The sequence below is a fragment of the Aeromonas sp. 601027 genome (assembly GCF_049174455.1).
GTDB classification, from domain to species: Bacteria; Pseudomonadota; Gammaproteobacteria; order Enterobacterales; family Aeromonadaceae; genus Aeromonas; species Aeromonas veronii_A.
In genome coordinates, this window is record NZ_JAAKTN010000003.1 from 1 (window position 1) to 323990 (window position 323990).

A 323990-nucleotide genomic window follows, 5' to 3' on the forward strand; every position below is an offset into this window, starting at 1 on the left:
CCAACCAACCAACCAACCAACCAACCAACCAACCAACCAACCAACCAACCAACCAACCAACCAACCAACCAACCAACTCGCCCCAGCCAATCCGTTATCGACATCCCAACCTGTGACTCTGTATTGATGGGCACCTGTGATAACAAGAGCACGCCCCATCACCTCCTCTCCCCTACCCGCAACGAATTACCCTGACGGGCAGATGTGAGCAGTCAACGCCATCTCAAGAGCTAAAGGTGTGATAAACAGGATAAGCGGAGCCTCGCTAACGCAATGCAGCAGAACTGCGACTGGCATACGTACAGGGCCAACCAACTGGCAGAGACAGAGCAATGATAATTCGCAGAGAAAACGGGAAAGATTGTCAGTGAAGAGAATTGTTGCGCCGATTGCTCAACCGACACATCAGCAGTTGCCAGGATGCAAAGATAAAAAAATGGCAGCCATCAGGCTGCCATCGGGAGAGCACGATTCAGCGATCAGAGGGTCGCAGCGACTTCATCGGAGATGGAGCCGTTGTGATACACCTCTTGTACGTCGTCCAGATCTTCCAGCATATCGATCAGACGCATCAGCTTGGGCGCGGTCTCGGCATCCAGCTCAGCTTCGGTGGAGGGGATCATGGTCACTTCGGCGCTCTGGGCCTTGAAGCCGGCAGCTTCCAGACCGTCCAGCACGGTACCGAAGTCGTTCGGGGTGGTGTACACCTCGATGGTGCCATCCTCTTCAGTGACCACGTCATCGGCGCCCGCTTCCAGCGCAGCATCCATCAGGGCATCTTCGTCTACGCCCACGAAGGTCAGCAGACCTTTCTTGCTGAACAGATAGGCGACGGAGCCGTCGGTACCCAGGTTGCCACCGCACTTGCTGAAGGCGTGGCGCACTTCGGCTACGGTACGGTTACGGTTATCGGTCAGGCACTCTACCATCACGGCAGAGCCAGCCGGGCCGTAACCTTCGTAAACGATGGTCTCGAGCTGTTCACCATCGCCACCACCAGCGCCACGCTGAATGGCACGGTTGATGGTGTCGCGGGTCATGTTGTTGGTCAGGGCGGCAGTCACCGCAGCACGCAGACGCGGGTTGTTGGCCGGATCGGCATCACCCAGACGCGCGGAGGTAGTGATTTCGCGGATCAACTTGGTGAAGATCTTGCCACGCTTGGCGTCCTGAGCGGCCTTGCGGTGTTTGATGTTGGCCCATTTACTGTGACCTGCCATAGAGACTCTCCGTTATTTTTTAAATGTCAGTAACACTGATCATGACTAACCCAAGGGAAACACAGAGGCCGCACGGCGGCGGCCTCCGGTGCCGGTATCGGCTTACTCGTCGCCCTTGACGGTGGTTGCAATCGCCAGCTCACCCAGTTGGGCGGCGTTGGCAAGGCTGGGGGCGTCTGTCATCAGACAGGCGGCCGCGGTCGTTTTCGGGAAGGCGATGACGTCCCGAATGTTTTCGGTGCCGGTCAGCAGCATGCTGAGACGGTCCAGACCGAAGGCCAGACCGGCGTGCGGCGGGGTGCCGTACTTCAGGGCATCCAGCAGGAAGCCGAACTTCAGGCGCTGCTCGGCCGGGGTGATACCCAGGATATCGAACACGGTGGATTGCATCTCGCTGTTGTGGATACGGACAGAGCCGCCACCCACTTCGTAGCCGTTGATCACCATGTCGTAGGCGTTGGCGTAAGCACCCACCGGGTTGGCTTTCAGCTCGGCCGGGCTCATGTTGCTCGGCGCGGTGAACGGGTGGTGCATGGCGGCCAGACCACCTTCACCATCTTCCTCGAACATCGGGAAGTCGATGACCCACAGCGGTTTCCAGCTGTTCTCCAGCAGGCCCAGATCGCGACCCACTTTCAGACGCAGGGCGCCCATGGCATCGCAGACCACTTTCTTGCTGTCAGCGCCAAAGAAGATGATGTCGCCGTCGGCAGCGCCGGTACGAGCCAGGATCTCGCGCACGATGGCGTCAGAGAGGAACTTGGCAACCGGAGACTGCACGCCTTCGATACCATTGGCGGCTTCGTTGACCTTCATCCAGGCCAGGCCCTTGGCACCGTAGATGCCGACAAACTTGGTGTATTCGTCGATCTGCTTGCGAGAGAGCTCGGCACCGCCCGGGACTTTCAGGGCAGCCACACGGCCTTTCGGATCGTTGGCGGGGCCCGCGAACACGGCGAACTCGACAGCAGTCAGCAGATCAGCCACATCAACCAGCTCCATTGGCAGACGCAGGTCCGGCTTGTCGGAGCCGTAGCGACGCATGGCTTCGTCAAAGGTCATGATCGGGAAGTCGCCCAGATCCACGTTCAGGATGTGCAGCCACAGTTTGCGGATCATCTCTTCCATCACTTCACGCACCTGCGGCGCGGTCATGAAGGAGGTCTCCACGTCGATCTGGGTGAATTCCGGCTGGCGGTCGGCACGCAGGTCTTCGTCACGGAAGCACTTGACGATCTGGTAGTAGCGATCGAAGCCGGACATCATCAGCAACTGCTTGAACAGCTGGGGTGATTGCGGCAGAGCGTAGAACTTGCCCTTGTGCACGCGGCTCGGCACCAGATAGTCACGGGCACCTTCCGGGGTGGCCTTGGTCAGCATCGGGGTCTCGATATCGAGGAAGCCGTGCTCGTCCATGAAGCGGCGTACGAAGGCGCTGGCCTTGGCACGGGTCTTCAGGTACTTGGCCATCTCGGGACGACGCAGATCCAGGTAGCGATACTTGAGGCTGATCTCTTCGCTGTTGACCTGATTGAAGTCCAGCGGCAGCGGCTCGGCACGGTTGATGATGTTGAGCTCGTGGGCGAACACTTCGATGGCGCCAGTGGCCATATCGCTGTTGCGCTGGGACTCGGGACGGGTGCGCACCACGCCGGTCACCTGGATGCAGAACTCGCCGCGCAGCTCGGAGGCCAGGGCGAACGCATCCGGCTTGTCCGGATCGAAGAACACCTGAACGATCCCTTCCCGGTCGCGCATATCGATAAAGATCAGACCGCCGAGATCACGACGACGATGAACCCAACCGCACAATGTAATGGTCTGCCCAGCATGGGCCTCATTGACCTGTCCGCAATAGATAGAGCGCATGGACTTCTTCCTTCGAAATTGTAGAGAGACGGTTAACCTTGGGCCGCCGGGCACGACTGGCAAGCACCGTCTGTCTCACAGCTGGCCAGATTCTTTTTCTTACCCGGTTTGAAATCAGTCTCGTACCATCCGGTTCCCTTGAGCCGGAAGCCTGCCGCCGATATCAGCTTGACCAGATTCGGCTTGCTACAGGCCGGACAGTCGGTCAGGGGGGCATCGGAAAGCTTTTGCAGTTTTGCCAATTCATGGCCACAGACGTCGCAACGATATTCGTAGATAGGCATGGGTCACAAGAAATTGAAAAACAAAAGGGCTGGCATTATAGAGGAAAACCCCCTTTTGGGTAAAATGGCCAGCAGCCTCCTTTCGCCAGTTTTTTGCACTCGATGGCAAAAAGCGGGCAAAAAATCGGCACGAATGCACCAAGAGCGAAGAGAATAACCATCATGAGCCTCTATTTGGGCCTGCCACAGTGGTCCCACCCCAGCTGGCCCGGCCAGTTGCTGGGCCTTGGCGCCAAGCCTGCCGAACACCTCGCCCACTACGCCACCGTGTTCAATTCGGTGGAGGGCAATACCACCTTCTACGCCCTGCCGACCCCCGATACGGTACAGCGCTGGGCCGATGCGGTGCCCGATCACTTTCGTTTCAACTTCAAGTTTCCGCAAACCATCAGCCACCAGAGCGATCTGGTGAGCGCAGACAAACAGGTTGCCGACTTTATTCGCCTGCTCGCCCCGCTGCACGACAAGCTGGGGCTGCTCACCCTGCAGCTGCCCGCCCGTTTCGGGCCAGAGGGGCTGGCCAGACTGGCGGCCTTTATCGAGCGGCTGCCACGGGCGTTTTGCTACGCCCTCGAGGTGCGTCACCCCGACTTTTTCGCCAAGGGGGAGGCCGAGCGGGCCTTGAACCGGCTGCTGATGGAACAGGGAGTGAACCGGGTGATGCTCGACAGCCGGCCACTCTTCTCGGTGCCAGCAACCACGCCAGCCCTTGTCGATGCCCAAGGCAAGAAGCCACGCCTGCCGGTACATCTGCTGGCCACCGCCAACGCCCCCATGGTGCGCTTTATCGGCCTGCCGGATCCGGCGGCCAATCACCCCTTCCTGCCCAGCTGGCTCCCCCACTGGCGCCAGTGGCTTTCCGAGGGCAAGGATCTCTACCTCTATATACATACTGCCGACAACGCCCAGGCACCTGAGCTGGCCCGCCAGATCACCCGCTTGCTGGAGCAGGAGATGGCCCCCTGGCCGGGGGAAAACGATCGCGCACGGCAGGGAGTGCTGCGCTTTTAGCCAACCCATTCTGCGGCCATCGTTTCGCTGCAAAAAAAGTGCTTTTTTGTGGCGTGGCAAGCCCTGGCGTCAAGACAAACGGCCATCAATCCTCTACACTACCGCCCCAAGTAAGGGTCCGGAACATGGCCCGTACGAACAGGACAGGTCCAAAGGATTTCACGACCAGCCACCCCGTTCGTAAACAGGTGATAAATCTACTCTGATGGGTGTCACCCAACGACTCAATTGAACAATACAGCCGGGTGATGTCCCGACTGTCAGGTTGCGCCAGCATGCATACCAAAGATCAAATTTTTGCCGCCCCGATCGCCCGATTGGGAGACTTCTGTTTTGACGAACAGGTCGTCGACGTTTTTCCCGATATGATCCAGCGCTCGGTGCCGGGTTACAGCAACATCATCTCTGCCATCGGCATGATGGCCGCCCGCTACGCCCAACCCGAGAGCCGACTCTATGATCTCGGCTGCTCACTGGGCGCCGCGACCCAGGCGATGCGTCGCCATGTCAGCCAGCCCGGCTGCCGCATCACCGCGGTGGATCTCTCCCATCCGATGATTGAGCGTGCCCGCGCCCACCTCTCCGGTTTCAAATCCGAGGTGCCGGTGGAGCTGGTAGAGGCGGATATCTGCGACATCGAGATCGAGAACGCCTCCGTGGTGGTGCTCAATTTCACCCTGCAATTTGTCGAGCCAGAGAAACGGGCCGCCCTGATCCAGCGCATTCACGATGGGCTGTGCCCGGGCGGGATCCTGATCCTGAGCGAAAAGTTCCGCTTCGAAGATGAACCGGTCAACGAGCTGCTCATCGATCTGCACCTCGACTTCAAGCGTGCCAATGGCTACAGCGAGCTGGAGATCAGCCAGAAACGCACCGCCCTTGAGAACGTGATGCGCACCGACAGCCTGCCGGTGCATCAGGCACGCCTGCGGGATGCCGGTTTCGTCCATCAGGATCTCTGGTTCCAGTGCTTTAACTTCGGCTCCATGATTGCCATCAAATCCAGCGACGCCCAGCCATGATCGACTTTGCCAATTTCTATCAACTGATTGCCAAAAACCGGCTGAGCCACTGGCTGCATACCCTGCCCGCCCAGCTGCACGCCTGGCAACATGACAACCAGCATGGCGACCTGCCGCGCTGGAACCGCGCCCTCAACAAGCTACCGGTGGTCTCCCCCGGCAACATCGAGCTGAAAAGCCGGGTCGAGATTGGCTCGGCCGAGAGCCTTGGCGAAGGTGAACGCAAGAAGGTCGAGAGCCTGCTGCGCCACTTCATGCCCTGGCGCAAGGGGCCGTTCACGGTGCACGGTATCCATATCGACACCGAGTGGCGCTCGGACTGGAAGTGGGATCGGGTGCTGCCCCATATCAGCCCGCTCGAAGGGCGTTACGTGCTGGATGTGGGTTGCGGCAGCGGTTACCACCTCTGGCGCATGGTGGGTGAAGGGGCCAAGCTGGCGGTCGGCATCGACCCTAGCCCGCTGTTCCTCTGCCAGTTCGAGGCCATTCGCCACTTCGCGGGCAATGATCAGCGCGCCCACCTGTTGCCGCTCGGTATTCAGGAGCTGCCGGAGCTGCGTGCCTTTGACACCGTCTTCTCCATGGGGGTGCTCTATCACCGCAAATCCCCCATCGAGCACATCGAGCAGCTGCGCAATCAATTGAAAGATGATGGCGAGCTGGTGCTGGAGACGCTAGTGATTGATGGCGGGGTCAACGACGTGCTGATACCCACCGATCGTTACGGCAAGATGCGCAACGTCTGGTTTATTCCCTCAAGCCGCGCCCTCAAGCTGTGGGTCGAGCGCTGCGGCTTCACCGACGTGCGGATAGTAGACGAGAATATGACCAGCACCGACGAACAGCGTCGTACCGACTGGATGATTAATGAATCCCTGAGTGACTATCTGGATCCAGACAATCCGGCACTCACGGTAGAAGGACACCCGGCGCCGAAACGTGCCGTACTGATTGCCCGCAAGGCCAAAGACTAGCCGATGGCGATTCAGGAAGTTACACTGACCCAATTCCAGGAAGCACAGTTAAATGAATGACATGAAAAGCAAATTAAAAGGAATGACCCTGCTCTCCCTGCTCAGTCTCGGCGGGTGTGTCAATATGGAAAAAGCGCCTCAGGTCCCTGCTCTGACGCTGGCCGAGCTTCGTAGCGAGCTGAGCCAGAGCGAGCAGCGCCTGCAAACATCCATGGAACAGCAACAGAAGCAGTATGTGCAGCAACAGCACCTGCTGGTTCAGCTCAACACAGATGTCACCAATATGAAAGAGTCCGTCAAGCAAGTAGACCACAAGCTCGCCACCCTCCCCTCCGAGCCGCCCAAGCCGATGGCCATCCCCACCGAGAAGTGCCCGGCCCCCAATCAGGGCCACACCATCGATGGCAAGCTGATGGTCGGTGAAGCGGAGTGGATCTGGGTTGATGCCGCCAACGACGCCTTCCAGGCGCGGGTCGATACCGGTGCGACCACCTCCTCCATCAGTGCCCAGGAGATCACCATTTTCGAACGCAATGGCAAAAACTGGGTGCGCTTCTTCCTGAGTCATCAGGATGTGGATGACAAGATCCAGATCGAAGCGCCGCTGGTACGCCATGTGCGGGTGCGTCAGGCCTCTGCCGACGATCTCGACCGCCGTCCGGTGGTCCGTCTGGCGGTACGGATTGGCGACATGACCGAGAAAGCCGAATTTACCCTGAAGGACCGCAGCGACATGACCTTCCCGGTGCTGCTGGGTCGCGAATTTTTGAAAGACATCGCCGTGGTTGATGTGGCCCGCGAATATATCCAACCCAAACCCAAGCTCAAGGATGTGAAATAATCCATGGTTTCCCGTAAGCCGTTCTATTTGCTGGTAGCCCTGCTGTACATTGTCGGCCTGGGGATGACGATCTATCACCATATCGCGTTGGATGTGCCGCTGACGCCCGGTGAAAAGCGCCAGATCTGGTCCATCGAAGCCAAGCTGGAGTTTGAGGCGACCGGTGAGCCGGTGATCGCCTCCCTGGCCATTCCGGGCACCCAGCCCGGTTTCACCCTGATGAACGAGAACGCCGCCAGCCCCGGCTACGGCCTCTCCTTTGTCGAGAAAGATGGCGATGCCCGCGCCGAGTGGTCCATCCGCACCGCCTCCGGCCGTCAGGAGCTCTACTACCGCGTCGACATGATGGCAGATGCCCATGCCAAACCGGCCGCCAATCCGCAGCCGCCTGCCATCGAGAAGCAGATCGAGAGCGAGCCCTACGCCACCGCCATGAAGCAGATCCTGGAACGTGCCCAGGAGCGCTCCGCCGACGGCTACACCCTGACTCGCGAGATCATCAAGGAGATCGAGAAGCAGGAGCAGAACGCCGAGCTGCTGAAAAAGCACAAGAGCCGTGCCAACCTGATCGCCGAGCTGCTCAACAATGCTGACGTCCCCACCCGCGTGGTGCATGCTCTGAATCTGGAAGATGGCCGCCGTCGTCAGGAGCTGGTGGATTACCTGCAGGTATTCAACAGCCCGACCGACTACAAGCTGTTCAACCCGCAAACCGGTGAACAGGGCCGTCCGGCCAACCTGCTGCTGTGGGAGTACAACTCCGGCGCCCTGCTGGATGTGACCGGTGGTCACAACTCCCGTGTCAGCTTCTCGATGATCGAGCAGGAGCAGCCGGTCAGCGTGGCGCTGGCCCAGAAGTTTGAAAAATCAGAGATGATGAACTTCTCTATCCACAGCCTGCCGCTGGAAGAGCAGACCCTGTTCAAGGGCTTGCTGCTGATCCCGATCGGCGTGCTGATGGTGGTGTTCTTGCGCGTGATTGTCGGCATCAAGACCTCCGGTACCTTTATGCCGGTGCTGATCGCCGTCGCCTTTATCCAGACCCAGCTGATCACCGGTCTGGTGGGCTTCCTGCTGATCGTCGGCACAGGTCTGGTGATCCGCTCCTATCTGTCACGGCTCAACCTGCTGCTGGTCGCCCGAATATCGGCCATCATCATCATGGTGATCTCGATGATCGGTATCTTCTCTGCCTTTGCCTTCAAGCTGGGGCTGACCGACGGTATGAAGATCACCTTCTTCCCGATGATCATCCTCTCCTGGACCATCGAGCGGATGTCCATCCTGTGGGAAGAAGAGGGCCCGAAAGAGGTGTTCCGTCAGGGCGGTGGCTCCCTGCTGGTGGCCATCATCGCCTATCTGGCCATGGACAACGAACTGATCCGTCACCTCACCTTCAACTTCCTCGGCCTGCAGCTGGTACTGATGGCGACCGTGTTGTTGATGGGTAACTACACCGGCTACAAGCTGAGCGAGCTGAAGCGCTTCAAGCCGCTGGTGGACGAGATCAAGTCTGGCGCCACCCCGGGTAAGGACAAGTAACAGATGTGGTTCTGGGAAAAGTACACTACTCCGTGGAGCCTGTCGCAGGCAGGCATCCTCGGTATGAACAAGCGCAACCACTCCTACATCAGCCGCTACAATCCGCGCAGCCTCTATCCGCTGGTGGATGACAAGCTGCAGACCAAGCAAATTGCGCTGGATGCAGGCGTGACGGTGCCTGAGCTGATCGGCACCATCCGTGCCCAGCACGATGTAGGTCGCATCACCGAGCTGGTAAAAGATTGGCCGGGCTTCTGCATCAAGCCGGCCCGTGGCTCTGGCGGCAAGGGGATCCTGGTGATCCTCCGTCAGGAAGATGGTCTCTTCTACAAACCCAACGGCAGCGCCTGCAACGGCCAGGATCTGGAGCGCCATGTCTCCAACATTCTGGCGGGGCTCTATTCGCTTGGTGGCAAGCCAGACGTAGCGCTGGTCGAAGGCCTTATCAACTTCGATGACGTATTCGACGGCTACTCGTTCGAAGGGGTGCCCGATGCCCGGGTGATCATCTTCAAAGGCTTCCCGGTGATGGCGATGATGCGCCTCTCCACCTCGGCCTCCGATGGCAAGGCGAACCTGCACCAGGGCGCCGTTGGGGTGGGTCTGTGCCTGCGTACCGGCCGCGCGCTGCGGGCGGTGCAGTTTGGCAATCCGCTGCGCCACCATCCGGATACCGGCCTCGACCTCTATGAGCTCAAGGTACCCCACTGGGATACCCTGCTCACCCTGGCCGCCTCCTGTTACGAGATGTCTGGTCTGGGCTATATCGGTACCGATATGGTGCTGGACAAGTTCCGCGGCCCCATGCTGCTGGAGCTCAACGCCCGCCCGGGTCTGGCCATTCAAATCGCCAACGGTCGTGGCCTGGTGCCCAACCTCAAGACCATCGAGAAGCTGGGACAGGTCAAGATGAGCGTGGCGCAGCGGGTCAACTTTGCCAAAGAACACTTCGGTATCTTTGACGAGTAGTCCCGCCCCCCATGTCAAAAGCGCGCCAAAGGGCGCGCTTTTTTATGACTGCCGTTTATCGGCGCGCTGCCGGCAACGACAATCCTGCCGAGCAATGGGACAGAACCAGACAGCCAAACAACGGCCATAAAAAAACCGATGCCTGGGCATCGGTTTTTCACTATCCGGCACGCAGACCCGATTACAGGGAAGCGGCGTTCTCGGACAGATACTTGGCAACGCCATCCGGGGAGGCGGTCATGCCTTTCTTGCCTTTCTCCCACTGAGCCGGGCACACTTCGCCGTGCTCTTCGTGGAACTGCAGGGCATCCACCATGCGCAGCATCTCGTCGATGTTGCGACCCAGCGGCAGATCGTTGACTACCTGGTGACGAACAACACCGTTTTTGTCGATCAGGAAGGAGCCACGGAACGCCACACCGGCTTCCGGGTGCTCGACATCATAGGCTTTGCAGATCTCGTGCTTGATGTCGGCAACCAAGGGGTACTTGACTGGGCCGATGCCGCCGTCTTCGATCTTGGTGTTGCGCCAGGCGTTGTGAGAGAACTCGGAATCGATGGAAACACCGATCACTTCCACGCCACGCTTGTTGAACTCTTCCAGACGGTGATCGAAGGCAATCAGCTCGGACGGGCAGACGAAGGTGAAGTCGAGCGGATAGAAGAACAGGACGGCTGCCTTGCCTTTGATGTGGGATGAGAGGGTGAACGAATCAACGATCTCGCCATTACCCAGAACGGCTGCGGCGGTAAAATCGGGTGCGGGACGGCCTACCAATACCATATTCAATTCCTCTTTAAGTGAAGTGAACAATCCAGTCAGGATTGGGCTACCAAGAGCCTAGTCCGTCTAATTCAAGCGACAAACTATAGACCCGGTGGTAGATTAGTTAAATCAAATTAAATAGATAGCATTAATCGGATTTTCCTATGCAACGTTGGCCCAGCCTCAAACAGCTGCAATATCTGGTCGCTCTCGACGAGCACAAGAACTTCAACCGCGCCGCCAAGGCCTGTCATGTCAGCCAGTCGACCCTGAGTACCGGGATCCAGACGCTGGAAGAGATGATGAACCTGCAACTGGTGGAGCGGGACCACAAGAGCTTCATTATGACCCCGGTCGGCATGGAAATCGTCGAGCGCGCTCGCAATTTGCTCTCCGATGCGCGAGATCTGATGGAACTAGGTCAACACCAGGGTGGTGTGATGCAGGGGACCGTGCGTCTGGGCTGTATTCCCACCATCGCCCCCTTCCTGCTCAGCAAACTGCTGAAAGTATGCAGCAAAACCTATCCTGACCTCGAATTGTTACTGCGGGAAGACACCACCAGCAATCTGCTCAAGCAGCTGGAACAAGGTCAGCTCGACTTGCTGATCCTCGCTCTCCCCATCGAGATCGGTGGTTTTCACTGCAAGACCGTCGGCCAGGATCCGTTCCACATGGTGATGCCCGCCAGCATGGCGGCCGGTCTGCACACCCCGTTCGACTACAAGGAGCTGCCAAACCAAAGCATCTTCCTGCTGGAGCGGGAGCACTGCCTCACCGAGCACGCAGTGAGCGCTTGCCGTCTGCGGGACAAGAGCAAGATCAATCCCTTTGCCGCCACCAGCCTGCACACTCTGGTGCAGATGGTCGAGGCGGGACTTGGCACTACCTTCCTGCCTCAGATGGCCATCGACGCCGGCATTCTTGCCAATTCGGATCTGGTCGCCATTCCCCTGCCGGGGGAAAAATCCTATCGCGAGATCGGCATGGTTTGGCGTCCCAGTACCACCCGGGTGCAAACCTTCTATAAGCTGGCCGAATTGCTTACCCCACTGATCAATCCCGCCCACTGACCCCGAATGCCAGCCGCAGGCTGGCGTTTTTCGCTCACTTGCCGCATTTTCTCCTTTCGGGACTAGGTATCAAGCCAGATCCCTGTTTATGATGGAAAAGTTGTCACGCCACTGGCGGCCGTCACCATATTCTGTCCGGGGTGGCGGTTAACAGACGTATCTATTGGTAGACCCCGTTGTGGAGAGCTCTCCGATGTACCGCAAGCTGATGCTATCCCTGCTGACCCTGCTGCTGGCCGCCTGCTCCAGCACGCCAGAGCCACCGCCGCCCCGCCAGCAGAGCAGTGCCTTTGACGGTTTCTACCAGCAGTGGCGTGGCGTCCCCTACCGGATGGGCGGCACCAACCGCGCCGGACTCGACTGCTCCGCCTTCACCCAGCTCGCCTACAATCAGGTGCTGGGAGTCAACTTGCCAAGAACCACCGAATCCCAGGCCAGTATCGGCAAACCGGTGGATCGCTACCGGCTGCAACACGGGGATCTGGTCTTCTTCAAAACCGGCTGGCAGCAGTACCATGTGGGGGTCTATACCGGTGCCGGCGAGTTTATCCACGCCTCCACGAGCAAGGGTGTAATCCGTTCGAGACTCGACAATGTCTACTGGAACAGCCGCTATTGGCAAGCCCGTCGGGTAACCCAGTAAAGGTTCAAACACCTGCCCGTTATACTGCTGGACTCCGTCAATCCCGGTCGCCAGGTCGAGATAATCCCCTGCACTGAAAACTCAATTGGCCCCAAAACCTGCCTTTCATACCATTTTGTGATAAGGTGGTGGCCAATTTTTAGCACTTTCGCGCTTTTCTCATACGCTATCTGTCCTGATTGACAATAAGCGAAGCAGCGAAAGTGGCTGTGACAGCACTGCCGGACGGGTGGCTCACAGCAGCAGTATCAAGGGTTAAATAGATAAGGAGATCATCCAATGAAACAGTATCAAAACTGGCTGGGGCAATACCTGATGAGTCGCCGTGACGGCGACCACGCCATGGCATGCGAGATGGCGAGTTCCATCTGCGAGTTCTGGCAACAACAGGGAGATGAAACCGAACTGGACAAGTGGCAGCAGATTTACCAGAACCATCTGGAAAAGACCACCTGATCCCGACCGTCACCTTGCTGCCAGCCATCTGTTGGCAGCAAGGCTGCCCCCTATTGCTTCGCGCATAGCCAGTTCCCGCATAACGCCCTTTTGCATGTCCCCCTCTACCATTTCTTGAGTCCATGACAGTGCTCATCCAGAACCAAGTGTCGAGCTCGTCGATGCAACCGGACACAACAGGGTTCCCCACCCTGTTTCCCCGGGTTTCATCCAAACCAACCGCGTCCTCACGGCGGGTTTTCTGTTTTGAGAACAAGGGGATGGGCAGTTCTGTCGCAATCCATGGCGACAATTTCCCCAAGTTGGTCAGTTTGTGCTAAAATGGCGCTCATTTTTTGACATCTCGCGTCACGTTCGCCGCCAGATTGCCCATCGTGCTCTCTGCCCGGGTCGTGACTTTGCACCATCATGCCTGATGATGTTCCCCCCAAGATGAGCCGACAGGCTCCCGTCAAGGTGGGCACCCTCAAGGGCACATGAGATAAGGAGATCGGGTAATGAAACAATATCAAAGCTGGCTGGGAGATTATCTGATGAGTCGACGTGACGGAGATCACGCGATGGCTTCGGAACTTGCCAACACCATCTGCGCCTTCTGGAAGGCCCGGGGTGATGAAGCAGAAACCAGCAAATGGCAGCAACGCTATCAGCAACACGTAGAGCAGGCGCAATAAGCCCCTGCACTCTTTCGCGATAAAAAAACCGGCGCACATGGCGCCGGTTTTGCGTTTCTGGCAAGCAGCAGATTACATCTGGTCGATCATGTCCTGAGCAAACTGGGAGCAGGAACGCAGGGTGGCCCCTTCCATCAGACGCTCGAAGTCATAGGTGACGGTCTTGTTGCGGATCGCAGCTTCCATCCCCTTGATGATGAGATCGGCCGCTTCAACCCAGCCCATGTGGCGCAGCATCATCTCGGCGGAGAGGATCAGGGAGCCCGGGTTGACCTTGTCCTGACCGGCATATTTCGGTGCAGTACCGTGAGTTGCCTCGAACAGGGCCACGCCGTCGCCGATGTTGGCACCCGGTGCGATGCCGATACCGCCTACCTGAGCAGCCAGCGCATCGGAGATGTAGTCACCGTTGAGGTTCATACAGGCGATGACGTCATACTCGGCCGGACGCAGCAGGATCTGCTGCAGGAAGGCGTCGGCGATGACATCCTTGATGACGATGGTTTTGCCGGTTTTCGGGTTCTTGAAGGAGCACCAGGGGCCGCCGTCGATCAGCTGGGCACCGTACTCGTTCTGGGCCAGAGCATAGCCCCAATCCTTGAAGGCACCTTCGGTGAACTTCATGATGTTGCCCTTGTGCACCAGGGTCACTGAGTCGCGATCGTTATCGATGGCATACTCGATAGCGGCACGTACCAGACGCTCGGTACCGGCTTTGGACATCGGCTTGATGCCGATCCCGCAGGACTCCGGGAAGCGAATTTTCTTCACGCCCATCTCGTTTTGCAGGAAGGCGATCACCTTGTTCGCTTCGGCGCTGTCAGCCTTCCACTCGATACCGGCGTAGATGTCTTCGGCGTTTTCGCGGAAGATCACCATGTCGGTCAGATCAGGACGCTTCACCGGACTCGGGGTGCCATCGTAGTAACGTACCGGGCGCAGGCAGATGTAGAGATCCAGCTCCTGACGCAGGGCCACGTTGAGAGAGCGGATACCGCCGCCGACCGGCGTGGTCAGCGGGCCCTTGATGGCCACGCAGTATTCGCGAATGAAATCCAGGGTTTCGGCCGGCAGCCAGGCACCTTCACCATAAACATGAGTCGATTTCTCGCCGGTGTAGATCTCCATCCAGGCGATCTTGCGCTCGCCCTTGTAGGCTTTCTCGACCGCAGCATTCACCACATTCAACATGGCTGGGGTCACGTCAACACCGATGCCATCCCCTTCGATAAACGGAATGATCGGATGGTTGGGAACCTGCAGCTTGCCGTTAGCATCGACTGTGATTTTCTGGCCCTGGGTCGGGATAACTACTTTGCTTTCCATCGGCATCTCCTAACTTCCGTTTGTTATCAACTTGTTTGTTGCGCGCGGCCATCTTAGCCCATTCATTTTCATAATAAAACGACAAGAAAGCATGTCAGACCAAAGAGGTAGCCACCCGCCAGTGCGCCGTCACAACGCCTTGCCGACCCCGCCCCGTTATGCCTCCAGCTCGCTGGCCGTCGCCTGCGGCTGACTCAGGGAACGGTACTGGGAAGGGGTCAAGCCGGTCTTCTGTTTGAACACACGGCAGAAGTAGTTCACGTCGGTAAACCCGCAGCGATTGGCGACCTCTTCGAGACGGAAGCGATACTTTTTCAGCATGAACTTGGCCCGCTCCAGCCGCACCCAGCTGATGTAGTCCGCCAGCCGCATGTGCCCCTGCTGGCGGAACAGACGTGAGAGGTGGCTGGGGGAGAGATTGAAGCGGGCGGCGATGCATTCGCGACTGATGGGGCGGTGGAAATTTTCCTGAATGTAGATGCAGATGCCGTGAAAAAGATCGGAGCCACGAGGACGACCGCTCTCCGACTCCACCAGCAACTGCCGTGAATAACTTAGCAGCGCCTGCAGCAGGTGATTGTCCATCGGTGCCCTTATCGGCTCCTGCGCAAGGGTGTTGAGGGAGAGCAGTATATGATCGAGCGCCCGTCCGGCACCGGCCTGAATACTGTGCTTCTGCACATCGAAGAAGCCGGTGTCTCCCTTGTGCTTGCTCACCAGACTGAACCCTATCTGACGCTTGCCGAACAACAGGCTGAGCACGGAACAGTCATTGTCCCAATCCGGCTTGTTCCAGCCGTTGGGGGGAATGTACATCGCCTCCCGCGGCCCCATCTGTACCGACTGCACATCCCCTTCCGGGGACCAGATCTGGTTGAGATAGTGGCCACTGAATACCAGCTCGAGACGCGGAAAATTGACCTGATAACTGAAGCAGGGAGGCACCCCTTTGTCAGAGGCAAACAACACCTTCTCAAAGCCTCCCCCCTCACTTAGAAAGCCGTCCAACAGCTGGGTAAAGATGATACTCATGAATGATCCTGATCAAGATGCAGAGAGCAACCGATTGCGGTGCGCTGCCCCTGCCATGCTATAGTCCGCGCCAGACTGAAATTCCCAAAAAATCGTTCTGATACAAGGAGCCATCCATGAGCTACCCGCCGTTTTTTCTAATGTGCAACCCGATCCAGGATTATGTCTGGGGCAGTCGTGACTCCCTGACCACGCTGTTTGGCATCAAAAATCCCGAAGGCAAACCACAAGCTGAACTGTGGATGGGCGCTCACCCCAATGGCTGCTCCGAAGTGACCCTGGCAGGCGAGACCGTGAAGCTTTCCAGCCTGATTGACGCCAACCCCGTCGCCATGCTGGGCGAAGCTACCCAGGCTCGTTTCGGCTCACTCCCCTTCCTGTTCAAGGTGCTCTGCGCCGAGCAAGCCCTCTCCATTCAGGTACATCCGAGCAAGGCACAGGCCGAAGCCGGTTTTGCCAGAGAAGAGGCCGCAGGCATCGATATCAAGGCGAGCAACCGCAACTACAAGGATCCGAACCACAAGCCGGAGCTGGTCTTTGCCCTCACCCGCTATCAGGCGATGAACGGCTTTCGCGCCATCCCGGCCATCCTGGCCCTGTTCGATCGCATGGCGCTGCCCGCCCTGGTCGACCTGACCGCGGCGCTTCGCCAGTCACAGGATGAAGCTGGCCTGCGGCACTTCTTCCACCAGTTGCTGATCCTCAGCGGTGATCGCAAGGACGAGGCGCTGGCTCGCCTGCTGGCCTATGCCGCCGCCCATCAGGATGAAGAGACTTTCGCCACCATCAGCAAGCTGGCCAACCAGTACCCGGGGGATGTGGGGCTCTTCTCGCCGTTGCTGCTCAACGTGGTGACACTTGAGCCGGGTCAGGCGATGTTCCTCGATGCCCAGACCCCCCACGCCTACATCCACGGCACTGGCCTCGAGATCATGGCCAACTCGGACAACGTGCTGCGTGCCGGTTTGACCCCCAAATACATGGATGTGCCGGAGCTGCTGGCCTGCACCCGCTGTGTCGCCAAACCGGACGACCAGATCCTGCTCACCCCTCGCATGGAAGGCACAGTACAGCACTTCGACGTGCCGGTACCGGATTTCACCTTCAGCGTATATGGCGCAGGCGAACATGCCCTCACCACCGGCAATGCCGAGATCCTGTTCGCCATCGATGGGCCCATCACCCTCATTGGCCAGGATGGTGAGCGTCTGACATTGACCATAGGGCAATCTGCATTTGTACCCGCCAGCACCGGCGATTATCGCGTGACGGCTGAAGGGCGTTTTGCCCACGCCAGCAACCGCTGATCCTGGTGGGCCATCGGCTCATCACCCTCTGTTCAAAGGGCCCAGCAGGGCCCTTTTTTTTCAGCTCATCTGACCATGTAGAGCCCGGTACGACTCACAAAATCGGTCATTTAACTCAACATCGAAGAATAACACGCTGAATTATAATGATTAATATCATTTAGCCTCCCTGGTCACGCCACCCTGCAGTTATGCGAGCCAGCTCACACCCTTCCCTACACGTCATAAAAATCCAGTTAATGCCATTTTTTTCCTCTGTCCCAGGATATTAATCAACGAAATAATAGAAACAGTTAATTTACAGGCAGCAGGAAAAACATTTAAGAGCATTTATATATTCCAGATGTAACACAGCTCAGCCACTTATTTCATAAGTGTAAGGGGCGATTTTTTAAATCAGGCTATAGGTGCCTGTTATTTTCCTGCACATTTATTTTTCCGCCTGTATGGCCAGAACGTTTTCACTATCCATTTTATCTGGCTGATATTCCCCCCGTCACCCTCTATATCCAGTGACAGTCGGGGTAATACATGCAGATGGCTCTCTCATCCGGCAGATATTCATTGGCTGGCCCGGCGTTCTGCATTATCTGTTTTTATACGTTCGATACCCTACTTTCATTAACCTGTGGCGACAAATATGAAACTGAAACGTTCCCTGCTCGCGTGTGCCGTACTGGCTGGCCTGGTTGGTATATCCGGTTGTCAAAATGACTCGGATACCGCTGTCGATAACAATAAAGAGACTAACGTCTCCCGTTACGTCAATCCGTTCATCGGCACAGGTAATTTAGGCAACACCTATCCCGGCGCCACGACCCCGCATGGCATGGTGCAGCTGTCGCCCAATAATGGGGCCAATGGCTGGGAATATATCTCCGGCTATTACTACCACGACAACCGCCTCGCCGGGTTTTCCCACACTCACCTCTCGGGCGCCGGAGCTGGAGATCTCAACGATATTCTGGTGATGCCGATCAACTCACGCTCCAATTTCATGCTGAACGAGGGGTCGGCCTCACTGAATCTGGAGGCCTCCCGCTACAGCCACAAGGATGAAGAGGCAACGGCGGGCTACTACAAGGTCAATCTGAAGGATTACGGGATCAAGGCCGAGCTGACCGCCTCGGATCGGGTGGGGGTTCATCGCTACACCTTCCCGCAAGATAAAAAATCGGAAATCGTGGTCAACCTCGGCTTCAAGGTCAACTGGGACTACACCTCCGACTCCTATCTGAAATGGGACAAAACCCACAACCGGATCGAGGGCCATCGCTTCTCTGACGGCTGGGCCCCCAGCCAGAAAGAGTTCTTCGTGATGGAGTTCGACCAGCCCATCAAAAACATCCGCTTCGCCTACTTTGACAAAGACCAGAACCGCTATCTGGACCTGCCGGAAGGCACCACCGAGATCGGCAACGAGACCCGTGGCAAATATCAGTACGCGCGTGCCTATGTGGAATTTGATACCGCGGCGGCGGGCTTGGTCGTCGAGGCCAAGGTAGCCCTCTCCAACGTCGAGATCGGCCGGGATGGCAACGCTGGCGCCTCACTCAACATGACCGAAGTGGCCAATATGTCGTTTGACGATGTCCGGCAGGCTGCGACCCAAAAATGGGAAAAGGAGCTGGGCAAGATCCGGGTCAGTGGGGATGAGGAGTACAAACAGACCTTCTATACCGCGCTCTACCACACCTATCTGGGCCAGACCATTCACTCCGATCTGGACGGACGCTACCGCCAGGTGCATCAGGGGCGCAACGCCTATCCGGATGGCAACACACCGTGGGGCGAGCAGATCGATACCCTCAAGGAGTCGGTTCGCACCGCCGATGCCAACCGGGATGGCAAAGCGGACTTTACCCGTTACGACACCTTCTCCCTGTGGGACACCTACCGCGCAGTACAACCCCTCTCGTCACTGCTGGAGCCGGATCGCCTCGCCGATGTGGTGCTCTCCATGCTCTCCTACGCCGAGGAGGAGTGGATGGACGATCTGGGCAACCTGCGCAAGGGCAGATTGCCGGAGTGGACCTTCAAGGGTAACGAGACCGGCATGATGATGGGGATGCACTCCACGCCGGTGATCCACGACGTACTCTCCAAAGGCTCGCTGGACAGACGGATGATCGCGCTGGGCTTCAGCGATGCGGAACGTCAGGAGATCAAGGAGCGACTGGTGACCGCCATGATCACCGACGCCCGCGCAGCCACCAGCCAGGGGGTCGCCTGGATCAAGGAGTACGAGCAGCAAGGCTATGTACCTGCCCAGTTGCATGACACACCGCCGGGCAATGACTGGGAATCTCACTCCCCCTTCAAGGATGCCTGGACCTCATCCTACTCGCTGGAGTACTCCATGAATGACTGGGCGATCGCCCAATCGATCAAGGCAGTATTTGGCGAAAGTGACCCCCGCTATCAGGAGTTTGCCGATCGATCCAAGAACTGGCAGGCGCAGTTTGACTTTGGCGGCAAGCAGTACAAGGGGTGGTTCAAGGCCCGCGACTACGCTGGCAACTTCATTGATGCCGGTTGGGTAGACCCGAAAACCGGCCGGGCAGTGGGCAAGGATTGGCGCCCCGACATGTTCAACTGGTCATTCGCCGAGTCCAACGGCTGGCAATACGCCTTCAGCGTTCAACATGACATTCATGGCCTGGTCGATCTGATGACCCGCTTCGACCAGACCCAGAATCCTCAGGCCAAACGGGGCGAACTGTTTGCCAAACGGCTGGACGAGTATTGGAGTACCTATCCGGATCGCAACGCTGGCGACAACCAGTTCCCGGTATTCAACACCGGCAACGTGGGACAGCATGTGCAGGGCAACGAGCCCGATATCCATGTGCCCTACCTCTACAACTACGTAGGACAGCCCTGGAAGGGACAGGCCGCCATCGTGGCAGCCACCAACGTCTGCTACAAGAACACCCCTGACGGCATCTGTGGCAACGATGACTTTGGCACCCTCTCTGCCTGGTTCGTGTTCCGGGCGCTGGGCTTCTTCCCGGTCAATGCCTCCTCCGGCATCTACGAGATTGGCACCCCCATGTTCGAAACCGCCTCGCTCGATGTGGGTGCGGGCAAACAGTTCACCGTCACGGCCCAGAATGTCAGCCGCGACAACATCTACATCCAGTCCGCTCGCCTCAATGGCAGCGAGTTCAATCGCAGCTACCTCACCCATGAGGAAATCCTCAGTGGCGGCAAGCTTGAATTCGTGATGGGCGATAGCCCCAACCAGAATTGGGGCAGCCAGCCGGAAGATCTGCCGCCCGCGCAAGGTATCGGCACCTTCCTGCACGAAGGCGACCTGCCTGCCGGTTCCCGTTAATCACCTGTTCGGGGGAGGACTTCCTCCCCCATCACCACTCAAAAATGGAATGACCATGTTCAAGTGCAATCTTCTTTCTCTTGCGGTGATTGCCGCACTGACCGGTGGCATCGCCGGTTGCAACAGTGAGAGCGAGTCTACCGCTATCGAGAAACCGGTAACTCCGGTTGTCGATCTGTCGGTACTGAAATACGTTGACCCCATGATAGGCACCGCCGCATCAGGCCACACTTTCCCCGGTGCCACCCGCCCTGCCGGCATGGTGCAGCTCTCGCCGGATACCTTTATTGGCTCCAACACCGATCACGAGAGCGGACTCAACCCCTGGCACTCAGCCTCCGGCTACTGGGACTCTTCCAATTATCTCACGGGCGAGATCGTCGCAACCGATGTTCCGCTCTACGGCTTCTCCCATACCCATCTCTCCGGCACCGGCGCCACCGATCTGGGCGACATTCTGGTACTGCCCTACGCCGAGATGGCCGACGCCCAGATAAACGCCTTTGACAAAACCAATGAGCACGCCAGCGCCGGTTATTACAAAACCAGACTGAACAAGGGGGAGATTGAGGTTGAACTGACCACCACCAAACGGGTCGGTTTGCACCGTTACACCTTCGCCAAAGGAGCGGATCGGAATGTGAAATTCGATCTGGGTCATACCCTGCTGAACAACAACGGCCAATCGCTGAAAAACAAAATCGAAGTGGTGGATGAGTACACCCTGCGTGGCCGCAAAACCTCCACTGGCTGGTTCCAGGGACAGAACCATCAGGGCCAGAACATCTTCTTCTACGCCAAATTCAACCAACCTGTGGCCAGGGCCATGCTGGGCGAGCAGGACAAGATGCCCACCCGGGAGATGCGCCCCAACAGCGTCTATCAAGGGGATGACCTGACCGCCTACCTCAATTTTGGCCAGGGTGACCAACCGATCGAGATCCGGGTCGGTATCTCGGCGGTGAGCTGGCAAGGAGCACAGAAGAATCTGGAGGCGGAAGCCCCCACCTTTGATTTCGCCAAGGTGAAGTCAGACGCCGAATACGCGTGGGCCGAAAAGCTGGCAACACTCAAAACCGAAGGGGGGACGGAAACCGAGAAGACCAATTTCTACACCGCCCTCTACCACATGATGATCGCCCCTATCGAGCTCTACGATGTGGATGGCAAGTATCTTGATATGCAGGGCACCCTGCGCACCCTGCAACCTGGCGATACCCCCAACTACTCCATCTACTCGACCTGGGATACCTTCCGCGCCGTTCACCCCATGTGGACCATCATGGACCCGCCACAGGCGACTCTCTACGCCAAGGATCTGATCCGCAAATCCAACGTGGAGTTCGGCCTGCTGCCCAAATGGGAAGGCCACGGCTCGGAAACCGGCACCATGATTGGCTACCCCTCGGCGGCCATCCTTGCCGATGCGGTGACCAAGGGGCTGATCGATGCGCAAGAGGCACTGGAAGCCTCGGTCAAATCGGCCCACTACCGGCCTGCCGATTACCCGCAGATCCATGACGACATCCTGAGCTCGCTGATGGCCGGTCAGCTCAGCTATCACGAGAAAGAGCAGTGCGTCCGTTATCCCAACTGGAACTCGGTCTCCTACTCGCTGGAGTTCTCTTTCTACGACTGGACCATCGCCGAGATGGCGAAAGCCGCGGGCGACATGACTACCTATCAGGAGTTCAAGGCACGATCCTACAACTCGCTCAAACATTGGGATCCCCAGGCTGGCAATGCCGATGGCAAAGGCTTCTTCGTACCGACCGAGCTGAAAAACGGTGACCCGTGCGCCCTGAAATACGCGGCGGCCGATTTCGATCCCTACAAGTCGGATGCCTTCTACTACACCGAGGGCAATGCCTGGCAGTGGCAGTGGTCCTTCATGCAGGATCTCGACAAGCTGACCGAGATCATGGGTGGCCAGCAGGGACTGAACGACAAGCTCGACAACCTGTTCAACGCCGACCCCAACGGGGGCGAAGCACATCAGGACATGACCGGTTACATCGGGCAGTACATTCATGGCAACGAGCCCTCACACCACGTCATCTATCTCTACAATCGCACCGCCCAGCCCTGGAAAGCGCAGGAGTACCTCGACCGGGTCTATAAGGAGTTCTACAAAACCACCCCGGATGGCCTGATCGGCAATGAAGACGTCGGCCAGATGTCGGCCTGGTACATCATGAGTGCCATGGGCTTCTATCAAATCTCCCCGGGCGACCCGACCTACACCATCGGTCGTCCCATCTTTGACAAGGTCACCATCAACCTGCCCGACGGTCAGTTCAACGTGGTCGCACAGAACAACAGCCCGGACAACCTCTATGTCAAAGAGGTCACCATCAATGGCAAGCCACTCAACCAGTACAACACCTTCGCCCACAGCGAGATCCGTCCCGGTGGTGAGCTGCGTTTTGTGATGACCAACCAGCAACCGACCCCGTAACTCTACAAGCGGCAAGCCACCCGGCTTGCCGCTTTTTCATCTCCGGAATTTGAGGAACAACAATGTTCAAACCCCACAAGCTGGCCATCATGGTGACAGCCCTGCTTGGCCTCTATGGCTGCAACACAAACGATGAGACTACTGACAATGGCCGCCCCGATAATGCCCTGCAGGTGCTGCAATATGTCGATCCGCTGATCGGCACCGATGGGCTGGGCAATGTCAATCCGGCCCCGGTCATGCCGGAAGGGATGATCCAGCCGGGCCCGGACAACTGGAATCCGGCCAACTGGAATGGCAAGGGATCCCCTTCCGACTATCACCACCATCTGGCCAAGCTTTCCGGCTTCAGCAGCACCCATATCTCGGGGGCAGGCAAGGGGGATCTCAATGATTTCGCCTTCTTGCCCTTCATCGGCAGCAATACCGACCCGGTCACCATCAACAAGACGAGCGAACAGTCGGAAGTAGGCTATTACAAAGCGGATCTGGTGGAGACCGGCATCAAGGCCGAACTCACTGCCACCCAGCGGGTCGCCTTCCACCGTTACAGCTATCCGGCGGGTGAAGATCGCAAAGTCCAGCTTGATCTGCAGCACGAGCTGCTGGAGCAGTACGGTAACCACTCCCGCAATATTTACTTCAAGCGGGTGAGCGACAACGCCATTGCCGGAGCCAGAACCAGCAACGAGTGGGGGCAGTGGCAGACGGTCTTTTTCTACGCCGAGTTTTCCGAGCCGTTTGTGGATCAGATCCTCTATGTCGATGGCAAATTGAGCAACGACACCGAGGTGGGGTTGGCCGATTACATCGGGTATGGCGAAACCAGACCCCGGGTACGGGATGTGGTGACCCAGCTCAACTTTGCCAAAGGGGAACGGCCCATCACCATGAAGATGGCCATCTCGGGCACCGGCATTGAGGGGGCCATGGCCAACCTGCGCGCCGATGAACATGACTACCGCTTCGATCAGGTGGTGCAGGAGAACAAGCAGGCATGGGCGAAAGTGCTCAATAAGTTCACCCTGGAGGGTGGCAGCGATGCCGACAAGACGATGTTTTATACCTCGCTCTATCGCACCTACATCGCCCCCTTCGTCTATCAGGATGTGGATGGTCAATATCGCGGAATGGATGGCAAGGTGCATCAGGCCAAGCCGGGCTTTACCAACTATTCGGTCTACTCCATGTGGGACACCTTCCGCGCCGCTCACCCATTGAAGACCATCATCGAAAAAGAGCGATCCATCGACTATGTGCACGATCTGCTCAACAAATATAAAACCGGCGGCATCATGCCCAAATGGGAGCTGCACTCCGACTATACCGGCGAGATGGTCGGCTACCCGGCGGTCTCCATCATCGCCGACGTCATCGTCAAATACCCCGATGCATTCACACAGGAAGAGATAAAGCTGGCGCTGCAGGCGGCCAATGTCTCCGCCAACTTTGACCTCGCGCTGACCAAAAGCTGGGTGCCCTATCAGGATCCCTGGAACGGCGACAAGCGCTTCACCGTGATGACCCGTCACGGCCAGTATGCCGAGCAGCACGGCTATGTCCCCGCCAACGTCAAACTCAAGCCGGAAGAGGGCGGCATGGCGCAGGACAAGTACGATGAACTGGTCAACGAGTCCGTCTCGTACGGTGTCGAGAATGCCTACTATGACTGGTGTATCGCCCAGCTGGCCCGACTGGCTGGCGACAAATCTGCCGAGAACCGCTATCTGGCCCGGGCGACTACCTGGCGCGCCTATTTTGACTACAACCCGGCGCAATATGGCAAATATGGCGCGACCGGCTTTATGCGCCCCAAAAATTACGATGGCAGCTGGGTCAACAATTACCCCTCCTGCGCCATCGATAAAAACGGCAATCCCGTTACACCACCACAAAACTGTGACACCAACGACAGCAGCCGTTATGACATCTTCTGGCCCTATCGGGCCGAGCACAGGGGGCAGGACTTTACCGAAGGCAACACCTGGCAGTGGAGCTGGTTTGTTCCCCACGATATCGAGGGGCTCAAAGAGGTGATGGGGGGCGAGGAGGGATTCCGGAAGAATCTGGATGCCCTCTTCACCGCCAACTCCAACGCCGATACCTCGCAAGGGGATATGACCGGCTATATCGGCCAGTTCGTGATGGGTAACGAGCCGGATCACCATGTCCCCTACCTCTATAACTGGACCAGAGAGCCGTGGAAAACCCAGGAGTATGTGGATCAGGCGGTACGCAGCTTCTTCCACCCGACCACCACAGGGCTGATTGGCAATGAGGATGTGGGGCAAATGTCCGCTTGGTACATCATGAGTGCGCTGGGCTTCTATCAGGTCACGCCGGGAGTCCCAGTCTACACCATAGGTCGGCCGCTGTTTGACAAGGTGACGATGGATATTGATGGCGGGAAATTCATCGTGAGCGCCGAAAGCAATGGCCCCCAAAATATCTATGTGGAATCCGTCACCATCAATGGCAAACCGTTGGGGGAAAACCTGACATTCAACCACAGCGATATTCGGGCAGGTGGTGAACTGAAATTTATCATGACGGCGCAAAAACCGACCCGCTCAGATAATAAATAACCATCATTGATTGCCAATATATGTTTAGGCCCAAAGCTTCCTTTGGGCCTCTTTTTTGTTCACTAACAAAAATGTTCAAAAATATACCGCACGCAATTACATGATACCCGGATCACAAACAGACTGCCTTGCCACAAAAATCTAGTGAATGACACTTTTTTACTCTGTCGATGAAACAGATGGCATGGGAATAATAGTGCTCGCCGGGATCAATGCCATCGAGCACCAATATTGCTCAGGGATCGCTCCGGTCTCATAAAAATAGATCATGACTGCTCACCCTCTACCCGATGGAGCCGCTCAATATGTTCAAGAAAAATATTCTGGCCATTGCCCTGACCAGCACAGTAGCCATGTTATCCGGCTGCGATTCAGATAACAGCAGCGACAATAACGACGATCAAAAGCCAACGCCAACCAATGTGTTGCAATATGTGAACCCATTCGTTGGCACTGGCTTTAACGGTCACACCTTTCCCGGCCCTGTGGTACCGGAGGGCATGGTGCAACTCTCGCCGGATACCGAGTTGATAGGCTGGCACTCCTCCTCCGGCTATCACTTTGACAAAGATACCCTGTTCGGATTTTCCCACACCCACCTCTCAGGCACCGGCATGGGGGGGCTGGGGGATATTCTGTTCCTGCCCTTTACCGAAGATAAATCCAAATACATCGAGCAAAGCGATGATTACCGCAAAGCCATCTCGGTCAAAATGGACAAAAAATCCGAGCAGGCCGAGCCTGGCTACTATGCGGTGCGCATCGCCGAGAATGGCATCAAGGCCGAGCTGACCGCCTCCGAGCGGGTGGGCTTTCACCGCTACACCTATCCGCAGGGGCAACCCCAACGGCTGAAGATCGATTTGAACTCGATCCTCAACAGCGACTGGGGATCGAGTTCGCTGCGCAACAAACTCACCGTCAGCGAAGATGGCTACACCATCACCGGCGAGCGAGATGCGACTCACTTCTCCGGCTGGGCGAAAAACCAGAAGATCTTCTTCCATGCGACCTTCGACAAGAAGATCAAAGAGGTCTACATCCTCGCTGGTGGTGTGCCGGTAGAGGGCTTGAGCGCCGAGCACAAGGCCAAATCCAAAGCGGATGTCACCGCTTACGTCGAATTTGAAGAGGGCGGCTCAGCCCAACTGAACGCCAAAGTTGCCCTATCGGCGGTCGATGCCACCGGCGCATGGAACAACTACCAGGCCGAAGGGGATGTTTCGTTTGACGAGGCCCGCGCCAACGCCCGCGAGAAGTGGGCCAACGCCCTCAATTTCACCATCGAGGGGGGCAGCAAGGAGCAACACGAGATCTTCTACACCGCCCTCTACCACACCAAGATCGCCCCCATCGTCCATCAGGATGTGGATGGCAACTACCGCGGCATGGGCAAAGGGGCGCAGGCCAAGGGGGAAGGCAGCTACTCCATCCACTATGGCCAGGCAAGCGAAGATCAGCCCAACTTCTCGGTCTACTCACTGTGGGACACCCAGCGAGCGCTGCACCCGCTTAAAACCATCACCGAACCCACCCGCGCCGTGCAGTATGCCAAGAACCTGCTCCAGAAGTATCTGGAGAGCGGCCTGCTGCCCAAGTGGGAGCATCTGGGGGATGAGACAGGCACCATGGTGGGCTATCCGGCGGTGGTGGTGATTGCCGACGCCATCACCAAATACCCCGATGCCTTCACTGCGCAGGAGAAAAATCTGGCGCTCACGGCCGCCATCGACTCCTCCACCTATACCAACTACCCCATGCTGGCGACCGAGTGGGACAAGGCGGTGCTGGACAAGACCCTGACCAACCACATCGATTACATCGAAAAGAACGGCTTTGCCCCGGCAGTGCAGCGGATCGACGGTCAGCCCGTCTTCGCTGACTACACCCTCGAGTCGGTCTCCTACGGTCTGGAGAACGCCTTCTATGACTGGGCCATCGCCCGGATCGCCAAGGCGGCCGGCAACCCGGCGGCCGAAGCGCGCTATCTGGCCCGTTCTAACGGCTATCAGCGCTACTTCGACCACAATGCGGCCGAATACGCCCAGTACGGGGTGACCGGTTTCATGCGTCCGGTGATGATCGATGGCGCCTTCATGACGCCGTTTGATCCCTATGGCACCGAACATGAGACCGGCAACTATACCGAGGGCAACGCCTGGCAGTGGACCTGGTTTGTGCCCCATGACATCAAGGGTCTGAAAACCGCGATGGGCGGAGAAGAGGCCTTCAAGCAGAATCTGGACGCCACCTTTGCCGCCGAGAGTCAGGGGTCGGAGACCGCTGACATGACCGGGATGATGGGTCAGGTGGCCTTCGGGAATGAACCCTCCCACCATATCCCCTACCTCTACAACTGGACATCGGAACCTTGGAAAACTCAGGAGACGGTCGACTACATCCTCGACACCATGTACTCGAACACCCCGGCAGGCATCATAGGCAACGAGGATGTGGGCTCCATGTCTGCCTGGTATGTGATGTCAGCACTTGGCTTCTATCAGGTGAATGCGGCAGATCCCGTCTACACCATTGGCCGCCCGCTATTTGCCAAAGCGACCATCCCGGTCAAGGGGGGAACCTTCACCATCATCGCCGATAACAACAGCGCCAAGAACCGCTATGTCCAGTCGGTCACCATCAATGGCAAACCGCTCAAGGATGGTCTCTTCTTCGAGCACAAGGAGTTTATACCGGGGGGCAACCTCCACTTCGTGATGGGCGATACCCCGCCACAAAAGTAACGATCGATAGCATTGAGGTGACATTCAGCACGCAATCCGAAAATGTCACTTTGTGATACCCGACGGCCCACGCCAGATGGATTGATAAAATCCAATCAGCGCTGGGCCATTTTATTTTCCAGTGGGAAGCCCAGGTTCAACCATTAACCCGTTTTTCTCAAATATGCCTTAAATCGGGCAATAAACCGCAAAAAATGGCTGTAAATCCCATTACAAGGGTTTTTCTGTCATATCTTGACCGCTGTCACATCCTGCCATTAATTAAACAAAAACCACTACTGAGTTAAAGAACAACACTTTGCGAGCTGGATCACACCAGCAAAACCATGCAACAAAAATCCAGTTATTGCTACATTCATCGCCTGTCCAACCCTACCCTTGAGGGCAATAATGAGCCCAATTCGCAACGCATGACTTAGCCCTTACAGGGAAGGAGAGTGAGATGTTACCCACCATGACCAACGGCAGACTCATCTGCCTGGAGTTGAAGGCCACCAGCAAGGAGGCCCTGTTCGACGAGATGGCACAGATGCTGGCGCGCGATGGCGCCGTGTCTGATCAACAGCAATTCGTCAAGGATATCTGGGCCCGCGAGCAGCTGGACTGCACCGGCTTCGAGCAGGGTGTCGCCCTGCCCCACGCCAAGAGCAAGGCGGTCAGCCGTCCGGCCATAGCCATCGGTGTCAGCCGTCAGGGTATCGAGTACGGCGCCGAAGATGGCAAACCGACCCAGCTTATCTTCATGATCGCCTCCCCGGATGGCGGCGCCAACCACCACATCGAAGTGCTGGCCGAGCTCTCCACCCGTCTGCTGGAACCGGGCTTTATCGAGCAGATGAAAGCCGCCACCACCGTCGAGCAAGCGCTGACCCTGCTCAAGCAAGGCCCGAAAGTGCAAAAACCGGCCCCAGCCGCCAAACCGGCTGCCACTGCACCGGCTGAACCCGAAGAGCGCACCTTCAAGGATCGCCTCAATACCATGAAGCAGCACCTGCTGTTTGGTACTTCCCACATGATCCCTTTCATCGTGGCGGGCGGTGTGCTGCTGTCACTGTCGGTGATGATGAGCGGCAAGGGCGCCGTGCCGGAAGCGGGCTTCCTCAAAGACATGGCAACCATGGGGATCGCCGGTCTGACCCTGTTTACCGCCGTGCTGGGTGGCTATATCGCCTACTCGCTGGCTGACAAGCCGGGCCTGGCCCCGGGCATGATCGGCTCCTGGATTGCCGTTCAGCACTATCAAACCGGTTTCCTCGGCGCCATTCTGGTGGGCTTTATCGCCGGTTTCGTGGTCAATCAGCTCAAACGGATCAAGCTGCCTGACTCCATGACCTCCCTCGGTTCCATCTTCATCTATCCGCTGATCGGTACCTTTCTGGTGTGCGGCATCGTGATGTGGGGGATCGGTGCCCCGATCGCCGCCATGATGGAAGGGATGAACCACTGGCTCTCCAGCATGGCGGGCTCAGGTAAAGTGATGCTGGGTGCCATTCTGGGTGGTATGACCGCCTTCGATATGGGCGGCCCGGTCAACAAGGTTGCTACCCTGTTTGCCCAGACTCAGGTCAACACCCAGCCCTGGCTGATGGGCGGCGTCGGCATCGCCATCTGTGTGCCGCCGCTCGGTATGGCACTGGCTACCCTGATGTCTCCGAAGCGTTACAAGAAAGAGGAGCGTGAATCCGGCAAAGCGGCCGCCATCATGGGCATGATCGGTATCAGCGAAGGTGCAATCCCGTTTGCCGCCGCGGACCCCATGCGTGTCATCCCAGCCATCGTCGCAGGTGGTATCGTCGGCAACATCACCGGCTTTATGATGCACAGTATCAACCACGCCCCTTGGGGTGGCTGGATTGTCCTGCCGGTTGTTGAAGGCAAGATGGGCTACATCCTGGGTACCATCCTCGGCGCCCTGACCACCGCCATCATCGTCAACCTGCTGAAGAAGCCGGTGAGCGAAGAAGATGACGTCACTACCACCCAAACCAGCTTCGAAGTCATTGAAGCGGAAGGAGAAGCAGACGTACTGGCCATCACTGCCTGCCCGTCTGGCGTGGCCCACACCTTCCTCGCCGCCAAGAGCCTGCAGAAGGCCGCCGCCAAGCAGGGGATCAAGATCAAGGTCGAGACCCAGGGCGCCAACGGCATCATCAACCGCATCACCGCCAAGGATGTCGCCAACGCCCGCTGCGTCATCTTCGCCCACGATGTGGCCATCAAGAACCGCGAGCGCTTCACCAATATTGAGGTCATCGATGTGAAAACCAAAGAGGCGATCCACAATCCGGAAGCACTGCTGGCCCGCACGCTGGGCAACAAGGCAAACGCCGCCTGATAACCGTCAGACTCCACCTATAACAAGGGGCCCATCACTGGCCCCTTTTCGTTACCTGCTAAGCAACCGCATATCATCCCACCGACCAAGCCACTGATTTAAAACATATTAACCAGTCACATCACCGTTCTTGGCGAGCCGTCACAGAACTGTGACGTGTAAAAAAACAGCAATTGAAGCGCTAGTCAGATCTCATGTCAAATGGCTCCGCCTACTAAACTGGAGCATCACAAAAATGATAAAAATCAATAAATTGGTTCTGGCTGTTACCCTCACCCTCACGACTACCCCCTTGCTGGCAGCCCACTGGACGTGTGGCGACCACGTGCGCTTTGGTCTGCCCTCCGAATCGGATCAGAAGCTCTGCCGTGAAGGGTATGCGGTCGGCTACAACTACGACTACAAGGTGGCGGACTGGGTCTCCTACCGGATGACCGCCCAAAGCGCACAGGGCACAGTGCCGCGCAAGGATGCCTTCGCCGAGGACAGGGAGATCCCGGTTGCCTACCGCGCCACCCTCTCCGACTACAAGGGCTCGGGCTACGACCGTGGCCATCAGGCCCCGGCGGGGGACATGAAATCGAACAAGAACACCATGAAAGAGAGCTTCCTGCTGAGCAACATGACACCTCAGATCGGGGTGCTCAACCAGAAGGCGTGGCGCGTGCTGGAGGACAAGGTGAACAAGTGGGCGGTTTCCCGCAAGGATGTGCAGGTGATCACCGGCCCCATCTTTACCGGCTCTGAAGAGTCCATCGGTCAGGGGGTGACGATCCCGAGCGCCTACTACAAGATCGTGATGGATCCGGCCAAACTGCAGGCCATCGCCTTTATCATGCCGCAACAGGATATTCCCGTTAGCAAGATCGCCGACTACCGGGTGTCGGTGCGTGAAGTGGAGGAGCAGACTCACCTCAACTTCTTCAGCGACATGCCCGAAGAGCAGCAGGAGACGCTGGAAGCCCGTGTCTCCCCGATGTGGAACTAACTCAAAATTCGATAGATTGAGAATCAACCTATCCAGGTAACAGATAGGTTGGGGAACCAATGCTGCCGATGGCAGGGGGAAAACAGCTCCCCCTGCCCTTCTGGCAGAGCAGCCGGGAACGCGATTCATCCCCCACGACTCGCCCCGACTCACAGTTTGACGCCCCGATAACTGCTATATTGCCCGCCTGTTTTGGTACTAACCGACTGAATTGACGCGACTTTGCTAGGCGCTGCCAACTGGCGGCGCACAGTGGCAATCAGCCCGACCGAGGAATCTTCGATGAAACAGACCCTTCTCGCCCTGACGCTGAGCGGCCTGCTGGCTCTCTCCCCCCTCGCCCTGCAGGCGGCCGAAAGCTCGATGCAGATAGAGAGCGACCTCAATACCCTGGTGAGCAAGCGCCAGGTGGTGGACATGTTGCTGGCCGAGGCGCAGCAGATCTACAAATCGCCGGCCAAGATCTCCCACGCCGGCTTTACCGCCAAGATGCCGAGCAACATGGAGCTGGTCACCAACCGGCTGCTGGCCGCCTACAAACTCGAACCCTATCGCACCGACCTGCTCATCTCGGCGGCCAACGCCCAGATCTACAACGGCAATATTGACCGCGCCATCTCGCTGCTGGAGCAGGCGCAGGCGGTCGCCCCCGATGACCTCGACATCAACAGCTACCTCGCCATCTGGCAGCTGGTGAAGGGCAACAAGGAGGCGTCGCGCACTGCCCTGGCCAAGGTGGCAGATCGCAACGGCGGACGCGCCGCCGATCTGGACAAGATCATCGCAAGGGTGCAGCGGGTCACCACCATGGCGCTGCAGACCGAGCTGACCGAGGATCAGCTCAAGGCAAGCAAAGAGGGCAAACGTGCCATCGTCACCCTGGGTTATGCCCTCAACCCCGACGGCACCATGGACCGGATCCTGCTGGGCAGGCTGCAGGCCACCCTCAAGCTCGCCAAGGCGGATCCAGATTCGCTCATCATCCTCACCGGCGGGGTGCCGCAAAATCACCAGACCGAGGGCAAGCTGATGGCCGACTGGCTGGCCAATCACGGCATCGACCGCAGCCGCCTCATCGAGGAGAACTACGCCACCAGTACGGTGGAAAATGGTCTCTACAGCGCCTATGCCCTCGCCCGCCACCAGATCAACTACGCGGTGCTGGTGAGCTCCGCCAGCCATGTGCGCCGCGGTCAGGCGGTGCTTGAAACCGCCTGCGACCAGACCGGCCCGGCCGGGCTGCAGGTGGTGAGCGTCAGCTTCCCCGACAAGCCGCTCGAGGATCTGGCAAGCGTGAGCCAGAGCGAGCTGCTCGGCATCTACCGCGATGTGCTGCGTACCTACGGTATGTGGAGCTACCGCTCGGCCCCGCTGATTGAACGCTAACGAACCTGCAATCAGCCCAAGTCACTGAAACAGAGAGGGAGGCATCATGCCTCCCTCTTTCGTTTGTACGTTTCACCGCACCTGTCAGCTGGCGATAAAGCCCTGCGAGGGGCCCGCTTTGGGATCGTCACCGAAGCGGTTCGGCCCCTGCTGGCCGTTGCAGACCATAAAGTAGATGAGCACCAGGGTACCGATAACGGGGATAAGGCCGATCAGCAGCCACCAGCCGCTGCGGTCGGTGTCATGCAGACGGCGCACCGCCACGGCGAGGGACGGGAGCAATACTGCCAGCGAGTAGATAGCGCTCAGGATCTCCTTGTCGCTGCCAATCAAGCGATCCACCATCCCCACCAGCAGCATGAATACGACGTTGCAGAGCACGAACATCCAGTATTCGGTGCGACGGGCCCGCCCGCTGAATACCGCATATTGCTTGAGTACCGAGATATACCAGTTCATTTCGCCTCCAGACTGTTTTCAAAAACAAGTAGTTGCAGATCCGAACCGAGCTTAGCGCGATCAGTGCCAGCCGTCGATGACCAGCAGCTCCAGATCCCGGCGGCTGATGCGCTTGCTGTCCACCTTGACATAGACAGAGCGCTCGGAAACGGCCAGCAGCACGTCGCTCACCCCGTCGCAGGCGCGGATCTTCTGCTCCAGAGCCGTATTGGCCTCCACCCCTTCCGGCAACACGATGCGCAGGCTGCTCACATAGGGGGGCTCGGCCATGGTGAGGCTGACCCCGAGCCAGACGAGGGCCAGCGCGGCGCAGCCGCCAAACACCAGGGCGCCACCGCCCAGGCTGTAGAGCAGGCCGCCGAGGCTGCCGCCGATGGCCACCCCGATGAACTGGCTGGTGGAGTAGATCCCCATGGCGGTGCCCTTGTAGCCGGGGGGCGACTCCTTACTGATCAGAGAGGGCAGCAGCGCCTCCATCACGTTGAAACCGATGAAGAAGATCTGCAGGCCGGCGAGCAGGCCCCACAGCTGCAGGCCGCTTTGCCAGAGCACCAGCTCGGCGATGAGCATCACCAGCACGCAGATCTGGAACACAAGCTTCATCTTTCTGCGCTTCTCGGCATAGATGATGAACGGCACCACGCTGACAAAGGCGATCAGCATGGTGACCAGATAAACCTGCCACTGGCTGTCGCGGGGCAAGCCGGCGCGCTCCAGCAGCGGCGGCAGCGCCACGAAGCTCGACATCAGCAGGGTGTGCACGCAGAGGATGCCGAAGTTGAGCTTGAGCAGGCGCGGGTTGGTCAGCACGGTGCGCATCCCCCCCTTCACCATGCCGGACTCGCGATTGAGCAGGTGGCCGCTCGGGGTCGGCACCAGCCAGAGGGTGACGGCGATGCCCGCCAGCGCCAGCAGGGCGATCAGCCAGAACAGGCCGGAGAGCCCCAGCGCATGGGTGATAAGGGGGCCGGTCACCATGGCGATGGCGAAGGTGATGCCAAAGCTCACCCCGATAAAAGCCATCGCCTTGGTGCGGTTCTGCTCGCGGGTGAGATCAGACAAGAGCGCCATCACGGCGGCCGAGATGGCGCCACTGCCCTGCAGGGCGCGGCCGAGGATGACCCCCCAGATGGAGTGGGTCAGCGCCGCGATCACGCTGCCGAGGGCAAACATCAGCAGGCCGCCGACGATGAGGGGCTTGCGGCCCACCTTGTCGGAGAGCAGACCGAACGGGATCTGGAACAGCGCCTGGGTCATGCCGTAGATGCCGATGGCCAGGCCAATCAGCGCCTCGGAGGCCCCCGCGAGAGACATGCCGTAGGTGGTCAACACCGGCAGCACCATAAACATGCCGAGCATGCGCAACGAGAAGACGGAGCCGAGCGCCCAGGTGGCTCGGCGCTCGCCCCTCGTCATGGTGAAATCATTCATGATGGCCTCGATAGGTCAGAGAAAAAGAAGAGTAACGGGGTGGCCGACAGCTGCCATGCCACGCCCGATATACGGGAAAAGTGCCCGACGGGGCGGCCCCATAATAACAGAGCCGGGAAAGTTCCCGGCTCTGGATTTCATGCATTTAGGGGCACAACTCACACTATCAGGGCAGCATGCTCACCAGCACGGGAGCGGCATCCGGTTGGAAATCCACCGACATCATCACGCTGAGACAAGTGATGGTGACGATGGAGAACATGAACAGCTTGCGGGCCCAGAGCGCATCATCCACCAGCTGCTTGTAGCCAGACAGCGCCATCCCAAGCCACCAGACGCTCACCGCGGTGGCCACCACCAGATACTTGTAGCCGGCATAACCGCCGAGGAACAGCATCAGGGTCGGCACCATAAAGGCCAGGATGTAGAGAGTGATGTGGAGCTTGGCCACCGGGATCCCCTTCACCACCGGCAATACCGGGATGTTGGCCGCCTGATAATCCTTGAAGCGGAAGATGGCGATCGCATAGGAGTGCGGCATCTGCCACAGGCTGAAGATCGCCAGCAGGATCAGCGCCCCCGAGTCGAACTGACCGCTCACCGCGCAGTAGCCGATGACAGGTGGCGCGGCGCCGGAGAGACTGCCCACCAGGGTGCCGTAGACCGAGTGACGCTTCATGTAGAGGCTGTAGACCCCCACATAGACAATGAAGCCCAGCACCGCCAGCAGGGCGGCCAACGGATTGGCCGCAAAGTAGAGCAGTGCAATGCCCGCAATGCCGAGCGCCGTGGCGTACCAGAGCGATACGCCGGGGGCGATCAGCCCCTTCACCAGAGCACGGTTCTTGGTGCGCTCCATGATGCAGTCGATGTCCCGGTCGATGTAGTTGTTGAACACGCAACCGGAGGCGACCACCAGTGATACACCGACCATGGTCAGAATGAACAGGGGCAAGTCCATGCTCCCCTTGGAGGCCAGCAGGAATCCCCCGATAACCGAGATGAGGTTACCGAAGATGATGCCCGGCTTGGTCACTTGCAGGTATTGCTTCATCATCATTGCCAGCCTGCTCAGTGGACCATCATGTTGATGTTGAGGTTGTACATGATCCACAGGGAACCCACGATCACGATGGCGATGATGAGCACGGTAAAGACCAGTGCAACCAAGTTCCAGCGCTCTTCGGACGAGGTGTTCATGTGCAGGAAGTAGACCAGATGGACGAAGATCTGCACCACCGCCATGCCGACCACAGTGGCCAGCACGGTCCCGTGGGAGGCGGAGCCATCCATCACCATCCAGAACGGGCTCGCGGTCAGAATGACTGACAGCACGAAGCCGGTCAGATAGCTCTTGGCGCTGCCGTGGCTGGCGCCGTGATTGTCAACGGAATGACTCATTTACATTGCCCCCATCAGATAGACCACGGTAAAGACGCAGATCCACACCACGTCGAGGAAGTGCCAGAACAGGCTCAGGCACATCAGGCGGGAGCGGTTGCGATCGGTCAGCCCCTTCTTGGCCACCAGCACCATCATCACGATGATCCAGACAAGGCCGCTGGTCACGTGGATACCGTGGGTACCGACCAGGGTGAAGAAGGCGGAGAGGAAGGCGCTGCGATCCGGGCCGTAGCCCTCAGCGATCAGGTGATGGAATTCGTAGATCTCCATCGCGATAAAGCCGGCCCCCAACACGAAGGTCACCAGCAACCAGCCGTTGACGGCGGATAGCTGGTTCTTGTTCATCGCCAGCATGGCAAAACCGAAGGTGATGCTGCTAAAGAGCAGCAGCATGGTTTCGCCAAACACGAACGGCAGCTCGAAGATATCCTTGCCACTCGGGCCGCCGGCGGTGCCGTTGACCAGGACTGCATAGGTTGCAAACAGGCATGCAAACAGGATGCAGTCACTCATCAGGTAGATCCAGAAACCGAATACCTTGTTGGCTCCGGCATCGTGGTGCCCATGATCATGGGCACCGTCGTGAGTGTGATGTAGAACGTCGGTCGCCATTGCTTCACGCCACCTTGTTGATATTTTCAAAATGCTGACGCTCGATCCGCTCGATCTCGTCAACCTGCACGTAGTAATCCACGTCGTCGTTGAAGCTGTGGATGATCCAGCTCGCAATCATGCCGATGAAGCCGGCGATGGCCATCCACCAAATGTGCCAGACCATGGCAAAACCAAACACGGTGGCAAAGCCTGCGATGATGACCCCGGCCCCAGTGTTCTTGGGCATATGGATCGGGTCGTAGTGCTCGGGCTGCTGATAGGCAGAACCGTCCTGCTTGGCTTCCCAGAAGGCATCCAGCCCCTTGATCTTCGGCTCGATGGCGAAGTTGTAGAAGGGCGGCGGGGAAGAGGTTGCCCACTCCAGAGTACGGCCACCCCAGGGGTCACCGGTCAGATCGCGGTTCAGCTCGCGGTCGCGGATGCTGACCACCAGCTGGATCACCTGACACAGCACACCCACGGCAATCAGCGCGGCACCACAGGCAGCCACGACCAGCCAGCCATGGAACTGGGGATCCAGATGCTGGCTGACGCGACGGGTCATGCCCATGAAGCCCAGCACGTAGAGCGGCATGAAGGCAACGAAGAAGCCGACAATCCAGAACCAGAAAGCGCGCTTGCCCCAGACATCGTTGAGCTTGAAGCCGAACGCTTTCGGGAACCAGTAGGTGATACCGGCGAAGCAGCCAAACACCACACCGCCGATGATGACGTTGTGGAAGTGGGCGATCAGGAACAGGCTGTTGTGCAGCACGAAGTTGGCCGCCGGTACCGAGAGCAGTACCCCGGTCATGCCGCCGATGCTGAAGGTAATTATGAAGCCGACGGTCCACAACATGGGCGAGGTGAACTCGATACGACCGCGGTACATGGTAAACAGCCAGTTGAAGATCTTCACCCCGGTCGGGATGGAGATGATCATGGTGGTGATGCCGAAGAAGGCATTCACGTTGGCGCCGGAACCCATGGTGAAGAAGTGGTGCAGCCAGACGATGAAGGAGAGCACGGTAATGGCGACGGTCGCCCACACCAGCGAGGTATAACCGAACAGCTTCTTCTTGCTGAAGGTGGCCACCACTTCGGAGAAGATCCCGAACACCGGCAGCACCAGAATGTACACCTCGGGGTGACCCCAGGCCCAGATCAGGTTGATGTACATCATCATGTTGCCACCCATGTCATTGGTAAAGAAATGGGTGCCTAGGTAACGGTCGGCAGTGAGCAGGGCCACCGTGACGGTCAGGATCGGGAAGGAGGCGATGATCAGGATGTTGGCGCACAGAGCCGTCCAGGTAAACACTGGCAGGCGCATCATGGTCATGCCCGGGGCGCGCATCTTGATGATGGTGGCGAAGAAGTTGACGCCGGTCAGCAGGGTGCCCAACCCCGAGATCTGCAGACTCCAGATCCAGTAGTCGACCCCGACCCCCGGGCTGTACTCCAGTCCCGACAGCGGCGGATAGGCCAGCCAGCCGGTCTGGGCAAATTCACCAACCCCGAGGGAGATGTTGATCAGCACCACGGCGGCGGCGGTGAACCAGAAGCTCACGTTGTTGAGGAAGGGGAAGGCCACGTCACGGGCACCGATCTGCAGCGGCACCACTATGTTCATCAGACCGATCACCAGCGGCATCGCCACGAAGAAGATCATGATAACGCCGTGGGCGGTGAAGATCTGGTCGTAGTGATGCGGTGGCAGAATGCCGTCACTGCCGGCCGAAGCCATCACCTGCTGGGTCCGCATCATCACCGCATCGGCGAAGCCGCGCAGCAGCATGACCATGCCGAGGATGAGATACATGATCCCGAGGCGCTTGTGATCCACCGAGGTGAGCCACTCTTTCCACAGATATTGCCACTTGCCGAAATAGGTGATGAGACCGGCGATGGCCAGTCCCCCCAGAATGATTCCGGCCACCGTCACCATGATGATGGGTTCATGGTACGGAATGGCGTCGAGCGTTAATTTTCCAAACATCGTTATTCCTCGGATCCCGCTTTCACAGAGTTGTCATCCATTGCCATCTTCATATGGCCGGCATGATCCATGTGTTCGTCTTGCGCCATGTCGCCATGGTTCATCTGTGAGTGATCCATCCCCTGATGGGTCATGGTCTCCCCCTGTGCCATAGGCATCTCATGAGTCATCCCCTGATGCTGGCCGTGCTTCATGTCACCCATGAACTTGTTGATCAGAGTGACAAACAGTTTCGGATCGGCACTGGAGAAGTACTCCACCGGATGGAACTCGCTCGGTTTGGCCAACGCATTGAACTGATCCATGGTGATCAGCTGTTTTGGCGACGCCTTTACCTTGGCAACCCAGGCATCAAAACCGGCCTGATCCGGTGTAGCGATGGCATTGAACTTCATGCCCGAGAAACCGGCACCGCTGTAGCTGCTGGAGATGCCGTCATATTGGCCCGGCTCGTTGGCGATGAGGTGCAGCTTGGTCTGCATACCCGCCATCGCATATATCTGGCCGCCCAGACGCGGAATGAAGAAGGAGTTCATCACGGTATCGGAGGTGACCCGGAAATTGACCGGCATATTGACCGGGAAAGCCAATTCATTAACCGATGCAATACCCAGTTCTGGATAGACAAACAACCATTTCCAGTCGAGGGAAATAACATCGACCTGAATCGGTTTCACCGTGGAATCCAGCGGTTTGTAAGGATCCAGTTCGTGAGATGTTTTCCAGGTAATAGTGGCAAGAATAACGATAATAATGACGGGAACGGTCCAGACAACCGCTTCAATCTTGTTGGAGTGAGACCAGTCAGGGGTATATTTGGCGTCGGTATTCGAAGCTCTGTATTTACGAGAAAATACCACGGCCATAATAATTACAGGGATCACCACGATTAACATCAGGCCAAGGGCCGTCAGTATCAGTGATTTCTGTTCCAGACCAATCTGCCCTTTGGGGCTCATCAGAGCCATGTCACAGCCAGTCAGCATGCCGGCGGCCGCGAGCAACAGCAAAGCACCCAAACCCCTCTTTAATGCAAAAGGTTTCATGCAGCGTCCTTTATCTTCGCAAAGCTAAAGTTGTAAAAAAAACGCATCATTCTGAACAAAACCTGACTATGTGAACAACATGAAAAATTAATCTCGATGTTGTGCCCAGGTTGGCGTTTGCATGTAACAGTTGTTAACCCGTGACCAATAACCGGCTGCATAAAACCGGCCGCTCATTAATTCATCGCACCCTGCTTTTATTTCAATCAATCTTGAGTTCAAGAGACAAAACCAGCGGCAATTAACCTTGTGCTATTCATGGTCAAATAACGGGAGTTGAGCTATCCGCATAAAATACAAACACTATTTCCGCACTGTTTTTGTGCCCTCTGGAAATATGAAAAACGAAAAGGAACTCAATCAAAACCACAATTAATCAAAATGAGTTCAAATTAATTCCATGGATTCGGCAAGGTTTTGTCTCATAAATATGCAAAGTGGAGACATCTACCCCTGTTTTGGCCATTACAAGCTTCATCATTTTGTTTAATAAGTTATTATCAAAGCCATGGACTCTACCGGGATATGACGGTAGGTTGCGTCCCCTTGCTGCTTGCCAGCTACCATTTCAGCTCTGTGCTTTTTTTCAACGCTTCAAACAACAGGGATTGCCATGAGCATCACACGCAGAGATTTTCTCAATGGCGTCGCCATCACCATCGCAGCAGGCATCGCCCCCATCAACCTGCTCAAGGCTGCCGAAGGCGGCAGCGCGCTGGCTGACAAGACGCTGGTCTACCCGCCCGCCCTCACCGGCCTGCGCGGCAACCACCCGGGCTCTTTCGAACCGGCCCACAGCATCGCCCGCGATGGCAAACAGTATGACTTTGCCAATGTTCCCCTTGAGGGGGAGTACGATCTGGTGATCGTCGGCGCCGGCATCAGCGGTCTGGCCGCCGCCTGCTTCTATCAGCAACTGCTCGGCGCGGATAAAAAGATCCTGCTGCTCGACAACCACGATGACTTCGGCGGCCACGCCAAGCGTAACGAGTTCACCACCCCCGATGGCCTGCGGCTGGGCTACGGCGGCAGTGAATCCCTGCAATCACCACGCTCGGTCTACAGCCCGGTGGCGCTCGGCCTGCTCAAGGCGCTGGAGGTCAACATCGACGAACTGGCCGCAGGTTTCCAGCAGACTTTCTATCCGGATCTGGGGCTCAGCCGCGGCGTCTATTTCGACGAGAAGCACTTTGGCGTCAACAAGATAGTGAACGGTGACCCGGGCCATAACGTAGCGGATGACATCCCGCGCGATCGCCTGAATGGCCGTCCGCTGGCGGAGTTTATCGGTGACTTCCCGCTCGATGATGCCGACAAGGCCGCCCTGCTGGCCCTGCATGAAGAGAAGACCGACTACCTGAGCGGCATGACCCGCGAGCAGCAGGATGAGTGGATCACCCGCAACAGCTACACCACCTTCCTGCGCGACAAAGTGGGCCTGAGCGAACGAGCCATCACCTACTTCCAGCAACGAACCAACGATTTTCAGGCCGTCGGCATCGATGCCACCGCCTGCGCCGACGCCCGCCTCTGTGCCCTGCCCGGCTTTGGCGGCCTCAACCTGACGCCGCTCGATGCCGAGGAGCAGGCCGAGCTGGACGATCCCTACATCTTCCACTTCCCGGATGGCAACGCCGGCCTCACCCGCCTGATGGTGCGCAAACTCATCCCGCAGGTGGCGCCGGGTCACACCATGCAGGATGTGGTGCTGGCCAAGTTTGACTACAGCAAGCTCGATCTGCCGGAGCACAAGGTACAGCTGCGCCTTGGCAGTACCGCCCTGCAGGCGAAAAACGTGCGCCTCGCCGATGGCAAACTGGCGGTGGACGTCACTTATATCAAAGAAGGGAAACTGCACCGGGTGCGTGCCAGGCAGTCGATCATGGCTGGCTACAACATGATGATCCCCTACATGGTGCCCGAGATGCCGGAGCCCCAGAAAGAGGCGTTGCGCCAGAACGTCAAGGCGCCGCTGGTCTACACCAAGGTGGTGATCAAAAACTGGCAAGCCTTCGTCAAGCTCGGGGTGCACGAGGTCTACTCCCCGGCAGCCCCTTACAGCCGGGTCAAGCTGGACTATCCGGTCAGCATGGGTGGCTATGAGCATCCCAAGAGCCCGGATCAGCCGATGTGCCTGCACATGGTCTATGTACCAACCCTGCCGGGCAGCGGCCTGTCGGCCCGCGAACAGTCCCGCAAGGGGCGCGCCATGATCCTCGGCATGCCGTTCGAGCAGCATGAACAGATGATCCGCGAACAGCTGCAGGGGATGCTGGGCAGCGCCGGTTTCAACCATGAGCAGGATATCCTTGCAATCACTGTCAACCGCTGGTCCCACGGCTACTCCTATGTCACCAACACCCTGTTTGATGACGAGGAGCAGTGCGAGAAGTGGATCGAGCTGGGACGCAAGCCGGTCGGCAACATCACAATCGCCAACTCGGATTCGGGCTGGAGTCCCTACGCCCACGCCGCCATCGACGAGGCATGGCGCGCCGTCAACGAGCTGGTCGCCATGACCAAGGGAGGTGCCCAATGAGCCGCGCCCTGTCACTGACTGCCAGCGCCCTGCTGCTGGCGCTGCCCGCCCTTGCCGCCCACGCGGCTCCCGCCATGTCGGCAGGTGAGTATGTGGCCAAGCTGGGCGATTGCGCCGCCTGTCACACCAGCGAGGCAAGCAAACCGCTGGCTGGCGGCAAAGGGTTCCCGACCCCCATCGGCACCGTGTTTGCCACCAACATCACCCCCGACAAGAGTCACGGCATCGGCAATTACAGCCTGCCGGAGTTCATCAAGGTGATGCGCGAAGGGGTGGCCCGCGATGGGCATCGCCTCTATCCGGCCATGCCCTACACTGCCTACGCCAAGATGAGCGATAAGGATCTCGAAGATCTCTATCACTACCTGATGAAGGAGGTGCAGCCGCTGGCCATCGCCAACAAGGAGAGCGACATCCCCTGGCCGCTCAACATGCGCTGGCCGCTGATGGGCTGGAACTGGGTCTATCACGATGACAGCCGCTTCACCCCGGTCGCAGGCAAGAGCGAAGAGTGGAACCGCGGCGCCTATCTGGTGCAGGGTGCCGGTCACTGCGGCAGTTGCCACACTCCGCGCGGGCTTGGCATGCAGGAGAAAGCGCTGACTGAGGCGGACCCTGTCTACCTAAGCGGGGCGGCGCTGGATGGCTGGTATGCCCCCGACATTCGCGGCAGCCGTTACAGCAAGCAGGCGCTGATCGATCTGCTGAAAACCGGCCGCAGCCAACATGAAGCGGTCGCTGGCCCCATGGGGGAAGTGATCACTCACAGCAGCCAGTATTTCAGCGACGCCGATCTGGCCAGCATCGCCACCTATCTCACCGATCTGAAAGATGAGCCGGTCGCGGAGAAAGGGGCCCGTGCCTATGCCAGTGCCAGCGGCAAGGCGGACTACGCCATGTACTGCTCCACCTGTCACGGGGTCAACGGCCAGGGCAATGACCACGTCATCCCCTCGCTGGTGAACAACCGCACCGTGCTGGCGAGCGATCCGTCGAGCCTGATCAACGTGCTGCTACACGGTGCCGAGACGCCCATTACGCAGGGGCATATCGGCTACCATATGCCGGGTTATGGCTGGGCTCTCAACGACGAACAGGTGGCCGAGCTGGTCAACACCCTGCGCGCTTCCTGGGGCAATCAAGGCACCGCCGTCAAGGCAGCGGCGGTCAAGGCCCAGCGCGAGCTGCACGGCAAGGAGTAAGGGCTGTCAGCCCTCTCTTGGCCAAGTGCCATAAAAAACGGGCCTCCACTGGAGGCCCGTTTGCTATTGATTAACCAGGTTCCGGTGCTTATCCCTTGCGGGATTTTGGCCCCGGCAGTGGCGCCGTTGGCTGGCGGTAATCGCCATAGGGGAAGATATTGCGAAACCGCTGTGCCACCGGCTCGGGGATAGAGCGGGAGAAGATCAACTTCACACCATCGCCATCGCGCTGCCCCACAATGCGACCGCGTACCGTATCGTGGCGCAGGATCTGTTTGGCATGGTCAATAAAAGCGGGTGAGACCTTGCCCTGCTTGACCACCACCTTGCCGGGAGCAAGGCGGATCTCGAACAGGGCGCCACGCCCCAGCTTCATCAACCACCAGATCAGCGCAATCGCTACGATCAAGGAAATCCAAGCCATCTTCATCCCTCCCAAGCTCTTGATATCAGGCAGTATAAGCGGCCATGCGCCCCGATTGTTTGGCGCCGATCACAGCCCCCGCCTCAGCGCTATAGCGCCCCTTTGCTCAGCAATCCTTGCCCCAACCCACCAGCGTCTCGCGATAGAGAGCGAGCAGCGCCTCATCACGCACCGCCACCCCGACCTGCTGCGGACGATAGGCTGCCCAGTCATCGTGGGAGTGGCGCTTGCCATCGAACTTTTGCAGGGTGTGGCCGATGGCCGGACCGCTGGTGATAACCCGTACCGGCCCCTCGCGCAGGGTAAAGAGGGTCGGATCAATCACATAGGCGATGGCGGACGGATCGTGGACGTGGCAACCGGAGAGCCCCAGTTTCTCGGAGTAGAAGCGCAGATAGAAGCGGCTCACATCCCACAGGAAACGGCCCGGCTCTCCCGCCTTGTCCTTGAGCTCATCAAGATAGGCGCTGCTGAAGAAGCTCTGCTGGGTCACGTCCAGCCCGATGATCACCACAGGCCAATCGGCGGTAAAGACCCGGTCGGCGGCATCGGGATCATCGTGAATATTGGCCTCGGCATAGGGGGTCACGTTGCCACGATGGCCGTTGACGCCAAAGGCGCCGCCCATCACTACCACCTGTTTCACCAGCGAGACGATCTCGGGCGCCTGTTGTAGCGCCAGCGCCAGATTGGTCAGCGGGCCGATAGTGACTATGGTGATCTCCCCCGGCGCGGCTTTCACCGCCTCGACAATATATTGCCAAGCGGGGCGAGGATCCGGAGCGATAGTCACCTCCCCCGCCTCCATGTCGCCAAAGCCGCTCGGGCCGTGGACTATGGTGGTGGGGCCAACCGGCTCGCGCAGCAGCGGGGCGGCAGCACCTTTGGCCACATCCGCCTTCATGCCGTACTTCTGCTTGAGCCAGAGGGCGTTGCGGGTGCCATTGTCGATGGTGGCGTTACCAAAAACAGTGGTGATGGCGAGCAGCTCGATGGCGGGGTGGGCCTCGGCAAACAGGATGGCCATGGCATCGTCGATACCCGGGTCGGTATCCAGAATGATTTTATGGGTCATGAGAAATTCCTACGGTGACAAACCCTGCGACAAAAGGGAGAGTCTACCCGGCTGACGGCCCCATATCCCGGCATGGGATCACAGAGCGGGCCTTTGCTCCCGGCAGCGGGGGCGCTGCTGGCGACAATTAGCATAAAAAACGCGGCCCTGTTGCCAGCGCCGCGCCCTTTATCGTTGTTCGTTATCTGCTATCTGGCAGTGATCTGCCTGACCGGATCCTCAGTGCTTGCGGTGCCAACGCGGTGAGGTCGCCTTCTCCCCCCAGGGGGTGACGCAGGGGAGCAGCGCCCCTTCAATCACCATCTCGCTACCCGCCAGCGCTTCGGCGATCTTCTGGTGCAGCACCCGCAGTACCTTGCCCTCGTGCTCGGCCAGAGAGTGGCCCGCGGCAAAGAATTCCGGCTGATATTGCAGTGCCAGCTTCTGGGCGAATTCGTAGGTGTTGAAGCAATCCGGCATCCGCTCAACCACATCTTCAAGCCGGGCCAACAAGCTGTTCAGTTCCCTGGTCATAGTGCTCTCTCCGTGTAGGTTAATAGCCAAAAACTACCCCTTATTAGATAAGTCACCAACGAGCAAACCACAAAAGTGTGGGGAGACACACAGTTCTCTCTTGCGTCCGGCTCATGGTGAACGGCAGACAGCTTGCCAGCTTTACATTCCGGTAACAAACAGCTAGATTTAGACCGACTAATCAGTCGGTCATTTTTCATGCGGAGAACAACATGGGTGCGGCGCAGCTTCAACACACTCCTGAGGATATCCTCGCCATCAAGATGTCCCTGCCGGATCAGCTGGCGCGGCTCAAGCGGGCGAGTCTGGCTCACCCCATGCCTACCCTGGCCGAGCGCCGGGCGCAGCTGACCAAACTCAAACAGGCGTTGCTCGCCCACAAGGGACAGCTGTGCAAGGCGCTGGCGGCAGATTATGGTCAGCGCAGCCACTACGACAGCCTGATCGCCGATGTGCTGCCCTGCATCATGCAGATCAACTACACCCAGAAGCGGCTCAAACGCTGGATGCAGCCCCACCGCCGTCACACCGGCCTGCTGCTGGCCCCCGCCAAAGTGGAGGTGCACTTCCAGCCGCTCGGGGTGGTCGGCATTATCGTGCCGTGGAACTTTCCGGTGATGCTGAGCCTTGGCCCCCTCATCACCGCCATCGCGGCGGGCAACCGGGCGATGCTGAAACTCTCCGAGTTCACCCCTCATACCAACGCCGTGCTGCGCACCATGCTCACCAGCGTGTTTGACGAAAACGAGATCGCCATCATCGAGGGAGATGCCCAGATGGCGGCAGCGTTCAGCTCACTGCCGTTCGATCACCTGCTCTTTACCGGCTCCACCATGGTGGGCAAGCTGGTGATGGCCGCCGCCGCGCCCCAGCTCACCCCCCTCACCCTTGAGCTGGGTGGCAAGAGCCCCTGTCTCATCGCCCCCGACATGCCGGTCGCCACCGCGGTCGAGCGGATGATCTTCGGCAAGAGCCTCAACGCTGGGCAGATCTGCGTCGCCCCCGACTATGTGCTGCTGCCCCGCAGCGAGGTGGATAACTTTATCGCCGCCTATCGCCGCCACTTCAGCAAGCTCTACCCGCAGGGGCTCAATAGCGCCGACTACGGCGCCATCATCAACGACCGCCAGTATCAACGTCTCGTCAGCTGGCTCGATGAAGCCGAGCAGGCGGGTGCCCAGCTCCATCCCTGTGGCAGCCCGGCCCGCGACGACCAGCGTCGCCTGCTGGTGCCCCATCTGCTGACCGGGGTGCCGGGTCAGTGTCAGGTAATGCAGCAGGAGATCTTCGGGCCGCTGCTGCCGCTCATCCCCTACGACACCCTGGAGGAGGCGCTCGCCTATGTGGCCGAGCGGCCCCGCCCGCTGGCCCTCTATCTGATGAGCTTCGATCCCGAGTTGCAGGCGCGAGTGACCCGGGAGACCCACTCCGGCGGCATGGCGATCAACGAGAGCCTGTTTCAGGTGGCTGCCGACGATGTGCCGTTTGGCGGCATCGGCGCCTCCGGTATGGGCCACTACCACGGCCACGAGGGGTTTCTTACCTTCTCCAAGGCAAAAACCGTGCTGGCCCGCGGCAAGTTCACCACCGGCTCCCTGATCCATCCCCCCTACCACAGCTGGATCCAGAAGCTGATGATGGCCTTCTTCCTGCGCTGATGGAGATGACCATGAACCAGGCTATCCCGCAGCCACAAAACATGACCGACAAGCGCCGCCAGATCCTGGATGCCGCCCTCGCCCTCTGCGCCGAAGATGGCCTGCAGGGGGCCGCCACCGCCCGTATCGCCAAGGCGGCCGGGGTGGCCAACGGCACTCTGTTCCACCACTTTCCGAGCAAGGAGGCGCTGATCCTCGCCCTCTATCAGGATGTGAAAACCCGGATGGGGAGCGCCATCCATGAAGCAGATCCCACCCTGCCGCTGTACGACCAGACCCGCCACTACTGGCAGCTGGCGATGGAGTGGATGCAGGCTAACCCCAATGAGCTCAAATTCGTGCTGGGCTTCTTTCACTCCCCGCTGCTGGCCAGACCGGCCCGCAGCCAGATCCTGAACGATGCCCTGCGCTTTCTGCCTGCCCTGCTGGCAAAGGGGCAGGCCAGCGGCGAGCTGATGCAGGCTCCCGCACCACTGTTGCTGGAGGTGTGTCAGGGCCAGTTCCTCGCCTGCGCATCACTGTTTGTCGATCAACCGGAGCTGGGACAGGACGACTACTGGCAAGCCAGTGCCTTTGCCCTCTTCTGGTCAGCCATCTCAGGAGCCAATCCTCATGCAAACTCGGATGTTTGAACCTGCGGCAGCCCTTGGCCGCCGCCTCTGGATCACCACACTGCTCTGGGTGGTGGGTCGTACCCTCTGCCGCGCCGCCCGCACCGACGAGGCAGTACGCCGTGAATTGGCGCCGTTGCCGGACGGGTTGGCTATTCGCCTCGAAGTGGGCGGCATCGGCTACGCCATGAACATGCACAAGCAGGGGGGCCGCTGGTATCCCAGCGCGCCAGTCGCCCCCCATGCCACCATCCATCCGCTGCGGGTGCGCTTCAAGCACCCCAATATCGCCTTTCGCGCCCTGAGCTTTCGGCTCGGGGTCAATCAGGCATTTGGCGAAAACCGGCTGCTGGTGGAGGGGGATCTGACCGTTGCCATGCATCTGGTGCGGGGACTTGAGCAGTTGCAGTCCCTGATCCTGCCCGCCTTTATCGCGCGGCCGCTGCTGCGCCACTATCCCGCCCCGACCAACAAGCTTGGCCGGGCCTGCAACATCTATCTGGGTCTGGTGACCGGCTAACGCGCAAGGAGCCTTGAAATGAGCCGCTATTACGATTTTTTCTGCCCGGTCAAACTGCTGGCCGGTGAACAGGCGCTGGAGCAGCTGGCCAGCGAGCTGGCCAGCCTGGGTGCCCATCGCCCGCTGCTGCTGACCGACAAGGGGGTCAATGCCACCGGCCTTGCCACCCTGCTGGCCAATGTGCTGGCCGAGGGGGAGCTGCCGGTTGCCGCCATCTGGGACGAGATCCCGGCCGACTCTTCCACCGCCGTGGTGGAGCGGATCGCCAAACGCTATCGCGAGCTCGACTGCGACAGTCTGGTGGCGCTGGGGGGCGGCTCGGTCATCGACACCGCCAAGGCAGTCAACATTCTCACTTCCATGGGGGGGGATCATCTGCTCGACTACTCGGGCGCCGGTTGCCTGACCCGTCCCCTCAAGCCGCTGGCGGTGGTGCCCACCACAGCGGGCACAGGATCAGAAGTGACATTGGTTGCAGTGATCAAGGATGAGGCGAGCGGGCGCAAGGTGCCCTTCACCTCCCCCTTCCTGCTGCCCCAGCTGGCGGTGTTAGACCCGCGCCTGACCCAGGGGCTGCCCCTCAATATCACCGCCGCCACCGCCATGGACGCCATGACCCACGCCATCGAGGCCTTTATCGGTACCGCCAAGAACCCGGTGAGCGATGCGCTGGCCCTGATGGCAGTGGAGAAGATCGCCAGCGCCCTGCCGCAAATCATCCACGACCCGCAAAACAAACAGCTGCGGCTGCAACTGGCGGAAGGCTCCACGCTGGCTGGCATGGCTTTTTCCAACTCCATGGTGGGGCTGGTGCACGCCCTCGGTCACAGTCTGGGAGCCCGCTGCCATCTGCCCCACGGGCTGTGCATGAACCTCTTTTTGCCGACCGTGCTCGACTACAACCGCCCCGAGGTGGATAGCGAGCTGGCCCGGCTGCTGTTGCCGCTGGTGGGGGCAGAGCGCTTTGCCGCCACCCCGGCCCATCAGCGGGCGGAGGCGACCATCACAGCCATTCGCTCCCTGCGCGACACCTTGTGGCAAGCGGTCAAGCTGCCGCGCACCATGAGCGAGGCTGGGGTAAGCGATCGCTCGCTACTGACCGAGATCCGCGATCTGGCGGTCAACGACGGTGCCCTACTGTTCAATCGCAAGGACGCCGACCGTGAGCAGTTACTCACCCTGCTGGAGCGAGCCTGGGTCTGATCCCTCCCCTTTGCCAGCACTCTTGTGCTGACACTAACGCGGTGCCCGACTCACCATCGGGCACCTTGATCTACATCGCGATATCGATGCGCCCTCTGTCAAAGGGGGATGATATTGACCACGGGCTCTCATTATCTGTTCTATACCTTGGCTAACAGTTATGTTGTGCCGAGAGACCCAACTTTATGCCAGAGGTGCCCACCATGAGCGACATCATCCATCAGGCCAACCAGCAGCAGTTCATCTGTATGGTGGAGGGTAAAGAGTCGAGACTGCGCTACCGGCGGCTCGATGCCAAGACCATCGACGCCTACAGCACCTTCGTGCCCCCCGAGCTGCGGGTGCAGGGGATTGCCGATCAGCTGGCGCGTGCCTTCTTCAACTGGACTCAGGCGGAGGGGCTCACTATAGTGCCGAGCTGCCGCTACATTGATGTCTGGTTACGCCGCAATGCCAACAACTGAACCTCTGAACTCCGCCCTCGAACAGCAATTCCAAGCCAAAACAGAAGCCCTGCTGCGGGCCGATCCGCAGCGGATGGCCTGCCTGCAAGCCGCGGCCGAGCTCAATCTGCCCGACTGGGCGCTGGGAGCAGGCTTTATCCGCAACCTCATCTGGGATCACCTTCACCACAAGGCGGAGCCCACCCCGCTCAACGATATCGACCTTATCTATCTCGACAAAACCGATCCGCAAGGGCTGGCCGAGACGGCGCATGAAGCCTGGCTGGCAAAGCGGCTGCCGGATCAGCAGTGGGAAGTGCGCAATCAGGCCCGCATGCACACGCGGCAGCTGGTAACGCCGTTTGCCAGCAGCCTTGAGGCGCTGAGCCACTGGGTCGAAGTGCCCACCTGCATCGGCGTGCGCCTCACCCGAGATGGCGAGTTCGAGTGGCTTGCCCCCTACGGCTTTACCATCAACTGGTCGCTGCAAGTGAGTGCCAACCCCAGATGTCGTCAGGACAAACAGATTTTTACCCAGCGCATCAAGGAGAAACGCTGGCAGGCTATCTGGCCTGACCTTCAGGTAAACTGGCCATAACCTGATTGCAATCTTTCGATAACCTTGGGCACACTAGGGGAAAAGCTGGTTGTAACTCAATGGGTTAAATAATGCGCGACTTCTTCTCTCTCGAACGCTGGCTACCGGGCCTCGCCGCCCTGCTGCATTACCAGCGCGCCTGGTTGATGCCAGATCTTCGCGCCGGACTCTCGGTGGCGGCAGTGGCGCTGCCCGTCGCCATCGCCTATGCCGAGCTTGCCGGGGTAGGTGCCATCGTCGGTCTCTACTCCTGCATCCTGCCCATGCTGGTCTACGCCCTGTTTGGTACCTCCCGCCAGCTGATTGTCGGCCCCGATGCCGCCACCTGTGCGGTCATCGCCGCCGTGGTGACGCCGCTGGCCGCAGGCGACCCAACCCGTCACTGGCAACTGGTGATGACCATGACCGCCATGACCGGCTTCTGGTGCCTGATTGCCAGCCGCTTCAAGCTGGGGGTGCTGGCGGACTTTCTCTCCCGCCCCATCCTGATGGGGCTGCTCAATGGTGTGGCCATCACCATCATGGTGGGCCAGCTCTCCAAGATCTTCGGCTTCACTTTCAGCGAACGTTACCTCATCGAGCGGATCGCCAGCGGGGCTACCTATATTACCCAAACCCATCTGCCGACCCTGGCCATGAGTCTGGTAGCCCTGCTCACCTTGCTGCTGGCCAAGCGCTACAAACCAGCATGGCCCTCCTCCATGGTGGCCATGGTGGTGACCGCTGCGCTGGTGTGGGGGTTCAATCTCGGCCAGTTTGAAATCGCCACCCTGGGGGCCGTGGGCTCCGGCCTGCCCGCGTTCCAGATGCCGGAGTTCCCACCGGGTCTGATGCGGGAGCTGGTGCTGCCCGCCCTTAACCTCGCCATGGTGAGCTTCGTCTCCATGATGCTGACCGCCCGCAGCTTTGCCGCCAAAAACGGTTATGAGATCGACGCGGACAAGGAATTTCGCGCCCTCGGTATGGCCAACCTCGCCTCCGCAGTCTCCCAGGGTTTCGCCATCAGCGGCGCGGATTCGCGCACCGCGGTCAACGACGCCAACGGCGGCAAGAGCCAGTTGGTCTCCATCATCGCCGCAGCAGTGATTGCCATCATCACCTTCTATCTGACGGCACCGCTGCAATACATCCCGACCGCCGCCCTCGGGGTGGTGCTGGTAATGGCCTCACTCTCGCTCACCGACTTTCGTGGCCTCTGGGCCCTCCGCCACTCCGATCGTTCCGCTTTCTGGCTGGCGCTGGTCACCTTTATCAGCGTGCTCACCATGGGGGTGATCCCAGGGATCACCCTCGCGGTTTTGCTCGGCTTGTTCCAGTTCCTGCGCAATGTGATGCGCCCCACCGATCAGCTGCTTGGCATGGATGATGAAGGGGTAGTTCGCACCCTGGGGGACAACGAACAGGCCAAGGCGATCCCGGGTATTCTGGTCTATCGCTTCAATTCGCCGCTCACCTACTTCAATGCCCCCTACTTCAAACGGCGGGTAATGGCCCTGCTGGTGCAGGATCCCCGAACCCCCAAGTGCCTGGTGATCGATGCGGTCGCCTGTTTCACCCATCAGGACATCAGCGTGATGAGCATGGTGGGGGAGCTGCACAAGGATCTGAAGCGGCGCGGCATCCATATGGTGATGGCGGGTCGCCACGGCCAGATGACCCACTGGCTCAAACAGGCGGGCGTCCGGGTGGGCGATGAGGGGATCATCCTCTGCCCCGACATGTATCAGGCGCTGCGCATGACCCGTTGCTACCGCGAGCCGGTGTTCCGGGATGACGAGGTAGTGGAGAGCACCACAGATGCCCTCCGCTCCAACTGGCCGCAAGATGATGCCCTGCCTGACTCGGCACGCCTCACCCTGCCAAGCGAACAGGAGGCGGGTGCCACGCCTGCCTGATCCCTTGGCACAATCCCCTGGCCGGTGCAATCCTGCACAAGGATTGCACCGGCCTTTGCCTTGGTGTTAAATGCGCCCCCAGAGGGCACTCCCCCGTCCCCTCCCAGCTGTTGGACATGCCATGCAATCTCAATCCCAAGCAGGCCCGGGCACCCTCTTTGCGCTGACCTGGCCGCTCTTTATCGATCTCGCCCTGCACTTTCTGACCGGTGCCCTCAACACCTTCATGGTGGGTCACGTCTCCTATCAGGGAGTGGCCGCACTGGCGGTCGGCAATCAGGTGTTCGATCTCGCCATCACATTGTTCAGCTTCGTCAGCATCGGCACCAGCGTGGTGATCACCCAGTATCTGGGGGCAGGCGATCGGGAGAAGAGTCGGGTGGTGATCCACACCGCTATCGGCTTCAACCTGCTGATCGGTCTGGTGGCCGCCATAGGCGTGATGGCAGGCGCCAGCACCATGCTGGCGCTGATGAACCTGCCAGCCAATCTGATGAGCGACGGGACGCTTTACTTGCAGATCATCGGTCTCTGCCTGTTACCGGAAGCGGCAGCCCTCTGTCTGGCAGCCACCCTGCGCGCCCACGGCCATACCCGTCAGGCGATGTATGTGACCCTCATTGTCAACCTCATCACCTTTGTCGGCAACCTGCTGCTGCTCTACGGCTGGTTCGGCCTGCCCCAGCTTGGTGTCGCCGGTGTCGCCATCAGCACGGTCGCGGGCCGACTGGTCGGCGTGGTGCTGCTGGTGTGGCTGGTATCACGCAAGACCGGCATTCGACTGGTGGTGCGCGATATCGTCCACCCCAGCCGCGAGATGCTCGGCAAGGTGCTCCATATCGGCCTGCCGGCGGCAGGGGAGAATCTCTCCTGGATGCTGCAGTTTATGGTGGTGACAGCCTTTGTCGGACTGCTGGGTGACAAGGCGCTGGCAACCCAGTCCTACTTCTTCCAGATCTGCCTGTTTATCCTGCTGTTTGGCCTCTCTATCGGCCTTGGCAACGAGATCATCATCGGCCATCTGGCGGGGGCCAGACAGTTCGATCGCGCCTATCAGCAGTTGCTCAAAAGCCTCAAGCTCGGGCTGGCGGTCACCTGCGTCATCGCCGTGGCGGCGGCCCTCAACGGCCGCACCATCATCAGCCTCTTTACCGATGATGCCGACATCATTACCCAGGTGGCGCAACTGTTTCTTATCAGCCTTATCCTCGAGCCCGGCCGCACCTTCAATCTGGTGGTGATCAACGCCCTGCGGGCCACCGGGGATGCCCGTTTCCCCCTCTACATGGCGTTGCTCTCCATGTGGGGAATTGCCGTGCCACTCTCCTATTTCCTCGGTATCATGCAGGGTTATGGACTGGTCGGTATCTGGCTGGCGCTGGCCTGCGACGAGTGGGTGCGCGGTCTGGCCATGTTCTGGCGCTGGCGCAGTCGTCGCTGGCAAAACAAAATTCTTGTTGAAACAAAAGCGGAATCACAATGAAGAAGATAGGACTCTTGCTGGCTGCCATCCTGCTCAGCCCCCTGGCCATAGCGCAAACTGCCCCTGCTGCACCCAAGACTCAAGCCACCCAGACCTGGTATGTGGCCCCCATCGTTATCGATGAGAGCAGCGATGCCCAGAAGGCGCTGACCAAGGATTTCATGGCCCAGATGATCAAGACCATCAAGATCAACGAGTACCAGACCGGCAAGGCGGTGGGCAACACCAAAAAGCCCAAGTGGCTGATCCGCACCAAGCTGATCCCAGCCAGCAACGAGCCACTGGTCGGCAAGAAGCACGCACAGGGTCTCACCTACGGCAAGGGCAATCCGACCCAGGAAATCGTCGGCGAGCTGCTGATGAATGGCACCCTGGTGGCTCACATCGGCCAGGGTTGGCGCGAGCCTATCGTCCCGGGCACGCCGGTGGCTGACAAACTCTCCATCGCCAACTATCGCTACGCCATCGGGGATCAGGCCAAGTCGGCGGATCTGGAGGAGCTGGCCGCCCAGATTGGCTTTGAGGCGGGCAAGGTGATCCACCGCGACGGCAAGCCGCTGCCCGAGAAGAAAAAGAAAAAAGAGTAAACGCCATACCGGTTACATGAAGGGGCTCTATGCCCCTTTTTTGCTGCCGTTTACCGGCTAACGGCCATCATCCCGCCGTCACAACTGTGATCAGGATTCCAGTTTTTCCCTCTCCCTCTGACTAATGAATGTCTGATCTGCTTTTGATTCAAGAAGTTAAAAAACATACTCTTTATGCAGCAAACCATTGTTGCCGAATTGGATCCGGATCACATTTATCTGGGGGGGTAAGGGGTAGTTTGGTCTCTAAGGCACAATCAAACGAAACCAAGGAGGCTCCATTACATGTTCCCAGAGTACAGAGAACTTATCTCGAAACTGAAGAGCAGTGATGTCCATTTCCAGAAGAAGTTTGACTTGCACAACGACCTGGATGCGGAGATTAGAAAGCTGGAAAAACATCACGCCAGCGACTATAGCGCCGAGGTGAGGGATCTGAAAAAACAGAAACTCAAACTGAAAGAGGAGATATACGACATCCTCAAGCAACATCCACAATAGATGCCTCGAAGATAATCCGGATAAGCAATTTATCCCTCAGCCCGGCCCAAGCGCCGGGCTTTTTGTCTCTTAACTCAATTAGTTGATCCACCACACTACCGACAGGAGCGGTTGTTTGTTACATTTTTCATTTCTGATCCAAGGTACAGATGTGATGGTAACATGACCATAGATCGCGTTTTTTATCATCTTTTGCTGCTTTGCATCTTCTCTGGCATTCAGCCACTGCGGGCCCAGGAGCCAGTGCTGGAGTTGTGGCACTCCCAGCAGGCCGGGTATGTGATCGACGACGTGGTCACCCGCTTCAATCAGGAAGGCAATCACAAGGTTCACGTCACCCAGATCGAGCCGGGCAAGATCAAGGCAGATATCCTGCTGGCGGCTCAGGCAAGGGGGCTGCCCGACCTGATGCTGATCCCCTCCGATTTTATCGGCCTCTATCGCCAGATGACCCTCGCCCCCATCCCGGCCGAGTGGTTTTCCCCCGCGCTGATGGCCAGCGCCCTGCGTTATGTCACCCTCGACCGGCAGCGCTGGGGCATGCCCATGATGCAGGGCAACCATCTGATGCTGTTTTACAACAAGACACTGGTCTCAACCCCAATCACCCGCTGGCAAGAGCTGAACGCCATTACTCCCCCCTTGCTTGCACAAGGGGTCTCCCCCGTCAGCTGGCCCTATCACGACATGTACTACTTTGCGGCGTTTCTGCTTACCTTTGGTGGCTCGCCGGTGACCGAAGGGCGCATAACCCTCGACAACCCGGCCATGGTGCAGGCACTGGAGGCCTACCGCACCGTCGCCAGCGAACAGTGGGTCGATCCCGAGTGCGACTATGACACCGCCCTGGCCCGTTTCAACGAGGGCAAGAGTGCCTATCTGGTCAATGGGGACTGGGCTTTCAATGACCTGGTGAAAAACATGGGTGAACGGCTTGGGGTGGCCCTGCTGCCTCACTGGGAAGAGCGCCCGATGCACTCCATGAGCGGAGCCTACGTTCTCAGTGTTTCTCGTTGGGCAATGGCAGATGAAGAGCGGCAGGCCGTCATCAAAGCCCTGATAGCCTTCATCCAGCGGGACGATAATCAGCAATTGATCTATCGGCAGGGAGCGCTGTTGCCAATCAATCAGCGGGCTTTTGCCGCCATCAACCAACGCCCCGCCCCGCACGAAAAGGTGCTGCTGGAACAGTTTACCCTCAGTACTCCCATGCCTTCCGACAGTGCCATGTCCATTGCCTGGCAGGCGATGGACAAGGGGTTCGAGCGTTTCAAGGAGGGAAGCAGTGCTGCTGATGCGGCCCGTTACATGCAGCAACTGGCTGATCAGCAATACCGGCAGGTCAAGTCAAAATGAGCCACCGTACCTTTCGTCTCGGCCCCACGCTCATCGTCATCCTGTTCACCGTTGCCCTGCTGCCTGCGCTGCTGGTGAGCGGCATATTGCTGGCTCGTCAGCACCAGATCATTGCCCAGAGCGAACAATCCCAGCTGGAACGGGCCCTCACCAGCATGACCCGTGAGGCACGCTTTCGCAGCGAGCTGATCGGCACCCAACTTCAGCAACTCAGCAACGACCGGGTGCTCAATCAGGCACTCGAGAATTTTCTCTTCTCCAGTCATGCCCGGCTGGCGCTGGCTACCTTCATCAAGTCCAACAGTTTACTGACCTCGGCCTACCTGATCGATGATCAGGGTCGGGTAGTGGAGTACATCAACGGCCGGGCCTCCCACCTTGAATCGAGCAACCTGATGCCACAGCTGATGGCCTGGAGCAAGACGCGGGAAGCCAAACAGGGTAAACATCTGCTGATGCCTGTGGATGATCCCCTGCTGATCGGCGATATGGAGCAGGACCGCAGCGGCGGACTGGCGCTGGTGGCCCCCATCTATCGCAATCACCAGCGTGCTGGCGTGATGCAGACCCCTTCCGGCTTCGTGATGGCTATCCTCCCCTGGCGACAGATGGCCCAGCTGCTGGAACCCTATCTCAAGGGGAGCGAGTATCTGGTCATTTCACAAGGAGATACCCCTCTCTACGAGGGCTCACATGACAACACCAGAGACATGGATGACCGGGTCCCCAGCCAGATGGCGCAGCTCTTGACTATCGGCTGGCCACAACTTGCAGAGATGATTACCCCCACCATCACCCTCTACAGCTACAGCGATGACAGGGTTAGCGAGCTGAACAAATCCCAGCAGCTGCTCACCATCAGCATCGCCGTCATGTTGCTGCTGGTGGCCATCGGCTGTGTCTGGCTTACCCGCTGGCTCACCCGACCGCTGCGCTCGCTGGCCGCGCTGGTGCGCAGCTATGGCAAGGGCAACTACCAGCAACGGCAGGCACCGCTGCGCTTTGTGGAGTACGACGAGGTACGCCAACTGCTGCAGGAGATGGCCTACACCATCTCGGCCCAGGTGCGGGCACTCTATCAACAGAACGAACAACTGCAGCAGGCCAACAGCGAGAAAGAGGCCTTCAACCAGCGGCTGCTCGGCTTCAATGACGAGCTGGAGCAAGAGGTGGCATCCCAAACGACCGCCCTGCGTTCGGCCCTGAGCCGGGAGGAGCGCAGCCGCCATGTGCTGCAATCCTGGCTGCAGTTCGGTCTGCACCAGCAGCTGGATGTGGATATCGCCGAGCTGGCTAGCTCCGCCCTGTTGCAGCTCTCCCAGCTCTATCCCGGTCACCGCTGGGGGCTGGTGATCCGCCGCGATGGCCAGCCCCACTACTCCCTGACCCAGGGGGTCGATGCTCCCTTGCGGGATGCCCTGCAGGAGAAGCTGACCCAACTGATGGATGAGGAGGTCAAACACTCCGAATGCCAGTGGGATAACGCACTCTGGAAGATCATGACCCTGCCCGGCAGCCAGAGTGGCGTGCTGTTTGGCTATCTGATGGTGAGCGCCGAAGGGCTGGAGTCGGAGGACAGGGCTATCTTGCGGCTGTTTGCCAAGCAACTGGCAGTGGGCATCGAGGGGCGACTCTTTACCGATGAACTGGCACGGGTCGCCCGCACCGACAACCTCACCGGCCTGCCCAACCGCCAGGCGTTCGAAGAGATGTTCCATCACTATCAGGCTGTGCTGGCGCGCCATCCGGAGCGTCACCTCGCCCTCTTCATGCTCGACCTCAACGGCCTCAAGCGCACCAACGACCAGTATGGGCACGAGGCGGGCGACGCCCTGCTGATCCAGATGGCACGACTACTGCGCACGCTGTGCCGACAGAATGAGAGCATATTCAGAATGGGAGGAGACGAATTCGTGCTGCTGGCAGAGGCGGATCACCTCGCCTGCCAGCAGCTGGCAGGCAGGTTGGAGGCAAGCCAGCAGCACGCCATCGTGCAACATGGGGAGCATAGCTTCCCGCTGCGTTTTGCCATCGGCTGGAGCAGCAGCGACCAGACCCCGCTGGCGGAGCTGAGCCGGGTGGCGGATGACGCCATGTATGCCGACAAGGCGCGCTTCTATCAGGGGCAGCGCTAAAAGCGGAGACCTCTGGCGTTGGCGAGCCTTTCGCCAACGCCCTGATCAGCTCGCAAAAATGGCGCGCAACGCTAGACGCGGCGCGGACCATGACTAAGATAGGGGCTCTTGATGTCTCGATTTGGAAGGGAGTAGGAAATGGAGTTAGTACTTGGCCCACTGGAAGCCCGCGTCATCGGCTGTCTGATTGAAAAAGAGATCTGCACCCCGGATCAATATCCCCTCTCCCTTAATGCACTGGTCAACGCCTGCAACCAGAAGAGCAACCGCGAGCCGGTGCTGGATCTCTCCGAGCTCGATATCCGCGCCGTGGTGGACGAGCTGATCCGCAAGCGGCTGGTGGTCAACACTGCAGGCTTCAACGCCCGGGTGCCCCGCTACCAGCACAGATTCTGCAACACCGAATTTGGCGAGCTGAAATTCAGTGCCCAGGAGCTTGGCATCGTCTGCGAACTGCTGCTGCGCGGCCCGCAAACCCCAGGGGAGCTGCGCTCGCGCACCAACCGCCTCTGCAGCTTCGATGATGTCACCGAGGTAGATGCGGTGCTGACCCAGCTCATCGAGCGTGGCCCCTACGTGGTCAAGCTGCCGCGCGAGCCGGGCAAGCGCGAATCCCGCTACGCCCACCTGTTCAGCGGTGAGGTGGATATTCAGACGATGATGGATGCCGCCCCTGCGGCTGCCTATGCCTCCCCTGCCGCCGACCGTCTGAGCGAGCTGGAGCAGGAGGTAAACGAGCTCAAGAGCCGTCTCGCCGCCATGGAAGCGCGGCTGGCAGCACTGGATGGTCAGGGCTGATCGCCTTTACCATCGCCAATCTCTATCAGGGAGCCGGGGCTGATGTCCCCGGCTCCCTGCGTTTTTTTATCGTGAGGAAGTGCCCGTGATCACCCTGATTAAAGAGTCTGACCACCAGAAGATGCCCTGGAAAAACCAGCAGGGCACCACCAGCCAGATCCTCATCTCCCCCAAGGGGAGCAGCCTTGCCAAACTCGACTTTGACTATCGACTGAGCTCGGCCCCCATCAAGAGCGCGGGTCCCTTCTCCCCCTTTCCCGGCTATCAGCGCATTTTGCTGCCGGTGAGCGGGGCTGGCTTTGTGCTCAACGGTCACCCCTACGCCACCTTCGAGGCAGCGCACTTTAGCGGCGATGAGGAGACCCACTGCGAGTTGCTGAAAAAAGAGGTGACCGACCTAGGGCTTATCTACCATCCGGATCGCATCAGCGCCAACGTGCGGGTGCTGAACCTCCCCTTCCCGCTGACCCTGACCCTCGAGCCAGAGAAGACCTACCTCTGTCACCTGCTGAGCGGCCAGCTGGCCGTGCAGGGCAAAGAGGTGGCCATCAACGAGACGCTGGTGGTGACCGGGGAAGAGAGCATTCACTTCGAATGCCAAAAGAAGACCGCCATCGCCTTCTTTACCCTGCAGGCCAAATAGCGCAAAAGTCGGCGGTGTGCAGTCATGCCACGCCACACACAAACAGCAGAGATGAAAAAGCCGGGAAATCCCGGCTTTTGCTATTGAGGCAACCGGCTCGATGCCGGCCAGCACCTTAGTTGACCTTGAAGGAGCCCTTCATCATGGCGAAGTGGCCGGGGAAGGAGCAGAAGAAGGTGAGATCCTTGCCCGCCAGACCGTCGGTCTTGAAGGTGACGCTGCTGCTCTCGCCGCCGCCGATCAGCTTGGTGTGAGCCAGCACACGGGGATCATCCTTGGGCAGATAGCCGTTCTCGGCCCCGGCGCTCATCCCGGCAGTCGCCACGGTCTGATAGTCGGCGGTGCTGGCCAGCACCCAGTTGTGTCCCATGGCGGTCACAGGCAGCTTGCCGGTGTGGTTCAGGGTGACCGTCACCTCCTTGCAGGTGGCCGGCACGCTCATCTCTTTGAGGTTGTACTGCATGGCATCATTGCCTTCGATGACCAGTGCACACTCATCCGCCAGCACGGGGGCAGCCAGGGTACTCAGAAACAGCAGGGTAATCGCCTTTTTCATCATCTTCTCCTTTGATTGGCAATGGATGGCAACGACTTGGCGGATGCGGTTAACGCTTCGCAAAGATGCCGTCTAAATCGACCTTCATTTTACTCAATTGTCTTCAATCGGCTATGGCTTTTGGCCAAAGCTGCGGGCCAGGTCACCAGACGGTGATCTACTCGCCACTCTCTCCCTCACGGATGGACGATACGACCCGCTCCAGCCACAGGTTCAAAAATGTTTAATTTTTTCTGCCCTTTTCCCTCCGATTGCCCCCATCAGGGCTCGCCCGGCGGGCGCCCCTTGGCTAAGCTAGCGCCCCGATATGAACCTTCTCCAGATGAGAGCGCCGGATGATTGCGATAACCCCCGTGGCGGCCCTGCGCGGCCTGCTGCTGACCCTGCTGCTGGCGCTGGCCGGCTGCCAGCCCACCCCGCCTGCCCAGACCCGTATTCAGGGCAAGACCATGGGCACCTACTATGTGGTGACCCTGAGCGATAGCTACCCCGGTGGGGAGCCCGCCCTCAAAAGCGATGTTGAGAGCCTGCTGGCCCGGATGAACAAGGAGATCTCCACCTACGATCCGGGCTCGCTCATCTCCCGTTTCAATCAGGGGCCCGCCAATACCCCGTTCGCCATCCCGCCCGCCATGGCCATCATAGTCCAGCAGGGGATGGATGCCGGTAAACTGACCAACGGCAAGCTGGATGTGACCGTGGGGCCTCTGGTCAATCTATGGGGCTTTGGCCCGGACAAACGGCCGGTCAAGCGACCCGATGAGGCGGCCATCGCCGCCGCCCGCCACAAGGTGGGCATCGACAAGCTGACCCTGACCCCGCAAGGGGATCACTTCCTGCTCGAAAAAACGATCCCGGCTCTCTATCTCGACCTATCCACTCTGGGCGAAGGGGCGGCATCGGATGAAATCGCTGCCCTGCTCGAGAGCAAGGGGGTACACAACTACCTGATCGAAGTGGCCGGTGCAGTGCGCAGCAAGGGCCACAACAGCAAGGGTTCACCGTGGAGAGTGGCCATCGTCGAACCTTCCGATCAGCCGGGAGCGTTTTCCGATATCGTCATCCCCAACGGTATGGCGCTCAGCACCGCAGGCAGCTATCGCAACTACTACGAGCTGGATGGCCAGCGTTACTCCCATATCATCGATCCTGCCACCGGCCAGCCGGTCACCCACAAGCTGGTCTCCGCCAGCGTGATCACCCCGACCGCGCTTGAGGCTGACGCCCTCGATACCGCGCTGATGGTGATGGGGCCCGAAGCGGGTATGGCATTTGCCAAACAGCACAAGCTGGCGGTCTATCTCATCATCAAGACCGAACAGGGGTTCAAGGCCAAGTACACGCCCCAATTCGCCCACTATCTGGCGAAGCAACCGACAGAAAAGCACTGATAAACAGAAGGCCCCGATAACGGGGCCTTCTCATTACGGTTGATGATGAACTTGTCACGGGCTATTCGATGGTCACCCGGTGAGGGGCTGGCGTTTCCACCTGCTTGGGCAGTTGCAACGTGAGGATACCGTTCTCGAACCTGGCGCTGACCTTGTCCAGCGCCACCTCGACCGGCAACTCCAGAGTGCGTGAAACACTGCCAAAATAGCGTTCACTGCGCAGTGTTCGCTCATCCTTGTTCTGGCTGTCAAACTGGCGGATCTCCGCTTTCAGCGTCACCTGTTTACCATGGATATCCACATGGATGTCCTCTTTGGCAACCCCCGGCAACTCGGCTTGCAGCACATAGTTGCCATCACTCTCCTTCAAATCCAGCCTGATCTGGCTCGGCAAGGGGTCCCCGTGCAAGGGGCGAATATAGAAGCCGGACGCCATATCGCGAAACAGGTCATCGAACAGACTGGTACGGCTTGGTAGCAAACTCATCTCTGATCCCTCCGTGATTCATGGACTAACAGAGGCAGGCCCTGATACCTGCCTGATGGGGCCTATATGTGACCGGGGCTTGTCGTTGCCCCCTCTATCAGTCTAAAAAGTGTGCCGCGTGCTGCCACCCCATCTGAGCTTTATTTGATATGGATCAACCACATCGCCCTGGCCACTAGGCGCAGAGCGTGACATGGAAACTGAAAGTTGCGTGACAAAAGCACATTGATTGCCACTTGACACGCTTTGGTGGCACACTTTCTCCCATCAACCCGTAGCGCCTCGACCCAGAACAATGCAGACACCGGAAAACGCGTCAGAAAAGAAGAGCCCTGCCAAGCCACAACGCATTCTGATGGTCAATGAGCAGCGCTCGTTTCAGGTGATGATGAAGGCGATGCTGATCAATCTGGGTATCAGCAACATCACCTACTCCAATACCGCCGAGGATGCACGGCGTCGCTGCCAGAAGGGCAGCTTCGACATCTATCTCATTGATTACGATCTGGGGGTCGGCGAAAATGGCCGCCAGTTGCTGGAGAGTCTGCGCGACCAGAGCCTGATCCCGCCCCAGAGCGTGGTGATCATGGTGAGCAGCGACAGCTCCCGCGCCATGGTGCTGAGTGCGCTGGAGGCCGAGCCAGACGAGTACCTGATGAAGCCCTTCTCCCAGGAGCAGTTCTCGTTTCGCCTCAGACGCGCCCTCGCCCGGCGTCATGCCCTGGCACCGGTATTCACCGCCCTGGCCGACAACAACTTCCAGGCTCTCATTACCGCCTGTGCCGAGCGAGCCGATGCGGTGCCCCGTTTTGCCAACTACTGCCGCTGCCTGCAGGCCGATACCCACCTCAAGTTGGGTGAAGCACAGGAGGCTCGCGCCCTGATGCGCCAGCTGCTGGCCGGCCAAGAGAACAGCTGGGCCCGCCTGACGCTGGGCAAGGCGTGCAACACTCTGGGGCTCCATGAAGAGGCGGTCAGCCATCTGCAGGCGACCCTCAAAAATACCCCGCTGATGGTGGAGGCTCACCTCTGGCTGGCGGAATCCCAACTCGCCCTCGGCAACGATGAACTGGCACAGCAAGAGCTCAGGCGGGCGGTGGATATCTCCCCCCAGTCGGTGCAACTCTCCCGCCGACTGGCGGAGGTGTGCCTGCTGCGCCACGACTATGCCCAGGCCAAGGATGTGTTGCTGTCGCTGATCGACCTGTCCCGCAACTCCATTCACCGCACCCCCCACTATCTGGGGGCCTATATCCAGACCCTGACCCTCTACGCCCTCAACAGCAACGACAGCTACCACATCGCCAACCTGCAAAAGCAGGTCAATTCTGCCCTGTCGCGCATCCGCGATTCGCTGATGATGTCGGAGTTCAACTACCCGGTGTTCGAGCAGATCTGTCAGGCCCGGGTGCAGATTGCGCTGGGCGAGCTGCTCAAGGGCAAGAAGATGCTCTATCGCGCCAATCAGAACTGGCTTGATGAACCGGCCACCATGCCCCCCGCCCTGCTTGGCGAGACCATCCTTGCCCTCTACCAGCTCGGCGAGTTTGAATATGCCGAAAGCCTGCAAGGGCTGCTGGCGGAGGACGAAGATCGGCTGCTCACCACCTGCATTCAGGCAACCCGGGATGACAAGACGGTGCTGGAGCGACGTCAGCGCTACCAGCAGCTCAACGATCTGGGGATCAAGGCCTATCAGAGCGGCGAGCTGGAGCAGGCCCTCGGCCATTTTCGCGAGGCCTTGCGCCGTGCTCCCGCCAATACCGGTGCCGCCCTCAACAAGATCCAGGTGCTGCTGCAACTGATGCAGAAAAACCGCAAGAGTCCGGAATTTGGTGCCGAGTGCAAAGATACCCTGGACGTGCTCGACGGCATCCCCCTCAACCCGGCCCAGCAGGAGCGTTTTCGCAAGCTGCGCCAGGAGTTCAACCAGTTCAGCTAAGACCCCGCCGCGCCCCCTTTTCCCCGCCTATGCTGAAACCAGTTCGGCAATGCGAGGGAAACGAAGATGGCGATGTGTCGTTATCTGGTGGCCGATGGCCGCCACTGCAGTGAAGAGGCTGGCGAGCACGATCTCTGCCACTGGCATGATCCCCACCATACCCATCAGGAAGCCCACACCGCCGAGGCGCTTGAACAGTACGTTCGCGCTGGCGGACTCTGCCACGGCCTGCAGCTGTCACGGGCCAATCTGGCGGGCCTCAATCTGGTCAACAAGGAGTCCGATCAGGGATTTTTGCTGGAGCAGTGCAACCTCTATCGCGCCAACCTGCGCGGTGGTCACCTCTACGGCCTGCGCATGAAGGGCGGCAGCCTGATGAAAGCCGATCTCAGTGATGCCAACCTCCAGTGCGCCACCCTCGATGACGTCAACCTGCTCGGCATCCGCTGGCACAACACCCGGCTCGACAACATGCAGACCGGCAAACGGGTGATGCAGGATCGCAAGGGGCGCCGCGAACGGGATCCCAAACAGGCGCGCATCTGGTTCAAGGAGGCGGAAGAGACCTACCGGGATCTGCGCAAAGCCTCCGAGGCGCAGGGGATCTTCACCATGTCCGGCAACTATATCCAGCAGGAGCTCACCATGCGCCGCCTGCAACTGCCGTTCTGGTCGACCCAGCGTTTTACCTCCTGGGTGGTCGATCTCTTCTGCGGCTATGGCGAGGCCCCGATGAGGGTGGTGCTCTTCTCTCTGCTGCTCATCTTTATCTGCAGCATTTTTTACTTCTTCTGCGGACTGCATTTTCAGGGCGAGCACCTCATCTACCAACCCGGTGCCCCGCTCGAGCAAAATGCCATCTTCCTGCTCGAATGCCTCTACTACAGCGTGGTCACCTTCACCACGTTGGGGTACGGTGACTTCACTCCGGTCGGCCTCTCCAGGATCTTCGCCGCCTTTGAAGCCTTTACCGGCAGCTTTACGCTGGCGCTGTTTGTGGTGGTATTCGTCAAAAAGATGACCCGCTGACACCTCTGCCCACCCCGCGGTGCCTGCCACTGATGCAGGCCCGCGGCCAAACTTGCATCCACCGCCGATTCCTAGTCCAATAGCCACTTATAAAAATGACATGAGCATCCCGGACATGAAGATCATCTCTTTCAATATCAACGGCCTGCGCGCCCGTTTGCACCAGCTGCAAGCCATCATCGACAAGCACCAACCCGATGTGATCGGCCTGCAGGAGATCAAGGTACACGACGAGGCTTTCCCGCTGGCCGATGTGGAGGCCATGGGCTATCACGTGGAGTTTCACGGCCAGAAGGCCCACTACGGGGTCGCCATCATGAGTAAACAGAAGCCGGTCAAGGTGGAGAAAGGCTTCCCCACCGACGACGAAGAGGCCCAGCGCCGGATGATCATGGCTACCTTCGAACGCGAAGATGGCTCTCTCATCAAGGTGATGAACGGCTACTTCCCGCAGGGTGAAAGCCAGGATCACGAGACCAAGTTCCCGGCCAAGCAGAAGTTCTACGAGGATCTGCAGCACTACCTCGAGACCAACCACACCCCGGACGACCAGCTGGTGCTGATCGGGGATATGAATATCTCCCCCACCGATCTCGACATCGGCATCGGCGAGGCGAACCGCAAACGCTGGCTGCGGGATGGCAAGTGCTCCTTCCTGCCCATCGAGCGCGAATGGATGGAGCGACTGAAAGGGTTTGGCCTCACCGACACCTTCCGCGCCGCCAATCCCACCGAGTGCGAGCGTTTCTCCTGGTTTGACTACCGCTCCAAGGGCTTTGACGAGAACCGCGGCCTGCGCATCGACCTCATCATGGCCTCCGACGCCCTCAAGGACAGCGTGACCGAGACAGGTATCGACTATGAGCTGCGCGGCATCGAGAAACCCTCCGACCACGCTCCCATCTGGGCCTGCTTCGCCTGATTGATTGATTGAGTGCGGGCGAGGGCTCCTCTCGCCCGCCACAATACTCCCCCCCCTTTTTTTCCTCCTGGCTATTGTCATCGTAAGCACTATCCGGTCGGCAATCTCGTTCTCATATGATACTCTTTACTCCATTTTTCAGCAGCAGAACGGCTTCTGTTGTGAAGAACAGAGAGAACTTTTTCGATCAAGCAGCTTGGGTTCAATGTTCATGCTCTATGATTGAAAAACTTCAATAATCCAATGAGTTAATTTGTAATCATGAAGTTAATCACGTCAGCCGAAAAAAAAGGTGTGCATGATGGCCGCAATCGGGCCAACAGGAGTGAAATGATGATGGAGCCAAACACCAGAGCAGGATTATTCAAACAGGGGATGCTCGCTCTGACGCTGGCCGGTGCACTGGCCGGCTGTGGCGGGGAAACAAACCAGACGGCGCAAACCATGCCGGCCGTGCCCGTGGTAGTCAACGAGGCGACCCTGACCGATGTGCCGCTCACCACCGAGATGGTTGGCGAAACTGCCGGCTTTCGCGAGATCGATGTGCGCTCCCGGGTCAGTGGCATCCTGCTCAAGCGCACTTATGTGGAAGGCCAACCGGTTACCGCCGGCCAGCAACTGTTCCTGATCGACCCCGAGCCCTACAAGGTGGCGCTGGAGCAGGCCAAAGGCACCCTGGCCCAGGAGCAGGCCAGACTCAACAAGGCACGCGCCGATCGGGATCGCATCATTCCCCTCTTCAAGCGCCAGGTGGTAAGCCGCAAGGACTATGACGACACCATCGCCAACTATGAAGCGGCCATCGCCAGCCATCAGGCCGCTCAGGCCAAGGTGAAGGAGGCCGAGCTCAACCTCAGCTATACCAAGGTCACTGCCCCCATCAACGGCATGGCGAGCAAGAGCTCCCAGTCCGAGGGGAGCCTTATCTCCACCAGTGGCGACAACGGCCTGCTCACTACCATCACCCAGTTTGATCCGCTCTACGTCAACTTCTCCTACTCGGAGCAGGATCGCCTCGATTTCGAGAACTCGGTCAAGAGAGGGACCATTGAAGCCAAGGACGCCACCAACTGGCGCACCCATATCCGCCTGGCCGATGGTTCTGTCTACCCACAAGCGGGCAAGCTCAACTTCTCCGACAACCGGGTCGATCCCCAGACCGGCACCATCCGTGCCCGCGCCATCTTCGATAACAAGGACGGCGTGCTGCTGCCCGGCCAGTTTGTCCGTATGACCATCGATCTGGGCACCCGCAAGAATGCCATCGTGGTGCCGCCCCGCGCTATCGTCCAGTCCCAGGCTGACCGCATGGTGATGGTGGTCGATGCCGAGAACAAGGTGATCCCCCGTCCGGTCAAACTGGGCCCGGTGGTCTCCGAGGGGGTGCTGATCGACAGCGGCCTCAATGCCGGTGACCGTTACATCGTCGAAGGCTTGATGAAGGCTCGCCCCGGCAGCGTGGTGAAACCTGTCTCTGCCGACGAGATGAAAGCCATCACCGCCAAGATGGTCAGCCACTCAGCGGCCAAGTAAGGAGCTCGTATGTTTTCCAGGTTTTTTATCGAGCGTCCCATCTTCGCCAGCGTGATTTCCATCATTATCGTGCTGGGCGGATTGGCGGCAATGCGCTCGCTTCCCATCGAGCAGTACCCCCAGATCACCCCGCCGGTGGTCTCGGTGACCGCTTTCTATCCGGGGGCCACTCCGGAGGTGATCTCCCAGACTGTCGCCGCACCGCTCGAGCAGCAGATCAACGGCGTCGAGCGGATGATCTATATGCAATCGGGTTCGGCCTCCAACGGCCAGATGAACCTCAACGTCTACTTCGAGATCGGCACAGATCCGGATCAGGCCACCATCAACGTCAACAACCGGGTATCGGCCGCCATGGCCCAGCTGCCGGAAGAGGTGAAAAAGCAGGGGGTAACGGTCAAGAAGAAATCGACCTCCATCCTGCAGGTGGTCACCCTCCAGTCGCCGAACGGCTCGTTTGATACCACCTATCTGTCAAACTATGCCCTGCTCAACATCATCGACGAGCTCAAGCGGATTCCCGGCATCGGTGATACCACTCTGTTTGGCGGTACCGACTATGCGATGCGCATCTGGTTGCGGCCGGATCGACTGGCCCAGCTCGAACTCACCCCGAGTGATGTGATTAGCGCCATCCGCGAGCAGAACACCCAGTTTGCGGCAGGCAAGATCGGCGCTCAGCCCACCTCGACCCCCATCGACTTCACCTACACGGTGCAGACCAAGGGTCGCCTTGAAGATGTGAAAGAGTTCCAGAACATCATAGTTCGCTCCATGCCCGATGGCTCCAAGATCCGGGTCCGCGATGTCGCCCGGGTCGAGCTGGGGGGCAAGGATTATGATCTGGTGGCCCGCGCCAACGGCAAACCGGCCATCGGTATCGCTACCTATCTGCAGCCCGGTGCCAACGCCGTAGCAGTCGCCGATGCGGTGCACACCACCATGGAGCGGCTCAAGGAGCGCTTTCCGCAGGATATCGAGTACCAGATCCCCTACGACACCACAGAGTTTGTGAAGATCTCCATCGAAGAGGTGGTACACACCCTGTTCGAGGCGATCGTGCTGGTGTTCGTGGTAGTCTACCTGTTCCTGCAGAACTTCCGCGCCACCCTGATCCCCTGTATCGCGGTGCCAGTGTCGCTCATCGGGACCTTCGCCGGCATGCTGGTGCTCGGTTTCTCCATCAACCTGCTGACCCTGTTCGGCATGGTGCTCGCCATCGGTATCGTGGTGGATGACGCCATCGTGGTGCTCGAGAACGTCGAGCGGATCATGAGCGAGAAGAAATGTTCGCCCAAAGAGGCTGCCATCCTCGCCATGCAGGAGGTCTCAGGTCCGGTGGTCGCCATCGTGCTGGTGCTTTGCGCCGTGTTCCTGCCGGTCGCCTTTATGGGTGGCATGACAGGGGTGATGTACAAGCAGTTCGCCATCACGGTCGCGGTCTCGGTGGCCATCTCCGGTCTGGTGGCTCTGACTCTCTCTCCGGCCTTGTGCGCCGTGTTGCTGAAAGAGGGACATCACAAACCGGCCCGTTTCTTCGTCTGGTTCAACGATAAATTTGACCAGCTGACCCGCGGCTATGTACGGGGTGTGGCCTTCCTGAACCGTCGGGTGGGGGTCGCTTTTGCCATCATCGCCGTACTGTTGCTCTCCATCTACGGTCTCTTCCTGAAAGTGCCGGGCGAGCTGGTACCGAACGAAGATCAGGGCTACCTCATCTCCGCCGTCATGCTGCCGGATGCCGCCGCCATGAGCCGGACACAGGCAGTGGCGGATCAGTTCGACAAGCTCGCCATGGCCAATCCCAATGTGAAGGATGTGATCACCTTCTCGGGCTTCGACATCCTCTCCAACGCCATCATCAGCAACAGCGGTCTCACCTTCATTACCCTGAAGGACTGGAGCGAGCGCAAGGGGACAGGCCAGGACTCCTTCGATCTGGCCAAAACTCTGCAGGGGATGAGCCTGATGGGGCTGGCTGACGGCTTTGTTGCCTCCTTCAACCCGCCCCCCATCCAGGGGATGTCCACCACCGGCGGACTGGAAGGCTACCTGCAAAACCGGGGTTCCGGCAGTGCCCAGGAGTTTTCGGGCGAAGTACAGCGCTTCCTCGCCGCCGCCAAGGAGCGCCCCGAGTTTGCCAGTGTCACATCCACATTCCGTGCCAATGTGCCGCAGGTCTATCTCGACCTGGATCGCGAGAAAGCCAAGGCGCTGGGGCTGCCGATCAATGCGGTGTTCGACACCATGCAGGCCACCTTCGGTCAGGTCTATGTCAACGACTTCAACCAGTTTGGCCGAACCTACCGGGTACAGTTGCAGTCCGAAGCGGACTACCGCGCCAAGAAGAGCGATATCCGCAACGTCTACGTGCGCTCCAACACCGGCGAGATGATCCCGCTCAGCAGCCTAGTGACGGTCCGTGATGCCACTGGCCCCGAGCTGGTAGAGCGTTTCAACATCTTCCAGGCAGCCAAGATCATGGCACAGCCGGCACCCGGCTACAGTTCGGGTCAGGCGATCGCCGCACTGGAAGAGGTGGCCAACAGCACCCTTGGCAACGATGCCAAGCTGGAGTGGACCGGTTCCGCCTATCAGGAGAAGGCCTCTGCCGGTAGCGCAGGCATGGCGTTCGGCTTCGGTATTGTGATGATCTTCCTCATCCTGGCAGCCCAGTACGAACGCTGGAGCCTGCCGTTTGCGGTGATCACAGCCGTACCGTTCGCCCTGTTCGGCGCCCTGCTGGCCACCTGGCTGGTAGGACTCACCAACAACGTCTACTTCCAGATCGGGCTGGTGACCCTGGTGGGCCTTGCCGCCAAGAACGCCATCCTGATCGTGGAGTTCGCGGTGATGAAGCACGAGGAGGGGATGAGTCTTATCGAGTCGGCACTGGAGGCGGCGCGCCTGCGTTTTCGCCCCATCGTGATGACCTCGCTGGCCTTCATCCTCGGCTGTGTGCCGCTGGTCACCTCCAGCGGCGCTGGTGCCGCAAGCCGTCACGCTCTCGGCTGGCCGGTGATCGGCGGCATGCTGGCGGCCACCTTTATCGCCATCTTCTTTATCCCGCTCTTCTTCCGCCTCATCATGAAAGGGTCGGAAAAGCGCGCCAAGCCGTAACGCTCTCCACGGGCGTTCCACCGATAACAAACTACCCCCGCCCGTGCGGGGGTATTTTTTTGTCTGCGGTGTGCTTCAATGACACACATCGAGACTTTTTTGCACAGGATCCGGATATGCTGGCTCAGCTCTGGCTCGCGACGACCTTGACGACCACTACCCTCTCCGCCTGTGGTCATCACGATTATCCCCCCTGGAACTGGCTGAGCGATGGCAAGATCATCGGCGTTTGTGCCGAAGTAGTCAGTACCCTCTATCAACGGTTGGGTTTCAATGTGGATCTCTCCTATGTGGGCCCCTGGGCCCGCTGTCAGCAGAAAGTGGCGAAAGGAGAGGTCGACATCAATATCTGTGCGCTGCGCAACGAAGAGAGAGCACACTACTCCCGCTTTACCCGAACGCCCATGGCCATCAATGACATGGCGGTGTTCGTGCGCCAACCCGGCAGCCGCTTGCTGCAGCGACGGGAGGATCTGACCGGACTGCGGGGAGCCATGATGATAGGCGTCAGCCTTGGCAGCGAAATGGATGATTTTTTGCAAGCAAATACCCGCATCTACAGGGTCAACTCCCTCAAGCAGGTATTTGGCCTGCTGGCCAGTAACCGGGTCGACTTCGTTCCCTATGGCCGCTCTTCCGGCCGCCTGTTTTTGAGCGAAAATTACCCGAGCAGCGGAATGACTGATCTGCAGTGGCCACTGCAGCGCGGTGAGCTCTATATTTCTGTTTCACTACAATCTCCCCATCTTGGCACCCTCGAACAGCTGGAACCCATGCTGCAAGCGCCGGGCATGAGGCAGTGGATAGATCAGCTGCTGGAGAAATACAGCGACATCTATCTGCAACAACAGCGCCAGCCCTAGCCTTGACCTTCTCCCAGAAGCAAGGTTTAGAGTCTGGATACCAGATCCTGAAGGATGACCGGATTGTCACTCACCCAGCTTGCGACAAGATTGCCCTCTGCCCTGCTAGCCCGGCTATTGCTGGCGCTGCTGCTCGTGTGCAATCTGACCCTCTGCATCAGCTGGCATGCTTCTCCCCTCTCCTCCGAGACGACCCAAAGCAGCCCCCTGCCAATGGTGATGTTGGATTCATCCATGGCGATGGCGGATGGCGAGAGCTCTCATGCGATGCCCGCAATGTCTCACCCGAGCGATACCATGGCCCTCTCCTGCCATCAGGGAGACGAGGGGTCGGCCATGGGCGATGAGTGCCAGATGCAGACCGGCGTCAATGCCCTCTCCTTCGGCGCGATAGCTCTGCTGGGTGTATTGGTCGCCCTGCTGATCTTCCCCCTGCTACTTGGCAGTAACTTCGCAACTGCACTGCTTGATAACTGGTTGCGGGATCCCTTCCTGCGATCACGCGGTACCCATCCCCCCTCCTGGCCGCGCCGACACCTGATGTTATCGGTGCTGCGACACTAGAAAGATCTTCTCTTGCGGCAGCGGCAAGCCTCGGCTTGCCCGTCTCCTGCCGCCTTGCCTGACCCTGCGCCCCGGCCAAACCGGTCCGCTCACAGGGAGCCGTGCGCACTGATACAGTTGCGCCCCGTTTGCCGCCAGCCCCTTTGGTGATGCCTTGCACCTCACCCGACCGGCGGCCTGCAAAAGAGAAGACGTATTATGTCACCAGCCCACTTTTCACCGTCCAAGGTTGCTGCCTTTGCGGACGCATTACCCTCCTGCACTTTCTGCATGCAGACCCGCGCCGGAGGCCAGTCATGAACAAGACCGTCCTGATGTCGGCCCTGCTACTTGCCCTTGGCGCTGGTGGCGGCTACTGGGCCGCCAAACAGACCTCCGATGGCGCCAGCGCCAAAGAGAAGACGCCCCTTTACTGGGTCAACCCCATGGATCCCCGCGACAAGCGTGATGGTCCCGCCAAGGACAACATGGGGATGGACTTTATCCCCGTCTATGAGGAAAAACAGGGCGGCTCACCGGGCACCGTCACCATCAGCCCCGAGATCCAGCAGAACCTGGGGGTGCGGCTGGCCAAAGTGGAGAAGCTGCCTATTCACCAGCAGATCGAGACGGTGGGCTATGTCGGTTATGACGAGGACAGGCTGGAGGCAGTCAACGCCCGCATGGCAGGCTGGATCCGCACCCTCGCCATCAAGAGCGAGGGGCAGCAGGTGAGCAAGGGGAGCCTGATTTACGAGCTCTACGCTCCGGATCTGGTCAATGCCCAGCACGAGTACCTGCTCGCCCTCAACACAGCCAACCCGCTGCTGCTGCGCGCCGCCGAGGGCAAGCTCAAATCCCTGCAGGTACCGGCGGATCAGATTGCGGCCCTCAAGCGCACCCGCCAGGTGCGCGAAACCATCAGCATTTACGCCCCCAGCAGCGGTTATGTCTCCGAGCTCAAGGTGCGCGAGGGCCAGTATGTTGAGCCCGCTGCGGCGCTCTTTAACATCAGCACCCTCAAACAGGTGTGGGTCAGCGCCGAGGTGTTCGAACGTCAGGCCGCCCAGCTGAAGGTGGGCGATCCGGTCACCATGACCCTCGACTATGCACCCGGCCGCCACTGGCAGGGCCGGGTCGATTACCTCTACCCGACTCTGGATGCCACCACCCGCACCCTCAAGGTACGGCTGCGCTTTGCCAACCCGGACGAGTTCCTGAAACCCAATATGTTCGCCAAGGTGACGATTCAGGCGGGCAAGGGAGAGCCGCAATTGGTAGTGCCGAGCGAAGCGGTGATCCGCACCGGCAGCCAGGACCGGCTGGTGCTGGCGCTGGGGGATGGCAGCTTCAAATCGGTCGCTGTCACCCTGGGCCCCCAGTTTGGCGACAAGGTGGCCATCAAGGCAGGGGTAGAGGCTGGGGATAACATCGTCAGCTCGGCCCAATTCCTGCTCGACTCCGAGTCGGCCATCGATTCGGACTTCCAGCGCATGACGGCGGTACGCCCCGCCCAGGTGTGGACCCAGGGTGAGGTTGAAAGCATCGATCTGGCCAACCGTACCCTGATGGTCTCCCACCAGCCCATCCCCGAGTGGCAGTGGCCCGCCATGGAAATGGAGTTCACCGTCGCCGAAGGAGTCGACATCAGCAAGCTGGCCGAGGGGCAGACCCTGCATCTGCAAGTGATGCAGGAGGGGGATGAGTACCGCATCACCACCATCCATCAGGAGAAGGCCCCGACCAGCGGCCACGCTCTGGAGCAGGCAAAAGATGAAATGGAAGGGATGGGCCATAGCCAGCACAATATGGGAGCCAAGCCATGATCCCCTCGATTATTCGCTGGTCGGTGGGCAACCGCTTTCTGGTGCTGCTATTGACCCTCATGCTCACCGCCTGGGGGCTCTGGTCGGTCAAGCAAACCCCGGTGGACGCCCTGCCGGATCTCTCCGACGTGCAGGTGATCATCAAGACCTCCTATCCAGGCCAGGCGCCCCAGGTGGTGGAGGATCAGGTGACCTACCCGCTCACCACCGCCATGCTGGCGGTGCCGGGGGCCACCACGGTGCGCGGCTACTCCTTCTTCGGCGACTCCTTCGTCTATGTGCTGTTTGACGACAACACCGACCTCTACTGGGCTCGCGCCCGGGTGCTGGAGTATTTGAGCCAGGTTGCGCCCAACCTGCCCGCCTCCGCCCGCCCCCAGCTCGGCCCCGATGCCACCGGGGTGGGCTGGGTCTACCAGTACGCGTTGGTGGACAGAACCGGCAAGCACGACCTCAGCCAGCTCACCTCTCTGCAAAACTGGTTCCTCAAGTACGAGCTGCAGACGGTGGAAGGGGTCTCAGAGGTCGCCACCGTGGGTGGCATGGTGCGCCAGTATCAGGTGCGGGTCGACCCGGACAAGCTGCGCGCCTACGGCATCCCGCTCTCCCTAATCGAGACCGCCATCAAGCAGGGCAACCAGGAGACCGGCGCTTCCGTCATCGAGATGGCAGAAGCGGAGTACATGGTGCGCTCCAACGGCTATCTCAAGAGCGTCGAGGATCTGAAGCAGATCCCGCTCGGCACCAATGTGCGCGGCGCCCCGCTGCTGCTGGGCGACGTGGCGGATGTGGTCACCGGGCCCCAGAGCCGGCGCGGCCTGGCCGAGCTCAATGGCGAAGGGGAAGTGGTGGGCGGCATTATCGTCATGCGCTATGGCGAGAATGCCCAGCACACCATCGACGGGGTCAAGGCGCGGCTCGCTCAGCTGAAGAGCAGCCTGCCGGAGGGGGTGGAGGTGGTCACCGTCTACGATCGCTCCGACCTTATCCAGCGCGCCATCGATAACCTCTCCGGCAAGCTGGTGGAGGAGTTCGCGGTAGTGGTGCTGGTCTGTCTGGCCTTCCTGTTCCACCTGCGCTCGTCACTGGTGGTGGTCATCACCCTGCCCATCGCCATTCTGGTGGCCTTTATCGTGATGCATCTGCAGGGGATCAACGCCAACATCATGTCGCTGGGGGGCATCGCCATCGCCATCGGCGCCATGGTGGATGGCGCCATCGTGATGATCGAGAACGTCCACAAACACATGGAGCGGGAGGCGCTCACCGACAAGAACCGCTGGCGCATCATCACCGAGGCGAGCATCGAGGTGGGGCCCGCCATCTTCTTCTCCCTGCTCATCATCACCATCAGCTTCCTGCCGGTATTTGCGCTGGAGGCGCAGGAGGGGAGGATGTTCCATCCCCTCGCCTACACCAAGACCTATGCCATGGCGGCGGCTGCCGCGCTCGCCATCACGCTGGTGCCGGTGATCATGGGTTACTTCATCCGTGGCAAGGTACTGGCGGAGCAGGCCAATCCGCTGAACCGCTGGCTGAGCCAAGGCTATGTGCCGCTGCTCAAAGCCGTCTTGGCCCGCCCGAAAACCACCCTGGCCATCGCCGCCGTGGTGACGGTGGCGGGCTTCTGGCCGCTCAAGTACCTGGGCTCCGAGTTCATTCCGCCGCTCGATGAGGGGGACATCATGTATATGCCCACCACCGCAGCCAATATCTCGGTGGGCAAGGCGCGGGAGATTTTGCAGCAGACCGACAAGCTCATTCGTACCGTACCCGAGGTGCAGAACGTGTTCGGCAAGGCGGGGCGCGCCGAAACCGCCACCGACCCTGCCGATCTGGTGATGATGGAGACCAGCATCCAGCTCAAGCCCCGGGATCAGTGGCGCCCCGGCATGACCCCGGAGAAGCTGAAAGAGGAGCTCGACTCCCTCATCCGCTTCCCCGGCCTCACCAACGCCTGGGTGCCCCCCATCAAGACCCGCATCGACATGCTTGCCACCGGTATCAAGACCCCGGTCGGCATCAAGATAGCGGGGCCGGATCTCAAGGTGATCCAGCAACTCGGCCAACAGCTCGAACAGATCGTTGGCAAGGTGGAGGGCGCCTCATCGGTCTACGCCGAGCGGGTGGCGGGTGGCCGCTACGTCAAGGTGGATATCGACCGGCTCAAAGCGGCCCGCTATGGCCTCAACATCGCCGATGTACAGGCGGTGCTCGCCACCGCAGTGGGCGGCATGGAGGTTGGCCAAACCATCGAGGGGCGCGAACGCTATCCCATCAACCTGCGCTACCCCCAGAGCTATCGCGATTCTGTAGCCAGCTTGGAGCTGCTGCCGGTGGTCACTCCAAGTGGCGCTCGCATCGCGCTGGCGGATGTAGCCCGGGTCTACATCAGCGATGAAGCCCCCATGCTGCGCAGTGAAAACGCGCGGCTCAACGGCTGGGTCTACGTCGATATTCGCGGCCGCGATATCGGCTCCTTCGTCGATGAGGCCAAAGCCGAGGTGGGCAAGCAGCTGGTGCTGCCGGCGGGCTACGCCCTCACCTGGTCTGGCCAATACGAGTACATGGAACGGGCCAAGGCGCGCCTCGCCTACGTGGTGCCGCTGACGGTCGCCATTATCGTGCTGCTGCTCTATCTGGCGTTTCGCCGCGTTCAGGAGGTGCTGCTCATTCTCACCACCTTGCCGCTGGCGGTGGTGGGGGGGATCTGGACCCTCTGGCTGCTCGACTTCAACCTCTCGGTGGCGGTCGGGGTGGGCTTTATCGCTCTGGCGGGGGTGGCGGTAGAGACCGGCGTCTTGATGCTGGTCTACCTCAACCATGCCTGGGATGACCTGGTGGCCAGTGGCAAGCCGGACAAGGCGGGTCTGCACCGGGCGGTGATCCACGGCGCCGCCCTGCGCCTACGCCCCAAGATGATGACGGTGGTCACCATCATCGCTGGCCTCTTGCCCATCATGTGGAGCCACGGCACCGGATCCGAGGTGATGCAGCGCATCGCCGCCCCCATGATCGGCGGCATGGTGAGCGCGCTGGTGCTGACCCTCTTGGTGCTGCCCGCCGCCTACTACCTGTGGCGCAGCCGGCACCTGGGCGCGACCGAGCACCAACCCGCCGGCTAACCCGGTGGCTGCGCCCTTTTTGACAACCAAGAATCTGAATCAACGACGAGGAAACACCATGAACTACAAGACGCTGACCCTGACCCTGCTGCTTGGCCTTGCCACCCACACCAACCTGCAAGCCGAAGAGATGATGCACCATGAAGGGCACGATATGAGTCAGACGGGTGAGATGAGCGAACAGGCCGCAATGGTGATGACCAAGGGGGTCATTACCCGCCTCGATGAGGGGCGCGGCAAAGTCGGCATCAAGCACGAGGCGATCGAGAACCTCAAGATGCCCCCCATGACCATGGTCTTTCGAGTAGCTAACCCGGCCCAGCTCCAGGATCTGAAGGTGGGGGATGCGGTGCGTTTTCACGCCGAGAACCCGGACGGCAAGCTAACCGTAACCACTATCCAGAAACAGTAATCAGAGTCATTTCAAAAAAAACGGCGGGATCATCCCGCCGTTTTCTGTTATTGCACCATCCGCCGAGCGGCCTCCTCAGCCGTTCGGATAGGCTTGGGCTATGTTGGCCTGCGCCACCCCCATCAACTGAACCGAGATATCCTGCAGCACATAGAGGTCGCGGCGACGGGTCCAGGGTTGATCGGATTGCTCGTCGTACCAGACGGGCAGTTCGATCCCCTCCGGGGCATGGCTCGCCACCTTGCGGGCACGGCAGGTGATGATGCAGCGCTTGACGTGGTCGCGGTGACCGATAACGGCCGCCGTGCCAAGGGCGGCGGCATCTCCGCCGGCATAATCCCTGACAATCGCCTCCACCACGCCGTCCGTGCTGAGGTAGACCAGCTTGCCTTCATTATCCCAGTAAGGCTCGATGGAGATGACATCCCGGGCTGGAATGTCCGGATAGCGGGCCGAGTCGAGGAAGCGGGCAATCTCCCATTGCACGTACATGGGCACCGGCTTTTGCCGATAGAGGGCCGCACAGCAGGCAGCCAGAGCCTCGTTCATGGGGCCGGGCTCGGCCAGTTCATCCGGGTTGCCCGAGGCGTTGGGGCGGTTGCCGAAGGCAAAGGCGATGACGCAGTGGGCCTGGTCGATGGCGACCCGGGACGGGGTCATGTTGAAGCAGGCCTCCTCGATGAAGGGGGCCAGCTGGCGGGCCGTCTGCTCGTCGTGCAGCTCGGCGCTCAGCCGGTCGGTCAGGGTGGTGCGAAAATCCGCCGCACTCCCCTGGCTGTCATTGCTGCTGTTGCAGCCGGTGAGGGTGGCGACCAGGGGGGTACTCAACAGCCCCAGGGTGACTCTACGTCGACTCTCGTTCATTTAGATTCCTCTTTGGTAGCAAGCACTTAACGGGAACAAGCAGCAATTAACCCTTGACCCAATAAACGCTCATACCATACGGAAAAACGGGGGCGACAAAAGCCATACCGCGAGGCTCGTACCCAGAACGTGCAGCAATTCACACATTAATCAATAAACGAAAGCACTCTTTTGCGAATGAGCCAATAAAAGAAATTAACATCCACATTAATGAACCACTGATAGATAGATACTCTATCTGTGGTTCATTCGCACAGATTTCATCCCTCAGATAACGCGCTCGTTCAGCTGCGGGTTGCCAGCAACTGCTCCACATCCTCGATCACCTTGAGAGCCGCCTGTGGGCCGCCGCTGGAGGTCCAGAGCGACCCGTCCACGGCGCCAAAGCGCTTGGCCTTGATCACCGGCAACTGCTGGAACGCCGGGGTCTGCTCCGCCTGACGCATGGCATCCACCGCATCGCCGCTGGCGCTCAGGGTACCGACCACCAGCCAGTCGGCATCCAACAAGTTGAGGGACTCCAGACTCAGCGCCGGTGAATGGGGCGCGCCAGTCCCCTGTTGTTTGCCCGGACGCACCAGCCCCATCGATTCAACCACGCTGCTGGCAAAGGTGCCCTGATACATAAAGCTCGGCCCCTTGGGGTTCCAGCGCACTATGCTGATGCTCTCCCCCTGATGTTTGGCCAGCTTGCTGCGGGCCTGAGTCAACCGCTCGGCATACTGCAGCAAGAAAGTATCCGCTTGCTGGTCGCGGTTGAGGGTGTGGGCGGTGCGGCGGAAGCTATCCTGCCACGGCTCACCCCACTTGCTGGTCACCACGGTCGGCGCGATCTCCCCCAGCAAGGTCAGCAGCTCGGGACGGGTCTGGCCAGTCAGGATAAGGTCGGGCTCCAGCGCAATCAGCGACTCCAGATTGGGGCTGTCGAGATCGCCGATCACCTGGATCCCCATGCCCGCCTTGTTCAGCAAATAGCGAGGCAAGGTGGGTTGACCACGGCCATTGACGGCGCCGATGGGGGTCAGCCCCAGGGTCAGGGTGCTGTCGAGTTCGAGCTCGCTCAGCACCACCACCCGCGTTGGCTGGACTGGCACCTGCACCTTCTGGCCAAACGCATCGGTCACTTCACGCATCTCCTGCGCCTGAACCAGCGGCGCGGCCAGCATCAGGATGGCTGCTGCTAGGGCGGCAAAACGCTTCATCATCTCACTCCTTCTCGTTGCACGGCCCGGATAATCGGCCGCGTGAATACACTCGGTGGGCCCACAGAGCAGGCCCATATGGCTCAACTCGCCGAACGCAGGGCGCAGCCATGTTCGTGGCGACGGGGCACGATAATGGGCGCCCCGTCGCCGGGGGCATGCAGAATGTCGACACTGGTCTGGTAGAGCCGGTCGATTAGATCCTTGGTCACCACCTCCCGGGCCGGGCCCATGGCGGCAATGGTCCCCTCGCCGATGGCGATCAACTCGTCACAGTAACGGGCCGCCATCGCCAGATCGTGGATCACCAGCAGCACGGTTTTGCCCTCGGCGGTGATGCGATGGATCGCCTCCATCACCTCGGTCTGGTGACCGATATCGAGGGCACTGGTGGGCTCGTCGAGCAGCACCATGTCGCTGTCCTGCGCCAGGATCATCGCCAGCCACGCCCGCTGTGCCTGCCCGCCGGAGAGGGACGCGGCGCTCTGCTGCCAGATCCCCTCAAGCTGCATTCGCTCGCAGGCAATACGCACCATGCGGGCATCCTCCTCACCCCACTGATTGAACCAGCCCTGATGAGGGTGGCGGCCATACTGCACCAGCTGCTCCACCAGAATGCCGGCAGGCAGGGTCGGCCGCTGGGGCAGATAGGCGAGCTCCCGCGCCAGCCCCTTCATGGGGTAGCTGGCAAGCGGCTTGCCTTTGAGCAGGATCTCGCCGCGTTGGGCTTTCATCTGGCCGGATAGCAGCTTGAGCAGGGTCGATTTGCCGCAGCCGTTGGGGCCGACGATCCCCACCAGCTTGCCCCTCGGCACGCTGAAAGAGATGTCCCGCAAAATGGGGGTCTGCTGATAGGCGAAGTGGAGGCGATTTACGGTGAGCGTCATCAGTCAGCCCTCTGGCGATCGTTAACAAGAAGAAAAAGCAGCAACAGGCCGCCGAGAATGCGGGTCATGATACCGGTCGCCACCTCGTGGGGGCTGGCCAGCACCCGGACCAAGGTATCGCTGGCAAGCAGCAGCAGGGCGCCGCTGAGTGCCGCCAGCCAGAGCGGCACCACCCGGTCTTTCACCAGCCAGGAGGCTAGAATGGGGGCCGCCATGGCGATAAAGACCACGGGGCCGCCGATGGCGGTGCCGAGCGCCGCCACCAGAATGGCCTGGGCCAGAATACCCAGTTGCACCCGATCGGCGTTGACTCCAAGCCCTCTGGCCATCTCGGGGCCAAAGCGCAGCACCGCCAGCGAGCGGGAGAGATAGACAATCCAGGGGCAGAGCAGCAGCAACAGGATGGCAATCGGGGTGATGGTGCTGTAACCCACGGCAATAAAGCTGCCCATGTTCCACAGATAGAGGGAACTCAGGTGCAGCAGGGCCTGGGTGGACATCACAAACTGGCCGAGCGCCTCGAACAGCTCGGAGAGGCCGATACCGATCACCACGAACAGATAGCCCTGTTCACCCGGTTTGCGGCAGAGGGTATAGAGCACCAGCGCCGCGAAGATGGCGCCGATGGGCGCGGCCCACCAGGGCCAGCTGCCTACCGTCAAGTAGAGGGAGAAGACGATGATGGCCAGAGAGGCGCCGTTGTTGACCCCCACCATGTCGGGTGTGGCCAGCCGGTTGCGAACCAATGTTTGCACCAGACAGCCCGAGAGCCCCATGGCCGCCCCCGCCACCACGACCCCAAGGATGCGCGGCAGCCGGATCTTGAACAGGGTGAGCTGCTCAAGGCGGGTCCCCTCCCCCAGCAGGGTGTTGACCACTCCGGCAAAGCCGAGTTTGCCGCCGCCAACACTCAAGGCCAGCAGAGCAAGCGCCAGCAGCGCCACGGCAAGCAGTACCAGCCAGCGCCAGCTGGGCAGATGGAGCAGCAAAGAGCGGTTGCCGGCCCGCAGGCAGAGCATATCGGTAGGTGTGCGCATCAGCCCCTCACTTGACGGTCAGCAGGGTACGAAAGCCCCCGCGATGGACGATGGCGATCAGCACAGGTGCACCGATCAGGGCCAGAATGACCCCGTTTGGCAGCTCGAACGGCTGGATCAGCCAGCGCGCCAGAATGTCGGCCAACAGCAGAAACAGCATGCCGAACAGGGCGGAGAAACAGACCTGCACCGACAGCTTCACAGGCTCCACCAATCGGCCACAGTAGGCGGCCAGAAAGCCGACAAAGCCGATGGGACCGGCGATGGCGATGGCACTGGCGGTAAACAGGGTGGCGGCCAGCAGCACGCCAATTCGCACCCGGTTGGGGCGGATCCCCAGCGCCTGGGCCTGACTGTCCCCCATCTGCATCAGGGTCAGCTGGCGACAGAGCAGCAGGGTGATGACAAACGCCGCCAGCACGAAGGGCAGCACGGCGATGATGGCATCGAGATTGGCCGCCGACAGGGAGCCGAGGTTCCAGAAGCGGTACTGCTCCAGCACCATCTTGTTGGAGAGCAGCAGAAAGCTGGAGAGACCGCCGAAGGTGGCGGAAAGCGCCACCCCGACCAGAATAAGCTTGAGGGGGTTGGAGCGGCCAATCATCATGCCGAGCCCCAGCACAATCACGTTGCCGAGCAGCGCACCGAGTCCGGCCCAGAGCAGATAGCCGTAGGCGGACTCCACCCCGAACCAGGTGAGCCCCACCACCAGCGCAAAGACGGCCCCGGCGTTGACCCCGAGCAGACCGGGCTCCGCCAGCGGATTGCGGGTCGCGCTCTGCAACAAGGAGGCCGCCAGAGATAAAGAGGCGCCGACCACCATGGCGCAGAGGGTGCGCGGCAGTCGCAAGGTATTGAGCACCATGGCGAGCTTCTCGTCGCCAGCCCAGCGGGCATCCCCCATCAGGTAGCCGAGTACCTCGCTGGCACCATAGACACCCGCACCGGTGGCGAGCGAAAGAGAAAGCAGTACGAACAGGAGGAACAATCCCAGCCAGAACAGCGAGGTCTGGTCTCTAAACACCCTTTAACTCCTTATGATTGCAATGCCATCTTGTTGACACAAAAGCCGTCATCCGAGGTGATCCCCTGACAACAGCGGAAGCCCGCCAGTGCGGGCTCCCGCTCAGCCATTACAGCTTGTAGGCCACACCGGCATAGACAGTGCGCCCGTCGAGGATCTGATCGGCCTCGGTGGCAACCCAGTCACGCTTGGTATTGGTCAGGTTATTGAGCCCGAACTTCAGATCCAGTGCCCGAGTGGCGTTCCAGACTGCCCCGATATCCAGGGTGTGGAATCCGGCGGTGGTCTCATAGGTGGTGCCGCTCATGCGCGGAACCGGAAGGATCTGGCTGCCGGTGTAGTTCCAGCCGAGCTGGGTACTCAGGCTCTCGATGACCTGCCACTCCAGCTTGGCGTTGACGGTATGCTCCGGCGTCCGATAGAGATCCTTGCCGCTGGTCTTGTCCTCCCCGTCGATCAGGGTGACGTTGCTGGAGAGGGTCAGGGCATCGGTGATATCAAACCAGCCGCTCAGCTCCACCCCCTTGATGCGGGCCTTGCTGACGTTCTGATAGGTCATCACCGCCGGACGCCAGGTGGAGGTCCATGCCTCGCTCTGGATCTTGTCCTTGATATCGTTGTGGAAGGCGGTAACCCCGGCGCCCCAGAACGACCCATCATAGGCGGTGCCCAGCTCGTAGCTGACGGCGGTTTCCGGCTTCAGATCCGGGTTGCCCACCACAGCGCAGCGACCGCGACAGGCGGCTACCGCATAATCCGGGTTGGACTGGGCAATGGTCGGCGCCTTGAACGCCTTGCCAATGCCTCCCTTGACCACCCAGTTGTCAGTCAGGCTGTAGAGGGCATAACCACGGGGGCTGAACTCGGTGCCATAGATCTCGTGGTGATCGACCCGGCCACTCAGGGTCAACGCCAGATCGCCAAAGCCAAACTCATCCTGCAGATAGAGCGCGCTCTGGTTGACGCTGACATCGCCCCCCTTGAGGTTGACGTTATGCTTGAGTTCGGTGATGCGGTACTCGGCACCGCTGGTCAGCAGGTGGCTGCCCAGATTACCGCTCAGCTGGCCATCGAAGGTGTGGTTGGTCTGGCTCACATCGCCACTGGTCTTGCTCAGCGCCGTCATCAGTTCGGAGTCGTCAAACAGGTCAACCTGCTCGAAGGCATAGCCGACCCGGCTGTCGAACTGATCCCAACGGCCGACGTGGGTGGCGTTGAGTCCCAGTCGCTCCATCTGCTGGATATTGCGCGGCGTCTGGCCGTAGTTGTTCCAGTGGGCCTCCCGATCGTCTTTGGCGTAGTTCATCCCCACATCCAGATCCTGACGATCGTCGATCAGCCATTTGACGTTGGAGAGGATCCCCAGCTTTTCACGCTGCTCGATGGCATCGGCCTTGGGGTTGATGCTCTGCTCGCTCTGCCAGGCGTCCCGGTGGTTCCCTTCTACCACCAGGTTGGCCAGCAGCTTGTTGTCGATCAGTGCCCCGCCCACATAGGCACTCGCCTTGTTGATATCCCCGCCGTGACCGTCGGTGGGGTCGCTGAAGGTATAGGTGGCCGCCGCTTCGGTCTTCTCCCCGGGTTGGCGCAAGATGACATTGACCACCCCACCCAGCGCATCTGCGCCGTAGAGGGAGGAGATGGGGCCACGGATCACTTCGATACGCTCGATGGCCGCCATGGGGATGGCGGAGAGATCGAAATCATTGCCATAACCGGAGGTAAGAGCATCGCGGGAGCTGATACGCCGCCCATTGACCAGCAACAGGGTGTAATCCCCCTCCAGCCCGCGCAACTTGATCTCGCTGCGGCCGTAGCTGGTAGCAGGGCTGATATTGACCCCCGGCAACTGTTTCAGAGCGCCGGTGAGGTCATTGACATTGAGCTTGTCGAGCTCGGCCCGAGTCACCACAGAGACGCTGGCCGGGGCGGTCAGCTCGCTGTGCCGGGTTTTACTCGCCGTCACCACCATAGTTTCATGAACGGTGACAGGCGCAGTCCCTTGGGCCAGAACTGGCAGGGCAAAAAGGGACAACACCAGCGGATGCACTGCAAATCGTCGGGATGATGTACGCATCATCAACACTCCACATAAAACAACCAAGGCCAACCCCACCGACATCCCTGTCTGACCTCGCCAGACCCGGTGCAAAGTGATGGAGTTCATTGGCATGAACAGTCGTCCATGCCCCATCACCCCGAACATCAGTGCATTACGGCAGGCCCTGCGTTGTGCTATGCCACTCGCAGCCATCAATAACAAAAGCGCCGTACCGACTGACATCGGGACGGCGCAATACTAAATGCAAATCATTTTTATTTGCAAGAGTGAATCAGGTATTCTTTCGCATCCGCTTAATTATCCATCACATCGTGGCGAGTCTGGTGATAGGCCTCTTCACTCTTGCCCCGGCGCCAGTACGGCACGGCGTAGAGCGACTGGCGATCCACCTCGAGCACAGACCGAAAATGGCGGCGCAGCGGCAGCACCAGCGCCTCTTCCCCACCCAGCCAGAAGAAGCCACCATCGCGCACCAGCGGCAGAGCAATCACATGCTCCAGCAGGCCGCTGGACTCGGGCTCGCCGACAAACCAGTGACAGCGCACCCCGACCGGCAGCGTCAAAGGCTGAGCATCGGCCTGATCCGGCACCAGAATCGCAATTTCCCCTCTGGCATCGGCAGGCATCACCTCGCACATCGCCATGATGGCGGGCAAGGCGGTGAGATCCCCTACCAGACAGTAGTGATCGGCCGGTTGCAGCATAGGGTTGGGACCACCCGGCCCGGAGAGGATTACCTTCTCTCCCGGCTTGGCATGGGTAGCAAAGGCGCTGGCGGGCCCGCCGTCACCGTGCAGCACGAAGTCGATATCAATTTCCTGCTCATCACGGCGAAACGCGCGGATGGTGTAGGTGCGGATCACCGGCTTGTCAGCCGGGTCACTCCAGCGCGGGCCGCTCGGGGTCATTGCAGGCAGCACCGGCTCTACCTGATGGGGCTGGGCCAGCATCACCTTGATATGGGCCCCACCGCAGGTGAAGGGATAGTCAGCCAGTTCGCTGCCACCAAAGGTGATACGACGCAAATGGGGGGTGATCTGGGTAATGGCTTTGACAGTCAGCAGACGGGGACGATTGGGAGGCAGAGATGGGGACACAATGAGGCTCCTCGTTGAGTGTGTTGCCTATGCTACACACAAATGGGAATCACTATCAAATGCGATTATTTCTCGTCTATCCGGCTCAAACATCACTAATCACTACCATCAGCCCCCGAACAGAGAAACGGGCTTATGCACGCTAGTCCCATGATTGGACGAAGAAAGCAGCCGGACAACAACACTGTCACGCAGGGTTCCATTTGCCTATTTCGACCATAGTTTTTCGAGATCAAATTTTATTTCTCAATAAGTTTCCTATCCTTAGTGAAGCAGTTAATGTAAGCACAGGATGCCAAACAGGATTGTATGATGGATGACCAGATCCTGATTATTGATGATGACGAGCTCTCCCTCCCCGACGCGCAGCAAGCAGGCTGGAGGGTGATGATTGTTGACGATGAACCGGAAGTGCATCGCATCACCAAGATCACTTTAAACAAATTCGAGTTTGACAATCGTCCCATCGAGTTTCTGCATGCCTATTCGGCAGCAGAGGCAAAAAAATTGCTGGCCACCACCCCGGATGTTGCACTGCTGCTGCTGGACGTGGTGATGGAGGTCGATCACGCCGGTCTTGATGTCGTCAAATATGTCCGTGAAGAGCTGCAAAACAAGATGGTACGAATCGTGCTGCGTACCGGCCAACCCGGCCAAGCGCCGGAAGATGACGTGGTGACCAACTACGACATCAACGACTACAAGGATAAAACCGAGCTCACCTCCCAGAAGCTGCGCACCCTGCTGCGTGCCAGCCTGCGCTCCTATCGGGATATCCGCACCCTGGAAAGCAACCGGCAAGGGCTGGAAAAAGTCATCGAAGCCTCCAAGGGGATCTTTGAGAAACGGGCGCTGCGTCAGTTTGTCGAAGGCGCCCAAGAGCAGCTGAGCGCCCTGCTCCATCTGGGAGAGACCCAGATTTACGATGTAAAACAATATGCCTACGAAGTGAAGGATCAACTGCTGGAGCCCCTGCTGCCAGGTCATCCCCCGGTGCGGTTGACAGAGGCACCCGAGATACTGCGTCAGGCCATGACCCGGGGCTGCAATATCTACAACACCAACCAGATGGTGCTCTACTGCCAAAACCCGCGCCACCACCTGTTGTTTCATATCGAGACCACTCGCCAGCTCAGTCAGATCGATACCAGCCTGCTGACCCTGTTTACCGAAAACATCATAGTGGCACTGGAAAATATCCGGCTCAACGAGGTGATCGCCGACAACCAGCGGGAGATCATCTATCGCATCGGCGAACTGGTCGAAACCCGCTCCAAGGAGTCAGGGTTACACGTCAAACGGGTCGCGCTCTACACCGAGCTTTTCTGCCATCTGCTGGGGATGAGCGAAGAGCAGAGCGAGCTGGTTAAACGGGCCTCACCACTGCACGACATTGGCAAGGTGGGGATTCCCGATGCCATTTTGCACAAACCGGGCAAGCTGACCCCGGAAGAGTGGGAGATCATGAAAACTCATGCCCAACTCGGTCAGGATATGCTCTCCGGCAGCGATCTGGCGTTGTTCCAGATTGGCGCCACCATAGCAGGCAATCACCATGAGAAGTGGAATGGCAGCGGTTATCCCCGCGGTTTGAAGGGGGCCGATATCCCACTGGAAGGACGGATCGTGGCACTGGCCGATGTGTTCGATGCCCTGGGTTCGGATCGCTGCTACAAGAAAGCATGGCCGCTGGACAAGGTGCTGGCCCTGATTGAAGAGGAGAAGGGGCAGCATTTCGACCCCCAGTTGGTCGAGCTGATGATGGCCAATCTGGACAAGTTCCTCGAAATCCGCGAGCAGAACAAGGATGTCTATATCGGCGATCACTGATTGCTGCCAATCCCTTATCCTAAGGGGTCGAGCTAAAAAAACCGCCCTGCTTATCGAGGGCGGTTTCTTCTCTCTGGTGTATCGTTTTTCCCGAGTCTGGGCTACTGCTCTGGCAAGTTGAGATCTAGCTTGGCTGCCGGTTGGCCGTTTTGTTGATTTTCAGCCTGAGCTGCTGCTAGCGCACGTTTAAAAGCACGCCGTTTTTGCATCACCACAAAACCTGCGCCTCCCAGCAACACCAGTAGTACCCCACCCCCAACCAGAACCCAAAGTAGCCACCCCATTCCCTCTTCAGGCTGCTCTTCGGTAGACTCGGCGCTGGAGGCCTGAGCGGCGGCCGACATCACCTCTACAGGAGGCGGCGGTGGCGGGAAGACATTGAAGGTTTTCACCGGCAACTCGATTTTCAGCTCACGGCCGAGGCGAGTGGTGCCATAGAGGGTTGCTTTCACCTCATGCTGACCGACCTCCTTGATGTTGGAGAGATCGATATCAAGCTTGGGGTCGCTGGCGGTCTCGCTGAACTCGTAGAGGCCGCCCACATTGCTGGTCACACTCCCCTTGACCACCACGGAGGCGGGATCCAGCTCATCACGGTCGATTAGCAGTGAGAGCTTGGCACCCAGCTCATCCGAAGGCGGCGACAAGTTATAGCTGAACGGATAGGGGTAAAGCAGAACATCCTGATAACGGGCACGGACAAAAACCTGATTGCCCGTGCTGAACATGGCGCGGTACTTGCCACCGGGAATATCATGCAGCGTCACTTCCGCCGTCATGATGCCATCGCCCGGCACTTCGTCGAGCCCCTTGCCATCATCGCGATAGTGGCCAAGTACTTGATCCAGCACGACCTCTTTCTTATCGGCATCGCTGAACGATTGCAGCTTGACGGTCATGCCAAGATCAGAGAGATAGTATTTATCTTTCGGCGGCTGACCATTGATCAGCAACCACGCCTTGAGCTTGACCACCTCCCCCTGATAGAGCTGCATCGGCAGGGCGGCGATATCGAGCCGGATATCGGAGAGAATGCGCACCCGGTTGTCGGGATCCACCTCGCCAATCGCCTGCCAGGGGCCCGGCATGGGATTGCGCAGGGTAATGAGATCATGCTCCGGCAGCGCCAGCCAACCCACATCTGCGGGTTTGACCTTGCCCACGTAAAGCTTGCTGCCATCGGGGCGAACCAGGATCACGGACGGGGTGCCCGGCTTGCGCTTGATGATGAAGGTGATCTCCTTCACGCCGTAATCGATGCGAAAGCGGTTATCCAGCAGCGGAATATCGGAAGGGGCAAATACCTCGGTCGCCATCGCCCCCAGCGAGAGCAACAACAGCAGACCGGCACACCACTTGCTCATTGCCGCCACAGACAACTTCCTCCCTTTTTCTGTACCAGATCCAGTCTCGCCTCGTGCAGGGCCTGAACCTCGGCACTGGCACGCACCACCTTGAGGGCGGGTCGGTTGCTCTCTAACCGACGAATACTGGTGTCCTGATTGCTTTCGTTTTCGTTGCTTTCGGTGGCCAGATTGAGTTTGGTCTGGCCGCCGGTCATCAGCAGGTAGACGTCCGCCAGGATCTCCGCATCGAGCAAAGCCCCGTGCAGGGTACGGTGGGAGTTGTCGATACCGTAACGATCGCACAGCACATCCAGGTTGTTGCGCTTGCCGGGGAAGAGATCCCGCGCCATCGCCAGGGTATCTGTGATGGTGCAGATATCCGCCGTTTTGAAGTTGAGTCCGAGCTTGCTGAACTCGTAGTCCATGAAGCTCACGTCAAACGGCGCGTTGTGGGCGATCAGTTCGGCGCCGCGGATGAACTCGAGGAACTCGTCGGCGATCTGGCTGAACGACGGTTTGTCACGCAGAAACTCGTCGGTGATACCGTGCACCTGGATCGCTTCCGGGTCGACCAGACGATCAGGCTTGATATAGACGTGATAGTGGTTACCGGTCAGCTTGCGGTTGATCACCTCCACACAGCCGATTTCGATAATGCGGTGCCCCAGATAGACAGGGCCGCCCGCCGTATTCATACCTGTGGTTTCAGTATCCAGAATGATCTGGCGATTCAGTTGGGGTGTGTTCATGATCCAATCTATGTCAAACTTCGGCTTTACTTACTCGCTAGTTTACCCCAAGCCTCATGTTAAAACAGATTGATTGCTCATGTTAAAACAGATTGATGTCTATACCGACGGCTCCTGCCTCGGCAATCCGGGCCCGGGTGGTTACGGGGCCGTGATGGTCTACGGCAAGCACCGCAAGGAAATTTCCGCCGGATTCAAGTTGACCACCAATAACCGGATGGAGCTGATGGCAGCCATCATGGGGCTTCGAACCCTCAACGAGCCCTGCAAGGTGCGCCTCACCACCGATAGCCAATATGTGCGCCAGGGGATCACCCAGTGGATCATCGGCTGGAAAAAGAAGGGGTGGATGACCGCCAATCGTCAACCGGTCAAGAACGTCGATCTCTGGAAGGAGTTGGATGCAGAAGTGGGTCGCCACCAGATTGAGTGGCTCTGGGTAAAGGGCCACTCCGGCCATCCGGAGAACGAACGGTGCGACGAGTTGGCCAGAGATGCCGCCTGCGGCAAGGATCTGGCCGAGGATACCGGTTACCAGCCCTGACGGGCCATGCCCGGTGTGGCGAGGGACTTTGGCAGTTGCCAGCGCCGCCGCACCGGGATCAGTGGAAAACGCCGTTTACGGGCAGCAATCACGTATACCGACGCAAACGCCTTGCAATAATCCCGCCCGATACTCTCCCGCCACCAGCTGTGCCAGCTCTGTTTACCCATAAACGAGTAACCGAAACGCTCGTCAAACATCACTTCACACCCCAATAGATGCAGCCAGTCCGTCACCCGCCCAGGGGTAAACATCCGAGCAGACCAGGGCAACTTGCGCCGTAAAAAAGGGATACAGTGGCCAACTCCCACCAGACTCACCGGATTGTAACCACTGATGATGAGCCAGCCATCATCGGTCAGCACCCTTTCGGCTTCACGCAATACCTGATGGGGATCGGCGGAGAAATCGAGGCAGTGAGCCAGCAGACAGGCATCGACGCTGCCGGTTCGCACCGGCAGCTCGAGGGGATCGCCATAGATGTCCAGCAGTCGTCCCTCAGGCGCGACACCCACCTGATGACGAATGGATGAACATTTGCAGGAGAGCTCGGCGCTCAGGGCTCCGACCTTGAGCAAGTGATACCCGAACAAGTTGGGGCACCAGCTGTCGAGCCGCTCCTGGATCTCGGCCGCCACCCAGTCCCCCATAGGCAATGCAGACCAGCTGGTCGGGATCTCGATTTGTTGTTCGGTACGTGCCACCTGCATAATAGGGCTCAACTCGGGGTTTCGAACGCCATCCTGTTATATAAGATACCCTCCCTAAAGAGAAGCAGACTCATGTATCCAGTGATCACAGTTCCAGCCTTTAATGACAACTACATCTGGTTGATCCGCCACGAAAATCACTGCCTGGTGGTCGATCCGGGCGATGCCGCACCCGTGCTAGAGCGGCTTGAGGCATTGGGGCTGGTGCTCGATGCCATCCTGCTGACCCATCACCATAACGACCATGTCGGGGGCGTCACCGAGCTGCTTGCCCACTTCCCCCACGCCCGGCTCTATGGCCCCAAACTTGACCCGATGCCGGATCACCACGGTCAGTGGCTGGAAGATGGCGATCAGATCAACTGGCACGGCCTCGCCCTCGAGGTGATCCATGTGCCCGGGCACACTCGCGGCCACATCGCCTACCACGGCAACGGCATGCTCTTTTGTGGCGATACCCTCTTCTCGGCCGGTTGTGGCCGCCTGTTTGAAGGGACGCCGGAACAGATGTACCACTCGTTACAGCGCCTTGCCGCCCTGCCCGACGAGACCCTGATCTACTGCGCCCATGAGTACACACTCTCCAACCTGCGCTTTGCCTATGCAGTTGAACCGGACAATCCGGCGATCCGTGATCAGATCGGACTGATCAGCAAACTGCGGCAACAAGGGCTGCCAAGTCTGCCAACCCGGCTGGGTGACGAACGCACTTTCAACATTTTTCTGCGATGCGAACAGGATTCAGTGAAATTTTCTGCTGAAAAACATGGGCTAAAATGCGTGGAAAATCCGGTAGATACCTTCACCATCCTGCGTCAGTGGAAGGACGTTTTTTGAACAAACCTTGATCAGGGGGCCATTGCCCCTTATGATGCGAGCTGTTTTTCCTAAAAATGACCGGAACGAGATGAAGGTACGAACGGCCTTATTGGCAGCGCTGTTGCTCAGCGGCTGCCAAAACCTGAGCCATCAGGATGACCGGGCGCTAACGGCAATCGAGCCGATCAAGTCCCCCCAGGTCAAGAAAAAAGCGCATAAAAAACACTCTTCCCATTTCCTGTTTGGCGATGAACAGCTGGACGAAATGGAAGATACGGACAATCTGTGGGTGCGTATCAGCGATGATATGCAACTGGAAACTCCGGACAATCCGCGCATCCGCCAGCAACGTGAGTGGCTGTTGCGCAATGATAAGCATCTGGCGACCATTGCCAGCCGGGCTGAACCCTACCTCTATCTGATGGTAGAGGAGATTGAACGGCGTGAGCTGCCAATGGAGCTTATTACTGTCCCGATGATCGAGAGCATGTTTGATCCCCATGCCCGATCCCGCAGCAATGCCGTCGGACTCTGGCAGTTTGTGCCAGCGACAGGCAGAAACTTCGGTCTGCGCCACGACAACTGGTATGACGGACGGCGCGATGTGCTGGCCTCCACCAATGCGGCGCTCGACTATCTGGAGTACCTGAACCGCTTCTTTGACGGTGACTGGCTGCAGACGCTGGCCGCCTACAATGCCGGGGAAGGACGGGTGCGCAACGCCATACAGCGTAACCAGCGCGCAGGCAAACCGACCGACTACTGGTCGCTCGATCTGCCCCGCGAAACCCGGATGTATGTGCCCAAGATCCTCGCCATGGCTGACATGATCAGTAATGCGGACAAGTACAATATCCAGTTGCCGGTGCTCGCCAACGAGCCGAAGCTGCGAGTGGTGGAGACCGGCAGCCAGATCGATCTGAATGTGGCCGCCCAACTGGCCGGTCTGCGTACCTCACAGCTCAAGGAGGTCAATCCGGCCCTGAGCCGTGGTGTGATGTCGCCCCGTGGCCCTTACCGCCTGCTGGTACCGGTAGAGTATGCCGATACTCTGGAGCTGGCACTGGCCGATCTGCCCAAGAGTGAGCGTATTCGAACCCGCTCCTATCAGGTCACCAGTGGCGATACCCTGTCGCGCATTGCCCAGAATCATGGCGTCAGCGTGAACGAGCTGAAGCTGGCCAACAATCTGCGCAGCAACAACCTGCGTCGCGGTCAGCAACTGGTGATCCCGACCCACGGTCAGGTCAGCAGCAAGGCCAGCTCCGCCAGCAAACCGCAGCAGCTGGCAAGCCGTGGTAGCAGCCAGAAGGCCAAAGTCAGTTACAAGGTGCGCTCGGGTGACAACCTGTGGAGCATCAGCCAGGCACACGGCGTCTCCCACGAAGAGCTCGCCAAGTGGAATGGTCTGAATGCCAAGTCGGCGCTCAAGCCAGGCATGAAGCTGGTGGTCTATCCCAAGCAAGGGAAGAAGAGCGACAAATCGATGGTGTATCAGGTTCGCCGTGGCGACTCCATCTCCTCCATCGCTGCTCGCTTCCAGGTGGCCATCAACGATGTGATGCGCTGGAATCAGCTGGATAAAGGGGATTACCTCAAGCCCGGTCAGGAGCTGACCCTGTTTGTGAAGAACAACAGCTAAGCCTCACCGCTTGAACCCGATAAAAAACGGGGCCAGTCATCTGACTGGCCCCGTTTTTTATTATTACTGCTGCTAACCGCTGCTGTGTCTGAGCCGCCGACTAAAACAATGGCTTGGCGCCACCTGCGGATGCATCACCGCTCTGCAGGCAAAACTATCACCGCTATTCCCAGAGCCTTGTCGGCACCACCATCAGCACGGTGCGCTGACCGATCGCCACATTTGCATTGGGGAAGACCACCGCCTCACGCGGCTTCTCGACTGTGTAACGCAGCTCACCATCCTCGGCCAGCACGAACCCTTGGGGGAATTCGGTGAAGTTGTCCACATCGCTGGCGAACAGGAAGCGAAAGTCCGCCGATTTTTTGGTGATCACCCGATCGATGGCAAACAGGGTGAAATCATCCGCCCGCCACGGCTCCAGTGCCACCTCATCCTGAGTGACCAGCTCCTGCAGCGCCTGACGGGTTTCGATAAAGCGGGTCATATCGTTCTCGCCAAACGGGCGCACCTTGCCCAGCTCCACCGTGAAGGCATGGGCGCCATGCTGGCGGGAGCTGTAGTAGCTGAAGGTCGTGGTCGGGCTGGCGGAGAGCAGAATAGTACGCACCCCGCAGGCGCCGAGGAACTGCACCTGCTCGCGGCAGTGAGGCCGCTCGTGGGGGAAGGGGTAGACGGCAAACTTCTCGTGGCGCGAGCCGCGAATGGCGGTGTGCAGGTCGTAGTGGTAACGGGGACGAGCCGGATCGGCAAAGAAGCGGCTAACATACTGCTCGAGGCGCATGGCACGGATCCGCTCCCGATTGCAGAGCCCCTCCCCCTTGCTGTGGGCGCCAGAGAAGAGCCGGTTCATGTTCTCCTCCACTTCTCGCAGCCCCAGATTCATCGCCGCCGGATTGCCAAACAGGAACAGCACCCGATGGCGGGCGCTCAGCTCGCCTGAGAGCAGACGGCTCAGCAGCTGGTTGCAGATCTCGATGGGGGCAGTCTCGTTGCCGTGGATACCGCAGGAGAGGACGATATCCTTGCGTCCTCCCGGCTGATCGCCCGCGCCACGGGCAGGCTCCAGACAGAGCACGCCGGTATCCCAGACGCTGACCCGCGCACCATCGGGCAGGGCAAATTCAAAGGGCTCAAGCTGCCACTCATGGCTGCGGGTCAAGGCCAAAAAATCGTGCTGGGGAATCATCCGTCTCACCCTCTCGCTCTGGAATACTATGGCCGGATTATACGCAAGGCATCGTGGCTTAAAATCATTTTTTAAACAAATTCAAACATTAACGATACAAATGTGATAACAATCGAACGATGACAGCAATGACAGTAGCGATGTGGAATAAAGAGGAGAGGAAAAAGGATCAACAAATAACAGGGGGAAAACGGGGGGAGATAAAACAGACAATAACAGACCTGGCAGTTGGTCCCCACAGGGGCAGAACAGCAAACGACTCAGCAGAAAAACAAGGCATCCATGCCCGGTAGATCAACCACGCCAGAACGGCTTGGTGGTCTCTTGATAACGGTCAGCTTCGTTCAGGCCGATGTCTTTGAGCAGGTACTCGGGCAGCTCGGAGAGCTGGCGACGGCTGCGGCTGCGCTCCAGCCAGGTCAGAACGGTCATTTTAACGCGAGCAACCAGATTCAATTGGCTGGAATGCTGGTAACCGGTTTCGGTATAAGCCATGTTGGCCATGATGTGGCTCCTCTGAATATTTGTTTACGCACTGGGCTTTATTTGATGCGCAAAGCTTAGTCAGGGAACAGGGCCGACTCAATTGACGAATTTTGATACGTTACATTAGTAAATCTAATGTCTAAAAACGGCAGGATTTAATTTTAACGCTTTGATTTTAAACAAATAATTATTTTAACAGTTGGCCAGCAGAGTCGCACAGCATATTGTGCTGCATGGCACCCATCTATATATGCATTTTACTGCTTTACATATGCAGGGATGGACAAGGTGTGAACAGCTGGCAACAGCGGAGCTACACGTGATTGTTAATTTAATGATCTTGTGGTGATCTTTATTTAACACTCTGAAACATAAATAAAACCATTACCACATCCCCATTCAGAGGCGCACATTGCCCCCTCCTCAAAGTGCCTCTTGGCACTCCAACCGCATGCTGGTATGTTTATTTATACAGTAGTTTTGCTACCCGCAGCAATGTCATACCTGATGTCGTCAACAGCGGGTCAGACCACAGGATCATCGATGGATACCTTTACCCCTACCGCCGCCCTGCGTCAACAGATGGCCGCCATTGAAACCTCTCTCAACCAGCTGGCCGATCTGCTTGGCCAGCTCGAGCTGCAGGAGGCCCATGTCTATCCCCTCCCCCCGGTGGCGCAGGGGGAAGAGCACGACCCGATCGAGCAAATTGAGGTGGGCTATCTCAACGGTGAAGCCGCACTGGCGGCCACCCTCGCCGCTTATCGGGACCACAGCGCCCGCCCCGGCTGCTCCACCAAGGCGACTCACCGGCTGCCCGGCTGGTTGCGCTTTCCTGCCGCCGCCGCCCCGCAGCTCCAGCCGCTGGTTGAGGAGATCAACCAGCGCAAGCTTGATTTCAAGGGGCTGGTGCAACAGGCGGGGGGACGGGATGAGAAGTTCGAGCTGGTACATACCGCCCTGCCCGGCGTGATCACCCTGCAGGTCTACCGCAAGCTGACCCTGTTGGCGGGGGAGCTGCAATCCCTCGGCTTTACCTGGGCTGACAAGCAGACCATCAATCGCCTCACCCGCGAACAGGTGCTGGAGATGCTGGAGCGCAGCCGCCGCTACATACCGGCCCTCTCCAACAACGAGGAGTGGAGCAAGATGGTGGATCAGGAGGTGTACGACATTCGCCGTCTGCCTGCCGATGCCGAGCTGCGGATCCGCCGCCCGGTCAAGACCCACCCGATGATCAACCTGCTCTGGCTGGAGCGCACCCCGCGCAAGCAGCAGATCAAGGCGAGCCTGCCTCTGCTGCTCTGCTCGGATACCCCGCCTGCAGTCACCCATCTGGGCAACTATCCCCCCAAGAGCCGGCAGGCGCGGCGAGATCGCAAGATTGGCGGCGAGCCCATCATCGAGCGGCTGCACCTCTATCTCTATCAGGGGTGACTGGATCAGGAATAGCTGGGCCGCCTTGCCGCGATAAACGAGTACCCCATATCTGCGTCCCAAACGAGAAAGGGGAGAACATCTCTGGATGTTCTCCCCTTTTCTATCTCGATAGGCGGTATGAAAGGCGGCGTCGCCAATCAGCCCATCAGCAGGGCTCGCAGGCTCTCCACATCCAGCCCACGCACCTCGGACTGGCCGCTCAGCAGGCCATCGGCCAGCGCCCGCTTCTCGTCGTGCAGGGCGACAATCTTCTCCTCCACCGTCTGCTCGCACACCAGCCGGTACACGGTCACCGGCTGGGTCTGGCCCATCCGGTGCGCCCGATCGCTCGCCTGATCTTCAACCGCCGGGTTCCACCAGGGATCGAGGTGCAGCACGGTATCGGCCTGGGTGAGGTTGAGGCCGGTGCCCCCCGCCTTGAGGCTGATGAGGAACAGCGGCACCTCCTCGTGACGAAAACGCAGGATGGAGTCCTGACGGGACTTGGCGGAGCAGCCCCCATCCAGATAGCAGTAGTCCCAGGACTTCTGCTCGATGCGGGTCCGCAACAGACTCAGCAGATCGACGAACTGGCTGAACACCAGCACCCGATGACCGCCGTCGATCGCCTCTTCCAGCAGGGCCATCGCCTCGTCCAACTTGCTGCTGGTTTGCGACCACTCTGGCATCACCAGCTCCGGCGAGCAGCAGAGGCGGCGCAGCCGGGTCAGGCCACTCAGCACATGCATCAGGGCGCGGCCATCGGCGCTTTGCACCTGCTGCACCACTTCCCGCCGAGTCGCCTCGTAGAGCTGGCGCTCTTCGGGGGAGAGGCTGATGTGGTGAATGATCTCGGTCTTGTCCGGCAGCTCGGTCAGCACCTGCTGCTTGAGACGACGCAGGATAAAGGGGCTGATCACCGCCCGCAGCAGCGCCATGTGCTGGGGATCCTTGACCGCCTTGCCAAAGCGACGCTTGAACTCGCCAAGGCTGCCGAGCAGCCCCGGGTTGATAAAGGTGAAGAGGCTCCACAACTCCCCCAGATGGTTCTCGATGGGCGTGCCGGAGAGGGCGAGGCGAAAATCCCCTTCCAGCTGGAACAACAGCTTGGCGCGCTGAGTGCCAGCGTTTTTGATCTGCTGCGCCTCATCGAGCACCATGCTGGACCAGCGGCGGGACTTGAGCGACTCCGCTAGGCTGCCGAGCATGCCGTAGTTGATGAGGATCACCTGACCGGCCTTGGCCTCGCGAATAATGCGCTCGCGCTCGGCGGGATTGTCAAAGATCACCACCTCCAGCTCGGGGGCGAAACGGGCCACCTCCTCCTGCCAGTTGGTGACTACCGACTTGGGCACCACTACCAGCGCAGGGCCAAGGTGCTGGCGCATCCGCAGCACGATAAGCGCCTGCAACGTCTTGCCAAGGCCCATGTCATCGGCCAGACAGGCACCAAAACCGTGATGGGCAAGGGTCGCCATCCAGCGCACCCCCTCTTTCTGATAGTCCCGCAGGGAGGTAAGCAGCTCGTCCGGGCAATCGACCTCCTGCTGCCACTCCTGCTGCAGGGATTGCCACGCTGCATCCCCTTCGGTGGTAATGACCGAGAGCAGGCGAGTGAGCGGATAGGCCAGCTTGTTGTTGATGCGCTGCTCTTCATCGAGCATGGCCCCCAGCATGGTGAGCCGCTCCACCAGCTTGTCGCTCAGCATCAGGCTGGTCTTTTCGTCGAGCTGGACGGTGCGCTGACCCGGGGTCAGCTGACGCAGGATCAGGCGCAAATCGAGGATCTGGTGCTCATCGAGGGCCAGCGCCCCTTCGACCTGGAACCAGTCCTGCCGCCGCTCGATGCGCAGGCTCAGTGCCGCTTCATCGAGGCTCTTGAGGCGGGCGCTGTCCTGATGCCAGTGAATGACCACGCCGGCATCCACCAGCTCCGGCAGGGCATTGACCAATGCCAGTGCCTGCTCTCCTTCAAGGCGCCACTCGCTGCCGGGCAGATCGATGGGAAGCTGATTGCGCAGCAGTTGGGCCTGCCCCTTCTCGGCCGCGAGATCCCGCTGCCAGTAGTAGTACGCCTTGATCCCCTGCCGCACGATCGCCTCCCCCTTGCCAAGGGGCTGGGGCGGCAGATCCTCAAAGCGGGTCACCAGCTTGACCGCCAGCTGGCCATCCTGCCAATCGAGCTGCACCGAAGGAATGCCCGGCCAGGGGGCCAGTTCGGCATTGCCGTGCAATCCCTCAACCTGGCTGTGCCAAGGCAGATCGGCGATCCCGTCCAGAGTGCGCTGCAACTCGCTCATCCCCTCGGCGGGCAGCAGCGGGATGGATTCGAGCGCTGGCAAGCGGTCGAGCAGCGGCTGCGGGGTGAGGATGAGCTGCCACAGATCCTGCGCCAGCGGCATGATATGGGCCCCGCGGGCGGCTGCATCTGGGATCAGCAAGGCACTCATCCCCTCTTCGGTCGCGATAATCTGCAGCAGCGGCGCCGTGATGGCGAGCTGCAGCTTCTGCCCCTTGGCGTTGAACAGGCGGGGGTGATCGGCCAGCGGCGCCCAGACATCCCGGGGCAAGCGTCCCATCACCCGCGGCAGGGTGCGCACCACTGCCCAGTCGTGCTCATCGAGCAGCGCCGCATACTGGGTGGAGAGCAGGGTGGGATCGACCCGGCGGCCCGCCGTCCACTCCCCCTTGGTGCTGAGTTTCTGGATCTTGCACTCCAGCTCGGGGCCATCGGCGTGAAGCAGCCACACCAGCCGCTCCTGCGGCTTGCGCACACCGCTGGCACGTCCCAGCCCCTGCAACCAGTTGAGCCAGCTGGCGGAGGCGGCCCCCTTCTCCTCGCCGGCGTCCTCTTCTGACTCTTCGTCTTCGGCCTCGCTGTTGCGCAGTTGGCCAAGTGGCGCCCCTTTGGCTCCCTCTCCCAGCAGCAGGCGCAGCAGATCCTGACAAAACGCCATCAGCCGATGATGGGGTTCGGCATCGAGCAGGTGGGAGAGATCCCACTTGTGCAGCATGGCCACCTGCGCGCTCTGGGCGCCGTGACGGGCCAGCGAGCAGAGATCGAGCCAGAGGTAGCCCCAGTGCAGCTCCTCCACCGGCAGCTGCAGGGTATCGAACAGCCCGACCGCCTGACCATGCCGCTCACCGGCCCACTGGCTGAGCAGATCGGCCAGCAGCGGAAATTGTCCGCCAAGGCTGCGCTGCCACCTCTTGCGCTGCTCGCTGGCGATGACGGGGTCGGCCTGCTGCAACCAGCCAAGCCAGAGCAAGGCACTGAAGGCTCGGGGCCACTGCCCCTCATGACCCTCGGCCTGCCACTGGCCAAGGGCCGTGAGCAGCCGCTCACCCAGCGGGCCGCTCTCTCCTTGCGAGGCAACCGCCTGCAAAGCAGGCCACAAGAGGCTGGAGTCGGAGCTCTCGCCATCACCGCAGAGCCAGCGCCACTCCGCCTCGAACGCTTTGGCCCTGGCCTGCACCTCGGGGGCACAACGCACCAGCGCATTCGCCAGCGGCCAGCGCTCTTCATAGGGGGCATCGAGCAAGAGTTGCAGCGAGAAGTGCTCCAGCAGCAGTTGCTGCCAGGCAGGGCTGGAGCCCGCCAGCAGCAGATGGGCATCTGCGGTATCGAGCAGGGTGAGCAGATCGCCGGGAGAGAAAAAGGCCGGGATCTCCCCCGCCTTGCCCCGACACAATTCGCGCACCAGCCCGTGAACCAGATCCTGGCCGGTCACCGAGGAGACCCTGCTCCAGTCAGGGGCAGCGCACACACCGGCCCGCACCCCCAGGATCAGCGCCAACGTCCCCTCGGCGGTCAGGCTCCACTGCTGCTCCCCGCGCAATCTGATCAGGCCGGCATCGTGCAGCCGGGTCAGGTGGCTGGCGAGCTCATGGCCCGCGCCGAGCGTCTCTTGCAACAGACGGGTACTGGCGACACGCTGCAGTTGCAAGGCACTGAGCAGGAGATAACTATCCGAAGAGAGGGTGGAGGCAGACATCAAAACTCACGGGCAGATGCAAAAGCGGAATTTTAACGGTAAAGCGCCGCCCACTCGACCCTTTACCGTGAAATAACTCAAAAAAAAACGGCCATCCGTGATGACCGTCGAAAGTAACGAAGGAAATAGCCGGATCATCCGGTTACCTCCCACAGCGGGAAAATCGGGAGCGCTAGCCCCTAATTCGTGGGGCCAATGCTAGAGGTTGACGTATTAAAAAGCTTTGAAGCGGATCACAATTGAAAAGGATTTCTGAAAACGCTTTCAATTTTTGACGACCAAAAGAGATGATCTTGCACCAAATGAACCATCTCCAACCCGGCCTTCCTCGTCGCGGCATGGATCCCATATACCCATGTCCATTCAGGGCTCGAGGGGGCAGTTGGCCCTGACCGCCGGAATGCGCGGGGCATTACCGGCGATTGGCAACTGAACGACTCCCCCCTTGTCCGAAGCATTGGCAGACTGATCTGGCCAGCACGCTCGGTACTCGGCCAGCTACGAGGGCAAACGTGGCGACTCACCGGTTGCAAGAAACGGGGCTTCATCCGACCGGCTTGCCCGGGCTGTCATTGATCGATAGGATGTGCCCCATTCCAAGAGGGCAGGAGCAACATGATTTTGCGACAACGCGTGGCGACAAGACTCCTGCTGCTGGTCTGCATTCTGCTGCTCAATTGTGCACTCCAGCCGCTGACCAGGCTGGCTCAGCTGGAGATAGCCGCTGGCTGCCATATGCTGACCGCCCCATCCTCCGCCATCGATGTCGATGAGGATGGCCGCGCCGCAACGCCGCAACCCGGCAGTTGCCAGCTCAACGGCAAGTGGCTCAGTGCCGCCAGCCTGCAATGCGCCGAACAGCTCTTCTTTGCCATCGCATTCCTGATCGCCCTGCTGGCACCACTGTCCCGTTGCTCGCCCCCCCTCCCCCCACCCAGAAATATCTCTCCGCCAGAACGGCGGCTTCATCTCACCCTTTGTGTCTGGCGAGAATGAGTCTGTCGCGGCTTAAACCACCCTGACTTTCATTTTCAAGAGACAACACCATGTCAAACATCTTCAAGACTGCCCTCTTGCTGGGCAGCCTGCTGTGGCAATCCATCGGATTGGCCAGCGATACCGGCTGGCTCACCAGCCCCCGCAACGATCACGCACAAATCCGGCTGCAAGCAGATAGCCGGGATCCGGCACAGCCCCGGGTGCTGCTCAGTCTGGCACTCGAGTCCGGCTGGAAAACCTATTGGCAAAACCCGGGTGAAGGGGGAATTGCCCCTGAAATTCTCTGGGATGATCCCAAACTCACTCAACAATGGCACTGGCCAGTGCCAGAGCGATTCGCGGTCAGCGGCATGTCGACCCAGGGGTATCAGCAGGCCGTAACCTTTCCCATCAGCCTTGGCCATGGCAACCGCAAGGCGCTGACCGGCACGTTACGCCTTTCAACCTGCAGTAACGTCTGCATCCTGACCGACTACCCTTTTGCCCTTGCTCTGGATGGTACGGCACCGGACGGATTCGACCTTGCCTATGCACAGGCGATGAGCAAGCTGCCTCAAGCCATGCCCAAGAGCGTCAACCTCCAGGCCGGCTACCAGCAAAACCGGCTACAGCTGAGCGCTAAGCAGCAAGAGGGGTGGCGGGCTCCGCAGATTTTCCTCCAGCAGCTGGAGGGGGTCGAGTTTGGCGAGCCCAGCCTGGAGGTGCAGGGCAATACCCTGATTGCCCGCATTCCGGTCAGCGATGGCTGGCAAGGGGATGCACCGGATATCCGTCATCAGCAACTGGGCGTGGTACTGGTCAACGGTGACGAAGCCTGGCAGAGCCAGGTCACCATAGGTGATCCCCTGCCACTACCCGCTGGTGGCCACTCGCTGCGCTGGATCCTGGGGGCAGCACTGCTTGGGGGGCTTATTCTCAACCTGATGCCCTGTGTGTTGCCGGTGCTGGCCCTCAAGCTGGGATCAGTACTGCAGCTGGAGACCCGTGAGCGTCGCCCGGTTCGCTTGCAGTTCCTGGCGGCAAGCGCTGGTATCCTGGTCTCCTTTTGGGCGCTGGCACTGATGAGCACCCTGCTGCGCGCCACCCAGGGGGCCGTCGGCTGGGGTATCCAGTTCCAGAGCGTCTGGTTTATCGGCTTCATGGTCGTGGTGACCTTGCTGTTCTGTGCCAACCTGCTGGGGCTGTTCGAGATCAGGTTATCCAGCAATGTCAACACCCGCCTGGCAACCGCGGGTGGCAACGGCATGGCCGGTCACTTTCTGCAGGGCTGCTTTGCCACTCTGCTGGCAACACCCTGCTCCGCCCCTTTCCTTGGCACCGCAGTCGCCTTTGCGCTCGGGGCACCATCCGGTCAACTCTGGCTTGTCTTTACCGCACTGGGGATTGGCATGAGCCTGCCATGGCTGCTCATCGCCGCCCTGCCCCGTCTCGCGCTTTGGCTGCCAAAACCGGGACGCTGGATGGGGCGCCTGCGCATCCTGCTCGGCCTGATGATGCTGGGCTCCAGCCTCTGGCTGCTCAGCCTGCTTGGCAACCATATCGGCTATAACAGGGTAGTGATCCTGATGGTGCTGATATTGGTGGCCCTGCTGCTGGCGGTCGTATGGCGCCACGGTATTCGCGGTGTAACCCTGGGGCTGGCGCTGGGCGGCTTGCTGGTCGCCGCCCTGCTGCTCGGCAGCGCCTTCACCATGGAGGGCAAACCACCACAGGATAGCGTCAACTGGCAGCCTCTCTCGGAGCTGGCCATCCAGGACGCCCTGGCACAACACAAGCGGGTCTTCGTCGATGTGACCGCCGACTGGTGCATCACCTGCAAAGCCAACAAATTCAACGTGCTGCTGCGCGATGATGTGCAACGAGCACTGAGTGCCCCCGATGTGGTGGCCTTGCGCGGGGACTGGAGCCGCCCCTCAGACAGCATCGCCGGCTTCTTGCGCCAACGCGGCAGTGTGGCCATTCCTTTCAACCAAATCTATGGCCCCGGGCTACCGGGTGGCGAGATCCTCTCTCCCCTGCTGGATCGCGCAACTCTGCTGGCCACTCTGGAGCACGCTGCGAACGCCCCTGTTCAAGGAGAAACAAGATGAGATATATCCTGATCATACAGACCCTGCCGGGAGAGCGGGGCATACCCGCAGCGCAAGGGGGAAATTATCGGCAATCGGCTGATCTCCCTCATATAGCGCTCGGGGGCAACGTCAAAAACGCACTGGTCATCAAGGGGCAGTCATGACAGCGACATCATCCCGGATCCTCCGTCTGCGCAGTTGGAGCAAGGAGGCCCTCTGGCTGCTGCTGTTGGCGGTGATTATCTCGACAGCGCTGGACCTCTGGCGCAGTCCGGCGCTGCCAGAGGAAAGCCCGCTGCCTCAACTGCTGTTGCAAGATGGCACTCTGGCCGACCTGCAGACAATGAGTCGGGACAGACCACTGCTGATCTATTACTGGGCCAGCTGGTGCGCAGTCTGCCGTGTTACCACACCGACAGTGGAGCAGCTATGGCGAGACGGCGAAAACGTGCTGACAGTGGCGCTGCGCTCCGGCGACCAAGCCAGGTTGCAGCAGGGGATGGCCAGGAAGGGGTTGACCTTCCCGACCCACAATGATGAGCATGGCAACCTTGCCGCCCGCTGGCAGGTGAGCGTCACCCCCAGCTTCCTCATCATCAAGCAGGGTAAAGTGGTGAGCGCCACCACTGGCTGGAGCTCGGGCCCGGGACTGAAACTGCGGTTGGCCTGGGCCAGCCTCGGCTAACTCGGCCCGCCAGGGAGCACTATTGCGGCCCCTCTTCCCGCTGAAGAGGGGCTGCGATCGTATCGTTCTGACCTCGATTCAGAAAAAGGCCGGAGCCCGCAGCTACGCTGTTTAGCTTTTCCTCGCCGGTGATGGCATCTTGCCAAACCAGTGCTCTGAAAGTTTCTGCGCCTGTTTGACTTCCGGCCTGGTCATCGCTGCTTCCAGCTCGTCACGAGCCTGCACCGCCTCCGGCATCCCTTCTGTTGCCGCCAATGACAGCCAGGCATAGGCATGTACCCGGTTGCGCGGAGCCCCCAGTCCCTCTTCACGCATGGTTCCCATCCGGTATTGTGCCATACGATCACCCTGTTGGGCCGCCAGCCGATACTGCTTGAGTGCCAACGCGTAATCTTCTTTGCCCCCTTGCCCCAAACGCAGCATTTCACCGTAGGCATAGAGTGCAGCCCTATTCCCTTGCCGGGCGGCCTTGGCATAGCTGGCTCTGGCCTGCTCCAGTTCACCTTGCTCCTGCTGCAGTGCTGCCAGATCTAACCATGCCCTGGTCACACCACCGTCAGCAGCACGCATTAACCAGTGGATCTGCTGCTCCCGGTCTACCTGCTGCAAACTCAATTGATATTCGGCCTCATGGGAACCGTGTGCAGCGGCCAGCTCCAGCCAGTAACGGCCCAAAGCAGGGTCTGCTGATACCAGCTCCCCGGCCAGATAAGCCTGGCCAAGCCAGAGCTCGGCTTCAGCAGAACCGGCATTGGCCGCCCGTTGATAGGCAGCGAACCCATGGATGGGGGCGGCCTGTCTGGCTTGCTTTAGCAAAGCGTCCGGTTGCTGCTGGGCTGCTGCCTTGTCGTTCCAGCGCTGCGCAAGATCCGGCCGTTTGGCGACCCCTTTACCTTGCGCATAGCGCTCGCCCAGCAGGTACTGGGCATCACGGTTGCCAAGCTCTGCAGAACGCTCAAGCCACTTGACGGCGTCCCTATCTGCCCCCGGTTGTGTGCTGTACCACCGTGCCAACACCAACTGAGCGTCGGCATGATCCCGTCTGGCGGCTTTCTCGAACCAGTCGAGGCATTCACTGACCAACTTGCCCTGATGCTGCTCCTGACACATCAGGCCCAGCTGATAGCTGGCATTGCTGTTGCCAAGGCGAGCAGAGCGCTGCCACCACTGGGTAGCGAGCGTCGGGTTTTTGGGCTCCCCGAGCCCGGCCTGATACCAGTCACCCACTTGCCAAGCAGCATTGGCGCGGATCTGTTTATCGGCGGCCAAGGGGCCAGACTGCTCGGCCGCTTGCTGCATCCAGTGCATGGCATTGGGGTAATCGGGTTGGGTTGCAAGCCGTCTGGCCAGTTCATACTGGGCGCGGCCATCCCCCTGCTTTGCGGCTTGGGATAGCTCGGTATCAGTGCGTGGCGCAGTGGCAGAGCAGGCGGTTAAGATGCTGGCGGTCAGTGCCAGCCATAGGACTCGATGGGTCATGAGAAATTCTTCGCAGAGTGAAAAAGGGGCGAATAAAACAGGGCCGGTTACAGGTAGTGCCATTATTGGTCAATCAAGGGGCAGAAAAGCTGAATTGCAGCCTCTCTGCCCCATGGCTTAATGTTTATTGACCAGCAGCTCGAAGCGGGCCAGCTTGTCCTCCGCCATTCAATATCTAAATAACAAGCCCAGATTAATTTACATATCGACTCTATGCTTGTTATTAGTGAATAACTTTACGTGACAGGATGGCCCTTTATAAACTTTATCTCGACGCATCTAATCTGCGCTTTAATCAGTTCAACGACCCATTCAAAATCCTCAGGTTTACAATATATGTTATCGCTATGTGCTGATTTAAAGGGGGTGGATTCAAATCTCAGAGCTTTTTTCCTATTGGAAATAGACAGCGTGTAGGGCCACTCTTTTTTAAACATGGTTTCATGCTCTGTCACTTCACTTTTAAAGTCAGTAAAAAATACAGCCAAGAGCGCCATACCACCTGCACCCACCAGGGCCAATGGCCCCAGCAGGGCGGCCGCGAGCACACATACCACCACACCAAGCCATGCCAAGCCACGGACTATGGTATAGGCCACTTCGGGAATCGCATCCTGATAAGTGACGATGACACCCTCAGTGGTTACCCGGTAGTGGTAATCCTTATCTGCCATAACCAAATAGCGAAAATACGGTGTCATTGCCATAGCGACACAGAATGCTAGATAAGCAAACCCCCAATCACCATCACCAGCAAGCAATACGCAACCCACAGCGAACAACGTCATAATTGTTGTAACTGTTAGAATCATTAGCCAAGCGAATGGTGTAGGAACCCAGATATCCCATTCATGGAGAGTCGGGGCTTCGCGCACCCTTTTTTGGTTGGCATCGATAATGCGCTGTTGCTCCTCCTGCGGTAGCAGATGAAAAGGGGTCTCCTGCTCATTAGCCCCAATGACTTCGTTTGCATTGTCCATTATCTGTTCCCTTGCTTGCCGACCATCAACGCGGGCATGGTACCCAAGCCGCCGGAGCTTGTCGCCAATGTGATTGGGCCGCTACTGCTACTGCTGCCCTTGAAGATAAATTCTTGCTGCACCATGCCCCCGAGATAACCCAGCTCCAGCTTGATGGCGGTATTGATATCGCCCCCCAGCGGCAGGGTATAGACCAGATCATCCCAACGTCCGCGCTGTGTCTCCAGGGTTTTGGGCTGCTTATTTGATGAACCATCTCTGTTTTTTTGGCTCGACATTAGCCTGAAAAACGTTCGATATCTCGCCCTGCCAATACAGCTCATTATTTATCAAAATTTCTTTTAAGGCCGACATCAAGGACGCCTAAAGGGGATCTGCGAAGGGAAAATTCGGTATTGAACTCCCTATACTCTTTACAATCAAGTTCTGACATAAGCAGCTTAAGGATGAAGATGAAATCCTTATGTTCACAGTGTAAATCTGAAAATGCACCATCTTCGAAAGGAACCGTTTCAAATCTAATCAAAGATTTTTTTTTCACAACCTTACACACATAAGTACAGTTTTTATTGAAACCAAGATATAGAGTCGTTACCTCTTTCTGGAAACCAGTGAAAAATATAGCGAAAAGCGCCATGCCACCGGCACCCACCAGGGCCAATGGCCCCAGTAGGGCGACCGCGAGCACACATACCACCACGCCAAACCACGCCAAGCCACGGACTATGGTATAGGCTGCTTCGGGTATCGCATCCTGATAAGTAACGATGACACCTTCAGTGGTTAACCGGTAGTGGTAATCCTTATCTGCCATAACCAAATAGCGAAAATAAGGTGTCATTACAGCAGAGACGCTCAACATAATATATACCCCGCTCCAATCCTCACCCGCGGTCAATAACAGCCCTCCCCCCCCGAGAAATAGTGTCGAGAAGAGGCACATTATTATGATGATAATCCAGGCTAATGGCGTGGGAACCCTGATATCCCATTCATGGAGGGTTGGCGCTTCACGCACCCTTTTTTGATTGGCATCGAGAATGCGCTGTTGCTCCTCCTGCGGTAGCAGATGAAAAGGGGTCTCCTGCTCGCTCACCTCAATGACTTCGTTTGCGTTGTCCATTATCTGTTCCCTTGCTTGCCAACCAACAGCGCGGGCATGGTACCCAAGCCGCCGGAGCTTGTCGCCAATGTGATTGGGCCGCTACTGCTACTGCTGCCCTTGAAGATAAATTCTTGCTGCACCATGCCCCCGAGATAACCCAGCTCCAGCTTGATGGCGCTATTGATATCGACCCCCAGCGGCAAGGTATAGACCAGCTCATCCCAACGTCCGCGCTGTGTCTCCTGGGTTTTGGGCTGCATGGCGACCTGATAGCGTGCCACATCCTCTTTAGTGCGGGCAGGTATCATCTGGCCAGCCTTGGCGAGCGGTTGGCTAATGACCTTCAGCCCGATGGTCTGCCCGCGCAAATGCGCAGGCAGCGAGAGCTGCAATTGCCATTGGGCGCGGCCGCTGTCCATCCACCCCTGGGGGGGCGTGCGTACCACACTCAGGCTGGCCCCCGGTTTATTGACTAGCAGCTCGAAGCGGGCCAGCTCCTCTTCGGCAGACCAGCCAGCAGGGTTATTGCCCCAAGTGGATTGCAATAACCACTTTTCCAGATCCGAAGTTTTAAAGATATTGAGCAGTACAGTCACGACCAGATAGGCGGCTCCCAGCACAAAGAAGCCAATGCCCATCCAGCTTGCACAGATGGCTGCGATGGATGAATAGCCCAGCAAGCCATTGATGCCTAATTGCGCAAACTGTGCCAAAAAAATTAAGAATTGTCCGCCCAATACGCCCACTTTCATCTGCAAGAGCGTCTTCTCCATGCCGCTTATCAAGGGGTCCTTACTAGCCTGCAAAGTATCCCAAAACTCAGCCCCGGCCGCCGCCATGCCCAGGCCAGAGAAGGCCAGCATACGCAGCGAGAAGGTTTTCACCAGCGCGGCATGCTCACCGACACCAGCTTCTTTCAAGGACATCCTAAGTAATGGCTCGCCATTTCTTGACAATGGCTTCAACTGCTCCCAAACCACCCCCTGATAGAGCGCGGCGATGGCATTGCCGGTCCAAGCGAAGGCCGAGCCCAGCTGTATATTGGCTCGCAACCGGCCAACCGACTGGGCATTTTGCGCCGTTCCGGCCATGACCACCGTCAGGTTCCAGAGGTTAAGCAGGGCCACCAAGCCGCCAAAGGTAGTCAGATTGGGGACTCTCTCGTTCATGGCGGTGATGCGCTGATTTACGCCGCTGCGCACACTTGCCAGATAGTCGCCGATATATTGCCTGGCCTGCTGCTGGTAGAGATCGCCTTTGAGTTTCACCAGCATGGGCATCTCACGGGCGATCAAGGTATCCAGCTTTTGCTGCATACTGCGCAGTTCGCCGTTGATAGCCTGCACTGTGGTGTTGTGGCCTGGCGGTGGTGAGCTGATGGATGCCATCTGTTTGGTAATGGACCAGATCTTCTGCTGGAAGCTGTTGGAGAGCAGGCGATAGCCGCTGTTGACCTGCAGCGGCTGATCACCGAGCAGTGATTCCAGCAGCACCAGCCTCAGATTACCTGCCAGGCTGTTCTTCCAAGCGTGGGGCAAGATGGCCGCCATGATCTGGGCATGTGCCCCCTTGGCCAATGACGTTGCTGCCGCCTTCATGGCGTCAATCACGGCTTCGGCAGCCTGGAACCAGGGTTTCTGCTTGAGCCCGTCATCACCCAGTAGCGCCTCCAAGTCGGCCGTTCTACCGAAGAGTGCCGTCATATCGCCAGAGGAGGTGCTGAGCCAGACATTGTCGACCGTCTGTTCACTCAGTCCTTTGTGCAGCGCCGCATCAAAACCATAGGGGGCCAGCGCCAGCAAGTTGTCATTGACCTTCTCGCCGAGCAGTTTTTCCAGCGTCTTTTTGTTGCCCTCTGTGCTGCAACTGAGGGAGAGAGCCTGCCCCGCCTCGGCGAACAGGGTTTGCAGGTAGGCTTGCCCTTCGGCCGTGCAGTTGTCGAGCCCCAAGGGCAGCGGATCGGCTTTGAGGCGGGTCAGGCCATTGCGCAAGTCCTCATGGGCACGGCCCACAGCCAGATCCAGTTCATTGAGTGGCCCCTGATACTGCTTGATAAAGGCATTGAGGCCACTCCAATTGACCTCGTCCTGGAACGCTGCGCGCTCTTTCCACTGACTTACCTGCTTGTGGGATGGATTGAAACCATATTGTTCCCGCAGGACCTTCAACTTGGCCTCGGCCTGTTTTTCCAGAGGAGAATCCAGCCTTATTACACCCGGCTCTGCCGTCATGTTCTCCATATCGACTAGATAGCGATTCCCAAGATAATCATCCAGCGCCTCTTCAAAGGCATGAACCTTGGCCACATTGCCCCTGACGGAGGCGGGCAACTCTTTCTCATCGAGGCGCACCCGGGCCAGATTGCGCGTCACCTCGGCCATCATCAACTTGTGCGTGTTTGCCTTGCGCAGTTTCTCATCCTTGCCCATCAAAGCTTCGCGCTTGGCCAGCAGTTGATTGACCTTCATGGAAAGGTCTGCCAGATCGGCCAACGGATCCTCCAGAGCCACTACCATAGCGCTTTGGGGATCCGGCATTCCCGCCTTGTAGGCGGCTGGTGAAGCCGCGGGCTTGTGTACCAACAGTTTGATACCTTGCTTATCCTCTTCGGCTGGCTTGGCCAGTGGAGTGCAAGAGAGCACAAAGCCGTTATTTGGCATACCGAGATCCGCAACCTTATCTAGAGCATCAGGCAAACCACAATGTGCGGCCTTCATGGTGCTGGCAAAACTGCCCAGCTTGACCTGCCGCATCCAGGCACTGCGCAAGCCGTTGTTCTTCTCCATCTCTTTCTTGATACGCCCGGTCCAACGCTGGGGAGAGTAAATGAGGGACAACGAATGAGTCGCCGGGTAGAGCAGATGGCCCTTGCTCCCCTTGCTCTGACTGATGAACATGGCATCTTTCACTTCATATTCATCCAACACCTTGGCTTTTTCGTCATAGACATAGAGCCAGCCATCGCGCAGCTGGCGCAGGGCATAACAACTCTCCTTGAACTTGAGCGGTGAAACAAAACCCGCTCCGGCGGGCAATGGATGCTGCTGCTTCTGAGGAGGTGCGAAAGGCTCATCAAGGGCATAGCGCACCGGTACCAGGGCAATCTCTTTATTTTTAAAGGGGCAGGTGCCAACCGGGCTCTTGCAATCCTTGTTGCCGGCAGCTCCAGCTGCTTGGTTCGGGGTGCTCATGACGTTATTTCCTGTGCAATGGCGTGTTGCTCTGCCCAGTTGGCTGCCTGTTCAACACGCTGTGACGGGGTCTGTGCCGAGGGGGTAGTCAACAACCTGCTCACGATCGGGTAGGCATCACCCTGCCACCATGACTCGCCCAGGAAGCCCAGCACATTGAAAAACAGCAGCAAGTCGCGTTCGGTCTGAAATCCCAGTTGATAAGCCTGTTGGGCCCAGCGGGCAATCCAACACTTTGGATCGGTCTGCTGCGCCAACCGGGCGGGAAACCACGCCTGCATGTGGCGATAAACCGCATCCAGCTGGTTTTGCCAACTCACTTCGCCCAAGCGGGCCCATTGCACATCGGTGAGTCTGCATGTGTCGCCCATCGGCTCGGCAAGCGTCTCTTTGACCTGCCAATGGCGCCAACCGGTGCGGGTTGGCAGCCAGACTTGTGCAATTTTCCGCCACAGCCAGGGGTCTGCATCCACCATCAGACATGCCATGGTTTCCGGGGCGGCCAGTTTGAGCAAGATGCGGCTGCCGTAAGGGCTTTCGACCTCGATAAGCTGGCGCAACTGATCCGCCAGCGGCAAGAGAGGCAAAGCGGAGGCGAGCAACCATCCGGTATTGGCTGACAGGCTCTTGAACCAGCCGAGCAAGGGCTCGCTGGCCTCCACCAGACAGGGAGAGACCTCCCGCAGGCTATCCCAGGGGGCATAGAGATAGAGCGGCTGATAGGCCGGGCTGTCGCTGACCTCAAAGAGTTGGCGCTCAAGCTCAGGGAGCTGCCCGCCATCGAGCAACAGATAAAGACGTTCACCTTCTGCCAAGGTGAGCGCTGGCAATACCATTAGTTGCCCTCCTTGGCCAGCTGTTCACATATCTCGCAGACCGGCTCGGCCGATTTCAGAGTCGCAATCTGGCGAACCGTGTCGACCGGGGGCCGCGGGGGCACCGCCTCGACATCATCAGGCAGGATAGGCATCTGCCCAGCCCAACCGGAGCCAGAACCGGGACTACCGCCAGAGTTCATCTTGATGGAGCCACCACTTATCGTCACGCCATCAGCATCGACCTTGACGAAGCTGCCACCCACTTTAAGGGTCAGCTCGACACCGGCCTCCAACACGATCTTCATGCCTGCCTTGTGGTGTACCTCCTGGCCGGCATCAATCAGCAGCGATTGCCCCAGCTTCTGATGCATGGAGGCATCCACCGTCAGCGAGTAGTCCGCCTTGATCTGGTCGCGCTTTTCGCCTTCGACTGTCAGGTAGTCGTTGGCCTTGATGCGAGTGACCCGCTCGTTGTCGATATCCCGATGCTCGTCGTGTTTGATATGCCAGACGACATCGTTCTGGATGAGCACGTTCAGATCTTTCTGACCGTGGAGATAGATCTCTTCCTGACCAGCCTGGTCTTCAAAGCGCAGCTCGTTGAAGCCTTCGCCCTGATGGGTTTCGGTGCGCAGCACGGTGCGAGTCTTGTTGGCTGGCAGCTCATACGGCGGCCGGTTGGTGGCGTGGTAGGTGCGACCCGTCACGATAGGCTGGTCGGGGTCACCTTCGAGGAATGAAACGATAACCTCATGGCCGATGCGCGGGATGGCCATCATGCCGTACTGGCCACCGGCCCAGCCCTGACTCACCCGCACCCAGCAGGAGCTCTGGTCGTTGGAGCTGCCATAGCGGTCCCACGGGAACTGCAGTTTGACCCTGCCATGCTCGTCGCAGTAAATCTCCTCCCCTTCCGGGCCGACTACGATGGCGATTTGCGGGCCATCCACCATCGGCTTGTAGGGTGCCTCGGGGCTGCCGATACGGGCGCGCCAGGTGGTACTCGCCTTCACTACGCCAAATTCGTTGTGGTAGACGGTCGGGCCGCTGCCGCCCTCTTCTTCCAAGGCTTGGGGTTGCTCACCGGTGTGGCGGATATGAACGATTTGCCACTCGGTGTTGAGGCTGCCATTGGGGTGTTCGGTGAGTGAGAAGTGCTGACCCGGCAGCAACGCGGCGCTGTTGGATTTGCCGCTGCCTTCTACCGCGTCATTGCGCAGCGCATCGAGCCGGTGTTGGGCAAACGCCTTGCCGCTCGGGTCCTGCTTGTAGCGGCCAGGGTAGTCAAAATGCTGATAGGTATCGCGCTGATGCTCGAGCTCTGCGCCCTGCTTTTTGTGGGAGAGACCATAAGCCGGGGTCTTGAAGCTGTAGTCCTTGAGCTCTACATCGCTTGGCCGTACCGCCTCGCGGTAGTGGAACTGGCGCACGTAAGGACCTTGCTCCAGCGAGCGGTTACCGAGGTTGAAGAAGAGCTCAGGGCCAGCAGTCAGGGCTGCCGCATCGTCAGCAAAGACGATGCGGTGCTTGCCTGCTTCAAACTCGTGGAAGTAGAACAGCCCCTCTTCGGCAGCAAGGCGGTTCACGAAATCGAGGTCGGTCTCGCGGTACTGCACGCAGTATTCCCGCTGGGCGTGTTCGTTTTTCAGGGCAAAGGCGTAATCGGTAATGCCATGCTCTTGCAGCAGGATACTGAGGATTTCATCGGGCTTTTGCGCCTGAAAGATGCGGGAGTTCTGACGCAGGCCCAGTCGCCACAGGGCCGGTTTGACTTGCAGACTATAACGGGTGCGGCGAAAGCCGCTGTCACCTTGGGCAAACTCGCTCACTACCCCGCATACGCGGCGTTGCAGCTCGCCGTTGTACCACACCATCAGCTCGCACGGCTGGTCCAGCACGGCGCCAAAGTCGACATCGGGCTGGCTGCTGGCCACCTCCAGCTGCAGGTTGAACGGCCGGTTCAGCCCCTCATCCAGCTGGAAACTGGCCACCACGAAGGTGCTCTCGGGCAGCGCCCCCACCTTGACCGTAAATTGTAATCCTGTGCTTTGTGCCATGACTCTGTTCCTTATCCTGCCTGTCCGCTACCGGAACCAATCACCACGCCACCACAATCCACTACCGTGCCGGTGACGGCGATGGGTTTGCCATTCACCAGCACAGAGCCGACACCACTGGCAATGGCCCGTGGGTGCGGCGGGTTGTTGGGCTTGTCATGGGGCGCCAGTGGATCACCTTGACGAGCCACAGGCTTGCCATCGAGGAACACGTCGGGACTGGCAGCTATCACCGGGGTCGGTGGGAAGCCATCGTGGTCGGTGCCGATGTCACCGAGCAGTGCGATAGCGGGGCACATAGTCATTCTCCATATGAGTGGGGAGACGCACAGACATCACCCCTCTGCCCCTGTGCCCGGTGGAACGCACCAGGCACAGGCGACTTTGATAAACAGCGGATAAACAGAACAGGCCGCAGCACAGGCTATGCCATTCAGCACTGGCGAAATTAGCCAAATAAAATCAAATGGTTAACCTCTTTCGATAGATGATAGAGTTATCCATTCGCAAGGGATTGCGCAAACTGGGCAATCCCCCTGCCAAACATTGCATCTGCAGTGCAACTCTCTGGAATGTGCGCAACTGGTTGCGCACAACAGAGCAATCAGCTACCGGATAGCCCCTGTTGCAGTTGGTAAAGCCGGATATTGAGTGCTTTCAAGTCACTCTCTATCCCTTTCAGCTCGGCGGCCGTAATAGGCTCCTGCGACGCTTTTCGCGCCTCCAGTTCGCTCAGGCGCAAGCTGAACGGGACCTCCTGCATCAGGTTCTTCTGTACCTCGTAGAGCTGAGACTTGAGGTAGGAAATCGTGACCGTCTTGCGCTGACGCTCCAGCTCCAGCAGCTGATCGATCAGGGCATCGACCCCGGCGCGCGCCTCCAGATAGGTCGGAACCCGGTTGAGATCCCCCTGCTGGCCGGCCAGCGCGGTCTGCCACTGTTTGTCGAGGGCCTTGACCGCCAGCGAGTCGGGATAGAGCATCTGCAGCGAATTGCGCAGCCCCTCGCCATAACGGTACCAGTAGAGGGGCGAGGTCTGCTCCAGCCGATCCAGTTGGGCCTGATAACGCGATACCAGCTCGCTCTCCATCCCCTGCAGGGTCTGCTCCCCCAACACGATGCGGGCCTGGCGAATGTCGTCATAACTCAGGGCCTGCGGTAACGCTGCAGCGGGTTGTTGCAACCGTTGCGCCGCGATGACCTTCTCCTGCTGCTGATGTTGCCAGCCAAGCCATCCCATCATGGGCAAGGCGCAGGTGAGCAGGCCACAGCCAAACCAGAACCAGGCCGGCCGCTGTTTGCGGTGCTGCTCAATCTTGAGCACGGTCGGCTTCATCTGCCCCTTCTCGCGCCCCACCAGGATACTGCCCTGAGGCAGGTGCGGGGTTGCCCCGACAGAGGCGCCGTGGTCGCTCTCCATGTCGGATTTGAAGAATACCATCGGCGGGATCTGCAGCTCATCCTTGAGGCCCGGCTCATCGGAGACGATGACAATCTCGGTCTCGTCAAACAGATGGGTGTACCCCTCGATAAAGTGCACCAGATTCTCGACCCGGGGGATGCGGCTCAAACCGGCGTTGTGCAGCTTCTCGCTGATGAGTTGCAGCGCCCGCTCGCAGCGGTAGATCAACCGCTTGTCCTCGTGGCTGATCTGGTACTGGCGGATCACGTCGCTGATGCGGGCGATAAACCAGTCGAGCATCTCGATGCGGGCCCGCTCCTGATGCACCGGTGGCCAGAAACTCTCCCACTGGGTGACGATGAGGTTGGCGAGAAACTCGCACCCTTCGGTAAAGCCGCTCAGCCCCTGAATGCGGGAGCGCGCCAGAGTGAAGTAGATGGCGGTTTGCAGATCCACCCCGTGCTTTTCAAAGATTTGACTGGCAAGCTGATGGATCCTGACCCAATCCACCTCGGGGCGGGAGGCGTGGCTAAGCTTGTTGATCTCGGCGCGCAGCGCCTCATACTCCGGCAACATTCTGGGGTCACGCCCCACTTTCAATGCCTGCTGGCCTTGTTGATTCTGTGACATATCGGATTCCAAAATGTGGGGGGCATGGCGCCCCCCAACATGATCAATAGAGGGATTCAGGCAAGCTGAACTGGCTGAACAGGCCGCCGGTGAAGGGGTTCTGGGCACTGTCGGTATAGACCCGATAGGTCATGGCACCCTGATCCACTGGGAAGCGCACATCAAAGGTGGCCTCGTTGACCTGAGTCAGCTCCCCCTTGTCCATCAGGCGGAACATGGCCCAGGGACCGACAAAGCCCTCGCTGCGCGGTGAACGTTCGCGGGCAGCCGGTACCAGGGTGATCTTGCTCTCGGCCCCGTCGCGCATGGTGTTTGGCCACACCAGCGGGATCTTGTTGCGACGGCCGTGGGCATACTCCAGCAACTGGCCATCAAGGTTGAGCACACTACGCCGCTTGTTGGCGGTGAGTTCGATGGGCTCGAGGGCAAATTGCACCTCCAGATTGCCCTGCTGGCTGAAGAAGATCTGGCGGATCCGCGCAGCGCGATCCAGCTGTTTGATAAGCTCGGCCTGAATGGGTGAGCTCAGTTCTCCCTCCATCAAGCCCCCCTCCACCATGGGTTTCAGGTTGACCTGATAGAAGCTGTCCAGGGTGCCACCGGGGGCAAAGAAGCGCTCCATCTCGGAGAGCGGCACATCCTTGGCAGAACCCGGGTTGAACGGATAGCGATCCGCCAGTTGGCTGTTGAACGGTGCCAGTACCTTCGCCTGCCACTCCTGATTGAGGGATGACATCGCCAGATCAATCACCAGTTGCGAGCTCTGATCCGCCAGTTGACCCACCCAGCGATTGAGCGGCTCGGGCAGACCACGAGCATATTGCTGCAATGCAAAGACCGGATCGGCGTACTTATTGGTCAAACGCAGTTGCACCGCCTTGAGGGCTGACTGTCCCGGCTCGGTGGCATTGACGATCAGCTCCATATAGTGCTGCAGCTCAATCAGCTTCTGGTTCACTTCCGAAATCAGCGGCCCCTGTTCCCCACGGCCAGTCAAGACGCCATTGGTGGCCATAAAGGGGCGACCGATCCGGGCAGTGATCGCCTGCGCCGGATCTCCTTCCGCATCGGAGATCTTGCGAATACGGGTGTTGTCATCCAACGCGGCGAGCACCCGCTGGAATGGCTGGTCGTTGCCGGTGATGGCCGAGAGCACATCGAGCGCCTGCTCGGGGCTGGCAAGGGTCTGCACATCCAGATTGGTCAGCAATTTTTGCCACTGGTTGACGTAATCAGTGACATAGCGATCGTTGACCTGACGGGTGATCTCCTTGCGATCCGCCTCGCTCAACTGGCTAAGCTTGCGCTGGCCCAGCACCCAGGCATCCATGGCGGTGAGATCGATCAGCGCCTTGTCCTGCTTGAGGAAGAAGTCACTGAACCCGGGCCAGGTCAGCAAACGCGGCACCTGACCAGCGCTCTCGTTGCGCAGGGCAAACACGGTGTCGAAGGTGGGGCCCACCTCGTCACGGACATTGAGATCCGGCGGCAACACATCACCCGCCTTCACCACCAGATTCTGATAGACCCGCTGATACATAGGCAATTTGCCTAGTTCACGCTGGGCGCCATACACCGACTCCTTGAACGGCACAAATGCCGTGATGGCAGCCTGATCCCGAGCGGCGCGAGCAGCGTGCCAGTCGGTGTGATCAAGGGCATAGTCAAGATGCCCCATCAACTGCTCCTGCACCGCCCCCTGCCCCGGAAACGCTTTCTGCCAGCGGCTGGCCATGTACTGCTCCACTAGCTCCTTGTTGCGACCGGAGGCATCATCCAGCATCCGCATCACCCGCAGGATGGAGAGCTTCTCCTCGCTGCCAGCCGGTGCCCGGTTCAGATCCTCCAGCAGTCCCTGCATCTGGGCAGGCAGGAAACGCAGCCCTAGCAGTTGCAGATAGGAGCCTTCCACATAGGGGCCAATCTCATCCCCCTGATAGAGACCAAGGTCTGCCACTAGCGGCATCCGTTCGCGGTAGTTGCCAAAAGAGAGGGTTGCCTCGCGAATAAGGTTGAGACGTGGCAACTGGCTGACACCGAAGGCATGTTCATCAGCGACCTCGTTGGTCTCGGTGAACGCTTGCGCCTTGGTCAGTACATTGCGCCCCGCCTCCTCGTTGACCCGGTAGAAGTAGTGCCAGCCACCGATCAGGGCCGCCGAGAAGAGCGACAGGCAACTCAGGCCAATGGCCATCCGGCGACGACGATAGAGGGTATGCAGCCGGTTTTCTCCGGCCAGATGGGCCTCGGGGAAGATGATCGAAGAGAACAACTTGCGCACAAAATAGGTGTTGGACTCCCCGCGCAGGGCGGAGTGAATCGGCTCGGGCAAGCTGTAACGCCGGGAAGCGGCCTGAGCAAAGGCATCGAACGGGACACCTTGCTGATAAACGGAGCTGATATAGACGCCGCGCACCAGCAGTGGTTTGCTCTCTTCAATGATCAGGGTTTCATCGAGCAGGCTGGTCACATAATCCTTGAGACCCGCCAATTGACGGACAAACGAGAAGAGGGCGTTGCGCTGGGCGGCATCGAGCCGGGCCAGCATCATCTCGGGCAGATTGCGGTTGAGATTGTCGACCCACTGATCCCAGAACAGCGCCAGATCCTGCTGCCAGGATTTGCCCTGACTGCTGCCGGGGTTGAAGGTCACCCCCAGCACGGCGTCACGGGCCTCTTTATCCAGCTGTTCATAGACCACATCAAAGCCGCGCAGCATGTCGAGTTTGGTGAAGGTGACATAGAGCGGCAGCCTGGTATTCATGGTGGCCGACACCTCTTGCAACCGGGCACGCATCAGCTGGGCATACGCCTTGCGCTCGGCCACGCTGGCCGCAGACAACCACGCCAAATCAACGGTCAGTACCAGACCATTAAGGGGCTGACGACGACGGTGCTCGTTGAGCCAGTTCAGCAGATGCAACCAGAGCCGCTCATGCTTGCGAGCTTGCGGATCCAGCTCGGGCTCGGCTTGTGACAACAGCGCGCCGGCCGGATCCAGCATCACGGCTTGCTCCCCCAGCCAGCAATCGACCAGCTGGCCTTGCGCCACGTCCCGCAGTTCGGTATCGAGTCTGGGATTGAGCTTGTTGGCCGGATTGGCACGGTGGATCAGGCTGCTCTTGCCGCTGCCGGGCAGACCCAGCACCAGATACCAGGGCATGGCGTAGAGCGCCCCCTTGCCAAGGTGTTCATTCAAGGCTTGCAACCAACGATTGAGGAACTGCGCCTGTTTGTCGATGAGCCCTTTGACCGGATCTTGTTCCAGCAGCACCTCATGCTGGCGCTCGGCCTTGAGCTGCTTCATTTTTCGCCATGCCCGCCAGGAGAGTACCCCCAGCAGCAACCAGAGCCAGAGCAGGGTAAACACCACCCGCCCCCACAAGGGCTCGAATGGCTTGGCATCACGGATCTCGATGTGAGGCCCCAGCCACCACACCAGGATCAGGGCGACAACCCACAGCACCACACCGAGCAGGGGCCAGGAGGGTTTCAGTTTCGGCAGCTGTTGCCGCAGAAAGGTAAAGATGGTTTTGAACATAAAATGTGATCCAACTCCGACTCAATGACTCATTTCGGCACTTATTTCGGCAAATGGGTGACATAGGGGGCCAGGCGGCTGACCAACCCGGGCTCCCACTGCGACAACCCGAGGCGATCTGCCTCTTGCCACAAGTGTTGATATTGCTGGCGCGCAAGCGCCTCCATGCCTTCCTGCTCCAACAACTCCGCTTGCACCAGCAAGGCATGGAAGCGGGCTCTTGGCTCTTTCATCTGTGCCATCCGCTCATCAAGCAGGGCGAGCGCGGCGGCAATCCCCTGCTCCCCATGACGCAAGGCAACCTCCTCGGCCAGCTCGGCCTGTCCGCTGCCGCCCCCACTGCTCTTGGCAGGCTGCAACCAGCGGCTGCACTCGGGGGAGAGAAACGGGGAACCATCGCTGAAGGTGAGATCCCGCAGCGCTGGCAGGCGCTGCAAAAACGCATCCAGCTCCGCCATGATCGCCTGCGCCACCGCGCCATATCCCAGCTTCTGGGCCACCTCGGCCGAGAGCCTGTGCCCCTCGAACCAGTAAGGGGCCAGCGTCAGGCTCTGCTCGATGCGCTGCCAGAGCGCCAGATCTGGCGTGCCCATGGCTGCACGATACTCATCCACCATATCAGCCGACATGGGCGCAAGCTGGGTCTTGTTGCCCTGCGCAGTCATGGGAGGTGTCGTGATACCGGCCCAGATGGCGTGACGACGCAGCCGATAGCCGATAGCCACCTCTGGCTGGCGCTCAATCAGCAGCTCCGCCACCTTGAGCTGGGTCTGTCGCCATGCCCGATCGTTGGAGCTATCAATCTCGACCCCGGAGCCCTTGCTGCTGCCACTGAGCACCATGGTGCCCGCCATGCCACTCGCACTGGCGGTGGCTGCAGCAGCGCTGCTTGCAGGTTGACCTCCGGCATCAGCCTGGGCCTGGGCAACCTGCTGTCGCTGGGCCCGCTTCAACCCCATCACCAGAGGATCCAGCAGTTCCCCCTTGTCAGGGCACTGGGCCAGCCAGACGGCCTCCAGCTGTTCTGCCTGCGCCAGCAACTGCGCCAGTTCCGCCGCCGAGGCGCTCTCGCTCACCCTCGGCAGGGCACCCTCGAAGCGCTTGATGATCTGCACCATCAATCGCTGCTTCTGGGTCGCATTCCCGGGCCAGGCCAACAGCCAGTAAGCCTTGATCCAGGCTTCCAGCAAGCTCAGCGCAGCCCCCATCGGGGTCGCCTTGGCGGGGTGCTGCAGGCAGCGCAACAGCTGTGCCAGCACCCGCATATCCTTGGTGCGGCTCTCCAGCAACCCCAGACAGGCTTCGGCGACCGTATTGAGATCGACCTGGCTGTGGGCAAGGGAGCCCAACTTGACCAGCTCGGTCTCCACATAGTCCCAGCGAGGCTCATCGGCCAGCACGGCCCCTTTGATCTGTGCATCCGGCAAGCTGGTGAGCAGACGGCTACACCAGGGGTGTTGATAGCTCATCTTCCCCCCCTACCAGCGACACTGTTGGCGCACCGGTATCAGCGCCTCTTTCAGGCCGCTGAGATCGACCCGCAGCAAGGCGCCGTTGGCCGCCTGAACCTGCAATTCACGATGACCGATCCAGCGTTTTAGCTCCTCGATGGCGGGCAGACCGCGGCCATATTCGAGCAACCATCCCTGATCCCGGATAAACCAGCTCTGACTGCTACGAGTCGCTTGTCCATCCAGCGCAACCGCGACACTCTCCCCGCGCCACGGCGCATCCAGCCGCAAGCGAATATGGGTGATGCTGTTGACACAACCTATCGCCAGGGTGGCACCGCGCAGGGCCGGACGGGTCAATACCGCCGTGCCGCTCTCCTCATCCTGTCGCAACAGGAAGGGTGAGCTATCCGGCACACGGGCCAACTCCTGCTCCGCTATCGCAAGCCAGGCCGGAGACTTGGTGCTCTCCTTGTTGCCTGATTGCGTCGCCTCATTGCCAAGGGCGTCATAACAGGCGAGCCGGATCAGAGGGGATGGCTCGCGACGACACGCTTGCCACGCCGCCATATCGAAGGGAGGCATCGCATTGCCGGTCGCCAGCAGCAGGGGCAACAAACCCATGATGCTCATCAGTTCACCTCCAGTTTCTGGCACTTGTGATCCAGGGTGCGCTTGGGAATATTGAGGCTCTCGGCCACCAGCATGCGATTGCCCTGAAAGTAGCGCAGGCGCGCTTCAATCACCGATGCCTCGTACTGCTGCATGGCCCGGCGCAGATCGCGGATATGGTTGTAATCATCCAGCGCATCGGGCAGCTCGGCACAGACCCGATCCCGCAGCTCCGGCGGCAAGGCGCCAAGCCCCACCTCTTCACCATGACGGGTGTGGGCACAGGCCACCTCCAGCAGATTGCGCAGTTCGCGCACGTTGCCGGGGAAGTCGTAACTTTGCAGTTGCTTGAGGAACTTGCGCTGCAAACCAGCCAGTCCCTTGTCATCCTGCGCGGCAAACTGGGCCATGAAGTGCTGGCAGAGCAGGGGCACATCCTCGATATGCTCGCGCAAGGGGGCGATCAGCAGCAGACACTGGCAGAGACGGTGGTAGAGGTCGGCACGGAACCGCCCCTCCTCCACATGGCGGGTCAGCGGCTGATGAGTGGCCGCGATGAGGCGAAAATCGGAGTGATACTCCTGCTCTGCCCCAAGCGGCCGGTAGCTGCGGGTCTCCAGCACCCGTAGCAGCTTGGCCTGCATGGTGGCGGGCATATCGCCCACTTCGTCGAGAAACAGGGTGCCACCATTGGCCTGCGCCACCAGCCCGGTCTTGTTGGAGAGGGCGCCGGAGAAGGCCCCTTTCTGATAACCGAACAGCTCGCTCTCAATGAGATTCTCTGGGATGGCGGCGCAGTTGATGGCGACGAATGGCTTGGCGGCACGCTCGGAGCACTGGTGCACCAAGCGGGCGACCACCTCCTTGCCACTGCCTGTCTCCCCCTGAATGAGCACGGTCAGCTTGTGCTGGCCCGCCTGGGCGATCTGCTCGCGCAAGCCGCGGATCACCGCCGACTGGCCAACCAGCTGATCCCCCAGCAACTTCTCGTGCTGGCGCTGGCGCTCCCCCTCCCCCTTGATCTGACGCAGCGAGTCGCGCAACACGTTCTGATCCCGGCGGCTACGACCCAGATCGCGGATCAGGGTAAGCTGGTTGCAAAAGACCTGCGCCAGACTGGCCAGCTCGGGGCGAGCCGCCCACTCCTGCAACACATCGCCACTGTCCATCATCGCCAGCACGGCAAACGGCTTGCCGTTGCCATCATTGAGCGGAAAGGCGTGCAGGCCGCACTGCTGGCCAAGGTTGGCCAGCAGTGCGCGAAAACTGGCGTGCTCAATGCGGGCACCGCCATGGAGGGAATCCCAGGTGCGGGATTGCGCCTTGTGCAGCACATAGGCGAGTGGATGAGAGAAATCATCTACCGCCAGCGCCAGCGCAACCTCCTGCCCCTTTACCCACCCTTTGCACTCCAGCTGGCGGCCGCTCACATCCAGCATGCCAAGCAGCAGTCCTTTGGGCTGGAAGCTGGCATGGAGGGTCGAGCTCCACCAGTGGCAGAGATGTTGTTCATCCCGTTGCGAGGTGAGGGCCAGGGCGAATGCGAGGGCTTGCTCCATGGTCAGCCCTCCACCTCGGCCACAAACTGGTGATCGGCCACCGAGAAGCGCACCCGGTTGATGGGCTCACCGGCCGAGAGGCGCTGCAACAGTTGCAGGGAAACCGGCGGCAACAGGGCTCCATCAATGACGGACTCCAGCATCCGCGCGCCGTTCTCGCTGCGGTTGGCCCGCAGCAGGATCTCCTCGGCCACCTCGCTCTCCAGCACCACCTCGGCACCGAAACGCTCCTTGAGCAGCTTGACCAGCCGGTTGAGTTTGCCACCGACGATCTGCACTAGCGTGTCGTGACCGAGCGGCAGGTAGGGGATCACCTCCATCCGCGCCAGCAGGGCCGGTTTGAAGAAGGCAGCCAGCTCCGGATAGAGTGCATCCAGCAGGTCATCAGGCTGCTCGGCATGATCGACGATAGTCTGGAAACCAAGGTTGGAGGTGAGGAAGAAGACCACGTTCTTGCAGTCGATGATCCGCCCTTCCCCATCCGCCAGCTCGCCCTTGTCGAACGCCTGATAGAAGAGGTTGAGCACATCGGGGTGCGCTTTTTCCACCTCATCCAGCAGCACCACCGAGTAGGGTTTCTGGCGAATGGCTTCGGTCAGCACGCCACCCTCGCCAAAGCCGACATAGCCGGGAGGCGAACCGATCAGACGGGAGACTGTGTGCTTCTCCTGATACTCGGACATGTTGATGGTGGTCAGATACTGGCGACCGCCAAACATCAGCTCGGCAATCTGCAATACGGTTTCGGTCTTGCCGACCCCGCTTGGCCCCACCAACAGGAAGGCGCCCAGCGGACGGCCTAGACGACGCAAATCGGCGCGTGCGGTCAGCAGGTGTTTGTGCAGATGGGCCACCGCCACATCCTGCCCCTTGATGAGCTCGCCCAGGTACTCCGGCAGACGGGTCACTACATCGAGCTCCCCTTGGGAGATGCGATTAAGCGGCACCCCGGTCCACTCAGCGATCACCGCTGCGACCTGAGTCTTGTCGACATGGGCAGAGACCAGTACCTCACCCTGTTGCAGCTCGGCCAGCTCACGCTCGAGACCGGCCAGCTGCTCGGCAGCCGCTTGCGGATCGAGCGGCGCATCGGCGAGATCCAGCGCTTCTCTGGCCAGCATCTCATCCTGCTGATCGGCCAGCAGGGCGGCACGCAGCTCGACAATCCGATGCACCAATCCCTGCTGTTGCTGCCACTGGGCTTCCTGCTCACGCAGGGTGTCACGGCAGGTCTGCTGGGCTGCTTTCAGTTCTGTGAGTCGCTCATCGTTGTCACCCAGACCGATCAGACTCTGGCGCTCCAGCTGACGGATCTCCAGCTCGCGCTGGCGCAGTTCGTTTTGCAGGTGACTGACCGCGCGTGGCGGCGTGGTCAGGTTGATGGCCACCCGGGCACAGGCGGTATCGAGTACGTCGATCGCCTTGTCCGGCAGCTGACGGCCGGAAATGTAACGGGCGGAGAGCTGGGCGGCGGCTTGCAGCGCTTCCTCATCGATCAGCACCCCGTGGGCCTTTTCGTAGATGCTGCGCAGACCGCGCAGGATCACGGTGGCTTCATCTGCATTAGGCTCACCCACTTTCACCAGCTGGAAACGGCGCGACAGGGCGGCATCTTTTTCCACGTACTTCTTGTACTCACCCCAGGTGGTAGCGGCGATGGTGCGCAGCTCGCCACGAGCCAGCGCGGGTTTGATGAGGTTGGAGACATCCAGCCCCCCCGCCTGATTGCCCGCCCCGATCAGGGTGTGGGCCTCATCGATAAAGAGGATGACAGGTCGCACGGCGTCCTTGACCTCCTGCATCACCCCCTTGAAACGCTTCTCGAACTCCCCCTTGACCGAGGCTCCGGCCTGCATGGCGCCAAGATCCAGGGTCATCAGCTCCACATCGCGCAATTTTTCCGGCACCTGGCTCGCGACGATGCGCAGCGCCAACCCTTCGATCAGCGCGCTTTTACCGACCCCCGCCTCCCCCACGACGATGGGGTTGTTTTTGCGGCGACGGGAGAGGATGTCGATCATCAGATCGATCTCGTGATCCCGGCAGAGCACCGGATCCAGGGTTCCCTGACGGGCCTGTTCGGTAACGTTGACGGTGAAGCGGGCTAGCAGGCTGGCATCGGCGGGCAGCGCGGCCTGAGTCGAAGTACCGTTGGCAGAAACGGTCACTTGGGTCTCGGCAGACTCTTTCACCCACTCGTCAAACTGCTGGCGCAGCAGCTCGCGATTGATGTTGGCAAGCAAACGGGTCACCGAGCCCGGCAGGTAACGCTGGGGAGTCATCAGCAGCACCAGCAGCATGACGCCGCTGCGCAGTTGGCCATGTTGCAGCTCGGCAGAGGCGAGCAGCCAGCTGTCTTGCAGCCACTCCACCAATAGCGGTGAGAAGGAGGGATGACCCTGACCATAACCGTTATCAGCCGCCGAGGGTTGCAGCAGGCTCTTTAACTCTTCAACCTCAACTTCGGCCCGTTTGAGGACCTGACGCACATCGCTGAGGGGGGTCTCCAGCATCTTGAGCAGCAGGTGCTCGATGCGGATCTCGGCACCCTGATGATTGACACAGAGGGCCGCGGCCTCCTCCAGCATGTGACGGCAGATGGGGTTGAGTCTTTCCACCAGTACCGGTAGCTCTATACGAATCAAGGCGTGCTCTCCTTAAGTATTTATTTTAATAATTCGCCCAGTTGACGCAGTACGTCCTGGGTCTGGTTATTGAGTTGGTGGTGATAGAGGCCAAAGATGATGGCCAGGATCAACGCGCCGCCCATAAACAGGGTGCGCAGGGAGACTTGTTTGCGCAGCTGGTAGCGAGATACCTGCTGACCGAGGTCGAGATGAAACACGCTGGGTGCCTCACCGCCACGTTCGAGGGACAACTGCTTGTGCAGTTGCTTGACGATCCGTTCAAACTCGTCACGGCCCTGGCTCATCACCTTGTAGCGCCCCTCAAAACCGAGGCAAAGGCAGAGATAGATGAACTCCAGAATGTCGCGATAGCGCACCGGATCTTCCTGCAGACGCGACAACAGCACGAATACCTTCTCGCCCCCCCAGGTCTCGTTGTGAAACCGGGCCAGCAGTGAGTGTTGGGACCATTCGCTCTGGCTGCCCCAGTCGCGCCCCATCACCGCCTCATCGATGAAAGTACAGAGGATGTAGCGAAACGAGAGGACGACGCCGTTCTCGTAACCCTGCGCCATCAACTCCTGCTCGATGGCCTGGATCTCGGTCACCACCCGCTGATAAAGCTCGGGCACCCGGTCGTAGCGCGACAACAGACGCACCCGCTGTACCAGCCCCAATAGCGGGGTCACCGCATCGATCATCGGGTTGATGCTCTGGCCACGCAGGCGGAACCAGTAGTCCGAATCCATGTCCAGCTGCTCGGCGTGATCGAACAGCAGGTCGCTCAGTTGCTCGTTGTTGATAATGTCCGTGGTCATCTCTGCTTGTTTCCTTGATGCGATCACTGGCTACGGATGGCCCAGAGCTGCATGTCGAGCTCGGGGAAATCGCCGGCGATGTGGAAGGCGAGCGTGTTGCTGACCGCCAGCATCTGCCAGGCAGGGCTCTGACGGTCGAGCTGGAAGTAGCTGTAACCGGCGTGATAGGGCAACTGGCGCGGCGCCACCGGCAGCGGCAACAGCGGGATACCGGGCAGCTGCAGGCTGATGAGTTCGCGGATCTTGTCGCTCGACGCCACCTTGGTCTGCTGCAGCAACTGTTTGCGCAGCTGCTCCTGCGGCATGCGGGCACGCACTGCCAGCACGAAGTCGGCGCTTTGCATCAACTCGCTCTCGTTGACCATGGCCACCATGACGCCGTACTGGTGCTTGCGCAGCTGGATGGAGACGGCACGTGGCGACAGCACGGTACTGAGCGCCTGACGCAGGGCCAACATCACCGGCTCGAAGCTCACCTGCTGATCGTCATGACGATAGGCGGGGAACTCGGGGGGCAGACGGGACTCGTCGGTAAAGGTCATCAACTCGCCACAAAGCTGCACCAGCGCCTCGTGCAACCGCTCGGGGTGCAGGGTGCCAAGACGCGCCAGATGGGAGAGCTGGGGCTGAGCCCGGTTGAGCAGTTGCAGCATCATGAACTCGGCCACATCGGCAACCCCCTGCTGTCCCGGCGCAGCGATGCGCAGGGAGAGGCTGCGAGCCCGCTCGGCCACGAGGCCAGCCGATTCGCCGAGGAAGCGCTTGAGGGTCGGGATGGCAGAGACACTGATACTGCAGGGCATGAAGTTGGGATCCAGCACCAGACCGCCATCCGGGCGCTTGTCCAGAATGCGGGCGATGGCGAGCGAGGCATAGGCGCTGCGATCTTCCCGCTCCAGCATCAGGCGCAGGCTGACCCGCCCCACTTCGAGGGAGACCACGTCGCCCCCTTCGCTGTGCAGATCCCGCACATCGTGGCGATGAGCCTGCAGCCGGGTTGCTACCTGACCGCCCTGATTGACCTCGTTGACCCCGCTCACCGAGAGCGGCAGCGCCAGATAGACCTTCTGGTTGGCCACCGAGGCATCGGTGATCTCCAGCGGGGTCGGCAGCACATCATCGTTCGGGATGTTGAAGACGGTGCCGTCCGGCAGGATACCGGTGGCCCCCACCAGCGCGATGCGGCCAAAGCCGAGGTAATCCTCGTTGATGGCAAGCGACTGCAACCCGTAGAAATAGTCGGACAGCGCGCTCAAACGCGCGTGCAGCGCGTAATCTGAATGTCTCTGTTGTTGCTGGAAGTGCTGGGGCTTGATAAAGAGCCCTTCACGCCAGATAACCCGATTTCGACTCGACATGATTATTCTTCTTCTTTTTGTAGTTCCACTTCATCCAGGCGCAGGTGCACCAGAATTTGATAGGCCGTTCCCTTGCTCTTGACCTTGATGACCTTGCGCCACTCGGCGCTGTCCGGATCGGCGTACCGTGCAATCACGCCGATGTAACGGGTCTTCTCGTCAAGCTTGACGGGGGGCAGGTATTTGAACTGGCCGGGCAGCAGGGTGTAGTCCTGATGATCCAGGTAGTTCTTGCCAAGGGCCTTCTCTACATCCGCCGTCACCTGGTCATAGTCAGTAGCGAGCAGCTTGGAATCTTCAGCCAGCAGCACCACCTGAAACTCGATGGGTGCCGCCTCCCCGCTCTCGTTGGGGTTGACATCAGGCTCTGCCAACAGGCTGAGCCCCAGGGTGGAGGGCTGGTCATCGTTGCTCCCCACCTGGATATCCGGGTTCATGGCCACATCGGCCATCTTGCCCATGGTGGTACAACCGGCCAGGGCCAGCAGACAGGCCCCAAACCACAGTGCGCGTATCATCAAATCAGTCCCTGTTGCTGACGCACGGCCTGGTCATACGCCTGGGCGTAGACCTGATGGAACAGCTTGTCGAACCCCTGCTGACGGGCGGAGGTGAGCTCGCGGTAGTAGTGCTGGTACATATTCCAGGCCCAGCCTTCATCGGCCACACCCGGGGTACCGGTACGACGGTAGTGTTCGAAACGACCGAGCAACGCCTCGGGCGAGAAGGCCTGCAGGATGCTGTCCAGCGCAGCGCCAATAGCCTGCTGGTTCGCCACGTGGTGAATGCGTACATTGCGCAGACTCTCGGCTACCGCAGCAGGCGCGGTCAGGTGCACCGGGCTCTTCTGCTCGGCAAACATCACCGCCAAGGTCTCGTCATAATCGAGACCAAGGCGCAGCGGGTTGTCTTCGATGGGGCGCAGGTGCTTGTCTGCCAGCGCAGCCTGATCGCTTTGCAGTTGCAGCAACCCCTCCACCATGGCACGCACTGTCTTGCCCATCTCTTCGAGCATGTCGTGGGCTTGCTGGGTGTCTTGCAGCTGCAACGGCTGGCCAAGACCACGCATCAGCGGAGTCAGGGCGACGTGATCAACGCCCTCCAGTGGCTGGAAGTCGGGGTGGTTCTCGATGGTGGGCATATCCAGAAATTCTTGGTTCATGGTGTTCTCGACGGCTGAAAATGGAGCGAGGGATACGGTGTCCATATCCGGTTGAAACTGCGGTTGAGCCTGCAGGCGAGCATCCACCAACGGACTCGGGGCCGCACGCTCCTGCTGCAATGCCAGCAGAGGGTCGACCGCCAGGGCCCGAGGATCATCCAGGGTCTGGGTGTGGTGGGGATCGCTGGCCAGCCACTCGTCAAGCTGTTCGGTTGGACGGTTGCCCAGCACCTGCTGCAGGCTCTGCTCGGGGGAAATGGCACCGAGATAGGCGCGCAGCCGGAACGGGCCGACCACCAGCTCGTCTCCCTGCTCCAGATGCACCTTGCGAGCCCGCCCGATGGGCGAGGTAGCACCATTGATGTAGGTCTGGCCGCTGAGATCGCACAGGCAGAAACGACCGTCATTGAGCTCGACCCGGGCATGGGCCGGCATCACCGCCCCCAACCTGTCTCGCAGTTGCCAGTCATCCTGTTCGGAGGAGCCCAGGGTGCCTCCCATCTCGTCGAAGCGATATTGCACCTGCTGGCTGCCGTCGAGCTGCTCGCTGTTAAGCACCACCAGAGATAGTTGCTGGTTAAAGTCGTCCACATTCACTCCTGCACGTATTCCTACACTGAATTTCTGTGCTTATTCCTGTACACAGATCGTCACGAACGGGTCACTCGGCGGTTGGCCGAGAAAGGTACTCCACCCCAGACGGGCACTCTGCTCCTCCCCCAATCTCAGCCCCTTGGCCTGCTCCTGACCGAAGCCAAGCCGCAGATCCCAGGCCAGCTGATCGCGCAAGATGAAGGAGACAAAGGTCACCAAGGCGTGGAAATGCTCCCCGTTCGGGAGAAATCCGAGAAACTGGCTAAAACTCAGATCATTGATTTTCAATAAAAACTTGCCGGCACAATCATTGACCTTGTCACCGATGACGAAGTCATGCCCCAGAGTGGCGCAAGCACCGCCCAGGCGGTTTTGCTGCTCCGGATGGATCGGCACATTGCGCCACTGCCAGGCGCTCACCTCTACATCCGCCAGATCGAAGCAGTGGGCCACCAGACCGGCGACCACCTCGGGCGAGCGGCTGGGGCTGGCCAGCATGCCCGCATAGGAGAGCATCTTGGCGCGGTTGACCGGCAGGCTCTGGCAGACGGCGTCGTTGCCAAGCCCCACCAGCGCAAACATCAGGCGGGAGAACCCATCCTCACCGTCGTCCTGAAAACGGACGTGGTAGCGATACTTGCGCCAGATCCGGTGCAGCAGGGTCAGCAGACGGTGGTGGAAGAAATCCAGAAACAGGCCGAGCTTCTGCTCACCCTGGGCGTACTCCCACGCCAATGAGTCGAGGTAATACCCCGGCATCGGCGACTGGCTGCCGTGCAGACCCAGAAAGGCCACTTCCAGCTCGTGGCGCCCCTTCTCGTCGCGGCCAATCTGCAGCACGTCACTGGTGGGAAACCCCAGCGATGCGGTCGCCTTGAAACGAATATTCTCGTCACTTGGCAGGTGATCGAGACCACGCTCCTGATCGGCGCCATCGAGCCGGTTGAGCAGCTCGACCAGCTGGAAGAAATTAAAACGGGGCGCCTCGTTGGCGGCGCTCACATCAGGGAGTGCTGACCGATCTGGACTGGCCACTGATAGCGCTCCTTGTTATCGAGATTGACCACCTCAAGCAGGTGGAAAGCGTTGACGCTGGCATAGAGCGAGAAGAAGTGGGCCAGCACGGTGCTGAAGAGATAGAGCTCCCCTTCGCTGCCAAAGGCGGACTGGCGGATGGAGAGCACCGACTTGAGCCCCCGCACCGGCATGCCGCGCACCAGCCTGTCCACCGGCTTGGTCTCGATCTCCTCGATCCCCGCCAGCCGCTTGCGCGACGCCTGCTCTGCTTGCTTGTCGTGCAAAGCGGGAAAGTCGTAGGTACGCAGCACCTGCACCAGGGCATCGCGGCGCAGCAGAGAGACATAGTTGAGCGACAGGTTGGAAATCAGGGTCCAGTGCAGGCTGCCATCCAGTGCCGGGCGCAGCGGCCGGGTCGGCCGGATCAGGTTGCGGAAGGTGGCAAACGACGGCGAGCTGCCGGTCGGCACGCAGATGCTGCCGACCTTGAGGCGGGCGGCGCGGGAGCGGTTGGTACAGGTAAGCGTCACCGAGATGGATTCATCGAGGTCGACCGTGGTGGTTTCATCGCCCCGCACAAACGAGAGGCTGTGCTCGAAACCATCACCACTCACCGACTCCCTGACCCGCACCCGGTAGTAGAGTGCCAGCCGCTGCTTGGCCCGCTCTATCTGGTGCTGAAAACTTTCGAATGGCTGATAGATGCGCGGCGTGCCCCGAGAGCGCCCCAGATTGCCCTCGACCCAACCTTCAACCTGATCCACCGAGAAAATTTCGAAACTGTCGGCATAGCGATAGCTCGCCTTGAGCGGGTATTCCGCCTGACGGCCGTTGAGATTGACCGGCTCGCTGTCGTGCTGGAACAGGTTGATGGCCGGCACGCAGTTGAGCATGAAGGAGTCGGGACGGATCTTGAGTTCCGCCGGCAAGGGCCGGTCGAAACAGAAATGAATTTTGAATTCACTCACCGGCAGCGGCTGTTTGGGCCACTCGCCACCGGAGAGTTCGAAGAAGAGGAAGCTCTCCGGAAAGCAGAAATACTCCTGCAGGATCCGGTAGCCGGAATAGACGTTGTTCGGATAGGGCAAGAGCGCATCGTCGCGCTCGAAGCCGACCGATTCGAGGGCCCTGGCCTCCTGACGAAAGCGCTTGCCGTCTATCTCCAGCTCGATATGGGAGAGCTGGTTGGCGAGCCAGAAGTAGAGTTCATAAGCGGTGTAGCTGTCGCCCCCCAGGAAAAAGCGCAGCTTGTCCAGCTGCAACTCACTGAGCAGCAAGGGGGCATGCAGCGCAATATCGAGCGAGATGGTTGAGAGATCGTTGCCACTTTGCGCCGTCACCTCGCGCATCTCGGCCGGATAGACCCAGGCATCGTGGCAGGTTTGAAAATGACAGGTCACATCGTCAATAGGCAGACTGTCGAGTTGGCAGCCCTGCTTCACCAGCGCGGGCTGGGCGATGGCCCCCGGAATAACCGAAAACTGCATGATAGTCATGCTGGGGACGGGACGCAGGTAGTTTGGCCAGAGCATATTGAGCAGACCGTGGGTCAGCTCGGGAAACTCGTCTTCAATTTTTGCGCGCAGGTTGCCCGTGAGAAACGCAAAGCCTTCCAGCAGGCGTTCCACATCCGGGTCGGTATTCTGCTCCGACAAAAAACGGGTGAGTTCGGGATAGCTATCGGCAAATTCGCGCCCTTGCAGGCGCAAAAATGCCAACTCATCCCTGAAGTAATGTTCCAGCGACATTGATCAGACCATGCGGTAGTGGCGGTGACTGTCCATATGGACGTTGAACGAGGTAACTTGCTCGATATGCTCCAGCCGCACGTGGGCCGTCACCTGAAACGACATCTCGAGCGGACTCGCCTGATAGTCGGGTGAACGGACATCCACATGCACAATCCGCGGTTCATAACGACGGATGCATTGCCGGATCGCTTCGCGGATCCGCCCCTTGATATCCGCACTGCCCTGAGTGGCGTCATTGAGATCGATGACGCCAAGCTCGGGAGCACTGCGGCAATTGCCGGGACGGGTGTTGAGGATCTGTTCGAGCTGCCGCTTGACAGAATCAACCAACTCCTCAACCTCCGAACGGGGAGAAGGACTCAGCCCCTCCCCCCGTATGCGATCGAACAGGCTGGCCGCATTTCCTCTATCCCAGGAAGAGAGATACGGCATCGGGCCTTATTCCTTGTCCAGTCGACCTACCAGAGAGAGCTCGAAGCTCGCCCCCATGTACTTGAAGTGCGGGCGCACTGACATGGCAACCTGATACCAGCCCGGCTCCCCTTCCACATCCAGCACCTTGATCTGGGCGGCGCGCAGCGGACGACGGCTGCGGACCTCTGCCGGCGGATTCTCCTGATCGGCCACAAACTGCCGGATCCAGCTGTTCAACTCCCGTTCCAGATCCTGACGCTCCTTCCAGGAGCCGATCTGCTCGCGCTGCAGCACTTTGATGTAGTGCGCCAGGCGGTTGATGATGAACATGTAGGGCAGCTGGGTGCCCAGCTTGTAGTTGGTTTCGGCCTCGCGTCCTTCCTTGGTGTTCGGGAACACCTTGGGCTTTTGCACCGAGTTGGCGGAGAAGAAGGCGGCGTTGTCGCTGTCTTTACGCATGGTCAGGGTGATGAAACCCTCTTCCGACAGCTCGTATTCACGACGGTCAGTGATCAGCACTTCGGTCGGGATCTTCGCCTGCAGCTGACCCATGGCTTCATAGACGTGTACCGGCAGATCGTGGATCGCACCACCGCTCTGCGGGCCTATGATGTTCGGGCACCAGCGGTACTTGGCGAAACTGTCAGTCAGGGAGGTGCCCATCAGATAGGCGGTGTTGCCCCACAGATAGTGATTGTGATCCGAGCTGATATCTTCCTGATAGTTGAAGCCCTTGATGGGGTTTTCGGTCGGGTCATACGGCAGACGGGCCAGGAAGCGCGGTGCGGTCAGTCCCAGATAACGGGCATCTTCCGATTCACGCAAGGCGCGCCACTTGGTGTAGGCCGGCCCTTCGAATACCGATTTCAGATCCTTGATGGAGGGCAGCTCGGTAAAGCTGTCTACACCAAAAAAGGTCGGTGCAACGGAAGAGATGAAGGGGGCATGAGCCATGGCGCCGACGGCGCTGACATACTGCATCAGCTTGATATCGGGTCCGCTGTGGGTGAAGGCGTAATCACCGATCACGGCCCCCACCGGCTGACCACCAAACTGACCATAACCGCTGGAGTAGACATGCTTGTAGAGACCGGACTGGGTGATTTCGGGTGAGAATTCGAAATCTTCCAGCAGCTCTTCCTTGGTGGCGTGCAGCACCTGGATCTTGATGTTCTCGCGAAAATCGGTGCGATCCACCAGCAACTTCAGGGAGCGCCAGGAGGACTCCATCTCCTGCAACGGCTTGGCATGGAGGATGACGTCCATCTGCTTGCCGAGCTTCTTGTCGAGCTCGACAATCATGCTGTCCACCAGTGCCTTGTTGACCGGACTGCTGGCAGTACCGCTATCCAGAATGTTGGCGATCAGGGCTGCGACCCCCTGCTTGGCGACGCTGTAACCCTCATCAACCGGCGTGATGCGCGCTTGTGCCATGATTTCGTCCAGCAAAGAGGACGAGGAGACGGCATTCGCCCCCGCTTGAACCTGTTCTTCGACCAAAGACATGTTTGTTCCTTCTCGTTCAGTCAATACAACCCGCCGATCACTCGACTGGCTTGATCAAATCCAGCTCTTTGAGCAGTTGCTCACGAGCCTCATCACTGGACAGCAGATCCTGCAAACGATTACGGAAGGCAGGGATATTGCCGAGCGGCCCCTTCAGGGCAACCAGCGCCTCACGCAGTTCCAGCAGCTTGCGCAGTTCGGGCACTTGCTGGGCCACATTGTCAGGAGTGAAGTCTTCCAGGGACTGGATTTTGATCGAAACCGGCAGCTCGTCCTGGCTGTTCTCTTCCAGACGATTTGGAACGGTGAAGTTCAGTTCCAATGCCGATTCTTTCATGACAGATGAGAAATTATTCTTGTCGATGGAGACAGTCTGACGCTCCTCGATGGGGGTATCTTCGGTGCGTCCTTTCATGTTGCCGACCACCATCATGGTCAGGGGAAGTTCTACTTCTCCCTGTTGACCACCAGTCGACGGTACATACTTGATATTTATACGCTCTTTGGGCGCGACAGTAGCGCCATCAATTCCTTTTCCCATGCTCTAGTACCCGATTTTGAGGTTTTATCAAGAAGGGCAGAGCTTATAGCCAATAGTACTGGCAACAACTGTAATAAATTACAGTTGAAGCAAGTCCGATATTAAAAAGGGATGATCCAGAGTAATAACTTTAATATTTGACGACATATCAATAAGCCGCCACAGCACGACCCGCACGGCACCAACCCTCTCAAGACCATATTTATTTCTTTTGAAACTGGTAAAGCACACGCGTTACTCCGCATCATCAAAAACAAAATAAAAAACAAATAAAATCAATGACATGGCGATTTTCAATAAAGATTTTCAGCGCCAGAAGCTTTAGTGGTGCCTTGTCAGGTACATTATCATTCTCGGCACATTCATATACGACAAATTCTGACATATATGAATCAAGGGTATGTGACCCTGGTAGATGGCATGGTCTTGAACAAAATTGTAACCGGAAATTACAGCCTCATAATCAGAATAATCTAACGTGAAACAAGAGGCCAAAAATGGCAGAGACAGATAAGTAAAAATTACGCTATTAACAAACAGTAATTAGCGTTACATCCCTTATTTAATATATCTGAGAGCAAGCCACAACACCGTCACCACAGATGACATCAGTCAATGTGAGCACTCCCTGCTAACGCTGGAGTCAAGCAGGATTGGCTGTGAAAATCAGCCCAAGCACCCTCGTCTGTTTTGACGATGCGCCCGGTGAGCAGAGGCAGAGGCAGAGGCAGAGGCAGAGGCAGAGGCAGAGGCAGAGGCAGAGGCAGAGGAATCTCACCATCATTGACCAAGCGCATGGTATGGCACCGGGAATAAATATAAGCCTTGACCAGAGAACCGATCCGTTCGCTCAAGCCACCAGAGCAGGGCTCCCTCACCGGGGAGATGGGACGTAATGAGAGGCACAACCAGATCCCGCTCTTTGCTACATAGAGAAGTGCACCTTACTCCACAAGAGGTGTCGTTCAGTGCGCCAAAAAGCGCGGGGGGCCTGATGGCCCCCCGCAAACACACCGGATGAGAAAATGCCTTACTTGGCGGCGCTATCCTTCACGCACTTCTGGACAAAGCTGTTCTTGGCCGCGCCAGCCAGCTTCTTGTCGGCCGCCGCCTTCTCGCACTTGGCCGCCGGATCCACTGCCGCGCCCGTCTTCACGCACTTCTGGATAAAGCTGTTCTTGGCCGCACCGGCCAGTTTCTTGTCGGCGGCCGCCTTCTCGCACTCGCCGGTCGCAGCGCCAGCAGCATCTTTCACACACTTGCCGACAAAGCTGGTCTTGGCGGCGCCGCTCAGCTTTTTGGCCGCGGCCTGCGCCTCGCACTGCAACTGGGCTGTGTCGTTGGCAAAGACCGGATTGGCCAGCAGCACGCTGCCACAGAGCAGGCCGAACAGGATGGTACGCTTCATGGGTGATCTCCTCTCTATCTGGTGATGTGTTTGCATGGTCATATTTGCATAACGATGTGTTGCACATGGCTGTGATTGCAACAGCTGATTGTTGCCGCAGATCCCCCGCCTCGCCAGCTTGGGGCACGGAGCACAGGGCAACCAGCGCCCGCACTATAGCGCCGATTGGCAGAGCGGGATTGCCCCCAACAACCCCCTCCTCAGCGGCAAGCCAACCACCCTCTTCCCCACCACGCCTACCAACCCCAATAAAATCAAGGGCCATGGGAATCCTGTCTCCGCCCACACCCTTTTATTGAGCCAGCGCAAAAAATCAGTCATTACTGACACTTACGTCAATTTTTGGCTAGCGTGACCAGATTCGATTGGCTTAACATAGCCATCCGGTGCCTATTCATCAGTGATGGGCTTCTGCCCTCGCTGGTTAATGGAGCATATTGGAAGCTGTAATCCACGGGCGGTAGCGTGCGTTTTGGTTACGTTACGCTCCTCCCAAAAAGGTGGGTGCCCAGATTTCCAATAAAAATTTCGCATTTGATTTTTTACTTTAAAAAATAAACACTCAGGAAAATATGCTAAATCAAGTCACCACATTTTATTCATCTGTTGATTGGGTAGCAGTTGCCACAGGTATTACTACATTTATCATAGCATTGATATTAAAAAGTCTCTTAGATTTTAAAATCGCTCACATAGCTGTTAAATATATGAGCTGGTTACCAGTTAGAAGTATTTTCAGAGAAAAGCCACCAGAGCTTTATGGCGAATGGGAAATTTTATGGGGTGATGGTGGAAGTCAAGACTTCTCATCTGAGATCGATAGACATGGTCATTCAGAATTAAAGCAACTCGGGAATTACATATATTTTGAGTTTTATTCAAAAAAAGTAAAGTACGCATTTTTTGGTCATATACGTTCAAGTTACATCATTGGTGAGTGGTTCGATATAAAAGATAAAAATGGTTATTTCGGTGTATATCAATTTGAAATAGTCAATAATAGATTATTAAAAGGTGTTTGGCTTGGCCACTCAAAAAAAAGTAGAGATATTAGAAATGATAAATTTGAATTTACCAAATTGAGTCCTTAAGAAAGCAATATCTCATTCTTCAACTTATTTTATTAAAAATAAAGGCACCAATTATTATCAGCCATGTAAAATAGGTACAAATTGCTTTTTATCCAACATGCATTTGTCAATTAACATTTATAATCAAGATAGACCGTAGTCGGTATGAATAGTTTATCTGAACAGTGAGTGTATCTACTTCGACAGAGCACACATGGTAATCATCACTTAAATTTGATGGCGTTCTTTTAAACTTAAATAATGGTTCCGATTCACACTTCAACTAACATGACCTTAATTATAAACCATGAAAAATATATTGCATTTGTCTGATATTCACATCAGTAATATTGTTACTAAAATGAATGAATCAAGAGCAAGCAGCATCATGACTTGCTTGATTGATGACTTAATCTCAAAAAACAGAGAAATTGATACTGTGTTCATCACGGGAGACTTAACAAATACCGCTGGAGAACATGAATTTGAACTTATAAAAACAAAAATAATATATCCTCTGATAGACAAATTAAAAATCACCAAAAGCGATATATTTGTCACTCCTGGTAATCATGACATCCAACGCCTAAATTGGAAAAGGGCTGATAAATTCGCTAAAAACGATGTATTTACAAATGATCATGCTAATAAAGTAAATGAACTATTTGATGAAAAAAACAATGACAATGATTTCAACTGGTTTATTAACTATAATAATTTTATTGATTGGCTGGATGATACAAAAAAAATAATTCATAAGACAAATTTGTTTCGAATCTATGAGCATAATAACATTGCTATTGCATGTTTAAATTCCGCATGGTTAGCAAATGGTGATGATAAAGGTAAGCTAGCAGTTACCAACTCCCAAATAAAACTCAGCTTATCCACTGTAAAAAAATATGAACAAAAAATCGTTTTAATGCATCATCCACTAGATTGGCTATATGATGATGATAGAGCAATAACATCAGAGTTTTTGCATACATCTAATATTCAGATGTTTTTATTTGGCCATATGCATGAGTTAAATGTTATCCAGGAAACTCATTTTAACAATAACAGCTTAATTAAGATTCAAGCAGGCAAATTTGATATTAGTAACAATGATGAATACTCTGGATATAGTGTCATATCACTCCACCAAAGAAACAATCTTAACAGTGGAGATATATTTTTTAGGCGGTATGACCATAGCAAACAATTTTTCACCGAATGGAACAAACGAGTAACTAATGGTAGGATGTCTTTCTCACTATCAGAAAAATGTATTTTTAATATTGATGCTTTTTCTGAAGCATCCTCATGGCTAATTGATAAATTTGAATACGATTTACTATGTAACACTGGATTGGAGCATGATAAAAGAAAGCGTCTTTCAGATATTTATATAGAACCTAAGTTAAAGCTTGAACCTGGTATCGCAATGGAGTCTGGCACTAACGATGATTCGAATATAACAACTAACCAACTGGTGAATAGCCCCTTATCGTACTGTATTTTTGGTGGTGAAAATACAGGAAAAACCACTCTAGCAAAAAAAATTGTAACGGAACTACTTAGTAAACAGAAATATAAGAATATTGACAATATAGTTTATTATCTAAACTGTGAAGAAATCAATGATTCCAAGATTAATGAAGTTAAATTAAAAAATAAATTATTCGCGTTTTATGAGCAATCCTCTTCAAAAGTAAATCACCTTAAAGAGTTTAATAAAAAAATACAAGATGACGTTTTCTCTGATTCATCGATAATAATATTGGACTCTCTTGATAGATGTGATGGTTCTGTTGTACAGTCCATCTTAAATATTGTCAGAGACAACTCTCATGTCCGGTTCATCCTTTTTGCAAAAAATAATATCAAAAAAATAATAGAAGGGATATTTAATGAAACAGATCTTAAAAGCAAATTCCATATCGTTAACTTTTCAGGCATTGGCCGCACCGATATTCGGCAACTAATTGAAAAGTGGATTCCAGAAACCACCAACAAATCTGTGATTACAAGGCAAGCATTTAATGCTGTAAATAAAGCGGGCATGCCAAACAACCATTTTATATACAGCATGATAATGTCAATTTATGAACGTAAATCACATTATAGAAAATCATACTTACACGAGGCGGATCTTCTAGAGAACTTCATCGAAATTTTATTACAAAAGCATTGTATGACCGAAGGAAATAGACCTCAATATAAAGATTTGCTCCTGTTCCTCGGTTTTACTGCAAAACATTTAGCATTTGAAAGATGCACTTGTATTAAACAAACTGAACTATATAAGCTTGTAATTCAATTCAATTCATTGATTGGTCAAGATTTCGATGTAGAAGGATATATATCACCAATAATTCAAAGTGGAATAATTGTAAAGATAGATAATAACTATTGTTTTTCACAAGTGTGCTTTTTCAATTATTGTTTTGCATACTATTTATCAAAACTAGATTCAGAATTTTATGCAACTGATGATGGAATTGATTATCTGTATTTTGATAAAGCATTAGAATATCTTTCCGCCATTAAAAAAAATGATATCAAGTTAATAAAATTCATAGGTGAAAGAACTCACTCTTATATACAAAAAACAGCACTTCAAGTTCAAATAAATCTAGATGAAATTGATGCTCTATCATTGCTCAGGTCATTAGTGGACAAGAATCCTGTTGAGCTAGTTACAGAAGAAAATATTGATGATGGTTACTCTCATCGCCATAAAACGGAAGAAGAATGTGAAGTAATGTTAGATGAAATAGCTCCTGTAAATGAAAATGGAGCAACTCTGACAACTTACGATGACAATATAACACCTAATATATTATTGCAACGTTCTTTATCTTTATATGCAAGAGCTTTCAGAGCTGCAGAGCATATAATGGATGCTAATGAAACAGAAAAAATAATGGAAGATATATTTTTGTGTTATAAGCACGATCTAACTATCGGATTATATCTATTTAAGACCAAATTTAAAGAGTTTTTAGAAAGAGCAATCTCAGATGTAATGAAAAATTCAAAGGATGCGAATGTACCCAAAGAAAAAATTGACACATTCATTAGATTTGCAGCCTCATTCTTCCCTATTTGGGTTATAGATTTAATGTCAAATGACTTTATCAATCAAAGACAGATTGTAAGAGTAAAAGAATTACGAAGCAAAGTCGACACAAACTTTGATAAAGTCATCATTACGTTCGCTATGTGCGAACTAGATGATATAAAAATATGCGATGAAATAAAATCTCTTGAATACAAAGAAAACCATGAAGTTGCTATGTTACTGATAAAGTATATAGAGATAATAAATTTTAACTTCTCTATTAAAGAACAAGAAAAAGAAACATTAACAGACTATGTGAAAAAAATTGTAGGAAAAAGAAAATCCATCGCGGCAGAATATACAAGTATTGCTGATTTTTCAAATGAGCTTTTATTGGAGCAGCAGAATTAAATTCATAACATTAGCTATTTAAAGTTTCCTTTATATATCAGAGTGGGAAGCAAGAAGAGGGCTAACAGATCACAGCAATGGCGGAGTTGCGATAAGACGTTCGCCAAATAGCTTACGCCCCCTATCTGGTTGGCCAAGAGCTGTACCCACATAAAAAAATCCCCCGCTCTTTGCAAAGAGGCGGGGGATTTTTTATTTCCTGTTCAACCCATTAGCCCAGCAAAAAAGCTCGCAGGGGGGCAAACTCCGCTGGCAAATTAACGGAGAGCAGCGGCAGCTCGGCGTGTTTGGCGAGCGGGCCGGGTAGCGGTACATCGAGATTGAGGATCTCGTCCACCGACTCCTTGAACTTGGCGGGATGGGCGGTGCACAGGAACACCCCCACTTCATCCCCAGCCAGCTGTTCCCCCAGCAGATCCCAGGCAATCGCGCCGTGGGGTTCGCACAGATAATCCAGCTGGTGCAGCCGTTTCAGGGCAGCGCGGGTCTGGGCATCGTCACGCATGCCAGAACCCAGGGTCTCCAGCGCCCAGCCCTTGCGACGGCAGAGCTCTTCTACCCGCGGCCAGTTGTTGGGGCGGCTCACATCCATGGCGTTCGACAGGGTGGCCACTGTCTGGTGCGGCTCCCACTGACCGGTTTTGAGGTAACGCGGCACGGTATCGTTGGCGTTGGTGGCGGCGATAAAGCGCTTCACCGGCAGCCCCAGTGCCTTGGCGATAAGGCCTGCAGTGAGGTTGCCAAAGTTGCCGGACGGCACGCTGATGACCGCCTTGGCGCGGTCAGCTTTGGGCAGCTGGGCTACCGCTTCGAAGTAGTAGCAAACCTGCGCCAGCAGACGGCTGATATTGATGGAGTTGGCGGAGTTGAGGCCAATGGCCTTTTTCAGCGCTTCGTCGTCAAAGGCCTGTTTTACCAGCGCCTGACAGGCATCGAAGTCGCCGTCGATGGCGATGGTGCGGATATTGCCGCCGAGGGTGCAGAAGAGCTTCTCCTGCAGCGGGCTGATCTTGCCCTTGGGATAGAGGATCACCACCTCGATCCCCTCCAGCCCGTAGAAGGCGTGGGCCACAGCGGCGCCGGTGTCGCCGGAGGTGGCGGTGAGGATAGTAATTTTGTCGTTGGTGCGAAACGCCGCGAGACACTGGGCCATAAAGCGGCCGCCGAAATCCTTGAACGCCAGGGTCGGGCCGTGGAACAGCTCAAGGGCATAGGTGCCATCTTTGAGTTTCACCAGCGGCGCCGGGAAGGTGAAGGCGGCGTTGACAAGCTCGCTCACCTTGGCGGCAGGCACTTCGTCCCCCAGCAGGTGGCTCAGGATGCGGGCAGAGCGTTCGGCCAGCGGCAGATCGAGCAGGGCATCCACATCGGCGAGCGGTTCGAGTTGTTCGGGGAAGAAGAGCCCCTGTTCGCGACCCAAGCCCTGACGCACCGCCTGCGCGAAGCTCACCTGTTCGCTGTTGTCCTTGATGTTGTAGAGATTCATAGCTCGCTTCCTGTTACCCGTGCCCCGGCCATGTCCAGTTTGCAGACCCGGGCAAATCCATCTTCGTTCTGCACGAAATGTGCTTCCATCCAATCCTTCATTCGCTCGGCCTGCGCCAGCTCCTTCATCACCACAAATACGGTGGGGCCGGAGCCGGAGATGCCGGTGGCGAGCGCCCCGTTCTGGGCCGCCTGCGCCCGCACCTCGGCAAAGCCTTCGATCAGCGCCGCGCGGTAGGGCTCGGCAATCACGTCTTTCAATACGCTCGCCGCCAGCGGCTCCTGCCCGGTGTAGCTGGCGTGGACAAAGGCAGCCAGGCGGCGGCCATAGGTCAGGCAATCCTGACGGCGATATTGGGCCGGCAGAATGGCGCGGGCGGCGGCGGTCGAGACCACAGTGCCCGGGTAGCAGACCACCCAGTACCACTGATCGAACACCGGAATACCCTGACTGATAACGCCATGCTCTTCCAGCACCAGCTGCATGCCGCCGAGATAACAGGGGGCGACGTTGTCGTAATGAACGGAGCCGGAGATCTTTCCTTCCATCTCCCCCATCAGCAGCAGCATGTCGTGCTCATCAAGCGGCGCGCCGTGAAAGGCGTTGAGCCCTTCAAGGGCCGCCACCACGCTACAGGCGCTGGACCCCAGACCCGAGCCCACCGGCAGGTTCTTCTCCAACACCATTTCGAGCGGCTTGAGTTTAAGGCCCCGCTTCTCCAGCGCCTCGCCATAGGCGACCCAGCAGTCGAACAGGATGTTCTTTTTCGGGTCAGCCGGCAACTTGTGGGCGTAGCGGCCCACGGAGGAGAGGGCAAACGGTACATCGGCTGCCTTGACCTGGACGCGATCCCCGAGCAGAGAGCCATCCACGGGGGCGAGCGCCGCCCCCAGTACATCGAATCCCACGCTCAGGTTGGCGCTGGAGGCGGGGGCATAGGCCACCACGCTGCTGCTCTGGTACATGTCTGAACTCATGCTTACAACTCCTGCTTCCAGTTCTGGGTGCGCAGCACGTCGGCAAAGACGCCCGCGGCGGTCACTTCGGTACCGGCGCCATAGCCGCGCAGCACCAGCGGGATCGGCTGGTAGTAGGTGGAGAAGAAGGCGAGCGCATTCTCCCCGTCTTTGACCTTGAACAGCGGCTCGTCGGCGCCGACCGCCTTGATGGCGACCTTGCACTTGCCACCCTCGATGGAGCCCACGTAGCGCAGCACCTTGCCCTGAGCTTGCGCGGCCGCAAACTGGTCGCGGAACCAGCCGTCAGCCTCCGGCAGGCGGGCCATAAAGGCTTCCACGTCGCCGCTCACATCAAAGCCCGGCGGCAGGGCCTGCTCAACCTCGACATCGGAGAGCTCCAGCGCCATGCCGGCCTCGCGAGCCAGGATCAGCAGCTTGCGCGCTACGTCCATGCCGTTGAGGTCGTCGCGCGGATCCGGCTCGGTAAAGCCGTTGCCACGGGCAATCTTGGTGGCGTCGGAGAAGGCCATCCCCTCGTCCAGCTTGCCGAAGATAAAGGAGAGCGAACCGGACAGCACGCCGTCGAAGGCACGCAGCTTGTCGCCGGCCTTGATCAGGTTCTGCAGGTTCTCGATGACCGGCAGGCCGGCGCCCACGTTGGTCTCGTACAGGAATTTGCGACGGGTCTGGCGGGCGGTGCGGCGCAGCGCCTTGTAGTAATCGAGCGAGCCAGTGTTGGCCTTCTTGTTCGGGGTAACCACGTGGAAACCGGCGGCGAGGAAATCGGCGTACTGGACGGCGATGGCCTCGCTGGAGGTGCAATCGACGATCACCGGGTTGATGAGATGACTCTCTTCCACCAGCTTCTTCACTGCCTCCAGGCTGAAGCTGTCACGGGCTTCCACCAGCTGTTCACGCCAGTTGGCGAGGTTCAGCCCATCCTTGTTGACCGCCATCTGGCGGCTGTTGGCGATGCCCACTACCCGCAGGCCAGTGCCCTGCTCGGCCAATACCGGCTGCTGGCGGGCAATCTGGTCCACCAGGGCCGCGCCGACACCGCCGACGCCGACCACGAACAAGTCGATGAACTGCTGGCTGCCGAAGAAGTTCTGGTGGCAGGCCTTGATGGCTTCGGCCACCTTGCGATCCCGCACCACCGCAGAGATGGAGCGCTCGCTCGAGCCCTGGGCGATGGCGACGATGTTGATGGAGGCTTGCGCCAGCGAGGTGAAGAAGCGGGCCGCCATCCCCTTGCTGGTGCGCATGCCGTCACCGATGAGGGAGATGATCGCCAGATCCTGCATGATCTCCAGCGGGTCCAGCAGCTGGTTCTTGAATTCGAGCTCGAACTCGCGCTCCAGCACCTTGCGGGTCTTGTCGCAGTCATAGCTGTGGATACAGAAGCTGACGCTGTACTCGGAAGATGACTGGGTGATGAGGACGATGCTGACCCCGGCGCGGGAGACGGCGGAGAAGATGCGGCCAGCCATACCGACCATGCCCTTCATGCCGGGGCCGGAGACGTTGAACATGCACATGCCGGAGAGATCCGAGATGGCCTTCACCTTGAGATCGTCATCCCCCTGCTCGACGCCAATCAGAGTGCCCGGCCCCTGCGGGTTGAAGCTGTTCTTGATGAGGCAGGGAATGTGGAACTGGGCTACCGGTGCGATGGTTTTCGGGTGCAGTACCTTGGCACCGAAGTAGGAGAGCTCCATCGCCTCCTTGTAGGAGAGGGTTTTCAGCAGATAGGCGTCCGGCACCAGGCGCGGGTCACAGTTGTAGCAGCCCTCGACATCGGTCCAGATCTCGCAGCACTCGGCATCGACACAGGCGGCCAAGACGGCGGCGCTGTAATCCGACCCGTTACGACCGAGCAGCACGGTCTCCCCCTTGTCGCTGCCACCGGTAAAGCCCGGCATCAGGTAAAGGCAGTCGCTACGCAGCCCCTTGGCGGCGAAGCGCAGGCGGGAGGCTTCGATGTCGACGTGAGCTTCAAGGTAGCCGCCGTCGGTCACCAGCAGCTGCTCCGGCACTATGATATCCAGCTCGAGGCCGCGCACCCGCAGCAGCTCGTGCATGAAGGCGATGGAGAGGTTCTCACCCCGGCTCAGGATGCGGGCCTGCACGTTGTCCGGGCAGAGCCCCAGCAGGCGGATGCCCTGCATCAGCCGCTCCACCTGATCCAGTTCGCTGGTGAGACGGGCCTGCAGCGCCTTGTCATCCAGCGCCGGGTAAGCTTCCTTCAAGCCGGCCAGCAGGCGGGAGAAGATGCCGTTGATCTCAAACAAGGTGCTGCTGGCATCCATGCCGCGGCTGGTCTGCTCCACCAGCGCCACCAGGTGGTTGGTCACCTTGGCCGGTGCCGACAGCACCAGGGCAACCTGGGATTGGCCGTGGGTATTCACCGCGATATCGGCGACCCGTAAAAAACGCTCTGCATCGGCCAGTGACGACCCGCCAAACTTCAACACTCTCATCGCTATCTCCCTGTATTCCCTGCAAATTGATCCGCTAATCGGTCTGAAAACTGTCTGAAAACAACCCAACAAAAAAGGCCCGTACTGGGTGGGTACGGGCCTTTTTCTGATTTCTGTGCTTGTTCGTCAGCGCATCAACCGGCCCCAGTGCCACCTGTGGTGGTACCGGTAATAATGGTGGTGGTGATGACGCTGGTGAATAACTGCATGACGAACACTCTTGAACGAAGCTGGCTTTTAGCAATACCGCGCCGGGCGCAGGGCTGTCAACCTAAACCTCTTTGCCAAGTTTGCGGGCAAGGTCTTTGCAGAGCAGATGGAGCATGTTCAAATCCCGCTGCGGCAGCATGGGCACTCGGTCCATCACCCATTGATGCAGTTTTTCATCCTGCGAAACACCGAGATCACCAAGAATTTCTGCTGTTTTGCTTTTCAGCACCCGAACCTGTCCGGCGTTATCAATATTTTCTGCTAGCACCTCGGGCTCATCGAGCAACTGGCTCAGCTCGTAGGCGTACAGCATGATCGCCTGGCCCAGGTTCAGGGACGGATAGCTCACCTTGAGCGGCAGGTAACTGATGAGATCGACCTGGGCCAGCTGCTCGTTGGAAAGCCCCGACTCCTCGCAGCCAAAGACGATGGCCACCTTGTTGAGGGAAGGCTTGCTGCGGATCTGCTCGCGGATCTCCCCCGGCGTGAGGTAGTGGTGGTAGCGACCGCGTTCACGGGCGGTGGTGGCGATCACCAGATCCATGTCCGCCAGCGCCTCGGGCAGGGTGTCGAACGCTTCGGCCTGGGTCAGGATCTCCTGCGCACCGTGGGCCACCCAGCTCGCCTCCTCCTCTTCGTGCACCCGGCTTGCCACCAGTCGCATGGCATCAAAGCCCATGGTTTTCATGGCGCGGGCGGCAGCGCCCACGTTGGCAGGGCGGGCGGGGGCCACCAGCACAAAATAGAGTTTCATTGGGTCTTCTCCTGGGCAGGGCCGAACGTGCAAACCACAGCGGAACGTCGGCAAAACAGGGGCGCAATCTACCGTTTTCACTCGAAAATTGCCACTTGAACAGACGTTTGAATGTTGCCATAGTGGCCTGGAATGTGGACAAATTGCAGCCAATCCCAGGCGCCATCGGCCCGACAGATCACAAGGAAGAGAGAGATGCAGCAGCCATTGGAACAGGCCGTCGCCGAGACGATTCTGCAACGCTTCGAGTCGTTTTACAGCCGGTTTCTCGAGATAACCCAGGGCAGCAAGAGCCGTTTTGAAAACAGCGACTGGCTGGGGGTGCAGCTGGCGGGGCGCGAGCGCATCCGCCTCTATGATCACCACGTGGGGGCGACGGCCGGCTCCATTCGCCAGATGATGGGAGAACACCACGCCACCCAGGAGCTGCTCAAGCGGGTCAAGGGGGCCTTCAGCGACCTGCTGCCCAAGTGCGAGAACTTCGAGGTGGCGGAATCCTTCTTCAACTCCGTCTACCGCCGCATCTTTCGTCATCGCAACATCCGCGACGAAAACCTCTACATCCACCCCTTCGTCAGCCGCGGTGACAAGCCCGATCTGAGCGCATTGCTGCGCATCTACCGCACCGATCTCGCCCACCTGCCGCAGACCCTGAGCCAGCTGCTCGGGGATTACAGCTTCACCCTCCCCTACGAGGACAAGCAGCGGGATATTGTCGACATCCACCGCCATCTTGCGGAGAACGGCCCGCAAATCCTCCATGACGAGCCCTTTGCCATCGAACTCTTGAAAGAGGTGTTCTACCGCAACAAGGGGGCCTATCTGGTGGGGCTGATCCGGGCCCGGGATCAGGTCTTCCCCTTTATCCTGCCCCTGCTCAGCACCGGCCACAGCATCTATGTGGACACGGTGATTTTCGAGCCGGATCTCGCCTCCATCGTCTTTGGCTTCGCCCGCGCCTACTTTATGGTCTATGCCCGCGAACCGGCGCTGTTTGTCGCCTTTCTGCGCCAAATCATGCCCCACAAGCCCGATTACGAGATCTACAACGCCATCGGCTGCCAGAAGCATGGCAAGACCGAGCTCTATCGCCACTACCGCCACCATCTGGCCCAGAGTCGGGATCAGTTCATCATCGCCCCCGGCATCAAGGGGATGGTGATGAGCGTGTTCACCCTCCCCTCCTACGATGTGGTGTTCAAGGTGATAAAAGACGAGTTCACCCCGCCCAAGGAGGTGAGCCACGAGCAGGTAAAGGCAAAATACCGGCTGGTTAAACAGCACGACCGGGTTGGCCGCATGGCCGATACCCAGGAGTTCACCAACTTCGAGTTTCCCCTCGATCGCATCTCGCCCGAGCTGCTTGCCGAGCTCAAGACGGTGGCACCGTCGGCGCTCACCATCAGCGACGACAAGCTGGTGATCAAGCACCTCTACACCGAGCGCAAGATGATCCCCCTCAACCTCTATCTGGACAAGGCGGACGAGCAGCAGACCCGGCTCGCGCTGGAGGAGTACGGCAACGCCATCAAGCAGCTGGCGGCGGCCAACATCTTCCCGGGGGACATGCTGTTCAAGAACTTCGGCGTCACCCGCCACGGCCGGGTGGTCTTCTACGACTACGACGAGATCTGCTACATGACGGAGTGCAACTTCCGCCAGATCCCGCCGCCTCGCTACCCCGAGGATGAGTGGAGCGCCGAGCCCTGGTACTCGGTGGCCCCCAACGACATCTTCCCCGAGGAGTTCGCCACCTTCCTGCTGCAAAAGCCACAGGTGCGCGAGATCATGTTGCAGTTGCACAAGGAGATGTTCGACGCCAACTACTGGAAGATGCTGCAGAGCAACATCAAGGTGGGGGTGTTCGAGGATGTCTATCCCTACCGGCGCAAGAAGCGCTTCAAGTACCAGCGCGGCGGCTGATCCCGCAGAGTCCGCGCACATCGCAGCAACGAAAACGGGGTGGCCAAAGCCACCCCGTTTTGCTATCCGCGTTGAGGCCTTAACTGCCGCGACGGCGGATCACCCCCTCCTGCATGGTGCTCGCCACCAGCATGCCATCACGGGTAAAGAACTGGCCGCGCACCAGACCGCGACCGCTGCTGGCGCTCGGGCTGTCTACCACGTAGAGCAGCCAGTCGTCGAAGCGGAAATCCCGGTGGAACCACATGGAGTGATCGATGGTGGCCACCTGCATATCCGGCTCCCAGTAGGACACCCCGTGGGGCTGCAGCGAGGTGAGCAGGAAGTTGAAGTCGGAGGCGTAGGCCAGCAGGTATTTGTGCACCCGCAGATCGTCCGGCATCTGGCCGTTGGCCTTGAACCAGACGTGACGCACCGGATCCTGCACCGTCGGCCGAATAGGGTCGACCAGCGTCACCGGGCGCATCTCGATGGGCTGCTCGCAGAGGATCTTGTCGCGCAGGGAGGCCGGGATCAGGTTCTCGTAGGGGCGCACCAGCTCCAGCTCGCTCTTGAGCTCCTCCGGCGGGGTGATGCCGGTGGGCATCTGCGCCTGATGCTCGAAACCGTCGGCCGGCACCTGAAACGAGGCGTTGAGATAGAAGATGGGCTTGCCGCCCTGAATCGCCTTGACCCGGCGGGTGGAGACGGTCTGGCCGTCACGGATATTCTCCACGTCATAGACGATGGGACGGGTCACATCCCCCGGACGCAGGAAGTAGGAGTGAAAACTGTGAACCTGACGGCCGGTCTCGACCGTCTGCTTGGCGGCTGACAAGGCCTGCCCCATTACCTGTCCGCCAAACACGGCCCGCAGACCGAGATCCTGGCTCTGGCCCCGAAACAGGCCCTCCTCGATTTTTTCCAGCGCCAACAACGCCAGCAGCTCATCAAGTACCTTGCTCATTGTTCACTCCTCTATCAGAGCCGCACAGGCTAACAAGCTCACCGGAGCAGAGCAACCGCAGCGGCGAGTCTGCGGGCAAACAGACGACAGAAATTCCCCTCAATTTCTCACCAACCCCCCTTTTACCAGCCAGGGGGGTTGATACAAAAAGGCCCGCACCATCTGGTGCGGGCCTTTGCTTGGCCGACTGAGCACTTGAACAGCGTTCAGTACGCAACAGGCTATCGGCTTACTTGCTGCCGGTGCCGGAGTTGCGGGTAGAGGCTTGCGGCTTGCGACGGGCGGTGGTGGCGCGAGCGCGCGGCTCTTTGCCCTGCATCTCTTTGTGACGCTGCACGGCGCGACGGATCTGGGCGGCCTGCTTGTGACGGCTGGTTTTGCCATCTTGCTGCAGATCGACCTTGGATTCGGTCTCCGGCGGCAGGTTGACCAGACCGCGCAGGTAGTTCACTTCCGGCAGTTTCAGCTCTTGCCAGCCGCCGCGCGGGATGCCGCGGTCCAGCTTGACGTCACCGTAGCGGATACGCATCAGGCGGCTCACCTGCACTTCCTGGGATTCCCACAGGCGGCGCACTTCACGGTTGCGACCTTCGGTCAGGGTGACGTTGAACCACTGGTTCAGACCTTCACCGCCAGCCGGTTTGATCTTGTTGAACTTGGCGGTGCCATCTTCCAGCTGCACGCCCTTGCGCAGACGCTGCAGCATGGCTTCGGTGATTTCGCCAAAGACACGTACCGCGTATTCCCGCTCCACTTCGTGGCTCGGGTGCATCAGGCGGTTGGCCAGCTCACCATCGGTAGTGAACAGCAACAGACCGGAGGTGTTGACGTCGAGGCGGCCGACCGCAATCCAGCGGGCACCTTCCATCTTGGGCAGACGATCAAACACGGTGGGACGACCTTCCGGATCGTGACGGGTACACATCTCCCCTTCCGGCTTGTGGTAAGCCAGTACGCGGCAGATCACTTCCTCTGCGGCACGGGTCTTGACCTGGTGACCATCCACCCGGATCACGGCGTTCACTTCGACGCGATCCCCCAGTGTGGCGACCTTGCCATCCACACTGACCCGACCTGCGGTGATCAGGGCCTCCATCTCACGACGGGAGCCGTGACCCGCGCGGGCCAACACTTTTTGCAGTTTTTCACTCATCGGGGTTACCTGATTGTTGATCGCTGCCCACAGGTAATAGGGGCAACGGGGTTAACTGTAACAAACGCCGGTTAGAGCACTCGCCACAGTTGAAAAATGTATATCTCGGTGACATCGGCACGCTTGGGCGCCATTCACCGGGCATCGCTCTCCCCGTCCACCGCAGAGGGCAACAGGGGTTGCAGCTCCGGATCCAGCTCGGGGAGCTGCTCCAGACTCTGCAGATTAAAGTAATCCAGAAACTCTCTGGTAGTGGCGAGCAACTCGGGGCGACCGGCCACCTCTTTGTGGCCGATGCTGCGCACCCAGCCACGCTCTTTCAGGGTATTCACTATCTGGCTCGACACCGCCACCCCGCGGATCGCTTCTATCTCGGCCCGGGTGATGGGTTGGCGATAGGCGATCAGGGTCAGCGTCTCCATCACGGCGCGGGAATAACGCGGAGCCCGCTCGCTCCAGAGCCGCGAGAGCTCCTCGGCATACTCCTGACGCGCCTGAAAGCGCCACCCGGAGGCGACCTCTTTGAGCTCGACGCCCCGCGAGCTGTAATCTTGCCTGATCTCGGCCAACAGCAGCTGAACATAGCGACTGGTCACCGGATAATCGGCCAGCACGCTGCTTTTCAGCTCGCTGACATTGAGCGGACGACCGGCCACGAACAGCGCCGCTTCGATCAAGGTCTTGAGTCGTTCAGTGGGCAGCGCCACGGTTGCCCTCCTCGCTCTGCTCGGCCAATGCAAAATGGATAGGACCGAGTGGTTCTGCCTGCAGGATCCAGATCAGTTGCTCCTTGCACAGCTCCAGCAGGGCCAGAAACGTCACCAGTACACCCATGCGCCCCTCTTCGGCACGCAGCACCTGCTCAAGCCGCAGGGTCTGCCCCAGGGTGAGCATGGCAAGGATCTCCGCCATGCGCACCCGGGTCGGGATCTGTTCGCGGCGGATCTGGTGATGTTCGAAATGAGTCGCGCGTTTTACCACACTTTGCATGTAAAGGGCGAGCTCAACCAGCGAAACATCGGGCGCCAGTGGCTTGAGGGCGCCAAAATCGGGGGGCAAGGCAGCGGCGATATAAATCTCCCGCTCCACCCGTGGCAGCTCATTGACCCTCTCCGCCCCTACCTTGTAGCGCTCGTACTCCTGCAGGCGGCGAATAAGCGTCACCCGCGGGTCTTCTCCCTCCTCTTCATCCTCCAGCTCCGGCGCCTTGGGCAGCAGCAGGCGGGATTTGATCTCCGCCAGCCAGGCCGCCATCAGCAGATATTCAGCCGCCAGCTCAAGGTTGAGCCCCTGCATCAGCTCCACGTACTCCATGTACTGGGCGGTGATCTGCAGGATCGGCAGGTTGAGAATATCGAGCTGCTGGCGCCGGATAAGGTAGAGCAGCAGATCGAGCGGCCCCTCGAAGGTATCGAGGAACACCTCCAGCGCATCGGGCGGGATGAACAGGTCCTGAGGCAGCTCGTGATAGGGCTGCCCCAGGACTTTCGCGATGGGTAGCGCGGCGCCAGTCCCCATCTCGGCGGAAGGGACTGTCACCGGTTCAGCGACATCACTCAAACGGAGTCGGGTCTCCGGCGCCGCGACGACGCAATACCGGCTCGTCGTCAGAGAAATCGACCACAGTGGTGGGCTGCTCACCCAGATAGCCGCCGTTGACCACCAGATCGATCTGCTTGCCCAGCTTGTCGAAGATCTCTTCCGGGTCGAACTCGGCCATCTCGGAGTCCGGCAGGATCAATGTGGTGGAGAGCAGCGGCTCGCCGAGTGCTTCCAAGAGCGCCTGAGCAATCTTGTTGTCCGGCACCCGGATGCCAATGCTCTTCTTCTTCTCGTTCATCAGGCGGCGCGGCACCTCTTTGGTCGCCTTGAAGATGAAGGTGTAGGCGCCCGGGGTGTTGTTCTTGATCAGGCGAAACGCGCTGTTGTCGACCTTGGCGTAGGTGGAGATCTCGGAGAGATCGCGACACACCAGAGTGAAGTCGTGGTTAGCGTCGAGACGACGGATGCGGCAGATGCGCTCCAGCGCGCCCTTGTCACCCATCTGGCAACCCAGCGCATAACCGGAGTCGGTCGGATAGACGATCACACCGCCGTTCTGGATGATCTGTACCGCCTGACCGATCAGACGGGCCTGGGGGTTTTCCGGATGTACGTAAAAATGCTGACTCATAGCTTGTTCTCGCAATGGGGGCAGCAATACCTGCCCGCTCGTATGGTCACGGGTCAAAGACCCATGACACTACCTTAACCTGTTTGAACCTGTTTGTGGCCGCTTCGCTGACGCCGTTACCGGCTTGCCAGCAGCTCGGCTTGTTGCTCGGTGGTGAGCCCAAAGTGATTTGGATAGGCCAACCAGATGGGCATCCCCTCTTTGGGCAGCCAGAGGTGGCGGCCCAACTCGGTCCAGTTGGAGGGGAAGTGAAAATCCGATCCCACCGAGATATAGAGGTCGTGATCCTTGGCCCACTGGCCCAGATTGGCCCGCTCCTGCGGACTCTGCTGGGGCAATGAGACCTCCATGGCATCGCCACCGGCCGCCTTGAAGGCCACCAGCAGCCGCTTGATCCACTTGGCGGTGAGATCGTAACGGCTGGGGTGGGCCAGCACCGCCAGCCCGCCAGCGGCGTGAATGGCAGCGATGGCTTCGCTCATCTCGGGCCACTCGGCCGGGGCATACCCTTTATTGCCACGGCTCAGGTACTTTTTGAATACCTTCTGCATGTTGTCGGCCACCCCACACGCCACCAGCACCCTGGCAAAGTGGGCGCGGGTCACGGCAGCATCACCGGCGAGCGCCTTGGCCTCTTCATAGGTGCCGGGGATGAGGCACTTCTCCAGACGACGCCCGATTTCCAGCGCGCGCGCCTCACGGCGGGCCAACTGACCGGCCAGAAAGTCGGTCAGCTGCGGATTGTTTTCATCCACCCCCAGCGCCACGATATGAATTTCGTGATGCTCCCAGCCGGTGGAGATCTCGACCCCGCTCACCAATCGCAGCGGCAGTTGCTCGGCTTCGATGGTGCGGCGCACCTCATCAAGCCCAGCGAGGGTATCGTGGTCAGTAACTGCTAACACCTCGACCTGTTTTTCGGCAGCGCGACGCACCAGTTCGGCGGGGCTCAGCACCCCGTCGGAGGCAGTGGTATGGCAGTGAAGATCGAATCTCATCAGGTTATTCCGCTCTCGTGGTCAGGTCACCATTCATGGCAAATCGGTGAAAGAAGGCTAAAAAGCGACTTGACTTGGCCGCGGCTTTATCGTCTTCTGTAGGCACTTCATTGCAAACATCTTTTTACAGGACTTTATCATGCAAACGACTTCCATCCTGACCATCTGGTGGTGGCACACTCCCTGACATGCGGGCGTGTGGTCGTTGCTGTACCTGTAATCTGACAGCAAATTAAGAACCCAAAGAAAAAGCCCGCTGACCCCAGCGGGCTTTTTTATTATCCGGCAAATGGACCTGTGATGAAACCGAGAATTCAGACAAGCAAGCTGACCTGGCGATGGCGCCCCTGAGCCAGCCACCCCAGACCAATTAAATTTCTAAGGAATTCAACGTCATGAACATCGGTAACACGCATCACACGCAAGGGAACGCACTATGACAGCCACACATCGCCTTCCTCTGGGTGAATTCGATACCCTCAAACTCAACGCCCCCTATGTGGCCGATCCGCTGGCGCTCTATACCCGCCTCTGTCAGGGCCGCCCCAACAACCTGCTGCTGGAATCGGTGGAGATCGACTCCAAGGCGGGTAAACAGAGCCTGCTGCTGGTCGATGCCTGCCTGCGCATCGAGTGCCGTGGTCGCACCGTGCGGGTGCGCAGCCTGAACGACAACGGCGCTCAGTTGCAGAGCCTGCTGGCCGAGCGGCTGCCTGCGGTGGTTGCCCGCTCGCTGGTCGATGGCGAGCTGCAACTCGACTTCCCTGCCTCCGATCGGGAGCAAGACGAAGATTCCCGCCTCAAGGGGTGCAGCGTGCTGGACGTGCTGCGCACCCTGCAGCGGGAGCTTGATTGCCAGCTCGGCAAAGAAGCGCTCTTTATGGCGGGCAGCTTCGCCTACGACCTCATCGCCTCTTTTGAAGATCTGCCCGAAGTGCCACAGGGGAGCAATGACTGCCCCGACTACTGCTTCTACGTGGCCGAGACCCTGATCACCATCGACCATATCGAACGCACCACTCAACTGCTGGCCTGCATCTTTGGCGGCGACAGCGACGAAAGCCAGGTGGAAGACAGATACACCCGCCTGACCGAACGGCTCACCGACTTCAAACAGATTTGCCAGCAACCCCTCTGCGCCGAGCTGACCACCCAGCCCCTGACCGGTGGCATGAGCGTGGACAAGAGCGACAAGCAGTTCTGCGCCGAGGTAGAGAAGCTCAAGGGCTTTATCCGCCGTGGCGACATCTTTCAGGTGGTGCCGTCCCGCTGCTTCTCCCTGCCCTGCCCGAGCCCCCTGGCCGCCTATCGCCGCCTCAAACAGACCAATCCCAGCCCCTACATGTTCTACGTGCAGGATGAGGGCTTCACCCTCTTTGGCGCCTCGCCGGAGAGCGCGGTGAAATTCTGCGCCGCCAGCCGCGATGTGGAAATGTACCCCATCGCCGGTACCCGCCGCCGTGGCTTCAACCCGGATGGCAGCATCAACCGGGATCTCGACGGCCGCATCGAGCTGGAGTTGCGTCAGGACGAGAAAGAGGTGGCCGAGCACCTGATGCTGGTGGATCTGGGCCGCAACGACATAGCCCGCATCTCGGAGCCCGGCACCCGCTACGTCAAGGAGCTGCTGAAAGTGGATCGCTACAGCCACGTGATGCACCTGGTCTCCAAGGTGGTCGGCACACTGCGCTCCGATCTTGACGCCCTGCACGCCTATCAGGCCTGCATGAACATGGGCACCCTCACCGGCGCACCGAAGATCCGCGCCAGCGAGCTTATTCGCATGGTGGAAGGCAAGCGCCGCGGCAGCTACGGCGGCGCCGTCGGCTACATCAACGGCGCTGGCGAGATGGATACCTGCATCGTCATTCGCTCGGCTTTCGTGAAAGATGGCGTGGCCCATGTGCAGGCCGGTGCCGGGGTGGTCTATGACTCCAAGCCGCAAGCAGAAGCGGACGAAACCCGCGCCAAGGCGGCCGCCGTGCTGGCCGCCATCGCTGCCAGCCATGGCACCTCCCTGCAAGCTCTGAGTGCCCAGCAGGAGCAACATAAGGACGTGAGCCATGACTAATATCTTCCTGCTCGATAACTTCGATTCATTTACCTACAACCTCGTTGACCAGTTCCGATCCCTCGGCTATCCGGTGCGGATCTACCGCAACAGCCTGCCGGCCAGCCGCATCATGAGCGAAATCGCCGCCTGTGAAGGGGACGCCGTACTGGTGCTCTCGCCGGGCCCGGGCGCCCCCCACGAAGCGGGTTGTCTCATAGACCTCATCAAGCTGGCCCGTGGTCAGGTACCCATCCTCGGTATCTGCCTCGGTCATCAGGCCCTGTGCGAAGCCTACGGCGGCACCGTCGGTGCGGCGGGCGAAATCGTCCACGGCAAGCGTTCGCTGATTGAGCACAACGGCCACGGCGCCTTCGCCGGTCTGCCGAGCCCGCTGCCGGTGGCCCGTTACCACTCGCTGGTCGCCACCTATGTACCGGAAGAGCTGACGGTGATTGCCCACTATCAGGGGATGCCCATGGCCATCGAGCAGCAGGATGAGCGGGTACTGGGTTTCCAGTTCCACCCGGAATCCATCATGACCTCGGAAGGGGCCCGTCTGCTGACTCAGGCGCTCGCCCATATCACTCGTCCAGAAAGCATTTTTTCGACACGCGGCGCGCGGTAAGGAGACCAACATGCATCATCATCTCAACACCCTCTATCAGGGTCAGTCTCTGAGCCGTGAAAGTACCCGCGACGCCTTCGGCCAAGTGGTACGTGGCGAAGTGGACCCCATAGTTCTCGCCAGTCTCCTGACCGCTCTCAAGATCAAGGGGGAGACCCCGGAGGAGATCGCCGGTGCCGCCGAGGCCCTCTTGGCCGAAGCGCGCGACTTCCCGCGTCCGGATTATGAGTTCTGCGACATCGTCGGTACCGGTGGCGATGGCCTCAACACCATCAACGTCTCCACCACCTCGGCGCTGGTCGCCGCCGCCTGCGGCCTGAAAGTGGCCAAGCACGGCAACCGCTCGGTCTCGAGCAAGTCGGGTTCGAGCGATCTGCTCGACAAGATGGGCATCAAGCTCGACATGAGCCCGGCGCAGGCGCGCCGCTGTCTGGACGAGCTCGGCATCTGCTTCCTGTTCGCCCCCCAGTACCACGCCGGGGTGCGCCACGCCATGCCGGTGCGTCAGGCCCTCAAGACCCGCACCCTGTTCAACGTGCTGGGGCCGCTCATCAACCCCGCTCGCCCCACCTATCAGCTGATGGGAGTCTATGCCCCCGAACTGGTGCGCCCCATCGCCGAAACCCTGCTGGCACTGGGGCTGAAAACCGGTATGGTGGTGCACGGCGCCGGGCTGGATGAAATCGCCATCCACGGCCCGACCCAGGTGGCCCAGATCCGTGACGGCGAGATCCGCGAGTTTCTGCTCACCCCGGCTGATTTTGGCCTCGAGACCTATCCGGTCAGCGCCATTCAGGGTGGTGAGCCTGAAGAGAACTGCGCCATCACCGCCGCCATTCTGGAAGGGCGTGGCACTCCGGCCCACAACGCCGCCATCGCCGCCAATGTGGCGCCACTGCTGCTGATGGCGGGCAAGGCGACCGATCTCAAGAGCGCGGCGGCCGAGGTGCTGGCGGTGCTGGCGAGCGGCAAGGCTGCGGATCTGGCCGCTCGGCTCGCCACTTTAAGCCATAAGGAAGCGGGCAATCAGGAGGCATGATGTCAGCCACCATGTCGCACAGCAGTCATTCAGAACGCCCACAGGGCAAGAGCCAGTTTCGCAAGGATAACGAGATGTCAGACCTTATTGCCCCCCATGCATTTCTGAACATGGCCTCCATCAGCCAGACCATTCTCGGCAAGATCGTGGCGGCCAAACAGGAGTGGGTTGCCGCCCGCAAGCTGGCCCAACCGCTGGAGAGCTTCCAGAGCGCGCTGACCCCGAGCGATCGGGATTTCGTCGGGGCGCTCAAGGCGGGCTCCACCCGCTTTATTCTGGAGTGCAAGAAGGCCTCCCCCTCCAAGGGCTTGATCCGCGACGATTTCAGCCCGGAGGCCATCGCCGACATCTATGGCAAATACGCCACCGCCATCTCGGTGCTGACGGACGAGAAGTTCTTTCAGGGGGATTTCGCCTTTTTGCCGCGGGTGCGCAGCCGCGTATCGCAGCCGGTGCTCTGCAAGGATTTCATGATTGACCCCTATCAGGTCTATCTGGCCCGCCACTATCAGGCGGACGCCATCCTGCTGATGCTCTCGGTGCTCACCGACGAGGGGTATCGTGCCCTGTTCGCGGTTGCCAAAGAACTGGGGCTGGGCGTACTCACCGAGGTGAGCAACGAGGAGGAGCTGACCCGCGCCATCGCGCTGGGGGCGCCGGTGATTGGCATCAACAACCGGGATCTGCGCGACTTGAGCGTCGATCTCAACCGCACCAAACAACTGGCCAAAGATATTCCGAGCGATCGGGTAGTGATCAGCGAGTCCGGCATCAACCATCGCGCCCAGGTAGCGGATCTGCGCCACTACGCCAAGGGCTTTCTGGTGGGCTCGTCATTGATGGCCGAGCCGGATCTGGAAGCCGCAGTGCGCAAGCTGGTACTGGGCCAAAACAAGGTGTGCGGCCTCACCCGCGCCGAGGATGCCGCCGCTGCCCATCAGGCGGGCGCGGTGTTTGGCGGTCTTATCTTTGTGGCGAAAAGCCCGCGTTATGTGGACATCCCCGCCGCCCGCGCCGTAATGGCGGGCGCACCGCTCTCCTATGTCGGGGTATTTCGCAACGCCCAGCCCGCCACCATTGCCAAGACGGTGGATGCGCTGGGGCTCGCCGCGGTGCAACTGCATGGGGATGAGGATGCTGCCTATATCGAGGAACTGCGGCCGCTGCTGCCCGCTGGCTGCCAGATCTGGAAAGCAATCGGAGTCACAAGCGGCGAGCCGCTGCCCGCCCTCGACTACCCGGCGGATCGGCTGCTGCTGGATACCAAAGTCGGCAGCCAGAGCGGCGGTACCGGTCAGGCGTTCGACTGGGCCCTGCTGGCCACGCTCGATAAAGCCAAGCTGATGCTGGCGGGCGGCCTTAATCCCGACAACGCCCTGCAGGCGGCGCAAGTGGGCTGCCTCGGACTTGATTTCAACTCCGGGGTGGAGAGTGCCCCGGGCCAGAAGGATGCGCACAAGATTGCAGCCGCCTTCGGCGCACTGCGCAACCTGTAACGCAACCCTTTTTGATATTTCGATTTAGCTAATACAAGGAAGAAGCCATGACCCTGCTCAACCCGTTTTTCGGTGAATTTGGTGGCATGTATGTGCCCCAAATCCTTATCCCGGCCCTGCTCCAGCTGGAAAAAGCCTTTGTCGATGCCAAGGATGATCCGGCCTTTATCGCCGAGTTTCAGTCCCTGCTGACCGAGTATGCTGGTCGCCCGACCCCGCTCACCCTGACCCGCAATCTGACCAAGGGCACCAAGACCCGCCTCTATCTGAAGCGTGAAGATCTGCTGCATGGCGGCGCCCACAAGACCAACCAGGTGCTGGGTCAGGCGCTGCTGGCCAAACGGATGGGCAAGAGCGAGATCATCGCCGAGACCGGCGCCGGTCAGCACGGCGTGGCCACTGCGCTGGCTTGCGCACTGCTCGGCCTCAAGTGCCGGGTCTATATGGGCGCCAAGGATTGCGAACGCCAGAAACCGAACGTATTTCGCATGAAGCTGATGGGCGCCACCGTCATTCCGGTGCACTCCGGCTCCAGCACCCTGAAAGATGCCTGCAACGAGGCGCTGCGCGACTGGGCCGCCAACTACGAGTCGGCCCACTACCTGCTCGGCACCGCCGCCGGCCCGCACCCCTTCCCCACTATCGTGCGGGAGTTCCAGAAGATGATCGGCGAAGAGGCCAAGGCCCAGTGCTTCGAGAAGGAGGAGCGGCTGCCCGACGCGGTGATCGCCTGCGTCGGCGGCGGGTCGAACGCCATCGGCATGTTTGCCGACTTTATCGATGAGCCGTCGGTGCGCCTCATCGGCGTCGAGCCGGGTGGTCACGGCATCGAGAGCGGCGAGCACGGTGCGCCGCTCGGTCACGGCAGCAAGGGGGTCTTCTTTGGCATGCACTCCTACCTGATGCAGGACACTCAGGGCCAAATTCAGGAGTCCTACTCCGTCTCGGCGGGGCTCGATTTCCCCTCCGTCGGCCCGCAGCACGCCCATCTGGCCGCCATCGGCCGCGCCGAGTACCCCTCGGTGACCGACAAGGAGGCGCTGGACGCCTTCCAGGAGCTGGCCAAATCCGAAGGCATCATACCGGCGCTGGAGTCCTCCCACGCGCTGGCCCATGCCCTCAAGATGGCCCGCAGTGAACCGGAAAAAGAGCAAGTGCTCATCATCAACCTCTCCGGCCGTGGCGACAAAGATATCTTCACCGTCGCTGACATCTTTGAAAAAGAAGGAACCTTGTCATGAACCGTTACGCACAACTCTTCTCCCGTCTGGACGCGGCCAATCAGGGCGCCTTTGTGCCGTTCGTGATGCTGGGTGACCCCACTCCTGAACTCTCCTTGGCCATCGTCGATGCGCTGGTCGCAGGGGGCGCCGATGCCCTTGAGCTCGGCATTCCCTTCTCCGATCCGGTAGCGGACGGCCCCACCATTCAGGGCGCCGCCCTGCGCGCCTTTGCCAGCCACACCACCCCGGACGACTGCTTCGAGCTGCTTGGCCGCATCCGCGCCAAGTACCCGCAGCTGCCGATTGGCCTCCTGGTCTACGCCAACCTGGTCTATGTGCGCAAAATCGATGGCTTCTACGAGAAGTGCCAGCAGGCGGGCGTGGATTCGGTGCTGGTTGCCGACGTGCCGGTGCAGATGTGCGCCCCCTACAAGGCGGCCGCTGACAAGTTCGGCATCGACAGCATCTTTATCGCCCCGCCCAATGGCGACGCCGAGACCCTGAAACAGGTGGCGGAGCTTGGCAATGGTTACACCTATCTGGTGAGCCGCGCTGGCGTCACCGGTGCCGAGACCAAGGCCGGCATGCCGGTGGAAGGTCTCATCAATACCCTGCGCGAGTTCAACGCCCCCCCCGCCCTGCTCGGCTTTGGCATCAGCGAACCGGCTCAGGTGCGTGAAGCCATCGCCGCTGGCGCCGCCGGTGCCATCTCCGGCTCCGCCGTGGTGAAGATCATCGAGACCCACCACCAAAACCCGGAGCATATGCTCACTCGTCTGAAAGAGTTTGTGGAAGGGATGAAGGCCGCGACCAATCGCTAAGGGGCAGCATTGGTCAAAGGCCGGTGGTCGTGAGTGGCCCGCTTATGTATCGATATCACGCATAGCGGCAATCACTGCATCGTTGCATCAAAGGGAGCCTGACCGGCTCCCTTTCTCTTTGTCGCTTGCACCCGCTTGCGGCTCCCGACCTGTTGCCCCCTCTCCCTCCGGGAGAGGGCTGGGGTGAGGGGAATTGTGCATTCCCAACCAAATGAGTTGCTCACATAGCGCACGCCTTAATAACTAATTTATTGATCCAACACAGATTCCCGCCAAAGCCCCCTTCTCAGCTATCAGCATCGCCCTTAAGATAGCCAAACGACAATCAACCTCTCGGAAGAACGCCATGACAGCGATTGTTGCAATCTCGCAGGTTAACAGCAGCGGACTGGGAGCTGGAACTCAGGGGCGGTAGCGTGGTTTTTTTGTAGGTTGGCGCAGAGCGTAGCGAAGCCCAACAGGCGAGCATTATTGCGCCAACCAGATCGGGATAAACAAGGATGTGGCAAAACCGTACAAAAGCTTTTCAGATATATTCGCGGTAAACGTTGGGCTTCACTTCGTTCAGCACCAACCTACGATTTATAGCCCAACATACAAGATTCGCTTTTGGCCGCCCTTTAACCAAACATTAGCCACAAGCAAGAGAGAACGAAATGCAACAATTCTTAGAAAGTAACTGGCTGTCAATTCTGTCTATCCTTATAGGTATCGTCGTAGCATATATATTTTACCGACTACAGAAAAAAGATACTGCATCTGCATCTGCTGAACGTAAGAAGCACGCTACATATGAGCTATTGGATGTTGTTGAAAGTTATATAATTAATAAGCAGCGACTATCGGAACATGTGATTGAAAATTTGATACATGCGTCTGAACGTGATCACTCAGTTGCATTACGACCAACATGCACTGCAATTTCACTTCTTCAAGATGTAGCCCTGCGTTTACAACGAAGCAGACATTTGGATATACCGCAAAAGTCGGAATATTCCGAAAAAATTGAAGAGCTAATACGTGAGACACGCGAGCATCGAGAGCCTACTCGTCTCAATGAATTGAACACAGAACCAGATGAAATCATTACCGCTCTTGAAGCAATGTTGATACCTGAGCGGAGAGAAGATGCGAGAAAAATTCTTGATTCACTAGCAAGCATTGTTGAAAGAAAAAGCGAGATCTCATTGAAGAATGAAAAGAGCAAAGAGCTTACCATGATAATGGCTACAACTCTTCTTGGTGTGTCTACAGCTCTAGCAACATCATTAATCGGCAGTAAAATTTTCGATTCAGTCACAACTTCACCAATAACTTCAATGTTCAGTAAGCTTTTCCCGCTTATGGGGGCACTTCTAGCAGTTGTGGTTGCACTTCAGGTTACAATTACTGCACTTCGAATCAGGAGGCGTGATTCTAAAAATAGTGATGAAAAGTAAAACATAATGGCTAACTCATCATTCAAACGGGACGCTTAACGGCCCCCTTAATTAAAACGTTATGCGTCAGAGATAATTTATGAATCCAGATATCTTTTTAGATGATTTTGAAATTACAGAAAACACTCAAGAACTACATGCAATACTCGGACGTTGCTTGATAGTTGCAACTCATTTTGATCTCTTATGTGACCATACATCGAAATTCTTTAAACTAAAACATTCGAATGTACAGGCTGCGGTTGATCTTCAGAAATTCGAGGGTTACGTGATAGAGTTAATGCATAAATACCAACCCCTACATCAAAGCATAGAGTCATTACCAATTAATGATGACGTAAAAAACATACTCATTGCTGCGAAAAAGGCTAGAAATGAAATAGCTCACAGTTTAGCCAGTGGTCTAACTGGATGCTTGGATACAAAAATAAATGAAAGCGAATTTAAATCTCACTTAACTCAACTCATTCAAGATGTAGCTGCTGGTGATTATTTTATTTCTTCTGTTTTATCACTAGGTAACAATGCCCCTTTGTTTCAATTTTCACACAATGAATACCAAGAAAAAATAGTGACATGGGTGCTTGGAAAGTGAATTAAAGCCGCATAAAAAATGCTTTAAGAGTGACTTCCAATGCATAGCTTTTTCAGCAGTTCGATTAGACCATGGCTATTACAGTTGTTGTGTTTAGGTTTAGTTTTGTAACCGCCTTAAGCGGGCGTTATGCCTCAGAAGATTAAACACCTATTGCAACAATAAATTTGGGACACCCATCATTCTATAAAACAAGTTACATCGCCAGAGCATAAATAAAGGGTAACCGAGGTTTGATTTTTACTCAGCCACGATATTTCTAACAACCCTTGCCAACCCCACCACTACCTCCCCCTGTCCAATACCCGCCATCCCATCAGCGCCAGCATCAATACAACCCCCGGCAGCCAGACCCAGTAGAGCTCGGAGAGGATCACCGCTTCACCCCGGGCGGTCAGATAGGCTTCCAGCTTGAAGGGGGCAACCCGGATCACCTGCCAGGGAGCGAAGAAACGCTCGTCACGCCACGGCCAGAGCCAGCCAACCCCCTTGCCGCCGGTGGTGAGGGAATCGAGCAGGCTATGGGAGAGCAGAGAGACCAGCAGAAATGACCAGACGGTAGCGGCGCTCGCCCGAAATTGGCGGTGAAACAACACAGCCAGCGTGGGCAGGGCAAAGGCGAACAACAGGGAGTGGGTAAAGCCGCGGTGGCCAAAGACATGGCCGTAGGCGACCCCCAGTTTAAAGGCGAGCACATCGGCATCGGGCAGCATGGCGATGGCGACACCGGCCAGCAGCAGGCGTGGAGGGATAATCCGGCTGCCAAGCCCCAGTCCAAGGCAGAGAGGTACGGCGGCGTGGGTAACTATGGTGGGCATAGGATAAAGCTCCAACTGAAAACGTGAGCTTACCTTATCCCCGCTCGGTGAAGTGAAGGTGAAGTGTGCCCACTGTATTGGTTCGCTGTTAGCTAAACGCAGCGCCAATCAGCTTTGGCGCGCTAACTTGAAATGTTCATTTAACTGCGGCTGACATGCAGAACGGGATCGTGATAAGTAGTCTCTTCGGTTCACATCACAGGGATAGTGGCAGCGATGAATGTATCAAAAAGCATCAGGCTGATTGCGAGCGTTATCAGCCTTTGGTTAGTGACTGGATGCATGGCAGAGGCCGCCTCTGAGCAGCCCGAAAAAGAGCCGTACGCGCTGATCTATAACGGGCCGGTTTCTGATGGGGATAGCACGAAGGCGATTGCGGATGTGGTCAGGCAGGTGGGCTTGCCGGTCAGGAATCTCTCCAATATCGGGGAGCTGCCTGCAGAGCTCAATAATGCTAGGGTATTTATCGTTGGCGGCACTGAGGACGATGTGGAGCCGCTCCTCAATGCCTTCACCGCAGACGCGCGCTCGGCATTAAAAACCTATTTGCTAAGCGGTGGCCGCTACCTCGGGATCTGTGGGGGTGCCTTTGTGGCATCTATCGGCTGGTCTGAGGATGAAGGCTTTGTGCCGGCGCTGGGCCTTGTCCCTGCGACATCCGATGATTATGACGGCGACTTTAGCGCCAGGATCTTCCCGATCAGCTGGCTTGGTGAAGCGCGCCAGATGTATTACCAGGCCGGACCGCAATTTACGCCGGTGCCAAGCCCCGAGCAGGTCAAGGTCATCGCCCATTTTCAAAACCATCAGATTGCCGCGCTGATCAGCTCATACGGGAAAGGCAAGGTGGCCGTTTCCGGGCCACATCCCGAAGCCCCTGAATCGTGGAAAGAGAACGCGGTGGACGGCGACAAGATGGAGTCGAATATTCATCTGGCTGCAGGACTCGTTAACGAGTTGCTCTCCGAAAAGCCCGTCACCCATTCGAATTAGTCGCATCCCTACGCCCCTAGATTTGCTCCCATTGATCGGCCCGGAAGTCAGGCCATCCAATCGACCGCAATCCATAAAAAAACCACCTACCTGCAAAAGGTCGGTGGTTTTTTTATCGGTGGCAGATCACGGGTAGCCGATACAAAGCGTTCGCTACCTCAACTTTCGCCCGGGAACGAGCACTACTCTTCCTGCTCCTCCGGTTGTCTCTCCCCACCCCGCAACTGTTGCAGCTCATCGACTCGGGCTTGCCACTTCTCTTGGGCTTTTTTGCGCTCCTGAAGCTGGAACTCTTCGCGCATGGTGTCGATGTTAAGGTCAAGTGTTTCCATCAGAGTGTCTCCTTTGTATGACCGCTTAAAGACTGGCTGACGGCGCATTGGCCAACCTGCTCCCCTATTCAGACACCACTCATCCCCCAAACGCCCAACTAAATAATCGATTGAATATGCAACATTCAATCTAAAAAACTATTCATTCTGCACGGTGACACGCTGTAGCAGCGGCTGCCGCCCCGTTACGCGAAACGCAACGAGGCCCACGTCCCCCGCCAAAAAGGTGATAAAGGCATACGCAGTAACCCGGTTTGGCGTAGTCCCATGCTGGAGCAGATCTCATCGCCGAACCGGATTATCTGGCACTGCGCCGAAATGGCGTTAAGCAGTGCTACTACCATTTTCAAAGGCAGGCAGCGCAGTTGCCCAACCGGCGAAACCAATAAAAAGACCCCCTATTGCCCAGCGGTAAGAGGGGGTCTTTTGTTTGAGCCGCCGGCTAGCCGGCTATTGCCTCACGCTATCAGGCCAGCGAGACAAAGATCCCGGCCAGGGTGGCGCTCATCAGGTTCGCCAGGGTCGCGGCCAACACAGCCTTGAAGCCCATATTGGCCACATCGTGACGGCGCTCCGGCGCCATGGTGCCGATGGAGCCAAGCTGCACCGCAATGGAGCCCAGGTTGGCAAAACCGCACAGCGCGAAGGTGATGATGATCTGGGTATGGGCGCTGAGGCCTTCCTTGATATTGGCAAAGTCCAGATAGGCGACGAACTCGTTCATGATCACCTTCTGGCCGATGAGGGAACCGGCCGCCATCATCTCGCTGGCGGGCACACCAATCAGCCAAGCCACCGGGGCAAACAGATAACCCAGCAGCTGCTGCAAGGAGAGATGGGCCCAACCGAACCACTCACCGACGGTGGTGAGACCGGCATTGATCATGGTGATGACGCTGACAAAGGCCAGCAGGATAGTACCGATGGCCACCGCGATCTTCATGCCACCCATGGCGCCGCCCGCCAGCGCATCGATGGCGTTGCTGTAGTCGCTCTTGTCGAGGGTGATCTCGGCCTGATCGCTTACCTGTTGCTGCTCCGGCACCAGCAGTTTGGCCATCAAGAGGCCACCCGGCGCCGCCATAAAGGAGGCGGCGATCAGGTATTTAAGATCCACCCCCAGACCGGCGTAACCGCCCAGCACCGAGCCCGCTACCGAGGCCATGCCGCAGGTCATCACCGCAAAGAGTTCGGAGCGGGTCATGCCGGCGAGGAAGGGGCGAATAAGCAGCGGCGACTCCCCTTGCGACAGGAAGATGTTGCCGGTGGCCACCAGGGATTCTGCGCGGCTGGTGCCGAGCAGGCGGTGCACGGCGCCGCCCAATACCCGGATCACCCACTGCATGATGCCGAAATGGTAGAGCACGGCAATCAGCGCGCTGATAAAGATCACCAGCGGCAGCACCCGCACGGCGAAGATAAAACCGTTGCTGGCCAGATCGCCAAACACGAAGCGGATGCCGCTGTCGGCGAAGCCGAGCAGGGCGGAGACGCCATTGCTCATGGCACCGAGCATGATTTGACCGGGGGGGAAATAGAGCACCAGCGCAGCAAAACCGGTTTGCAGGGCGAGCGCACCCAGCACGGTTCGCCAGCGGATGGCTCGGCGGTTTTCACTGGCCAACCAGGCGATAAACATCAGGGCCAGCATACCGACCAGACTCAATAACAGTGTCATCTTGCACCTATGAAGAGAGGAGTTTCATATGGCAAGTCTGCAGACAGGCGTCGCGGGAGATCCGGCGGGAGAGGTGCCGACCCACGCGACACGCAGACCACAAACCTACAGGTTAGTGGCGGGTCCCATCCTGGGGTCATTCACGTTCCGGGTGACAGCATGTATCGGGTGACGCCAGCGCCATCGCAGGGGGAGATGCGGCGGGTGGCAGGTCGGGCGGCGATGGTACAGTGATCATCGTCGCAGAAAAAGCGGTAAAACGATTGGCCGGAATAACTTTTTCAACTTGTTCACACAACGAAACAGGGCCAGCGTGACGCTGGCCCTGTTTCAATCCGTACTTGAGTACTCAGATGATTACTTGAGGCGCTTGCCGCTCGCATCCACCACCTGCTCGCCATCCTCCTTGGCGAAGGCCCCTTTTTGCTGATCGGGCAATATATCGAGCACCACTTCCGACGGACGGCACAGTTTGGTGCCAAGCGGCGTAACGACGATGGGGCGGTTGATGAGGATGGGGTGAGCCAGCATGGCATCGATCAGTTCATCATCGCTGAAACGATCTTCCGCCAGACCGAGCGCCTCGTAGGGTGGAACGTTCTTGCGCAGCAGATCGCGCACCGGCATGTCCATGGCGGCGATCAGCGCCACCAGCTGGTCACGGGAGGGGGGCGTCTCCAGATAGTGGATGACAGTTGGCTCGACGCCGCTGTTGCGGATCAGCTCCAGGGTGTTACGGGAGGTACCACATTCCGGGTTGTGATAGATGGTGATTGCACTCATTTGCGTGTCTCTCATTAATCAAGTGAATAGAAAATGGATAGCATCTAGTTCGCGGCCAGCTGTTAGCGGCCATCAGTTAACGGCTCAGCCCCGCTTCGTACCAGGGTTTGCTGGCGTTAACCACCCGCACCACCAGCAGCATGACCGGCACCTCGATCAGTACCCCGACCACGGTGGCGAGCGCCGCGCCGGAGTGAAAGCCGAACAGGCTGATGGCGGCGGCCACCGCCAGCTCGAAGAAGTTGGAGGCTCCGATCAGGGCGGAAGGACAGGCGACCGAGTGCTTCTCCCCCACCTTGCGGTTGAGCCAGTAAGCCAGCCCGGAGTTGAACAGCACCTGGATCAGAATGGGCACCGCCAACAGGGCGATAACCAGCGGCTGCTCGATGATGGCGTTGCCCTGAAAGGCAAACAGCAGCACCAGAGTGAGCAGCAGGGCCGCCACCGACCAGGGCTGGATGCGGGTCATGACGCCGTCAAAATGGGCCTCTCCCTTTTTCAGCAAAGCCTTGCGCAGCAGCTGGGCGATGATGACCGGAATGACGATATAGAGCACCACTGAGGTAAGCAGGGTATCCCACGGCACTATGATGCTGGAGACCCCGAGCAGCAGCGCCACCAGCGGTGCGAAGGCAAACACCATGATGAGGTCGTTCACCGCCACCTGCGACAGGGTGAAGTAGGGATCGCCGTTGGTGAGGCGACTCCAGACAAACACCATGGCGGTGCAGGGGGCCGCAGCCAGCAGGATCAGCCCCGCCACATAGCTGTCGAGTTGATCTGCCGGCAGCCAGTCGGCAAACAGCACGCGGATAAAGAGCCAGCCGAGAAAGGCCATAGATAAGGGTTTGACCAGCCAGTTGATAAAGAGGGTGACTCCAATCCCCTTGAGATGCCCCTTCACCTGATGCAGGGCGCCAAAATCGATCTTGAGCAGCATGGGGATGATCATCACCCAGATCAGCAGCCCCACCGGCAGGTTGACCTTGGCCACCTCCATGGCACCGATCGCCTTGAAGAGATCCGGCAAACCTTGCCCGAGGCCAATCCCCACCAGAATGCAGAGGGCGACCCAGGCGGTCAGATAACGTTCAAAAAAGCCGATGGCAGGCACGGCCTTGGCATCACATGTTGCAGACATCACAGCTCCCGATGCGGCGCAATTTCGCATCTTCTATTGGTTCAAAACACGGGTTTATAACAAGTAACGGCATATTCAAGCCGCCCGGCAGCAGACCGGGGCGGCGACTCAATGGTACTGGCAGAGGCGGCGCAGGGCATCGGGCCCCACCGGCTCCTCGGCGAGCAGTGGCACCACGGCGTAGCGGCTGGCGTGTTGCTGCTCGACTGCCTCGATATGGGGTAACTGGCGCTCGGCCCGCAGTTGCAGCAGCGGTGAGCTGACCGCGGCTTGCTGCAAGCTGTGGTTGATGAGCCAGCCCCAGGGCTCGATGCCAGCCCGGCGCAGATCGGCCTGCAGATTGGTCGCCTCCTGCACTGGCGTCGGCTCGGGCAACGTCACAATCAACACCTTGGTCTGTTTGGGATCCTGCAACTGCATCATGGGGGTGGTGAAGTGCAGCCCCTTGTTTCCCATCTGGCGAGCGATCTCCCTGTGGTAGGCGCCGGTGGCGTCAAGCAGCAGCAGGGTGTGGCCAGTGGGGGCAGTATCCATCACCACGAAGCGCTTGCCCGCCTCGCGAATAATGCGCGAGAAGGCCTGAAACACGGCGATCTCCTCGGTACAGGGGGAGCGCAAGTCCTCCTCCAGCAGTGCCCGCCCCTGCTCGTCCAGGGCTGCTCCCTTGGTGGCCAGCACCTGGGCACGGTAACGTTCGGTCTCGGCATGGGGGTCGATGCGGCTCACCTCCAGATGGGGCAGACTAGCTGCCAGCGTCTCGCTCAGGTGCGCGGCGGGATCCGAGGTGGTGAGGTGCACCGGCAAACCGCGGCTCGCCAGCTCCACCGCCACGGCGGCAGCCAGGGTGGTTTTGCCTACCCCGCCCTTGCCCATCAGCATGATAAGGCCGTGACCATCGGCGGCCAGCTCGTCCAGCAGCGAACTCAACTCGGGCTGGGCTTGTTTGACAGTGGACGGTACTGTCGGGGATTGAGCGGCTGCTCCCTCTGATTGCAGCAACAGCCGCAAACTATCGATCCCTACCAGATTGGTGGCCAGCAGCGGGATATGATCCTGCGCCAGCCCCTTTATCCCTTGCGGCATCTGAGCGAGAGCCTGTTGCTCGCGCTGCCAGAGCGCCATTGCCAGCGGATCTCCTGCAATGGCGCCTTCGGGGAAGAGGCCATTGATCACCAGTTGCTGGTTCAGCAAGCCGATGGCAGCCAGCTCCTCGTGGGTGCGAGCCACTTCCCGCAGAGTGGATTGCTGGGCGCGCGCCACCAGTACCAGCCGGGTGCGGGCAGCATCAGCCAGGGCGGCGACCGCGTCGCTATACTGGCTGCGCTGCTTCTCCAGCCCCGCCAGCGGGCCAAGGCAGGAGGCATCCCCCTTGCCCTGCTCCAGAAATTCGCTCCAGGCGCCCGGCAGTTGCAGCAGCCGAATGGTGTGGCCGGTTGGGGCCGTATCAAAGACGATATGGTCATACTCGGCCAGCAGTGTTTGGTCGGTCAGCAGGGCGGTGAATTCGTCAAAGGCGGCGATCTCGGTGGTACAGGCGCCAGAGAGCTGCTCCTCGATGCTGCGTACCACGCTCTCGGGCAACTTGCCGCGCACCGGCCCGACGATCCGCTCCCGATAGGCTTTGGCCGCCGCCGGGGGATCTATCTCCAGCGCCGACAAACCGGGCACAGCGGCGATGGTGGTGACGCGATTACCGATCTCGGTGGCAAACACCTGCCCCACGTTGGAGGCAGGATCTGTGCTGACCAGCAGCACCCGCTTGCCAATATCACACAGCGCCACCGCACTGGCGCAGGCTAGCGAGGTCTTGCCTACTCCGCCCTTGCCGGTGAAGAAGAGAAACGGCGGTGGATTGGTCAGAAAATGGTACATAGCCTCTCCCGAATGGTGCGTCACGACTCAGCAGCAACCGCTGCCGGAGCAGCAGCCGCCCTTGACGATCCCCTTGATGGCAGCTTGTGGCGCAGGCAGCCCGGCATAACGGGCCAGCTCGCTGCGGCTCGGGTAACGGCCGGTCAACACCACCTGTCCCTCCACCAGCACCAGCGGCAACCCCTCCTCCCCGGCGTGGGTCAGAAAAGCGCTGACGGCAGGTGTCTCGGCAAACTGCATCGGCTGCTGGGCCAGATTGAAACGCTCGATGGCCACTCCCTGCTCTTTGGCCCAGGCAAGGTCGGCTGCGAAGGTGACCAGAGCCTGATCAACCTCGGTACCGCAGACACCGCTGGAGCAGCAGAGAGCGGGATCAAAAATCTGAATGGAGGACATGGCATTACTCCTTGTTGCAGCAGGGCTGCGCAGGCAGAACATGGGGGGAGCAGGCTGACTCGGCACGCATCACGCCGCACGCCTCGGGATGACCGGCGCAGCACTCCTCGGTAAGGTAGGCGATCACATCCAGCATCAGGGGAATATTGGCGCGGTAGCGCAGAAAACGCCCCTCCTGTTCCACCGACAGCAGACCGGTATTGAGCATCGCCTTGAGGTGAAACGAGAGGGTATTGGGGGCAATATCGAGCTCGCTGGCCAGTTCACCCGCGACCCGCCCCTCCAGCCCGGCCTTTACCAGCAGCCGCCATACATCGAGCCGGATGCCGGATGCCAGCGATTCAAAGACCTTGGTGGCCATCTCTTTGTTCATCTTCACTCCCCTTGGTGCGACCTTTTCATTTCAACTATACAAGAATCATTGAAATGATCAAGATACGTACCGAAGCGAAGATACGAGGTTCTGGCATCAAAGCGGGCCGACTGGAGAATCGACGAGTGAACAACAATCGCGGATGACCACACAGGGCTCGTCGCAGATAAACAGACGCCCTCCAGAGGGAGGGCGTGTATCAGACAGTCAGAGCTGTCGGGGCAATCAGACGAACGCGTGCCTTACTTGGCAGCTGGCACAGCGTTGAAGGTGAGCAGGGCCGCCTTGTTGGCATCGCTCAGAGTCAGCTGGTTGCCGTTGATGGAGTAAGTTGCCACCTTCTCCAGCTTTTGCAGGAACTCGGTCTCTTTGTTCATGGCGTCGCCGATGCACATCATGCGAGTGGAGCCCATGGCACCCAGCGTCAAGACACCGTCACCCTGCTTGGTGATACCGCCAAAAAAGCGGTTGCAGCCGCCCTTGCCCGCCACCTTGCCGTCAACCACTTGCAGGGTGAAGGTATCGCCGGTGGCGCCTTGCAGCTGCCAGCTGGATGCTTGCAGTTGAGCCATGCTGGAACCTGTTGCCATTGCGCAGCCTCCCAGTGCCAGCGCGGCCAGCAGAGTCAGTTTCTTGTTCATGGATTCACCTCTTAATGATTAGAGCCATCAATACGGCAGCCTGTTTAACATGGCTGGCGCCCATGCCAAAGGATTTTATTGTGATCTCCCTTCACTTTACTACCAGCTGGCATGTGCCATGCTTAGGCTCAGTTCCGGACCCAGGGAGGGGAAACGAATGGTCAAATCACTCATCATCACACTGCTTGCAACCTGCGCCAGCATGGCTGTTCAGGCCGCCGACTGGGCAGTGGTTCAGCCGCAATCCAACCCGTCTCTCTATGTCAAAAGTTACTCGGGTGTGTTGCTCAATGGCCATAGCCATCACAGCGACAGTTTTGATCTCTGGCTGGTCAATAGCGGCTATCAATATCCGGTGGTGGATGATGTGACCCTCTTTATGGAAGCGGGCCCGGCGGTGGCGGATCAGAATCGCACATCCGGTTTCAATATGAGTTCGGGGGTACGCTACCAGCTCTCTCCAGCATTCAATATCGGCAGCCAGATCAAGCATCTCGATCTCAACAAGGCCAGCACCCTGCTGGAGCTCAACTCCAGCCTGCTGCTGACCCCCAGACTCTCCCTCACCGCCAACTACGGCGTCAGCGCCATCACTGCCGATCAGGCACTGAGTCTGGGGGTCGGCTTCAATTTCTGATGATCACAACAGCGGCGTGGCGCTCACCACCACGCCGTTGCGATCCGCATAGACATAATCCCCTTCGTGGATGGTCACCCCGGCAAAGCTGACCACGGCCCCCAGCTCTCCCAATCCTCGCTTCTCGGTCTTGACCGGACAGGCCGCCAGCGCCTTGACCCCGAGCGCCAGTGTCGCCAGAGTGCCCACATCCCGCGCCGCGCCGTGGATCAGGATACCCTCCCACCCCTGCTCCACCGCCTTGACCGCCAGTTGATCGCCGAGCAGCGCACGGCGCAGCGAGCCGCCGCCGTCGATCACCATCACCTTGCCGTGACCGGGGCGGGTCACCAGATCCCGCACCAGACTGTTGTCTTCATAACAGGAGAGCGTTACGGCGCGACCATAGAAGATGGCCTTGCCGCCAAAATCCTGAAACACCGGGTCGGCCACTTGCAGCAAGTCGCCATGTTGATCGCAGAGGTCGGGCAGGAGATCCAGCATGATTTGATTCCTTTCAGATACATGAAGGTGTTCATTCTTTCATCAGGCAAGGTTTCTGGCAATCCAGAAGGATTCAATATTGCCCAGACAAACTGCTGATTTATCAGTCAATACCGGCACCAGCCAGAGCTGGCCATCCTCCACCCAGTAGAGAGCATTCTGGCCAAAACGGGCAGCCAGCTGACGGGCTTGTGGCAGAGATAGCGCCACCGCCAGCGATGACTCCTGCCAGCGTTCGTCCGGGTCAGATCCCCAAAATGGCCCCACCACGGGCACCTGCAAATCCACGGTCAGATGGCGCCACAGCGCCCGTTCCCGCCGCATATTGCGTCGTTCTGTGACCCACTGGCTGGCCGGATTCCAAGCTGTGATGATGGCAAAGGCAGACCAGTCTGGTGGCTCAAATGGCGCGATAAAGCAGATTTTCTTGTAGTTTTCCCACAAATTCATGTCAATCACATGTTACATTCCATTACATTTTGTAGGGGCGAAAACCCGGTTCAGGCCAAGTATGATGCTGCTGTACCAGGGTTTGACCTATATCAAATCAGAGTTAAAAAGTTGCTATCTGACGGCAAAGAGTGTTGTTATGCTCCTGTTAACTGATAAAATGCGGCCACTTTCGTAATGGACGACCTTTCCAGGCTCTGCTCGACCAGACTTGTCGGGAACCTATAAGTGGCACAGGGATACTTGCCGGTACTGATGCCTAATTCGCGATATTCCGACCTGACTCTCATACCCAGGATGACGTAATAAATTTTCAGGATCAGTCAGGAAATCGGTTTGAAACGCCAAAGAGTGTTAAATTTAAGATAATTAACTGATAAGAATCTGGGAATACTCATGCAAACACCACACATTCTGATCGTCGAAGACGAGCTGGTCACACGCAATACCCTGAAAAGCATTTTTGAAGCCGAAGGCTACATCGTGCTCGAAGCCAACAACGGCGACGAAATGCACCAGGCCCTCACTTCCCACACCATCAATCTGGTGATCATGGACATCAACCTGCCGGGCAAGAACGGCCTGCTGCTGGCCCGTGAGCTGCGTGAGAACGACAACATCGCCCTGATGTTCCTGACCGGTCGTGACAACGAAGTGGACAAGATCCTGGGTCTGGAGATCGGCGCCGATGATTACATCACCAAGCCGTTCAACCCGCGCGAACTGACTATCCGTGCCCGCAACCTGCTGAGCCGCACCATGAACGTGGCAGCCGGTGGCGAAGAGAAGAAGCTGGTTGAGCGCTACCTGTTCAACGGCTGGGCGCTGGATATCAACAGCCGCGCACTGGTCAGCCCGACTGGCGATATGTTCAAGCTGCCGCGCTCCGAGTTCCGCGCCATGCTGCACTTCTGCGAAAACCCGGGCCAGATCCAGACCCGCGCCGAGCTGCTGAAGAAGATGACCGGCCGTGAGCTCAAGCCCCACGACCGTACCGTTGACGTGACAATCCGTCGCATTCGCAAGCACTTCGAAAGCGTTAACGATACTCCGGAGATCATCGCCACCATCCACGGCGAAGGCTACCGTTTCTGTGGTGAACTGGAGCAGGAATAAGCTCCCGCTACGCTGTTGATCTGAAAAGGCGCCTCGGGCGCCTTTTCTGTCTCTGCGGTTTGCCTTAAAGCTGAGAAACGGTGAGCGTGACGTCGAACTGCGCACAAGACAGATGAAAAACAAAAAACCCACTCGCAGGAGTGGGCTTTTTGTTTTGAAGCTGGAGCGGGCAGCGGGAATCGAACCCGCATCATCAGCTTGGAAGGCTGAGGTAATAGCCATTATACGATGCCCGCCTGGCATCTCAAATTTGGAGCGGGTGATGGGAATCGAACCCACGTATGCAGCTTGGGAAGCTACCGTTCTACCATTGAACTACACCCGCGTCAGGGCTCCTACTATATGCATTTTGCCGCCGAGCGCAATGGCGCCTTTGCCACTTTTTTCAATAAATCAATCTGTTCGGACAAGGATTGAACAGACGGTTGCTTTTTCAATCAAACATTTTCAACACAGATAATTTACAAGGTTGCCAAGGCCAAACGGCAAGGATAGTCTTGCGCCACTCGACGCGAGGATGGTGGTAATGGATAAAAAAACGCAAAAACGTCTCTATGGCTGGTTGCGCAAGCAATCGAGTCACGGTCGCCGCTGGATCACGATATCCATCGCTTTTGGCCTTGGCCAAGGCATTCTGATGGTGGCGCAAGCCTGGCTGCTGGCGACCCTGTTGCACGGCTTTATCATCGAAGGCTCAACGCCTGAGCAATCCATCACGCTCTTTATTACCCTGCTGCTGGTGACGCTTGGCAAAGCGGCGCTGGCCTATGGCCGCGAAGTGGCCAGTTTCAAGGCGGGCAGCGCGGTGCGCCAAACCATCCGCCAGCTGGTACTCACTCGTTTGAGTCGCCTCGGCCCTGCCTATATCCAGCGCCGTCCGGCCGGTAGCTGGGCCAGCCTGTTGCTGGAACAGATTGAAAACATGCAGGATTTCTTCTCCCGCTATCTGCCGCAGATGGCCATCGCCGTCTTTATTCCGGTGGTGATTCTGGTGGCTGTATTCCCGGTCAACTGGGCGGCGGGCCTGATCCTGCTGGGCACTGCCCCCCTCATCCCCATCTTTATGATCCTGGTGGGTGTGGGCGCCGCCGATGCCAACCGCCGCAACTTTCAGGCGCTGGCCCGTCTCTCCGGCCACTTCCTCGATCGCCTGAAGGGGCTGCGTACCCTGCAACTCTTTATGCGTACCCAGGCAGAAGGTGACGCCATTCGCGACGCCTCGGAAGATTTTCGCGAGCGCACCATGGAGGTGCTGCGCCTGGCGTTTTTGAGCACCGCCGTGCTGGAGTTCTTCGCAGCCATTTCTGTGGCGCTGGTTGCCGTCTACTTTGGCTTCTCTTATATCGACCATCTGAACTTTGGTAGCTATGGGGTAAAGGTCACCCTCTTTACCGGCCTGTTCGTGCTGTTTCTCGCCCCCGAGTTCTACGCCCCGCTGCGGGAACTGGGTGCCCACTACCACGCCAAGGCGCAGGCCATTGGCGCTGCCGAGCAGCTGCTGGAATTCCTCGAAGCCGAGGTGAGCGAACCGGCCGCAGGCACGGCGCCGTTCCATGCCGACAGCCCGGTCAAGGTAGAAGCCAAAGGACTTGAAGTGCTGAGCGCCGAAGGCAAGGTGCTGGTCGGCCCCATCGACTTCACCCTGGAAGCCGGTTCACGCACCGCCCTCATCGGCGTCAGCGGTGCAGGCAAGAGCTCGCTGGTCAACGCCCTGCTCGGCTTTGCCCCCTATCGCGGTGAGCTCAAGGTCAACGGACAGGAACTCGCCACCCTCGACATGAGCCAGTGGCGCCTGCAACTGGGCTGGCTCTCGCAAAACCCGCAGCTGTTCCACGCCTCCTTGCGTGACAACCTGCTGCTGGCCAAGCCAACGGCCAGCGATGCCGAGCTGGAAGATGCCCTGAAACGGGCACAGGCGTGGGAATTTGCCATGGAGAAGGGGCTCGACTATCCGGTCGGCGATCAGGCAGGCGGCCTCTCGGTTGGTCAGGCCCAACGCCTTGCCCTGGCGCGGACCCTGCTCAAATCAACCCAGCTGATGGTGCTCGATGAGCCGACCGCCAGTCTGGATCGCCACTCCGAACGCGCCATCATGACCACCCTCGAGCAAGTGATGGCTGGCCAGACCCTGCTGATGATCACCCACCGCCTCGACCAGCTTACCAAGATGGACAAGATAATGGTGCTGGCCCGCGGCCAGCTGGTGGAGCAAGGCAGCTTCCAACAATTGAGTCAGGCGGATGGGCCTTTTGCCCGCCTGCTCTCCCAACGTTCCGGAGGTTCTCTCGATGAGTGATCTGTTGCCGTTTCTGCGCCTCTATCGCCAACACTGGCTCAGCCTCACCATTGGTTTGCTGCTGGCGCTGGTGACCCTGGCCGCCGGCATGGGGCTGCTCTCCCTCTCCGGCTGGTTCCTCTCCGCCGCCGCCGTGGCGGGAATGACCGTTGCGACGACCCATGCCTTTAACTACATGACCCCCGCGGGCGGGGTGCGCTTCTTCTCCATCGTCCGCACAGCCGGTCGCTGGGGTGAGCGGGTCGTAAGCCACGACGCCACCTTCCGGGTACTGACCCGACTGCGGGTCTGGTTCTGGCAGAAACTCTCGCCGCTCTCCACCGGTACCCTGGCCGGTTTCCGTCAGGCGGATCTGCTCAACCGACTGGTGGCCGACATCGATGCGATGGACCACGTCTATCTGCGGCTGATCACCCCCATAGGCGCGGCCCTGCTCAGCACCGCCGGACTGGTCTTCTTCCTGTCGTTTTTCGACAGCCGCCTCGCCCTCACCCTGGGTGCCATTCTGCTATTTGGCATGATTGCCCTGCCGCTGGTGTTCTACTTCCTCGGCCGTCGCCCCGGTCAGGCGCTGATTGCCGAAAAATCGACCCTGCGCACCCGGATGGTGGACTATCTGGATGGTCAGGCCGAGCTGCAGATGTTTGCCGCCGCCCCCAAGGCGCTGGTTGAGCTGCAACAGGCCGAACAGGCGCTGCTCAACGCCCAGGCCCGGATGGCCAAGGTGAGCGGGCTGGCCAACTTCTCGGTGCAACTGCTGAGCGGCTGGACCCTGACCCTGATGCTCTGGCTGGCCGGTCATGGGGTCGCGGGTGCGGCGCCCGACCCCATCACAGCACTGATGGTCTTTGCCACCCTGGCAAGCTTCGAGGCTCTGATGCCACTAGCGGGGGCTTTCCAGCACCTCTCCACCAGTCTTACCTCGGCACGCCGCCTGAACGAGATCCTGCAAGAGGCCAAAGCCCCCGTGTGGGGCAACGAGCAGACCCACGCTACCGCTGGCGCGCTGCAGATCAATGACCTCTATTTTGGCTACCCCGGCAACCCCCAGCCGGTGCTGCGTGGCTGCACCCTGCAACTGCATGCTGGCGAGAAGCTGGCCCTGCTGGGCCAGACCGGCTGCGGTAAATCGACCCTGATGGGGCTGCTGACCCGGGAGTGGAGCCCGCAGGCTGGCAAGATCCTGCTCGATGGCAAGCCGCTCACCGACTACAGCGAAGGGGCGCTACGCGCCTCCATCTCGGTGGTGAGCCAGCGGGTACATCTGTTTGCCGATACCCTGAGGGGCAACCTCAAGCTGGCCGCCCCGACCGCCTCTGACGAGCAGCTGATTGCGGTGCTGACCCAGGTCGGACTGGCCAATCTGCTGGAAGATGAGGCGGGCCTCGACGCCTGGCTCGGTGACGGCGGCCGCCCCCTCTCTGGTGGCGAACGCCGCCGTATCGGCATCGCCCGCGCCCTGCTGCACGATGCGCCGCTCTGGCTACTGGACGAACCGACCGAAGGGCTCGACAGCCAGACCGAGCGGGAGATCATGGATCTGCTGTTCCGGCTCGGGGCAGATCGCACCTTGCTGCTTATCTCCCACCGTCTGCTGGGGATGGAGCAGATGGATCGGATTGCCCTGATGGAAGAGGGACAGATCCGCCTCTGCGCCCCGCACGACGAGCTGCTGGCGGATGATTACTACCGCAGCCTCTATCAGCGGCTGGCTCCTGTTTGATATCAGGCTGATATCAGCCTGATGGGGGTCACACCCTGACAACCGGGCGCAAAACGGGGCTGGTCGCCGCAGGCGGCTGGCCCCTATAATGTCCCCCTCATTATTCAACAAGATGCCGACATGGAGCGCCTGCGCATTTCTACTGTCCTCATCACCGACACAAGATACGAGACGATGAAACGCCTGATCCTGATGATGCCCCTGATTGCCTCCGGCTGTGCCAACTACGCCTTCAACAGCAATCTGGATAAAGAGAACTTCGACGAATACTTCAAACCCGGTAGCGTGCGCATCTATGAACAGGATGAGCTGGCTGACCTCAACTACCTCTACCTCGGCACCATCGAGGGTGAATCCTGCCAGGCCGATGCCAACCAGCCGGTACCCAACGCCGGTGAAGCGCGCACCCTGGCTCGCCGCCGCGCAGCCGACATGGGGGGCAACGGCGTCACCATCGACAAGTGCGCCGAGTTCAGCGACACCCCGGGCTGCCTGAAGCAGGTGATCTGCTACGGGCAGGCGCTGAAAGTGGCCGAAGAGAAGTAACCCGCTGTCATGGCCCTCGCTATCGTTCGCCTTGGCAGCCCGCGCCTGCCCGATGAGGGGCTGCGGATCGGCACGGTGCGCCGCCCGCCCCGCGGCGTACCCAAGAGCGAATTTGCCAGCCAGCATTGGTACGATGTCTGGTTTCCCAACCTGGCCCCCAGCAGCGAGACCATGAAGCTGGGGCAGACAGCCGAGACGCCCGCCCAGTGGGCAGCGTTTGGCAAACAGTACAAGGCCGAGATGGCGCAACCTGCCGCCAAGCACGATCTGGCGCTGCTGGCCGCCCTCTCCCACACCACCAATCTGTCGGTGGGTTGCTACTGCGAGCAGGACTCCCGCTGCCATCGCACCATTTTGAAAGAGCTGCTGGTAGCCGCGGGGGCCGCCATCCGCTAACTCGGTGAGCGACAGCGATGGGATGGGGAATCGCGTCAGCCTGTATTCGGCAACCATCAGGCATTTGATAGACAGAGAGGGCATCCCGCGGGATGCCCTCATTCACACCTGCCGCGCCACGCTCGGCAGCAGCGGCTTGATGCACCTCTCCTATTGCAGACTGGGCTCCAGCAGCTGCTGCCGTAGCGAAGTCTCCTCGGCCTGAGTCATGGCATGTTCCGCCACCCCGGCGGCAGGCTCGATGGCCAGCCAGTGGGCAAGGTCGGCGGCGGTCTCCTCCAGCGGCCGAAAGTTCAACCCCTTAACGATGGCCGCCTCGGCACTTATAGAGCCGTAACCGGCAAATTCCGCCTGCGCGCAGGGCAAGAGGGTGGGATAGCTCTGCCAGGGCTCGATACCGGCTGCCATTAGGGTGGGCCAAGGCTGCCACTCGGGCTGAATGGGTCTGGCGGGCTGCAACCGGGCGCTCAGCCGCTCCAGCCAGTCACTCAAGGTAATGCCGGGTTTGAGCAGGTTGAAGATGCCCGATAGCTGCTGCTCGGCCGCGCGCAACACAAACTCGGCGCAGTCGCGCACATCGAGATACTGCAAGCGATCCTCGCCACTGCCCGGCAGCAACCAGGGCCCACCCTGCTGCACCCGCCTCACCCACCAGGCCATGCGCCCGGTGGGATCATGGGGGCCGCACAGCACACCCGGGCGCAAGATGCAGAGCCGAGCGCCCCAGCGGGCGCGATACTCCTGCTCGCACAATACCTTGAGCGGGCCATAGTCAGTGGGCATCTCCCCTTCGGGGATAGCATGCAGCGGCGCCGACTCATTCATCCCGGGCATTGAGAAATCGCGATAGACGCTGATGGTGGAGATAAAAATCAGCCGCGCGCAGCGCCCGCGCAAAGCCGCCGAGAGGCTCGCCGCCTGCTCGGGGCGATAGCAGCAGGTATCGATGACGAGGTCCCACTGCAACCCGGCCCCTTGCAGGGCGCTCAGGCTCTTGTCCCTGTCGCCGGTGAGCTGCACCAGATCGCGCCAGTCCGGATGCTGGTGCAGGCCACGGTTGAACAGGGTCACTTCATGGCCCCAATCCAGCGCGAGCGCGGTGAGGTGGCGCCCCAAAAAGCCGGTGCCACCGATAATCAGCAGTTTCATCCCTCTCCCTCCCCCTTCGGCGCGAGTGCGCACATTTCATCCTGACACGCCAGTTGCCTTCACCCTACGCAACTTGGCGCGCGGGCACAGCCCCCGACTGGCCGGGATGGGACAGGGATCACGGCAGCGCCGCAGAAATAGGCGTAATAAGGCCGAACCTGCGTTTTGGGGCCGCCTGTGCTAAATTGCCGGGGTTTTCAGTCAGGATCCGCCATGAAGTTCGAAATCGACACCCTCGGGATCATCCGCTCTCCCTACAAGGAGAAGTTCGCCATCCCCCGCCAGCCCGGACTGGTCAAATCGGCCCGCGCCCGCCTCGAGCTGCTCCCCCCTTACGATCAGCCGGATGTGCTGCGCGGCATCGAGCAGTTCTCCCATCTGTGGCTCAGCTTCGTCTTTCACCAGACCATGGCGCTGGGCTGGCACCCGACAGTGCGCCCGCCACGCCTTGGCGGCAACGAACGGGTCGGGGTTTTTGCCACTCGCTCCACCTTCCGCCCCAATCCGCTAGGGCTCTCGGTGGTCGAGCTGCACGGGATCGGCCGTGAGCGGGGCAAGCTGTGGCTGGAGCTGGGGGCGGTGGATCTGCTCGATGGCACCCCCATCGTCGATATCAAACCCTATATTCCCTATGCCGACAGCCTGCCGGATGCCCGTGGTGGTTTTGCCCCCGACGCGCCCACCCCGCCGCTGGCGGTGAGTTTCAGTGCCGAGGCCGAGCAGCAGTTGCAAACCTGGTTCAAGGCCCACCCCGAGCTGCGCCAGCTGGTAAGCGAAGTGCTGGCGCAAGATCCGCGCCCCGCTTACAAGAAGGGCAAGCCCGATGAGAAGGAGTACGGGGTGCGACTGTTTGACTGCAACGTCCGTTTTCGCATCAGCGAGCCGGATTGCGTGGTGCTGGCCATCGAGCCCGCCTGAACCTTGGCAGGCCGACATCACGGATGCTATTTCACGCCTTCTTCACGTCACAAGGGGCTTAATGAGCCTGTAAATTGTGTGGCATTGATCAGACTATCCACCCGGTTACCAGTGATACCATGCAGACAGCAGAGGGCATCTCCTCTCTGACTGAGGCCAGCCGCAGGCTGCCGGTTGATGGTAAGCATGGCAGCTCGGCTGTTGCAGCCAAAGGATCTGGCCTCGCTCCGACACGTTTGAGTGCGGGGATGCCACACGGATGTGACAGCACTTCGAAGGAACAAACCTATGCTGATGAACAGTGAACAACGTTATGGCACCCTGAATATCGGGCTGCACTGGCTGACCCTGTGGGCCATGATCGCCGTCTACGCCCTGATCGAATTTCGCGATATCTTCCCCAAGGGGGACCCTGGCCGGGATCTGATGAAGGAGTGGCACTTTATGCTGGGGCTGCTTATCTTCGCCCTGGTGTTTGTCAGACTGGCCCTGCGCTGGATGAGCCCGACGCCGCGCATCGTGCCCGAGCTCTCCCCAGTCATGCACAAGCTGGCAAAACTGGCCCACCTCGCCCTCTACGGTTTTCTTATTCTCACCCCGCTGTTTGGCTGGCTGCTGCTGAGCGCCGCGGGCAAGCCCATCCCCTTCTTCGGGCTTGAGCTGCCTGCCCTGCTCTCCCCAAGTCCGGACCTCAAGGGGCTGATCAAGGAGGTACACGAGACGCTGGGCAATATCGGTTACGCCCTGATCGGCCTGCACACGGTGGCGGCCCTCTATCACCACCATATTCTCAAAGACAACACCCTCACCAATATGCTGCCGCCACGCCGCAGCTAACAAGCAGCAGAACAAAAACAGAAGGGGCACACATTGCCCCTTCTGTTTTTTGAACGCGACAAGACCGGTGTCTCTGAAGCGGCCCACTGCTCAGGCCTCTGACAGGTCTCTACAAGCAGAACGCCTTATGATTCAGTCCCGATACAGGAGCTGCACGATAGGATTCGAATTGACTCAAAGCGACATACACTTTCTAATTGACAGTCTGGACCCCTATGACCGTTCACATCATGAAAATTCTGTTGGTCGAAGACGACAAGCTGCTCAATCACCACCTCTCCTCTCTGCTGACCGAAGCCAACAATCAGGTATACAGCACCGATCAGGCCGGAATTGCGTTGCACTATGCCGCCGACTACCCCATTGATGTGGCGATCATCGATCTCGGTCTGCCCGATATGGATGGCTTGCAGTTGATCCGCCAACTGCGCGAACGGCAGATCCCCTTCCCCATCATTGTGCTGACCGCCCGTGGCAACTGGCAGGACAAGGTCGAAGGACTGGAGGCGGGGGCTGATGACTATCTGGTCAAACCGTTCCAGAAAGATGAGTTGCTGGCCCGCCTCAATGCCTTGATGCGCCGCAGCGCCGGCTTTATCTCCCCCAGAGTGAAGGCCGGTGATTACGAGCTGGATCTCTCCCGCAAGGAGCTGACCATCGACGGTGAAGTGGCAGTGCTCACCAGCTTTGAATACCTGATTCTGGAGTACCTGATGCGCAACGCCCGTCAGGTGGTCTCCAAGCAGCAGTTACTCGACCAGCTCTACGGCGATGGAGAGGGGGATCCCAACACCATAGAGGTGATGGTGAGCCGCCTGCGCAAAAAGCTGGATCCGGAAGGGACGATTCAACCCATCTCGACCATCCGTCGTCAGGGCTACATCTTCAACCTCTCCTGTAGCTGATGCAGTTTCATCTGCCACGTCCCATCAGGATGCTCCGCAGCTCTCTGCACATCAAACTGCTGCTCAGTTCGCTGCTGGTCATCGCACTGAGCATGGGGTTCGCCGTCTATGCCCTCTACCTCGGCCATATGGAGGAGCAGAGCCAGAAGGCGAGCGCCGGCATGCAGGAGAACCTGGCCAAGATGTTCTCCTCTACCAAGCCAGTCAACAGCGAAGCCACCGAGATCGGACGCATTTCCCGCCAGGTCAGTAACAGCAATCTCGATACGCTGATCTGTCGTGCCGATGGCGAGCTGATTTGGTCAAGCCTCCATATGCCGGAGGTGATCAAGGCCAAACAGACCATCTGTCGGGACCTGATGAAGTATCTGGGAGGAATGGATCTCGACTACTTCTTCAAGAAGCACACCATCAAGAACGGCGAGAGCTACTTCGTCTACAGCCTGCGTTTTACCCGCAATCCCGGCAGCGGCACCACAGCCTACTACGTGGTGATGATTGACTCGGCCAAACGCTATCACGAAGAGTCCCGCGCCTACCTCTACCAGACGGCCAAACAGGCGTTGCTCGCCTATCTGCTGCTAGCCGGGCTGCTGCTGCTCACCACCTTCTGGAGCCTCCGCTCCCTGCGCACTATCGCCAATCAGCTCGACGACATCCGGGCAGGCAAGCGGGATGCTATCGCCCATGATTTTGAACGGGAGTTGGCCCCGCTGACCGACTCCATCAACCAGTTGCTGGAGAACGAACGCCAGCAGACCCAGCGCTACCAGCATGCCCTCAACGATCTCGCTCACAGCCTGAAAACACGGCTGGCGCTGATCCAGATCACCACCCGCGAAATGAAGCTGGGGAGGGAGATCCACGACAACATCAATGAACAGATCCTCACCATGGATCAGATGATCCAGTACCAACTCAGACGAGCCGTCACCGGTCGCCAGCGCCTCGCCAGCAAGGGCACCGAGCCGGTACCGCTCATCGAGAAGCTGCTGGCCAGTCTGGCCAAGGTCTATCGCCACAAGAAGCTGCAGACCCACTTCCAGTTCGATGATGATGCCCTCTTCCACGGCGAACAGGGCGATCTGATGGAACTGATGGGCAACCTGCTCGACAACGCCTGCAAATTTGCCATCAGCGAAGTGAAGGTGACAGTACGCCGCCATCTCGATCGGTTACGCATCGAGGTAGAAGATGATGGCCCGGGCATCGATCCGGCCAAATCGGAGCAGATCTTTCAGCGTGGCGTGCGCGCTGACAGCTCGCCCGGCCAGGGCATCGGTCTGGCTGTCGTGACCGAGATCGTTCACAGCTACGGCGGCCAGATCCGGGTCGATGAATCTCCCCTCGGCGGTGCCCGCTTTACCCTGGATCTTCCCTGACACCGGATGGGCAAGGCCACGAGCCCTGCCAACCGCTCCATCGCCCTCCCCGGGGTTAAAAAATCCTGCCTGGCACCACCCAATTCAGCAATATGCTATCGAGATGCTTGAGATGTGAGGCATCTCGGTTAAGCTATGGCCGACTCGTTTGTTAACCATTTGATGGATCTTTAATCGCACTATGGAAAACATGTTTGAAAGATTGATGTACGCATCCCGCTGGATCATGGCCCCCATCTATCTTGGGCTCAGCCTCATACTGCTGGCACTGGGGGTGAAATTCTTTCAGGAGATCCTCCATATCCTGCCCAACATACTGGAGATGAAAGAGGTGGATCTGGTGCTGGTCACACTGTCGCTGATCGATATCACCCTGGTGGGGGGACTTATCGTGATGGTGATGTTTTCCGGCTATGAGAACTTCGTCTCGCGCCTCGATGTAGGGGATGAGAGCGACAAACTGGTTTGGCTCGGCAAGCTCGATGCCGGCTCCCTGAAAAACAAGGTCGCCGCCTCCATTGTCGCCATCTCCTCCATTCACCTGCTCAAGGTGTTTATGAATGCCGAAAACCTCCCCAACGACAAGATCAAGTGGTACCTGCTGATCCACATCACCTTTGTCCTCTCGGCCTTCGCCATGGGCTACCTCGACAAGCTGACCCGCAAATAGAAGTCAGCCTGTAATAGACGCTATGCCCGATAACGCAATCCGGATCGGGCATAGCGGTCGCCCCGAGCTGGGGATGGATTGGCAACGGGGATAAGCAAGTCACCAACATAAATGGCCGCCCGCCTTGGCCGGTATTGTGGCCGCCTTGAATGCCATGGCGGCATTCTCTACAATGACCCACTTTTTATTCATTTCGGGTTATATCGATGAGCGATACCAGCACCAAACCGGCTCTGCCGGATCACCTCTCCTGCAATCCCCGCAGCCCTCACTATGTGGCAGCCTGCTTCGAGCACCCGATCGGTATTCGCCTGAACGGCAAAGAGCGCACCGATGTCGAGGAGTACTGCATCAGTGAAGGCTGGGTGAAGATCCCCTCCCCCAAGGCGCTGGATCGCCGTGGTCAACCCATCCTGATCAAACTCAAGGGCACCGTCGAAGCCTATTACAGCTAATCGCGGCAACCCGCTTCGGGTAAAACAGAAGGCCACCCTCGCGGTGGCCTTCTGTTTTTCGGCATTTGTGCTGGCATCTGCGCTCGCATCGTCGCCAGCACCAGACCATATTTCTCGCCGGGCAGCCCTTATACCCCCAACCGATCGCGCAAGGTGTACCAGGCGGCGCCCGCGGCGGTGAAGGGAATGCGGAACAGCCGACCGCCCGGGAAGGGGTAGTGCGGCAGCTTGGCAAAGGCATCGAAGCGCTCCGCCTGACCGCTCAGCACCTCGGAGAGCAGCTTGCCCGCCAGATGGGTACAGGTGACACCGTGGCCGCTGTAGCCCTGCATGTAGTAGATGTTGGGGCCGATGCGACCAAACTGTGGCAGCCTCGACAGGGTGAGCAGGAAATTGCCTGTCCAGGTGTACTCCACCTTGACGTCTTTAAGCTGGGGGAAGGTCTTGAGCATCTTGGGGATGATCAGCCGCTCGATATCTGCCGGATCCCGTGCGCCATAGACCACGCCGCCGCCATAGATCAGCCGGTGATCGGCGCTGGTGCGGTAGTAGTCGAGCAGGTAGTTGCAATCCTCCAGGCAGTAATTCTGCGGCAGCAGCTCGCGGGCCCGCTCCTCCCCCAGCACCTCGGTGGCGATCACCTGGGTGCCGCAAGGCATGCTCTTGCCGGCAAGCTCGGGCACCAGATTGCCGAGGTAGGCGTTACCGGCCACCACTATGTAGCGCGCCTTCACCGCTCCTTTGGCGGTCTTGACCAGAGCAGGCTGGCCCGGGGTGATGCTGGTAACGGCAGACTGCTCGAAGATCTGCCCACCCTGCATGCGGATCGCTTCAGCCTCGCCGAGAGCCAGATTGAGGGGGTGAATATGGCCGCCGCTCTTGTCGAGCAGGGCGCCGACGTAGCGATCGCTCGCCACCACTTCGCGCACGCCTCTGGCATCGAGCAGCTCCAGCTTGTCGTTGCCCCACTTCTGCCAGCGCGCCTGCTGCGCCTTGAGCTCGTGGAACTGTTTTTCGGTCTCGGCGGCAAAGACGCCCCCCTCCTGCAGATCGCACTGGATGTTGTAGCGTTTGATCCGCTCGCGGATGATCTGCCCCCCCTCAAACAGCATGGAACCGAGCAGCCTGGCCTGATCCGGCGGGCAGTTCGCTTCTATGGTGTCAATGTCGCGGCTGTAGGAGTTGACTATTTGGCCGCCGTTGCGGCCGCTGGCGCCAAAACCGACCCGGGCTGCCTCCAGTACCACCACCTTGTAGCCCTTCTCCACCAGATGCAGGGCACTGGAGAGGCCGGTATACCCCGCCCCGATGACGCAGACATCGCACTCCAGCTGCTCGGTCAGTGTCGGGTAGGGCGCGTGTTTATTGGCGCTGGCTGCGTAGTAACTGTTTACATGTTCGGTCATGATCCTGTTTCCTTACCGGTTTGGTTGGCAAACCCTATTCCAAGATTAAAAACTGGCCGGGGTATGGGCACTGACGATGCGACAGGTCTCCCCCGACGGATTGCTGAAGCTGTGGGGTTCGCCAGTGTCGATCACATAGCTGTCACCCGCCTCCAGCTGATAACTCTCTCCTGCCACGGTCAGGATCACCGAACCCTCCAGCACAGTGCCCACCTCTTCTCCCTGGTGGGTCACCTGACCACCGGTGTCGGTGCCCGGGGGGTAGGTCTCCAGCATAAAGCCGAGCTGGCGGCGGTTGTTGCCGTTGTGCACCAGCTTCATCGAGACCCCCTGACTGCCCAGCTCGATCAACTGATCACCCTTGATCACCACCTGCGGCGGGCGACTCAGCTCCTCTTCGGCAAAAAAGCGTGACAATGGCAAGCCATATACGGTGAGCAGCTTTTGCAGCGAGGCGACCGAGGGGCTCACCTTATCCTGCTCGATCATGCAGATAGCACCGTGGGTCAGGCCGCTCAGCTCGGCCGCCCTCCGCTGGGAGAGCCCCAGTTGATGACGCACCGCCGCCAGCCGCTCCCCCATGCTCGCCTGCCGTGCAGCCCCCTGACCGGAGCGGGTACTGCTGCTCTGGGTTGGCGCCCCGCTCATGGCAGGCCTCCGCCATCGATTCCCTTGTCACGTTGGTACATTGGCCACCTCCCTGTTGCCACTGGTTAAAATAGCGGACCAGCCATGGCATCACTGTTTGCTATCTTACACAGCCTGGCGTTCATTATTTTGCACACCACTTATCGTGCGATACCCTGTTCATCTGGTTAAACTGCGCTACACAGCCCAATTTCTAGCATGCGACACACCAACAATTCAAATATATTTAACACTTGAAAAACATTTGCGCTCAATTTATGGTCTCTCTGTGCTTATTATTTTATACGGCAGCAGTACAGGATGAGCCGCATCATCGCCACCTTGCTGCCAGGTTTCATCATCGAGGCTTGCCATGTCCGCTACCAGTTCCAATCAAAGCTTGATCAAATCCCGTGCCTATATAGCTGGTCACTGGTGCGAGGCCGCCAGCGGCCGCACCTTCGAGGTGACCAATCCTGCCAGCGGGGCCGTCATTACCCAGGTGCCCGACATGGATGCCGAGGATACCCGCCGCGCCATCGCGGCCGCCCACGCGGCGCAACCCGCCTGGGCTGCGCTGACCGCCAAGGAGCGCAGCAACAAGCTCTACGCCTGGTTTGCCGCCATCACAACCCATAGCGACGAGCTGGCGCGCATCATGACCTGCGAGCAGGGCAAGCCGCTGGCAGAAGCCAAGGGCGAGGTGACCTATGGCGCCAGCTTTATCCAGTGGTTCGCCGAGGAGGGCAAGCGCGCCTATGGCCGCACCATCCCGGGTTTTAGCGGCGATCGCCGGCTGGCCACCATCAAGCAGCCGGTCGGGGTAGTCGCCGCCATCACTCCGTGGAACTTCCCCATTGCCATGATCACCCGCAAGGCGGGCCCTGCGCTGGCAGCGGGTTGCACCATCGTCATCAAACCCGCCGCAGAAACGCCGCTCTGCGCGCTGGCGCTGGCGGTGTTGGCCGAGCAGGCGGGCATCCCCGCCGGTGTCATCAATATCGTCACCAGCCATCAGGCGAGCGCTGTGGGCAACGAGCTGTGCAGCAATCCGGTGGTGCGCAAGCTCTCCTTCACCGGCTCCACCCGCATCGGCAAGCTGCTGATGCGCCAGTGCGCCGACACCATGAAGAAGCTGTCGCTGGAGCTGGGCGGTAACGCCCCCTTTATCGTCTTTGACGACGCCGACCTCGACGCCGCCGTGGCCGGGGCACTCGCCTCCAAATACCGCAACGCCGGGCAAACCTGCGTCTGCGCCAACCGCATTCTGGTGCAGGCCAGTATCTATGACGCCTTCGCCGAGAAGCTGACCGCTGCCGTCAGAGCCTTCAAGGTGGGAGATGGCATGGCGGAAGGCACCCAGATCGGCCCGCTCATCAACCCCGCCGCCGCCAGCAAGGTAGCCGAGTTGGTGCAGCAATCAGTCGCCGCCGGTGCCGAAGTACTGCTGGGGGGCGAAGCCCACCCCGCCGGCCCCCTCTTCTACCAACCTACCATTTTGGGCAAGGTGGATAAAACCAACCCCATCCTGCAGGAGGAGATCTTCGGCCCGGTCGCCCCGCTGGTGCGCTTCGAGACGGAAGCCGAAGCCATCGCGCTGGCTAACGATACCCCTTATGGGCTCGCCGCCTACTTCTATGGCCGCGATATCGCCCGTGTCTGGCGCGTCGCCGAGCAGCTTGAATACGGCATGGTCGGCATCAACGAGGGGATCATTTCAACTGAGCTGGCTCCCTTCGGCGGCATCAAGGAGTCAGGTCTGGGCCGGGAAGGGGCCGCCGAGGGGCTGGAGGAGTATCTGGAGACCAAATATCTCTGCTTTGGCGCCATTCGCTAGGGCAGTAAAACAGAGACGACAGGCCGCCGATCTGGCCCGATGGGCTGTTCGGCGGTAATGGGCGCCAGATCGCCCACCACATTTTCAGGGAATATCCGGGGCTGCGGCCCCTCAGGGAGGAAAGATGAGTCAGTCAGAATCAAACAAGGCGTGGCAAGCACGCCGCGAAGCGGCCGTGGTCAACGGCGTCGGCACCCTGCTGCCGGTCTTTATCGACCGTGCGCAAAATGCCGAGCTGTGGGATGTGGAGGGCAACCGCTACATCGACTTTGCCTCCGGCATCGCCGTGCTCAACACCGGCCACAACCACCCGAAGGTGGTGGCGGCGGTGCGCGAGCAGCTGGAAAAATTCAGCCACACCTGCTTTCAGGTCACCCCTTACCCGGGCTATATCGAGCTTGCCGAAAAGCTCAACGCCCTGGTGCCCGGCCCGACCCCGAAACGCACCCTGTTTCTCTCCACCGGTGCCGAGGCAGTCGAGAACGCCATCAAGATCGCCCGCGCCCATACCGGTCGCAGCGGCACCATCGCTTTCAAGGGGGGCTTTCACGGCCGCACCATGATGGGGATGGCGCTCACCGGCAAGGTGGTCCCCTACAAGACCGGCTTTGGCCCCTTCCCGGGTGAGGTCTACCACATCCCCTTCCCCGCCGACTATCTGGGGGTAAGTGAAGAGGATGCCCTGTACGCCCTCGATCTCTGCTTCAGCGCCGACATCGAACCCTCCCGCGTTGCCGCCATCATCATCGAGCCGGTACAGGGAGAAGGTGGCTTCTATCCTGCCTCCGCGAGCTTTATGCAAAAGCTGCGCAGCATCTGCGATCAGCACGGCATTCTGCTCATCTGTGACGAGATCCAGAGCGGCTTCTGCCGCACCGGCAAGACCTTCGCCACCGAGTATGCCGGCATCGAGCCGGACATCATGACCCTGGCCAAGAGTCTGGCGGGGGGCTTCCCGCTCTCTGCAGTAGTCGGCAAGGCAGAGATCATGAACGCCGCCAAGCCGGGGGGCCTGGGTGGCACCTATGCCGGTTCCCCCATTGCCTGCGCCGCCGCGCTGGCGGTGTTGCAGGTGATCGAAGAGGAGCAGCTCAACCAGAAGGCCCAGGCGCAAGGTGAGCAGATCAAGGCGGGACTGGAACGCATAGCCGAGCGTTTTGACTGCATAGGTCAAATTCGTGGACCCGGAGCCATGGTGGCCATGGAACTGGTGAAACAACGTGATGCCAGCCGGCCCGATCCCGACCTCACCAAACGTCTGGTGACCGAGGCGGGCAAACGCGGTCTGATCCTGCTCTCATGCGGGGTGCGCGCAAATGTCATCCGTTTTCTCGCCCCCCTGACCGCCCCTGCGGCAGTGATTGACGAAGGGTTGCGACTCCTTGAAAAATCGCTGGAGGCCGTGCTGGACTGACCAGCAGGAAAGCAATCGCTAACCTGTGCAAAAAAATGCAGTTTCGCCCCCCTTTTTTACTTGTCAAGGGGGCCCTGCAAATGCACAATGCGCCGCCACTGCAAGGACCGGTATCACCACATCTCACCGGTCCTTTTTTGTGCAGCGAACAAACCCATAAACGAGGCCGGATCACCCCCGGAAAAGATAGCGAGATTGGCAGCAATCTCCCGACACCACATTCTGTGAGGAACAACATGGGGCATCTCTATGCTTTCCTGCCGGCTCTGACCGGCGCGCGCCACCCCGGCGCCCTTGATTTCCGGGCCTCTCTCCCGGTTTCGTTGATGGAGTGTGCCGCCCTGGCACCGCGTGAGGAACAGGCATGATGAACGCCCAACCGGTTGGTCTGAAAAAGACCCTGAAACTGTGGCAGGTCGTGGTCATGGGTCTTGCCTACCTCACTCCCATGGCGGTATTCGATACCTTCGGCATCGTCACCGAAATTACCGAAGGCCATGTGCCGACCGCCTACCTCTTTGCCCTCATCGGCATGTTGTTCACAGCCCTGAGCTACGGCCATCTGGTACGCAAGTTCCCGTCGGCAGGCTCCGCCTATACCTATGCCCAGAAGGTGTTTCACCCCTATGTCGGCTTTATGGTGGGCTGGACCTCCCTGCTCGACTATATGTTCATGCCGATGATCAACATGCTGCTGGCCAAGATCTATCTGCAGGCTCTCTTCCCCGAGGTGGAGCCCTGGACCTATATCTTCGGACTGGCCGCGGTGATGACCATACTCAACCTGCGCGGCATCAAGCTGGTGGCCAACTTCAACAGCCTGATCGTCATCATGCAGTTCAGTATTATCGCCGTATTCATCTGCCTGATCGCCTGGGGCGTCCACAACGGTGAAGGGTTGGGGACCGTGGCCAGCAACCGTCCCTTCTTCTCCGAGCAGATCAACATCTCGCCGTTGTTGATGGGTGCCTCCATCCTCTGTCTGTCGTTCCTCGGCTTTGATGCCATCAGCACCCTGTCGGAAGAGACACCGGACGCGGATCGGGTGATCCCCCGCGCCATCGTGCTGACGGCGCTGATCGGCGGTGTGCTGTTTGTCAGCACGTCCTACTTCCTGCAGCTCTACTTCCCGGACATCTCCCGCTTCAAGCAACCGGATGCAGTCCTGCCGGAGATCGCTCTCTATGTCGGTGGCAAACTGTTCCAGGCGGTGGTACTGGTCTGCACTACGGTGGCGGTGCTGGCCTCGGGACTCGCCTCTCACGCCGGGGTGTCGCGCCTGCTTTATGTAATGGGTCGTGATCGCGCTCTGCCGAGTCGCTTCTTCTCCTATGTGCATCCGAAGTGGCAGACCCCGGCATGCAATGTGCTGCTGGTCGGTCTGCTGGCCCTCTCCGCGGTATCGTTCGATCTCGAGATGGCACTGGCACTGATCAACTTTGGCGCCCTGGTGGCCTTCACCTTCGTCAATCTGGCGGTGATTGCCCACTTCTATGTGAAGCTAGGCCGCAACAAGTGTCTCAAGGATCACCTGATGTACCTGCTGCTGCCGCTCTGTGGCGCCGCCTGCATCGGGGTGTTGTGGCTCAATCTGGAACCCGCCTCCTTCGAGCTGGGGCTGATCTGGGCGGCGCTGGGTGCCATCTACCTGTTCCTGCGCCTCACCGTGTTCCGCATCCCGCTACAACCTGCTGACAAGGTGGAGATCGCCCAGTAATCGCGGCTCAACCATACCGCCATACAAAACAAGGAGCCTGCGAGCTCCTTGTTGTTTTTGCGGCGAGCTGGTTGCCAGAAACGCGGTTTCTGCAGGAAGTGTGACTGATTTCAAATAACTACCCAGCCGGACCGCTCGCCGTGCCATGGCCCGAGCCGCGTCGCCTCCTATCATTAGTCACTAATGTGAATGGATATGCAATCACTCTTTTTCCATTTCACCCCCTCCCATCCCCCGCCAGCCGATAAGATCGCTGGACTCGAGCCCGGGGGAACGCCGGCAAATATGATCAGGATCAATGTTGAGGCGCTATGCACCCTGCAGCCCCGATTTGCCGACTTTTCATACGTTACGACAGGGTTCTCTTACCCCCCGAAAAGGGGGGAGCGGCTCGGGGACGGCTGCCGGGGGCGAGTGACCACTTACCCGCCCCCTGCGTATGCAAAAAAATGCGTTAATCCGCCCTTTTTTGCTTGTCAAGGGGGCTGACCGAATGCACAATACGCCGCCAATAAAGGACCGATGTTCACTGCGACATCGGTTTTTCTATTTTGAAGTGCAGTACAAACCCACCACAAGAGGCCGGAACATTTCCGGAAGTGATATCCGAGATTGCCAAACAATCTCCCGACGTTGAGAGGATAACAATGGGGCGTTTTAATGCTTTCCTGCCGGTACAGCCCGGTATGCGCCTCCCCGGCGCCCTTGATGTACAGGCTTGCGAATCCATCGTATCCCTGCGCTCGTTGCAAGCACGTGCTGCGGCACTGATTGAGGAGAAAGCGTAATGGCATCGCAAAACGCCAAGCTGCTCAAGACCCTTACCCTGACACAAGTGATTGTGATGGGTCTGGCCTATCTGACCCCCATGGCTGTCTTCGACACCTTCGCCATCGTCGGTGACATCACCGATGGCCGGGTCGCCACCGCCTATCTGCTGGCTCTGGGTGGCATCCTGCTCACCGCTTTCAGCTACGGTCATCTGGTACGCAAGTTCCCCTCTGCGGGCTCTGCCTATACCTATGCCCAGAAGGTGTTCAACCCCTACGTCGGTTTCATGGTCGGCTGGTCATCCCTGCTCGACTACATGTTCATGCCGATGATCAACATTCTGCTGGCCAAGATCTACCTGACCGCCATGTTCCCGGGCGTCGAGCCCTGGGTGTTCATCTTCGGTCTGGTGACCGTGATGACCTTCCTGAACCTGCGCGGCATCAATCTGGTCGCCAACTTCAACGGTCTGATCGTGGTGATCCAGCTGGCCATCATCACCCTCTTTATCGGCCTGATGGCGTGGGGCATCTACCACGGTGAAGGGGCTGGCACCCTGATGAGCAGCCGTCCGTTCCACTTCGAGTCAGCACAGCTGGTACCGCTCTTTACCGGTGCGACCATTCTCTGCTTCTCGTTCCTGGGCTTTGACGGTCTGAGCTCCCTCTCCGAAGAGACTCCAAATGCCGGCAAGGTGATCCCCAAGGCGATCGTGCTGACTGCCCTTATCGGCGGCATCATCTTCGTGGTGGTCTCTTACTGCCTGCAGCTCTACTTCCCGAGCCTTGCCCGCTTCCAGCATCCGGATGCGGTACTGCCGGAGATCGCCCTCTACGTTGGCGGCACCTTCTTCCAGTCCGTGGTGCTGGTCTGCACCACGGTCGCGGTACTGGCTTCCGGCATGGCGGCTCACGCCGGTGTGTCGCGCATCCTCTACGTGATGGGGCGTGACCGCATGATCCCGGAGAGGGTGTTTGGCTACATCCACCCGAAATACCGTACTCCGGCCATCAACGTGCTGATGGTGGGCGGTCTGGCCCTCTCCGCCGTGTCGTTTGATCTGGATACCGCACTGGCGCTGGTCAACTTCGGCGCACTGGTGGCGTTCAGCTTCGTCAACCTGTCGGTGATCGGTCAGTTCTGGGTGCGCGAGAAGCGCAACAAGACCCTCAAGGATCACGTCATCTACCTGTTGATGCCGCTGCTCGGTGCCGCCACCATCGGTGCTCTGTGGATCAACCTGGAGCAGAGCTCGCTGGAGCTGGGCCTGATCTGGGCGGGCCTCGGCGCAACCTATCTGTTCCTGCGTCTGGCGGTGTTCCGCATCCCGTTCCGTCAGTACGAGGAAGCGGCTGACGCCTGATCCTTTGCGGATAATGGATAGACAGAAGGGGAGCCATGGCTCCCCTTCTTGCTGCCGGTCTGTGGCCGGTCACACGGGCTTGGGCCCGGTCTGCTTACTACTTATCCAGTACGGCGGTCGCCGCAGCCTTGAGCGGATCGCGAGCGATGGTCTTGGCATCCTGCTCCGCCTTGTGCAGCTGCTGGTTTGCCTTGTCCATCTTCTGCTGCATACCGTTGCCGCTCTCCTTGAGGTCGGCACGCTTCTCGCCCAGCAGGTCGGTGCGGCCTTTTTGCACCTCGGCTTTCACCTTCTCTTTCTCCTGCTTCACCAGCTTGCTGGTATCACAGTTGCCCTTGACCCCCAGAGTGGCATTCACCGCTTCGTTTTTGAGGGCCTTGTCGAGGTTGCAGTCGGTTTTCAACAGGCTGGCCTGTGCCCCTGCCGAGAGCAGCCCCAGCGACAGAGAGAGGATCCATGCACGCATCATCTTGTTTACTCCTGCTTGCCAATAAAGGGGCGCAGTGTAGCGATCACATTCCGGCTGACAAGGCGGCAGTGCTTTCGTCCCCCCTTTTGCCACCCCAGAGCCAACCGGCTCGGTCAGCGCCTGTCGCCGCAGTTCGTCGTCATAAAAACATCATCGAAATGTCACGTTGTCATATTTCTGTCATTAACCACTGATTAAATGCGCGGGTCATCAACAACCCAAGACGGAACGACCGTCTCAAGAGGCTTTATGCAACACCATCACTCCTTGTCACAGCCGCCCGCGACCCGCGCCCTGTTCAACTGGATGAGTGTCATCGTACTGGTCTACCTGATCCTGGTTGCCGTGGGCGCCATCTCCCACGGCTTCAAAGATTTCTCCGGCGGCGCCGAGGGCGCAGCCCAGATCTTCGCCTTTGCCAACAACCCCTTTGTCGCCCTGCTGCTGGGTATTCTCGCTACCGCGCTGGTGCAATCCTCCAGCACCGTCACCTCGGTGATCGTCGGTCTGGTGGCTGGCGGCCTGCCCATCGGCATGGCTATCCCCATGGTCATGGGTGCCAACCTCGGCACCACCATCACCAACACCATCGTCTCCATGGGCCATGTGCGGGATCGCGCCGAGTTCCGTCGCGCCTTCGCCGCCGCCACCGTGCACGACTTTTTCAACCTGCTGGCGGTGTTCATCTTCCTGCCGCTGGAGCTGATGTTCGGTCTGCTGCAACACAGCGCCGAGTGGCTGGCCAACCTGCTGGTAGGCTCCGCCAACATGTCGATGAAGGGCATGGATTTCATGAAGCCGCTGACCGCTCCGGCCCAGCAGCTCATTGACAGCGCCGTTGCCTTCCTGCCGGGCAAGGGTGCCGCCATCGCCACCATCGTCATCGGTATCCTGCTGATCCTCGCCTGCGTCACGTATCTCGGCAAAGTGCTGCAACAGGTACTGGTTGGCCGCGCCAAAGAGGTGCTGCACAAGGCGCTGGGCCGTGGCCCGCTGACCGGCATTACCTCCGGTGCGCTGGTGACCATCATGGTGCAGTCCTCCTCCACCACCACCAGCCTGATGATCCCGCTGGCCGGCGGTGGCGTGTTCAGCACCCGTCAGCTCTACCCCTTCACTCTGGGGGCCAATATCGGTACCACCATCACCGCCCTGCTGGCTGCCACCGCCATCAGCGGAGCCGGTGCCCAGCTGGCCCTGACCATCGCGCTGGTCCACGTGCTGTTCAACCTCTTTGCCGTGGTCATCATCTATGGCATCCCCTTCCTGCGCGACCTGCCGGTGCGCGCCGCCGAGGGGCTGGCCCGGGTAGGCAGCGAGAACAAGCTGCTGGCACTGGGTTATGTGGCGGGTCTCTTCTTCGCCCTGCCCGCCCTGATGATGGTGGCCGCCAAGTAAGCGCAGCTGCCATGAAAAGGGGCGAGTCAGCGACTCGCCCCTTTTTGCGTCTGCGTCTCCGAGCTTTGCCTGCCCGCTCACATCCTCCCGCCCTGTGGCTCGCCATCAGGGGCGGTGCGCGATAAGATGGCGTCCTCATTGCACTTTTTACATTTCATGGAACAGGAAAAACTGATGAAATTCATACTGATCGCACTGCTCATCGCCGGTGTGGCCTACTACTTCTACTCCAGCAGCAACAACAAGAAGCTGGCGGCCGACAACGTGCGGATTGGCGCCGAGTTCCTCGCCAGCAACAAGGACAAACCGCTGGTGACCACCACTGCCTCCGGCCTGCAGTACGAAGTGCTGACCCCGGGTACCGGCACTGTTCACCCCACCGCCACCAGCAAGGTGAAGGTGCACTACGAGGGCAAGCTGCTGGACGGCACCGTCTTTGACAGCTCGGTCGCCCGTGGCGAGCCCATCGAGTTTGGCCTCAATCAGGTGATCGCTGGCTGGACCGAAGGGGTACAGCTGATGGTGGAAGGTGAGAAGACCCGTTTCTACATCCCTGCCAACCTCGCCTACGGCGACCGCGCCGCTGGCAAAATCCCGCCGGGATCAGTCCTGATCTTCGACGTGGAGCTGCTGGGTATCCAGTAAGCGCACCATCAGCAACAAGGCCAGCATTATGCTGGCCTTGTTGCTATGGGAACCTCACTCCCCCTTGGCGATCCCTTCCCGGCGCGGATCCGCTGCGCCAAACCAGCCACCGCCATTGCGCTCAACCCCCTGCAGGCCGGAGGTCTGCTCGTTCAATACCACCTCGTGTCCCCTCGCCTTCAACCCCTCGACCACCGACAGGGGGGTGCGTCCCACTTCCAGCTCGGTGGGACCGTTGCGGCTGCCAAAGTTGGGCAGATTGATGGCCTGTTGCAGGTTCAGGCCCCAATCCTGGGTGCCGAGCAGGGTCTTGCCCACGTAGTTGATGATGGCGGAGCCCCCCGGAGAGCCCAGCGTCATGGTCAGCTCGCCGCTTGGCTTGTCAAACACCAGCAGGGGTGACATGGAGGAGCGGGGCCGCTTGCCCGGCTCCACCCGGTTTGCCACCGGCAGACCGGCAGCATCTACCGAGGTGAAGGAGAAATCGGTGAGCTGGTTGTTGAGCAGGTAGCCGTTGACCATCTGACGCGATCCGAAACCATCCTCGATGGAGCTGGTCATGGAGATAGCCATCCCCGCCTTGTCGACGATCGAGACATGGCTGGTCGAGGGGAGTTCCGGGGTCGCATCCTTGCCGCGCGCCAGCGCCAGTGGCGGCGTACCGGGCTTGGCAATCCCCATGGAGTGCTGACCGACAAGCTTGCCGCGCTCGGCCAGATAGCCCTTGTCCAGCAGCCCCTTCACCGGCACGCTGACAAAATCGCTGTCGGCGACGTACTGGTTGCGATCGGCGAAGGCCAGACGCGCCGCTTCACTGTAGAGGTGGATGGCCTCGCTGGAGGCAGCCAGTCCCCCCTCCTTCGTAGTGATCGGCTTGAGGGATGCCATATCGCGGCTCTCCAGCATGCCGAAGATCTGGCCGAGCGCCAAGGTGCCGGACGAGGGAGTGGGGAAGCCACAGATCTTGCTCTGGCGATAGTCAAAGCAGAGGCCATCCCGCAGTTTGGCCTGATAGCTGGCCAGATCGGTGGCCGCCAGTACCCCGGGATTGGTGGGATGTTGGCGTACCTTGGCCACCATGGCATCCGCCAGCGGCCCCCGATAGAAGGCATCCGCCCCCTCTGTGGCCAGAGTGCGCAACACCTTGGCCAGCGCCGGGTTGGTCAGCCGGGTGCCTGCCGTTTTGGGGCGACTATCCGCCTGATAGAAGTAGGCTCGCGCCTGCGGATCCCGTGCCAGATAGGGATCCTTGGCCAGCAATGTGGCCAGCCGTGGACTTATCACAAATCCTTGCTCTGCCAGCGTGATGGCAGGCTCGAACAGCGCAGCCCAGGGCAACTTGCCATAACGCTGATGGGCCAGTGCCAGAGCGCGCAGGGTGCCGGGAACGCCGACCGAGCGGCCCCCCACCACCCCGTCATAAAACGCCAGCGGCTTGCCATCTTGCATAAACAGCTGGTCGGTGGCAGCGGCCGGCGCCGTCTCGCGGCCATCCACCGCACTCACCTTGCGGCCATCCCACACCAGCAGCAGCGTTCCGCCACCGATCCCGGAGGATTGCGGCTCCACCAGCGTCAACACCAGCTGCACCGCAATGGCGGCATCGACGGCACTGCCACCGGCCTTGATGATCTGGTAGCCCGCATCCACCGCCAGCGGGTTGGCGGCCGCCACCATGAAGTCATGGCCCTGCCAGCCCTGCTTGTCGGTCCAGCCACTGGCCGCCTCCGGCGCGATCAGGGTCTGGGCTGGCGGGGTGTAGTGAAAGCCGCTGTCACTGGCACAACCGGCCAGCAGGGCAAGGGCGACAGCCAGCCCCAGAGGTTTGCGCAACATGACACTCTCCTTGTCTGTTTTATGACCATGAAGAGGGACTATGTCACGATTGGCGCTGACAGCTCAAGTTATTGAACAAGATCAATATCTTACTCATCTATCAATAATGGCTATCCGCAATAGGTATAAAAAAACCGCCCGAAGGCGGCTTTTACGATGGGATGGCAGAGGCCAAACAGGCGCATGTCCGGTTAGATGGACTGCTCTTCGCCACCCAGGGCGGCAAACAGCGCCGGGATAAACTGGGACAGCTCGGCGGTGACCAGCGCGAAGTCGGCATCCAGACGGGCGGCCGGATCTTCGCTGGTGACGTCGTCGTTCTGCTCGCGCAGCTCTTCGCTGAATTTCAGGCGTTTGATGGAGAGATCATCCCCCAGCACGAAGCTGACGGTCTCGCCCCAGTTGAGGGCCAGCTTGGTCACCAGCTTGTCGTTGGCCAGGTGGTTCTTGATTTCATCCGTCATCAGATCCTGCTGCTTGCAGCGGATGATGCCGCCGTGCTCCATGGCACTGCGCAGCTCGGCTTCGTCTTCCAGAGTGAAGGAGGCTGGCAGATTGCCCTCGTTCAGCCACTCGGTCATGGTGATCTCGGGCGGGTTCTTGAGGGCCACCGGCACCACCGGCAGGGAGCCGATGGATTTGCGCAGCAGCGCCAGCAGATCGTCCGCCTTCTTGGCAGAACCTGCATCCACCACCATTAAATTGTCGGCCGGATTGATCCAGGCGAAGGTCTGGCTGGTACGACTGAAGGCACGGGGCAGCAGGGTGTGGAGGATCTCCTCTTTCAGCGCTTCCTTCTCTTTCTTCTTGAGGGCGCGTCCCTGTTCGAACTCGATCGCTTCTACCTTCTCGGCCAGCATCTCCTTGACCACGGTGCCGGGGAGCATCTTCTCCTCTTTGCGGGCGCAGATGAGGATGTGGCCGGAGGCAGAGTGGGTCAGGGTTGAGCCGAATTTGCCAAGGGGCTTGACCCACCCGAAACGGGAGATGTCCTGACTGCCGCAAGGGGTGAAGGCACAGGCTTCCAGCTGGGGTTCCAGCTGATCCACGGTCAGGTCAAAGGGGCGGGTAAAGCGATAAATCTGCAGGTTTTTAAACCACATGGCGTCCTCGGTCTCTAGATTGTCCGGCGGGCATTGTACTAGAGAGGCGCTTTGTGATCAGCCAATCATTCTCGCTAAATAAAGGGCGATCGACCTCACAGGGTCTCATTTATATCACCTGAACGGCCGTCAAGTTCCCCTAGACTGCGAGTGTACAAGTTGTTACCAAGGATGGATTTATGTTGCGGCCCAGTCGCCCGGAAGATATGGAAGAGCTCGTCGAAATCTGGCTGCTGGCCTCCCTGCAGGCCCACGATTTCGTCGATGCCTCCTGCTGGTGGCAGGCCCAGGAGGATCTGCGTACCCGCTATCTCGATCGTGCCGCCATCTGGGTGTTTGAGGAGCGCGGCGATCTGCTCGGTTTCATGGCGCTGGTGGACAACTATCTCGCCGCCCTCTTTGTGCGTCCCGACCGTCAGGGTCGCGGTGTCGGCCACGCCCTGCTGCAGGAGGCCAAGCGTCAGGGGGCGTCGCTCTACGCCCGGGTCTTCGTCGAGAACGATCAGGCGGTACGTTTCTATCGTCGCCACGGTTTCGTCATCAAGGGTGAAGAGTCCGATCCCCTCACCGGTCACCCCCAGTACAAGATGTGCTGCGAACCCGCATGAACTGATGACAGACCGCTGTTTTACTTGAAAAAAGCACGGGGCATCCTCATCTTGTCTCCATCGGGTGCCGCGGGCACCATCCCTGCAACCGGGCTGCTTTCCAATGAAAATCCTCCATACCGCCGACTGGCATCTTGGCCATCAACTCCATGGTCATGACCGCCGTTTTGAACACGATGCCTTCCTCGACTGGCTGAGCGACACCCTCAAGGCGCGCGAGATCGACGCCCTGTTGGTAGCGGGCGATCTGTTTGATACCGCCAATCCGCCCGCCAGCGCCTGGCAACAACTCTACCGTTTTCTGGCGCGGCTGCGCGCCGAGATGCCCCACCTCAACATGGTGCTGATCGGCGGCAACCACGACTCTCCCTCCAAGCTCGATGCCCCCCACGAGCTGCTGCGCGCCTTTGATCTGCATCTGGTGGGCAGCATCAGTCGCGACAGTGAGGGCAAGCTCGAGACCGACCGCCTGCTGGTACCGCTGCAAGACAAGGAGGGCAACATTGCCGCCTGGTGCGCCGCCGTGCCGTTCCTGCGCAGCAGCGACTTGCGGGTGGAGCCGTTGGAAGAAGGGCAGGACCGGCTGATCGAAGGGGTACGCCAAATCTACGCCGAGGTATTGGCCGAAGGGCGCGCCCGCTGCGGGGAGGGTCTGCCGCTCATCGCCATGGGCCATGCCTATCTGGCGGCGGGCCAGCTCTCGGAGCTGTCGGAGCGGCGGGTGCTCGGCGGCAACCAACACGCACTGCCTGCCGAACTCTTTGCCGGTGCCGACTACACGGCGCTCGGCCACCTCCATCTGGCCCAGAGCCCGGCCGAGGGGGTGCACTACAGCGGCTCGCCGCTGCCGCTTTCGCTGGCCGAAGCCAACTACAACCATCAGGTGCTGGAAGTGACCTTTTCAGAGGGGAAACTGGCCGGGCTGGAGCGGATCCCGGTACCCCGCGCGGTGGAGATGATCCGCCTGCCCCAGAGCAGCCTCGACGACGCACTCCAAGCCATCGCATCGCTCGAGCTGCCTGCTTGTCCACAAGAGGCACAACCCTTCCTCGAAGTGCGGCTGCTGCTGCCCAAGCCAGAAGCGCGCATCCGCGAGCGCATTCTCGCCGCAATCGCAGACAAACCGGTGCGTCTGGCCCGCATCAGCACCCAGTATCAGGGCTCGGGCGAAGGGCTGGCCGATGGTCGCGAGCGGCGCAGGCTCGATGAGCTCTCCCCCACCGAGGTGTTTCGCCTCTGCTATCAGCGCCAGTTCGAGGGGGAACCCGAAGCACAACTGGTCGCCTCGTTTGAAGAGATCCTGGAGCAGGTGAAGGAGTCAAACCAATGAAAATCTTGTCTCTGTCAGGTGAGAATCTGGCCAGTCTGACCGGCCCCTTCACCATCGACTTTACCAGGGGGGCGCTCGGCGCCGCCGGTCTGTTTGCCATCACCGGCAACACTGGCGCGGGCAAGAGCACATTGCTCGACGCCATTTGTCTGGCCCTCTACGACGAGATGCCGCGCTTTATTGCCAATCGCAAGAACGTGGCCGAAGTGGGCCGCATGGATGACGAAGAGAAGCTCAAGGCCAACGACGTGCGTGGCATCCTCAGTCGCGGCCACGCCAGCGGCTTTGCCGAGGTGCAGTTTCGTGGCTGCGATGGCCGCATCTGGCTGGCCCGCTGGGCAGTGCGCCGGGCGCGAAACCGCTCGGAGGGGCGTTTTCAGGCGCAGGAGCGAACCCTGACCGATGTGGAGTCAAGGCAGGTTTTCTCCGGCAGCAAGCGGGAGCTGCAGGATCGCATCGACGAGCTGGTGGGTCTCTCCTGGGAGCAGTTCCGCCGCGCGGTGATCCTGCCGCAGGGGGAATTTGCCGCCTTCCTCAAATCGGATGCCAACGAGCGCTCCGCCCTGCTCGAACGGATGACCGGCACCGAACTCTACTCTGCCATCTCCATCCAGACCTATGAACGGGCGCGGGAAGAACAGCAGAAGCTGGCCACCATCGCCCAGCGCCTCGGCGACGTGGCGCTGATGGATGAAGCGACCCGCGAACAGTGGGTAAGCCAGCAGGTGAGCCTCTCGACCACCCTCAAGCACGAGCAGCAACAGCAGCTGCTGATGCAGGACTTGCGCGACCTCAACAGTCGCATTGCAGCCCAGCTGCAGGGCTGCGCCGAGGGACAGGCGGCGCTCGATGCCGCCCTGCAGGCCCACGGCGCCGCGGCCCCCGAGCGCGAGGAGTTTGCCCGTGCCGAACAGGCCCAGGTGGCCCGAGCCGATCACGACGAGCTGGCCCGCCTCACCCTTGAGGTACAGCAGCAGGAGAAGGTGATCGCCGAGCTGGGGCCGGAGCTGGCCAAACTCGAGGAGCAGACCCAGCAGAGCGCGCTGACCGAACAGCAGTTGCTGGCGGAGAAGATCGCCGCCGAGCGGGAATGGGGTGCCCTGCAACCCGAACTCAAGCGGGCGCAGGAGCTCGATACCCGCATCCGGGAAAAAGTGCAGCAGTTGCAGAAGATCCAGCAGGAGGGGGCACAGGAGCGAGAAGTGCAACTCACGCTGGAGCAGGGCTGGCGCGAGCAGAGCCGACAGGTGGAACTGCTCAAGCAGCAGCACCAGCAGTGGGGCCTTTGGCTCGAAGAGCACAAGGAGCTGGCACCGGTGGCCCGTCAGTGGCAACCCCTGCTCACCGCCATGCAAGATTGGGCCGAGGATGCCGACAAGTTACAACAGCTGCTCACCCTGCGGGATCACAAGCTGCGCGCCCTGCAACAGTTGCAGCGCCAGCTGGAGCAAGGCCAGCAAGAGCGCGACTACTGGCAACATGAACAAGCTCGGCTGCAACAGCAACAGAACGAGCTGCAGGAGCAGCAGTGGGAGAGCCGCCTCGCCAAGGCGCAGGAGCAGTGGCAGCAGCAAACCGAACAGCTGGGTCAGCTGCGCCAGCTGCTGGAGCTGGCCGATTATGGCCGCAACCACGGCGAACAGCATGGCCGCTTGCAGCAGGAGATTGCCCAGCTGGAGCAGGCGCTGGGCAAGCTCGCCACCCTAAGCGAAGAGCTGGCCCCCGCCCGCGAGCGGCTCGCCCTGCAGCGGGATGAAGCGCGCCATGCGCTGGAGCAGTCCCGCGCCATCGCCAGCTTCGAGCAGTATCGCCATATCCTGAGCGATGGCGAACCTTGCCCGCTGTGCGGTTCTGGGGAGCACCCCTACAGCCAGAGCCAGCCACAGGTGGCCGGCATTCTTGGTCAACTGGCGGAACGGACCCGCAGTCTGGAGCTGGAGTGGGAGCGGCTCAATCATCAATACATTCAGTGCGAGAGCGAGCGTCAGGAGCTGGCCCGCCAGCTGGCGGTGCGTCAGCAACATCTGCCGGAGCTGGAAGCCCGCGCCGAGCAGCTGACCCAGCGCTGGCAACAGCTGGGGGGCGATACCCTGCTTGGCCATCCGCTGCCGCTGCGCCAAAGCCCCATTGAGTGGAACGAGCTGATGAGCACCCTGCTTGGCCGTGGCCAAGCGCTGGAACAGGGGTTGGCCCAAAGCCAGCAGCAGCTGCGTCAGGCCCAGCTTGGCCAACAACAGCTGCAGGGAGTGCGTCAGCAACTTAGCCAGTTGGCTGCCCAGCACCAGCAGTTTGACCAGCAGTGGCAGGAGGCCGATCGCCAGCGCATCGCGCTGGAAGGAGAAGTGAAGGCAATGGGCGAGCAGGAAGCGACCCTGCGCCAGCGCCTCGAACAGGGGGGCAACCGTCTCGATGAGCAGATGGCTGGCCAACCCTGGCGCCAGTGGCTCGGCAGCCAACAGTGGCACGAGTGGCAGCAGGCCTGCGAAGCCTGGCTGCACGGCCAGAGCGAGTGGGAGCGGCTGGCCAGCGAGATCGCAAGCCTCACCCCGGCACTGAGTGCGCAGGAGGCACGCCTGCAGACCCAGCGCGAGCTGCTGCACAAGCTGGAGCGGGACTACAAGGAGCACGAACAGCAGCGGCAGGGGCTGCTCACCAGCCGCGCCGCCTGTCTGAATGGCGAGGAGATCCCGCAGGTCGAGAGCCGCTGGCAGCAACGACTGCAGCAGCTCGCCAGCGAACTGGAGGCGATGCAACAGAGCGCCCGCGCCCTGCGCGAGCGGCAGACCGAGCTCAAGACCCGTCTCACCCATGTGGAGCAGGAGAAGCAGGTGAGCAGCCGCCGCAAACGGGAGGTGCTGGGCCGCTGGGCTGCCCACGCCAGTACCCTCAGCATCGCCGAATATGACCTTCGCCGCCTGCTCGCCATCACCCCCGATGAACTCAAGGCTCGCCGCACTGCCCTGCAAGGGCTGGAGGATGCGGTTGGCGAGGCGCGCACCCGCCTTGCCGAGCGGCAACGGGCGCTGGCGCTGGAGGAGAGCAAACGGGATCGCTATCGGGAACATCACCCCGAGCTGGCCGCCCTGCCGGATGCAGAGCTGAGCGACCAACTGGCGGCACTCGATGCCCGTTGTCGCGCCCTTGAAGAGCTGCTGTTCGAGTGCAAGAGCAAGCTGGCACAGGCCGAAGCCGCCGCTCTCAAGGCAGGCAGCCTGCAACAGGAGCTAGCCGCCCAGCAGGCGGTGGCCGACCACTGGCAGCAGCTGTGCGATCTGATTGGGCAGGCCAACGGCGCCAAGTTCCGCACCTTCGCCCAGAGCCTCACCCTCGAGCGTCTGCTGCTGGAGGCCAACGCCCAGCTCGCCGAGCTGTCGCCGCGCTACCGACTGGAGCGGGTACCCGGCACCGATCTGGCGCTGCAGGTGGTGGATCTCGATATGGGGGACGAGGTGCGTTCGGTGGACTCCCTCTCCGGCGGCGAGAGTTTTCTGGTGTCGCTGGCGCTGGCGCTGGCCCTCTCCAGCCTCTCGTCACGGCAGACCCAGGTCGAGTCGCTGTTTATCGACGAAGGGTTTGGCACCCTGGATCCGGACAGTCTGGATCTGGCGCTCGCCAGCCTCGACTCTCTCCAAGCCGCCGGTCGCCAGATCGGGGTCATCTCCCACGTCCAGACGCTGGTGGAGCGGATTGGCGTGCAGATCAGGGTCGAAGCACTCGGCGGCGGCGAGAGCCGGGTAGTGGTTCCCTGAGAGCCTTCGGCTCAATCACCACTACCATCGGCTAAATCACTACACCGTAAATAACAAGACCCCGCCAATTGGCGGGGTCTTGTTGAGAGGCTATCAGCCGAAGCGGTAGGCGCCCATATAGAGGCTGCCGCCATCCCAGCTTTCGTGCAGCCGGGTGGGCGCCACACCGTCGGCCGCCCCCAACGCCACAAAGAGCGGGCGCAGGTGGTCGTCGTGGGGATGGGACTCCACCGCACCGGGAGCCTGCTGGCGATAGTCGAGCAGCGCCAGCCGATCCTCGTCGGCCATCTTCTGCTCCAGCCAGTCGACAAACTGGCTGGCCCACTCCGGCACCGGCGAGCCTTCCGGTGCCAGCGCCCGCAGGTTGTGGGTGATGGCGCCTGAGGCGAGGATGCCAATCCCCTGACTGCGCAACGCCCCCAACACCTCTCCCAACTGCCACAACTGGGCCGGGGTGAAGCTGGCGGGAATGGAGATCTGCACCAGCGGGATCTCGCTGTTTGGGTCGATCAGGGAGAGCGGCGACCAGACCCCGTGATCCAGCTCGCGCCGCACCGGGGTGGCGGTCAGTCCGGCCAGTGCCAGCTGGTCGCTCACCCCTTGTTGCAGCCACTCGGGGCTGCTGGCAGGCCAGCGCATCCGGTAGAGGGGCTCGGGGAAGCCATAGAAGTCGTACATCAAGGCCGGTTTGGGCTCGACGTTGATCTGTAGCTCGCGGCTGAACCAGTGGGCGGAGATGACCACCAGCCCCTTGAGCTCACCCAGACGCAGGGTTCGCAGAAAGCGGGTGGCGGGTTGCTCACGCAGCACCAGATCCGGTGCGCCGTGGGAGATAAACCAGACAGGGGCGAGGGACATAAAGCAGACTCCAACAAAGTATCAGGGGGCGATACCGGAGGGGATATCGCTGTTGGAATCGATTATCCTCCCGCCATGAAAGGTGGACAATCCAGCAAGATAGATAAGAACTATCAACCAATGGTTGATAATTTCACGCTTTCACGACCGGTAAGCAGCAATAGATATCAAGGCTGCGACGCTTCCGGCTGCAGTCGGACTGCGCGAAGCGCCATCCGGGTCGCTGCACTGTGATCCTGCCACTCTCGCCACGCCAATCCCTCGGCGGCCACCTCCCCTTTCACCGGATGGGAGAAAATCGCCAGCAGTCGCGCATTATCAGGCCAGTAGCGGGCTGGCAGTGTCTGAACCAGCAGCAGGGCGGCGCCCAGCAAGAGCAGAGCCCATCCGGTTTCATGGCTGTTTTTCATCTCGGCCTCCTTCACCCGTGCGCCAATGAACTAACATTTTTGCGCAAGCCGGTGACAAGACGGTGACAGCGGACGGGTGGTCATTTTACAACATCTGAACCTCAACCCGGCCAAACAACCACAGATGGCAACATTTGTATCCCTTCAGCCCGAACCTGTGGCCGTATGCTCTAAAATGTGACTCACAGGAAAACGTTATCCCTGAAAAGAAAACGTTATCTGGTCAAAACGTTGTTTCTGGATCATAAAAAGATTCCAAAAACTGGTGTATATTGCTCGGCGGAAATTCCTTAACCATGAAGATTGACATGAAAAAGACCAAAATTGTCTGCACCATCGGTCCGAAGACCGAATCCAAAGAAATGCTGGCCAAAATGCTGGACGCCGGCATGAACGTCATGCGCCTGAACTTCTCCCACGGTGACTACGCCGAGCACGGCAGCCGCATCAGCAACCTGCGCGCTGTAATGGCCGAGACCGGCAAGCACGCAGCTATCCTGCTGGACACCAAGGGTCCGGAAATCCGTACCATGAAGCTGGAAGGCGGCAACGACGTCGCGCTGGTCGCTGGCCAGACTTTCACCTTCACCACCGACCAGACCGTGGTTGGCAACAAAGACAAAGTGGCTGTGACCTATGCAGGTTTCGCCAACGATCTGCGCGTCGGCAACCGCATTCTGGTTGATGACGGCCTGATCGGTCTGGACGTTATCGAAATCACCGAGCGCGAAGTTATCTGTAAAGTGCTGAACAACGGTGACCTGGGCGAGAACAAAGGCGTTAACCTGCCGGGCGTCTCCATCAAGCTGCCGGCCCTGGCCGAGAAAGACAAGCGCGACCTGATCTTCGGTTGCGAGCAAGGCGTTGATTTCGTTGCTGCTTCTTTCATCCGCAAGAAAGAAGACGTTCTGGAAATCCGTGAGCACCTGAAAGCCCACGGTGGCGAGAACATCCAGATCATCTCCAAGATCGAAAACCAGGAAGGTCTGGACAACTTCGACGAGATCCTGGCTGTTTCCGACGGCATCATGGTTGCTCGTGGCGACATGGGTGTAGAGATCCCGGTTGAAGAAGTTATCTTCGCCCAGAAGATGATCATCGCCAAGTGCAACAAAGCCCGCAAAGTGGTTATCACTGCCACCCAGATGCTGGACTCCATGATCAAGAACCCGCGTCCGACCCGCGCCGAAGCTGGTGACGTGGCCAACGCCATCCTGGACGGTACCGACGCAGTCATGCTGTCCGGTGAATCCGCCAAGGGTAAGTACCCGCTGGAAGCCGTGACCATCATGGCCACCATCTGCGAGCGTACCGATGCCGTGATGCCGTCCAACCTGTCTGCTGCAAACGACAGCAACAAGCTGCGCATCACCGAAGCCGTATGTAAAGGCGCCGTAGAGACCTCCGAGAAGCTGGACGCCCCGCTGATCGTGGTTGCTACCGAAGGCGGCAAATCTGCCAAGGCCATTCGCAAGTACTTCCCGAAAGCCTGGATCCTGGCTATCACCACCAACAAGAAAACTGCTGCCCAGCTGGTTCTGACCAAGGGTGTGGTTGCTCACGTGGTTGACAGCATCGCCTCTACCGACGATTTCTATCGCATCGGTAAAGAAGCCGCGCTGGAAATCGGCATGGGTCTGAAAGGTGACGTGGTTGTGATGGTCTCCGGTGCTCTGGTACCGAGCGGCACCACCAACACCGCTTCTGTTCACGTTCTTTAATCAGAGCTGAACGAGTTGAAAACGGCGCCTGCGGGCGCCGTTTTTTTTGTCCCTCCCCCCTGCTTACCTGACAAGCCCGGTGTTAGAATCCACGCGAATTTAATCTATGCGGGAAATCTCCCGAATATCGCGTAATAACCCGGAAGTTATATGCCCTCAATACGTTTTAAAAGAGTCTCGGCCACCCTGTTGCCGCTGCTCTGTCTCCTCGCCAGCCTCTGCGTCCCGCAAGCCATGGCGCAAGATGTCCCCTCTCGCAACGCAGTTCAGCGAGCGCTGGATGGTCTGGGTAAATCAGAGACCCTGACCGTCAGTCAGCAAGCAGATCAGAAGTTGCTGACCGAAACCCTCGGCCTGCTCGACAACATCGACAAGGAGGAGGCGAAGGCCAAGACCCAGGCCCAGCGGATCCGCAACCTGCCCACCGAACTCAGAGAGATCAGCGCCAAGCTCGATGCCCTGACCAAGGGCAAAAGTGCAGAGCAGATCAAGAGCGAATACGCCAGCATGAGTCTGGCAGAACTCGACAGCCGTCAGCCGGAAGTGCTGGCCAACATGCAGGCGGCCCAGGAGGCCCTCGGCGCCATCGGCAGCCAGCTCACCAGCTTGCAGACACTGCCGGAGCGAGCCCAGGCCAGCATGAGCCGTGCCTACCAGCGCAGTCAGGAGATCCGCAGCCGCCTCAACGCAGGTGAAAGCGTCTCCAGCGCCGAGAAGATGAAGCTCGGTGCCGAGCTGGCCCTGCTCGACCTGCAACTGGCCCACCTGCAAAAGGAGCTGGATAACCGTACCAGCATGCAGGATCTGGCGATCAAGCAGCGCGACTACCAGAGCGCCCGTCTCGCCAGCGAAGAGCAGAAACTGCAGCTGTTGCAGGATCAGAGCAGCGCCAAGCGCCTCGGCGACACCGAAAAAACCGCCGAGCAGACCGGTGAACTGGTGGCGACCGAAGACAGCCCGCTGGTGCAAAAAGAGCAGGAGCTCAACCACCAGCTCAGCCAGCAGCTGATCGGTGCCACTACCAGCCTCAACTCGCTGGTCCAGAAAAACCTGCAAGCCAAGAGCTGGCTGGAGCGCGGCATCCAGACCGAGCGCAACCTCAATGAACAGGTGCAGATGCTCAAGGGCAATCTGCTGCTGTCGCGCATCCTCTATCAGCTCTATCAGCAGCTGGAGGCGGCCCCCACCATCGCCGTCAAAAACCTGGAAGAGCAGATCGCCGATCTCCATCTGGCCCAGTTTGAACTGAGCCAGCAGCGTGACCAGCTGTTCCAGAAGAACCTCTATCTGGACAATCTGATCGCCGGCAGCAAGGATCCGGTGAGCGAGGAGGACAAAGAGAGCCTTGCCAAGCTGCTCGACACCCGCATCAATCTGCTCGATCAGCTCAACCGCCAGCTCGACAGCCAGCTTACCAACGCCATCAGCCTGCAGCTGACCCAGCAGCAGCTGGCGCGGGTCTATGCCTCTATCGAATTTACCCTGCAGCAACACATCTTCTGGGTAAGCAGCAACAAGCCCATCGACAGCAAGTGGTTTATCAGCTGGCCCGCCCAGGCCTACAAACAGGCCTCCGACTGGGTATTGAAACCGGACTGGAAACGCTGGCGCGAAGAGCTGCTCGGGATCTCCCTGCTTGCCTTCCCGCTGCTGCTGATCGGCGGCCTGCTGGTCTGGAAACGTCCGGCGCTGGTTGAGCGCGAGAAGAAGATCACCAAGGACCTTGGCCGTTTCCGTCAGGACAGCCAGTGGCACACCCCGCGCGCCCTGCTCTATACCGTGCTGCAACGCCTGCCGGGCAGCATGTTCATTCTGGCTGGCGGTCTGCTGCTCACCTACTGCGGTCTGCTCAGTCCCAAGCTGATGTTCCAGATCACCCTGAACCTTGCCCTCGGCTATCTGGTATTCAGCGTCTATCTGGCGGTGATGCGCCCGGGCGGCATCGCCGAAACCCACTTCCGGATCCCGAAAGCGGAGCTGCAGGCCAAGCGCAACAGCATGCGCTACATCTGGTTACCACTGCTGCCGCTCATCATGCTCGCAACCAAGGCGGTGGTTGAACCCTCCACCCTGGGCAACGACGTGATCGGCCAGGCCATGACCCTGACCCTGCTGGGGCTGGCCGCCTATCTGGTGTTCCCCATCTCCCGCGCCCGCATCAAGGGCGAGGCGAGCATGCAGAAGTCGCTGATCGCCATCGCCCTGGCGCTGGCGCCGGTGGCGCTGATCGTGCTGGCTGTGCTCGGTTACTACTACACCGCGCTGAAGCTGACCGGTCGCCTGATCGAATCCTTCTACCTCATCATCATCTGGAGCTTGGTCTACCGCACCGCCCTGCGTGGTCTGGAGCTGGCTGCCCGTCGTCTGGCCTACCGCCGAGCGGTGGCCAAGCGTGAGCACAAATCTTCGGAAGATGCGGAAGGTGGCGAGTCCATCGAAGAGCAGCCCATGGACCTGGAGGATGTCAGCCAGCAATCCCTGCGTCTGACCCGTACCGTGCTGATGCTGATCTTCGGTGTCGCCTTCTACTGGCTCTGGTCCGATCTGGTCGCGGTCTTCTCCTACCTCGACAGCATGGTGCTGTGGCACCGCAGTGAAGGCACCGGCGCCAACGCCGTGCTGTTCCCCATCAGCCTGAGTGACGTGCTGATCGGCTTCCTGCTGCTCGGCGGTGCCTGGTCACTGGCGCGCAACCTGCCGGGCTTGCTGGAGGTGCTGGTGCTCTCCAAGCTCAACCTGGCTCAGGGGACCGCCTACGCCATCACTACCATGCTCAACTACGTGCTGATCGGCTTTGGCTCCCTCACCGCTCTCTCCATGATGGGCGTACAGTGGGACAAGCTGCAGTGGGTTGCTGGTGGTCTGTCAGTCGGTATCGGTTTCGGCATGAAGGAAATTCTTTCCAACTTCGTCTCCGGCATCATCATCCTGTTCGAGCGTCCGGTGCGGATCGGTGACACCGTCACCATCGGCTCCTTCTCCGGTACCGTCTCGCGGATCCGCATTCGCGCCACCACCCTGACCGACTTCGACCGCAAAGAGGTGATCATCCCCAACCAGCAGCTGATGACAGAACGGCTCATCAACTGGTCGCTGAGTGACACCGTCACCCGGGTGATCGTACGGGTGGGCGTGGCGTATGGCTCGGATCTCGAGCTGACCCGCACCCTACTCAAGCAGGCGGCCGACGAAAACAGCCGCGTGCTGAAAGACCCAGCCCCCATCGTCTACTTCCTCACCTTTGGCGCCAGCACGCTGGATCACGAGCTGCGCTTCTTCGTGAGCGAACTGGGTGATCGCAACCCGGCGGTAGACGAGTTGAACCGCAAGATCGACCAGCTGTTCCGCGAGAACGGCATCGAGATCGCCTTCAACCAGATGGATGTCTACATCAAGAACATGCAGGGCGAAGAGCAGAAGGTGGAGTCCAACTCCGCCGCTCTGCCACCTCCCGCGGAAGATGGCAAGCAGCCAGCCTGATAGCGAACTGCACTGATCTGATGACAACAGCCGCTCACCCAGGTGAGCGGCTTTTTTATGTTCCCGTTGCCACGACCGTCCACTCAGGCAACCGCCGGAGAGTGATAAATGAGTTTACCCGCTGCGGTCTCTCACCTAATGTAGGCTGACGAACGGGAGAGCAGGGAGCCGCGTTTTCGCCCATGGATGACCAACAACTAGAGCACATTCTGTTTCGCTCCTTTGATGTGATCCCGCTCCCAATCCTGGTGTCCGAGTCGACAGCCAGCCAGGGTCATATGTCACCCGACCGGATCCCCCTGCGTCGCCATCTCTTCCTCAACAGGGCCTTTCGCGAACAGCTGGGCTATGAGCTGCAGGATCTGCCGGACATGGAGAGCTGGTTTCACCTCGCCTATCCCGATGAGAGCTATCGCAACTCGGTAATTCAGGCTTGGCATAACCAGATAGAGCAGAGCCTGCACCATGGACTGGAGGTCGCCGAGATGCCGGCGCTGATCCGATGCAAGAGTGGCCACTCTCGCTGGTTTATCGTCACCGCCCAGCTGGGGGCAGATGCCATCCCGGATAGCCATATCGTCACCTTTCGCGATATCCACGACCTGCAATGCATGGTAGAAGAGGTGAGCCGCCTCTCCTGCACCGATCCCCTCACCGAACTGACCAACCGGCGTGGCGCCCAGCAACAGCTGCAGGCTCTCTGGTTGCAGGGCCAGCCCCTCTCGGTGGTGTTGGGAGATATCGACCATTTCAAGCAGGTCAACGACCGCTACGGCCATCCTGCGGGCGATGCCGCACTCTGCGCCGTCGCCCATGCCATGGCGGGCCAGTTGTTGCCCGGGGAAAGCCTGGCCCGTTGGGGTGGAGAGGAGTTTCTGTTGATCCTGCCAGACTGCAGCATTGAGCAGGCGGCACAACGTGCCGAGCAACTGCGCCAGCATGTCAGTACCACCCGCTTGCCATGGCAAGGAGAACAGATCGCGCTAACCATCAGTCTGGGGTGTGCCGGCATGAAGGGTCAGGAGAGCATCGACTATCTGCTGATGATGGCAGACCGAGCCCTTTATCAGGCGAAGGAGCAGGGACGTAACCGGGTGGTCATGTCGGCACAATAGCCTGATAGCCAGAAAGGGAAGCTCGCACGCAACCATAAAAAAACCGAAGCACCAGGCTTCGGTTTTTTACTGCGGCAACTGGCATAGGCCAGCCGACCATTACTTCTTGATGCGGATAACCGGAGTCTCGCCCACAGTCACGGCACCAGTCATCTTCACCAGCTCTTTGATCTCGTCCATGTTGGAGATGACCACCGGAGTCAGGGTAGATTTGGCTTTTGCTTCCAGAACGGCCAGATCGAATTCGATGATGGTGTCACCGCGCTTGACCTGCTGGCCTTCCTGAGCGATACGCTTGAAGCCTTCGCCTTTCAGTTCAACTGTGTCGATACCGAAGTGAACGAACAGCTCGATACCAGAGTCGGACTCCAGAGAGAACGCATGGTTGGTCTCGAAGATTTTGCCGATGGTGCCGTCGCACGGAGCAACCATCTTGTTGCCAGCCGGCTTGATAGCGATGCCGTCACCCACGATCTTCTCGGCGAAGACAACGTCAGGCACATCTTCGATCGGCACGATTTCGCCAGACAGCGGAGCAAAGATTTCGATGCCGCCGGTATCAGCGCTATCGTCGGACACCAGTTTCTTCAGTTTGTCGAACAGACCCATAGTAAAAGCTCCTAAAGATGATTTGTCGCTGTTTGCAGCCGATCTTAGCAGACTGCCTTCTGCTTGATAAAGTTATCTACGCACGCTTCGATTTCAGCAGCGGTGGCAAAGCTCAATGCCTGGTCAGCCATTGCCTTCACATCTTCGAAGCTGGTGTTGCGGATAAGCTTCTTGATACGCGGTACAGAGATGGCGCTCATGGAGAACTCATCCAGACCCATACCCAGCAGCAGCAGAGTGGCGCGCTCGTCACCAGCCAGTTCACCACACATACCGGTCCACTTGCCTTCGGCGTGGGACGCATCGATAACCATCTTGATCAGGGTCAGGACGGAGGGTGACAGCGGGTTGTACATAGCGGAGATCATCTCGTTACCACGATCGACAGCCAGGGTGTACTGGGTCAGGTCGTTGGTACCGATACTGAAGAAATCCACTTCCTTGGCCAGATGATGAGCCATCACGGCAGCGGCCGGGGTCTCGATCATGATACCCACTTCGATGGATTCATCAAAGGCTTTGCCTTCGGCACGCAATTCGGCTTTCAGCGTCTCTACGGTAACTTTCAGGCTACGGAACTCTTCGACAGAGATGATCATCGGGAACATGATGCGCAGTTTGCCGAAGGCAGACGCACGCAGAATTGCCCGCAGCTGAGCGTGCATGATGTCTTCGCGGTCGAAGAAAATACGCACGGCACGCCAGCCCAGGAAGGGGTTCATCTCTTTCGGGAAATTCATGTACGGCAGCTCTTTGTCGCCGCCAATGTCCATGGTGCGCACGATGATCGGCTGATCCGGCATCGCTTCGGCCACTTCTTTGTAGGCTTTGAACTGCTCTTCTTCGGTCGGCAGCGCGTCACGATCCATGAACAGGAACTCGGTACGGTACAGGCCCACGCCTTCGGCGCCATTGCGTATGGCACCTTCGGTATCCTTGACGGTACCGATGTTGGCGCACACTTCGACCTGGTGACCATCCAGCGTGATGGCTGGCAGATCTTTCAGCTTGGCCAGCTCATCTTTCTCGGCCTGGAACTGAGCCTGGAACTTCTTGGCTTCGGTCAGCTGTTCAGCGGTCGGATTGATGATGATCTGGTTGTTGATCGCATCCAGCACCAGCATGTCACCGTTCTTGACGCGCTCGGTGATGTCGTTGGTGCCTACCACGGCCGGCAGCTCCAGGGAGCGGGCCATGATGGAGGTGTGAGAGGTACGGCCACCGATGTCGGTGACGAAACCCAGCACATATTTCAGGTTGATTTGAGCGGTTTCAGACGGGGTCAGGTCTTTGGCGACCAGGATCACCTCTTCGTCGATGGTGCTCAGGTTGACAACGGCGATGCCCAGTACGTTCTTGACCAGACGGGTACCGATGTCACGGAAGTCGGTAGCGCGTTCGCGCAGATAAGGGTCATCCAGCTCGGCCATCATCTTGGCGTACTGTTCGATCACCTCATAGATGGCTTTGTCAGCGGAAGCCTTGTTCTCTTTGATGAAGGATTTGATATCCCCTTCCAGCTCCTCATCTTCGAGCAGCATGATGTGGCCTTCGAAGATGGCCTCTTTTTCCTCACCGAAGGTGCGACCGGCCATCTCTTTGATGGCTTCCAGCTGGGTAGCTGACTTGGTACGAGCTTCGAGGAAACGGTTGATCTCGGCATCAATCTGGTCAGCAGAGATTTTGCCCTGATTGATAACGATTTCATCTTCTTTAAGAAGAAGCGCCTTACCGAATGCGATACCGGGGGACGCAAGAATGCCAGATATCATAATCCTTCCTATTAAAACGACTGTGGGGGAGGAATCTAAAGCTGGATTACTCCAGCTCGTCCATCAGGGCAACCAGCTTCTCAACAGCTTGCTGAGCATCCGGGCCATCAGCCTGGATAGTTACGTTGGTACCCTTGGTCAGGCCCAGGGTCTGCAGCTTGAACAGGCTCTTGGCGCTGGCGGACTTGCCACCGGAGACCACAGTGATCTCGCTTTGGAATTCTTTGGCTTCTTTCACGAACTGAGCTGCCGGACGGGTGTGCAGGCCGTTTTCAGCAGTAATAACAACAGACTTCTCGTACATGGTTTCACCCCATATTATTGATATTTTTTGGTGGATTGGTCGTTTTTGAAGCAACCTGACCCACCGTGTCAGTATGGATATGTTGTAAAGTAACGAAAGCAGACCCGCAATGGTTTAATCCAGGTCAAGTTTCTGTGCAGTAATCGGCGCGCTGGTTGGCAATTTTCAGTTATTGGGCTACAAGCCGCATCAGGACTGGCCTGAAATTATTTTATAACGAAAAATAACACTTTGTTACTTTGTGATACCCAGCCAGCAAACACCGCGTGACGCCGCACAGGATATGAGATTTAGAGCGGAATGTCTGCTTTTTTTCTCACTCCCAAGCTTGTTATTTTACCCCAAAAAATAAGGATCAAGTGACACTATCAGGGGTTGAGTCTAGCCCATAAAGAAGCGGCGCTCTTGGGAGCGCCGCTGTTTTGAAAGATTCCGATCAGTTACTGCTGCAGTTCCTGCTCGCTGAACACCCCGGCAAACAGGGCGCTGGAGAGGTAACGCTCCGCCGCACTCGGCAGGATGACCACAATGGTTTTGCCCGCAAATTCCGGCAGCTCGGCAAGACGGCTGGCTGCCACCACCGCAGCACCGGAGCTGATACCGGCCAGGATCCCCTCCTCCTCCATCAGACGACGGGCCATCTCGATGGCTTCATCGCTGGTCACCTTCTCCACCCGGTCGATGAGGGAGAGGTCCAGGTTGCCCGGGATAAAGCCGGCGCCGATCCCCTGGATCTTGTGGGGGCCCGGTTTGATCTCTTCCCCGGCCAGCTTCTGGCTGATGACCGGCGACTCCGCCGGTTCGACCGCAACAGAGACCACCGCCTTGCCTTTCGTCTGCTTCAGATAGCGGGAGACACCGGTAATGGTGCCGCCGGTACCGACCCCGGCCACGAACACATCTACCTCGCCGTCAGTGGCATCCCAAATCTCGGGGCCGGTAGTCTTTTCGTGGATCTCCGGGTTGGCCGGGTTTTCAAACTGTTGCAGCAACACATACTTGCCCGGCTCGGATTCGAGGATCTCGTTGGCCTTGGCAATGGCCCCCTTCATGCCAAGCGGCCCTTCGGTCAGCACCAGATTGGCACCGAGCGCCTTGAGCAACTTGCGGCGCTCCAGGCTCATGGTAGCCGGCATGGTCAGGGTGATAGGATAGCCGCGAGCTGCCGCGACAAAGGCCAGAGCAATACCCGTGTTGCCGCTGGTGGGCTCGATGATCTCCTTACCCTTGGTCAGGATGCCGCGCTTCTCGGCATCCCAGATCAGGTTGGCACCGATCCGGCACTTGACGCTGAAGCTGGGGTTGCGGCTCTCGATCTTGGCCAGCACGCGACCTTTGGTAACACGGTTGAGACGAACCAGCGGGGTGTGACCGATAGTCTGGCTGTTGTCCTCAAAAATTTTGCTCATGGCGCTATCCCTGTGTTTGTTACGACGATGAAACAAGATTACCCTGTGGTTTCTGAATGAGAAGTGACTATTCGTTATAACCATATGGTATTACAACATATAGAGCTTATTCTCTCTGGCCCCTGACTCCAGGCGCCAATCGTCAAAGGAACCGACGTTATGGGATTTTCAGGAAGCAGCCAGTATCTCGCCTCCGATGCATTGAAGATGGCGGTCAATGCCGCCATCACCCTCGAAAAACCGCTGCTGATCAAAGGGGAGCCGGGCACCGGCAAGACGGTGCTGGCGGAAGCGGTCGCCGACCATCTCGGCACCGATCTCATTGCCTGGCATATCAAGTCCACCACCAAGGCCCAACAGGGGCTCTACGAATATGATGCGGTGGCCCGGCTGCGGGACTCCCAGCTCGGCGACCCCAGAGTGGCCGATATCAGTCACTACATTCGTCAAGGAAAGTTGTGGCAGGCCTTCAGCGCCGAGCAGCGACCTGTGCTGCTGATCGACGAGATAGACAAAGCCGACATCGAATTCCCCAACGATCTGCTGCTGGAGCTGGATCGGATGGAGTTCGACGTCTACGAGACCGGCGAGCGAGTCAAGGCGCGCCAGCGGCCGGTGGTCATCATCACCTCCAACAACGAAAAAGAGCTGCCGGATGCCTTCCTGCGCCGCTGTTTCTTCCACTACATCCGCTTCCCCGACAAGGCCGAGATGCAGGCCATCGTCAAACTCCACTACCCCGACCTCAAGGAGAGCCTGCTTGGCGAGGCAATGGAGCTCTTCTTCGAACTGCGCGAAGTAGAGGGGCTGCGCAAGAAGCCCTCCACCTCGGAACTACTGGACTGGATCCGCCTGCTCTTGGCCGACGATATCGCCCCCGAGGCGATGCGCGCCCGCGAGCCCGGCAAGCTGGTGCCCGCGCTATATGGCGCCCTGCTCAAGACCGAGCAGGATTTGCATCTCTTCGAGAAGCTCGCCTTTCTGGCCCGGCGCGGCAGCTGACCCATGCTGATCGACTTTTTTACCCACCTGCGCCGCCACAAGCTCCCCTGCAGCCTGCGTGAGCTGCTGGACTTGCACGCCGCGCTGGCAGCCCGGCTGGTCGCTGCCGATATGGACGAGTTCTACCAACTCTCCCGCTGCCTGCTGGTAAAAGACGAGGCCCACTACGATCGCTTCGATCGCGCCTTCGCCGAATACTACGAAGGGCTGGAAGCCATCCCCCTGCTGCCGGAGAGCCTGCCCGAGGAGTGGCTGCGCAAGGAGTTCGAACGGCTGTTGAGCCCAGAGGAGAAGGCGCTGCTCACATCCCTCGGCGGACTCGACAAGCTGCTGGAAACCCTTAACCAGCGATTACGCGAGCAGAAAGAGCGCCACGCCGGTGGCAACAAGTGGGTGGGAACCGGTGGCAGCAGCCCGTTTGGCCACGGCGGTTTTCACCCCGAGGGCATCCGCATGGGTGGAGAAGGGCAGCACGGCAAGGCGACCAAGGTGTGGGAGGCCCGCCACTATCGCAACTTCAGCGACGACTCGCCGCTCGGCCAGCGCGCCATTCAGCTGGCGCTGCGCAAACTCAGACGCTGGGTGCGCAAAGGCAATCCCGACGAGCTGGATCTCGACGACACCATAAAAAGTTCGGCCCGCCAGGGCTGGCTCGATGTGAAGCTGCGGCCCGAGCGCCACAACGGGGTCAAGCTGCTGGTTTTTTTCGATGTGGGGGGCTCCATGGATGCTCACGTGGCCGAGGTGCAGCGCCTCTTCTCCGCCCTGCGCCACGAGTTCAAGCATCTGGAGTACTTCTATTTTCACAACTGTCTCTACGACTTCGTCTGGAAGGATAACGCCCGCCGCTTTGAGGAGCGGTTCGATACCCTGCGGCTGCTGCGCACCTATGGCAGCGACTACCGGGTGATCCTGGTGGGGGATGCCACCATGGGCCCCTACGAGATCACCTGGCCCGGCGGCAGCGTCGAGCAGTGGAACGAGGAGTCGGGTCAGGTGTGGCTCACCCGCTTGCAGCAGCACTTTCCCAAACTGGTTTGGATCAATCCCACCCCGCGGCGGGAGTGGCTCTGGCATCCCTCCATCAAACTGATGAATGACGTGGTTGGCGGACGGATGCATCCGCTGACTCTGGCGGGTCTCGCTGCGGCGATCGACCAGCTGTAACCCTCTCTACCCTATAAACCGACAAGCCGGGAACGCACCCGGCGAGGAGCAAAGATGACCTCTATCGTGATCAGTGGCTCAGGCCTCTATACCCCACCCTTTGCCGTCAGCAATGAAGAGCTGGTGGCCGCCTTCAACCAGTATGTGGATCTCTACAACGAGGAGAACGCCTCCGCCATCGACGCCGGCCAGCTCCCCGCCAAGCAGCATTCCAGTTGCGAGTTCATCGAGAAGGCGTCCGGCATCAAGAGTCGTTATCTGGTGAGCCGAGAGGGAGTGCTCAACCCCGACATCATGCAACCGCTGCTGGCGGAGCGGCCCGACGATCAGCCCTCCATCATGGTGGAGATGGCGGTGGCCGCCGCCGAACAGGCGCTGATCGCCGCCGGTCGCGAGCCGGGAGAGATCGATCTGGTCATCGTCGCTGCCTCCAACATGCCACGCCCCTATCCGGCGCTGGCCATCGAGCTGCAGCACTATCTGGGAGCAAGCGGCATGGCCTTTGACATGAACGTGGCCTGCTCGTCTGCCACCTTCGGCATCAAGACAGCCGCCGACATGCTGGCGGCAGGCACCGCCAACGTGGCGCTGGTGGTTAATCCGGAGATCTGCTCGGGGCATCTCAATTTTCGCGATCGTGATAGCCACTTTATCTTCGGCGACGCCTGCACCGCGGTGCTGCTGGAGCGAGCGGAAGATTGCAAGGTGGCCAATCCGTGGCAACTGGTAGCCAGCAAGCTGGTGACCCAGTACTCCAACAACATCCGCAATAACTTCGGCTTTCTGAACCGGCTGAGCCCGCGCACCCGCTACGGCGACGACAAGCTGTTTCGCCAGCAGGGGCGCAAGGTGTTCAAGGAGGTGTTGCCACTGGTGTGCGACCAGATTGCCAACCTGCTCGATGAGCAGGGCTGGCCCGCCGAGAGCCTGAGCCGGCTCTGGCTCCATCAGGCCAACCTCACCATGAACCAGTTCATCGGTCGCAAGCTGCTGGGCCACGATGCCAGCCAGCAGGAGGCGCCGGTCATTCTTGATAGCTATGGTAATACCAGCTCGGCGGGTTCCATCATCGCGTTTCATCTGTACAATCGCGACCTTCCTGCGGGGGCTCGCGGCGTACTGTGCTCCTTTGGCGCAGGCTACTCCATCGGTAGCCTGCTGCTACAACGACAGTAACAGAGTGCGCGGGGAGAGTGGCCCGCGCCCTGTACTCTGATTGGGGTTTGGCGCTGTTTCGCCGCTAGCCCCTCTCTCGGTTCACCCTTACGAGAGGAGAAAACGGGCATAAATAGTGGCCAGACCATGACTATTGATCCGAAAACACCGGACTACTGTGACAACGCATACCGACAAGCCATTGATGAAAAACTTATTTTTCAGATTGGTTGCAATTTTTGAGTACCATGGTGCAACGGGGCGATATCTGGATCACAAGATGACAGGAAAAGGCTGCAATTTGTCATCCTTTGCCAATGATGGCTTCCAATGAATTCGAGGTTTGCTATCATCCGGAGACATTTCTTATCTGTCGCCGGCTACAAAAGAATCCCCTCATGTACACACAGTTCTTCGGCCTATCGGAACCGCCTTTCTCCATCTCGCCCAATCCCAAATACCTCTATATGAGTGAGCGCCACGGCGAAGCCCTTGCTCACCTCAACTACGGATTGCAGGATGGTGGCGGCTTTGTGCTGCTGACCGGCGAAGTGGGCACCGGCAAAACCACCGTCTCCCGTTGCCTGCTGCAGCAGTTGCCAGCAGATACCGAGATCGCCTACATCCTCAACCCCTCCCTGACCGAACGGGATCTGCTGGCAGCCATCTGCGACGAGTTTCAACTCCCCTACCCCGCCGAGGCCGGGATCAAGCAACTGTTCGACCTGATCCGCGACCACCTGCTGGCCAACCTGACCGCAGGCAAGCGCAGCGTGGTACTGGTGGACGAGGCCCAACATCTGTTGCCCGGGGTGTTGGAGCAGTTGCGTCTGCTCACCAACCTGGAAACCGACGAGAAAAAACTGCTGCAAATCGTGCTGATCGGCCAACCCGAACTGCAACAGATGCTGCGCCAGCCCCTGTTGCGCCAACTGGCCCAGCGCATCACCGCCCGCTACCACCTGCTGCCCCTCTCCGCCACCGATGTGGATGCCTACGTCCGCTTCCGGCTGCAAGTAGCCGGTTGTGTGCAGCCCATTTTTACCCCCAGAGCGATCCAGACGCTGCATCGGCTCTCCGGCGGCATTCCGCGCCTGATCAACCTCATCTGCGATCGCGCCCTGCTCGCCGCCTTCGCCCGTGGCAGCTACAAGATTGTTCATGGCGACATCAGCCAGGCAGCGTTCGAGGTGAGCGGCGTCCGTGATGAGGGGAGCTGGCTTTCCGGTCTGATGGTGACACTGGCTGGCGCCTTGCTGGTAGCTGCAGGCTGGTGGGGCTGGCAATTTTTCGGCGTATTCCCCGAACGGCCTGTGGTCAAGGTCGAGGTGCCTGTCACCGTTGACGAGACCGCCGAACAACAGGATCAGTTGACCGAGGCGATCAATCAGGCCCTCGACCCCGAGAGCGCCATGCAGAATCTCTATCGGGTCTGGGGCTATGAACCGGAACCGTTCGATGCCACCTGTGACAACGCCCCTCGCGCCGGTCTGCGCTGCCAGGAGGGAGAGGCAAGCCTCGAGGAGCTGCGCGCCCTGCAGCATCCCGCCATGATCACGCTCACTGACCAGAGTGGCGGTCTCTATTACGCCACCCTGGTCAATCTGGGGCCAAGCAAGGCCAGCCTGATGATCGGCAACCAAAGCTGGCAAGTGGATCGCCAGTGGCTCAGCGACAACTGGGGTGGCAGCTATACCCTGCTCTGGCGCATGCCGAAAGGGGGCGTCAGCCTGATCGCCAGCAATGCCGGACAGACCCAGATCCAGTGGCTCGACAACGCTCTGAGCCGAGCATTGCAACAGCCCGAGCGCAAGGTGCGCCGTTTCGATGGCGAGCTCAAGAACAAACTGCAGCAGTTCCAGCGGGATCAAGGACTCACCCCTGACGGCATCGCTGGCAGCAACACCCTGCTGCGGCTCAACGCACTCTCCGGCGAACCCATGCCAAGACTGGAGGAGACCTCCTGATGTCTACCCTGCTCAATGCCCTGCGCCGTGCCCATCAGCCTTCGCAACAGAGCCATATTCCCGCCATGGGGTTGGCGATAACCCGCGAGGAGGCGCAACCCGCGCGTCGCGTCGGCTGGTTGCTGGCGCCCCTTGCCCTGCTGCTGGGGGCGGGTGCCAACTATGGCTGGCATCTAATCCACCTGCGTCCCATCGAGGAGAAGGTGGAGGTAAAAGAGGTGATTGCCTCCCCCTTCGTGCGGGTTGAGCCCAAGGCGATGGTGACCCGTCCGCTGCCCCCGCCCCTGCCGGAACCTGTAGTGCAGCAGCCCAGGGTCGCAGCGGCTGCCAGCAATCCGGCAGCCAGTCGACCAACCTTGGCCGAACAACTGATGCGCGCCCTCAACGAAACACCGCTGCAACAGGAATCGGGTACAGTTTCCCAAAGCGTGCAGCCGACCCAGTTGATGTCGCTGAATGCCGCTCCGCTTTCGGTTCGCCAGCAAGTGCCCGCATTCAGCTATGGCTCCCATGTGTTCTCATCCAATCCGGCCAAGCGGGCCGTGGTGCTCAATGGCCGCGAATACCGGGAAGGGAGCGAAATAGCCCCCGGGGTCGTGCTCGCCACCATCGACCAGCAGTACATTGTGCTGGATATCGGAGGCCAGAGCGTAACCCTCAAGGCGTTGCAGGATTGGCAAGGGTGAGTACACACCTTCCCCTGATAATCGCTGGCAAGCAGGATGCACCTCGCCTGAGTGCCACTTTTATGAGCATTCAAAGGTTTACTGTGTGATGAAATATCCATTTTTACGGTTTGGTGCGCCCCGACCCGTTGTGTCACAGCACGCAGCCGTACACAATACGCAGCCGCCCCAGAGCCTGGAATTTGTTGATTAATATGACGCTACGATTCAGGGATGACATCTTGACCCTGCTGCTGGCCCGGTGCCGACAGCTTCCTTTGACTCGCGTCACCGGAGTGTTCTTTCTGGTGCTGCTGCTGATGCTGGCCCAGCAGAGCGCAGCCCTCACCTGGCGCTTGCTCACTCTGGCAAACCCGCAATCCAACCAGCCGTGGCAACCCTCCACCGTGGCGGTCAGCGGCCAAAGCAGCCCGCGCCTTGAACTGGGCGAGGTGAGCCGACTGGCGCTGTTTGGCAAGGCGATCCCCAAGGCGCAGGCAAAAACCGCCGTGGCCGCCAATGCGCCGCGCACCCAGCTTAATGCCCAGCTCAACGGGGTGTTGGCAAGCTCGGATCCCGCCAAATCCATCGCCATCATCGCCATGTCCGGCATCCAGAACTCCTACGGGGTTGGCGACATGATTGACGGCACCCAAGCGCGGATCCGGCAGGTCTATCCGGATCGAGTCATCATAGAGCGGGATGGCCGCGACGAGACCCTGATGCTGGATGGCGAGGAGTATGGCAAGCCGCTACCGCAAACAACAAATACTACTCTCCTTGGCTCTCTGCGCAGCGAGCTGATGGCCGATCCGGGCAAGATCACTGATTACCTCAATATTTCACCGGTTCAGATGGATGGCCGCATGGCCGGTTATCGCCTCAACCCGGGCAACAATCCGGAATTTTTCAACCAGAGCGGGCTGCAGGCCAATGATCTGGCCATCAGCATCAACGGACTGGATCTGCGTGACAACATGCAAGCCATGCAGGCGATGCAGCAGCTGGCTGGCGCAACGGAAATGACAGTGACCGTCGAGCGGCAGGGCGAACAGTTCGATGTCTATGTGCGCTTGTCAGAATAATGATTTGGAGTCGTACCAATAATGACCACTAAAGGGAAAGGCTGGCGTCTGGCCACTATCGCAGCGGCACTGATGATGGCGGGCTCAGCCTGGGCCACCGAGTACTCTGCCAGCTTCAAGAACGCCGACATCGAAGAATTTATCAATACGGTGGGCAAAAACCTCAACAAGACCATCATCATAGAGCCCTCGGTGCGCGGCAAGATCAACGTGCGCAGCTACGACCTGCTCAACGAGGAGCAGTACTACCAGTTCTTCCTGAGTGTGCTCGATGTCTACGGCTTTGCCGTGGTGCCGATGGATAACGGCGTGCTCAAGGTGCTCCGCTCGCGGGATGCCAAAACCTCCGCCATTCCGGTGGTGGATGGCAATAACCCGGGAGTGGGCGACGAGATGGTGACCAGAGTCGTGCCGGTACGCAACGTCTCGGTGCGTGAACTGGCTCCCCTGCTGCGCCAGCTCAACGACAACGCCGGTGGGGGCAACGTGGTGCACTACGAGCCATCAAACGTGCTGCTCATCACCGGCCGCGCCGCCGTGGTCAACCGTCTGGTGGAAGTGGTGAACCGGGTCGACCGCGCAGGCGATCAGGATGTGGACATCATCAAGCTGAGATATGCCTCGGCCGGCGAGATGGTGCGGCTGGTGACCAACCTCAACAAGGATGGCAATCCACAAGGGGGCACCGCCTCCCTGTTGCTGTCGCCCAAGGTGGTGGCCGACGAGCGTACCAACTCTGTGGTGGTGAGCGGTGAGCCGAAAGCGCGCGCCCGCATCATCCAGATGGTTCGCCAGCTCGACCGCGACCTGCAGAGTCAGGGCAACACCCGGGTCTTCTATCTCAAATATGGCAAGGCCAAGGATATGGTCGATGTGCTCAAGGGGGTCAGCTCCAGCATCGAGGCTGACAAGAAGGGGGGCGGAGCAACCACAGGGGGCGCCAGCATCGGCGGTGGCAAGCTGGCCATCTCTGCCGACGAGGCAACCAATGCCCTGGTCATCACCGCCCAGCCGGATGTGATGGCGGAACTGGAGCAGGTGGTGGCCAAGCTCGATATCCGTCGCGCCCAGGTGCTGGTAGAAGCGATCATCGTCGAAATTGCCGACAGTGACGGCCTCAATCTGGGCGTGCAGTGGGCCAACACCAACGCTGGCGGCACCCAATTTACCAACACAACACTGCCCATTGGCGGAGCCATCGCAGCCGGTAAGGATTACCAGGATGGCAATACCGAGACAGCTACCAACTTGCTTGGGAGCTTTAACGGGATGGCCGCCGGTTTCTATCACGGCGATTGGGCCATGTTGGCGACGGCTCTCGCCTCCAATACCAAGAGCGATATTCTCTCAACCCCGAGTATCGTCACCATGGACAACAAGGAGGCCTCCTTCAATGTCGGACAGGAGGTGCCGGTGCAGAGCGGTTCACAAAGCTCCACCACCAGCGATCAGGTGTTCAACACCATAGAGCGCAAGACGGTGGGCACCAAGCTGACGGTTACGCCGCAGATTAACGAAGGGGACTCGGTACTGCTCAACATCGAGCAGGAGGTCTCCAGCGTCGCCAAGGTCGTATCAGACAGTACCAAGGGACTAGGCCCCACCTTCGATACCCGCACGGTGAAAAACGCCGTACTGGTGAAGAGTGGCGAGACAGTGGTACTGGGTGGCCTGATGGATGAGCAGACCAAGGAGGAAGTTTCCAAGGTGCCGTTACTCGGCGATATCCCGGTACTGGGTTACCTGTTCCGCTCCACCAGCACCAACACCAACAAGCGCAACCTGATGGTCTTTATCCGGCCCACCATCTTGCGTGATGCGGAGGTTTATACCGGCGTCTCCAGTAACAAGTACAGCCTGTTCCGCGCCGAACAGCTCAATGCTGCCGCCCAGGAGGGGTATCTCACCTCGCCCGCCCGTCAGGTTTTGCCCGTCTATGGCCAGGATGTGATGATGTCACCCGAAATCCGGCAGGAAGTGGAAAATCAGATGGAGCAGATAAAACGCCGCCAGCAGAACACAGCTGACAGCACCACCCCCTTTGTGCAGAGCCGTCCCTGATGAGTGCCTACCATCTTGATGGCGGCGAGTTGCCGCCCCCGCTGCCGGAGCTGCCCTTCGCCTTTGCCCGCAACTTCGGGGTGATCCTGATTGAGCGGGACGGCGCTCCCGTGCTGCAGTGCCGCCCCGGCGTCACCCCGCAGGCCCTGCTGGAAGTTCGGCGGGTAGCGGGTTGCAGCTTCGCGGTGGAGCAGCTCGACAACGAGGCCTTCGAAGAGCTGCTGATGGCCCACTATCAGCGCGACTCCTCCGAAGCGCGCCAGCTGATGGAAGATCTCGGCAACGAGATGGACTTCTTCGCCCTGGCCGAAGAGCTGCCGCAAAGCGAAGATCTGCTGGATGCCGATGACGACGCCCCCATCATTCGCCTCATCAACGCCATGTTGAGCGAGGCGATCAAGGAGGAGGCCTCCGATATCCATATCGAGACCTTCGAGCGGGCACTAGTGATCCGTTTTCGTATCGATGGGGTACTGCGGGAGATCCTGCGCCCCCATCGCAAGCTGGCATCACTGCTGGTCTCGCGGATCAAGGTGATGTCGCGGATGGATATTGCCGAGAAGCGGGTACCGCAGGATGGCCGTATCTCGTTGCGTATCGGCGGCCGCGCCGTCGACGTGCGGGTCTCCACCATGCCGTCCAGCTACGGCGAGCGGGTGGTATTGCGTCTGCTCGACAAGAACAACGTGCGCCTCGAGCTCAAGCAGCTGGGGATGACCGCGGCCAACCGCAGCATCATCAGCGAGCTTATTCGCAAGCCCCACGGCATTATTCTGGTCACCGGCCCGACCGGTTCCGGTAAATCCACCACCCTCTATGCGGCGCTGTCAGAAATCAACTCGCGGGATCGCAACATCCTGACGGTGGAAGACCCCATCGAGTATGACCTCGAAGGGGTGGGCCAGACCCAGGTCAACACCAAGGTGGACATGACCTTCGCCCGCGGCCTGCGCGCCATTCTGCGCCAGGATCCGGACGTAGTGATGGTGGGGGAAATTCGTGACCTTGAAACCGCCCAGATTGCGGTGCAGGCGTCACTGACCGGTCACCTGGTGATGTCGACCCTGCACACCAACACCGCCATCGGCGCCATCACCCGGATGCGGGACATGGGGATCGAGCCCTTCCTGCTTTCCTCGTCGCTCTTGGCGGTGCTGGCCCAGCGGCTGGTGCGTACCCTCTGCCCCGATTGCCGCGCCTCGCGTCCGCCCACCGAGCAGGAGCGACTTGCAATGGGTATCACACTGGAACCTGATCAGCCTATCTGGCATCCGGTGGGCTGCGAACAGTGCAACCACACCGGCTATCGTGGCCGGACCGGCATCCACGAACTGGTGGTGGTTGACGAGGCGGTGCGTGAAGCCATTCACGGCGCCAGCGGCGAGATGGCCATCGAGCGGCTGATCCGCGGCCACACCCCCAGCATCCGCCGCGACGGTATCGACAAGGTGCTCAAGGGGCAGACCAGCCTCGAAGAGGTACTGCGCGTGACCCGGGAAGATTGAGATGGCGGCATTCGAATATAAGGCCCTCGACAACAAGGGGCGCAGCAAGAGCGGCGTGATGGAGGGTGACTCGGCCCGTCAGGTGCGCCAACTGCTGCGCGAGCAGGGGCTCACCCCCCTCGAGGTGAACGAGACCACCGAGAAGGCAAAACGGGAGGCGACCCGCTTCGCCCTGTTCCGTCGTGGCGCCAGCACAGCCGAGCTGGCCCTGATCACTCGCCAGCTGGCCACTCTGGTAGGGGCCGGCCTCACCATCGAAGAGGCGCTCAAGGCGGTGGCCGAGCAGTGCGAAAAAGCTCACTTGCGCTCTCTGGTGGCGACCGTGCGCAGCAAAGTGGTGGAAGGCTATTCGCTGGCCGACTCGCTGGGGGCCTTTCCCCATGTATTCGACCAGCTGTTTCGCTCCATGGTGGCGGCCGGTGAAAAATCGGGCCATCTGGAGAAGGTGCTCAACCGTCTCGCTGACTACACAGAGCAGCGCCAGCATATGCGCACCAAGCTGCTGCAGGCGATGATCTACCCCATCGTGCTCACCTGTGTCGCCATCGGGGTTATATCGATCCTGCTCACCGCCGTGGTACCCAAGGTAGTGGCCCAGTTTGAACACATGGGCCAGCAGCTGCCGGGCACCACCCGTTTTCTCATCGGCACCAGCGAACTGATGCAGGCCTACGGCCTCTGGTTCCTGCTGCTGATCTTCCTTGGCAGCTTTGTCTGGCGCTGGTGGCTCACCGATGAAAAGCGTCGCCGACGCTGGCATCAGGTGCTGCTCGGCCTGCCGGTGATTGGCCGGGTCAGCCGCGGTCTCAACACCGCCCGCTTCGCCCGTACGTTAAGCATCCTCAACGCCAGTGCGGTACCGCTGCTGGAGGGGATGAAGATCTCCGGCGAAGTGCTCTCCAACGACTTTGCCAGAATGCGCATTCTCGAGGCCGCCGAACGGGTGCGCGAGGGGACCAGTCTGCGCAAGTCGCTGACCGAGACCAAGATTTTCCCGCCCATGATGCTGCACATGATCGCCTCCGGCGAGCAGAGCGGCGAGCTCGACAGCATGCTGGAGCGGGCTGCAGACAACCAGGATCGGGAGTTTGAATCCCAGGTCAATATCGCCCTCGGGGTGTTCGAACCCATGCTGGTGGTCTCCATGGCCGGGGTGGTGCTGTTTATCGTGATGTCGATCCTGCAGCCGATCCTCGAGCTCAACAATATGGTGAATATGTAAGTTTCCGGTGTTCGGTGGCGCCGCTGGCGGCCCGTCGAACCCACCCAGTGATCACTCTCTGATGGGCCATCCCATCTCATTCGTTACGGAGCAACTCATGAACAAACGTCGTCAATCCGGTTTTACCCTGCTGGAAGTCATGGTGGTCATCGTGATCCTCGGCATTCTGGCCAGTCTGGTGGTGCCCAACCTGATGGGCAACAAGGAGAAGGCTGACCAGCAGAAAGCGGTCTCCGATATCGTGGCGCTGGAAAACGCCCTCGACATGTACAAGCTGGACAACAACCGCTACCCGACCACAGAACAGGGTCTGGATGCGCTGGTGACCAAGCCTTCCATCGATCCGGCGCCGCGCAGCTACCGCGATGGCGGCTACATCAAGCGCCTGCCGCAAGATCCCTGGGGCAACCCGTACCAGCTGCTGAGCCCGGGCCAGTACGGCAAGATCGACATCTTCTCCATGGGTCTGGATGGTGAAGCCGGTACCGATGACGACATCGGCAACTGGAACCTGAAGGATTTCCAATAAGTGATGTGCCGCCAGCGCATTCCCTCCGCCTTGCTGGAGCAGCCTGAATGAAGGCTGCGCCATCTGCTCGTCGCCAATCCGGCTTTACCCTGCTGGAAGTGTTGCTGGTCGCCATGCTGATGGGGCTGGTGGCCACCGCCGTCACCCTCAGCATGGGTGGCGCAAAAGGTGACAGGGAGATCGACAAGCAGGCGCGCCGCCTGATGGCAACCCTGCAGCTGGCGCAGGAGTATGCGGTGATGGATGGTCGGCTGGTGGGTATTCGCATCGAGGATAACGGCTGGCAGTTTATGCAGCGTCAGGCCAAAGATCGCAAGTGGCTGGCCCTGACTGGCGACAAGCAACTGGGGCCGGTGCAACTGGCCGAGAACATGACGCTGGCGCTGGAGCTGGAAGGCTTTGGCTGGCAGCCGGATCCCGATGAGAAAACCGAACAGAAGCGCGACGAGAAGGAGCGTACTCCTCAGTTGCTCATCTTCCCGGGCGGCGAGCTGAGCCCGTTCGTGCTCACCTTCACCCAGCAAGATGACGATGCCCGCTACACCCGCATCGTCAAGGGGGACGAGTTCGGCCGCCTCACCCTGCTCACCGGCGATGAAGATGAAGAGGTGAGCGAATGAACGCCCGCGGCATGACGTTGTTTGAGAAAGGTGTGATGGTGGCGCTACTTCTGTGCCAACCACACCCTCAACAGGTGGCACGATGAACGCGCGTGGCATGACCTTACTCGAAGTGATGGTGGCGCTGGCGGTCTTTGCCATAGCGGGTCTCGCGGTAATGAAAACCGCCAGCGAACACCTCTCGGCCCTCAACTATCTGGAACAGAAGACATTCGCCACCTGGGTGGTAGAGAACCAGCTGGTGCAACAGAAGCTCGAGAACAAGTGGCCTGGTGACAGCTGGGTGGAAGGGGATGAGCAGATGGCGGGCAGCACCTGGTACTGGCGCTATCGCGGCGTCGCCACCGCCGACAACAACTTCCGGGCGCTCGATATGGAAGTGCGTACCGAGGCCAAAGCCGAGAACCCGGTCGCCATGATGCGGACCTATATCAGCCGATGACCCAGCTATCCGCCCGCACGCCTCGCCCCGTCCGTCACGCCGGTTTTACCCTGCTCGAAATGCTGGTGGCCATCGCCATCTTCGCCACTCTCAGCATGGGCGCCTATCAGGTGCTGCAGGGGGTGCTCACCAGCGACGAGGTAGCCAAGCGCAAGGAGGCCCGTCTCAACGAATTGCAGCTCGCCTTCACCCTGCTGGAGCGGGATGTCACCCAGATGGTGCCGCGCAGCGGTCGCATCGAGGGGGAGAATAACAAGGTGCTGCTGGCGGCTTCCCGCTTCGGCCAGCAGAGCGATGACTGGGGCATGGCCTTTATGCGCAGCGGCTGGCTCAACCCGGACGGCATGCTGCCCCGCTCCCATCTGCAGCGGGTCGGTTGGCGGCTCAAGGATCAGAAGCTGGAGCGCCTCAGCTACCTCTATCCGGATCCGGTGATCGGCACCGAGCCACGCACCCAGCCGCTTCTGACCGGCGTCACCGCGTTTCGCCTCTACTTCTACGACAAGGGGAGCTGGAAGGAGGAGTGGACCCAGCGCAGCGTGCTCCCCTACGGGCTCGCGGTCGAGCTGGATCTGGAGGATTACGGCACCATTCGCCGGCAATTTCTGATTGGCGCCGGCGGCCAGCGCGCCGAAGAGAACAGCCAGAGCAGCAATCCCAATCCGGGCGGCGACAGCAATAACGGCAACAACAGCGGCAACGGCAATAACAGTGGTAACAACAGCAATGGCGGCAACCAGAACGGGGGGAGCACCAATGCGAGCTAACCCTGTACGCCCCGGTCGCCAGAGCGGCATGGCCCTGCTGGTGGTGCTGCTGATCCTCTCGGTGATGGTGATCATCGCCAGCAACATGAGCGGCCGTCTGCAGCTCGAACTGCGCCGCACCAGCAATGTCACCGCTGGCAAACAAGCCTGGTGGTATGCCCTCTCGGCGGAGGCGCTGGTGAGCAAGGTACTGGCGCAGGATTTCAAGGATGATCCCGAGGTGGTAAACCTCGGCCAGAACTGGGCCCGCAAGAATACTGTGTTTCCGGTCGATGATGGCCAGCTCAAGGGCGAGGTGACCGACCTGCAATCCTGCTTCAACCTCAACAGCCTGAGCGTGGCCTCCAAGGCGGGGAGCGGCGAGGAGCTGGCGCAGCAGCCCTATCCGGTGCAAGTGTTTCGCGAACTGCTCAAACAGCTGGCGATGGATGATTACGAGGCAGCCCAGCTCACCGATGCCATCCGTGACTGGACCGACAAGGATACGGTGCTGGTATCCAGCCTTGGCGCAGAGGACGCCTATTACGAGGGGCTCAAGCCACCCTATCTGACCGCCAACCAGTGGATGCTGGGCAAGGACGAGCTGAGGGCGGTGCGCGGGGTGACGGCCAGGGTCTATGCCAAACTGGCCCCCTATGTCTGCACCCTGCCCAGCGACAAGTTGAAGATCAATATCAATACCCTTGCCCCCCAGCGCCCCGAGCTGCTGGTCGCCCTCTATCTGGGCACTATCGGGCTGGATGACGCCAAGCGGGTGCTGAACGAGCGGCCACAGAAGGGGTGGAAAGAGAGCAAGCTGATGACAGACATGCTCGCTCCGGTCGATTCGGTGAAAGGGCTGAAAGAGGTGCTGGTGGTCAAGAGCGACTTCTTCGAAGCCCGAGTCGTGGCAGAGGTCGGCGATAACCGGGCCTGGCTCGAAACCCTGTTCCAGCGGGGCAAGGACAATAAACTGGTGATGCTGCGCCGCCTCAGTAGCGGCGCCGAATAAACAGCGCACCTGCAGGCCATCGCCCGCGGGTACGAGAGATGTTGGATGCAGCCTGCGGGCTGCGCACCGGTTGCCAGGGCGCACAACGCCATTTGCAAACCGGTATCGCAGGAGAGAGATGCGTGAGCGAAAGTCTGGTCATCCGACTGGGGACCAATAAACAACAACCCGTAGCCTGGCTGGTCTGGTCCGGTCAGGAGCAGGAGATCATCGCCTCCGGCACCCTGCCCTCGGCCGATGCCCTGGGCGAGCTGCAGGAGCGGGCCGGTGGCCGCCCCGTGGTCACGCTAGTGCCGGGCAGCGATCTGATCTTCCGGCGCGTCACCCTGCCGGGTCGCTACAACCGCCAGTCGGCGGCAGCCCTCCCCTACCTGCTGGAGGAGCAGATCGCCTCCGACGTGGACGAGCTCCATCTGGTGGTGCTGGCCCACGAAGGGCAACAGGTCGACCTGATGGCGGTGGATCGGCAGAAGATGGCCGAGTGGCTCGGCTGGCTCGATGCCGCTGGCCTCAAGAGCCTGCAACTGCTGCCCGATGTGCTGGCGCTGCCACAGGCCGCTGATGGCTGGTCTGCGCTGCAACTCGGCAGCGAGTGGCTGGTACGCCAGGGCCCCTGTCAGGGGATCGTCGCCGACGAGCCGCTGCTGGCTATCTTGCTGGCGACTGAAGCGGAGCCGGTCACCATCCACAGCCACACCCCGGTGCCCGCCATTGCCGCCGCCAACTGGCAGACGGCGGAGCCCGAACTCCCCATGCTGCTGCTGGCCAAGGGGGCACTCACCTGCCGCGCCAACCTGCTGACCGGCCCCTATCGACCCCAGACCGAATATGCCCGCTACTGGTTACAGTGGCGCAAGGTGGCCATCACCGCAGGCTTGTTGCTGCTGGTGGCCCTCGGCCAGCGCGGGGTGCAGCTCTATCAGCTCACCGAGCAGGACAAGGCGCTGAAAGCGGAGATCCGTGCCGTCTATACCCGCATTTTCCCGGGGGAGAGCCGCATCGTGAACGTGCGCAGCCAGATGAACCAGCATCTGCAACAGATGGGACAGGCCCCGCAAAACGGTGTGCTGCTGATGCTCACCGAGCTGGCCCCCACCTTTGCCGAAGTCCCCGGCCTCAAGCCGCAGGTGATGCGCTTTGATGCCAGTCGCCGCGAGCTGCGGCTGCAGGTGACCGCCCCCGGCTTTGCCGAGATCGAGCGGTTCCGCGAGCTGGCGGGCAAGCAATTCGAAGTACAGCAAGGCGAGGTGCGCAGCACCGAGGGCAAGGTTGAAGGGGCGCTGGTGCTCAAGGGTAAGACATCATGATGGAAAAATTGCAGAGCTGGTGGCACGGCATCACAGCACGGGAACAGCGACTGGTGGTTGCTGGCAGCATACTGCTGCTGGTCGGCCTCTTCTACTGGAGTGTCTGGCATCCTCTCAACAACCGCATCGCCGAGCGCGAACGCCAAGTACAAAACCAGCAGCAGACCCTCGCCTGGCTCAAGGAGAAGGGTGAAGAGGTGCTGGCCATGCAGGGTGGAGCGGGTCGCCAGATCGATACCAGCGGCACCCTGGAAGGGGTGGTCAACCGCACCGCCTTCAACCACAAGATCAAGATTGCCCGGCTGCAACCCCAGGCGCAGGAGCTGCAAGTGTGGATCGACACGGTCCAGTTCGATGACTTGCTGCTCTGGCTCTCCACGCTGGTGGAGCAGCACGGCATTCAGGTTCAAATCATCGAGATCGCCCGCGAGGATCTGGCCCCGGGTCTGGTCAAGGTCAGACGTTTGCAGTTGAGTCGTCCACAATGAAAAAACGCATCCTGATTGCCAGCCTGTTTCTGACAGCCTATCTGCTCTTCCTGCTGGCCACCCTGCCCGCGGCGCTGGTGGCTCGATATCTGCCGCTGCCTGCCAACGTTGCCAACCTGCTGAAACTGGAAGGGGTGAGCGGCACCCTCTGGAATGGCCAGATCGCCCGACTGCAATATGCCAGCGAATCGGTGAACCAGCTGCGCTGGGATCTCAACGGCTGGTCGCTGCTGCGCTTCGCACCCGAAGTGGCCATACGCTTTGGCGATCGCAACGGGCTGAACGGTCAGGGCATTGTCGGCTGGAATGGTGCCGCCTTCGGCCGGGATCTGACCCTCAACGCCCCCGCCCCCTGGTTGCTGAGCCGGGTGCCGATGCGCTTGCCGATCCCGATCACCGTCAGCGGCCAGCTGCAGCTCAAAGTGGAGCAATTTGTCCAGGGCAACCCCTGGTGTGACAACCTCTACGGCAACCTCGACTGGTACAATGCCAGCGCCGATACCCCGGCGGGCAAGCTGGATCTGGCCGACCCCGAGCTGAAACTCACCTGCCTCGACTCCAGACTGGTGGCCGAACTCAAGCAGGGCTCGGATGCGGTACAGACCATGGGTCGCCTCGAGCTGCAACCCAATGGCCAATACCTGTTCCAGGGCACCCTGAAGCCGGGCCCGGAACTGCCACCACAGATGCAGCAAGGGCTCCCCTTCCTCGGACAGCCCGACAGTCAGGGCCGCTTCCCCCTGCGCTATCAGGGGCGGGTCTAACCCCTATCCCGCCGACCCCGGAGCCACTCCGGGGTCAGCTTGTTTATCCCTTTGTGCCTTCTCCTCTCACTGCACTGACCCCCTCAGCTCTTACTCATTCAACTCTCACTTAGCGCAATAACCTCTGCAAGGTGCCTGTTCACCCTCTCCTTCAACCCGCTCAGTGTGGAAAAAGCCCGCCTCCCTCGCCAATCCACTTGCCGTCAATGGTCAATGATCGAGCACCTTGTCGAAAAAGTGGCAGCTCATCCCCGCCCTTCTGAATGTCAATCAGGTTGCATTCCTTGTGAAATGTGAGCTAGCACCCGTTATTGATCTTTTTCAGCCAACTTGCAGCAATCTTTAAGGTCACAAAAATAACCAACTGAAAAATAAAGATTAAACCAAGGAAAACATCCTCCTTGCGCCCCATCCCATCTCATTTCCGCTGCGCCTGCCCATCAAAAATGTGAGCGACGGCAAAAACCATGGTCAACCAAAGACTATTGATATAGGTATCGAAATACCAGATGAAACCCATGGGTAGATACAATGAGGTCAACTGGAGATGATTGATTTGTCTTGCTAGCACGACAGACACGCATCTCGACCGATCTGTTCATTTGGTTTTCAAGCGTTGAGGGAAGGGTTATGGAAAAGAAGCGTATCTACCTGTTTTGCTCTGCGGGCATGTCCACTTCACTGCTGGTTTCAAAGATGAAGGCGCAGGCGGAAAAATATGATGTGCCGGTGCTGATCGATGCCTATCCGGAGACCCTGGCAGGCGAGAAGGGACAGGATGCCGACCTGGTGCTGCTGGGCCCGCAAATCGCCTACATGCTGCCGGAGATCCAGCAGCAACTGCCGGGCAAGCCGGTCGAGGTGATCGACACCCTGCTCTACGGCAAGGTCGATGGCCTCGGCGTACTGAAGGCGGCAGTAGCCTCCATCAAGAAGAGCCTCGCATAGGTAAGGAGATCCCTGTGAGCAACATCATCGCATCGTTGGAGAAGGTCATACTGCCCATTGCCGTCAAGCTGGGCAAACAGCCTCATGTCAACGCCATCAAGAACGGCTTTATCAAGCTGATGCCCCTGACACTGGTCGGGGCCATGTTCGTACTGATCAACAACGTGTTCCTGAGCTTTGGCGAAGGCTCCTTCTTCTACTCCATCGGTGTGCGGCTCGATCCTGCCACCATCGCCACCCTAGACGGCCTCAAAAGCATCGGTGGCAACGTCTATAACGGCACTCTGGGGATCATGTCCCTGATGGCCCCCTTCTTTATCGGTCTGGCGCTGGCCGAAGAGCGCAAGAGCGATCCCCTGGCATCGGGCCTGCTCTCGGTAGCGGCCTTTATGACCGTCACGCCGTTCAGCGTGGGCGACGCCTATGCGGTGGGCGCCAACTGGCTGGGCGGAGCCAACATCATCTCCGGCATGCTGATCGGTATCGTCGTGGCCGAGATGTTCGCCTTTATCGTCCGTCGCAACTGGGTGATCACCCTGCCTGACAGCGTGCCGGCCTCGGTCTCCCGCTCGTTCTCCGCGCTCATTCCGGGCTTTATCATCCTCTCCATCATGGGGGTCATCTCCTATCTGCTGAGCGATGCGGGCACCAACTTCCACCAGCTGATCATGGACAGCATCGCCAAGCCGCTGTCCAATATGAGCGGTCTGGTCGGCTGGGTCTATGTGGTGTTCTCCTCCTTCCTCTGGTTCTTCGGGGTACACGGCATGCTGGCGCTCACCGCGCTGGAATCCGGCATTCTGTTCCCCTTTGCCCTGGAAAACGTCGCCCTCTACAACCAGTACGGTTCGGTCGAAGCGGCGCTGGAGGCAGGCAAGCAGTTCCACTTCTGGGCCAAGCCGATCACCGACTCCTTCGTCTTCCTCGGCGGTACCGGTGCCACACTGGGCCTCATCCTGGCCATCTTTATGGTCTCACGCCGCGATGACTACCGTCAGGTGGCCAAGCTGGGTCTGCCCTCCGGTCTGTTCCAGATCAACGAGCCCATCCTGTTCGGCTTGCCGGTCATCATGAACCCCATCCTGCTGGTGCCCTTCATCCTGGTGCACCCGGTACTGATGGGGATCACCATGGCGGCCTACTACGCCGGGATCATCCCGCCCATCACCAACATAGCGCCATGGACCATGCCGACCGGCCTGGGTGCCTTCTTCAACACCAACGGCAGCGTGGCCGCCTTCTGTCTGGCGATATTCAACCTGGGTGTCGCGACCATGATGTATATCCCCTTCGTGCTGATTGCCAACAAAGCGCAGAACGTCATCGATGAAGAAGAGGAGAGCGAAGAGGATATCGCTCTGGCTCTGAAGTTCTGATAACAGCCATTCCAATGACAGCAAGGGAGGAGCAAAACTCCTCCCCTAACAGCCTGGAGAAGTAACCCATGCAGTATCGTTTTCCGGATAACTTCTGGTGGGGCAGCGCCAGCTCGGCCCCGCAGATGGAAGGCGCCGCCAACCGCGGCGGCAAATCCACCAATATCTTTGACTACTGGTTCTCCATCGAACCGCAGCGTTTCCACAACGGGGTCGGCCCGACCGACACTTCCACCTTCTATGACAACTTCGAGAGCGACATCAAGCTGCTCAAGCAGCTGGGACACAACAGTTTTCGCACCTCCATCTCCTGGTCACGGCTGATCCCGGACGGGGTGGGCGAAATCAACCAGGAGGCGGTCAGCTTCTACAACGCCGTCTTTGACCGGCTGCTGGCCGAGGGGATCACCCCGCTTATCAACCTCTACCACTTCGACATGCCGATGTGCATGCAGGAGCGTGGCGGCTGGGAGAGCCGGGAAGTGGTGGCCGCCTATGTGCGCTACGCCACCCGCTGCTTCGACCTGTTTGGCGGTCGCATCAAGCACTGGTTCACCTTCAACGAGCCGATTGTGCCGGTCGAGTGCGGCTACCTTGGCCACTACCACTACCCCTGCGTGGTCGATTTTAGTCGGGCGGCTACCGTCGCCTACCACACCGCGCTGGCCCATGCCGGTGCCGTGCAGGCCTATCGCGCCTGCCAGCATGATGGCGAGATCGGCATCATCCTCAACCTGAGCCCAACCTATCCCCGCTCGCAGGATCCGGCAGATCTCGCCGCCTCCCGCATCGCGGATCTGCTGCTCAACAAAAGCTTCCTCGATCCTGCCCTGAAGGGGAGCTACGACCCCGAGCTGGTCGCGCTGCTAGAGCAGTACGACTTGCTGCCGCAGATCGAAGAGGGTGACAAGGCGCTGCTCGCCGCCGGCAAGGTGGATATCCTCGGCATCAACTACTACCAGCCGCGCCGGGTCAAGGCCAAAGAGGTGGCTTTGCCGGGTGTACCGCGTACGCCGGAAGATCTGTTCGACTACTACGAGATGCCGGGCCGCAAGATGAACCCCCACCGCGGCTGGGAGATTTACGAAAAAGGGATCTACGACATCCTCACCGACCTGCGAGTCAACTACGGCAACCTGCCCTGCTACATCTCGGAAAACGGCATGGGGGTCGAAGGGGAAGAGCGCTTTATCGGTCCCGAGGGACGGGTGGAGGATGACTACCGCATCCAGTTCATTCGCGAGCACCTCCAGTGGCTGCATCGCGCACTGGAAGAGGGCAGCGCCTGTCGCGGCTATCACCTGTGGACCTTTATCGACAACTGGTCCTGGCTCAACGCCTACAAGAACCGTTACGGCTTCGTCCGCCTCGATCTCAAGAGCCAGCAGCGCACCATCAAGAAAAGCGGCTACTGGTTTGCCGAGGTAGCGCGCAACCATGGTTTTAATTAACGCATTTACGTAAGGAACGACACATGTTCGATCTGGACAACATCACTGAAGAAGCCACCACCAGCAACGATCTGGAAGAGGTGGTAATGGGGCTTATCATCAACTCTGGGCAGGCCCGCAGCCTCGCCTACACCGCGCTGAAAAAGGCCAAGGAGGGGGATCTGGCCGCCGCTCACCAACTGATGGCCCAATCCCGCGAGGCGCTCAATGCCGCCCATCTGGTGCAGACCCAGCTGATCGAGGACGATCAGGGGGAAGGCAAGATCCCGGTCACCCTGGTGCTGGTACATGCCCAGGATCACCTGATGACCTCCATGCTGGCCCGTGAGCTGATCAGCGAGCTGATCGAGCTGCACGAAAAGCTGCAGAACCAATAACCTCCGGACGGGGCGAGAGGCCCCGTCATCGGCCCGCAGATCAGGAAGCGACTCATGAGCGTTAAAACAATCCGGGAAACCGAACTGTTTAACAACAAACCGTTCCACATGTTCATCTACAACAAACAGGTGAGCGGAACCGGTTTGCACCAGCACGACTACTACGAGTTCACCCTGGTACTGACCGGTCGTTACTATCAGGAGGTCAACGGCAAGCGGGTGCTGCTGGAGCGGGGGGATGTGGTCTTTATCCCGCTCGGCTCCCACCATCAAAGCTACTACGAGTTCGGCACCACCCGCATCTTCAACGTCGGGATCACCCGTACCTATTTTGACGAGCACTTCAAATACCTGCTGCCGGAACACTTCGTCGCCTCACAGGCCTATGCGCTCAAGAGCGAGTTCCTCAGCTACATCGAGTCGGTGCTGGTCTCGCCGGGGTTTAGGGAAGAGGCGCTGACCGAATTTCTCGAAGTGGTGACCTACGCGGTGATGAACCGGCTGCGTCACTACAAGGACACCTCCGCCAGCGATGATCTTCCGCTCTGGCTCCACGAAACCGTGGAGCGGATGCACGATCGCCCCCTCTTTGCCGAGGATGCGCTGGCCAACATGGTCTCCCTCTGTGGCAAGAGCCAGGAGTATCTGACCAGGGCCACCCGGCGTTACTACAACAAGACGCCGATGCAAATCATCAACGAGATCCGGATCAACTACGCCAAGATGCAGCTGGAGGTGACCAACAACTCGGTGGCCGATATCGCCTTCGAGACCGGCTACAACGACGTCAGCCTCTTTATCAAAAACTTCAAGAAGCTCACCTCGTTTACCCCGGGCAGTTACCGCAAATATCTCTATCCGAAATTCGAAAGTTCAGCCTGAGACCAGCGAGTTGCTGACCTAAACAACCCGGTTCAAGAGAACCAATCCATTGTCACCAGCCCCTGCCACAGGCGGCTGCGGCCCCTCTCACCATGAAGACAGAGCGGCCACCATCAAACCTAGAAAGATCGATGAAGAGGGATTTATGAGCGAGAAGATCAAGGTAGTCACCATTGGCGGCGGCAGCAGCTACACCCCCGAGCTGGTCGATGGTTTCATCAAGCGCTATGCCGAGCTGCCCATCAGCGAGCTGTGGCTGGTGGATATTCCCGCTGGCGAAGAGAAACTGAACATCATCTTCGACCTCTGCCAACGGATGATCCGTCAGGCGGGCATCCCCATGACCCTGCACAAAACCCTGGATCGCCGCGAGGCACTGGTGGGCGCCCACTTCGTCACCACCCAGCTTCGAGTCGGCCAGTTGCAGGCGCGGGAGAAGGATGAGCGCATCCCCTTGAGCCACGGCATGCTGGGGCAGGAGACCAACGGCGCAGGCGGCCTGTTCAAGGGACTGCGCACCATACCGGTCATCTTCGACATCATCCGCGACGTCGAAGCGCTTTGCCCGGATGCCTGGCTGATTAACTTCACCAATCCGGCCGGCATGGTGACCGAAGCGGTGCGCCGTCATACCAACTTCCGCCGCTTTATCGGGGTGTGCAACATTCCGGTCGGTATGCAGATGTTTGTGCGCGATGCCCTCAAACTGACCGAGCAGGATCACCTCTCCATGGATTTGTTCGGCCTCAATCATCTGGTCTTTATCGGCGATGTGCTGGTCAACGGCGAATCCCGCTTTGACGAGCTGCTGGAAGGGGTCGCCGATGGCAGCCTGACCCGCGCCAGCTCGGTCAAGAACATCTTCGACCTGCCGTTCGACCCCGGTTTTATCCGCGGCTTGCGCCTGCTTCCCTGCTCCTACCTGCGTTACTACTTCAAGGAGAAAGAGATGCTGGGGATCGAGATGGGCGAGTTCTATAAAGGCGGCGCCCGGGCTCAAGTCGTGCAGCAGGTCGAGAAGAAACTGTTCGAGCTCTACCAGAACCCCGATCTGTGCGAAAAGCCCAAGGAGCTGGAGCTGCGTGGCGGCGCCTACTACTCCGATGCAGCCTGCGAAGTGATCAGCGCCATCTACAACGACAAGCAGAGCGAGCACTACGTCATCGTGCCCCATCAGGGCCATGTCACCAATATCCCGGCCGACTGGACGGTGGAGATGAGCTGCCTTATCGGGCGTGACGGTGCCATCCCCCACCCGCGCCTCACCCGCTTTGACGACAAAGTGAACGGGCTGGTGCACCTCATCAAGAGCTTCGAGATAGCCGCCGCCAAGGCTGCCATCAGTGGCGACTTCGATGACCTGCTGCTGGCGATGAACCTCAACCCGCTGATCCACTCCGACAACGATGCCCGCATCGTCGCCCGCGAGCTGTTGCTGGCCCACCGCGAACACCTGCCAAACTTCGCCGCCGCCATCGACGCCCTCGCCTGAGGCCAGCACGCCCCGCCCGAACCGGCGGGGCGCTTAACCGCAAGAGGACTGCCATGAGCAAGAGATTGATCATCAACGCCGACGATTTCGGCCTCTGCCGCGCCCAGAACTACGGCATCGTAGAGGCGTTCGAGCACGGGGTCGTCAGCTCCACCAGCGCCATCGTCACCTCCCCCGCTATCGCACACGCCGCCTGGCTGGCCGAACGCTTCCCCGAATTGCCAGTCGGGCTGCACTTTATGCTCAGCTGGGGGAAGCCGCTCACGCCGCTCACCTCGCTGGTGAACGAGCAGGGCGAGCTCAACAAGGGGATCTGGCACAAGAGCGAGGCGGGAGAGCTGGATCTGGCCGAGATATCCGGTGAGCTGGCGAGTCAGTATCAGCGCTTTGTCGCGATTTTCGGCAAGCAGCCGACCCATATCGACAGCCACCACCATGTTCATATGTTGCCGACACTCTACCCGCTGGTGGAGGCTTTCGCCAAGGCGCATGGCCTGCCCCTTCGCATCGACCGGGGCGAAATAGCCCGCCACGGCCTGACCGTCACCCACCCGCAGAGCTGCGATCGGTTCGACGACCGCTTCTACGGCGCGCAGCTGACCCAAGCCAGCCTGCTGCAACTGCTCGATGAGGCCAGTGAACAGGGGGCCCATTCGCTCGAGATCATGTGCCACCCTTCCTTTGTCGATCTTGAAATGCAGGGCAGCTCCTACTGCCAGCCCCGCCTCAACGAACTGGCGATCCTGACCGACCCGTCCCTGCCCGCCCTTATCGCCGAGCGCGGCTACCGCCTCGCCAGCTATCGGGAGTGGCAATAGCCAGCACGCCATCAGGTGGACCGGTAAAAACCGCAGATACAAAAAAGCCCAAGCGGGTGACCGCTTGGGCTTTCTCTTTGAATATGGCGGAGGAGGTGGGATTTGAACCCACGGATGGTCGCCCATCGCCGGTTTTCAAGACCGGTGCATTCAGCCGCTCTGCCACCCCTCCGAACGGCGTGCATACTACGCTAAGCCCTTGTTCATATGCAATACATATTTCCTGTGGGATAGTGTGCGGGAGCAAAATGGCAGGTGGCTTGAAATTGTTCCTCGTCATCCCTATTTGTTCTACATACAATGCGTAAACATGCAGTAACAAACAGCGATCACGAGGCGGCTGCTCGCCGTCTCACCCGGACATCAAGAGGACACCCAAGATGGATACCCGTTCTATCTACACTGGCACCCAAAGTGCCGTACGCGATACCAACAAGGTGCTGCGTAACACCTATATGCTGCTCTCCCTCACTCTGGGCTTCTCTGCCGTGGTGGCGGGGGTCGCTACCGTGATGAACATGCCGCCGCTGCACTGGGCCGTGTTCCTGATCGGCGTCTACGGTCTGATGTTCCTGACCGAGAAGAATCGCAACAACGGCATGGGGCTGGTCTTCACCTTCGCCCTGACCGGTCTGCTGGGCTATAGCCTGGGCCCCATCATCAACATGTATATGAACAATGGTGGTGGCGAGATCGTGATGACCGCCCTTGGCGGCACCGCGCTCACCTTCTTCGGTCTGTCGGCCTATGCCCTGACCACCAAGCGTGACCTCTCTTTCATCGGCGGCATGCTGTTCGTCGGTTTCTGGGTACTGCTGGTGGCCATGATTGCCAACATCTTCCTGCAGATGAGCGCCCTGAGCCTGGCTCTGTCCGCCATGTTCATGCTCTTCTCCTCCGGTGCCATCCTGCTGACTACCCAGCAGATCGTGCGCGGCGGCGAGACCAACTACATCTCTGCCACCGTCACCCTGTATGTCTCCATCTACAACATCTTCCTGAGCTTGCTGAGCCTGCTTGGCGGCAACCGCAACTAATCAGAAACCCCGCTTCGGCGGGGTTTTTATTGGCTCCTCTTTCTGTCAGGATAAGTTGTAAATCAAGGATATGAAGCGAAGTGGCCCTGATTTGGATCAGGGCCACTTCGCGCTTGGCGGGGTAACATCCTGCCCTCGTTTCGTTCAAGGGTTGTTCCTGTTTCATGCCGATGGATCTCTCTGGCCTGCTGCGCCGACTGCTGACCGATAGTCACATCTACTTCGCTCTCAAGGTGCTGCTGGCCATTCTCGGTCTGCTCGCCTTCACCCTGGCCACCGGCAATATCCAGCTCACCGTGCTGCTCTCCCTCGGGGTCGTGGCGGGTGCCATTGCCGAAACCGACGACAGCCTGTGGGGACGCCTTAAAAACCTCGCCATGACGCTCATCTGCTTCATGTTCGCGTCCCTCTGTGTGCAGTATCTCTACCCCACCCCCTGGCTGTTTGCCATCGGGCTGGCCAGCTCCACCTTTATCTTTGTGATGGTGGGGGCCCTCGGTGCCCGCTACGCCACCATCAGCTTTGGCTCGCTGCTGATCGCCATCTACACCATGCTGGGGGCCGCCAAGGCGCCGGATCTCTTCTACCAGCCGCTGGCACTCGGCGCCGGCGCCCTCTGGTACGGGCTGGTCTCGTTTATCTGGCTCTGGCTGCTGCCCTACAAGACCCTGCACGAGCAACTGGCCCAGAGCTACTTCGCCCTTGGCCGCTACCTGCTGGAAAAGTCCCGCTTCTTCCCGGCGGACGAGCACGGCGCCCAGGCCATTCGCCACAATCTGGCCCAGCTCAACATCAATCTGGTGAGCGCGCTGACCCTCACCAAGTCGGCCCTCAACGCCCGCCTGAGCCGCCGCCATCCGGCGAGCCCCGAGCTGGCCAGCCTGCTGCGCCTCTATCTTCTGGCGCTGGAGATTCACGAGCGCGCCACCTCCAGCCACTATCCCTACAGCCGGTTGGAAGCGGAGCTCAAGCAAGGCATCGTACTGGAAGGATTTCAGGAGGTGTTCCTGCAACTCTCCGAGGCATGCCAGCGGCTGGGTTACGCCATTCTGGTGCACAAGCCCTACGCCCATAACAAGCGCATCCACTGGACGCTGGAGGCCCTAGGCGATCAGCTGGAGTTCACCAATCTCAAGCAGCACTACCCGAAAACCCTGCTGACGCCGATGAAATTCCTGCGCCGCAATCTGGCCAGCATCAACCAGTTGCTGGGCAGCGCCGAAGTGCTGCAAAACCCCGAGCAGCCGGAGCAGGATCTGCCAGCGCTGGCGCGCCCCCCCCGCCTGCCGCTGCTAGCCCAGCTCAAGCAGCACCTCACCTTGCACTCCATGGTGTTTCGCCACGCGCTGCGTTTGTCGCTCGGACTGGTGATCGGCTACGGCATACTGCAAACCTTTGATATGGATAAGGGCTACTGGATTTTGCTGACCGTGCTGTTTGTCTGCCAGCCCAGCTACAGCGCCACCCGCCGCCGACTGGTGCAGCGGATGCTCGGCACCTTCGCCGGCATACTGGTGGGCATTCCGGTGCTCTGGCTGTTTCCCGAGCTGCACGTCCAGCTGGTGGTGATGGGGCTGGCCGCTTTCCTCTTCTTTACCCAGGTGCGCAACAACTACAGCGCCGCAGTCTGCTTTATCACCCTCTACGTGCTGATGGCGTTCAACCTGCTCGATGGCATCGGCTTTGCGATCCTCGGGCCGCGGCTGCTCGATACCCTGCTCGGCTGCCTGATCTCCTACGGGCTGGTGGCCTGGCTCTGGCCGGACTGGCAGTACAAGCGGCTGCCGACCCTGATCGCCAATTCGCTGTCTGCAAACGCCCGCTACCTCTCGGCGGTGCTGGCGAGCCTCAAGCAGCAGCGGGACGAGTCCATCGACTATCGGGTGGCGCGCAAGAGCGCCCATCTGGCGGACAGCGAGCTGGCCACCGCCTGGCAGAGCATGCTGGTGGAGCCGCAAAAGCGCCGCCGCTTCCTCGATCTCTGCTTTACCCTCACCTGGCGCAACCACGCCCTGCTCTCCTACATCTCGGCGCTGGGGGCCCATCGCGACAAACTGGAGGCCATCAGCGGGCTGGATGAAGTACGCCACCACATCTGCCACACCCTGGAGCAGGCCGCCGGTCATCTGGCGGGCAACCCCTCCAGCTCCATCGGTGGTCAGTGCCCCATTCTTTGCACGGACAGCAGCGAGGAGCAGCTGATGCTGACCCAGCAGCTCAACCTGATCAGCGAGCTGGCGGATCAGCTGCTGCATCTGGCCAACGAGAGCCGGTTGCTCACCGGGGATCAAGGCGCTACCATGCCCGCCCAATCCTGATAGCCCCATTAGCGAGGAGCCCTCATGTCTGCGTCCGAAAAACATCAGCTGGAATTCAACGGCCAACTCATCGAGACCGATGCCAAGGGCTACCTGCTCAACAGCAACGACTGGAGCGAGGAGCTGGCGCTGGTGCTTGCTGCGCAGGAGGGGATCGAGCTTGAGGAACCGCACTGGGAAGTGGTGCGCTTTGTGCGCGCCTTCTATCTGGAGTTCAACACCTCCCCCGCCATCCGCGCACTGGTCAAGGCGATGGAAAAGCAGTACGGTCCCGAGAAGGGCAACAGCCGCTACCTCTACAAGCTGTTCCCGGAAGGGCCCGCCAAGCAGGCGACCAAGATTGGCGGCCTGCCCAAACCGGTGAAGTGCATCTGATCCCATGCATCTCATCCCATAACAACGGGGGCCGCAACTGCGGCCCCCGTTGTGTTTGGTGCGCTATCTTCGCGCACCTCCCATTCATATCCCTCAGGCTGCCAGCCCGCCTTATCCTCGCTGGTCAGCCAGCGCCACCAGCTGCTCCGCCAGCCGGTGGCCGTGCAGGTAGGAGGCGATCAGCTCGCTATCGGCCTTGCCGATTGCAATCTGTTGATACCAGTGCTCCAGCATGGCAGCAAAGCCGCGCTGTGCCAGCACCGGCTGCCAGTCGTTGGGGCTAAGCATCTGCGCCTGCTTGTCGCGGGCGATGATGCCGCGGGTGCAGTTCTCAAGGTGCAGGGAGAGGTTGTCGCCGTAGGCGTCGATGCGCTCCTCGGTGATCCCGGCGCTGCGGTTCATGCTGCCGCTGATGGCGCGATCGCCGCTCTGCCAGCTGACGCTTACCCCGGCCAACAGGCTGTTGTCCTGCGCACAGGGGCGCAATACCGCATGAAGGTCGCCATCCGGCACGCCGCCATAGAAGCAGAGGCTGTCGAGCACATGGATAAAGTCGTCAAACATAAAATCCCGCGCCTTGCCCGGCAGTGCGAAGCGATGTTTCTGCCAGTTGAGCTCGGTGAGCGCCTGGGCCCGCGCCTCGGCCATGGCGGGCAGATAGCGGCGGTTAAAGCCGGTAAAGAGGGGGCAATCTTGCGCGATAGCGAGGTTGGCCAGCGCTTCTGCCTCAGCCAGATTGTCGCACAGGGGCTTGTCGACAAAGGTGGGGATCCCTGCGCGCAGGCACTGCTCGGCCAGCTCGCGGTGAACGGCGGTAGCGGCGTGGATCATCACGGCATCGGGGCGGCTGGCCAGCATAGCTGCCACATCGGTAAAGCACTCGGCGACCCGATACTGGCGGGCGAGTTTCTCCAGCACCGATGGACTCCGGGTGCAGAGCAGCGGGGTGACCCGCTCGTCGCTCGCCAGCAGCGGCAGATAGGCTTTCTGGGCGATATCCCCCAGACCAATCATGGCAATGCGCATCTCAACTCCTTTTCACTCGATAACGGGACAAGCGGATAACTGCCCGCACCATCGCAGGATTTGTCCCGCAGATCCAGCCTGCCGTTAGCGCACTGGCTGGCGTGTGCAGCTCTCGGCAAACGGCGGCGTTATCCGGGCATGGCAAGATCGCAGACCGACTTAATCACCTCGGCCAGCCACTCGATAGCGAGATTGCCCTGACTTTTGCGATGCCTGCCGACCACCACCTCGAACGGCTGGGGCGCCCCGGCCAGCTCCACGGTGCGAAAATCCCCGAGGGCGGCGATGGCCGACGGGATGCAGGCCGCCACGTCATTGACCGACATAAAGGCTTGCAGCGAGGTGTAACAGGGGAGCGTCGCCACCGCCGCGCTGGCAACCTGCTGCGGGCTCATCTGCCCTTCGAAATTGCCGACGCTGTTGGCAAACTGCACAAATGGGATGGCCGCCAGATCCTGCGGGGCGTTGTCCGAAAGATATCGGGAGTCGCGGCGCAGCACACAGCAGTAGTGATCCCGGCGCAGGGTGGCGCACAGCAACCCCGGGTCGAGATAGGCATCAAAACCAATCACCAGATCGACCTCGCCACTGGCCAGCGCGTCCAGATGCAGTTCGGCCTGAAAGTCCACCACATCAAGCCGAATGGAGGGCGCCTGAGTGCGCAGGGCGCTCGCCAGCCTTGGGATAATGGCGAGCTGGGCATATTCGTTGGCCATCACCCTGAAGGTGCGCTCGCTGCTGGCGGGATCGAAGGGGGCAGCCACAAAGATCCCGTCGATATCAGCCAGGATCTGCTCAAACCTAGCGGCCAGATCGCAGGCGTAATCGGTCGGCTGCAACCCGGCGCTCTGGCGGATAAAGAGCTCGGCGGGAAAGAGGTCGCGCAGCTTTTTCAAATGGCTGCTCACCCCCTGCTGGGAGATCTCCAGCAGCTCGGCCACCCGCGACACACTCTTGTATCTCACCAGCAGCACCAGCACCCTCATCTGCCTGATATCGATCTTCTCCACCCTAACCTCACCAATTTCAGTTGTATCACATACAAACTACCCATGATTTACATTGTATCAGTGGCTCTCTAACCTTGCAGCTCTTCCAGCAAAGCGAGGTTAACGATGAAAACAGTCATTCTGATTGGTGCTCAGGGGAAAATGGGGCAAGCCGCCCTCAGTGGTCTGGGCAAGCACAAGGTCATTACCGCCAGCCGCTCCGGCGAGGGGTGTGATTTTCAGGTGGATATCACCAGCCGAGAGTCCATCGAGCGGCTCTACCAAAACGTGGGCTCCTTCGATGCGGTGGTCAATACCGCAGGATTTTGCGAATACGCCCCCTTTGGCGAGATGAGCGACGAGCAGTGGCAAACCACCATCCAGAGCAAGCTGATGGGGCAGATCAATCTGGTCAATATCGGCCTCAACTACATCAATCAGGGGGGCTCCTTCACCCTGATCTCCGGCATCCTCAATATCAAGCCGATCCCGCTGGCCATTGCCGATGCCACCACCAGCGGCGCCATCGATACCTTTGTCCAGTGCGTTGCCCACGAGCTGCCCCGCGGCATTCGCATCAATGTGGTCAACCCGACGGTGCTGGAAGAGGCGTGGGACGTCTATGGCGAGATGATGCCAGGCTTCCAGCCGGTGCCGGGCGCTTTGGTCGGCAAGGCGTTTGAGCGCTCCGTCGATGGCTTTATTAGCGGTCAGGTGCTCTATGTCGATGCCTGATCCGGTTCAGGCCTGACCCACTCACTGCCTTTGTAATTCCTTGTCGATGTTTTTCCTCTTCCCCGAAAGCGCCCTGCTCTCGGGGCTTTTTGCATGGAGGAACCGGAGTAGCGACAAAATATGATTTCATTTCGACGGCGGCACACAGATTTATGTCATCCGGGTCACTGTCAGAGTGGCCTCGTTTGGCTTACTATGGCGCTCTTCTCCCTGTTGCCGTGCAAAAGGACTATTTTAGGCTATTTGCCGGAATGGATTACCGCTGACCAACGCCTTGTTTGGCCGCAGCTTATTGGCGCGGCCACTATTGCCTGTGCGCTATCGGCACTTATAAAACGCGTTATTTATGGATGTATAACGATGAAATCATCAATTGCACTCAAAGCCTTGTCGCCCTATATATTCGCAATATTGTCAGTTGGACTGATGTCCAGCGGATATCATGCGCTGCCGATCTATTGCGGCCTGGCCATTGTCGTCTATCCGGTGCTGGTTGCCATGCTGGCGGACGAGTGGGAAAAACAGGGGCTAGTCTATCGCGAATCAACCCAGGTCGAGGTTGATGTCAATGTGCGCGGGATCCTTATCAAGGAGCAGAGGCGACATCTGGAGAATCTCTATTTTATCTCGCCGAACGTGATGCAGACCAAACTCACCAGCCTCGCCCGCCTCAAACTGCTGCTCTGCGGCGCCATGTTTGCCGTGTCGCTCTATGAATTCGCGCAGCAAGCCGAGGCACAATTTGCCCTGCCCGCCGTCAATCTGCTGGATATCAATCTGCTGGATATCTGCGACCTGATGATCGGCCTTGGCGCCGCGCTATTTCTCGGCCACTGTGCGAGAAAAAGCCTCTCCCTCTACGGGACCTGTCGCCATAAAAACTATCTGGTGCAGAGTCATAACGAACCCGGCGTCCAGCTCTATAGCGCAGCCATTTCTGCCAAGGGGGCAAACCTGCAAGTGACCCATACCCGCATGTTTGATGCCTTATTGGCGTGGTATTGAGCAACCCTTAATTGGCAACCTTTAATTGCCCCCCCCTTTGGATCAAGATGGCGGGGCAGGAGGTAAGACAATAAGGCCCCATCCCAAACGCGCTCACTGACCACTCAGCCGTGACAGGCGCAGTGGTTGGTTGAGCCTCTATTGCCCTCCCTGTAGCAATCCTCTGCCCCTCCCCTTGCTTACTGCTTTATCAGAAGTCATCAGCCTGTCATCTGGCTGACATCCCGCGGTCATTTTCAAGCCATAGAGTTTTTCACTTATTTTTCATATGGATAGATAAGGAACATCATGACTTTCCCGCGCTCTTCTTATGTGGCTTTGGCCGTCTCGCTGGTCTTGCTTGGCGGCTGCCAGTCAGAGAACGAATCGTCTGCCGACAGCCAGGGCAAAACCGCCTATCAATACAGCACCAAAGCGGTCTACAGCCCGCAGCAGCAGGCGGAGAGCTACGAGCCAGCGCCCCAGGGGTTCAGCCCGGTCTTTACCGAGATGGTGGCGCGCCACGGCTCGCGCTCCCTCTCCAGCCCGAAATATGACGTGCTGACCAAGCTGGTATGGAAAGAGGCGCAGCGTCAGGGGGCGCTCACCCCCCTCGGGCAGGGGCTGGGAGGCAAGGTCGATCTGGTGACGGCCGCCAACCAGAAACTGGGCTATGGCCTGCTCTCGGCGCTGGGCAAGGAGGAGCACGCCAATCTCGCCACCCGACTGGCGGCGCGGCTGCCGACCCTGCTCAACAGCAGCGAACCTCACTGCATCAAGGTGGTCACCTCGGGCAAGGACAGGGCCAACGAAAGTGCCTTCTACTTTATGGAGAGTCTCAAGCGCAACGTGAGCTATGTCAGCGACTCGGCGCAGTGCTACCTCACGCAGGATGACCCTTCGAAAATCGACAAAAAGCTGGTCAACAAGTTCGAGCTCTACTTCCACAAGACCACGCCCGAGGGGGATTACGCCCGCTACCTGCCCGCCTATGAGAGCTACCAGCGCTTTATCGGCGACGAAGATGCCGGAATCGCCCCGGCCCCCGAGCTGGCCAGGGCGCTGGATCAGCTTAAAAACCTGAGCAAGACCAAAGAGATGGCCCGCAGCATGCTGGAGCGTATCTACAGCAAGGGCTTTGTCGACTATCTGGCGGGCGGCGTCGAGTTTGTCGCTATCAACCCGGAAGATGGCGGCATGACCTATGTGCGCGACGAAGTAGATGCCGCCCTGATGCTCTACAACCTCTTTATCATCGGCCCCGGCATGATCCGCGAAGCGCAGGCACAGGGCAGCGAACCCTGGGCGCTGGAGCAGTTCCTGACCCCGGAGGAGTCTGCCTGGTTCTCCTACCTCTCCGATGCGGAAGATTTCTACGAGAAGGGGCCGAGCTTTGCCAACCAGAGCGCCCCCTACGCCATTGCCCAGCCGCTGCTCGACGGCCTGTTTGGCGAGGTGCAGCGTCAGGTAGTGGAGGGTGAGCAGAGCCGACGGGCCACCCTGCGCTTTGCCCATGCCGAAGCCATTATCCCCCTCGCCGCCCTGATGAAGCTGGAAGGGAGCCGTCAGGGGGCCAGCCCGGATCAGCTGTTCAGCCAGCAGAACAACGAGTGGCGCGGCGGCTGGGTCTCCCCCTATACCGCCAATATTCAGTGGGATATCTACCAGAACGGGCAGCGGCAGGTGCTGGTCAAGATGCTCTACAACGAAAAGGAGATCGCCTTTAAGACGGGCTGCCAGCCCTACCAAAGCGGCAGCCACTACTACGACTTCGAGGAGCTCAAGCGCTGCTACGGCTATAACGGCTAACCCCTAGCGCGCCAAATATGGCAATCACCAGGGGCGACCAGCAGGTCGCCCCTATTCACTCCCCTTCCCTGCTTGCCAGAGATCAATATGGCTATAAAGCCGCCTTCCGGCTCCATTTGCTGATCAAGCGCAAAAAATGATTAATTTCTGACAATTTAATCACTTAAAGGCTCGCGTCGTAAACCTTGCTTGGCTTAACATCCCCATACGGTGCTTATTAATCAGCAATTGGTACCTGCACTGCTGGTTAATTGAGCATTGTGAAATGCTGTAATCCACGGGCATTAGCGTGGGACTCGCTAGCATTATTCCTGCTCAGAAGGGTGGGTGTCTCAGGTTTTATCTTTTCATATGACAATAGGTTACAGAAACAAGTGGTAAGGAGGATGGTTTGGCAAGGCGGGGTAGTCTTTTAAGTTTATCTATCAAAGTTGCTAAGGCAATTGACAGAGCCGGTAAGCAGGCTGCTAGGGAATCAGCGCGTAGACAAAAGTCTGCCGAACGCGAAAATGCCAGAGCAGAAAGAGAATATCAAAAATTTTTAAGAGAACAGGAACGAGATGCAATTCGTGCTGAAAAGGAAAAATTTGCACTGGCTAAAAAAGCTGAAAAATTGAGTATTGCTCAGGCAAAGGAAAGATTAAAAGATGAACTTTCTGATGCCCAAGACGAATATGAAGACAGATGCTTAGAGCGTGCGACTCTGCGCCAACAATTTATCAGTTTACAACTAAGGTAGAAAAATGGAACACATGCTTTTAGCCATTATCATTGGTGCAATTGCAGCCATATTGATTGGCTATTTCATTCTCAAATTAAAACATAACAAGGAGCTGGCTAAATATAAGGCTGATGTTGATGCTAAGCTTGGCGAGCATACAAGTCTTGAGACAGAGTTGTCGCAATTAAAAGAGAGCCTTACATCGCTAAAAAGTGATTTTTATAACGATACAAAAGAACTAGAGCAGGTCAGAATTGAGACGGAAGAGCTGAGGGCACTTAAAGCAGATGAATCCCAGCTTTTAGAAAGAATCAGAGAAGCAACTGAACAAAATAACAAACAGAGTGAGGAAAAGGATCGGCTTTCATTAGAAATAGCAAAGCTCAATGTTGATGTGAAAAATCTGATGGGAATGCTTGACCTATACTCTCGATTGGACGAATTCACGTCTGTTGGGCATTTTGAAAATCCAGAGTATCTCTATGAAACATCAGCTAGATTTTCAGAAGAAATAAAATACATCCGAAGCCAACAAAAAGATCTAATTAGAGATAAAAATGCGATAACGTATCCTGTCACTCTGATCATTGCGAATGACAAATCATTAAACAAAAAGATTCTCGATGGTCAAATAAAGCTAATGCTAGCGGCATTTAATATTGAGTGTGATTTCTTGATTGGGAAGGTGAGTCCTAGTAACTTCGCCCGAACCTTGCAGAGAATAGAAAGTCTTGCCAACACAATAGAAAAGTCAGCAGCAACATTGAAGTGTGGCTTTAATATTAGTTATGTAGAATTGAAATTTGAAGAGTGCAAGCTTCAGTATCAATACACCTTGAAAAAACAAGAAGAGGCTGATGAGCAAAGAATCATAAAAGAACAGATCCGCGAAGAACAGCGTGCAATTAAAGAGTATGAGCGAGCTATTGCTGAGGCTGAAAAGGAAGAGCGTATCTATAGGGATCTATTGAGCAAGGCTCGAGAAGAATTGTTGAAAACCTCTGAAAGCGAAAGGGCATTTGCAGAGCAGAGAATAGCTGAGCTTGAACAACAGCTACTTGAGGCAGAGATGAAAGAGGCTCGAGCCAAAAGCATGGCTGAACAAACTCGTAAAGGCCATGTATACGTCATCAGTAATATTGGTTCATTTGGTGAGGATATCTATAAAATTGGCTTAACTAGGAGACTAGATCCGATGGATAGAGTTAAAGAGTTAGGTGATGCTAGTGTGCCATTTTCTTTTGATGTTCATGCTATGATTTATTCCGATGATGCTCCGGCGTTGGAGGCAGCTTTACATCGTGAATTTAGAGCTCATCGAGTGAATGCAGTAAATCTGAGGAAAGAATTCTTCCAAGTAGACTTGTTGTCGATAAAGGATGCTGTGGATACTATTGTTGATATTGATAGTGAGTTTAAATTAACAGCATTGGCAGAGGAGTATTATGAGAGCTTGCGCCTTCAAACTGTTGAACAGGTTGCTTAATGCAGTAGTTTAATAATTAACTTACATTACATGTTAATAATTAAAAATCATTCTTTTTAATATATAAAAATAATAATGACATTAATTTTTAAACTAAAAAAGGCGACCATCCGGTCGCCTTTTTATTTCTATCACTTTCAATCAGAAAAACTTACCGGGCCGGTCGCTTGGCACCATTCCCTTTGGCCGCAGGCTTACTGCCTTGAGTGACGGGTTTGGCTCCCGGCTTGGCAGAGCCCGCGCGAGTCGGGGTTTTACTCTTATGGGCGGGTTTTCCGGCAGGTTTGCTCTTACCCGCATTCTGGCCAGCATTCTTGCCTTCGCCCTGTGCGGCCGGTTTGCCGTTAGCCGCGCCTTTGTGCAGCTGGGAACCCACCGGTTTGCCGCCCGTCGGCTTGTTGCCTGTGCCATTGCCACGCTGGTGACTGATGTTGCTGTGACGGGTCAGGGCCGGTTTCAGCCCCTTGCCGCTGGCGGCGCGCTCGTTGCGCCCTTCCGCAGGTACCAGACAGCCGGGGCCGTTGCCAATCAGGTGGCCCTTGCCCATGGCGAGCAGGGCTTCGCGGATCATCGGCCAGCCAGCGGGGTCGTGATAGCGCAGCAGCGCCTTGTGCAGGCGGCGACGGCGCTCGCCCTTGGCGACAAACACATCGCCACCGGTGCGGCTCACCTTGTTTAACGGGTTTTTCTCCGTGTAATACATGGTGGTGGCGTTGGCGAGCGGCGACGGATAGAAGTTCTGCACCTGATCGAGCTTGAAGCGGTTCTCTTTGACCCAGAGCGCCAGATTGATCATGTCTTCATCGGTAGTGCCCGGGTGGGCGGAGATGAAGTAGGGGATCAGGTACTGCTGCTTGCCCGCCTCTTTGGAGTATTTGTCGAACAGCTCCTTGAACTGGTAGTAGCTGCCCATGCCCGGCTTCATCATCTTGGAGAGCGGCCCCTCCTCGGTGTGTTCCGGCGCGATCTTGAGGTAGCCGCCAACGTGGTACTTGGCCAGCTCCTTGATATAGCGGGGATCTTCCACTGCGATGTCGTAACGCACGCCGGAGGCGATGAGGATCTTCTTGATCCCCTTGAGGTCGCGCGCCTTGCGATAGAGGTTGATGGTCGGGCTGTGGTCGGTGTCCATGTGCGGGCAGATGGTGGGCCAGACACAGGAGGCGCGACGGCAGGTCTGCTCGGCCTTGGGGCTCTTGCAACGCAGCTTGTACATGTTGGCAGTGGGGCCGCCGAGATCCGAGATGACGCCGGTAAAGCCCGGCACCTTGTCGCGGATATCTTCGATTTCTTTGAGGATCGACTCTTCCGAGCGGCTCTGGATGATGCGCCCTTCGTGCTCGGTGATGGAGCAGAAGGAGCAGCCGCCAAAGCAGCCGCGCATGATGTTGACCGAGGTCTTGATCATCTCGAACGCCGGAATCTTCTCGTTGCCATAGGCCGGGTGCGGCACCCGCTGGTAGGGCAGGCCGAATACGCCGTCCATCTCCTCGGTTTCCAGCGGGAAGGCGGGCGGATTGACCCAGACGATGCGATCGCCGTGAGCCTGCAACAGGGCGCGGGCACAGCCGGGGTTGGTCTCGTGGTGCAGAATGCGCGAGGCATGGGCGTAGAGCACCTTGTCCTCTTTCACCCGCTCGAACGCCGGCAGCTTCACATAGGTTTTTTCCCACGGCTTGGGCTTGGCCGGCTGCACCAGCACAGGCTGGGCTTCCTGCGCGGCAGGGGCCGCTTCGGTCGCATCGTCAGAGCATGGGGCCCCTTCCATATAGGGGTTCATGATGGGATCGATGCGGCCAATCTGGTCGAGCTTGCTCGAATCCACCCCTTTCCAGCCCGGCAACGGCTCCTTGCGGATGACGGCGGTGCCGCGAATATCCTGCATGGTGTCGATACTCTCCCCCGCTGCGATGCGGTGGGCCACTTCCACCAGCGGCCGCTCGGCGTTGCCATAGATCAGGATATCGGCCTTGGCATCGAGCAGGATGGAGCGGCGGATGGTCTCGGACCAGTAGTCGTAGTGGGCGATGCGGCGCAGGGATGCCTCGATGCCGCCGATGACTACCGGCACCTCTTTGAAGGCCTCTTTGCAGCGCTGGGTATAGACCAGAGTCGCGCGATCCGGCCGCTTGCCACCCACATCCCCCGGGGTGTAGGCGTCGTCGTGGCGCAGCTTTTTGTCGGAGGTGTAGCGGTTGATCATGGAGTCCATGTTGCCCGCGGTCACCCCGAAGAAGAGGTTCGGTTTACCCAGACGCATAAAGTCATCCTTCGATGACCAGTCCGGCTGGGCGATGATGCCGACCCGAAAGCCCTGCGCCTCCAGCATGCGGCCGATGACCGCCATGCCGAAGCTCGGGTGATCCACGTAAGCATCCCCCGTCACCAGAATGACGTCGCAGCTGTCCCAACCGAGCTTGTCCATCTCTTTGCGGGACATGGGCAGGAAGGGCGCCGTGCCGTAGCACTCGGCCCAATAGCGGGGATAGGAGAAAAGGTTGGGTACCGGCTGCATTTTGAACACCTGGAAAAATTCGGGTCGCGCATTATACCGGTTGCGGCCAAGGGGAGCGATGGCTTTTTGTCCCCAGCATTCGCACGGGAAAAGGCGCTTTGCCATCCAACACCCGCATCACGCCACCACAAACAAGCACGCCCGCAGGATGAGTGCGGGCGATCTTTGACTGCAACTGCCGCACGGTGAGCAGGGCAAATGCCGAGGGCTCACCGCCTGAATGGTTACTGACTCAAATCCTTGTCGATCCAGTATTTGGAGCCGGAGATGTTGGCATCGAACAGCAATCCCTTCTCGCCGATCTGGTAGATGGCCATGCCGCCGTTGTATTTGGCGGTAAGCTCGGCGCTCTCCTTGCCAGCTACCACGCCCACTTCGGAAGTGGCCTCCCAACCCTGGGTCACGAAGGCATCGAATCTGGCTTTGTCTTCAAACAGGATCACCTGCTGATAGAACTTGCCACCGATACCGGCCGCCAGCCCCGCGCCAAACATCTTCATATAGGTGTGTTTGCCACTCTTGCGATTGATGGCCACCCCGGCGCCCTGATTGGTATGCAGCATCAGGGAGAACTTGCGCGAATCGAATACTGCGTAGCCATACGCCTTGTCAAACAGCAACTTGGCTGAAGGCTGTTCATTGAACAGGCGCACCAGTGCCGTGTCGGCCATGGTGTTGAGCGCCACCCGCGCCTCCTGCGGAGTTTTGGGCTCCAGCATCTCGTCGAGCTTCTTGTCGGCTACCTTCAGCCACTCCTTGCCAGTGGCGATGCTCTTGTCGGTCCAGACCCCGGCGGTGTTGAACGCCTCTTCACCCCAGGCAGAGATGGAGGCCCAGCTCTTTTTGGAGAAGTCGCTGACATCCTGCCATACCTCCTTGCTAGTCTCACTCACGGCGGTGCCGAGATCGGCGGCGGCAGCCTTCAGTTTCTCCCAGTCGGCATGGCTGGGTGACACCACCAACGTCAGTGACAGGGCCAGCAACCAGTTACGCTTGTTCATTTTTTCACTCCCGTATTGTCGAGTGTCTGGGTTACCCGGTGCGATCCCCTACAACGGGCTACCCGGTGAAAATCACTCCCGCATTATCGGAAGGGGAATCCGGTTAAGCAATCATTGAGTCCTGTTTATCCCGCCAAAGCGCGACAACCGTTAATAAAAAGGCTGCTCATCAGAGAGGAGCAGCCTTGTTGAACACTGTGAAACCGGACGGGCTTATTCGACCATCATCACCTTGCAGGTGTTGGTACTGCCGACGGTTTCCATCTTGTCACCGTGGGTCAGCAGTACCATGTCCCCGCTTTGCAGCAGCCCCTTCTCCTTGAGCACGGCCAGCGCGTCGCGGCACACTTCGTAGACCGGTTTGGTCTCGTCACCGTCGAACAGCACCGGGGTCACACCACGGTAGAGGTTGGCCCAGGCCAGGGTCTTGTTGTGGGGGGACATGGCGAAGATCGGCAGACCGGAGCTGATACGGGACATCAGCAGCGGAGTAGTGCCCGATTCGGTCAGCGCCACGATCGCCTTGACCCCTTCCAGGTGGTTGGCTGCGTACATGGTGGACATGGCAACCGCCTCTTCCACCGAGGTGAAGGTGTAGCTCATGCGGTGGTTGGAGACGTTCAGGCTCGGGTGCTTTTCGGCACCGACACAGACGCTCGCCATGGAGGTGACCGTCTCGATGGGGAACTGACCGGCAGCGGTTTCGGCAGAGAGCATCACCGCATCGGTACCATCCAGCACGGCGTTGGCGACGTCCATCACTTCGGCACGAGTCGGCAGCGGCGCGTTGATCATCGATTCCATCATCTGGGTAGCGGTGATCACCACACGGTTGAGACGACGGGAGTGACGGATCAGCTTCTTCTGCACGCCAACCAGCTCGGGGTCACCGATCTCGACGCCCAGATCGCCACGGGCAACCATCACGGCATCGGAACCGAGGATGATATCTTCCATCGCCTCATCGGTGGCGACGGTCTCGGCGCGCTCGACCTTGGCCACGATCTTGGCATTGGAGCCAGCTTCGCGAGCCAGTTCGCGGGCGTAACGCAGATCATCACCGCAGCGCGGGAAGGAGACGGCCAGATAATCCACGTTCATCAGCGCGGCTGTCTTGATATCTTCCTTGTCTTTCTCGGTCAGGGCTGGCGCGGAGAGACCGCCCCCTTTCTTGTTGATGCCCTTGTTGTTGGAGAGAGGGCCCGCCACGGTCACAGTGGTATGGATGCGGGTGCCTTCCACGCTCTCGACTTTCAGTTGTACACGGCCATCGTCCAGCAGCAGGATGTCACCCGGCACCACATCATTTGGCAGGCTCTTGTAGTCGATACCAACCTGCTCCTGACAGCCTTCACCCTTGCCCAGGGCTGCATCCAGCACGAACTTGTCACCGATGGCGAGATAGATCTTGCCATCCTTGAAGGTGGATACACGGATTTTCGGGCCTTGCAGGTCACCCATGATGGCAACGTGGCGGCCGAGCTTGGCAGCAATGTCACGCACCTGATTGGCGCGCTGGATATGATCTTCAGGAGTGCCGTGAGAGAAGTTCATCCGCACCATGTCGGCGCCGGCGCGGATAATCCCTTCGAGGATCCCTTCGCGGTCGGTGGCCGGACCAAGTGTGGTTACAATCTTTGTACGTCTAGGCATGAAAGACTCCAATATGAAGTTGAGATAACTTGAGATTCTGCCCCATCAAACCGATGGCTCGATGCACCCGCTTGCAAACCATCCGGGTGGTTTTTGTTATTAAGTTACAATACCACATCAAGACTACACCAAGGAGGGTGGCATAGACAGTCGGGGGCCAAAGCCCCCGACGATTCAGGAAGAGTGTGGTGTTTCAAAGCGGGATTCACGCAATCCCTCTTTTACCTTCTTCAGGTTTTCACGAAATTTCATCCCCCGGCGCAGGGTAAATCCGGTTGCCAGCACATCCACCAGCGCCAGCTGCGCGATGCGGGAAGCCATCGGCATGTAGACATCGGTATCTTCCGGCACATCCATGGAGAGCACCAGGTTGCACTCGCGCGCCAGTGGGGAATCCTTGGCGGTCATGCCGATGACGGTGGCGTCGTTCTCGCGCGCCAGCGCGGCGATCTCGACCAGCGCCTTGGTGCGGCCGGTATGGGAGATCAGCACCACCACATCCCCTTCGCTGCTGTTGATGCAGCTCATGCGCATCATGACGATATCGTCAAAGCTCACCACCGGGATATTGAAGCGGAAGAACTTGTTCTGGGCATCGCGGGCAACGGCTGAGGAGGCGCCAAGACCAAAGAAGCTGATCTTCTTGGACTGGGTCAGGATATCGACACAGCGGTTGATGGCCGAGATATCCAGGCTGTTCTTGGCGGCATCCAGACAAGCCATGGTGGATTCGAAGATTTTGGCCGTGTAGGTATCGGGGCCGTCTTCTGCTTCCACATGACGATTGACGTAAGGAGTGCCATTGGCCAGGCTCTGGGCCAGATGGAGTTTGAAATCGGGGAAGCCTTTGGTATCGAGGCGACGGCAAAAACGGTTGACGGTCGGTTCACTGACGTCGGCCATTTTGGCCAGGGCGGCGATGCTGGAGTGGATGGCGGTCTGGGGAGACGCCAGGATCACCTCAGCAACCTTGCGTTCTGATTTACTGAAACTTTCCAGGTTGTTCGTAATTTTATCAAGGGTATTCATCATCACCACCAGACGTTTTTGTAATTTAGCTTCAGTGTCTTTGCACTAAATCTACGGCTAAGCAGGTTTCCAATCAAGCTGATGACTATACAAGACAAGCGGTTATCGCAACTAACGCCTGCCGTACAAAGTATGACTCATCTCTAATTATTTCGTACTTTTCGTTACAAAACGTCACCTCGCTGTGAAACCGCTTACAAATGTTGCAAAGCAACAACACTGTGAGCAGGCGCACGTTTGTATCGATCCGGCGGGTGAGTGAGCCTGAGCTCGGATAGAATGGGCCGTCATAATCCAACAATAATGTCGGGACACCACAGTCGTCCCCATCCTGTAACGAAGGAGTTGTTATGCAGCATACCCATGCGCTGGTCGGCGATGTCGGCGGTACCAATGCGCGTCTGGCCCTGTGTGAGCTGGCCACCGGTACTATCTCTCAGGCAAAGACCTACTCAGGTCTGGCCCATCCCAGCCTTGAAGCCGTGGTTCGCCTCTATCTGGAGGAACACAAGGTCGAGGTGGCTGAAGCCTGCATCGCCATCGCCTGCCCCATCAATGGTGACTGGGTCGCCATGACCAACCACAGCTGGGAGTTCTCCATCAGCGAGATGCAGAACAATCTCGGGCTGGCACGCCTGCAAGTAATCAACGACTTTACCGCGGTCTCGATGGCGGTACCGGTATTGGCCGAATCGGATCGCATCCAGCTGGGCGGCGCCGCACCGGTGGCTGGCAAACCCATCGCCATCTATGGAGCGGGCACCGGCCTTGGGGTTGCGCATCTGGTCAAGGCGGGCGATCAGTGGTTGAGCCTGCCGGGCGAAGGGGGTCATGTGGATTTTGCCGCCAACACCGAAGAGGAAGATGCGGTGCTGCAGGTGATGCGTGGCGAACTGGGCCATGTCTCGGCCGAGCGTTTCTTATCCGGCCCGGGCCTGGTCAATCTCTATCGCGGGCTGGTGAAATCCGATGGTCGTGAGCCGGAGCCGTTCGCCCCTAAAGACATTACCGAACGTGCGCTGGCGGGCGAGTGTCTGGATTGCCGCCGCACCCTGAGCCTGTTCTGCGTGCTGATGGGCCGCTTTGCCGGCAACCTGGCGCTCAATATGGGCACCTTTGGTGGCGTCTATATCGCAGGGGGCATAGTGCCGCGCTTCCAGGAGTTCTTCACCAGTTCCGGTTTCCGGGTTGCCTTTGAAGACAAGGGCCGTTTCAAATCCTACCTCAAGGATATTCCGGTATTCCTGATCACCCATGAAGGACCTGGCCTGCTCGGCGCTGGCGCTTACCTGCGCCAGTCGATGGGGATTACCATCTGATTGTAAGGTGGAGTGAAACTGAAACATCCGTGGTTCAGCATCGATTCAGTGTGGATGGCATATAGTAGTGGCACGTAACCAAGAGGGTTGTACTTCACAAGGAGTGGAAAGCGACTCTCATCCGCTGGATACGTTTGTCACCTGACAAGCCTGAACTGTTTCAACCGGCCTTTTGGCCGGTTTTTTTTTATCTCTGTGCCCCGAAACTACTGGGACAACGCCTTCAGCTGTGCCTTGTCGGGCGGGTTGTTCCAGTCGATGGGGCCGTGGGTAAAGCGGTACTGCAACCGTGGCAAGCTGGTCTCCAGCCACTCTTCCCTAAAGTAGGCATACCCCTGATTCCAGTCAGGATCATTGGCCCAACCGGTTTGCAGGAAGTAGAGGCGAGTGCCCTGCCCTTCCGGCACAAAGCGCAGACAAACCTGAGTCTTCTGCTGACGAATATGGGGCAGACTGGGCGGAAAATTCCAACTAAAGCTGAGCAAATCATAGGGCATGACGGCCATGACCCTGCACCCTTCACTGCCCCGTTCACCCAGTGGAGCATCCGGCCTGAAGTAGATTTCGAAGGGGCCATTCGGTTCGGCTACCATCAAACACTCGGGAGCCAGAAAACTGCGCAGACCACTCTCTGTCGTCCAGGCGTGCCACACGTCATCGATATGAGCCGGAACAAAAATGTTGCCTTCAATCTGTTTATTGTCCATAAATCAACAATCCTCACGCCATCCATACAGGGGACTTCGGCAGTATAGCCCCATGACAAATGTATTGGACAGCCCTTAATCACACCCTTGTCATTTGCCCCAGATAACCTTGCCCGCGTGCAACAGGGAACAGTGACCGCCCTTGGGAGAGCATGATGATCAGGCGCATGGAAGAACGTGATATCACCCCGCTGGCCAAGCTGTTTTTACAAGGCCGCAGACAAACCTTTCACTGGGTAGACCCCTCCCTGTTTCACCTGGATGACTTTATCGAGCAGACCCGGGGAGAAGAGATATGGGTGGCTGAGCGAGGGGGGACGCTCTGCGGATTTATCGCCGTATGGCAACCCGAGCTCTTTGTGCATCATCTCTACGTTGCGAGCGACTGGCATGGTCAGGGGATTGGGCGAGCGCTGCTCGAACATGGTCTGGCAAATAATCCCCGCACGGCATCACTCAAGGTGGCAACCCGCAATACGGCGGCCGTGGCCTTCTATCATCGGCTTGGCTGGCAGCATGGCGACGAGACCGGGTACTGCGAGCTCACCGGTCCCTGGTGCAAGCTTTGTCGTGAGTAGACAACAGCTCTCCAGACTGTCATGCATGGGCCCGTAAAGGGAAAATATCGATCCGGGATTGCATGGCAGAATATGAGAACACCACGACCCCAGTTGCGCGCGTGATCGCGACCACCGCTCGCACCGAGGATCCCCCGCAGGGCGTATGTGCTTTCTAGACCCGAAACAGCTTGAGCAGGGTATCGAGCTGACCGGAGAGCTGGCGCAAATCGCTGCTGGCTTCAGCCACTTGCACCACCCTGGCCGCGCTCTCGCTATTAAGGGTGGCAATCCGGTTCACGCTATGGCTCACCGCCTCTGCTACCGAGTGTTGCTCTTCCGAGGCTTGGGCAATATACATGTTCATCTCGCGGATCAGACTGACCTGGTTTTTAATTTTCTCCACCGATACCTGTACATCGGCGGCTTCGGCTCCCGCACGAGAGGCCTGCTCCTGGCTCAACTGCATCCCGGCACCGACATTCTGGGTCGCCTGTTGCAGCCGTTTGATGCTGGCACTGATCTCTTCGGTCGACTGACGAGTGCGCCCCGAGAGGGTTCGCACTTCATCGGCCACCACCGCAAAACCTCGCCCCTGATCCCCAGCCCTCGCCGCCTCGATGGCGGCATTGAGCGCCAGCAGATTGGTCTGCTCGGCAATACCATTGATCACTTCGATAATATTGCCGATGCTGCTGCTCTCGGTAGAGAGGGAGCGCATCAGCCCCGCCACCCGTTCCACCTCTCCCACCAGCTGATGAATCGCCTGATTGGCATGACCGGCCAGATTGTAGCCCTGCTCGACATAAAGGTTGGCCTCATCGGTCGCCGTAGCAGTCTTCACTGCATTACCTGCCACCTCCTGCACCGCCTGGCTCATCTCGGTAATGGCAGTCGCGACCTGATCCAGCTCCAGTTGCTGGGCATCACTGGCGCCCCGAGTATCCGCCGCAAGGGTGTCACAACGTTCCGCGGTCTGCAGCACGCCAGCAGAGAGCTCGTTGATTTCGGCCACCATCTCCTGAAGCTTGGCAATAAAGTGATTGATGTTGGTGGCCAGCGCGCCCATCTCATCCTGACGGAGGATCTTGAGACGCCGGGTCAGATCCCCTTCTCCCCTGGCCAAATCGAACACCGCCAGATTCATCTGATGAAGTGGTCTCAGCACATTGCGATGAATGAGTACCATCAACAAGGCAATGATACAGATATCAAGTACCAGGATCTGCCAGACAGTGGTGATCAACTGCTGGCGCAAGTTGGCCTGAATGGCCGCATCACTGGTTTCGACCAGCAATCTGGCCACGGTATTTTTCTGGCCGCTGTCGTCGTAGACCAGATCATACCCACCATAGGCCGCCGTATCGGCGGGTATGGCCGCTACAGGGGAAATAGTGCCCGCTGCATCGCGGGCAAACCCGGCCACCAGCTTCTCCTTGTTGACCACCAGCAGTGTGCTGAGCATATCGGCCGCCAGCTCGGATTTGAGCGATGCCTCGATAAAGGCCGACTCATAATTCCACAAAGGGCCAGGCAAGGAGAGCTGCAGTCGCTTGATCGCCTGCTCGACCAGCTGAGCCTGTTTGCTGTAGCTCTCTTCCCTCACCGAGCTGTAGTTATAACCACCAAACAGTACCAATAGCAGACTCACCGAGAGGGAAGTCAGTACGGCAATCCTGAACTTCAGACTTTTCCAATCCATGACTTCCTCCCGGTATTAACGGCAGCAGGAACAGTACAACTTACTGGTACTTGGCGTTGATTTTCTCGATGGTGCCGTCGGCTTTCATGGCTGCCAGAACCTCGTTGAGCTTGTTGATGAGTTCATCGGGCGTATCCTTGTTAAACGCCAAACTCATCTGGGTTTCCTTGAACACGAAGACCGGCTTGGGCGAAGCCACTTTCTCCTTGTTGGCCAAATAGGGGGCCAGATATTGGCCGGTTGCCCAGAGATCGATACGACCGGCCTCCAGTTTTTTCACGTTGGCGGTGTCATTGGCTGCCAGCTGCAACTTGGCAAATCCCTGTGCCTTGAGATACTCGGCTGCCGCATCACCGTTGTAGCCCCCCACCGAATACTGCTTGGCCTCTTCCAGTGAAGAGACTGTGATATTGGCCGTCGAGCTGGAGAAGAACACCCAGTTGTTATTGACCAGCGGCCCCACCCATTTGAACAGCGCCTCACGCTCCGGGGTACGAGTCGTGGAGTAGAGTGCGGTGTTGGGAGTGCTGAGGGTATCTTCATACGCCCGCTTCCAGGGCATCAGGGTCAGCTTGTATTCGACGCCGGCACGCTTGAGCAGCTCTTCGACCACCTCGGTCGATAGCCCGACAATCTTGCCCCCCTCCCCCTGCATGTTGAACGGAGGGTAATCCTCGGTCATCACGTTCAGTGGCGCAGCCTGAACTGCGCTTATCGCCATCATGGAAGAGACTGAAAAAATTGCACTTTTCCACAGCAGTTGATAGTTCATTGCAACCTCGCTTTGCTTGCCATTCATCCCTGAACATCCGCCGTTACCGATGGCGGTGCACATCTGACCCGCTGGGGTCATGCCGGCTTTCACGGCTCGCCGCCCACCCATGTGCAGCAGCAAACAGATCCGGATTTTGCCAGTGCGCAACGAAACGCAATCGGCGGGGGAGGCTCACGACAAATCGAGGTGGAAACATGCCAGGGCAGCATGAGGGGAGTGTGGAGGGGGCGGATAAACCTCTGCCATACAACAGCGCTGTGGCGAAGCAGAAGCGCATCGTTTAATGACCAGGGTCTGGGAGAGAAATGATAGAAAACGCCAACATCCATTTTCCCATACTGCTCGAGGAGACCTCAGAGCCAAACCTGTCCTTTAGCTAAGGTCACGAAAAGAGATACGTCAAATGAGAATGCTAACCCCCTCATCTGCTTCCAAATTAGATTCCAGACGAGCTCCGCCGAGCAGAAAAGTGGCGCGAGATACCCGAAAAAGAGAAGGCCACCGCGAGGTGACCTTCTCCAAATCAACAATCAACGTCTGGTGGAACTCAGTCCTTGGCCGCGTCCATCACACCCTCTTCGGAGTGCGCAGGCAGGATCAGGTTGAGCAGGATGGCGGCAACGGAGGCCAGGCCAACACCGGCCAGCGCGAAGTCGCCAATCTTCATCTCCAGCGCACCGACACCGACGGTCAGAGTCACGGCGACGATGGCGATATTGCGTGACAGTCCCAGATCCACCTTGGATTCCACCAGCGTCTTGAGACCGATGGCAGCGATGGATCCGAACAGCAGCAGCATGATACCGCCCATCACCGGCATCGGGATGGAGGTGAGCAGCGCATTGAACTTGCCGAAGAAGGCCAGAATGATGGCAAACACCGCAGCCCAGGTCATGGTGACCGGATTGAAGTTGCGAGTGATCATCACGGCACCAGTCACTTCGGCGTAGGTGGTCACGGGTGGGCCACCGATGAAACCGGCGAAGCAGACGCCGATGCCGTCACCGGCCAGCGTACGGTGCAAACCCGGATCCTTGGTGTAATCCTTGCCAGTCACGCCACCAATCGCCAACACGCCACCGATATGCTCGATACAGGGGGCGATGGCTACCGGCAACATGAACAACGCCGCAGCCCAGTTGATCTCCGGGGTTTCGAAGTGGGGCAGCGCCAGCCAGGGGGCGTTCACCATGCCATCGAAACTCACCTGGCCCATGAACACCGCCGAGACATAACCGGCAATCACACCGCACAGGATGGGGATCAGCTTGATCCACCCCTTGCAGAACACAGCTGCAATCAGGGTGACCGCCAGCGAGATACCGGCCAGCGTCAGCGCAGTCCCCGCAGGAACCACCTGCTCACTACCGGCGCGGCCCATCGCCATGTTGCAGGCAACCTGCGCCACAGAAAGACCGATCACCATGATCACCGGGCCAATCACCACCGGGGGCAGCAATTTGTGCACAAAACCCATCCCTTTTGCCCGGATCAGCGCAGCCAGAATGAAATACATGAAACCGGCGGCAAACAGGCCAAACATGGTGGATGGCAATCCCCAGGTCTGGGTGGCGTAGATGATGGGAGCGATGAAGGCAAAGCTGGAACCGAGGAAAATCGGGACCTGGCGGCGGGTGCAGAGCTGGAACAACAGGGTGCCCACACCGGCGCCAAGCAGGGCCATGGAGGGGTTCAGTCCGGTGAGCAGGGGCACCAGAACCATGGCACCGAAGGCGACAAACAGGATTTGCAGCCCGGCGACACTTTGCTTGACTAAGGAAAACATGGATGTCCTTAATTTTTTGATAACTGATGGGGATATTTATCACTTTTCAGTTATCACAAGACTTTTCCAAGGCACAAAATGAACACAAATACGTCACTTGTTACCTTTTACTGCTTGGGAAGGGCATGAAACTAGCTTTTTAGGCGGGATTCGTTGCTACAAGCATCGAGTATGCGATTTTACGCATTATTGTGACGAACGCCAATCGTTTTTCCATCATGTTTATTGTGTTCATGGTCAAAAATGCCGCCGCTTGGGGGCGCTCTATAATGGATCCTGTGAATCAAGATGGACAAGGAGTCCCCATGTCACAGCCCCCATTCAAGGCCAGCCAGCGCAGATTGCTTATCGGCTCGGCCATCGCACTCGCCCTGTTTGCGAACCCGTTCAGTTATGATTTCGCCCAAAATGAGTGGCAAATGAATCAGGCCTATGCCAAGTCCTGCTTTATCGCCGGCACTCGCATCACGATGGCCGATGGTTCCACCCGCCCCATAGAGACGCTCCGGGTCGGTGAACAGGTGCTGGATCAGCACGGCGGCAGTAACCGGATCCTGGCGATCGAACGGGTCATACTGGGCAAGCGCAGGCTCTACGGGATCAATGATCTGCCCCCGTTCTTTACCGCAGAGCACCCTCTGCTGACCACTCGGGGCTGGGCGGCCATCTCACCGGCCATGACCCGAACCGAAAACCCGCAACTGGCGGTGCTGCCGCTATTTACCGGCATGCAGATAATGTGTCGCCCCACACCTGTTATGGTGACGGGTAATCTGGCCCTGCAATCCCAGCCGGAATTACTGCTGGTTGAGTCACTCTGCTGGATCGAGGCATCTCCCACTACCGCACTCTTCAATCTGCTGCTCGATGGCAGCCACAGCTACATCGCCAATGAGCTGATCGTTCACAACAAAGATGGCGATGGTGGCAGCGGGGGCAGCAGTGGTGGAGGCAGCAACAACGGCGGAGGCAGCAACAACGGCGGAGGCAGCAACAGCGGCGGCGGCAGCAACAGCGGCGGAGGCAGCAACAGCGGCGGTGGCAGCGACAGCGGCGGTGGCAGCGACAGCGATGGGGGCAGCAACAGCGGCGGAGGCAGCGACAGCGGCGGTGGCAGCGACAGCGACGGGGGCAGCGATGACAGTGGCGGCCAAGGCGAGCATGCCGGCGGAGAGCAGCATGGTGGAGGTGAACGGCATGCTGGTGGAGAAAAACATGCAGGGGGAGAACGCCATGGGGGTGGCCGCGGATTTGGCAATGGCGTTGATGACAACGGTGTGGATGCCGTCGATGCCAACGGGAACAAGCTCAGAGGTGACGGCACTGTCGATGACAACGGTGTAGATGCCGTCGATGCCAATGGCAACAAGCTCAGAGGCGATGGCACCATCGATGACAACGGCGTAGATGCCGTCGATGCCAATGGCAACAAGCTCAGGGGCGATGGCACGGTCGATGACAACGGTGTGGATGCCGTCGATGCCAATGGCAACAAGCTCAGGGGTGATGGCACGGTCGATGATCGCCAGCAAGTGCTTACCGATGAGCAGGAGCGGGCGCTGCTAAACAACGGCTTTAGCCAACAGGGGCAACCATAATGCGATATCTGTTACCACTCCTCCTGCTCGGCCTCACTGGCTGCGCCACGGTCGACACCCCGCCGCTTTACCATCAGATGGATAAGACAGATGTTCAACTGGCCAATCAGGCACTCGCCAAGGCGCTGGAAACCCGTACCAAAGGGCAGAGCCTCACCTGGTTCAATCCGGCTAACCGTCACTCGGGTAGCGTCACCCCGCTACGCACCTTCCGCCATCCCAGCGGGGAGTGGTGTCGCGACTATCGCGAGCAACTCTATATCGGCAAGGCGAGCCAGCAGTGGCAGGATACCGCCTGTCGCAATCTGCAAGGGCGCTGGCGGCCATTGCGAACTTAGTGAATGCCACCGGGGATGAACGAAAGGGGGTAGCAGCGCTACCCCCTTGTCATCTTTACCGACCCGTTATCCGGGCGGTGAATACGCGGTTATACCCGACGATAGGGCAGGTAAACCGGCTCCCACATATGGTTGAGGATATGCTGCTGCAGATCCTGACCGATCAGCGGGTGGGAGGGATCCCGGCGCACGATATCCTTGAGCACGGCGGTGGCCACATGCACCGAGATGCTGCGCAGCTCGCGAATGCGGGGATAGACGGCCCCTTTCGCCAGATCCACCTCACTCACGCACTCGGCCAGCGCAAAGGCAGCAGTAGTGAAGACATCGGGCGTGATCTCGCGGATCTGGCTGACGATGGCCGCCAAACCTACACCGGGGAAGATAAAGACGTTGTTGCCCTGCCCCACCCGGAACTCCTGCCCCTCGTAGCTCACATCCTTGAACGGACTACCGGTTGCAACGATGGCTTTGCCCTTGCTCCAGCGGTAGATATCTTCCGGCAACGCTTCACAGTTGGCGGTGGGGTTGGAGAGCGGGAACACCATGGGGCGCTCGCAATGCTGCAGCATCAGCTGGATGTGCTCTTCCTGGAAGGCACCGCCCGAACCGCTGGTACCCAGCAACACGGTAATGGGCACATGACGCAGTACATCGGCCAGATTGGCCTTGCCGGGCACCTCGGTATCCCAACCCGCCAGCAGCAGCCCCGGCTTGGCGTAGCGACGCTTGTACTCGTCGAGCCCGTCCCGGTTGTCGCACACCAGCCCCTGGGTATCCAGAATGTAGATGCGATCGCGGGCCGCCTGCGGATCCATCCCCTCACGGATCATCCCCGCGCAGATCTGATCCGCGACACCAACCCCGCCGGCGCCAGCGCCGTAGACCAGATAGTTCTGCTGGCCCAGGGTCTCCCCCTTGACCTTGACCGCGCCTATGATACCGGCCAGCACCACGGCACCGGTGCCCTGAATATCATCGTTGAATGACGGCAGTGACTGCTGGTAGCGGGCCAGATTGTTGAAGGCGTTGGATTTGCTGAAGTCTTCCCACTGCAGCACGGCGTTGGGGAAGTGGCGCTTGACCCCCTGCACGAACTTGTCGATGAACTCCTCATACTCCTTGCCGCGAATGCGCTTGTGGGGGCGGCCCAGATACATGGGGTCATCGAGCAGTTTCTGGTTGTCGGTGCCCACATCCAGCGCGATGGGCATGCAGCAGGCGGGGTGAATACCGGCACCCAGGGTATAGAGCGCCAGCTTGCCGATGGGGATGCCCATGCCGCCAACACCCTGGTCGCCGATCCCCAGAATGCCCTGGCTGTCGGTGACGACTATGATGCGGATCGATTTGGCATCGAAGTGACGGGCCTGACTGCCCATGTCATCCACGTTGTCCGGGGTGATGTAGAGGCCGCGCGGCTTCTGGAAGCGGTGGCTGAACTCCTGACACGCCTTGCCCACGGTCGGGGTATAGATGTAGGGAGTCATCTCCTCCACATGGCGTGACAACAGGGCATAGAAGAGAGTCTCGTTGCGATCCTGCAGGGCACGCAGGTTCTGGTACTTCTCGATATCGCTGCAAGCGCTCTTAAACCCCTCATACACTCGCTCGAGCTGGGCTTCAAAAGTTTGCACCTGAGGCGGCAGCAAACCATCGAGATCAAAATCGGCCCGCTCCTGTTCGGTGAAGGCTGTGCCCTTGTTGAGGTATCGATTGTTAAGCAGATCAGTGCCGGTCAGTGCAACGGGGCGAAAATCCTGTCCCTGTGCATCTTTCCACAGCAGATATTGTCCGGTAGCCATAGTCATTCTCTTTGATTTACGTGAAATTGCCGTTCGGCAGGAGAGCAAGACTCATAATGAAATCAATCATATGACGTTTACTCGATCGGTTTTGTGAGCTTGGGCATACCCTGCGGCCAAAATAGGCGCCCGGCGGCCCCGACGAGACAAATATCCACGGCAAGGAATGAGACTCATGTTAGCATTGCGGGCAACCCAGCCCCTTTCACCGCATCACAGCCGGGAGTGACCTGATGCCCTCGCCTCTGCCAGCCTGCGTCCCCTTCTTTCTGCCATGCGCCTGATCCCGCTGCTTGCTCTGTGGCTATTTCTGACCTGCCAGTCGGCTCTCGCCGCACCGGGCCGGGTGCTCAACATCATCGTGGGTGAATGGCCCCCTTTCGTCTCCGAGCAGTCAAAACAGCACGGGCCAGTGGCCCACCTCATCAGCGATCTGTTCAAGGAGGCGGGCTATGAGGTGAAGTTCCACTTCGCCCCCTGGGGTCGGGTCTATTCGCTGGCGGCCAACAGCCAGCTCTACGACGCCACCGCCGTCTGGATGCACAAACCGGAGCGGGAGCTGGATTTTCTGTTCAGCGAAGCGGTGCTGCAGGAGCAGTTTGTCTTCTTCTCCCTCAAATCACGGCAGCTGCAGGCCGAGCGCCTTGAGCAGATCATCGGTATGCGGTTGGGGGGTGATATCGCCTATAGCTACGGGCCCGAGCTGGACAAGATGGTGGCCGATGGCAAGGTAACCCAACAGAAAGTCACCGACGTGAAGCAGAATTTCGGCAAGCTGCTGCGCGGGCGGATCGACCTCTATCCACAAGAGCTGCGAGTCGGTCTGGCCGAGTTGCAGAGCCAGCTCGACCCCGCCAGCGCGGCACTCATCACCCACAGTCAAACCCCTTTTCTGCGCAACGACAGCTTCGTGATGTTCCCGCGCAAGATGCCGGGCTCAGCCAAACTGCGGGATCAATTCAATCAGCAGTTGCAGCAGGCCATCGCCAGCGGACGTTATAAGCGCTACTTCGAACGGCTGGCCCGGGGGGAATATTGACCTTGGCGAGGCAAAAACAGAGGGGATAAAACAACGGTGGCGGCCCTTTGTGGCCGCCACCTCTGTGATGCTTGTCAGCTGCTGGCATTAGCCGCTGATGCCCACCTCCAGCTTGAACGGCGTCTTGGCCTTGCTGCTCTCGGCCGCCCCCATCTGGTAGACCCGAATGGTATAAGTGCCCTTGGCGGGCAGGGTCGCCTCAAAGTTGTTCCCTTCGGTAGAACCGATAAACATCGCCTCCCCCTTGCTGCCCGGCGGCAGAATATTGAAGTAGGGCTTGCCGGTCAGGATCACCACCATGCTCTGGCCCTTGTTGGCCGTCAGCTTGTAATCGAGGGTCTGGCTACCCTGAATGGTGCCGTTGATAGTCGCCCCTGACTCCCCCTTCTTGAACTGCACCTGCTGGGTCTTGATCCCGTCAGCCGCCTGCGCCACGCCCGCAATACCACCGAAGAGCGCAGATGCACATACCGCTGCCAGCCATGCTTTTCTCATCATTTGTCATCCCTTGTGTGAATGGAACCCCTGTTACTGTTGCTCAAGGTGGCCCAAAAAACCATCGCCGTTTGCGGCATCGCTCAATCAATTTGCCATCACCATCGACCCGCCATCAAAAGGGGCGCCGCAGCGCCCCTTCTCTTTACTCTTTGTCGACCATCAACTTGATTTGCCCGCCTTGGGCTCATCGAGGGTGTGTTTCACCTCTTCATACCAGAGGTCGTGGTGCTCCTTGGCCCAGGTCTCGTCCACCTCGCCGGTCACCATCCCCTCCAGCGCCCCTTCCAGCTGGAACAGCCCCATGTAGATATGAAAGATAAAACCGCAGATAAGGATCAAGGCGCCGACGATATGGATAAAGCTGGCCCACTCCATCTGGCGGCGCAGCTGGCCAAAGATGGGGAAATCGAGGAACAGCCCGGTCGCCACGACTATTCCGCCAAACCAGATCAGCAGCCAGAAGATCGCCTTCTCGCCACCGTTGGAGAAGCCCGCCGAGGGGTGACTTCCCTTGTGCTTGCCGAGCATGCCGCCAAACTTCATGAACCACTGCACATCCACCATGTTGACGATGTTGTGGCGGAACCACTTGATGAGTACCCCCATCAGGCAGAGGAAGAAGAGCGGCCCCACGTAGTTGTGGAACACCTTGGCAAACCAGATCCAGTTCTCCCACACCCCGAGGCTCACCACCGGCTTGATGAAGTACTTGCCGTAGATGATGGCCAGCCCCGACCCGGAGAGGGTCAGGAACATGGCCGCCGTGGTCCAGTGCAGCGCCCGATCCAGCCTGCTCCAGCGCTTGAGCTTGCGCCCGGTGCGCGGTTTGGAGAGCTTGGTCTGCCCCACCACCAGATACATCAGGCCACACATGGCGAGCGACCCGAAAATAGCGATGGCACCGAGCGGCGACACCCACTTGGTCTTCACCTCAAACCAGAGTTGGCCCGGCACCGAGATAAGTACCCCGTGCTCCGGCGAGCGGGAGGTGGTCACCCCCTCCTGCCCATCCTTCACCGCCCGCCAATAATCGGCGCCGGCAAAGCCGACCGCCTCTTTCTCGGCATCGGCGAAACTTGCGGTACTCACCAGCAGCAGGGCAGCAAACAGGGCCATTAGCCAGGTTTTCATGCCGCCCCTCCCTGCTTGTTCAGCTTGCTGGCATCGTGGAACAGCTCATCGCCATTACCCCAAGCCGCGTCCTTGGCACCGCGATAGGCAACCCGCTCGCGGAAGATGTCGGAGATGACCTGCGCATCCCCTGCCAGCAGTGCCTTGGTGGAGCAGAGCTCGGCACACATGGGCAGCTTGCCCTCGGCGATACGGTTGGCACCGTATTTCTGGCGCTCCGCCTCGCTGTGATCCTCTTCCGGGCCGCCAGCACAGAAGGTGCACTTGTCCATCTTGCCCCGATCGCCAAAGGCGGCGGTCTTCGGGAACTGGGGCGCCCCGAACGGGCAGGCAAACAGGCAGTAGCCGCAACCGATGCAGAGATCCTTGTTGTGCAGCACTATGCCGTCGTCGGTGTGATAGAAGCAGTCGGCCGGACAAACCGCCATGCAGGGGGCATCGGTGCAGTGCATGCAGGCGACCGAGATGGAGGTCTCTCCCGGCAGGCCGTCGTTGAGGGTTACCACCCGGCGACGCTGGATGCCCCACTCGAGGGCATCGTCGTTCTCGTTCTTGCACGCCGTCACACAGCCGTTGCACTCGATGCAGCGCTTGGTGTCACACATGAATTTCATTCTGGCCATGGGATCAGGCTCCTACTTTGCGAAAACGGCACAGGGTGACCTTGGTCTCCTGCATCTGGGTGACCGGGTCATAACCATAGGTGGTGACTATGTTGACCGACTCCCCCAGCACATAGGGGTCAGACCCTTCCGGATATTTGGATCGCAGATCCTTGCCCTCGAAGTGGCCGCCGAAGTGGAACGGCATAAAGGCGAGCCCCGGTTTGACCCGCGGGGTCACCAGCGCCTTCACCTTGACCCGGCCCCCTTCCGGCCCCTCGACCCACACATCCTGACCGTCGCGCACGCCGACATCGTTGGCATCCGCCGGGTTCATCTCGACAAACATCTCCTGCTGCAACTCGGCCAGCCAGGGGTTGGAGCGGGTCTCATCGCCGCCCCCCTCGTATTCGACCAGACGGCCGGAGGTGAGGATGATCGGGAACTCCTTGCTGACATCCTTCTCCTGCACCGAGGCGTACTGGGTCGGCAGGCGCCACAGGCTCTTGGCATCGGGCCAGGTAGCATAATCGGCCAGCAAGTCGCGGCGCGGGGTATAGAGCGGCTCGCGGTGCTTGGGCACCTGATCCGGGAAGGTCCACACCACGCAGCGCGCCTTGGCGTTGCCATAGGGGACGAAGCCGTGCTTGATGGCAACCCGCTGGATACCGCCGGAGAGGTCGGTTTTCCAGTTCTTGCCCTCGGCTTCCTTCTTCTCAGCCTCGGTCAGCTCATCCCACCAGCCGAGCTGCTTCATCAGGTCGGCGGTGATCTCGGGATAGCCATCTTCTACTTCGCTTCCCTTCGGCCAGGAGTCTTCGGCGAGCAGCGAGACGCCCTGATACTCGATGCCGAAACGGGCGCGGAAACCGCCGCCCCCTTCCGATACCGGAATGCTGATGTCGTAGAGGATATGGCTGCCCGGGTGCTTCATCTCCGGGGTGCCCCAGCAGGGCCAGGGCAGACCGTACACTTCGCCACTGACCGGGCCGCCCTCGGCCTTGAGGTTGGTCTTGTGGAAGGTGTGCCAGTTCTGCTGGTGCGCCTTGAGCCGTTCCGGGCTCTGGCCGGTGTAACCCACACTCCACATGCCGCGGTTGTATTCGCGGGTGATGTCTTCCAGCAGTGGCTGGTTGTTCTCTACCTTGATGTGCTTGAACAGCTGGTCGGCAAAGCCGAGCTTCTTGCTCAACAGATACATGATCTCGTGGTCGACCTTGGATTCGAACAGGGGCTCAATCACCTTGTCGCGCCACTGCATGGAGCGGTTGGTGGCGGTAACGGAGCCATAGGTCTCGAACTGGGTGGTGGCCGGCAGCAGGTAGACGCCGTCGGTGCGATCGTTCATCACCGAGGCAACGGTGGGATACGGGTCGACAATCACCATCATGTCGAGCTTTTGCATCGCCTTCTTCATTTCCGGGCCGCGGGTCTGGGAGTTGACCGCATGGCCCCAGTAGAACATGGCGCGGATATTGGAGCCCTGCTCGATGAGATCGGCGTTCTCCAATACCCCATCCACCCAGCGGGAGACCGGAATGCCGTTGTTGTTCATCGGCAGCTTGCCGTTGTAGGCCTTGTTGTCGAAGCGCGCCTTGATCCACTCGTAATCCACATCCCACACCCGGGCCCAGTGCTTCCAGGAGCCCTCTTCCAGCCCGTAGTAGCCGGGCAGGGAGTCGGAGGTGACGCCAAAGTCGGTGGCGCCCTGCACGTTGTCGTGACCACGGAAGATGTTGGTGCCCGCCCCGCTCTTGCCCACGTTGCCGAGGGCCAGTTCGAGGATGCAGTAGGCGCGGGTATTGTTGTTGCCTGTGGTGTGCTGGGTACCGCCCATGCACCAGACCACGCAGCCGGGGCGGTTGTCGGCCAGCAGCTTGGCGGCGCCATAGACCTGCTGCTCGTTGAGGCCGGTCACCCGCTCCACTTCGGCCGGAGTCCAGCGCGCCACCTCTTTTTGCACCTCGTCCATGCCGTAGACGCGGGTGCGGATGAACTCCTTGTCTTCCCAACCGTTCTTGAAGATGTGCCAGAGCATGCCCCAGATAAAGGCGACGTCGGTACCCGGACGCAGAGAGAGGTACATATCAGCCTTGGCGGCGGTGCGGGTGCGACGCGGGTCGACCACCAGAATCTTGCAGCCGTTGCGCTCTTTCGCCAGCAGGATGTGCTGCATGGCGACCGGGTGAGCCTCCGCCGGGTTGGAGCCGATGAACATGATCGACTTGCTGTTGTGCATGTCGTTCAGGCTGTTGGTCATGGCGCCGTAGCCCCAGGTGTTGGCGACGCCAGCGACCGTGGTGGAGTGGCAGATCCGCGCCTGGTGATCCACGTTGTTGGTGCCCCAAAGCGACGCCATCTTGCGAAACAGGTAGGCCTGCTCGTTGGAGTGCTTGGCGGAGCCGAGCCAGTAGACGCTGTCGGGGCCGGACTCCTTGCGCAGACGCAGCACCTCGTTGCCCACCTCTTCGATGGCCTGATCCCAGCTGATGCGCTGCCACTTGCCGCCCACCAGCTTCATCGGGTACTTGAGGCGACGCTCACCGTGGCCATGCTCGCGCAGGGCCGCCCCCTTGGCGCAGTGACCGCCAAGGTTGAAGGGGTGATCAAAGGCCGGCTCCTGACCGGTCCAGACGCCGTTTTGCACCTCGGCATAGACGCCGCAGCCCACCGAACAGTGGGAGCAGATGGTGCGCTTCACCTCGACCGGCACCTCGGCGGCGACGGTTTTGGCCTCGGCCCGCTGCATCATGGCAGGAGCCAGCCAACCGGCCGCCACGGCGCCACCGGCCACCAGACTTGAGTTGACCATAAAGGCACGGCGGGTCAGTCCCTGGCCGCGAATGGCCTGATTGCCCTGCTCACCCGCCTGGGGCTGCTCGGCACGTTTTGTCAGTTTCATGAGTTCTCCTTCACTGATCCGGCTCAGTCGGTGCCGCGCAGGGTGCGATAAAAGTCGTGAACATGGGGGGTCTCCCGATAGCCCTTGTCAGGCTCGGTGTCGTGGGTCAACACCTCTTTGCCCACCACCCGGCCGGTAGCACCGGCCAGCACACCTATGGTGGCAACCACGCCAACTTCCTTGATCAGATTGCGGCGGGACGGGTCTTTCAGCTGTTCATCGCTCATTCTTGTGACCTCTGTTGTTGTTCTTGCTGGCGCCTGCGCGCCAGCTTCGCGTCCAATGGGATATCTCGTCTGCTCGTTTTGTTATGCGCAGATAAGGGCGTTCAGCCCGGCACCACGCAGGCGCCAAACGGCAGGCGCAATTCGTTTTCCAACTTGAAGAAATCTTCGGCAAGGGCCCCGACTGCCCGGTAGAAGCTGCCCCCTTTCGCCTGTTGCTGATCGCGGCAGCAAGCGAGTACCCAGGGGGCAAGGTGGCGCTCATAGAAGCGGTTGCGCTCCGGATGCTGCTCGGCAATCAACACCGCCATCACCTCACAGAGGGCGGCGAGATGATCTTCCGGCTCGCACACTCCGCTCTGGCGCTCGAAACCGAGGGACTGCAGATCTGCGCGCAGCACTGCCAGCGGCAGCTCCATCAATGAGCCGGTGAGATACCAGGAGGCAAACGGCACGATCTCCCCGCGCCCCAGCCCGATAAAGAGATCCTGATACTCCTCGGCAAGCTCGTTTTCGTGGTGGCTGCTGGCCGCCAGCTGCACCAGCCCCAGCCCTCTGGCAAAGGGGCCCGGCATAGCCTGCAACCCTTGCAGCCAGGCGAGCTGTTCGCCACGGGGGGCGGCGCGCCAGAGACTCGCCAGCAGGGCGTAGAGATCGGCGCTGCTCTGTTCCAGTTCGGTCATGGTCAGTTCGCCAGTCTTTTCGTTATGTTGTTCACTCATCACTGGCCCCTCATACCTTGAGCTGGGAGACGGGATCCGCCGCCAGCGCCGCAAACACGTCCTTGACCCGACAGTCCTCGCACATCAGCAGCCGCTGGGCGGCCTCGTTCTGGAAGTGAGAGTGACCAGCCAGTTTTTGCTGGATGCGGCGGATCATCGAGGCGGGTGCAAACGGCTTGGAGCAGCGAATGCAGCAGGCAGCCTCTTCGGCTTTGAGGCTCTGCACGGCGCGGCGCGCCTCGGGCACGGGTTGCAGGCGGGGCGTGAGCACGATGGCCTGCTCGGGGCACGCCTTTTCGCACATGCCGCACTGGATGCAGTCCTGCTCGATAAAGTTGAGACCGGGCGTGTGCCCAACTGCATGCAGGGCGCGGCTCGGGCAAACCGCCACGCAGCCCATGCAGAGGGTGCAGTCAGCTTCTTTCAGTTCCACACTGCCGTAAGGGGCGCCGTGGGGCACCGCCAGCGGCTCGCGGCTCCCCTCGTTGGCCTGCCAGAGGGCATCGAAGGCGGCAAACAGGTTCTCCCGTTTGTCCCCTTTGAGCGGCTTCTCCAGCAGGGCAACGGTTGGCTGGCCGGAAACAGGCTCACCAGCATCTGCGTCAAACAGAGCAATGCGATCGGTAGCAAGCCCAGCGCCCGCCAGCAGCACGGCGGCGCTGGCCAGCTCCCGCTCAACCAGCGCACGGACGCTTTCGGGGGCATCGTCACCCAGCGCAATGCGCACCGTGCTGGCACCGTAGGCGAGTGCCGCGAACCAGCTCTCGATACCCAAACTCGCGCTCTCCTCCACCCAGACCGGCAGCCAGTTGGCGGGCAAGCGGGTGAGCTCGGCTTCCACCCATTTGCGCTCGTTTTCACCGGCGATCAGCAGTTGGGGCGCTTCACCGCCCGCCTCCCGGTAGTGCTTGAGCAGGCGCAGCAAGTAGTCTCCGCTGGTGTTGGCATCGGGCTGGTGATAGGCAATCGCCCCGGTCGGACAGGCTGAGGCGCAGCTGCCAAAGCCCTGACAGAGATGGGGATCGATCTGGATGCGACCATTGATGGGCTTGAGGGCATCGGTCGGACAGACATCGAGGCAGCGGCTGCAACCGGGCACGCCGCGGGCGGTAAAGGCGCAGGCCTCGGAGTCGAGGCGAAAATAGCGCGGCTTGTCGAAGATGCCGGTCAGCGCACCGAGCTCGGCAAGCCGTTCGGCAAGCCCTTGGTCATCAAAGAGATGCAGATAACCGACCGGCGGGCGCTCCAGCGCAAAAAGCGGAGCGCGGCCCAGATCGGCTACCAGATCAAAGCGCGGTTCGCCATTTTCCGCAGCCTGCTGAGTAAAACAGATCGCCGCCAGAGAAATACGCTCCCCCTGACCATTGAGGCCAGTGAGCTGGAACTGCCCCAGATAGCCTGTCAGGCTCGGTTCGCGCAGGGTCAAGGCCGCGAGGGATGCGGTGGCATCGAAAATGGTTTCGAGATCTGCTGCCTCGGCATCGTGGACCACTTCGGTCACCAGCAGGGTGGGCTTCACCCCGGCGGGCAGCAGGCTGGCAGCGCGGCGAATGCGATCTTCCGGGCCGACCAGCAGCAGGCGCCCCTGACTCTGGTAAGAGACAGTGGCCGGGATCAGGTTGTCGGTCTTGACCGTATGCTGCAGGGCATAGGCGCGAGCGCGCGCGTTATGCTCGGCCGCCCCCGCCCCATGGGCAAGATTGGAGGCCAGATTTGGGGTCAGATTTGGCAATGTTTGTTCAGTGCTCACATACGCTCCTGTGCGCGCCACCTCATGGGATGGGCGCTTGTTGGTAAGCCGAGAGAGCAAGAGGCGAGCCAACTCCCCCGGAAAAAAAGTGACTGACAGGGAGTCAGGATCCTGAGGGTTCCATTCCCTTACCTTTGGTTGGGACATTTTGTCCACCACAGGAAACCAAAATGTCCCGATCGTCGGTGTGGGTTTGAGAATGGTTATCAGCCAGCTCGTGCGGCTCGGCGGCAGGTTCGCTGGCAAGCGCAACCGGTTCAGCAGACCCGCTGGCCGGGTTGGCCGATTCGCTCTCCGGGGCGATCACCTGCTCCACCAGCCAGTTGCGCAGTCCGGCGGTCAGGGCCGCGGGCAGCAATTCGGGCTGGCTGAAATCCTGGGTGTAGTCGTCGAGCCCATCCGGTTTATGGCTGCGAAACATGGCCCGCAGCGCCTCCTTGTCGGGGAGTTTGGCCTTGCCCGGCTGGGCTGTTGTTAGCGGCGGTTCGCCACTCCCAGCCCCCTCCACGGCACGCGGTTCACTACTCCCCTTGTCAGTGCTGACTACGGGGCAATCCAGCGCAGTATCTGGAATTTCACCTTCGCCACTGCCTTCGATGGGGGTAGCAACCACCTCGGAAATGACCTCTTCCCTTGGCTGCAATACCTGATGCTTGCGCGCCTCGCTCTTGCGAGACGACCAACGTTTGAGGAACTCACTCATGGGCGTTGTTTCCGGTCTTGTTTACGGCACAGGTTACGGCGTCACTGCCACGCTCGCGGCCATCGGGGCCGGTGGCTTTCACGGCGCCACAGCTGGCTTGATCTACCGTATCGACACCAAGCTGATCCTGCGCCCGTCCCTTGCCCTTCTTGCCCTTGCGACGGGCCTCCAGCAGCTCGCCGTGACGACCGATAAAGGCCTCCACCCAGGCTTGCAGCGCCTCGGGCAGCGGGCAGGAGAGCACCTGCCGCTCGCCATCCATATAGGCGGCGGCCACGGTCTGGCTCAGGGTCAGACCATCGGTCACAAAGCCATTGTCCACGCGGCTTCCGGTGACAAAGAGGCGAGGCGAGCCGGAGCTCAGATTGAAGCGATAATCCCCCCGCTCGTCACGAAACAGGGTAAGAGGCAAGGCACCGGCAGCCTCGGGCTCGGCGGGATGAAGCGCCGCAATCTCGAAACGGCGGCTCTGCCAGCGGCCAACCTGACTGTCGATGGCCTTTAACTCCAGTTGCAGCCAGCGCTGCGGGGGCAAGGTATTGGTGGTGTCTTGCACTGTCACGGCTCCCATCAGAAGGTCTCTGCCGGGCCGCCCTCCCCCTTGAACCACCCCGTTTGGGGCGTATCACAGCAGGAGATTCAGGGCGGCCACGGCCATCAATGGGATAAGACATAGCAAGAGTGGGGCCAAGGCCGGTTTGGTGGTGGATGGAGGCTTTAATGCGGGTTGGCCTGTCATGCGGAATATGGGTTGGCGCGGGCGTAGGTTGGTGCAGAGCGCAGCGAAGCCCAACATGTGGCATAACATCAATCCACCAGAGACTGATAGAGGGAATGGCAATAATCGAATAACACCAGATTATCCGATTATTGCCTTGATAAGAATGTTCGCGGTAAACATTGGGCTTCACTTCGTGAAGCACCAACCTACGATTTATCCAAACATACGAAACACTTATTTTCGGAACTCATCCCCCCTTATGTTTTCAAATGTTTTTTCAACTAGGTCTATCATTTCCGGCATGCCTGATTGATACATGGCTTTAAGAATTGTAATAGCATTTGCTGCTGGACTATCCATAACCCAGCGAACATCATTGAATGTATCATGGCTGAAACCAACAGGCCCAACACCACGAAATTTCATTATTGACCCATTAAATTGGCATCCAATAAAATGCTTACCATCAATTTCTACAATTTCTGGTCCAAATATCTTATCAACAACCTTCTCCATCTCAACATTATCAAGCAACATGACTCCATTTTCTTTCCAATGTTGTAACTCGCTCTCGATAGAAGCTTTATTTTGTTGAGATTCATTAAACATTGTTTCAATGGCTGAAGTATGCAATTTTGATTCTGTAAGACTACTATCCAATAGATTATATTTTTCCTCTAATTCCTTCAGGTCTTTAATGGCTTTTTCATGCTCGGGAGTTTTTGTCGACCTAAACCAATATATTGAAATGAGAATAGGTGTTAGTACAATACAAATAACCCCCCAAACAGGCATAGTCAACAAAACATTTATGTATGATAAAATCTCAACTGCTCCAGACACTTCTAGTATAAAAGCAGCGACTATTGAAGCTAATACACTAAAGAAGAACTCTTTCTTACCCATATACACCCCCAGCACACTTTAACATTAAAACTTAAGGAATTTTAAATACATGTAGAAATTAGCGCAAATTAAATTCTTTAATTAGTAAACACCATAATTAAATCTGACACCGAGACATTAATGAAATTAATATCACTACAGGTTTCTTCAAACATTGTCATCTGTTGGAAAAATATCGCAACCATTTTTTTCTATCTCTGGTAAAGCCCCTTTAATATCTGGAACAAAACTTGCTGTATCCCTCCCCTTAGATCCCGGCAACCGGTCGCGAGGGGCCCATGACACCGACCTTTATCAAAAGCAATGCCGCAGCCCAGCTCACCATGGCCGTCGAGGTGATGGATGAGCAGGGCACAATGAACACCCGCCAAATCGCCTGTGAGCGGCCTCTGACGGTCTACCTCAACTGGAAGGAGATAGTGACCCTGATGACGCTGGGGGCCCGCCCCGAGGCGCTGGTGCTGGGTTATCTGAAAAATCAGGGCTTTATCGAGGATATCTCGGCCATCGAGTCGGTGATTGTCGACTGGGATAGCGAGGCCGCCGCCGTGGTGAGCAGCCAGCAGGCCGACGATCTCGACAAATCGCTGGAGAAGAAGACGGTCACCTCAGGCTGCGGTCAGGGCACCATGTATGGCAGCGTGATGAAGAAGCTCGAAGGGGTGGTTTTGGCGGCGCCCGAGCTTAGACAGAGCACCCTCTACGCCCTGCTCAAGGCGCTGTCGGCCCATAACGAAACCTACAAGATGGCGGGTGCAGTCCATGGCTGCGCCATCTGTCGCGGTAGCGAAATCCTCTCCTTTGTCGAGGATGTGGGGCGCCACAATGCGGTGGATACCCTGGCGGGTGAGCTATGGATGCGCGGCGAAAGTGGCCACGACAAGATCTTCTACACCACGGGGCGGCTTACCTCGGAGATGGTGATCAAGGTGGCGCAGATGGGCATTCCGGTGCTGCTGTCGCGCTCCGGCGTCACCCAGATGGGGCTGGATCTGGCCCGTCAGCTCGGCATCACCATGATTGCCCGCGCCAAGGGGCGCCATTTCGAGGTATTTAGCGGCCACAACCATATGGTGCTGGACGAGAAGCCGCCGGTGCTGGCGCCCGGTTCAGCCAGTCGCGGGATGCGGGATTAAACCATGAACGAGTTTATGAACGTGAAGCAGGTGGCTGAATACCTCGATCTCAACGAGAAGAAGGTCTACCAGCTCGCCAACGAGGCGCGCATCCCCGCCACCAAGGCGACCGGCAAGTGGCTGTTTCCCCGCTCCCTGCTCGATCGCTGGCTACTCGGCAGTTGCCACGAGGGGGTGATGAACGACCGGCTGCTGCTGGCAGGTTCAGACGACGTGCTGCTGCACTACGCCAGCAGCCGCTTGGCCCAGCAGCTCGGCACCCAGGCACTGGTGGGCTACACCCCGTGCGGCACCCGTCAGGGGCTGGCGATGCTGGCGCGCGGCCATGTGGATCTCTGCGCCATCCACTGGGGGCAGGCCGAGGAGGCGCACCTGCGCCACCCGGCGCTGGTGCAGCAGTATCAGGGCCACCGGCAATGGGTGATCGTTCATGGATTCAGGCGGGTGCAGGGGCTGGTGCTGCGGCAAAGGCTGCAACCCAAGGAGGCGAAAGAGGCGCTCGACTGGCGCTGGGCCATGCGTCAGGAGGGGGCTGGCAGCCAGCGCGCCCTGCAGGAGTGGCTGCAAACCCAGGGGGAGTCGCTGACCCGGTTGGAGCGCACCCTCGAGGTCAACAGCGAGCGGGAGCTGGCCGCCGCCATCAGCCGCGGCGATGCGGACGTCGGGCCCGGCGCCCAGAGCACCGCCACCGAGTTTGGCCTCGGCTTTATGCCCTTGTCGCAGGAGTGTTTCGATCTGGTTATGCCGCAAGGGGTCTTCTTTCGCACCCTGCTGCAACAGCTGATCGGCTGGCTGCAATCCCCAGAGGGACGCGAGCTGGCGGCCCGCCTCGGCGGCTATGACCTGACCCAGAGCGGCAAGCTGGTGTGGAGTCCGCAGTAAATAACCACTCACTCACCGACAAAAACAGCCCGTCAACCATGTTGACGGGCTGTTTTTGTCACGGGCCTTTTTATAACAGCCTCAATCGCTTGTCTCACGCCCCTCGGCATTGAGGGCGATGCGCCACCCTTCCAGTTTCGCAGGCTCGCTGCCACTGGGCAGCAGGGCGTGGCTGCGCAACCGTATGGTAAAGCAGCTCCCCTGCCCCGGGGTGGAGTCCACCAAGAGCTCCCCGCCCCAGCGGCTGATGATGCGATGGCTCAGGGCCAGCCCCAGACCGGTGCCGGTGGCGCGAGTGGTGAAGAAGGGGTCGAAGATCTTGTCGATAATGGCCGCCTCGATGCCGCTGCCGTTATCGATCACCCGCACTTCAGCCCCGCGCAGCTGACCCAGTTCATCGACCCAGTCGCGGCTCTCGACCCGGATCTCCCCCTGCTCCCCCAGCGCATGGCTGGCGTTGACCAGGAGGTTTATCAGCACCTGCAACAACTGCTGGCGATCCGCCTCGATGGGCTGCTGGGCCCTGAGATCGGCCACCAGCTCCACCTGCTGCTGGCGCAGGGCGGAGCGCACCAGCGTCAGGCTCTCCTCGATGATGGGGTTGAGGTGCTGCCACACCGGCGCGGTCTCGTAATCGCCGGGGCGCGAATATTGCAGCAGGCTGCGGGTGATGGCGCGAATGCGCTCGATCTGGGCCAGCACCAGCGCCAGCTCCTCGCTGACCGGCTCGGCCGCCTCTCCCAGCTCCAGCTTCATCAGCTCCACATTGCCGAGGATCACCGCCAGCGGGTTGTTGATCTCGTGGGCCACCCCGGCCGACAGCTCCCCAAGGGCCGCCAGCTTCTCGCTGATCAGCAGCTGCTGGCGCGCCTCGGTCAGCATATGGATATGATCTTCCAGCTCGGCAGTCTTGAGCTCGAGGCTTTGGGTACGCTCGGCCACCTTCTGCTCCAGCTCGTCGGCGCTGCGGGCCATCTGCTGCTGGTGCGCCTCCTGCCTGTCCAGCATGGCGTCAAACTGGCGACCGAGCTGGGCCAGCTCGTGGTCGGGGTCGAGGGCCAGCGGGCCGATGCGGGCCGACTCCCCGGCCTGCACCTGCCGCACCACCTTGTGCATCCGCTCGATGGGGGTGAAGAGATCCCGCGCGCCGCGATAGACCAGCAGGCCGGAGAGCAGCAACAGCAGCACTACGCCGGAGCCCAGCTCCACCAGATTGGTGAGGTAGGTGCGGATGATGGGCCACTCGAGAAAGCCGACATAGAGCATGCCGAGCCGTTCGCCCCTAGCTCCCAGCAGCGGCTCGTAGCCAGAGACATACCAGGCGTCGTGGACGAAAGCGCGGTCTATCCAGATATCCCCCTGCCCCAGCACCTGTTCGCGCACCGGGGGCGAGACCCGGGTGCCCACCGCCCGGCCAACCTGACGGCTGCTGCTGACCGGCACATTGGTGCTCACCCGCAGATCATCGAGAAACAGGGTGACCGTACCTATGCTCCCCTCTGGCAGGGTGTTTTTGGCAAACACCTGACCCTTGATCTCATCCACCAGCCGGGTGCTGCCGTTAATCAGCTCCCCCCCCTCCAGCACTGCCCAAAGGGATCCGTCGCGCCCCATCACAGGCGTCAATGACAGACTGATCAGCCCCCGGCTCTCCACCGCTTTGGTGCCATCCCGCTGCCACAGCACGGCTCGCTTGGCCAGTTGCGGGGAGAGGGCGAGCATCTCCTGCTGCGACCAGACCACGAAGTGACTGACGCTGCGTCCGGCATTCAGGGTCGTCAGCTCCTGCGCCGTCAGAGCCTGAAGCTCGGCGCCGCTACGCAGGCGCAGAAAATCGAGACCATAGTTGGCAGCCAGCGGCATCACCCACTCGTCCAGCCGGGTTGGTGACTCACGCAGCCGCAGCTGAAAAGCCCAGGCATCCCGAAGATGTTCGAGGTGCTCGGCCTGACGCTGCTGCTGCACGCTGACCGCATGATGGGCGACGCCAAGGTCGCTGCGCACCGTGGTGAGCAGGTTCTGCCAGCTGTAGGTGAGGGTCCAGTAGAGGGTGAGCGCAATCATGCCCACCAGGGTGAGCATGATGGGTACCGAGGTGAGCAACAGCAGGCGCCAGCGCACTTTGGTTCGCACGCAGCGGGGGAGCAGAGTCAGTTTCATCGCCACCCCATCCGATCACCCTTTATCATTCGATGGCCCACTCCTTGAACTTGCGATCCAGCGTCTTGCGCGCCACCCCGAGCACCCGGGAAGCGGCCGACTTGTTGCCATCATGGCTCGCCACCACTTGCAGAATATGAGCCTTCTCCACCTCCGCCAATGGCCACTCCAGCGGGTAGCCCGCCTCGCTCCCGCCGGCTTCGGCAGGCTTGACGCTCTGCCAATATTCAGCGGGCGGCTTGCCCAGCAGCAGGCAGCGCTCAATGAGGTTGCGCAGCTCGCGTACGTTGCCGGGCCAGGGATAGGCCTGCATCGCCACCACATCCTCGTGGGTCCAGCTCAAGGAGCCCATCCCCATCTCGGCGGTGAGCTGGCGGGTAAAGTGGTGTACCAGCGCGGGGATGTCGTCAATGCGATCCCGCAAGGGTGCAACCGGCAGCGCCACCACGTTGAGGCGATAGAAGAGGTCCTCGCGAAAGCGGCCCGCCTCCACCTCGGCCTTGAGGTTGCGATTGGTGGCGGCGACGATGCGCACATCCACCGATAATTCGCGCTCGGCCCCCACCGGGCGAATGGCCTTCTGCTCCAGCGCCCGCAGCAGGGAAGCCTGCATGGCAAGGGGCATCTCGCCGATCTCGTCCAAGAAGAGCGTCCCCTGATGAGCGACCCGGAACAGGCCGTCACGCCCCTTGCGGGCGCCGGTAAAGGCCCCCTGCACATGGCCAAACAGCTCGCTTTCCAGAAGCTCCGGGGCGATAGAGGCGCAGTTGAGGGGCACAAAGGCCCCCACCCGGCCAGAGAGCTGATGCAGGGCGCGGGCCACCAGCTCCTTGCCGGTGCCGGATTCCCCCTCCACCAATACGGCGGCGTTGGAGGGGGCCACTCTGGCGATCAGGGTCTTGAGCTCGCGGGTCTTGGCGCTGTCGCCGATCAGAGTGGGCGGGAACAGCTTGCTCACCTCCCGACGCAACAGCAGGTTCTCCCGCTCCATCTGACGGCGCTCGATGACCCTGTCCACCGCTTGCACCATCTGCTCCAGGTTGAAAGGCTTGAGGATAAAGTCGCAGGCTCCCAGACGCAGCGCCTTGAGGGCGGTCTCCATATCACCAAAACCGGTCATGAAGATGATGTCGCTGCGACGGGTGCCGGGCTCGATAGCCTCGTGCCACTCGATACCGGAGCGTCCCGGCATCCGGATATCGGCGATGATGAGATCGAAGTGAAGGCGGCAGCGCAAGGCTTCCGCCTCCTCCACACTGGCGGCTGTCTCTATCTGGGCGAAACGCTTGGCCAGCGCCTTGGCCAGAAAACTGCGCATGCCGGGCTCATCGTCAACGATAAGCAGGGAGAGGGCAGACCAGAGACCGGGAGAGGCTGTCATGGAAAAAAGTACCTCGAATACAGGTAAGGTCGAAGAATGTCCCGATAACCGGAACCTTTGTGGGACATTTTGTCCTTCCCGCAGCAAAATCACCAACACCAATTATTAAAAGCGATAACCGGCTCACCTAATTGCCACCATTAAATAACTGTTTTTTAAGGGCAAAGAGCTAATCTCTGTTATCAGAATCAGTTTGGCACCCCGCTTGCTTGGTCGTTTCCTCTCTCACCGACCCTGAAAGTTGCATCACGATGACGATTAAAACCAGCCTCAAACGTTTTGCCCTCTCCCTCGCCGCCAGCCTGCTGATCGCCGGTGCGGCCCACGCCGAAGCGGATACTAATGCCACAAAAGCGCCGATCCGCCTCGCCACCACCACCAGCACCGAGCAGTCCGGTCTGCTGGGCTGGCTGCTGCCCCAGTTCACCAAAGAGACCGGTTATCCGGTGCAGGTGATGGCGGCCGGTACCGGCCAGAGCCTGAAGATGGGCGAAAACGGCGACGCGGATCTGGTGATGACCCACGCCCCCTCTGCCGAGAAGAAGTTCGTTGATGCGGGCTTTGGCATCGAGCCGGTACACCTGATGTACAACGACTTCGTTATCGTCGGCCCGGCGAAAGACCCGGCGGGTCTGGCTAAATTGCACGACGCGGCCAAGGGGCTGCAAGCCATCAAGGAACAGGGCCAGACCTTTATCTCCCGCGGTGACGAGTCCGGCACCCACATCAAGGAGAAGACCCTGTGGCAAGCCGCAGACGTTAAACCCGAGTTTGCCGGTTACAAATCCATCGGCCAGGGGATGGGCCCGACCCTGACCATGGCCTCGGAGCTCGGTGCCTACACCCTGACCGACCGCGGCACCTGGCTCGCCTACCAGAGCAAGCTGGATCTCGCCGTGCTGCTGGAGGGTGACAAGCGCCTGTTCAACCCCTATCAGGTGATCCTGGTCAACCCCAAGCGCTACCCGGACCTCAACACCGAAGGGGCGCGCACCCTGAAGAACTGGCTGGTCTCCGAGCATGGCCAGAAGTTGATCGGCGACTTCAAGGTAGCCGGTCAAGCGCTGTTTGTGGCGGATGCCAACGGGAAATAATGGCAACCCCGACCCCTGCGATGACCTTGATGGCCCTCACCCGGTTCGCTGAGGGAGGCGCCTGATGCCGACATTGATCGACACGACATTAGCGGCCCTCACCCTGCTGTTCAGTGGTGACACCGAACTGTGGCAGGTGGTGGGGGTCTCCTTCTCCGTCTCCGGCATCGCCCTGCTGCTGGTGTTGCTGCCCGCCTTGCTGCTGGGCTTTGCCCTGGCCTATCTGCCGCTGCCCGGCCGCTGGCTCTGGCTCTCCTGCATCAATACCCTGCAATCGGTGCCGACCGTGGTGATTGGCCTCTTGCTCTATATGCTGCTGTCGCGGGCCGGCCCCTTTGGCGACTGGAAGCTGCTCTTTACCCAGCAGGCGATGGTGGTGGGGCAGATGCTGATCGCCTTCCCGGTGATCGCCACCATGGCTCACGCGGCGTTTGTCCAGAGCGATCGGCGCGCCTGGGAGACTGCCCTGACCCTGGGGGTCTCCTGGCCCAAGGCGCTGATCGGCCTGATGCGCGAGTGCCGCTTTGGCCTGCTGGCCGCCATCATCGGCGCCTTCAGCCGCATCGTCACCGAGGTGGGCTGCTCCATGATGGTGGGGGGCAATATCCTGCACTTTACCCGCAATATCCCCACCGCCATCGCGCTGGAGACCCAGAAAGGGGCCTTCACTCAGGGGGTGGCCCTCGGCATAGTGCTGCTCACCCTCGCCCTCTTGCTCAACCTGCTGCTGACGGCCTGTCGCGGCCACAGCTATCTGAAGAACTGACCATGCCCCCACTGTGTACCAACAGGAGTACCCCATGGCCCTGACCGCCCACCAGCTAACGATGCGCTTTGGCGAGCGCCAGCTGTTCGAGATTGACCGGCTCGCCATCGCACCGGGGGATGCCATCTGGCTGCATGGAGCCAACGGGGTGGGCAAGACCACCTTGCTCAAAATCCTGGCGGGGCTGCTGGCACCCACACGCGGCCACACCAATCTGCCGGGGCGCTGGCAACAGCGGCTCAACCGGTTGCTCAAGCGGGATCTGGGGCCGGGCCGGGTTACCTATCTGCACCAGACTCCCTATCTGTTCGATCGCACGGTGCACGACAACGTGGCCTGGGCGCTCGATAAACAGCTCGGCAGCGAGATCCGGGTGTTCGAGGCGATGGCCCGTGCCTGGGCACTGCAACCGGCCTTTCTGCTGATGGATGAGCCCACCGCCAATCTGGATACACATTCGGTTGCCCTGATGGCCGCATTGGCGCAAGATCTGCGGGAACATGGCAGCGGCCTGGTAGTCATCAGCCACCAGAGCAATGCCCTGACCGACCTGTGCGAGCGGCAATGGACCCTCGCCCGTGGCCAGCTGCAAGAGACGACCCCTTTAAAAATCATCGAGCGACATGACTTCAAAAAGCGACAGCCACTCTGATCCCGTTGCCGTATCAGCAGTGATCCTGGCAGGAGGCCGCGCCACCCGGATGGGGGGCGAAGACAAGGGATGGGTAGCACTGGCGGGACGCCCTCTTATCGACCATGTTTTGGCGCGCCTGCGCCCCCAGGTAGATGAGGTATTGATCAACGCCAACCGCAGTCAGGCCCGCTATCAGGCGCTGGCCCCGGTCATCAGCGATGACAACAACGACTATCTCGGCCCGCTGGCGGGCATGCAGGCAGGTCTTGCTGCCGCCCGTCACGACTGGGTGTTGTTTGTCCCTTGCGATGGCCCCGCCCTGCCGCTGGATCTGATGAGCCGCTTTCGCGCCGCCCTGACCCCGGATACCGAGCTGGTAGTGGCCCACGATGGCGACTGGTTGCAACCCGTGGTGGCCCTGCTGCACAAATCCCTGCTCCCCTCCCTCACCGCTGCGTTGGCAGAGGGAGAGCGCAAAATCGATATCTGGTTTGCCCGCCACAATATGGCGGTGGTGAGCTTTGCCGATCAGCCGGATGCCTTTATCAATCTCAATAGCCCTGCCGAGCTGGCCGCCTACGAGGCCCGTCTGCTCGCCCCGGCTATCGACCCCCAACAAGGAGTCACCTCATGACCCCGGCCCCCACCCTTCCCCTGCTCGGCTTCGCCGCCTGGAGCGGCACCGGCAAGACCACCTTGCTGGAGCAGTTGATCCCCCTGCTGGTGGATCGCGGCCTGCGCATCGGGGTGCTCAAGCACGCACACCACGACTTTGATATCGATCAGCCGGGCAAAGACAGCTATCGTCTGCGCAAGGCGGGTGCCCAGCAGATGATGGTCGCCTCCCGTCGTCGTCATGCTCGCATTACTGAAACAACGCACGGCGAGACCGAGCTGGCCGAAGCGGACTTTCGCCAGCTGCTGGCCAGCTTCGATCAAACAGAGCTCGATCTGCTCTTGGTCGAGGGGTTCAAGCACGAACACTTCCCGAAAATCGAGCTGCACCGCGCCGAGATTGGCAAGCCGCTGCTCTTCCCCGAAGACAGCGACATCATCGCGCTGGCCAGCGATCAGCCCCAACAGAGTGGCGAACAACAGCAGACAAGCCTGCCTCGCCTCGATATCAACGATCTGGCGGCCATTGCCGACTTCGTCTGCCGCTGGCTTGACGGCTGCCAGAGCAAGGAGCCGGAGGCGGGCAAGGGCTTTCTCTCGGTCGAGGCGGCCCGCAACGCCATTCTGGCGGCCCTCACCCCGAGCACGGCCTGCAGCGACAAACCGCTGGCCCAGAGCCACGGCGCCGTGCTGGCCGCCGATCTGATAAGCCCTATCAATGTGCCGCCCCACGCCAACTCGGCGATGGATGGCATTGGCCTTCGTAGCGACGATCTCGCCGCCGGCCGCTGGCAACTGGTGGGGGAAGTGCTGGCAGGCCAGCAGCGCCACGAGCCTGTGCTGGCCGGTCAGGCGGTGCAGATCATGACCGGCGCCCCGCTGCCCCCCGGTGTCGATACCGTGGTGATGCGTGAAGAGACGCTGATTGAAGGTGAGTGGGTTACGGTCACCGCACCGATCCAGGCGGGACAGAATGTGCGCCTCGCCGGGGAAGATCTCGCCAAAGGTGCGGTCGCCATCCCGGCCGGTACCTGGCTTGGCGCCCCCCAGCTGGGGCTGGCGGCATCACTCGGTCAGGCATCGCTCTGCGTGCGCACCCCGCTGAAAGTGGCGCTGTTCAGTACCGGCGACGAGGTACAGGCCCCGGGCGAACTGCTCGCCCCCGGCCATATCTTCGACAGCAACCGCTTCACCCTGATGGCCCTTATTCGCGCCGCCGGTTGCGAGGTGATGGACCTTGGCATCATTCCCGATGACAAGACCATTCTGCGCCAGCAGCTGGAGCAGGCCGCCGCCAGCGCCGATCTGGTGCTGAGCTCGGGCGGGGTCTCGGTGGGCAATGCCGACTTTATCAAGCTGGTGCTGGCGGAGCTCGGCCAGATCGATTTCTGGCGCATCCAGATGCGGCCGGGCCGCCCGCTCGCCTTTGGCAAGCTGGGGCAGACCCCCTTCTTCGGCCTGCCGGGCAATCCGGTGGCGGCGATGATCTGCGTGCTGCAGTTTGTCGAGCCCGCCATCGCCCGCTTGCAAGGCAAGCGGTGGCAGCCGCTGCGCCTCTCGGCACTGGCAGACGAGAAGATGAAGAGCCGCCCGGGACGCACCGAGTTTCTGCGCGGCATCTTTCATCAGGACCGTAACGGCCAGCTGCGGGTGCGCACCACAGGGCCACAGGGCTCGGGCATTCTCAGCTCCATGGCCGAGGCCAACTGCCTGATTGAAATCGTACCGGATCAACCCGGGATCGCCGTTGGCGAGCGGGTCTGGATCCACCCCCTGCAGGGACGACTGGCCTAAATCCCGACGGGGCGTCGGCCGGATGCACGGCGCCCCGTCACCCACCTGACAGGAGGCAGACCGTGCGTCTTGATGCCCCCCTCTCCCGACTCGATCTGCTGGTCTATGGCCGCTACCGGATCGTCCATGGCCTGCGCATTGCGCTCGCCTTTATGCTCACCTTTCTGCTGACCCGCGAGCTGAAACTGCCGGAGAGCACCTGGCCGCTGATAACCTTGGTGGTGGTGATGGGCCCCATCTCGTTTTGGGGCAATGTGCTCTCCCGCGCCCTGCAGCGGGTGGTGGGCACCATCTTCGGCGCCAGTTGCGGGGTGGTGGCGCTCTATCTCGAGATCTACTCGCTACCACTTACCCTGATCTGGTGCGGGTGCATCATGTTCCTCTGCGGCTATCTGGCCCTCGGCAAGCGCCCCTATGTGGGGCTGCTGATCGGCATCACCCTGGGAGTCACCATGGGGGCCATGCCGGGGGATATAGAGACGGCGCTGTGGCGCAGTGCCGATGTGATACTGGGCTCCCTGCTGGCGCTGCTCTTTTGCAGCATCTATCCCCAGCGGGCCTACAGCCACTGGCGCCTGCAGTTGCACCAGATCTTGCAGCAGTCGGGGCGGCTCTATCACACCCACCTATCCCCCAATGTGCTGGAGCGCCCGCGCCTCAAGCACAATCTCTCCCAACTGCTGGCACAGACCGGCAAACTGCGGGCCCTGCTGGCCCCGGCGGCCAAGGAGACACGCCACAGCGTCGCCCTGTTTGATGCGGTGCAGGTCACCATGCGCAACACCCTCTGCACTCTTGAGATGCTGGCCAACACCTACTGGAACGATCGGGAGAGCCACTTCCTGATGCAGAGCACGGCTGCGCTGCAAGCCTGCCATCTGGCCACCGAGGAGGCGATCAACCAGCTTGCCCTGATGATGCAAACCGGTGACGGTCGCGGGGCCGATGCCGCCATCGCCCGCCTGCACGAGGTGGCGACCCAGGTATCGCTGCCGCCCAACGCAGAGGCAGCCATCAATGGCTACCTCTGGCTCAACGTCCAGCTGACCGAACAGCTCACCCACCTGCGCCGCCTGCTGGGACTGATCCTCACCCCGCCCCATCGCAAGCAACCGGACTAGATCCAATGCAAAACGCCCCGCAGTTGCGGGGCGTTTTGCTGTCTGACTGGCCGTTTGGGCAATGAAGGCAGCAAATCTTAACTGGCATTGGCCAGCGGCTGCTCGGTGGTGAGGTAGAGGGAGAAATCCTGAATACCCGCCTGCAGGGCGGCAAAACAGTCAGGGTCTATCGCGGTGCCCAGATTCTCCGCCATCATCTCCAACGCCTGCGGCACAGGGATGGCGCCGCGATAGGGGCGCTTGGCGGTGATGGCATCGAAGATGTCGGCTGTGGTGATGATGCGCGTCTCAAGGGTAATCTCGTCCCCTTTCAGCCCCTTGGGGTAGCCATTGCCATCGAGCCTCTCATGGTGGGCGCCCGCCACTTGCGCCAGCTCCTCGAAGGCACCAATACGGCTCAGGATCTCCTCGGTATAGGCGGCATGCATCTGCACCGCCGCCCACTCCTGCGCATCGAGTTTGCCCGGCTTGTCGAGAATGGCATTGCTCACCCCGAGCTTGCCCACATCATGGAGCAAGGCGCCCCGCTTGAGCCAGCGTCGACGCGGCTCGGACAACCCCATCTGGGTGGCAAGAATGTCGGTATAGAGCGCCACCCTGCCGCTGTGACCCGCGGTGTAGGGACTTTTGGAGTCCACCACCTGCCCGAAGGCCGCCGCGATTTCGTCCAGATAATCCTCATCCAGCGCTACCTCCCCCTGCCCGACCGGGTGGACCAGGACCCACTCGGTCAGTCGGGGATCGGCCAGTCCTTGCCAGAACTCCTCGTCGGCCAGCGCTTCAAATTCCCGAACCAGTGCCGGATCAAACCAGCTGCCGCTGCGCTCGCGCAGCTCCTTGAGCGCCGCATCCGGGCCTGCTGCTGCGTGAAACACATCCACCACCTGACAGAGCAGGGCAATGCGGGAGAAGAGCGGGATCGCCTCGCCAGCCAGTTGCAGGGGCCGACCTTTGCCATTCCAGTGTTCATCAAGGGAGAGGATGCCATCAGCCACTTCGTCACTGAAACGGAGCTGGCGAGCGATATCCGCCCCCCGATGACAACGGGTCTGGATCAGTTCGTTGGCAATCTGGTCGCCGTTGCGAAAGATATGAAACAGGCTGCGAAAACGTCCCAGCAGATCCGCCTGCAAGCCGGTGTGGCCCAGCACGAAGTTGACTACCTCGGAGAGGGAGCCATCCACCAGTTTGAAATCGCGTTTGAAGTGAAGATCGTCGGTGAGATAGAGCTCGCAGATACGGGCAGCATTGCTGCTGCACCCAAGATCCTTAAGCAGGAGCGTGTAGTAGAGATCATGGCGCAGACGGGCGTCCAGTCCCAGCCGCTCCCCCAGACGGGAACCTATCCAGCAGCAGCGAATGCAGTGTCCTCTTGGTTGTCCCTCGGTCATGTCGAGCGCATGACTGAGGGAACCAATCAACTCCGCCAATCGCAATCCATTCACCGTCATAGTCTACTCCCTTAGACATCATGGCGATTTTGCCAGCAGATTAGGTATACCCCATCTGAAGCTGGATCGATCTGGATTCAGTTGAATTTAGGCAGCAACCTTGCCCTGATTAGCCCGCTCTTCCAGCTCTGCACGGCTCAGGGTAGAGACAAAGCGGCCATCGAAGTAGATATCCATCAGCTCGCCACGCTTCTCGCCACGCATCATGCTGCGGCGGCCATCCAGATAGTGCACCTCCATCTGGGCGGTATGCTCGTCCGGGTAGCTGATCTCCACCTCGCGCACCCCTTGTGGCAGCATGGCCAGCGGCACCTTCTTGAGGGCCGGATCCAGATGCTGGTTCACCTTGATCACCGGATCGGCTTTCATGTCCACCACAGCCGGAGATTTGCCGGTGATGGGGTTCTTGCCAGACCAGAACTCGATGGTATTGAAGACGAACAGGTCAGCGGTCGCGGCCAGACCGTAGACAGGGGAGAGCAGCATAAAGAGACCGGCCCGGCCGTAGCGGTTATCCACCACGCTCAGGTTGCCCTTGGTGACCATGCCGGAAAGCCCCATCTGCCCCATACAGCCGCCCAGCCCCATGCTCGCGACCATAACCAGCAGAGCCATTGCCCGCCCCTTCTGTTGTAAAGCCATCGTGTTCTGTTCCTGCTCTGAAATAAATGAGGCGGCAAGCCTAATCAAGGGGCCAGAAGAGGACAATTCACAATGGCGGGACGATACAGGAGGGGTTCAGATTGGCGTACCAAGTGAGCAATAAACAAGCACCGATGGAATAATCATCCATTCGGTGCCTCGTTCAACAACCAATAACCGTCAGGAGCCGATGGCCAGATTGGAGACTGTCTCGGTCACATTGATGGCGCCCTGCTCGATCTGCGCCATCACGCCACTCACCTCGCCGATCTGCTCCTTGCCACGCTGGGCACTGGTGGCCACCTCATTGATGTTGCCGGTGATCTGGGCCGTCAGTTCGCGGTTTTTCTGAACCACGCTGGCGATCTCGCCGGTCGAGAGGGAGGTGCGCGCAGCCAACTGACGTACCTCGTCGGCCACCACCGCAAAGCCGCGCCCCTGATCGCCAGCCCGGGCTGCCTCGATGGCTGCGTTAAGGGCCAGCAGATTGGTCTGCTCGGCAATACTGCTGATGGTCGAGACGATGGCTTCAATGCTTTTCGACTGCTCATTGAGTTGGCCAATCAGGCCGGAAGTGCGACTCACCTGTTCGGAAATGGCGCTGGAAATAGTGACCGATGCGGTCAACAGTTCAGAACCTGTCGCAGCAAAGCGGGTGGTCTCCTGCGAAATGGTCTGGGCTATGTTGGCCGCCTCGCTCACTGCCTGGGCTCGCTTGATCCGCTCTGTCACCTCACTGGCAAATTTGATCACCTTGACCACCTTGCCGCTCTCATCCTTGATGGGGTTGTAGGTAGCCTCCAGCCAGATCTCGTTGCCGTGGCTGTCACGGCGACTGAACAACCCCGACTTGAGCTGGCCGTGGGCCAGATCGTCCCAGAAGTGGGGTTGCTCGCGATAGAAGCTCTCATCGCAAAACAGCCTGTGATGCTGCCCCTTGAGCTGCGAAAGGGAGTAACCGACGCAGGAGAGGAAATTCTGATTGGCCGTCACAATCTCCCCCTTGGGGGTGAACTCGATAATGGCGAGCGCCCGATCGAGTGCCGAGATGATCGCTTTCTGACGACTCAACTGCTGATAACTCTCGGTGATATCGGAGGCTATCTTGACCACCCTGACCACCTTGCCCTCAACCTTGACCGGGAAGTAGGTAGCCTCCAGCCACAACTCCCTGCCATGTTTGTCAATGCGCTGGTAGATGCCACTGTGGGAATGCCCCTGACGCAACTGCTCCCAAAACTGGGCGTAGGAGGATGACTGGGCGTAGTGGGCATCACAAAAGATCCGGTGGTGTTTACCAATTACCTCCTGCTCGCTATAGCCCACCACACTCAGAAACAGCGGGTTCGCCTCGAGGATCTCGCCACCTGGTGTGAAACTGATGGTAGCAACACCGACTTTTACTGCATCAATAAATGCCTGGGCCTGGGCCAACTGCATTTGACATGCTTGTAATTCCGCTTTGATTTTGAAGTTGAACATCTTGCCCTGCCCCTCTATTACCTGGTTACAACTACATCACATCTGCATGAACTTTAGACGAGAAAGCAGAGGGATAACGGGGTCCCATCGATTAAGGTGCCAGATCCCACTCCAGATATGCCAGATTGGCAACAAAGCCGATCCGCTCATAGAGTGGACGCCCCTGCTCGCTGGCATGGAGCCACACCTTTCCCAGCTGACGCGATCTGGCAAAGGCCGTTATGGCATCGAGCAGCGCCGTGGCGATCCCCTGCTGGCGCCATTGTGGCCGCGTATACATATTGAGCAGATACCCCTCCATCCCCGCCAGATTGCCGGGATAGGGCGGCCGTTCAAACAATGCCAGCGTCCCTGTCGCCACGATCTGTTTGCAGCCCTCCTGCGTATCGGCCTCAGCCAGCCATGATAAAGCGCTCTCTTCACTCATCGCCCGGGTAAAGTAGTCAAGGGTGGCCTGCCACAAGGCCGGGTCTGCCTGCGGCGTCACCAACTCACCGACCTCACAAAACAGCTCCATGCGCAGCGCCACCAGTGTGGGAATATCTGCGGCCCTTGCCTGACGAATGATCATTGGCTGCTCCTTTTCTCTCATGGGAAATTTCGCCGGCCGTCATTATGACAAAGAGCGCCTTGTGGCGCTCTTTGTCATTGGGGAAATCACTGATAAATCAATGGCTGCGACGTGTCAGCCAGTGATCCAGGCTCAGCACACCGCCGCCCCAGATGATAAGGATCAGCAGCATCCAGCCCCACAGCTGGTGATCGTAAAAGCCACCCGCCCAGAGGGTCGGGTAGGAGATCACCGCCATGATATTGAAGCCAAACAGCAGCAAGGCGGCCGGGCGAGTAAAAAGCCCCGCCAGCAGGAAGAGCGGCAACAGCAGCTCGGTCGCCGTACCCAGATAAGCAGCCCACAACCAGGGCAGCAGGGGCACCTGATACTCGGATTCAAACAGATAGAGGGTGGAATCCCACGCCGTCAGCTTGAGCCAGCCTGAAGTGATAAAAACCGAGGCGACCCAAAGCCGCGCCAACAACAGCACACCAGCACTGCTCCAGCGCGGCAAATCACCACTCGAGCTGGCCAGCGCCAGCCATTTGTTTGCCATCATGGCATTACCTCCATATCCACCAGCAGACCAAGGGTTATCAGGCGAGTGAGATGTTCACTGGCCGCAGGGTCGGCCGCAAGCAGATCGACCAGCGCCGTACCAGCGAGACAATCCTGTAGCAGCGCCCACTCACCCGCCGTCAGGGGCAAGGGGGCAACCCGGCAATCCGGCTGTTTCTTCAGTGCCAACCAGACGGGGGCATCAAGCACCTCCACCGCTTCACCACAGTGCAGCGCCATCTGCCACAGGGCCAGCACCGGATAATCGCTGGCAACCAGCAGCAGATCCGTGGCTGGCAACAGCCGCAGCCGCTCCCATTGTTGCGGCGATAATGCGGCCAGACGCTCGGCTGGCCAGCAGCGTGATTCCAGCGGCAGCAGACTGGCACGCTCAAGCTGCCATTCGAACTGAGCCAGCGCCTCCAGCCAGGGCAGCCCGGTTGTAGTCGGCAAGCGGGCCAACCATTGGCCAAATCCGGCGCCATAATGCATGACGCACCCTTCCCTGAGCGGCTCGGCCAATACGAAGCCACGGGCCGCCGCTGCAAAAAAGTCATCCCCGACCATAGCCTTGACGGCGGGATAACTGCTCGCCAGCACCTCGCCAAGGCTCAGAATGAAGTGGTTGCGATAGACCTGCAGCACAGATTCGGCAGAAAAGAGCCGGGAGCTGATGTGAGGGGAAATGGCGTCAGGCGCCCCCAGCAGACCATCGGCAAAGTGCTGTTGCAGCTGTGCCAGTTCAGCCATGGGCCACCTCCCGTGGTGCACTCATGGCACGCGCCTCATCCAGAATGGCGCCGGCCTTCGCCGCCTCTGCCAGCAAGACCGACAGCGGCGGGATCTCGAGGTCCCACTCAATCAGGGTGGGAATGGCCTGCTTGCGGCAGATCTGGCGATAGAGTTCCCAGACCGGCTCCACCACAGGGACGCTGTGGGTATCGATATAGAGGGAGCCTTCCGGCAGCTGTTTCTCGGTATAACCGGCCAGATGGATCTCCCCGACGGTGGCGAGATCGATCGCCGCCAGATACTCATCGCAAGAGAAACCGTGATTGAAGGCACTGACATAGAGATTGTTGAGGTCGAGCAGGATGCCACATTCGCTGCGCTGCTGCAGCTCGGCCAGAAATTCCCACTCGCTCATCTCCCCGGGCAGTTGCAGATAGGAGGAGGGATTTTCAATCAACATGCGGCAACCCAGGGTCTGTTGTACCTGCTGGATCTTGTCGCTCATGTTGCGCAGGGAGGCTCGGGTATAGGGCACCGGCAGCAGATCGTTGAAGTAACGCCCACCAATGCTGCCCCAGCTGAGATGTTCGGAGATCCGTACCGGTTTGATCGCCGCGGCCAGTGTCGACAACTGCTGCAGATGGTGCGGATCGAGCGGGTCGGCAGAACCGAGGGACATGCCAACGCCGTGAAGACTGACGGGGTAGTGCTGCGCCAGTTCGGCGAGCACCTGAAAACCGTGACTGTGCCATTCGAAGTAATTTTCACTGTGCACCTCCAGCCAACCGACTGCCGGCAGGGTTTGCCGGATCTCATCGTAATGGGGAGTGCGTAATCCGATACCAATCAAAGGGTTCATCGCAAGACTCGCTTTCGCCAATCAGAGAAGATGCAGGGGGCGACCCATTGGCCATCCCCTGCCCGATGTCTCTTACTTGGGTTGCAGCGAACCGCCGACCAGCTTCTCGCACAGCCCTTTGGGCATCACCACAAAGGCATCACCCTGAGCATCTTCCTTGGCGGTACCGGCGCAGGAGCTGCTCTTGGTCGCACAGTCATTCTTGCTGGCCTTGACCACGCCGTAGCACTTCTCCTTTTCATCGGCAGCCATTGCTGGTGCCGCGATAAATTGGGCGCCCAGCGCCAGCAGACCGGTCATGGCGGAGGCGATAGCAGTGCTTTTTTTAACATTCATGTTCATGTTCCTTTTGATGTCGTTGGATGTTGCTGATATCCCCGATTTGTCGCAACCGGGTACCTGCAATAGAACCGGCAAACGGGATATTCCCTTTCAAAAAAAACATAAAAAGAGTTAAAAAACCCAAAGGCAAACACTCAATGAATTGATTTTAAACAACTATTTCATCATTGAAAATTTCTCGACGACCACCCATTAATGAACGAGGAAAGTGCCATATGGTGCTTTCATCCCGTTAATCTTCTTCACTGCTTCCATCAAAAGAGATGTGTCAGACATAAAAAATCCCCGCCAACAGGCAGGGCTGGATGCAACTTTAAAGAAACAAGAAATAAACAATCTGAGTAGTGTTGGGAGGCAGGAGTTGCGGCATACAGATAAAAAAAGAGACAGCTTTGGCTGTCTCTTTTTGCACATGGTGCGAATGGGGTTTAGTAGAAGATCCGCTCGCCACGCTCGCTCATTTTGAGCCACACCGGTTTGGTGCTGGTTTTGTTCCAGATCCGGTGCAGATAGCTGTAGAAGCGGGCACGATCGCTGCGAAACAGCATCACGGGGAAAGCCAGAATGCCCACCAGCAATACATAAATGCGACGAAGAATAATCTGAGTCAGGGAAAAGGGATGAAACATGATGTAACTCCTTACTGGTAAGACCACTGAGCAAAGATTACCCCACTCCATGTAGGATTACTACATCACCAACGCATTTTTTTATAAAAAAATGGTGAAAAACGGGAAATACTGAAAACGGGTTACGTCATTAACCAACAGTTAACAAACTTGCGAAAATCGTGCGCTTTGCCACAGTTATCAGGGGAAAAACATGCAGTAGGGAGACACGCATGAAACTGCCGGAAGTGACACTGCTGGTGCTGATGGTTGCCCTGACACGGGCACAACTGGAGGAATGGCAACTGAATCGGGAAGATACCATCGTGCTGGCCGAACGGGGCGTGCCCACCGTCAGCCTGTGGCAATGTGGCACGCTGAAGCAACGGATTGCGGATCTCAACCTGCACAGTGCCGAGGTGCAGTTTCAATATCGGGGGCAAAACATGGCGGATGTGAGCCACTATCTCGAGCGCGAGTGGAAACAGGCTGGCTGCGAACAGTTACTGGTACAGCAAGGATACTGACCAAGCTTCACGGCTCGAAGAGTGATAAATCAGGGAAAATAGAGAGAAGATGGAGGCACGTTCCGGAGTCGAACCGGACTAAACGGATTTGCAATCCGCTGCATAACCGCTTTGCTAACGCGCCATGCTGACAAGACTGATTGTCTTGAAAGTGAGTTCCATCGTTGGTGTGATGGAAAATTGGAGCGGGAAACGAGACTCGAACTCGCGACCCCGACCTTGGCAAGGTCGTGCTCTACCAACTGAGCTATTCCCGCGTTACTGCTTTCGTGCCAGTTGCCTGACAACGAGGCGCATTATACGTACCACGAGCGCTAGCACAACCCCTTTTTCGCAATTTAGGCCCTGACGCAGACTGTTTGCTCATGGTTTAAACGCCTTGCTGCAATTTTATCCATCCCGCTGTGACCCACCAAACGAATTTGGGATAAAGTCGTTGAAATGATTACGCTTTCGTTCGAGACTTGAGCAGCTTAATAACCGGATTCTCAATTGAAAATCACAAGATGAAAGGGATCTTCACGCTTCGTGGGCTCAGGCCGCAGTTAATGCTGGCTTTTTTCATGTTGGGCATGGTGCCATTTTTGGTCATCACCCTCTTCTTCCTATACAGCCACGGCAAGGATCTCACCACCCAGACCTCCAACCATCTGGTCTCCGTCCGTAATATCAAGAAGAGTCAGCTCGAGGATTACTTCAACAACCTCAAAGAGCAGATCATCAACTTCTCCCAGCAGGATTTTGCCGGCAACAGTATCGGCCGTTTCTATGGCTTTACCGGCGCCTTCGAGAAGTTGGGCACCACACCGCAGGAGGCCCGCAGCCGCGCCCAGGCCCGCTATCTGCCCGGCTCCTGGGATCAACTGCGCAAACCGGACAGCCAAGTAGAGATCGAACCCTCCATTACGGCGCTGATCCTCGCCGACGAGATGTATGGCCGGGTGCACCAGCGCTTTCATCGCGGCTATGCCGACATGGTGCGCAAGTCCAACTACAGCGACATTTTTCTGGTGGACCTCAACGGTGATGTGGTCTATTCGGTCACCAAGCACCCTAACTTTGCCACCAATCTGCTCTCCGGCCCCTATCAGGGCAGTGGCTTGGGCCAGACCTTCGCCAAGATCAAACGCCGCCTTGATGGTGGACAGAAACCACAACAGATCTTCGAGTTCACCGATTTTGGCCGCAACGAGCTGACCGGGCAGGTGGTCGCCTACATGGCGGCACCCGTGATGCAGTACGACTATGTGCGCGGTGTGGTGATTTTCGAGCTGCTGCCGGACAAGCTCAACCAGATCATGGCGGAGCGGGAGGGGCTGGGCGAGACCGGCGAGACCATACTGATCGGCCCGGACAAGCGGATGCGCGCCGATGCCTGGCTGGCACCGGAGTTCAGCGTCGAAAACAGCTTCAGCCCCAACTTCCGGCCGCTGCAAACGCCACTCATCACCAAGACGCTCTCCGGTGAGCAGGGGGTTGGGCTGTTCCACTCCTATCAGGATGACGAGGTGCTGGCCGCCTATACCCAGGTGAAGGTGTTCGATACCGAGTGGGCCTTTATTGCCGAGATCTCCACCCGGGAAGCCTATGCCCCGATCCGCCAGCTGGAAACTCTGGTGATTGTGCTGGGGGCGGGCTCGGTACTGCTGCTGATCCTCTTCTCCCGCTGGCTCTCCCACTCCATCACGGCGCCGCTGCGCTCTCTCACCGAAGCGGCCGAGCAGGTGGCCGACGGTGCGCTGGATCACCCCATCGCCATCGAGCGCACCGGCGATGATATCGACCGGCTGGCCGAGGCGTTTCGCCATATGCAGCGCTCTGTGAAGGACAAGATCGAACTGATCGAACAGCAGACCCAGGAGCTGCAACAGCAGGTCAAGCTGACCCACAAGCAGAACCTTAGCCTGCAGCAGGCGGACAAGCTCAAGGATGAACTGCTGGCCAACACCTCCCACGAGCTGCGCACCCCCATTCACGGTATCAAGGGGATGGCCGAGTCGATGCTCGCCAGCCAGCAGGATTTGACCGAAGGGCAGCAAAAGCAGCTCGGCCTCATCATCAAGAGCGCCGACGGCTTGGCCCGTCTGGTTGACGATCTGCTGGACTACCACCAGATGCGCTACGGCCAGCTGGAGATCCACTCCCAGCCCGTCTCATCAAAAGGGGTTATCCGGCTGGTGCTGGACCTCTGCCAGCATCTGGTGCAGGCCAAACCCCTCACCCTGGTGGATATCAGCCCGGCCGAACTGCCGCCGGTGCTGGCCGACGAGCAGCGGCTCGAACAGGTGCTCTACAACCTGGTGGGCAACGCCATCAAGTACACGCCGCAGGGCAAGGTGGTGCTCAGTGCCATCGTCGAGAATAACTTCCTGCGCATCAAGGTCACGGATACCGGCATCGGCATCGCCCCCGACCATCTGGAGCACATCTTCGAGCCGCTGGTGCAGATGAGCCCGGAGGTAAGCAAGCAGGGGGCCGGCCTTGGCCTCTCCATCACCCGCCAGCTGGTACACCTGATGGGGGGCGAGCTGTTTGTCGAGAGCGAGCCGAGCGTCGGCTCTACCTTCGCCTTTACCCTACCCCTTGCCACCGGCAAAGCGGCCAATCTGACCCTCGACAGCCGCCAGATCGAACATCAGCTGGTGCGCCAGCAACCGCTGATCCTGCCGGACTGGGAGAGCGACGATCTGCCCCCTCCCCCAGAGGGTGCGCCGCTCATTCTTGTGGTGGATGACGAGCCCATCAACCTGCACATCCTGCGCCATCTGCTGCAGCCCTGCGGCTACCGCATTCTGCCCAGCAGCGACGGTCACGATGCGCTGGCCAAGCTGGCCGAGGAGCCGGTGGACCTCATCCTGCTCGATGTGATGATGCCGACCCTTTCCGGTTTTGACGTCTGCCGTCGCCTGCGCCAGCAACACCCGAAAGATATGCTGCCGGTGCTGCTGCTCACCGCCCTCAACCAGCCCAAGGATATCGAGGAGGGCTTCGGGGCCGGTGCCAACGACTATCTGGTCAAACCCTTCTGCAAGGAAGAGCTGTTTGCCCGGGTCAAGGCACTGCTGGAAGCCAAGGCCGGACGCGCCTCGCTGGTAGAGAACCGGCTATTGAAGCAGGAGATCGAACATCGCCTCACCCTGCAGGATCGACTGCATCAGGATCAGCAGCGGCTGCTGGCCCTGCTCGGCGAAGGGGCCGACCCCATGATCTTTATCGACGAGCAGGGCACAGTGCTGTTTGCCTCCAGGGTGATGGCACGCCTGCTGGGTCAGGAGCCGGAAGCCATGGAGGGGCAGCCCCTCAATGAGTGGCTCGCCACCCCGCTGCAACAGCAGTGGCCCGACCTTGCCAGCGAGCGGGAACACAATCTGGAGTTTCTGGTGGCCGGGCAAAAAGATGTGCTCAACGCCCGTGCCCTGCCTATCACGCTCGGAGGACAGGCCGCTTTCGCCCTCACTCTGAGTACCGAGCTGCGTCAGGATGAGAACCGGGTAATGGCGCTGGAGAACGCCCTCAAGAACCTCTCGCGGCAAGCCATCATCGAAGATGAACAGCTGCTGGGCGAGCTGAGCCGCCTGGGTGGCGAGTTCCGTTCGCTGGCCGACGACCTCATTCGCCAGCAGGATGACGAGCCGCTGCGCCGGGCGCTGGTAGAGACCATGCAGCTCACCCTGGATGCCTGGCAGCAGGGGACCGGCAAGGGCAAAATCGTGCTGGCGGAGAAGAGCAAGCTGTGGCGGGTCTATATGGACAGATCCAGCCCGCAGACCCGCACCCTCGACAAATACCTGAGTCTGGACACCCTGCCCAAGTCGCCACGCTGGAAGACGGTGGTGGCCACCACCGAGTATGTGCTGGGCCACTGCCCGCTCAATGACCACCAGCGCCAGCAGTTGCAGCACAGCGCCCAGACCCTGCGTCAACTCGCCAACCGCAAGCCGTGACACGGCGCCCTAAACGGGCGCCGGATCACAATTGGCAATCTGGTTTCTTTTTGCGCAAAACAAAGCCCCGCACAACTCCGAAACCGAGAGCAGATCCAATTCACAAATTTGTCATATACGCCATTTTCACAGCCACTTTTTACGCGAGAGCAAATAACGCAAACCAATGATTCTAAACAGATAAAAAAGCATTTTGACGAGATTGACGTAACACCGTCAATTTTTACGAAAACAACGAAATCAATAGTTGTTGTTTTCCTGTTAATTCTGGTTTGCTTAGGGCGTTGGAAAACAGAACGACAAAGGTTAGACACCTGACCAACACAGAGGGCCGATTTCATCAGCATGCGAAACCGGTGCTCACACAAAACAAGGCGAACCCTCGGGAATGCCAAAAAATAAGAAAGGAAAACATATGCTTGCCAAAGTATCCAAAATCTCTACCGCTGTAATGCTGGGAACCATGATGCTTGCCGGTGCCGCCGGTAACGCCATGGCCGCAGAAAACAAAACCGTGCTGACCATGGTCGCACAGCAGGAAACCGCCTGGGTCAAGAACTTCAACCCCTTCCTGCAAGCGGGCTTGCTGCACACCACCCGTCACTTCATCTATGAACCGCTGGTGATCTTCAACGATATGCAAGGGGGCAAACCCGTCTATCGTCTGGCCACCAACTATGCGTTCAGCGATGACCTGAAATCCGTCACCTTCGATCTGCGTGACGGCGTGAAGTGGTCTGACGGCGAAGCCTTTGATGCCGATGACATCATCTTCTCCTTCAATCTGGTCAAGGCCAACAAGGCGCTGGATGAGCGCTCAATCTGGACCCAGATCAAGAGCGTCGAGAAGCTGGCCCCGAACAAGGTCAAATTCGACCTGACCGAGGTCAACACCAACGTGGTGAACGATCTGGTGCTGGTACCTATCGTGCCGGAGCACCAGTGGAAATCGGTGAAAGATCCGGTTGCCTTCACCAACGACAAGCCGGTTGGTACTGGCCCCTTCACCGAAGTGGACAACTTCTCCGCCCAGCTCTATACCCAGTGCCGCAACCCGCACTACTGGGATAACGCCAACCTCGCTATCGACTGTATCCGCATGCCGCAGATGGCCACCAACGACCAGGTGCTGGCTGCTGTCATGAAAGGTGACATCGACTGGTTCGGCTCCTTCGTGCCGGATATCGAGCGCCTCTACGTCGGCAACGATCCGAAGAACAACAAATACTGGTTCCCGGCCTCCGGTACCGTGGCGTTCAACGTCAACTTCCAGACCAAGAACCCGGGCAACCACGAAGCCTTCAACGACATCAACTTCCGTCGCGCCTTCTCCATGGCGATGGACCGCCAGTCCATGGTGGATATCGCGGGCTACGGCTACCCCACCGTCAACGAGTACCCGTCAGGTCTGGGCAAAGCCTTTGACTCCTGGAACAACCCGGAAGTGGACAAGAAGTACGGCAAGTACAACAAGTTCGATCTGGAAGGGGCCAAGGCTCTGCTGAAAGAGGCAGGCTACAAGGATTGTGACGGCGACAAGTTCCTCGACACCCCGAGCTGCAAAAAGATCGAGTTCAAGGTACTGGTGCCGAACGGCTGGACCGACTGGGTCAACACAGTTCAGATTGGTGTAGAAGGGCTGCAGGCGCTGGGCCTGAACGCCAAGACCGCCACCCCGGAAGCGACCGTCTGGACCGAGAACCTGATCACCGGTGACTTCGACGTCGCCCTGCAGGGTTACTTTGCCGGTGCCAACCCGCACAAGTACTTCGAGACCGCGTTCCACTCCCGCAACATGGGTGACCGTGGCAACCGCTTCGCCGCGCCCCGTTACAAGGACCCCGAGCTCGACAAGCTGATCGATGACTTCACCCAGACCGCCGATGCGGCCAAGCAGAAGGAGATCATGTTCGCCATCCAGGATCGTGTTGGTGCCAACCAGACCATCATTCCGGTCTTCAACAACCCGACCTGGTACGAGTACAGCACCAAGCGCTTCAACGGCTGGTTCAGTGCTGATAACCCGGTAGCCAAACCTCAGCTCCACCCGGACACCCCTGAGCGTCTGCTGCACGTGTTGTCCCTCAAGCCAAACAGCTAAACAATCCCGGCCCCCTGCGGGGGGCCATCTTCCCCGTTAATCCCCTTCTTGCCCGACTTTGCCGGGGTTGGGGTCGCTATACCCGACGCGGGGCAGACTTGCAGTAAAAGGTACTATCATGGGATTCATACTGAGACGCTTTTCCTTCTATCTGGTTGCCTTTCTGGTAGCCGCCACCATCAACTTCCTGTTACCCCGTGCCATGCCAGGGGATCCTGTCTCCGTGATGTTTGCCCGCGCTGGCGCCATGATGGAACCCGCCGCTCTGGAAGCCCTCAAAGCCACCTTCGGCTTTGTCGACGGCCCCATCGGCACCCAGTTTCTTACCTATGTGAAGAGTGTCTTCACCTGGGATCTCGGCACCTCGGTGCGCTTCTACCCGCAGCAGGTCTCTGACGTGCTGGGCCGTGCCATCGGCTGGACCCTGTTTCTGGTCGGCACCTCCACCATCCTGAGCTTCTCCATCGGTTCCATCGTCGGCATCTTCGCCGCCTGGTATCGCGGCGGCCGGATGGACAGCATTCTCTCCCCGCTCACCCTGGTGATGCAGGCCATTCCGCCGGTGGTGGTCTCCCTGCTCGCCCTGTTCCTGTTCGGGGTCAGCCTCGAATGGCTGCCCATCGGCTACGCCTACAGCCCGGAGATCAAGGCTGACTGGGGCTGGGAGCACATCAAGAGCATCATGACCCACGCCATCATGCCGGTGCTGACCCTGGCCGTGGTACAGGTGGGGGGCTTTCTCATCACCATGCGCAACAACATGATCAACCTGCTCGGTGAGGATTACATCACCATGGCCAAGGCCAAGGGGCTCTCCAGCAACCGGGTGATCTTCAACTACGGCGCCCGCAACGCCATTCTGCCCAGCGTCACCGCCCTCTCCATGGCGCTCGGCTTCGTCATCGGTGGCTCTCTCATCACCGAAGTTATCTTCAACTATCCCGGCTTGGGCCTGACCCTCTATCAGGGCATTCTGGCCCGCGACTACCCGCTCATTCAGGGGCAGCTGCTCATCATGACCATCACCATGCTCAGCTTCAACTTCCTGGCCGACGTGCTCTACGTCTTCCTGGATCCCCGTCTGCGTACAGGAGGCAAATAAGATGCGTATGCCGACCATTCTCAAAATCCTGCTGGGCAACAAGAAGGCTGCCTGTGGCCTCGCCATCGTGGTTGCCTTCGTACTGATGGCCCTCTTTGCCCCCATTCTGGCCAGCAACGAGCCGACCAAACGGGTGGCTCGCCCGCACCAGCCGCCCAGTGCCGAGTTCGTGATGGGTTCCACCCGCATGGGCCACGACATCTGGGCCCAGTTCACCAACGGCGCCCGTATTTCGCTGCTGGTGGGCTTCAGCGCAGGCCTGCTGGTTTGCACCCTGGCCGTCGCCATCGGCATCACCGCCGGTTACTTCGGTGGTCTGGTGGACGAGTGCCTCACCTTCCTGATGAACGTGGTGCTGGTGATACCCAACCTCCCCTTGCTACTGGTGCTGGCGAGCTTTATCGGGGAGGCGTCACCGGCGGTGATTGCCGTGATAATAGGGTTGACCTCCTGGGCCTATGGCGCGCGGGTCATCCGGGCCCAGACCCTGGCGCTGCGCGAGAAGGAGTTCGTCATCGCCGCCGAAGTGCTGGGGGAGCCGGCCTGGCGCATCATTCTGGTGGAGATCCTGCCCAACCTCATCTCCATCATCGGGGTGAGCTTTATCGGTTCCATCATCTACGCCATCGTCACCGAAGCGACCCTGGAGTTCCTGGGGCTTGGCGACCCGACCGTGGTGAGCTGGGGCATCATGCTCTACAACGCCCAGACCTCCAGCGCCATTCTGGTCGGCGCCTGGTGGGAGATCCTGGCTCCCTGCTTTGCCATCGCCACCCTGGGTGCCGGTCTGGCTCTGCTCAACTTCGCCATCGACGAGATTGCCAACCCGCAGCTGCGCTCCCACAAAGGGTTGAGCCGCTGGAAGAAACTTGCCACCCCGGTCGCAACACCACTCTCTGCCGCACAGGAGAAGACAGCATGAACAAGCATCCCCTGCTGTCAGTACGCAATCTTTGCGTTGACTACATCACCGAAAATGGCGACGTGCGCGCCGTCAACTCGGTGAGCTTCGATATCAGACAGGGCGAGATCTTCGGTCTCGCTGGTGAGTCGGGCTGCGGCAAATCCACCGTCGCCTTCTCGGTGGCCCGGCTGCACAAGCCGCCCGCCTACATCAGCGGCGGCGAGATCCTGTTCAAGGGGGAGAACATCCTCCACTACAACGACGAGCGGCTGCGCTCCTACCGCTGGCAACAGGTGTCGGTGGTGTTCCAGTCCGCCATGAACGCCCTGAACCCTGTGCTGCGGATGGAGGAGCAGTTCTGCGACGTGCTGCTGGCCCACAACCCCGGCATGACCCGTTACGAGGCGATCAAGCGCGCGCAGGAGTTGCTCACCATCGTCGATATCCACCCGAGCCGGCTCAAGGATTACCCGCACCAGTTCTCCGGCGGCATGCGTCAGCGGCTGGTGATTGCCATCGCCATGGCGCTCAACCCCGAGCTGCTCATCATGGATGAGCCGACCACGGCGCTCGATGTGGTGGTGCAGCGGGAGATCCTGCAGAAGGTCTATGCCCTGAAAGAGAAGTTCAACTTCTCCATCCTGTTCATCACCCACGACCTATCCCTGATGGTGGAGTTCTGCGATCGCATCGGCATCATGTATGCCGGTGAACTGGTGGAGGTGGCTCCTTCCAAGGCGATCCTGACCGCGCCGCTGCACCCCTATACCAGAGGGCTCGGCAACTCCTTCCCGCCCCTGCACGGGCCGAAGAAGGTGCTGGAGGGGATCCCGGGCACACCACTCAACCTGCTGGAGGTGCCGGTCGGCTGCCGCTTTCAGGCCCGCTGCGGCAAGGTGCACGATCGCTGCCGTCAGGAGTACACCAGATTGGCCGAGATCCGCCCCGGGCAACAGACCGCCTGCCACCTCTATGAAGAGCAGGGGCTGCAACAAGATTCCGTGATCTATCTGGACAAGGCCGCTGGCTGTTAAGGATGTCTGTCATGCAAATCGCCAAAACCGATGCACCCATCATCGAAGTCCAGCACCTCTACAAGGACTTCCCCATCAACTCCAATGCCATCAAGAGTGGCAAGATGCGGGCGCTCTCCGACATCACCTTCAACCTGCACCGGGGCCGCGCCCTGGCGGTGGTCGGGGAGTCGGGCTCCGGCAAGAGCACCATCGCCAAGATCATCGCCAAGATGTACAAGCTCAGTGCCGGGCGCATTCTCTATCGCGGCCACGATCTGGAGGAGTTCAACAAGGGCACCGCCCTGCTGGACTATCGCCAGAGCGTGCAGATGGTGTGGCAAGATCCGTTCGGTTCGCTCAACCCGACCCACACCATCTATCACCACATCGCCCGCCCCCTGCTGCTGCACAGCAAGGTGATCGACAAGAAAGAGCTGCCCGACATGGTCTACGCCCTGCTGGAGAAGGTCGGCCTGACTCCTGCCAAGGCGACCGCGGCCAAGTATCCGCACCAGCTCTCCGGCGGCCAGCGCCAGCGGGTCAACATCGCCCGCAATCTGGCGGTGGAGGCGGAAGTGGTGCTGGCGGACGAACCCACCTCCATGCTCGACGTCTCCATTCGCATCGGCATCCTCAACTTGATGGAGCAGATGAAGAACGAGCTCGGCGTCTCCATGCTCTACATCACCCACGACATCGCCACCGCCCGCTATGTGGCGGAAGATCTGGCAGTCATGTATGTGGGACACATGGTGGAGTGGGGCGAGGTGGATGAGATCCTGCACCACCCGCAGCACCCCTACACCCAGCTGCTCATCTCGGCTGTGCCCGACCCCGAGAAGAGTATCCACGCCGAGCTGGAGGGGGGCCGCAAGGGGGAGATCCCGCTCTGGACGCCGGAATCCTGCGGTTGCCCCTTTGCCGGGCGCTGCAATCAGGCGATGCCCCGCTGCAAGGAGGCGCTGCCCCCCATCACCAGGCTTGCCGACAACCACTTCGTGCGCTGCTATCTCTACGAGTGAAGGTGAGACTTAGATCGGCCGGACAACCCTGTCCGGCCATGCCTCGATACGGGGCGGCCACAGCCCCGTGATGTGCCTCACCGCCCGGCGGTGAACCACAGGAGTAATACCTTGATGGAACTCTTGATCAATCAGGTGGGCTACGAGTGCGACGGACACAAGATCGCCCTGTTGCAAACCTCCCCCGCCCCTGATCTCGGCGGCTATGTCAGGCTGCAACGCCTCGATGATGGCCAGATCCTGTTTGAAACCCCGCTGCAACCGGCTGGCAGCGTCCCAGGCTGGCAAGGGCGCGCTTACTGGCGTGCCGACTTCTCCGCCTTCAAGGAGCCCGGCGACTATCGGCTGGAGGCGATCACTGCCCAAGGCATTGTCCGCTCGACCCGCTTTGCCATCGGCCAGGATCTGCTGGCCAGCCGCTGCCTCTCCGATGTCATCCACTACTTCAAGGGGCAGCGCGCCAGCGGCACCTTCGATCGGGCCGACCGCAACGCCCGCCTGTTTGGCACCGACCAGCACAAAGATGTTCACGGCGGCTGGTTCGATGCCAGCGGCGACATGAGCAAGTACCTGAGCCACCTCTCCTACGCCAACTACCTCAACCCCCAGCAGACCCCCATTGTGGTGTGGGCTCTGCTCAAGTGCCGGGAACTGCTGGCCCCGCGCCGCGATATCGACGGGGTGAACCTCTGCAAGCGGCTCAATGACGAGGCGCTGCACGGCGCCGATTTCCTCTGCCGGATGCAGGATGAGTCGGGCTTCTTCTACATGACCCTGTTCGACAAGTGGAGCAAGGACCCGGAGCAGCGCGAGCTATGCGCCTATGCCACCCAGCAGGGGCTCAAGTCCGCCAACTGGCAGGCAGGTTTTCGCCAAGGGGGCGGCATGGCCATCGCCGCGCTGGCCCGCGCCGCCCGCGAGAGCGTCAGCGGCGACTTCGATGCCAGCCGCTACGCCGAGGCCGCCAAACGCGGCTACCTGCATCTGCGTGAACACAACCTCTCCTATCTGGATGACGGGGTCGAGAACATCATCGACGACTACTGCGCCCTGCTGGCAGCGGTAGAGCTGACCGGCACCTTCGGCGCCGAGTGGCTGAATGAGGCGAGAGCTCGCGCCAGCAAGCTTTGCGCCCGCCAGCGCCCTCATCCTGAGCTGGGCCACTACTGGTCGGCCAACGAGGATGGCTCGCGCCCCTACTACCACGCCGCTGAGGCGGGTCTGCCGGTGCTGGCGCTGCTGGAATATCTGGGCGTAGAGCCGGATCAGGAATACAAGGCTAGGGTACAAACCGTGGTGGAGCAGGCGCTGGCCGCCGAGCTGGCGCTCTGCGCACGGGCGGGCAACCCCTTCTCCCTCGCCCGCCAATATGTCAAAGGGGTGGATGAAGCGCCGCACGTCAGCTTCTTTATGCCCCACAACAACGAATCCGGTTACTGGTGGCAGGGGGAGAACGCCCGCTTGGCCTCGCTGGCGACCATGGCCTTTGCTGGCGCCCGCCACTTCCCCCGCCAGAGCCAGCCGCTCATCACTTACGGTCAGCGCCAACTCGACTGGATCCTCGGGCAAAACCCCTTCAACGCCTGCATGCTGGCGGGCCACGGCATCAACAACCCCGCCTATACCGCCGGGTATCCCAATGCGCAGGGGGGCATCTGCAACGGCATCACCTCAGGGTTTGATGACGAAAATGAGGTGGCCTTTATTCCGGAGGAGTACAAGGATCGGCTGGATCAGAACTGGCGCTGGGGCGAGCAGTGGATCCCCCACGCTGCCTGGTTTGCCTTGGCCATCAGCTGGCAGAGCGCCCTGAGTGCTCGAAATGAGCAGGGAGAGCACCATGATTGAGATGTGCAGGAATCGGCTCGATCATAACTGGCACTGGGAAGAACAGCGGATCCTCCATGCAGTCCGGTTTGCCCTGGCCATCAGCTGGCAAAATGCCGCAGGAGGTCGCCATGATTGAGTTCTGGGTCGGCGTCGACGGCGGGGGCACCCACACCCGCGCCCGCATTCGGGATCGGGCGGGCAAACTGCTCGGAGAGGGGCGCGCAGCCGGCTCCAATCTGGAGCTGGGCATCCCCCATGCCCACGCCAATGTGCTGGCCGCCATCGCCAGCGCCCGCCTTGCCGCCGGGCTCGCTATCGAGAGTGAACAGCAGATGGGGGTCGGGCTGGCGCTCGCCTCCGCCGAGCTAGCCGACTGCTATCACGCCCTGCTCGAGATGCCCTTCCCCTTCGCCAGTGTCAGGCTCACCTCCGATGCCTTCGGTGCCTGCCTCGGCGCCTTTGGCGGCCGTGAGGGTGCCATCCTCATCGCCGGCACCGGCTCGGTGGGGCTGGTCTATCAGGAGGGGCAGATCCGCACCTGCTCCGGCCGCGGCTTCCCCATTTCAGACATAGGCAGCGGCGCCTGGCTGGGGCTGCGCGCCATCCAGCAATCTCTGCTCTGCCACGACGGCATTCTGCCCCCCAGCACCCTAGCAATCCGCCTGATGGACCGCTTCAAGCGGGATCAGGCCGAGGTGGTACGCTGGGCCGCCCGCGCCATTCCGGCGGACTATGGCCACTTTGCCCCCTGGGTGTTCGATGCCGCCAGCGATGGTGACGAGCTCGCCAATCAGCTGCTGGACGAAACCTGCGAACAACTGCGGATCCTGCTGGAGGGAATGACCCAGCTGGGTGCCAGACAGATCGCCCTGCTGGGGGGGATTGGCACCCGCCTCGCTCCCCGTCTCGGCCAGCTCAACCTGATCCCCCCCCAGGCAGATGCGCTCGATGGCGCCATCCTGTTTGCCCAATCAGAGGATTTTCCATGTCTACACCCCTGATCCACACCCAGGTCGCCCGACGTGACGGCGAGGATGTCTGGTTCACCTTCACCCTATCCCGCATGCCGGATACCCGGTGGAAGCTGCACTTCTGTCTGGCTCGCCATATCGACCCCGACTCCTTGCAAGGGGGCGAGCTGGAGCGCCAGAGCGGCAGCTACAAGGTGATTGTCCCGAACGCTGACAGCTGCGAGCTGCGCTTTTGCTGCCGCCATACGCCCATCAAGAAGCTCTCCGACATGCCGCAGGGCTTTTTCCTAAGCTTGCCGGAGGCGACCACGGGTGCCCAGCTGCTGCCGGTGACGCTGGCCGCTCAGGATCTTGGACTGGAAAACCCGCCGGTAACCCGCCCCGATCTACCGGATGTCGAGCCCCTGCCCGGCATAGTGCCGCAACCGGCCCATCTGGTACTGCTGGAGGGGAACTTCCGGCTGGCCGAGCGGGCTCATGTCAGCGCCCCCCGCGATGTACCGAAGCTGCTGGCCCACTTCAACGAGCTGACGTCGCTGGCGCTGGAGCAGGATCACGACGCTGAAATCCGGCTGACCGAGGCCAAACTGGCCCCCGAAGCCTACCAACTGACCATTACGCCGCAGGAGGTGGTAATTGCCGCCGCCGACGAAACGGGCTGGCGTCATGGGCTGGTCACGCTGGCCCAGTGGTATCTGCAACATGGCGAGAGCCTGCCCTGCGTCACGCTGGAGGATGCCCCGCGCTTTGGCTTTCGCGGCATTTTTCTCGACTGCGCCCGCCACTTCCACACTCCGGCCACCATCAAGCGCCTGCTCAAGCTGATGAGCCTCTACAAGTTCAACCGCTTCCACTGGCACCTGACCGATGACGAGGGGTGGCGACTCGAGATAAAGACCTTCCCGGAGCTGACCGACGTGGGTGCCTGGCGCGGCCATAATCTGGCGATCGGCCCCCAGCTGAGCGGCGGTGCCGAACCCTATGGCGGCTACTACACCCAGAGCGAGGTGAAGGAGCTGGTGAGCTATGCCAGTGAGCTCGGCATTACCGTCATTCCCGAGATCGACATCCCGGGCCACTGCCACGCCGCCATCAAGGCGCTGCCCGAGTTGCTAATCGAAACGGCGGATCACTCCCGCTACCGCTCGGTTCAGCATTTCGATGACAACGTGCTCAACCCCGCCCTGCCCGGCACCTACCGCTTCCTGGAGGCGGTGCTGGACGAGGTATGCGAGCTCTTCCCCGGCCCGCAGATCCACATGGGGGGTGACGAGGTGCCGACCGGGGTCTGGACCGACAGCCCCGCCTGCCAGCAGCTGATGACCGAGCAGGGCTACTCCGACTGCCGCGAGCTGCAGGGCCATCTGCTGCGCCACTGCCAGCGCTATCTGGCCGCCAGAGGCAAACAGATGATCGGCTGGGAGGAGATCCTGCATGGCGACAAGGTGAGCCGCAAAGCGGCCATCTGTGCCTGGACCAGCTTTCAGGCAGGGCTGGACGCTGCCGCGGCCGGTTATCCGGTGGTGATGGCGCCCGCCCAGTTCCTCTATCTCGATCTCGCCTGGAGCGCCGATATTCATGAACCCGGCCTCTACTGGGCGGGGACCCTCAATCTGGAGCAGATCTACTCGTGTGACCCTGCCCCAGCCGATTTCCATGCCAAAGATAACATCCTCGGGGTGCTGAGCCCCTTGTGGTCAGAATTGATCACCAGCCGTGATCGTCTCGACTACATGTTGTTCCCGCGTATGCTGGCCACGGCCGAGGTTGCCTGGAGCGATCCCGCCCACAAGGGCTGGGAGCACTTCGCCGCCCGCCTGCCGGGCCAGCTGCAGATCCTCGATCAGTTGCAGGTGCGCTACCGGATGCCACAGAGGTAATGTTGTCTCTACTTTGGCGGCCAATCGGCCGCCTTTTTTACGATTAGCCAACAAAACATCAACTTCCCCCTACCATTCATCCGCCATTATTGGCAAAATCCAGCCCCCAATGAAGCTGGTCTGCCTCCTGCTGGCGCGAGCCTGCGGCCACCTCCAGATCTGCCACAATAACAACGACAACATTATCAACAAGAACATCGGAGCGTATTCCTATGGCCCGCAGAGATGTCCATACCCTGGATAGCGAAGTGGAGTTTCCTGCCGACGTACAACTGGTCTCCACCACTGACCTGCGCGGGGTGATCACTTATGCCAATCCGGCTTTTTGCACCATCGCCGGCTATAGCGCCGACGAGCTGGTCGGTCACAACCACAATCTGGTACGCCACCCCGACATGCCCAAGGCCGCCTTCGCCGATCTCTGGGCCCGCCTCAAGGAGGGCAAACCCTGGCGCGGCATCGTCAAGAATCGCTGCAAGGATGGTCGTTACTACTGGGTAGATGCCTATGTGACCCCCATCTATGAAGGCAACAGGATCAGCGGCTACCAGTCGGTACGCTGCAAACCCGAGCCCCATTTCAAGCGCATCGCCGCTCAGACCTACCAAGCCCTGCTCAAGGCCGAGCGCGGCAACAGCAGCAACCTACCCTCTCTTGCCAAAGTACGCACCCCGGCCATTACCCTGCTGCTGCTCGGCCTGATGGGCTGGACCTTCGCCAGCCAAGGGGCCATGACCGTCCTGCTGATGCTGCTGCCCCTGTTGCTTATTGGCGGAGCCTACTGGCGCGAGCTCTTTGCCCTGCCCCACTATCTGCAGCAGCTGGGCCGTGAATATGACAGTCTGACCCGGTTGGTCTACTCCGGTGACAACCCCGGCGCCATTGCCGATTTTCATATCAAGATGCTGCAGGCCCGCATCCGAACCGTGTTGGGACGGATCAACGATGCCACGGCACCTCTGCAAACCCTGGCCATCAATCTGAAGCAGGCCTCTCATCAAGCCTGTCTCGATATCAACGAGCAAGATGCCCAGACCCAGCAGATGGCTACGGCTATGACTCAGATGGCCAACACAGCTCACGAGATCGCCCGCAACATTCAGGACTCCAACGGTCAGGTCAACGAAGCTCGCAATCGTTGTGAACAAACCAACCAGCAGTTGAACCAGACCGAGCAGCAGATCGAACAGCTCGCCAAACAGGCAGAGCTGGCGTTCAACTCGGCGGTAGAGCTCGCCAGTGAATCCGAACGGATTGGCAGTGTCATGTGCGAGATCCAGGGCATCGCCGAGCAGACGAACCTGCTGGCCCTCAACGCGGCCATCGAAGCCGCTCGCGCCGGGGAGCAGGGCCGTGGTTTTGCAGTGGTGGCCGACGAGGTGCGTACCCTGTCGACCCGCACCCACAAGGCGACCGAGCAGATCCAGGGCAGCATCAAGCAGATCCAGCACACGCTGGGACGCTGGAAGGGGATGATGCAGGAGAACCTGCAACAGACCCGCGCATGTGCCGAGATGACTCGCCAGGGCGCCAGCAGCCTCCATACCGTGCTGGCCGAGATAGAGCTGGTCACCGAACACTCCACCCAGATCGCCACCGCTGCAGAGCAGCAACAAGCGGTCGTGGAGGAGATCAGCCGCAGCATCCACCAGATCTCCGAGTACTCCCACGCCAACAGTCAGAAGATGCTGGATGTCGATCACTCCAGTCAGGCTCTGCTGGAACGGGCCAAGCAACTGAAGGGGCTTAGCCAGACCTTCGGCTGAATCATTGCCAGCTCCATGACAGAAGCGCCACAATGGCGCTTCTGTTGTTTTTGACGAATCGGGTCTATGAGCATTGAATCAAGTCCATCCCCATTGAACAAAGCTGCCCGTATCGAAGCGATCATCGCCCTGATCCCGGCAGGCCGAGTGGTCAGTTACGGTCAGGTGGCCGATCTGGCGGGGCTGCCCGGACGGGCAAGACTGGTGGGCAAGGTGCTGCGGGAAACCGACAAGGTACTGCCGTGGCATCGGGTGCTGGGCGCGGCGGGCACCATCTCGTTACCGAAAGGATCGCCAAGCTTTGCCGAACAGACGGGACGCCTGCAGCAGGAGGGGGTCGTGGTGATCGGTGGGCGGGTCAGAATGAAGGAGTGGCAATGGCAGCCCGATCTGGCCGAGCTGCTTTTTCTACTGCCGTTTTGAGGGGATCACAGCCGGATCACTCCAGCGGCGCCAGGATCTCGTCGCTGCGCACCTGCACCGGTATGGTCTCATCCGCACGCTGCAGCAGCACCAGCAGGCTCTGTCGGTCCACTTCCAGCACATAGGCCGCCCCTTCACGGGTCATGCAGCTCATGCCAGGCCGGATCTCGTTAATCTCCATCTCAACCTCCTTGTCTACTTCGCGATTGATGACAGCTGCACTCCTTGCAGCTGTCTCAGTATACCGCTATCCATAAGCAAAGAGGCCCCTTGTCGGGGCCTCTTTTCATCAGGCTTTTTTAGCCTTTGGCAAACTCTCTTGCCAGGTACCGTTGTCGTAGTGAGCGGTCCAACCGGTCGCCTTACCGTTGACCTCGCTCATCACGTACTGCTCCTTGGTCTTGCGACTGAAGCGTACGATGGCGGGGTTGCCGTCCGGATCGGTGAGCGGGGCACCGGCCAGATACTTGTGCTTGGCGGAGATGCGATCCTTGAAGCGCTTGAGCTCTTCCACCAGCGGCGCGCGGGTCTCGCGGGATTTGGGGAAGTTGCTGGCCGCCAGGAACAGACCGGCAGCCCCGTCACGCAGCACAAAGTGAGCATCGGACTGGGTGCACTTGAGCTCCGGCAGCGGCACCGGATCCTCCTTCGGCGGCGCGATGTCGCCGTTTTTCAGGATCTTGCGAGTGTTCTTGCAGGTCTCGTTGGTGCAGCCCATGTACTTGCCGAAACGGCCGTTCTTGAGCTGCATCTCGGCTCCGCAACGGTCGCACTCGATGCTCGGCCCTTCGTAGCCCTTGAGCTTGAACTGGCCCTTCTCGATCTCGTAGCCATCGCAATCCGGGTTGCGACCACAGACGTGCAGCTTGCGGCTGTCATCGATGATGTAGGCATCCATCGCTGTGCCACAGACGCCGCAGCGGTGCTTGGCGCGCAGCGCTTCGGTTTCCGCCTCTTCGCCGTCAGTGGCGGAGACAAACTCGTCGGCAGAGACCAGGTTGATGGTCTTCTTGCAGCGCTCTTTCGGCGGCAGGGCATAGCCGGAACAGCCGAGGAACACGCCGGTAGTCGCGGTACGAATCCCCATCTTGCGGCCGCAATCCGGGCAGTCGATGTCGGTCATCACCATCTGGTTGGCACGCATGCCGCCCTCTTCGGGCGCCTTGTCGGCCTTCTCCAGCTCCTGGGTAAACTCGGCGTAGAAGGCGTCCAGCACCTTCTTCCACTCAAGGCTCCCTTCGGCGATGCCATCGAGCTTGTCTTCCATCTTGGCGGTGAACTCGTAGTTCATCAGCTCAACGAAGTTCTCCACCAGACGATCGGTGACGATCTCGCCCATCTTCTCGGCGAAGAAACGGCGGCTTTCGACCCGCACATAACCGCGATCGACGATGGTGGAGATGATGGAGGCGTAGGTAGACGGACGGCCGATGCCGCGTTTTTCCAGCTCGCGCACCAGCGCCGCTTCGGTGAAACGGGCCGGCGGCTTGGTGAAGTGCTGGCGCGGATCCAGCTTGACCAGTTTCAGCACCTCGCCAACGGTCACCGCCGGCAGCTGGCTATCTTCGCCCTTGCGACCCATCGGCGGCAGCGCCTTGGTCCAACCGGCGAAGCGCAGCGTACGGCCACGGGCCTTGAGCTCGAACTCACCCGCCTTGACGGTCAGGGTGGAGGAGTCGTATTGAGCCGGGGTCATCTGGCAAGCAACGAACTGACGCCAGATGAGATCGTACAGACGCATGGCATCCGGCTCCATCCCTTCCAGCATCTCGGCAGTCACCTGTACGTTGGAGGGACGGATCGCCTCGTGCGCTTCCTGGGCATTGGCCTTGGCGCCATACAGATTCGGCTCGGCTGGCAGATAGGCCGCGCCATACTGCTCGCCGATATATTCACGCACCGCCTCAACCGCCTCTTTGCTGAGGTTGGTGGAGTCGGTACGCATATAGGTGATGTAACCCGCTTCATAGAGACGCTGGGCCATCATCATGGTCTTCTTGACCCCGAAGCTCAGACGGGTAGAGGCCGCCTGCTGCAGGGTGGAGGTGATAAACGGCGCGGACGGCTTGGAGCCGGTCGGCTTGTCTTCCCGGTTAACGATCTTGTAGTCGACCCCTTCCAGGGCTGCGACAGCGGCAAAGGTCTCGGCCTGGGTCACCGGCTTGAAGTCGGCACCATTGCGGCTGACCACTTCCATCCGCAGGTCGCTCTTGTCAGCGGTCAGCAGGTCGGCATTGAGATCCCAGAACTCGACCGGTACGAACGCCTTGATTTCGCGCTCTTTATCGACGATGAGACGCACCGCAACGGACTGCACTCGACCGGCGGAGAGACCGCGGGCCAGCTTTTTCCACAGCAGCGGGGAAACCATGTAACCCACCACGCGGTCGAGGAAACGACGGGCCTGCTGGGCATTGACGCGGTCAATATTGAGTTCGGACGGCTGGGCAAACGCCTCCTTGATGGCGCTCTTGGTGATCTCGTTGAACACCACGCGCTTGTAGCGGCTGTCGTCGCCACCGATGATCTCGCGCAGGTGCCAGGCGATCGCTTCCCCTTCTCTATCCAAGTCGGTTGCGAGATAGATGGTGTCGGCTTTCTCGGCCAGACTTTGCAACTCGCTGACCACCTTCTCCTTGCCGGGCAAAATCTGGTAGTTAGCCTGCCAGCCAGCGGTCGGATTGATACCCATCCGGGCAAACAGGGCCTTGCGATCCTTGGCAGCCTTCTCGGATTCGCTCAACTTGATGCCGCGAATGACAGGTTTCTTGGGCTCGGTGCTGGCACTGCCGCTGGTGGGCAGATCGCGAACATGACCAACGCTGGATTTCACCACGTAGTCCTTGCCCAGATATTTGTTGATCGTCTTGGCCTTGGCCGGAGACTCCACTATGACCAGTGATTTGCCCATGCTGTAACTATTATCCTCATTGCACCCGACGGGGTTGGTGTGCGGTTTTGTGGGGCTGTATAAGAGATTTGGCGCGAAAAAGCAATCTTGTGAGCAAATTTGCCTGACCAGCCCGCACCACACGGCTTCTTTTATTGCTTCTTTATTTATTAATGCGAAGGCAACAGGCCGGACGCAACCGCTTTTTCAATTTTCTGCCATACCGCCCCTCTTTTTATATCTGAAACGACATAAAAACGTCTGCTGGTTACCGGCTTGTTACAAAAACATAAAATCTCTTTATAATGGCCCAACCCCGACGCATTGCGCGCGGAAGGAACCGCTACCCATCATAAAAATCGAAAGGATGTACTCAATGAAGCACTTCGAGGTCAATTTCGACGGTCTGGTCGGCCCGACTCATAACTATGCCGGCCTCTCCTACGGCAACGTTGCCTCCCAGAGCAATGCCCAGGAGGCTTCCAATCCGAAAGAGGCCGCCAAACAGGGGCTGCGCAAGATGAAGGCGCTGACCGAGCTTGGCATGACCCAGGGGGTACTGGCGCCACAAGAGCGTCCCGATCTCGCCACCCTGCGCCGCCTAGGCTTCACCGGCAACGATGCCCGGGTGCTGGAGCAGGCCGCCAAACAAGCTCCCGCCGTACTGGCTGCCTGCTATTCGGCTTCCAGCATGTGGACCGCCAACGCCGCCACCGTCTCTCCCAGTGCCGATACCCAAGATGGCCGCATTCACTTCACCCCCGCCAACCTGACCAACAAGTTTCACCGCTCTCTGGAGCCGGACGTCACAGGTCACATCCTGCGCGCCGTGTTCAACAATGATCGCCACTTCAGCCACCACCTCCATCTACCGGAAAATGACCACTTCGGCGACGAGGGGGCAGCTAACCATACCCGCCTCTGCCGCGCCTATGGCGAGGCGGGGGTCGAGCTGTTCGTCTATGGCCGCAGTGCCTTTGACTACTCCCGCCCGGCGCCGAAGCGCTACCCGGCACGCCAGACCCTGGAGGCAAGCCAGGCCATCGCCCGCCTGCATGGTCTTGATGAGGAGAGCGTGGTGTTTATTCAGCAAAACCCGGAGGTGATCGATCAGGGGGTATTCCATAACGACGTGATCGCAGTGGGCAACCAGAACGTGCTCTTCTTCCACCAGCAAGCGTTCCTCAACACCGAAGCGGTGCTGGCCGAGATCAGCGGCAAGTTTGGCGAGGGAGATTTGCACTTTATCGAAGTGCCGACTGCCGAGGTATCCGTGCTGGATGCGGTGAAATCCTACCTGTTCAACACCCAGATCCTCACCCTGCCGAGCGGTGAGATGGCCATCATCGCCCCCACCGAGTGCCGCGACAATCCGGCGGTGTCGGCGTACCTGAACAAACTGCTGACCATGAACACGCCTATCAAGGCCGTTCACTACATGGACGTCAAGCAGAGCATGCGTAATGGAGGCGGCCCGGCCTGCCTGCGACTACGGGTTGCCATGAACGATCAGGAACTCGCGGCGGTCAATCCGGCCTGCCTTATCAACGACAGCCAGTTTACCCGCCTCGATGGCTGGGTCGATCGCCACTACCGTGACCGACTGACCCTCGATGACCTGCGGGATCCGGCACTGGTGCAGGAGTCCCGCAGCGCACTGGACGAGCTGACCCAGATCCTGAAACTGGGTTCGGTCTACCCGTTCCAGCGCTAGATGTAATGCCCGGGAAGACCGCCGACGCTGGCGGTCTTCTGCTATCTGCCTTCTCTTCAGCGCGATCACCAACTTGCACGGATGCTGTTTTGTGCAGAAAAGCAGCGCACAACTTGCTGATAAGCTTGAATTTTGAGCTATATGTATCAAAAAATCGACGAACAGTCATTTTTTACTGCCAGATGCCTAATCAAGGGGTTCACAAAGCCTCTGGATCTGATAGTATGCGCCTCGCACTTGGGGAGGGGTTCCCGAGCGGCCAAAGGGATCAGACTGTAAATCTGACGGCTCTGCCTTCGAAGGTTCGAATCCTTCTCC

268 protein-coding genes, 5 tRNA genes, 2 pseudogenes and 1 other annotated feature are annotated in these 323990 nt (G+C 59.3%); of the genes and pseudogenes, 148 read left to right on the plus strand and 127 right to left on the minus strand.

Going from position 1 to position 323990, the window contains the following annotated elements; translation table 11 throughout:
* Positions 1-479: 479 nt before the first annotated feature.
* The 3 genes from G5193_RS05300 to G5193_RS05310 all read right to left on the minus strand — a co-directional run bounded on the left by G5193_RS05300 (position 480) and on the right by G5193_RS05310 (position 3373).
* Positions 480-1220, minus strand: coding sequence for a YebC/PmpR family DNA-binding transcriptional regulator (locus tag G5193_RS05300; protein WP_005337681.1), 741 nt, complete (start codon positions 1218-1220; stop codon positions 480-482).
* A gap of 102 nt (positions 1221-1322) precedes the next feature.
* Positions 1323-3089 (minus strand): aspartate--tRNA ligase, encoded by a 1767-nt coding sequence (gene aspS, locus G5193_RS05305; RefSeq protein WP_005337684.1) that lies wholly within the window; start codon positions 3087-3089, stop codon positions 1323-1325.
* A gap of 32 nt (positions 3090-3121) precedes the next feature.
* Positions 3122-3373, minus strand: coding sequence for an FmdB family zinc ribbon protein (locus G5193_RS05310; RefSeq protein WP_005337686.1), 252 nt, complete (start codon positions 3371-3373; stop codon positions 3122-3124).
* Positions 3374-3535: 162 nt separating this feature from the next.
* On the opposite strand from G5193_RS05310, the gene G5193_RS05315 reads away from it, so the two are divergent.
* The 6 genes from G5193_RS05315 to G5193_RS05340 all read left to right on the plus strand — a co-directional run bounded on the left by G5193_RS05315 (position 3536) and on the right by G5193_RS05340 (position 9732).
* On the plus strand, positions 3536-4384 hold the full coding sequence (locus G5193_RS05315; protein ID WP_421205259.1) for a DUF72 domain-containing protein: 849 nt from the start codon (positions 3536-3538) through the stop codon (positions 4382-4384).
* 275 nt (positions 4385-4659) lie between these two features.
* A complete protein-coding gene (cmoA, locus tag G5193_RS05320; RefSeq protein ID WP_421205261.1) occupies positions 4660-5406 on the plus strand; it encodes a carboxy-S-adenosyl-L-methionine synthase CmoA in 747 nt (248 codons plus the stop codon).
* The gene (gene cmoB / locus G5193_RS05325) at positions 5403-6380 is read left to right on the plus strand and encodes a tRNA 5-methoxyuridine(34)/uridine 5-oxyacetic acid(34) synthase CmoB (RefSeq protein ID WP_421205262.1); all 978 of its coding nucleotides are present in this window, start codon (positions 5403-5405) and stop codon (positions 6378-6380) included. Before cmoA ends, cmoB begins: the two co-directional genes overlap by 4 nt.
* A gap of 52 nt (positions 6381-6432) precedes the next feature.
* Positions 6433-7221: an ATP-dependent zinc protease gene (locus G5193_RS05330; protein WP_040067873.1), complete on the plus strand. Its 789-nt coding sequence runs from the start codon at positions 6433-6435 to the stop codon at positions 7219-7221.
* A 3-nt stretch (positions 7222-7224) separates the two neighbouring features.
* Complete coding sequence (locus G5193_RS05335; RefSeq protein ID WP_216953263.1) at positions 7225-8763, plus strand: inactive transglutaminase family protein; 1539 nt, start codon at positions 7225-7227, stop codon at positions 8761-8763.
* A gap of 3 nt (positions 8764-8766) precedes the next feature.
* Positions 8767-9732 carry an alpha-L-glutamate ligase-like protein gene (locus G5193_RS05340; RefSeq protein WP_216953262.1) on the plus strand — a complete coding sequence of 322 codons (966 nt, stop codon included), beginning with the start codon at positions 8767-8769 and terminating at the stop codon, positions 9730-9732.
* A gap of 181 nt (positions 9733-9913) precedes the next feature.
* Here the strand turns inward: G5193_RS05340 and G5193_RS05345 are convergent, their stop codons facing one another.
* Entirely contained in the window at positions 9914-10516 is a 603-nt protein-coding gene (locus tag G5193_RS05345; protein ID WP_216953261.1) for a peroxiredoxin C, read from the minus strand.
* A 146-nt stretch (positions 10517-10662) separates the two neighbouring features.
* Between G5193_RS05345 and G5193_RS05350 the strand changes: the two genes are divergently transcribed.
* From G5193_RS05350 to G5193_RS05365, 4 genes are all read left to right on the plus strand, one after another.
* Positions 10663-11571 (plus strand): hydrogen peroxide-inducible genes activator, encoded by a 909-nt coding sequence (locus G5193_RS05350; protein WP_216953260.1) that lies wholly within the window; start codon positions 10663-10665, stop codon positions 11569-11571.
* Between the two features lie 193 nt (positions 11572-11764).
* Positions 11765-12214 carry a C40 family peptidase gene (locus G5193_RS05355; protein ID WP_216953259.1) on the plus strand — a complete coding sequence of 150 codons (450 nt, stop codon included), beginning with the start codon at positions 11765-11767 and terminating at the stop codon, positions 12212-12214.
* A gap of 279 nt (positions 12215-12493) precedes the next feature.
* Complete coding sequence (locus G5193_RS05360) at positions 12494-12670, plus strand: hypothetical protein (protein ID WP_005347176.1); 177 nt, start codon at positions 12494-12496, stop codon at positions 12668-12670.
* A 497-nt stretch (positions 12671-13167) separates the two neighbouring features.
* On the plus strand, positions 13168-13344 hold the full coding sequence (locus G5193_RS05365; protein WP_216978432.1) for a hypothetical protein: 177 nt from the start codon (positions 13168-13170) through the stop codon (positions 13342-13344).
* Between the two features lie 72 nt (positions 13345-13416).
* On the opposite strand, the gene icd is transcribed toward G5193_RS05365, so the two are convergent.
* Both icd and G5193_RS05375 read right to left on the minus strand, forming a co-directional pair.
* A complete protein-coding gene (icd, locus tag G5193_RS05370) occupies positions 13417-14670 on the minus strand; it encodes an NADP-dependent isocitrate dehydrogenase (RefSeq protein ID WP_005347179.1) in 1254 nt (417 codons plus the stop codon).
* Between the two features lie 156 nt (positions 14671-14826).
* Positions 14827-15702 (minus strand): AraC family transcriptional regulator, encoded by an 876-nt coding sequence (locus G5193_RS05375; protein ID WP_216978431.1) that lies wholly within the window; start codon positions 15700-15702, stop codon positions 14827-14829.
* A 116-nt stretch (positions 15703-15818) separates the two neighbouring features.
* Here G5193_RS05375 and manA point away from each other — a divergent pair, with 116 nt between their 5' ends.
* The 8 genes from manA to G5193_RS05415 all read left to right on the plus strand — a co-directional run bounded on the left by manA (position 15819) and on the right by G5193_RS05415 (position 32842).
* Positions 15819-17009 carry a mannose-6-phosphate isomerase, class I gene (manA, locus tag G5193_RS05380; RefSeq protein ID WP_421205265.1) on the plus strand — a complete coding sequence of 397 codons (1191 nt, stop codon included), beginning with the start codon at positions 15819-15821 and terminating at the stop codon, positions 17007-17009.
* Between the two features lie 640 nt (positions 17010-17649).
* On the plus strand, positions 17650-20346 hold the full coding sequence (locus tag G5193_RS05385) for a GH92 family glycosyl hydrolase (RefSeq protein ID WP_335843681.1): 2697 nt from the start codon (positions 17650-17652) through the stop codon (positions 20344-20346).
* A gap of 55 nt (positions 20347-20401) precedes the next feature.
* Positions 20402-22804, plus strand: coding sequence for a GH92 family glycosyl hydrolase (locus tag G5193_RS05390; protein ID WP_266135104.1), 2403 nt, complete (start codon positions 20402-20404; stop codon positions 22802-22804).
* 62 nt (positions 22805-22866) lie between these two features.
* Positions 22867-25389 carry a GH92 family glycosyl hydrolase gene (locus G5193_RS05395; protein WP_421205268.1) on the plus strand — a complete coding sequence of 841 codons (2523 nt, stop codon included), beginning with the start codon at positions 22867-22869 and terminating at the stop codon, positions 25387-25389.
* Positions 25390-25694: 305 nt separating this feature from the next.
* Positions 25695-28133, plus strand: a complete 2439-nt coding sequence (locus G5193_RS05400; RefSeq protein ID WP_421205270.1) for a GH92 family glycosyl hydrolase — start codon at positions 25695-25697, stop codon at positions 28131-28133.
* A 442-nt stretch (positions 28134-28575) separates the two neighbouring features.
* A complete protein-coding gene (locus G5193_RS05405) occupies positions 28576-30468 on the plus strand; it encodes a PTS fructose transporter subunit EIIC (protein WP_227342359.1) in 1893 nt (630 codons plus the stop codon).
* A gap of 235 nt (positions 30469-30703) precedes the next feature.
* Positions 30704-31456, plus strand: a complete 753-nt coding sequence (locus G5193_RS05410) for a DNA/RNA non-specific endonuclease (protein ID WP_421205272.1) — start codon at positions 30704-30706, stop codon at positions 31454-31456.
* 282 nt (positions 31457-31738) lie between these two features.
* Entirely contained in the window at positions 31739-32842 is a 1104-nt protein-coding gene (locus G5193_RS05415) for a YdcF family protein (RefSeq protein ID WP_041208601.1), read from the plus strand.
* A gap of 84 nt (positions 32843-32926) precedes the next feature.
* On the opposite strand, the gene G5193_RS05420 is transcribed toward G5193_RS05415, so the two are convergent.
* The 7 genes from G5193_RS05420 to cyoA form a co-directional block, all read right to left on the minus strand.
* Positions 32927-33301 (minus strand): DUF805 domain-containing protein, encoded by a 375-nt coding sequence (locus G5193_RS05420; RefSeq protein ID WP_043849515.1) that lies wholly within the window; start codon positions 33299-33301, stop codon positions 32927-32929.
* Between the two features lie 60 nt (positions 33302-33361).
* Complete coding sequence (locus tag G5193_RS05425; protein ID WP_421205275.1) at positions 33362-34732, minus strand: MFS transporter; 1371 nt, start codon at positions 34730-34732, stop codon at positions 33362-33364.
* 166 nt (positions 34733-34898) lie between these two features.
* Positions 34899-35792 (minus strand): heme o synthase, encoded by an 894-nt coding sequence (gene cyoE, locus G5193_RS05430; protein WP_421205276.1) that lies wholly within the window; start codon positions 35790-35792, stop codon positions 34899-34901.
* Positions 35793-35803: 11 nt separating this feature from the next.
* Positions 35804-36133 (minus strand): cytochrome o ubiquinol oxidase subunit IV, encoded by a 330-nt coding sequence (locus G5193_RS05435; protein ID WP_421205278.1) that lies wholly within the window; start codon positions 36131-36133, stop codon positions 35804-35806.
* Positions 36134-36748: a cytochrome o ubiquinol oxidase subunit III gene (locus G5193_RS05440; protein ID WP_198505975.1), complete on the minus strand. Its 615-nt coding sequence runs from the start codon at positions 36746-36748 to the stop codon at positions 36134-36136. It abuts the gene before it with no gap.
* Between the two features lie 4 nt (positions 36749-36752).
* Positions 36753-38729, minus strand: a complete 1977-nt coding sequence (gene cyoB, locus G5193_RS05445) for a cytochrome o ubiquinol oxidase subunit I (protein ID WP_421205280.1) — start codon at positions 38727-38729, stop codon at positions 36753-36755.
* Positions 38730-38731: 2 nt separating this feature from the next.
* Complete coding sequence (cyoA, locus tag G5193_RS05450) at positions 38732-39775, minus strand: cytochrome o ubiquinol oxidase subunit II (protein WP_421205282.1); 1044 nt, start codon at positions 39773-39775, stop codon at positions 38732-38734.
* A 613-nt stretch (positions 39776-40388) separates the two neighbouring features.
* Between cyoA and G5193_RS05455 the strand changes: the two genes are divergently transcribed.
* A complete protein-coding gene (locus tag G5193_RS05455) occupies positions 40389-42314 on the plus strand; it encodes an NAD(P)-binding protein (RefSeq protein WP_219276857.1) in 1926 nt (641 codons plus the stop codon).
* A complete protein-coding gene (locus G5193_RS05460; protein WP_421205284.1) occupies positions 42311-43516 on the plus strand; it encodes a cytochrome c in 1206 nt (401 codons plus the stop codon). The genes G5193_RS05455 and G5193_RS05460 overlap by 4 nt, the downstream gene beginning before the upstream one ends.
* A gap of 88 nt (positions 43517-43604) precedes the next feature.
* Here the strand turns inward: G5193_RS05460 and G5193_RS05465 are convergent, their stop codons facing one another.
* From G5193_RS05465 to G5193_RS05475, 3 genes are all read right to left on the minus strand, one after another.
* Positions 43605-43940 (minus strand): DUF3634 family protein, encoded by a 336-nt coding sequence (locus G5193_RS05465; RefSeq protein WP_005347215.1) that lies wholly within the window; start codon positions 43938-43940, stop codon positions 43605-43607.
* Positions 43941-44046: 106 nt separating this feature from the next.
* Complete coding sequence (locus G5193_RS05470; protein WP_368171788.1) at positions 44047-45015, minus strand: nucleoside hydrolase; 969 nt, start codon at positions 45013-45015, stop codon at positions 44047-44049.
* A gap of 219 nt (positions 45016-45234) precedes the next feature.
* Positions 45235-45528: a hypothetical protein gene (locus tag G5193_RS05475; RefSeq protein ID WP_005353197.1), complete on the minus strand. Its 294-nt coding sequence runs from the start codon at positions 45526-45528 to the stop codon at positions 45235-45237.
* 212 nt (positions 45529-45740) lie between these two features.
* Between G5193_RS05475 and G5193_RS05480 the strand changes: the two genes are divergently transcribed.
* The 14 genes from G5193_RS05480 (at position 45741) to G5193_RS05545 (ending at position 59959) form a co-directional block, all read left to right on the plus strand.
* The gene (locus G5193_RS05480) at positions 45741-47186 is read left to right on the plus strand and encodes a coniferyl aldehyde dehydrogenase (RefSeq protein WP_421205286.1); all 1446 of its coding nucleotides are present in this window, start codon (positions 45741-45743) and stop codon (positions 47184-47186) included.
* A gap of 11 nt (positions 47187-47197) precedes the next feature.
* Positions 47198-47818, plus strand: a complete 621-nt coding sequence (locus G5193_RS05485) for a TetR/AcrR family transcriptional regulator (protein ID WP_374884647.1) — start codon at positions 47198-47200, stop codon at positions 47816-47818.
* Positions 47799-48317, plus strand: a complete 519-nt coding sequence (locus G5193_RS05490) for a hypothetical protein (protein WP_203117644.1) — start codon at positions 47799-47801, stop codon at positions 48315-48317. Before G5193_RS05485 ends, G5193_RS05490 begins: the two co-directional genes overlap by 20 nt.
* An 18-nt stretch (positions 48318-48335) precedes the next feature.
* A complete protein-coding gene (locus tag G5193_RS05495; protein ID WP_374884645.1) occupies positions 48336-49520 on the plus strand; it encodes an iron-containing alcohol dehydrogenase in 1185 nt (394 codons plus the stop codon).
* 203 nt (positions 49521-49723) lie between these two features.
* The gene (locus G5193_RS05500; protein ID WP_005337747.1) at positions 49724-49984 is read left to right on the plus strand and encodes a GNAT family N-acetyltransferase; all 261 of its coding nucleotides are present in this window, start codon (positions 49724-49726) and stop codon (positions 49982-49984) included.
* The gene (locus tag G5193_RS05505; protein ID WP_216953238.1) at positions 49971-50561 is read left to right on the plus strand and encodes a nucleotidyltransferase family protein; all 591 of its coding nucleotides are present in this window, start codon (positions 49971-49973) and stop codon (positions 50559-50561) included. Before G5193_RS05500 ends, G5193_RS05505 begins: the two co-directional genes overlap by 14 nt.
* Positions 50562-50632: 71 nt before the next feature.
* Positions 50633-52456 (plus strand): SulP family inorganic anion transporter, encoded by a 1824-nt coding sequence (locus G5193_RS05510; RefSeq protein ID WP_421205289.1) that lies wholly within the window; start codon positions 50633-50635, stop codon positions 52454-52456.
* A gap of 121 nt (positions 52457-52577) precedes the next feature.
* Positions 52578-53939 (plus strand): MATE family efflux transporter, encoded by a 1362-nt coding sequence (locus tag G5193_RS05515; RefSeq protein WP_421205291.1) that lies wholly within the window; start codon positions 52578-52580, stop codon positions 53937-53939.
* Complete coding sequence (locus G5193_RS05520; protein ID WP_421205293.1) at positions 53936-54526, plus strand: hypothetical protein; 591 nt, start codon at positions 53936-53938, stop codon at positions 54524-54526. Before G5193_RS05515 ends, G5193_RS05520 begins: the two co-directional genes overlap by 4 nt.
* Positions 54527-54811: 285 nt before the next feature.
* Positions 54812-55027: a YdcH family protein gene (locus tag G5193_RS05525; protein ID WP_005337763.1), complete on the plus strand. Its 216-nt coding sequence runs from the start codon at positions 54812-54814 to the stop codon at positions 55025-55027.
* Positions 55028-55270: 243 nt separating this feature from the next.
* Positions 55271-56383: a sugar ABC transporter substrate-binding protein gene (locus G5193_RS05530; RefSeq protein WP_421205295.1), complete on the plus strand. Its 1113-nt coding sequence runs from the start codon at positions 55271-55273 to the stop codon at positions 56381-56383.
* Complete coding sequence (locus G5193_RS05535; RefSeq protein WP_216953235.1) at positions 56380-58518, plus strand: sensor domain-containing diguanylate cyclase; 2139 nt, start codon at positions 56380-56382, stop codon at positions 58516-58518. Before G5193_RS05530 ends, G5193_RS05535 begins: the two co-directional genes overlap by 4 nt.
* 138 nt (positions 58519-58656) lie before the next feature.
* A complete protein-coding gene (locus G5193_RS05540; protein ID WP_216953234.1) occupies positions 58657-59316 on the plus strand; it encodes a YceH family protein in 660 nt (219 codons plus the stop codon).
* 85 nt (positions 59317-59401) lie between these two features.
* The gene (locus G5193_RS05545; protein WP_042057881.1) at positions 59402-59959 is read left to right on the plus strand and encodes a HutD family protein; all 558 of its coding nucleotides are present in this window, start codon (positions 59402-59404) and stop codon (positions 59957-59959) included.
* 115 nt (positions 59960-60074) lie between these two features.
* Here G5193_RS05545 and azu read toward each other — a convergent pair whose 3' ends face one another.
* Entirely contained in the window at positions 60075-60515 is a 441-nt protein-coding gene (azu, locus tag G5193_RS05550) for an azurin (RefSeq protein ID WP_005337768.1), read from the minus strand.
* 335 nt (positions 60516-60850) lie between these two features.
* On the opposite strand from azu, the gene G5193_RS05555 reads away from it, so the two are divergent.
* A complete protein-coding gene (locus G5193_RS05555; protein WP_421205298.1) occupies positions 60851-61906 on the plus strand; it encodes an FAD:protein FMN transferase in 1056 nt (351 codons plus the stop codon).
* Positions 61907-61967: 61 nt separating this feature from the next.
* Here the strand turns inward: G5193_RS05555 and G5193_RS05560 are convergent, their stop codons facing one another.
* Complete coding sequence (locus tag G5193_RS05560; protein ID WP_103250619.1) at positions 61968-62393, minus strand: Hsp20/alpha crystallin family protein; 426 nt, start codon at positions 62391-62393, stop codon at positions 61968-61970.
* A 295-nt stretch (positions 62394-62688) separates the two neighbouring features.
* Between G5193_RS05560 and G5193_RS05565 the strand changes: the two genes are divergently transcribed.
* From G5193_RS05565 to G5193_RS05610, 10 genes are all read left to right on the plus strand, one after another.
* Positions 62689-64335 (plus strand): tetratricopeptide repeat protein, encoded by a 1647-nt coding sequence (locus G5193_RS05565; protein WP_421205300.1) that lies wholly within the window; start codon positions 62689-62691, stop codon positions 64333-64335.
* 66 nt (positions 64336-64401) lie between these two features.
* Positions 64402-65364, plus strand: a complete 963-nt coding sequence (locus tag G5193_RS05570; protein ID WP_005353221.1) for an ion channel — start codon at positions 64402-64404, stop codon at positions 65362-65364.
* Positions 65365-65479: 115 nt separating this feature from the next.
* Positions 65480-66286, plus strand: coding sequence for an exodeoxyribonuclease III (gene xthA / locus G5193_RS05575; RefSeq protein ID WP_005353222.1), 807 nt, complete (start codon positions 65480-65482; stop codon positions 66284-66286).
* A gap of 375 nt (positions 66287-66661) precedes the next feature.
* Entirely contained in the window at positions 66662-67819 is a 1158-nt protein-coding gene (locus tag G5193_RS05580) for an efflux RND transporter periplasmic adaptor subunit (protein ID WP_421205504.1), read from the plus strand.
* Between the two features lie 9 nt (positions 67820-67828).
* Positions 67829-70939, plus strand: a complete 3111-nt coding sequence (locus tag G5193_RS05585; protein ID WP_100645526.1) for an efflux RND transporter permease subunit — start codon at positions 67829-67831, stop codon at positions 70937-70939.
* A 116-nt stretch (positions 70940-71055) separates the two neighbouring features.
* Positions 71056-71802 carry a substrate-binding periplasmic protein gene (locus G5193_RS05590; RefSeq protein ID WP_421205303.1) on the plus strand — a complete coding sequence of 249 codons (747 nt, stop codon included), beginning with the start codon at positions 71056-71058 and terminating at the stop codon, positions 71800-71802.
* A gap of 63 nt (positions 71803-71865) precedes the next feature.
* Positions 71866-72366 (plus strand): hypothetical protein, encoded by a 501-nt coding sequence (locus tag G5193_RS05595; RefSeq protein ID WP_227342331.1) that lies wholly within the window; start codon positions 71866-71868, stop codon positions 72364-72366.
* A 296-nt stretch (positions 72367-72662) separates the two neighbouring features.
* Positions 72663-74171 (plus strand): efflux RND transporter periplasmic adaptor subunit, encoded by a 1509-nt coding sequence (locus tag G5193_RS05600; RefSeq protein WP_421205305.1) that lies wholly within the window; start codon positions 72663-72665, stop codon positions 74169-74171.
* Entirely contained in the window at positions 74168-77296 is a 3129-nt protein-coding gene (locus G5193_RS05605) for an efflux RND transporter permease subunit (RefSeq protein WP_421205307.1), read from the plus strand. Before G5193_RS05600 ends, G5193_RS05605 begins: the two co-directional genes overlap by 4 nt.
* 58 nt (positions 77297-77354) lie before the next feature.
* Entirely contained in the window at positions 77355-77708 is a 354-nt protein-coding gene (locus G5193_RS05610) for a copper-binding protein (RefSeq protein WP_421205309.1), read from the plus strand.
* Positions 77709-77783: 75 nt separating this feature from the next.
* Here the strand turns inward: G5193_RS05610 and G5193_RS05615 are convergent, their stop codons facing one another.
* From G5193_RS05615 to G5193_RS05645, 7 genes are all read right to left on the minus strand, one after another.
* Positions 77784-78572 (minus strand): hypothetical protein, encoded by a 789-nt coding sequence (locus G5193_RS05615; protein WP_227342325.1) that lies wholly within the window; start codon positions 78570-78572, stop codon positions 77784-77786.
* Positions 78573-78856: 284 nt separating this feature from the next.
* Positions 78857-79774, minus strand: coding sequence for an ABC transporter substrate-binding protein (locus G5193_RS05620; RefSeq protein ID WP_421205505.1), 918 nt, complete (start codon positions 79772-79774; stop codon positions 78857-78859).
* An 83-nt stretch (positions 79775-79857) separates the two neighbouring features.
* Positions 79858-80661 (minus strand): ABC transporter ATP-binding protein, encoded by an 804-nt coding sequence (locus G5193_RS05625; RefSeq protein WP_266135547.1) that lies wholly within the window; start codon positions 80659-80661, stop codon positions 79858-79860.
* Entirely contained in the window at positions 80661-81698 is a 1038-nt protein-coding gene (locus G5193_RS05630) for a FecCD family ABC transporter permease (protein WP_421205311.1), read from the minus strand. The genes G5193_RS05625 and G5193_RS05630 overlap by 1 nt, the downstream gene beginning before the upstream one ends.
* A 7-nt stretch (positions 81699-81705) precedes the next feature.
* Positions 81706-82722: a FecCD family ABC transporter permease gene (locus G5193_RS05635; protein WP_421205313.1), complete on the minus strand. Its 1017-nt coding sequence runs from the start codon at positions 82720-82722 to the stop codon at positions 81706-81708.
* A 109-nt stretch (positions 82723-82831) separates the two neighbouring features.
* The gene (locus tag G5193_RS05640; protein WP_421171952.1) at positions 82832-84799 is read right to left on the minus strand and encodes a TonB-dependent receptor domain-containing protein; all 1968 of its coding nucleotides are present in this window, start codon (positions 84797-84799) and stop codon (positions 82832-82834) included.
* Positions 84800-85077: 278 nt separating this feature from the next.
* Positions 85078-85881 carry a siderophore-interacting protein gene (locus G5193_RS05645; protein ID WP_069526731.1) on the minus strand — a complete coding sequence of 268 codons (804 nt, stop codon included), beginning with the start codon at positions 85879-85881 and terminating at the stop codon, positions 85078-85080.
* A gap of 312 nt (positions 85882-86193) precedes the next feature.
* On the opposite strand from G5193_RS05645, the gene G5193_RS05650 reads away from it, so the two are divergent.
* Positions 86194-87711 (plus strand): HD domain-containing phosphohydrolase, encoded by a 1518-nt coding sequence (locus G5193_RS05650; RefSeq protein WP_216954328.1) that lies wholly within the window; start codon positions 86194-86196, stop codon positions 87709-87711.
* A 101-nt stretch (positions 87712-87812) separates the two neighbouring features.
* Here G5193_RS05650 and G5193_RS05655 read toward each other — a convergent pair whose 3' ends face one another.
* Together G5193_RS05655 and dnaQ are read right to left on the minus strand one after the other, a co-directional pair.
* On the minus strand, positions 87813-89075 hold the full coding sequence (locus tag G5193_RS05655) for a TIGR03503 family protein (RefSeq protein WP_421205315.1): 1263 nt from the start codon (positions 89073-89075) through the stop codon (positions 87813-87815).
* A complete protein-coding gene (gene dnaQ, locus G5193_RS05660) occupies positions 89072-89806 on the minus strand; it encodes a DNA polymerase III subunit epsilon (protein WP_047439188.1) in 735 nt (244 codons plus the stop codon). The genes G5193_RS05655 and dnaQ overlap by 4 nt, the downstream gene beginning before the upstream one ends.
* Before the next feature lie 79 nt (positions 89807-89885).
* Here dnaQ and rnhA point away from each other — a divergent pair, with 79 nt between their 5' ends.
* Positions 89886-90350 carry a ribonuclease HI gene (gene rnhA, locus G5193_RS05665; protein ID WP_005337815.1) on the plus strand — a complete coding sequence of 155 codons (465 nt, stop codon included), beginning with the start codon at positions 89886-89888 and terminating at the stop codon, positions 90348-90350.
* Here the strand turns inward: rnhA and G5193_RS05670 are convergent.
* Entirely contained in the window at positions 90338-91060 is a 723-nt protein-coding gene (locus G5193_RS05670; protein ID WP_202003466.1) for a methyltransferase domain-containing protein, read from the minus strand. The two genes, rnhA and G5193_RS05670, sit on opposite strands and share 13 nt — an antisense overlap.
* Before the next feature lie 72 nt (positions 91061-91132).
* Here G5193_RS05670 and gloB point away from each other — a divergent pair, with 72 nt between their 5' ends.
* Entirely contained in the window at positions 91133-91897 is a 765-nt protein-coding gene (gene gloB / locus G5193_RS05675) for a hydroxyacylglutathione hydrolase (RefSeq protein WP_421205317.1), read from the plus strand.
* A 70-nt stretch (positions 91898-91967) separates the two neighbouring features.
* Positions 91968-93521 carry a lytic transglycosylase gene (locus G5193_RS05680; protein ID WP_005361719.1) on the plus strand — a complete coding sequence of 518 codons (1554 nt, stop codon included), beginning with the start codon at positions 91968-91970 and terminating at the stop codon, positions 93519-93521.
* 163 nt (positions 93522-93684) lie between these two features.
* Here the strand turns inward: G5193_RS05680 and astE are convergent, their stop codons facing one another.
* Positions 93685-94710: a succinylglutamate desuccinylase gene (gene astE / locus G5193_RS05685; protein WP_416014142.1), complete on the minus strand. Its 1026-nt coding sequence runs from the start codon at positions 94708-94710 to the stop codon at positions 93685-93687.
* A gap of 294 nt (positions 94711-95004) precedes the next feature.
* A complete protein-coding gene (locus tag G5193_RS05690) occupies positions 95005-95214 on the minus strand; it encodes a DUF1127 domain-containing protein (protein ID WP_158112369.1) in 210 nt (69 codons plus the stop codon).
* 525 nt (positions 95215-95739) lie between these two features.
* Between G5193_RS05690 and G5193_RS05695 the strand changes: the two genes are divergently transcribed.
* Complete coding sequence (locus G5193_RS05695) at positions 95740-96633, plus strand: DNA replication terminus site-binding protein (RefSeq protein ID WP_421205320.1); 894 nt, start codon at positions 95740-95742, stop codon at positions 96631-96633.
* Between the two features lie 140 nt (positions 96634-96773).
* Here the strand turns inward: G5193_RS05695 and G5193_RS05700 are convergent, their stop codons facing one another.
* Entirely contained in the window at positions 96774-100610 is a 3837-nt protein-coding gene (locus tag G5193_RS05700) for an SNF2-related protein (RefSeq protein ID WP_421205322.1), read from the minus strand.
* A 615-nt stretch (positions 100611-101225) separates the two neighbouring features.
* Here G5193_RS05700 and G5193_RS05705 point away from each other — a divergent pair.
* The 3 genes from G5193_RS05705 to G5193_RS05715 all read left to right on the plus strand — a co-directional run bounded on the left by G5193_RS05705 (position 101226) and on the right by G5193_RS05715 (position 104366).
* Complete coding sequence (locus G5193_RS05705) at positions 101226-101606, plus strand: hypothetical protein (protein WP_421205324.1); 381 nt, start codon at positions 101226-101228, stop codon at positions 101604-101606.
* 50 nt (positions 101607-101656) lie between these two features.
* Positions 101657-103699 (plus strand): protein-disulfide reductase DsbD family protein, encoded by a 2043-nt coding sequence (locus G5193_RS05710; RefSeq protein WP_421205326.1) that lies wholly within the window; start codon positions 101657-101659, stop codon positions 103697-103699.
* A 142-nt stretch (positions 103700-103841) separates the two neighbouring features.
* Complete coding sequence (locus G5193_RS05715; RefSeq protein ID WP_421205327.1) at positions 103842-104366, plus strand: protein disulfide oxidoreductase; 525 nt, start codon at positions 103842-103844, stop codon at positions 104364-104366.
* 111 nt (positions 104367-104477) lie between these two features.
* Here the strand turns inward: G5193_RS05715 and G5193_RS05720 are convergent, their stop codons facing one another.
* The 24 genes from G5193_RS05720 to G5193_RS05835 all read right to left on the minus strand — a co-directional run bounded on the left by G5193_RS05720 (position 104478) and on the right by G5193_RS05835 (position 136387).
* Entirely contained in the window at positions 104478-105845 is a 1368-nt protein-coding gene (locus G5193_RS05720) for a tetratricopeptide repeat protein (protein WP_421205329.1), read from the minus strand.
* A gap of 236 nt (positions 105846-106081) precedes the next feature.
* The gene (locus tag G5193_RS05725) at positions 106082-106825 is read right to left on the minus strand and encodes a hypothetical protein (protein WP_421205331.1); all 744 of its coding nucleotides are present in this window, start codon (positions 106823-106825) and stop codon (positions 106082-106084) included.
* A complete protein-coding gene (locus G5193_RS05730; RefSeq protein WP_421205333.1) occupies positions 106825-107103 on the minus strand; it encodes a hypothetical protein in 279 nt (92 codons plus the stop codon). Before G5193_RS05730 ends, G5193_RS05725 begins: the two co-directional genes overlap by 1 nt.
* 44 nt (positions 107104-107147) lie before the next feature.
* Positions 107148-107948 (minus strand): hypothetical protein, encoded by an 801-nt coding sequence (locus G5193_RS05735; RefSeq protein ID WP_052451217.1) that lies wholly within the window; start codon positions 107946-107948, stop codon positions 107148-107150.
* On the minus strand, positions 107948-111121 hold the full coding sequence (locus G5193_RS05740; RefSeq protein WP_421205335.1) for a toxin VasX: 3174 nt from the start codon (positions 111119-111121) through the stop codon (positions 107948-107950). The genes G5193_RS05735 and G5193_RS05740 overlap by 1 nt, the downstream gene beginning before the upstream one ends.
* Positions 111118-111957: a DUF4123 domain-containing protein gene (locus G5193_RS05745; protein WP_421205337.1), complete on the minus strand. Its 840-nt coding sequence runs from the start codon at positions 111955-111957 to the stop codon at positions 111118-111120. Before G5193_RS05745 ends, G5193_RS05740 begins: the two co-directional genes overlap by 4 nt.
* Positions 111957-113996, minus strand: a complete 2040-nt coding sequence (locus tag G5193_RS05750; RefSeq protein ID WP_421205339.1) for a type VI secretion system tip protein VgrG — start codon at positions 113994-113996, stop codon at positions 111957-111959. Before G5193_RS05750 ends, G5193_RS05745 begins: the two co-directional genes overlap by 1 nt.
* Before the next feature lie 11 nt (positions 113997-114007).
* Positions 114008-114295, minus strand: coding sequence for a type VI secretion system PAAR protein (locus tag G5193_RS05755; protein WP_421205341.1), 288 nt, complete (start codon positions 114293-114295; stop codon positions 114008-114010).
* Between the two features lie 305 nt (positions 114296-114600).
* Entirely contained in the window at positions 114601-116028 is a 1428-nt protein-coding gene (locus G5193_RS05760) for a VasL domain-containing protein (RefSeq protein WP_031227659.1), read from the minus strand.
* 43 nt (positions 116029-116071) lie between these two features.
* The gene (tssM, locus tag G5193_RS05765; RefSeq protein WP_421205343.1) at positions 116072-119569 is read right to left on the minus strand and encodes a type VI secretion system membrane subunit TssM; all 3498 of its coding nucleotides are present in this window, start codon (positions 119567-119569) and stop codon (positions 116072-116074) included.
* Between the two features lie 41 nt (positions 119570-119610).
* Positions 119611-121038 (minus strand): type VI secretion system protein TssA, encoded by a 1428-nt coding sequence (gene tssA / locus G5193_RS05770; RefSeq protein WP_421205345.1) that lies wholly within the window; start codon positions 121036-121038, stop codon positions 119611-119613.
* A gap of 9 nt (positions 121039-121047) precedes the next feature.
* A complete protein-coding gene (gene vasI / locus G5193_RS05775; RefSeq protein ID WP_421205347.1) occupies positions 121048-121653 on the minus strand; it encodes a type VI secretion system-associated protein VasI in 606 nt (201 codons plus the stop codon).
* Positions 121653-123191 carry a sigma-54 interaction domain-containing protein gene (locus tag G5193_RS05780; RefSeq protein ID WP_421205348.1) on the minus strand — a complete coding sequence of 513 codons (1539 nt, stop codon included), beginning with the start codon at positions 123189-123191 and terminating at the stop codon, positions 121653-121655. The genes vasI and G5193_RS05780 overlap by 1 nt, the downstream gene beginning before the upstream one ends.
* Before the next feature lie 2 nt (positions 123192-123193).
* A complete protein-coding gene (gene tssH / locus G5193_RS05785; RefSeq protein ID WP_421205350.1) occupies positions 123194-125836 on the minus strand; it encodes a type VI secretion system ATPase TssH in 2643 nt (880 codons plus the stop codon).
* 20 nt (positions 125837-125856) lie between these two features.
* Complete coding sequence (icmH, locus tag G5193_RS05790) at positions 125857-126636, minus strand: type IVB secretion system protein IcmH/DotU (RefSeq protein ID WP_421205351.1); 780 nt, start codon at positions 126634-126636, stop codon at positions 125857-125859.
* 23 nt (positions 126637-126659) lie between these two features.
* The gene (tssK, locus tag G5193_RS05795; RefSeq protein ID WP_421205353.1) at positions 126660-127994 is read right to left on the minus strand and encodes a type VI secretion system baseplate subunit TssK; all 1335 of its coding nucleotides are present in this window, start codon (positions 127992-127994) and stop codon (positions 126660-126662) included.
* Between the two features lie 2 nt (positions 127995-127996).
* Positions 127997-128512 (minus strand): type VI secretion system lipoprotein TssJ, encoded by a 516-nt coding sequence (gene tssJ / locus G5193_RS05800; protein WP_019444945.1) that lies wholly within the window; start codon positions 128510-128512, stop codon positions 127997-127999.
* Positions 128512-129747, minus strand: a complete 1236-nt coding sequence (gene tagH / locus G5193_RS05805) for a type VI secretion system-associated FHA domain protein TagH (RefSeq protein WP_421205355.1) — start codon at positions 129745-129747, stop codon at positions 128512-128514. Before tagH ends, tssJ begins: the two co-directional genes overlap by 1 nt.
* A 39-nt stretch (positions 129748-129786) precedes the next feature.
* Positions 129787-130785 carry a type VI secretion system baseplate subunit TssG gene (gene tssG / locus G5193_RS05810; RefSeq protein WP_421205357.1) on the minus strand — a complete coding sequence of 333 codons (999 nt, stop codon included), beginning with the start codon at positions 130783-130785 and terminating at the stop codon, positions 129787-129789.
* A complete protein-coding gene (gene tssF, locus G5193_RS05815) occupies positions 130749-132515 on the minus strand; it encodes a type VI secretion system baseplate subunit TssF (RefSeq protein WP_421205359.1) in 1767 nt (588 codons plus the stop codon). Before tssF ends, tssG begins: the two co-directional genes overlap by 37 nt.
* Before the next feature lie 3 nt (positions 132516-132518).
* Positions 132519-132950, minus strand: a complete 432-nt coding sequence (tssE, locus tag G5193_RS05820; RefSeq protein WP_005347308.1) for a type VI secretion system baseplate subunit TssE — start codon at positions 132948-132950, stop codon at positions 132519-132521.
* A 6-nt stretch (positions 132951-132956) separates the two neighbouring features.
* Positions 132957-134438, minus strand: a complete 1482-nt coding sequence (gene tssC, locus G5193_RS05825; RefSeq protein WP_421205361.1) for a type VI secretion system contractile sheath large subunit — start codon at positions 134436-134438, stop codon at positions 132957-132959.
* A 37-nt stretch (positions 134439-134475) separates the two neighbouring features.
* Positions 134476-134979 carry a type VI secretion system contractile sheath small subunit gene (tssB, locus tag G5193_RS05830; protein WP_421205362.1) on the minus strand — a complete coding sequence of 168 codons (504 nt, stop codon included), beginning with the start codon at positions 134977-134979 and terminating at the stop codon, positions 134476-134478.
* 1030 nt (positions 134980-136009) lie between these two features.
* On the minus strand, positions 136010-136387 hold the full coding sequence (locus G5193_RS05835) for a hypothetical protein (RefSeq protein WP_158109707.1): 378 nt from the start codon (positions 136385-136387) through the stop codon (positions 136010-136012).
* A 572-nt stretch (positions 136388-136959) separates the two neighbouring features.
* On the opposite strand from G5193_RS05835, the gene G5193_RS05840 reads away from it, so the two are divergent.
* Both G5193_RS05840 and G5193_RS05845 read left to right on the plus strand, forming a co-directional pair.
* A complete protein-coding gene (locus tag G5193_RS05840) occupies positions 136960-137478 on the plus strand; it encodes a hypothetical protein (protein ID WP_376901416.1) in 519 nt (172 codons plus the stop codon).
* Between the two features lie 286 nt (positions 137479-137764).
* Positions 137765-140914 (plus strand): metallophosphoesterase, encoded by a 3150-nt coding sequence (locus tag G5193_RS05845; RefSeq protein ID WP_421205365.1) that lies wholly within the window; start codon positions 137765-137767, stop codon positions 140912-140914.
* 211 nt (positions 140915-141125) lie between these two features.
* On the opposite strand, the gene thrC is transcribed toward G5193_RS05845, so the two are convergent.
* The 4 genes from thrC to G5193_RS05865 form a co-directional block, all read right to left on the minus strand.
* The gene (gene thrC / locus G5193_RS05850; RefSeq protein WP_421205367.1) at positions 141126-142400 is read right to left on the minus strand and encodes a threonine synthase; all 1275 of its coding nucleotides are present in this window, start codon (positions 142398-142400) and stop codon (positions 141126-141128) included.
* On the minus strand, positions 142397-143377 hold the full coding sequence (gene thrB, locus G5193_RS05855) for a homoserine kinase (protein ID WP_421205369.1): 981 nt from the start codon (positions 143375-143377) through the stop codon (positions 142397-142399). Before thrB ends, thrC begins: the two co-directional genes overlap by 4 nt.
* A gap of 2 nt (positions 143378-143379) precedes the next feature.
* Positions 143380-145839 (minus strand): bifunctional aspartate kinase/homoserine dehydrogenase I, encoded by a 2460-nt coding sequence (gene thrA, locus G5193_RS05860; protein ID WP_421205371.1) that lies wholly within the window; start codon positions 145837-145839, stop codon positions 143380-143382.
* 68 nt (positions 145840-145907) lie between these two features.
* Positions 145908-146038: a sequence feature (Thr leader region), on the minus strand.
* Positions 146039-146110: 72 nt separating this feature from the next.
* On the minus strand, positions 146111-146803 hold the full coding sequence (locus tag G5193_RS05865; RefSeq protein WP_421205373.1) for a tRNA/rRNA methyltransferase: 693 nt from the start codon (positions 146801-146803) through the stop codon (positions 146111-146113).
* A gap of 195 nt (positions 146804-146998) precedes the next feature.
* Here G5193_RS05865 and aceK point away from each other — a divergent pair, with 195 nt between their 5' ends.
* Positions 146999-148726, plus strand: a complete 1728-nt coding sequence (aceK, locus tag G5193_RS05870) for a bifunctional isocitrate dehydrogenase kinase/phosphatase (RefSeq protein WP_421205375.1) — start codon at positions 146999-147001, stop codon at positions 148724-148726.
* A gap of 79 nt (positions 148727-148805) precedes the next feature.
* On the opposite strand, the gene tesB is transcribed toward aceK, so the two are convergent.
* The 6 genes from tesB to rnm all read right to left on the minus strand — a co-directional run bounded on the left by tesB (position 148806) and on the right by rnm (position 153996).
* Positions 148806-149672 carry an acyl-CoA thioesterase II gene (gene tesB, locus G5193_RS05875; protein WP_019445657.1) on the minus strand — a complete coding sequence of 289 codons (867 nt, stop codon included), beginning with the start codon at positions 149670-149672 and terminating at the stop codon, positions 148806-148808.
* A gap of 229 nt (positions 149673-149901) precedes the next feature.
* A complete protein-coding gene (gene rluB, locus G5193_RS05880; protein WP_005347347.1) occupies positions 149902-150825 on the minus strand; it encodes a 23S rRNA pseudouridine(2605) synthase RluB in 924 nt (307 codons plus the stop codon).
* Between the two features lie 134 nt (positions 150826-150959).
* On the minus strand, positions 150960-151532 hold the full coding sequence (gene scpB, locus G5193_RS05885; RefSeq protein ID WP_005350230.1) for an SMC-Scp complex subunit ScpB: 573 nt from the start codon (positions 151530-151532) through the stop codon (positions 150960-150962).
* A complete protein-coding gene (locus tag G5193_RS05890) occupies positions 151516-152385 on the minus strand; it encodes a segregation and condensation protein A (protein ID WP_199765725.1) in 870 nt (289 codons plus the stop codon). The genes scpB and G5193_RS05890 overlap by 17 nt, the downstream gene beginning before the upstream one ends.
* On the minus strand, positions 152378-152998 hold the full coding sequence (locus G5193_RS05895; protein ID WP_005338129.1) for an L-threonylcarbamoyladenylate synthase: 621 nt from the start codon (positions 152996-152998) through the stop codon (positions 152378-152380). Before G5193_RS05895 ends, G5193_RS05890 begins: the two co-directional genes overlap by 8 nt.
* A gap of 116 nt (positions 152999-153114) precedes the next feature.
* Positions 153115-153996 carry an RNase RNM gene (gene rnm, locus G5193_RS05900; protein ID WP_421205378.1) on the minus strand — a complete coding sequence of 294 codons (882 nt, stop codon included), beginning with the start codon at positions 153994-153996 and terminating at the stop codon, positions 153115-153117.
* A 436-nt stretch (positions 153997-154432) separates the two neighbouring features.
* Here rnm and G5193_RS05905 point away from each other — a divergent pair, with 436 nt between their 5' ends.
* The 8 genes from G5193_RS05905 to G5193_RS05940 all read left to right on the plus strand — a co-directional run bounded on the left by G5193_RS05905 (position 154433) and on the right by G5193_RS05940 (position 163287).
* Positions 154433-156067, plus strand: a complete 1635-nt coding sequence (locus tag G5193_RS05905; RefSeq protein ID WP_421205380.1) for an anthranilate synthase component 1 — start codon at positions 154433-154435, stop codon at positions 156065-156067.
* Entirely contained in the window at positions 156060-156674 is a 615-nt protein-coding gene (locus G5193_RS05910) for an aminodeoxychorismate/anthranilate synthase component II (protein WP_100646427.1), read from the plus strand. The genes G5193_RS05905 and G5193_RS05910 overlap by 8 nt, the downstream gene beginning before the upstream one ends.
* A gap of 10 nt (positions 156675-156684) precedes the next feature.
* Entirely contained in the window at positions 156685-157713 is a 1029-nt protein-coding gene (gene trpD / locus G5193_RS05915; protein ID WP_421205382.1) for an anthranilate phosphoribosyltransferase, read from the plus strand.
* Positions 157713-159209 carry a bifunctional indole-3-glycerol-phosphate synthase TrpC/phosphoribosylanthranilate isomerase TrpF gene (trpCF, locus tag G5193_RS05920; protein WP_216980282.1) on the plus strand — a complete coding sequence of 499 codons (1497 nt, stop codon included), beginning with the start codon at positions 157713-157715 and terminating at the stop codon, positions 159207-159209. The genes trpD and trpCF overlap by 1 nt, the downstream gene beginning before the upstream one ends.
* Before the next feature lie 47 nt (positions 159210-159256).
* Positions 159257-160450: a tryptophan synthase subunit beta gene (trpB, locus tag G5193_RS05925; protein WP_421205384.1), complete on the plus strand. Its 1194-nt coding sequence runs from the start codon at positions 159257-159259 to the stop codon at positions 160448-160450.
* Positions 160447-161253 (plus strand): tryptophan synthase subunit alpha, encoded by an 807-nt coding sequence (trpA, locus tag G5193_RS05930; protein ID WP_042032437.1) that lies wholly within the window; start codon positions 160447-160449, stop codon positions 161251-161253. The genes trpB and trpA overlap by 4 nt, the downstream gene beginning before the upstream one ends.
* A 656-nt stretch (positions 161254-161909) precedes the next feature.
* Positions 161910-162692 carry a hypothetical protein gene (locus G5193_RS05935; protein WP_216978353.1) on the plus strand — a complete coding sequence of 261 codons (783 nt, stop codon included), beginning with the start codon at positions 161910-161912 and terminating at the stop codon, positions 162690-162692.
* A gap of 79 nt (positions 162693-162771) precedes the next feature.
* The gene (locus tag G5193_RS05940; RefSeq protein WP_216978352.1) at positions 162772-163287 is read left to right on the plus strand and encodes a hypothetical protein; all 516 of its coding nucleotides are present in this window, start codon (positions 162772-162774) and stop codon (positions 163285-163287) included.
* A gap of 284 nt (positions 163288-163571) precedes the next feature.
* Here G5193_RS05940 and G5193_RS05945 read toward each other — a convergent pair whose 3' ends face one another.
* Positions 163572-164105, minus strand: coding sequence for a metal-dependent hydrolase (locus tag G5193_RS05945; RefSeq protein ID WP_216978351.1), 534 nt, complete (start codon positions 164103-164105; stop codon positions 163572-163574).
* Between the two features lie 216 nt (positions 164106-164321).
* Between G5193_RS05945 and G5193_RS05950 the strand changes: the two genes are divergently transcribed.
* Complete coding sequence (locus G5193_RS05950) at positions 164322-165098, plus strand: BPL-N domain-containing protein (RefSeq protein ID WP_421205387.1); 777 nt, start codon at positions 164322-164324, stop codon at positions 165096-165098.
* A 182-nt stretch (positions 165099-165280) separates the two neighbouring features.
* On the opposite strand, the gene G5193_RS05955 is transcribed toward G5193_RS05950, so the two are convergent.
* The 8 genes from G5193_RS05955 to G5193_RS05990 form a co-directional block, all read right to left on the minus strand.
* The gene (locus G5193_RS05955) at positions 165281-165430 is read right to left on the minus strand and encodes a hypothetical protein (RefSeq protein ID WP_005347375.1); all 150 of its coding nucleotides are present in this window, start codon (positions 165428-165430) and stop codon (positions 165281-165283) included.
* A 466-nt stretch (positions 165431-165896) separates the two neighbouring features.
* Positions 165897-167108, minus strand: coding sequence for a NupC/NupG family nucleoside CNT transporter (locus G5193_RS05960; protein ID WP_290022661.1), 1212 nt, complete (start codon positions 167106-167108; stop codon positions 165897-165899).
* Positions 167109-167465: 357 nt separating this feature from the next.
* Positions 167466-167891 carry a glutaredoxin-dependent arsenate reductase gene (gene arsC, locus G5193_RS05965; protein ID WP_080741219.1) on the minus strand — a complete coding sequence of 142 codons (426 nt, stop codon included), beginning with the start codon at positions 167889-167891 and terminating at the stop codon, positions 167466-167468.
* A 76-nt stretch (positions 167892-167967) separates the two neighbouring features.
* Positions 167968-169032: an ACR3 family arsenite efflux transporter gene (arsB, locus tag G5193_RS05970; protein ID WP_421205390.1), complete on the minus strand. Its 1065-nt coding sequence runs from the start codon at positions 169030-169032 to the stop codon at positions 167968-167970.
* 108 nt (positions 169033-169140) lie between these two features.
* Entirely contained in the window at positions 169141-170904 is a 1764-nt protein-coding gene (arsA, locus tag G5193_RS05975; RefSeq protein ID WP_421205392.1) for an arsenical pump-driving ATPase, read from the minus strand.
* A gap of 27 nt (positions 170905-170931) precedes the next feature.
* Complete coding sequence (gene arsD, locus G5193_RS05980; protein ID WP_005347398.1) at positions 170932-171300, minus strand: arsenite efflux transporter metallochaperone ArsD; 369 nt, start codon at positions 171298-171300, stop codon at positions 170932-170934.
* A gap of 4 nt (positions 171301-171304) precedes the next feature.
* Positions 171305-171673 carry an ArsR/SmtB family transcription factor gene (locus tag G5193_RS05985; protein WP_005338181.1) on the minus strand — a complete coding sequence of 123 codons (369 nt, stop codon included), beginning with the start codon at positions 171671-171673 and terminating at the stop codon, positions 171305-171307.
* Between the two features lie 242 nt (positions 171674-171915).
* Positions 171916-172314, minus strand: coding sequence for an META domain-containing protein (locus G5193_RS05990; protein ID WP_216958634.1), 399 nt, complete (start codon positions 172312-172314; stop codon positions 171916-171918).
* A 157-nt stretch (positions 172315-172471) separates the two neighbouring features.
* Between G5193_RS05990 and G5193_RS05995 the strand changes: the two genes are divergently transcribed.
* Positions 172472-172951: a hypothetical protein gene (locus G5193_RS05995; protein WP_005350173.1), complete on the plus strand. Its 480-nt coding sequence runs from the start codon at positions 172472-172474 to the stop codon at positions 172949-172951.
* 3 nt (positions 172952-172954) lie between these two features.
* Here G5193_RS05995 and G5193_RS06000 read toward each other — a convergent pair whose 3' ends face one another.
* Positions 172955-173434: a putative 4-hydroxy-4-methyl-2-oxoglutarate aldolase gene (locus G5193_RS06000; RefSeq protein ID WP_042054958.1), complete on the minus strand. Its 480-nt coding sequence runs from the start codon at positions 173432-173434 to the stop codon at positions 172955-172957.
* A gap of 42 nt (positions 173435-173476) precedes the next feature.
* Positions 173477-173884, minus strand: coding sequence for a DUF3293 domain-containing protein (locus tag G5193_RS06005; RefSeq protein ID WP_421205395.1), 408 nt, complete (start codon positions 173882-173884; stop codon positions 173477-173479).
* Positions 173885-174280: 396 nt separating this feature from the next.
* On the opposite strand from G5193_RS06005, the gene arcA reads away from it, so the two are divergent.
* Positions 174281-175000, plus strand: coding sequence for a two-component system response regulator ArcA (gene arcA / locus G5193_RS06010; RefSeq protein ID WP_005338193.1), 720 nt, complete (start codon positions 174281-174283; stop codon positions 174998-175000).
* 161 nt (positions 175001-175161) lie between these two features.
* Here arcA and G5193_RS06015 read toward each other — a convergent pair.
* Positions 175162-175236 (minus strand) — tRNA-Gly (locus tag G5193_RS06015).
* Between the two features lie 15 nt (positions 175237-175251).
* Positions 175252-175325, minus strand: a tRNA-Gly gene (locus G5193_RS06020).
* A gap of 201 nt (positions 175326-175526) precedes the next feature.
* On the opposite strand from G5193_RS06020, the gene cydD reads away from it, so the two are divergent.
* The 4 genes from cydD (at position 175527) to G5193_RS06040 (ending at position 179961) form a co-directional block, all read left to right on the plus strand.
* Positions 175527-177296 carry a heme ABC transporter permease/ATP-binding protein CydD gene (gene cydD / locus G5193_RS06025; RefSeq protein ID WP_421205397.1) on the plus strand — a complete coding sequence of 590 codons (1770 nt, stop codon included), beginning with the start codon at positions 175527-175529 and terminating at the stop codon, positions 177294-177296.
* The gene (gene cydC, locus G5193_RS06030) at positions 177289-179019 is read left to right on the plus strand and encodes a heme ABC transporter ATP-binding protein/permease CydC (protein ID WP_421205399.1); all 1731 of its coding nucleotides are present in this window, start codon (positions 177289-177291) and stop codon (positions 179017-179019) included. Before cydD ends, cydC begins: the two co-directional genes overlap by 8 nt.
* 174 nt (positions 179020-179193) lie before the next feature.
* Positions 179194-179565: an Rcs stress response system protein RcsF gene (rcsF, locus tag G5193_RS06035; RefSeq protein WP_013723982.1), complete on the plus strand. Its 372-nt coding sequence runs from the start codon at positions 179194-179196 to the stop codon at positions 179563-179565.
* A 9-nt stretch (positions 179566-179574) separates the two neighbouring features.
* On the plus strand, positions 179575-179961 hold the full coding sequence (locus G5193_RS06040) for a DUF488 domain-containing protein (RefSeq protein WP_421205401.1): 387 nt from the start codon (positions 179575-179577) through the stop codon (positions 179959-179961).
* A gap of 150 nt (positions 179962-180111) precedes the next feature.
* Here G5193_RS06040 and G5193_RS06045 read toward each other — a convergent pair whose 3' ends face one another.
* Positions 180112-181110, minus strand: coding sequence for an NAD-dependent epimerase/dehydratase family protein (locus G5193_RS06045; protein WP_158109737.1), 999 nt, complete (start codon positions 181108-181110; stop codon positions 180112-180114).
* 213 nt (positions 181111-181323) lie between these two features.
* Between G5193_RS06045 and tsaA the strand changes: the two genes are divergently transcribed.
* The 6 genes from tsaA (at position 181324) to G5193_RS06075 (ending at position 186277) form a co-directional block, all read left to right on the plus strand.
* A complete protein-coding gene (tsaA, locus tag G5193_RS06050; RefSeq protein ID WP_421205403.1) occupies positions 181324-182028 on the plus strand; it encodes a tRNA (N6-threonylcarbamoyladenosine(37)-N6)-methyltransferase TrmO in 705 nt (234 codons plus the stop codon).
* A 288-nt stretch (positions 182029-182316) separates the two neighbouring features.
* Entirely contained in the window at positions 182317-182865 is a 549-nt protein-coding gene (locus G5193_RS06055; RefSeq protein WP_064341216.1) for a cytochrome b, read from the plus strand.
* Positions 182866-183095: 230 nt separating this feature from the next.
* On the plus strand, positions 183096-183770 hold the full coding sequence (locus G5193_RS06060) for a response regulator (RefSeq protein WP_216953181.1): 675 nt from the start codon (positions 183096-183098) through the stop codon (positions 183768-183770).
* Entirely contained in the window at positions 183770-185152 is a 1383-nt protein-coding gene (locus G5193_RS06065; RefSeq protein WP_216953180.1) for an ATP-binding protein, read from the plus strand. Before G5193_RS06060 ends, G5193_RS06065 begins: the two co-directional genes overlap by 1 nt.
* 181 nt (positions 185153-185333) lie before the next feature.
* On the plus strand, positions 185334-185822 hold the full coding sequence (locus G5193_RS06070; RefSeq protein WP_040065876.1) for a TIGR00645 family protein: 489 nt from the start codon (positions 185334-185336) through the stop codon (positions 185820-185822).
* 206 nt (positions 185823-186028) lie between these two features.
* Complete coding sequence (locus G5193_RS06075; RefSeq protein WP_005347440.1) at positions 186029-186277, plus strand: DUF3297 family protein; 249 nt, start codon at positions 186029-186031, stop codon at positions 186275-186277.
* Between the two features lie 128 nt (positions 186278-186405).
* On the opposite strand, the gene G5193_RS06080 is transcribed toward G5193_RS06075, so the two are convergent.
* A complete protein-coding gene (locus G5193_RS06080) occupies positions 186406-187683 on the minus strand; it encodes an NAD(P)/FAD-dependent oxidoreductase (protein ID WP_216953179.1) in 1278 nt (425 codons plus the stop codon).
* A 45-nt stretch (positions 187684-187728) separates the two neighbouring features.
* On the minus strand, positions 187729-188265 hold the full coding sequence (puuR, locus tag G5193_RS06085; protein ID WP_337072501.1) for an HTH-type transcriptional regulator PuuR: 537 nt from the start codon (positions 188263-188265) through the stop codon (positions 187729-187731).
* A 418-nt stretch (positions 188266-188683) separates the two neighbouring features.
* On the opposite strand from puuR, the gene G5193_RS06090 reads away from it, so the two are divergent.
* The 5 genes from G5193_RS06090 (at position 188684) to G5193_RS06110 (ending at position 195412) form a co-directional block, all read left to right on the plus strand.
* Positions 188684-190147 (plus strand): NAD-dependent succinate-semialdehyde dehydrogenase, encoded by a 1464-nt coding sequence (locus G5193_RS06090; RefSeq protein ID WP_421205405.1) that lies wholly within the window; start codon positions 188684-188686, stop codon positions 190145-190147.
* 124 nt (positions 190148-190271) lie between these two features.
* Positions 190272-191561, plus strand: a complete 1290-nt coding sequence (gene gabT, locus G5193_RS06095) for a 4-aminobutyrate--2-oxoglutarate transaminase (RefSeq protein ID WP_421171739.1) — start codon at positions 190272-190274, stop codon at positions 191559-191561.
* 367 nt (positions 191562-191928) lie between these two features.
* Positions 191929-193278: an APC family permease gene (locus G5193_RS06100; protein ID WP_421205507.1), complete on the plus strand. Its 1350-nt coding sequence runs from the start codon at positions 191929-191931 to the stop codon at positions 193276-193278.
* Positions 193279-193925: 647 nt separating this feature from the next.
* Positions 193926-194066, plus strand: a complete 141-nt coding sequence (locus tag G5193_RS06105) for a hypothetical protein (RefSeq protein WP_005338239.1) — start codon at positions 193926-193928, stop codon at positions 194064-194066.
* On the plus strand, positions 194066-195412 hold the full coding sequence (locus G5193_RS06110; RefSeq protein WP_021230506.1) for an APC family permease: 1347 nt from the start codon (positions 194066-194068) through the stop codon (positions 195410-195412). Before G5193_RS06105 ends, G5193_RS06110 begins: the two co-directional genes overlap by 1 nt.
* Positions 195413-195509: 97 nt before the next feature.
* Here the strand turns inward: G5193_RS06110 and G5193_RS06115 are convergent, their stop codons facing one another.
* On the minus strand, positions 195510-195881 hold the full coding sequence (locus G5193_RS06115) for a hypothetical protein (protein WP_234924227.1): 372 nt from the start codon (positions 195879-195881) through the stop codon (positions 195510-195512).
* 249 nt (positions 195882-196130) lie between these two features.
* Between G5193_RS06115 and G5193_RS06120 the strand changes: the two genes are divergently transcribed.
* Positions 196131-197279 (plus strand): Na/Pi cotransporter family protein, encoded by a 1149-nt coding sequence (locus G5193_RS06120; protein WP_323890977.1) that lies wholly within the window; start codon positions 196131-196133, stop codon positions 197277-197279.
* Positions 197280-197453: 174 nt separating this feature from the next.
* The gene (locus G5193_RS06125) at positions 197454-197924 is read left to right on the plus strand and encodes an FKBP-type peptidyl-prolyl cis-trans isomerase (protein ID WP_005338245.1); all 471 of its coding nucleotides are present in this window, start codon (positions 197454-197456) and stop codon (positions 197922-197924) included.
* A gap of 54 nt (positions 197925-197978) precedes the next feature.
* Here the strand turns inward: G5193_RS06125 and ggt are convergent, their stop codons facing one another.
* Both ggt and rdgC read right to left on the minus strand, forming a co-directional pair.
* Positions 197979-199760 carry a gamma-glutamyltransferase gene (ggt, locus tag G5193_RS06130; RefSeq protein WP_421205408.1) on the minus strand — a complete coding sequence of 594 codons (1782 nt, stop codon included), beginning with the start codon at positions 199758-199760 and terminating at the stop codon, positions 197979-197981.
* Between the two features lie 191 nt (positions 199761-199951).
* Entirely contained in the window at positions 199952-200863 is a 912-nt protein-coding gene (gene rdgC, locus G5193_RS06135; protein ID WP_421205410.1) for a recombination-associated protein RdgC, read from the minus strand.
* A 179-nt stretch (positions 200864-201042) separates the two neighbouring features.
* On the opposite strand from rdgC, the gene G5193_RS06140 reads away from it, so the two are divergent.
* The 3 genes from G5193_RS06140 to G5193_RS06150 all read left to right on the plus strand — a co-directional run bounded on the left by G5193_RS06140 (position 201043) and on the right by G5193_RS06150 (position 206550).
* Entirely contained in the window at positions 201043-201471 is a 429-nt protein-coding gene (locus G5193_RS06140) for a GNAT family N-acetyltransferase (protein WP_421205412.1), read from the plus strand.
* Positions 201472-201574: 103 nt separating this feature from the next.
* Positions 201575-202801 (plus strand): exonuclease SbcCD subunit D C-terminal domain-containing protein, encoded by a 1227-nt coding sequence (locus G5193_RS06145; protein ID WP_216978333.1) that lies wholly within the window; start codon positions 201575-201577, stop codon positions 202799-202801.
* Positions 202798-206550: an AAA family ATPase gene (locus G5193_RS06150; protein ID WP_421205414.1), complete on the plus strand. Its 3753-nt coding sequence runs from the start codon at positions 202798-202800 to the stop codon at positions 206548-206550. The genes G5193_RS06145 and G5193_RS06150 overlap by 4 nt, the downstream gene beginning before the upstream one ends.
* A gap of 93 nt (positions 206551-206643) precedes the next feature.
* On the opposite strand, the gene G5193_RS06155 is transcribed toward G5193_RS06150, so the two are convergent.
* Together G5193_RS06155 and G5193_RS06160 are read right to left on the minus strand one after the other, a co-directional pair.
* Entirely contained in the window at positions 206644-207408 is a 765-nt protein-coding gene (locus G5193_RS06155; RefSeq protein WP_040065863.1) for a DODA-type extradiol aromatic ring-opening family dioxygenase, read from the minus strand.
* Positions 207409-207575: 167 nt separating this feature from the next.
* Entirely contained in the window at positions 207576-207818 is a 243-nt protein-coding gene (locus G5193_RS06160) for a hypothetical protein (protein WP_227342253.1), read from the minus strand.
* Between the two features lie 308 nt (positions 207819-208126).
* Here G5193_RS06160 and pykF point away from each other — a divergent pair, with 308 nt between their 5' ends.
* The 3 genes from pykF (at position 208127) to G5193_RS06175 (ending at position 214134) form a co-directional block, all read left to right on the plus strand.
* The gene (gene pykF, locus G5193_RS06165; RefSeq protein ID WP_031227651.1) at positions 208127-209539 is read left to right on the plus strand and encodes a pyruvate kinase PykF; all 1413 of its coding nucleotides are present in this window, start codon (positions 208127-208129) and stop codon (positions 209537-209539) included.
* A gap of 150 nt (positions 209540-209689) precedes the next feature.
* Positions 209690-213019, plus strand: coding sequence for a mechanosensitive channel MscK (mscK, locus tag G5193_RS06170; RefSeq protein WP_227342251.1), 3330 nt, complete (start codon positions 209690-209692; stop codon positions 213017-213019).
* Positions 213020-213201: 182 nt separating this feature from the next.
* Positions 213202-214134: a GGDEF domain-containing protein gene (locus G5193_RS06175; protein WP_266134234.1), complete on the plus strand. Its 933-nt coding sequence runs from the start codon at positions 213202-213204 to the stop codon at positions 214132-214134.
* Between the two features lie 99 nt (positions 214135-214233).
* Here G5193_RS06175 and crr read toward each other — a convergent pair whose 3' ends face one another.
* From crr to cysK, 4 genes are all read right to left on the minus strand, one after another.
* Positions 214234-214743 (minus strand): PTS glucose transporter subunit IIA, encoded by a 510-nt coding sequence (gene crr, locus G5193_RS06180; RefSeq protein WP_216953167.1) that lies wholly within the window; start codon positions 214741-214743, stop codon positions 214234-214236.
* 44 nt (positions 214744-214787) lie between these two features.
* Positions 214788-216515, minus strand: coding sequence for a phosphoenolpyruvate-protein phosphotransferase PtsI (ptsI, locus tag G5193_RS06185; protein ID WP_421205416.1), 1728 nt, complete (start codon positions 216513-216515; stop codon positions 214788-214790).
* Positions 216516-216561: 46 nt separating this feature from the next.
* A complete protein-coding gene (locus G5193_RS06190) occupies positions 216562-216819 on the minus strand; it encodes an HPr family phosphocarrier protein (RefSeq protein WP_005338266.1) in 258 nt (85 codons plus the stop codon).
* Between the two features lie 440 nt (positions 216820-217259).
* On the minus strand, positions 217260-218228 hold the full coding sequence (gene cysK, locus G5193_RS06195) for a cysteine synthase A (RefSeq protein WP_005338267.1): 969 nt from the start codon (positions 218226-218228) through the stop codon (positions 217260-217262).
* Positions 218229-218387: 159 nt separating this feature from the next.
* Here cysK and G5193_RS06200 point away from each other — a divergent pair, with 159 nt between their 5' ends.
* From G5193_RS06200 to chbG, 24 genes and pseudogenes are all read left to right on the plus strand, one after another.
* Positions 218388-219230, plus strand: coding sequence for an AAA family ATPase (locus G5193_RS06200; RefSeq protein WP_005359032.1), 843 nt, complete (start codon positions 218388-218390; stop codon positions 219228-219230).
* Positions 219231-219233: 3 nt separating this feature from the next.
* Positions 219234-220397 carry a vWA domain-containing protein gene (locus G5193_RS06205; RefSeq protein WP_421205419.1) on the plus strand — a complete coding sequence of 388 codons (1164 nt, stop codon included), beginning with the start codon at positions 219234-219236 and terminating at the stop codon, positions 220395-220397.
* 54 nt (positions 220398-220451) lie between these two features.
* A complete protein-coding gene (locus tag G5193_RS06210; RefSeq protein ID WP_421205421.1) occupies positions 220452-221573 on the plus strand; it encodes a beta-ketoacyl-ACP synthase III in 1122 nt (373 codons plus the stop codon).
* A 377-nt stretch (positions 221574-221950) separates the two neighbouring features.
* Complete coding sequence (locus G5193_RS06215; protein ID WP_421205423.1) at positions 221951-223519, plus strand: ExeA family protein; 1569 nt, start codon at positions 221951-221953, stop codon at positions 223517-223519.
* The gene (exeB, locus tag G5193_RS06220) at positions 223519-224205 is read left to right on the plus strand and encodes a GspB family T2SS assembly factor variant ExeB (RefSeq protein ID WP_421205425.1); all 687 of its coding nucleotides are present in this window, start codon (positions 223519-223521) and stop codon (positions 224203-224205) included. The genes G5193_RS06215 and exeB overlap by 1 nt, the downstream gene beginning before the upstream one ends.
* A 221-nt stretch (positions 224206-224426) precedes the next feature.
* Positions 224427-225269, plus strand: coding sequence for a GspC family type II secretion system variant ExeC (gene exeC / locus G5193_RS06225; RefSeq protein WP_421205427.1), 843 nt, complete (start codon positions 224427-224429; stop codon positions 225267-225269).
* Positions 225270-225290: 21 nt separating this feature from the next.
* Positions 225291-227330, plus strand: a complete 2040-nt coding sequence (exeD, locus tag G5193_RS06230) for a GspD family T2SS secretin variant ExeD (RefSeq protein WP_421205429.1) — start codon at positions 225291-225293, stop codon at positions 227328-227330.
* Positions 227330-228835 carry a type II secretion system ATPase GspE gene (gene gspE, locus G5193_RS06235; protein ID WP_421203079.1) on the plus strand — a complete coding sequence of 502 codons (1506 nt, stop codon included), beginning with the start codon at positions 227330-227332 and terminating at the stop codon, positions 228833-228835. The genes exeD and gspE overlap by 1 nt, the downstream gene beginning before the upstream one ends.
* A gap of 1 nt (position 228836) precedes the next feature.
* On the plus strand, positions 228837-230057 hold the full coding sequence (gene exeF, locus G5193_RS06240) for a GspF family T2SS innner membrane protein variant ExeF (protein ID WP_005338296.1): 1221 nt from the start codon (positions 228837-228839) through the stop codon (positions 230055-230057).
* Positions 230058-230154: 97 nt separating this feature from the next.
* Positions 230155-230586, plus strand: a complete 432-nt coding sequence (gene exeG, locus G5193_RS06245) for a GspG family T2SS major pseudopilin variant ExeG (RefSeq protein WP_421205431.1) — start codon at positions 230155-230157, stop codon at positions 230584-230586.
* A 47-nt stretch (positions 230587-230633) separates the two neighbouring features.
* Positions 230634-231206 carry a GspH family T2SS minor pseudopilin variant ExeH gene (exeH, locus tag G5193_RS06250; RefSeq protein WP_421205433.1) on the plus strand — a complete coding sequence of 191 codons (573 nt, stop codon included), beginning with the start codon at positions 230634-230636 and terminating at the stop codon, positions 231204-231206.
* 82 nt (positions 231207-231288) lie between these two features.
* Complete coding sequence (gene exeI, locus G5193_RS06255; protein ID WP_201938365.1) at positions 231289-231648, plus strand: GspI family T2SS minor pseudopilin variant ExeI; 360 nt, start codon at positions 231289-231291, stop codon at positions 231646-231648.
* A pseudogene (gspJ, locus tag G5193_RS06260) lies at positions 231645-232292 on the plus strand (type II secretion system minor pseudopilin GspJ); the annotation flags it as partial. The gene exeI and the pseudogene gspJ, both read left to right, overlap by 4 nt.
* Before the next feature lie 112 nt (positions 232293-232404).
* On the plus strand, positions 232405-233406 hold the full coding sequence (gene exeK / locus G5193_RS06265; RefSeq protein ID WP_421205436.1) for a GspK family T2SS minor pseudopilin variant ExeK: 1002 nt from the start codon (positions 232405-232407) through the stop codon (positions 233404-233406).
* Between the two features lie 122 nt (positions 233407-233528).
* Positions 233529-234713, plus strand: a complete 1185-nt coding sequence (exeL, locus tag G5193_RS06270) for a GspL family type II secretion system protein ExeL (RefSeq protein ID WP_421205438.1) — start codon at positions 233529-233531, stop codon at positions 234711-234713.
* A complete protein-coding gene (gene exeM, locus G5193_RS06275; RefSeq protein ID WP_319919440.1) occupies positions 234710-235201 on the plus strand; it encodes a GspM family type II secretion system protein ExeM in 492 nt (163 codons plus the stop codon). Before exeL ends, exeM begins: the two co-directional genes overlap by 4 nt.
* Positions 235198-235965: a GspN family type II secretion system protein ExeN gene (gene exeN / locus G5193_RS06280; RefSeq protein WP_421205440.1), complete on the plus strand. Its 768-nt coding sequence runs from the start codon at positions 235198-235200 to the stop codon at positions 235963-235965. The genes exeM and exeN overlap by 4 nt, the downstream gene beginning before the upstream one ends.
* 630 nt (positions 235966-236595) lie before the next feature.
* The gene (locus G5193_RS06285) at positions 236596-236913 is read left to right on the plus strand and encodes a PTS sugar transporter subunit IIB (protein ID WP_033135185.1); all 318 of its coding nucleotides are present in this window, start codon (positions 236596-236598) and stop codon (positions 236911-236913) included.
* 14 nt (positions 236914-236927) lie between these two features.
* Complete coding sequence (gene chbC / locus G5193_RS06290) at positions 236928-238289, plus strand: PTS N,N'-diacetylchitobiose transporter subunit IIC (protein WP_421205442.1); 1362 nt, start codon at positions 236928-236930, stop codon at positions 238287-238289.
* 68 nt (positions 238290-238357) lie between these two features.
* Entirely contained in the window at positions 238358-239740 is a 1383-nt protein-coding gene (locus G5193_RS06295; RefSeq protein ID WP_421205444.1) for a glycoside hydrolase family 1 protein, read from the plus strand.
* A 23-nt stretch (positions 239741-239763) separates the two neighbouring features.
* Positions 239764-240117 (plus strand): PTS N,N'-diacetylchitobiose transporter subunit IIA, encoded by a 354-nt coding sequence (chbA, locus tag G5193_RS06300; RefSeq protein WP_005350025.1) that lies wholly within the window; start codon positions 239764-239766, stop codon positions 240115-240117.
* A gap of 54 nt (positions 240118-240171) precedes the next feature.
* On the plus strand, positions 240172-240999 hold the full coding sequence (gene chbR / locus G5193_RS06305) for a transcriptional regulator ChbR (RefSeq protein ID WP_421205446.1): 828 nt from the start codon (positions 240172-240174) through the stop codon (positions 240997-240999).
* A 145-nt stretch (positions 241000-241144) separates the two neighbouring features.
* Positions 241145-242491 carry a 6-phospho-beta-glucosidase gene (locus G5193_RS06310; protein WP_421205448.1) on the plus strand — a complete coding sequence of 449 codons (1347 nt, stop codon included), beginning with the start codon at positions 241145-241147 and terminating at the stop codon, positions 242489-242491.
* A gap of 53 nt (positions 242492-242544) precedes the next feature.
* Positions 242545-243309, plus strand: coding sequence for a chitin disaccharide deacetylase (gene chbG / locus G5193_RS06315; protein ID WP_421205450.1), 765 nt, complete (start codon positions 242545-242547; stop codon positions 243307-243309).
* Positions 243310-243393: 84 nt separating this feature from the next.
* Here the strand turns inward: chbG and G5193_RS06320 are convergent.
* A tRNA-Ser gene (locus tag G5193_RS06320) sits at positions 243394-243481 on the minus strand.
* A gap of 208 nt (positions 243482-243689) precedes the next feature.
* Between G5193_RS06320 and G5193_RS06325 the strand changes: the two genes are divergently transcribed.
* The 3 genes from G5193_RS06325 (at position 243690) to G5193_RS06335 (ending at position 247039) form a co-directional block, all read left to right on the plus strand.
* Positions 243690-244346, plus strand: coding sequence for a Bax inhibitor-1/YccA family protein (locus G5193_RS06325; protein WP_005338308.1), 657 nt, complete (start codon positions 243690-243692; stop codon positions 244344-244346).
* A 164-nt stretch (positions 244347-244510) separates the two neighbouring features.
* The gene (gene yccS / locus G5193_RS06330; protein ID WP_421205452.1) at positions 244511-246664 is read left to right on the plus strand and encodes a YccS family putative transporter; all 2154 of its coding nucleotides are present in this window, start codon (positions 244511-244513) and stop codon (positions 246662-246664) included.
* A 24-nt stretch (positions 246665-246688) separates the two neighbouring features.
* Positions 246689-247039 carry a TusE/DsrC/DsvC family sulfur relay protein gene (locus tag G5193_RS06335; protein WP_005347582.1) on the plus strand — a complete coding sequence of 117 codons (351 nt, stop codon included), beginning with the start codon at positions 246689-246691 and terminating at the stop codon, positions 247037-247039.
* Positions 247040-247150: 111 nt separating this feature from the next.
* Here G5193_RS06335 and G5193_RS06340 read toward each other — a convergent pair whose 3' ends face one another.
* Together G5193_RS06340 and G5193_RS06345 are read right to left on the minus strand one after the other, a co-directional pair.
* A complete protein-coding gene (locus G5193_RS06340) occupies positions 247151-248065 on the minus strand; it encodes a Gfo/Idh/MocA family protein (RefSeq protein WP_421205454.1) in 915 nt (304 codons plus the stop codon).
* 128 nt (positions 248066-248193) lie between these two features.
* On the minus strand, positions 248194-249075 hold the full coding sequence (locus G5193_RS06345; protein ID WP_421205456.1) for a LysR family transcriptional regulator: 882 nt from the start codon (positions 249073-249075) through the stop codon (positions 248194-248196).
* A gap of 105 nt (positions 249076-249180) precedes the next feature.
* Between G5193_RS06345 and G5193_RS06350 the strand changes: the two genes are divergently transcribed.
* From G5193_RS06350 to G5193_RS06370, 5 genes are all read left to right on the plus strand, one after another.
* Positions 249181-249789, plus strand: a complete 609-nt coding sequence (locus G5193_RS06350) for a short chain dehydrogenase (RefSeq protein WP_005347588.1) — start codon at positions 249181-249183, stop codon at positions 249787-249789.
* Between the two features lie 426 nt (positions 249790-250215).
* A complete protein-coding gene (locus G5193_RS06355; RefSeq protein WP_421205458.1) occupies positions 250216-250794 on the plus strand; it encodes a hypothetical protein in 579 nt (192 codons plus the stop codon).
* A 288-nt stretch (positions 250795-251082) separates the two neighbouring features.
* Positions 251083-252582: a histidine-type phosphatase gene (locus tag G5193_RS06360; RefSeq protein ID WP_421205460.1), complete on the plus strand. Its 1500-nt coding sequence runs from the start codon at positions 251083-251085 to the stop codon at positions 252580-252582.
* 391 nt (positions 252583-252973) lie between these two features.
* Positions 252974-253321, plus strand: a complete 348-nt coding sequence (locus G5193_RS06365; protein ID WP_074042628.1) for a hypothetical protein — start codon at positions 252974-252976, stop codon at positions 253319-253321.
* A 4-nt stretch (positions 253322-253325) separates the two neighbouring features.
* Entirely contained in the window at positions 253326-254789 is a 1464-nt protein-coding gene (locus tag G5193_RS06370; protein WP_421205462.1) for a DUF4041 domain-containing protein, read from the plus strand.
* 151 nt (positions 254790-254940) lie between these two features.
* Here G5193_RS06370 and G5193_RS06375 read toward each other — a convergent pair whose 3' ends face one another.
* The 4 genes from G5193_RS06375 to G5193_RS06390 all read right to left on the minus strand — a co-directional run bounded on the left by G5193_RS06375 (position 254941) and on the right by G5193_RS06390 (position 260990).
* On the minus strand, positions 254941-257304 hold the full coding sequence (locus G5193_RS06375) for a YgiQ family radical SAM protein (protein WP_421205464.1): 2364 nt from the start codon (positions 257302-257304) through the stop codon (positions 254941-254943).
* A gap of 224 nt (positions 257305-257528) precedes the next feature.
* On the minus strand, positions 257529-258305 hold the full coding sequence (befA, locus tag G5193_RS06380) for a beta cell expansion factor BefA (protein WP_323912847.1): 777 nt from the start codon (positions 258303-258305) through the stop codon (positions 257529-257531).
* Between the two features lie 213 nt (positions 258306-258518).
* Complete coding sequence (gene pyk, locus G5193_RS06385; RefSeq protein WP_216978295.1) at positions 258519-259958, minus strand: pyruvate kinase; 1440 nt, start codon at positions 259956-259958, stop codon at positions 258519-258521.
* Between the two features lie 174 nt (positions 259959-260132).
* Entirely contained in the window at positions 260133-260990 is an 858-nt protein-coding gene (locus G5193_RS06390) for a MurR/RpiR family transcriptional regulator (protein WP_005347620.1), read from the minus strand.
* 344 nt (positions 260991-261334) lie between these two features.
* On the opposite strand from G5193_RS06390, the pseudogene glk reads away from it, so the two are divergent.
* Positions 261335-262306 (plus strand): annotated as a pseudogene (gene glk / locus G5193_RS06395) (glucokinase); the annotation flags it as partial.
* A 206-nt stretch (positions 262307-262512) separates the two neighbouring features.
* Here glk and G5193_RS06400 read toward each other — a convergent pair.
* Positions 262513-263013, minus strand: coding sequence for an SRPBCC family protein (locus G5193_RS06400; RefSeq protein ID WP_216953138.1), 501 nt, complete (start codon positions 263011-263013; stop codon positions 262513-262515).
* Between the two features lie 155 nt (positions 263014-263168).
* Between G5193_RS06400 and G5193_RS06405 the strand changes: the two genes are divergently transcribed.
* Positions 263169-263591, plus strand: a complete 423-nt coding sequence (locus G5193_RS06405) for a GNAT family N-acetyltransferase (protein ID WP_319919190.1) — start codon at positions 263169-263171, stop codon at positions 263589-263591.
* A 154-nt stretch (positions 263592-263745) separates the two neighbouring features.
* Here the strand turns inward: G5193_RS06405 and G5193_RS06410 are convergent, their stop codons facing one another.
* The 3 genes from G5193_RS06410 to G5193_RS06420 all read right to left on the minus strand — a co-directional run bounded on the left by G5193_RS06410 (position 263746) and on the right by G5193_RS06420 (position 267833).
* Positions 263746-265272: a methyl-accepting chemotaxis protein gene (locus tag G5193_RS06410; RefSeq protein ID WP_421203055.1), complete on the minus strand. Its 1527-nt coding sequence runs from the start codon at positions 265270-265272 to the stop codon at positions 263746-263748.
* Between the two features lie 40 nt (positions 265273-265312).
* Positions 265313-266044 carry a substrate-binding periplasmic protein gene (locus tag G5193_RS06415; protein ID WP_216953136.1) on the minus strand — a complete coding sequence of 244 codons (732 nt, stop codon included), beginning with the start codon at positions 266042-266044 and terminating at the stop codon, positions 265313-265315.
* 550 nt (positions 266045-266594) lie between these two features.
* Entirely contained in the window at positions 266595-267833 is a 1239-nt protein-coding gene (locus tag G5193_RS06420; protein ID WP_005334784.1) for a uracil-xanthine permease family protein, read from the minus strand.
* Between the two features lie 305 nt (positions 267834-268138).
* Between G5193_RS06420 and G5193_RS06425 the strand changes: the two genes are divergently transcribed.
* Positions 268139-269431, plus strand: a complete 1293-nt coding sequence (locus G5193_RS06425; RefSeq protein ID WP_421205467.1) for a hypothetical protein — start codon at positions 268139-268141, stop codon at positions 269429-269431.
* The gene (locus G5193_RS06430) at positions 269428-269769 is read left to right on the plus strand and encodes an RT0821/Lpp0805 family surface protein (RefSeq protein WP_421205508.1); all 342 of its coding nucleotides are present in this window, start codon (positions 269428-269430) and stop codon (positions 269767-269769) included. Before G5193_RS06425 ends, G5193_RS06430 begins: the two co-directional genes overlap by 4 nt.
* Before the next feature lie 89 nt (positions 269770-269858).
* Here G5193_RS06430 and G5193_RS06435 read toward each other — a convergent pair whose 3' ends face one another.
* Complete coding sequence (locus tag G5193_RS06435; RefSeq protein WP_058055721.1) at positions 269859-271574, minus strand: NAD-dependent malic enzyme; 1716 nt, start codon at positions 271572-271574, stop codon at positions 269859-269861.
* 274 nt (positions 271575-271848) lie between these two features.
* Between G5193_RS06435 and G5193_RS06440 the strand changes: the two genes are divergently transcribed.
* Positions 271849-272613: a substrate-binding periplasmic protein gene (locus G5193_RS06440; RefSeq protein ID WP_201949959.1), complete on the plus strand. Its 765-nt coding sequence runs from the start codon at positions 271849-271851 to the stop codon at positions 272611-272613.
* An 87-nt stretch (positions 272614-272700) separates the two neighbouring features.
* Here the strand turns inward: G5193_RS06440 and G5193_RS06445 are convergent, their stop codons facing one another.
* The 10 genes from G5193_RS06445 to G5193_RS06490 form a co-directional block, all read right to left on the minus strand.
* Positions 272701-273111: a hypothetical protein gene (locus tag G5193_RS06445; RefSeq protein ID WP_013723543.1), complete on the minus strand. Its 411-nt coding sequence runs from the start codon at positions 273109-273111 to the stop codon at positions 272701-272703.
* 159 nt (positions 273112-273270) lie between these two features.
* A complete protein-coding gene (locus tag G5193_RS06450; protein WP_005334792.1) occupies positions 273271-274242 on the minus strand; it encodes a formate dehydrogenase subunit gamma in 972 nt (323 codons plus the stop codon).
* Positions 274239-274865: a formate dehydrogenase FDH3 subunit beta gene (fdh3B, locus tag G5193_RS06455; RefSeq protein WP_005334799.1), complete on the minus strand. Its 627-nt coding sequence runs from the start codon at positions 274863-274865 to the stop codon at positions 274239-274241. The genes G5193_RS06450 and fdh3B overlap by 4 nt, the downstream gene beginning before the upstream one ends.
* 4 nt (positions 274866-274869) lie before the next feature.
* On the minus strand, positions 274870-277746 hold the full coding sequence (locus G5193_RS06460; protein ID WP_421205470.1) for a formate dehydrogenase subunit alpha: 2877 nt from the start codon (positions 277744-277746) through the stop codon (positions 274870-274872).
* 23 nt (positions 277747-277769) lie between these two features.
* Positions 277770-277973, minus strand: coding sequence for a transcriptional initiation protein Tat (locus G5193_RS06465; RefSeq protein WP_124253156.1), 204 nt, complete (start codon positions 277971-277973; stop codon positions 277770-277772).
* Between the two features lie 101 nt (positions 277974-278074).
* Positions 278075-278692, minus strand: coding sequence for a TorD/DmsD family molecular chaperone (locus tag G5193_RS06470; protein WP_227342184.1), 618 nt, complete (start codon positions 278690-278692; stop codon positions 278075-278077).
* A 10-nt stretch (positions 278693-278702) separates the two neighbouring features.
* Positions 278703-280442: a 4Fe-4S dicluster domain-containing protein gene (locus G5193_RS06475; protein WP_421205473.1), complete on the minus strand. Its 1740-nt coding sequence runs from the start codon at positions 280440-280442 to the stop codon at positions 278703-278705.
* 103 nt (positions 280443-280545) lie between these two features.
* Complete coding sequence (locus G5193_RS06480) at positions 280546-281145, minus strand: DUF3306 domain-containing protein (RefSeq protein ID WP_421205475.1); 600 nt, start codon at positions 281143-281145, stop codon at positions 280546-280548.
* On the minus strand, positions 281138-281716 hold the full coding sequence (locus G5193_RS06485; RefSeq protein WP_421205477.1) for a DUF3305 domain-containing protein: 579 nt from the start codon (positions 281714-281716) through the stop codon (positions 281138-281140). The genes G5193_RS06480 and G5193_RS06485 overlap by 8 nt, the downstream gene beginning before the upstream one ends.
* 384 nt (positions 281717-282100) lie before the next feature.
* Positions 282101-282772, minus strand: a complete 672-nt coding sequence (locus G5193_RS06490) for a hypothetical protein (protein WP_421205479.1) — start codon at positions 282770-282772, stop codon at positions 282101-282103.
* Between the two features lie 278 nt (positions 282773-283050).
* Here G5193_RS06490 and G5193_RS06495 point away from each other — a divergent pair, with 278 nt between their 5' ends.
* Positions 283051-283908 carry a formate dehydrogenase accessory sulfurtransferase FdhD gene (locus tag G5193_RS06495; protein ID WP_421205481.1) on the plus strand — a complete coding sequence of 286 codons (858 nt, stop codon included), beginning with the start codon at positions 283051-283053 and terminating at the stop codon, positions 283906-283908.
* A 15-nt stretch (positions 283909-283923) separates the two neighbouring features.
* Positions 283924-284790, plus strand: coding sequence for a substrate-binding domain-containing protein (locus G5193_RS06500; RefSeq protein ID WP_421205510.1), 867 nt, complete (start codon positions 283924-283926; stop codon positions 284788-284790).
* 81 nt (positions 284791-284871) lie between these two features.
* Here the strand turns inward: G5193_RS06500 and G5193_RS06505 are convergent, their stop codons facing one another.
* Entirely contained in the window at positions 284872-286950 is a 2079-nt protein-coding gene (locus tag G5193_RS06505) for a sensor histidine kinase (RefSeq protein ID WP_421205483.1), read from the minus strand.
* A 25-nt stretch (positions 286951-286975) separates the two neighbouring features.
* Positions 286976-288331 (minus strand): sigma-54-dependent transcriptional regulator, encoded by a 1356-nt coding sequence (locus G5193_RS06510; protein ID WP_111900509.1) that lies wholly within the window; start codon positions 288329-288331, stop codon positions 286976-286978.
* A gap of 251 nt (positions 288332-288582) precedes the next feature.
* Here G5193_RS06510 and G5193_RS06515 point away from each other — a divergent pair, with 251 nt between their 5' ends.
* The 6 genes from G5193_RS06515 to G5193_RS06540 all read left to right on the plus strand — a co-directional run bounded on the left by G5193_RS06515 (position 288583) and on the right by G5193_RS06540 (position 294355).
* Positions 288583-289425 carry a substrate-binding domain-containing protein gene (locus G5193_RS06515; protein ID WP_201997972.1) on the plus strand — a complete coding sequence of 281 codons (843 nt, stop codon included), beginning with the start codon at positions 288583-288585 and terminating at the stop codon, positions 289423-289425.
* A 64-nt stretch (positions 289426-289489) separates the two neighbouring features.
* Positions 289490-290191 carry an ABC transporter permease gene (locus tag G5193_RS06520; RefSeq protein ID WP_201997971.1) on the plus strand — a complete coding sequence of 234 codons (702 nt, stop codon included), beginning with the start codon at positions 289490-289492 and terminating at the stop codon, positions 290189-290191.
* Between the two features lie 34 nt (positions 290192-290225).
* Positions 290226-290843 carry an ABC transporter ATP-binding protein gene (locus G5193_RS06525; RefSeq protein ID WP_421205486.1) on the plus strand — a complete coding sequence of 206 codons (618 nt, stop codon included), beginning with the start codon at positions 290226-290228 and terminating at the stop codon, positions 290841-290843.
* On the plus strand, positions 290815-291459 hold the full coding sequence (mobA, locus tag G5193_RS06530; RefSeq protein WP_111900511.1) for a molybdenum cofactor guanylyltransferase MobA: 645 nt from the start codon (positions 290815-290817) through the stop codon (positions 291457-291459). Before G5193_RS06525 ends, mobA begins: the two co-directional genes overlap by 29 nt.
* On the plus strand, positions 291456-293234 hold the full coding sequence (locus G5193_RS06535) for a bifunctional molybdopterin-guanine dinucleotide biosynthesis adaptor protein MobB/molybdopterin molybdotransferase MoeA (RefSeq protein ID WP_227342171.1): 1779 nt from the start codon (positions 291456-291458) through the stop codon (positions 293232-293234). The genes mobA and G5193_RS06535 overlap by 4 nt, the downstream gene beginning before the upstream one ends.
* A 62-nt stretch (positions 293235-293296) precedes the next feature.
* Complete coding sequence (locus G5193_RS06540; RefSeq protein ID WP_042054492.1) at positions 293297-294355, plus strand: FUSC family protein; 1059 nt, start codon at positions 293297-293299, stop codon at positions 294353-294355.
* 77 nt (positions 294356-294432) lie between these two features.
* Here the strand turns inward: G5193_RS06540 and G5193_RS06545 are convergent, their stop codons facing one another.
* The 9 genes from G5193_RS06545 to G5193_RS06585 form a co-directional block, all read right to left on the minus strand.
* Entirely contained in the window at positions 294433-295806 is a 1374-nt protein-coding gene (locus tag G5193_RS06545) for an HD-GYP domain-containing protein (RefSeq protein WP_270905919.1), read from the minus strand.
* 87 nt (positions 295807-295893) lie between these two features.
* Positions 295894-296448, minus strand: coding sequence for a DUF3332 domain-containing protein (locus G5193_RS06550; protein ID WP_421205488.1), 555 nt, complete (start codon positions 296446-296448; stop codon positions 295894-295896).
* A gap of 180 nt (positions 296449-296628) precedes the next feature.
* The gene (locus tag G5193_RS06555) at positions 296629-297930 is read right to left on the minus strand and encodes a methyl-accepting chemotaxis protein (RefSeq protein ID WP_139408007.1); all 1302 of its coding nucleotides are present in this window, start codon (positions 297928-297930) and stop codon (positions 296629-296631) included.
* Between the two features lie 91 nt (positions 297931-298021).
* The gene (locus tag G5193_RS06560) at positions 298022-298501 is read right to left on the minus strand and encodes a GNAT family N-acetyltransferase (RefSeq protein ID WP_421205490.1); all 480 of its coding nucleotides are present in this window, start codon (positions 298499-298501) and stop codon (positions 298022-298024) included.
* Positions 298502-298598: 97 nt separating this feature from the next.
* Entirely contained in the window at positions 298599-299042 is a 444-nt protein-coding gene (locus G5193_RS06565; protein WP_158112124.1) for a DoxX family protein, read from the minus strand.
* A complete protein-coding gene (locus G5193_RS06570; protein WP_421205492.1) occupies positions 299039-299791 on the minus strand; it encodes a putative DNA-binding domain-containing protein in 753 nt (250 codons plus the stop codon). Before G5193_RS06570 ends, G5193_RS06565 begins: the two co-directional genes overlap by 4 nt.
* The gene (locus G5193_RS06575; RefSeq protein ID WP_216978272.1) at positions 299784-300632 is read right to left on the minus strand and encodes a DUF692 domain-containing protein; all 849 of its coding nucleotides are present in this window, start codon (positions 300630-300632) and stop codon (positions 299784-299786) included. Before G5193_RS06575 ends, G5193_RS06570 begins: the two co-directional genes overlap by 8 nt.
* A gap of 72 nt (positions 300633-300704) precedes the next feature.
* The gene (locus G5193_RS06580; protein ID WP_005334862.1) at positions 300705-300968 is read right to left on the minus strand and encodes a DUF2282 domain-containing protein; all 264 of its coding nucleotides are present in this window, start codon (positions 300966-300968) and stop codon (positions 300705-300707) included.
* Positions 300969-301402: 434 nt separating this feature from the next.
* Positions 301403-301603: a YbfA family protein gene (locus G5193_RS06585; protein ID WP_005334863.1), complete on the minus strand. Its 201-nt coding sequence runs from the start codon at positions 301601-301603 to the stop codon at positions 301403-301405.
* 212 nt (positions 301604-301815) lie between these two features.
* Here G5193_RS06585 and G5193_RS06590 point away from each other — a divergent pair, with 212 nt between their 5' ends.
* Entirely contained in the window at positions 301816-302109 is a 294-nt protein-coding gene (locus G5193_RS06590) for a hypothetical protein (RefSeq protein WP_421205494.1), read from the plus strand.
* Between the two features lie 50 nt (positions 302110-302159).
* On the opposite strand, the gene G5193_RS06595 is transcribed toward G5193_RS06590, so the two are convergent.
* Both G5193_RS06595 and G5193_RS06600 read right to left on the minus strand, forming a co-directional pair.
* Positions 302160-302233 (minus strand) — tRNA-Cys (locus G5193_RS06595).
* Positions 302234-302290: 57 nt separating this feature from the next.
* Positions 302291-302366 (minus strand) — tRNA-Gly (locus G5193_RS06600).
* 249 nt (positions 302367-302615) lie between these two features.
* On the opposite strand from G5193_RS06600, the gene G5193_RS06605 reads away from it, so the two are divergent.
* The 11 genes from G5193_RS06605 (at position 302616) to G5193_RS06655 (ending at position 319068) form a co-directional block, all read left to right on the plus strand.
* Positions 302616-306053: an ATP-binding protein gene (locus tag G5193_RS06605; RefSeq protein ID WP_421205496.1), complete on the plus strand. Its 3438-nt coding sequence runs from the start codon at positions 302616-302618 to the stop codon at positions 306051-306053.
* 415 nt (positions 306054-306468) lie between these two features.
* Entirely contained in the window at positions 306469-308154 is a 1686-nt protein-coding gene (locus G5193_RS06610) for an ABC transporter substrate-binding protein (RefSeq protein ID WP_110302548.1), read from the plus strand.
* A gap of 118 nt (positions 308155-308272) precedes the next feature.
* A complete protein-coding gene (locus G5193_RS06615) occupies positions 308273-309256 on the plus strand; it encodes an ABC transporter permease (protein ID WP_005353818.1) in 984 nt (327 codons plus the stop codon).
* Position 309257: 1 nt separating this feature from the next.
* Positions 309258-310178 carry an ABC transporter permease gene (locus G5193_RS06620; protein ID WP_005353820.1) on the plus strand — a complete coding sequence of 307 codons (921 nt, stop codon included), beginning with the start codon at positions 309258-309260 and terminating at the stop codon, positions 310176-310178.
* Positions 310175-311194, plus strand: coding sequence for an ABC transporter ATP-binding protein (locus G5193_RS06625; RefSeq protein WP_005334876.1), 1020 nt, complete (start codon positions 310175-310177; stop codon positions 311192-311194). The genes G5193_RS06620 and G5193_RS06625 overlap by 4 nt, the downstream gene beginning before the upstream one ends.
* 11 nt (positions 311195-311205) lie before the next feature.
* On the plus strand, positions 311206-312198 hold the full coding sequence (locus tag G5193_RS06630; protein ID WP_139410701.1) for an ABC transporter ATP-binding protein: 993 nt from the start codon (positions 311206-311208) through the stop codon (positions 312196-312198).
* Positions 312199-312312: 114 nt separating this feature from the next.
* Positions 312313-314046 carry a glycoside hydrolase family 9 protein gene (locus tag G5193_RS06635; protein WP_421205499.1) on the plus strand — a complete coding sequence of 578 codons (1734 nt, stop codon included), beginning with the start codon at positions 312313-312315 and terminating at the stop codon, positions 314044-314046.
* A 110-nt stretch (positions 314047-314156) separates the two neighbouring features.
* Positions 314157-315029, plus strand: coding sequence for a BadF/BadG/BcrA/BcrD ATPase family protein (locus tag G5193_RS06640; RefSeq protein ID WP_203117185.1), 873 nt, complete (start codon positions 314157-314159; stop codon positions 315027-315029).
* The gene (locus G5193_RS06645; protein WP_421205500.1) at positions 315014-316879 is read left to right on the plus strand and encodes a beta-N-acetylhexosaminidase; all 1866 of its coding nucleotides are present in this window, start codon (positions 315014-315016) and stop codon (positions 316877-316879) included. The genes G5193_RS06640 and G5193_RS06645 overlap by 16 nt, the downstream gene beginning before the upstream one ends.
* 212 nt (positions 316880-317091) lie before the next feature.
* A complete protein-coding gene (locus tag G5193_RS06650; protein WP_421205501.1) occupies positions 317092-318645 on the plus strand; it encodes a methyl-accepting chemotaxis protein in 1554 nt (517 codons plus the stop codon).
* A gap of 66 nt (positions 318646-318711) precedes the next feature.
* On the plus strand, positions 318712-319068 hold the full coding sequence (locus G5193_RS06655) for an MGMT family protein (RefSeq protein ID WP_184232979.1): 357 nt from the start codon (positions 318712-318714) through the stop codon (positions 319066-319068).
* Between the two features lie 16 nt (positions 319069-319084).
* Here G5193_RS06655 and G5193_RS06660 read toward each other — a convergent pair whose 3' ends face one another.
* Positions 319085-319249, minus strand: a complete 165-nt coding sequence (locus tag G5193_RS06660; RefSeq protein ID WP_005334891.1) for a hypothetical protein — start codon at positions 319247-319249, stop codon at positions 319085-319087.
* A 108-nt stretch (positions 319250-319357) separates the two neighbouring features.
* The gene (topA, locus tag G5193_RS06665; protein WP_421205502.1) at positions 319358-321979 is read right to left on the minus strand and encodes a type I DNA topoisomerase; all 2622 of its coding nucleotides are present in this window, start codon (positions 321977-321979) and stop codon (positions 319358-319360) included.
* Between the two features lie 355 nt (positions 321980-322334).
* On the opposite strand from topA, the gene astB reads away from it, so the two are divergent.
* A complete protein-coding gene (gene astB, locus G5193_RS06670; protein WP_421205503.1) occupies positions 322335-323672 on the plus strand; it encodes an N-succinylarginine dihydrolase in 1338 nt (445 codons plus the stop codon).
* Positions 323673-323990 lie beyond the last annotated feature (318 nt).

Bases quoted from the DNA above. Each gene is read 5' to 3' on its own strand.
- G5193_RS06525 (WP_421205486.1), top strand. From the start codon at position 290,226: ATGGCCCTGACCGCCCACCAGCTAACGATGCGCTTTGGCGAGCGCCAG.
- G5193_RS05625 (WP_266135547.1), bottom strand. From the start codon at position 80,661: ATGACGCTCACCGTAAATCGCCTCCACTTCGCCTATCAGCAGACCCCC.
- G5193_RS05600 (WP_421205305.1), top strand. From the start codon at position 72,663: ATGAACAAGACCGTCCTGATGTCGGCCCTGCTACTTGCCCTTGGCGCT.
- G5193_RS05995 (WP_005350173.1), top strand. From the start codon at position 172,472: ATGGTCAAATCACTCATCATCACACTGCTTGCAACCTGCGCCAGCATG.
- tssM (WP_421205343.1), bottom strand. From the start codon at position 119,569: ATGTTCAAAACCATCTTTACCTTTCTGCGGCAACAGCTGCCGAAACTG.
- cysK (WP_005338267.1), bottom strand. From the start codon at position 218,228: ATGAGCAAAATTTTTGAGGACAACAGCCAGACTATCGGTCACACCCCG.
- G5193_RS05585 (WP_100645526.1), top strand. From the start codon at position 67,829: ATGTTTTCCAGGTTTTTTATCGAGCGTCCCATCTTCGCCAGCGTGATT.
- G5193_RS05340 (WP_216953262.1), top strand. From the start codon at position 8,767: ATGTGGTTCTGGGAAAAGTACACTACTCCGTGGAGCCTGTCGCAGGCA.
- G5193_RS06565 (WP_158112124.1), bottom strand. From the start codon at position 299,042: ATGATGGCAAACAAATGGCTGGCGCTGGCCAGCTCGAGTGGTGATTTG.
- tssB (WP_421205362.1), bottom strand. From the start codon at position 134,979: ATGGGAAAAGGAATTGATGGCGCTACTGTCGCGCCCAAAGAGCGTATA.
- G5193_RS06485 (WP_421205477.1), bottom strand. From the start codon at position 281,716: ATGGGAGCCGTGACAGTGCAAGACACCACCAATACCTTGCCCCCGCAG.
- cyoB (WP_421205280.1), bottom strand. From the start codon at position 38,729: ATGTTTGGAAAATTAACGCTCGACGCCATTCCGTACCATGAACCCATC.
- G5193_RS05705 (WP_421205324.1), top strand. From the start codon at position 101,226: ATGATTTTGCGACAACGCGTGGCGACAAGACTCCTGCTGCTGGTCTGC.
- G5193_RS05565 (WP_421205300.1), top strand. From the start codon at position 62,689: ATGCAGACACCGGAAAACGCGTCAGAAAAGAAGAGCCCTGCCAAGCCA.
- G5193_RS06145 (WP_216978333.1), top strand. From the start codon at position 201,575: ATGAAAATCCTCCATACCGCCGACTGGCATCTTGGCCATCAACTCCAT.
- G5193_RS06635 (WP_421205499.1), top strand. From the start codon at position 312,313: ATGGAACTCTTGATCAATCAGGTGGGCTACGAGTGCGACGGACACAAG.
- cyoA (WP_421205282.1), bottom strand. From the start codon at position 39,775: ATGAAACCTTTTGCATTAAAGAGGGGTTTGGGTGCTTTGCTGTTGCTC.
- G5193_RS06045 (WP_158109737.1), bottom strand. From the start codon at position 181,110: ATGAAACTGCTGATTATCGGTGGCACCGGCTTTTTGGGGCGCCACCTC.
- G5193_RS06545 (WP_270905919.1), bottom strand. From the start codon at position 295,806: ATGACGGTGAATGGATTGCGATTGGCGGAGTTGATTGGTTCCCTCAGT.
- G5193_RS05760 (WP_031227659.1), bottom strand. From the start codon at position 116,028: ATGTCACAGAATCAACAAGGCCAGCAGGCATTGAAAGTGGGGCGTGAC.
- thrC (WP_421205367.1), bottom strand. From the start codon at position 142,400: ATGAATCTCTACAACATCAAGGACAACAGCGAACAGGTGAGCTTCGCG.
- G5193_RS05505 (WP_216953238.1), top strand. From the start codon at position 49,971: ATGCCAACAACTGAACCTCTGAACTCCGCCCTCGAACAGCAATTCCAA.
- G5193_RS06505 (WP_421205483.1), bottom strand. From the start codon at position 286,950: ATGAAACTGACTCTGCTCCCCCGCTGCGTGCGAACCAAAGTGCGCTGG.
- G5193_RS06420 (WP_005334784.1), bottom strand. From the start codon at position 267,833: ATGTTTTCCTTAGTCAAGCAAAGTGTCGCCGGGCTGCAAATCCTGTTT.
- G5193_RS06555 (WP_139408007.1), bottom strand. From the start codon at position 297,930: ATGTTCAACTTCAAAATCAAAGCGGAATTACAAGCATGTCAAATGCAG.
- cmoB (WP_421205262.1), top strand. From the start codon at position 5,403: ATGATCGACTTTGCCAATTTCTATCAACTGATTGCCAAAAACCGGCTG.
- G5193_RS06465 (WP_124253156.1), bottom strand. From the start codon at position 277,973: ATGAGCGATGAACAGCTGAAAGACCCGTCCCGCCGCAATCTGATCAAG.
- tsaA (WP_421205403.1), top strand. From the start codon at position 181,324: ATGAAGTTCGAAATCGACACCCTCGGGATCATCCGCTCTCCCTACAAG.
- G5193_RS05425 (WP_421205275.1), bottom strand. From the start codon at position 34,732: ATGAATGATTTCACCATGACGAGGGGCGAGCGCCGAGCCACCTGGGCG.
- tesB (WP_019445657.1), bottom strand. From the start codon at position 149,672: ATGAGCAAGGTACTTGATGAGCTGCTGGCGTTGTTGGCGCTGGAAAAA.
- G5193_RS06000 (WP_042054958.1), bottom strand. From the start codon at position 173,434: ATGCTGGATCTCCTGCCCGACCTCTGCGATCAACATGGCGACTTGCTG.
- G5193_RS06340 (WP_421205454.1), bottom strand. From the start codon at position 248,065: ATGCGCATTGCCATGATTGGTCTGGGGGATATCGCCCAGAAAGCCTAT.
- exeG (WP_421205431.1), top strand. From the start codon at position 230,155: ATGAACAAACGTCGTCAATCCGGTTTTACCCTGCTGGAAGTCATGGTG.
- chbR (WP_421205446.1), top strand. From the start codon at position 240,172: ATGAGCGTTAAAACAATCCGGGAAACCGAACTGTTTAACAACAAACCG.
- tssF (WP_421205359.1), bottom strand. From the start codon at position 132,515: ATGTCGCTGGAACATTACTTCAGGGATGAGTTGGCATTTTTGCGCCTG.
- G5193_RS05400 (WP_421205270.1), top strand. From the start codon at position 25,695: ATGTTCAAGAAAAATATTCTGGCCATTGCCCTGACCAGCACAGTAGCC.
- G5193_RS05375 (WP_216978431.1), bottom strand. From the start codon at position 15,702: ATGAGTATCATCTTTACCCAGCTGTTGGACGGCTTTCTAAGTGAGGGG.
- G5193_RS05500 (WP_005337747.1), top strand. From the start codon at position 49,724: ATGAGCGACATCATCCATCAGGCCAACCAGCAGCAGTTCATCTGTATG.
- G5193_RS05910 (WP_100646427.1), top strand. From the start codon at position 156,060: ATGACTAATATCTTCCTGCTCGATAACTTCGATTCATTTACCTACAAC.
- G5193_RS05985 (WP_005338181.1), bottom strand. From the start codon at position 171,673: ATGAACAAAGAGATGGCCACCAAGGTCTTTGAATCGCTGGCATCCGGC.
- G5193_RS05990 (WP_216958634.1), bottom strand. From the start codon at position 172,314: ATGAACAAGAAACTGACTCTGCTGGCCGCGCTGGCACTGGGAGGCTGC.
- G5193_RS05670 (WP_202003466.1), bottom strand. From the start codon at position 91,060: ATGCAGGTGGCACGTACCGAACAACAAATCGAGATCCCGACCAGCTGG.
- G5193_RS06605 (WP_421205496.1), top strand. From the start codon at position 302,616: ATGAAAGGGATCTTCACGCTTCGTGGGCTCAGGCCGCAGTTAATGCTG.
- G5193_RS06550 (WP_421205488.1), bottom strand. From the start codon at position 296,448: ATGGCTTTACAACAGAAGGGGCGGGCAATGGCTCTGCTGGTTATGGTC.
- G5193_RS06120 (WP_323890977.1), top strand. From the start codon at position 196,131: ATGCAACACCATCACTCCTTGTCACAGCCGCCCGCGACCCGCGCCCTG.
- icd (WP_005347179.1), bottom strand. From the start codon at position 14,670: ATGGAAAGCAAAGTAGTTATCCCGACCCAGGGCCAGAAAATCACAGTC.
- G5193_RS06160 (WP_227342253.1), bottom strand. From the start codon at position 207,818: ATGAAAAACAGCCATGAAACCGGATGGGCTCTGCTCTTGCTGGGCGCC.
- rcsF (WP_013723982.1), top strand. From the start codon at position 179,194: ATGAAACGCCTGATCCTGATGATGCCCCTGATTGCCTCCGGCTGTGCC.
- exeH (WP_421205433.1), top strand. From the start codon at position 230,634: ATGAAGGCTGCGCCATCTGCTCGTCGCCAATCCGGCTTTACCCTGCTG.
- G5193_RS06630 (WP_139410701.1), top strand. From the start codon at position 311,206: ATGCAAATCGCCAAAACCGATGCACCCATCATCGAAGTCCAGCACCTC.
- G5193_RS06155 (WP_040065863.1), bottom strand. From the start codon at position 207,408: ATGTCCCTCGCCCCTGTCTGGTTTATCTCCCACGGCGCACCGGATCTG.
- G5193_RS05455 (WP_219276857.1), top strand. From the start codon at position 40,389: ATGAGCATCACACGCAGAGATTTTCTCAATGGCGTCGCCATCACCATC.
- G5193_RS05475 (WP_005353197.1), bottom strand. From the start codon at position 45,528: ATGACCAGGGAACTGAACAGCTTGTTGGCCCGGCTTGAAGATGTGGTT.
- manA (WP_421205265.1), top strand. From the start codon at position 15,819: ATGAGCTACCCGCCGTTTTTTCTAATGTGCAACCCGATCCAGGATTAT.
- G5193_RS05495 (WP_374884645.1), top strand. From the start codon at position 48,336: ATGAGCCGCTATTACGATTTTTTCTGCCCGGTCAAACTGCTGGCCGGT.
- G5193_RS05465 (WP_005347215.1), bottom strand. From the start codon at position 43,940: ATGGCTTGGATTTCCTTGATCGTAGCGATTGCGCTGATCTGGTGGTTG.
- arsB (WP_421205390.1), bottom strand. From the start codon at position 169,032: ATGTCTGCAACATGTGATGCCAAGGCCGTGCCTGCCATCGGCTTTTTT.
- tssC (WP_421205361.1), bottom strand. From the start codon at position 134,438: ATGTCTTTGGTCGAAGAACAGGTTCAAGCGGGGGCGAATGCCGTCTCC.
- G5193_RS05535 (WP_216953235.1), top strand. From the start codon at position 56,380: ATGAGCCACCGTACCTTTCGTCTCGGCCCCACGCTCATCGTCATCCTG.
- G5193_RS06445 (WP_013723543.1), bottom strand. From the start codon at position 273,111: ATGATGAGAAAAGCATGGCTGGCAGCGGTATGTGCATCTGCGCTCTTC.
- exeK (WP_421205436.1), top strand. From the start codon at position 232,405: ATGCGAGCTAACCCTGTACGCCCCGGTCGCCAGAGCGGCATGGCCCTG.
- exeB (WP_421205425.1), top strand. From the start codon at position 223,519: ATGTCTACCCTGCTCAATGCCCTGCGCCGTGCCCATCAGCCTTCGCAA.
- G5193_RS06040 (WP_421205401.1), top strand. From the start codon at position 179,575: ATGGCCCTCGCTATCGTTCGCCTTGGCAGCCCGCGCCTGCCCGATGAG.
- G5193_RS06500 (WP_421205510.1), top strand. From the start codon at position 283,924: ATGAACGTGAAGCAGGTGGCTGAATACCTCGATCTCAACGAGAAGAAG.
- G5193_RS05330 (WP_040067873.1), top strand. From the start codon at position 6,433: ATGAATGACATGAAAAGCAAATTAAAAGGAATGACCCTGCTCTCCCTG.
- cmoA (WP_421205261.1), top strand. From the start codon at position 4,660: ATGCATACCAAAGATCAAATTTTTGCCGCCCCGATCGCCCGATTGGGA.
- G5193_RS05300 (WP_005337681.1), bottom strand. From the start codon at position 1,220: ATGGCAGGTCACAGTAAATGGGCCAACATCAAACACCGCAAGGCCGCT.
- G5193_RS06295 (WP_421205444.1), top strand. From the start codon at position 238,358: ATGCAGTATCGTTTTCCGGATAACTTCTGGTGGGGCAGCGCCAGCTCG.
- G5193_RS05310 (WP_005337686.1), bottom strand. From the start codon at position 3,373: ATGCCTATCTACGAATATCGTTGCGACGTCTGTGGCCATGAATTGGCA.
- G5193_RS06650 (WP_421205501.1), top strand. From the start codon at position 317,092: ATGGCCCGCAGAGATGTCCATACCCTGGATAGCGAAGTGGAGTTTCCT.
- G5193_RS05715 (WP_421205327.1), top strand. From the start codon at position 103,842: ATGACAGCGACATCATCCCGGATCCTCCGTCTGCGCAGTTGGAGCAAG.
- G5193_RS05630 (WP_421205311.1), bottom strand. From the start codon at position 81,698: ATGCGCACACCTACCGATATGCTCTGCCTGCGGGCCGGCAACCGCTCT.
- G5193_RS06060 (WP_216953181.1), top strand. From the start codon at position 183,096: ATGAAAATTCTGTTGGTCGAAGACGACAAGCTGCTCAATCACCACCTC.
- G5193_RS06440 (WP_201949959.1), top strand. From the start codon at position 271,849: ATGCGCCTGATCCCGCTGCTTGCTCTGTGGCTATTTCTGACCTGCCAG.
- G5193_RS06615 (WP_005353818.1), top strand. From the start codon at position 308,273: ATGGGATTCATACTGAGACGCTTTTCCTTCTATCTGGTTGCCTTTCTG.
- G5193_RS06660 (WP_005334891.1), bottom strand. From the start codon at position 319,249: ATGGAGATTAACGAGATCCGGCCTGGCATGAGCTGCATGACCCGTGAA.
- G5193_RS06405 (WP_319919190.1), top strand. From the start codon at position 263,169: ATGATCAGGCGCATGGAAGAACGTGATATCACCCCGCTGGCCAAGCTG.
- cyoE (WP_421205276.1), bottom strand. From the start codon at position 35,792: ATGATGATGAAGCAATACCTGCAAGTGACCAAGCCGGGCATCATCTTC.
- G5193_RS06575 (WP_216978272.1), bottom strand. From the start codon at position 300,632: ATGAACCCTTTGATTGGTATCGGATTACGCACTCCCCATTACGATGAG.
- cydD (WP_421205397.1), top strand. From the start codon at position 175,527: ATGGATAAAAAAACGCAAAAACGTCTCTATGGCTGGTTGCGCAAGCAA.
- G5193_RS06325 (WP_005338308.1), top strand. From the start codon at position 243,690: ATGGATACCCGTTCTATCTACACTGGCACCCAAAGTGCCGTACGCGAT.
- trpD (WP_421205382.1), top strand. From the start codon at position 156,685: ATGCATCATCATCTCAACACCCTCTATCAGGGTCAGTCTCTGAGCCGT.
- G5193_RS06105 (WP_005338239.1), top strand. From the start codon at position 193,926: ATGGGGCGTTTTAATGCTTTCCTGCCGGTACAGCCCGGTATGCGCCTC.
- G5193_RS06570 (WP_421205492.1), bottom strand. From the start codon at position 299,791: ATGGCTGAACTGGCACAGCTGCAACAGCACTTTGCCGATGGTCTGCTG.
- G5193_RS05520 (WP_421205293.1), top strand. From the start codon at position 53,936: ATGAAGAAGATAGGACTCTTGCTGGCTGCCATCCTGCTCAGCCCCCTG.
- gspE (WP_421203079.1), top strand. From the start codon at position 227,330: ATGAGTGCCTACCATCTTGATGGCGGCGAGTTGCCGCCCCCGCTGCCG.
- G5193_RS05895 (WP_005338129.1), bottom strand. From the start codon at position 152,998: ATGAGTCAGCATTTTTACGTACATCCGGAAAACCCCCAGGCCCGTCTG.
- G5193_RS06335 (WP_005347582.1), top strand. From the start codon at position 246,689: ATGTCTGCGTCCGAAAAACATCAGCTGGAATTCAACGGCCAACTCATC.
- G5193_RS06080 (WP_216953179.1), bottom strand. From the start codon at position 187,683: ATGACCGAACATGTAAACAGTTACTACGCAGCCAGCGCCAATAAACAC.
- G5193_RS05940 (WP_216978352.1), top strand. From the start codon at position 162,772: ATGAATCCAGATATCTTTTTAGATGATTTTGAAATTACAGAAAACACT.
- G5193_RS06055 (WP_064341216.1), top strand. From the start codon at position 182,317: ATGCTGATGAACAGTGAACAACGTTATGGCACCCTGAATATCGGGCTG.
- G5193_RS05700 (WP_421205322.1), bottom strand. From the start codon at position 100,610: ATGTCTGCCTCCACCCTCTCTTCGGATAGTTATCTCCTGCTCAGTGCC.
- G5193_RS05960 (WP_290022661.1), bottom strand. From the start codon at position 167,108: ATGACACTGTTATTGAGTCTGGTCGGTATGCTGGCCCTGATGTTTATC.
- G5193_RS05935 (WP_216978353.1), top strand. From the start codon at position 161,910: ATGCAACAATTCTTAGAAAGTAACTGGCTGTCAATTCTGTCTATCCTT.
- exeM (WP_319919440.1), top strand. From the start codon at position 234,710: ATGATGGAAAAATTGCAGAGCTGGTGGCACGGCATCACAGCACGGGAA.
- G5193_RS05390 (WP_266135104.1), top strand. From the start codon at position 20,402: ATGTTCAAGTGCAATCTTCTTTCTCTTGCGGTGATTGCCGCACTGACC.
- G5193_RS05570 (WP_005353221.1), top strand. From the start codon at position 64,402: ATGGCGATGTGTCGTTATCTGGTGGCCGATGGCCGCCACTGCAGTGAA.
- G5193_RS05710 (WP_421205326.1), top strand. From the start codon at position 101,657: ATGTCAAACATCTTCAAGACTGCCCTCTTGCTGGGCAGCCTGCTGTGG.
- G5193_RS05315 (WP_421205259.1), top strand. From the start codon at position 3,536: ATGAGCCTCTATTTGGGCCTGCCACAGTGGTCCCACCCCAGCTGGCCC.
- G5193_RS06535 (WP_227342171.1), top strand. From the start codon at position 291,456: ATGACCCCGGCCCCCACCCTTCCCCTGCTCGGCTTCGCCGCCTGGAGC.
- G5193_RS06355 (WP_421205458.1), top strand. From the start codon at position 250,216: ATGTCCAGCGGATATCATGCGCTGCCGATCTATTGCGGCCTGGCCATT.
- arsC (WP_080741219.1), bottom strand. From the start codon at position 167,891: ATGAGTGCAATCACCATCTATCACAACCCGGAATGTGGTACCTCCCGT.
- gabT (WP_421171739.1), top strand. From the start codon at position 190,272: ATGAGTCAGTCAGAATCAAACAAGGCGTGGCAAGCACGCCGCGAAGCG.
- G5193_RS06110 (WP_021230506.1), top strand. From the start codon at position 194,066: ATGGCATCGCAAAACGCCAAGCTGCTCAAGACCCTTACCCTGACACAA.
- G5193_RS06175 (WP_266134234.1), top strand. From the start codon at position 213,202: ATGGATGACCAACAACTAGAGCACATTCTGTTTCGCTCCTTTGATGTG.
- G5193_RS06390 (WP_005347620.1), bottom strand. From the start codon at position 260,990: ATGATGAATACCCTTGATAAAATTACGAACAACCTGGAAAGTTTCAGT.
- arsA (WP_421205392.1), bottom strand. From the start codon at position 170,904: ATGTACCATTTTCTGACCAATCCACCGCCGTTTCTCTTCTTCACCGGC.
- trpA (WP_042032437.1), top strand. From the start codon at position 160,447: ATGAACCGTTACGCACAACTCTTCTCCCGTCTGGACGCGGCCAATCAG.
- ggt (WP_421205408.1), bottom strand. From the start codon at position 199,760: ATGTTGCGCAAACCTCTGGGGCTGGCTGTCGCCCTTGCCCTGCTGGCC.
- G5193_RS05650 (WP_216954328.1), top strand. From the start codon at position 86,194: ATGGATGACCAGATCCTGATTATTGATGATGACGAGCTCTCCCTCCCC.
- arcA (WP_005338193.1), top strand. From the start codon at position 174,281: ATGCAAACACCACACATTCTGATCGTCGAAGACGAGCTGGTCACACGC.
- G5193_RS05335 (WP_216953263.1), top strand. From the start codon at position 7,225: ATGGTTTCCCGTAAGCCGTTCTATTTGCTGGTAGCCCTGCTGTACATT.
- G5193_RS06495 (WP_421205481.1), top strand. From the start codon at position 283,051: ATGACACCGACCTTTATCAAAAGCAATGCCGCAGCCCAGCTCACCATG.
- tssA (WP_421205345.1), bottom strand. From the start codon at position 121,038: ATGAGCTATCAACACCCCTGGTGTAGCCGTCTGCTCACCAGCTTGCCG.
- G5193_RS05435 (WP_421205278.1), bottom strand. From the start codon at position 36,133: ATGAGTCATTCCGTTGACAATCACGGCGCCAGCCACGGCAGCGCCAAG.
- tssE (WP_005347308.1), bottom strand. From the start codon at position 132,950: ATGCCGTATCTCTCTTCCTGGGATAGAGGAAATGCGGCCAGCCTGTTC.
- G5193_RS06200 (WP_005359032.1), top strand. From the start codon at position 218,388: ATGGGATTTTCAGGAAGCAGCCAGTATCTCGCCTCCGATGCATTGAAG.
- G5193_RS05360 (WP_005347176.1), top strand. From the start codon at position 12,494: ATGAAACAGTATCAAAACTGGCTGGGGCAATACCTGATGAGTCGCCGT.
- G5193_RS06515 (WP_201997972.1), top strand. From the start codon at position 288,583: ATGACGATTAAAACCAGCCTCAAACGTTTTGCCCTCTCCCTCGCCGCC.
- G5193_RS06625 (WP_005334876.1), top strand. From the start codon at position 310,175: ATGAACAAGCATCCCCTGCTGTCAGTACGCAATCTTTGCGTTGACTAC.
- G5193_RS05725 (WP_421205331.1), bottom strand. From the start codon at position 106,825: ATGGACAATGCAAACGAAGTCATTGGGGCTAATGAGCAGGAGACCCCT.
- G5193_RS06480 (WP_421205475.1), bottom strand. From the start codon at position 281,145: ATGAGTGAGTTCCTCAAACGTTGGTCGTCTCGCAAGAGCGAGGCGCGC.
- G5193_RS05865 (WP_421205373.1), bottom strand. From the start codon at position 146,803: ATGAAACTCTATTTTGTGCTGGTGGCCCCCGCCCGCCCTGCCAACGTG.
- G5193_RS06610 (WP_110302548.1), top strand. From the start codon at position 306,469: ATGCTTGCCAAAGTATCCAAAATCTCTACCGCTGTAATGCTGGGAACC.
- fdh3B (WP_005334799.1), bottom strand. From the start codon at position 274,865: ATGGCCAGAATGAAATTCATGTGTGACACCAAGCGCTGCATCGAGTGC.
- G5193_RS06090 (WP_421205405.1), top strand. From the start codon at position 188,684: ATGTCCGCTACCAGTTCCAATCAAAGCTTGATCAAATCCCGTGCCTAT.
- G5193_RS06285 (WP_033135185.1), top strand. From the start codon at position 236,596: ATGGAAAAGAAGCGTATCTACCTGTTTTGCTCTGCGGGCATGTCCACT.
- G5193_RS05490 (WP_203117644.1), top strand. From the start codon at position 47,799: ATGCAAACTCGGATGTTTGAACCTGCGGCAGCCCTTGGCCGCCGCCTC.
- G5193_RS06580 (WP_005334862.1), bottom strand. From the start codon at position 300,968: ATGAATGTTAAAAAAAGCACTGCTATCGCCTCCGCCATGACCGGTCTG.
- pyk (WP_216978295.1), bottom strand. From the start codon at position 259,958: ATGCCTAGACGTACAAAGATTGTAACCACACTTGGTCCGGCCACCGAC.
- exeN (WP_421205440.1), top strand. From the start codon at position 235,198: ATGAAAAAACGCATCCTGATTGCCAGCCTGTTTCTGACAGCCTATCTG.
- thrA (WP_421205371.1), bottom strand. From the start codon at position 145,839: ATGAGAGTGTTGAAGTTTGGCGGGTCGTCACTGGCCGATGCAGAGCGT.
- G5193_RS05605 (WP_421205307.1), top strand. From the start codon at position 74,168: ATGATCCCCTCGATTATTCGCTGGTCGGTGGGCAACCGCTTTCTGGTG.
- G5193_RS05840 (WP_376901416.1), top strand. From the start codon at position 136,960: ATGCTAAATCAAGTCACCACATTTTATTCATCTGTTGATTGGGTAGCA.
- G5193_RS06640 (WP_203117185.1), top strand. From the start codon at position 314,157: ATGATTGAGTTCTGGGTCGGCGTCGACGGCGGGGGCACCCACACCCGC.
- chbG (WP_421205450.1), top strand. From the start codon at position 242,545: ATGAGCAAGAGATTGATCATCAACGCCGACGATTTCGGCCTCTGCCGC.
- gloB (WP_421205317.1), top strand. From the start codon at position 91,133: ATGTATCCAGTGATCACAGTTCCAGCCTTTAATGACAACTACATCTGG.
- aceK (WP_421205375.1), top strand. From the start codon at position 146,999: ATGCAGCAGCCATTGGAACAGGCCGTCGCCGAGACGATTCTGCAACGC.
- G5193_RS06520 (WP_201997971.1), top strand. From the start codon at position 289,490: ATGCCGACATTGATCGACACGACATTAGCGGCCCTCACCCTGCTGTTC.
- G5193_RS05655 (WP_421205315.1), bottom strand. From the start codon at position 89,075: ATGAGCAAGTGGTGTGCCGGTCTGCTGTTGTTGCTCTCGCTGGGGGCG.
- trpB (WP_421205384.1), top strand. From the start codon at position 159,257: ATGACCCTGCTCAACCCGTTTTTCGGTGAATTTGGTGGCATGTATGTG.
- mscK (WP_227342251.1), top strand. From the start codon at position 209,690: ATGCCCTCAATACGTTTTAAAAGAGTCTCGGCCACCCTGTTGCCGCTG.
- G5193_RS05640 (WP_421171952.1), bottom strand. From the start codon at position 84,799: ATGCGTACATCATCCCGACGATTTGCAGTGCATCCGCTGGTGTTGTCC.
- G5193_RS06620 (WP_005353820.1), top strand. From the start codon at position 309,258: ATGCGTATGCCGACCATTCTCAAAATCCTGCTGGGCAACAAGAAGGCT.
- G5193_RS05355 (WP_216953259.1), top strand. From the start codon at position 11,765: ATGTACCGCAAGCTGATGCTATCCCTGCTGACCCTGCTGCTGGCCGCC.
- G5193_RS06510 (WP_111900509.1), bottom strand. From the start codon at position 288,331: ATGACAGCCTCTCCCGGTCTCTGGTCTGCCCTCTCCCTGCTTATCGTT.
- tssJ (WP_019444945.1), bottom strand. From the start codon at position 128,512: ATGATACGCGCACTGTGGTTTGGGGCCTGTCTGCTGGCCCTGGCCGGT.
- G5193_RS05415 (WP_041208601.1), top strand. From the start codon at position 31,739: ATGAAACAGACCCTTCTCGCCCTGACGCTGAGCGGCCTGCTGGCTCTC.
- G5193_RS06360 (WP_421205460.1), top strand. From the start codon at position 251,083: ATGACTTTCCCGCGCTCTTCTTATGTGGCTTTGGCCGTCTCGCTGGTC.
- G5193_RS06115 (WP_234924227.1), bottom strand. From the start codon at position 195,881: ATGATGCGTGCATGGATCCTCTCTCTGTCGCTGGGGCTGCTCTCGGCA.
- G5193_RS06470 (WP_227342184.1), bottom strand. From the start codon at position 278,692: ATGAGTGAACAACATAACGAAAAGACTGGCGAACTGACCATGACCGAA.
- G5193_RS05730 (WP_421205333.1), bottom strand. From the start codon at position 107,103: ATGTCGAGCCAAAAAAACAGAGATGGTTCATCAAATAAGCAGCCCAAA.
- G5193_RS05580 (WP_421205504.1), top strand. From the start codon at position 66,662: ATGCTCGCTCTGACGCTGGCCGGTGCACTGGCCGGCTGTGGCGGGGAA.
- exeI (WP_201938365.1), top strand. From the start codon at position 231,289: ATGAACGCGCGTGGCATGACCTTACTCGAAGTGATGGTGGCGCTGGCG.
- G5193_RS05720 (WP_421205329.1), bottom strand. From the start codon at position 105,845: ATGACCCATCGAGTCCTATGGCTGGCACTGACCGCCAGCATCTTAACC.
- G5193_RS06370 (WP_421205462.1), top strand. From the start codon at position 253,326: ATGGAACACATGCTTTTAGCCATTATCATTGGTGCAATTGCAGCCATA.
- G5193_RS06435 (WP_058055721.1), bottom strand. From the start codon at position 271,574: ATGGCTACCGGACAATATCTGCTGTGGAAAGATGCACAGGGACAGGAT.
- G5193_RS06310 (WP_421205448.1), top strand. From the start codon at position 241,145: ATGAGCGAGAAGATCAAGGTAGTCACCATTGGCGGCGGCAGCAGCTAC.
- G5193_RS05610 (WP_421205309.1), top strand. From the start codon at position 77,355: ATGAACTACAAGACGCTGACCCTGACCCTGCTGCTTGGCCTTGCCACC.
- vasI (WP_421205347.1), bottom strand. From the start codon at position 121,653: ATGAGCATCATGGGTTTGTTGCCCCTGCTGCTGGCGACCGGCAATGCG.
- chbA (WP_005350025.1), top strand. From the start codon at position 239,764: ATGTTCGATCTGGACAACATCACTGAAGAAGCCACCACCAGCAACGAT.
- G5193_RS06075 (WP_005347440.1), top strand. From the start codon at position 186,029: ATGAGCGATACCAGCACCAAACCGGCTCTGCCGGATCACCTCTCCTGC.
- G5193_RS05515 (WP_421205291.1), top strand. From the start codon at position 52,578: ATGCAATCTCAATCCCAAGCAGGCCCGGGCACCCTCTTTGCGCTGACC.
- G5193_RS06005 (WP_421205395.1), bottom strand. From the start codon at position 173,884: ATGAATTTGTGGGAAAACTACAAGAAAATCTGCTTTATCGCGCCATTT.
- G5193_RS05410 (WP_421205272.1), top strand. From the start codon at position 30,704: ATGATAAAAATCAATAAATTGGTTCTGGCTGTTACCCTCACCCTCACG.
- G5193_RS06490 (WP_421205479.1), bottom strand. From the start codon at position 282,772: ATGGGTAAGAAAGAGTTCTTCTTTAGTGTATTAGCTTCAATAGTCGCT.
- G5193_RS06190 (WP_005338266.1), bottom strand. From the start codon at position 216,819: ATGTACGAGAAGTCTGTTGTTATTACTGCTGAAAACGGCCTGCACACC.
- G5193_RS06590 (WP_421205494.1), top strand. From the start codon at position 301,816: ATGAAACTGCCGGAAGTGACACTGCTGGTGCTGATGGTTGCCCTGACA.
- G5193_RS05740 (WP_421205335.1), bottom strand. From the start codon at position 111,121: ATGAGCACCCCGAACCAAGCAGCTGGAGCTGCCGGCAACAAGGATTGC.
- G5193_RS06205 (WP_421205419.1), top strand. From the start codon at position 219,234: ATGCTGATCGACTTTTTTACCCACCTGCGCCGCCACAAGCTCCCCTGC.
- icmH (WP_421205351.1), bottom strand. From the start codon at position 126,636: ATGACCACGGACATTATCAACAACGAGCAACTGAGCGACCTGCTGTTC.
- G5193_RS06585 (WP_005334863.1), bottom strand. From the start codon at position 301,603: ATGTTTCATCCCTTTTCCCTGACTCAGATTATTCTTCGTCGCATTTAT.
- cydC (WP_421205399.1), top strand. From the start codon at position 177,289: ATGAGTGATCTGTTGCCGTTTCTGCGCCTCTATCGCCAACACTGGCTC.
- G5193_RS05440 (WP_198505975.1), bottom strand. From the start codon at position 36,748: ATGGCGACCGACGTTCTACATCACACTCACGACGGTGCCCATGATCAT.
- trpCF (WP_216980282.1), top strand. From the start codon at position 157,713: ATGTCAGCCACCATGTCGCACAGCAGTCATTCAGAACGCCCACAGGGC.
- G5193_RS06645 (WP_421205500.1), top strand. From the start codon at position 315,014: ATGTCTACACCCCTGATCCACACCCAGGTCGCCCGACGTGACGGCGAG.
- G5193_RS05745 (WP_421205337.1), bottom strand. From the start codon at position 111,957: ATGGTATTGCCAGCGCTCACCTTGGCAGAAGGTGAACGTCTTTATCTG.
- yccS (WP_421205452.1), top strand. From the start codon at position 244,511: ATGCCGATGGATCTCTCTGGCCTGCTGCGCCGACTGCTGACCGATAGT.
- mobA (WP_111900511.1), top strand. From the start codon at position 290,815: ATGACTTCAAAAAGCGACAGCCACTCTGATCCCGTTGCCGTATCAGCA.
- G5193_RS06210 (WP_421205421.1), top strand. From the start codon at position 220,452: ATGACCTCTATCGTGATCAGTGGCTCAGGCCTCTATACCCCACCCTTT.
- G5193_RS06100 (WP_421205507.1), top strand. From the start codon at position 191,929: ATGAACGCCCAACCGGTTGGTCTGAAAAAGACCCTGAAACTGTGGCAG.
- G5193_RS06415 (WP_216953136.1), bottom strand. From the start codon at position 266,044: ATGAACTATCAACTGCTGTGGAAAAGTGCAATTTTTTCAGTCTCTTCC.
- G5193_RS05945 (WP_216978351.1), bottom strand. From the start codon at position 164,105: ATGCCCACCATAGTTACCCACGCCGCCGTACCTCTCTGCCTTGGACTG.
- G5193_RS05540 (WP_216953234.1), top strand. From the start codon at position 58,657: ATGGAGTTAGTACTTGGCCCACTGGAAGCCCGCGTCATCGGCTGTCTG.
- G5193_RS05470 (WP_368171788.1), bottom strand. From the start codon at position 45,015: ATGACCCATAAAATCATTCTGGATACCGACCCGGGTATCGACGATGCC.
- G5193_RS05780 (WP_421205348.1), bottom strand. From the start codon at position 123,191: ATGGAGCAAGCCCTCGCATTCGCCCTGGCCCTCACCTCGCAACGGGAT.
- G5193_RS06065 (WP_216953180.1), top strand. From the start codon at position 183,770: ATGCAGTTTCATCTGCCACGTCCCATCAGGATGCTCCGCAGCTCTCTG.
- astE (WP_416014142.1), bottom strand. From the start codon at position 94,710: ATGATTCCCCAGCACGATTTTTTGGCCTTGACCCGCAGCCATGAGTGG.
- G5193_RS05485 (WP_374884647.1), top strand. From the start codon at position 47,198: ATGAACCAGGCTATCCCGCAGCCACAAAACATGACCGACAAGCGCCGC.
- topA (WP_421205502.1), bottom strand. From the start codon at position 321,979: ATGGGCAAATCACTGGTCATAGTGGAGTCTCCGGCCAAGGCCAAGACG.
- G5193_RS05755 (WP_421205341.1), bottom strand. From the start codon at position 114,295: ATGTGCCCCGCTATCGCACTGCTCGGTGACATCGGCACCGACCACGAT.
- pykF (WP_031227651.1), top strand. From the start codon at position 208,127: ATGAAAAAGACCAAAATTGTCTGCACCATCGGTCCGAAGACCGAATCC.
- G5193_RS06560 (WP_421205490.1), bottom strand. From the start codon at position 298,501: ATGATCATTCGTCAGGCAAGGGCCGCAGATATTCCCACACTGGTGGCG.
- G5193_RS06425 (WP_421205467.1), top strand. From the start codon at position 268,139: ATGTCACAGCCCCCATTCAAGGCCAGCCAGCGCAGATTGCTTATCGGC.
- G5193_RS05345 (WP_216953261.1), bottom strand. From the start codon at position 10,516: ATGGTATTGGTAGGCCGTCCCGCACCCGATTTTACCGCCGCAGCCGTT.
- rluB (WP_005347347.1), bottom strand. From the start codon at position 150,825: ATGAGTGAAAAACTGCAAAAAGTGTTGGCCCGCGCGGGTCACGGCTCC.
- G5193_RS06410 (WP_421203055.1), bottom strand. From the start codon at position 265,272: ATGGATTGGAAAAGTCTGAAGTTCAGGATTGCCGTACTGACTTCCCTC.
- G5193_RS05905 (WP_421205380.1), top strand. From the start codon at position 154,433: ATGACAGCCACACATCGCCTTCCTCTGGGTGAATTCGATACCCTCAAA.
- G5193_RS05845 (WP_421205365.1), top strand. From the start codon at position 137,765: ATGAAAAATATATTGCATTTGTCTGATATTCACATCAGTAATATTGTT.
- G5193_RS06215 (WP_421205423.1), top strand. From the start codon at position 221,951: ATGTACACACAGTTCTTCGGCCTATCGGAACCGCCTTTCTCCATCTCG.
- G5193_RS05695 (WP_421205320.1), top strand. From the start codon at position 95,740: ATGGATACCTTTACCCCTACCGCCGCCCTGCGTCAACAGATGGCCGCC.
- G5193_RS06125 (WP_005338245.1), top strand. From the start codon at position 197,454: ATGAAATTCATACTGATCGCACTGCTCATCGCCGGTGTGGCCTACTAC.
- G5193_RS05385 (WP_335843681.1), top strand. From the start codon at position 17,650: ATGAAACTGAAACGTTCCCTGCTCGCGTGTGCCGTACTGGCTGGCCTG.
- puuR (WP_337072501.1), bottom strand. From the start codon at position 188,265: ATGGGGGAGCGGCTGGCGGCGGTGCGTCATCAACTGGGGCTCTCCCAG.
- G5193_RS06150 (WP_421205414.1), top strand. From the start codon at position 202,798: ATGAAAATCTTGTCTCTGTCAGGTGAGAATCTGGCCAGTCTGACCGGC.
- G5193_RS06140 (WP_421205412.1), top strand. From the start codon at position 201,043: ATGTTGCGGCCCAGTCGCCCGGAAGATATGGAAGAGCTCGTCGAAATC.
- rdgC (WP_421205410.1), bottom strand. From the start codon at position 200,863: ATGTGGTTTAAAAACCTGCAGATTTATCGCTTTACCCGCCCCTTTGAC.
- G5193_RS06450 (WP_005334792.1), bottom strand. From the start codon at position 274,242: ATGAAAACCTGGCTAATGGCCCTGTTTGCTGCCCTGCTGCTGGTGAGT.
- G5193_RS05955 (WP_005347375.1), bottom strand. From the start codon at position 165,430: ATGGAAACACTTGACCTTAACATCGACACCATGCGCGAAGAGTTCCAG.
- G5193_RS06400 (WP_216953138.1), bottom strand. From the start codon at position 263,013: ATGGACAATAAACAGATTGAAGGCAACATTTTTGTTCCGGCTCATATC.
- exeF (WP_005338296.1), top strand. From the start codon at position 228,837: ATGGCGGCATTCGAATATAAGGCCCTCGACAACAAGGGGCGCAGCAAG.
- G5193_RS06375 (WP_421205464.1), bottom strand. From the start codon at position 257,304: ATGCAGCCGGTACCCAACCTTTTCTCCTATCCCCGCTATTGGGCCGAG.
- arsD (WP_005347398.1), bottom strand. From the start codon at position 171,300: ATGTCCTCCATTCAGATTTTTGATCCCGCTCTCTGCTGCTCCAGCGGT.
- G5193_RS05735 (WP_052451217.1), bottom strand. From the start codon at position 107,948: ATGGACAACGCAAACGAAGTCATTGAGGTGAGCGAGCAGGAGACCCCT.
- exeD (WP_421205429.1), top strand. From the start codon at position 225,291: ATGACCACTAAAGGGAAAGGCTGGCGTCTGGCCACTATCGCAGCGGCA.
- G5193_RS05365 (WP_216978432.1), top strand. From the start codon at position 13,168: ATGAAACAATATCAAAGCTGGCTGGGAGATTATCTGATGAGTCGACGT.
- G5193_RS05560 (WP_103250619.1), bottom strand. From the start codon at position 62,393: ATGAGTTTGCTACCAAGCCGTACCAGTCTGTTCGATGACCTGTTTCGC.
- G5193_RS06655 (WP_184232979.1), top strand. From the start codon at position 318,712: ATGAGCATTGAATCAAGTCCATCCCCATTGAACAAAGCTGCCCGTATC.
- G5193_RS06350 (WP_005347588.1), top strand. From the start codon at position 249,181: ATGAAAACAGTCATTCTGATTGGTGCTCAGGGGAAAATGGGGCAAGCC.
- G5193_RS05405 (WP_227342359.1), top strand. From the start codon at position 28,576: ATGTTACCCACCATGACCAACGGCAGACTCATCTGCCTGGAGTTGAAG.
- aspS (WP_005337684.1), bottom strand. From the start codon at position 3,089: ATGCGCTCTATCTATTGCGGACAGGTCAATGAGGCCCATGCTGGGCAG.
- G5193_RS05350 (WP_216953260.1), top strand. From the start codon at position 10,663: ATGCAACGTTGGCCCAGCCTCAAACAGCTGCAATATCTGGTCGCTCTC.
- G5193_RS05420 (WP_043849515.1), bottom strand. From the start codon at position 33,301: ATGAACTGGTATATCTCGGTACTCAAGCAATATGCGGTATTCAGCGGG.
- G5193_RS06460 (WP_421205470.1), bottom strand. From the start codon at position 277,746: ATGAAACTGACAAAACGTGCCGAGCAGCCCCAGGCGGGTGAGCAGGGC.
- G5193_RS05680 (WP_005361719.1), top strand. From the start codon at position 91,968: ATGAAGGTACGAACGGCCTTATTGGCAGCGCTGTTGCTCAGCGGCTGC.
- G5193_RS05460 (WP_421205284.1), top strand. From the start codon at position 42,311: ATGAGCCGCGCCCTGTCACTGACTGCCAGCGCCCTGCTGCTGGCGCTG.
- thrB (WP_421205369.1), bottom strand. From the start codon at position 143,377: ATGAGTTCAGACATGTACCAGAGCAGCAGCGTGGTGGCCTATGCCCCC.
- astB (WP_421205503.1), top strand. From the start codon at position 322,335: ATGAAGCACTTCGAGGTCAATTTCGACGGTCTGGTCGGCCCGACTCAT.
- xthA (WP_005353222.1), top strand. From the start codon at position 65,480: ATGAAGATCATCTCTTTCAATATCAACGGCCTGCGCGCCCGTTTGCAC.
- G5193_RS05690 (WP_158112369.1), bottom strand. From the start codon at position 95,214: ATGGCCAACATGGCTTATACCGAAACCGGTTACCAGCATTCCAGCCAA.
- G5193_RS05480 (WP_421205286.1), top strand. From the start codon at position 45,741: ATGGGTGCGGCGCAGCTTCAACACACTCCTGAGGATATCCTCGCCATC.
- dnaQ (WP_047439188.1), bottom strand. From the start codon at position 89,806: ATGAACACACCCCAACTGAATCGCCAGATCATTCTGGATACTGAAACC.
- G5193_RS05620 (WP_421205505.1), bottom strand. From the start codon at position 79,774: ATGAAGCGTTTTGCCGCCCTAGCAGCAGCCATCCTGATGCTGGCCGCG.
- rnm (WP_421205378.1), bottom strand. From the start codon at position 153,996: ATGAGATTCGATCTTCACTGCCATACCACTGCCTCCGACGGGGTGCTG.
- G5193_RS05510 (WP_421205289.1), top strand. From the start codon at position 50,633: ATGCGCGACTTCTTCTCTCTCGAACGCTGGCTACCGGGCCTCGCCGCC.
- rnhA (WP_005337815.1), top strand. From the start codon at position 89,886: ATGTTAAAACAGATTGATGTCTATACCGACGGCTCCTGCCTCGGCAAT.
- G5193_RS05835 (WP_158109707.1), bottom strand. From the start codon at position 136,387: ATGAAGCGTACCATCCTGTTCGGCCTGCTCTGTGGCAGCGTGCTGCTG.
- G5193_RS05615 (WP_227342325.1), bottom strand. From the start codon at position 78,572: ATGAACGAGAGTCGACGTAGAGTCACCCTGGGGCTGTTGAGTACCCCC.
- G5193_RS06070 (WP_040065876.1), top strand. From the start codon at position 185,334: ATGGAAAACATGTTTGAAAGATTGATGTACGCATCCCGCTGGATCATG.
- crr (WP_216953167.1), bottom strand. From the start codon at position 214,743: ATGGGTCTGTTCGACAAACTGAAGAAACTGGTGTCCGACGATAGCGCT.
- G5193_RS05590 (WP_421205303.1), top strand. From the start codon at position 71,056: ATGCTGGCTCAGCTCTGGCTCGCGACGACCTTGACGACCACTACCCTC.
- ptsI (WP_421205416.1), bottom strand. From the start codon at position 216,515: ATGATATCTGGCATTCTTGCGTCCCCCGGTATCGCATTCGGTAAGGCG.
- tssK (WP_421205353.1), bottom strand. From the start codon at position 127,994: ATGTCGAGTCGAAATCGGGTTATCTGGCGTGAAGGGCTCTTTATCAAG.
- befA (WP_323912847.1), bottom strand. From the start codon at position 258,305: ATGAACAAGCGTAACTGGTTGCTGGCCCTGTCACTGACGTTGGTGGTG.
- G5193_RS05395 (WP_421205268.1), top strand. From the start codon at position 22,867: ATGTTCAAACCCCACAAGCTGGCCATCATGGTGACAGCCCTGCTTGGC.
- G5193_RS05555 (WP_421205298.1), top strand. From the start codon at position 60,851: ATGATTGCGATAACCCCCGTGGCGGCCCTGCGCGGCCTGCTGCTGACC.
- azu (WP_005337768.1), bottom strand. From the start codon at position 60,515: ATGAAAAAGGCGATTACCCTGCTGTTTCTGAGTACCCTGGCTGCCCCC.
- G5193_RS05750 (WP_421205339.1), bottom strand. From the start codon at position 113,996: ATGGCACAAAGCACAGGATTACAATTTACGGTCAAGGTGGGGGCGCTG.
- G5193_RS05950 (WP_421205387.1), top strand. From the start codon at position 164,322: ATGAATGTATCAAAAAGCATCAGGCTGATTGCGAGCGTTATCAGCCTT.
- G5193_RS05525 (WP_005337763.1), top strand. From the start codon at position 54,812: ATGTTCCCAGAGTACAGAGAACTTATCTCGAAACTGAAGAGCAGTGAT.